Origin of the sequence: Marinobacter shengliensis (assembly GCF_030297115.1) — a bacterium.
In the GTDB taxonomy this organism is placed as follows: domain Bacteria; phylum Pseudomonadota; class Gammaproteobacteria; order Pseudomonadales; family Oleiphilaceae; genus Marinobacter; species Marinobacter shengliensis.
This window is the reverse complement of record NZ_AP028062.1, coordinates 2,011,845-2,473,217: the sequence shown is the minus strand read 5'-3', so window position 1 is coordinate 2,473,217 and position 461,373 is coordinate 2,011,845. Positions and strand designations below refer to the sequence as shown.

General features: G+C 56.5%; 402 protein-coding genes, 8 tRNA genes, 2 other RNA genes and 2 pseudogenes (2 of these 414 running past the window's edge). 214 read left to right on the top strand and 200 right to left on the bottom strand.

Annotation, left to right across the window (positions count from 1 at the left end):
• Both QUE75_RS11340 and QUE75_RS11335 read right to left on the bottom strand, forming a co-directional pair.
• Window positions 1-544 carry the 5' portion of an ABC transporter permease gene (locus tag QUE75_RS11340; protein WP_072677142.1) on the bottom strand. 359 nt of this gene lie to the left of the window's left edge, so 544 of the gene's 903 nt are visible here — the first part of the coding sequence; its start codon is at window positions 542-544; its stop codon lies off the left edge, out of view.
• Between the two features lie 66 nt (window positions 545-610).
• Window positions 611-1,585 (bottom strand): ABC transporter substrate-binding protein, encoded by a 975-nt coding sequence (locus QUE75_RS11335; protein ID WP_106695906.1) that lies wholly within the window; start codon window positions 1,583-1,585, stop codon window positions 611-613.
• Window positions 1,586-1,837: 252 nt separating this feature from the next.
• Between QUE75_RS11335 and QUE75_RS11330 the strand changes: the two genes are divergently transcribed.
• On the top strand, window positions 1,838-3,505 hold the full coding sequence (locus QUE75_RS11330) for an AMP-binding protein (RefSeq protein WP_061332107.1): 1,668 nt from the start codon (window positions 1,838-1,840) through the stop codon (window positions 3,503-3,505).
• Window positions 3,506-3,592: 87 nt separating this feature from the next.
• Here QUE75_RS11330 and QUE75_RS11325 read toward each other — a convergent pair whose 3' ends face one another.
• Together QUE75_RS11325 and QUE75_RS11320 are read right to left on the bottom strand one after the other, a co-directional pair.
• A complete protein-coding gene (locus tag QUE75_RS11325; protein WP_061332109.1) occupies window positions 3,593-5,281 on the bottom strand; it encodes an ABC transporter permease in 1,689 nt (562 codons plus the stop codon).
• 167 nt (window positions 5,282-5,448) lie between these two features.
• Window positions 5,449-6,462, bottom strand: a complete 1,014-nt coding sequence (locus QUE75_RS11320) for a Fe(3+) ABC transporter substrate-binding protein (RefSeq protein WP_138437558.1) — start codon at window positions 6,460-6,462, stop codon at window positions 5,449-5,451.
• Window positions 6,463-6,642: 180 nt separating this feature from the next.
• Between QUE75_RS11320 and QUE75_RS11315 the strand changes: the two genes are divergently transcribed.
• The 3 genes from QUE75_RS11315 (at window position 6,643) to QUE75_RS11305 (ending at window position 9,076) form a co-directional block, all read left to right on the top strand.
• Window positions 6,643-6,921 carry a PilZ domain-containing protein gene (locus QUE75_RS11315; protein WP_058091120.1) on the top strand — a complete coding sequence of 93 codons (279 nt, stop codon included), beginning with the start codon at window positions 6,643-6,645 and terminating at the stop codon, window positions 6,919-6,921.
• Window positions 6,922-6,994: 73 nt separating this feature from the next.
• A complete protein-coding gene (locus QUE75_RS11310) occupies window positions 6,995-7,591 on the top strand; it encodes a hypothetical protein (protein WP_286250161.1) in 597 nt (198 codons plus the stop codon).
• Window positions 7,592-7,816: 225 nt separating this feature from the next.
• Complete coding sequence (locus QUE75_RS11305; protein WP_230714199.1) at window positions 7,817-9,076, top strand: HD-GYP domain-containing protein; 1,260 nt, start codon at window positions 7,817-7,819, stop codon at window positions 9,074-9,076.
• On the opposite strand, the gene QUE75_RS11300 is transcribed toward QUE75_RS11305, so the two are convergent.
• Window positions 9,066-10,184 (bottom strand): organic solvent ABC transporter permease, encoded by a 1,119-nt coding sequence (locus QUE75_RS11300; protein WP_286250158.1) that lies wholly within the window; start codon window positions 10,182-10,184, stop codon window positions 9,066-9,068. The genes QUE75_RS11305 and QUE75_RS11300 overlap by 11 nt on opposite strands.
• Window positions 10,185-10,438: 254 nt before the next feature.
• Between QUE75_RS11300 and QUE75_RS11295 the strand changes: the two genes are divergently transcribed.
• From QUE75_RS11295 to queF, 3 genes are read left to right on the top strand one after another with little or no spacing between them, the layout of a single operon-like run.
• The gene (locus tag QUE75_RS11295) at window positions 10,439-11,389 is read left to right on the top strand and encodes an ABC transporter ATP-binding protein (RefSeq protein WP_286250157.1); all 951 of its coding nucleotides are present in this window, start codon (window positions 10,439-10,441) and stop codon (window positions 11,387-11,389) included.
• Complete coding sequence (locus tag QUE75_RS11290) at window positions 11,386-12,159, top strand: ABC transporter permease (RefSeq protein ID WP_286250154.1); 774 nt, start codon at window positions 11,386-11,388, stop codon at window positions 12,157-12,159. Before QUE75_RS11295 ends, QUE75_RS11290 begins: the two co-directional genes overlap by 4 nt.
• A gap of 18 nt (window positions 12,160-12,177) precedes the next feature.
• Window positions 12,178-12,996, top strand: coding sequence for an NADPH-dependent 7-cyano-7-deazaguanine reductase QueF (gene queF, locus QUE75_RS11285; protein WP_061332125.1), 819 nt, complete (start codon window positions 12,178-12,180; stop codon window positions 12,994-12,996).
• Here the strand turns inward: queF and QUE75_RS11280 are convergent, their stop codons facing one another.
• Window positions 12,997-14,409 carry an adenylate/guanylate cyclase domain-containing protein gene (locus tag QUE75_RS11280; protein WP_286250151.1) on the bottom strand — a complete coding sequence of 471 codons (1,413 nt, stop codon included), beginning with the start codon at window positions 14,407-14,409 and terminating at the stop codon, window positions 12,997-12,999.
• Window positions 14,410-14,631: 222 nt separating this feature from the next.
• Between QUE75_RS11280 and QUE75_RS11275 the strand changes: the two genes are divergently transcribed.
• The 18 genes from QUE75_RS11275 to secF all read left to right on the top strand — a co-directional run bounded on the left by QUE75_RS11275 (window position 14,632) and on the right by secF (window position 32,494).
• Entirely contained in the window at window positions 14,632-15,207 is a 576-nt protein-coding gene (locus QUE75_RS11275; RefSeq protein WP_286250149.1) for a nitroreductase family protein, read from the top strand.
• A 234-nt stretch (window positions 15,208-15,441) separates the two neighbouring features.
• Window positions 15,442-15,840, top strand: coding sequence for a flagellar basal body rod protein FlgB (gene flgB, locus QUE75_RS11270; RefSeq protein ID WP_286250146.1), 399 nt, complete (start codon window positions 15,442-15,444; stop codon window positions 15,838-15,840).
• Between the two features lie 32 nt (window positions 15,841-15,872).
• On the top strand, window positions 15,873-16,325 hold the full coding sequence (gene flgC, locus QUE75_RS11265) for a flagellar basal body rod protein FlgC (RefSeq protein WP_286250144.1): 453 nt from the start codon (window positions 15,873-15,875) through the stop codon (window positions 16,323-16,325).
• Between the two features lie 17 nt (window positions 16,326-16,342).
• Window positions 16,343-17,020, top strand: a complete 678-nt coding sequence (locus QUE75_RS11260; RefSeq protein WP_058091109.1) for a flagellar hook assembly protein FlgD — start codon at window positions 16,343-16,345, stop codon at window positions 17,018-17,020.
• A gap of 28 nt (window positions 17,021-17,048) precedes the next feature.
• Window positions 17,049-18,950, top strand: coding sequence for a flagellar hook protein FlgE (locus QUE75_RS11255; RefSeq protein WP_286250142.1), 1,902 nt, complete (start codon window positions 17,049-17,051; stop codon window positions 18,948-18,950).
• A 73-nt stretch (window positions 18,951-19,023) separates the two neighbouring features.
• Window positions 19,024-19,776, top strand: coding sequence for a flagellar basal body rod protein FlgF (locus QUE75_RS11250; protein WP_058091107.1), 753 nt, complete (start codon window positions 19,024-19,026; stop codon window positions 19,774-19,776).
• A 78-nt stretch (window positions 19,777-19,854) separates the two neighbouring features.
• The gene (gene flgG, locus QUE75_RS11245) at window positions 19,855-20,643 is read left to right on the top strand and encodes a flagellar basal-body rod protein FlgG (protein WP_058091106.1); all 789 of its coding nucleotides are present in this window, start codon (window positions 19,855-19,857) and stop codon (window positions 20,641-20,643) included.
• Between the two features lie 3 nt (window positions 20,644-20,646).
• Entirely contained in the window at window positions 20,647-21,348 is a 702-nt protein-coding gene (gene flgH / locus QUE75_RS11240; RefSeq protein WP_061332135.1) for a flagellar basal body L-ring protein FlgH, read from the top strand.
• Window positions 21,345-22,439, top strand: a complete 1,095-nt coding sequence (locus tag QUE75_RS11235) for a flagellar basal body P-ring protein FlgI (RefSeq protein WP_106695899.1) — start codon at window positions 21,345-21,347, stop codon at window positions 22,437-22,439. The genes flgH and QUE75_RS11235 overlap by 4 nt, the downstream gene beginning before the upstream one ends.
• An 8-nt stretch (window positions 22,440-22,447) precedes the next feature.
• Window positions 22,448-23,443, top strand: coding sequence for a flagellar assembly peptidoglycan hydrolase FlgJ (gene flgJ, locus QUE75_RS11230; RefSeq protein WP_106695898.1), 996 nt, complete (start codon window positions 22,448-22,450; stop codon window positions 23,441-23,443).
• Between the two features lie 6 nt (window positions 23,444-23,449).
• Window positions 23,450-25,480, top strand: coding sequence for a flagellar hook-associated protein FlgK (gene flgK, locus QUE75_RS11225; RefSeq protein WP_061332141.1), 2,031 nt, complete (start codon window positions 23,450-23,452; stop codon window positions 25,478-25,480).
• A gap of 16 nt (window positions 25,481-25,496) precedes the next feature.
• Complete coding sequence (flgL, locus tag QUE75_RS11220; RefSeq protein ID WP_230714209.1) at window positions 25,497-26,744, top strand: flagellar hook-associated protein FlgL; 1,248 nt, start codon at window positions 25,497-25,499, stop codon at window positions 26,742-26,744.
• An 82-nt stretch (window positions 26,745-26,826) separates the two neighbouring features.
• Window positions 26,827-26,913, top strand: a tRNA-Leu gene (locus tag QUE75_RS11215).
• 40 nt (window positions 26,914-26,953) lie between these two features.
• Window positions 26,954-28,039, top strand: a complete 1,086-nt coding sequence (gene queA, locus QUE75_RS11210) for a tRNA preQ1(34) S-adenosylmethionine ribosyltransferase-isomerase QueA (RefSeq protein WP_286250132.1) — start codon at window positions 26,954-26,956, stop codon at window positions 28,037-28,039.
• Window positions 28,040-28,053: 14 nt separating this feature from the next.
• Entirely contained in the window at window positions 28,054-29,175 is a 1,122-nt protein-coding gene (gene tgt, locus QUE75_RS11205; RefSeq protein ID WP_286255670.1) for a tRNA guanosine(34) transglycosylase Tgt, read from the top strand.
• 42 nt (window positions 29,176-29,217) lie between these two features.
• On the top strand, window positions 29,218-29,580 hold the full coding sequence (gene yajC / locus QUE75_RS11200; protein ID WP_058091100.1) for a preprotein translocase subunit YajC: 363 nt from the start codon (window positions 29,218-29,220) through the stop codon (window positions 29,578-29,580).
• A gap of 93 nt (window positions 29,581-29,673) precedes the next feature.
• The gene (gene secD, locus QUE75_RS11195; protein WP_058091099.1) at window positions 29,674-31,548 is read left to right on the top strand and encodes a protein translocase subunit SecD; all 1,875 of its coding nucleotides are present in this window, start codon (window positions 29,674-29,676) and stop codon (window positions 31,546-31,548) included.
• Entirely contained in the window at window positions 31,541-32,494 is a 954-nt protein-coding gene (secF, locus tag QUE75_RS11190) for a protein translocase subunit SecF (RefSeq protein WP_058091098.1), read from the top strand. Before secD (QUE75_RS11195) ends, secF begins: the two co-directional genes overlap by 8 nt.
• Window positions 32,495-32,585: 91 nt before the next feature.
• Here secF and QUE75_RS11185 read toward each other — a convergent pair whose 3' ends face one another.
• Window positions 32,586-33,386: an inositol monophosphatase family protein gene (locus QUE75_RS11185; RefSeq protein WP_286250127.1), complete on the bottom strand. Its 801-nt coding sequence runs from the start codon at window positions 33,384-33,386 to the stop codon at window positions 32,586-32,588.
• A gap of 191 nt (window positions 33,387-33,577) precedes the next feature.
• On the opposite strand from QUE75_RS11185, the gene trmJ reads away from it, so the two are divergent.
• The 13 genes from trmJ to der all read left to right on the top strand — a co-directional run bounded on the left by trmJ (window position 33,578) and on the right by der (window position 46,261).
• On the top strand, window positions 33,578-34,438 hold the full coding sequence (trmJ, locus tag QUE75_RS11180) for a tRNA (cytosine(32)/uridine(32)-2'-O)-methyltransferase TrmJ (protein ID WP_286250125.1): 861 nt from the start codon (window positions 33,578-33,580) through the stop codon (window positions 34,436-34,438).
• Window positions 34,431-35,210, top strand: a complete 780-nt coding sequence (gene cysE / locus QUE75_RS11175; RefSeq protein ID WP_058091095.1) for a serine O-acetyltransferase — start codon at window positions 34,431-34,433, stop codon at window positions 35,208-35,210. The genes trmJ and cysE overlap by 8 nt, the downstream gene beginning before the upstream one ends.
• A 78-nt stretch (window positions 35,211-35,288) precedes the next feature.
• The gene (gene iscR / locus QUE75_RS11170) at window positions 35,289-35,786 is read left to right on the top strand and encodes a Fe-S cluster assembly transcriptional regulator IscR (protein WP_061332149.1); all 498 of its coding nucleotides are present in this window, start codon (window positions 35,289-35,291) and stop codon (window positions 35,784-35,786) included.
• A gap of 19 nt (window positions 35,787-35,805) precedes the next feature.
• Window positions 35,806-36,954 (top strand): IscS subfamily cysteine desulfurase, encoded by a 1,149-nt coding sequence (locus tag QUE75_RS11165; RefSeq protein ID WP_061332151.1) that lies wholly within the window; start codon window positions 35,806-35,808, stop codon window positions 36,952-36,954.
• 66 nt (window positions 36,955-37,020) lie between these two features.
• Window positions 37,021-37,449: a nucleoside-diphosphate kinase gene (gene ndk, locus QUE75_RS11160; protein ID WP_058091092.1), complete on the top strand. Its 429-nt coding sequence runs from the start codon at window positions 37,021-37,023 to the stop codon at window positions 37,447-37,449.
• Between the two features lie 62 nt (window positions 37,450-37,511).
• On the top strand, window positions 37,512-38,621 hold the full coding sequence (rlmN, locus tag QUE75_RS11155) for a 23S rRNA (adenine(2503)-C(2))-methyltransferase RlmN (protein ID WP_286250116.1): 1,110 nt from the start codon (window positions 37,512-37,514) through the stop codon (window positions 38,619-38,621).
• 72 nt (window positions 38,622-38,693) lie between these two features.
• Window positions 38,694-39,464, top strand: a complete 771-nt coding sequence (gene pilW, locus QUE75_RS11150; protein WP_286250113.1) for a type IV pilus biogenesis/stability protein PilW — start codon at window positions 38,694-38,696, stop codon at window positions 39,462-39,464.
• Complete coding sequence (locus QUE75_RS11145; protein ID WP_286250111.1) at window positions 39,454-40,437, top strand: RodZ domain-containing protein; 984 nt, start codon at window positions 39,454-39,456, stop codon at window positions 40,435-40,437. Before pilW ends, QUE75_RS11145 begins: the two co-directional genes overlap by 11 nt.
• A 33-nt stretch (window positions 40,438-40,470) precedes the next feature.
• On the top strand, window positions 40,471-41,589 hold the full coding sequence (gene ispG / locus QUE75_RS11140; protein WP_061332158.1) for a flavodoxin-dependent (E)-4-hydroxy-3-methylbut-2-enyl-diphosphate synthase: 1,119 nt from the start codon (window positions 40,471-40,473) through the stop codon (window positions 41,587-41,589).
• Window positions 41,590-41,660: 71 nt separating this feature from the next.
• Complete coding sequence (gene hisS, locus QUE75_RS11135) at window positions 41,661-42,914, top strand: histidine--tRNA ligase (RefSeq protein ID WP_396631656.1); 1,254 nt, start codon at window positions 41,661-41,663, stop codon at window positions 42,912-42,914.
• 42 nt (window positions 42,915-42,956) lie between these two features.
• On the top strand, window positions 42,957-43,613 hold the full coding sequence (locus QUE75_RS11130) for a YfgM family protein (protein WP_286250106.1): 657 nt from the start codon (window positions 42,957-42,959) through the stop codon (window positions 43,611-43,613).
• On the top strand, window positions 43,613-44,776 hold the full coding sequence (gene bamB / locus QUE75_RS11125) for an outer membrane protein assembly factor BamB (RefSeq protein WP_286250103.1): 1,164 nt from the start codon (window positions 43,613-43,615) through the stop codon (window positions 44,774-44,776). Before QUE75_RS11130 ends, bamB begins: the two co-directional genes overlap by 1 nt.
• 63 nt (window positions 44,777-44,839) lie before the next feature.
• On the top strand, window positions 44,840-46,261 hold the full coding sequence (gene der / locus QUE75_RS11120) for a ribosome biogenesis GTPase Der (RefSeq protein ID WP_286250101.1): 1,422 nt from the start codon (window positions 44,840-44,842) through the stop codon (window positions 46,259-46,261).
• A 36-nt stretch (window positions 46,262-46,297) separates the two neighbouring features.
• On the opposite strand, the gene pta is transcribed toward der, so the two are convergent.
• From pta to QUE75_RS11105, 3 genes are read right to left on the bottom strand one after another with little or no spacing between them, the layout of a single operon-like run.
• Window positions 46,298-48,451 (bottom strand): phosphate acetyltransferase, encoded by a 2,154-nt coding sequence (pta, locus tag QUE75_RS11115; RefSeq protein ID WP_286250098.1) that lies wholly within the window; start codon window positions 48,449-48,451, stop codon window positions 46,298-46,300.
• Window positions 48,452-48,478: 27 nt separating this feature from the next.
• Complete coding sequence (locus QUE75_RS11110; protein WP_106695885.1) at window positions 48,479-49,666, bottom strand: acetate/propionate family kinase; 1,188 nt, start codon at window positions 49,664-49,666, stop codon at window positions 48,479-48,481.
• 21 nt (window positions 49,667-49,687) lie between these two features.
• Entirely contained in the window at window positions 49,688-52,108 is a 2,421-nt protein-coding gene (locus QUE75_RS11105) for a bifunctional diguanylate cyclase/phosphodiesterase (protein WP_106696042.1), read from the bottom strand.
• Window positions 52,109-52,363: 255 nt separating this feature from the next.
• Here QUE75_RS11105 and ccoM point away from each other — a divergent pair, with 255 nt between their 5' ends.
• Window positions 52,364-52,513 carry a cytochrome c oxidase subunit CcoM gene (gene ccoM, locus QUE75_RS20605; protein WP_167392920.1) on the top strand — a complete coding sequence of 50 codons (150 nt, stop codon included), beginning with the start codon at window positions 52,364-52,366 and terminating at the stop codon, window positions 52,511-52,513.
• A 33-nt stretch (window positions 52,514-52,546) separates the two neighbouring features.
• On the opposite strand, the gene QUE75_RS11095 is transcribed toward ccoM, so the two are convergent.
• The 3 genes from QUE75_RS11095 to QUE75_RS11085 form a co-directional block, all read right to left on the bottom strand.
• Window positions 52,547-52,622: transfer RNA gene (locus QUE75_RS11095), tRNA-Glu, on the bottom strand.
• 85 nt (window positions 52,623-52,707) lie between these two features.
• Window positions 52,708-53,613, bottom strand: a complete 906-nt coding sequence (locus QUE75_RS11090; RefSeq protein ID WP_286250093.1) for a TIGR01777 family oxidoreductase — start codon at window positions 53,611-53,613, stop codon at window positions 52,708-52,710.
• 28 nt (window positions 53,614-53,641) lie between these two features.
• Window positions 53,642-54,019 (bottom strand): sirohydrochlorin chelatase, encoded by a 378-nt coding sequence (locus QUE75_RS11085; protein ID WP_286250091.1) that lies wholly within the window; start codon window positions 54,017-54,019, stop codon window positions 53,642-53,644.
• Between the two features lie 92 nt (window positions 54,020-54,111).
• Between QUE75_RS11085 and QUE75_RS11080 the strand changes: the two genes are divergently transcribed.
• The 5 genes from QUE75_RS11080 (at window position 54,112) to QUE75_RS11060 (ending at window position 58,436) form a co-directional block, all read left to right on the top strand.
• On the top strand, window positions 54,112-54,714 hold the full coding sequence (locus QUE75_RS11080; protein WP_061332167.1) for a DUF924 family protein: 603 nt from the start codon (window positions 54,112-54,114) through the stop codon (window positions 54,712-54,714).
• A 107-nt stretch (window positions 54,715-54,821) separates the two neighbouring features.
• A tRNA-Gly gene (locus QUE75_RS11075) sits at window positions 54,822-54,897 on the top strand.
• Window positions 54,898-55,030: 133 nt separating this feature from the next.
• Window positions 55,031-55,828: an MOSC domain-containing protein gene (locus QUE75_RS11070; RefSeq protein WP_138437530.1), complete on the top strand. Its 798-nt coding sequence runs from the start codon at window positions 55,031-55,033 to the stop codon at window positions 55,826-55,828.
• 5 nt (window positions 55,829-55,833) lie between these two features.
• On the top strand, window positions 55,834-57,771 hold the full coding sequence (locus QUE75_RS11065; RefSeq protein ID WP_286250087.1) for an ATP-binding cassette domain-containing protein: 1,938 nt from the start codon (window positions 55,834-55,836) through the stop codon (window positions 57,769-57,771).
• Window positions 57,768-58,436, top strand: coding sequence for a DUF6901 family protein (locus tag QUE75_RS11060; RefSeq protein WP_286250085.1), 669 nt, complete (start codon window positions 57,768-57,770; stop codon window positions 58,434-58,436). The genes QUE75_RS11065 and QUE75_RS11060 overlap by 4 nt, the downstream gene beginning before the upstream one ends.
• Window positions 58,437-58,482: 46 nt before the next feature.
• Here the strand turns inward: QUE75_RS11060 and QUE75_RS11055 are convergent, their stop codons facing one another.
• Together QUE75_RS11055 and QUE75_RS11050 are read right to left on the bottom strand one after the other, a co-directional pair.
• A complete protein-coding gene (locus QUE75_RS11055) occupies window positions 58,483-58,914 on the bottom strand; it encodes a universal stress protein (RefSeq protein WP_072677182.1) in 432 nt (143 codons plus the stop codon).
• A 130-nt stretch (window positions 58,915-59,044) separates the two neighbouring features.
• Window positions 59,045-59,863: a hypothetical protein gene (locus QUE75_RS11050; RefSeq protein ID WP_286250082.1), complete on the bottom strand. Its 819-nt coding sequence runs from the start codon at window positions 59,861-59,863 to the stop codon at window positions 59,045-59,047.
• 314 nt (window positions 59,864-60,177) lie between these two features.
• On the opposite strand from QUE75_RS11050, the gene fadB reads away from it, so the two are divergent.
• The 3 genes from fadB to topA all read left to right on the top strand — a co-directional run bounded on the left by fadB (window position 60,178) and on the right by topA (window position 66,437).
• On the top strand, window positions 60,178-62,325 hold the full coding sequence (gene fadB / locus QUE75_RS11045; protein WP_061332171.1) for a fatty acid oxidation complex subunit alpha FadB: 2,148 nt from the start codon (window positions 60,178-60,180) through the stop codon (window positions 62,323-62,325).
• 32 nt (window positions 62,326-62,357) lie between these two features.
• Window positions 62,358-63,533, top strand: coding sequence for an acetyl-CoA C-acyltransferase FadA (fadA, locus tag QUE75_RS11040; protein WP_106695880.1), 1,176 nt, complete (start codon window positions 62,358-62,360; stop codon window positions 63,531-63,533).
• A gap of 264 nt (window positions 63,534-63,797) precedes the next feature.
• Complete coding sequence (gene topA / locus QUE75_RS11035) at window positions 63,798-66,437, top strand: type I DNA topoisomerase (protein ID WP_286250077.1); 2,640 nt, start codon at window positions 63,798-63,800, stop codon at window positions 66,435-66,437.
• 36 nt (window positions 66,438-66,473) lie between these two features.
• Here the strand turns inward: topA and QUE75_RS11030 are convergent, their stop codons facing one another.
• Window positions 66,474-67,343 carry an NAD(P)-dependent oxidoreductase gene (locus QUE75_RS11030; protein WP_286250075.1) on the bottom strand — a complete coding sequence of 290 codons (870 nt, stop codon included), beginning with the start codon at window positions 67,341-67,343 and terminating at the stop codon, window positions 66,474-66,476.
• 105 nt (window positions 67,344-67,448) lie between these two features.
• Window positions 67,449-68,723, bottom strand: a complete 1,275-nt coding sequence (gltA, locus tag QUE75_RS11025; RefSeq protein ID WP_061332175.1) for a citrate synthase — start codon at window positions 68,721-68,723, stop codon at window positions 67,449-67,451.
• A gap of 477 nt (window positions 68,724-69,200) precedes the next feature.
• On the opposite strand from gltA, the gene sdhC reads away from it, so the two are divergent.
• The 13 genes from sdhC (at window position 69,201) to rluB (ending at window position 84,538) form a co-directional block, all read left to right on the top strand.
• On the top strand, window positions 69,201-69,575 hold the full coding sequence (gene sdhC, locus QUE75_RS11020; protein ID WP_058091197.1) for a succinate dehydrogenase, cytochrome b556 subunit: 375 nt from the start codon (window positions 69,201-69,203) through the stop codon (window positions 69,573-69,575).
• A complete protein-coding gene (gene sdhD / locus QUE75_RS11015) occupies window positions 69,569-69,913 on the top strand; it encodes a succinate dehydrogenase, hydrophobic membrane anchor protein (RefSeq protein ID WP_061332176.1) in 345 nt (114 codons plus the stop codon). The genes sdhC and sdhD overlap by 7 nt, the downstream gene beginning before the upstream one ends.
• A gap of 3 nt (window positions 69,914-69,916) precedes the next feature.
• Window positions 69,917-71,689 carry a succinate dehydrogenase flavoprotein subunit gene (gene sdhA / locus QUE75_RS11010; protein WP_058091184.1) on the top strand — a complete coding sequence of 591 codons (1,773 nt, stop codon included), beginning with the start codon at window positions 69,917-69,919 and terminating at the stop codon, window positions 71,687-71,689.
• 15 nt (window positions 71,690-71,704) lie between these two features.
• Window positions 71,705-72,409, top strand: coding sequence for a succinate dehydrogenase iron-sulfur subunit (locus QUE75_RS11005; protein ID WP_058091183.1), 705 nt, complete (start codon window positions 71,705-71,707; stop codon window positions 72,407-72,409).
• A gap of 317 nt (window positions 72,410-72,726) precedes the next feature.
• A complete protein-coding gene (locus tag QUE75_RS11000) occupies window positions 72,727-75,564 on the top strand; it encodes a 2-oxoglutarate dehydrogenase E1 component (RefSeq protein WP_061332177.1) in 2,838 nt (945 codons plus the stop codon).
• Window positions 75,565-75,589: 25 nt separating this feature from the next.
• Complete coding sequence (gene odhB, locus QUE75_RS10995) at window positions 75,590-76,807, top strand: 2-oxoglutarate dehydrogenase complex dihydrolipoyllysine-residue succinyltransferase (protein WP_072677188.1); 1,218 nt, start codon at window positions 75,590-75,592, stop codon at window positions 76,805-76,807.
• A 35-nt stretch (window positions 76,808-76,842) separates the two neighbouring features.
• A complete protein-coding gene (gene lpdA / locus QUE75_RS10990; protein ID WP_106695876.1) occupies window positions 76,843-78,285 on the top strand; it encodes a dihydrolipoyl dehydrogenase in 1,443 nt (480 codons plus the stop codon).
• A 195-nt stretch (window positions 78,286-78,480) separates the two neighbouring features.
• Window positions 78,481-79,647, top strand: a complete 1,167-nt coding sequence (gene sucC, locus QUE75_RS10985) for an ADP-forming succinate--CoA ligase subunit beta (protein ID WP_061332180.1) — start codon at window positions 78,481-78,483, stop codon at window positions 79,645-79,647.
• Entirely contained in the window at window positions 79,647-80,519 is an 873-nt protein-coding gene (gene sucD / locus QUE75_RS10980) for a succinate--CoA ligase subunit alpha (protein WP_011784666.1), read from the top strand. The genes sucC and sucD overlap by 1 nt, the downstream gene beginning before the upstream one ends.
• A gap of 234 nt (window positions 80,520-80,753) precedes the next feature.
• A complete protein-coding gene (locus QUE75_RS10975; RefSeq protein WP_061332181.1) occupies window positions 80,754-81,929 on the top strand; it encodes a tryptophan--tRNA ligase in 1,176 nt (391 codons plus the stop codon).
• Window positions 81,930-81,966: 37 nt separating this feature from the next.
• A complete protein-coding gene (locus tag QUE75_RS10970) occupies window positions 81,967-82,794 on the top strand; it encodes a segregation and condensation protein A (protein ID WP_286250062.1) in 828 nt (275 codons plus the stop codon).
• A gap of 14 nt (window positions 82,795-82,808) precedes the next feature.
• The gene (gene scpB / locus QUE75_RS10965; RefSeq protein ID WP_286250060.1) at window positions 82,809-83,477 is read left to right on the top strand and encodes an SMC-Scp complex subunit ScpB; all 669 of its coding nucleotides are present in this window, start codon (window positions 82,809-82,811) and stop codon (window positions 83,475-83,477) included.
• A 38-nt stretch (window positions 83,478-83,515) separates the two neighbouring features.
• On the top strand, window positions 83,516-84,538 hold the full coding sequence (rluB, locus tag QUE75_RS10960) for a 23S rRNA pseudouridine(2605) synthase RluB (protein WP_106695872.1): 1,023 nt from the start codon (window positions 83,516-83,518) through the stop codon (window positions 84,536-84,538).
• 16 nt (window positions 84,539-84,554) lie between these two features.
• Here the strand turns inward: rluB and QUE75_RS10955 are convergent, their stop codons facing one another.
• Entirely contained in the window at window positions 84,555-85,481 is a 927-nt protein-coding gene (locus tag QUE75_RS10955) for a GGDEF domain-containing protein (RefSeq protein ID WP_286250056.1), read from the bottom strand.
• Window positions 85,482-85,765: 284 nt separating this feature from the next.
• Between QUE75_RS10955 and QUE75_RS10950 the strand changes: the two genes are divergently transcribed.
• The 5 genes from QUE75_RS10950 (at window position 85,766) to QUE75_RS10930 (ending at window position 96,028) form a co-directional block, all read left to right on the top strand.
• A complete protein-coding gene (locus QUE75_RS10950; RefSeq protein ID WP_061332186.1) occupies window positions 85,766-86,446 on the top strand; it encodes a GntR family transcriptional regulator in 681 nt (226 codons plus the stop codon).
• A gap of 1 nt (window position 86,447) precedes the next feature.
• Window positions 86,448-89,939, top strand: coding sequence for a chromosome segregation protein SMC (smc, locus tag QUE75_RS10945; protein ID WP_286250051.1), 3,492 nt, complete (start codon window positions 86,448-86,450; stop codon window positions 89,937-89,939).
• 121 nt (window positions 89,940-90,060) lie between these two features.
• Window positions 90,061-91,128, top strand: coding sequence for a cell division protein ZipA (gene zipA / locus QUE75_RS10940; RefSeq protein WP_286250049.1), 1,068 nt, complete (start codon window positions 90,061-90,063; stop codon window positions 91,126-91,128).
• A 24-nt stretch (window positions 91,129-91,152) separates the two neighbouring features.
• Window positions 91,153-93,189 (top strand): NAD-dependent DNA ligase LigA, encoded by a 2,037-nt coding sequence (gene ligA, locus QUE75_RS10935; RefSeq protein WP_106695869.1) that lies wholly within the window; start codon window positions 91,153-91,155, stop codon window positions 93,187-93,189.
• A 151-nt stretch (window positions 93,190-93,340) separates the two neighbouring features.
• A complete protein-coding gene (locus QUE75_RS10930) occupies window positions 93,341-96,028 on the top strand; it encodes an alpha/beta hydrolase (protein ID WP_286250045.1) in 2,688 nt (895 codons plus the stop codon).
• 23 nt (window positions 96,029-96,051) lie between these two features.
• On the opposite strand, the gene QUE75_RS10925 is transcribed toward QUE75_RS10930, so the two are convergent.
• From QUE75_RS10925 to QUE75_RS10915, 3 genes are all read right to left on the bottom strand, one after another.
• Window positions 96,052-96,684: a CBS domain-containing protein gene (locus tag QUE75_RS10925; protein WP_106695867.1), complete on the bottom strand. Its 633-nt coding sequence runs from the start codon at window positions 96,682-96,684 to the stop codon at window positions 96,052-96,054.
• A gap of 114 nt (window positions 96,685-96,798) precedes the next feature.
• Window positions 96,799-98,670, bottom strand: a complete 1,872-nt coding sequence (mnmC, locus tag QUE75_RS10920; RefSeq protein ID WP_286250042.1) for a bifunctional tRNA (5-methylaminomethyl-2-thiouridine)(34)-methyltransferase MnmD/FAD-dependent 5-carboxymethylaminomethyl-2-thiouridine(34) oxidoreductase MnmC — start codon at window positions 98,668-98,670, stop codon at window positions 96,799-96,801.
• 5 nt (window positions 98,671-98,675) lie between these two features.
• Window positions 98,676-99,272 (bottom strand): peptidylprolyl isomerase, encoded by a 597-nt coding sequence (locus tag QUE75_RS10915; protein ID WP_106695865.1) that lies wholly within the window; start codon window positions 99,270-99,272, stop codon window positions 98,676-98,678.
• Window positions 99,273-99,474: 202 nt separating this feature from the next.
• Here QUE75_RS10915 and QUE75_RS10910 point away from each other — a divergent pair, with 202 nt between their 5' ends.
• Window positions 99,475-100,221, top strand: a complete 747-nt coding sequence (locus tag QUE75_RS10910; RefSeq protein WP_061332194.1) for a hypothetical protein — start codon at window positions 99,475-99,477, stop codon at window positions 100,219-100,221.
• Between the two features lie 71 nt (window positions 100,222-100,292).
• Here QUE75_RS10910 and QUE75_RS10905 read toward each other — a convergent pair whose 3' ends face one another.
• From QUE75_RS10905 to flgA, 3 genes are all read right to left on the bottom strand, one after another.
• Complete coding sequence (locus QUE75_RS10905; protein ID WP_061332195.1) at window positions 100,293-100,763, bottom strand: flagella synthesis protein FlgN; 471 nt, start codon at window positions 100,761-100,763, stop codon at window positions 100,293-100,295.
• A 7-nt stretch (window positions 100,764-100,770) separates the two neighbouring features.
• The gene (flgM, locus tag QUE75_RS10900) at window positions 100,771-101,097 is read right to left on the bottom strand and encodes a flagellar biosynthesis anti-sigma factor FlgM (protein WP_106695863.1); all 327 of its coding nucleotides are present in this window, start codon (window positions 101,095-101,097) and stop codon (window positions 100,771-100,773) included.
• Window positions 101,098-101,225: 128 nt separating this feature from the next.
• The gene (gene flgA, locus QUE75_RS10895; RefSeq protein ID WP_171040053.1) at window positions 101,226-101,927 is read right to left on the bottom strand and encodes a flagellar basal body P-ring formation chaperone FlgA; all 702 of its coding nucleotides are present in this window, start codon (window positions 101,925-101,927) and stop codon (window positions 101,226-101,228) included.
• A 192-nt stretch (window positions 101,928-102,119) separates the two neighbouring features.
• Between flgA and QUE75_RS10890 the strand changes: the two genes are divergently transcribed.
• From QUE75_RS10890 to QUE75_RS10870, 5 genes are all read left to right on the top strand, one after another.
• Complete coding sequence (locus QUE75_RS10890; protein ID WP_058091162.1) at window positions 102,120-103,049, top strand: chemotaxis protein CheV; 930 nt, start codon at window positions 102,120-102,122, stop codon at window positions 103,047-103,049.
• A 37-nt stretch (window positions 103,050-103,086) separates the two neighbouring features.
• A complete protein-coding gene (locus tag QUE75_RS10885; RefSeq protein WP_061332199.1) occupies window positions 103,087-103,914 on the top strand; it encodes a CheR family methyltransferase in 828 nt (275 codons plus the stop codon).
• Window positions 103,915-103,917: 3 nt separating this feature from the next.
• Window positions 103,918-105,099, top strand: coding sequence for an MFS transporter (locus tag QUE75_RS10880; RefSeq protein ID WP_106695860.1), 1,182 nt, complete (start codon window positions 103,918-103,920; stop codon window positions 105,097-105,099).
• Between the two features lie 9 nt (window positions 105,100-105,108).
• Entirely contained in the window at window positions 105,109-106,005 is an 897-nt protein-coding gene (locus tag QUE75_RS10875; RefSeq protein WP_152438259.1) for a LysR family transcriptional regulator, read from the top strand.
• 94 nt (window positions 106,006-106,099) lie between these two features.
• Complete coding sequence (locus QUE75_RS10870) at window positions 106,100-106,465, top strand: DUF7352 domain-containing protein (RefSeq protein WP_061332202.1); 366 nt, start codon at window positions 106,100-106,102, stop codon at window positions 106,463-106,465.
• 80 nt (window positions 106,466-106,545) lie between these two features.
• Here the strand turns inward: QUE75_RS10870 and QUE75_RS10865 are convergent, their stop codons facing one another.
• Entirely contained in the window at window positions 106,546-107,199 is a 654-nt protein-coding gene (locus tag QUE75_RS10865) for a cupin domain-containing protein (RefSeq protein WP_286250024.1), read from the bottom strand.
• Window positions 107,200-107,218: 19 nt separating this feature from the next.
• Window positions 107,219-107,749, bottom strand: coding sequence for an isochorismatase family protein (locus QUE75_RS10860; protein WP_286250022.1), 531 nt, complete (start codon window positions 107,747-107,749; stop codon window positions 107,219-107,221).
• Window positions 107,750-107,916: 167 nt separating this feature from the next.
• On the opposite strand from QUE75_RS10860, the gene QUE75_RS10855 reads away from it, so the two are divergent.
• The 4 genes from QUE75_RS10855 to QUE75_RS10840 all read left to right on the top strand — a co-directional run bounded on the left by QUE75_RS10855 (window position 107,917) and on the right by QUE75_RS10840 (window position 110,093).
• A tRNA-Ser gene (locus QUE75_RS10855) sits at window positions 107,917-108,007 on the top strand.
• Window positions 108,008-108,038: 31 nt separating this feature from the next.
• A non-coding RNA gene (locus QUE75_RS10850) (RtT sRNA) lies at window positions 108,039-108,179 on the top strand.
• A gap of 169 nt (window positions 108,180-108,348) precedes the next feature.
• Window positions 108,349-109,479: a porin gene (locus tag QUE75_RS10845; protein ID WP_286250020.1), complete on the top strand. Its 1,131-nt coding sequence runs from the start codon at window positions 108,349-108,351 to the stop codon at window positions 109,477-109,479.
• Window positions 109,480-109,688: 209 nt separating this feature from the next.
• Window positions 109,689-110,093 (top strand): DUF1330 domain-containing protein, encoded by a 405-nt coding sequence (locus QUE75_RS10840; protein WP_058091156.1) that lies wholly within the window; start codon window positions 109,689-109,691, stop codon window positions 110,091-110,093.
• Between the two features lie 41 nt (window positions 110,094-110,134).
• Here the strand turns inward: QUE75_RS10840 and QUE75_RS10835 are convergent, their stop codons facing one another.
• Together QUE75_RS10835 and QUE75_RS10830 are read right to left on the bottom strand one after the other, a co-directional pair.
• Window positions 110,135-110,470, bottom strand: coding sequence for a branched-chain amino acid transporter permease (locus QUE75_RS10835; protein ID WP_286250016.1), 336 nt, complete (start codon window positions 110,468-110,470; stop codon window positions 110,135-110,137).
• Window positions 110,463-111,167: an AzlC family ABC transporter permease gene (locus tag QUE75_RS10830; RefSeq protein ID WP_061332206.1), complete on the bottom strand. Its 705-nt coding sequence runs from the start codon at window positions 111,165-111,167 to the stop codon at window positions 110,463-110,465. The genes QUE75_RS10835 and QUE75_RS10830 overlap by 8 nt, the downstream gene beginning before the upstream one ends.
• A gap of 157 nt (window positions 111,168-111,324) precedes the next feature.
• Between QUE75_RS10830 and QUE75_RS10825 the strand changes: the two genes are divergently transcribed.
• The 5 genes from QUE75_RS10825 (at window position 111,325) to pgsA (ending at window position 116,451) form a co-directional block, all read left to right on the top strand.
• Window positions 111,325-112,944 carry a methyl-accepting chemotaxis protein gene (locus QUE75_RS10825; protein ID WP_230714244.1) on the top strand — a complete coding sequence of 540 codons (1,620 nt, stop codon included), beginning with the start codon at window positions 111,325-111,327 and terminating at the stop codon, window positions 112,942-112,944.
• 73 nt (window positions 112,945-113,017) lie between these two features.
• Window positions 113,018-113,278 carry a hypothetical protein gene (locus QUE75_RS10820; RefSeq protein WP_058091152.1) on the top strand — a complete coding sequence of 87 codons (261 nt, stop codon included), beginning with the start codon at window positions 113,018-113,020 and terminating at the stop codon, window positions 113,276-113,278.
• A 108-nt stretch (window positions 113,279-113,386) separates the two neighbouring features.
• The gene (gene uvrY, locus QUE75_RS10815; RefSeq protein WP_058091151.1) at window positions 113,387-114,046 is read left to right on the top strand and encodes a UvrY/SirA/GacA family response regulator transcription factor; all 660 of its coding nucleotides are present in this window, start codon (window positions 113,387-113,389) and stop codon (window positions 114,044-114,046) included.
• Window positions 114,030-115,889, top strand: a complete 1,860-nt coding sequence (uvrC, locus tag QUE75_RS10810) for an excinuclease ABC subunit UvrC (protein ID WP_138437503.1) — start codon at window positions 114,030-114,032, stop codon at window positions 115,887-115,889. Before uvrY ends, uvrC begins: the two co-directional genes overlap by 17 nt.
• Window positions 115,890-115,896: 7 nt before the next feature.
• Window positions 115,897-116,451: a CDP-diacylglycerol--glycerol-3-phosphate 3-phosphatidyltransferase gene (gene pgsA / locus QUE75_RS10805; protein ID WP_230714248.1), complete on the top strand. Its 555-nt coding sequence runs from the start codon at window positions 115,897-115,899 to the stop codon at window positions 116,449-116,451.
• Here the strand turns inward: pgsA and QUE75_RS10800 are convergent.
• The 4 genes from QUE75_RS10800 to QUE75_RS10785 are packed head-to-tail and all read right to left on the bottom strand — an operon-like array spanning window position 116,448 to window position 119,985.
• Complete coding sequence (locus tag QUE75_RS10800; RefSeq protein ID WP_286250001.1) at window positions 116,448-117,071, bottom strand: ABC-type transport auxiliary lipoprotein family protein; 624 nt, start codon at window positions 117,069-117,071, stop codon at window positions 116,448-116,450. The genes pgsA and QUE75_RS10800 overlap by 4 nt on opposite strands.
• Window positions 117,068-118,006 (bottom strand): MlaD family protein, encoded by a 939-nt coding sequence (locus QUE75_RS10795; RefSeq protein WP_286249999.1) that lies wholly within the window; start codon window positions 118,004-118,006, stop codon window positions 117,068-117,070. Before QUE75_RS10795 ends, QUE75_RS10800 begins: the two co-directional genes overlap by 4 nt.
• A complete protein-coding gene (locus tag QUE75_RS10790; protein WP_171040050.1) occupies window positions 118,006-118,821 on the bottom strand; it encodes an ABC transporter ATP-binding protein in 816 nt (271 codons plus the stop codon). The genes QUE75_RS10795 and QUE75_RS10790 overlap by 1 nt, the downstream gene beginning before the upstream one ends.
• Before the next feature lie 12 nt (window positions 118,822-118,833).
• The gene (locus tag QUE75_RS10785; RefSeq protein ID WP_396631655.1) at window positions 118,834-119,985 is read right to left on the bottom strand and encodes an MlaE family ABC transporter permease; all 1,152 of its coding nucleotides are present in this window, start codon (window positions 119,983-119,985) and stop codon (window positions 118,834-118,836) included.
• A 281-nt stretch (window positions 119,986-120,266) separates the two neighbouring features.
• Between QUE75_RS10785 and QUE75_RS10780 the strand changes: the two genes are divergently transcribed.
• Window positions 120,267-120,998, top strand: a complete 732-nt coding sequence (locus QUE75_RS10780; RefSeq protein WP_058091144.1) for a murein L,D-transpeptidase catalytic domain family protein — start codon at window positions 120,267-120,269, stop codon at window positions 120,996-120,998.
• A gap of 6 nt (window positions 120,999-121,004) precedes the next feature.
• On the opposite strand, the gene QUE75_RS10775 is transcribed toward QUE75_RS10780, so the two are convergent.
• A complete protein-coding gene (locus QUE75_RS10775) occupies window positions 121,005-121,709 on the bottom strand; it encodes an START domain-containing protein (protein WP_286249994.1) in 705 nt (234 codons plus the stop codon).
• Between the two features lie 240 nt (window positions 121,710-121,949).
• On the opposite strand from QUE75_RS10775, the gene QUE75_RS10770 reads away from it, so the two are divergent.
• Window positions 121,950-122,025 (top strand) — tRNA-Gly (locus tag QUE75_RS10770).
• 54 nt (window positions 122,026-122,079) lie between these two features.
• Window positions 122,080-122,153: transfer RNA gene (locus QUE75_RS10765), tRNA-Cys, on the top strand.
• Window positions 122,154-122,306: 153 nt separating this feature from the next.
• Here the strand turns inward: QUE75_RS10765 and QUE75_RS10760 are convergent.
• Complete coding sequence (locus QUE75_RS10760; RefSeq protein ID WP_286249992.1) at window positions 122,307-123,743, bottom strand: alkaline phosphatase PhoX; 1,437 nt, start codon at window positions 123,741-123,743, stop codon at window positions 122,307-122,309.
• Window positions 123,744-123,949: 206 nt separating this feature from the next.
• Between QUE75_RS10760 and QUE75_RS10755 the strand changes: the two genes are divergently transcribed.
• The gene (locus QUE75_RS10755) at window positions 123,950-125,878 is read left to right on the top strand and encodes an alpha/beta fold hydrolase (RefSeq protein ID WP_286249990.1); all 1,929 of its coding nucleotides are present in this window, start codon (window positions 123,950-123,952) and stop codon (window positions 125,876-125,878) included.
• 28 nt (window positions 125,879-125,906) lie between these two features.
• Here the strand turns inward: QUE75_RS10755 and QUE75_RS10750 are convergent, their stop codons facing one another.
• Window positions 125,907-127,271: an NAD(P)/FAD-dependent oxidoreductase gene (locus QUE75_RS10750; RefSeq protein ID WP_286249988.1), complete on the bottom strand. Its 1,365-nt coding sequence runs from the start codon at window positions 127,269-127,271 to the stop codon at window positions 125,907-125,909.
• A gap of 103 nt (window positions 127,272-127,374) precedes the next feature.
• On the opposite strand from QUE75_RS10750, the gene QUE75_RS10745 reads away from it, so the two are divergent.
• Window positions 127,375-128,175 carry an SDR family NAD(P)-dependent oxidoreductase gene (locus QUE75_RS10745; RefSeq protein WP_286249986.1) on the top strand — a complete coding sequence of 267 codons (801 nt, stop codon included), beginning with the start codon at window positions 127,375-127,377 and terminating at the stop codon, window positions 128,173-128,175.
• Window positions 128,176-128,194: 19 nt separating this feature from the next.
• Here the strand turns inward: QUE75_RS10745 and QUE75_RS10740 are convergent, their stop codons facing one another.
• Complete coding sequence (locus tag QUE75_RS10740) at window positions 128,195-129,949, bottom strand: putative bifunctional diguanylate cyclase/phosphodiesterase (RefSeq protein WP_286249984.1); 1,755 nt, start codon at window positions 129,947-129,949, stop codon at window positions 128,195-128,197.
• 312 nt (window positions 129,950-130,261) lie between these two features.
• A complete protein-coding gene (locus QUE75_RS10735) occupies window positions 130,262-130,468 on the bottom strand; it encodes a cold-shock protein (protein WP_058091071.1) in 207 nt (68 codons plus the stop codon).
• 445 nt (window positions 130,469-130,913) lie between these two features.
• Between QUE75_RS10735 and QUE75_RS10730 the strand changes: the two genes are divergently transcribed.
• Window positions 130,914-133,283, top strand: coding sequence for a sensor domain-containing phosphodiesterase (locus QUE75_RS10730; RefSeq protein WP_286249977.1), 2,370 nt, complete (start codon window positions 130,914-130,916; stop codon window positions 133,281-133,283).
• A gap of 23 nt (window positions 133,284-133,306) precedes the next feature.
• On the opposite strand, the gene QUE75_RS10725 is transcribed toward QUE75_RS10730, so the two are convergent.
• Together QUE75_RS10725 and QUE75_RS10720 are read right to left on the bottom strand one after the other, a co-directional pair.
• A complete protein-coding gene (locus QUE75_RS10725; RefSeq protein ID WP_286249975.1) occupies window positions 133,307-135,466 on the bottom strand; it encodes a sensor histidine kinase in 2,160 nt (719 codons plus the stop codon).
• 13 nt (window positions 135,467-135,479) lie between these two features.
• Window positions 135,480-136,124, bottom strand: coding sequence for a response regulator (locus QUE75_RS10720; RefSeq protein ID WP_286249973.1), 645 nt, complete (start codon window positions 136,122-136,124; stop codon window positions 135,480-135,482).
• Window positions 136,125-136,307: 183 nt separating this feature from the next.
• Between QUE75_RS10720 and QUE75_RS10715 the strand changes: the two genes are divergently transcribed.
• Together QUE75_RS10715 and QUE75_RS10710 are read left to right on the top strand one after the other, a co-directional pair.
• Window positions 136,308-138,170, top strand: a complete 1,863-nt coding sequence (locus QUE75_RS10715; RefSeq protein WP_286249971.1) for a hypothetical protein — start codon at window positions 136,308-136,310, stop codon at window positions 138,168-138,170.
• 105 nt (window positions 138,171-138,275) lie between these two features.
• Window positions 138,276-139,583, top strand: coding sequence for a hypothetical protein (locus QUE75_RS10710; protein ID WP_286249969.1), 1,308 nt, complete (start codon window positions 138,276-138,278; stop codon window positions 139,581-139,583).
• Window positions 139,584-139,651: 68 nt separating this feature from the next.
• Here the strand turns inward: QUE75_RS10710 and QUE75_RS10705 are convergent, their stop codons facing one another.
• On the bottom strand, window positions 139,652-141,589 hold the full coding sequence (locus QUE75_RS10705; RefSeq protein ID WP_286249968.1) for a hypothetical protein: 1,938 nt from the start codon (window positions 141,587-141,589) through the stop codon (window positions 139,652-139,654).
• A gap of 240 nt (window positions 141,590-141,829) precedes the next feature.
• On the opposite strand from QUE75_RS10705, the gene QUE75_RS10700 reads away from it, so the two are divergent.
• From QUE75_RS10700 to QUE75_RS10690, 3 genes are read left to right on the top strand one after another with little or no spacing between them, the layout of a single operon-like run.
• Window positions 141,830-142,975, top strand: a complete 1,146-nt coding sequence (locus QUE75_RS10700; RefSeq protein WP_286249966.1) for an efflux RND transporter periplasmic adaptor subunit — start codon at window positions 141,830-141,832, stop codon at window positions 142,973-142,975.
• The gene (locus tag QUE75_RS10695) at window positions 142,972-144,912 is read left to right on the top strand and encodes a MacB family efflux pump subunit (protein ID WP_286249964.1); all 1,941 of its coding nucleotides are present in this window, start codon (window positions 142,972-142,974) and stop codon (window positions 144,910-144,912) included. Before QUE75_RS10700 ends, QUE75_RS10695 begins: the two co-directional genes overlap by 4 nt.
• Window positions 144,913-144,916: 4 nt before the next feature.
• On the top strand, window positions 144,917-146,329 hold the full coding sequence (locus QUE75_RS10690) for an efflux transporter outer membrane subunit (RefSeq protein WP_286249963.1): 1,413 nt from the start codon (window positions 144,917-144,919) through the stop codon (window positions 146,327-146,329).
• Here the strand turns inward: QUE75_RS10690 and QUE75_RS10685 are convergent.
• The 7 genes from QUE75_RS10685 to QUE75_RS10655 form a co-directional block, all read right to left on the bottom strand.
• Window positions 146,307-147,101: an RES family NAD+ phosphorylase gene (locus tag QUE75_RS10685; RefSeq protein WP_286249961.1), complete on the bottom strand. Its 795-nt coding sequence runs from the start codon at window positions 147,099-147,101 to the stop codon at window positions 146,307-146,309. The genes QUE75_RS10690 and QUE75_RS10685 overlap by 23 nt on opposite strands.
• On the bottom strand, window positions 147,098-147,463 hold the full coding sequence (locus QUE75_RS10680) for an MbcA/ParS/Xre antitoxin family protein (RefSeq protein ID WP_061333408.1): 366 nt from the start codon (window positions 147,461-147,463) through the stop codon (window positions 147,098-147,100). The genes QUE75_RS10685 and QUE75_RS10680 overlap by 4 nt, the downstream gene beginning before the upstream one ends.
• 77 nt (window positions 147,464-147,540) lie before the next feature.
• Complete coding sequence (locus QUE75_RS10675) at window positions 147,541-149,100, bottom strand: FGGY-family carbohydrate kinase (RefSeq protein WP_286249958.1); 1,560 nt, start codon at window positions 149,098-149,100, stop codon at window positions 147,541-147,543.
• 5 nt (window positions 149,101-149,105) lie between these two features.
• Window positions 149,106-150,692 (bottom strand): glycerol-3-phosphate dehydrogenase/oxidase, encoded by a 1,587-nt coding sequence (locus QUE75_RS10670; protein ID WP_286249956.1) that lies wholly within the window; start codon window positions 150,690-150,692, stop codon window positions 149,106-149,108.
• Between the two features lie 7 nt (window positions 150,693-150,699).
• Window positions 150,700-152,304, bottom strand: a complete 1,605-nt coding sequence (locus QUE75_RS10665) for an FAD-binding oxidoreductase (RefSeq protein ID WP_286249954.1) — start codon at window positions 152,302-152,304, stop codon at window positions 150,700-150,702.
• 109 nt (window positions 152,305-152,413) lie between these two features.
• Window positions 152,414-153,073 carry a transglutaminase-like cysteine peptidase gene (locus tag QUE75_RS10660; protein WP_106695831.1) on the bottom strand — a complete coding sequence of 220 codons (660 nt, stop codon included), beginning with the start codon at window positions 153,071-153,073 and terminating at the stop codon, window positions 152,414-152,416.
• An 8-nt stretch (window positions 153,074-153,081) separates the two neighbouring features.
• Window positions 153,082-153,747, bottom strand: coding sequence for a type II secretion system protein N (locus QUE75_RS10655; protein ID WP_106695830.1), 666 nt, complete (start codon window positions 153,745-153,747; stop codon window positions 153,082-153,084).
• Between the two features lie 237 nt (window positions 153,748-153,984).
• Here QUE75_RS10655 and gspE point away from each other — a divergent pair, with 237 nt between their 5' ends.
• From gspE to gorA, 11 genes are read left to right on the top strand one after another with little or no spacing between them, the layout of a single operon-like run.
• On the top strand, window positions 153,985-155,475 hold the full coding sequence (gene gspE / locus QUE75_RS10650) for a type II secretion system ATPase GspE (protein WP_230714764.1): 1,491 nt from the start codon (window positions 153,985-153,987) through the stop codon (window positions 155,473-155,475).
• A gap of 3 nt (window positions 155,476-155,478) precedes the next feature.
• Window positions 155,479-156,693 (top strand): type II secretion system inner membrane protein GspF, encoded by a 1,215-nt coding sequence (gene gspF, locus QUE75_RS10645; RefSeq protein WP_058091060.1) that lies wholly within the window; start codon window positions 155,479-155,481, stop codon window positions 156,691-156,693.
• 54 nt (window positions 156,694-156,747) lie between these two features.
• Complete coding sequence (gspG, locus tag QUE75_RS10640; protein ID WP_286249947.1) at window positions 156,748-157,200, top strand: type II secretion system major pseudopilin GspG; 453 nt, start codon at window positions 156,748-156,750, stop codon at window positions 157,198-157,200.
• 6 nt (window positions 157,201-157,206) lie between these two features.
• Entirely contained in the window at window positions 157,207-157,737 is a 531-nt protein-coding gene (gene gspH / locus QUE75_RS10635) for a type II secretion system minor pseudopilin GspH (RefSeq protein WP_061333401.1), read from the top strand.
• A complete protein-coding gene (gene gspI, locus QUE75_RS10630; protein WP_061333400.1) occupies window positions 157,731-158,108 on the top strand; it encodes a type II secretion system minor pseudopilin GspI in 378 nt (125 codons plus the stop codon). Before gspH ends, gspI begins: the two co-directional genes overlap by 7 nt.
• A complete protein-coding gene (gene gspJ, locus QUE75_RS10625; protein WP_286249941.1) occupies window positions 158,108-158,869 on the top strand; it encodes a type II secretion system minor pseudopilin GspJ in 762 nt (253 codons plus the stop codon). Before gspI ends, gspJ begins: the two co-directional genes overlap by 1 nt.
• Window positions 158,866-159,876: a type II secretion system minor pseudopilin GspK gene (gene gspK, locus QUE75_RS10620; protein ID WP_286249940.1), complete on the top strand. Its 1,011-nt coding sequence runs from the start codon at window positions 158,866-158,868 to the stop codon at window positions 159,874-159,876. Before gspJ ends, gspK begins: the two co-directional genes overlap by 4 nt.
• Window positions 159,877-159,878: 2 nt before the next feature.
• Window positions 159,879-161,186 carry a type II secretion system protein GspL gene (gene gspL, locus QUE75_RS10615; RefSeq protein WP_286249938.1) on the top strand — a complete coding sequence of 436 codons (1,308 nt, stop codon included), beginning with the start codon at window positions 159,879-159,881 and terminating at the stop codon, window positions 161,184-161,186.
• A gap of 4 nt (window positions 161,187-161,190) precedes the next feature.
• The gene (gene gspM / locus QUE75_RS10610; RefSeq protein ID WP_058091055.1) at window positions 161,191-161,724 is read left to right on the top strand and encodes a type II secretion system protein GspM; all 534 of its coding nucleotides are present in this window, start codon (window positions 161,191-161,193) and stop codon (window positions 161,722-161,724) included.
• 48 nt (window positions 161,725-161,772) lie between these two features.
• Complete coding sequence (locus QUE75_RS10605; protein WP_286249934.1) at window positions 161,773-162,450, top strand: GNAT family N-acetyltransferase; 678 nt, start codon at window positions 161,773-161,775, stop codon at window positions 162,448-162,450.
• Between the two features lie 26 nt (window positions 162,451-162,476).
• Entirely contained in the window at window positions 162,477-163,838 is a 1,362-nt protein-coding gene (gene gorA, locus QUE75_RS10600; protein ID WP_286249931.1) for a glutathione-disulfide reductase, read from the top strand.
• Window positions 163,839-163,851: 13 nt separating this feature from the next.
• On the opposite strand, the gene QUE75_RS10595 is transcribed toward gorA, so the two are convergent.
• The 3 genes from QUE75_RS10595 to QUE75_RS10585 form a co-directional block, all read right to left on the bottom strand.
• Window positions 163,852-165,783 carry a HAMP domain-containing hybrid sensor histidine kinase/response regulator gene (locus QUE75_RS10595; protein ID WP_106695824.1) on the bottom strand — a complete coding sequence of 644 codons (1,932 nt, stop codon included), beginning with the start codon at window positions 165,781-165,783 and terminating at the stop codon, window positions 163,852-163,854.
• On the bottom strand, window positions 165,780-166,679 hold the full coding sequence (locus tag QUE75_RS10590) for an ABC transporter substrate-binding protein (protein WP_286249928.1): 900 nt from the start codon (window positions 166,677-166,679) through the stop codon (window positions 165,780-165,782). Before QUE75_RS10590 ends, QUE75_RS10595 begins: the two co-directional genes overlap by 4 nt.
• Window positions 166,680-166,810: 131 nt before the next feature.
• A complete protein-coding gene (locus QUE75_RS10585; RefSeq protein ID WP_286249926.1) occupies window positions 166,811-169,030 on the bottom strand; it encodes a TonB-dependent receptor plug domain-containing protein in 2,220 nt (739 codons plus the stop codon).
• A gap of 123 nt (window positions 169,031-169,153) precedes the next feature.
• Between QUE75_RS10585 and QUE75_RS10580 the strand changes: the two genes are divergently transcribed.
• A complete protein-coding gene (locus tag QUE75_RS10580; protein WP_286249924.1) occupies window positions 169,154-169,828 on the top strand; it encodes a J domain-containing protein in 675 nt (224 codons plus the stop codon).
• Here QUE75_RS10580 and QUE75_RS10575 read toward each other — a convergent pair.
• From QUE75_RS10575 to QUE75_RS10560, 4 genes are all read right to left on the bottom strand, one after another.
• A complete protein-coding gene (locus tag QUE75_RS10575) occupies window positions 169,805-170,803 on the bottom strand; it encodes a bile acid:sodium symporter family protein (RefSeq protein ID WP_286249922.1) in 999 nt (332 codons plus the stop codon). The genes QUE75_RS10580 and QUE75_RS10575 overlap by 24 nt on opposite strands.
• On the bottom strand, window positions 170,800-171,480 hold the full coding sequence (locus QUE75_RS10570) for a FadR/GntR family transcriptional regulator (RefSeq protein WP_286249920.1): 681 nt from the start codon (window positions 171,478-171,480) through the stop codon (window positions 170,800-170,802). Before QUE75_RS10570 ends, QUE75_RS10575 begins: the two co-directional genes overlap by 4 nt.
• A gap of 79 nt (window positions 171,481-171,559) precedes the next feature.
• Window positions 171,560-173,044: a flavin-containing monooxygenase gene (locus QUE75_RS10565; protein ID WP_286249918.1), complete on the bottom strand. Its 1,485-nt coding sequence runs from the start codon at window positions 173,042-173,044 to the stop codon at window positions 171,560-171,562.
• Between the two features lie 74 nt (window positions 173,045-173,118).
• Window positions 173,119-174,027: a LysR family transcriptional regulator gene (locus tag QUE75_RS10560; protein ID WP_286249916.1), complete on the bottom strand. Its 909-nt coding sequence runs from the start codon at window positions 174,025-174,027 to the stop codon at window positions 173,119-173,121.
• A gap of 116 nt (window positions 174,028-174,143) precedes the next feature.
• On the opposite strand from QUE75_RS10560, the gene QUE75_RS10555 reads away from it, so the two are divergent.
• The gene (locus tag QUE75_RS10555; protein WP_286249914.1) at window positions 174,144-175,754 is read left to right on the top strand and encodes an NADH-quinone oxidoreductase subunit L; all 1,611 of its coding nucleotides are present in this window, start codon (window positions 174,144-174,146) and stop codon (window positions 175,752-175,754) included.
• Complete coding sequence (locus QUE75_RS10550; protein ID WP_286249912.1) at window positions 175,751-178,144, top strand: YbcC family protein; 2,394 nt, start codon at window positions 175,751-175,753, stop codon at window positions 178,142-178,144. The genes QUE75_RS10555 and QUE75_RS10550 overlap by 4 nt, the downstream gene beginning before the upstream one ends.
• Before the next feature lie 3 nt (window positions 178,145-178,147).
• Here QUE75_RS10550 and QUE75_RS10545 read toward each other — a convergent pair whose 3' ends face one another.
• From QUE75_RS10545 to QUE75_RS10520, 6 genes are all read right to left on the bottom strand, one after another.
• Window positions 178,148-179,269, bottom strand: coding sequence for a sulfate/molybdate ABC transporter ATP-binding protein (locus QUE75_RS10545; RefSeq protein ID WP_138437464.1), 1,122 nt, complete (start codon window positions 179,267-179,269; stop codon window positions 178,148-178,150).
• Between the two features lies 1 nt (window position 179,270).
• Window positions 179,271-180,128 (bottom strand): sulfate ABC transporter permease subunit CysW, encoded by an 858-nt coding sequence (cysW, locus tag QUE75_RS10540; RefSeq protein WP_286249905.1) that lies wholly within the window; start codon window positions 180,126-180,128, stop codon window positions 179,271-179,273.
• The gene (gene cysT, locus QUE75_RS10535) at window positions 180,129-181,001 is read right to left on the bottom strand and encodes a sulfate/thiosulfate ABC transporter permease CysT (protein WP_286249903.1); all 873 of its coding nucleotides are present in this window, start codon (window positions 180,999-181,001) and stop codon (window positions 180,129-180,131) included.
• Window positions 181,002-181,010: 9 nt separating this feature from the next.
• Window positions 181,011-182,015, bottom strand: coding sequence for a thiosulfate ABC transporter substrate-binding protein CysP (gene cysP, locus QUE75_RS10530; RefSeq protein WP_061333385.1), 1,005 nt, complete (start codon window positions 182,013-182,015; stop codon window positions 181,011-181,013).
• Window positions 182,016-182,137: 122 nt separating this feature from the next.
• Window positions 182,138-183,106 carry a beta-ketoacyl-ACP synthase III gene (locus QUE75_RS10525; protein ID WP_286249902.1) on the bottom strand — a complete coding sequence of 323 codons (969 nt, stop codon included), beginning with the start codon at window positions 183,104-183,106 and terminating at the stop codon, window positions 182,138-182,140.
• Between the two features lie 131 nt (window positions 183,107-183,237).
• Window positions 183,238-184,293, bottom strand: coding sequence for an NAD(P)-dependent alcohol dehydrogenase (locus QUE75_RS10520; protein ID WP_286249900.1), 1,056 nt, complete (start codon window positions 184,291-184,293; stop codon window positions 183,238-183,240).
• Between the two features lie 177 nt (window positions 184,294-184,470).
• On the opposite strand from QUE75_RS10520, the gene QUE75_RS10515 reads away from it, so the two are divergent.
• Entirely contained in the window at window positions 184,471-185,172 is a 702-nt protein-coding gene (locus tag QUE75_RS10515) for a hypothetical protein (protein WP_286249898.1), read from the top strand.
• Here QUE75_RS10515 and QUE75_RS10510 read toward each other — a convergent pair.
• On the bottom strand, window positions 185,169-185,450 hold the full coding sequence (locus tag QUE75_RS10510; protein ID WP_061333413.1) for a YebG family protein: 282 nt from the start codon (window positions 185,448-185,450) through the stop codon (window positions 185,169-185,171). The genes QUE75_RS10515 and QUE75_RS10510 overlap by 4 nt on opposite strands.
• Before the next feature lie 155 nt (window positions 185,451-185,605).
• On the opposite strand from QUE75_RS10510, the gene QUE75_RS10505 reads away from it, so the two are divergent.
• Entirely contained in the window at window positions 185,606-187,069 is a 1,464-nt protein-coding gene (locus tag QUE75_RS10505) for a malate:quinone oxidoreductase (RefSeq protein ID WP_286249895.1), read from the top strand.
• Between the two features lie 82 nt (window positions 187,070-187,151).
• Complete coding sequence (locus QUE75_RS10500; RefSeq protein ID WP_286249893.1) at window positions 187,152-187,553, top strand: methyltransferase family protein; 402 nt, start codon at window positions 187,152-187,154, stop codon at window positions 187,551-187,553.
• 9 nt (window positions 187,554-187,562) lie between these two features.
• Here the strand turns inward: QUE75_RS10500 and QUE75_RS10495 are convergent, their stop codons facing one another.
• The 4 genes and pseudogenes from QUE75_RS10495 to QUE75_RS10480 all read right to left on the bottom strand — a co-directional run bounded on the left by QUE75_RS10495 (window position 187,563) and on the right by QUE75_RS10480 (window position 190,739).
• Complete coding sequence (locus QUE75_RS10495) at window positions 187,563-188,477, bottom strand: pirin family protein (protein ID WP_286249891.1); 915 nt, start codon at window positions 188,475-188,477, stop codon at window positions 187,563-187,565.
• 34 nt (window positions 188,478-188,511) lie between these two features.
• The gene (locus QUE75_RS10490) at window positions 188,512-189,084 is read right to left on the bottom strand and encodes an antibiotic biosynthesis monooxygenase (protein ID WP_286249889.1); all 573 of its coding nucleotides are present in this window, start codon (window positions 189,082-189,084) and stop codon (window positions 188,512-188,514) included.
• Window positions 189,085-189,174: 90 nt separating this feature from the next.
• The gene (gene ycaC / locus QUE75_RS10485; protein ID WP_286249887.1) at window positions 189,175-189,795 is read right to left on the bottom strand and encodes an isochorismate family cysteine hydrolase YcaC; all 621 of its coding nucleotides are present in this window, start codon (window positions 189,793-189,795) and stop codon (window positions 189,175-189,177) included.
• 71 nt (window positions 189,796-189,866) lie between these two features.
• Window positions 189,867-190,739: pseudogene (locus QUE75_RS10480) on the bottom strand (pirin family protein).
• 128 nt (window positions 190,740-190,867) lie between these two features.
• Between QUE75_RS10480 and QUE75_RS10475 the strand changes: the two are divergent.
• Window positions 190,868-191,788, top strand: a complete 921-nt coding sequence (locus QUE75_RS10475) for a LysR substrate-binding domain-containing protein (RefSeq protein WP_286249886.1) — start codon at window positions 190,868-190,870, stop codon at window positions 191,786-191,788.
• Between the two features lie 55 nt (window positions 191,789-191,843).
• On the opposite strand, the gene QUE75_RS10470 is transcribed toward QUE75_RS10475, so the two are convergent.
• Window positions 191,844-192,806: an AraC family transcriptional regulator gene (locus tag QUE75_RS10470; protein WP_286249884.1), complete on the bottom strand. Its 963-nt coding sequence runs from the start codon at window positions 192,804-192,806 to the stop codon at window positions 191,844-191,846.
• A 411-nt stretch (window positions 192,807-193,217) separates the two neighbouring features.
• Between QUE75_RS10470 and QUE75_RS10465 the strand changes: the two genes are divergently transcribed.
• From QUE75_RS10465 to QUE75_RS10455, 3 genes are read left to right on the top strand one after another with little or no spacing between them, the layout of a single operon-like run.
• Window positions 193,218-194,408: an efflux RND transporter periplasmic adaptor subunit gene (locus QUE75_RS10465; RefSeq protein WP_286249882.1), complete on the top strand. Its 1,191-nt coding sequence runs from the start codon at window positions 193,218-193,220 to the stop codon at window positions 194,406-194,408.
• The gene (locus tag QUE75_RS10460; RefSeq protein WP_286249881.1) at window positions 194,405-197,608 is read left to right on the top strand and encodes an efflux RND transporter permease subunit; all 3,204 of its coding nucleotides are present in this window, start codon (window positions 194,405-194,407) and stop codon (window positions 197,606-197,608) included. The genes QUE75_RS10465 and QUE75_RS10460 overlap by 4 nt, the downstream gene beginning before the upstream one ends.
• Window positions 197,601-198,995: an efflux transporter outer membrane subunit gene (locus QUE75_RS10455; protein WP_286249879.1), complete on the top strand. Its 1,395-nt coding sequence runs from the start codon at window positions 197,601-197,603 to the stop codon at window positions 198,993-198,995. The genes QUE75_RS10460 and QUE75_RS10455 overlap by 8 nt, the downstream gene beginning before the upstream one ends.
• A gap of 2 nt (window positions 198,996-198,997) precedes the next feature.
• Here QUE75_RS10455 and QUE75_RS10450 read toward each other — a convergent pair whose 3' ends face one another.
• Window positions 198,998-199,645, bottom strand: a complete 648-nt coding sequence (locus QUE75_RS10450) for a glutathione S-transferase family protein (RefSeq protein WP_286249877.1) — start codon at window positions 199,643-199,645, stop codon at window positions 198,998-199,000.
• A gap of 150 nt (window positions 199,646-199,795) precedes the next feature.
• On the opposite strand from QUE75_RS10450, the gene QUE75_RS10445 reads away from it, so the two are divergent.
• Window positions 199,796-200,503 (top strand): helix-turn-helix transcriptional regulator, encoded by a 708-nt coding sequence (locus QUE75_RS10445; RefSeq protein WP_286249876.1) that lies wholly within the window; start codon window positions 199,796-199,798, stop codon window positions 200,501-200,503.
• On the opposite strand, the gene pdxR is transcribed toward QUE75_RS10445, so the two are convergent.
• Complete coding sequence (gene pdxR / locus QUE75_RS10440) at window positions 200,500-201,927, bottom strand: MocR-like pyridoxine biosynthesis transcription factor PdxR (protein WP_286249874.1); 1,428 nt, start codon at window positions 201,925-201,927, stop codon at window positions 200,500-200,502. The two genes, QUE75_RS10445 and pdxR, sit on opposite strands and share 4 nt — an antisense overlap.
• Before the next feature lie 168 nt (window positions 201,928-202,095).
• Between pdxR and QUE75_RS10435 the strand changes: the two genes are divergently transcribed.
• Complete coding sequence (locus tag QUE75_RS10435) at window positions 202,096-202,629, top strand: pyridoxamine 5'-phosphate oxidase family protein (RefSeq protein ID WP_286249872.1); 534 nt, start codon at window positions 202,096-202,098, stop codon at window positions 202,627-202,629.
• Between the two features lie 8 nt (window positions 202,630-202,637).
• Here the strand turns inward: QUE75_RS10435 and QUE75_RS10430 are convergent, their stop codons facing one another.
• Entirely contained in the window at window positions 202,638-203,540 is a 903-nt protein-coding gene (locus QUE75_RS10430) for a LysR substrate-binding domain-containing protein (protein ID WP_286249870.1), read from the bottom strand.
• 450 nt (window positions 203,541-203,990) lie between these two features.
• Between QUE75_RS10430 and QUE75_RS10425 the strand changes: the two genes are divergently transcribed.
• The gene (locus tag QUE75_RS10425) at window positions 203,991-205,706 is read left to right on the top strand and encodes a protein adenylyltransferase SelO (protein ID WP_286249868.1); all 1,716 of its coding nucleotides are present in this window, start codon (window positions 203,991-203,993) and stop codon (window positions 205,704-205,706) included.
• On the opposite strand, the gene QUE75_RS10420 is transcribed toward QUE75_RS10425, so the two are convergent.
• Window positions 205,701-206,600, bottom strand: coding sequence for a LysR family transcriptional regulator (locus QUE75_RS10420; RefSeq protein ID WP_061333376.1), 900 nt, complete (start codon window positions 206,598-206,600; stop codon window positions 205,701-205,703). The genes QUE75_RS10425 and QUE75_RS10420 overlap by 6 nt on opposite strands.
• A gap of 89 nt (window positions 206,601-206,689) precedes the next feature.
• On the opposite strand from QUE75_RS10420, the gene QUE75_RS10415 reads away from it, so the two are divergent.
• Both QUE75_RS10415 and QUE75_RS10410 read left to right on the top strand, forming a co-directional pair.
• Window positions 206,690-207,439, top strand: coding sequence for an NAD(P)H-dependent oxidoreductase (locus tag QUE75_RS10415; protein WP_286249863.1), 750 nt, complete (start codon window positions 206,690-206,692; stop codon window positions 207,437-207,439).
• A 105-nt stretch (window positions 207,440-207,544) separates the two neighbouring features.
• Window positions 207,545-207,838, top strand: a complete 294-nt coding sequence (locus QUE75_RS10410) for a CPBP family glutamic-type intramembrane protease (RefSeq protein ID WP_286249862.1) — start codon at window positions 207,545-207,547, stop codon at window positions 207,836-207,838.
• A gap of 93 nt (window positions 207,839-207,931) precedes the next feature.
• Here the strand turns inward: QUE75_RS10410 and QUE75_RS10405 are convergent, their stop codons facing one another.
• Entirely contained in the window at window positions 207,932-208,867 is a 936-nt protein-coding gene (locus QUE75_RS10405; protein WP_286249860.1) for a LysR family transcriptional regulator, read from the bottom strand.
• Window positions 208,868-208,991: 124 nt separating this feature from the next.
• Between QUE75_RS10405 and QUE75_RS10400 the strand changes: the two genes are divergently transcribed.
• The gene (locus tag QUE75_RS10400; RefSeq protein ID WP_286249858.1) at window positions 208,992-209,399 is read left to right on the top strand and encodes a RidA family protein; all 408 of its coding nucleotides are present in this window, start codon (window positions 208,992-208,994) and stop codon (window positions 209,397-209,399) included.
• A 78-nt stretch (window positions 209,400-209,477) separates the two neighbouring features.
• Here the strand turns inward: QUE75_RS10400 and QUE75_RS10395 are convergent, their stop codons facing one another.
• Window positions 209,478-210,200, bottom strand: coding sequence for an SDR family oxidoreductase (locus QUE75_RS10395; RefSeq protein ID WP_286249856.1), 723 nt, complete (start codon window positions 210,198-210,200; stop codon window positions 209,478-209,480).
• Window positions 210,201-210,436: 236 nt separating this feature from the next.
• Here QUE75_RS10395 and QUE75_RS10390 point away from each other — a divergent pair, with 236 nt between their 5' ends.
• On the top strand, window positions 210,437-211,381 hold the full coding sequence (locus tag QUE75_RS10390) for an AraC family transcriptional regulator (RefSeq protein WP_286249854.1): 945 nt from the start codon (window positions 210,437-210,439) through the stop codon (window positions 211,379-211,381).
• A 110-nt stretch (window positions 211,382-211,491) separates the two neighbouring features.
• Window positions 211,492-211,740, top strand: a complete 249-nt coding sequence (locus QUE75_RS10385) for a YdcH family protein (RefSeq protein WP_286249852.1) — start codon at window positions 211,492-211,494, stop codon at window positions 211,738-211,740.
• A 71-nt stretch (window positions 211,741-211,811) separates the two neighbouring features.
• Here QUE75_RS10385 and QUE75_RS10380 read toward each other — a convergent pair whose 3' ends face one another.
• Both QUE75_RS10380 and QUE75_RS10375 read right to left on the bottom strand, forming a co-directional pair.
• Window positions 211,812-213,866, bottom strand: coding sequence for a 2Fe-2S iron-sulfur cluster-binding protein (locus QUE75_RS10380; RefSeq protein ID WP_286249850.1), 2,055 nt, complete (start codon window positions 213,864-213,866; stop codon window positions 211,812-211,814).
• Window positions 213,841-214,488, bottom strand: a complete 648-nt coding sequence (locus QUE75_RS10375) for a glutathione S-transferase family protein (protein WP_286249848.1) — start codon at window positions 214,486-214,488, stop codon at window positions 213,841-213,843. Before QUE75_RS10375 ends, QUE75_RS10380 begins: the two co-directional genes overlap by 26 nt.
• 123 nt (window positions 214,489-214,611) lie before the next feature.
• Here QUE75_RS10375 and QUE75_RS10370 point away from each other — a divergent pair, with 123 nt between their 5' ends.
• Window positions 214,612-215,550 (top strand): LysR family transcriptional regulator, encoded by a 939-nt coding sequence (locus tag QUE75_RS10370; RefSeq protein ID WP_318036573.1) that lies wholly within the window; start codon window positions 214,612-214,614, stop codon window positions 215,548-215,550.
• 1 nt (window position 215,551) lies between these two features.
• Here the strand turns inward: QUE75_RS10370 and QUE75_RS10365 are convergent, their stop codons facing one another.
• Window positions 215,552-216,511 carry an AraC family transcriptional regulator gene (locus QUE75_RS10365; RefSeq protein ID WP_286249846.1) on the bottom strand — a complete coding sequence of 320 codons (960 nt, stop codon included), beginning with the start codon at window positions 216,509-216,511 and terminating at the stop codon, window positions 215,552-215,554.
• Window positions 216,512-217,189: 678 nt separating this feature from the next.
• Between QUE75_RS10365 and QUE75_RS10360 the strand changes: the two genes are divergently transcribed.
• The 5 genes from QUE75_RS10360 (at window position 217,190) to QUE75_RS10340 (ending at window position 221,207) form a co-directional block, all read left to right on the top strand.
• A complete protein-coding gene (locus QUE75_RS10360) occupies window positions 217,190-217,810 on the top strand; it encodes a glutathione S-transferase family protein (protein ID WP_041654905.1) in 621 nt (206 codons plus the stop codon).
• 63 nt (window positions 217,811-217,873) lie between these two features.
• Window positions 217,874-218,542: a cupin domain-containing protein gene (locus QUE75_RS10355; protein ID WP_008170339.1), complete on the top strand. Its 669-nt coding sequence runs from the start codon at window positions 217,874-217,876 to the stop codon at window positions 218,540-218,542.
• Window positions 218,543-218,585: 43 nt separating this feature from the next.
• Window positions 218,586-219,152 (top strand): TetR/AcrR family transcriptional regulator, encoded by a 567-nt coding sequence (locus tag QUE75_RS10350; protein ID WP_008170337.1) that lies wholly within the window; start codon window positions 218,586-218,588, stop codon window positions 219,150-219,152.
• A 78-nt stretch (window positions 219,153-219,230) separates the two neighbouring features.
• Window positions 219,231-220,037: a dienelactone hydrolase family protein gene (locus QUE75_RS10345; RefSeq protein ID WP_008170335.1), complete on the top strand. Its 807-nt coding sequence runs from the start codon at window positions 219,231-219,233 to the stop codon at window positions 220,035-220,037.
• 84 nt (window positions 220,038-220,121) lie between these two features.
• A complete protein-coding gene (locus QUE75_RS10340; RefSeq protein WP_058091238.1) occupies window positions 220,122-221,207 on the top strand; it encodes an aldo/keto reductase in 1,086 nt (361 codons plus the stop codon).
• Window positions 221,208-221,488: 281 nt separating this feature from the next.
• On the opposite strand, the gene QUE75_RS10335 is transcribed toward QUE75_RS10340, so the two are convergent.
• The 5 genes from QUE75_RS10335 to QUE75_RS10315 are packed head-to-tail and all read right to left on the bottom strand — an operon-like array spanning window position 221,489 to window position 227,479.
• Window positions 221,489-224,527 carry an efflux RND transporter permease subunit gene (locus QUE75_RS10335; RefSeq protein WP_058091239.1) on the bottom strand — a complete coding sequence of 1,013 codons (3,039 nt, stop codon included), beginning with the start codon at window positions 224,525-224,527 and terminating at the stop codon, window positions 221,489-221,491.
• On the bottom strand, window positions 224,524-225,567 hold the full coding sequence (locus QUE75_RS10330; protein WP_227510245.1) for an efflux RND transporter periplasmic adaptor subunit: 1,044 nt from the start codon (window positions 225,565-225,567) through the stop codon (window positions 224,524-224,526). The genes QUE75_RS10335 and QUE75_RS10330 overlap by 4 nt, the downstream gene beginning before the upstream one ends.
• 46 nt (window positions 225,568-225,613) lie before the next feature.
• Window positions 225,614-226,516: an alpha/beta fold hydrolase gene (locus QUE75_RS10325; protein ID WP_014422286.1), complete on the bottom strand. Its 903-nt coding sequence runs from the start codon at window positions 226,514-226,516 to the stop codon at window positions 225,614-225,616.
• Window positions 226,506-226,997, bottom strand: coding sequence for a PaaI family thioesterase (locus QUE75_RS10320; RefSeq protein ID WP_014422287.1), 492 nt, complete (start codon window positions 226,995-226,997; stop codon window positions 226,506-226,508). Before QUE75_RS10320 ends, QUE75_RS10325 begins: the two co-directional genes overlap by 11 nt.
• Complete coding sequence (locus tag QUE75_RS10315) at window positions 226,994-227,479, bottom strand: PaaI family thioesterase (RefSeq protein WP_014422288.1); 486 nt, start codon at window positions 227,477-227,479, stop codon at window positions 226,994-226,996. Before QUE75_RS10315 ends, QUE75_RS10320 begins: the two co-directional genes overlap by 4 nt.
• Window positions 227,480-227,737: 258 nt before the next feature.
• Here QUE75_RS10315 and QUE75_RS10310 point away from each other — a divergent pair, with 258 nt between their 5' ends.
• A complete protein-coding gene (locus QUE75_RS10310; RefSeq protein WP_014422289.1) occupies window positions 227,738-228,352 on the top strand; it encodes a TetR/AcrR family transcriptional regulator in 615 nt (204 codons plus the stop codon).
• Window positions 228,353-228,397: 45 nt separating this feature from the next.
• On the opposite strand, the gene QUE75_RS10305 is transcribed toward QUE75_RS10310, so the two are convergent.
• Window positions 228,398-229,465, bottom strand: coding sequence for an AraC family transcriptional regulator (locus QUE75_RS10305; RefSeq protein WP_014422290.1), 1,068 nt, complete (start codon window positions 229,463-229,465; stop codon window positions 228,398-228,400).
• A gap of 129 nt (window positions 229,466-229,594) precedes the next feature.
• On the opposite strand from QUE75_RS10305, the gene QUE75_RS10300 reads away from it, so the two are divergent.
• The 5 genes from QUE75_RS10300 (at window position 229,595) to QUE75_RS10280 (ending at window position 235,648) form a co-directional block, all read left to right on the top strand.
• A complete protein-coding gene (locus QUE75_RS10300; protein WP_008170311.1) occupies window positions 229,595-229,915 on the top strand; it encodes a 2Fe-2S iron-sulfur cluster-binding protein in 321 nt (106 codons plus the stop codon).
• A gap of 14 nt (window positions 229,916-229,929) precedes the next feature.
• On the top strand, window positions 229,930-231,342 hold the full coding sequence (locus QUE75_RS10295) for a cytochrome P450 (protein WP_041654913.1): 1,413 nt from the start codon (window positions 229,930-229,932) through the stop codon (window positions 231,340-231,342).
• Between the two features lie 17 nt (window positions 231,343-231,359).
• Entirely contained in the window at window positions 231,360-232,997 is a 1,638-nt protein-coding gene (locus QUE75_RS10290) for a GMC family oxidoreductase (protein ID WP_225316732.1), read from the top strand.
• An 88-nt stretch (window positions 232,998-233,085) separates the two neighbouring features.
• The gene (locus QUE75_RS10285; protein WP_041654915.1) at window positions 233,086-234,336 is read left to right on the top strand and encodes an NAD(P)/FAD-dependent oxidoreductase; all 1,251 of its coding nucleotides are present in this window, start codon (window positions 233,086-233,088) and stop codon (window positions 234,334-234,336) included.
• 286 nt (window positions 234,337-234,622) lie between these two features.
• Window positions 234,623-235,648, top strand: coding sequence for an IS110 family RNA-guided transposase (locus tag QUE75_RS10280; RefSeq protein ID WP_008170306.1), 1,026 nt, complete (start codon window positions 234,623-234,625; stop codon window positions 235,646-235,648).
• 898 nt (window positions 235,649-236,546) lie between these two features.
• On the opposite strand, the gene QUE75_RS10275 is transcribed toward QUE75_RS10280, so the two are convergent.
• The 6 genes from QUE75_RS10275 to QUE75_RS10245 form a co-directional block, all read right to left on the bottom strand.
• Entirely contained in the window at window positions 236,547-237,218 is a 672-nt protein-coding gene (locus QUE75_RS10275) for an OmpW/AlkL family protein (protein WP_008170303.1), read from the bottom strand.
• 84 nt (window positions 237,219-237,302) lie between these two features.
• Window positions 237,303-238,988, bottom strand: coding sequence for a long-chain fatty acid--CoA ligase (locus QUE75_RS10270; protein WP_236040830.1), 1,686 nt, complete (start codon window positions 238,986-238,988; stop codon window positions 237,303-237,305).
• 37 nt (window positions 238,989-239,025) lie between these two features.
• Entirely contained in the window at window positions 239,026-240,624 is a 1,599-nt protein-coding gene (locus QUE75_RS10265; protein ID WP_058091244.1) for a GMC family oxidoreductase, read from the bottom strand.
• A gap of 27 nt (window positions 240,625-240,651) precedes the next feature.
• Window positions 240,652-242,106 carry an aldehyde dehydrogenase family protein gene (locus QUE75_RS10260; RefSeq protein ID WP_058091245.1) on the bottom strand — a complete coding sequence of 485 codons (1,455 nt, stop codon included), beginning with the start codon at window positions 242,104-242,106 and terminating at the stop codon, window positions 240,652-240,654.
• A 51-nt stretch (window positions 242,107-242,157) separates the two neighbouring features.
• Entirely contained in the window at window positions 242,158-242,676 is a 519-nt protein-coding gene (locus tag QUE75_RS20600) for a rubredoxin (protein WP_011783984.1), read from the bottom strand.
• Between the two features lie 137 nt (window positions 242,677-242,813).
• Window positions 242,814-244,037 carry an alkane 1-monooxygenase gene (locus QUE75_RS10245; protein ID WP_197463861.1) on the bottom strand — a complete coding sequence of 408 codons (1,224 nt, stop codon included), beginning with the start codon at window positions 244,035-244,037 and terminating at the stop codon, window positions 242,814-242,816.
• Window positions 244,038-244,259: 222 nt separating this feature from the next.
• On the opposite strand from QUE75_RS10245, the gene QUE75_RS10240 reads away from it, so the two are divergent.
• From QUE75_RS10240 to QUE75_RS10230, 3 genes are all read left to right on the top strand, one after another.
• Window positions 244,260-246,878 (top strand): helix-turn-helix transcriptional regulator, encoded by a 2,619-nt coding sequence (locus tag QUE75_RS10240; RefSeq protein ID WP_058091247.1) that lies wholly within the window; start codon window positions 244,260-244,262, stop codon window positions 246,876-246,878.
• A 32-nt stretch (window positions 246,879-246,910) separates the two neighbouring features.
• Entirely contained in the window at window positions 246,911-248,071 is a 1,161-nt protein-coding gene (locus QUE75_RS10235) for an NAD(P)/FAD-dependent oxidoreductase (RefSeq protein ID WP_041654924.1), read from the top strand.
• Window positions 248,072-248,204: 133 nt separating this feature from the next.
• Complete coding sequence (locus tag QUE75_RS10230; protein ID WP_081496573.1) at window positions 248,205-248,471, top strand: EAL domain-containing protein; 267 nt, start codon at window positions 248,205-248,207, stop codon at window positions 248,469-248,471.
• Between the two features lie 168 nt (window positions 248,472-248,639).
• Here the strand turns inward: QUE75_RS10230 and secD (QUE75_RS10225) are convergent, their stop codons facing one another.
• The 3 genes and pseudogenes from secD (QUE75_RS10225) to QUE75_RS10215 form a co-directional block, all read right to left on the bottom strand.
• Entirely contained in the window at window positions 248,640-251,162 is a 2,523-nt protein-coding gene (gene secD / locus QUE75_RS10225) for a protein translocase subunit SecD (protein ID WP_058091248.1), read from the bottom strand.
• Between the two features lie 604 nt (window positions 251,163-251,766).
• Window positions 251,767-251,931 (bottom strand): annotated as a pseudogene (locus QUE75_RS10220) (transposase domain-containing protein); the annotation flags it as partial.
• 333 nt (window positions 251,932-252,264) lie between these two features.
• Window positions 252,265-253,197 (bottom strand): calcium/sodium antiporter, encoded by a 933-nt coding sequence (locus QUE75_RS10215; protein ID WP_197463860.1) that lies wholly within the window; start codon window positions 253,195-253,197, stop codon window positions 252,265-252,267.
• Window positions 253,198-254,299: 1,102 nt separating this feature from the next.
• Here QUE75_RS10215 and QUE75_RS10210 point away from each other — a divergent pair.
• On the top strand, window positions 254,300-254,527 hold the full coding sequence (locus QUE75_RS10210) for a hypothetical protein (RefSeq protein WP_286249774.1): 228 nt from the start codon (window positions 254,300-254,302) through the stop codon (window positions 254,525-254,527).
• Window positions 254,528-254,800: 273 nt separating this feature from the next.
• On the opposite strand, the gene QUE75_RS10205 is transcribed toward QUE75_RS10210, so the two are convergent.
• The 4 genes from QUE75_RS10205 to QUE75_RS10190 form a co-directional block, all read right to left on the bottom strand.
• Window positions 254,801-255,847 (bottom strand): nucleotidyl transferase AbiEii/AbiGii toxin family protein, encoded by a 1,047-nt coding sequence (locus QUE75_RS10205; protein ID WP_286249772.1) that lies wholly within the window; start codon window positions 255,845-255,847, stop codon window positions 254,801-254,803.
• Between the two features lie 4 nt (window positions 255,848-255,851).
• Entirely contained in the window at window positions 255,852-256,469 is a 618-nt protein-coding gene (locus QUE75_RS10200) for a DUF6088 family protein (protein ID WP_273203386.1), read from the bottom strand.
• 391 nt (window positions 256,470-256,860) lie between these two features.
• On the bottom strand, window positions 256,861-257,685 hold the full coding sequence (locus QUE75_RS10195; RefSeq protein WP_286249764.1) for a MipA/OmpV family protein: 825 nt from the start codon (window positions 257,683-257,685) through the stop codon (window positions 256,861-256,863).
• 152 nt (window positions 257,686-257,837) lie between these two features.
• A complete protein-coding gene (locus tag QUE75_RS10190; protein ID WP_286249762.1) occupies window positions 257,838-258,377 on the bottom strand; it encodes a porin family protein in 540 nt (179 codons plus the stop codon).
• 260 nt (window positions 258,378-258,637) lie between these two features.
• Between QUE75_RS10190 and QUE75_RS10185 the strand changes: the two genes are divergently transcribed.
• Window positions 258,638-260,056, top strand: coding sequence for a TrkH family potassium uptake protein (locus tag QUE75_RS10185; RefSeq protein WP_286249761.1), 1,419 nt, complete (start codon window positions 258,638-258,640; stop codon window positions 260,054-260,056).
• A 6-nt stretch (window positions 260,057-260,062) separates the two neighbouring features.
• On the opposite strand, the gene glgP (QUE75_RS10180) is transcribed toward QUE75_RS10185, so the two are convergent.
• The 6 genes from glgP (QUE75_RS10180) to glgC form a co-directional block, all read right to left on the bottom strand.
• Complete coding sequence (gene glgP, locus QUE75_RS10180) at window positions 260,063-262,567, bottom strand: alpha-glucan family phosphorylase (protein ID WP_286249759.1); 2,505 nt, start codon at window positions 262,565-262,567, stop codon at window positions 260,063-260,065.
• A 15-nt stretch (window positions 262,568-262,582) separates the two neighbouring features.
• Window positions 262,583-263,353 carry an SDR family NAD(P)-dependent oxidoreductase gene (locus QUE75_RS10175; protein ID WP_061332925.1) on the bottom strand — a complete coding sequence of 257 codons (771 nt, stop codon included), beginning with the start codon at window positions 263,351-263,353 and terminating at the stop codon, window positions 262,583-262,585.
• Window positions 263,354-263,402: 49 nt separating this feature from the next.
• On the bottom strand, window positions 263,403-263,744 hold the full coding sequence (locus QUE75_RS10170; protein WP_286249756.1) for a PilZ domain-containing protein: 342 nt from the start codon (window positions 263,742-263,744) through the stop codon (window positions 263,403-263,405).
• Window positions 263,745-263,866: 122 nt separating this feature from the next.
• On the bottom strand, window positions 263,867-265,342 hold the full coding sequence (malQ, locus tag QUE75_RS10165; protein WP_286249754.1) for a 4-alpha-glucanotransferase: 1,476 nt from the start codon (window positions 265,340-265,342) through the stop codon (window positions 263,867-263,869).
• Window positions 265,339-267,066: a glycoside hydrolase family 57 protein gene (locus QUE75_RS10160; protein ID WP_286249752.1), complete on the bottom strand. Its 1,728-nt coding sequence runs from the start codon at window positions 267,064-267,066 to the stop codon at window positions 265,339-265,341. The genes malQ and QUE75_RS10160 overlap by 4 nt, the downstream gene beginning before the upstream one ends.
• Window positions 267,056-268,321 (bottom strand): glucose-1-phosphate adenylyltransferase, encoded by a 1,266-nt coding sequence (gene glgC / locus QUE75_RS10155; RefSeq protein ID WP_286249750.1) that lies wholly within the window; start codon window positions 268,319-268,321, stop codon window positions 267,056-267,058. Before glgC ends, QUE75_RS10160 begins: the two co-directional genes overlap by 11 nt.
• A gap of 205 nt (window positions 268,322-268,526) precedes the next feature.
• Here glgC and glgB point away from each other — a divergent pair, with 205 nt between their 5' ends.
• Genes glgB through glgP (QUE75_RS10140) form a run of 3 tightly spaced genes read left to right on the top strand, consistent with a single transcriptional unit; the run spans window position 268,527 to window position 274,465 of the window.
• A complete protein-coding gene (gene glgB / locus QUE75_RS10150) occupies window positions 268,527-270,416 on the top strand; it encodes a 1,4-alpha-glucan branching protein GlgB (RefSeq protein ID WP_286249748.1) in 1,890 nt (629 codons plus the stop codon).
• Window positions 270,413-271,879 (top strand): glycogen synthase GlgA, encoded by a 1,467-nt coding sequence (gene glgA, locus QUE75_RS10145; protein WP_286249746.1) that lies wholly within the window; start codon window positions 270,413-270,415, stop codon window positions 271,877-271,879. Before glgB ends, glgA begins: the two co-directional genes overlap by 4 nt.
• Window positions 271,880-271,912: 33 nt before the next feature.
• The gene (gene glgP / locus QUE75_RS10140; protein ID WP_286249744.1) at window positions 271,913-274,465 is read left to right on the top strand and encodes an alpha-glucan family phosphorylase; all 2,553 of its coding nucleotides are present in this window, start codon (window positions 271,913-271,915) and stop codon (window positions 274,463-274,465) included.
• A gap of 1 nt (window position 274,466) precedes the next feature.
• On the opposite strand, the gene QUE75_RS10135 is transcribed toward glgP (QUE75_RS10140), so the two are convergent.
• Window positions 274,467-275,672, bottom strand: coding sequence for a 1-acyl-sn-glycerol-3-phosphate acyltransferase (locus tag QUE75_RS10135; protein ID WP_286249742.1), 1,206 nt, complete (start codon window positions 275,670-275,672; stop codon window positions 274,467-274,469).
• A 170-nt stretch (window positions 275,673-275,842) separates the two neighbouring features.
• Between QUE75_RS10135 and recQ the strand changes: the two genes are divergently transcribed.
• Window positions 275,843-277,714 carry a DNA helicase RecQ gene (gene recQ, locus QUE75_RS10130; RefSeq protein ID WP_286249740.1) on the top strand — a complete coding sequence of 624 codons (1,872 nt, stop codon included), beginning with the start codon at window positions 275,843-275,845 and terminating at the stop codon, window positions 277,712-277,714.
• On the opposite strand, the gene QUE75_RS10125 is transcribed toward recQ, so the two are convergent.
• Window positions 277,705-278,259: a PaaI family thioesterase gene (locus tag QUE75_RS10125; RefSeq protein WP_061332915.1), complete on the bottom strand. Its 555-nt coding sequence runs from the start codon at window positions 278,257-278,259 to the stop codon at window positions 277,705-277,707. The genes recQ and QUE75_RS10125 overlap by 10 nt on opposite strands.
• Window positions 278,260-278,489: 230 nt before the next feature.
• Here QUE75_RS10125 and QUE75_RS10120 point away from each other — a divergent pair, with 230 nt between their 5' ends.
• On the top strand, window positions 278,490-279,341 hold the full coding sequence (locus tag QUE75_RS10120; RefSeq protein ID WP_286249738.1) for a type 2 periplasmic-binding domain-containing protein: 852 nt from the start codon (window positions 278,490-278,492) through the stop codon (window positions 279,339-279,341).
• Between the two features lie 38 nt (window positions 279,342-279,379).
• Here QUE75_RS10120 and QUE75_RS10115 read toward each other — a convergent pair whose 3' ends face one another.
• On the bottom strand, window positions 279,380-281,206 hold the full coding sequence (locus QUE75_RS10115) for a methyl-accepting chemotaxis protein (RefSeq protein WP_286249736.1): 1,827 nt from the start codon (window positions 281,204-281,206) through the stop codon (window positions 279,380-279,382).
• A gap of 221 nt (window positions 281,207-281,427) precedes the next feature.
• On the opposite strand from QUE75_RS10115, the gene QUE75_RS10110 reads away from it, so the two are divergent.
• The 4 genes from QUE75_RS10110 (at window position 281,428) to selD (ending at window position 286,492) form a co-directional block, all read left to right on the top strand.
• Window positions 281,428-282,948 (top strand): bifunctional GNAT family N-acetyltransferase/carbon-nitrogen hydrolase family protein, encoded by a 1,521-nt coding sequence (locus QUE75_RS10110; protein ID WP_061332912.1) that lies wholly within the window; start codon window positions 281,428-281,430, stop codon window positions 282,946-282,948.
• 159 nt (window positions 282,949-283,107) lie between these two features.
• On the top strand, window positions 283,108-283,506 hold the full coding sequence (locus QUE75_RS10105) for a hypothetical protein (RefSeq protein ID WP_061332911.1): 399 nt from the start codon (window positions 283,108-283,110) through the stop codon (window positions 283,504-283,506).
• Window positions 283,507-283,550: 44 nt separating this feature from the next.
• Complete coding sequence (locus tag QUE75_RS10100) at window positions 283,551-284,216, top strand: helix-hairpin-helix domain-containing protein (protein WP_061332910.1); 666 nt, start codon at window positions 283,551-283,553, stop codon at window positions 284,214-284,216.
• Complete coding sequence (selD, locus tag QUE75_RS10095; protein WP_286249733.1) at window positions 284,216-286,492, top strand: selenide, water dikinase SelD; 2,277 nt, start codon at window positions 284,216-284,218, stop codon at window positions 286,490-286,492. Before QUE75_RS10100 ends, selD begins: the two co-directional genes overlap by 1 nt.
• Here selD and senB read toward each other — a convergent pair.
• On the bottom strand, window positions 286,476-287,456 hold the full coding sequence (gene senB / locus QUE75_RS10090) for a selenoneine biosynthesis selenosugar synthase SenB (RefSeq protein WP_286249730.1): 981 nt from the start codon (window positions 287,454-287,456) through the stop codon (window positions 286,476-286,478). The two genes, selD and senB, sit on opposite strands and share 17 nt — an antisense overlap.
• A gap of 155 nt (window positions 287,457-287,611) precedes the next feature.
• Here senB and QUE75_RS10085 point away from each other — a divergent pair, with 155 nt between their 5' ends.
• The 4 genes from QUE75_RS10085 (at window position 287,612) to QUE75_RS10070 (ending at window position 291,366) form a co-directional block, all read left to right on the top strand.
• The gene (locus tag QUE75_RS10085) at window positions 287,612-288,481 is read left to right on the top strand and encodes a putative selenate ABC transporter substrate-binding protein (protein WP_106695758.1); all 870 of its coding nucleotides are present in this window, start codon (window positions 287,612-287,614) and stop codon (window positions 288,479-288,481) included.
• Entirely contained in the window at window positions 288,481-289,131 is a 651-nt protein-coding gene (locus tag QUE75_RS10080) for an ATP-binding cassette domain-containing protein (protein ID WP_061332906.1), read from the top strand. Before QUE75_RS10085 ends, QUE75_RS10080 begins: the two co-directional genes overlap by 1 nt.
• Window positions 289,132-289,150: 19 nt before the next feature.
• The gene (locus QUE75_RS10075) at window positions 289,151-290,617 is read left to right on the top strand and encodes a PhnE/PtxC family ABC transporter permease (protein WP_138436199.1); all 1,467 of its coding nucleotides are present in this window, start codon (window positions 289,151-289,153) and stop codon (window positions 290,615-290,617) included.
• Between the two features lie 215 nt (window positions 290,618-290,832).
• A complete protein-coding gene (locus QUE75_RS10070) occupies window positions 290,833-291,366 on the top strand; it encodes a hypothetical protein (RefSeq protein WP_286249725.1) in 534 nt (177 codons plus the stop codon).
• On the opposite strand, the gene QUE75_RS10065 is transcribed toward QUE75_RS10070, so the two are convergent.
• Both QUE75_RS10065 and QUE75_RS10060 read right to left on the bottom strand, forming a co-directional pair.
• Complete coding sequence (locus tag QUE75_RS10065) at window positions 291,359-291,655, bottom strand: hypothetical protein (RefSeq protein WP_286249724.1); 297 nt, start codon at window positions 291,653-291,655, stop codon at window positions 291,359-291,361. The two genes, QUE75_RS10070 and QUE75_RS10065, sit on opposite strands and share 8 nt — an antisense overlap.
• Before the next feature lie 40 nt (window positions 291,656-291,695).
• Window positions 291,696-292,130: a hypothetical protein gene (locus QUE75_RS10060; protein WP_244178315.1), complete on the bottom strand. Its 435-nt coding sequence runs from the start codon at window positions 292,128-292,130 to the stop codon at window positions 291,696-291,698.
• A gap of 148 nt (window positions 292,131-292,278) precedes the next feature.
• Between QUE75_RS10060 and QUE75_RS10055 the strand changes: the two genes are divergently transcribed.
• The 3 genes from QUE75_RS10055 to QUE75_RS10045 are packed head-to-tail and all read left to right on the top strand — an operon-like array spanning window position 292,279 to window position 294,476.
• Window positions 292,279-293,199, top strand: a complete 921-nt coding sequence (locus tag QUE75_RS10055; RefSeq protein ID WP_061332901.1) for an ABC transporter ATP-binding protein — start codon at window positions 292,279-292,281, stop codon at window positions 293,197-293,199.
• Between the two features lie 24 nt (window positions 293,200-293,223).
• Window positions 293,224-293,985, top strand: coding sequence for an ABC transporter permease (locus tag QUE75_RS10050; RefSeq protein WP_058089804.1), 762 nt, complete (start codon window positions 293,224-293,226; stop codon window positions 293,983-293,985).
• Window positions 293,982-294,476, top strand: coding sequence for a DUF192 domain-containing protein (locus QUE75_RS10045; protein ID WP_286249715.1), 495 nt, complete (start codon window positions 293,982-293,984; stop codon window positions 294,474-294,476). The genes QUE75_RS10050 and QUE75_RS10045 overlap by 4 nt, the downstream gene beginning before the upstream one ends.
• An 11-nt stretch (window positions 294,477-294,487) precedes the next feature.
• Here QUE75_RS10045 and QUE75_RS10040 read toward each other — a convergent pair whose 3' ends face one another.
• Complete coding sequence (locus QUE75_RS10040; RefSeq protein ID WP_286249713.1) at window positions 294,488-295,279, bottom strand: enoyl-CoA hydratase; 792 nt, start codon at window positions 295,277-295,279, stop codon at window positions 294,488-294,490.
• Window positions 295,280-295,416: 137 nt separating this feature from the next.
• Here QUE75_RS10040 and QUE75_RS10035 point away from each other — a divergent pair, with 137 nt between their 5' ends.
• Window positions 295,417-295,617, top strand: a complete 201-nt coding sequence (locus QUE75_RS10035) for a hypothetical protein (protein WP_072677310.1) — start codon at window positions 295,417-295,419, stop codon at window positions 295,615-295,617.
• A 240-nt stretch (window positions 295,618-295,857) separates the two neighbouring features.
• Complete coding sequence (locus QUE75_RS10030) at window positions 295,858-296,586, top strand: THxN family PEP-CTERM protein (protein WP_138436194.1); 729 nt, start codon at window positions 295,858-295,860, stop codon at window positions 296,584-296,586.
• An 88-nt stretch (window positions 296,587-296,674) separates the two neighbouring features.
• Here QUE75_RS10030 and QUE75_RS10025 read toward each other — a convergent pair.
• Together QUE75_RS10025 and QUE75_RS10020 are read right to left on the bottom strand one after the other, a co-directional pair.
• Window positions 296,675-296,761: transfer RNA gene (locus QUE75_RS10025), tRNA-Leu, on the bottom strand.
• 107 nt (window positions 296,762-296,868) lie between these two features.
• Window positions 296,869-297,492 carry a class I SAM-dependent methyltransferase gene (locus tag QUE75_RS10020; RefSeq protein WP_286249704.1) on the bottom strand — a complete coding sequence of 208 codons (624 nt, stop codon included), beginning with the start codon at window positions 297,490-297,492 and terminating at the stop codon, window positions 296,869-296,871.
• A 184-nt stretch (window positions 297,493-297,676) separates the two neighbouring features.
• Here QUE75_RS10020 and QUE75_RS10015 point away from each other — a divergent pair, with 184 nt between their 5' ends.
• The 4 genes from QUE75_RS10015 to cydC are packed head-to-tail and all read left to right on the top strand — an operon-like array spanning window position 297,677 to window position 303,418.
• Window positions 297,677-299,119: a cytochrome ubiquinol oxidase subunit I gene (locus QUE75_RS10015; RefSeq protein WP_286249702.1), complete on the top strand. Its 1,443-nt coding sequence runs from the start codon at window positions 297,677-297,679 to the stop codon at window positions 299,117-299,119.
• Between the two features lie 2 nt (window positions 299,120-299,121).
• Window positions 299,122-300,123, top strand: a complete 1,002-nt coding sequence (gene cydB, locus QUE75_RS10010; protein WP_286249701.1) for a cytochrome d ubiquinol oxidase subunit II — start codon at window positions 299,122-299,124, stop codon at window positions 300,121-300,123.
• On the top strand, window positions 300,124-301,797 hold the full coding sequence (gene cydD / locus QUE75_RS10005) for a thiol reductant ABC exporter subunit CydD (RefSeq protein WP_286249699.1): 1,674 nt from the start codon (window positions 300,124-300,126) through the stop codon (window positions 301,795-301,797). It begins immediately after the preceding gene.
• Entirely contained in the window at window positions 301,772-303,418 is a 1,647-nt protein-coding gene (gene cydC / locus QUE75_RS10000; protein WP_286249696.1) for a thiol reductant ABC exporter subunit CydC, read from the top strand. The genes cydD and cydC overlap by 26 nt, the downstream gene beginning before the upstream one ends.
• Before the next feature lie 3 nt (window positions 303,419-303,421).
• On the opposite strand, the gene QUE75_RS09995 is transcribed toward cydC, so the two are convergent.
• Together QUE75_RS09995 and QUE75_RS09990 are read right to left on the bottom strand one after the other, a co-directional pair.
• A complete protein-coding gene (locus QUE75_RS09995; RefSeq protein WP_286249694.1) occupies window positions 303,422-304,663 on the bottom strand; it encodes a saccharopine dehydrogenase family protein in 1,242 nt (413 codons plus the stop codon).
• A 43-nt stretch (window positions 304,664-304,706) separates the two neighbouring features.
• Window positions 304,707-305,120 carry a hypothetical protein gene (locus QUE75_RS09990; RefSeq protein WP_061332890.1) on the bottom strand — a complete coding sequence of 138 codons (414 nt, stop codon included), beginning with the start codon at window positions 305,118-305,120 and terminating at the stop codon, window positions 304,707-304,709.
• A gap of 158 nt (window positions 305,121-305,278) precedes the next feature.
• Here QUE75_RS09990 and QUE75_RS09985 point away from each other — a divergent pair, with 158 nt between their 5' ends.
• Both QUE75_RS09985 and QUE75_RS09980 read left to right on the top strand, forming a co-directional pair.
• A complete protein-coding gene (locus QUE75_RS09985) occupies window positions 305,279-305,608 on the top strand; it encodes a hypothetical protein (RefSeq protein ID WP_058089793.1) in 330 nt (109 codons plus the stop codon).
• 11 nt (window positions 305,609-305,619) lie between these two features.
• Window positions 305,620-306,075 (top strand): hypothetical protein, encoded by a 456-nt coding sequence (locus QUE75_RS09980; RefSeq protein ID WP_106695744.1) that lies wholly within the window; start codon window positions 305,620-305,622, stop codon window positions 306,073-306,075.
• Window positions 306,076-306,105: 30 nt separating this feature from the next.
• On the opposite strand, the gene QUE75_RS09975 is transcribed toward QUE75_RS09980, so the two are convergent.
• Together QUE75_RS09975 and QUE75_RS09970 are read right to left on the bottom strand one after the other, a co-directional pair.
• Window positions 306,106-307,047 (bottom strand): electron transfer flavoprotein subunit alpha/FixB family protein, encoded by a 942-nt coding sequence (locus QUE75_RS09975; protein WP_061332888.1) that lies wholly within the window; start codon window positions 307,045-307,047, stop codon window positions 306,106-306,108.
• Window positions 307,048-307,797, bottom strand: a complete 750-nt coding sequence (locus tag QUE75_RS09970) for an electron transfer flavoprotein subunit beta/FixA family protein (protein WP_061332887.1) — start codon at window positions 307,795-307,797, stop codon at window positions 307,048-307,050.
• A gap of 427 nt (window positions 307,798-308,224) precedes the next feature.
• Between QUE75_RS09970 and QUE75_RS09965 the strand changes: the two genes are divergently transcribed.
• Window positions 308,225-309,877, top strand: a complete 1,653-nt coding sequence (locus QUE75_RS09965) for an electron transfer flavoprotein-ubiquinone oxidoreductase (RefSeq protein ID WP_286249686.1) — start codon at window positions 308,225-308,227, stop codon at window positions 309,875-309,877.
• A 117-nt stretch (window positions 309,878-309,994) separates the two neighbouring features.
• On the opposite strand, the gene QUE75_RS09960 is transcribed toward QUE75_RS09965, so the two are convergent.
• The 7 genes from QUE75_RS09960 to QUE75_RS09930 all read right to left on the bottom strand — a co-directional run bounded on the left by QUE75_RS09960 (window position 309,995) and on the right by QUE75_RS09930 (window position 315,486).
• A complete protein-coding gene (locus QUE75_RS09960; protein ID WP_058089788.1) occupies window positions 309,995-310,456 on the bottom strand; it encodes an FKBP-type peptidyl-prolyl cis-trans isomerase in 462 nt (153 codons plus the stop codon).
• 201 nt (window positions 310,457-310,657) lie between these two features.
• Complete coding sequence (locus QUE75_RS09955) at window positions 310,658-311,224, bottom strand: DUF1285 domain-containing protein (protein WP_286249679.1); 567 nt, start codon at window positions 311,222-311,224, stop codon at window positions 310,658-310,660.
• A gap of 17 nt (window positions 311,225-311,241) precedes the next feature.
• Entirely contained in the window at window positions 311,242-312,138 is an 897-nt protein-coding gene (locus tag QUE75_RS09950; protein ID WP_286249677.1) for a radical SAM protein, read from the bottom strand.
• Window positions 312,139-312,180: 42 nt separating this feature from the next.
• On the bottom strand, window positions 312,181-312,630 hold the full coding sequence (gene sixA, locus QUE75_RS09945; protein ID WP_106695740.1) for a phosphohistidine phosphatase SixA: 450 nt from the start codon (window positions 312,628-312,630) through the stop codon (window positions 312,181-312,183).
• A 26-nt stretch (window positions 312,631-312,656) separates the two neighbouring features.
• Window positions 312,657-313,718, bottom strand: a complete 1,062-nt coding sequence (locus QUE75_RS09940) for an NAD(P)H-dependent glycerol-3-phosphate dehydrogenase (RefSeq protein WP_106695739.1) — start codon at window positions 313,716-313,718, stop codon at window positions 312,657-312,659.
• Window positions 313,719-313,772: 54 nt separating this feature from the next.
• Window positions 313,773-314,264: an STAS domain-containing protein gene (locus QUE75_RS09935; RefSeq protein WP_058089783.1), complete on the bottom strand. Its 492-nt coding sequence runs from the start codon at window positions 314,262-314,264 to the stop codon at window positions 313,773-313,775.
• 13 nt (window positions 314,265-314,277) lie between these two features.
• The gene (locus QUE75_RS09930; protein ID WP_286249666.1) at window positions 314,278-315,486 is read right to left on the bottom strand and encodes a PP2C family protein-serine/threonine phosphatase; all 1,209 of its coding nucleotides are present in this window, start codon (window positions 315,484-315,486) and stop codon (window positions 314,278-314,280) included.
• Window positions 315,487-315,600: 114 nt separating this feature from the next.
• Here QUE75_RS09930 and QUE75_RS09925 point away from each other — a divergent pair, with 114 nt between their 5' ends.
• Complete coding sequence (locus QUE75_RS09925) at window positions 315,601-317,085, top strand: HD domain-containing protein (RefSeq protein WP_286249664.1); 1,485 nt, start codon at window positions 315,601-315,603, stop codon at window positions 317,083-317,085.
• A gap of 9 nt (window positions 317,086-317,094) precedes the next feature.
• Here the strand turns inward: QUE75_RS09925 and QUE75_RS09920 are convergent, their stop codons facing one another.
• Window positions 317,095-318,105, bottom strand: coding sequence for an NAD(P)/FAD-dependent oxidoreductase (locus QUE75_RS09920; protein ID WP_286249663.1), 1,011 nt, complete (start codon window positions 318,103-318,105; stop codon window positions 317,095-317,097).
• An 8-nt stretch (window positions 318,106-318,113) separates the two neighbouring features.
• On the opposite strand from QUE75_RS09920, the gene QUE75_RS09915 reads away from it, so the two are divergent.
• The 10 genes from QUE75_RS09915 (at window position 318,114) to QUE75_RS09870 (ending at window position 326,558) form a co-directional block, all read left to right on the top strand.
• The gene (locus QUE75_RS09915) at window positions 318,114-319,070 is read left to right on the top strand and encodes an acyl-CoA desaturase (protein WP_061332879.1); all 957 of its coding nucleotides are present in this window, start codon (window positions 318,114-318,116) and stop codon (window positions 319,068-319,070) included.
• Window positions 319,067-319,534: a nuclear transport factor 2 family protein gene (locus QUE75_RS09910; RefSeq protein ID WP_106695737.1), complete on the top strand. Its 468-nt coding sequence runs from the start codon at window positions 319,067-319,069 to the stop codon at window positions 319,532-319,534. The genes QUE75_RS09915 and QUE75_RS09910 overlap by 4 nt, the downstream gene beginning before the upstream one ends.
• Window positions 319,531-320,313, top strand: a complete 783-nt coding sequence (locus QUE75_RS09905; RefSeq protein ID WP_106695736.1) for an SDR family NAD(P)-dependent oxidoreductase — start codon at window positions 319,531-319,533, stop codon at window positions 320,311-320,313. Before QUE75_RS09910 ends, QUE75_RS09905 begins: the two co-directional genes overlap by 4 nt.
• Before the next feature lie 26 nt (window positions 320,314-320,339).
• Entirely contained in the window at window positions 320,340-321,605 is a 1,266-nt protein-coding gene (locus QUE75_RS09900; RefSeq protein WP_286255545.1) for an NAD(P)/FAD-dependent oxidoreductase, read from the top strand.
• A gap of 2 nt (window positions 321,606-321,607) precedes the next feature.
• A complete protein-coding gene (locus tag QUE75_RS09895; protein ID WP_286255543.1) occupies window positions 321,608-322,507 on the top strand; it encodes a DUF1365 domain-containing protein in 900 nt (299 codons plus the stop codon).
• Entirely contained in the window at window positions 322,495-323,763 is a 1,269-nt protein-coding gene (locus QUE75_RS09890; RefSeq protein ID WP_286255541.1) for an SAM-dependent methyltransferase, read from the top strand. The genes QUE75_RS09895 and QUE75_RS09890 overlap by 13 nt, the downstream gene beginning before the upstream one ends.
• Entirely contained in the window at window positions 323,760-324,284 is a 525-nt protein-coding gene (locus tag QUE75_RS09885) for a DUF2878 domain-containing protein (RefSeq protein WP_286255540.1), read from the top strand. Before QUE75_RS09890 ends, QUE75_RS09885 begins: the two co-directional genes overlap by 4 nt.
• Complete coding sequence (locus tag QUE75_RS09880; RefSeq protein ID WP_286255538.1) at window positions 324,281-325,018, top strand: hypothetical protein; 738 nt, start codon at window positions 324,281-324,283, stop codon at window positions 325,016-325,018. The genes QUE75_RS09885 and QUE75_RS09880 overlap by 4 nt, the downstream gene beginning before the upstream one ends.
• Before the next feature lie 79 nt (window positions 325,019-325,097).
• The gene (xthA, locus tag QUE75_RS09875) at window positions 325,098-325,910 is read left to right on the top strand and encodes an exodeoxyribonuclease III (RefSeq protein WP_286255536.1); all 813 of its coding nucleotides are present in this window, start codon (window positions 325,098-325,100) and stop codon (window positions 325,908-325,910) included.
• A gap of 18 nt (window positions 325,911-325,928) precedes the next feature.
• Complete coding sequence (locus QUE75_RS09870; protein WP_061332869.1) at window positions 325,929-326,558, top strand: TetR/AcrR family transcriptional regulator; 630 nt, start codon at window positions 325,929-325,931, stop codon at window positions 326,556-326,558.
• Window positions 326,559-326,561: 3 nt separating this feature from the next.
• Here QUE75_RS09870 and QUE75_RS09865 read toward each other — a convergent pair whose 3' ends face one another.
• The gene (locus QUE75_RS09865) at window positions 326,562-326,981 is read right to left on the bottom strand and encodes a phasin family protein (protein ID WP_286255531.1); all 420 of its coding nucleotides are present in this window, start codon (window positions 326,979-326,981) and stop codon (window positions 326,562-326,564) included.
• Between the two features lie 352 nt (window positions 326,982-327,333).
• Between QUE75_RS09865 and QUE75_RS09860 the strand changes: the two genes are divergently transcribed.
• From QUE75_RS09860 to QUE75_RS09830, 7 genes are all read left to right on the top strand, one after another.
• Window positions 327,334-327,771: a YeeE/YedE family protein gene (locus QUE75_RS09860; protein WP_286255530.1), complete on the top strand. Its 438-nt coding sequence runs from the start codon at window positions 327,334-327,336 to the stop codon at window positions 327,769-327,771.
• A gap of 4 nt (window positions 327,772-327,775) precedes the next feature.
• Complete coding sequence (locus QUE75_RS09855; RefSeq protein ID WP_286255529.1) at window positions 327,776-328,213, top strand: YeeE/YedE family protein; 438 nt, start codon at window positions 327,776-327,778, stop codon at window positions 328,211-328,213.
• 90 nt (window positions 328,214-328,303) lie between these two features.
• Complete coding sequence (locus QUE75_RS09850; RefSeq protein WP_286255527.1) at window positions 328,304-328,732, top strand: TIGR01244 family sulfur transferase; 429 nt, start codon at window positions 328,304-328,306, stop codon at window positions 328,730-328,732.
• Window positions 328,733-328,755: 23 nt separating this feature from the next.
• The gene (hemH, locus tag QUE75_RS09845) at window positions 328,756-329,868 is read left to right on the top strand and encodes a ferrochelatase (RefSeq protein WP_286255524.1); all 1,113 of its coding nucleotides are present in this window, start codon (window positions 328,756-328,758) and stop codon (window positions 329,866-329,868) included.
• A 15-nt stretch (window positions 329,869-329,883) separates the two neighbouring features.
• Window positions 329,884-330,624, top strand: coding sequence for a 5-oxoprolinase subunit PxpA (locus tag QUE75_RS09840; RefSeq protein ID WP_286255522.1), 741 nt, complete (start codon window positions 329,884-329,886; stop codon window positions 330,622-330,624).
• Window positions 330,621-331,304, top strand: a complete 684-nt coding sequence (pxpB, locus tag QUE75_RS09835; protein ID WP_286255520.1) for a 5-oxoprolinase subunit PxpB — start codon at window positions 330,621-330,623, stop codon at window positions 331,302-331,304. The genes QUE75_RS09840 and pxpB overlap by 4 nt, the downstream gene beginning before the upstream one ends.
• Complete coding sequence (locus tag QUE75_RS09830; RefSeq protein WP_286255517.1) at window positions 331,301-332,254, top strand: 5-oxoprolinase subunit C family protein; 954 nt, start codon at window positions 331,301-331,303, stop codon at window positions 332,252-332,254. The genes pxpB and QUE75_RS09830 overlap by 4 nt, the downstream gene beginning before the upstream one ends.
• Window positions 332,255-332,578: 324 nt before the next feature.
• Here QUE75_RS09830 and QUE75_RS09825 read toward each other — a convergent pair.
• Window positions 332,579-332,669 (bottom strand) — tRNA-Ser (locus QUE75_RS09825).
• 259 nt (window positions 332,670-332,928) lie between these two features.
• Here QUE75_RS09825 and QUE75_RS09820 point away from each other — a divergent pair.
• The 5 genes from QUE75_RS09820 to QUE75_RS09800 all read left to right on the top strand — a co-directional run bounded on the left by QUE75_RS09820 (window position 332,929) and on the right by QUE75_RS09800 (window position 335,120).
• Window positions 332,929-333,630: a Bax inhibitor-1/YccA family protein gene (locus QUE75_RS09820; protein WP_058089752.1), complete on the top strand. Its 702-nt coding sequence runs from the start codon at window positions 332,929-332,931 to the stop codon at window positions 333,628-333,630.
• Between the two features lie 101 nt (window positions 333,631-333,731).
• Window positions 333,732-334,142: a sulfurtransferase complex subunit TusD gene (gene tusD, locus QUE75_RS09815; protein WP_286255510.1), complete on the top strand. Its 411-nt coding sequence runs from the start codon at window positions 333,732-333,734 to the stop codon at window positions 334,140-334,142.
• A gap of 1 nt (window position 334,143) precedes the next feature.
• Window positions 334,144-334,494 (top strand): DsrE family protein, encoded by a 351-nt coding sequence (locus QUE75_RS09810; RefSeq protein ID WP_061332847.1) that lies wholly within the window; start codon window positions 334,144-334,146, stop codon window positions 334,492-334,494.
• Window positions 334,495-334,504: 10 nt separating this feature from the next.
• Entirely contained in the window at window positions 334,505-334,795 is a 291-nt protein-coding gene (gene tusB, locus QUE75_RS09805; RefSeq protein WP_286255505.1) for a sulfurtransferase complex subunit TusB, read from the top strand.
• A 4-nt stretch (window positions 334,796-334,799) separates the two neighbouring features.
• The gene (locus QUE75_RS09800; protein WP_061332843.1) at window positions 334,800-335,120 is read left to right on the top strand and encodes a TusE/DsrC/DsvC family sulfur relay protein; all 321 of its coding nucleotides are present in this window, start codon (window positions 334,800-334,802) and stop codon (window positions 335,118-335,120) included.
• Here QUE75_RS09800 and QUE75_RS09795 read toward each other — a convergent pair whose 3' ends face one another.
• The 3 genes from QUE75_RS09795 to nfuA form a co-directional block, all read right to left on the bottom strand.
• Window positions 335,121-335,489 carry a hypothetical protein gene (locus tag QUE75_RS09795; protein WP_286255502.1) on the bottom strand — a complete coding sequence of 123 codons (369 nt, stop codon included), beginning with the start codon at window positions 335,487-335,489 and terminating at the stop codon, window positions 335,121-335,123.
• 15 nt (window positions 335,490-335,504) lie between these two features.
• Window positions 335,505-336,641 carry a DUF445 family protein gene (locus QUE75_RS09790; RefSeq protein WP_286255500.1) on the bottom strand — a complete coding sequence of 379 codons (1,137 nt, stop codon included), beginning with the start codon at window positions 336,639-336,641 and terminating at the stop codon, window positions 335,505-335,507.
• A gap of 285 nt (window positions 336,642-336,926) precedes the next feature.
• Window positions 336,927-337,514, bottom strand: coding sequence for a Fe-S biogenesis protein NfuA (gene nfuA / locus QUE75_RS09785; RefSeq protein ID WP_058089746.1), 588 nt, complete (start codon window positions 337,512-337,514; stop codon window positions 336,927-336,929).
• Between the two features lie 241 nt (window positions 337,515-337,755).
• On the opposite strand from nfuA, the gene metH reads away from it, so the two are divergent.
• From metH to QUE75_RS09765, 4 genes are all read left to right on the top strand, one after another.
• Window positions 337,756-341,454 (top strand): methionine synthase, encoded by a 3,699-nt coding sequence (gene metH / locus QUE75_RS09780; protein WP_286255497.1) that lies wholly within the window; start codon window positions 337,756-337,758, stop codon window positions 341,452-341,454.
• A gap of 14 nt (window positions 341,455-341,468) precedes the next feature.
• Window positions 341,469-341,708, top strand: coding sequence for a DUF2970 domain-containing protein (locus QUE75_RS09775; RefSeq protein ID WP_082780601.1), 240 nt, complete (start codon window positions 341,469-341,471; stop codon window positions 341,706-341,708).
• A gap of 367 nt (window positions 341,709-342,075) precedes the next feature.
• Window positions 342,076-343,728, top strand: coding sequence for a nitrite/sulfite reductase (locus QUE75_RS09770; protein WP_138435562.1), 1,653 nt, complete (start codon window positions 342,076-342,078; stop codon window positions 343,726-343,728).
• Window positions 343,721-344,227 carry a DUF934 domain-containing protein gene (locus QUE75_RS09765; RefSeq protein ID WP_061332835.1) on the top strand — a complete coding sequence of 169 codons (507 nt, stop codon included), beginning with the start codon at window positions 343,721-343,723 and terminating at the stop codon, window positions 344,225-344,227. The genes QUE75_RS09770 and QUE75_RS09765 overlap by 8 nt, the downstream gene beginning before the upstream one ends.
• Before the next feature lie 50 nt (window positions 344,228-344,277).
• On the opposite strand, the gene sohB is transcribed toward QUE75_RS09765, so the two are convergent.
• Window positions 344,278-345,339, bottom strand: a complete 1,062-nt coding sequence (sohB, locus tag QUE75_RS09760; protein ID WP_106695716.1) for a protease SohB — start codon at window positions 345,337-345,339, stop codon at window positions 344,278-344,280.
• A gap of 229 nt (window positions 345,340-345,568) precedes the next feature.
• Here sohB and QUE75_RS09755 point away from each other — a divergent pair, with 229 nt between their 5' ends.
• Window positions 345,569-345,883, top strand: coding sequence for an SCP2 sterol-binding domain-containing protein (locus QUE75_RS09755; RefSeq protein WP_061332831.1), 315 nt, complete (start codon window positions 345,569-345,571; stop codon window positions 345,881-345,883).
• Between the two features lie 79 nt (window positions 345,884-345,962).
• On the opposite strand, the gene QUE75_RS09750 is transcribed toward QUE75_RS09755, so the two are convergent.
• From QUE75_RS09750 to QUE75_RS09735, 4 genes are all read right to left on the bottom strand, one after another.
• Window positions 345,963-347,669 carry a hypothetical protein gene (locus tag QUE75_RS09750; RefSeq protein WP_061332828.1) on the bottom strand — a complete coding sequence of 569 codons (1,707 nt, stop codon included), beginning with the start codon at window positions 347,667-347,669 and terminating at the stop codon, window positions 345,963-345,965.
• Window positions 347,670-347,878: 209 nt separating this feature from the next.
• The gene (dnaQ, locus tag QUE75_RS09745) at window positions 347,879-348,589 is read right to left on the bottom strand and encodes a DNA polymerase III subunit epsilon (protein ID WP_106695714.1); all 711 of its coding nucleotides are present in this window, start codon (window positions 348,587-348,589) and stop codon (window positions 347,879-347,881) included.
• Window positions 348,590-348,635: 46 nt separating this feature from the next.
• Window positions 348,636-349,079: a ribonuclease HI gene (gene rnhA, locus QUE75_RS09740; RefSeq protein ID WP_061332824.1), complete on the bottom strand. Its 444-nt coding sequence runs from the start codon at window positions 349,077-349,079 to the stop codon at window positions 348,636-348,638.
• A gap of 16 nt (window positions 349,080-349,095) precedes the next feature.
• Window positions 349,096-349,899, bottom strand: a complete 804-nt coding sequence (locus QUE75_RS09735; protein ID WP_061332822.1) for a class I SAM-dependent methyltransferase — start codon at window positions 349,897-349,899, stop codon at window positions 349,096-349,098.
• 112 nt (window positions 349,900-350,011) lie between these two features.
• Between QUE75_RS09735 and gloB the strand changes: the two genes are divergently transcribed.
• The 7 genes from gloB (at window position 350,012) to QUE75_RS09700 (ending at window position 359,174) form a co-directional block, all read left to right on the top strand.
• Window positions 350,012-350,806: a hydroxyacylglutathione hydrolase gene (gene gloB / locus QUE75_RS09730; protein ID WP_286255489.1), complete on the top strand. Its 795-nt coding sequence runs from the start codon at window positions 350,012-350,014 to the stop codon at window positions 350,804-350,806.
• Between the two features lie 163 nt (window positions 350,807-350,969).
• Entirely contained in the window at window positions 350,970-352,715 is a 1,746-nt protein-coding gene (locus QUE75_RS09725) for a LysM peptidoglycan-binding domain-containing protein (protein ID WP_106695712.1), read from the top strand.
• Window positions 352,716-352,727: 12 nt separating this feature from the next.
• Complete coding sequence (locus QUE75_RS09720) at window positions 352,728-354,563, top strand: extracellular solute-binding protein (protein ID WP_286255485.1); 1,836 nt, start codon at window positions 352,728-352,730, stop codon at window positions 354,561-354,563.
• Between the two features lie 46 nt (window positions 354,564-354,609).
• Complete coding sequence (locus QUE75_RS09715) at window positions 354,610-355,695, top strand: microcin C ABC transporter permease YejB (RefSeq protein WP_138435570.1); 1,086 nt, start codon at window positions 354,610-354,612, stop codon at window positions 355,693-355,695.
• A gap of 2 nt (window positions 355,696-355,697) precedes the next feature.
• Entirely contained in the window at window positions 355,698-356,720 is a 1,023-nt protein-coding gene (locus tag QUE75_RS09710) for an ABC transporter permease (protein ID WP_058089731.1), read from the top strand.
• A 1-nt stretch (window position 356,721) separates the two neighbouring features.
• Complete coding sequence (locus tag QUE75_RS09705; RefSeq protein ID WP_286255480.1) at window positions 356,722-358,320, top strand: ABC transporter ATP-binding protein; 1,599 nt, start codon at window positions 356,722-356,724, stop codon at window positions 358,318-358,320.
• Window positions 358,321-358,388: 68 nt separating this feature from the next.
• A complete protein-coding gene (locus QUE75_RS09700; RefSeq protein WP_061331157.1) occupies window positions 358,389-359,174 on the top strand; it encodes an enoyl-ACP reductase FabI in 786 nt (261 codons plus the stop codon).
• Window positions 359,175-359,226: 52 nt separating this feature from the next.
• Here the strand turns inward: QUE75_RS09700 and QUE75_RS09695 are convergent, their stop codons facing one another.
• On the bottom strand, window positions 359,227-359,631 hold the full coding sequence (locus QUE75_RS09695) for a PilZ domain-containing protein (protein WP_061331156.1): 405 nt from the start codon (window positions 359,629-359,631) through the stop codon (window positions 359,227-359,229).
• A 9-nt stretch (window positions 359,632-359,640) separates the two neighbouring features.
• Window positions 359,641-361,377, bottom strand: a complete 1,737-nt coding sequence (locus QUE75_RS09690; RefSeq protein WP_286255478.1) for a DUF1631 family protein — start codon at window positions 361,375-361,377, stop codon at window positions 359,641-359,643.
• A gap of 267 nt (window positions 361,378-361,644) precedes the next feature.
• Here QUE75_RS09690 and QUE75_RS09685 point away from each other — a divergent pair, with 267 nt between their 5' ends.
• The gene (locus QUE75_RS09685; RefSeq protein ID WP_138435573.1) at window positions 361,645-362,718 is read left to right on the top strand and encodes a 3-deoxy-7-phosphoheptulonate synthase; all 1,074 of its coding nucleotides are present in this window, start codon (window positions 361,645-361,647) and stop codon (window positions 362,716-362,718) included.
• 84 nt (window positions 362,719-362,802) lie between these two features.
• Here the strand turns inward: QUE75_RS09685 and cobA are convergent, their stop codons facing one another.
• The 20 genes from cobA to leuC all read right to left on the bottom strand — a co-directional run bounded on the left by cobA (window position 362,803) and on the right by leuC (window position 387,619).
• Window positions 362,803-363,654, bottom strand: a complete 852-nt coding sequence (gene cobA / locus QUE75_RS09680; protein ID WP_286255475.1) for a uroporphyrinogen-III C-methyltransferase — start codon at window positions 363,652-363,654, stop codon at window positions 362,803-362,805.
• The gene (gene serS / locus QUE75_RS09675; RefSeq protein WP_286255473.1) at window positions 363,651-364,925 is read right to left on the bottom strand and encodes a serine--tRNA ligase; all 1,275 of its coding nucleotides are present in this window, start codon (window positions 364,923-364,925) and stop codon (window positions 363,651-363,653) included. The genes cobA and serS overlap by 4 nt, the downstream gene beginning before the upstream one ends.
• A 120-nt stretch (window positions 364,926-365,045) precedes the next feature.
• Window positions 365,046-366,380 (bottom strand): replication-associated recombination protein A, encoded by a 1,335-nt coding sequence (locus QUE75_RS09670; RefSeq protein WP_286255471.1) that lies wholly within the window; start codon window positions 366,378-366,380, stop codon window positions 365,046-365,048.
• On the bottom strand, window positions 366,380-366,994 hold the full coding sequence (gene lolA, locus QUE75_RS09665) for an outer membrane lipoprotein chaperone LolA (RefSeq protein ID WP_286255657.1): 615 nt from the start codon (window positions 366,992-366,994) through the stop codon (window positions 366,380-366,382). The genes QUE75_RS09670 and lolA overlap by 1 nt, the downstream gene beginning before the upstream one ends.
• Before the next feature lie 52 nt (window positions 366,995-367,046).
• Entirely contained in the window at window positions 367,047-369,632 is a 2,586-nt protein-coding gene (locus QUE75_RS09660; RefSeq protein ID WP_286255469.1) for a DNA translocase FtsK, read from the bottom strand.
• Between the two features lie 23 nt (window positions 369,633-369,655).
• Window positions 369,656-370,879 (bottom strand): O-succinylhomoserine sulfhydrylase, encoded by a 1,224-nt coding sequence (locus tag QUE75_RS09655; protein WP_286255466.1) that lies wholly within the window; start codon window positions 370,877-370,879, stop codon window positions 369,656-369,658.
• 29 nt (window positions 370,880-370,908) lie between these two features.
• Window positions 370,909-372,432, bottom strand: a complete 1,524-nt coding sequence (gene purF / locus QUE75_RS09650) for an amidophosphoribosyltransferase (RefSeq protein WP_061331147.1) — start codon at window positions 372,430-372,432, stop codon at window positions 370,909-370,911.
• A gap of 34 nt (window positions 372,433-372,466) precedes the next feature.
• The gene (locus QUE75_RS09645; protein ID WP_286255463.1) at window positions 372,467-373,036 is read right to left on the bottom strand and encodes a CvpA family protein; all 570 of its coding nucleotides are present in this window, start codon (window positions 373,034-373,036) and stop codon (window positions 372,467-372,469) included.
• 92 nt (window positions 373,037-373,128) lie between these two features.
• Window positions 373,129-373,809: an SPOR domain-containing protein gene (locus QUE75_RS09640; protein ID WP_286255460.1), complete on the bottom strand. Its 681-nt coding sequence runs from the start codon at window positions 373,807-373,809 to the stop codon at window positions 373,129-373,131.
• Window positions 373,810-373,901: 92 nt separating this feature from the next.
• Complete coding sequence (gene folC, locus QUE75_RS09635) at window positions 373,902-375,200, bottom strand: bifunctional tetrahydrofolate synthase/dihydrofolate synthase (protein WP_286255458.1); 1,299 nt, start codon at window positions 375,198-375,200, stop codon at window positions 373,902-373,904.
• A complete protein-coding gene (gene accD, locus QUE75_RS09630) occupies window positions 375,187-376,110 on the bottom strand; it encodes an acetyl-CoA carboxylase, carboxyltransferase subunit beta (RefSeq protein ID WP_286255455.1) in 924 nt (307 codons plus the stop codon). The genes folC and accD overlap by 14 nt, the downstream gene beginning before the upstream one ends.
• 38 nt (window positions 376,111-376,148) lie before the next feature.
• The gene (trpA, locus tag QUE75_RS09625) at window positions 376,149-376,961 is read right to left on the bottom strand and encodes a tryptophan synthase subunit alpha (protein WP_072677375.1); all 813 of its coding nucleotides are present in this window, start codon (window positions 376,959-376,961) and stop codon (window positions 376,149-376,151) included.
• 17 nt (window positions 376,962-376,978) lie between these two features.
• Window positions 376,979-378,187: a tryptophan synthase subunit beta gene (gene trpB, locus QUE75_RS09620; RefSeq protein ID WP_197463805.1), complete on the bottom strand. Its 1,209-nt coding sequence runs from the start codon at window positions 378,185-378,187 to the stop codon at window positions 376,979-376,981.
• Window positions 378,180-378,809 (bottom strand): phosphoribosylanthranilate isomerase, encoded by a 630-nt coding sequence (locus tag QUE75_RS09615; protein ID WP_286255453.1) that lies wholly within the window; start codon window positions 378,807-378,809, stop codon window positions 378,180-378,182. The genes trpB and QUE75_RS09615 overlap by 8 nt, the downstream gene beginning before the upstream one ends.
• The gene (gene truA, locus QUE75_RS09610; RefSeq protein WP_286255451.1) at window positions 378,806-379,714 is read right to left on the bottom strand and encodes a tRNA pseudouridine(38-40) synthase TruA; all 909 of its coding nucleotides are present in this window, start codon (window positions 379,712-379,714) and stop codon (window positions 378,806-378,808) included. Before truA ends, QUE75_RS09615 begins: the two co-directional genes overlap by 4 nt.
• 88 nt (window positions 379,715-379,802) lie before the next feature.
• Window positions 379,803-382,889 (bottom strand): FimV/HubP family polar landmark protein, encoded by a 3,087-nt coding sequence (locus tag QUE75_RS09605; RefSeq protein WP_286255449.1) that lies wholly within the window; start codon window positions 382,887-382,889, stop codon window positions 379,803-379,805.
• A 313-nt stretch (window positions 382,890-383,202) separates the two neighbouring features.
• A complete protein-coding gene (gene asd, locus QUE75_RS09600; RefSeq protein ID WP_286255447.1) occupies window positions 383,203-384,318 on the bottom strand; it encodes an aspartate-semialdehyde dehydrogenase in 1,116 nt (371 codons plus the stop codon).
• A 126-nt stretch (window positions 384,319-384,444) separates the two neighbouring features.
• Window positions 384,445-385,518 carry a 3-isopropylmalate dehydrogenase gene (gene leuB / locus QUE75_RS09595; RefSeq protein ID WP_072677381.1) on the bottom strand — a complete coding sequence of 358 codons (1,074 nt, stop codon included), beginning with the start codon at window positions 385,516-385,518 and terminating at the stop codon, window positions 384,445-384,447.
• A gap of 17 nt (window positions 385,519-385,535) precedes the next feature.
• On the bottom strand, window positions 385,536-386,183 hold the full coding sequence (leuD, locus tag QUE75_RS09590; protein WP_286255445.1) for a 3-isopropylmalate dehydratase small subunit: 648 nt from the start codon (window positions 386,181-386,183) through the stop codon (window positions 385,536-385,538).
• A gap of 17 nt (window positions 386,184-386,200) precedes the next feature.
• Window positions 386,201-387,619, bottom strand: coding sequence for a 3-isopropylmalate dehydratase large subunit (gene leuC / locus QUE75_RS09585; protein WP_061331137.1), 1,419 nt, complete (start codon window positions 387,617-387,619; stop codon window positions 386,201-386,203).
• Window positions 387,620-388,091: 472 nt separating this feature from the next.
• Here leuC and QUE75_RS09580 point away from each other — a divergent pair, with 472 nt between their 5' ends.
• Window positions 388,092-388,967: a LysR family transcriptional regulator gene (locus QUE75_RS09580; RefSeq protein ID WP_286255442.1), complete on the top strand. Its 876-nt coding sequence runs from the start codon at window positions 388,092-388,094 to the stop codon at window positions 388,965-388,967.
• Here QUE75_RS09580 and QUE75_RS09575 read toward each other — a convergent pair whose 3' ends face one another.
• The 10 genes from QUE75_RS09575 to QUE75_RS09530 all read right to left on the bottom strand — a co-directional run bounded on the left by QUE75_RS09575 (window position 388,968) and on the right by QUE75_RS09530 (window position 399,926).
• Window positions 388,968-390,068 (bottom strand): MFS transporter, encoded by a 1,101-nt coding sequence (locus QUE75_RS09575; RefSeq protein ID WP_286255439.1) that lies wholly within the window; start codon window positions 390,066-390,068, stop codon window positions 388,968-388,970.
• A gap of 75 nt (window positions 390,069-390,143) precedes the next feature.
• Window positions 390,144-391,238: a chorismate synthase gene (aroC, locus tag QUE75_RS09570; protein WP_106695687.1), complete on the bottom strand. Its 1,095-nt coding sequence runs from the start codon at window positions 391,236-391,238 to the stop codon at window positions 390,144-390,146.
• Window positions 391,239-391,274: 36 nt separating this feature from the next.
• Window positions 391,275-392,180 (bottom strand): 50S ribosomal protein L3 N(5)-glutamine methyltransferase, encoded by a 906-nt coding sequence (prmB, locus tag QUE75_RS09565; protein ID WP_138435593.1) that lies wholly within the window; start codon window positions 392,178-392,180, stop codon window positions 391,275-391,277.
• A 78-nt stretch (window positions 392,181-392,258) separates the two neighbouring features.
• On the bottom strand, window positions 392,259-393,485 hold the full coding sequence (locus QUE75_RS09560; RefSeq protein ID WP_138435594.1) for a patatin-like phospholipase family protein: 1,227 nt from the start codon (window positions 393,483-393,485) through the stop codon (window positions 392,259-392,261).
• Between the two features lie 4 nt (window positions 393,486-393,489).
• Window positions 393,490-394,401, bottom strand: coding sequence for a DUF4892 domain-containing protein (locus tag QUE75_RS09555; protein ID WP_228263762.1), 912 nt, complete (start codon window positions 394,399-394,401; stop codon window positions 393,490-393,492).
• Window positions 394,394-395,314, bottom strand: coding sequence for an alpha/beta fold hydrolase (locus QUE75_RS09550; protein WP_138435595.1), 921 nt, complete (start codon window positions 395,312-395,314; stop codon window positions 394,394-394,396). Before QUE75_RS09550 ends, QUE75_RS09555 begins: the two co-directional genes overlap by 8 nt.
• A 12-nt stretch (window positions 395,315-395,326) precedes the next feature.
• Window positions 395,327-395,677 carry a PilZ domain-containing protein gene (locus QUE75_RS09545; RefSeq protein WP_058089697.1) on the bottom strand — a complete coding sequence of 117 codons (351 nt, stop codon included), beginning with the start codon at window positions 395,675-395,677 and terminating at the stop codon, window positions 395,327-395,329.
• A 106-nt stretch (window positions 395,678-395,783) separates the two neighbouring features.
• Window positions 395,784-396,815, bottom strand: coding sequence for a DNA polymerase III subunit delta' (gene holB / locus QUE75_RS09540; RefSeq protein WP_286255432.1), 1,032 nt, complete (start codon window positions 396,813-396,815; stop codon window positions 395,784-395,786).
• Window positions 396,808-398,898 carry a transglutaminase TgpA family protein gene (locus tag QUE75_RS09535; protein ID WP_138436262.1) on the bottom strand — a complete coding sequence of 697 codons (2,091 nt, stop codon included), beginning with the start codon at window positions 398,896-398,898 and terminating at the stop codon, window positions 396,808-396,810. Before QUE75_RS09535 ends, holB begins: the two co-directional genes overlap by 8 nt.
• On the bottom strand, window positions 398,895-399,926 hold the full coding sequence (locus QUE75_RS09530; protein ID WP_286255430.1) for a DUF58 domain-containing protein: 1,032 nt from the start codon (window positions 399,924-399,926) through the stop codon (window positions 398,895-398,897). The genes QUE75_RS09535 and QUE75_RS09530 overlap by 4 nt, the downstream gene beginning before the upstream one ends.
• Window positions 399,927-400,157: 231 nt before the next feature.
• Here QUE75_RS09530 and QUE75_RS09525 point away from each other — a divergent pair, with 231 nt between their 5' ends.
• Window positions 400,158-400,772, top strand: coding sequence for a hypothetical protein (locus QUE75_RS09525; RefSeq protein ID WP_286255427.1), 615 nt, complete (start codon window positions 400,158-400,160; stop codon window positions 400,770-400,772).
• A 137-nt stretch (window positions 400,773-400,909) separates the two neighbouring features.
• Here the strand turns inward: QUE75_RS09525 and QUE75_RS09520 are convergent, their stop codons facing one another.
• On the bottom strand, window positions 400,910-401,704 hold the full coding sequence (locus QUE75_RS09520; protein ID WP_286255425.1) for a DUF6160 family protein: 795 nt from the start codon (window positions 401,702-401,704) through the stop codon (window positions 400,910-400,912).
• A 170-nt stretch (window positions 401,705-401,874) separates the two neighbouring features.
• Window positions 401,875-402,453 (bottom strand): hypothetical protein, encoded by a 579-nt coding sequence (locus QUE75_RS09515; RefSeq protein WP_286255423.1) that lies wholly within the window; start codon window positions 402,451-402,453, stop codon window positions 401,875-401,877.
• 173 nt (window positions 402,454-402,626) lie between these two features.
• Between QUE75_RS09515 and pabB the strand changes: the two genes are divergently transcribed.
• Window positions 402,627-403,988 carry an aminodeoxychorismate synthase component I gene (gene pabB / locus QUE75_RS09510; protein WP_286255422.1) on the top strand — a complete coding sequence of 454 codons (1,362 nt, stop codon included), beginning with the start codon at window positions 402,627-402,629 and terminating at the stop codon, window positions 403,986-403,988.
• Between the two features lie 46 nt (window positions 403,989-404,034).
• On the opposite strand, the gene thrH is transcribed toward pabB, so the two are convergent.
• Entirely contained in the window at window positions 404,035-404,649 is a 615-nt protein-coding gene (gene thrH, locus QUE75_RS09505) for a bifunctional phosphoserine phosphatase/homoserine phosphotransferase ThrH (protein WP_138436266.1), read from the bottom strand.
• 245 nt (window positions 404,650-404,894) lie between these two features.
• On the opposite strand from thrH, the gene QUE75_RS09500 reads away from it, so the two are divergent.
• Window positions 404,895-405,620 carry a phosphoadenylyl-sulfate reductase gene (locus QUE75_RS09500; RefSeq protein WP_286255419.1) on the top strand — a complete coding sequence of 242 codons (726 nt, stop codon included), beginning with the start codon at window positions 404,895-404,897 and terminating at the stop codon, window positions 405,618-405,620.
• Window positions 405,621-405,690: 70 nt separating this feature from the next.
• Here QUE75_RS09500 and cysB read toward each other — a convergent pair whose 3' ends face one another.
• On the bottom strand, window positions 405,691-406,668 hold the full coding sequence (gene cysB / locus QUE75_RS09495; protein WP_058089688.1) for an HTH-type transcriptional regulator CysB: 978 nt from the start codon (window positions 406,666-406,668) through the stop codon (window positions 405,691-405,693).
• A 214-nt stretch (window positions 406,669-406,882) separates the two neighbouring features.
• On the opposite strand from cysB, the gene QUE75_RS09490 reads away from it, so the two are divergent.
• Entirely contained in the window at window positions 406,883-409,606 is a 2,724-nt protein-coding gene (locus tag QUE75_RS09490; RefSeq protein ID WP_230713943.1) for a LuxR C-terminal-related transcriptional regulator, read from the top strand.
• A gap of 246 nt (window positions 409,607-409,852) precedes the next feature.
• Here QUE75_RS09490 and dinG read toward each other — a convergent pair whose 3' ends face one another.
• The 5 genes from dinG to QUE75_RS09465 are packed head-to-tail and all read right to left on the bottom strand — an operon-like array spanning window position 409,853 to window position 416,744.
• Window positions 409,853-412,033, bottom strand: a complete 2,181-nt coding sequence (gene dinG / locus QUE75_RS09485) for an ATP-dependent DNA helicase DinG (protein ID WP_286255414.1) — start codon at window positions 412,031-412,033, stop codon at window positions 409,853-409,855.
• Complete coding sequence (locus QUE75_RS09480; protein WP_286255412.1) at window positions 412,033-412,746, bottom strand: general secretion pathway protein GspB; 714 nt, start codon at window positions 412,744-412,746, stop codon at window positions 412,033-412,035. The genes dinG and QUE75_RS09480 overlap by 1 nt, the downstream gene beginning before the upstream one ends.
• Before the next feature lie 3 nt (window positions 412,747-412,749).
• Window positions 412,750-414,447: an ExeA family protein gene (locus tag QUE75_RS09475; protein WP_286255410.1), complete on the bottom strand. Its 1,698-nt coding sequence runs from the start codon at window positions 414,445-414,447 to the stop codon at window positions 412,750-412,752.
• Window positions 414,448-414,459: 12 nt separating this feature from the next.
• Window positions 414,460-415,947 carry a DUF3336 domain-containing protein gene (locus QUE75_RS09470; RefSeq protein WP_286255408.1) on the bottom strand — a complete coding sequence of 496 codons (1,488 nt, stop codon included), beginning with the start codon at window positions 415,945-415,947 and terminating at the stop codon, window positions 414,460-414,462.
• Window positions 415,948-415,970: 23 nt separating this feature from the next.
• The gene (locus QUE75_RS09465) at window positions 415,971-416,744 is read right to left on the bottom strand and encodes an MlaA family lipoprotein (protein WP_286255406.1); all 774 of its coding nucleotides are present in this window, start codon (window positions 416,742-416,744) and stop codon (window positions 415,971-415,973) included.
• 89 nt (window positions 416,745-416,833) lie between these two features.
• On the opposite strand from QUE75_RS09465, the gene QUE75_RS09460 reads away from it, so the two are divergent.
• On the top strand, window positions 416,834-417,241 hold the full coding sequence (locus QUE75_RS09460; RefSeq protein WP_061331114.1) for an acyl-CoA thioesterase: 408 nt from the start codon (window positions 416,834-416,836) through the stop codon (window positions 417,239-417,241).
• Between the two features lie 6 nt (window positions 417,242-417,247).
• Here the strand turns inward: QUE75_RS09460 and QUE75_RS09455 are convergent, their stop codons facing one another.
• The 3 genes from QUE75_RS09455 to QUE75_RS09445 form a co-directional block, all read right to left on the bottom strand.
• Complete coding sequence (locus QUE75_RS09455; protein ID WP_061331113.1) at window positions 417,248-418,369, bottom strand: beta-ketoacyl-ACP synthase III; 1,122 nt, start codon at window positions 418,367-418,369, stop codon at window positions 417,248-417,250.
• Window positions 418,370-418,518: 149 nt separating this feature from the next.
• Window positions 418,519-422,379, bottom strand: coding sequence for an ATP-dependent RNA helicase HrpA (gene hrpA, locus QUE75_RS09450; protein WP_396631710.1), 3,861 nt, complete (start codon window positions 422,377-422,379; stop codon window positions 418,519-418,521).
• A gap of 218 nt (window positions 422,380-422,597) precedes the next feature.
• Window positions 422,598-424,274, bottom strand: a complete 1,677-nt coding sequence (locus QUE75_RS09445) for a long-chain fatty acid--CoA ligase (protein WP_286255401.1) — start codon at window positions 424,272-424,274, stop codon at window positions 422,598-422,600.
• 234 nt (window positions 424,275-424,508) lie between these two features.
• On the opposite strand from QUE75_RS09445, the gene QUE75_RS09440 reads away from it, so the two are divergent.
• Complete coding sequence (locus tag QUE75_RS09440; protein WP_106695668.1) at window positions 424,509-424,994, top strand: MaoC/PaaZ C-terminal domain-containing protein; 486 nt, start codon at window positions 424,509-424,511, stop codon at window positions 424,992-424,994.
• A 12-nt stretch (window positions 424,995-425,006) separates the two neighbouring features.
• Here QUE75_RS09440 and QUE75_RS09435 read toward each other — a convergent pair whose 3' ends face one another.
• From QUE75_RS09435 to QUE75_RS09325, 23 genes are all read right to left on the bottom strand, one after another.
• Window positions 425,007-425,945 (bottom strand): AgmX/PglI C-terminal domain-containing protein, encoded by a 939-nt coding sequence (locus QUE75_RS09435; protein WP_286255398.1) that lies wholly within the window; start codon window positions 425,943-425,945, stop codon window positions 425,007-425,009.
• Window positions 425,938-426,426 (bottom strand): ExbD/TolR family protein, encoded by a 489-nt coding sequence (locus QUE75_RS09430; RefSeq protein WP_138436275.1) that lies wholly within the window; start codon window positions 426,424-426,426, stop codon window positions 425,938-425,940. Before QUE75_RS09430 ends, QUE75_RS09435 begins: the two co-directional genes overlap by 8 nt.
• Window positions 426,423-426,953, bottom strand: a complete 531-nt coding sequence (locus QUE75_RS09425; protein ID WP_061331108.1) for an ExbD/TolR family protein — start codon at window positions 426,951-426,953, stop codon at window positions 426,423-426,425. The genes QUE75_RS09430 and QUE75_RS09425 overlap by 4 nt, the downstream gene beginning before the upstream one ends.
• Before the next feature lie 42 nt (window positions 426,954-426,995).
• A complete protein-coding gene (locus tag QUE75_RS09420; RefSeq protein ID WP_286255392.1) occupies window positions 426,996-427,643 on the bottom strand; it encodes a MotA/TolQ/ExbB proton channel family protein in 648 nt (215 codons plus the stop codon).
• Window positions 427,644-427,668: 25 nt separating this feature from the next.
• Window positions 427,669-428,004: a hypothetical protein gene (locus tag QUE75_RS09415; RefSeq protein ID WP_138436276.1), complete on the bottom strand. Its 336-nt coding sequence runs from the start codon at window positions 428,002-428,004 to the stop codon at window positions 427,669-427,671.
• Window positions 428,001-428,492 carry a tetratricopeptide repeat protein gene (locus QUE75_RS09410; RefSeq protein WP_286255388.1) on the bottom strand — a complete coding sequence of 164 codons (492 nt, stop codon included), beginning with the start codon at window positions 428,490-428,492 and terminating at the stop codon, window positions 428,001-428,003. The genes QUE75_RS09415 and QUE75_RS09410 overlap by 4 nt, the downstream gene beginning before the upstream one ends.
• Window positions 428,485-431,271 (bottom strand): outer membrane protein assembly factor BamD, encoded by a 2,787-nt coding sequence (bamD, locus tag QUE75_RS09405; RefSeq protein WP_286255387.1) that lies wholly within the window; start codon window positions 431,269-431,271, stop codon window positions 428,485-428,487. Before bamD ends, QUE75_RS09410 begins: the two co-directional genes overlap by 8 nt.
• Complete coding sequence (locus QUE75_RS09400) at window positions 431,268-432,911, bottom strand: tetratricopeptide repeat protein (RefSeq protein WP_286255386.1); 1,644 nt, start codon at window positions 432,909-432,911, stop codon at window positions 431,268-431,270. The genes bamD and QUE75_RS09400 overlap by 4 nt, the downstream gene beginning before the upstream one ends.
• Before the next feature lie 6 nt (window positions 432,912-432,917).
• The gene (locus tag QUE75_RS09395) at window positions 432,918-433,397 is read right to left on the bottom strand and encodes an AraC family transcriptional regulator (protein WP_106695660.1); all 480 of its coding nucleotides are present in this window, start codon (window positions 433,395-433,397) and stop codon (window positions 432,918-432,920) included.
• A gap of 436 nt (window positions 433,398-433,833) precedes the next feature.
• On the bottom strand, window positions 433,834-435,012 hold the full coding sequence (locus tag QUE75_RS09390; protein WP_061331102.1) for a vWA domain-containing protein: 1,179 nt from the start codon (window positions 435,010-435,012) through the stop codon (window positions 433,834-433,836).
• Window positions 435,013-435,034: 22 nt separating this feature from the next.
• Window positions 435,035-435,877 carry an AAA family ATPase gene (locus QUE75_RS09385; protein ID WP_286255383.1) on the bottom strand — a complete coding sequence of 281 codons (843 nt, stop codon included), beginning with the start codon at window positions 435,875-435,877 and terminating at the stop codon, window positions 435,035-435,037.
• Window positions 435,878-435,895: 18 nt separating this feature from the next.
• Window positions 435,896-437,935, bottom strand: coding sequence for a VWA domain-containing protein (locus QUE75_RS09380; protein WP_286255381.1), 2,040 nt, complete (start codon window positions 437,933-437,935; stop codon window positions 435,896-435,898).
• Window positions 437,936-437,975: 40 nt separating this feature from the next.
• Entirely contained in the window at window positions 437,976-438,320 is a 345-nt protein-coding gene (locus QUE75_RS09375; RefSeq protein WP_061331099.1) for a hypothetical protein, read from the bottom strand.
• A complete protein-coding gene (locus tag QUE75_RS09370) occupies window positions 438,320-438,766 on the bottom strand; it encodes a YcgN family cysteine cluster protein (protein WP_286255379.1) in 447 nt (148 codons plus the stop codon). Before QUE75_RS09370 ends, QUE75_RS09375 begins: the two co-directional genes overlap by 1 nt.
• Entirely contained in the window at window positions 438,763-439,056 is a 294-nt protein-coding gene (locus QUE75_RS09365) for a YcgL domain-containing protein (RefSeq protein WP_061331097.1), read from the bottom strand. Before QUE75_RS09365 ends, QUE75_RS09370 begins: the two co-directional genes overlap by 4 nt.
• A complete protein-coding gene (locus QUE75_RS09360) occupies window positions 439,053-440,204 on the bottom strand; it encodes a ribonuclease D (RefSeq protein ID WP_286255376.1) in 1,152 nt (383 codons plus the stop codon). Before QUE75_RS09360 ends, QUE75_RS09365 begins: the two co-directional genes overlap by 4 nt.
• Before the next feature lie 16 nt (window positions 440,205-440,220).
• Window positions 440,221-440,823 carry a recombination mediator RecR gene (gene recR, locus QUE75_RS09355; RefSeq protein ID WP_138436283.1) on the bottom strand — a complete coding sequence of 201 codons (603 nt, stop codon included), beginning with the start codon at window positions 440,821-440,823 and terminating at the stop codon, window positions 440,221-440,223.
• 38 nt (window positions 440,824-440,861) lie between these two features.
• Window positions 440,862-441,185: a YbaB/EbfC family nucleoid-associated protein gene (locus QUE75_RS09350; RefSeq protein WP_011785097.1), complete on the bottom strand. Its 324-nt coding sequence runs from the start codon at window positions 441,183-441,185 to the stop codon at window positions 440,862-440,864.
• A gap of 4 nt (window positions 441,186-441,189) precedes the next feature.
• Entirely contained in the window at window positions 441,190-443,046 is a 1,857-nt protein-coding gene (gene dnaX, locus QUE75_RS09345) for a DNA polymerase III subunit gamma/tau (RefSeq protein ID WP_286255371.1), read from the bottom strand.
• Between the two features lie 72 nt (window positions 443,047-443,118).
• Window positions 443,119-444,150 carry a lipase secretion chaperone gene (locus tag QUE75_RS09340; RefSeq protein WP_286255368.1) on the bottom strand — a complete coding sequence of 344 codons (1,032 nt, stop codon included), beginning with the start codon at window positions 444,148-444,150 and terminating at the stop codon, window positions 443,119-443,121.
• Between the two features lie 45 nt (window positions 444,151-444,195).
• Window positions 444,196-445,125 (bottom strand): esterase/lipase family protein, encoded by a 930-nt coding sequence (locus QUE75_RS09335; protein WP_138436286.1) that lies wholly within the window; start codon window positions 445,123-445,125, stop codon window positions 444,196-444,198.
• Between the two features lie 199 nt (window positions 445,126-445,324).
• Window positions 445,325-445,421: signal recognition particle sRNA small type (gene ffs, locus QUE75_RS09330), an RNA gene on the bottom strand.
• 81 nt (window positions 445,422-445,502) lie between these two features.
• Window positions 445,503-446,264 carry a 2OG-Fe(II) oxygenase gene (locus tag QUE75_RS09325; protein ID WP_286255365.1) on the bottom strand — a complete coding sequence of 254 codons (762 nt, stop codon included), beginning with the start codon at window positions 446,262-446,264 and terminating at the stop codon, window positions 445,503-445,505.
• Window positions 446,265-446,387: 123 nt separating this feature from the next.
• Here QUE75_RS09325 and QUE75_RS09320 point away from each other — a divergent pair, with 123 nt between their 5' ends.
• From QUE75_RS09320 to QUE75_RS09280, 9 genes are all read left to right on the top strand, one after another.
• The gene (locus QUE75_RS09320) at window positions 446,388-447,308 is read left to right on the top strand and encodes a D-hexose-6-phosphate mutarotase (RefSeq protein WP_286255363.1); all 921 of its coding nucleotides are present in this window, start codon (window positions 446,388-446,390) and stop codon (window positions 447,306-447,308) included.
• A gap of 39 nt (window positions 447,309-447,347) precedes the next feature.
• Entirely contained in the window at window positions 447,348-448,163 is an 816-nt protein-coding gene (locus QUE75_RS09315; protein ID WP_286255361.1) for a lysophospholipid acyltransferase family protein, read from the top strand.
• Complete coding sequence (locus QUE75_RS09310) at window positions 448,163-449,110, top strand: SDR family oxidoreductase (protein ID WP_152438047.1); 948 nt, start codon at window positions 448,163-448,165, stop codon at window positions 449,108-449,110. The genes QUE75_RS09315 and QUE75_RS09310 overlap by 1 nt, the downstream gene beginning before the upstream one ends.
• A 98-nt stretch (window positions 449,111-449,208) precedes the next feature.
• Entirely contained in the window at window positions 449,209-451,344 is a 2,136-nt protein-coding gene (prsK, locus tag QUE75_RS09305; protein WP_286255359.1) for an XrtA/PEP-CTERM system histidine kinase PrsK, read from the top strand.
• Between the two features lie 183 nt (window positions 451,345-451,527).
• Window positions 451,528-452,850 (top strand): PEP-CTERM-box response regulator transcription factor, encoded by a 1,323-nt coding sequence (prsR, locus tag QUE75_RS09300; protein ID WP_286255654.1) that lies wholly within the window; start codon window positions 451,528-451,530, stop codon window positions 452,848-452,850.
• A gap of 51 nt (window positions 452,851-452,901) precedes the next feature.
• Window positions 452,902-455,598: a tetratricopeptide repeat protein gene (locus QUE75_RS09295; RefSeq protein WP_286255357.1), complete on the top strand. Its 2,697-nt coding sequence runs from the start codon at window positions 452,902-452,904 to the stop codon at window positions 455,596-455,598.
• Between the two features lie 120 nt (window positions 455,599-455,718).
• Window positions 455,719-457,683, top strand: a complete 1,965-nt coding sequence (locus QUE75_RS09290) for a PA14 domain-containing protein (RefSeq protein ID WP_286255355.1) — start codon at window positions 455,719-455,721, stop codon at window positions 457,681-457,683.
• A 145-nt stretch (window positions 457,684-457,828) separates the two neighbouring features.
• Window positions 457,829-458,506, top strand: coding sequence for a PEP-CTERM sorting domain-containing protein (locus QUE75_RS09285; RefSeq protein ID WP_286255354.1), 678 nt, complete (start codon window positions 457,829-457,831; stop codon window positions 458,504-458,506).
• 67 nt (window positions 458,507-458,573) lie between these two features.
• Window positions 458,574-459,659 carry a glycosyltransferase gene (locus QUE75_RS09280; protein WP_286255352.1) on the top strand — a complete coding sequence of 362 codons (1,086 nt, stop codon included), beginning with the start codon at window positions 458,574-458,576 and terminating at the stop codon, window positions 459,657-459,659.
• Here the strand turns inward: QUE75_RS09280 and QUE75_RS09275 are convergent.
• On the bottom strand, window positions 459,592-461,142 hold the full coding sequence (locus QUE75_RS09275; protein ID WP_286255350.1) for an exosortase/archaeosortase family protein: 1,551 nt from the start codon (window positions 461,140-461,142) through the stop codon (window positions 459,592-459,594). The two genes, QUE75_RS09280 and QUE75_RS09275, sit on opposite strands and share 68 nt — an antisense overlap.
• A gap of 12 nt (window positions 461,143-461,154) precedes the next feature.
• Window positions 461,155-461,373 carry the 3' portion of a GNAT family N-acetyltransferase gene (locus QUE75_RS09270; protein WP_286255349.1) on the bottom strand. Its footprint extends 804 nt past the window's final position, so 219 of the gene's 1,023 nt are visible here — the last part of the coding sequence; the start codon falls outside the window, past its right edge; the stop codon is at window positions 461,155-461,157.

Sequence of the window (461,373 nt, the reverse complement as noted above, 5' to 3'; positions counted from 1 at the left end):
TGCCGCCCGTGGCGATGCCCTGAGCCCGCGCCATGCGGGCGTTGGAGCCGGTGGCTCGCATGGCCAGGCCGGTTTCCGATTTCATGAAGCGCCACAGCAGCACCAGAGAGACCGCCACGACGATCAGGAACAGAATCACCGGTACCTGATGGAATTCCAGGCCCAGGGAATACCAGGGCGTCAGCACCGTTTCTTCTGATAGCAATGCGATATTCGGCCGGCCCATGATGCGCAGGTTCACAGAGTACAGCGCGATCATGGTCAGAATGGAGGCCAACAGGTTCAGGATGTTGAGTTTGACGTTCAGGATGGCTGTTACAGCACCTGCCGCCATGCCTGCCAGCGCGGCAAAGCCGGTGGCAACCCACGGGTTCCAGCCTTCCAGGATCAGAACGGCGGCTACGGCGGCACCCAGGGGGAAGCTGCCGTCCACTGTCAGGTCGGGGAAGTCGAGAACACGGAAAGAGAGGTAAATACCAAAGGCAACCAGGCCGTAGATCAGGCCGGTTTCAAGAGCACCGTAGAATGCGATTTCACTGAGCATGGGTAGTTAATCACCGTGAAAGAAAACGGGCGGGCCCTTTTGGGGTCCGCCCGTGTTGGTCAGGCGTTACTTGTCGCTTTTGACGACTTCTTTTGCGTCCTGGATGAGGTCTTCGGACAGGGTAATACCCATGCGCTCACCGGCGGCCGGGTTTACGTAAAGGTCCAGCTCTTCCATGGTTTCAACGGGCATGTCGGCGGTGCCGGCACCTTCCAGTATGCGCACAACCATGGCGCCGGTCTGGCGGCCGTGGTTGTAGTAGTTGAACCCAAGAGCGGCAACAGCACCACGCTCAACAGTGGCGGTGTCTGCCGCGAATACCGGGATCTTGGATCGTTCGCCAACGGAAATCACCGCCTCGGCGGCACTGATCACGGTGTTGTCGGTGGTCAGGTAGATGGCATCTACCTTGCCAACCAGTGACCGGGCCGCACCCAGTACTTCAGAGGTCTTGGTGGCAGCACCTTTAACCAGCTGCATGTCGCGGGCCGCCAGGCGCTCGTCGAGCAGATCGATCAGGGCGGCGGCATTCGCTTCACCGGGGTTGTAAACGGTGCCGATGCGCTTGGCATCCGGCATGATGCGCTGCAGCATGTCCAAATGCTTCTCAATAGGCAGCATGTCGCTTACGCCAGTGATATTGGCGCCCGGAGCCTCAAGGCTCTGGACCAGTTTGGCCGCTACCGGGTCTGTCACTGCGGAGAACACAACCGGAATGTTGCGGGCTGCGGCTGCTACTGTCTGGGCAGACGGGGTAGCGATGGCAACAATCACGTCCGGGCTTTCACCCACGAACTTGCGGGCAATCTGTGAAGCAATCGCTGAGTTGCCCTGGGCGCTTTCGTGCATCAGGCGTAGGTTTTCACCCACGCGGTAGCCGCGTTCGGCCAGTTCATCTTTGATGCCTTCATGAGCGGCATCCAGTGCCGGGTGCTCAACAATCTGCGTGATGGCAACTACACGGGTTTCTTCAGCCTGAACCAGGCTTGCTGCTGCCAGCAGCGAAGCGCCGATCAGGGTGCGCAAGGTCTTCTTGGCCATATGCCCATCTCCGAGTCAGTGACTGATGTCCCCGTTTGCCGGGGCGGAAAAATGAAAGTGCGCAAGTTTACCACAGGGATATAGGTTTCGGGGTAGGGATGGGCGATACTTTATCAGTTGCTATTGCGCATTTGTCTGAAATGCAGATATTTTGGTTTGGTCACGTTTTGACGTGCAGGGGTGTGTTGAAATAGGCTACGAAAGTCTAATAATACAATACCCCCCAACTATAAAGACAAACTAGGAAGGTCCATGGACACAACAAACAAACTTCCCCTCGATATGCTGTACCACTGGGAAGCCACGAAAGCTGATTCCCCTTACATGACTCAGCCGATTGGCAACGGCAAGGTGGTTGAATACACCTGGGGCCGGGCAATTGATGAAGCCCGCAGGATGGCGTCTTACCTGAAGTCCCTTAACCTGCCGGAAAAGAGCCGTATTGGTCTTATTTCGAAGAACTGCGCGCAATGGATCATGACCGACTGGGCGATCTGGTTGGCTGGCCATATTTCCGTACCCCTGTACCCGACCCTGAATGCGGATACCGTCAACTACATCCTGAACCACGCCGAATGCGAGGTTCTGTTTGTGGGCAAGCTGGACGACTGGGACAGCATGAAGCCGGGCGTTCCGGATTCCGTGCGTTGCATTTCCTACCCCCTGAGCCCGCCCAACGATTTCGAGACCTGGGACGACATCGTGGCCAAGTACCCGCCGCTGGAAGGTCAGGTGCACCGTGAGCCGGAAGAGCTGGCAACCATTGTGTACACCTCTGGCAGTACTGGTCGGCCCAAGGGTGTAATGCTCAGCTTCGAAAACATGGCGTTTGCCGCTGCTGGTGGCATTGAGACTCTGGGTGTGGGCCCCGAAGAGCGCATGCTGTCTTATCTGCCGCTGGCCCACGTGTTCGAACGTACCTTTGTAGAGTTGGGCTCTCTGTATGCCGGCTTCCATCTGTACTTTGCTGAGTCCCTGGATACCTTTGTCCAGGATCTGCAGCGGGCGCAGCCCACGCTGTTCCTGTCTGTGCCTCGCCTGTGGGTGAAGTTCCAGCACGGCGTGTTGCAGAAGGTGCCCAAGCAGAAGCTCGAGCGGTTGCTGAAGATTCCGCTGGTCAACAAGCTGATCAAGAAGAAAGTCCTCAAAGGCCTTGGCCTGGACAAGGTCAAGCTGGCTGGCTCCGGCTCCGCGCCGCTGTCCAACGATGTGCTGGACTGGTACCGCAACCTGGGCCTGGAGCTGCTGGAAGGCTACGGCATGTCTGAGAACTTTGCCTATTCGCACATGAACAAGCCGGGCCGTACCCGTACCGGTTACGTGGGCGAGGCGCTGCCGGGTGTTGAGGTGAAAATCAGCGAGCAGGGCGAAGTGTTGGTGAAGAGCCCGGCCACCATGATGGGTTACTACAAGGACGAAGAGAAAACCAAGGAAACCTTTACCGAGGATGGCTTCCTGAAGACCGGCGACAAGGGCGAGATCGATGAGATGGGCCGCCTGAAGCTGACGGGCCGCATCAAGGAGATCTTCAAGACCAGCAAGGGCAAGTACATTGCCCCTGCGCCGATTGAGAATCGTCTGATGTCCCATGACGCCATTGAAATGGTGTGTGTGTCTGGTGCCAACCAGACCCAGCCCCATGCCCTGGTGCTGCTGGGTGAGGAGATTCGCCCGAAGATGGCCGATGAAAGCTTCCGCAAGGAAATTGAAGAGAGCTTCACTCAGCTGATCAAAGACGTGAACAAAACCGTTGATCCCCACGAGCAACTGGCGTTCATTACTGTGGTCAGCGATGAGTGGTCCATCGAGAACAGCTTCCTGACCCCGACGCTGAAGCTCAAGCGTAACGTGGTTGAAGACGCCTACCAGGAGAAAGTGGATAGCTGGTACGCGAAGAAGCAGCCGGTCATCTGGCAGTAATCGCAGTAGGCACAACGCAGAAAACAGAAAGGCCCGGCAATTTGCCGGGCCTTTCTGTTTATGGGCCAGGTTCTGAGTCAGCCGAAATCAGGTCATGGTCCTGGAATTGGAGATGGACCGGCTCATCAGAATGATCGGAATGATGCCCGCCAGCACGATGATCAGGGAGGGCAGTGCACTGTGGTACAGCTGCTCATCGGAAGCAAACTGGTACACGTAGGTGGCCAGGGTTTCGTAGTTGAATGGACGCAGTATCAGGGTGGCGGGCAGTTCCTTCATGCAGTCTACAAACACCACCAGGGCCGCTGTCACCAAGGTGCCCCTGAGCATGGGCAGATGCACCTTCACCAGGGTTTTACCGGGTGTGTGACCCAGCGAGCGCGAGGCCATGTCCATGCTGGGTGTGATTTTTTGCAGGGCGCTTTCCACACTGCCAGCGGAAACCGCCAAAAAGCGAACCGTGTAGGCAAACACCAGGGCAAACGCAGTGCCGCTCAGCAGCAGGCCGGTGCTGAAGCCAAAGTAATCCCGCATCAGGCCATCGAACCAGTTGTCGAAACCGGCCAAAGGAATAATGACCCCAACCGCAAGCACCGCGCCGGGCATGGCGTAACCCAGGCTGGAAAGGCGCATCAGCACCTGCATGCCCCGGGTATTGTGCAGCCGGCGGCTGTAGGCGAGGGTAACACCAATCAGCAGGGTGGTCAGCGCTGCGGTACCAGACAGGAACAGGCTGTTAAAGGTGTTGCGAATGAAGTTCGGGTTCCAGCTTTCATCAAAGTATTCCCAGGCGTAGTAGCCAAGGGTGGCGCCCGGAATAATGAACCCGAATACCAGTGGGACGGCGCATACGGCCAGGCAAATCATCTGCCGCGGAAAAGACATGGTAAAGCGGTGGATGGGGTCGCGGTTATCGCGGGCGGCAAATTGTTGCTGGCGCCGGCGAGAGTAGCGTTCCAGTGTCACCAGGATCACCACGAACATAAGCATGGTGGTGGCGATCTGGGCCGCTCCGCCCAGGTTGCCCAGATTCATCCAGGTATCGAACAGGCCCAGGGTGAGGGTTTGTACGGCAAAGAAGTCGACGGTGCCGAAGTCGTTCAGGGTTTCCATCAGTACCAGTGACAAGCCTACCGCGATGGCGGGCCGGGCGATGGGCAATACTACCCGGAAAAACGTACTGATCGCGGAATGGCCAAGGCTGCGGCTGACCGCAAACAGCGACGGCGATTGCTCCATGAAGGCAGCGCGGCCCAATAGGTAAACGTAAGGGTACAGCACCAGGCCGATCATCAGGACCGCCCCTTCCAGGCTGCGAATTTCCGGGAACCAGTAGTCTGCGGCGCTTTGCCAGCCAAACCATTCCCGTAGGGCTTTCTGGACCGGCCCAGCGTAGTCGAGCAGGCTGGTATAAACGTAGGCAATCACGTAGGCCGGCACCGCAAAGGGCAGCAGCAGGGCCCACTCGAAGAATTTTCGCCCCGGGAACTCGCACATGGTGACCGCCCAGGCGGTGGAAAGCCCGATGATCAATGTGAGAATGCCCACGCCAATCATCAGTTTGATGGTGGTTGTGAGGTAGCGGGGCAGGGTGGTTTCCATCAGGTGTGGCCAGATGTTCTCATCAGGGAACAAGGCCAGGTAAAGCACAGAGAAGACCGGTAAAGCGACAATGGCCGTGGTGATCAGGGCACTGATCATCCATCGTTTCGAGGTGCGTTTGGCCAGAAGTGGTTGCGAAAGCCCCGGATTGGCACTGGAAACGACCTCGGTCATGCTTGTCCCGTTATGGAAGTGGTGATGAGAAGAATTGCGATTTTAGATACTGAGGGGGCTCACTGCAATGACGGGGGTCATTTCTGTCTCTGAAACAGACACTAAAAAGGGTACCAACGTGCTGTTGGTACCCTTTCTGATAGGCGCCTGATGTCGGCGCCAATTGGTTAGCCGTCGTAGTCGACGCGATCAATCAGGCGAACGGCTGCGTTGCGGTTGTTGGCGATTTCCTGCAACGACAGGGTGTCCGGGTTCATTTCGCCCCACTCAGCAACCATGCCGGTTGGCTTGACTTCCGGGTTTGCCGGGTACTCAGAGTTGGCCTCGGCGTAGATGCGCTGTGCGCTCGGTGAGGACAGGAACTCGATCAGCTTGATGGCGTTGTCCTTGTTGGGCGCGCTCTGAGTCAGAGAAATACCACTGATGTTCACGTGAGTGCCACGATCGTTAGCGTTCGGGAACACCAGGTTGACCTGCTCGGCGGTCGGGCGCTGGTTTTCGTCCATCAGCATGTTGCCGTAGTAATAGCTGTTACCCAGGGCAAGGTCGCACACGCCTTCGGCAATAGCTCTGATCTGGTCACGATCACCGCCCTGGGGCTTGCGTGCCAGGTTGTCTTTAACGCCCTGGAGCCACTCCTGAGCCTTTTCTTCGCCATGATGGGCGATCATGGAAGACACCAGCGCTACGTTGTACGGGTGCTTGCCGCTACGGGTGCAGATACGACCTTTCCATTTTGCATCGGTCAGGTCTTCGTAGGTGCTGATCTCGCCTTCTTCAACCCGGTCTTTGGAGGTGAAGATCAGGCGGCCACGGGTGGTCAGGGCAAACCACTTGCCGTCCGGGTGACGCAGGTTTTCCGGAATGTTCTTGTTAACGGTGTCGCTGTCTACTTCCGCGACCAGGTTTTTTTCAACCAGCTCGTTGATGCGGGAGATATCGACCGTCATAACCACGTCGGCCGGGCTGTTACGGCCTTCACGTTCCAGACGTTCTGCCAGACCCTGCTTGGCGAAGACAACGTTGGTCTTGATGCCGGTTTCATCGGTAAAGGCATTCAACAGCGGCTCCAGCAGATAAGCCTGGCGGTAGGAATAGATGTTTACTTCGCCATCGGCGGTGGCAGCCATCGGTGTGGCGGTCAGGGCGATGGCAACAGCGGCTGCTAGTTTCATTCGCATAGTGTTTTCCTTCCTTTTGTCTGGCTCACCTGATAGATAAACTCACAGGCAGTTAAAAACGACAACTATTCTCATTGCTATCACGGTTTGAGTCAATAACGCCGGAGGGATATTTGTGTAAAAATGGTGTTATGCTTGATAACACTATAAAAAACAGGCCAAAAGCAGGGTTCCCGGGGTATGGTAGACAACGATCGCAGAGTGCACAGCCGCACCGCTTTGAGTGCGAAAGTTAAGGTGGTACACGAACAGTTTGGTGAATTCGTGTTTTCAACCCGGGATATCTCGGACGGAGGCGTATTCATCGTACTCAACGACGAGCCTTTTGCGCCGCAGTTAGGCGACAAGGTAACCGTGCAGGTGCAGGGTTTGCCGGTGCCGGCACCTACACTCGATATGGTGGTGGTGCGGCAGACCAACGACGGTTTTGGCCTGCAGTTTGACCAGAATGATGAATAGTCCGTGGAATGTCCCCGCCCAATCCCGATAATGGAAGCCTTCGAGTCTGAGTTTTGAAAGGACGGCTTTACTGATGACTTTCGCTTTTTCAGGGCGTTCCGGGTTGGTGGCGGTGTTGTGTTCATTGCTTGTGTTGAACGGCTGCGCCAGTTACTACACACACTATGCGATGTTCCCGGCCGAGACCTCCGCAGGCGAAACCCGCCAGGTGAGGGTGTCCTGGCAAAGTGCCGAATACCCCGGCTGGTGGCTGGCCAGCAACAAGGCGACGCCTATCCGGCTGGAAACCCAGTGCAGCGAAAGGGCGTGGCGTATCACTGACCAGAACCACAGTGACAGCGGCGCCTGTGGCGAGGGTATCAGGGCCTGTGGTGAGCCTGGGAAAGACCGAATCGCAGCCACTGGCCAGCCGGCTACGGGCAAGGATGTGTGTGTAGCGGTTGAGCAGGGAGCGACCCTGCAGGGTGTCGCCGATATAGGGTCGAGTTTCGGCCTGCTGGTGAGCTGCCGGCCGGAATCTGTAGTGGTTAAGCGGGGTGATGACGAGGTAAACATGGATTATCTGCGTCCGTCGCCGGTTGCTTATACCGTTCACGCCAGAAAAGTTCCCAGGGGCACGCTCAGCGCCCGCCTGCCATCGTTCAACGAAAGTGAGTGCAAAGAAGACTGACGAGTGTGGCATTCAGCCTGTGATGCCGTTCACGATGCTACATTTCGTTGCGGTTTGATAACTTGCGTTACTCCTTGTTTCCTTTCTGTGGTGTTTGGATACCAAACTGTAATGGTGTCTTTTAACCAGAGTGGCAAACTGGTTGATATCCAATAATCCAGTTTTCTGAGGTGTGCGGTGGGAGTCCAGCAGAAGAAAATCGCGGTTCATGATCTGGAGGTCGGCATGTTCGTGTCTGACCTGGATCGGCCGTGGCATCAGACCCCGTTCCCCATTCAGGGCTTCTATATCCGCTCCCAGAACGACATTCGGGCGCTGGTTTCCCACTGCAAGTGGGTGATGGTCGATGTGGCTGAGAGCCGGGATTCTGCCGCCCTGAGTAAAGAGACCGGAAAATCCTTCCGTAAGGCGTCCACCAGCCGTACCAACGGCCGGGAGGAGCTGCAACTGGCTCCGTTGAGTATTCGTGAGCCAGTCATCTACCAGACCGCCACCACGCTCAAGAGAGAAGTAAAGGCTTCCCGCCGTTTGCTGGCGGATGCCGAGAAAGCGCTTAAGGAGACATTCGCGACAGCCCAATCTGGCCAGATGCCGGATCTTCGGCCGGCTGCCGAGGTCGCCCGTAAAATGGTGGCAAGTGTTGCCCGCCAGCCGGATGCGCTGTTGTGGCTGAGCCGCACCCGACAGTATGACGATTACATCTATCGCCATGCGATCAATACCGCCGTTTGGGCGTTGGTCTGTGGTCGTCAGCTTGGTCTGAATGAGGGCCTGCTGAACCATCTTGGCACCGGTTGTTTGCTGTCTCAGGTGGGCAAGACCGAGCTGCCGAAAGACCTGCTGATGCGCGAGCATCAACTCGGGCCGGAAGAATACGCGGAGTATCGTAGCTACGTTACCCGGGGCGTGAAACTGCTTGAACACGCCGGCTTGTCACGTGCGGTGATGAGTGTGGTGCAGGGGCATCGGGAACGTCACAACGGTTCCGGTTTCCCGCAGGGGATCCGTGGCGACCGTATTCCGCTGCTGGCCAAGGTGGCTGGCATCGCTGAGTTTTTTGAATCGATGACGGCACCCCGTGATGATCAGCAGCCCTTGACCCCCGCTAAAGCGGTTTCCCTGCTGTACGACATGCGCAATATCGAATTCCAGGAGGACCTGGTTGAGGCCTTTATTCAGGCCATTGGTATCTACCCGACCGGTTCACTGGTGGAGCTGTCCGACGGCCAGCGGGGTGTTGTGGTTTCCCACTCGCCAGAGCGTCGTCTATGGCCCCGGGTGATGGTGATGCAAGGCCCGGATTGCCAGCCCCTGAAAACCGCCAGGATTATTGATCTGGCGAAATTCAACCAATCCCGTCCGGCCTCTGAAGCGGTGACTGTAAGGGACTGCCTGCCCCACGGAACAGAGGGATTGGACCCAGCCCTTTACGATGTTACCGGTGGCGAATTCCGGTGGTCGCTGAACAGTCTGATCAATCGATAACAACCCGCAATTGTTTGCGTACCCAGCGGTAGGTGTTGCCTGGTCTGAAGTTGATCAGCAGCTCCGATTCTCCGCCACTGGGCCCGGCCACAAAGTAGTCTACGTCTGCGTCTTGCCAGCTCCAGGAGTGGACAACGACATCCTGCTCCCGTTTGCTGATTGCCTCCAACTGAGCTAGTTCTGGCTCCCCACCGATCTTGCGGATTGCAACCGTCTTGATTTCGGTGTCGCTGGCGGCATGGTTGGCTTTATGGTCTGCCAGGTAATAGCGGCGCCCGATTTCCCGGGTGATGGCATTCAGCTCCCGGCGTAGATAGGTTCTGGCCCGTTCGTTGTCTGCATCTTCCAGGGTCCGTACGGCCTGGAGAATCCGGTTACGCAGGTTTTCCAGGTCTTCCCGATAGTCGGTATCTGGATCAATGTCGTCGTCGTTTTCCGGCCGTGGCGGTGCGTTGTTGATGTCGTCGTCTGTGGGTGGGGCGGAGCAAAGCTCGTCGTCCTCCGGGTAGAAGCAGATCTGCGCCAGTAGTTGATTGGCGGGTGAGTCTTCTGCGGTGAACTCCGCCTGGTTGACGTTAAAATTCAGGGCGTTGGGCAGGTCCGGGTTGTCCAGGGCGGCGTTTAACTGGTCGACGACTCTTGTGCGTATATCAATGCCTGAGCCTTCAGGTACATTCTCTGTCCAGTTCAGGGCCATCAGAAACCGCGTCATGTTCAGCAGGGTGATGTTGTTGAGCTGCTGTTGTTCGCTGATGGTGTGATCCCGAAGTTCCTCGTCATTCACGCCGGGGGTGTTGAGGGCGTCCCGGGTCTCTGGCAGAAATTCGAGAAAGGTTACGTATTCCCGTGCCGGAACGTCAGAGACAATGGGCAGATTGCCAACATTGAACGACAGGGTTTCGCCGGGATAGTAGCGGAAACGGCCCTGATCGTCCGTTGTACCGGCCTGGCTGGCGGTTTGGTAAACGAGACCACTAACCCCCAGGAAGTGCACACGCCCGGTACTGGTGTCGTCTGAGCCGGAACTGCCACCGCTGTCCAGGCAACCTGCCAGAACAAATGCAGCGGAAAAAGGTAAGAGCAGGCGGGTGAGGTGAACGAATCTCATAGTGTGTCGTACAATCCCTTCGCGTTGGCCTGGCGCATCCGGTGCCGGGTGTCAGGCTTTTTGTAAGTTGTTGTAACAGCATTATAGGGAGGGCGGCAGAGGTATATCGGGAAACCTGTCGCAGTTTCTGCGTTTGCCGGTGGTCTGCCTGGTTGTGCTCACCCCCCTTGATTTTCGTCAGATCGCCACAATCACCTAGCTCTCTACCTATTTGCCGGTTTCGGCACACGTTCCTCTCAGATAACGGTTTGGTTATGACCTACGCATTGGAAATTGAAGGGCTGGTCAAAAGCTACAGCAGTGGCTTTCAGGCGCTTAAGGGGATTGATCTTCGGGTACAGGAAGGCGATTTTTTCGCACTTCTGGGCCCGAATGGTGCTGGAAAATCCACCACCCTGGGCATTGTGTCTTCGTTGGTGAACAAATCCGGTGGGCGGGTGAAGGTGTTCGGCCATGACATCGATACCGAACTGTCCGCCGCGAAGCTGAACCTTGGAGTGGTGCCACAGGAGTTCAATTTCAACCAGTTTGAAAAGGTCTTCGACATAGTCACCACCCAGGCCGGTTACTACGGCATTCCACTCAAGCAGGCCAGGATCTCGGCGGAGAAGTACCTCCGGAAACTGGGCTTGTGGGACAAGCGCGACACCCCGTCGCGGATGCTGTCTGGCGGTATGAAGCGGCGGCTGATGATTGCCCGTGCGCTGGTGCATGAACCACGCCTGCTGATTCTCGATGAGCCCACCGCCGGCGTTGATATCGAACTGCGCCGTTCTATGTGGCAGTTCCTGGAAGAAATGAACCGCCAGGGCACCACGATCATTCTGACCACTCATTATCTTGAAGAAGCCGAGGCGCTTTGCCGCAATATTGCGATCATTGACCACGGGGAGATTATCCGGCACACCAGCAAGCGCGAGCTGCTTAAACAGCTGAGTGTGGAAACATTCGTGCTGGATCTCGAGCAGCCCGTTGATGCCGCCCCGGAGCTCGAAGGCTTTCATTGCGAACTCAACGACGACGGGGCACTGGAGGCCGAGGTGGCCAAAGGGCAGGGCCTGAACGCCCTCTTTGTTGAGCTGGAAAAGCAGGGCATCAAGGCAATCAGCATGCGCACCAAAGCCAACCGGCTGGAAGAGCTGTTCGTGCGCATGGTGGAAGATAACGCCCGTGAGACCAACCGGCAGGCGGAGGTGACGGCGTGACCTTGCATGCTTTGTGGACCGCATTCTGTACCATTGTACTTCGAGAGATTCGCCGGTTTACCCGGATATGGCCCCAGACTCTGTTGCCGCCTGCGGTCACCATGACGCTGTATTTTATTATCTTCGGCAACCTGATCGGCTCGCGCATTGGTGAAATGGGTGGGTTTGACTATATGCAGTTCATTGTGCCGGGGCTGATCATGATGGCGGTGATCACCAACTCCTACGCCAACGTGGTGTCATCGTTTTTTTCCATGAAGTTTCAGCGCAGCATTGAGGAGCTTCTGGTGTCGCCGGTTCCCAACTGGACTATCCTGGCCGGTTACGTGGCGGGCGGTATGGCCCGGGGGCTGAGTATTGGCCTGGTGGTTACCTTGCTGTCTCTTGTCTTCACCCGGTTATCGATTCACAGCCTGCCCATGGTGGTGGTGACGGTATTCCTGACATCGGCGTTGTTTTCCCTGGGTGGCTTTATCAATGCCATGCTGGCAACCAAGTTTGATGATATTTCCATTGTGCCCACGTTTGTGCTGACACCACTGACATACCTTGGTGGGGTGTTCTACAGCATCGATATGTTGCCGGGGTTCTGGCAGGGCGTGTCGATGGCCAACCCTATACTCTATATGGTGAATGGTTTCCGCTTCGGCATACTGGGTGTTTCAGACGTTAATCCGTTTGTCTCCCTTGGTATGATTCTGGTTTTCATTGTCCTTTTGGCGACCATTGCACTGCGTATGCTTGCCCGGGGCAAGGGTATCCGCCACTGACAGGTTTCAGGAAAAACTATGGCTTTGCACAATGCGCCGCTGGGTAAGTCCAGCGACTATCCGGATCAGTACGATCCGTCCCTGTTGTTCCCGGTTGCCCGTGAGGAAAACCGCCGCCGTATCGGGCTGGAGGATGGCCGCTGGCCATGGTTTGGTGAGGACCTCTGGCAGGCGTGGGAGATATCCTGGTTGCGCCCGGGCGGCGTGCCAGCGGTTGCCTGGGGGGAGATCCGTTTTCCGGCGGCGTCGCCGTCGATTATCGAAAGCAAATCCCTGAAGCTCTACCTGAATTCCCTGAACCAGGCGGTGTTCTCATCGGCGGATCAGGTTGCCGAGACCATTACCGCAGACCTGTCCAGTGCCTGTGGTGCCGCCGTGACTGTGCGGCTGTTCAGTGTCGACGAATCCGCGCCTGCGGAAGGTCGGCCGCAGGGCTATGAGCTGATTGATGACGAGCCGGTAGACGATGTGGTTTACGAATACTCTGCAGATTCACTCAGCGCTGGCGAGGAAGTGGTCAGCGAACAGCTGTGTTCCCACCTGCTGAAAAGCAATTGCCCGGTCACTGGTCAGCCTGACTGGGCCAGCGTGTTCGTTCGTTATACCGGCCCGAAGATAGACCGTGCGGGTTTGCTGCGTTACGTGGTCAGTTTCCGCCAGAAGCAGGATTTCCATGAGCACTGTGTGGAAACCGTGTTTACGGATTTGATGGCCCGGTGCCAGCCAACGGAATTGATGGTTTGTGCCCGGTACACGCGGCGTGGAGGGCTGGATATCAACCCGTGGCGCAGTACCCGTGCAGAGGGTGATGCCGGACCGAGGTTGGTCCGGCAGTAGTTAGTCGGCGTCGTCTTCCAGGGCGGCGAGTACGTCTCTGCGTTCCCTTTCGGTGATCTTGTCGGAGTCCAGGTACATGGCAAAGCCGCTGTGTTCATGCTCGAGGAAGCTACGGTTCGGGCCCATATCCCGGCGGAAGTCCACCACTTCGTAAATGGGCACCGGCTTGCCGAAGCCCTTCACGGTGATCTCGCCTTTGTCCCGGCACATGATGCGATCTTTGATCAGAGAGAAGGTCTCGTAGGACACCAGAATCTCGCCAGGTTCTGCGAGGCTTTCCAGCCGGCTGGCCAGGTTCACCTCCTTGCCGATAATGGTGTAGTCCATCCGGTTTTCGGCGCCGAAGTTGCCCACCGTGGTGTATCCGGTGCTGATACCCATACGGATCTCAAGCGGGGTTTTGATACCCTGGCTTCGCCATTTCTGGCGCATGATCTTCATATGCTTGCGCATATCGATAGCCATCGACACACAGGCGAAAGCATCTTCTCGCTGGCCGCGGCTGGTCGGGTCGCCAAAGAAGATCATGATGGAATCGCCAACGAATTTATCGATGGTGCCGCCGTATCGGAGAGCGACTTCTGACATTTCATTGAAGTAGTGATTGAGCAGTTCGGTCAGGGCTTCGGGTTCCATTTCTTCAGACAGTTCGGTGAAGCCCTTGATGTCGGAGAAGAACACGGCCAGTTTTTTGCGCTGGGTTTCCAGGCGAACGTCACGCTCGCCGGTAAAAATGGATTGCCAGACCTGCGGGGACAGGTATTTGGATAGCTTGTGGGAGAGTGCGATGGACTGTTCGCGCTGGTTCTGGATCTGGGTTTTTGCCAGCAGTAGCGTGCGGGCCTGCTGGTGGGAGTAGTAGGCGGTTACGCAGATATAGACGCCGGTAGAGGCCAGGGCCAGGATGCTGGTCAGCAGTGGCGATTGCAGGCTGTCGGCAACGCCAAAGGTAGCTGCAGACGCCGCAAGTGAGGCGAGCATGAGTACGGTGCCGAACAGCCACTGGCGGATACCGCCCACAATCAGGCAACTGAACATCAGCATTAACAATATGGACACCGAGGGAATGGCAATCAGGCCGATAAGTCCGATGAAGGTGCCACCAATAACGCAGTCGAGAAACAGCATCTTCTGCCGGATTCGTGGTGAGCGGCGAAGAAACGTACGCCTGGTCAGCAAATGGGCGATGTGCGGCCAGGTAAGTGCGCCGGCCACAAACCACAGCAACCATTGCTGAAACACGCCCTGGAGGATTCCGGCGACAATAATCGCGGCCGTTGCGGTGTAGGCGATGATTCGGCCGTTATAATCCGGCATGGGCGGAATGGCCACGGTGTGGTCGTGGATGTCCGCGGAAGCGAGTTTACCCGCGCTGCTGGCGACATTGCGCAAATCGGCCTGTGCGCTCATCATGTCAGAACCGAGTCTTCCCGGTGGCAGGAATACAGGGCCCTGCAGTTGCGAAAAGCTTGTTGGTCACTCATTGTATGCCGCCGAACACGTTATCGTTGTTGGTGGTTATTTTTCTATGTGTAGTTACTACTAAAGGTTAACAGTATTACGTATAACCCACAATTCGCTGAGGCATCTTTGCCCTTAGGGCAACAGATACAGCCATCTTGACTGTGAGCCAGTATGACGTCTGTAACCCGATTTTTACTCAAAAGAGCATCCGAACCCCGATTAGAAGACCCGGCACCGCCGCGGAGTATAGTTGATGTGGCCCTTCAGTGTGCCGCCAGGGCACCGGACCATGCCTTACTGAGGCCATGGCGCTATCTTGTGGTGGAAGGGGATGCCCGGCAGGCCCTGGGAGACCTGTTCGCCAAGGCATGTCCTGATAGCGCCAGTGAGCAGGAAATCGAGAAAGCCCGGCGGGCGCCGCTGCGGGCACCGATGGTGATCGTAGGAATCGCAACGCCCAAATCCCACCCGAAAGTGCCGGAGGTCGAACAGCTTATGTCTGCCGCATCGGGCATGAGCTTTCTCGGCCTTGCCCTGCAGGATGCTGGTTTTGGCGTGATGTGGCGCACCGGGGGTGTGGCCTACCATCCCGATGTGCTTGAAGGTTTGGGTTTAGAGCCCGGGGAAACGGTCGTCGGCTTCCTGTATGCCGGTACGGTGTCGGTTGAGAAACCTTCAGTGCCACGCCCGGCTACCGGGGATTTTGTAAAGGTCTGGCGTGGGCCCGGGCGCCAGGAAAGTTGGTGAGCTTCCCGCTGATGTTTTGATAGCGGCAATCCGTTTAACCGCCAAGGGAAATGGTTTGCCGCCTTTGCTCTGAACCCTTCTCCGTTGCCGCTCAAAATCTGATCGCATCCCTCTAGAAGCCCTGGCGCCCAAGCACTCTTGAAAACTGGCACCACCTTTGCTTTGACTCTTCCAGAACGCAAATCCGGCAAGCCGCCGTTCAAGCGGTGCCGGTGCAGAATTCCGGAGGCAGTCATGGCAATTACATTTGATAAGGCATTGGGTATTCACGAGCACGCACTTCAGGCCCGGGTGCAGCGTGCGGAAGTACTCGCCAACAACCTGGCCAATGCCGATACCCCGGGCTACAAGGCACGGGATATCGATTTCAGGGCGATGATGCAGAAAGCCCAGGAGTCGGTCAGTGGTCTGCAAATGGCGACCACTCACCATGGCCACATGGACACCTCCAGCCCCGGCAGTGACGGCGAGTTGCTTTACCGCAATCCGCACCAGCCGTCTGTCGATGGTAATACCGTGGATGCCCAGGAAGAGCAGAGCCGCTTCATGCGCAATGCCATGGACTACCAGGCCAGCTTCCAGTTTCTGAGCAGCAAGTTTTCCGGATTGACCAAAGCCCTGAAGGGTGAGTAAGCCGCAGTCATTTACGATTTGAGGAGATTGCCATGTCACTGGGCAACATTTTTGACATCGCCGGTTCCGGCATGACCGCACAATCCCTGCGGCTGAATACCACGGCTTCCAACATTGCGAACGCCGAGACTGCCAGTTCCAGCACCGAGAATGCCTACAGGGCACGCAAACCAGTCTTCGCCGCTATTCAGCAGGCCATGCTGAACCCGGATCAAAAGCAGGGCTTCGGCACCAGCCTGGACGACGGCCCCGGTGCCGGTGTACGGGTTGAGGGAATCCTGGAGAGCGATGCAGAGTTGCAGATGCGCTACGAGCCCAACCATCCCGCTGCCAATGAAGACGGTTACGTGTTCTACCCGAATGTGAATGTGGTTGAGGAAATGGCAGACATGATGTCTTCCTCCCGCAGCTTCCAGATGAATGTGGACGTCATGAACACTGCCAAGTCCATGATGCAACGAATCCTGACGCTGGGTCAGCAGTAAATAGTGAGGAGTGAGTCATGAGTGCAGTGAATTCCGCATCGGCCTCAGACGTACTGAGCCAGTATCAGATCAAGCAGGACGACAAAGCCCGTGGCGGCAGCGAACTTGGCAAAGATGCTTTCATGGAGCTGATGCTTGCCCAGTTGAAGAACCAGAACCCGCTTGACCCTCAGGACAACGGTGATTTCATCGCTCAGCTGGCGCAGTTCAGCTCTCTGGAAGAAATGCAGAACCTGTCGAGTACCGTTGAGGATGTGGCCGGACAGTTCCGTTCCAGCCAGGCGCTGCAGGCGTCTGCAATGGTTGGCAAGACCGTTCTTGCTCCTTCCAATGTGGGAATTTTGGGTAATGATGGCGAGATTACCGGAACCATCGAAGTGCCAGCATCTACCGGTGGGCTGCGCTTGTCGGTAATGAACCAGAGTGGTGAGCTGGTTCGCCAGATTGATATGGGCAGTAGCCAGGCCGGTGTGGTGTCGTTCCGTTGGGATGGCGAGGACGGCAACGGCAATCCTTTGCCGCCTGGACCGTACCAGATTGTCGCGCAGGGCTCTTATCCGTCCGGTCCTGAACAGCTCGGCACCATGGTTAGCGCCAATGTGGACAGTGTGTCCCTGGGTAAGGGCGGTTCCATTACCCTCAATCTTGCCGGTATGGGTTCCATTGCCCTGTCCGACGTCAAACAAATTAACTGATCCGGTGTCAGACCAGGAGGTATAAGTCATGGCATTTAACACAGGTTTGAGCGGCCTTCGGGCAGCTTCGGTCGATCTGGATGTCACCGGCAACAACATTGCCAACGCCAGCACGGTGGGCTTCAAAGGCAGCAAGGTACAGTTCGGTGATTTGTACGCCAGCGGCTTTCTGAGTGGCGGCACTAACCCGATCGGTGATGGTGTGCGCGTTCAGGACGTCAAGCAGTCCTTTGGCCAGGGCAACATCAGCTTTACCGATAATGGCCTGGACATGGCCATCAGTGGTGATGGTTTCTTTATCCTGAATAACAATGGCGAGATTCGCTACTCTCGGGCTGGCCAGTTTGGAATCGATAAAGACGGTTTTGTGACCAATAACCAGAACATGCGGGTTCAGGGTTTTACTGCAGATAACGACGGCAACCTGTCCGGTATTCGGGGTGATCTGCAGATTGAAACGGATAACCTGGCGCCACGCCGTACCACCAATTTGCGATCCGATCTGAACCTGGACTCCCGGCAATCTGTGCTGGAAAGCCGGGTGGTGGACTTCCAAACGGTTTCCATGGGTGATCTGACCGTAGACGATGTGTTCCGTATCGCCTATTCAGATGGCACCAATTCGCCCGACATCACCATCTCTGCCGGTTCCACCGCGAGAGACGCTGCGGGCATCATCAATCAGCAGCGCGGGTTGTCGGCCTCTGCCACCACGGCGGTCACCCTTGGTCAGGAATTCTCGATTACTGATCTGGAAGATGCATTAGCGGCCGGCGATACTGAATTCCGGATAGAGCTGGATGGCCAGAATGTGCCTATCTCACTCAGCGGAGTCAGTTCATTGCAGGGGCTGGTAGACGCCATCAACGCCTCTAGCGCCACAAGCCTGTCTGCCTCCCTGGTTGATGGTGGAAGCGATATCCGGATTATTGATAACCGTGGTTCTAATGTGGGTATCAGTTTCGCCAGCACCGATGCCGGGGTAAACCAGGCGCTTGAGGTATTCCAGGGCGATGTGAATATTCAGTCTGATCGCACGGTTCAGGATATTCTTCCGGCTGGCGCGAGCAGCGAGATTGCCGATGCCTTCGCCGGTGGCGACCTGCGGATTACCAATTCCTTCAATCCCCTGGATCAGAGAACCTACAACCACGCCACCTCAACCACCATCTTTGACAGCCTGGGTAATTCCCACGAATTGACCCAGTTCTTCGTCAAGAATCCTTCGCCTGGTAACGGCGTGGGTGTCAGTGAGTGGTCGGTTTATTTGCAGATTGATGGTGAGCTGGTGGCCGGTACAGACACCTCTCCGTACACGGCACGCTTCAACGAAGATGGCACGTTGCAGTCTATCAACGGTGATCCGAACGGCGAGATTGTGGTTACCGACTGGATTCCGAAAGACCCGAACGGTGAACCGAATGGCGCAGATGGCCCACCACTGCCGGGTGAAGAGGTTGTTACACCGATTCCCGAGCCGCCTACAACCTCAGCCTTCGTGGTGGACCTTGGGAATACCACCCAGTACGGCGCCAATTTCGGTGTCAACGACCAGCGCCAGAACGGCTACAGCACCGGCCGTTTGTCTGGCCTGGACGTGTCTGACCAGGGTGTGATCTTTGCCCGATATACCAACGGGCAATCCAAATCATTGGGGCAGGTGGCGTTGGCATCGTTCAACAACACCAATGGGCTGTCACCGGTGGGTGAGACCACCTGGGTGGAAACCTTTGAGTCTGGCCAGCCGATTATCGGCGCACCGGATACCGGTACCCTGGGTTCCATTAAGGCAAGCTCGGTGGAAGAGTCCAATGTGGACCTCTCCGCAGAGCTGGTGAATCTGATCATTGCCCAGCGCAATTACCAGGCTAACGCCAAGACCATTGAAACCTCCGATGCGGTCACCCAGACCATCATCAACCTCCGGTAACGCCCTCCCATAAACATGGCATGACTCCTGCAGGATGACTGGAAACAGTCAAAATTCCGGCAGGAGTTTGCCCATGGACAAAGCCCTTTATATTGGAATGTCTGGCGCCAAGCAGAACATGCTGGCCCAGCGTGCCCATGCCAATAACCTGGCAAACGTGAACACCACCGGTTTCAAAAAGGATTTTGCCCAGGCCCGCAGTATGCCTGTCTTTGGTGAACACCACCCCACCCGCGCCTACGCCATGACCGAGCGCCCCGGCACCGATCTCTCTGCCGGCGCCCTGATGGACACCGGTCGCAAGCTGGACGTTGCCGTAGAGGGCGATGGCTGGCTGGCAGTGCAGAACGATCTGGGTGAAGAGGTGTTTACCCGCAGCGGCAGCCTCCAGGTGGATGTAAACGGCCTGGTTCGCCTCGCCAGCGGTGAGCTGGTGCTGGGCAATGGTGGCCCCGTGGCCCTGCCGCCCTTTGACAACCTGCAGGTGGGGGCAGATGGCACCATCTCTATTGTGCCCGTGGGTGGCCCGCCGGATCAGCTGGTTGAAGTGGACCGCCTGAAACTGGTGAACCCGCCCGGCAATGCCCTCGAGAAGGGGCTGGATGGATTCATCCGCCGTAAGCCGGACCAGGCCCTCGATGGCCCGGAGCCGCCGGATGCCGCTATGCGCGTCGCCACTGGTTTTCTGGAAAGTTCGAACGTTAATGCTGTGGAAGAAATGATTGCCAACCTGCAGTTATCCCGTCAGTACGAGATGCAGGTGAAGGTCATGTCGACTGCTAACGAGAATTCCGAGGCTGCGGCACGACTGTTGCAGAACCTTTGATAACACTGAGATCAGATCATCCACTGGCCACAAGCGGCAAAGAATCGCCGCTGCAGCCGGCGGGTAAGGAGTAGAGCAATGCATCCAGCACTTTGGGTCAGCAAAACCGGGTTGAGCGCACAGGACACCAACATGTCCACCATCTCAAACAACCTGGCAAACGTGAACACCACGGGCTTCAAGCGTGACCGGGCGGTATTCCAGGATCTCCTGTACCAGATCAACCGGCAGCCGGGCGGTCTGAGCACTGAGAACACCGAGCTTCCGTCTGGCCTGCAACTGGGTACCGGGGTGAGGGTGGTTGGCACTGCCAAGCAGTTCAGCCAGGGCAACCTGCAGATTACCGATCAGCCGCTGGACCTGGCCGTGAATGGCCGTGGCTTCTTCCAGATTGAGCTGCCGGATGGCCAGATTGCCTATACCCGGGATGGTCAGTTCCAGTTGAATGCCGACGGTGATGTGGTAACGCCGGATGGCTACCCGCTGGAACCCAACATCAACGTGCCGGAAGACGCGACCAACATCACGATTGGTAAGGATGGCACCGTCACTGTGGTGACCGATGACCAGGCTGCGCCAATCAACCTTGGCCAGATCACCCTGGTGGACTTCATCAACCCTCAGGGCTTGCAGGCCATCGGCAACAACCTGTTCAAGGAAACCAACGCCAGTGGCGATCCGGCAGAGGGTGAGCCTGGCCTGGCCGGTCTGGGAAATATCGAGCAGGGCACCATTGAGTCATCCAACGTCGAAGTGGTGGAAGAACTGGTCAATATGATCACCACCCAACGGGCCTATGAGATGAACTCCAAGGTGGTCTCGACCACCGATCAGATGCTCCAGTTCATTACCAATAACATCGGGTAAGTTATGAACATCATTCATCACACCTTCAAGAAAGAACGGTTCGCCACCCTGGCACTGGTGGGTGTGCTGATTGTTCTGCAGGGCTGCACCGCCATGAGTCGCCCACGGGCACTGCCAGACGACCCGGCATACGCACCGGTGCGCGCCCAGGCCATGATGCAGCGTGACCCGGACTCCGGCGCCATTTTCCAGCCGGCCCGTAACTACAACCTGTACGGCGATACCAAGGCCCTGAACATCGGTGATGTGTTGACTGTGACCCTGCAGGAATCAACCCGTGCCAGCAAGAGCGCCGAAACCAGTATCACCAAAGACCAGGAGCTGAACATTCCGGAGCCGAGCATCTTTGGTAAGGCCAACATTGGCCTGAATGCCAGGGCGAACTTTGAGCGGGACTTCAACGGTTCTGCAGAGGCGGACCAGAGCAACAGCCTGGCCGGCAGCATCACCGTCACCGTCACGGAAGTTCTGCCCAACGGTGTCCTGCGCGTTCGTGGTGAAAAGTGGCTGTCGCTGACCAACGGCGACGAGTACATACGCCTGACCGGTATGGTGCGGCCGCAGGATATCAAGCCGGATAATACCGTGGCCTCCAACCGGGTAGCGGATGCCCGCTTTGCCTATGGCGGCACCGGTGATTTCGACCAGGCTAACCAGATGGGCTGGCTGGCGCGGTTCTTCAACAGTGAGTGGTGGCCGCTATGATGCGCAGAATGATTGCCGTGTTCGCGTTGCTGGCAGTGTGTGCCTCGCCGGTGATGGCTGACCGCCTGAAGGATCTGGCCAAGGTAAAAGGTGTTCGTAACAACCAGCTGATCGGTTACGGCCTGGTGGTGGGCCTGGACGGTACCGGCGATAAAGCGCCGTTCACCAACCAGACCTTCCGCAACATGATGAATCAGTTCGGCATCACGCTGCCGGATGGCGTTAACCCGAACCTGCAAAATGTCGCCGCGGTCACCGTGAGTGCCACACTGCCTCCATTCGCCAAGTCCGGCCAGGAGCTGGATATTACGGTATCTTCCATTGGTAACGCAGACAGCCTGCGGGGCGGCACACTTCTGATGACACCGCTCAAAGGCGCTGACGGCCAAGTCTATGCCATGGCCCAGGGCAGTCTTGTGGTAGGCGGTTTCGGCGCCCAGGGGCAGGACGGTTCCCGGATTACCGTGAACGTGCCCAGTGTAGGCCGGATTCCCAACGGTGCCACCATCGAGCGGGAAGTCGAGTCTCCGTTTACCCGGGGTGACACCATCACCTTCAACCTGATGCGGGCCGACTTCACCACCGCTCGGCGGGTAGTGGAAGCCATTAACGATACGCTGGGGCCGGATATGGCCTATGCCCACGATGCGACAGCCATTTCCGTGCGGGCTCCCCGCGACCCATCCCAGCGGGTCAGCTTCCTGTCGATTCTTGAGAACATCGAAGTGGAGCCGGCTGAAGAAGCCGCCAGGGTGGTGATCAACAGCCGAACCGGCACCATAGTGGTTGGCCAGAACGTTCGGGTCAGCCCGGCGGCGGTCACCCACGGCAACCTGACGGTGACCATTCAGGAAAACCCGGAGGTGGTGCAGCCCAATCCGTTTGCCCAGGGTGACACTGCGTTGCAGCAAAACACCCAGATAGCAGTGACTGAAGACCCGGCGAGAATGTTCCAGTTTGGCCCGGCGACCACCCTTAACGAGATCGTTCAGGCCGTTAACCAGGTGGGAGCAGCACCCGGGGATGTCATGGCGGTGCTTGAAGCTCTGAAAACGGCCGGCGCTCTGCGTGCCGAGCTGATCGTGATCTAGGTGTAGCCATGCAGGACTATCGCGTAAAACAGGCCGAGATCTATACCGACTTCAGTGGGCTGAATGCCCTGAAGGCCCAGGCGAGATCGGATAAACAGGCAGCCCTTGAGCAGGTGGCGCGCCAGTTTGAAAGTCTGTTTCTGGCGGAGATGCTGAAATCCATGCGTAAGGCCGGGGAGGCCTTTGCCGAGGGTAATTACCTCAACAGCAACGAGTCAGAGTTCTACCGGGACATGTTCGACAGCCAGGTCAGTTTGAGCATGTCTGGCGGCAGTGGAACAGGTCTTGCGGAGGCGCTGGTCAGGCAGCTGAGCCGCGATGTACCCGGCATGGCCAGTAATGGCGAGCGGCTGGCGGGGCACAAGGCCACCCTGGCGGACTATGACCGCAGTGTGCCGGCGATATCCCGCAACTTGCCGGAGCAGCTGAAGGCCATCGATGAAATGACTCAGGCGGCCGAACAGAAGCAGCCAGAGCAAACCGCGACGGCGGCAGAGTTACCATTGACCTTTGAATCACCGGAGCACTTCGTGGCCGAGTTGATGCCATTTGCCGAGCGCATCGGTAAAGAAAGCGGCATCGACCCCAGGTTGATGGTGGCCCAGGCGGCACTCGAAACCGGCTGGGGGCGCCACATGATCAAAGGGGATGGCGACCAGCCCAGTTTCAACCTGTTCGGTATCAAGGCCGATACCCGCTGGGGTGGTGACGCCGTGACCATTACCACCACCGAGTTTCGTGGGGGAGTACCCATGAAGGAGCGCGCCGATTTCCGGGCCTACCCGGATTACGAGGCGAGCTTCAGGGATTACGTGGATTTCCTTAACAGCAACCCCCGGTACCGGGATGTGCTGTCGTCAGCCGATCAGCCTGAAGTCTTTGCAGACAAACTTCAGGAAGCCGGCTATGCAACTGATCCGGAGTATGGTTCCAAGATTCGCCGGATTATGAACAGGGATTCTCTGATGACGCTGTCCATGAACAGCGACGTGCCGAGGGAGTAAAGCATCATGGCAGGGTTGATCGGAATCGGTTTGACCGGGGTGCTCAGTCATCAGACAGCGCTGAACACCACCGCCAATAACATCACCAATGCAAACACTCCGGGTTACAGCCGGCAGGAAGTGCAATTCGATACCCAGGAAGGGCGGCGTACGGGTGCCGGTACCATTGGCAGCGGGGTGTCCATTTCAAACATTCGCCGGCTGGCGGATGAGTACCTGACCCAGCAGTTGCGGGAAGACAGCACGCTGTTCGGGGAGCAGAACGCCCTGAACGCTGAGCTGACCCGGCTGGATAACCTGCTGGGGGGCGAAAGCACAGGGTTGAACAACGCCCTGAACAATTTCTTCGCGGCCCTGCAGAATGCAGCGGAAGACCCGGCTTCACTGCCTCAACGCCAGCTGGTGCTTAGTGAGGCCCAGCAGGTGGTGAATCGCTTCCAGGCGCTCAACCAGGAATTTATCCAGCAACGGGAATCGGTTAAAACCCAGATGCAGCAGGGCGTGAAAGACGCCAATTCCCTGCTCAAGAGCATCGCCGATCTGAACCTGGCTATTTCTGAGTCTCCGGGCCTGGCCCAGGGCAAGATGCCCCTGGAGCTGATGGACAAGCGGGATCAGAAGCTCAAGGAGTTGTCGGAACTGGTGGGCATTCGGGTTACCCAGACAGAGGGTAGCCAGGTGAATGTGTCACTGGCTAATGGCTTGTCGCTGGTAACCGGCGCCAATGCCTCCGAGTTTGCCACCCGGACCAGTGCAGAAGACCCCACCCGCCTGGAGTTCACCCTGACCACCAGTGGCCGCACCCTGCAGGTGGATGAGCAGATCAATGGCGGCAAACTCGGCGGCCTGCGCCGGTTTGACCAGGAGGCCCTGAAACCCGCGTTTGATGAGTTGGGGCGGTTGGCCGTTGCGATTTCAGCGTCCATCAACCATCAGCATGAAATCGGGATGGATCTTGAGGGTGATCTGGGCGGTAACTTCTTTACGGATGTTAACGACATCGGGCTTCAGCGCAGTAGAGTTGTGCCCAACGCTAACAATGCAGATCCCAAAAATGGCCAGCTGGCGGTTGAGATTACCGATAGCAGCCTTTTACCAGCGGGCACCTGGACATTGCAGTTCAGTGGCGACGGCCGCAACTTCGAGCTGATCGATTCCGCCACTGGCAAAACCGTCAACCAGGGCCGACTGCCAGACCCGGTACAGTCCGAGATTTCCATGCCCGGTTTTAATATCCGGGTGGAAGGCGGGCAGTTCAATGCGGGCGACAAGTACCTGATCCAGCCGAGTCGAAATGCCGCTGAGAATATTAAGCTGAACGTTCTGCGGGAAGAAGATCTGGCGTTCGCCAGCCCGATCCGGGCTAGCGCGGATGACGCCAACCTCGGGACAGCCAAGATCAATCAGGGCAACATGCTGAACGTTCGCAACCCGAACACCAATGCCCTGTTGCCGGGGTTTGAAACCCGGGGCGAGCTGGCGAACGGGCCATTGGAGATACGATTCAGCAATGATGGCACCGACGTTACCTACACCATATTTGATGGTAATGGTGACCCGTTGAATCCTGCGAACCTGGCCTATGATCCGCAGCGGATCAACACCATTTTCAGTAACGATCCGACCGCCGGCGACCTCTATCAGGGCTACCAGTTCGAAATGACCGGCGAGCCGGCCGACGGTGATGTGTTCACCATTGGCTATAATAGCAATGGCATCTCCGACAACCGAAATGCTGAGCTGCTGGCTGCCTTGGGTACCGCCAATACGTTGAACGGTGGCCGGCAAAGCTTCACCGAGGGCTATGCGGGCCTGGTCGAGGATATCGGCGTCAAAACACGCCAGAGCCAGCTTGATAAAGAGGCTGGCAAAACGTTACTGGAGCAATCCAATAACCAACGTGAATCGATCTCCGGCGTGAACCTGGATGAGGAAGCCGGCAAGCTGATTCAGTATCAGGCGGCCTATAACGCGTCGGCACAGGTTATGTCTGTAGCGCAGGATCTGTTCAACACCTTGTTGCAGAGCTTCCGGTAAGGCGAGGTAAACGAAAATGATCCGGATTTCATCTCAGCAGATTTTCTCTGGCGGCATCAGCCGGATGCAGGACGTGAACAGCAACCTGGTGAAAACCCAGGAGCAGATTTCCACTGGCAAAAAGGTCAACCGGCCCTCCGATGATCCAGTGGCTGCGGCGCGCATTCTGAAGCTCAATCAGGAGGTCAAGCGCATTGAGACCTACGAGCGCAACGCCAACCTCGCCGACAACCGCATCAAGCAGGAGGAGAGCACCCTGTCCAGCGCGGTGGATATCATCCAGCGGGTGCGGGAACTGACCGTTCAGGCGGGTAGCGGCTCGTTATCTGCCAACGATCGCCAATCCATTTCAGCAGAGCTGAAAGAGCGGCTGGGCCAGCTGGCGAACATTGCCAACACCCGGGATGCCTCCGGTGAATACATTTTCAGCGGCTTTCAGGGCAGTACCCCTGCATTCGCCAAGGACGACTTTGGCGCCTGGAAATATCAGGGTGATGAGGGCCAGCGGGTACTCGAAATAGATGACGGCGTGACAGTTCCGATCAGCGACCATGGCAAGGGTATTTTTGTGAACGTGCCAGCGGCGGTTTCTGTTACTGGTTCGGATGACGGCACGGGCACCGGTGTTGCTGCCCAGGGTTATGTGTCCGGGTTGGAGCTGATTGCACCGAAAGACCTGAAAGACGCGTTCAGCCCGGCGGTTCCCGATGACCTGACGGTGAGGGTGATTGATGTTGGTGGCGGCAATCTGAATATCGAAGTGGAGGATCCGCGTACAGGCACGATTTTGACGACACAACCCTCGCCGGCGGTGCCTGGTGAGGAGTTTGTGGTCGCTGGTCTGCGTATGACCGTTAACGATGCCGCCGATGGTGACGAATTTACACTGGGTATCAGCGACAAGCAGTCCATCTTCGGCACCATCGAGAAACTGATCGCTGGTCTGGACAGCATCGACAAGGCGACACCAAAATCCAGCGCCGAGTACGATGCGCTCATTGCGGAATCGTTGACTAACCTGGACAACGGCCAGGAGTCCATCATTCTCAAGCAAACTGAACTGGGTGGCCGGTTGAATGCCATCGAATCCACTTCGTCATTTCTGGAGGATTCGGGGCTGTACACCAAGGAAATACGTTCACAGTTGCAAGACGTGGATTATGCCGAGGCCATCAGTAACCTGAGCTTCCAGAGCTTTGTGTTACAGGCCGCCCAGCAGTCGTTTGCGCAGATCTCCAGGCTCTCTTTGTTTGATCGTCTGTAATTGGCTGAGGCGGTAGGAGATTTTTACTCCCCGCCCGGTTGCTTTCAGATTCAGGCTCAGTATAATCCTCCCACTCTCCGATGGCGGCGTGGTGAAATTGGTAGACACGACGGATTCAAAATCCGTTGGGGTAAAACCCGTGGCGGTTCGAGTCCGCCCGCCGCTACCACTTATTGGCCGCAACCTGCGGCATCGTGAATAGCCGGCCCATGAACGTCTCCGATTTTCATTTTGACCTGCCGGACGAGCTCATCGCCCGTTACCCGCTCAAGCAACGCAGTGCGTCCCGACTGCTGGCACTTGAAGGCCATACCGGCCAGACCCAACACCTGAACTTCACCGATCTCCCCGGCCTGTTGCAGCCTGGCGATCTTCTGGTATTCAACAACACCCGTGTTATTCCGGCCCGCTTGTTTGGCCAGAAGGAATCCGGTGGCCGTGTTGAAATTCTGGTGGAGCGCCTGTTGGGTGAGTTTGAATTGCTGGCCCACGCCCGTGCCTCAAAGGCTGTTAAAGAAGGCCAGAAGGTCCTCCTGGAAGATGGCACTGCTCTGCGCATGGTGGGCCGGGAAGACGCACTTTTCCGATTTGTATACGAGGGCCTTGAGCCGGTCCTTGATGTGCTGGAACGTATCGGGCACATGCCGTTGCCGCCGTACATGGAGCGGGATGATGACCAGTCTGACCGGGAGCGATATCAAACCGTCTATGCCAAAGAAGCAGGCGCTGTGGCGGCGCCAACGGCAGGGCTGCATTTCGACGACGAGATACTTGAGGTCCTCAAGAGCAACGGCATTGAGTTTGCGTATGTAACCCTTCATGTAGGTGCGGGAACCTTCCAGCCGGTGCGGGTCGACAAAATTGAAGACCACCTGATGCACAGCGAAGTGGCCCATGTGCCCCAGGAAACCGTGGATGCAGTTGAGCGCACCCGGGCCCGGGGTGGCCGGGTGGTTGCGGTTGGAACCACTTCCGTACGTTCGCTCGAATCCGCCAGTCGGGCAGGGCAGCTGAATACGTTCCGGGGGGAAACCGATATCTTTATCTACCCGGGCTATCGTTTCCAGACCGTTGACGCCATGATCACCAATTTCCATCTGCCGGAGTCCACACTGATCATGCTGGTCAGTGCCTTTGCCGGCTACCGTAATATCATGTCTGCCTATCAGGAAGCCGTTGAACAGCGGTACCGTTTTTTCAGTTACGGTGACGCCATGTTCCTGACCGCCCAGGAGCCAAGCCGGGGCATGCTGGCCGGGGCAAACCAGACCGAATCCCGTGGAGAATCCTTGTGAGCAATTCCTGTTTTATGTCGTTCGAGAAGCTGGGCGAAGACGGCAGGGCCCGCCGGGGCCGGCTGACCTTCCCCCGTGGAACGGTTGAAACGCCTGCGTTTATGCCGGTCGGTACTTACGGCACGGTTAAAGGGATGTTGCCAAGAGATATCGAGGCAATCGGCGCGGAAATTATCCTGGGCAACACCTTCCACTTGATGCTGCGCCCGGGCACGGAAGTGGTCAAGGCCCACGGCGACTTGCACGATTTCACCCAGTGGCAGGGGCCAATACTGACCGATTCCGGCGGCTTTCAGGTGTTCAGCCTGGGCGAGATGCGCAAGATTACCGAGCAGGGCGTGACCTTCCGCTCCCCAGTAGACGGCTCAAAGGTGGAGTTGTCGCCGGAAATTGCCATTCAGGTGCAACGTGACCTCGGTTCCGACATTGTCATGATATTTGATGAATGCACGCCGTATCCTGCTACCGAGAAACAGGCAAAAGAATCCATGGAGCTGTCCCTTCGTTGGGCGGAACGCAGCAAAAAGGCCCATGAGGGCAATCCGGCGGCGTTGTTTGGCATTGTCCAGGGTGGCATGTACGAGCCCTTGCGGGACCGATCCCTGCAGGGGCTGACCGATATCGGGTTTGATGGCTACGCCATTGGCGGTCTGTCGGTGGGCGAGCCGAAAGAAGACATGATTCGCATTCTGGACCATTTGCCTTCGAAAATGCCGGAAGACAAACCTCGTTACCTGATGGGGGTTGGACGTCCGGAAGACATTGTTGAGGCAGTTCGCCGGGGGGTAGACATGTTTGACTGTGTTATGCCCACCCGTAACGCCCGGAATGGCTACCTGTTCACCTCGACCGGCATCGTCAAGATTCGTAATGCGAAGAATCGTCACGATACCGGCCCGTTGGATGAACGTTGTGACTGTTATACCTGTCAGCATTTCTCAAAGAGCTATCTGCATCATCTGGATAAGTGTGGTGAAATGCTGGGCGCGCAGCTCAATACCATCCACAATCTGCGCTTCTATCAGAACCTGATGAGTGGATTGCGTGGGGCCATTGAAGCAGGTACATTGTCCGACTTTATAAGCGAATTCTATGCCTTACGTGGCGAATCTGTGCCGCCGCTGGGTGAATCCTGAGCAATTTTTACCTCAATATCAGTCAATAAACGGAGAACCTGAATGAAATCAATCAAACTGCTCATCGTTGGTCTGCTGTCTCTGATGCCTGCACTTGCCATGGCGCAGGATGCCGGTGCCCAGGGTATGAGCGTGATGGGTCAGATCATCTTCTTCGCCGGCTTTATCCTGATCTTCTACTTCCTGATCTGGCGCCCGCAGTCCAAGCGTGCCAAGGAGCATAAAGCGCTGATGTCCGGCCTGAACAAGGGCGACGAAGTGGTGACTTCCGGTGGCGTTGCCGGCCGCATCACCAAGGTGTCTGACGACTTCATCGTGCTGGAAGTGTCTGATAACGTCGAGATCAAGATTCAGAAAGTGGCGGTGGCCGCGGCGCTGCCCAAGGGCACACTGAAAGATATCTGAGCCAGTTGTGCGCAGGGCGGCCTATGGTCGCCCGTTTTGTGTTGACTTGCTGAAACACCAAGGCCGGCGCCATAGCTGGCTCGAAGGATTCTCATGCTGAACAAGTATCCTCTCTGGAAGAACCTGATCATAGTGTTCGCACTGGTCATCGGGTTCATTTACGCGTTACCGAATTTCTTTCCCGATGATTTCGCCATACAGGTTACCGGCGCCCGGGGCAGCACCGAGGTAGACCAGCGTGTGCTGGACCGTGCCCTCGGCGCCCTTGAAAGCCGCGGGATCGAAGTCAAGGAAAGTTCTCTTGAAGACCGCAATGCCCTGATTCGCCTGAACAGTTCCGACGCGCAGTTGCGGGCTCGCCCGGCAGTGCAGGCCGCCCTTGGTAACGATTACCTGGTGGCTCTGAACATGGCTCCCTCAACTCCTGGTTGGCTGCGTAGCCTCGGTGCAGGCCCGATGAAGCTCGGCCTTGACCTGCGAGGTGGTGTTCACTTCCTGCTGGAAGTAGACATGGACACGGCGGTCAGCCAGCGTCTGGAGGCGTTTTCCGGGCAGATCAAAAGAGAACTTCGGGATGAGCGTATTCGCTATCGGGGTGGAGATGTTGAAGGCAACCGGGAGATTGTTCTTAGCTTCCGGGATTCTGAGTCTCGCAGTGCAGCCTTTGATCTGATTCGTCGGCAGTACAATGAGTTTCTGCTCAATGAAAGCACCCGGGAAGGCGAATTCCTGTTGGCACTGACCCTCTCTGAAGCTGAAGTGAGGAATATCCAGGAATATGCCCTGGAACAGAACCTGACCACCATCCGTAATCGTGTCAACGAACTCGGCGTGGCGGAGCCTCTGGTTCAGCGCCAGGGCGCAGATCGTATTATCGTTGAGCTGCCAGGTGTGCAGGATACCGCCCAGGCCAAGCGGGTTCTCGGCGCAACAGCCAATCTGGAATTCCGGATGGAAGCCCGCCAGGATACCCCGGGAGCAGAAACCGAGCAGTTCGGTTTCCGTGACAACCCCCAGCGAACAGCTCGCCTCGAGCGGGACGTGATTGCCACCGGTAATAATGTGGCTAATGCCCAGCAGGCCTTCGATGAGAATGGTCAGCCGCAGGTTAACATCACCATGGATTCGGTTGGCGGCGACCTGATGAACCGCGCTACCCGCAATAATGTGGGGCGCCGCATGGCGGTGCTGTTTATCGAGTTCCGCACCGAGACTGAAGCGCAGGAAGTAGACGGTGAGATTCGGGAAGTCGAAAAGCGGATTGTGGAAAAGGGGCTGATCAGCCTGGCAACCGTACAGTCAGCGCTGGGTAGCAGTTTCCGCATTACTGGTCTGGATTCGATACCGGAAGCTGCAGAGCTGGCGCTCCTGTTGCGGGCAGGTGCACTGGCGGCACCCATGTACTTTGTTCAGGAGCGGACCATTGGGCCAAGCCTCGGGCAGAAGAACATCGACGCTGGTGTAACCTCTGTTGCCTTTGGTTTTGCCTTGGTGCTCATTTATATGTTGGTGTTCTATCGTGGCTTCGGGGTAGTGGCGAATGTCACGCTGACCCTGAACCTGATGTTGCTGCTGGCGTGTATGTCCATTCTGTCTGCGACGCTTACCTTGCCAGGTATTGCCGGTATCGTTCTGACAGTGGGTATGGCGGTTGACGCCAACGTTCTAATCTTTGAGCGAATAAAGGAAGAGCTGAAATCCGGGGCGCCCCCTCAAAGTGCGATTAACGCGGGGTATGGTCGAGCCTTTGTGTCTATCTTTGATGCCAACATAACCACTCTGTTGGTCGCTGTGATCCTGTTTGCCATGGGTTCCGGCCCGGTCAAAGGGTTCGCGGTAACACTGAGCATCGGCATCCTGACCTCGATGTTCTGTGCCCTGGTGGTCAGTCGCGCCATTGTGAACGTTGTCTACGGCGGCCGCAGGGTCGAGAAATTGTCGATCGGGGGGAAGCTGGCTAATGGCTGATACACAGAAACAACCATTTGATTTCATGGGGTTGCGGAAGATTGCTTCCGTACTTTCGATCACACTGGTGGTGATTTCCCTGGCTTTGTTGGGTGTTCGCGGCCTGAACTTTGGCATGGACTTCACCGGCGGTACCTCAGTAGAGCTGGAGTACGCCGAGGCGCCGAGCCTTGACGCTATCCGGGACCAACTGGCAGAAGCGGGCTATGAGCAGTTCGTCGTTCAGAACTTCGGCGCGGATACCACCATCCTGATCCGCATGGCGGAAGCTGAGAACGATCAGTTAGCCCGTGAGGTGGCTGGCATGCTGGCTGCCTCCGGCGCCGAGCTCGAGTTGGTGGGGTCCGAGTTCGTCGGTTCTCAGGTTGGCGATGAGCTCAAAGAAGACAGTGGTCTCGGGCTGTTGATTGCCTTGGCGGTGGTGCTGATCTACGTGGGCATGCGCTTCCAGTTCAAGTTCGGTATCGCGTCTGTGATACCGCTGGCTCACGACGTCATTATTGTGCTGGGCGTGTTTGCGCTGTTCCAGTGGACGTTTGACCTGACCGTGCTGGCAGCGTTGCTGGCGGTAATCGGTTACTCGCTGAACGATACCATCGTTGTGGCGGACCGTATCCGGGAGAACTTCCGGAAAATGCGGGTAGGCGAGCCCTGGGATATCATCAACGAGTCCATTCACCAGACCATCACCCGTACCATCAATACTTCTGGTACAACCTTGGTGGTGTTGCTGGCGTTGTATTTCTTCGGTGGTGAGGCCATCAACAACTTCGCCCTTGCGCTCATTATTGGCGTGGTTGTGGGTACCTACTCCTCCATCTATGTCTCTGCCAATATGCTGATGGTGATGGGTGTTACCCGCGAAGACCTGATGGTACCGGCGAAGGAAGGCACCGGTGAAGAAGCCGAAGAAGAGCAGCCGCCCGAGTGGCTTAACCGGATGTGATCCGGTGGGGAGGCCCGGGCCTCCCGCTTTCCGAGGCATGAAAAAACCGCCAGTCCCGTGAGGGAGTGGCGGTTTTTTTGTACCGGGAAGTCTACCTGGGCAGACGGCCGCGGAACGGGTGCAATACCTTGAGCACTTCGCGGAACAGCTTTGGATTGGCCACAACCAGCTGTTTGGCATTGCCAGCAGACGGGTTGCCGGAGAAATCGCCAGTCAGTGCGCCGGATTCCATGGCCAGGGTGACACCCAGGTCCAGGTCTGAGGCTTCCGGCCGGAAGATTACAGCGGCGTCCAGAAGGCCTGCAGAAACGCGGGCAATATCCAGAACAACGCAGCCGGAGGTGCGGAACATGGCGCTCTCACGCGCCAGCACTGCGGCCATTTCGCCCCAGATCATCGGGTCGTCGCCTTTGCGAGCCTGATCCAGCAGGTTGGTGGCAAATGCCGCCTTGCCGGGTAATTTGATTTCAGACGTGCGCACACGGCGGCTGTTGAGGGCTGCCCCATGGCCGCGGCTGGCAGAATATTCTTCACCTGTGATCGGATTGACCAGCAACAGGTTTTCTGTCCGGTCGTTCTTTTTCTGGCTCAGTGCCAGGGCAAATTCCGGAATACCACGAATGAAGTTTTCGCGGCCAAGCACGGGGAAGATGTGCCAGCTGCGCTCGCTGCCAGCGGCGTCGGCCTCGCCCATCGGTGCGATGGTGTGATCCCGATATGCCTTTTCCAGTTGCTCGGTGAAGTTGTCATAAATGGATTTCTCAACCCGTTCGAGCTGGCGGTAGCGCTCGGCCTCGTCCTTGCCGTTGGGTTCCTGTCGCTCGAAATGTGCTTTCAGGTAATCTGATCCCTGGCGGGCAACGCGCAGGGCCATTTTAATTGCTGGTTGCATCTGAGTGTTCATTATCCGGGTGTGTGAAGGCCCGGTATGATAGCAAAAACAACCCGCGCTTGTACGTTTTTTGGCTCAGCAAATGCACGGATACCATGGGTTTCGGCAACTCCGGAGAGCAGGGCGGCCCGGGTTTCTGCTATCATTCCCTTCCAATATTTAACGTCTGTTAATTCATAGGCCCGAAAACCATGCACAAGCCCGCATTGCCACAGGAAGGTTCTGACACGTTCAATGATCAGGTCAGGATCGTCCTGGTTGAAACTTCGCATTCCGGCAATATTGGTGCGGTCGCAAGGGCGATGAAAAACATGGGGCTGGGCAACTTATGGCTGGTTAACCCGGCTTCGTTCCCGGATGAGGCCTCTTACGCGCGTTCTGCCGGTGCCTCAGATGTTCTGGACAGGGCCCAGGTGGTTGCCACGCTTGACGACGCGCTGGCGGATTGTGTTCTGGTGATGGGTACCAGTGCCCGCGGCCGGAAGGTGCCCTGGCCGGTGATTGCTCCGCCCCAGGCGGCAGCGACGGCGGGCGAATATAGCCGGCAGGGTCGGGTTGCGCTGGTGTTCGGGCGTGAAAACCACGGTTTGTCCAATGATGAGCTTCAGCGTTGCCACTACCACATTCATATTCCGTCGAATCCGGACTACAGTTCATTGAATCTGGCCATGGCGGTGCAGGTGGTTTGCTACGAATTGCGCATGCATTACCTGCGCAGCCTTGAAGAAGGTGAGGCGAGTCCCAATCTTGAGGCCATGGTTGGACCGGGCGACCATGGCTGGGATGTGCCGCCGGCAGAAGTGCAGGAGGTGGAAGGCTTCTTCGGGCATCTGGAACAGGTGTTGGTGGATGTGGATTTCCATCGTCGTAACAACCCCAGGCAGCTGATGACCCGCCTGCGACGCCTGTTTCAGCGTGCACGTCTTGACCAGATGGAAATCAATATCCTTAGGGGCATTCTGACATCCGTACAAAAGGCTGCCGGAACCCTGCCGGGGAGCGACAAGCAGAAAAATACTGCGGATGAGGGGCAGGAAAAAGGCCATGTTTGAGCGTTTAAGGGAAGATGTCAAAAGCGTATTTCACCGGGATCCGGCGGCGCGGAACACCTTCGAGGTGCTTACCAATTATCCGGGCCTCCATGCATTGCTGTTTCACAGGTTTTCCCATTGGCTCTGGAATCTTGGGCTGAAGTGGCTGGCACGGACCATCTCCACGTTGGCGCGCTGGTTCACCGGCATTGAGATTCATCCGGGTGCGACCATCGGTCGCCGGTTTTTTATCGACCACGGCATGGGCGTGGTGATCGGGGAAACCACGGTTATCGGCGATGACGTCACCCTCTATCAGGGCGTTACCCTGGGCGGAACCAGCTGGAACAAAGGCAAACGCCACCCAACCATCGGTGATGGCGTGGTTGTCGGTGCAGGCGCAAAGATTCTTGGGCCGTTCGAAGTGGGCCCTGGTGCGAAGATTGGTTCCAATTCCGTGGTGACCAAGGCCGTCCCCGCCGGCGCTACAGTGGTGGGTATTCCGGGCCGGGTGATTGTGAAGCGCCACTCCGACGATGACGTGCGGCGCAAGGAGATGGAAGAGCGCATGGGCTTTGACGCCTATGGTGTGACGGAAGAGATGCCAGACCCGGTTGCCCGGGCCATGCGTTCGCTCCTCGACCACATGCATGCGGTGGATGATCGAATTGAAACCATGTGCAAAGCACTCCGTAAGGTGAACAGTGAATATCAGAACGGAGAGCTGCCGCCGTTGCATGAAGAAGACTTTGACTGTGTGCGCGACGAGGCGGACAACGAGGGCAGGGGTTGAATACTTGACTGTTTTGGTGGGTCAATTCATACTCAGCCCTGCGAATCGAGATTCAATCCCATCACTGGGGCTGAGAATATGAAGCTGACCACCAAAGGCCGCTACGCTGTGACGGCGATGCTTGATCTGGCTCTGCACGGAAGCCAGGGGCCGGTAAGTCTTGCGGATATTTCAGCCCGGCAAGAAATTTCCCTCTCTTATCTGGAACAGTTGTTCTCGCGTTTGCGTCGCCAGCATTTGGTGGTGAGTGTGCGTGGTCCGGGCGGTGGCTACCGCCTGAGTCGGCCTGCCGACGACGTGTTTGTTGCTGAAGTGGTGGATGCGGTCAGTGAATCGCTCGACACCACCCGTTGCGGCAACAAGGGCGATTGCCAGAATGGCGAGAAGTGTCTTACCCACCATTTATGGTCTGATTTGAGTGATCAGATCCACCAGTTCCTGAGTGAAATCAGTCTGGGGGATTTGATGCGGAAGCGCGAGATCCGTCAGGTGGCGGATCGCCAGAACCGGAAGCACTCGGATGATGACTCTGACGCGATTAATACCCAACGCCTGACCGACCAGGCCACTGCCTGATAAACAGCATCCTGTGATTATGAAAAAGCCCGTATACCTGGACTACGCGGCCACGACGCCCGTTGATCCGTCTGTTGCCTCAGACATGATGAACTACCTGACCCTTGACGGAGTGTTTGGTAATCCTGCTTCTCGTTCCCATGGATACGGGTGGCAAGCGGAAGCGGCCGTTGAAAACGCTCGACGCCAGGTCGCTGACCTGATTCACGCCGACCCAAGGGAGATTGTCTGGACCTCCGGCGCTACCGAGTCCGACAACCTGGCCATCAAGGGTGCGGTTGCCGGCCACGAATCGCCTCACATTGTAACCTCGGTGATCGAGCACAAGGCGGTTGTGGATACCTGCAAATGGCTCGAGCAAAACGGTGTTGACGTTACCTGGCTGCACCCCGAGTCTGACGGCCGGATTGACCCCCAGGCGGTGGTAGCCGCCCTGCGTGATAACACCGTGCTGGTCAGCCTGATGATGGTGAATAATGAGCTGGGGTGTGTGACCGATATTGCCGCCATCGGCGAGCAGCTTCGCCAGCGAGGCATCCTGCTGCATGTTGATGCCGCTCAGGCTGCGGGTAAAATCCCGGTGGTGGTGGGCGAGCTGAACGTTGATCTTCTGTCTTTGTCAGCGCACAAGGTCTATGGCCCGAAGGGCGTGGGAGCGCTTTATGTGCGCCGTTCTCCCGATGTGCGTATTCAGGCCCAGATGCATGGCGGTGGCCATGAGCGGGGGATGCGTTCTGGTACCCTGCCAACCCATCAGATTGTTGGCATGGGGCGGGCGTTTGAGCTGGCCGGCGCGGGGCTTGATGATGAACTGTCCCGGCTTGAATCGCTGCGCGAACGATTTCTCACAGGGCTGGAAGGGCTCGAAGGGGTGCACTTTAACGGCAGTCGGGAACATCGGGTGCCTGGCATTGTCAATCTGTCATTCGAGGGTGTGGAGGCTGAGTCTTTAATGCTCGGGCTGCGAAATCTCGCGGTATCGTCCGGTTCCGCCTGCGCCTCAGCGACAGTAGAGCCCTCGTTTGTGTTGCGGGGCATAGGTTTGAGCGATGAGTTGGCGCACCGTGCCCTTCGGTTTTCGTTTGGCCGGTTCAGCACCGAGCAGGAAATGGATTTTGCCTGTTCGCAAATTATTGATGTTGTTACCCGACTTCGTGCCGTGCGGTAGGCAGTTGCACCCGGACTGCGTATAATCGCACCTCTGAATTTTCATGAACCTGACTGGAGAAATACCATGGCAAACGAGCGCACGCTCTCTATTATCAAGCCCGACGCGGTCGCCAAGAACGTTATCGGCGAAATTTACAGCCGTTTCGAGAAAGCTGACCTGAAAATCGTCGCTGCCAAGATGATGCACCTGACCCAGGAGCAGGCAGAAGGTTTCTACGCCGAGCACAAAGAGCGCCCGTTCTTCAACGATCTGGTTGCTTTCATGACGTCTGGCCCGGTGGTTGTGCAGGTGCTGGAAGGCGAAGGCGCCATCCTCAAGAACCGCGATCTGATGGGTGCTACCAACCCGAAAGAAGCGGCGGCCGGCACTATCCGTGCCGACTTTGCATCATCCATTGATGCCAATGCCGTTCACGGTTCAGACTCAGCAGCTTCCGCTGAGCGTGAAGTGGCGTATTTTTTCAATGACAACGAGATCTGCCCGCGCGGTTGATGTTGTTGGTTCAGGGGTGGTGAAAACCACCCCTGAATTGGTTATCTGATCGAGGTTATTGCATGACTGGCACTGCCGAAAAAATCAATCTCCTGGGGATGCCCAAAGCCAAGCTTGAGGCGTTCTTTGAGACCCTGGGCGAAAAGCGCTTCCGGGCGCAGCAGGTGCTGCAGTGGATCCATCAGCGAGGCGTTGATGACTTCGATCAAATGACCAATATGAGCCGCGCACTGCGTGAACGGCTCAAGGAAATCGCCGAAGTTCGTGGTCCGGAGGTGGTCTACGACGAAACCTCCAAAGATGGCACCCGAAAGTGGGTGATGCGCATGGATAACGGCAACAGTGTTGAAACCGTACTGATTCCGGATGGCGAGAGGGGCACCCTGTGCGTATCTTCGCAGATTGGCTGCAGCCTTGACTGCACGTTCTGTTCCACCGGCAAGCGTGGCTTTAACCGTAACCTGACTGCTGCTGAGATTATTGGTCAGGTCTGGGTTGCCCGAAGAGCCTTCATGCCCTTTGATCCCACCGACCGCCCGATCACCAACGTGGTGATGATGGGCATGGGTGAGCCACTGCTCAACTTTGACAATGTCGTCGATGCCATGAACCTGATGATGGAAGATCTGGCCTATGGAATCTCCAAACGGCGGGTGACCCTGAGCACGTCTGGCGTGGTGCCTGCCCTGGACCGGTTGGGTGAGGTTACCGATGTTTCACTGGCCATCTCGCTCCACGCACCCAATGATGAGCTGCGCAACACGCTGGTTCCATTGAATAAAAAGTATCCCATAGCGGAACTTTTGGCGGCGACACGGCGGTATCTGGCTCGGTTGCCGGATAAACGTAAGGCCACCATTGAATATACGGTTATTGAAGGCGTTAATGATAAACCGGAACATGCGCGGGAGCTGGTGGCCCTGTTGAAAGGCCTGCCTTGCAAGATTAACCTGATCCCGTTCAACCCGTTCCCGGAAAGCGATTTCAAACGGCCCAGCATGAACGCAACGCGGCGATTCCAGACGGTACTCAACGAGGGCGGATACGTAACCACCATTCGTACCACCCGTGGTGATGACATAGACGCTGCCTGTGGGCAATTGGTCGGGCGGGTGGAGGACCGAACTCGCAGGAGCCAGAGATACATTGCAGTACAGCAGGTAAATCCCTGATTTAACAACGCGGAAGCGACTAAGGTAAGGTGTTTCGTGAAAGGAAAAGCACAATGCTCGCATCTGTTTACAATGGCTGTTCTATTGTTCGGTCTTGTTCTCTCCGGTTGTGTGACCACAACCGACAGTCGCTTTTCCCGGGAAGCGGACCGCGACAAAGCGGTCAGTAACTACGTACAGCTGGCCACGGCCTATATCGGTCAGGGCAATCTTGATCGTGCTCGCCACCACCTTGAACGTGCCCTGGAACTCTCTCCGAATAGTTCTGAAGCCCTTGCTGCCATGGGGTTGGTCTATAACGCTGAGGGCGAGCCGGAACTGGCCGAGCGTAACTTCAAACGTGCCATCAGTCAGGATTCCAGTTACTCCCGGGCGCGGGTTTACTACGGTGCTTTCCTGTACAGTAACGGACGGTTTTCGGAAGCTCGGGATCAGTTCAGTGTTGCTTCACGCGACACCGGTTATCGGGAACGCGGAGCGGTATTCTATAATTTGGGCATGACCGAGGAGCGGCTTGGCAACCTGGACGCCGCTGAGGGAGCCTATCGTCGAGCCGTGGAGTTGACCCGTGGTGAAGCAAGAACCTTGCTTTCCCTGTCCAGGGTGTTGGTTGAGAAAGGAGATTTTACCGAGGCCTCGCGTTATTACAGCCGTCTCCAAACCATGATTCAGCGCAATACCCGCTTGTCACACTCGGCTGAGAGCCTGTATACGGGTATTCGGATAGCGCGGCATTTTAATGATCGTGATCAGGAAGTGAGCCTGGCGATGTTGCTCCGAAATGATTACTCAGATTCTCTGGAATACCAACAATACAGGGTGTTGATTGCCAATGACCGGTGACGTGGAGCCAGATCAGGTGACGGCGGAGCCTGTCGGGGAGCTGCTTCGGCAAGGGCGTGAGCGTCTCGGATTGAGCGTCTCAGCCATTGCTGATGAACAGCATCTCCGGCCGTCTGTGATTCAGGCTATAGAAAACGGCGATTACAGCAAAATAGACAGTGAGCTTTTCCTAAAAGGGTATGTGCGTGCCTATGCCCGCCAGGTGGGGCTGGACGCAGACGCGGTTATTGCCGACCTGAATCGGGAGCTGGAGCCGGCTCGCCAGCAAAGGGAACAGGAACACCAGGCAAGCCCCCTGGTTTCCATTGAACGCAAGAAACGCCGCAAGCGTCAGGTTGCAAAAGTGCTCTTGGCGCTGTTGGTTGTCGCGTTGGTGGCCTACCTGATCGCAGGATATCTTGCGGAGCAGGGAGAGGACGGCGAGCCAGCTCCAGAGGCGGAAACCCCGGCCGAGACAGTGACGCCGGAACAGGGCCCGGCGGCCGATGGTCAGGACGTGCAGCCGGTGACCGAGCCGAATGACGAGTTCGGCGCTGCGGAACAGCCGTTACCTGAAGAAGGCTCGACGGTTCTGGAAAGTGAACGTGTACCCCCGGCAGAGCCGCTGGAGCCTGAACCCATCGGTGCGGAGCTGGATGAGCTTCCGGCTGATCGGGTGCCCGCTGTCACCCAGTCGACAGAGCCTGCCTTGCAGGAAGAGCAGCTGCTTGCTCCCGCGGCGACAACCGAGGCCCGGCTGCAGATTGCCTTTTCAGGAGATTGCTGGGTACAGGTGACAGACGCCGGCGGTAGCCGGTTGGTCAGCGGCTTGCGACGTAGCGGAGAGCAACTGGATGTGACCGGAGATGCACCGTTGACTGTGGTTATTGGTGCTGTGAGCGCCGTTGAGTCCATTCGATTCCAGGGTGAAGCCCTGAATATTGGTGATTTTCGCGTAGTGAACAACCGGTCGGAGTTCACGCTCGAACTTTGATCCGAACGCCCGAATAACTGTTGGTTCCAGCAAATGAAACACGAATCCCCGATCAAAAGACGTAAATCCCGCCAGATCATGGTGGGCAATGTGCCGGTTGGCGGCGATGCACCGATTGCGGTTCAGAGCATGACCAACACAAACACCTGTGATGTAGAGGCGACCGTTGGCCAGATTGCAGCGTTGCAGGAGGCCGGCGCCGATATCGTCCGTGTTTCAGTACCCTCCATGGAGGCCGCTGAAGCGTTCGGACAGATTCGCAAGCGCGTATCTCTGCCGCTCGTTGCCGATATTCACTTCGATTACAAAATTGCCCTGCGAGTGGCCGAGCTTGGTGTTGACTGTTTGCGCATCAACCCCGGTAACATTGGTCGGGACGATCGCGTCAACGCCGTCATCAGCGCGGCTCGGGACGGCAATATCCCGATCCGTATTGGCGTGAATGCCGGGTCTCTTGAAAAGAGCCTCCAGCGTAAATACGGTGAGCCTACCGCAGAGGCCCTGGTAGAGTCTGCCATGCGGCACATCGATATTCTGGATAAACACGATTTCCAGGATTTCAAAGTTAGCCTGAAGGCGTCAGAGGTATTTATGACCGTTGATGCCTACCGGAAGATTGCCTCCCAGATTGTACAGCCTTTGCACCTGGGTATTACCGAGGCCGGTGGCTTTCGTTCGGGCACAGTGAAATCCTCTATCGGCCTTGGCATGTTGCTGATGGACGGTATTGGCGACACCATTCGGGTATCACTGGCCGCAGACCCCGTGCAGGAAATCAAGGTTGGCTTCGATATTCTCAAGAGCCTGCGTTTGCGCAGCCGTGGTATCAACTTCATCGCTTGCCCCAGCTGTTCCAGGCAGAACTTTGATGTGATCCAGACCATGAATGATCTGGAGGCTCGCCTGGAAGACGTCAATACCTCCCTGGACGTTGCCATTATTGGCTGCATAGTGAACGGTCCCGGAGAAGCCAAGGTGGCGGACCTCGGGTTGACGGGCGGTACGCCGAAAAACCTTCTGTATCTGGACGGAAAGCCAAATCAGAAGTTGGACAATGCGACGTTGACGGACGACCTGGAGCGAATCATCCGGGAAAAAGTTGCAGAGCGGCAGCAGCAGGAAGAATCCGTGATTGCCCGGTCTGCGGACTGAGCCGTCCAATTCGACATCATTCATTAAAGTATCAGGGTTTTAACTTGGCTAAGATTCAGGCAATCCGCGGAATGAACGATATTCTGCCGGAGCAGACCCCCGTCTGGCAGTATGTAGAGTCAACGGTACGTCAGGTACTTGGGCAATACGGATACCAGGAAATCCGCATGCCGGTGGTTGAACAGACCGAACTGTTCAAGCGCTCAATTGGTGAAGTCACTGACATTGTCGAAAAAGAAATGTACACCTTTGACGACAGGAATGGCGACAGCCTGACCCTTCGCCCGGAAGGCACAGCCGGTTGCGTCAGGGCAGCCGAAGAGCATGGCCTGCTGTTCAACCAGACCCGCCGGCTTTGGTATACCGGCCCGATGTTCCGCCACGAACGCCCCCAGAAAGGCCGCTACCGCCAGTTCCACCAGATTGGCGTGGAGTGTTTTGGCATGGATGGTCCGGATATAGACGCCGAGTTGCTGATACTCACGGCGCGGCTGTGGCAGGTCCTTGGTCTTGCCGGGCATACGCGCCTTGAGATTAACTCCATTGGCACCAGTGAAGCCCGGAAAGTCTACCGCCAGGCTCTGGTTGATTATCTGGACCAGTACCGGGATCAGCTGGATGACGACAGTAAGCGCCGGTTGACCACGAATCCGTTACGGATTCTGGACAGCAAGGATGCCGGAACCCGGAAAATCCTGGAAGGGGCGCCAAGCCTGGACGATTACCTGGATGACGAATCCCGGGCCCACTTTGAGCAATTGAAGGGGCTGTTGGACGCCGCCGGCGTGAAATACAGCGTAAACCCGGCCCTCGTTCGGGGTCTGGATTATTATGGCAAAACCGTTTTCGAGTGGATTACCGACAGTCTCGGTGCACAAGGCACCGTGTGTGCTGGTGGCCGTTACGATGGCCTGGTAGAGCAGTTGGGTGGCAAACCAACCAAGGCGGTGGGCTTTGCTATGGGGCTGGAGCGACTGATCCTGTTGCTCGAAACCCTGGAATTGGTGCCTGATTACGTTAACAACCATGCCGACGTATACGTAACCGCCATGGGCGACAAGGTTATCGCCCCGGCGATGGCGATTGCGGAAGAACTTCGCAGCGCGTTACCCGGTCGTGTGGTTGTCACTCACTGTGGCGGTGGCAGCTTCAAGAGCCAGATGAAGAAGGCGGACCGCAGCGGCGCCCGCTACGCGGTCATCCTGGGCGAGAATGAGCTGGCCAGTGGCAATGTTGGCCTGAAGCCCTTGCGCGACGATGAGCCGCAGCAGGACATTGCCCGCAGTGAACTGGCCCAGGCGCTCGCCAACCGGCTTGCACAATGATTTTCACAAGAACAGCAACATTATTGATGAACAGGAGTTTACATGGCTGAGTTGCGCACCGAAGAGGAACAGATCCAGGCGATCAAGGACTGGTGGAAGAAGAACGGCAGTTCTCTGCTGATTGGTATCGGTGCTGCGCTGGCCATCGTATTCGGCTGGCAGGCCTTGCAGAACCACCAGGCTCAGCAGCGTGCGGAAGCGGCTAACCAGTTTGCTACTCTGCTCAATGCCTTTGCCGACGAATCCGACGAGAATGCCAGCGAAACCGTCGCATTTGTTGCCGAGTCCCTTCGCAACGACTATGGCAAGAGCGCCTACGCCATCTATGGCAACCTGGTACTGGCTCGCCAACAGATGATGGTGGACGGTAACGCTGAGGCCGCCATTGACTCATTGAACTGGGCCCTGGACAAGGCAGCGGATTACCCAGCCCTGAGTCTGGTTGTGCGTAACCGACTGGCCCGGGCACAGTTTGCTGCCGAGCGGTACGATGACGCCCTGGCAACCCTGGACGGTGCGGCCAATGCCGACGCCTTTGCTGGCGTGTTCTCAGAATTGCGTGGGGACATCCTGCTCGCACAAGGTGACACCGACGGCGCCCGTGATGCCTACATCACGGCACGGGAGCAAAACCAACAGGGCCGCAGCGGTATTCTGGAACTTAAGCTCTCTGACCTTGGTGTCGGGGAGGGGGCCTGATGCGGGTAACTCGCAACAGGTTCGTTCGTTTTTCTCTGGCATCCTTGGTGGTGCTGCTCGTGGGCTGCAGCACCAAGGATACCTTTGAACAGCCGGTGCCGGTTCCTGAAATTGATGCCAGTGTTGAGTTCAAGCGTATCTGGACCATGTCAGTCGGTAAGGGGCATGATGACCAGTTTTTGCACCTGGCACCGTTGTACGCCGGCGACGTGATCTATGCAGCCTCTGCCGATGGCCTGCTGGTGGCGGTGGAGCCCGGGAATGGCAAGGCGCTCTGGCAGCGGCGGTCGAAAGACCGGATATTTGCCGGCTTCGGTGGCGACGGTAACCAGTTGTATTACATCACCCGCGATGCCGAACTGGTTGCCTTGTCACGGGAAACCAGCGATGAGTTATGGCGGGCCTCATTACCGACCGAAGGTCTTGCTGCGCCCCAGTCCAATGGCTCTCTGGTGGTTGCGCAAACCACCGATGGCCGCGTTATCGGTTTCGATGCTGCTAATGGCGAACGCCTCTGGCAATACGACGGCCAGGTACCGGTGCTGTCCATGCGAACGGCGGCGGCTCCTTTGGTGGGCGGCGACATTGTGATTGCTTCTTTCGCCAACGGCCGTGTTATAGCGCTCACCGCGGATGCTGGCCAGCCGGTTTGGCAGTACGAGGTCGGGCAACCACAGGGCCGTACAGAACTGGAGCGGCTGGTGGATATCGGTGGCCAGCCGTTGGTCCTGGAATCGGCCATTATGGTGGCCGGGTACCAGGGCAAACTGGCGCTGGTTGATATTCGCTCCGGGCAGGAAATCTGGAGCCGCCGTGCTTCAAGTTTCTACTCGCCAAGTATCGGTGGTGGCAGCATCTTCCTGGCGGCGGCGAACGGCGACATTATTGCCTATCGGGGCAGCGACCGCCGTGAACTCTGGGTTCAGGACCGGTTGTCCTGGCGCCAGGTCACCCGGCCGGTGGCCAGTGGTGACTACGTGGTCACCGGGGATTACGAGGGCTACCTGCACGCACTGTCCCGGGAGGATGGCGCCTTGCAGGGCCAGCTGAAGTTCGACAGTGACGGTATCCGCGTACCGGTTCAGGTGATTGAAGATGGTAACCTGCTGGTTTACGGCAACGGTGGGCGAATGGCGGTCTATAGCCTGAAACCAAAAAAGTAACACCGTTCACATGATCAGCCCGGCATGAGCCGGGCTTTTGACCTTTTTATATAGCAGAACATTATGACCCCAGTTATTGCCCTGGTAGGACGCCCGAACGTGGGTAAGTCCACTCTTTTCAATCAGATGACCCGTTCCCGCGACGCGCTGGTGGCGGATTTTCCGGGTTTGACCCGTGACCGGAAATACGGAGAGGGTCAGTACGAGAGGCAGAAGTTCATTGTCATCGACACCGGTGGTTTGACCGGTGACGAGGTGGGGCTGGACGCAGAGATGGCCCGGCAGTCCATGCAGGCCGTTGAGGAAGCCGATATCGTCCTGTTTCTGGTCGACGGCAGGGCAGGGCTGACAGCCGGTGATGAGATGATTGCAGATCACCTGCGCCGTTCCGGCAAGCAGGCGCATCTGGTGGTGAACAAGACCGATGGCCAGGACCCGGATGTTGCCTCCGCCGATTTTTACTCCCTGGGTTTTGAGTCCACCTTCCCGATTGCGGCTGCCCATAACCGGGGTATCCGCTCGCTACTGGAAGTTCTGCTGCCTGATCCGGTGGACGTTGAAGAGCAGGACCGGGCTGATCGGTACCCGGGTATTCGAATCGGAGTGGTCGGTCGCCCGAACGTAGGCAAATCGACTCTGGTCAACCGGATGCTGGGTGAGGAACGAGTCGTTGTCTACGATATGCCCGGCACCACACGGGACAGCGTGTATATCCCCTACGAGCGGCACGGCCACCAGTACACGCTCATTGATACCGCAGGTGTGCGGCGCCGGAAGAACGTGAAAGAAGTGGTGGAGAAGTTCTCTATCATCAAAACCCTTCAGGCCATAGACGACGCCCATGTGGTTATTCTGGTGATTGATGCCCGGGAAGGGCTCGTTGACCAGGATATGCACCTGATCGGCTTTGTTCTGGATGCGGGCCGCTCCCTGGTGATTGCCATTAACAAATGGGATGGCATGGATCCGGAAGACCGCGAAAAAGTGAAAGAGCAGGTGGGGCGCCGCCTGGACTTCCTGGACTACGCCGACAAGTATTATATCTCGGCTTTGCACGGTACCGGTGTTGGCACCATGTACGAGTCTGTGCAGGCCTGTTATGAGTCCGCAATGGCCAAATGGCCAACCAATCGCTTGACCGCCATCCTGCAGGATGCCGTGGCCCAGCATCAGCCCCCCATGGTTCATGGTCGTCGTATCAAGCTGCGCTATGCCCACCAGGGTGGTTCTAACCCGCCGGTGGTGGTGGTGCATGGCAATCAGGTGGATTCGTTGCCCGGTGCTTATAAACGGTACCTGGAAAATACCTTCCGCAAGGTGCTGAAGGTGGTGGGCTCGCCCATCCGGTTTGAGTTCCGGTCTGGTGAAAACCCCTTCGCCACCAAGGTGGACCGCCTGACGCCGCGCCAGAAAGTGAAGAAAGACAACGATATCAAGAAGGGGCGCCGTGTGCGCAAAACCCGACAGAAGAGCGTCAAGCGCTGATCTGCCGGGCCGCGCCCATTCTGTAACGGGTTGGCGTTACGCCAACCCGGCACTCTCTACCTGGCGGGCCTGAACCGCCGTCAGGGCAATTGTGAAAACAATATCCTCCACCAGCGCCCCACGCGACAGATCGTTTACGGGTTTTCTCAGGCCTTGCAACATCGGGCCAACACTGACCACATTGGCACTTCTCTGAACCGCCTTGTAGGTGGTATTGCCGGTGTTGAGATCCGGGAACACAAATACCGTTGCCTTGCCGGCCACCTTGCTGTCGGGTGCCTTGGCCTTGCCGACACTTTCGATGGCTGCGGCGTCGTACTGCAGTGGGCCGTCTATCAACAGATCAGGGCGGCGTTCCCTGGCAATGCGAGTGGCTTCCCTGACTTTATCCACATCTGCGCCGGTGCCGGATTCCCCGGTGCTGTAGCTGATCATGGCAACCACGGGCTCGATGCCGAAGGCTTCGGCGGACTGGGCGCTCTGGATGGCAATATCTGCCAATTCCTCAGCGTTCGGGTCCGGGTTGATGGCGCAGTCACCGTAAACCAGGACCTGTTGGGGTAGGAGCATGAAGAATACCGATGAAACCACTTTGGCGTGATCGTGGGTTTTGATCAGCTGCAGAGCCGGTCGAACGGTATTGGCGGTGGTGTGAATGGCCCCTGACACCAGACCGTCGGCTTCATCCATGGCAACCATCATGGTGCCCAGTACCACGTTGTCCTCGAGCATGGCTTCCGCCATGTCTTCAGTTAGCCCTTTGTGTTTTCGCAGTTCCACCATGGGCGCGATATAGCGATTACGGACTGACTGGGGGTCAAGTATCTCAAGGTCTTCGGGCAGTTCAACGCCCTGGGAGCTGGCAACCGATTGTATTTCTCGTGGATCACCGATCAGAACACAGCGGGCAAGTTTACGCTGGTGGCAAATGATGGCGGCCTGAACGGTTCTGGGTTCCGCACCTTCAGGCAGCACGATGCGTTTGTTGGCGGCCCGGGAGCGCTCAGACAACTGATATCGAAAAGCCGGAGGCGACAGGCGCCCCTGGCGCTGCACCTTCAGGTGTTCCTGCAACCAGTCGGTATCGATTCGTGTTGCGACAGACTCCATGGCCTGTTCAATCCGGTCGGGGTCATCGATGGGAATGGTGGCCGACAGGTTGGCAAGCATGTGGGCGGTTTCATAGGTATTGGTTGAAGAACTGAGCACCGGCAGCCCTGTTTCGAGTGCCCTGCGACACAGGTCAATTACCCTGTCATCGGGCATCAGGCCACCGGTGAGCATCAATCCGGCGAGCGGCACACCGTTGAGTGCTGCGACGGCTGTGGTCACGATGATGTCTTCCCGGTCGCCGGGGGTGACCAGCAAGGTGCCTGGCTTGAGGATGTCGGTCATGTTCCGGATGGTACGGGCGCACACAGAAACGCGCTGTACCCGCCGGGAGTGCATCTGGCCGCCATGGAGCACCGGTACCGCGAGCTCGCGGGCCACGTCGGAAACACGGGGTGCCAGCAAGTGCGGTTGCCAGGGGATTTCACCCAACAGGCGAAAGCGCCCGGTGTTGAATACCGAACAGGCGGTCTGATAATCGATGTCCTGATGCTGGTGATCGGGGTGCTGGTCCAGGGCAATGCCAGTTTTTTCCGGGGCACCAACCTTGTTCAGGATAACGCCGATCACGTCAGGGTCCGACGGGGCGGTAAAAATCCGGGCGGAGAAATCCAGTTCGTCGTCCAGTTCGGAAGCCGTGCAGGTTCTCGGGGTGCTGACGAGGATAACTTCGGAATTCAGGTTTCGAGCCACTTCCACATTCAGCCGGGCAATGTAGGCCTCGCTTCGGTCTGGCACTAGTCCCTCGATAATGACAACATCGAAGTCTTTGGCGACCTTCTGGTACTCCCCGACAATGGTTTCCAGCAGCAAGTCTGCCTTGCCGTGGTTCAGTAACTGTTGGGCTTGCTTGAGGGGCAGAGGGTCGGGTGTCTGCACGTGACTGCGGGAGCGGACGAACTCTACCGAGGAGTCCTTGCCTTCGTTGTGCCGGGCCTCACCGTGATGCACCGATTGACTGAAAGGCTTGTAAAAACCGACGCTTACTCCTTCCCGTTCCAGGGCCCTCAGCAGGCCCAGGCATACGGAAGTGAGGCCCGAATCAAGGGAAGTCGGGGCAATAAACAGACTCTTAGCCATAATGGTTCCTGGTTACGTCCTTGAATGTCAGTTTAGGTTAGCGAGCCGGCTGGCTTCTCTGGCAATCACCAGTTCCTCGTTGGTTGGGATGACCAGTACCGGAAAACGGGAGTCCGCATCACCAATATGGCCTTCACTGTACTGGCCGTGATGGTTGTTCAGGTCCGGATCGAGAGCAATGCCCAGTAATTTCAGGTGTTCGATCGTCTGGGCTCTGACTCTCGCACTGTTCTCTCCAATGCCACCGGTGAACACCAGGGCATCCAGATGGCTCAGGGACACCATCATGGCCCCGAAGTACTTCGCCAGGCGGAAGCAGAATACATCGATGGCCAGTTGTGAAGGTTCGTGGCCATGGTCAGCCAGCTCGCACAGCGAGCGCATATCATTGGTCTGTCCAGACAGCCCGAGTAATCCACTGTCCTGGTTCAAAACCCTATGGGCTTCACTGGCACTGATACCGCGCCCGGCCAGGTAGTCAAACAGCCCCGGGTCGACGTCGCCACTTCGGGTGCCCATCACCAGCCCCTCCAGTGGTGTCAGCCCCATGCTGGTATCTTTGCTGATGCCGTTATCGATGGCAGTAATGCTGCAGCCGTTGCCAAGATGCGCTGAAATGATGGACGTCGTCGCCGGTGTCTTACCCAGGCGGCGCGATGCCTCATGGGCCATAAATTGATGGCTGGTGCCGTGAAACCCATAGCGCCGGATACCCCATTCCCGGTAATAGTGTTCAGGCAGGGCATACAGGAAGGCCCGCTTTGGCAGGCTCTGATGGAAAGCGGTGTCGAAAACCGCCACTTGCGGTACATCCGGAAACAGGCGCTGCATGGCGTTGATGCCGATCAGGTTGACCGGATTGTGAAGTGGCGCCAGTGAGGCACAATCCTCAATGGCCGTTATGGTCTTTTTGTCGATCAGTGCTGCTTCCCGAAAGGCCTCGCCACCATGAACCACCCGATGACCGATGGAGGCAGGCTCTCGGCTCATCAGGTTGCGATCGTAGAAAGCGTTCACCAGGGCCTGCAGGGCGTGGTCGTGGGAAGCGTTTGCGGGTAAGGCCACCGGTACGCTATCGCCGGAAATCTTTGCGATCGAGTCGGGGTTGTTCAGCCGTTCAGCCAGTGCAGAGGTTTGTTTCTCGTGGTTGCTGTCGAACAGCGCGAGTTTGATAGAGGAACTGCCGCAGTTCACGACAAGTATTGTTTCGTCCATGCTTGGTGCCGTTTTGATGATTCAGAGATTGGCCCGATGATTGGTTTCCAGCCAGTGGATGAAATCCTGCTCGGGCATCGGGCGACTGTAGAAGTAGCCTTGGGAATAGTCGCAGTTTTCATTCTTGAGGAAGTGGGTTTGCCCCTCTTCTTCGACGCCCTCGGCGATGACTTTCAGTCCTAGACTGTGGGCCATGTTGATGATAGCGCGCACGAGTGAGGCGTCTCCACTTTCGTTCAACACATCCTGAATAAACGACTTGTCGATCTTGAGTGTGTCGAACGGGTACGACTTCAGATAGCTGAGGGCCGAATAGCCGGTTCCGAAGTCGTCAACTGACAGCCGGATGCCGGTCCTGTCCAGTTGCCGAAGGATGTCGGCGGTTTCAATGGTGTTATCAAGAATGAGTCTTTCGGTAATCTCCAGCTCAAGGCATTCCGGTGGCAGCCCGCTGGCGTTGAGGGAGCGCATGACTGCATCGGTAAAGCCGGGGTCCCGGAACTGACGGGGCGACACATTGACAGCAATCGAAAGGGATTCGAGGCCGGTCATGGCTCGCCAGGCGACAGCGGCTTTGCAGGCCTCCTCGATAACCCATTCACCGATCGGGATGATCAGGCCGGTTTCTTCAGCCAGCGGAATGAAGCGGTCGGGCATGACCATGCCCATGGCCGGATTGTTCCAGCGCAGCAGCGCCTCGGCGCCGATCAATGAGCCGGAAGCGGTGTCCACTATCGGCTGGTAATACAGCTCGAATTCTCCCAGCTCCAGCGCCTTGCGCATGTGCGACTCCATCTGAAGCCGCTCATGGGACACTTCGGTCATTTCCGGCGTGAACTGGGCGTAGGAGCTCTTTCCTTTATGCTTGGCTTGATACATGGCGGCATCTGCATGCTGGAGCAATGTGCCACTGTTATCGGAATCGGTAGGGAAGATGGCGATCCCGATACTGGTTGTCACAAAGACTTCCTGGCCATTGAGCATAAACGCGGGGGCAAAGGTTTTCAGAATCCTCTCCGCGACCTGGCATGAGGCCTCAGTTCCCGTGAGGCCCGGCAGAATAACCAGAAACTCATCCCCACCCAGGCGGGCAACGGTACTGGTGCCCCTGAGGCAGCTGGAGATACGACGGGCGGCCTCCACCAGCAGGGTATCGCCGGCATCGTGGCCCAGGGTGTCGTTTATGTGTTTGAAATTGTCGAGGTCCAGGAACATGACCCCCACCTGGGAATTGTCTCGGCGGGCCTGGGCCAGTGCCAGCTTAAGGCGATCCAGGGCCAACATCCGGTTTGGTAGGCCGGTCAGTATGTCGTAATTGGCCTGGCGCAACAGTTGCTGTTCATAGCGCTTACGGATGCTGATGTCTTCACCGAGGATGAGGTAGCCGGTGGTGTCACCGTTATTATCGCGGATAGGGGTGACCACCAGCTGCTCCCAGTAGCGCTCACCATTGCGCCGGACGCTGTTGACTTCGCCTTGCCAAACACCAACCCGTTGTACCTGCAGCCGGATGGACTGCCAAAGATGGCGGGCGTCCTGAATGTCCATACTGTTTTCGATCAGGTGCGACGGATGTTTGCCAATGATGTCGTCTATAGTATGGCCGGTAAGTTGACTGAACTTTCGGTTGGCGTACTCGATTCGCCATTGCCGATCACAGATCAGAACCGAAGAGGGGCTTTGATCAATGGCCTTGGAAAACTTCAGAATGTCGGCTGCGTCTCGCTCGCGCCGGGCGACATCCTCATTCAGCCTTTCCCGCATCTGATTGATGGCGTCCGTCACCATGCCCAGTTCGTCCTTGCCATTGGCTGTACTGTCAGGACGGTCCAGCACCAGGGGCCTGGACAGGTTTTTCAGGGATAGATCCTTGGTGTAGTCGGCCATAGCGGTGAGGTGGCGGGTCACAAGGTGCTGGAATATCCACAGGATAAGCACGGAAACAAAAAAGACGATCAGGAACTGTGTGGCCAGAATTACACCGACTTTTCGCTGGAGTTCGCCATACACCCGTTCCAGGTTGGCGGTAATCTCAAGTTCCCCAAGCAGGAATTCATTTCCATCGCGCTGAATGAGTTCGAAACGATGGACAAGGGTATCGGCCTGCCTGGGAATTTCTCCCATGACGAGTTCGGAGTCAGGCTCGATTCGAAGCCGAAGGTGGGTAATATCCGGCAGGCTCAGGATGCCTTCCATCTGGGTTTGCAGCAATTTCTGATCGAGGGCCCAGAGGCTCCGGGCCAGGCTTGAGGCGTAGCCGGATTCAATCACTTCCATCCGTTCTTCGATCAGCGACAGGTCTTTACGGTAATCAGAATAGATCTGCACGCCCGCCGCCAGAAGCGTGAAGGCAGTACTGAACAATAGGATCCATGCCAGGAGCCTGAAAGAAAGCGGAGAGGCTGTGCGAATACGCCTCAATCGGGGCATGAATTCTGGCATGTTGTGAACTTCGCTATCACATTGGATATCAGGCATAAGATGCGCAGAGTAGGTGCTTATCCTGTTATCGACTATAGCAGTAGTTTATGTCGAATGCGCTGCAAATACAGGAAATAACGGAATAATTCGGGCGGTGTTTCGCAGTTTGTGAAATGAAAGAGGTGATAGTTGCCTTTGACACAGATCAATACGGGGTTGGTCGCCCGGGCGTAACCTGAGCTTAATCAAGTTTCAGATAGAGCAGGAGTTAACGCTATGTATATGGATGCAGTGGTTATCGCGGGTATTGCAACCGTGTTGCTGATGGTTGGCTTTTTTGTGGGGGTTGGGATTTTCGTAGTGAAAGACCAGAAAGCCCATGGAGGAAAAGGTCACAAAGGACACCATCGAGGGCAGGGTGGCTAACCGGCAAGAAATCGCCTAACCGATTGAAAAAATTGGCGTCCCCTAGGGGGTTCGAACCCCTGTTGCCGCCGTGAAAGGGCGGAGTCCTAGGCCACTAGACGAAGGGGACGCAACGTTTTCAACAACTTGCCTCGTCGAGGTGGCGCGTATATTAAGTAAGGCCCTTTGCCCTGTCAACGGTTTTTTTGAAAAAATCACCCCGCCACGCTGTCCGCCAATGCTGGTTCCAATTCGGCGTATTTGAACCGGAAGCCCTCATGCTGCAGTTTCGCCGGAACTGCTTTCTGCCCGGTGAGTAACAGCCCTGCCATCTCACCCAGTGCCAGTTTGAGCACCGGCGCGGGGGCCGGGAATACCGTGGGCCGATGAACAACCTTGCCAAGGGTTTTGGTGAACTCCCGGTTAGTGGCCGGATTGGGGCTTACCATGTTGTAGGCTCCCTTCGCGTGGGGGTTCTCAAGCATCCAGATAAGCCCTGAAACCACATCATCCCTGTGCACCCAGGGCATGTACTGTTGCCCGTTGCCGAGGCGACCGCCAAGGCCGAGCCGGAAAGGCAGGATCATTCTCTGCAGGAAGCCGCCACCTCTGCCAGTCACAATGCCGGTGCGACACAGGCAAACCCTGGTGCCCAGTTCTTCCATAGATAGTGCTGCCTGTTCCCAGTCACGGCACAATTCATGGGTGAACTCCGGATGTGGGTGGGTCTCCTCTGTTACCAGATGATTCCCCTGATTTCCGTAGTAGCCCACAGCAGAACCAGATACCAAAACTTCAGGCGGGCTTTGCCAGCTTCTGCATACATCAACCAAAGTCCGGGTTAGGCCAATACGACTGTCCCGCAGAGCCTGTTTTCGGGACGCCGTCCAACGCTTGTCGGCGATCCCTTCGCCGGCCAGATTGATGACGGCATGGTACCCTTGATGCCCTTCAAGAAGCTTCAGGTCTGATGTCGCTTCTACCCGACCACACAGTGCCCGAACCGTATCTGCCGGTTGTCGACTGAGAACGGTCAGCCCGTACCCTTTGTTGATCAACTCGCGGCAAAGTATGGTGCCGATAAAACCGGTACCACCGGTAATCAGGATTTTTTTCTCCATGGTGATCTCCTCCTGTCGGCTGATGGTTTCAGGAACCGCTATTCTCCAGCTCCTGGAGCACAACATCCCGGATGGCATTGCCCAGCTGAGGGTTCTGGCCGATGGGCGGCGCCAGTTTGATCTGGACACCATGCTGGCTTTCCAGGTCTGCGATCATTGCCGGTACATCTTTGCGCAGGTGCCGGCCTGCTGCCAGGAACAGGGGAACCACGGTAAAGTGCTCGGTACCATCGGCTTTGCCCTGGCTCACGATGGTTTCCAGCGAGGGTTCGGCCAGCTCCATATAGGCGATGGCGGCGTTCTCAACCGACTTGAGTGTTGGTGCTGCCAGTTGTTCAAAGGTTTCACACCAGCGTTGGTCACTGCTGCCGTGGGCCAGCAGAATGATTCGGTGAGGCTGGGTCATGGTTGCTCCTGGGTGGTCAAATGGAATGCTTCGGTCGTAATCAAATAAGATCCTGTACACCCGCTGATTTAAATGTAACAGGGAGTCGGTAAATGTTCGATTGGAAAGAGCTTCTGGATTTCTGGTTTGGAAAATTGGATGAGCATGGGCTGCCGGACGCCGATCACCGAAACCGTTGGTTTCGGTCCGATCGGAAGTTTGACCAGGAAATTCGAAGGCGCTTTCTTTCGCTGGTGCTGTTCGCCTCTGAGCAGGGTTTGGAGCATTGGCGAAATGAAGCGGGAGGCGCATTGGCTGAAATACTGCTGCTCGATCAGTTTACCCGTAACATCTTCCGTGGCGGTGCCCTGGCGTTCGAAAGTGATCGGCTGGCCCGCAATTTGAGCAGGCAGGCAATGGATAGGGGGCAGGATCTTGAGTTGCCGCTCATTCAACGGGCGTTTCTTTATATGCCCATGCAGCATTCCGAGCTCAAGAAGGACCAGGATTTGTCAGTGGCATGTTATGAGCAGTTGGTTGCCAGTGCCGACGGCTTACTCGCCGAATTTTTGGGTAGCTTCCTGCAGTCGGCCGTAGATCACCGGGATATCGTGCTGCAATTCGGCCGCTTCCCCCATCGAAACAAGGCGCTGGGGCGAACATCCACGGAGGCAGAGCAGGCCTATCTGGCGGGCGGTCGCCGATTTGGTCAGTAAAACGGAGCGGTTGAGGGTAATCACAAATTTTTAACAAAAATTGTTGACGGCCGAACGCTGATCAGTAGAATACGCAGCCGTTGAGAGGCAACGCCCTCTGACAGCAAGCGGGAATAGCTCAGTTGGTAGAGCACAACCTTGCCAAGGTTGGGGTCGCGAGTTCGAATCTCGTTTCCCGCTCCAGATTCAGGAAAAACCCGGCCCACAAGGCCGGGTTTTTTGTTTCCTGTTCCGCATTTCTCCCCCATGGACAAGGTTTCGTCGGTTATACTCGCTCACTTCCATCCCAAACCTGTTACTTGCAAGGGTGGTCATCATGCGCGTTCAATCCCTCTTTATATACCCGGTCAAGTCCCTGGCTGGCATCGAAGTGTCGTCATTCGAACTGGATGAATTCGGACCCGCCGGGGACCGGCGTTGGATGCTGGTGGGCGATCAGGGGCAGTTTATAACCCAGCGACAGCTACCTTTGTTGGCAAACGTTTCGACCCATATAGGGCCTCAGGGTGTTGAGATCGGTGTTCCGGGGCAGGGGGACTTTGTCCTGAGGCCCGGCAATGGCAGGATGGCGGTCAAGGTCTGGCGCGATACCGTGGACGCCTTGACCGGCCCTGAGCCGGCCGATGCGGCGATCAGTCGTTACCTTGGCCAGTCCCTTCGTTTTGTGTACATGCCCGATGAGAGTTTTCGTCGTGTAGACCCGTTGCGGGTGCCGGAAAATCGCCGGGTTGGATTTGCCGATGGGTTCCCCTTGCTGATAACCAATCAGGCTTCCCTCGACGAGCTCAATAGCCGGCTGGCCAATGCCGTGGATATGCGCCGTTTCCGGCCGAACGTTGTCATTTCAGGGGCTGAGGCCTGGTCTGAAGATGGCTGGCAAAGTATTACCGTCGGTGAAACCCGGTTTGCGGTCGCAAAACCCTGTTCCCGGTGCGTCATGACCACGGTGGACCCGGATACTGGCCTGAAAGATCCGGGTACCGAGCCCCTCAGAACGCTCTCCCGTTATCGCAAAACCGGGGATGGTGTGATTTTCGGCCAGAACGTCGTTCACCAGGGTGGCGGGCGCCTTTCGGTCGGCGATGCCGTAGACATTTCCCAACAGGAGTCTTGATCAAGGTGCCTTTGTTAACACTGGAAAAAATATCCCTGGCCTTCGGCATGCATCCATTGCTGGATGAGGCAACCCTGATGATTGATCCCGGGGAGCGAGTGTGCCTTCTCGGGCGTAACGGCGAGGGCAAGTCAACGCTACTGAAAATCGTCAGTGGTGACGTCACTCCGGATGCGGGTGTTGTCCGGCTTGAGGAGGGCTCGGTGCTTGCGGTATTGCCTCAGAGCCTGCCGGCAGACGATGCTCGGACGGCTTACGATGTTGTGGCCTCGGCGTTTCCGGAAACCGGCGAACTCTTGGCGGAGTTTCATCGGCTCTCCCAAAGTGCTGACGAGGCCTCCATGGACAGTTTGATGAAGGTCCAGGAGCGCCTGGAGTCATTGGATGGCTGGCGCCTTGATCAAAAGGTGAACACCATTCTGGGGCAATATGGCATAGACCCGGACCGCCGCCTCAACACCCTCTCAGGTGGGTGGCAACGCCGGGTTTTGCTGGCAAAGGCATTGGTGGCAGAGCCGGATATCCTGTTGCTGGACGAGCCAACAAACCACCTAGATGTGCCCGCTATTGCCTGGCTGGAGGAGGCCTTGACCCAGTTTCGTGGGGCGATGCTGTTTGTCAGCCATGATCGGGCGTTTATACGGCGCATGGCCACGCGGGTGGTCGAACTTGACCGTGGTCAGCTGATCAGTTTCGCTGCCAGTTATGACCGGTATCTCGAGCTGAAGGAGAAGGCGCTGGAAGATGAAGAGCGCCAGAACGCATTGTTCGATAAGCGCCTGAAACAGGAAGAGGCCTGGATTCGCCAGGGTATCAAGGCCCGCCGCACCAGGAACATGGGCCGTGTGAGGGCTTTGAAGGCCATGCGCGAGGAGCATCGACAGCGTAGGGTGCGAGGAGGCACGGCAAACTTCTCAGTGGAAGAGGCGGCGAAATCCGGCAAGCTGGTGGCAGAGTCACGACAAGCTGGCTTCTCATACCCGGGCGGTCACCAGGTTGTGCGTGATATGGACCTGACGGTGATCCGGGGCGACAAGATTGGTCTGGTGGGAGAGAATGGTACCGGTAAAACCACCCTGGTCAGGTTGCTGCTGGGTGAGCTTGAGCCTACTGAGGGTAGTATCCGCTTGGGGACCAACCTGCAGGTGGCGTACTTTGATCAGCTCCGGGGCGAGCTGGACCTTTCCCGTAACGCCCTTGATAACCTGGCTGAAGGTCGCGAATTCATTGATATCAACGGCCAGAGCAAGCATGTTCTGGGCTATCTCCAAGAATTCCTGTTTACGCCTGAGCGTGCCCGTTCTCCGGTCCGGGTGTTCTCCGGTGGCGAGCGAGCGCGCTTGTTGCTGGCCAAGCTTTTCAGTAAGCCGGCCAATATACTGGTGTTGGATGAACCTACCAATGACCTGGATGTCGAAACCCTTGAATTGCTGGAAGAGCAATTAGGGAACTTTAACGGCACAGTCATCGTCATTAGTCACGATCGGGAATTTCTCGATAACGTGGTGACGGATACCATCTTTCTGGATGGCTCCGGTTCGGTACGGGAGTACGTTGGAGGGTACACAGACTGGCGTCGACAGGGCGGCAGGTTTCCTTCGGAGACCTCCGGAAGTCGCCTCGACAAGCAGGACAAGCGTGATAAATCCGACAGTTCGGACAAAAACACGCAGCCGGTGTCAGAGACTGTGTCGCAGTCGGCAAAACCGAAGGCCGCAAAGCTGAGTTACAAGCTTAAACTGGAACTGGAACAGTTGCCGGGCAAGATTGAGGCACTGGAGCGTGAGGTGGCAGAACTTCAGGAATCCATTTCTGCCCCGGACTTTTATTCAGGCCCACCGGACGAAGTCTCAGCCACTCTTGAAAAGTTGTTGGAAACGGAAACCCGACTGGAGTCGGTCATCGAGCGGTGGATGGAGCTGGAAGAACAGGCGAGTCAATGAATATCAATTATAATTTTAAATTTCATGATGGACGAAACATCGAATTCAAGGTTACCGGTGAGCCGGCGGTGCCACCGGTCTCGGGATTCCCTTCCTGGGTCAGGCTTGAGCACTGCAAGTGCTCAAATTGCCCCCTGAAAGCGGGGGAGGAGGAATACTGCCCGGCGGCGGTTGAAATCCTGCCGGTGGTTGAGGCGTTTCAGGCCGAAGATGCCTACCAGAAAGTAAACGTGGAGGTTACCGACGAACGGCGCACGTACGCCAAACAGACAACCCTTGAGGAAGCGCTGCGTTCGTTACTTGGGCTGAAGATGGCGACCAGTGGCTGCCCGGTGCTGTCAGAACTCAAACCGATGGCGCTGCATCATCTGCCATTCGCCAACAGCGACGAATTCGTTATGCGGAGCGTCGGTTACTATCTGCTGCAGCAATTGTTTGCCCAGCGGAACCAGGAGCAGGCTGATTGGGAGCTAAAAGGGCTGGTAGAGAGGAATCAGAGGCTTCAATTGGTCAATCAGGCGCTTTGGCAACGGATTCATGCGGTGTGCAAAGGCGACAGTAACCTCAAGGCATTGCTGAATTTCTTCTCCATGGCATCGAGTGTCAGCGTGTCACTGGAGAGTCAACTCAGAAAACTGCAGGCGAGAATGAAAGGGGAGGCGTAAGCCTCCCTTTTTCATGGTGCCTCAATCGGCGTTTGGGCGGGGTGGCTTAGTGAATCCGGATGGCCAGAACATCGCACTGGGTGCCGTGCAGTACGCCGTTGGCAGTTGAGCCCAGGAGCAACTGAAACCCCTTGCGGCCATGGCTGCCAACGATCACCAAATCAACGCCCTGATCCTTTACCAGACGATGGATTTCGGATTCGGGACGGCCAACCGTGACGATCTGGTGACTTTTCGGTACGCCGTATTGGTCACCGTACTTCGCCAGCTGCTCGCGGGCGGCTTTGTCCAACTGGTCCTGAAGTTCGGTGAGGTCCATCGGGATATCACCACCGTAAGCGTAACCCACCGGCTCAACAACATGGACGAGAAAAAGCTCGGCACCATAGGCGTCGCAGATCGCTTTTGCTTTGTTCAGAACCTGCGGGGCTTCTTCTGTCAGGTCAATGGCAACCAGCATCTTGTTGTAGGTCGACATTCAGTCACTCCTTTGCGAATTGGGGTAATAGTCAGTATCAACAGTTTATACGAGAAAGTGTAGCGGGATTCTGACGGGCATCAACAGGAAGGGAAACTTCGGGCGGATCGTTAATCCGCCCGAAGACACATCAGGCGTTACTTTCGAGGATTTCGATGGTGGTGGTCAGGCTGCGAATGATCCCTTTGGAATAGCGGTCAATGACGAAGCTGACGTTGTTTTCGTTGTAGTTGATGTAGGAGCTGCGGATGAACTGCCATTTGGAGCTGACATCATCAATGGCGGCCTTGAGCTCAGCACTGGCGGAGCCGGATTGTACCCGGGCCAGCAAGCTGTCAAACATCAGAGCCTGCTGGTCCAGCGACGCTTCGTCCGATGCGCCCTGGAACGTCTGGGCCACGGACGAGTGGGTGCGCGCGGAGTACCTTGCCATCATTTGTGCCATCACCACGGCTGCGGAGCGAGCAGACTCAATACGCGCGTCAGCCTGGGTGCCGCTGTTCTCCTGGGCAACACCGTAAAGCTCGGTAGCGCGCTCGTTCATGCTTGACGCCTTGTTAGCGAGATCGGCCATCAAACGGAGGTCAGGGTAGCCGCGATCCCGGACTTCGTTGATGTTTCCGCGCATGAGATCCTTGAACTGATCGAAATCCTGATTGAGTCCTTCTACTTGTTGTGGCGACAGAACGCCACTGGTGCTGGCGATCAGGGCGTTCATCGCATTATTGGAGGCATTGATACTGCCCACGATACGATTGAGGGCTTCCGTGTCGCCGTTGGCGCTGAATGCGTAGAACGAGTCCAGGGCCAGATAATTGTTGATGCGGAAATCGTGCAGATCTGACAGGAAGTCTGCGCCGGTGTCCTGTGCCTGGGCGCCAAACGCGGTCAGGGATAGTAGTAGCAGTGCGGCAAGCAGTGACTGAATGCGCAGGCGAGCGTCTTTCATCGGATGAGTCTCCGTAATACTGTTTTATTATTGTGGACTAAAGTCGCATCTCGAAGTTAAAGTAACTCTGCCGGCTAATCAAGTAGTTTCCGGCTCTTACAGGCTGTACTCCCTTTTTTCTTCAGGTTTCATCAAGAAACAAATTGACAAACGCGTCTTTTTTTTTCATCGTGTGTCCTCACGATTCAAACGACTGTATGAATTTTTTGGATCGAATGATCGGGCAGTGACCGAAATCTCGCTGCACAGGCAGTCGGCTCGGCGTTTCGCCAACCGGTTGTCAGCAGTTCCAAACACAGACTGGAGATCAGTTGATGATTTACGAAGGTAAAGCCATCACGGTTAAAGAGATCGAAGGCGGGATCGCTCAGTTGGACTTTGACTTGCAGGGCGAGTCAGTTAACAAGTTCAACCGTCTCACCATCGAAGAGCTGGGCGCCGCAGCTGAAGCACTCAAATCCCAGAAGAACCTCAAGGGCCTGGTAGTCACCAGCTCCAAGGACAGCTTTATTGTCGGTGCGGATATCACCGAGTTCACCGAGCTGTTTGCAGGTTCCGAGGAAGACCTCGTTGCTAACAACCTGAAGGCGAACGAAGTTTTCAACGCCATCGAAGATCTGCCGTTCCCGACGGTTACCGCTATCAACGGTATCGCTCTGGGCGGTGGTTTTGAGATGTGTCTGGCCACCGACTACCGTGTTATGGCTCCCAAGGCCAAGGTTGGTCTGCCGGAAGTGAAGCTGGGTATCTTCCCGGGCTTTGGCGGTACTGTACGTCTGTCCCGTCTGGTGGGTGTGGACAACGCCGTTGAGTGGATTGCCGGTGGTACTGAAAACCGTGCCGATGCCGCACTGAAGGTTGGTGCTGTTGATGCCGTGGTTGAAGCCGACAAGCTGGTAGCCGCTGCCGTTGCCATTATCAACCAGTGCAACGAAGGCAAGCTGGATAACCTGGCCCGTCGTGAAGAGAAGAAAGGCAAGATCAAGCTGAACGCCATGGAAAGCATGATGGCGTTCGAGATTTCCAAGGCGTTCGTGGCCGGCAAGGCTGGCAAGAACTACCCGGCGCCGGTGGAAGCCATCAAGACCATGCAGAAGCATGCCGGCATGACTCGTGACAAGGCGATCGAAGTGGAAGCCAAAGGCTTCGCCAAGATGGCCAAGACCAACGTTGCCGCGTGTCTGGTTGGTCTGTTCCTGAACGACCAGGCCCTGAAGAAGAAAGCCAGCGCCTGGGAAAAAGAAGCTTCCGACGTGAAACTGGCTGCGGTATTGGGCGCTGGTATCATGGGTGGCGGTGTAGCGTTCCAGTCTGCACTGAAAGGCACCCCGATTGTCATGAAGGACATCAATCAGGACGGCATCAAGCTGGGCCTGAATGAAGCCAAGAAGCTGCTGTCCAAGCGTGTTGCCAAGGGCAAGATGGACGCCGGCCAGATGGGCGACGTTCTGAACAACATCACGCCGACCCTGAACTACGGTGATTTCAAGAGCGTAGATCTGGTTGTTGAAGCGGTTGTTGAGAACCCGAAGGTTAAAGATGCGGTTCTGCGTGAAACTGAAGACGCGGTTCGCGAGGACACCATCCTGACGTCCAACACCTCTACCATCTCCATCAACCTTCTGGCCAAGAACCTGAAGCGTCCGGAGAACTTCTGTGGCATGCACTTCTTCAACCCGGTGCACATGATGCCGCTGGTTGAGGTTATCCGTGGCGAGAAGACCAGTGACCGCGCCATCGCGACCACTGTTGCTTACGCCAAGGCCATGGGCAAGACCCCGATCGTGGTCAACGATTGCCCGGGCTTCCTGGTTAACCGTGTTCTGTTCCCGTATTTCGGTGGATTTGCCGCGCTGCTGCGTGACGGTGCTGATTTCCAGAAGATCGACAAGGTGATGGAAAAGTTCGGCTGGCCCATGGGCCCGGCTTACTTGCTCGACGTTGTAGGTATGGACACTGCCAAGCACGCCAACGAGGTGATGGCAGAGGGCTTCCCGGATCGCATGAAGGCCGACTTCAAGTCTGGCATTGACGTGATGTTCGAGAACAACCGTTACGGTCAGAAGAACGACAAGGGCTTCTACAAGTACGAAGAAGACAAGAAGGGCAAGCCGAAGAAAGTTGTCGACGAAGAAACCTACAAGCTTATCGAGCCTGTGGTTAACGGCAGCAAGGACTTCGACGAAGAAGAAATCATCGCCCGCATGATGATTCCTCTGTGCCTGGAAACCGTTCGCTGCCTGGAAGACAACATTGTTGAAGACCCGGCCGATGCAGACATGGGCCTGATCTACGGTATCGGTTTCCCTCCGTTCCGTGGTGGTGCTCTGCGCTACATCGACGACATGGGCGTCGACAAGTTCGTCGAACTGGCAGACAAGTACGCAGATCTTGGCCCGCTGTACGCGCCGACCGAGAAGCTGCGTGAAATGGCCAAGACCGGCAAGAAGTTCTTTGGCTAACCCTAACGAGATTTCCGAACGGAGAAAGATCTATGAGCCTTAATCCGAGAGACGTTGTCGTCGTCGATTGCGTGCGGACTCCGATGGGTCGTGCCAAAAACGGCTGTTTCCGCAACGTTCGCGCCGAGACTCTGTCCGCTGCGCTGATTGAAGCACTGTTTGAGCGCAACCCGAAGCTCGACCCGAAAGAAGTAGAAGATGTGATCTGGGGCTGTGTAAACCAGACCAAGGAACAGGGCTTTAACGTGGCACGGCAGATTTCGTTGCTGACTCGTATCCCTCACGAGTCCGCTGCCCAGACCGTTAACCGTCTGTGTGGTTCCGCCATGAGCGCCATCCACACAGCTGCCCAGGCTATCCAGACTGGCAACGGTGATGTGTTCATGGTGGGTGGTGTCGAGCACATGGGCCACGTACCCATGACCGCTGGCTTTGACCACAACCCGGCTGCGTCCAAGTACACTGCCAAGGCCTCCAACATGATGGGCCTGACTGCAGAAATGCTGGCGAAAATGCACGGCATTACCCGTGAGCAGCAGGATGAGTTCGGTGCCCGTTCCCATCGCCTGGCTCACGAAGCTACCGTTGAGGGCCGCTTCAAGAACGAAATCGTTCCGGTTGAAGGTCATGACGAAAATGGCTTTGTGAAGCTGATCGAAGAAGACGAGACCATTCGTCCGGAAACCACGGCTGAGTCCCTCGGCCAGCTGCGTCCGGCGTTTGATCCGAAGAACGGCACGGTCACTGCCGGTACTTCCTCCCAGCTGACCGACGGTGCCGCTGCGATGGTGCTGATGTCAGCCGAGCGGGCCGAAGCTCTGGGCCTGAAGCCGATCGCCAAGATTCGCAGCATGGCAGTTGCCGGCTGTGATCCCGCGATCATGGGCTACGGTCCGGTTCCGGCTACCAAGAAGGCGCTGAAGCGTGCAGGCCTGAAAGTCGAAGACATCGACTTCTGGGAACTGAACGAAGCCTTCGCTGGCCAATCCCTGCCGGTTCTGAAAGATCTGAAACTGCTGGGCGTCATGGAAGAGAAGGTCAACCTGAACGGCGGCGCGATTGCCCTGGGCCATCCGCTGGGCTGCTCTGGTGCCCGTATCTCCACCACACTGCTGAATGTTATGCAGGCCAAAGGCGGTAAGCTTGGTGTTTCCACCATGTGTATCGGTCTTGGTCAGGGCATTGCCACTGTGTGGGAGCGCCTCTGATCGGTTGATCCGAATCAGTAACGCTCATCAGGAGGCCCGGCTTTTGCCGGGCCTTCCTGTTTCAGGGCCTGGTGTCTGCTGCTGATATTTGAAAAAAAGGCTGACTGAAATCAAAGAATGGGTTGTCTTGCAATTGTTGACCCTGTAAAACAGTGAGCCTATACACAATGGCAGCTCTGTGTTTTCCAGTTGCCTGATTTTTATGCGAGTTTGCGGTTTGTTCAGCTATTAACCGAATTATCGCCAAGGATACAGATCTCCGATATGGGTAAAAGTCTCGTTATTGTCGAGTCACCAGCGAAAGCGAAGACCATCAACAAGTACCTGGGCTCGGATTTTATCGTTAAGTCCAGTGTTGGCCACATTCGTGACCTGCCTGTCAGTGGTAGTGGCAGCCAGTCAGACCCGAAAGAACGGGCAAAGCAGGCCGCCGCCACCCGCAAGATGAGCCCGGAAGAAAAAGCCGAGCACAAGAAGCGTAAGTCACGGGAGCAGCTGGTTGCCCGCATGGGCGTAAACCCTGATGACGACTGGAGCGCCCGCTACGAGATACTGCCCGGCAAGGAAAAAGTTGTCAGCGAGCTCAAGCGATTGGCCAAATCCGCCGACCACATCTACCTCGCAACGGATTTGGATAGAGAAGGGGAGGCCATTGCCTGGCACCTTCAGGAGACCATTGGTGGCGAACCGGAAAAGTATCGCCGGGTGGTGTTCAATGAAATTACCAAGCGAGCCATTCAGGAAGCGTTCAAAGACCCTGGAAACCTCGATAACAACCGTGTAAATGCCCAGCAGGCGCGCCGGTTTCTGGATCGTGTCGTGGGTTATATGGTGTCTCCGCTGTTGTGGGCAAAGATTGCCCGGGGTCTGTCTGCCGGCCGGGTGCAGTCTGTTGCCGTTCGGTTGATTGTTGAGCGGGAGCGGGAAATCCGGAAATTCGTACCGGAAGAGTTCTGGCAGCTGCATGCGGATCTGACCGCAGATGGTTCCGCAGACCCAGTGCGGTTCGAGGTTACGCGTTACAATGACAAACCCTATCGCCCGGTAAACGAGGCTCAGAGCAAAGAGCACGTCGATCGCCTGAAATCCGGCGGCTTCAGGGTTTCAAAGCGGGAAGACAAGCCGACACGCTCACGCCCGTCGGCGCCGTTTATTACATCCACGCTCCAGCAGGCGGCGAGCAATCGCATGGGCTTCAGTGTCAAGAAAACCATGATGCTGGCCCAGCGCCTTTATGAAGCCGGTTTTATCACCTATATGCGTACTGACTCCACCAACCTGAGTCAGGATGCGGTAACGGGCTGCCGTGAATTTATCCAGAAGCAGTTCGGAGATCGCTATTTGCCGGACAGCCCCCGTTTGTATGGCAGCAAGGAAGGCGCTCAGGAGGCCCACGAAGCGATTCGTCCTACTGACGTATCCCGCAGGCCTACGGATATAAGCGGCCTGGAAAAAGACGCTGAGAAGCTTTATGACCTGATCTGGCGTCAGTTTATTGCTTGCCAGATGGCGGATGCCGAGTTCCTGAGTACGTCCATTGTGGTCGCCAATGGCGATTATGAGCTCCGAACCCGTGGTCGTATCGTCAAGTTTGACGGCTTCCTGAAAGCTGCGCCCCAGTCTGCCAAGAAAGATGAAGATGTGGCTCTGCCCGATATTAAGGTGGACCAGTCGCTGGATCTGAAAAAGCTGGACCCAACCCAGCACTTCACCAAGCCCTCACCAAGGTATACCGAAGCCAGCCTGGTTAAAGAGCTGGAGAAGCAGGGTATTGGCCGGCCTTCCACCTATGCTTCGATCATCTCTACCATCCAGGACCGTGGCTACGTTCGGCTTCAGAATCGCCGTTTCTATGCCGAGAAAATGGGTGAAATTGTTACCGAACGGCTGGCAGAGTCCTTCCCGAACCTGATGGATTACGATTTTACGGCTCGTCTTGAAGGTGAGCTGGACGAAATCGCAGAGGGTGATGTTCAGTGGAAGAAAGTGCTGAACGATTTCTACGCCAAGTTCCGCAATCAGCTCGAAAGCGCTGAGAAGTCTGATGGCGGCATGCGTGCCAACACCCCGACAGAGACAGACATATCCTGCCCGAGCTGCGGCCGTAATATGCAGATTCGCGTGGCCAGCACCGGTGTGTTCCTTGGCTGTTCCGGTTACTCATTGCCGCCCAAGGAGCGTTGCAAGACGACCATCAATCTGGTCTCTGGCGACGAAGTGGTCAGTGCTGATGAGGATGTGGAAGGCGAGGGCGAAACCCGCTTGCTGCGCAAGAAGCGCCGGTGCCCGAAGTGTGGTACTGCCATGGACAGCTACCTGATTGATGAGAAACGCAAGCTGCACGTTTGCGGTAATAATCCGGATTGTTCTGGCTATGAAGTCGAAGAGGGCAGTTTCCGCATCAAGGGTTATGACGGGCTGACACTCGAGTGCGATAAGTGTGGCTCGGAAATGCAGCTGAAAACCGGTCGATTTGGCAAGTATTTCGGTTGCACCAATACCGAGTGCAAGAACACTCGCAAATTACTCAAGAACGGCGAGCCGGCCCCGCCCAAAATGGACCCGGTACCCATGCCGGAGCTTCAGTGCCAGAAAGTGGATGACACTTATGTGCTCCGTGATGGTGCTTCCGGCCTGTTCCTGGCTGCCAGCAAGTTCCCGAAAAACCGGGAAACCCGCCCACCGCTGGTGATGGAAATCAAGCCACACCGGAAGGAAATCGATCCGAAATACGATTACCTGATGGACGCCCCGGAGAAGGATCCCGAGGGTAACCCGACGGTGATCCGTTATAGCCGGAAGTCCAAAGAGCAGTACGTGATGTCGGAACAGGATGGCAAAGCCACCGGTTGGTCCGCCTGGTACGAAAACGGCCGCTGGGTGCCCAGGGACAAGAAGAAGTGATTTTTTGCCACGGACGTGTGTGTCCGTGGCAAATCATTATTTCTTACGAAGCCTCTGAATCAGCGAAGACGTATCCCAGCGGTTTCCGCCCATCTCCTGCACATCTCCGTAGAACTGGTCCACCAGCGCCGTTACCGGCAGTCTGGAGCCGTTTTTGCGGGCTTCTTCCAGGCAGATAGCCAGGTCCTTTCGCATCCAGTCCACCGCAAAACCGTGCTCAAATTCGCCGTCAATCATGGTGCCGGAGCGGTTTTCCATCTGCCATGACTGCGCGGCCCCCTTGGAAATCACGTCAACCACTTTGCGTACATCGAGCTCTGCCTGTTCGGCAAAGTGCAGGGCTTCTGACAGGCCCTGAACCAGACCGGCAATGGCAATTTGATTGACCATCTTCGTTTTCTGGCCGCTACCCACCGGGCCCATCAGGTTGAGTGCCCGGGCATAGCATTGGAGTATCGGTTGAACCTTCCGGAAATCTTCATCATTTCCGCCGCACATAATGGTTAAAAGCCCGTTTTCAGCCCCTTGCTGGCCGCCGGATACCGGGGCATCAATGAAACCCTGACCCTTGGCCTGCGCGGCTTCAGCCAATGTCTCGGCAATGCCGGCAGAGGCCGTAGTGTGGTCTACCAGAATAGCGGTGCTCGGCGAATTGCTGATGATCCCCTCAGGGGCCGTGTAGACCTCTTCAAGGTCTTTGTCGGCGCCAACGCAGGTCAGTACCACATCGGCATTGTAGACCGCTTCTGCAATACTGTTGCAGGCTTTTCCTGGGTACTGTTTCGCCCATTGCTGAGCCTTTGCGCCACTGCGGTTCCATACGGATACGTCTTGGCCGGCTCGGGCCAGGTGACCGGCCATCGGATAGCCCATTACGCCAAGCCCGATAAAAGCGATGGTTGCCATGGTCTGCTCCTTGTCATCGTTGGATTGGGAGAGTTTTGTATTGCCATGATACGAAAAAAGCCGCTGGGTCAGCGGCTTTTTTCATTTCCGGGCAATCCGAACGGATTACTTCTTCGGATAGTCGCGCTTTGGCGAGCCGGTATACAGCTGGCGCGGGCGGCCGATGCGGTAGTTGCCGCTGACCATCTCGTTCCAGTGGGAGAACCAGCCAATGGTGCGGGACATTGCGAAGATAACGGTAAACATGGACGTTGGAATACCGATGGCCTTCAGGATGATGCCGGAGTAGAAGTCGACGTTCGGGTAAAGCTGGCGCTTTACGAAGTACTCGTCTTCCAGGGCGATCTTTTCCAGGCGCTGGGCGATCTTCAGCAGTGGGTCGTTCTCCAGGCCCAGTTCGCTCAGCACTTCGTGAGCGGTTTGTGCCATAACCTTGGCGCGTGGGTCGAAGTTCTTGTACACCCGGTGGCCAAAGCCCATCAGGCGGAAAGGATCATCTTTATCCTTGGCCTTGGCGATGAACGTCTCAATGTTGGACTCGTCACCGATTTCAGCCAGCATGTCCAGAACCGCCTCGTTTGCGCCACCGTGTGCGGGCCCCCAGAGTGCTGCGATACCGGAAGCGATACAGGCATAGGGGTTAGCACCGGTAGAGCCGGCCAGGCGGACGGTGGAGGTAGAGGCATTCTGCTCGTGATCGGCGTGCAGAATGAAGATCTTGTCCATGGCGTTGGCAAGAACCGGGTTCGGCTTGTACTCTTCACACGGTGTGCCAAACATCATGTGCAGGAAATTTTCAGCGTAAGAGAGATCGTTACGCGGATACATGAATGGTTGGCCAACGGAATACTTGTAGCACCAGGCCGCGATGGTTGGCATCTTGGCAATCAGGCGATGAGCTGTTACTTCACGCTGTTTGGGGTCGGTTACGTCCATCTGGTCGTGGTAGAACGCAGACAGGGCGCCAACAACGCCACACATGATAGCCATCGGATGCGCGTCACGGCGGAAGCCGTTGAAGAAGTTGCGCATCTGGTCGTGCAGCATGGTGTGGTTTTTGATGGTGTCGTGGAAGCGCTTGTTTTCGTCTTCGCTGGGCAGCTCGCCGTTCAGGAGCAGGTAGCACACTTCAAGGAAGTCAGATTGCTCGGCCAGCTGGTCAATCGGGTAACCGCGGTGCAGCAATACACCTTTGGCGCCATCAATGTAGGTGATGGCGGATTCGCAGGCTGCAGTGGATACAAAACCCGGATCGTAGGTAAAAACGCCTTCCTGGACTAGGCCGCGTACGTCGATAACGTCAGGGCCGACGGTGCCGGAATAAACCGGTAGCTCAATGGACTTATCTCCCACCGAGAGCGTGGCTTTCCTGTCGGTCATGGTGCTCTCCTGTTTGATTAGCTGTAACAGCTTTTCTGCATATGTAGATGCGCCAGAAAGCGCGTATTATCGCAAAACTGGCGGCAAAATATAGGGCGTCAGCCTTTTTTGTCAATGCACAAGTCTCGAAAAGCGGCAATTTAAATTTCCCGTGTAAATGAGGGATATCCGGAATAACGGTGCCAAACGGGTGAAATTGAATTTGTCAATAATGCTTATAGAGGGTGTGGGGCGCCTGTGGCCAAGGCTTTGGGCGTTGTTGCAAGTTTGTAATTACCGGGGTGTCTCCTTATAATCCGTAGCCCGGAATCGGGGATGAACCTCAATGTACGCTTCAGCATAGCAAGCTACCGGGTTACCATCCGCCCTCCTGAACCAATCGGTTATCGGTCTCGTATCGATCCTCCGATCCCAACATACCAACCATCCGCAGCCGGTTTTCGGCCCTGCGGAACCAAGAGAGAGTGTGAGAGCGCTGTGAATAGCAAACGACCAGTAAATCTCGATCTCGGCAAGTTCCATTTCCCGCTGCCTGCCATCACGTCGATCCTGCATCGCATCAGCGGCATCATCATTTTCGTTGGTGTTGCCTTCCTGTTGTACGGCCTGGATCTCTCCCTGTCCGGAGAAGATGGTTTCGCCCGGGTGAGCGAACTGCTGGACAGCTTCCTGGCGAAGCTGATTATCTGGGGCATCCTGTCTGCTCTGTTGTACCACCTGGTTGCGGGCATTAAACACCTGCTGATGGATATGGGTATTGCAGAAGAGCTTGAGAGCGGTCGCCTCGCCGCGAAGATCACTGTTGTGGTTTCCATTGTTCTCATCATTCTGGCAGGAGTCTGGGTATGGTAAGCAGCGTAACTAACCTCGGCCGCAGTGGCGTTTTTGATTGGCTGATCCAGCGTGTCACTGCCTACGTACTGGCTATTTACACAGTGTTTCTTCTGGGCTTCATGGTGATGACAGACATCAACTATGAAACTTGGAGCGCGCTGTTCGACCAGACCTGGTTCCGTATTTTTACCCTGTTGGCACTGCTTTCCCTGGGTGCCCATGCATGGGTTGGTCTCTGGACTGTGACGACTGATTATCTCAAATCCATGGCGCCCCGTTTTCTTGTGCAGGCGCTATGCGGTCTGACCATGTTTGTGTACCTGATCTGGGGCATTCAGATTCTTTGGGGGCTTTAATCGATGGCTAACATCAAGACCATGTCTTACGACGCGATTGTTATCGGTGGCGGCGGTGCCGGTATGCGAGCCGCCCTGCAGTTGACCGAGACCGGCGTCAAAACTGCATGTATTACGAAAGTATTCCCGACTCGCTCGCACACTGTATCCGCCCAGGGTGGGATTACCTGTGCGATCGCAAGTGCCGATCCCAACGATGACTGGCGCTGGCACATGTACGATACCGTCAAGGGTTCCGACTATATCGGTGACCAGGACGCCATCGAATACATGTGTTCTGTGGGCCCCCAGGCAGTATTCGAGCTGGAGCACATGGGTCTTCCGTTCTCCCGTACCGAGCAGGGCCGTATCTACCAGCGTCCGTTCGGTGGACAGTCCAAGGGTCCGGATAACCCCACCCAGGCCGCTCGTACCTGTGCTGCTGCGGACCGTACCGGTCACGCCTTGCTGCACACTCTTTATCAGGCCAACCTGAAGGGCGGTACCACCTTCCTTAATGAGTGGTATGCGGTTGATCTGGTCAAGAACAGCAAGGATGAAGTGGTTGGTGTCGTAGCCATCGAGATCGAAACCGGTGAAGTGGCGTACATCAAATCCAAGGCTACTGTCCTTGCTACTGGCGGTGCTGGTCGCATTTATGCCTCCACCACCAATGCGATGATCAATACCGGTGACGGCATTGGCATGGCGCTGCGAGCCGGCTTCCCGGTGCAGGATATGGAAATGTGGCAGTTCCACCCAACCGGTATCCACGGCGCTGGCACGCTGGTTACTGAAGGTTGTCGGGGTGAGGGCGGTTACCTGATCAACTCCGAGGGTGAGCGCTTCATGGAGCGTTATGCTCCGAACGCCAAAGACCTTGCTGGCCGCGATGTGGTTGCACGTTCCATGGTTCTGGAAATTCTGGAAGGCCGTGGTTGTGGACCCGAGAAGGATCACGTATTGCTGAAGCTGGATCACCTGGGCGAAGAAACCCTGAACCTGCGCCTGCCGGGCATTTGCGAACTGTCCCGTACCTTTGCGCACGTTGATCCGGTGAAAGAGCCGATCCCGGTCGTTCCGACCTGTCACTACATGATGGGTGGTGTTCCCACCAACGTGGGTGGTCAGGCACTGACTCAAGACGAAAACGGCAACGATAAACCGATTCCCGGCCTGTTTGCCTGCGGTGAGGCGGCTTGTGTATCGGTACACGGCGCCAACCGTCTGGGTGGTAATTCTCTGCTGGATCTGGTGGTCTTCGGTCGTGCGGCTGGCCTGCACATTGAAGAGCAGCTGCGCGGCGGTTTCGAGGTTGATGGTGCCAGCGAAGAAGACATCAAACGCGCCATGGCCCGTCTGGAGCGTCTGGATAGTGCTTCTGAAGGCGAAGATGTGGCTAAGGTCCGTAAGGATCTGCAGAACTGCATGCAGCTCTACTTCGGCGTGTTCCGCGATGGCGACAGCATGGAGAAGGGTATCAAGCTGTTGGAAGAAATCGGCGAGCGTGTACGCAAAACCAAGTTGGCCGATACCAGCAAGGCATTCAACACCGCGCGTATTGAAGCGCTCGAGCTGGATAACCTGTACGAAGTTGCATACGCCACCGCCAAGTCTGCGATCGAGCGTAAGGAAAGTCGCGGTGCCCACGCCCGTAACGACTTCACTGAGCGTGACGACGAGAACTGGCTCAAGCACTCCATGTACTTCCCGCTGGACAAGCGTGTTGGCAAGCGTGACGTGAACTTTGCACCGAAAACGGTTCCGACTTTCCAGCCGAAAGTCCGGACCTACTAAGGGGGTATCCTGAAAATGTTGGTAAGCCTGTATCGCTACAATCCGGAAACCGATAATGCCCCTTACATGCAGGATGTAGAGGTTGAGATTCCGGAAGGTAAAGACCTGATGGTCCTTGATGTTCTGAACCTGGTGAAGGAGAGGGATCCTTCCATGAGCTATCGCCGTTCCTGTCGGGAAGGTGTCTGTGGCTCTGATGGTATGAACATGAATGGCAAGAACGGCCTGGCTTGTATCACTCCGGTGTCGGATGTGGTCAAGAATAACAAGCTGGTTCTGCGCCCGCTGCCTGGTTTGCCGGTGATCCGGGACCTGGTGGTCGACATGAGCCTGTTCTACAAGCAATATGAAAAGGTGATGCCGTACCTGGTGAATGACACCCCGGCACCCGCCATTGAACGCCTGCAGTCTCCGGAAGATCGTGAGAAGCTGGACGGCCTGTACGAGTGTATTCTCTGTGCCTGCTGTTCCACGTCCTGCCCATCGTTCTGGTGGAATCCGGACAAGTTCATCGGCCCGGCTGGCCTGCTGCAGGCCTACCGCTTCCTCGCGGATAGTCGTGATACCGCACAGGCGGAGCGCCTGGCCAATCTGGATGACCCGTTCAGCGTCTTCCGCTGTCGGGGTATCATGAACTGTGTCAGTGTTTGTCCGAAAGGCCTGAACCCCACGAAGGCAATTGGCCACATTCGGAACCTGTTGCTGCAGCGCGCTACCTGAGCGCAAATTCTGTAGCACCAGCTATACTGGTGTTTCGGCACCAGTTTAGTACCCCGAAGGCCTCGCATTACGCGGGGCCTTCAACCAAAGGCTTATAGTCAAAGGTCTTAATGGAGTGCAAACTTAGGCCCGCTGCTTCGGTTGACTTATCCAGGATGCCGGGCAGCGTTGCCGAGTATAAAAAATCACTGGGGACGGAAAACATCCTTGCTGGGTGTGGTGGCCAAAGTCATGCCGTAATAACCCGTATTGACTGTGAATTACCCCTGGCCGACCATACCGGCTCCCCCGCACCAGCCCAAGGTGAGCTATTCAAAATGCACGAAAGCATCATGGAGCAGTTATGGCAGACTTCCCACCTGCAAGGTGGCAATCTGGCCTATGTTGAACAGCTTTTTGAAACCTACCTGACAGACCCCAACGCCGTTCCTGAAGAGTGGCGAAGCTACTTCGACAAGCTTCCCAGTGTTGATGGCTATCATGGCCGCGACATTGTCCACTCAACCATCCGCGAACAGTTTGAGCATATCTCCCGCAATCAGCGTTTCCTGGCCAGCAGTGGCGTACCCGCCAGTGCCACCTCAGATGCCGATAAAAAGCAGATTCGTGTTCTTCAGCTGATCAATGCGTTCCGTTTCCGCGGACACCAGGAATCCAAGCTTGACCCTCTGGGTGTCTGGCAGCGTGAGTCTGTTGAAGATCTCGAGCCGTCTTTCCACGAGTTGGGCGAGTCGGATCTTGATCTGGAATTCCAGACCGGTTCACTGAACTTCGGTTCCGAAACGATGAAGCTCGGCGACATCGTGCAGGGCCTGCGCCAGACGTATTGCGAGAGCATCGGTGCTGAGTACATGCACGTGGTAGATACTCGCATCAAGCGTTGGTTTCAGCAGCGTATGGAGCCGGTGCGCTCGCGCCCTGAGTACGAAGCTCAGACCCGCAAGCATATCCTGGAGCGTCTGACAGCTGCCGAGGGCCTGGAAAAGTACCTTGGCTCCCGCTATCCGGGCGTAAAACGCTTTGGTCTGGAAGGTGGCGAAAGCCTGATTCCATGCCTGGATGAACTGATCCAGCGTGCAGGCTCATACGGCGCCAAGGAAATTGTTCTGGGGATGGCCCATCGTGGCCGCCTCAACGTGCTGGTTAATACTCTCGGCAAAAACCCGAAAGAACTGTTTGATGAATTTGAGGGCAAGAAGCTCGCGGATTCAGGCTCCGGTGACGTGAAATATCACCAGGGTTTCTCTTCCAACGTGATGACACCCGGTGGCGAAGTGCATCTGGCCATGGCGTTTAACCCGTCGCACCTGGAAATTGTATCTCCGGTAGTGGTGGGCTCTGTACGCGCCCGTCAGGATCGCCGTGGCGATACCGACGGCAGCAAGGTTGTGCCGATCGTCATGCACGGTGACGCAGCGTTTGCGGGTCAGGGTGTTGTGATGGAAACCTTCCAGATGTCCCAGACCCGGGGCTTCGGTGTGGGTGGTACCATTCACATCGTGATCAACAACCAGGTGGGTTTTACCACCAGCCGGCAGGAAGATGCGCGCTCGACTGAATACTGCACAGACGTCGCCAAAATGGTTCAGGCGCCGATTCTGCACGTAAACGCAGACGATCCTGAAGCGGTGATGTTTGTTACCCAGATGGCCATGGATTACCGCAACGAATTCAAGCGGGATGTGGTTATTGATCTGGTGTGCTACCGCCGCCGCGGTCACAACGAAGCCGATGAGCCGGCTGCTACCCAGCCGCTCATGTATGAAAAGATCCGTAAGCTCAAGACCACCCGCAATCTGTACGCAGACCATCTGGTTGAAGCTGGCGTGATTACTGAAGAAGAAGCCAAGCAGATGGAGACCGACTACCGCGATGCGCTCGATAAGGGCGATCACGTGGTCAAATCGCTGGTGAAAGAGCCCAACAAAGAACTGTACGTGGATTGGGCTCCGTACCTTGGTCATGAGTGGACCGCCAAGTGCAAGACCAGTGTGGCTCTGAAGACCATCCAGAAACTGGGCAAGAAGATTACCGAGGTGCCTGAAGGCTTCAGCATTCAGCGTCAGGTTTCCAAGATCGTCAATGACCGCGAGAAGATGACGGCCGGCGCACTCTCACTGAATTGGGGCTACGGTGAGATGATGGCTTATGCCACCTTGCTGAATGAAGGTCACCCGATCCGCCTGACCGGTCAGGACGTGGGGCGGGGCACTTTCTCCCACCGTCACGCTGTTCTGCATAACCAGAAAGACGGGTCTACCCATATTTCCCTGCAGAACCTGAAAGACGAACAGCCCAAGTTCGATATCTATGACTCGCTGCTTTCCGAAGAAGCGGTTATGGCATTCGAATATGGCTATTCCACTACCACGCCGGACGCACTGATTGTCTGGGAAGCCCAGTTCGGTGATTTTGCCAACGGCGCCCAGGTGGTCATTGATCAGTTCCTGACCAGTGGGGAGCACAAGTGGGGCCGTTTGTGTGGTCTGACGCTGCTGCTGCCCCATGGTTATGAAGGCCAGGGACCGGAGCACAGTTCGGCGCGTCTGGAGCGCTTCCTGCAGCTGTGTGCGGAGCACAACATCCAGGTGTGCGTGCCCACTACGCCATCCCAGGTATTCCACATGCTTCGTCGGCAGGTCAAGCGCCCGCTGCGTAAGCCGCTTGTGGCTATCACCCCCAAGAGCCTGTTGCGTCATAAAGAAGCCATTTCCGGCCTCGATGATCTGACCTCCGGTACCTTCCAGACCGTTCTGCCCGAGAAAGAGCCTTCTGATCCCAAGAAGGTGTCCCGACTGATTATGTGCAGCGGCAAGGTCTATTATGACCTTCTGGAGAAGAAAAAGGCGGATGAGCGAGACGACGTCGCCATTGTCCGGATTGAGCAGCTGTACCCGTTCCCCGGTGATGATCTGGACGAGCTCCTGGCCCAGTATCCCAAGCTCAAGCATGTGGTGTGGTGTCAGGAAGAGCCGATGAACCAGGGTGCCTGGTACTGCAGTCAGCATCATATGCGTAACGCGCTGCAGCGCCTGAACCCCAAGTTATACCTTCAGTATGCCGGTCGTGAGGCTTCTGCTGCTCCTGCCTGTGGACACATGTCTGTTCACATCGAAGAGCAAAAGAAACTGGTTAACGACGCGTTTGAAATCTGACGAGCTACCGAACTAAGGATCCGTAATGTCAACAGAGATTAAAGCCCCCGTTTTCCCTGAGTCGGTCGCCGAAGGCACCGTCGCGACCTGGCACAAGCAGCCCGGTGAGGCATGCTCCCGTGACGAGCTGATTGTCGATATCGAGACCGACAAGGTTGTGCTCGAAGTGGTTGCGCCTGCTGATGGTGTGATCGAAGAAATTCTCAAGGGCGAAGGCGACACCTGCGAAAGCGGTGAGGTGATCGGCAAATTCAAGGAAGGCGCTGCGGGTGAATCCAAGCCGGCAGAGAGCAAGCCTGAAGCCAAGGCTGAGGCGCCGAAAGAAGAAGCCCCGGCTGCAACTTCCGGCGACGCCATCCTGAGCCCGGCTGCCCGTAAGCTGGCCGAAGAAAATAACGTTGACCCGGCCTCCGTCAAGGGCACTGGCAAAGACGGCCGTGTGACGAAAGAAGACGTGCAGAACTTTGTGGACAGCAGCAAGTCCTCCGGTGGTGCCGCTGCCAAGCCGGCAGCCATGCCTGAGGTAAATGTTGCCCAGGGTGAGCGCCCGGAGAAGCGTGTTCCGATGACTCGCCTGCGCGCCAGTATTGCCAAGCGTCTGGTGGATGCCCAGCAGACAGCGGCCATGCTGACCACGTTCAACGAAGTGAACATGGCGCCCATCATGGAGCTGCGTAAGCAGTACCAGGACAGCTTTGTGAAGCGCCACGGCATCAAGCTGGGCTTCATGTCGTTCTTCACCAAGGCGGCCACCGAAGCCCTCAAACGCTTCCCGGCGGTCAATGCCTCGATCGACGGCAATGACATGGTGTACCACGGTTATCAGGATATCGGTGTTGCCGTATCCACGGATCGTGGTCTGGTGGTTCCGGTACTTCGCGATTCCGACGCCATGGGCCTGGCTGATATCGAGAAGAAGATTGTCGAGTACGGTACCAAGGCGAAGGAAGGCAAGCTGGCCATCGAAGACATGACTGGCGGCACCTTCACCATCACCAACGGCGGTATCTTCGGTTCACTGATCTCCACGCCGATCCTGAACCCGCCGCAGACCGCTATTCTGGGCATGCACAAGATCCAGGAGCGCCCGATGGCGGTGAACGGCAAGGTTGAGATCCTGCCGATGATGTACCTGGCGCTGTCATACGATCACCGTATGATCGACGGTAAGGAAGCGGTGCAGTTCCTGGTTGCGATCAAGGAAATGCTGGAAGACCCGGCCCGTATCCTGCTGGACGTGTAAGCTGACACTCAACGAATTCGATAACAGGAAAGATTATGTCCGATAAGTTCGATGTTATTGTCATTGGTGCCGGCCCCGGCGGTTACGTTGCAGCTATCAAGGCGGCCCAGCTTGGCCTGAAAACGGCTTGTGTGGAGTCCTGGACAAGCAAAGACGGTAAAAGCCAGGTTCTGGGCGGCACCTGCCTGAACGTGGGCTGTATTCCGTCCAAAGCACTGCTTGAGGTGACTCACAAATTTGAGGAAGCCAGCCACGATTATGAGTCCATGGGTATCATGACCAAGGGTGTTGATATCGATGTGGCGAAGATGATGGAACGCAAGTCCGGCATCGTGCAGCAGCTGACTGGCGGTATTGCCGGCCTGTTCAAGGCTAATGGTGTGACCTCCATTCACGGTCACGGCAAGCTTCTGGCTGGTCGTAAGGTGGAAGTTACCGATAAAGACGGCAAGACCAAGACCTACGAAGCCGACAACGTCATTCTGGCGACGGGTTCGAAGCCGATCGAGATTCCGCCTGCACCGTTTGATGGCGAGTATATCGTCGATTCCGAGGGCGCGCTGGAGTTCACCGAAGTACCCAAGCGCCTTGGCGTTATTGGTGCCGGTGTGATTGGTCTTGAGCTTGGCAGCGTTTGGGCCCGCCTGGGTTCAGAGGTGACTGTCCTTGAAGCTCAGGACAGCTTCCTCCCGGCGGTGGACCAGCAGGTCGCCAAGGATGCGCTCAAGCAGTTCAAGAAGCAGGGGCTTAACATCATCACCGGTGCCCGCATGACCGGTGCTGAGGTCAAGCGCAAGCTGGTGAACGTCAGCTACGAAGATTCCAAAGGCAAGCAGGAAGCGAAGTTCGACAAGCTGATCGTGGCCGTTGGCCGTCGCCCGTACACCGACGGCGCCCTGGCCGAGGATTCCGGCGTGACCATGGACGAGCGCGGCTTCATTTTTGTGGACGACAACTGCAAAACCGAAGCGCCGGGTGTCTGGGCGGTAGGTGACATCGTTCGTGGTCCGATGCTGGCACACAAAGCGTCTGAAGAGGGCGTGATGGTTGCCGAACGCATTGCCGGTCATAAGCCGCAGGTCAACTACGATTGCATCCCTAACGTGATCTACACCTTCCCGGAAGTGGCTTGGGTCGGCAAGACCGAAGAGCAACTGAAGGCCGAAGGTGAAGAATACAACGTAGGCAGCTTCCCGTTTGCCGCCAACGGCCGAGCCATGGCGGCGAATGCGGCCGCCGGTATGGTCAAGATTATCGCAGACGCGAAGACGGATCGTATCCTGGGCTTTCACGTTGTTGGTCCTCAGGCGTCTGAAATCGTTGCCCAGGGCGTCATTGCCATGGAATTCGGTTCCAGTGCAGAAGATCTGGCCCTGACCTGCTTTGCGCATCCGACTCTGTCAGAGTCAGTGCACGAGGCGGCCCTGGCTGTTGCTGGCGGTGCGATTCACGTCGCCAACCGTCGCAAGAAGAAGTAACGCAACACCGGAATCGGGGCGCCAATGTCGGCGCCCCGCTGCCATCATAAAGGCAGCTTTCTGTGTGCGTAACCGGCGGGTTCAGGCGATCCCTTGCCCGCCAGAACGAATTCGCGATTGGTATGCCAAGGGCGGTGTGCCAGCGGGTTCATTTCCGTACGTGGTTATCCTCCATCAATAGACGGGACATTAACTATGAATTTGCATGAATATCAGGGCAAGCAGCTTTTCGCTGAGTATGGCCTGCCAGTATCTCAGGGCATTGCCTGCGATACGCCTCAAGAAGCTGTCGACGCTGCCACTGAAATCGGCGGTGACGCATGGGTTGTCAAGGCTCAGGTTCACGCCGGTGGCCGCGGTAAGGCCGGCGGTGTAAAGCTGGTCAAGAACAAGGAAGACATCCGTGAGTTTGCCCAGAAGTGGTTGGGCCAGAACCTGGTAACCTACCAGACTGACGAGAATGGCCAGCCGGTAAGCAAGATTCTGGTTGAATCCCTGACTGACATCGATCAGGAACTGTATCTGGGTGCGGTCGTTGACCGTGGCACCCGCCGTATCGTTTTCATGGCCTCCACCGAGGGTGGCGTTGAAATCGAGAAGGTTGCTGAAGAGACTCCCGAGAAGATCCTGAAAGCCGAAATCGATCCTCTGGTAGGCGCTCAGCCGTACCAGGGTCGGGAGCTGGCTTTCAAACTGGGTCTTGAAGGCAAGCAGATTGGTCAGTTCACCAAGATCTTCCTGGGCCTCGCCAAGCTGTTTGAAGAGCGCGATCTGGCACTGGTAGAGATCAACCCGCTGGTGATCACACCGGCCGGCGACCTGCACTGTCTGGACGCCAAGATCGGCATCGACGGCAACGCGCTTTACCGTCAGAAGAAAATCCACGAAATGCGTGATCCCTCCCAGGAAGACGCTCGCGAGGCGGAAGCGGCCAAGTGGGAACTGAACTACGTAGCGCTGGAAGGCAACATTGGTTGTATGGTTAACGGTGCGGGCCTGGCCATGGGCACCATGGACATCATCAAGCTGTCCGGCGGCCAGCCCGCTAACTTCCTGGACGTGGGCGGCGGCGCTACCAAAGAGCGCGTTTCCGAAGCGTTCAAGATCATCCTGTCTGACGACGCTGTGCAGGCCGTTCTGGTCAACATCTTCGGCGGCATCGTGCGTTGCGACATGATTGCTGAAGGCATCATCGGTGCGGTCAAGGAAGTGGGCGTGAAAGTGCCGGTTGTGGTTCGTCTCGAAGGCAACAATGCCGAACTGGGCACCAAGGTGCTCAAGGACAGCGGCCTGAACATTATCGCCGCTACCAGTCTGGCGGACGCCGCAGAGCAAGTCGTTAAAGCCGCAGGGGGTAAATAATGAGCATCCTGATCAACAAAGACACCAAGGTTATCTGCCAGGGCTTTACCGGCGCACAGGGTACCTTCCACTCTGAGCAGGCCATTGCCTACGGCACCAAGATGGTCGGTGGTGTCAGCCCCGGTAAGGGCGGCACTGAGCATCTGGGCTTGCCGGTGTTCAACACTGTACGTGAAGCGGTAGAGAAGACCGGTGCAGAAGCGACCGTCATCTATGTTCCGGCTCCGTTCTGTAAAGACGCTATCATCGAAGCGGCCGATGCCGGCATTCAGCTGATCGTTTGTATCACTGAAGGTATCCCGACCATCGACATGCTCTACGCCAAAGAATACGTTGACCGTAAAGGCGTTCGCATGATCGGACCGAACTGCCCGGGTGTGATCACTCCGGACGAGTGCAAGATCGGCATTATGCCTGGCCATATCCACAAGAAGGGTAAGGTTGGTATCGTATCCCGTTCCGGCACCCTGACCTACGAAGCGGTCAAGCAGACCACTGACTTCGGCTACGGTCAGTCCACCTGTATCGGTATTGGTGGTGACCCGATTCCTGGCTCCAACTTCATCGACATTCTGAAGCTGCTGCAGGAAGATCCGGAAACCGAAGCCATCGTGATGATCGGCGAAATCGGCGGTACCGCTGAGGAAGAAGCGGCTGCGTTCATCAAAGAGAACGTCACCAAGCCTGTGGTTTCCTACATCGCCGGTGTCACTGCACCTCCTGGCAAGCGTATGGGCCATGCTGGCGCCATCATTTCTGGTGGTAAGGGTACCGCAGACGAGAAGTTTGCCGCCCTGGAAGATGCCGGCGTTAAAACCGTGCGCAGCCTGGCCGAAATCGGCAAGGCCCTGAAGGAAGTGACTGGCTGGTAAGCCCGCCATAACCTTCACCAAAACCCCCGGGTTCGCGAGAATTCCGGGGGTTTTGCGTTATGGCGCCGGTGTTTTATATCGCTTTGCTTAACGCAGCGAGGTGTAAAGACTATAATGCCCGGTCAGCCTGATTTCCTGAGCCACCTCCGGTGGTGAAACCAGGCGCCTAATAAACAGAAATAAGGAGTTCGTGCTTTGAGTTCTGTAGATTCCCAGCAAAGGGTTTTGTCCGGTATGCGACCGACCGGCAAGCTTCACCTCGGCCACTATCACGGTGTGCTGAAAAACTGGGTGAAACTCCAGCACGAGTATGAGTGCTTCTTCTTCGTGGCAGACTGGCATGCCCTGACCACGCAATACGATGACACCTCCGGCATTCAGCAAAGCGTATGGGACATGGTTATCGACTGGTTGGCCGCGGGTGTTAACCCCGGCTCCTCAACCATGTTTATCCAGTCTCAGGTGCCGGAGCATGCAGAACTGCACCTGTTGCTCTCGATGATTACGCCGCTGGGCTGGCTGGAGCGCATTCCCACCTACAAGGATCAGCAGGAAAAGCTGCGGGAGAAAGACCTGGCAACTTACGGTTTCCTGGGTTATCCGCTGCTTCAGACCGCGGATATCCTGATGTACCGGGCCGGCAAGGTGCCGGTGGGTGCCGATCAGGTGTCCCATGTGGAAATTACCCGGGAGATCGCTCGCCGCTTCAATCACATCTATGGCCGCGAGCCCGGTTTTGAGGAGCAGGCCGAGGCGGCCATCGTCAAAATGGGTAAGAAAAACGCCAAACTCTACCGCAACCTGAAGAAACGCTATCAGGAAGAGGGCAACATGGAGGCCCTGGAAACCGCACGGGCACTGTTGAAAGAGCAGCAGAACATTTCCCTGGGTGACCGGGAGCGGTTGTACGGCTATATCGAAGGCGGCGGCAAGGTAATCCTGCCAGAGCCCCAGCCGTTGTTGACGCCGGAATCGAAAATGCCGGGCCTGGATGGACAGAAGATGTCCAAATCCTACAACAACTACATCGGCCTGCGGGAAGAGCCAGACAGCGTTTCCCAGAAAATCCGCACCATGCAGACAGACCCGCAGCGGGTGCGCCGGACCGACCCGGGTGACCCGGAGAAATGTCCGGTCTGGAGTATGCACAAAGTGTATTCAGATGCCGAGACCTGCGAATGGGTGCAACAAGGCTGTCGCAGCGCTGGCATTGGTTGCCTGGATTGCAAAAAGCCGTTGATCGATGCGGTGATTGAAGAGCAGCGGCCGCTTCACGAGCGGGCCCGGGATTATGAGAAAAACCCGGATGTGGTTCGGTCCATTCTGGAAGAAGGCCGCGAACACGCGCGGGATGCGGCTCGCGATACCCTGGAAGAAGTACGCACTGCAATGGGCCTCAGCTACCGCTGAGTTTACCCTGTCGCCAATGCCAACGGCTGGAGAGGCCATGACCGACGAGACTGACGAGTTGACACACGCCCCGGCTGAGGCCGGCGCGCAGGTGCCTCTGGCTCTGGTTTCCGGCAAGCCGTTGGTGGATATCCCCAAGGATCTCTACATTCCTCCCGATGCCCTGGCGGTGTTTCTGGAGGCTTTTGAGGGTCCCCTTGATTTGCTGTTGTATCTGATACGCCGGCAAAACATGAACATCCTTGATATTGACGTGAGTGAAATTACCCGCCAGTACATGGACTACATCGGCGCAGTTGAAGCCATGCGCTTTGAACTGGCGGCCGAATACCTTGTGATGGCGGCCACGCTGGCAGAGATAAAATCCCGAATGCTGCTGCCCCGCCATGAAACAGACGATGACGAGGAGCTGGACCCCAGGGCGGAGCTGATTCGCCGGTTGCAGCAGTACGAGCGGTTCAAGAAGGCTGCCGAAGATATCGATGAAATGCCGCGTATGGAGCGTGACATTTTTGCAGCGTCAGCCGCTTTGCCGAAGCTGCCTTCGTCTCAGCCCCACCCGGAAGTGGATATGCGGGAGCTTTTGTTGGCTTTGCATGGCGTTCTGAAACGGGCAGATCTATTCACCAGTCACCATGTTGAGAAAGAGCGGCTGTCGACCCGCGAGCGAATGTCTCACATTCTCTCGGTGCTCCAGGGCGACCGGTTTGTCACGTTTGAAAGCCTGTTTACCCTTGAGGAAGGGCGGCTGGGTGTGGTGGTGACGTTCCTCGCAACGCTTGAACTGGTGAAAGAGCAGCTGATTGAAATTGTACAGGCAGAGGTGCTGGGCCCGATTCACGTGCGTGCCCGGGCTGCCAGCTAGGTGAAGGCCAGATTATGAACGAAGACCATCTTGCGCGTGTTCAGGCGATTGCCGAAGCAGCCCTGCTGGCGGCTGGAAAGCCCTTGTCGCTGGAACAGCTCAGAGAATTGTTTGTGGAAGATGAGCGGCCATCCCGCCAGGTGATGGAGCACGTGCTGGTGCAGCTGGACAAAGCTTGCGAGGGACGAGGCTTTGAGCTGAAAAAGGTGGCCAGCGGTTATCGACTGCAGGTGAGGGAAGAGCTGGCACCCTGGGTTGGTCGCTTGTTCGAGGAAAAACCCCAACGGTATTCCCGGGCACTGCTCGAAACCCTGGCCCTGATTGCCTATCGGCAGCCAATCACCCGGGGTGAAATTGAAGATATTCGCGGTGTTACGGTAAGCAGCAATATCATTCGTACCCTGCTTGAGCGAGAGTGGGTAAGGGTTGTTGGCCATCGTGACGTGCCGGGTCGCCCTGCAATGTACGCCACCACCCGACAGTTTCTGGATTATTTTAACCTGACAGGGCTGGATGAGCTGCCACCGCTGTCTGAGGTTCGTGATCTCGAGGAAATTGGCCGGGAGATCGAACGAAACATACAGGGGGAGATTCAGTTTGAATCATCCCAAAATGACAGCAGTGACGATCCCGGACAACCCGGAGACAACCAGGCTGCTGAATCGGAACAGACACTTCACTGATGTCAAAAGACATCGGTTAATCGGTAAGGACGTATTACATGGCGGCATCTAGCCCCGGAAAACAAGGCCCTGGAAAACCAGGTTCCAGAACCCGAGCATCTCAGGGCGATAAGGCTCTGACGGCGGGCCCTGAACGCATTCAGAAACTGCTCGCAAGAGCGGGTGTTGGGTCTCGCCGGGAGATTGAAGGGTGGATGGAATCCGGGCGGTTACAGGTTAACGGCCAGCCGGCGGAGCCAGGCCAGAAAGCCACTACGGACGACCGTTTTGAGCTGGATGGAAAGCAGCTGGATGTGTCAGCCGCCGCCCAGGTGGTTCGCAGGGTGCTGATCTACAACAAGCCCGAGGGCGAAGTCACCACCCGGAAAGATCCGGAAGGCAGGCCAACGGTATTTGACCGCTTGCCACGCCTGAAAGACCAGCGCTGGATCGCCATCGGGCGGCTGGATATCAATACCACCGGGCTGGTGTTGTTCACAACCGACGGTGAGCTTGCCAACCGGTTGATGCACCCGTCGAGCCAGATTGACCGGGAATATGCCGTGCGGGTATTTGGTGAGGTAGACGACGCCATGCAGCAGCGTTTGCTGGAAGGTGTGTTACTGGATGATGGCATGGCCAAGTTCTCCGACCTGGCTCCCGCTGGCGGCAGCGGCATCAACCAGTGGTTCCACGTGACCCTGATGGAAGGACGGAACCGGGAAGTCAGGCGCCTGTGGGAGTCCCAGGGGGTTAGGGTCAGCAGGCTTAAGCGGGTGCGCTATGGGCCAATTTTCTTGCCAAGCCGTCTTACCCTGGGCAAATGGGAAGAGCTGGATCAGAAAGGTGTGGATGCCCTGAGCAAGGCCGTCGGGCTGTCTGCGGTGGATATTCCGCAAAAGACCCCCGGTGAGCAGGCGGCTCACGATCGCAGGCGACGAAAAAGTCCCGGAAAGTCTCTGCAGCGTGCCCGCAAGGGAACCTGGCAGGTCAGCGACTCTGCGCCCGCCAAGCCAAAGCGCGATGACCGCAAAGCAAGGTCAGGCGCAAAGAAGCCGGCTCGTAACAATCGGGGCGAATAAGCCCCCCAACTGTCGCTCAGGAAATACTGGCGAAAACGCGGGTGCAGTTGCGGCCCTGTGCTTTCGCCCGATATAACGCTTCGTCTGCCCGGGCCAGCCACTGCTCCGGCGCCTCGTCTGCAAGGTGGGTTGCCACACCGCAGCTGCCGGTAACCGTCAGTGGCGTCTCACCACCATCCACCCGAATACTTTCGATCGCCAGGCGAATGCGCTCGGCAACTTCCCGTGCTTCCTGCTCACTGGTGTGAGGCAGTAATACGGCAAATTCTTCCCCGCCAAATCGATACACGGTGTCTGAATTTCGAATGGCTTGTTCCAGCTTCTCTGCGGTTCTGGTCAGGATATGATCCCCAACCAAGTGCCCGTGGTTGTCATTGATCAGTTTGAAGTGATCCAGGTCGCACAGGATGAGGCTCCAGGGCGCGCCATGCCGGTCGGCCAGAGCGCTTGCCCGCAGCAGAGCTTCGTCAAGGGCACGTTTGTTACCAATGCCGGTCAGGGCGTCGGTCAACGCGGCTTGCTCAATGGCGATGTACTGGCAGGCGTTGCGCAGTGGGCAGATGGCTGCCGAGAGCATCATCTCCAGGCCAGTAAGTTCTTCGTCTGTAAACTTTTGCCGGCGCTGAAACGCGAGCGTGCCATAGTAACTTCCTTCCAGCGTGAGGCGGTATTCGCAGCGATGGGGCCCGCCCATACCGGTTGAGAACACAAAATCCTGCCGGGCAATCCGATGCCGGTAATTGAGGGCATCAAACGGGATGGTTTGTGCAATCTCGTCTGCGATGATACCGAGTTGGGTTTCCAGTGACAGGGTGGTAGACAGCCGTTTGGCGAGCTTGGCAAGAACATCAGGGGACTGGTTCCAGTCATGAAACGACTGCTTCAGGGCGGCCAGCCTGGCCGGCTGCGTCTTTGACGGCTGAATCGAAGTCAGGTTTTTCACAATGGCTCGCTCTGCTTCTGGAAACGGGTGTAGTTACAGTCTCATCAGCATGAACTGTGCCATTGAAAATAAAGGTATTATAAACAATGGAATATGATGCTTTCTTTATTTTATTTTGAGGTTTTGACAGGGTGATTGTCCGAAAGCGCCATTTTTCCGGCAGGGCATTGCCGCTGGTGCAAAACCTGCAATCAAAATGTCAGACAAGGGGTGGGGCTGGCCGGAGGCTGTGATAAACTTCTGCGCTTGACCATGTCCTGTCATAACAAGAGAGCATCAGGTTTATGAGATTTCAGGCACCGGAGAGCCTTTCAGAGCAAATCGCGCAGCATATCGGCCAACGGATCATCATTCGTGATCTCAAGCCGGGGGAGCGGATTCAAGAGCTGAAAGTGGCCGGTGAGCTGAACGTCAGCCGTGGCTCGGTGCGCGAAGCGTTGCTCATTCTTGAGCGTCGGCACCTGGTGGAAATCTTTCCACGCCGGGGGGCGGTGGTGTCTGACCTGACCCCGGGTTCGGTCAACGCCCTGTACGATATCTACATCGATCTGCTATGCATGCTCGGGCGAAAAGTACTGGAGCGGTGGTCCGGTTCCGAGCTTGGTGGCGTGATGAGCCAGGTCAAGGAGCTTCAGGCGGTCATTGATGCACTCAATTCCAATGCCACTGATGCGGCGGAACAGGTCATAGACGCCGGCTTCGGCGTCATGCGTTACGCCTACCGATTGGTCGAAAACCCGTTTCTTGAAGAAACCCTTGAGAATTTCCGGCCCGCCATCAGCCGCACCTATTACGTAGCCCTTGAGCATTTCAGAAGTGAGATCGCCGAAACCGGCACTTTCTTCCGTCATCTGGCAGATGCGGCGGTTAAGGGCGATTCAGCTCTCCTGGAGCGGGTTATCCAGGATTTCGGCGAACACCAGAGAGCACAGGTTTTGAGCATTCTCACGGAGGAGAACGCCTGATATGAGGCTCAAGTCCATCAAGCTGGCTGGCTTCAAGTCGTTTGTTGATCCCACTACGGTGCCATTCCCGTCCAACATGACGGCGGTGGTGGGGCCAAACGGTTGTGGCAAGTCCAACATCATTGACGCCGTGCGCTGGGTGATGGGTGAAAGCTCCGCCAAGTATCTGCGCGGCGAGTCCATGACGGACGTCATCTTTAACGGCTCAAGTGCCCGTAAGCCTGTCGGCCAGGCGTCTATCGAACTGGTGTTCGATAACGGTGATGGCACCGCGCCTGGTGAATTCGTCAAGTTCAACGAAATTTCGGTCAAGCGCCGTGTGTCCCGTGAGGGGCAATCGGAATACTTCCTGAATGGCGCCAAATGTCGCCGCCGGGACATCACCGATCTGTTCCTGGGCACCGGCCTTGGCCCTCGTAGCTACGCAATCATCGAGCAGGGCATGATTTCCCGGTTGATTGAGGCGAAGCCTGAAGAGCTGCGCGTATACATCGAGGAAGCCGCGGGAATCTCCAAATACAAGGAACGAAGGCGCGAGACCGAGAACCGGATCAAGCGCACCCAGGAGAACCTGGAACGGCTTACCGACCTCCGCGAGGAGCTAGGGCGCCAGTTGCAGCATCTGGAGCGGCAGGCGGCCGCGGCCGAGAAGTATAAGGCCTACAAGCAGGAAGAACGGCAGAAAAAGGCCGAGCTTACGGTGCTGCGCTGGCAGGCGCTGGATAATGACTTACAGTCCTGGCGTGGAAAGATTCGGGATACCGAGCTCGAGCTGGAAAAACTGCTGACCGAACGGGTTAATCTCGAAACCTCCCTGGAATCGCTTCGGGAAGACCACCACGAACGCACCGAACTTTTCAATCGGGCCCAGGCACGCTACTACGAAGCCGGCGCCGATATTGCCCGGATCGAACAAAGCCTGGAGCACCAGAGGGAGCGTAGCCGCCAGACCGCCGCAGAGCTGGATCAGGCCATGGCTAACCAGCGTGAGCTCGGGCGCGAGCTTGAGCAGGATGAAGAAAAGCTGGCAGGTATTCAGCAAGAGCTCGATATGATTGAGCCGGAGCAGGAAGATCTGGCTATGCGTTCTGAAGAGTCTGGAGAAAAACTCCAGCTGGCCGAAGATGCCATGAGTGACTGGCAACACCGATGGGAGGAGTTCAGTACCCGGTCATCCGACGCCAGGCGCCAGGCAGAGCTCGCCCAGTCTCGAATCCGTTCTCTGGAAGACGCTATCGCCCAGCTGCACAATCGTCATGGCAAATTAACGGACGAACAGGCGTTGCTGGACGAACAGCTGGACCGGGCAGAGCTCGACGAACTGCTCGAACAGCAGGAAACCGTTCAGTTACAGCGTGAAGAGGCAGCGGAGCGCATCCAGGCGCTGCAGGATGACGTTTACCAGAGCCGGCAGAAGCTGCGTGAAGCAGAGCAGGCGGTTGCCGAACGGCGGCAACAGGTGCAGAGCCTGAAAGCCGCCCTGGATTCCCAGGCGGCCTTGCTCGATGAGCAGATGGGCGGTCATGACGATAGCCTGCAGGGCTGGTTGCGGGATAACGGTTTGTCGGATGCGCCCAGGGTCGCCGCCGCATTGCGTATTGAAGATGGCTGGGAATTTGCGGTAGAGCAGGTGATTGGCCGGTTCAGCCAGGGGCTTGCATTGCCGGGCTTTGACCACCTTGTTGACGCCCTGGACAGCGCGCCAAAAGGCCTTGCGCTGGTGTCTTCGGGTACTGAACCAAGGCCTGCTGGAGGGTTGGCGGCGAAGGTGGATGGCGTGGGTGCCATCAGTCATCTGCTTGCCGGTATTGATACAGCAGACTCCACCAGTGACGCACTGGCGCGCCGGTCCCAACTTTCCGCCGGTGACAGCTTGATTACCCCTGAAGGCGTCTGGGTTGCTCGCGATTGGGTCTTGATGCCCGACTCCGAAGCCGGGCAAATCGGTGTCATTGAGCGCCAGAAGAAAGTGAGCGAGCTTGAGGCACGTCTGCAAGAGGCGGAAGAGCTGCTTGAGCAGGCGGTCGAGGCACTGGAGTTGCTCCAGGAACAGGGCGAGCGTGCTGAGTCGGCCAGGGAAGAAGCCCAGGCCCGTTTGAGTGACGCTGAGCGGGAACTCGGTGCGTTGTCCTCAAAAGTTAGTGGTCTGAAAGCCCGGGCTGAACAGATTGATGCCCGCCTTGGCCGTATCCGGGATGATATAGAAGATGTGGCCGGAAACCTGGAACAGCAGAAGGAAGATCTCGAATCCGCGAGGGAAGAATGGAACCTGGCGCTGGCTTCCACCGAGGACAGTGACGAAGAGAAAGAACGGCTGCTGGAGCAGCGTGATACCTTGCGGGAGAATCTCGACAGGCTCCGCCAGGAAGCCCGCCACGACCGGGACCATGCCCACCAGTTGCAGTTGCAACTGCAGTCATTGCAAAGCCAGCGCGATGGTTTGAAGCAGACCATCGAACGCATGCAAATGCAGAAAGAACGGCTGGAAGAGCGTCTTGATATGCTCCGGGAAAGCCGAGAGAGCGCTGAAGAGCCACTGGAAGACCTGCAACTTCAACTCGAGGGGCTTTTGGAGCGCCGGTTGGCGGAGGAGGAGAAGCTTTCGGCCGCCAGGGACGCCCTGGAAGACATTGACCGCGAGGTACGGGAGCGGGAGCAGGGCAGAAGCCGCACTGAGCATGTGGTGGGTGAGGTACGTGCGCGGCTCGAAAAGCTCAATTTGGAATCCCAGGCGCTCGAAATCCGGTCTGGTAACCACATCGAGCAGCTCAAGGAGCTGGATGTAAAGCTCCAGGAAGTGCTGGGCCAGTTGCCGGAAGATGCCGATGAGAAAATCTGGGCCGAAGAACTGGAGAAGATTGGTAACCGTATCCAGCGGTTGGGGGCTATTAATCTGGCAGCCATCGAGGAATATCAGGTACAGAGTGAGCGAAAGACCTACCTGGATGAGCAGCACAACGACCTGATGGAAGCCCTGGAAACCCTGGATACCGCCATTCGCAAAATAGACCGGGAAACCCGCCAGCGCTTCAAGGAAACCTTCGATCAGGTTAACGGTGGCCTGCAGGCGTTGTTCCCGAAGGTGTTTGGTGGCGGCAATGCCTATCTGGAGCTGACCGGCGAAGACCTTCTGGAGACCGGCGTGGCGATCATGGCGCGGCCACCGGGCAAGAAGAACAGTACCATCCACCTGCTGTCCGGTGGCGAGAAAGCCTTGACTGCGATTGCCCTGGTATTCTCTATCTTCCAGCTCAATCCGGCGCCTTTCTGTATGCTGGATGAGGTAGATGCCCCGCTGGACGATGCCAACGTTGGCCGTTACGCCAATATGGTGAAAGAGATGTCCAAACAGGTACAGTTCATCTACATTACCCACAACAAGATCGCCATGGAAATGGCGGACCAGTTGATGGGCGTCACCATGCACGAACCGGGTTGCTCCCGGCTGGTTTCGGTGGATGTCGACGAGGCGGCAGCCTTGGCGGAGGCCTGAGGGTTGGCGAAAAAGGCGTCAACCATGACAATAACGCCATCTCGGCCCGGAGTGCGTTGTATTCATTACGGGCTTTTCTTAGAGTAGCAACGTTCCGAACTGCAAACAGGACAGCAGCACTATGTCACTTAGGGAATGGTTAATTGCCATAGGTACCCTGGTTATTCTTGGAATCGTCATTGATGGTGTTCGGCGGATGCGCCGGGCCCGTAAGGAATCCATGGCGATTTCCTCCGGAATGGGCGCGGATGATCTGAAGGATTCCCCGCTCGATGATGATTACAATCCAGAACTTCCCAATGGTGGAGCCCGAACCGTATCCAGGGGAACCCTCGAAGAGCGGGGCTACCTCAAGCGAGACACGTCAGAGGATTTCGGCAGTTCGGACGATGGCGACGTTATGCTGGAATCGGGGTGGGGCGCGACCGACGACAACATCGACGATGGTGTCCTGGGTGAGCCAAGAGTCGTGAATAGCCGTTCCGAGCGTTCAGTAGAACCACCGGCGGGTGAGGCTGAGGAGGTCTACGACGACGAAGTCTCCGCCCGGCCGGTATCAGAGCCCGAACTGCCGCCAGAACCGGAGCCGGCACCGGAGTCAGCACCAGAACCAGAACCGAAATCTCGTCCCGCAGCAAAAACCCGAGCGAAAGAACCTCCTGTGTTGACCACAGAGGTTGAGGAGGATACCGCTCGCCGGGAAGCGGCACCGGGCCCACGCAAGAACCAGCCGTTGGCGGGAGCCAATCGCCCGGAAGCCAGGGAAGTGCTGGTGATTAACGTATTGGCGCGTAACGGTGAGGAGTTCCAGGGAACGATACTGAAAAAGCTGTTTGAGGCCTGCGGTCTTGAACATGGCGACATGGACATCTACCACCGGCATGAAGGTGCTGACACCACCACGCCAGTGCAGTTCAGCGTTGCCAACGCGGTGGAGCCGGGAACCTTCCGGCCCCAGGATATGCCAACGTTGAACACTCCCGGAATCAGTTTCTTCATGAGCCTGCCCGGGCCATCCAATGCCATGCAGGCCTTCGAATTCATGCTCGAAACCGCTCAGTGCGTTGTGCGCAATATGGGCGGTGAACTGAAAGACGAGCGCCGCAGCGTAATGACTCCGCAGACGATTGAGCACTGCCGGCAGCGCATCCGTGAATTCGAACGTAAACAGCGTTCCCATCGGGTATAACACTTAATCAGGACATTCGATCCGATGAGCCAGGTTTCTGCCGATATCCAGCAGCGCGTGGAACAGTTGCGCGCTGCCCTGGACGATCACAATTACTACTATTACGTTCTGGATGACCCCAGGATACCCGATGCTGAATACGATCGGCTGTTCCGTGAACTCCAGACACTGGAAGCGGACTACCCGGAACTTGCCACAGATAACTCGCCTACCCGGCGGGTCGGCAGTGCCGCGGAAACCAGCTTTGAAGAAATCACCCATCGATTGCCCATGCTGTCATTGGACAATGCGTTCAGTGACGACGAGCTCCGTGATTTCGACCGCCGAGTGCGTGATCGCCTGGCAACCGAGGATCCGGTGGAATATGTCTGTGAGCCCAAGCTGGATGGCCTTGCGGTCAGCCTGCACTATGAGCAGGGTGTATTAACTCGGGCCGCCACCCGAGGCGACGGTTATACCGGTGAGGATATCACGGCCAATATACGCACCATTCCGTCAGTCCCCTTGACCTTGCGGGGCGACGACTATCCGGATCTGGTGGAAGTTCGGGGTGAAGTCTATATGCCCAAGGCGGGGTTTGAGCAACTGAACCGGCGCCTCGCTGAGCAAGGCGAAAAGCCCTTTGTAAACCCCAGAAATGCCGCTGCCGGTAGCCTGCGCCAGAAGAAATCAACAGTCACCGCCAAGCGCCCCCTGGAGCTGTGCGCCTACAGCATGGCGGTCACCGACGAAAGCCTGCTGCCTGAAACCCACTGGGAAAGCTTGCAGCGGGTTCGGGGCTGGGGGTTTCGTATTAACCCGGAAATGCGCAAAGCCAAGGGGGTTGAAGCGTGCCTCGAGGCGTACCAGGAGCTGATGGCCAAGCGCGACACGCTGCCATACGAAATAGACGGTATCGTGTTCAAGGTGAATCGCCTGGATTTGCAGCAGCAGCTGGGCTTTGTGTCCAGGGCGCCCCGGTGGGCCATTGCCCACAAATTCCCCGCCCAGGAAGAACTGACCGTTATTGAAGATGTGGAGTTCCAGGTGGGCAGGACCGGGGCTGTCACGCCTGTTGCCCGGCTCAAACCGGTGTTTGTGGGTGGCGTGACCGTTTCCAACGCAACACTCCACAACATGGACGAGATTCGCCGGCTGGATGTGCACATCGGTGATACGGTGTTCATACGCCGCGCTGGAGATGTCATTCCGCAAGTGGTGAAGGTGGTTCCGGAGAAACGCCCGAAGGGCGCAGCGGAAGTGGTCCTGCCGAGCCAATGCCCGGTCTGTGACTCGGACATCGTCCAGATAGAAGGGGAGGCGGTCGCCCGTTGTTCCGGGGGGCTGTACTGCCCCGCCCAGCGCAAGGAAGCCATTCGCCATTACGCCTCCCGCAAGGCCATGGATATCGAAGGTCTGGGCGACCGGCTGATTGAAGTGCTGGTGGATGAAGGCATGGTGAACACCGTCGCGGACCTGTACCGACTAACCAAATTCCAGTTATCCAGCCTTGACCGTATGGGGGATAAATCAGCAGGCAACCTTGTGGCGGCCATTGACCGGGCCCGTAAGCCGGTGCTGTGGCGGTTCCTCTACGCCCTGGGTATTCGTGAGGTGGGTGAGGCGACCGCGAAGTCCCTGGCATCGCATTTCGGTACCCTTGAGGCAATTTCAGCCGCCGATGACGAGGCGCTGCAGGCGGTACCGGACGTTGGTCCCATCGTGGCCGGCCATATTCGCAGTTTCTTCGACCAGCCCCACAACCAGGAAACCCTGCAGGCTTTGAAAGACACCGGGGTAAGCTGGCAGGAAGAACAGGTTGTCCCTGCCGAGGCCAAACCCCTGGCCGGCGAAACCTGGGTGCTGACCGGCACCCTGTCACAGATGACCCGGGACCAGGCGAAGGAAAAACTGGAGAAGCTGGGAGCCAAGGTCGCGGGCAGCGTTTCGAAGAAAACCGCCTGCGTGGTGGCGGGTGAGGCTGCTGGCTCCAAGCTGACCAAGGCAGAACAGCTGGGAGTGCCTGTCCTGGATGAAGAGGGGCTTCTCGCCCTCTTAGAGGAGCATGGCGTAGCAGGCTGATGCGGGCCCGGCCGGTGAATCTGAGAACTCGCGCAGATCCGGCAGGGCGCAAATTGGCTAACATGGCGTTGATCTGTAACGGTGTGTAAACCGGGAGCGTTATGCCCCGCTGGCACCGCCATAACAACAACGTCATGAAACGGATTTTTGCATGCGCGCCGATCTGCTCCCCCGCACCTCCTCCTCTGGCCGTCTTCTTGGCCTGGCCCTGATCGCACTGATGTCTGCCGGCTGTAAAACCGAAAAAGACCCCGACCAGCCCACGCTGCTTGGCGCGCCGCCGACCACGGCCTACCTGGTGGTTGAGTATTACTACAACTGGGGAGCCTATGGCGGCGAGAGCATTCTGGATTACTCGCTGACGAACGCCCCCTCCTGGCTCGCGCTGGAAGACACCAGCAATAAAGCCCGCCAGGGCATCATCATGCGCGGCGTTCCTGGACTGTCCGGGGGCGCGAGAGGTGAGGCGGACCTGGGCAGAAACGACAACATCGACATTGTCACCACCGATGGCCGCATGGCCGGGTTCCAGCCTTTTGATATTGAAGTCAAACGGAATGCAGTGACGCTGGAGGCGCCGTCGTTCACCGAGGGCGAGAGCCCGGACATTCCTGACAGCTCCCGAACCCGTTGTGAACTGCCTGCACTGGATGTGGTCGGCGAGCATGGCTATGAGATTGACCTGTACAACGAGGATGGCTCGTTTAAGGAGTCCAAGGCAGTTACTTCGCCAACCAATCGCGTGTTTGCAAAGGTTCTTTTGGACCAACCCTCCGTGACAAGGGTTTCCATCGCGTTCGAGCTGCGCTCGGAATTCGATGAGAATAAGTGTGACGACGAGGAAAGCCCACCGCACCAGCGGTGCGAATACAGCAGTGACAACCTCGGCCGTGCCATTATCGGTAACGACATTGTCGCGCAGGGCAGCAACACCGCGTTCCCGGTGGATGAACAGGGCGAGGAGCTGACCTACATCGAGTACTACGAGAACGACGCTGGCATCAAGGATCGGGGGCTGATTACCCTCGAGCCAGGTATCACCGAGTGCTACATTCCATTGGAAGTCATTGACGACACCATCCCCGAACCTTCCGAACTGGCGCAGCTTCATTTAACAGAAGTGCGCACGGGCATTGCCTCCCTGGGCGCATCGGACACCGGTGTGCGAACCAACCTGACCATTCGTGACAATGAACCGACGGTTGCCATCGAAACCCTGAAGGGCGGCCCGCGAGATACGTTGAACACCGGTACAACCGGGCAATATCGGGCCACGCTGTCCGGTGATAGGGAGGACGTCATCAAAGTCCGTTTGACGCACGCCCAAGGCTCCACGGCACGGCTGGGAACCGAGTTTGTCATTGAGCAGGAAGGCGTGGAGAACGATACCTTAAGCTTTCCCGTTGGCCAGAATGAATTGCTTTTCGAGGTCCGTGCCAGTGAGAGCTATTCAACGCCGGAGGACCTGCACGACCGATTTGCGAACCTGGCGGTAGACAGCCGGTTCCAGGCGGGCCGGGAAGGTTTTGCCAGAGGTGCCAGCGATAACCTGTTGAGGCTCAGCTTCAATCGTCTGAAAGAGTCTATTGTCTGGAATGACGGATTTGTTGCGACGGACTTTACCGTTGGTCATGGCGGTCGCTACTTTGTCGCCGGGAGCAACAACGGCCAGGTTCAGGTGCGCATTCATGATCAGACTGGCGCCCTGCTGGGCGACCCCGTAGTTGTTGCCGATCTCGCAGATGCCTCAGCCCGCCCCGATGTGTTCGTGGATGTGGCGGAGCGGCGGGTCACCGAAGACACGGTCCGGGTCACCCGATATGAAATGGCCGTGGCATTCACTACTGACGAGCCGGTTGGCTCAGGCGATGCCGGGGCCGGAGATAATGTGATTGTAGGCGTTTATCGACTAAGTGAAGGAGAGTATCAGCTGCGTTGGGATGACCTGTTCCGGATGGGCACCTCCGGGCATGACCGTGTTCGATGGATAGGGCTCAACCCTGGCAGTGGCTATGTTGCGATCGCGGGTGAAACCGACGGCGTATGGGGTGGAGAGTCGTCGGCCGGCGGTATCGACGCCTTCCTGACCCGAATCGATACCATACCCGATGGCGATGCACTGGTGCCAACGATCGCCTGGACGCGCCAGGTGGGTTCTGAGGGTGATGACCATGTGGTGGGCGGCAGTGTGGCCGCTCTCAGCCCCCTGCTGTTTGGTTTTGCGCCATCATCGATCGACGGCACGGCGGTTACCGGCCCCTTTTTCTTCGGTGGCAGCGCCTCGGGGACAGTGTCGGTTTACCAGGTTGGAGAAGAATCCGCCGAGGTTCTGCGGCATGGGTTTTATGGCGATGGTAGCGCGTGGCTGATTGGTGACGGCCCCTTTGAGTATCGAGTGGAAGTTAACGAAGATGACGCTGACGAACTTATTCGCACACGTGTGAACAGCCGGGCCGGGTTTGCTCTCGGTTACAGTACCTCGGGTGCCATAGGCAGTGCATTGTCGGCCAATGATCAGAATGACACTGCCATTGTAGAGCTGAGCCAGGGCCTGCTGTTTAACGGCGATATGGTCATTGCCGGTTCCACCGATGGGGTCTTCGCTGAAGGCGCTGGAAATCCCTCCACCCGCCATGCAATCCTGGCAAGGCTGAATCGTGGTGATGACGAAGCGGCTTATCGGAGCTGGCGCATTCAGCCTGATGTTGAGGGGTTGAATGTGTTAAGGCTGAAAAACTATCGGGATGATGAAATTACTGCGTTGGTAGACCTGGGTGGTGAGCTGGCAATTAGACTGTTTGGCCCGGAGGGCGATGCACTGACCTCCGAGAACCCTTAATGGCTTTAAAGGGGGGCGAGGCCTTAGACGGTCCCCTCCTGCCGGCTGGCGCTGGCATACAGCTTCAGGTAGTCGGTACTGGTCACAATGCCTGATGGCTGGCCTTTTGCGTCAACGATCAGTGCCGCGTTCAATTGGTGTGCAAGCATAAGCCGTGCGAGTTGATGTGCGTCGGTTTCCGGAGAGGCGGTCAGGAAAGCTGGCAGTTCAACCTGAGACAGGCTCTGATTTACGGCTTGTGACGGGTTTTCGTGGAGCCAGGCGAGTAGCCAGCGCAGGTCAATCAGGCCTGCAACGTTGTGGTCGGCCAGGATGACCAGATGGTGCACATTGTTGTCTTCCATGCTGGACATGGCCTCACCCATGGAAGCCGTAGCGGGTACAGAGTACAGCGCCGGTGAGCAAATGGCGGAAACAGGCAGGTACACACGCTCCTCGCGCCGTTCTCCGGCGGCTGCGGCGCCATACTCCTGGAGTGCACGGTGGCGGCCGCTGTTAGCGGCCTGCTGAAACTCCGCGTCGGTTGCCTCGCTGTGGCCCGGTGAAATCGCGCCGGATTCCGTCAGCTCGGTGACGTCGCCAACGCGACGGCTTCGCAAGGCTTCCGGCAATCGGGTGCCGATTGGTCGCCCCGGCTCACTTACGTGAATAGACATTCCACTAACTCTCCCATGTGACTGCTGCAACATCCCAATGCAGAGCAGCTCCTCTAATGGTAACGGCTGAATGTCACAAAACTGTAGGCCGGCTTCATTACGCCTGGGTAAGTGTCAGGTTCGGTATAGCCGCCCCGTTTCCAGTCGCTTTGAGAGCGGCGCAGGCAAGCAGTGGGGCTGGCCGCTGATAACATCTGCCAGATATTCTGCCAGCAAGGGTGCCCAGACCAACCCTTTGCTGCCCAGGCCGGTCAGCAGATACAGGTCGTTAAGGTGGTTCCCTTCGGTGTCCCGCATGTGGCCGGCCACAGGCTGGTAATCGTGCGTGGTACAGCGAAAGGCCACTCGCCCTTGCAGCTGATCGGGATCTGGCACCGATTCTTTGGTTACAGACGGCAGAATCCGTTTTAGCTCGTCAAGGTTTTCCTGGTGGCCTGCGGGGGTTGGGTAGGGGGTCTCGTCCTTAAGGTCAAATGTCGCCCCGGTGACTGCACTGCCGCCTTGAACAGGGTTGAGATACTTTGTCCCGCAGATCACCGTTTGGGGTAGGTTGAAGTCTGCCTCCGGTAGTTCAGTAACCTGACCGCGGATCGCTTTCAAACGGAGCTGCCCGGCTACGGGCACCAAGGCGGGGCTTTCGTGGCCTCCGGCAATGATCACCGCGTCTGCGCGGCAGTCTTCGCCAGAGTGATTGCGGATACACCATTGATTGTTACATGGCAGAAGGTTGACGACCTGGTAACTGAATCGTGTTTCGATCAGCGGGTGCTCAGCCAGCTGCTGACAGGCCTTTGCAGGCTCAAGCCAGCCAGAACCGGGAAACCAGAGACCGCCAGTATCGACGGGAATCCCTGCCAGTTCGCTCGCCCTGATTGCATCCACGGGTTCCAGCAGATTATCCGGGTATTCATTGCGCTCGCAGAACCGCCGTTGGCGGTCAGCTTCCTGATCATCGGTCGCCAATTGCAGCAGCCCCGTTGGGTGCCAGAAGCGGTTTTGCCAGGGCCGATAGAAACGTTGGCTGAAACTGAGGGCAGTTGCGGCAAGCTCAGTCTGTGCGTTGTACTCCACACCAAGTTTTACATAGAGCGCGCCCTGGGGATTGCCAGATGCCGCAGAACCGGCGTGGGGCGCCTTGTCCAGCAGCAGCACCTGAACACCCCGTTCCGCCAGATTGCGGGCGAGCAGGGTGCCGGCAATTCCTGCACCGATAACGGCAACCGTGCCAGTTCTCGCCTCTTGATTAGTGGTATTCCCTGGTGCGTATATACCTGCAAGCATTTCCCGCTTGCGGCCAAAGCCGGGGACTTTTGCGATCTCGAAGCCGGCCTCTGCAAGGCTGCGCCGCACACGGCCAACGGCGGTAAACGTGGCCAGGGTCGTTCCGGGCTTGCTGTGGCTGGTGATCAGACCAATGGCATCGTCCAGCCACATGTCCGGGTTTAACGACGGGGCGAAGCCGTCAAGGAACCAGGCATCGGCGAAAAAAGTGAGATCCTTCCAGGCATCCAGGACATCGCCAAAATACAGGGTCAGCCGAACCCGACCTCCGGCCAGCACCAGCCGGTGAGTGCCCTTGATCAGTGGAGGGTAATGTTCGATAAGCTCCGTTGCCAGGGGGCTTAGCTCGGGCCAGTACGACAGCGCCTTTTCGAGGTCTTGACGGCGCAGGGGAAATCGTTCTACCGACACAAAGTGCAGTATGGCGTTGTCATCGGCCGGGCGCTGCTTTAACCATTCCGCCCAGGCGGCGAGAAAATTCAGGCCCGTGCCAAAACCGGTTTCAGCGATCACAAAGTGGCCGGTGTCTGGCACCTGCTGGAACCGCTCCGGCAACTGGTTATGCCCGATAAAAACATACCGGGTTTCTGCCAGGCCGTTGTCCCTGCTGAAATATACGTCTCCAAACCGGGTGGATTCGGGTACGCCGTCGCGCCAGATAAGATCTGCCGGCTCCATGGCCGGTGGCAGGCAGGGGGAGTGCATAGGGCTCAGTCTTCAATATTAACCAGAGTCACTTTCTCGATCACGACGGCCTGAACCGGAACATCCGCCATGCCCTGGCGATGTCCGGTTTGTACGCCGGCAATCTTGTCGATCACGCCCATGCCCTCGGTGACTTTGCCAAAGACCGCGTAGCCCGCACCCCGCACACCAGCATTCAGGAAATCGTTTTTGGCGACGTTAACAAAGAACTGAGAGGTTGCTGAGTTTGGGGAGCTGGTTCGGGCCATGGCCACGGTGCCCCGAAGATTAGGCAGGGTTGCTGAGGCTTCGTTAACGATGGGGTTTTTGGTCTGTTTGCGGGCCATGGTTTCGGTTAATCCGCCGCCCTGAATCATAAAGCCGGGAATCACCCGGTGAAAGATCGTACCGTCGTAGAATCCGTCTTCGACATAGGAGAGGAAATTCTCCACGGTTTTGGGGGCTACGTCAGGGCGCAACTCAAGCTCAAAGGCCCCTTCAGAGGTAACAAAGCGAACCTTCGGCAGTTCTTCGGCCTGAATAGGAGTGGCCAGCATCAGGGCAGCGATGGCGGCAAACAGGACGGACATCACAGTTAATACGGGTTTTACGGTATTTGTCATTTCAGAGGCTCTCACAGTTTCAGTTGTTATCAGGAATCCTGAGACAATCCGGATAGAACAAAATTAGCGAAGATCTTAACAGATCCTTACCTGAATAAGTGCAAATCAGCACAGCGTAGGCCAGGGGATTGGGCTACGCTTTAATCATTATCAATACCGGGCCTGGTTGTACGGTGATCACTCTGAATGCGGGAGGAGCCTAGTGAGAATCCGTAAGGGGTTTGAAGAAAAGTCCCGGCTTGGCCGGTTGTTGATCAATCGTGGCTATTTGTCGGAAGGTCAGCTGGACGAGGCGTTGTTGTTGCAGCGGGAAACCGGGCAGCGCCTGGGCGAAGTGTTGATCGCCGCTGGCTGGGTGACTGACAAGGAACTGCATCGCGTTCTCAAACACCAGGCCCGTTATCGTAATGCGGCAGCGCTGGTTACCATGGTGACGTTGCCGTTTCAGCCGTTGGTGTCGCTGGCGGCCGGCAATACCAGCGCGGCATCCATGCCTGCGCAGGCCGGTCAGTTATATGAAAAGGGGGGCTTTGCGCCTCTGTCTGACAGCGATATGGCCGGCGTAACGGCTCAAAGCAGTGTGGGTTTGCTGGAGCGTATTGAAACGGTTGCCGCAATGCCGGGAAATGCTGGCGGCGCGGTTGATGACCCGGAACTCGCCGGACTCGATTCAGTAGAGGGAATCAAGCTGGCCGCCAACATTTTTGTGCCAGTGCTCAGTTTCCTCGATTCCGACCTGACCATCTCTGGTGTTCACTACAGGGAGGGTGAGCCCCGCTATTCCATTCGAGAGGATGGCGCCTTGAGGCTGGCGTTTCCCGAACGGATTGAGGAGATCCGGATGGACAATATCCGCGTGAGTGGCAATCAGAGTCCATCCATGGGGAACGTCAGCATTCACAACATACGGTTTCATCCGGATTCCCAGATGACGATCTACACCCGTTAATGAACGGGTAAGGTGAATCTAACGAAAAACGCCCGGATAGCTCATCCGGGCGTTTTTGTTTGCCGGGTCGGTCAGGCGCTGGCCAGAATGTTGCCGCTGGATACACTGGTTTGTTCGCCCTTGGCGCCATAAAGCTTCTGTTGGGCAGAGGCGCCACGGAAGATGTCCGTGAGCCTCGTCAGGCGTTTTTGAAGGTGTCCGACAACACGACCGTTGTTCTGGTTCAGTTCCTGGCAGGCACGAAGGCGCCCATCGGCGGTTTTCCAGAGTTGGTAAAGGTCTTCCATACCACCGGCACGGATAAACCTCGAGGGCTCGCCGGCATCCGGTCGGTACCCCATGTTCACCAGCAGGCGGATCTTTTGTTTCGCACGCTCACGGATATCCGTCAGGATGTTGTTTTTCTGAGTGGTGATTTCCTGGAGCGGAGCGATGTCGGAGGACGCCAGGAGTTGTTTTTCCTGGTTGAGAAGATCCGCCAGGGTTTCAAGCTGGCGGATGTCTTCTGAGAGAAGGGTCTTCAATTCAATGATTGCAGCCATGTTTTACTCACCCGAAAATGCTTTTATCCATCTCAAGCATTTTCTGGGCCAGTTTCTCTGCATCAATTTTGTAGGTGCCATCTTCCAGTGCTGCGCGAATCTGCGCAATGCGGTCGTCGTCCATTTCCGGGTAATCGCCCAGTTTCTGTTCCAGCTGCTTCAGGTTTTTGGCCTGATTGCTGAGACTGACGTTGTCGCCGCGGGCAGCCGTGCTTTGAGCCTTTGCCTGCTCTCCAGCCGTGGAGGGCGTACTCTGGCTGCCTGTTGCTTTGTCGGCCGTGGTTCTGGTGGTGTTGACCTGGCCGGGGCCAATTCCATTTAAGTCAACTGACATAAGGATACCTGCTTGCCTGTGGCCACCTTCAGAGGCGGCGGAATCGAGTTTATATCTGCTTAACGGCAGCGTTTAGCCGACCTTTAGAAAAAAACGGAAAAAATTTGCCGCTGGGCACGGATTTTCCGTTACATGGCAATTTCCACCCGGCCAGGAGCCGTGACCGTTGCCCGAACCGTGCGTGCTGATTGCAGATTCTCAACCATCACTTGCTCGCCGACACTGGCACTGGCCAGCGCCTTGCCTCGGGAACTGACCGAGAACACCGCGGATTTGGCGGTGATGATAACATGATCGCCCCGCTCAACGGCATTGGGAGCTTCGAGCAGATCTGGCGTCAGCACCGACCCTGCATTAACTGGTCGCCTCACCAGCATGCCGGATACCTGTTCAATATCTGTGAGAATGCCCCGGCGGCTGGCGTTGATCTGCACCTGTTTTTCCTGCAAAAGTTCACCGCTGATGCGCTCACCGCGGGCCAGAGGCCGAGCCGCCACAAGGGCAGGGCCGTGTACTTCGACACTGGCTGTGACGAACATCCGCCATGGCCGCTCCCCGGCACAGGACACCATCACCGATGGCGATGTGGTCCTTAGGGGATCGTTGGTAAACGCGGTTTCGAGTGCCTGTTCGCAAGCAGCTAGGCTAAGCCGGCTGTCGATGCTGCCGACGGTGAAGTTCACCTCGTACTGTTGCTGGCGCTGCTCGTCGGCCCAGGTTTCGATAAATTGACCGGCGGCATCGCGTATCTCGCTTGCAGTGGTGGCCGCAGCCGCGGCGTTCAGGCCCAGGGTCGATAGGCAAAAGGTCGCTAAAAAGATGGTTCGCATCTGCACTGCTTTGTCCTATGCTGTCAGTTAGGCATATTTACGCGAGTTCCGTTAAGGAAAATGGCGCTGGGGCCGTTAACCCTGATTGGACACCCGGCGTCAATGTTTTGGTCCGGGTTCGCGTAAGCAAGTTGTTTAATAATAACTGAGCAAATTCTGTGCCGATCGTTGGCATGCCGGGAGTAGAAAGTTATGGCAGGGGTGTTGGACAGCGTTAACCAGCGTACGCAGTTGGTTGGTCAGAACCGGCTTGAGCTGTTGTTGTTCCGTTTGCGGGGGCGGCAGCTATACGGGATCAACGTTTTTAAGGTGAAGGAGGTCCTTCAATGCCCGAAATTGTCATCGATTCCTAACAGCCGCCAGGTGGTTCGGGGCGTGTCCCATATCCGTGGCGAGACCATCCCCATCATCGACCTGAGCATGGCCATTGGCATGGCAGGCATTCCACAGGAAGAGCTGGCAACAAGCTTTGTCATCATTACCGAGTACAACCGTAAAACTCAGGGCTTTCTGGTGACTGGTGTCGACCGGATCATGAATATGAACTGGGAAGATATCCTCCCGCCACCCAAGGGGGCTGGCAAGGATGTGTACTTGACGGCGGTCACCAAAATTGATGACAAACTTGTAGAAATCATAGATGTAGAAAAGATTCTTGCAGAAGTTTCTCCGCTCAGGGAAGATGTCACCGAAGAGCTGAAAACTCGCAGCGCCGAGCGTGTGCCCGGGCATTTGCCGGTACTGGTTGTTGATGATTCGTCTGTGGCGAGGCGCCAGATCGAGCGCTGCCTGACCGCGATCGGAATGGAAGTGGTCACCAAGAATGACGGTAAACAGGCGTTGAACTACCTCAAGGAGATTACGGGGGATGGTTCCACTGCCCGAGACCACTTATCGTTGATCATTTCCGATGTGGAAATGCCGGAGATGGACGGTTACACCCTCGTTACCAGAATCAAAGAGAATCCGGCGCTCAGCGGCATGTATGTGATGCTCCATACATCCCTGAGTGGCGTCTTTAACCGGGCGATGGTTCAGAAGGTCGGTGCCGATGATTTTATGGCGAAATTCAGCCCGGATGAGCTTGCCGAGCGCGTGATGGAAATTATTGACCAGAATTGATGCCTCGGCTCATGGACTTACCCACGATAGAGATCCAATGAAAGCGGAAATTACGCCTCAGGAATACGAAGCCTTCAAGACATTCCTGCAGGACGCTTGTGGCATTCTGTTGGGTGACAACAAGCAGTACCTGGTGAAGAGCCGTCTACGCAGGATTCTTGAGGAGAACAACCTGAATTCACTGGGTGAGCTTCTCGATCGCTTGAAGCGGGTGGGGCGCAGCGGCCTGCGTGAGCTGGTTATCGATGCCATGACCACCAACGAGACCCTCTGGTTTCGGGACAACCACCCATTCCGTATTCTTCAGGACAAGCTGTTGCCGGAGTTCGCCGAGCGCAATTCGCTCCAACCGCTTCGTGTCTGGTCTGCCGCCTGCTCAACCGGGCAGGAGCCCTACTCGGTAGGCATGGTGGTGGACGAATTCCGGCGCATTCGCCCCGGCAAGCTGCGTGACGTAAAGATCACCGCGACCGATATTTCCAAAAGCGTGCTGGAAGTGGCCCGGCGGGGTGAATATGAGATGATTGCGATAGGTCGCGGGCTTTCCCCGGAGCGGCAGAAGCAGTTTTTTACGCCATCACCTAACGGCGGGTGGCAGATCAAACCGCAGATCAAGGCCATGGTGGAGTTCAAAGAACTCAACTTGCTTGAGCGGTATATGCTCGGCAAATTCGATATCATCATGTGCCGGAACGTGCTGATCTATTTTTCCGCAGACCTCAAAAAGGACATTCTTACCCGCATGCACGGGGCGCTGAATCCGGGTGGCTACCTGATTCTGGGCGCCTCTGAATCCCTGAACGGCCTGCCTGATCTGTACGAAATGGTTCAATGCCATCCCGGCATTATCTACAGGAAGAAATAATCCATGCCGTTGAATGTCTGGGTGCTGGTGGCGGCCCAGGCGCTGGCCATGTGCACCGCGCCTTTTATCGTATTTATTGGCTCTATTCAGGGACGACTGCTGGCGCCTGCGCCAGAGTTGGCAACCTTGCCGGTCGGGCTGGTGGTGGTCGGCACGGTTCTGGCCATAAAGCCGGCGACATGGTTGATGGAGCGGATAGGGCGCAAACAGGTGATGCTTTTCGGCGCACTTGCAGGCATTCTCGCAGGTTTGCTGGGTGCGTACGCTTCCTGGCAATCGCACTTTACCCTGATGTGCCTTGCTGCCGTTCTGGGCGGTTCGGGCCTGGCCGTGGTGCACCAGTATCGCTTTGCGGCGATGGAGTCGGTAGCGCCGGACATGGCCGGCTCGGCAGCTGCAAGAGTGCTGCTGGGAGGCCTGGTTGCGGCCTGGTTGGGGCCTGAAGTAGCTAGCCTGGGCAGTGGGAAATCTGAATCCTTCCCGTTCCTTTACAGTTGGGTCGGGTTGGCCGTTGTTCAGGCCCTGGCGTTTATCATTCTTGCGTTCGGGTATCGCGCCAAGGCAGAGCGGGTCCCGGAAACCGTGGTTGGCGGGGGTCGCCCGCTCAGGGAGATACTGGCAAATCCGCTGGTGTGGACGGCTATCAGCGGCGCCGCCATCGGCTATGCGGTGATGAGCTTTATCATGACTGCAACCCCCTTGAGCATGACCGAAATGGCCGGTCATGATCTGGATGATGCCAAGCGGGTTATTCAGTTACACATTATGGCCATGTATCTTCCGTCTCTTATTTCTGGTTGGCTGACCCGTGTTGTCGGCATCCCCTTGATGATGGCGGCGGGATTATTGGCCTACCTGGCGTGCATTCTGCTGGCGGCCAGCGGTATCAGCTTTCATCATTATTTGTGGGCGTTACTGCTGCTGGGCGTGGGTTGGAATTTCCTGTTCGTTGGCGGGACAACCCTGTTGCCCCAGGGTTACCAGCAGTCTGAGCGTTTCCGTGTGCAGGGCCTGAATGACATGATGGTGTTCACGGCTCAGGCGACAGCGGCCTTGAGTGCTGGCGCTGTACTGGCTTCGGTTGGCTGGGCAAGCCTGCTACTGGTGGCGGTACCATTATTGGTGCTGCACAGTGTGTTGATGTCGGTTTGGTTGCTGCGGTCACGAAGAGCCACCACAAACTAGGTTTACGCCATGGATCAGCTCAATCTCAGGCACCTCTATTATTTCTGGGTCATCAGCCGTGAGGGCTCGATTGCCAAAGCCAGCGAGCTGCTCGATCTTGCGCCGCAAACCCTGAGTGGCCAGCTTGCCACGTTCGAGGAATCAGTCGGAGGGCAGTTGTTCAGCCGGGAAAGGCGGCGTCTGGTCCTGACTGAACTGGGGCAATTGGTTCAGTCCTACGCCAACGACATTTTTGCACTGACTGGGGAGCTGTCTGAAACCTTGCGTCTGGCCCCCGCTGATCGCCCTCTGAGATTAGCGGCCGGCGTTTCGGCGTCAATTCATAAGCTGATTGCTTTTCAGTTGTTGCAGCCGGCTCTGAAGCTGAACAGGCGAGTCAACCTGGATTGCCGGACAGGTCGCGCGGAAGATTTGCTGCTCAGTCTCAAACGCAAAGAACTCGACGTCGTGCTGACAGACCGTATGCCTCAGACCGAAGCGGTCACAGATCGCTTCGCGGTTCATCCCCTGACATCCTCTACCATCAGTTTGTTTGCCGCCCCGGAGATGGCTGGGCGGCTTCGGGACGACTTTCCGGCCTCTCTCAATCATCAGCCCTTGCTGGCCAACGCCACGGATGCGCCGTATTTTCAGAAGTTGATGAACTGGCTGACCATCAGCAATGTCAGGATGGACCTGGTGGCCAGGGTAGACGACAGCGCGTTAATCAAGGTGTTCGGACGGGAAGGGTTGGGCGTATTTGCGGCGCCAACGGCGATAAAGGAGGAAGTGTGCCGCCAATATCAGGTGGAGGAGATTGCTCCTGTCAAAGCGGTAACCGATCAACTCTACGCCATCACCCGAAGCCGGAAGGTTGCCCATGAAGGTGTGCGGGCAATCTGTAGCGGCTTTGATTTACCTCGATAATATCGATGATTCTTGCTCAATAAATCTTATTTTCTCGAAGTCTTCGGCGGCGCATGATTGAACTGTGTCTGGCAACCTCTGAAGGAGTATCGCCATGAAAACCATTCACAAGTTCCGTCTTGAGCCTGGAAAAGAGCCGACCACGTTGACCCTGCGCGAGGGATGCAAAGTGGTTCGGTGCGAGTATCTGGTCGCCCAGAAGGCTGTTTTTCTCTGGGTGCAGCAACCTCTGAGTGTTACGGTCCCGATGGTGGAGCGGCAGTTCAGGGTTGCTATGTCCGGCGAGCCGGTGCCAGATGCCTATGAGTACCTGGATACCGCCCTCGATCCCTTCGGACCAGAGGCCTACCATGTATTCGAAGTGCCGGCTGGTGAAGGGATGGCTATTGGTAATGGCCACGAACGATTCGGCAGTGATGAGTTTGGCCAACCCGGTTGGCGCACCAATCTCGCCTCTTAGCCAGGTGGTGTTTGATGATGTTGTTGTAGTCGGGATAGTGCTCTATTTCGGCCCCTCTCGAGGGGCCGCTTTTGGTTAAATCAATCTAAGGGGAGGTGACCGGTCTTCACCCAGATGACCGTTTCCTGGTCAACAAACGGGTGATGCTGGCTCAGGTGTGGGCTACGTAACCAGGTTCCCTCGGGATAACGGCCATGCTCATCGCAGAACTCTCCGCTAAGTACAAAGATTTCCTCGCCACCAAAATGCCGATGGGGTTGAAATACTTCATTGGCTGGCCATTTAACCAGTGCCACATGCTCATGCTCGAACTCATGCAGCGGCATTACCTGAAGTCCGCCAATGCCAGGCAACCATTCTGCGGTGTTGGTATCGACACGAACCGTGGCCGTATCCCGTTGATCAAACTGGTGTAGCTTCACCAATAACGTACAGCCTTGTTTACTGAAGGGTGCATGCCCGCTACCAGGCGGATTACGCAAGTAAGTGCCTGCCGGGTAGTGGCCGGTTTCGTCAGAGAATACACCATCCAAAACCAGTATCTCTTCGCCCAGCGGGTGTTCATGACGGGCAAAGGCCGAGCCCGGAAGATAACGAACCACGCTGGTGGCGTGTCCCCGTTCGGCTTCCGCCCGGGCCAGGGGTTTACGTTCAACCCCGGCGGCGGGGCTGGCAACCCAGGGTTGCTCGGCGGTACGAATCACCACCCGTTGGGCGAAATCCATATTCAGCATGAACACCTCATTGTTTCGGTTATTTGATCAGCGCCTGAATATCCCGGAAACGGGGGTGCTTGCAATGTACCATCCACTCGAAGGTCACCATCTCGGTGGTGACAATCCGGGCGCCACTCTGGTGCAGGCGGTCAAGTGCGACATCCCGGTCGAAGTCGTTACGGGAGCCGGTGGCATCCGCTACCACCCATACTTTATAGCCGGCATCCAGCAAACTCAGCGCCGTTTGCAGCATACATACGTGGGTTTCACAGCCGCCGATGACAATTTGCTGGCGCCCCTCCGGTAGCTGATCAATCAAACCGTCCGGGCAGGCATCAAAGTGATGTTTGCCCACCGTGACGTCACACAGTTCCCGCACCGACTCAACATTCGGCCCCAACTTCTCGGGTAGCTGCTCCGTGCCCACCACCGGTACCTCCAGCAGACCTGCAATGGTGGCCAGCAAGGTACAACGATCAGCCACTTCAGCGCCCTGGCTTATGGCGGGCATCAGGCGTTCCTGAACATCAACAAGTAGCAACGTGGATTGTTCTGCCTTCATCAGCATGATTTTTCACTCCGGGTTAAAGGATCTGGCTACAAGAATGAGCAATTATCCCTGATCAAACAAATTTTTCAGGAATCTCGCTGGAGACAGTTGCCAAACGCCCCCAAAACCATTAAAGTTTGCGCCCTCAAATGAGCGACGACATCGCTGATTTGAAACAGTTTATTGGAGAGGTGGCCGAGTGGCTGAAGGCGCACGCCTGGAAAGTGTGTATACGTTAATAGCGTATCGAGGGTTCGAATCCCTCCCTCTCCGCCAATATGAAACCCCAGCAGGAATGCTGGGGTTTTTTATTGGCTGTGAGGGCGGGTGAGAATCCTCGCGGGTTCGACCGTAGGCTGCGCAGCAGCCGTAGGAACGTCGGAGCATAGCGACGACGACCCCGAAGGGGAGAGGCCCGAAGGGCCGAATAATCCCTCCCTCTCCGCCAATATGAAACCCCAGCAGGAATGCTGGGGTTTTTTGTTTCTATATCCCCCCCTCATCGGCTTCCCCGAGTCTCCTTAAACTGACCTCCGTCAAACCACTTTTTGTCTCTATCACTTATCCTGCTCTGTTAAACTCTATGGCATAACGTTATTCCAAAACGGAGATAAGAGATGAAGAAAGCCAAACTTGCGATCTGTGTTGCCCTGGCAGGCATGGCGTCTGCCCCCGCATTTGCCCAAAAGGTCGAGATGCCTGACCTGGACGTGCGTGTGTATGGCTTTATCAACATGGCCATCATGCATTCCGACACCGGCAATGGTTCCGAGCAGTACATCGTGGACAACGATTATGCTTCCAGCCGTGTGGGCGGTGTGATCAGCACGGATCTCCCGGACACCGGCCTGAAGGTGGGCGCTCATCTGGAGTGGGAATACCAGCATAACCCGTCGAATCTGGTGACACCGGAAAACCGCTCCATCAAGGGCGACTTTGATGAGCGCATTATCAGCCTGTTCGTTGAGGGTGCATACGGAAAGTTGACCTTAGGGCAGGGGCCTGGTGCGGCTGATGGCGCGACCGAAGCCGACCTGTCTGGCACCAAGGTCGTCACGTTCCCGGATCTCGCATTGGTAGGCGGCGCCCTGCCGTTTGTGGAGAAGAGTGGCGGCGCTAGCCCGACGGTTTTTCAGTCTATTCGAAGTCAGGATTTCGAGTCCCGCTACGACCGTTTGCGTTATGACAGCCCGAAGTTTGGGCCTGTAAGCCTGGCTGTCAGCCAGGGCTATAAAGGCGAGCAGGACATCACGGAACTTGCCGCTTCCTATAACGAAAACATTGATGGCCTTGGCCGCTTGTCTGCCTCTGTTGGTTACTCCACCAAGGATGTAGGGGGCGCCGCAGGTGATCTGGAGACCATCGGAGGCTCGGTTTCCTGGTTGCACGATACCGGTATCAACCTGGGTGTGGTGTACTCGAACACCGAAAACGATGCAGGTCGTGACTCTGACTTCAGCATGTTAAAGGTTGGATACAAGACTGGAAAGCATGCCTTTACAGTGCATCGTGCCCAGGGCAAGGACTTTAATCCGGTTGTTGTAACGCCCGGAGCAAACGAAGGTGACCCTGAGGTTCGTACGACCATTGCGGGCTCCGATGTTGAGGTCTTCGGCGTCGCTTACGTCTATCAGCCCATCAAGCGTCTCGAGATCTACGCCGTCTATAACAATTTCGCACTGGATGCAGATGCCGGTGACTACGATGATGTACGTGTTGCGATGGTTGGTAGCCGTTTTCACTTCTGACGTTAAAGCGCTGCTTGGGGTTTAGTTCCATTCGGCTCGCAGCGATCCTGGGCTGAACCCCTGATTTGCGATTGCCTTGCCAACTTTACGGGGTGATCTTGCATAAGTCGGTCGTAGTCAGCTGGTGCATATTCCCGAAAATTGGTTTACTGTTGGTTACACAGGTTTGATATACAGTAACGTTTAAGCATTCATGAACAGGGACAAACATGGCGACCATCAATCCATCTCAGGAAGAGCTCCGCAAAGTTTTGCAGGAAACCCCCAAAGATCAGCCCGTTGTGATGCTGAATCTTTTACGGTTTCGCGACCGGGCTGCTTACCAGGATGACGCTCACGATTGTTCAGGCCGTGATGCCTACAAGCGATATATGGAAGAAGCTGCGGAATGTGTTCGCACCGTTGGTGCTGAAGTGATCTGGTCGGGCCGCTCTGTAGGTTCGCTGATTGCTCCGCCCGATGAGTCCTGGGATCAGGTCTTGCTGGTGCGCTACCCGTCGATCAATGCCTTTCTGGCCATGATTGAGAGCCCGGAATATAAAGGTGTGGTCAAGCACCGCACGGCGGCGCTGGAAGATTCCAGGCTGGTTGCCAATGTTGAAGGTACGCCCTGATCTGGTATCCCGTCTGGTTAAGGAACTAGCCAGACGGGACACTACGTAAGCCAGCCTGCTTGCTGAATGGTCATGTATGCGGCAGTACCCGCGGCTATGGAGAGAAGCGCGTTACGCCGCCACAAGTGAATGATGACCACCAGCAACCCTGGAACTAAGGCGTCCAACCCTGGCGCGCTGGCGCCCCAGTTTGCCGACCTCTGAAGAAAAATCACCGCAAGCAATGCCATGACAGCTGCCGGTAGAAAGCGGCCGATATGCTTTATCAGGGGGTGCTCGGTGTGGCGCTCGAAAAACAGGAACGGCACCACACGGGTTGCAAAGGTTGCACCGGCAGACACCGCAATGAAGGCCGCCAGATAATACTGCTCAGCCATGGCTTACCTCACCGCCGTTTGTGCGCTTGTGTAGCTTCCAGTAGTGGAGCAGCAGGGTGGTTGTGACCAGGGTAATCGCTGCAATCAACTGATGGGCTGGCGGTACCAGCAACATGGCCAGGCCCGCCGCCAGTGCGCCCGCCCAGAGCGGAAAAGTGTTGCCCAAGGCCTTGTATTGCTCAATGGTCAGAACGATGAACAGCGCTACCAGTGCAAACTCAATACCGGTGCTGTCGAAAGCGACCAGCTCACCAAGCAGGGCACCAATGGCGCAGCCCGTTATCCAGTAAAGCTGGTTGAACAGCGTAATTCTGAAATCAATAGCTTGCTCGTGTTGGCGATCAGGTGTCCTCGGCCTGCTGGTAAGCAGCGAGTAGGTTTCATCGGTGAGACCGAATATCAGATAGCCCTTGCGCCAACCGGCACCGCGGAACTGCCCCAAAAGAGAAAGCCCATAAAACAGGTGCCTGGCGTTAAGCACGAACATGGCCACAGCCACTTCCAGCAGTCCGGCACTTGCGGCCAGCAGGCTAACAGCGAGTATCTGGCCAGACCCTGCATAAATAACCAGACCCATCAGGGGCGCAACCCACCAGGCATAGTCCAGCTGCGTGGCGAACAGCACGCCGAAGGCCATGCCCAATGGCAGATAACCAAACAGGATCGGCAGTGTCAGTCGGAAGGCGTTCTGGTTCATTAGCATCCAAACGTTATGAAAGCGGCGATGATAGTGAATTGAAACAGGGTTTTGAAGTGCGCAAAAAGGCGCAATCAAGTATTTGACGCGAAATCCGAAATAAAAGTGTCATAAAACAGGCATACCCTCCACGGGTACCTTCCCGTCTGGAGTTGTCATGCTGTCCACCGTTCGAGCCCGCATCCTTTTCTTTGCTGTCCTTTCTCTTATTGCCGTCACAGGCCTGGCGGTTCTTTCCTGGATGATTATTCTCAAGGCCGAGGATGCCTCCGAGAATCTCATGCGCAACAATCTTCAGGACACCTGGGTGCTGATGGATCTTGAGCAGGATCATCGCCGGCTTCAGGACCTGGCTTTCAAGATAAAGGCGCAGTTACTGTTATGGGATGAGATCGAGACGGAGTTTGACTATCTGGACACCGCTTTGCGTGGCCATTGGAAGCGCGTGCAAGGGGCTGAGCGTTTGCGCAACTGGGCTGTCGATCATCAAGGCGAGTTTGATCGGGTGTTGGCTCTGATGGGCGACATGGACAAGGGTATTGAAGAGAAAAGTTACTACCGGGTAGGCCAGGTGGTCGATTTTCAGCTGTTTCCTGCGCTGGAGCCAATGCTGGAGGCCATAAACCAGCAACAGGCTGCCAGTCGGGACGATGTGGCAGCTGGCGCGGACGATTTGCTGGCGTTCCTCTCGGGGCAGAGAGTTGTTCTTCTTGGGGGCTCCCTGGCGTTCCTTGTGGTGGTCGTGGCCATGACCCTGTGGCTCAGACATTCGGTCATTTTGCGGCTGCAATACATGGAGCGGGAATTGATGGCAATGGAGGCCGAGTCTGACTTGTCACGAACGCCGGAGGTGGGCGGCCGCGACGAAGTGGCGGGCGTTGCCGGTGCGCTGGAAAGCCTCGTGCGACGATTTGAGGGTTTCATTGGCGATATCCGTCGTGCAGCGGCCGGCCTGGATGAGCGTTCTGCGGCGCTTGATGAGGGGGCTGAAGCCTTGCAGCGTGCCTCAGAGGAAACGGGACAACAAATCAGTGATGTCAGTGCGTCGATGACTTCAATTGCTGATCAGGCATCGCAGATTGAGCAAGCCACAGAGCTGTCGGCAGTCACTGTCCGGCAGGCCGTGGTTGCCAATGTGGAAGTGCAGGGCGGTTTGCGGAACAGCGAGCAGGCGGCAGAGCATACGGTTGAGGTGATAGCGCGGGTTTCCGAGTCCATTCACGCCCTCAATGACTCGACGGGCAAGATCGAACAGGTAATCGGTGTGATTGCCGATATTGCGGAACAAACCAATTTGCTGGCGCTGAACGCCGCCATAGAAGCTGCCCGGGCCGGTGAGCATGGTCGGGGATTTGCAGTGGTGGCAGACGAGGTGCGCACACTGTCCCGAAGGACGGCGGAGTCCACCAGCAACATCCGCCAGTGGGTGCAGGACCTTGTAACAGGCGTTGGTAGTGTCGATGGGCTTCTGGCGGAAATGCGAGAAGCGGGGGAGTTGAACCAGAGCAACCTCTTGGCGCTTAAAACTCACCTGGAGCGACTGAAAAACCAGTTCGATGAGCTGGAGCAGCACAGCGATCATATCCGCAGTTCCATTGGCCTTCAGCACGAGGAAATCGGCAGGGTAGGCCGCCGGGCTGTCTCATTGTCTGCCAGCGCTGACACCCTGACGGAGAACGTGGACAATGCGCGTCGGGTGAGTGAGTCGCTCAGGCAGGAGTCTGTATCTATGCGGCAGCTGGCCTCCGGCTTTCGAACCCGGTATGCGGATCAATAGCATGTGTCTCCAACAACGGGGGTTCTGATCGTCGCCATAAAACCGTAACATACAGCGACTGATTGGAGGTTTTATGAGTGACGAAGCAGCGCAGCAGCCGGAAGCGGACCCCCGGGAAGAGAAATTTGTGGTGGACGCCGGGTTGCTGACCGAAGACCAGCTGCAAGGGCTGGCTGAGGAGTACTGCACGCGTTACCACGGGTTGAACGACACCGAGAATCCACTGGCAGAGCGGGAGCGGGTGCTGTCTGCCGTGCGCCGGGGCGATCTGGTGGTCTGGTTTGATCCGGTCGAGAACACGGCTGGCCTTGGCAGCCCTTCCGCCGAAGTCTGAAAGCTTTTATTGGTTTGTCTGCAGGCTTTTGCCTGCGGTGCCTACCCGTAGGCTTTTCTAAACGTTACAATCAGTCTGTTTTTTTCATACCTGATGGCGAGGTGACATTTGATCAGGGTACTGGTTGTTGATGATCACGAGCTGGTGCGCTCCGGTATAACCCGCATGTTGGCTGACAATCCCGATATTGAAGCGATTGGCCAGGCCTCATCCGGTGAGGATGCGATTGAGTTTGTGCGCAAGGACCGCCCGGATATTGTCCTGATGGACATTCGGATGCCTGGCATTGGTGGCCTCGAAGCAACCCGGCGAATATTGCGTATTGATGATTCCATTCGGGTGATTGTTGTAACGGCCTGTGCCGACGACCCATACCCCGCCCGTGTCATGCAGAGTGGTGCCACCGCTTATATCACCAAGGGTGCTGATATTCAGGAGATGGTGCGAGCTATTCGCAAGGCCCACTCCGGCCAGCGGTACATCAGCCCGGAGATCGCCCAGAAAATGGCACTCAAAACGCTGGGTGGTGACCGTGAGGAAGACGGGGAGCTGTCCCGGTTCGAGCGGTTGTCTGAGCGGGAGATGCAGATCGCCATGATGGTGGTGGATTGCCAGAAAGTGCAGGACATTTCCGACAAGCTCTGCCTGAGCCCGAAAACCGTCAACAGTTACCGCTATCGTATTTTCGAGAAGCTCGAGATCTCCAGCGATGTCGAGTTGGCACTGATGGCGGTACGGCTTGGATTGCTGGATGCCGACAAGGTCTGAACCCGAAGATACCGTCGGGATGTTTGACAGCAAAGACTTCCTGAAGCAACTGACCGAGCGCCCCGGCGTTTATCGTATGTACGATGACACCGGCGGCGTGCTCTACGTGGGCAAAGCCCGCAACCTCAAGAAACGCGTCAGCAGTTATTTCCGCAAAACCGGCCTGGCCCCGAAAACCGAGGCCCTGGTGGGCAAGATTGCCTCCATCGAAGTCACTATTACCGGCAGCGAAACCGAAGCACTGTTGCTTGAACAAAACCTGATCAAATCCCTGAGGCCGCCCTACAACATCCTGCTTCGGGATGATAAGTCCTACCCCTATATCTATCTGTCGTCCCACAGTGACTACCCGTCGCTGACGTTCCGGCGGGGGCGTACCAAGAAGGGTGGTGGCACCTGGTTTGGCCCGTTCCCTAGCTCTGGGGCGGTCAAGGAAAGTCTTAATGTTCTACAGAAGGTTTTTCGTATAAGATCCTGTAGTGAAAGCTATTTCAGGAACAGGAATCGTCCCTGCCTGCAATACCAGATCAACCGCTGTACCGCACCTTGCGTGGAGTACATCAGCCCCGAGGACTACCAGCAGGATATTCGCCACGCCACCATGTTTCTGGAGGGTAAGAACCCGGCCATCATCCATGACCTGATGAATGCCATGGAAGCGGCATCGAAGAACCTGGAATTCGAGAAAGCTGCCGCTTACCGGGATCAGATCAACCATCTGCGCCATGTACAGGAGCAGCAGTCGGTCGACGGTGAGGGTGGTGATGCCGATGTTATTGCGATTGCCCAGGATGCCGGTGTGGTGTGTGTGGTGGTGATCATCGTGCGCGGTGGCCGGGTTCTGGGTACCAAGGACTATTTTCCCCGCTTTTCACTGGAGCAGTCCGAAGGTGAGTTGCTGGCGGCGTTTCTGGGCCAATACTATTTTGGCGGCGATACCCGCCGGGAGATTCCAAGAGATATTCTGGTGCCCGTGGCGGTTGAAGGTGAGGCGCTGCTGGCGGAAGCCCTGAGTGAGGCCGCCAATCGGGAAACCCGTATCCGTGGCAATGTACGTGGTGAGCGCCGCCGCTGGCTGGAACTGGCCATGACGAATGCCCGCCAGACTCTGCTGACCCACCTGGCCAGCAAAGAAACCGTGTACCGGCGATTGCTCGCCCTGAGGGACCTGCTGGAACTGGCAGAGACCCCGGCGCGAATGGAGTGTTTCGATGTCAGCCACAGCCACGGGGAAAATACCGTCGCATCTTGTGTGGTTTTCGACGAGAATGGGCCGCTGAAGAGCGATTACCGGCTATACAACATTGAAGGCGTGACCGCTGGCGACGACTATGCCGCAATGCGGCAGGTACTGACACGCCGGTATCGCCGGCTGGTTAGCGGCGAGGGCAAACGCCCGAGCCTGGTGTTTATCGACGGTGGTAAAGGGCAGTTGAACATTGCCCGGGAAGTGTTTGAAGAACTTGGGATCTCTGACATTCCGCTGATTGGCGTCGCCAAAGGTGTGACCCGCCGGGCGGGAATGGAGCAACTGATTGATGCCATGACCGGCGATGTTTTCCGGGTGCCCGCGGACTCGCCGGCGTTGCACCTGATTCAGCATATTCGTGATGAATCCCACCGTTTTGCCATTACCGGACATCGCGCTCGCCGGGACAAAAAACGCCGGCAATCCACCCTTGAGGGTATCGAAGGGGTTGGGCCCAAGCGCCGCAGGGAACTTATACGTTACTTTGGCGGCATACAGGAAATTCGCAAAGCCAGTGTGGATGAAATGACCAAAGTGCAAGGCATCAGCAAATCACTGGCTGAATCCATTTACGCGGCATTGCATGATGAATAGGAAGTCCATGAATTTACCCAACGTACTGACCATGTCCCGGATCGTGATGATTCCGGTGTTTGTGGTTGTTTTCTATCTGCCCATGCAATGGAGCTACATGGCCAGTGCCGTTATCTTCGCGCTGGCGGGAATCACCGACTGGTTGGATGGTTACCTGGCCCGAAAGCTTGACCAGAGCACGCCATTTGGCGCGTTTCTGGACCCGGTAGCAGACAAACTGATGGTGGCGGTGGCATTGGCGGTATTGATTGAAGAACATGCTGCGGTGCTGATGACCATTCCCGCTACCATTATTATCGGGCGGGAGATTGTTATCTCAGCGTTGCGGGAATGGATGGCGGAAATGGGTAGCCGGGCCAGTGTCGCGGTTTCTTATATCGGCAAGATTAAAACCACCGCCCAAATGGTCGCCATTGTTGGCCTGCTGGCGTTTCCGCCGGGGCAGTTGCTGGCGTATGTTTCGATCGGGCTGTTGTATCTGGCGGCGGTTCTGACGCTCTGGTCAATGGTGCTGTACCTGCAGGCGGCCTGGCCCGACCTGTTCCCGGATAACGATAACTAGTGTTGTCTGGCTTCGGCCAGACAGGCATAAGCCCAACGATTCGTGGCTTCGGCCAACGCTCGGGAACTCTCGCTGAAAGCCTCCATCAAGGCATCCACTGAGGCGCTCTCGGCGCGCTGCTCCACCCGTTGGCTTTTGCTGCATAGGCTGCGCCGGGTGCGATTGCCCATGACTTCTGTGTGTAACTCCACCACGACCGTAATACCCTCGCTGTGCCTGTTCTCGGCATGAAAGGCCGATAGTTCGGAAATCAGGGTATGGCTGGCAAACGCCGGGCTGGTGTCAGTGACCACATTGTCAAACCCGCCGTTGTATCGAAAACTCTGCACCAGATAGTCTCTGACCACCACCGGAATGCTGTCACGCCAGCGAACCGCCGGTAACGCCTGAAACTCATAAAGCGAAGGTTTAAGTAAGACCCTTGCGCTGTCCAGCGGGTCTGAAGCCAGTGGGGTATCAATTCTTAGTGAAACCGGCCGGGGGGCTTCCTGCATGGGCTCTGAGGCGTAAGGGGCGAGATCCAGAGCCCGTGGTGGTTCTGGTGTTGGGAACACGGTGCAGGCAGTCGTTAGCGTGGCTGCGGAGATATAAACCGCCAGCCGGCGGAGGCCGATTGTCATTGCTCAAATTCCTGGAGGTTGGGGCCGCCACGAAGGGTGCCTATTGGGTCTGCGTCGAGTCTGCGGGTAAAGGAATTCAGGTTGCGAAGAGTGTTGCGCATTTCGCGGAGTACCGGTGTTATGTCACCCAGGCCTTGAATCCCTGCATCCAACACCTGTTCATTGTCTTCGGTCAGTCGGTCCAACCGGCTCAGGGTAGGCTGCAAGGTAGACAGGGCCAGGGTCATGGATTCCAGCACCGGCGCGATTTCCTGCTCCAGGGTTTGGCGCGCCCGGTCCGATGTATCAGAAACCTTGATCGCGGCTTCCTCGGCGCGGATGGCGGCCGTGTCGAACTGAGCCATCAGGGCAAGCAACTCTTCCCGATTGGCGAGTAATGATTCCGTTGCAAGGCGTGTGTTGTCCAGAATGGCCGATACATTCTCCAGATTCTCCGACGCGAGCAAGCGGTTCATGCTGGTTAACAGTTGTTCTGCACTGGAGATCATGGCCTCGCCGTTGTTCAGCAGGTTGGAAAACGCCGATGGCTGTGCGTTGATGAGCGGTGGGTTGTCACGGTTACCCTGAAGTACCGGGCTGTCGGTTGTACCGCCGGTGAACTGGACACTCATGCTGCCGGTAATATTGGCAAGAACCAGCTCCGCCCGGGTGTTCTCCCGTACCGGGATGTCGCGATCCACACGCACCAGCACCCGAACATGGGCGGGATTGTCTGGTGCCAGGGACAGCTCGAGAACATCGCCAACCGGAACGCCGCTGTATAACACCGGATTGCCTTTAGACAGCCCGCCCACCGGGTGATCAAAGCCTATCTGGTAGTAAGCCCACTCGCGGTCTGCAGTCGATTTGCCCAGCCATAGTGCAAACAGAAGGGCAGCTGTTACTGCAGCCAGCGTGAACAGTCCGATAATAACGTGATGGGCCTTTGGCTCCATTAAACGGGCTCCTGTCTGGTCAGCCGGTTATGTGCATCAATCGCGGCCCGCCCCCTGGGGCCATGAAAGTATTCCTGTATCCATTCGTCGTCGGTCTTGGCGACGTTTTCAAGTGTGTCTGCCACCAGCACTTTTTTACGGGACAATACGGCTACCCGGTCACAGGTTGTGTACAGCGTATCCAGATCGTGGGTAACAAGAAATACTGTCAGCCCAAGGGCGTTCCTCAGGGTCACGATCAGTTCGTCGAACGCTGCCGCGCCGATCGGGTCCAGCCCCGCTGTGGGTTCGTCCAGAAACAGCACCTCCGGGTCCAGCGCCAGGGCGCGGGCCAGAGCGGCTCGTTTCACCATACCACCGGAAAGCTCGGCCGGGTATTTCAGGGCGGCATCTGCTGGCAGCCCGGTCAGGGCCAGCTTCATCCGGGCAAGCTCCTCGGCTTCCATGCGGGTAAGGCCCGCGTGCTCGACCAGTGGCAGCGAAACGTTCTGCACCAGATTCAGCGAGGTAAACAGAGCGCCTCCCTGGAAAAGCACGCCGAACCGCTGCTCATACAGAGACCGCTCTGTGCCAGAAAGTTCTGTGAGATCGACATCAAAAAGCTGAATGTGGCCGTCTGAAGGTGTGTTGAGGCCCACGATGCTGCGCAGCAAAACCGATTTGCCCGTGCCGGAACCGCCGACAACCCCAAGGATCTCCCCGGGAAAGAGGTCCAGCTCCAGGTCCTCATGGACCACGTGATCACCGAAACGGTTACACAGCCCCCGCACCTGGATCACCGGTGTTGAAGGGCTGTGGCCTTTCTGTGGTTTCATCTCCGGCATGACTTACCAGCCCATTTCCATGAAAAACAACGCCGCTATGGAGTCCAGCAGGATCACCATAAAGATCGACTGAACAACGCTGGAGGTGGTGTGTTCGCCCACCGACTGGGCACTGCCCGCCACCTTGAAGCCTTCGAGACAACCAATAACTGCAATCAGGAAGGCAAATACAGGGGCCTTTCCAATACCTACCAGAAAGTGCTTCAGGGCAATATCCCGCTCCACGATGGCTATAAACTGACTTGGTGGAATATCCAGCACCAGTGCGCAGACGGCGGCACCGCCCACCATTCCGGAGATCATGCCAATGAAGGTGAGCACTGGCAGGCTGACCATCATGGCCAGAACTCGCGGGACTACAAGCAGTTCCACCGGATTCAAACCCAGGGTACGAATGGCGTCGAGCTCTTCATTGACCTTCATCGCGCCGATGTGAGCGGTGAACGAGCTGGCGGTGCGCCCGGCGAGCAAAATGGCTGCCAGCAGAACGCCAAACTCCCGCAGGAACGAAAAAGCCACAAGATTCACGGTGTAAATCGTTGCGCCAAAATCTTCCAGCACTGTAGCTCCCAGAAAGGCGACAACGGCGCCCACCAGAAAGGTCAGCAGTGCAACAATGGGCAGTGCATTCAGCCCGGTGTCATGCACTGCAGCCACAAACGGCGTGATGCGCCACCGCTTTGGCCGGGGCAGGATATAAAACAGGGTGGCGAGGGTTTGCCCGATAAAGCCTGCAAGCATCCAGAGCAGGCGGGCAATGGCGGTCACTTTCTCTCCGACGTCGGCCAGAAAATCCAGCAGAGCGTTTTTCCGGGCGGGCTGCCAGGGTGCGCCTGCCATCGCCTCGGCAACGGTGATCAGAAGTTCCCGCTGTTCATCTGGCAGGTTGGCATTCTGCAGAAACCTCAGTGCCTGTTCCGGGCCTGTTAATCGGGCGATAAGCGCCGCCCCTGCCGTATCTACCCGGCTTAGCTCGTCGAACTGAATGTTGTTGATCGTGGCACCGCTGGCCTGAACCTCGGTTACCCGCCGGTTGAGTGCTGAATAATGGGAGAGGGTCCAACTGCCGGATAGAGTCAGGGTGTCACCGTTGCAGTCAAGGTTACCGGGGGTGTCGCGGTGTGCTGTCGTTGAATAGCCGGAATCAGTCGCCACAGGTGCCGTTAATCCTTGTCCGGTATGCAGAAAAGATAGTCTCAAGCTTAAAGATTCCGGAACGGGTCTGCCAGTATCTTTGGTTTTCCGTAACCTTGCCGGTGATCGGACCGGTCACGTTTCGGTCTTGTTATGCGGCGGGAAGGGAGGATCAAGCGTCCACGATTTGTATGAGAACGGTTAAAAATTGTACGGAATGAACGGCGTCTCAAAATTCTCTGTTAGAATAAGGCATCTTTTCAAGCAGGTAGCTTATCTTCCTGAATCCTGAGGTAACGTGCATGCCCAAGCATCACAATCGACGCGTTTTTTCATTGTTTTCCGGCCTGGCGGTTTCTTTAGCCATTTCCATACCGGCCCAGGCCCAGTCATTGGATGACCAGTTGCTTGCCCGTCTCGCCAGTGTTGCACCCAAGCTGAACCCGGAAGTGCTTGAGGCAGCCTTCAAAGCCACACACTGCGCCATCGCCAACGGCGTTGCCATGCCAGAACGGCTTGCAGTGATTGATTTCTCACTGCATTCGAGCCAGGAACGGATGTGGATTTTTGATCTGGAGCAGGGCGATTTACTGCTTCGGGACCTGGTTGCTCACGGTAGAAACTCAGGCAACGAAGAGGCAACCGCCTTCTCGAACATTGAGGGCAGTTATCAGTCTAGCATCGGGTTGTTCAAGGCCAGTGAATCCTATCGTGGTATGCACGGATACTCCTTGCGACTGGACGGCCTGGAGCCAGGCATTAACGATCTCGCAAGGCAGCGGGCCATCGTGATTCATGGTGCAGACTATGTAAACAGCAACTGGGTGGATCAATACGGGCGCATCGGCCGCAGTCATGGCTGCCCGGCGGTAGACCAGAAAGTGGTGCAAACCGTGGTGGACAACCTCAAAGGTGGCCAGTTGGTCTTCAAATACTACCCGGACCAGAACTGGCTGCAGACCTCCAGCTTCCTTAACTGCGACAGTGCTACCCAGGTGGCAGGCAATCGCGCGGCCCGTGGTGGCAATAGCTGAGGTAGCTCAGGAATCGCCGGTCGGGAAGCGCAGGTTGTGCTTCTCGACCAATTCTTTCGGCGGCGCGCTCGTTGAATAGTCACGATAGGCTGATGTTTCCATCATCCGTTTTAACCCTTCCAGTGTTCGAATTGGTGCATCGGTAGCCACAATATTGGCCACCCAGGCGGGCACCAGACCTCCCGGATCCATATGGGTGGTGAATGTTACCCGTATCCAGCCATCCTCAAGCGGTTCTACCAAAAAGCTGTTATCCAGCATGGGGATGCGCACGTAACCGGATTGCTGCGGGGCATCATCCGGGCGGCCCGTGGATTGCACCGTGACAGCGCCACCCGGTTCGTCCTGAAGGAATACGGACTTCATCACCACATCCCGGTCTGAGGCTGGCCAAACGCCATCAAATTTCATCCACAGTAGCCGCTCACCGTCATCTGTAACGTGGTAGTTGGCTTCCTGGCAGTTGTAGATCCACTGTTGGCACAGGGAGATGTCATCAATCACCGATAGCGCAGCCACCATAGAGTGCTGGATTTCAACCACACCGCGGAATTGTTTGATTGGTGTATCCGAAACGGTCCTGACATAGGTGTTGATGTCAGACCGTTCCTTGCCTTGCTGCTTGGGCGTCCATCCTTCGCCAGATGCGTGGCTGGCCACCATGGTTGACAGGGTAAAGAGGGTAGCGATGACGGTTGCGGGAACGCGCATGGTATTGGTCTGCCTGATAATGTGATTGGGTGTCATGGATTCTGAAAGATGTGGGGGCGATAAACCATTGCGCAGATAACGGTTCTGATGGGTTGGCCGGAAATGACAAAAAGCGGTGGTGTTGGCTAAAGTTTGTTCACAATTGCCGTAAAAACAAAAACTTGAAAAAAAGGTGTTGACGCCCCCGGCGGAATCCGTAGAATACGCAGCCGTTGACGAGGCAAAGCCTCTAGACGAAGAGCGGGAATAGCTCAGTTGGTAGAGCACAACCTTGCCAAGGTTGGGGTCGCGAGTTCGAATCTCGTTTCCCGCTCCAATTTCCAAGTCTCTCACGCCTCCTGAGAGCATAAGCCAGAATCTAGGCTTACCCGGCGCGGTGGCAGAGTGGTTATGCAGCGGACTGCAACTCCGTGTACGCCGGTTCGATTCCGACCCGCGCCTCCATTTTATTTTTACCTCACTAACCCACAGCAGCCTTTCCAGAGACTGTTGGCCTTTCGATCTCGTCCCCAAAAAGCAATGCGCAGAATCAGGGCGTGTGAGATTTACCCGCACACCCCGGGAATTGCCTGTGGCGATTATCTGGCTGCCTAGAAATCAACCAGCTCGAAAACGTTCTGGTATTGTCAGCTCATAAGTGATGCCTAGCCCTGGAATCCCGGGACCTGCGGCATTCCCTCTTTGAGAACTGAAATAGAGGAACCGGCCATTACCGGTAAACGCCGGGCCAGTCAGTTCACTGCCGCCACCGGGTATCTGCAACAGGATTTTTGACGGACCATTGGGGTTCATTACCATCAGTCGCATAGCGTCGCCGTCTTCGGCGACAATGACATCACCCATGGGTGATATGGTGATGTTATCAACATCATCGAATGGGGTGTTGGGGGCGATCAGTTGTTCGTTGTCGAATACAACCTCTATCAAGTCGTTGTCGATGTCCAGGGCGTACACTCGGTTGTCACCTTTGCAGGCAAAATAGACCACCGCACGTAGCGGGTTGTTCGCGCCGCTCACCAGCGGTCGCTGGCCTTCCGGCAGTTCCTGAAGCCAGATCCCTTCACCGCCTTTGAAAACAGTGCCTGGGGCCCCGGCGCCAGTAGCAATCTCGATTTCCGAACGGACCTGGCTCTGAGGTCGGTCCGGGGACTGAACGGGTACCCAGCGAACCCGCCTCACCGTTCGGGCTTCGGCCAGGTCTTGTTGATATGCGCCGGCTTCGAAGCCCTCAATTTCCAGGACCTCCAGGATTCCGTTATCCATATCCAGCCCCGGCTTTCCATTGATGGATGCGGCCATACCGCCGGACCTGAACCGGTACAACCGGCCGCTTCCCGAGTCTTCTGTAAGGTAGAGTGTTTTCGTTGTGAGATCGACTGCAACCGCTTCGTGGTTAAAAATGCCCAGCGCCGGGAGTTCTCTTGCGGTATCCGGTGTGCCCAAAGGATCGCATTCGTAAACCCTGCCGTCGGGAACTTCTTCACAAGATAGCCAGGTTTGCCAGGGCGTGGGGCCACCAGCACAGTTTTGGCGGGTGTTTCGAAGGATGGGGTAGCTGTCTGTGATCTCGCCATCACGATTGAATCTCAGTACGCCGACGCCGCCCGCCGGAGTGATTTCGCTGTTGCTGACGTAAATCCATCCTCCGTCATCAAGATCAAATACCGCGCCGCCATCCGGAAAGATGTGCCATGGGTAATTGATCAGCCCCAGTGAAGGCAGAGGGATTGCCGTGGAGCTTGTAAGCCCGGAGACGGCAACTCGACGGATCTCAAACTCTGGGGGAATCAGAATGCCGTCAACCCCACTGTTTTCGAGAGGGCCAATGCTCATGAGAGGCCCGGGAGAAAGCGGAAGTTCCATGGCCAGGATGTCCGCGGGTGTGTCGCCCAGGTCGGGTACCGGGTTTAGATTCGGTGCAGGCGGATTGTTAAGTGGGTTGCCACCGCCGGATCCTCCCACACAAGCGCTCACTGCCACGGTTGAGCCACCCACCAGCAGTATCTGCAGAAACCGTCGTCTCTGATAATTCATGTGAATTCCTTTCATATCGTATAACCATAATTAAACCGACTAACAGGCAGCCTAATACTCCTTTGTGGCAATTTCGTTACGATGGTGTGACGACGGAAAGCATCGATGAATCAGTTGAACTTTTGTTGGAATGCATCGCATAATACAATTCATGCCGATCTCAAAGGGTTAGGGATGGCATTCTAATAACAAGAGAGGAATTCCTGATGCGCCACTACATCCGTTGCACTAATAGCCTGCGCTTTGCTTGCGCAGCTGCCATGACGGTGAGTCTTTCAGGCTGCCTTGATAGCGGCTCCAGCGATGCACAACAGCCTGCTTCCAATCCACAGGTAACGGAAAGGCCGGCAAACAACGGTTGTGAAAATGCCGCCCAGGCGTGTGATGTTCCCGCGATTGTGCCAATTTCGTGTTCTGCAAACACACCCACCCAAGGTGGCCGCAGCTATCCGGTTGCCATTACGTCGAGCTCCGGAGAAACCATTTCCTTTCAGGTGCTGGAGCCCATCGGAGGCATTGACTGTCGGCAGGGGCATCCTCTGGTCTTGCATGGCCATGGTTTTGGCGGATCACGCTCCACCTCCGGTTTCGACAACTACCGGGAGTCGGGCTTTGTCGTGATATCCATTGATCAGCGTGGCTTTGGCGAGAGTACGGGTACCGTGAGAGTTATGGACCCGGAGTTCGAAGGCCGCGATCTGATTCAGATACTGGATTGGGCAGAGGATAACCTCGAGTACCTTCAGTATCGGCGCGAGCCGTCCTTGCCACCGGAGCTGAACCCGAATCCGGTAGTCGGCGCTATAGGTGGCAGTTACGGTGGTGGATTTCAGTTATTGCTGCACGGGCAAGACCCGAAGCAGCGACTGGACGCGCTGGTTCCCGATATCACCTGGTATGACCTGCGGTCGAGCCTCAACCCCGGGAACGTGATCAAGACCGGCTGGGATCTGGTGCTTGTAGCTGGCGGTGAAGCCGGATCAACCGGTAACGGAAACGGCGGGCTGGACCCGATTATCCGTGAAATTCTCGCGCAGGGGCTCCTCTTGAACCGTTTTCCCGAATCCGGGTTGGATTTCTTCTTCTACCATAGCCCCGCTTATCGCTGTACCGGTGAACCACTGTCGGTACCCGAATCTCCGGATTTGTTGAGTTTTCAGATTGCTCCGCCAGCCTATGACGTGCCGCCAACTCCGTTCCGGCCCGTTAATGTTTTGCTTACTCAGGGGATGAAAGACACGCTGTTCAATTTCAACGAAGCCTGGCGAAATTTCGATTGTCTGCGTGCCCGGGGAGGCGATGTCAGATTGCTCACACACCAGACCGGTCATATTCTCCCCGTTGAAGCGCCAGACGAGCTGCAGCCGGCTGAGTACGTTGATCCAACCGCAAGCTTATTGGAGATCCCGGGGTTTCAGTCTGCCGGCGGGGCTTTTGCCTGCGGCGATGTCTCCATATCGGATGCCACTCTAAATTGGCTCCAGCACCATCTACAGGGCAAGCCGCTGGCGGACTATTTTGACGGGACTGATCAGAACGTCTGCCTTTCTCTGGAAGATGGGGCTGCAGTTCAGGTGCCGGTCGATTCCTTCCCGGCACCTGGCGCACCGGGCACGTTACTAAGCGGTGATGCCGTAGTGGAGCGCATGGTGAGTGCCGACATGCCTGTTCCGAACGGCGCCACCGCGGCGGCGACGCCGACCTTGCCACCTGAGGCTTTGTTGCTGGGCAAAGCCGGCGCCGATGGTGTAACAATCGGAGGTATTCCCACAGCTCTTGTAACTGTGTCCGATATACTCGGTCGAACAGAATGCGCGGCTGGCCTTAGTCAGTATGAGCCGGGCTGCGACGCGATTCTGTTTGTCGGGTTAGGTAAACGCAGTGAGGGCAGCAGCCGGTGGCAGCTGATCGATGATCAGATCCAACCGGTCAGGGGCCTGAAAAAGGCAGAGGTTGTTGAACTGGTCGGAGTCGCAGAAGCGCTGAACCCGGGCGACGAGCTGGCACTGTTGGTCTACGGATTCCACCCTCAATACCCGCTGAGTGGGTCGAGAGACCTGCTATTGCAGGCCGTTAACTTTGAGGCGACCGTTCAGGTACCCGTACTGCAAGGAACACTTGTCAACGAGGGGTAAGGGCTGGCGCCGGTGGGAGTGGGGGGGCTTACCATAGCTTCCGCTCCCACCAATAATCCTCGGCTTTCAGCGCCCCCTTTACCGCCGCTACACCCAGTTGCTTGAATGGCTGCACAGGCCAGCGCACTGGTGTTCGATTTACAAACCATGCCTCGGTACGCTTGCTTTCCAGGCCGAGGGCCAGCTCAGCCAGGGTTTTCCCGCTGTATTGCGTCAGGGATACACCATGGCCAGTGCATCCGCACAGGTACAGCGTGCGATCATCTTTGTAGAATCCAAGGTTGGGAACCATGTCGAGTGTGACCGACACCGGGCCACCCCACTGATAATCGATGTCAATCTCCGCCAGTGGCGGGAACAGGGTTTTCAGGTGTTTTTCCAGTGTCCGCCATGTTGGTTTGTGGTGGTCGAGGCTCATGTTCTGGCCTGCGGTGGTCACCACGTTGGCGCCGCCAAAGGTAATGCGCCCGTCTGCCGTTGGCCTCAGGTAGTGAACCAGGTGCCGGTTGGTCTCTATACCGTAGCGTCCGGCCCAGCCGATGGCTTGCCACTGCTCTGGAGTGAGGGGCTGGGTGACGATCTGATGTGTCCAGATGGGGGTCTGATTACGACGAAACGCTCCCATCTCCGGCAGTAGATGGCTGTATGCGTTGGTAGCCAGTACCACCTTGCTGGCGCTAACGGTGCCGCCGGACGTCTGCACGCTAACCCCGCCCTGGGGATAGGTGATGGCCTGGCATTGGGTGTTTTCATAGATATGGACGCCCAGCTTCTTGCAAATGGATTTCCAGTGCCGAACATGCTTCGCCGGGTTCAGGATGCCGCATCGTTGCTCAAACAGGCCGGCTTTAGCCAGCGGGCTGTGAAGCCGTTGCGAGAGCTGGTCTTCGCCCCACCAATCAAAGGAGCTTGAGAACCCCAGTTCATGGTACAGATCCTGCTGTTTTTGCAGGCGTTCACGATGTTTGTTGGTCAGTGCAATCCGTAGAAAGCCATTGTGTTCGTAATCACTGTCGAAGTCGTATCGGGTAACACAATCACGCACGTAGTCGACGGCATCTTCCATGTAGTGGTGGGCGGCCCGGGCCTTTTCCCTGCCGTGAAGCAGGCAGGTGATCTCGGGCTCAAAGCCGAACAGGGTCATTGAAAACCCGCCGTTGCGCCCTGAGGCCCCAAAACCAACGGCACTGCCTTCCAGAACGGTAACTTCGACTGATGGGTCCAGTTCCTTCAGGTGCGCTGCACAGGACAAGCCGGTGAATCCACCGCCAATAATCACAATATCGGCCCGGTGGTCTTCAATTAGCGGCAGGTTAGGTGAGTAGGGGCCAAATTGATTAAGCCAAAACGATCGGGTCTCTGGTGAGCCAAGTTTGCTGTAGTCTATGCCCATGGCGTTTATCACGTTGTTATACTTGAAGCCTTTCGGCGCGGCAGTGCGCCAACGTGTATCAAGGTGGCGTTATAAAAACAAGACAAGAAACCGGGGTGTATTCATGAGTGTGAGCGGCAAGACCATTGTTCTGACGGGCTCGTCCAGCGGTATTGGTGAACAGGCAGCCTATCAATTGGCCCGAAAAGGGGCGCGTCTTTGCCTTGTGGCTCGTCGGGAGGATGAATTGAAAAGAGTGCAGCAGGCTATTATCGCCGAGGGCGGCAAAGCCTGGGTCTACCCGGCGGACTTGACGGATGAAGCCGGCTTGCAGTCGGTTGCAGACCGGATACTGGCCGAGCACGATAGGGTAGATGTGTTGGTCAATAATGCCGCCCGTTCCATTCGCCGCCCCATCTCTCAGGCTCTGGACCGGCTGCACGATTACCAGCGCACCATGAATATCAACTACGTTGCTGCGGTCGGCTTAACGCTGAAGCTGCTTCCAAGGATGTTGGCCCAGGGCCGGGGGCAGGTGGTGAACATCTCCACGTTGTCCTCCCAAGTTCCGATTCCCTTGTTCTCCGCTTACCTGGCCAGCAAGACTGCGTTGGAGTCTTTCTCACGCTCTTTGTTGGCGGAAATGGGTGATCAGGGGATAGACGTTACCGTGGTGTACTACCCGATGGTGCGCACGCCCATGTCGTCGCAAACCAGCATTTACAAGCACATGCCGATGATGACTCCGGATAAGGCCGCGGGGTGGATCGTCAAAGCGGTGGATGAAGGGCCAGCCAGGGTTGGTAGCCTGATGGGGACTGCCGGCAGCATTGCGCTTGCAGCGTTACCTGGTCCGGTTACACGTTACACCCAGCCGTTGTTCAGGCTGATGGATAAAAAGCTTGGGGAGAAGATTCGCCCATAACGGTTACTGAAGGGCCGTTTTAGTGCCCCATACTCACCAGGTACGCTGCCATTGAGTCGGCCGGCATGGGCCTGGCATAAAGATATCCCTGAGCCAGATCACAGCTCAGGGTCTTGACGAGATTGTCTTGTTCACTGGTTTCCACGCCTTCCACGACTACGCTCAAGCCGAGACTGTGCCCAACGGTGATGATGGCTTGCATGATCGCCATATCACTGCTGTTTTCCATGGCATGGTGTAGAAAGCTCCGATCAATCTTCAGGCTGCAAACGGGCAGTTTACGCAAATAGAGCAACGACGAATAACCAGTGCCGAAATCGTCAATGGAAATGTGCACCCCGGCGTTTTTCAGTCTTTCCAGTTGACCAATCTGTACTTCATCACCTTCGATCACTTCGTTTTCCGTTAGCTCTACGCCTAACTGGGAAGGACGCAGATCATGATGGTACAACTTCTGCAGGATATCGCTGGCCAAATGTTGATTTGTCAGTTGTTTGCCCGACAAATTGATGTCAATTCGCAGGTCTCCAAGCGCCGTGTCCTTCCAGGCCGTAAGCTGTTTGCAGGCTGCATCAATAACCCAGTCTCCAATGCGGTTAATCAGTCCTGATTTTTCTGCCACCGGTATAAAGATATCTGGGGGTACCGGCCGTGAGTTTTCATCAAAGCATCGCAGCAGGGCCTCACATGACCGCATGCGCCCGTTTTTCAGATCAATTTGGGGCTGGAAATACAGTTGCAGGGAGCCAGCAACGAGAGCGTTACGGAGGAGTGCCGTTGTTTTTTGATAACGAAGCAGGCGATCATTGATGTCGGAGGTGTAAAAACAGATGCTGTTTTTGCCGCTTTCCTTTGCCTGATACATCGCGGCATCGGCGTTTCCCATCAATTCTGGGACCGTCGTGCCATCATTGGGGTAAAGACTGACGCCGAAACTCGCGGTGACTTGATAACAAGCGCCATTCAGAATGAAGCCACGCTCGAGCATACTGCTCAAGCGGCGAAATACTTCATGAATGCTTTCGGGACCGTCAAAATCGAACATCAAGAGTACGAACTCATCGCCACCGAAGCGACTAAGCTGGTCGCAGCAACGAATTTCCCCTTTTAGGCCATTCGCAACAGCGAGCAGCAGCTCGTCTCCATAGTGATGCCCCAAGGTGTCATTGATCAGTTTGAAATTGTCTAGGTCAATAAACACGACGGCGATCTCGCCGCTTTGGCGCCGTTCTGCCTCCATCAGGCGAGCCGACAGTTCAACTTCCATCATCCGTCTGTTGGGCAGTTGAGTAAGGTCGTCAAAATTAGCCATCCACTGGAGTTTGTCGTTGGCTTTCTTCTGTTCCTGCAAGCTGACATCGATGCAAAACATTTCGCAGTCGCCAGTGTCCTGTTTGATCATGACGTGACTGGAGTAAACCGGCACGAGGTGTCCATCCTTGTGCTTTAACTCAATCTCTTCTGGTGGAATGCTGATGTTGCTCTCCAGCCAATTCTGGTGGGCGTCTATTACGCCCTCGCGCAAATGGTCCGGAATGATCAGATCTTCCAGCAGCTGGCCCTCGGCTTCCTCCCGGGTATAGCCGTAGAGGTGTCGGCTGGCATCGTTCCAATAGATTACCCGGCGTTTCCTGTCATAGCCTTGAACTGCGACCATTGGGAGGCTTTCGATCAGCTCATAGAAATCTTGCTCGCTCTGCTTAGTGGAAGCCCGCAAACGCCCATTGTCGTCAGCGGATGAACGGTGTCCTTTCGGTCCATTACGAGCCGACATTCTATGCCTCCCATATGCGCGTCCGCAGAAATCAAAAATACCCGCTATATCTTTCAGCTGCTTAGGGCAGTATAGGTGCTATGTTTCGGATCGCCCAATGCTTGTACGGGGCACGTGGCAGAGTTGATCGACGGAGGGAGAGAGATTTCTTCGAACCGCGAGAAGCCTAGCGGTAAAGCCAGACCATGGGGGAATGCTACAGGTGATGATCGGGGAGGGAGGATGTTGTTTGCGGTGTTGCAAACTTTTCACGCCTAAAATAAAAAAAAAGGCAGCCGAAGCTGCCTTTTCTATCGTATCAGGGCCGTAAAATTACAGACCTACTACGTTATCCGCCTGAGGACCTTTCTGGCCCTGAGAAACGGTAAATTCAACCTGCTGGCCTTCTGCCAGAGTTTTGAAGCCGCCGCCCTGAATGGAGCTGTAGTGAACGAAAACGTCCGGGCCGCCTTCACGAGTGATAAAGCCAAAACCTTTTGATTCGTTGAAAAACTTAACAGTACCGGTAACAGTAGACATAGTTATAAATCCTGAATTCAATCATTTTAATTGCCGCCAGGCATCATTGTGAGGCTTGGTCAGCGGAGTGCGGGAAACAAAAAACTGGCGTGATCAAAAACAGGACGAAAGCTACTTGTTACAACTTACAACAGAGATGCGTCTTATTGATGAGTGCTGTGCTAAATCTTTCCAACGAGAGTCACTGTACTCCTGCCCGGTCCGAATAGAAAGCTATTTCTTATAGGCATTTACCCAAGGGCGGCAAATTGTCCTGTTGAAACGGTCCTCCATGGCGCGTCAAGCTGCAATGCCCGGTTACTAAAATCAATAACTCTCGCGGCAGCCTTGATCTACACTTCTTGTTGTAAGGGCAGTGGATAGAAGGATTGGTCGAAGGCCCTTCTAACAACTCAAATGCCGAAAAGGCTTGGTCTCTTGTTTCCTTACGCGGAGCGAAACCTGTATGCCCCTGGACCCTATGGAGAAAAGGCGCCTCACTGCGCTTGAGAAGTTAGGGATTCTGGATACGCCACCAGAGGAGCGGTTTGACAGGCTGGTTCGAATCGCCCGCCAGTTTTATGGAGTCAAAACGGCCTTGTTCACCGTTCTGGATGATAAGCGCCAGTGGTTTAAATCCAAGGACGGCATTGATGCTCGTGAAACACCGCGCTCGGTGGCATTCTGCGATCACGCTATCCGCCAGGACAAAGCGTTTATTGTTGAAGATGCCACCCAGGACCCCCGCTTCAAATCGAATCCACTGGTCACCGGTGATCCACACATCCGTTTTTACGCTGGCATTCCTGTCCGGGAGCCCAGTGGTTTCAAGCTTGGTTCGTTGTGCATTATTGATGACAAGCCCCGTCAGATTCAGGAAGTGGACCTGGATGTACTTCGTACTTTGGCGAGTCTCATCGAAGACGAGCTGGAATGTGCCTATCTCACTGGAGGAGACGCGGGTGACGTCGCGGTGTCGCATCTCAGCCGGGCCATCCAGCGGGCCCAGAATGTCTTTCTGACCAATGACAACGAGCGGGCGGCATTCGAGTTGATGCTGGCCGATTTGCTGGCCCTTACGGGTAGCCAGTTCGGATTTATTGGTGAGGTGTTGTATCACAACGATGGCACGCCGTACCTCAAGGTAGGCGCCATCACCAACATCGCCTGGAGCCCTGAAACCCAGGCCCTGTTCCAGCAGGTAGAACGCAGGGGAATGCTCTTTGAGAGGCTGGATAACCTCCTGGGGGCAGGGTTGGTATCCGGCGCTGTGGTGCTTACCAACAACTATGCAAACGATGTGCGCCGCGGTGGCTTGCCACCTGGCCATCCTCCGATCTCCAGTTATATCGGGTTGCCGGTATACAGTGGCGGGAATCTGATCGGATTGGTTGGCCTGGCCAACCGGGTGGGCGGCTATAAAGAAAGCCTTGCCGACGACCTTGCTCCGCTGCTGCAGACCGTTGGCACCCTGATTGAACGGAAGCGTCTTTACCAGGAAAAACGTGAGCATCAACTCAGCCTGGAACAGGCCGCTAATTTTGATGCCCTGACCGGGCTGCCCAACCGGCGACGGTTAACGGAATTGTTTGAACAGGAGCTGTTTGAAGCCAAGCAGCGCAACGGCACCGTGGCGGTTTGTTTTATTGACCTCGATGGTTTCAAGGAGATCAATGATGAGCATGGACACTCCGTTGGTGATGCAGTTCTCAGGTCGATCGCGGAGCGGCTGAAGAATACCGTGCGGGGCCACGATGTGATCGCCCGCCTTGGCGGTGATGAATTTGTGGCGATACTTCGGGATGTAGACGATGAGCGTGTGTATTCCCGCATTCTGGAAGCCATCCGCCAGCCCATCAGTTACCGGCACTTTGTTTTACACCTGTCTGGCAGCATGGGCGTGACAGTGTATCCGGATGACGACGCAGATACCGATTTACTGCTTCGCCACGCGGACCAGGCGATGTATGCAGCCAAGGAATCCGGCAAGAACGCCTATAAAATCTTTGACCTGCAGTCCCATTTTACCCGGAAAGAGCGAGTAAGGGTTCTGGAGCAGATTGGCCAGGCCATCAGTCGTGACGAATTGGAGCTGTATTACCAGCCCAAGATTGATTATAAGCGCCAGACCATCGAAGGCTTTGAGGCGCTCATTCGCTGGAATCATCCCGACGATGGCTTGCTGGGCCCGGGGCACTTTCTGGAACATCTTGAATACACCGAATACGCTCGCACCGTTGGCAACCTGGTGATCAACGAAGCCATCGACAAACTGTTGCTGCTCAATAGTCAGGGTTTGGTCTATTCCCTGAGCGTGAATCTCAGCCCATCCCACTTTCTGGGCAAAACCTTCCCGGCAGATCTGGCCCAGGCAGTGGAGCGTTTGCCCCGCGGGCTCCGCCACCGGCTGATTCTGGAGCTGCTTGAAACCACCGCCATGGATGATGCCAGCCTGGTAATTGACACGCTTCGGCGGTGTCGGGACTTGGGGGTGGAGGTGTCGCTGGACGATTTTGGTACCGGCTATTCCTCTCTGGACTACTTCCGTAAGCTTCCTGCCCACGAGATCAAGATTGATCGTTCTTTTGTCAATGACATGCTGGACGATCCGGAGAGTGAAATGGTGGTCACCGCAATACTGGGCCTGGCCCGCAGCTTTGGTCGTCGGGTGGTGGCTGAGGGCATTGAAAATGCTGAGACTCACGCTCGTCTGATTGAACTTGGGTGCGATCTTGGGCAGGGATTCTATTACTCAAAACCGATGTGCTTAAGTGACGCGGTGGAATGGGGCAGGGCATTTGACTGGAAGAAACACTGCGGTGTCCCCATCAAATAACCGGAAGGTGGCGCCGGTAAGAATCAGTCCGAATGAATCGGTAAGACGGCGACAACTTTCGCTTCGGGGCCATCAATGGCGAATGTTAACTGCCCCCCTAGTTCAGAAGCCCTCACATGCATGTTGTTAAGCCCCCGGCCGCGGAGTAGTTTTTGATTCGGATCCAGCCCCTTTGCACCATCATTAGTGACTTTCAAGGTGATGGTCTCCTGGTCCGAACTAAAATCGACTCGCATGATCTTGCTATCAGCATGCTCCAATGCGTTGTTGACGGCCTCGGAAAGAATATGATTTATATTGATCGCTTGGCGCATGGTGATCTCCAGCGAGTCGTCTTCCAGAGACTGCTGCCAGAGCAATCTCACGTCGGTACCCTCAAGCTTTTCCTCCACTTCTGCTTTCATGTCCTCCAGCACCATCCTGAGATCTTGAAGTGGGTTGCCATCCAGCACCCGCATGCTTTCCCGAAGTCCTTTGAGGGCTTTTCTTGCGGGGCTTTCAAGGTCTTCTGAGGGGGCCCTGCGGAGAACCGTCATCAAGTGGCCACCAACGTCGTCATGAAGATCCCGCACTATACGCTCCCGTTCTCTTTGAACGGCAGCCATCTCTGCTTCATGAACCGTAAGAATTCGTTTTGCGATCGTTAGTAGACTCTCGAGATGCTTTCTATCCCTGACCGAGAAGAGCCTCCTGCCTTTATTTGGAAATGTCAGGCGTACCGTGCCATCGGTACAGAGCAGCGGGACCAGAACCGCGGAGCCGTTGTTGAGGAGTTCAACAGAATCGGACGGGTGGTTACTGATGAAAATATTGGCAGGCTGATAAGCCTCTTCCAACAGACGTATCCAGAACGGGTCGGTATGCTGTGCAGGCATGGCCTGGGCAATACGCTCGATTTGATCTGCCAGTCGAAACTCGCTATCCGGGGATGCAGGTTGCAATTTTCGCCACACCAATTGCCGTAGGGGAAAATAAATCCAACCCACAGCAATCAACGCGATTCCCAGCGCAATCGTTGGCTGCATTTTCAGCAGTGTAACGAGCGCAAGATCAAAAATGACCACCGATAACCCGCCAAGGAACCATGCCCAAACCTCAAGCCACCAGCGCTCCACGTCGAACAATCGATAGCGCACTATCCCGAAAGCAAAACCGATGTAAAGCAAGCTGGCAGTGCCTACCATCGCGATCTGCGGGAAAACGGCACGCTCCATCAGCGCGAGGGGTATAAAGTACATGGCGAGGCCGAGGCCCATGATGATGAAAATAGATAACAGAATCCACTTCAGTGCTGCCCTGTCCAGTGGGTGTTGGGCAGATATGCGCCACTGGTAGCTGGCAACCACCACTCCGGCCAGGTACAGCGCAAAGACAGGAACGTAAAATGTGTGCAGGGGCCATTCAATCCACTGATAGGTCTCATTGGCGTGGTAAAAAAACAATGCCGGAAGTATGTAAAGGGCTGGTGATATCCGCGTAATTCTCCTGGGGTAATAGGCCATAAGAGCCAGCAGACTGAACAGCATGATGTACAGCCCTAACTGGTTTGCCCTGGAATACGCAAAGAAAATATCTTGGGGAAGCGCAAGCTCTCTGGCTTTGTAAATACTATTGAAAAAGGTGGCCATGAAGAACCCGGCGCCGGAGGCAAACAACAGCCTTGCGGCTGCTTCTCTGGGCCTGATAACCCAGACCACCAGGCCTATATTCCAGGCGATCAGCCCGAACAGGTTGAAAAGCCAGAACTCATAGCTAAGGGTGGCCATCGGGCGTTTGGGTAAAACCCGCACTAACGCCGTGTTGCCCTCTCCAGTGGTGATAAGCACCTCCGGTAGTTCCAGAAGGGCTGCGATGCGGTCTTCCCGAACAAGTAGTGCGTTATGGCCGGCAAACGTCGGGTAACTTGGGGGCTCAACCCGCAGCATAAAACCTGAAAGGTCAACGGTTTTGTCAGCGTAAGGGGCGCTGATTGATTGCAGGTGATCGCCCTCGCGTAGAATATTTGTGATGTCCGGGTTGTGTATACGCTCTATGACAGGGAGCTGATGGTGCTCATCGTATGCCAACTCCAGGCCTAGCCAAGGCGTTCGAGTGGCCATGTGCACCGCAATTATCAGCAACACAAAAGACACCAGCATGCCGGCGAGCATCAAAGGGATTGGGGCCAGATTACGTGTCATCATAAACAGAATTGGATTAACCGTTTCGGCCAGGTATCAGGCCCATTCTCACCGCTTCGAGAGTTGCTTCAGCCCGCCCGGAAACATTCAGCTTGCGGTAAATGGACTTGATGTGGCTTGCGGCTGTGTTTACCGAGACGCTCAGAAGCTCTGCTATATCGCCCCTGCCATAGCCTTTGGCGAGTAGAAAAAGGACCTCTTTTTCCCTTTCCGATAATGTTGCAGTCGCTTCAGTGGCCACTGGCTGCTGAAATTGGCGGAGAATTCTGCGGGCAATGGCCGGTGACAGTGGCGGAGAGCCATAAACGAGGCCGGTGAGGCTGTCGATAATCGCCTTGCGCGGTTGATCTTTTAGCAGATATCCGCTGGCACCAGCCCGAAGCGCATCGAACAGATGTTTGTCGTCATCGAAGATGGTGGCGACCACAAGATAGGTTTCGGGAGAGTGTTCTTTCAAGTAGACCAACAGGTCTTTGCCATTGCCGTCAGGCAAGCTCAAATCGATGATGGCGAGATTGGCGGTGTTATTGGACAGCCAGTCGTAAGCCTGCTCCAGGGTCCCGACACCATGGACCAAAGAGTCCGGAAAGGTCTCCATAACAATTCCGATAAGCCAGTCCCTGGTCTCGTAGTGGTCTTCAATGACCAGTATGTTCTGCATTAATCCATGCCTTTGTTGGTCTATCTAGTTAATCGGCAGAAGCAGACATCCGAAGATCTAAATGTAGCAGTAACCAACCAAGATACCCAGTTTGAAAGGGCCGGGTTAGTCCGTTTGCGTGATACCTGTGCCGTTCAACCTCTAATAAGGTGGTCGCTTGAGAAACCAAGGAGGTTGTAGGTTATGAAGGATTCGATCAGTAATAACACGGGTATTTACGGCATAAAGGCATTGGTGGTTGCATGCTCGGCCGCGCTTCTGGCGGGTTGCGGCGGTGGTGGGTCGGGTGGCGGCACACCGGGTGATGGCAGTGATGGTGGCTCTAACGGTGGTGGCACTGGCCCGGGTGATGTGAGCAGTGCGGTGCCGTCAGATGTCGATGGGCTAGCGCGCCTCGGCAACAACTATGGGCTGCTTTACACCCAGGTTCTGGCCGGCACCGACATGGCGGGTTTGTTTATGGTCAGTCCAGAAGCGCCGCAGGCGCCTGAGTTGGTTGATGGCGAGATTGGGCAGGCGTTCTTTCCGGGTTCGATACTGGGTATGCCAACACCGGCCACCATCGGTGCAGGCAATTACGATTCAATCTTCCTCACCTTCCACGAGGGCATTCTCGATCCAGCCGGCAGACTGGCCATGATGTCGCCTGCTGAAGTGTTCTATGGTAATGGCTCCATCACACCTGCAGACGGCATTGGCTACCGTCGCGTGTCAATTGATGAAACCGGCCAGGCACCAACGCCAGTGCAGGTCACCGATTCGGAGTCCTCCAATCCGATTCTGAGCCGGCGAATCCTGAACGACCTGACCAACGCACTGGACAGCTATCTGTTGTCTCAGTTTGGGAGTAACTGGCAACAGCTCCAGTTATCCGATGATGAAAATACCGGCGTGAAGACGCTTGCCGCTGGCCTTTTCCCATTCTCGACAGTGAGCGACTTTGCCGCAATGAGTGGTTTGGGGTACCTGGCTCTGGATGAGTCTGATGGCTCCATGAAATTTGTGGATGCCGACACTCTGGAGGCCCGCTCAGGTTCCATTCAAGACAACACAGGCAACTCCGTCACGAGTCTCGATGTCGCCACCGACCTTGGGCTCAGAACTGCGGATGGCGGCATCTATCTGGCCGCGTCGACCGATGATGTCGCGACGAGTAATCAGGCCGGTGTATGGCTTTACGAATACGATGCGACTGGCCCCGGTACGGTAACACCGGTTCTGTCTGGCTCCGGCGAGCAGTTGCAGGTCGAAAGAGGGCTGCTCCCACCAAATCCAGCGGTTGTGCCAACCGATGCCCACAGCACGGTTCTGGATGGCGCCCCTGTCTTCCTGCGAGCCGTGTCCAGCGGCGATGACGGGGCAGTGGAAGTGGTTCGGCTCGATGGCAGTGAATGGCAGGTGGTGGCAACACTTGAAGGCTCCGGTTTTCTCGGGCTTGAGAATGCCTTTCTGCTGTCCGCAGGTAATCGTTTAGTGGTAGAACACGAAGGCGATGTCATCAGCATGCGTGCAGACGGCTCAGACCGTCGAACCCTGGATACCGCCACCGATATTGGTGGTCAATCCATTGAAACGCCCATACTGGCCGCCAGTGAGCAATGGGTTTTCTACAACCGGACGCAGGGCATCGGCGGCACCGAATCACTCGCAGTGGCCTTGAATGTGGTTACTGACGAGCGGATAGACATTCCTGACTGGGCCTGGGTGGGCGCCTCGGGCGAGGGCGGCGTGGCACCTAATGCACGTTTGGCGATGCAGGGCATCACGGACGTGTTCATGATTGGCCCCAACGCAGAGCTTGCTGCGGTGGGCGCGGATGATCCGGCCGCTGGCAAAGTGAACTTCGGCCCACTGCCAGGCAGCGCCACAGAGGTCCGCTTCTTCGGTATTGCCCCCGGCCCCTCGCGCCTTGCCCAAACGGTGGCCAGCGGTGAACCGGATAGCTATTCCGTTATCTACCTGGACGTCACCGATGCCGAATCCATGCAAACCGTGACTGCTCAGCCAAGCGATAACGCTGCCCAGCGCCCGTTGGACAGGTTCTGAAGCTCGCCACAAGGGCCCGGCCGCAGTGCCGGGCTCTTATGGATACTAACCATTCTATTCATCTCGATTCTTTAAGCCCCGGTGTTGTACCAAGGAGCGCTCACTATGCTTAGTCATGTTTCAAAAACTCTTATCTTAACTGTGCCGTTGGCGGCAATGCTGACCGCTTGCGGTGGATCGTCCGGTGGCAGCAACGCCAACGGAACAAATCAGCAGAACGGAGAGGGGGATACCCCGCCAGTTACGCCTCAAATGGTGCAACTCTTCATCGGTGATGACTGCCCGTTTGAAAACGCCAGAATCCTCATCAATAACAGTAATGGCGAGCTGGTCGGGGAGGCCCAAAGTGATGCTGAGGGCTTTTTTGATGTGAATGAGGTTCCGGAGACTGGGTCGTTCGGACTGGTCTATGCTGACATGGACGAGGACAGTTCCTATGATGGCGCCTGGGCTACACACATTGACCGCTCATTGATTATGGGTAATTCATCGGTCCATGTTATGGATAGATGGGGGGTGTGCGAGACCGGCCCTGTCGAGCCGGCGGAGACCTTTACCGTCACGATTGATAACTTCGATGACTTTAGACTGGTTAGCTACCGGAGTGAGGGGCTCGCTCGGGCCGTGAGTGGTCAAGAAGTGGAGTTGGAGGTTAATACTGGAACTGTTTTGTTTTTAGCCTCAAACCGTCCGGAAGATCAGTTGCCGGTTCGGTCGGCGGACACCGAGTACTATACCGTGATCGAAACCAGTGAGTATGCAAGCGGTGATACATTAACGGTTAGCCTGAACAGGTCGACGAGGGAGTTGGGTGTTTATACCGCACCAGGAAGTAATACAGACGTAGATGGGTTCTATTGGATCTCCGAAAGTGGTAGCCGTATCGAACTTTTCAGCGTTCTTGATCTTTCTCGGCCCGTGATGGTGGTTGATGAGCCAGGGCGCTTTGTTGCAAGAGGACTCCTGGACGATGGCCCTGATTCAGGAGCTAGGGGCAACGACTTTGTTGTTGTAAACTCCGAGGCTGAAACGGGCGAATTTCTCACCTTCGCCGATCAAAGAGACAAACTTCAGAATACCCTTTTCACTGATGGGCGGTTCTTTTTTGAGTACTATGGAGAAGCTGCTGGATACACCATCGGAACGGTCTTAGCTCCACAGTTGCGACGTTTTTATATTGCCGATAAAGGTGCCAGCCCGTTGAAAATGCCAGAGCTGACCAATGATCTGGTAATTGCAGGCGGTGCGGTTGAGGGGGCCAATTTGTTCATTGATACCCTGGACCCCCGGAAATACTCGATCGGCAGTTTTGTCGAACTACGAGTTGATGGGGAACCAGCCACCGACATGGTTGGCCGCCCGACCCGAACGCTTGAAGACAGTCATGTGAACTTTAATCAGAGTGGTTTGTAGGCTGATCAAAATTTGTGTTAGACGTTAAGAAAACGCCCCAGTTTCCTGAAAACCTGGGGCGTTTTTGTTCAGGGCGTTTCGTTAATGGTCAGTTCGTAGTTGAACCGGGCATAGGAATTGAAATTATTCACTGAAGTCGTCCTTGGGTTCAGGTTTTCTACCCATACTCGATATGGCGTTCCGGCTTTTAACTCGTAGCTCCTCAACAGTTGACCGGGGCTTTGCTCCTCTTCCACGAAGGTAATACCAAGGAAATTCGACCCGATCCTTTCTTCTACGTGAATCGTCATGCTCCCGGAGCCGGTGCTGCGATAATCGAGGGCGAAATCGTAGGTTGCGGGGGCATCGTTATAGTGATTAAGGAAATAATAAGAGCGGCTTGAAGAGGGAGCAGCACTCGTCCCGGAAGTGTGTTGATAGGCACCGACCACCCCGGTTTGCACCGAATCGGGTGTTAAGTAATAGAGACCCCTACTCAGCGGGTTTTCGCTGCCAATGGCCACTTTCCTGAAGTTGAAGTCCACTTCTGTCGCAGCGCACTCTTCACGATTGAAATTAGCCACAATGCGATGGATTTGTGGTGTCAGTCTGCGGGTACCGACTAACCGCTGGCCAACGGTGCCATTGAAGCTTTGTGACATCAGGTTGAAAGTTCCATCTTCTCCCAGATAGGTGGTCCAGGACACATCACAAGTATTGTCCAGACTCAACTCCACCGCCCACATGCCAGCCTGGCGGGGGTGGAAGAATATTTCTTTCTGATGGGTGCCACTTCCTCCCGGTATATCCGCAGAGAAGGTATCTCTGCCTTCGCCCAGGCAAACTGTCGGGCGGGTTCGGAAGGCTTTGGCGGCAGCGCAGCCACTCAGGCTTTGGCCCAGAAGAAGGTACTCTCTTTGTGCCTCCTGACTTGGAAGTTGGGCCCCCATGCGGTTGAATGCGCGGTCGGAATAGAAATCAGCTCGGTTGCTCAGATCGCTTATAAGTTGAGCGAGTTCATCGTTTTCCGATTCCAACCGGTTCTGGGCATAGCTTTCTGCGATCAATGCGTGATCGTCCAGGTAGCGCGAAATCCAGGAGGAAATGGCCAGAAGTTTGGCAGAGTCATCTAGCCTCGGCTCCGAATCGTCGGCTGATAACTGAAAGCTGATGGTCTCGGGTGGGTGATTCAACGCCAGGTCCGCTTCAAGCTCAGTCCTTGCGGTTGACAGAGCATCTTCCAGTGACCCGGCATGACTGTTGACGAGCAACCACTTCACTCTTTCAGCGACCCAGTGAGTGAAAACCTGAATATTATGACCGCTGTTAGTCTCGCTGGTGTCGAATATAGCGCTCAGGGAGACGGGCGTGCCCTCGGTGTCTCCGCCCGTGTTATAGAGATCCAGAAAATCTCCGGTGACCTCAGCCTCTACCCACCGTGGGGTTACATCAGGCATATCGAACGAACCTTGATCCCCGACCGTTGTAGTCGCTACCGGATCACTGCCCACTCTTTGCCCTGTCGCGCCGTCCAGTTCATAAAACTGGATTCTGGTTCCGGTTGTGAACGGACCCAAACCGGCATAGGGTCCTGGAGATTCAGGTTCCACGGTGCCATCGTCGGCGGCGATTTTGATTTGTTTAACTGATGACAGTAGGGCTTGACCTTCAGGTAATTGGGCTTGAAGCCGAAGCCAATATTCAGAGCCTGGTGTCATATCCTGAACGGTAAACGGTGCGCTGATATCCATGAAGTATCTACCACCTTCATAGGATGTGCAGTTCTCCACGCCTGAATCGATCGGTTCCTTGGCAACACAGAGATTGAACCTAGTGTCACTGAAATCACCGTCGTTCCAGTCCGTTCTCGTTTCTGTGCCGGTAGCTTCTGCTGAAAAAGTCAGATCAGGCGTTTGACCACCGTTTTGAGGGGGCTGAACTGGGATTGTCGGCGAGTCTGAACTGCCACCACAACCGGAGAGCAGCAACCCACTCAACGCGGTTGCCTGCAAAGCGGAGTACTTCATAGTTTTCTATCCTCTGGGTACGATCCATGAACGGCAAAACCTCGAACTCCTGTTTCTTCCAGAATTTCCGCGGTTTCCTGCTTTCTCGCCCAGACTATAGAACTCGGCAGCATTCCCCCATCACGCAAACGGGCTAACCCCGGGAGTGTAAAGGTTGAGCAAAACCCTGAAACGTCGCTTTTTTTTCGCTGGTCGCTTCTCTATTGTTGCGATGTTGATGACTCCGAGGGGAATTTATAGATGGCATTTGGCCACAACCGACGTACAGTGAAATGGTTTGTTGCCTTGGCGTTGCTTGCAGGTCTTTCTGCGGTCGGTTGGTGGTTTGCCAACCAGAAAAATGGCCAGGGGCAATCCATCAACACCATCGAAGTCACCCGCGGCGACATCCAGCAGCTGGTCAGCGCTACCGGCGTGCTGGAGCCCAGCAACTACGTGGACGTTGGTGCCCAGGTATCAGGCCAGCTCGAAACCATCCATGTAAGGGTTGGGCAAACGGTTTCCCAGGGTGACTTGCTGGCGGAGATTGATCCGACCGTATACGTAGCCAAGGTCGACGCCACCCGGGCCCAGCTCAAGAATCAACGGGCGCAACTGGATGACCGAAAGGCCCAGTTGCGGCTGGCGGAAATCCAGTTCCAGCGCCAGACCAACCTGTTCCAAGAAGAAGCTACTACGCGGGAATCGCTGCAGACTGCCGAGGCGTCACTGGCATCCGCCAAAGCGCAACTGGCGATGCTGGAAGCCCAGATCGAACAAACCTCATCCACCTTGCGCGCGGAAGAAGCCAACCTCGGGTATGCACGAATCTATGCACCCATGGAGGGCACTGTCGTGTCCATTGAAGCCCGCCAGGGCCAGACCCTGAATGCAACCCAGCAAGCCCCGGTTCTGATGCGTATTGCTGATCTGGCCACCATGCGGGTGCGGGCACAGGTATCGGAAGCTGATGTGGGCAAACTCGAGCCTGGGATGCGCGTTTACTTCACCACGCTGGGTGATGCGGAACGGAAGGTGTACGGCGAGTTGCTGTACATAGAGCCGACACCGGAAGTGACCAACAATGTTGTATTGTACAACGCCCTGTTCGATGCCAATAACGATGACGGCAAACTGCTACCGAACATGACGGCCCAGGTGTTCTTTATTCAGAGCGAAGCCCTGGATGTGCTGCGGGTGCCAGTGTCCTCGGTTCAACGGGGCCGGGTGCAGGTGCTGACCCAGGCAGGCCAGGTTGAATGGCGGGACATTGTGGCCGGCGTCAGTAACCGGGTACATACGGAAGTGGTCTCCGGCGTAAAGGAAGGCGAAAAGGTCGTGCTGGTTTCCCGGGATCCGCGCTCTGGTTCCAGTAACACCAACAACTTCCGGGGTATGCTGCGATGACCGCAAGCCGGCCTCTGATCGAGTTGCGGGGTATTACCCGGTCCTTTGGTGAAGGGGAGTTGGCCGTACCGGTACTCAAGGGCATTGACCTGAAAATTTATCCGGGTGAGTTCGTTGCCATTATGGGCCCCTCCGGGTCCGGTAAATCCACCTTGATGAATATCCTCGGTTGCCTGGACCAGCCAACCTCAGGGGAATACTGCTATGACGGCAGTGACGTTTCCGCGCTCAGTCGGGATGACCTGGCGTTATTGCGCCGGGAGGCTTTCGGCTTTGTCTTCCAGAGCTACAACCTGCTGCCGGGGATGACCGCTCGGGAGAATGTTGAGATTCCGGCCATCTATGCAGGCAGGGCGCCTGTCCAGCGCCGGGAGCGGGCGGAGAAGCTGTTAACCGAACTGGGGCTGGGAGAGCGGCTTACCCATCGCCCCGGCCAGTTGTCTGGTGGTCAGCAGCAGCGCGTCTCAATTGCCCGGGCATTAATGAATGGCGGCCAGGTGATCTTCGCCGATGAGCCTACCGGCGCCCTTGATAGCAAAAGCAGCAAAGAGGTTATCCGGCTGCTGACTGAGCTGTCTGGCAAGGGGCATACCGTTATTCTGATCACCCATGATCAGGATGTGGCCGATGTTGCCCGCCGGCAAATTCATATCGCCGATGGCGAAGTGGTTCGAGATACCGGCCACGATGACAGCGCTACAGATTCATCATCGGCAATAGAGGCCAGTCGCCATGGCGTCGTGCTGAGTGACTGGCAGGAGGCCCTGAAAAGTGCTGTGCGTTCGTTGCGCAGCAATCTGTTCAGAACCGCACTGACGTTGCTGGGCATCGTGATTGGCGTGGCGTCTGTGATTACCATGCTGGCTATCGGGGAGGGGGCCAGGAAAGACGTGGTTGATCGAATCAGTACCATGGGCAGTGACTTGTTGCTGATTCGCCCCGGCGGCCCGGATCAGCGAGGAGGCCGCTGGTCGGTGACCACGTTAACTCCCGAAGATTATCGCGCAATCAATGAAGTAGAAGGGGTTCTTGCAGCGATACCTGAACTCACCGGTTCGCAAACGCTTCGGTACTTTAACCTTGACCACCGTGCAGAAATTAACGCCACCTCATACCAGTTTCCGGTGGCCAGGCAGTGGCCGGTGATTGAAGGCACCTTCTATTCGGAACAGGATGAGCTCAACTATGCGGCAGTAGCCGTGTTGGGCAAAACGACGGCCGACACACTGTTCCCCGGCGAAAGCCCGCTCGGCAAACATCTGATGGTGAACAATGTGCTGTTCCAGGTAATTGGCGTGATGGGGGAGAAGGGCGCATCGCCCATGGGCCAGGATCAGGATGATGTTGTGTTAGTACCTTACACAACGGGTAGTTTGCGTATTTTTGGCCAAACCCACCTGCGCAATATCACCGTGGCGGTGGCTGATCTGGACCGGATGAGCGAAATAGAGGCGATTATTCACGAAACTCTGCTGGCCAGGCATGGTGGCATTGAGGATTTCACCATCCGCAATATGGCGTCGCTGATCGACACCATCTCTGAAACCCAGAATACCCTGACCTGGCTGCTTGGCTCCATTGCGGCCATTTCGCTGCTGGTCGGCGGCATCGGTGTAATGAACATCATGCTGGTGAGCGTGACCGAACGCACGCGGGAAATCGGCATTCGCATGGCCACCGGAGCGCGGGCCTGGAACATTCTGCAACAGTTTCTTACCGAGGCCTGGCTGGTCTCGGCCATTGGTGGGCTGATCGGTGTCGCGCTGGGCATCACCGCCACCCAATTGATCGGCTCGTTTGGCACGCCGGTCCACATGACCGTGTTGCCGATGGTGTTAGCGTTCTCCTGTGCCTTTGCCACCGGGCTGATCTTCGGTTTTCTGCCAGCCCGCAAAGCCGCTCACCTGGACCCGGTCCATGCCCTGGCGTCGGAATAAGACTATGACTATGACCGCTCGAATATTGGTTTTACTGCCGGCTCTCCTGGTTGGCGGGTGCGCCACGTTCACGCCGGAGCCGGTGCCTTTGCCAGTTACTCCACCGGAGCAATGGTCCGCTCAAATCGATGAGGGGCAGGACATCGATGCCAGCTGGTGGCGGGCTTTCAATGATGACAATTTGAACCGGCTGATTGACAAGGCCCTGGCGGCCAACCCCGACTTGGCGGCCACTGCCCAGTCCGTCATTCAGGCCGATTTGCAGCTGCAGTCCGCCGGTGCTGGCCTCTTGCCCTCGGTGGGGGCAACGGCCAGTACCGGGCGGCAGGCTTCCCGGGCCTCCGGTGGTGATACCAACAGCGGGGGTTCAACCAGTGCCGGCTTATCCGTGGACTATGAGCTGGATCTTTGGGGGCGGTTGTCTGCCGTCGAAGGCGCAGCTCTGGCATCTTTCCAGGCCACCCGGTTTGACTACGACGCAGCTCGTATCACCCTGATTGCATCGGTCGCCAGCACCTGGTTTGAATGGCTGGAGTTACAGCAGAGGGTAGAGGTGGCACGGAATAACCTGGCGATTGGCGAGCGTACTCTGGCATTGGTGGAGGCCCGCTTCCGCAATGGTGCTGCCAGTCGGGCTGAGCTGGCGCGCCAGCAAACTTCGGTATTGAGCCTGCGTAACGCGGTGCCGCCACTGGAATACCAGGCCCGGCAACGGCTGGTAGCATTACGGGTGCTGACTGGAGAATTACCGTTTGAGGGCGACAAGCCAGATGCCGATATCTCAGAGGTAAGCATACCGGTGATCAGTCCCCTGGCGCCGGCCAGTCTGGTCACACGTCGACCCGACCTGGCCGCCCAGGAGGCAAGATTGGTGGCTGCCAGCGCCGATATTGAACAGGCCAGGGCAGCCCTGTTGCCGTCGGTTTCCCTGAGTGCAGCGGTTCGGTTATCCACCGACAGTTTTCTCAGCCTTGCTGATCCGACTCGAAGCGTGAGTGGTCTGTTGGGTTTGAGTCAGTCGTTGTTTGATGGCGGCCAGAGGCGAAACGCCCTGGCGATTTCGGAATCCCGGCGGGTGGCCCTGCTCGAAGGCTATCGGGGCAGTCTGTTGACGGCATTCCAGGAAGTGGGCGATGCCCTTGACCGGGATTCTCTGTTTGAGCTTCAGGAGCAGCGCCTGCAAGAGATCCTGGCACGTGCTGAAGAAACACTCAGGCTGACGGAAGTCCGTTATCGGGAGGGCGCAGATGACCTGCTGACCCTGCTGGAGAGCCAGCGCAATGTGTTCGACGCTCGCCAGCAACTCAGCCAGATGCGCCTGAACCGACTGATTGCCGCCGTCGACCTCTACAAAGCTTTGGGCGGAGGTTGGCAGCGCGATGACGGGGTGGTGGCTACAGGGCCGGTTGAGGAATAACACCCTCTACCAGAAAGGCTTCCCGGCCAAAGTTGTGAACCTGCTTACGGCCATCAGCCAGCGTCAGACTCATGGATACTTGCTGGTCTGAGGTGGCGACGATGAGTTTGTGGTACGACTTCGGCGCCGTGTCCCGGAGTGCCCGGGGGCTGAACAGCGCCACGTTGAGTCCGTCCATTCCGTGCTCAGGTTGCCAGGGTAGCTGGTACAAGCCGGCCTGAAGAGCCCGGGCAGAGAGAAACTGAAACGCTTCCGCGCCGCATTGGCGCAGGTCGCTACCCAGCGCCTGGGATTCCCGGTAGCTGACCGGGTCGGTCAGGGTTTCTTGAAGGTCCTGCCACTCAGGGGACTGAAGCCGCACTCCGTGGCTTGAACGAAAACGGGCGGTGAAAACCGTGTGCAGCGTGGTCAGCGGCCGTTTGAAGGGTTTTGACACGTGGCTGGTGAACACAAACCGATAGAATGCGGTCTCTGCCAGGGCTGTCGGAATGCTCATGGCGCCGTAGAAAAGGCTGGGTTCGAAGCTACGGCCGAACCGAGAGCCGTATTTGAGTGGCGGGTATCGAAAGGGCGTCGCAAGCAGGTAGTGCAGTTTACTGGCCCGCTCGGGGATCGTCGGTTTGCTGGTATCCAGCAGTTGCTCCAGGCGCGCCTGTTCCTGCATGTTGTCAACGATTCGGGTGGTGGCGATGTCTTCCTGACTCTCAACCACCCGAAAGACCTGCCCCTGTAGGTTCGTCAGGGTGTTTTTAATACGCTCCTTGTAGTTCAAATCCTTCCCCGCATGGCATCCAGATAATGAATCACCCGGACCAGCCCTTCCGTTGACTGAATCATATCCCTGGGGGTGTCCTGAAAGTAATTATTTGGCGTATTGAGCCAGTGGGCCATGGCCTGGTTGTCGCCACCGGTCAGGGCGTAAACGCTCCGATACAGGCGAACGAACAGCAGCGCCAGTTCTCCCGCCTTGCTGTCTGGATCGATGCCATCGCGGGTCAAACCGCTGCGATTGCGGCCAACAATGGCGGCGGCTTCGGCCTGGGAAATACCAAACGCCTTGGCGGAGTTCAGCAAGGCCTTGGCCAGCAGGGCTTTGTCGCTGGTTTGGGGGGCCAGGGTAGCCGGCTCGTTCATGGCTAGGGCTCCTTTGTGCATTTTTCACCATTATATACCTAAATGGCGAAAATGCATCATTCTGTGCTCGTCAATCATTACTTGGGGTAGCCGGTGATACTCCTGATTTTCCGATACAACGGTTGTAACCTTGGGTACATGTCCAGATACACCTCGGAATAGAGGCGCTGGTAGAGTTCAGTCGCTTGCTCAGACGGGGTGAATACCTCGCCGACACGAGTCATTTCCCCCACTGCGGTGTCAAAATCCGGGTGCAGCCCCAATCCCACGGCGGCGTCTATCGCCGCGCCCAGGCCGGAGGTTTCATAGGTGTGCGGTCGCTCGGCAGGCAGTCCGAAAATATCGGCGGTCAACTGCATGGCAGCATCGCTTTGTGAACCGCCACCGGCCACCCTGAGCCGGCGAATTTTCTGACCGCTGCGTTTCTCGATCCGCTCCTTGCCTTCGCGGAGTGCGTAGGCAAGGCCTTCCAGAATGGCGCGATACAGGTGTGCCCGAGTATGGACGTCGCCGAACCCGATGATCGAACCCTTGGCTTCGGGGCCTGGCTGGCGCACACCCGGGCTCCAGTAGGGTTGCAGCATCAGGCCCATGGAGCCAGGCGGTACCGAATTGACCAGTTCATCGAACAGGACCTCCGGTTCGATCCCCTTTTGTTCGGCCAGCTTTTGCTCCCGCAAACCAAACTCTTTCTTGAACCAGCTGACCATCCAGAAGCCCCGGTAAATCATCACTTCCGTTGAGTAGTGACCGGGCAGGGCGGACGGATAAGGTGGCATGAACCGGGTGGGCTCAACGTACCGATGATTAGTGGTATTGATCGTCGCGGTGGTCCCGTAGCTCATGCAGCCGATGTCCGGGCTGGGCCCGCCGGAGCCGAGTATTTCGCAGGCCTTGTCTGACGCCGCCGCAATAACTGGCAGGCCCGCTGGCAGGCCCAGGTGGTGGGCGGCGTCGGGAAGCAGTTGGCCGATGGTTTCACCGGGACGTACCAGGTCTGGCAGCATGTCACGGGTGATGGGCATGGCCTGCCATTTGAAATCCCGGTTACCGGCCCACTGCTGTTTTTTGTAGTCAAAAGGCAGGTAGCCCACCTGGCTGCCGGTGGAGTCTTTGTACTCGCCAGTCAGGCGGTAATTCAGGTAGCCGGATAGCAACAAAAACTTGTGGGTTTGTGCCCAGAGTTCCGGTTGGTTCTGGGCAATCCAGTTGGCCTGGGTTTTCTCCCGGAACCGCTCAATGGTGTCTTCCAGTCTCGCCAGTTTGAACAACAGTCCCCAGGGGCCCTTTAACGGGCCGTCCACCCGGGCATGGCGTTGGTCCAGCCAGATAATGGCCGGGCGCAACGGTTGCCCGTGTTTGTCCAGGTTGATTACCGTGCCCCTCTGGGTCGTCACGGTTACGCCGGCGACCTGGTCCGGTGTCGCATCGGTACTTTGCCAGAGCGCCTGGCAGGCCAACCCGAGATTGCGCCAGAAGTAGTCAGGATGCTGCTCGGCCCAGCCCGGGTGTTCTGAGAAGTAGGGTTCGATTTCCTGCTTGCCCTTGCCGTGCAAATTGCCCTGTTGGTCAAACAGCAGCGCCCGGACGCTCTGAGTGCCATTGTCGATCGCCAGAATCAGCGGTGTGTTGGCCATACTGTTTACCTGCCCTCAGATGGCAGGGCATAAGCCTGCTGATACAGCGACAGATAGCGCTCCACTTCCCGTTGCCAGTGGTCGTTAGTCCAACCCAACCGGCGTTGGCATCGTTCCTGGATGTCTGGCAGCAGGGCTCTGGCGCCGGCGGGGAAGACAAGCCCCAGGCGGGTTCGGCGAAGTAAAAGGTCATCCAGGTGGTGTACCTGCTCAGATTGGCAGGCCCACTCCAGTTCAGCCCAGAGCACGTTGGAATCGGCGATTTCAGTGAAATCCGCATCGCGACACAGTTCGCCCAGGGCCGGTCCGTAGTAGCCCTTGAGACGGTGCCAGGTCAGGTGGCGAACCTGAGTGGGTCGCGGAAGGTCGGCCGGTGGAGTGAACACTGGCTGGTCATCGGCCCGGAGCCTGTGGCTGCCATCCGGCCCGAGCGCGGCTTCCAGAGCCTCCCGGGCAATCTGTCGGAAGGTCGTGAGTTTGCCACCGGCGACGCTGATCAGGCCCTTGTCCCGGCGCAGGGCGTGCTCACGGTTCTCACGGGAGGGGGCCTTGCCCTGACCATCCGTCACCACGGGCCGGACACCAGCCCAGGTGGAGATCACATCCTGGGCGGTCAGGCTGGCGCCGGGGAAAAGGTGTTCAGCCACCTTCAACAGGTAGCGAACCTCCTGTTCGTTAATAACCGGCTCCTGGTCCAGGCTTCCCGGATGGTCCAGGTCGGTGGTGCCCAGTACCGTTGTGCCGGCCCACGGAAAGGCAAATACCGGGCGTTTGTCCTCCGGATGGAACAAAGACACAGCGCAGGTTACCGGTAGCCGTTGCCAGGGCACGACAAGGTGGCTGCCCTTGAGCGGGCGAATACTCAGCGGTTGTTCTGAAGGGCCCTGCTGTTGCAGTTTGTCTGCCCAGGCACCGGTGGCATTGATAACCGTGTTGGCTGATACGGAAATGCCAGCTTGCAGTGGCTCCCCCTCCGGAACCAGAACAACCCCATTAACCCTGCCGGCCTCATTCCGGGTGATCCGGTTGGCGGATACATAGTTGAGGCAGAGGGCGCCGTCCTGGCTCGCCTCGGCGATCAGCCTTTGCACCAGTCGGGCGTCGTCGGTGAGGGCGTCGGTAAACAGGCTGGCACCCAGAAGCCCGGCCTGGCTCAGACCGGGCGCCCATTGCTGGCTTTGTGAGGCGGTCAGGCGTTGCCGGCTGCGCACACCGGCAAGCCGGTCGTATACCGATAACAAAGCCTGGAACAGTCGGGGGCCGGGGAACTGGCCCCGGTAATGGGGCATGACAAACCGGAGTGGGTCAACCAGCCCCGGGGCCTCCTCCATCATGCGCTGGCGCTCCCTGACGGCATCGCGGGCCAGGCCAATATGGCCACTGCCCAGGTAGCGTAATCCACCATGAACCATCTTTGACGATCGGCTGGATGTGCCCCAGGCAAAATCTTTCTGTTCCACCAGAAGGGTTCTCAGGCCGCTCCCGGCTGCTTCTCTGGCAGCACCTGCGCCGGTGATGCCGCCACCGACAATCACCACATCGAATCGGGCATCACCGCTTTTCAGTTCTGCGAGAATCTGCTGTCGTGTCATACCGACCTCAGTCCAGAAGGGTTTTGGGATTGAGGCGGGCGTCTGGGTCAAAGCTATCGGTCAGCGCACGGATGGCGCGCATGCCCAGTTCACCTTTTTCCACCGGCAGGAAGGGGGCATGGTCCTTGCCAACCCCGTGCTGGTGGCTGATGGTTCCCCGGTTGCGGACGATCAGTTCCGAGGTGGTGTTTTTCAGGTGCTGCCATCGGGCAACGGTTTCCGGATAGGTGTCGGCTACGCGGAACACATAGGTTGTGTAGATGGAACAACCCTGTCCGTAAAAATGGGACAGGTGGGTGAACACGTGGGTTCTTTCTCCGTCCCTACTGAGACCCTCCCGCAGGTTGCTCTCAATGCGATTGAGCAGGTTATCGACGTTATCCCAGTCTGTCGCCGTTTCCAGGGTGTCTACCGCATAGCCCATCTGCCAGAGCGCCTCCCGGAAGTAGGGCATGGTGAAGCGCTTTTCAGCCCACTTCGCGCCAAGCTTGGTGCCTGTATAAACACCACCATGGGCACTGCACACTTTCCTGGTTTGAGCCAGGGTAGAACGACATTGGGCTTTGCTGCCGGTAATGCCGAAGGTCATCATGCACTTACCTTCCCGTACCCCACGGAACGACAGGAATTTCTCAAGCATGCCGATGAGTTGCGGGTGGCCGGCCAAAGCGAGTTGGGTTTCGGTTTCTATGGCGTTACTTAACCGCAACATGGACAGGGGAATCCGGTTCTGAACCAGTTTTCGGCAAGCCGTTTTTGCCTGTTCCCAGCCTGGGAAGAACACCACATAGAAGGCTTCCTGGTCCGCCAGGTGGCTGACACGGGCTTTAACTTCAGTGATCAGCCCCAGCCGACCTTCGGAGCCCAGAATCATCTCCCGGATATCCGGCCCCGCACTGGAAGCAGGCAGGGTGGGCAGGTCCAGCGTGCCCTGGAGGGTTTCGATTCGGCCTCCGGCAAACAACTGCTCGATTCGGCCGTAGCGAAGGGACTGTTGTCCGCTGGAGCGGGAGGCCACCCAGCCGCCAATGGTGGAGAGCTCGAAGGACTGGGGAAAGTGGCCCAGGGTATAGCCGTGAGCACGTAACTGCGCCTCGACCAGGGGGCCCGGCGTGCCGGCGCCAAACGTGGCCAGCTGACTTTCCCGGTCCAGGTCCAGAAGGCGGTTCATTTTGGCCAGGCTGACGGTCAGAACCGGTTTGCCCTGGTCGATGGGGTTGATGTGCCCCGCCACGCTGGTGCCGCCACCGTAGGGAATCAGATGCAGGTCGTGGTCGTTGGCGTAGCGCAGCAAGGCCCGAACATCCGAATTGGAGTCTGGAAATGCAACCCCGTCGGGAAAGGTCCCGATCTCACCACTGCGAAGGGCGAGCCAGTCCACCAGGCTTTGGCCCCGGGCGTGGCGCACTCGTACCTCTGCGCTGGTATCGATCAAATCATCAACCTTGGCGTCGGCAGGCAGGCGTGTGGCCGGTACCTTCAGGCAGACCTTCTCCAGGGTGGCATCCTGTAACGGATTGGCAGAACCAACTCGCTGTTCAAGAAATGCCTGGCCCTGCGCAGGCAGCTCCAGGTTGAACTGATCATCACCCCATCCATTCCAGCGTCGCATCGACCACAACTCCCGATTTCATGAAAAGTGTCGGCATTCTATAGCGTTGGCGCCAAAACCCAGTGGCAGAGTGCGACATTGGCTTTGTCATTTGGCGCCAGGTGCAACATCAATGTCGCAGAGACTCGGTCAACCGTCTGTTCAGGTCCTGCCAGTGCTCAAGCCTCTGAGCATCGCCAATCCTCGACCGCTCCCCGGTGGAACGGTTGAGCCAGAGGCCTTCACCGTTAAAGCTATAAACGGGTTCTAGATCAGTTCTTTGAGAGGCAGGTTTAATGTCGTTTATCAGGTTGTCGAGGATCAACGGATCGGCGTCCGGGGTCTTGTACCAGGCCAGAACCATGTGGGCCTGGTTCAGCTCCAGGGCTTTGACATAGACAATACGCAGCTCTTCGTCGGGAACGCCCATGGCTCTGAGTGTCAGGTACTTGGCAATGGAGAAGTCTTCGCAATCTCCACCATTTGTGGTCAGCAATTCTACGGGCGTGGCCCAGTAGTCTTCTTCACCCCAATGCTGGATGTCACTGACGAAAGGGATCCGATTGAAGAACGAATTGACCAGGCGAAGCTGTCGGTCGATCGGGGCATTACGGGCCAATTGATGCAGCCGCTGCCAGTCTTGCAGCCTTTGATGGGCTTCCTGGCCGAATTCACTCAGCACGTAGGTCATCAGCCGGTCACTGAGTTCAATGGCGCCCGCCAGGGAAAAAGCAAATACCAGGGGGATGAGGATGGAATGGCGACGTGCAGACCAGGTTGCCGTTGCCATATCAGGCCTCAATTACTGTTCTGTAGCCGTTGGCGTAACTGCTCCAGTCGCTGTCTGATCTCCTCTCTGCGTTGTTGTTCGCCCGCTGGCGTGGCCGTGCCGCTGGATGATGCACGTTGTGCAGGCTGCGGTGTTTGCCGTTGCTGTATCTCCTGGTCGAGTGCTTCTGCATTGCTGCTGGCCAGAGAAACGCCTGAGCGATCATCAAGCTCCGGAAAATAGAGGTTTTCGAGTTTGCCGGCGCGCTCGATAATGACCCGGTTAGGGAACACGGTGCGTAGCTTGGCGTTGCCGGGAAGCTCGTTGCCCACCAGGTAAGCTTCGGTCTTGCCCTTGTCATCTTCAATCAGCGCGCTGCCCGGGAACTCGCCGTCAGCAGCCAACACACCGCGCAGCGAAAGCCTGAGGTTGGTTTCTGGCAGATTTTCGGTATCCACCTCCACAGCGCCACCGGTGTCCGTCGCTGCACCGAACAGGGTCAGGTTTGCCAGCTGTACCTCTGGCACGTTCTGTCTTGTTGTGTCCGTTCCATTGCCTGCTACCTGCACCTGGGGCAGGGTACGCTGCGACTCGTTTTGCCAGAACTGGTATGCCTGCCAAGTGGTCAGCCCTAGCATGGCCACAACCGCAGTCACCGCAAGTAACAATGGTATCCTTTGATCAAGAGCGAGCATCGGGTTTCCTGAATGAATGATCGTAGGCGTAAAAAGCTCACAGGTTATCAGACTGAAATGAATTAGTGGCAGTATAGTGTATAGAGTTGTTCAGTGGTTCCCATTCCTGTGGTAGCCTTTTTTAGTGCCTTTGTATGGCTAAAGAATTAAAGGATTTTTCCGGCGCCGGAAAGTCCCAGAAGAATAATGAATGATCTGACGGAAACAACGAGGAAGACCTTGACCACCGAAACTGAAATGCAGCCGCAGGATGCGCCGCTGGGCCGTCTTCCGTTCACCTTTGCCAAGCGCAACGGTGTCATTCTTACCCGCAATGAAGACGGTGAAGCGATTATCCTGGTGCGACCGGGTGCGTCCCACTCTGCACTTGCTGAAGCAAACCGGATCAGTGGTGGTCGGGCCCGCTTTACCACAATTGAAGCAAACCGTTTTGACCAGGCCCTGAACGCTGCTTATCAGAATGATTCAGCCGAAGCCATGCAGATGGTGGAGGGTATTGGCGATGACATGGACCTGGCGTCGCTGGCGGATTCTGTGCCGGAGACCGAAGATCTTCTGGAGCAGGAAGACGACGCCCCGATCATTCGCCTGATCAATGCCATTCTTACCGAGGCAGTGAAAACCAACGCTTCGGACGTTCATATCGAAACCTATGAAAAACACCTGGTGGTGCGCTTCCGGGTGGATGGCGTGCTACGTGAGGTGGTTCAGCCCAAAAGGGCCCTGGCGCCTTTGCTGGTTTCCCGCATCAAGGTCATGGCAAAACTGGATATCGCTGAAAAGCGGGTGCCCCAGGATGGCCGTATTGCGCTCCGGGTTGCTGGCCGGGAAGTGGATATCCGGGTGTCCACCATGCCGTCGTCCAGTGGTGAGCGGGTTGTGCTGCGCTTGCTGGATAAACAGGCGGGTACCATTCGGCTGGAATCCCTGGGCATGGCGGGAAATGACCTTAAGATTTTGCGCAAACTCATCTACCGGCCTTATGGTATTTTGCTGGTAACCGGCCCGACCGGTTCCGGTAAGTCGACCACCCTGTACGCGTCATTGCAGGAGATCAACGATCGCAGCCGCAATATTCTGACCGTCGAAGACCCCATCGAATACAACCTGCCCGGTATCGGCCAGACCCAGGTCAACACCAAGGTGGATATGACCTTCGCCCGGGGGCTTCGGGCTATCCTGCGCCAGGACCCGGATGTGGTCATGATTGGTGAGATCCGGGATCTGGAAACGGCGGAGATTGCCGTTCAGGCCAGTTTGACCGGTCACCTTGTGCTCTCAACCCTGCATACCAATACTGCGGTGGGTGCCATTACCCGCTTGATGGATATGGGCATTGAGCCCTTCCTGATCTCCTCAAGCCTGGTGGGTATTGTTGCCCAGCGTCTGGTACGGGTGTTGTGTACCCATTGTCGCGAACCCTACACGCCGACTGAAGAACATTGCGAATTCCTGCAGCAGGACCCGGCTAATCCGCCCACCATCTATCGGGCTAAGGGCTGTGAACACTGTAACCAGCTGGGATACCGTGGGCGTATTGGTATCTATGAGGTGGTGGAAATTACCGAAGAAATCAGCACCCTGATTCACAAACGGGCAGGGGAGATGGACCTGGAGAAAGCCGCTCGCCTTCGTAGCCCGAGCATTCATGCGGACGGGGTCAAAAAGATCCTGGAAGGCACGACCACCGTGGAAGAAGTTCTGCGCGTTACCCACCGGAGCCAGTAATCCATGCCAGCCTACGTTTACAAAGCGCTGGACCAACGGGGAAAGCAAAAGCAGGGTGTACTGGAGGCAGACGCTGCTCGTGCCGTGCGCCAGCAGTTGCGGGAGAGAGGGTTAACCCCGCTGACCGTTGAACCGGCCGTTGACAAACAACAGGCCCGAACCAACCCGTTCAGTAATCGAGGTTCCCTGAGTGCCGCGGACCTTGCCCTGGTAACCCGCCAACTGGCCACCCTGATTCAGTCAGGCATCCCCATCGAACAGGCACTCAGCGCAGCCGCCCAGCAATCCACCAAGCCCCGCATCCGTAGCATGTTAATTGCGATTCGGGCCAAAGTGATGGAAGGCTACACGCTGGCGGACAGTTTTGGTGAGTTTCCAAGAGCATTTCCCCGGCTTTATCGATCCACCGTCGCTGCCGGTGAACACGCCGGCCACCTGGACCTGGTACTGAACCGGCTGGCGGACTACACCGAAAACCGCCAGGAAGCCCGGCAGAAAATCCAGCTGGCCGCGATCTACCCGATCATTCTCAGTGTGGTTGCTATCGCCATCGTGGTCTTCCTGCTGACCTACGTGGTGCCGGATATCATCGAGGTGTTTGTCCGGCAAGGACAGGACTTGCCCGGGCTGACCATGGCCATGTTATCGGTGTCGGAATTTCTCGGCACTTATGGTGTCTATCTCTTTATCCTGTTGATGTTGGCACTGGTTGGTTTTCGGGTTGCCCTGAACAAACCCGGGTTCCGGATGAAATTCCACAAACAGTTGTTACATCTTCCGTTGTTCTCGGGCATGGTTCGGGGTGTGAATACCGCCCGCTATGCAAGCACCCTGAGCATCCTGACCACCAGTGGTGTGCCGCTGGTGGAGGCCATGAAAATCGCCGGTGAGGTACTGTCAAACGACTACCTGCGTAAAGAGCTGAAAGATGCAGCACGTAAAGTCAGTGAGGGCGGTTCGTTGCATCGGTCGCTGGATCAGACTGGCTACTTTCCGCCAATGATGTTGCACATGATTGCCAGTGGCGAGGCCAGTGGTGAGCTGGACGGCATGTTGGAGCGCACTGCCCGGATGCAGGAAAACACCTTGCAGTCGAAGATTGCAGCCATTGTCGGCCTGTTTGAGCCGTTGATGCTGCTGGTGATGGGTGTTGTGGTGCTGATCATCGTACTGGCGATCATGCTGCCCATTTTGAACATGAGCAATCTGGTGGGCTAACGCCTGCCATGAAAACGGATTAACCTAAGACCCAGGTCAATGATGAGTGGAACAATGAGTATGAAACAGAACCCGAACCCGTCCCGTAGCAAAGGCTTCACGCTGATTGAAATCATGGTGGTGATGGTCATTCTTGGCTTGTTGGTAGCGATTGTGGCACCCAACATCATGGGCCGTAGCGACCAGGCGAAGGTGACGGTAGCCGAAACCCAGCTCAGCAATATCGCTAACGCCCTGGACCTCTATCGCCTGGATAACAGCCATTACCCGTCTACCCAGCAAGGTCTGGAAGCGTTGGTGCGCCGGCCCAGCGGATCACCGGAACCCCGTAACTGGAACGCAGACGGCTACCTGAAAAGCGTCCCGGAAGATCCCTGGGGTAACGAGTATCAGTACGTGAGCCCCGGAACGGAGGGGCCCTACGATCTTTACTCCTTCGGCTCTGACGGTCAGGAAGGTGGTGAAGGCGATGCTGCCGATATCAGCGTCTGGAAAACCGGGAACTGATCGATTGTGAAACGCAGGGCGAACCAAATCGGTTTTACGCTGATTGAAATTCTGGTTGTCCTGATTATTGTCGGGCTTCTGGCCGCGTTGGCGGTGTTCAACATGGCCGGAAGTTCCCAGAAGCGTGAGTTGGAGAATACCGTTCAGGATCTGTTCCTGCTGATGCAAACCGCATCGGAACAGGCAATCCTGAACAATCTGGAGCTTGGGCTGTTAATCGAGGACGACAACTATCGATTCGTGTCGTATCAGGATGATACCGGTGAATGGAAGATGTCCGGGGAGCGGCTGTTCCGTGCCAGGCCCTTGCCTGAATGGCTAACCCTCACTGATTACATTGAAAACGACGCGCCCCGCCTGACCTCGGCAGAAGATCGTCTGCGCCCGGACGTGGTGTTTTTCTCCAGTGGCGAAACCACACCCTTTATTCTTGAGTTCACCATCGGCAGCAACACCGACGACATGCACGTGATCGAGTCCGACGGTGTATCCCCGCTCCAGTGGCGCAAACCGGGCAGTGAGGATGAGGCATGGTAAACCGCGCCGGAGGTTTCACTCTGCTTGAAGTGCTGATTGCCTTGCTGGTGTTCGGTTTGATAGCCACTGCAGCGGCGGAGGTAGGCAGTCAATACATTTCAAGCTACGAACGGGTTCGCGATAAAACCCTGGCCGGCTGGGTGGCAGATAACCGGATCAACGAACTCCGTTTGCAAGAGGCGTTGCCGGGCATTTCCGAAAACTCCGATGATCGGGATTTCGGCCAGTACCGGTGGCGGGTCACCACGGTTGTTCAAGGTACCGCCGAGCCGAGCATGCGCCGGGTGGAAGTAACCGTTGCCCGCTACACTGACAGTGGGGGCGATCCGGTTCCTGTGCACACCCTGTCAGCATTTCTTGGGGAGAAGTGATGCGCTCCCGTTCAGGCTATTCAGGTCTTCATACCAGTTCCGGTTTTACCCTGATGGAAGTGTTGATTGCGGTGACCATCACCGCTGTTATCGGTCTCGGAGTCTGGCAGGTGATCAATGGCGTGGTGACTGCGCGGGACCGGGTGAACGACGTGTCTGGTGAGTTCGAAAACCTCCAGAAAACCATGTTATTGCTGGAGCGGGACCTGAACCAATTGGTTAACCGGCCGATTCGGGACGTCTACGGCGACTTCCGGCCTGCAATCAGCAGTCGTGAGGACGCCTTTGAACTGGTATTAACCCGCCAGGGCTGGCGAAACCCCCTCGGCCTGAGGCGTAGTGGGCTGCAACGGGTTGCCTGGGAATACACCGGGACCGAGCTCCGGCGCCGCTATTGGCCGACGGTTGACCAGGGACAGGAAGACAATAGCCAGGATCTGCTGTTACTGGACAACGTGGTGTCTCTTGAAATTCGCTTTCTGAACAGTCAACTGAACTGGCAGGATGACTGGCCGTCAGATCAGGACCTCGCCAGCCTGTCTCCCGGTGCCAGGCCGGTGCTGCCCATGCCGAGGGGCATTGAAATTACTCTGGAGCATGAACTGTTCGGAGAACTGGTCAGAACCTTTGCCCTGGCTGACTTTGACCTTGCCCAGGCACAGGCCGTGGTTAACCAGCAGCAGGAGGCAACTGGCAACTCGGATACCGATGAAGAAGAATCTCAGGAAGTTCAGGATACCCAGCAAGGGGCCGGCACATGAAGCGGCAACCTGTCAGGAGTAAGCCGTCCGGACAGCAGGGCGTAGCGCTGATCATGGTGCTGCTGGCCATGGCGCTGGTGGTGATGCTGGCCACAGGCATGAGCAGGCAACAAAGTGTTCAGGTGTTCAAGGCCGGGCATTACCTGGCGCAGCAGCAGGGGCACAGCATTGCACTGGGCGCCGAAGAGTTCGCCCGCCGGATTCTGGTACGCGATTTTGAGCAGGACCGGGAGGACGGCGTGATGGTGGACAGCCCCGATGAATTCTGGGCTCAATATACTGCCATCCTGCCACTGGACGACAACGGTGTGGCGGAGGTTCAGATAGATGACCTGGCAGGGCGCATCAATCTCAATGATCTGGTTACCCCAAACGGCCAGGTAGACCCTTTGACCCGCGACAGACTGGTGCGGCTGTTCCGGGCTCTCGGCATTACCGCTGTGTCAGTCGACGCACTGATTGACTGGATTGATGCAGATGACCAGACGATCAGTGCCTATGGCGCCGAAGATGGCCAGTACCTGATAGCGGAGCCGGCGTATCGGGCGGCCAATCAGCCGTTTGTGTCAATCACCGAATTACGCCTGATCGATGGGATGACTGAGGAGATCTATGTGGCGCTCAGGCCCCATGTCAGTACACTGCCGGTCAGTGGTATCGGGATCAACGTGAATACCGCCACTGGCGCGGTGTTGATGTCGTTGCACGATGACATGACGGAAGCTCAGGCAGAGTCAGTTCTGGCCAAGAGAGAAGAAGAGCGGTTTGAGAATTTGCAGGATTTCCTCGCCTTGCCAGAGTTTTCCGGTATGGGCCTGAAAACCACCGGGCTGACCTTGCAAACCCGTTTTTTTGAAGTTGTTTCACGGATTACCTACGATAATCGTGTCGTTAATATGGTCAGCACGGTATTCAGGAGTCCGGAGGGTGAAGTCCGGACGGTGCACAGGGATTCCGGGCAAAAGAATCGCATCACCAAAGAGCCATATACATTCTCAGAAGGATAGCCATGTCTTACCGCCTTTTTGTTCGGCCGGTCCCGCCCTTCGCAGACCTGGACCAGAACCCGGAATCACAGCTGTTCAGCTGGCTGTTACAGGATGCCAGTGGCGATACCCAGGCCAGTGGTGCGGCAGATACCCGGGATGCGATTGAGCAGACCCTCGGCCAGAATGCATTGGAAAAAGTGCTGCTGATCGGCCTTATTCCGGGTGACGAAGCCCTGTTTTGCCTGGCTGATATTCCGGCCAAGCAAAGCCGGTTCGTACACCAGGCGCTGCCATACGCGGTGGAAGAACAGATTGCCCAGGACATCGAGAGCGTTCACCTGGCGCTTGGCCGTCATACTTCGGATGGATACCATGTCGCGGCAATAGATCAATCCCAAATGGGGCAGTGGTTAGAGCTGTTTACAGGTTGGGAGCATGTGCGCCTGGATGCCATTTACCCGGATGCCTCCCTGTTGCCGACAACTGATAACGGCTGGACCGCCTGCCTCGACGGCGAGTGGGCCATGTTGGTAAGTCATAGAGGTGAGTGGCTGCGACTGCAGACCGCCAATCTAGGCATGCTGGGTGTTACCCTGGCGGCGCCAGCCACTGAAGAAGTGGTCGCGGAGATACCGGTCACTGTTTATGGAACCGAGCCCGAGCTGGAACTCTGGCAGCCGGCATTGTTGGAACTGAGCGGTGCCGATGGCCGGGTACATCTGGCGCAGAAGCCTCTGGAATTTACGGCGCTGGAGCTGCTGGCGTGGTCCCACCATCATCATATGTGTCACCCGGTCAATCTATGCCAGGGCGCCTTCTCCGTTAAAACGAACGGCAGCAGCCCGTTGAAGCCCTGGAAGCCACTGATTGCGGTTGCGTCCGTCTGGTTTGTGATTCAGCTGGGGCTTGAGATTGGTATGGGTGTGTATCACAACCAGGAGGCCGAGGAGCTGCAAAGCCAGGCCATGGCCATCTACCGTGACGCCTTTCCCGCTGACCGCCGTACCCACGCGCGCAATGTGCGCCGGGTGATTGAGGGCCAGTTGAGGGTGGCCGGCGCTGGCCGGGAAGAAGTGGATTTCATCACCCTGATGAAATACACCGGAGATCAGTACAGCCGGGTTGCGAATGCTCAGGCGGTTACCTTTAATTCCATCAACTACAGCCGGAACCGGGGAGAGCTAGTGGTAGACGTCCGGGCCGACAGTTATGAACGGATGAGTAATCTGAGAAACGGCCTGGCCAATCAGGGATTGCGTGCGCAGATTGGGTCTGTGGTTAATGAAAGCTCCGGCTCCCGTGGCCGGTTGACGGTTTCGGGAGGCTAACGCCATGTGGGCACGAATTAAAGACCAGCCGGCGGTCGGTAAGCTTATCGCGAGATACGATCAACTGCCGGTGCGGGACAGGCAGGCGCTGGTGATGCTGGGCATTGCTTTGCTGTTGGCCATTCTCTATTTTGGCATCTGGCGGCCTGTGGCTGATTTCAGCAACCAGGCGGAAGCCAGTCGTGAAAATGCCGAGCAACTTCTGGCCTGGATGCAGGCAAACCAGGCAACCATTCGTCGCCTTGGTGGCGCAGGTTCCGGTTCATCGGCGGGGGCCGGCGTTGAAAAGCCCGAGGACGGCCGGGCTCTGATGGCCCTGGTTACCCGCTCCGCAGGTGAAGCGGGGCTTTCGCTGCAGCGATTTGAGCCAAGCGGCGAGTCTGCCATCCGGGTCTGGCTTGAAGCCGCACCGTTCGCAGAGGTAGCGGCCTGGCTGGAACAGCTTGACGCCCGGCATGGAGTGATCGTAGATCAGGCTGCCATGGACAGGGGAAATGAGCCGGGGCGGGTATCCGTGCGGCTGACACTGACGATCTGAAAGGGGCATGCCCCAAGCTGACCGGTCATTCCGGAGGAGCGCGAGTAAATGCGTGATAAGCAGGAAAACAATAATAATTCTGATGCTGTCGTGGTTCGTCTTAATGAGACTGCCCGCAACGAGGCCCAGTCGATTCTTTGCCATGCGTACCGGGAAGATCCAACGTTCCAATACCTGTTTGATCATCGCCGGGCCGGTTATGACCAGCGGGTAAGAGCCACGGTGAGAGAGCTGATTGACCTGTACCTTGAGCTCAATCAGGATGCCGTTGGTGTGATGAAAGGGGATACCCTGATTGCCGTGGCCTTCATCGGCGACCCGGAACTCCGGATGAACCTCGCCGAGCAGCTTAGCTGGCGAATTCGCATGGTGCTGACGGCGGGGTTTGCCTCTACTCGCCGATACCTGGATTACCATCAGAAAATCCGCGACCTGTTGCCGCACCCGCAGGCTCATCAGTTGCCTTTGATGGGGGTCAACCCAAAATACCAGAATCAGGGGTATGGTCGGGTTTTGCTCAAAGCGGTCGAGAAGCTTTGTGAGGAAAATCCCCGGGGCAAGGGGCTGGTACTGGATACCGGTAACAGCCGATATCTGCCGTTTTACGAATCCGAGGGCTTCCGCAGCCTGGGTAAGATACGCCTGGGTGATTTTGAAGATCATGTCCTGTTCCGGGAAATTGGATCTGAAGCTAGTGACGCCCGGAACGAGGCAACGCCGCATTAACACAGTATTTGTCATCAGGAGTGAATGTGTCAGACAGCCATGACTTTGATTTGATCGTAATTGGTGCCGGTTCCGGTGGGGTCCGCCTGGCTAGAATGTCGGCACAGCGGGGCGCGAAGGTTGCCGTGGTTGAGTCCCGCTACCTTGGGGGTACCTGTGTTAACGTTGGCTGTGTTCCGAAAAAACTGTTTGTGTACGGCGCCCATGTTCATGACGAACTGGAAGATGCCGCAGGCTATGGCTGGCGAGTTCCGCTGGATCAGGTCAGCTTCGACTGGCCCACACTGGTGGCAAACAAAAACGCTGAGATTGAGCGCCTGAATGGCATCTATGGCCGCCTGCTCGAGAATGCCGGAGTTGAGATCATCAATGGCACGGCAACCATCAGTGATGCCAATACCGTCACGGTAGGCGAACGGAGCTATCGTGCAAAACACATCACAGTCGCGACTGGAAGCTGGCCGGTAGTGCCGGATGTTCCCGGTAAAGACTGCATCCTTACCTCCAACGAAATGTTCTACCTTCCGCAATTACCCCGTCATGCCGTGGTTTGGGGTGGTGGTTATATTGCGGTGGAGTTCGCCGGTATACTGGCCGGGCTAGGGGTGGAAACCACCCTGTTGTACAGGGGGGATCTGTTCCTGCGGGGCTTTGATAACGATGTGCGCCGGTTCACCGAGCAGGAAATGCGGAAAAAGGGCGTCGACTTGCGTTTCAACGCAACCATCGAATCCATTGAGACCCAGGGCGCCCACTATCAGGTTATGTTGTCTGATGGAGAACGCCTTGAAACGGGCCTTGTGATGGCGGCAACGGGCCGGAGAGCCCTGGTTGATGGTCTGGGGCTGACAGAACTGGGTATTGAACTCAACGCTTCGGGTCACATCGTTGTGGATGACCATTTCCAGACATCCGTACCATCAATCACAGCGCTTGGCGATGTCATAGGCACACCGCAGCTCACTCCAGTGGCACTGGCCCAGGCCATGGTGCTGTCTCGTCGGCTGTTTGGTGACGGTCAGGGCGATATGGATTACAGTGCTATTCCGACCGCTGTATTCTGCCAGCCGAATATCGGTACCGTTGGTCTGGCTGAGGAAGAGGCCAGGGAAGCCGGGTACAGGCTGCGCATTTACCGTTCAGAGTTCCGACCGATGAAATACACATTGAGCGGACGGGACGAGAGATGCCTGATGAAACTGGTGGTGGACGATGAGACCGACAAGGTGCTCGGCGCTCATATGGTGGGGCCAGACGCCGGCGAGATCATTCAGGGGCTGGCCGTTGCTATCAAGGCCGGTGCCACCAAGGCGCAGTTTGACTCAACCATGGGTATTCACCCGACCTCAGCGGAAGAATTTGTCACCATGCGTGAACCGGTAGCGTAGGCTCGCCGGTTCTTTACAATCGAATCCAGCGGCTTAGTACTTCCCTGAGCGTCTCGCGGCGTACCGGCTTGGGTATGTAATCATTCATGCCGCTGGCCCGGCAGCTGGCCTCGGTTTCTGTTGAGACATCAGCCGTCAGGGCGATGATCGGCGTACCGCATTGGCCGTTCCCCTGTTCCCATTCGCGAATCATTCGGGTTGCCTGGTAGCCGTCCATCACCGGCATCTGGCAATCCATCAGGATGACATCGTAGCCTTCGTGTTTGTTTTTTACCTTGTCGACCGCTTCCTGGCCGTTATTCGCGGTATCGGTTTCAAAACCGAGCTTGTTTAGCAGCGTGGTGGAGACCTTCTGGTTCACCTCATTGTCCTCGACCACCAGGGCCCAGGATTTTTTTCCCAACTGCTCCCTCGGGATATCCGTGAACTCCGGTTGAACCGTGGCCGGGGCATCCGCCAGCTCAAATGGCAGCTCAAAACGGAACGAGGAGCCCTCTCCGAAATCTGATTCCACCTGAATATGGCCACCCATCAGTTCCACCAACCGCTGAACCAGAGAGAGCCCCAGTCCGGCGCCGTCATGGGCACGGGTGTTACCGGAGTCAACTTGCTCGAATGTGTGGAAAATATTGTGGAGGCGGTCACTGGGAATACCCGCTCCGGAATCACTGACTGAACAGCCGAAAAGCACGCAGCCGCTCTCAAGCGATAACCAACTTGCGCGAACACTGACAAACCCGTTCGCGGTATATTTAATCGAATTATCCAGCAGCCCTGCCAGAATCTGTCGGACTCGAGGTGCGTCGCCAACCACCACCGGTTTGTCTGGCCAGTCTCCCAGAAAATTGATATCCAGTGCCAGGCCTTGCTGCTCTGCTGCATGGCGATAGGAAGCCGCACAGTTGGCCAGAATGGACCTTAGATCAAACTCCTGGTGTTCCAGTTCCAGAGTGCCGCTGTCCATGCGGGCATAATCGAGAATATCGGAAATGACGGTAAGCAGGTCCTCTGTCGCCTGCCGGGCAGTGCCCAGGTAATCCCGCTGTCGCTTGGTTAACGGTTCCTCCTGGATTAACTCAACCATTCCCAGTACCCCATTGAGCGGGGTTCTGAGCTCGTGGCTCATGGTTGCAAGGAATTCAGATTTGGCATGGCTTGCCAGTTCGGCCTTTTCCCGGGCCTCTTCCGACACCGCGAGGGTCTGGTCGCGAGTGGTTCTGAGCTTCTCCAGATGGTCCGCCAGCTCGTTCAGTTGTTTCTGTATGGCGACAATCTCTTTGGAGTTTCCCTTGGTGGTCACGGGCTGGGAGTCATAGTCGCCGGTAATCAGTTGATCAACCCGGCTTGCCACCTTGCGAATGGGCTGCAGGATATTATTGAGGAAATGGTTAACCAGAACGATGGTGAACAGCAGCATGGCGACACCAACTGCGATAGAAGACCACAGAATACTCTGCTGACGATCGGCCAGCACGCGCGGTTCGACGCCCACTTCAACTGCACCAACCCGCAACGAACCAGAACTGAACCCATAGCCGGGGTTGAACCAGCCAGTGCCTGCTCCAAGGTCCAGGGGTTCCTGAAGGATTTCCGCAGAATAAATATCGAAGTTATGGTGTCGCTGTGACGAGCTGTCAAGACTATTGCTGACAAAGCCGAGTTCTTTTCCGACCACATCGGTTACGCGTATCCACTCGGCTTTGCTTCGCCGTAGTGACTGATTCAGTGTCTGCTCCAGGGCTGCAATATTGCCGGAAACCACAGCGTACTCGAGTGCCGGGGCCAGGCTGTCCGCCAGCATCTGGCTGCTTTCAGCCAGGTCGGTACGCGCGTCCTCCAGCCGAGCCGAGGTAAAAAATGCCATTAACGCAACAAACATGACAACGGCTGGCAAGGCCCCAAGCAACAGAAGTTTTCTGGACAGGGATGCATTCTGCCTGTTCATTCCAAATCCTCCTGGCTGGATAGCATCAGGTCGTCCAGATACTGCGATATCCATTCACGGCTCGGGAGCGGGATGTTGAGTGATCGGGCCACTTGCTCGTTGAGCTCAACACGAAACTCGTTCGGATACGCGGGTTCAGGAAGAATCCCGGTTTCAAAGTATGCCTGGAGCAATTCGCCAGCCTTGGCAGCCATCGCAGGAAATGGGGCATAGCCGGAGGCCAGTACGCCCGCCTTGACATAAGCCTGGCTGGGACCAATGACAATCCGGTTTCGCCGATAGGCTGTCAGCAGGATGTGCTTGATATTTCTGGGGTTGTAGATGGCGTCGTCAGAGCCCGCCAACAGGAAGTCGCCATAGTTCAGGGCCCGGATCAGCGTCGGGATCAGTTGATCGTCGCTGTCCGTAACAAACACCCGGGCTTGGAGATTGTACTCCGCAAGCTGATCAATCAGGTCTTCATAGATTTCCACAGAATCGGTGGATGCCAGCAAGGCTATGCGCTTGGATTGGGGCAGAATTGCCTTGCCAGTGAGGGCCTGCCGCAATAACGGAACGTCATAGAAGACAGCAGACACCTGTCCCGGAGTGCGGTTAACGTACCCTTGGATAAACTTGCGCTCTACCAGCAACGCCAGTATCGGTGTGTTCCTGTTGATCTGACGAATACGGGTAAATGCGGCTGGGCCAATGGTGATGACGGGGCTGCCTGATGTACGAGGGCTTTGATCATCATGGATGAACACCAGTTCTGCCGTATCTCCGATCTGTTCACGTAGTAGGCGGGTAACATGTTGGTCCAAAGATGTGTTGCCTGAGCCTGCAATGTAGATAGTCGGCAGTGTTGGCTCACCGTTCTGACCGGAGACAAAAGGGGACCATGGAAGCAGAAGCATCAGCGCCACCACCATCGCGGCTCGGCTGATCCCTTGCAGGACTCGTGGCAGTTTAGTGTCAGAAAATCTGGATGAGATCATACCGTCCCGATTGGTGTGCTATCCCGTTAGTCAATCCTTTCAGCATAGTGTCAGAACCGGACTCCTGCCTCCACAAAGAACTGGTTGTGGTCTTCGATGTTGTTATCGGAGCTCAGTTCTGCTTCCCGGTTCAGATAGTGTTGCATGGTAAAGGCCACTTCAGCGGTATACCGCGGCTGATAGAAGCGCTTGGCAACTCTCGCATCAATGCGCTCGAATTGACTACGCCCAAATTCGTCTGCCCAGTAGAAGGCGGATGAGGCCTTGAGCCCCCACGGCAGGTCCTGAATCAGTGCCAGGCTGCCGGAATGTCGCACAGAAAGCCGGGTCAGCAGACTGACCGCCTGGTCCTGTTTTCTGGTATCAAGGTCACCGTCCTGGTTGATGATTGGCTGACCGGTGTACCAGGTATCCTGATCCAGGTAGCCGTAGCTGGCACGAAAGGATGTGCCAGGGTATTCAATCATCGCTTCCACTTCAAAACCTTGCTGATCCACGGCAACGTTGTTGTCGATGCTCCAGTCCTTGAGCTGAATAACACCGCTGATCATGTCCCGCATTTCATCCTTGAAGCCCCGCACTTCCAGAGACAGCATAGCCCGCTCTAGCGGGAACTGGCCGAAGTAGCTGACTTCCCGGGAAATGATTCGTTCTTCCCTCAGGTCTTTGCCGAGCGTAAGCCACCCCAGGTCTTCGTATGCATCCGCGGTTGTTACCCTGCGGCCCTCAAGATCGGAATAAATCGCAGGGCGGACATTGCGGAGGGTGTAGCCCCAGTCCGGATTCTGCTCGAAACCATCCGGGGTTCTGACCGCCTGGGAATAGACAAAGCGGAGGGCGTGCCGGCTATTGAGCGTGAAATTCGCAGCCAACCGGGGCGAGAAGTAGTGATCGTCTGTTGTGCTTGTGCGCTCCCAGTTACCGCCTGCGTTAAGTGTCAGCCAGTTTATCGGCGTATATTCCACGTTGCCGAAGAAGCGGGACTGGTAATTGTTACCCCGGCCGTTGAAATAGGTTTCAGAGCGGAAGGTATCTTTCCGGAATCCCGCGCCAGAGACGATTCTCAGGTCGTCGCTGAGCAGAATGGTATCCTGAAACTCCAGTTCCAGGCGGGTATCCTCTGAATCCGCGTCTACCTGGGCAATGGCGGGTGCGCCACCTCCGTCCACAAAACAGAGCCGTTCTCGACTGCCATCCGGGAAATAGGTGTACTGATACAGCGGTGTGTTGTCTCTGAGGCACTGAACGGTACTATCCGGGAAACCAACAACGTACTGTTGGCGTCGGTCAAAGTTCTGGACACTGGCCATTACGTGGAAAAAATGGCGCTCGGAAGCAATAACGTTCAGTTTGGATTGCAGGTAGTAGTCCCGCACATCAATATCCGGATTCTCGAACGGGTTCAGCTCGCCGCTTTTGTCCTTGTCCTGGTAATTCATGCCATCCACAACGCCGCCCCGCAGCTCAACATCCGTGCGGTCGTTGATCTTGACGCGGGAATCATAGGTAAAGGAGTTGATGTCGTGGCCATCATGGAATGGAAAGCGTTCGCCGCCGTCTACCTGGTAGTCGAAGCCATCAAACTTGCGCTTTTCATAGGTTAATCGCCAATCCAGATCCGGATCGGCATTACCCACTGAACCAAAAGTACGTAGGTGCCCCCGAGAGCCCCGAACCACCCGTGCTTCCACTCCGGCGGTATCGGCCGGGTCCCGGGTGATGATGTTGATGGTGCCCAGGAAGGCATTGATACCATAGGCGGCTGAGTTGGGCCCCCGAGCGACTTCAATGCGTTCAATCATGTCCAGTGGTACTGGCATGGTTTCCCAATCCATATCGGAAAGGGTGGCCTTGTGGGCAGTACGACCATCTACCAGCACCTGCATTCGGCGTTGTTCATAATGCACGGTGCCATGGTAAGTGGTAACCGGTTGGTGGCTACCAACGAAATTGACCACCATGCCCGGAACCAGGCGGAACACCTCGTACAGGTTCTGGATGCCAAGGTCCCGAATCATATCACCGGTGATCACCGTGGTGCTTCCGGGAACCCGGGTTTTGGGCTGGCGCAGCCGGGTGGTGGTCAGCACCTCCGGAATGTCATCGCCGAAAGCCACCAAGCCATTGCTGAACGCCGGAAAACCGGTATCCGCGCCGGCATTGCCGGTCGAGAGGGCTAAAATGGCTGAGGCAAGCAGGGAATGGCCGAAGGTTCTGCGCATGCGGAGTCGGTTAGCGCGATTTTCTGACAGGTAATTCGTAATGCGCATGGGTGTCGTTCTATAATTTGCCGAGCGGACTGATTTATTGTGATTCTCCCTGAATCCTAGGGGAGAACGATTGATTTGTCTCTATAAAGATTACAGATTTTACAGATCCGGAGTGACTGTTTTATGAATTGCTGGGACATCCTTGGCATTGAGCCAACCGGAGATCACGAACGCATTCGGCAGGCTTATGAGCGCCAGATGAAATTTGCCTCGGACAACGAGGCCCGGGCGCTGGAGCAGGCGTTCAGGGAGGCAACCGGTGGCATGCCGGCGGCCAGCGTCGCCGCCCGACCTGAGCCAGTCGCCCGAGAAGTCCGTCGAGAGCAGACTGAGGAATCCGGGGTTGAGAGCAACGCAGAGCGAGCGCTGGACGCCCACGAAGCCCAGGTTGTCCGCGAAGTGGTGATTCAGATTAAAGCCCTGATGAACGACAACCAACGCCAGCAGGATGCTGGTATCTGGAAGGCCATCTTGTGCGAACCGCCTGCAGATCAGTTACCGCTGCGCAGGGAAATCGCCAAAAGCCTTGAGCCCCAGATCCGCCCGATGGCAGAGAACGGCAGTTTTCCCCGCCCGGTGGCGCAGTTTCTGGGCGACTGGTTTGACTGGTTCAGCGTGCGGGAAGCAAGCCATGAGCCAGACCCACGAAATTACCCGGATGAAGAGGTGTCCAGGGAACAGGCCAGTGCCGATCAGGCAGATCAGCCACCGCAGATGGTGAATTTCTGGCCTGCCGTTATTGGGTGGATCGTCGGTCTGGTTATCCTGGCAACCCTATTCGGAGGCATGGGCGGCTGACGCCCGATCGATTTTCGCTCGATACTTCTGGGCCAGGATGGCCCCGACGATGACCTGAATCTGGTTGTAGCACATGATCGGCAACACAATCATGCCGAAGCCCGGATGGCCAGAGAACAGCACTTTGGCCATTGGCAAACCGGATGCCAGGCTTTTCTTCGAACCGCAGAACACCACCGCGGCTTCGTCTTCAAGGCTGAAGCCGAGCTTTCTGACCATCATCATCGCCACCAGCATGAACAAGCCAAGCAGACCAAAGCATAGCAGGATCGTCAGTACCACGGCCTGAAGTGGAAGGTTCTGCCAAAGCCCACTCACTACCGAGTGTGAGAATGCCGAATAAACGATAATCCAGATGACACACTGGTCGTATCGGGCCATCAATGATTCATTGCGTGAAAGAAAACCACCCAGCATTGGCCTGAAGGCATGCCCCACAGCAAAGGGCAGCAACAGTTGCAGAACGATGTCTTTCAACGCCTCAGCCACGGCAAACTCCCCGGTTCCGGAAGTAGAAACCAGCAAAAGCAGCAAGAACGGAGTGAGCATCATTCCAAACACATTAGACGCCGCAGCGCTGCATATGGCGGCAGGCACATTGCCTCTGGCCATGGCGGTGTAGGCAATGGACGACGACACCGCTGACGGAAGTACACCCAGATAGAGAAATCCGAGCCCCAGATCCCTCGGCATCCATTCCGGCACAAGGTTGCTGAGACCATTAATGGGCAATACTGCCAGGGGAAAGAACACGAAGGTCAGGGCGGTAATCAGGATGTGCAGGCGCCAATGGGTGGCGCCGTCGATAATCTGTTGCCGGGATAAGGCTGCACCATGGAAAAAGAATAGCAGGGCTACGGCAATGGTACCGGTGGTGGCAAGCAGGTCCGCGGCCGGCCCGGTAACCGGCAGGAACGACGCCAGGACGATGGCACCGAGCAATAGAAGGGTGAACGTATCGAGACGAAATTTCATGGCTGATTCTGCCGGTTAATCACGTCAAGACTGGGGGAGAGCAGGGCGCGCGAAAGCATTTCTGCCTTGGCTGGATCCTTTCGGCGGATGGCGGCCAGCAGAAGTTCGTGGTCTTCCTGGCTGGGTTCTGGCAGATCGTCATCGCGCTCCGTACGTTCGATTGTCTGGCTGACGGCGTGCGAAAAATAATCATAGAGCTCGATCAAAGCTGAGTTGTGGGAAGCGCGCACCAGGGCATGGTGGAACCATTCATCATGGTGGATTCGATCGGTGAGGTTGTCGCCAGCTCGTGCCCGTGCATCCAGCGCGTCGCTCATCGCTTTCAGGTCGCTGTCGGTGCGCCGAGTGGCCGCCAGCCTCGCGGCCTCCGTTTCCAGCATCAGCCGCACCTCGAGTTGTTCCGCCAATTGGCTGAGGGCAATACGCCGCAGCGTTTCTCCAGCGTCGCGATTGGCACGTACGTAGGTACCATCGCCCTGGCGGGTTTCCAGCATGCCCACATGTACGAGCACCCGAACGGCTTCACGGATGGTGTTGCGGCTGATCCCCAGAGCCTCAGACAGCTCGGCTTCAACCGGAAGCCGGCTTCCGACAGGCCACTGGCCGCTTTCGATGGCTTCCCTAAGGCTTTCGATGGCTGTCTCCACCAGGGAGCCTTTTTTGATTGGCTTTAACATTTCCGATCACCCAGACAAATGATGAACCAATCATCCTATGTTTAACGTTGAACTGCAACCGATTGGTTACAGCAGAGGACTAACGGCCTGCTTCAGGCTCCAGAAACTGATAATCAGCGGTGTCTGCAGCGCGGGTAGAGAAGCGATAGCTGAACGTGAACCCGGGCCAGTTGATGGTGTTACGGCCATGTTCATCCAGATACCAGGAGGTACATCCGGAATCCCAGACGCTGTTCTCAAGGCTGTGCTGGACCACCTGGCAATAGCGGGATTGCCGATCTTCCCGCACTTCCATGGCAGCCCCGGGGTATCTGGCCAGGGAATCAAGTGAGCTGATGACATAGCGGAACTGGGATTCCAGCATAAACAGAATCGAATTGTGGGCCAGATTGGTGTTGGGCCCATACAGCATGAACAGATTCGGAAAGCCATTCACGGTAATGCCTTTGAACGCTTTGCTGCCGTCTGCCCAGGCGTCGTTCAGGGCAACACCCTGACGACCAGTGATCTTGATGGGTGACAAAAACTCCGTCGCCTTGAAGCCGGTTCCGAAAATAATGGCGTCGACGGGGCGGTGTTCTCCAGTGGAGGTTACAACGCCGGTTTCATCGATCTCAGAAATTCCCTCAGTGATCAGATTCAGGTGCGGCTGGTTAATGGCCGGGTACCAGTCGTTGGAGATCAGAATCCGTTTACAGCCGATACGATAGTCCGGAATGATGTGCTTCAGTTTGTGGGGGTCGGTCACCCATGTCTGTGCTTCCTTCCTGGCCTGTCGGGCAAAGATATCCAGTAGCCGGTTGAACCGGGTAAAGGCAAGCCCGCGTGACTCGTTCTTCCAGTAGATCATGGCCCGGTAGAGCCTGTCCCAGGCCGGCAGTTTCCGGAACAGTGATTGCTCAAGCGCGGTAAATGGGCGGTCGGCTTTCGGCAATACCCAGGCAGCGGAGCGTTGATACAGGTCCAGCGCTGCAACTTTTGGCGTAATTTCTGGAACAAACTGGATGGCGCTGGCGCCGGTGCCGATCACCGCAACCCGCTTGCCGGTCACATCATAATCGTGGTTCCAGCGCGCAGAATGGAAGCAGGTGCCCTTAAAACGGTCAATGCCGGGAATGGCGGGTATGGCAGGTCGGTTCAACTGCCCGGTGGCCGTGATCAGCACATCAGCGCGATATTCATGGCCCGATTCTGTACCCACTACCCACTCATTCGACTGGCTGTCAAAGCTGGCCGTGGCGACGGCACGGTCGAACTCGATATGGCGCGCCAGGTCGTACTTCTTAACACAATGCTCCATGTACCCGAGTATTTCGGCCTGGAGGCCAAACTTCCGGCTCCAGTCGTGTTTAGGCTCAAAGGAGTAGGAGTAAAGGTGCGATTGCACGTCGCAGGCCGCGCCGGGGTAGGTGTTGTCTCGCCAGGTTCCGCCAACGGCGCCTTCTTTTTCCAGCAATGTGATTTGCCCATAGCCGGCTTTTTTTAGCTGAATGGCCATGCCGAGCCCGCCAAATCCGGTGCCGATTATGATGACAGAAGGTTTTTGAGGGGCGCGCGATGTCATGGCTACTTCCTGATCTTGTTGTATTTTTACTCCCTATGACTATAACGGCCCCGGCGCCGCATCAAAAGACCAGTTCAACCAGAATCATTGTCCGGAAAGGTCAATAGTCGTTCCGGAGGTTGAGCCATTAACTCCTGCAGGGCCGGAGACTCAAATTGCCGGCGAATACGAATGGCATAGAATTCTTCGAACACGCCCGGCAATGCACCGTAATCCCTGAGTTCGCCTTTGCGCAATTCGTCACGCACAACCACCGGGGGCAGAATGGCGAAATGCCCGCTGTCACGAGTTAGCAGGCGCATCATCGCCATGTCGTCCACCTCAGCCAGAATAATCGGGTGAATCTGGTGGTACTCACACAGCTGGTCAAAAGCCTGCCGGATATTGCTGTCCTGGCCCGGCACGATCAGTGGTTGGCAACGCAGCATGTCAGGAAAGCCGACCCGGGATTCGGCGGCCGCCGGCCCGATAATGCTGACAGGTTGCCTTGCAATACGCCGTGATAGCCAAGGGGTTTCGTCGTCACCGTGAACGGGTTGATTGGACAGAATAAGATCCAAACGGTGGGCCGATAGTCTTCGTAGCAGATCTTCCAGGCTTCCGCTCTGGAGCTTGAGGCCCAGATCCTGGCGGCCGAGCAGTGGCCGAAGGAAGCCTTCCTGGAAGTTCCTTGACAGAGTCGCTACCGCGCCAACCTTGAGCACCTCCCGATTGGTCTGGCGCCCGGTTCGGAAAAGGGCTTCCAGCTCCGCGCCCTGGCGAAAAATATCTTCCGCATAGGTGAAGGCCACGCGGCCGGCTTCGGATAGTTTTAGCCGTCGCCCCTCCCGGATGAACAGTTCATGGCCAAGACTGTCCTCGAGTTTCCGGATCTGACCGGACAGCGCAGACTGGGAGATATGCAACGCATCCGCTGCGCGGGTCAGATGGCCTGTGCTGGCTACTTTCCAGAAATAATATAAATGATGATAGTTCAGGCGCATGGATATTCCCCGGATTTGCCTTTGTTCTCTTTTGGTGAACAATTTAATCGTTATAAACCATTTTATCTATGAATTCATAGTCGGCAAAGTAGCTCTGTTCGCAAAAGGAGTTCGTTATGCCGACAATCACCAGCGTATTTTCCACCTCCGCCCTGGCTACCTGGCTGGCCTTGCCGATCCTGCTCCTGGCGCTGGCCGGCTTCGCCAACTGGACTCGATCAAAAACCAAGATTGACCATTGCTGGCGCCTGGCGGAGTTTTTGCTGCAAACGCTGATTGTGGTCACCGGTGTGGTGGGCTTTCTTTTGTTGCTGAAGTCGGCCGGGCTGGATACGCGGTTGCCGGAACTGGGGGCACCGCTCGGGCTGTATCCCGATGGCCTGTCGGTATGGATGGCGCTGATGGTCAGTTTTGTCTCCTGGGTGATTCTGCGATACTCCCGGGATTATCTGCGTGGCGATGCCGCCTTCCCGGTGTTCTTGCCCTGGTTCCTCACCACAGTGGCCAGTGTGCTGGTGTTGGTATTCACCAATCATCTGCTGGTTCTGGCATTCGCCTGGATTGGTGTCAGCCTGGCCTTGCACCAGTTGCTGACGCTCTACCCGGAACGGTCGGAAGCCCGGTTGGCCGCTGCACAGAAGTTCATTACCAGTCGCCTGGGTGATCTGGCGATTATTGGTGCTGTGGTGTTTATCTGGCGCCACTACGGCAGTTTTCATATCCCCGAAATCTACGCATTGGCCAGGGAAATTGGTGGGTCGTCCCCCGAGCTGACGACCGCGTCCGTACTGCTTGCCGTTGCCGCGGTGCTCAAATGCGCACAGATTCCATTTCACGGGTGGCTGATCCGGGTGATGGAAGCGCCTACGCCGGTATCGGCACTGCTTCATGCTGGAGTAATCAACCTCGGCGGGTTCCTCTGGCTGCGGTTATTCCCTGTGTTTGAGGGGTTTACAGCGGGTCACCTCCTGTTGCTTGTCGCTGGCGGCGTGACCGCCATCGTGGCCGTGTTTGCCATGATGACTCAGAGCTCGGTAAAACACGCGCTGGTCTGGTCCACCAACGCACAGATGGGTTTTATGCTCTTTGAGATTGCGCTGGGCGCCTACACCCTGGCATTACTGCATTTGCTTGCCCACTCACTGTACAAAGCGCACTCATTGCTGGCGTCTGGCCGGACGGTAAAGGCCACGGCGGTCTACTTCTCCGGTCGACCGGGGGCATCGCAGCTGGTGCTTGCCGGCGTGGCATCAGGTTTGGCGGCAGCCACGCTGTGGATGCTTCCCGAGCTTGTGGAGGGCAAAGCGATACTGGCGGCGTTACTGGTGCTGGCAGTTGCCGCATCGGTTCTCGGAGTTCCGTCGGGTAGCACGGCCCGAGCCCGGATATTGGTTGTCGCCATGGCGATCAGTCTGGTACCGCTATATGGTCTTCTCCACCTGGTACTGGGGCCTGCGGTTACGGGCGCAGATACTTTTATGCTCTGGCCGGCGGCCAATGTGGTGGCCTGGGTAATGCTGGGTCTTCTGGCGGGGATGTCATTACTCGTGCTTTTTCGGCCGGATTGGGCCTGGTTGCAGCGGTTGAACCTGCCGCTCAGCCAGGGCCTGTATCTTGATCAACCGTTCGAACGGGTTACCCGACGGTGGGCCAGGCAATGGCTCCAGGGGGGCACGGAAAAGACGAAAAAAGCCCGTTACGTTCTGTCTTCAGGAGAACCATCATGAGTGCCACTTTACGCGTGCCGGATGTTGGTCAGAACCAGGCTGTTGATCAGGTCGCTATGGCCTGTGAGCGGATTGCCCCTAGCTGGCCTCTGGATCGGTGGATAGCGGTGAATCCCTGGTGGGGCCACAGGCATCAAGGTATCGAGGAAGCCGCCATCGAACTGGTTTCCCGCAGGGGGCAGGGCATGTTGATGGCGCCGGAATTCTATCTGGAGGCCTGGCACGGCGGCCGTATCCGTGAGAGCGACCTGATAGCTGCAGCCGAGGCGCAGAGGGTAGACAGGCCGACGCAATTATTGCTTGAGCAGTTGTCCCGGGTACGGCCACGTGATGTGAAACCGGGGTTGGCGCTGTCACACATTCAGCCATCGAGTGACGGTGATGCGCTATCACAGACTACGCAGTTTCTCGGGCTGCTCTGTGGTCGGTATTTTGATCATCGGCAGGGACAATGGCTGACGAACACCAAGGGTACCGACCTGTATCGCTACTGGTTATCCATGGCCGGTCCCCGGGGCCTGGTTTCAAAAGCGCTGGCGGCACAACTTCCGGATGATTGGCAGAGTGCTGCAGATTTTCTTGCTCAAGCTTTGCCTTATACCCCAGATCAGTTAACGGCGGCGGTACATGCATTGTTGCTGCATTTGCCGGGCTGGGCGTCATGGTGCCGCGGTGAAGATTGGCGGGCGTCCCTTGACGGCCAGCCATCCCACCTCTGCCACCAGTTAGCGACGGTGTTACTGGCTTGCGAATGGATGATTGCGTCTGCGCTACCGGCCGATGAGCGGGCTAAATGGCAACAAGCGGTCTCTGGTGGGCAACTGGCGAGACACGCTCACGGTGATGATGCACTGATGTGGGTTTGGCATCGCGCCTATGAAATGGCATGGCAGCGCCAGTTCAGGGACTGCTTGCGGCGCCCGGCGGAACAACCCGAAGAATTGGCAAGCAGAATCCCTGAAGTCCAGGCGGCGTTCTGCATTGATGTCCGCTCAGAGGTGCTGAGACGGCACCTGGAAAGCGCTTCGGCAAAGATAGACACCCTTGGTGTTGCCGGGTTCTTTGGGATGCCCGTGATGCATCAAAAACTTGGCCCGTCAGACGATGAAGCCCGGTTGCCGGGTTTGCTGGCACCGGCTTTTCGTTATGTTGATACCCTTGGCAGTCTTTCGTCAGACCTGGAGCACAACAGGCGGCTGGATGGACGGGAACAGGTACGGGAAACGGTTCGACATGCGAAATACGGTAGCCTTTCAACCTTTACGTTGGTGGAAACCACCGGACTGGCATGGGCGTGGAAGCTGATTCGGGATGGCTTGCACAAGAACCGAAAAACCAGGGAGACGGCGCCGGAAGGCCGCCTGTTCCACCGCTATGGCGGAGATCCCTTATCGGATCCAGAGCGGGTTAACCTTGCTGAGGGGCTGCTGAGATCCATGTCGTTGACCGGCAATTTTGCACCATTGCTGGTGCTGGTCGGCCATGGCGCTCACACCGATAACAATCCGAACCAGGCTGGACTTGCCTGCGGAGCCTGCGGCGGTAAAAACGGCGACGTTAATGCCAGCATTGCCGCACAGTTGCTTAACGACCGCAGTGTGCGCGCCGGGCTGGCGGAGCGCGGGATTGTCTTGCCGGAAAGCACCCTGGTTGTGGCTGCGGAGCACTGCACAGTGACGGACCAGGTACGCCTGCTGGGGGAAACGGCCATACCCGCCAGCCATCAACGGATTGCCAGTGAACTATTGCAGTGCTTTGAAAGCGCTTCGGCGGCCACACGCCGTGAGCGGGCAGGAAGGCTTAGCTTGAATGGTCATTCCGATGAGGACCTCCTGAAAGAACTCAACAAGCGTACCCAAAACTGGGCGGAGGTCAGGCCTGAATGGGGGCTGGCGAACAATGCCGCCATGATTATTGCGCCCCGGCACCGCAGCCGTTCAATCAATCTTGCCGGCCGGTGTTTCCTTCACGAATACAGACCAGAACTGGACGACACAGGTTCGGTGTTGTTTGCGCTGATGTCGGCCCCGATGGTGGTGGCAAACTGGATCAACCTGCAGTATTTCGGATCGGTTACCCAGCCATCGCTCTATGGCGCGGGCAACAAACTGCTGCATTCGGTTGTGGGAGGCAACATTGGGGTTGTCGAGGGCAACGGCACCGATCTTCGCATCGGATTACCCTGGCAATCCGTTCACGATGGTGAACGTTTGCGCCACGAACCCATGCGGTTGACCGTGGTGATCGACGCGCCAGCAGAGCGAATTGAGCAAGTACTGCAGGCTCAGGACGACGTCAGAGCCTTGGTTGAAAACCGGTGGCTCTGGCTATGGCGGATGGATGACAGCGGCCTGCAGCAGTATTCCGAAGGCCGCTGGGTGGCGGCCTGAGGATTACATATTACTGGCGTTAGCCGCTGTGGTATAAGCCCAGTCGACGGATCGTGGCTGGGCATTATCGGCGACGAACAGGTGGCCGATGTCTGGTACCGCGTACCACAGTTCACCCCGGCTTGGGTTGTGGCGGGCGAATTCGTTGTGGCTCATGCCAACTTCCCAGATCTCGTCACTGTTCCAGCCCACCGGCACGAGCTCTATCCGCACTTCTGAGCCGATCAGACTGATGGCTTCGATACGCAGCGGTAAACGGGCGTGAATCGCTGGCGCCCGGGCAAGGTGGACCTCATGGGGGCGCAAGTACAGCTGGGCTTCCTGGTCAGACTTCTGCCCAGGCAGAGACACCCAGGCATCCCCCTGAACCAGCTTATGATGTTTCACGACGCCGGAGATCACATTGACATGGCCCAGGAAGTCGAACACAAACCGGCTTTCGGGCCGTGCATACAGATCGGTAGGTTCGTTGACCTGTTCCACCTGTCCCTGGCTCATAACCACCACCTGATCGGACAGCTCCAGGGCTTCCTCCTGGTCATGGGTGACAAAGATGCTGGTGAAATGAAACTCGTCATGCAGCGCCCGTAACCAGCGACGCAGGTCTTTGCGCACTTTCGCATCCAGGGCGCCAAAGGGCTCGTCCAGCAGCAGTATACGGGGCTGAGTTGCCAGGGCCCTGGCCAGGGCCACCCGTTGCTTCTGGCCACCGGACAATTGCGCCGGATATCGGTCAGCCAGTTGCGGTAACTGGATCATCTCCAGCAGTTTGGCCACCCGCTGGCGTATCTCGGATTTTGTCGGCCGCTGTTTGCGGGGCAGGGACTCCAGGCCGAATGCAATATTCTCTGCCACGGTAAGATGACGGAACAGGGCGTAGTGCTGAAACACGAAGCCAATATTACGATCCCGAACGTGCAGGTTGCTGACGTCATCGCCGCCAAACAGGATTCGGCCAGAGTCCGAAGATTCAAGCCCGGCGATAATCCGCAGCAGCGTGGTTTTGCCCGAGCCGGACGGCCCCAGAAGCGCGGTCAGTTTACCTTCAGGAATCTCCAGCGAAACGTCTTTCAGCGCCTGGAAACGGCCGAAGGTTTTGGAAATCTGGTCGATAGTGATGCTCATATCAGACACCTCCTTTCTCGGGCGTCAGGATCGTTGGGCGGGATTGGCGCCACTCTACAAAGGCTTTAACGACTAACGTCAGGATGGCAATGGTTGCCAGCAGGGCGGCACTGGCGAAGGCGCCTACCACGTTATAATCTTGATAAAGCAGTTCAACATGAAGCGGTAAGGTATTGGTTTCACCGCGAATATTGCCTGAAACAACAGACACGGCACCGAATTCACCCACGACGCGGGCATTGGTCAGTACTACGCCGTAGATCAGCGCCCACTTGATGTTAGGCAGGGTAATCTTCCGGAAAATACGCCAGCCAGAAGCGCCCAGAACCACGCCGGCTTCTTCTTCCTCACTGCCTTGCTGTTGCATCAGCGGGATGAGCTCGCGGGCAACGAACGGGCAGGTGACAAATACGGTGACCATGACAATGCCCGGCCAGGCAAACATCAACTGGACATCGTGGGTGGCCAGCCAGCCGCCGAGCCAACCGTTCCGGCCGTAAAGCAACAGATACAGCAAGCCGGCGATTACCGGTGAAACGGCAAAGGGAATATCGATCAGGGTCACCAGCAGTTTCCGGCCTGGAAACCGGAACCTGGTAACGGCCCAGGCGAGGGCAGTACCGAAGATGAGATTGAGTGGCACCGTCAGTGCTGCAACCAGCAGGGTCAGGCCGATGGCGTGCAGGGTGAACTGGTCCAGCACGTTACCGGTAAAGGTGCTCCAGCCGGCACTCAGGGCCTGGAAGAAAATGACCACCACCGGAATCACCAGTAGAACAAGCGACACCAGAACCGCAGTACCAATGAGCAGGCGGCGCACCCAGGGTTGATCGCCGACGCGATGATGTTCAGCTGCCATCTATCGGCCCTCCAGGCGGCGCAGGTATCGGCCCTGCCAGAGGTTGATGGCAAATAGCAGTACCAGTGAAGCCAACAGAACAACCGAGGCAATGGCACTGGCCGCAGCATAGTCGTACTCCTGCAACCGGATAAATACCATCAGGCTGGTGACTTCGCTGACGTAGGGGGTATTGCCGGCAATGAATATGATGGCGCCAAATTCACCCAGGCTGCGGGTGAAGGAAAGCGCAATGCCGGTGACCAGCGCAGGCCACAACGACGGAAAGATGACCTTGCGGAACACCCGGCCATCGGAGGCCCCAAGGCTGACCGCGGCTTCCTCGTCCGCCGGTGACAATTCCTCGAGTACCGGCTGCACAGTGCGCACCACAAAGGGAATGCTGGTGAACGCCATGGCAACAACGATACCCAACGGGGTGAACGCCACTTCAATGCCCAGTTTGGCCAGCCATTGGCCGTACCAGCCGTTTTGGGCAAACAGGGTAGCCAGGGTGATGCCGGCAACCGCGGTAGGCAGCGCAAACGGCAGGTCGACAAAGGCATCCAGTATGCGCTTGCCCGGGAAGTCATAACGCACCAGAACCCAAGCCAATAACAAGCCAAAGACACCGTTAAACAGCGATGCGGCCAGAGCCGTCCATAACGTCACCTTGTAGGATTCAACCACCCGGGGATCGGTGATGGTGAACCAGAACTGATCCCAGGTCATGCCGGATGTTTCCACCACCAGGCCAGATAACGGGAGCAATAAAACCAGGCTGACGAAAAACAGCGAAATGCCGAGGCTCAAACCGAACCCCGGCAATACCCGTTTGCTACGACCTGAAAAGCGCCACGCTGGGGCGGCGCTCACTTGAGCGGGAGCAGACATCTCAGCCTCTTACCGACGCCGTTGTAACTGGTCGAGTTTGCCACCGCTGCTGAAATGCTTGCTCATGGCGTTTTCCCAGCCGCCAGCAATCTCATCGATGGATTTCAACTTCAGCTCACGGAAACGGTCTGCGTTTTCCTCGATAACCTTTTGGTTATGGACCCGGTAGTTGAACCCGGCCAGCAAGCGCTGGGAATCTTCAGAATACAGATGGCTCAGGTACTCTTTTGCCAGTTCTTCAGTCCCGTTCTGGCGGGTGTAATCATCAATCCAGGTCACAGGAAACTCGGCAAGGAAACTGACCTTGGGGGTGACTACTTCATATTCGCCGTTCTCGAAACGATCGGCGATGTTCAGGACCTCGGATTCAAAGGTCAGCAGCACATCGCCAATGCCGCGTTCAACAAAGGTGGTGGTGGCGCCACGGCCGCCGCTGTCGAAGACTCTAACCTGGCCAAGCATACTGGCCATGAACTGGTCGATTTTTGCCTCATCGTCACCATAGGCATCCTGGGCATAACCAAGAGCAGCCAGATAGGTATAACGACCATTACCGGATGTTTTCGGATTAGGCATGACCAGGGCAACATCTTCGCGAACCAGGTCATCCCAGTTCTGGATATTCTTCGGGTTGTCCTTGCGCACCAGGAACGCCATGGTGGAGTAGTAGGGGGAGCTGTTGTTTGGCAAACGCTCTGCCCAGTTTTCCGGGATCAGTTGACCGCGTTCGTGCAGGATGTCGATATCGGTAACCTGGTTAAAGGTGGCTACGTCTGCCTTGAGGCCCTGAATGATGGCTTGCGCCTGGCGGGAGGAGCCAGCGTGGGACTGACGAATGTTGACCGTTTCACCGGTTTTTTCCTGCCAGTGTTTCTGGAACTCCACGTTGTAGGCCGCGAACAGTTCCCGGGCGATATCGTAGGAGGTGTTGAGAAGCTCTCTGTCAGCGGCCAGTGCAGGCTGGGCGGAAAGCAGGGCGGCGCCCAGTGCAAATCCTTTAAGCAGTTGTTTCATCAGACGCTCCTCAGAACCGGAAATAGTGAATCTGAGAAGCAATCTAACAAAGTTTTTTAAGAACCAAAAATACTAAAAGAAAATAATAATAGCGCTTTCGGGAATGAGGGCGCCGTCCCTGATCAGTATTTCAGCAATGCGGAGCCCCAGGTGAACCCTCCGCCGAAGGCCTCCAGCAGAACGGTTTCACCCCGTTTGATGCGTCCATCCCGAACGGCCTCATCCAGCGCCAGAGGAATGGACGCTGCGGAGGTGTTGCCATGACGATTAACGGTCACCACAACCTGGTCCATGGACATATCCAGTTTTCGGGCCGTGGCGGCAATGATACGCAGGTTTGCCTGATGTGGTACCAGCCAGTCGATGTCGGATTTTTGCATCTGGTTGGCCTGCAGGGTTTCATCCACAATCTGCCCAAGGGTGTTTACGGCAACCTTGAACACCTCGTTGCCTTTCATTTCTACAAACGCATTGCCTGCCTTTATGGCATCGAAGTGATTAGATACGCCGCAAGGAACGTGTAGCAGATCCTCGTAGCGGCCATCGGCGTGGAGGTGAGTGGACAAAATTCCGGTTTCTTCGTTGGCCTCAAGAATTACTGCACCGGCACCATCACCGAACAGGATGCAGGTTCCCCGGTCTTCCCAATTGATGATTCTGGAGAACACCTCAGCGCCGATGACCAGTGCCTTCTTACTGGTGCCGGTTTTTATGAACTTCTCAGCGGTTGCCAGGGCATAGATAAAGCCGCTGCATACCGCCTGGATATCAAAGGCCGGGCAACCCTGAATACCAAGCCTGGCCTGGAGAATACAGGCACAGCTCGGAAAAACCTTATCCGGGGTGGTGGTAGCAAAAACAATAAGGTCAATATCCGTTACCTCAATGCCGGCGGCTTCGATGGCCCGCAGTGCGGCTTGCTCTGCCAGATCCACAGTGGACTGGCCGGGCAGGGCTATGTGACGTTGTTCAATGCCGGTGCGCTCGCGAATCCATTGGTCAGAGGTGTCCACCTTCTGCTCCAGGTCGCGATTGGTAACGATGTTGTCCGGCAGGTAGGAGCCGGTTCCGGCAATGCGTGCAAAAGTCATGCGCTGTGTCCAGGGTCGATTACGATAACAATAGACCCATGCTAACCCTTTGCAACCGGAATGGTTATTAGCGGATTGTCAAAGACCACCCGGGCGACACAATGCCAACCCGGGGTGTTAATGGGTGGTAATCAGCCTTGCTTGAGCGTGTCCATATCGATCACGAAGCGGTACTTCACGTCGCTCTTTTTCAGTCGCTCGTAGGCGTCATTGATGTTGCGGATGTCCAGCATTTCAACGTCACAGGTAATGTTGTGTTCCGCACAGAAATCCAGCATTTCCTGGGTTTCCGGCATACCGCCGATCAGCGAACCGGCAACCACCCGCCGCTTGGTTACCAACAGTCCCGCCTGGAGTGCGGGCTCCACAGGCGTCAGCAGCCCTACCAGAATATGAGTGCCATCGTATTTCAGGCACTTCAGGTAAGGGTTGAGATCGTGGGCCACGGGAATGGTGTCGAGCAGGAAGTCGAAGGAATCCGCAGCGGCCTTCATCTGCGCCTTGTCTGTGGAAATGATGACGTGATCAGCACCCTGCTTCTTCGCCTCCGCCACTTTGTTTTCTGAACGGGTGAAGATGGTGACTTCCGCCCCCATGGCCTTGGCCAGCTTCACACCCATGTGGCCCAGGCCTCCCATACCAAGAACGCCCACTTTGTGGCCCTTGCCGACTTTGAAGTGCTTAAGCGGGGAGTAAGTGGTGATACCGGCACACAGGAGCGGTGCAGCGCTGGCGGGGTCCAGGTTTTCCGGCACGCGTACCACGAAACGATCGCTTACCACGATTTTCTCGGAGTAACCGCCATGGGTGACGGTGCCATCGTGGCGATCCAGGCTGCCGTACGTCATGGTGGAGCCTTCAATACAGTATTGCTCCAGCCCCGAATCGCAGGCAGAACACGTGCGGCAGCTATCAACCATGCAGCCTACGCCCACCAGGTCACCGGGCTGGTAGCGGGTAACATCCTGGCCTACGGCAGTGACACGGCCAATGATTTCGTGGCCAGGAACAACGGGATACTGGGATCCGCCCCAGTCGTTCTCGACGGTATGCAGGTCACTGTGGCAAACGCCGCAGTAATCAATTTCAATGGCGACATCGTCTGGTCTCAGCGCGCGCCGGTCAAAGGAGTAGGGCGCCATGCCGGAAGTAGGGCTTGTGGCAGCGTATGCGCGGGTGTTGGCCATTAGAGACTCCTTGCTGAATGGTATTCCGTGGTACGGAAGTTGTTACGTTAACATCGATTTTCAGACCAGTGTACGAACAAAAACCTTGAGAGAAATACGGTTTTCCCACCCGGCTCACATTTCCGAGGTGGCTGAACCTTTAACTTACACGATTTACTTTATGGTGAGAGGGGCTTCATGTCAGTGCGGTTACAGGGTGCCAGTCAGTCGATCATTGTTATGGGCGTTGTCGCTCTCTGGCTTCTCTCGTTAACACCCGCTCATGGCATGACATCGGCACAACAGGACCGCGTTCATCAGCTGGAAGCCGGGTTCCGTGACGCCGCCCAGCACGACAAGGTATGGACCAACACCTGGGCTGGCATTTACGGCGGCGCAGCCGTGGCTTATGGCGTGGTTTCCCGAAATGCATCAGATGCGGATGACCGGTTTGATGCCCGGGTGTCTGCCGTCAAATCGGTATTGGCGCTGGGCAATCTCTACCTGAACCCCCAACCCCATCGCCCTGCGTTAAAAAAGTATAGAGCGGCTGCGGCGTCAGCCTCCGATGACGCCGAGCACTTGAAACTGGCAGAAGCGCTGAGGGAAGAGCTGGCCCGACAGGAGCGTAGCCGGCAAGGTCTGGATGCCAGAATGCTGCCGCTTGCGGTGAATCTGGCAGCAGGTCTAACCATTGGCGTGATTGATGACCGCCCGGAAGACGGTGCCATTAACTTTGCCGTGGGTATGTTGGTCAACGAGGTTGCTATACGCACCCAGCCTGACTCCATGGCGGGGTACGGCAAACCAGTGACAGTAAACATTGGTACGCAGCCGTTGGAAGTCGCCTACCAGTGGATTGTCACACCGGCCAGTGTTGGCCTGGGCCTTCGTTTCTAGTCAGCCGGAGTCTCGGCTTCAGCCAGGATCTCCGGCTTCTTCAGTGCTTTCTGGAACAGGTCCTTGTTCTCAGCAATCAGCAGGGCGCATTGCTCCGCCAGTTGCTCAGGCATGTCAGGGATCTTCTTCTCAAACCAGAGCTGGATGTTCTCCGAGAGCTCCAGCATTTTATCGCGGGCATCAGCTTCGGCTTTGGAAGTGAAAAGCATCGAGTCGGGATTCTTGAGTGCCATTTCGAGTCCGTCGCGGTCTGAGTAGAACAAAGATTGAACAGCCATTAAGAAGATTCCTCGCTGTTTATGGATAACTGTATAAATATACAGGTCCATAGTAGCCTATTCTGATGTCGTTATCGAGCCTTCTGGAATTATGTTAGGTTCTGCGGAAGATATTTCAGTTAAAGACACTCAAACGGACACTGGCGGCTATCTCTATGAAAGTAACCATCATCGGCGCAGGCATTATGGGAACGACGTTTGCCATCCTGGCAAAGGAACTGGCCCCGGAGTTGGACGTAACCATTCTGGAACGCCTGGAGAGCGCCGGCGAGGGCAACTCGTGGGTGTTCAATAATGCGGGTACCGGCCATGAAGCCAACTGTGAGTTGAACTACACGCCCGTAGATGAGGAGGTAATTTCAGTTGAGAAAGCTCTGAAGATACATGCGCAATTCAATGTCGCCAAACAGTTCTGGGCTTATCTCGTCGAAAAAGGGGCCATCAAGGATCCAGCCAGTTTCATCAATCAGACCAAACATTGCACGATCGTGGACGAAGCGGCGATTGAAGAGTTAAAGCTGCGCTTCGAGCAGATGTCTGCCCATCACTTTTTTGAGGCAATGCGGTTCTCCGAAGATTTTGATGAAATTAAGGACTGGATTCCTTACACCATGGATGGTCGCCCAAGGCACCAGAAAATGGCTGCAACCGTCATTGAAACCGGCACGGACGTAAACTTTGGAGCATTGACCCAACACATGGCTAACTATGCGGCAAACCAGTTGGGCGTCAAAATCGAGTACGGAGTACATGTAAAGAGGGTACACCGTAGTCCTGCAGGTAGCTGGCTAGTGGAAACCCTAACCCACGGCAAGCCTGATCAGCACCGAACAGATGTGCTGTTTGTCGGTGCTGGCGGCGGTGCGTTCCCGATACTAAAAAAGAGCCACTTGCCTTTTGCGCGCCGGTTTACCGGCTTTCCTGTTGGCGGACGCTTCCTGCAGGCCAAGATCAGCCCAGAACAGGCAGATAGATACCGGGCGAAGACCTATGGTAAGGCCGAGGTTGGTGCGCCACCCATGTCTGTTCCGCATCTGGATTTACGGGTCGATAATGGCCAACACTACCTTCTGTTTGGCCCATTCGCATCCTTTAAGCCCGTGCTGGAAAAAGGCAGAGGCTTTATCGATTATCTTCGATCCATGCGAATTCACGATATTCCGGGACTTTTGAACGTAGCTCTCGAGCATTTCCCTTTGGTCAAGTATCTGGTGTCTGAGACCTTCAAGGGAGAGAAAAGCATGCTAAGTGCGTTGGACAAATTCGCGCCCGGCCTGAGCGAAAAATTTGACTGGAAGCCTGTTGAGGCAGGGCAGCGGGTTCAGATCATCAAGGATGGCGATTTGCAGATGGGGACGGAAATTATCGTGTCTTCCGACAAAACCTACGGCACCATTTTAGGGGCATCCCCCGGTGCTTCGGTGTCACCGGAAGTGATGCTTCGGGCGGTTGAACAGCTCTTGCCAGCGATAGTCTCCAGGGAAGATACCCTCGCCAAGCTCAAAGAAATGTTCCCCGAAGATAATCTCGAGACGTTGATCAACAATGCGGAACGGTATCGGGAAGTACGGGATGCTGCCAATAAATCACTCGGCATCACATCAAAACTGTCCGGTTAAATAAAGGGGAAGGGAACGACAAGTGATAACGCTTGAGCTCAAAGTTCCACCGGTTATCCTGACGGTTCTCTTCGGAGCCGCTATGTGGGCAGTTTCCAGGGTGCTGCCTTCCGGGTACTTCGCTTTTCCGGGGAGGCTCTTTCTTTGTGCGATTGTGTTGATGACCGGGGTAGCCCTCGCGTTACTGGGCGTTCTGGCTTTCAGGCGCGCAGGCACGACGGTGGACCCGCGCACACCTGATCAGGCGAACAGCCTGGTGGTCAAGGGTGTGTATCGCCACACCAGAAACCCCATGTACGTGGGATTTCTGGCGATTCTGGCAGCCTGGGGATTATATCTCGGCAGTGTATTCGCAGCATTGCTGCTTCCACTGTACGTGCTTTATATGAACCGCTTTCAGATCAAGCCCGAGGAGCGGCATATGCGGGCACTCTTCGGAGAGCAGTACCACCAGTATTCGGCGGAAGTTCGACGCTGGTTGTAACAGGTTTACCTAGCCCGGAAGAGGGATATACTCATCCTCATCGCCAGGAACGGAGGGAAATCGGCTGTTTTCCCAATCCCGTTTAGCCTCTTCAATTCTCTCCTTACGACTGGAAACGAAGTTCCACTCGATAAACCGTTTACCAAGGGGCTCGCCACCAATCACTGCGAGCCGCGTTTCTTCCAAGGCTTCAACGGTGACGCCTTGCTGCTCTGACAGAACAGCCATGGAGAACTCGGGAATCTCTGTTCCGCCTGCCAGGAGCCGACCCTTGGCCACATAGAGACCTCGTTCCTGGGCGTCCGGCAAGGTAAGCTTTTGGCCAGGCTTCAGCCAGGCCTCTATATAAAGGGTGTCGGCAAACACCTTCACCGGTGAGGTTTCACCATAGGCGGTCCCCATCATCACGCGAACTGGCACATCACCGACCGACATGGAGGGCACGGTGCTCTCCGGGTAGTGGTAAAAGGCGGGATCTGTTTCTTCTTCCGCCTCAGGCAACGCCAGCCACAGCTGCAAGCCATGGAGTGTGTGATCAGTTGCGGTAATCTCCGGGCGTTCCCGTTCCGAATGCACAATACCATGCCCGGCCACCATCAGATTGATATCGCCCGGGCGGATGGGTTGCAGGCTCCCGAGGGAATCGCGATGCAGTATTTCGCCTTCAAACAGGTAAGTGACCGTAGCGATACCAATATGCGGGTGAGGGCGCACATTGATGCCGTCGCCGGCAGGAAAGTGCGCAGGGCCCATGTGATCAAAGAAAATCCAGGGCCCGATCATCTTTTGCCCCACCACCGGAAGAACCCGCCGGACTGAAAAGCCGCCGAGGTCTCGTTCACGAGGCTGCAGGAGTTGAACCAGAGCGCCGCATTCTTTGGTGATTGGGCAGTCGAATTCGGTTTGTGGTGAGAGATTGCTCATAATCGGCTCCAGTTTATAAATGTATTGTGAGTGATTAGCGGAACAACCAGCCCGCCACCAGGCGAACCAGCCTTGGCATAATCAGATAAACAACGAGGCCAACAATGGTGGCGGCTACAATACCATGTCGTACGCCCCAGACCCCCAGAACCGGTATTAAATCAAATACTGGTCTATAAACGGCGGGAACAACCATGGTTAGTGGCCAGATCACGGCCGTGGTCAGTGCCCACTGTTTCCAGCGCGTAGGCTGTGGAGCAGTGGATGCTGGTGGCGTAAACCAGAAATCGATACCCGTCTTGATCTCAACCTGCTCCTGAGATTCGAGCGCCGTACGTATCTCACTGATCAATTCCTTCCGAATATCAGAATCTAACCACGCTTCAGCTTCGGCCCGGCCAGAAAATCGTACAGAAATTTCAAAAGTGTGTTGCCCGGTAGGCGGGCGAACGATATGCACGCCTTGATGACCGGGAAACTCGGCTGCCGCATTGATGATCTGTCTTAGCCAGGTTTCATAACGGTCTCTCTGGTCGGCCTTAACAGAGTGCCGAATGTAAATCGTTCTCCCGCTACTATAGTGCACGTTGGGTGTGGCGTCAGACATGGGAGTACCCCGCAGCGTGATTCAGTGAGTTGGCGGTATCACGTTGGCCAACCAAAACCCACGATCCCTGTGGGTTGTAATTTCAGGCGATTACCCCTGCTGGGCGCCGTAGCTTTGCATAAGGTTGGCGTAATGGGGCAGGTGCTTGGCCAGGATGCCGCCAAAACCTTCGATGTCGTTGCGCCAGTCACGGTGCAGTTCGCCGCCAACGCTGAACCAGTTCATCAGTTGTGCGCCGGCCTGTTCCATTCGGCTCCATGAGGCATCGCGGGTGGTCTGGTTAAAAGTGCCGGAGGCGTCGGTTACCACAAACACTTCGTAGCCTTCTTCCAGGGCTGAGAGTGTGGGGAAGGCAACACACACATCGGTCACCACGCCGGCAATCAACAGCTGTTTCTTACCGGTGGCTTTTACCGCCTTCACGAAGTCCTCATTATCCCAGGCGTTGATCTGACCGGGCCGCGCAAAATACGGCGCATCCGGGAACATTTCCTTCAATTCCGGCACCAGCGGGCCATTCGGTCCATTTTCGAAACTGGTGGTCAGGATGGTCGGGATATCAAAGAACTTGGCAATGTCTGCCAGCGCCAGCACATTGTTCTTGAAGTCGTCTGGCGAGAAATCCCGAACCAGAGACAACAGTCCGGACTGGTGGTCTACCATGAGCAGAGCAACATCGTCCTTGTTCAAACGATTGTATTTAAAAGACATGTTCGTTCTCCTTTTCGTTTTTTATCAATAACCGGCGACATTTGCCGGGGCACAGCCAATGAGCCAATTGGCTACTGGCGGTTCAGGTTGCCGAACACTCCATTCTGAAAGTCTAGAATGGCTTGTCGGATTTGCTCGTCGTTGTTCATAACAAATGGACCGTGGCCTACAACCGGTTCGTCTAAGGGCGTGCCGCTGAGAAGGAGCAACCGTGAGCAGTTGTTGGTTACCAGTTGAATCTCGTTCCCCCGGCGGGCGAAGCTCGCCAGTTCCGCTTCTCGCATGACATCGGTGCCGTTTACCATCACCGTACCGCTCAGAACCACCAGCAGGGTGGTGTCACCCTCCGGCACGGGTAAAGACAACTCGCTGCCGGGCTCCAGATCCATATCCCAGACATTGATGGGCGAAAAGGTGTGTGCCGGCCCTAGGTGGCCCTGAAAATCGCCAGCGATAACCCGCAAATGACCATTGACGTTGTCTAGGGATACCCGGGGGATATCCTTGTTCAACAGCGTCTGGTAGGCCGCAGGCGTTTCTTTATGCCCGGCTGGCAGGTTTACCCAGAGCTGAACCATTTCCAGGGTGCCGCCGTTCTCGGAGAAGGCGGGAGAATGAAACTCCTAATGCACAATGCCTGAACCGGCCGTCATCCACTGCACGTCACCCTCACCAATCAGGCCGCCGCTGCCAGTAGAATCGCGATGCTCAAGCTCGCCCTGATAGACCAGCGTGACCGTCTCAAAACCCTTGTGAGGGTGCTGACCCACGCCACGGCGATTATCTGAGGGTGAGAAATCTGCAGGGCCTGCATAATCAAGTAGCAGGAAAGGGCTGATGTTGCTTGCGCCCTGGCGGTCATAGGAGAAAAGGGAGCGGACAGGAAATCCGTTACCGACCCAATGGCCTCGAGGTGCCGTGTAGGTAGAAAGGATTGATTTCAGCATGATGCCCCCCTTTGGGAAGTAATGTTCGCCTGCAGTGCCAATAAGGCCAGCATAGGCTCGGACGGTTGGCGTGAGTAGATGGCAAAATCTATACTCACCGTTCCAATTTCAGGACGATGGCCGATATGCAGGATCTCAACGACCTCTTTTATTTCGTCAAGGTGGTGGACCACGGTGGCTTTGCGCCGGCGGGAAGGGCGCTTGGCGTGCCCAAATCCAAACTGAGCCGTCGTATCGCGATGCTGGAAGACCGCCTGGACACTCGGTTGATCAATCGCTCTACACGACGCTTTACCATCACAGAGCTGGGGCAGGAGTATTACCGTCACTGTGTGGCCATGTTGGTGGAGGCTGAGGCGGCTCAGGAGGTGATAGATCGATCACGGGCGGAGCCCAGGGGGGTAATCCGGATGAGCTGCCCGCCAGGCTTGATCTATTTTCATGTTGGCCAGCTGTTAGTGCGCTTTATGGCCAAATACCCGGAGGTGAAAGTCGAGATTGACGCCACCAGCCGCCGGGTGGATGTCCTGAAAGAGGGGTTGGACCTGGCGCTACGGGTCCGATTTCCACCGTTGGAAGACAGCGGGCTTACCATGAAGGTGCTGTCAAAAAGCCCGCAATGTTTGATGGCATCCAAGGACTTCTTCAACCATTACACCAAACCTGAGAATCCGGATGAGCTGGCAAATCTGCCGAGCCTGGATTTTGAACAATCCGACGGCAAACACATCTGGTGCCTGGATGGACCGGGTGGCGCCACGGCGCAGGTGCGGCATTCGCCCAGGCTTGTCACTGACGATGTGTTTACACTCAGACAGGCGGCCCTGGGGGGCTTGGGAGTAGTGCGTATGCCGTTGATTGTAGGTGGTCGGGACCTGGTTGAGGGACGATTGATCAATGTGCTACCGGGTTGGCAGCCAAGGGGTGGAATACTTCATGCGGTATTTCCGTCCCGCAGGGGATTGTTGCCTGCGGTCAGGGCACTGTTGGACTTCCTCGGAGATTCAATGGATGAGGTGGATTTTCCACTGATGGAGCAATCGTGAGCAAAGTTCGGCAACATGCCGATGGATGAATGGCTAGCCATCAGTCTTGTATCGATCAGAAAACAGGGTCGGGTATTTCCCACTCTCCACGAAGTAATGTGACGTCGGCTTTGGGTGGTGCTCCAAACATGCGGCTGTATTCGCGGCTAAAGTGGGATGGACTCTCGTAACCCACTCTGTAGCTGGCAGTAGCGGCCTCCAGGCCTTCTGTTAGCATTAGCCTTCGGGCTTCGTGCAGGCGCAGTTTTTTCTGGAACTGCAGCGGTGACATCCGCGTCACTTGCTTGAAGCTGTGATACAGGGTGGATTCGCTCATGTTGGCAGCTTCCGCCAGCTCACTGATGCGCAAAGGTTCTGCATAATGATCCTTCAGCGCCGAGATAACGGTTGAAATCCGATGGGCGTGTGTGTCGGAGGCCGCAAATCTTCGCATCCTGGACCCCATTTCACCAACCAGCACCCGGTAGATGATCTCCCTGCGAGCCAATGGCGCCAGGATGGGAATGTCCTCCGGATAGTCCAAGAGGCGAAGTAGCCGGTAAAGCCCTCCCTGCAACTCTTCGCCCATAGAGGATACACAGAGACCACACTGTATTTCCGGGCAGGACTCGCCTGGCTGCAAGGGAGGGGCTTTTTCACCCATTTCCAGAACCAGCTCGGCAACCTCCTGAGGGTCTACCTTAAGCTTTGCTGCCAGATAAGGGCGCTCATCCGAGGCCTCAATGATACGCCCCAGCACTGGAAGATGGACCGAACTGGCCAGATAGGACAACGGTTCATAAGTGATTTGGCGATCACCTAACTGGATGCTCTTGGTGCCCTGAATCACAAAACAGAGTGACGGTTCGTAAACACTGGAACCGCAGCTGGATGGCTCGTTACAGCGAATCAGTTCCAGCCCATCAATGGCAGTTCCCTGAATGCCCTGATGTGTCGTCCATTGACTGGCGACCCGGGCAAGCTGTTGTTGCAAGCTGACTGAGAGATTGCCAGCAATCTCCGGAATGATGGCCGTCATCGGTGTCCTCCCTTTCGGGGCAGTATAATTCTTCATACCCTGAAATGTACGAAGGCTCACCTGATTTTGCAGAATCAGGCAATGACGCCGCAGAAATTGACAACCCCTATTATCAGAGTGCAGGCCGCCTGACAGAATCAGGCAAGCTTCCCGCAGTAACCCGCTACCGTTTTTAACCAGTCTCTCTTTATCGTAAATGGCCTGTTGGGGAAAGCACCACCGAAGTTCATAGGCCAGCACTATTTCATGCATAGCCAACACCTGGATTTGCTCTATTGACCTCAAGTTAACTTGAGGAATTAGGCTGCGTGTCGAATCCGTTTTCCCTCAACCGACTAAACAAGCAATCCAACCGACTGCTTGGCAACCAGGACAGCCCAAAAGGTAGTCCAGATACTGGAGCGAGAAACCATGGAAAGTCTGATTTCAGGAAAAGCGAGTAGTTTCACCAAAACCGTTGGTGTGGTCGCGGCACTGGCGGTGCTATTGAGTGGTTGTAAGGCTCAAAGCGATGAGGCGATGACCATGCCACCTCCACCCGAGGTGGATGTTGCGGAAGTTCTGGTGGAGCCGGTCACCCTCTGGGAATCCTTTACCGGTCGAATAGCCTCACCGGAAACCGTGGAAATGCGACCAAGGGTCAGTGGCTATATCCATCAGGTTGCTTTTGAAGAAGGTGAACCGGTGAGCGCGGGTGACCTTCTCTTTCAGATTGACCCGCGTCCATATCAGGCACGCAAACAGGCTGCGCTTGCCGAGCTGGCTCTCGCCAACAGCCAGTTGACCTTGGCCACCGGCGAAGCTGATCGGGCCAGGAAACTCATGGACGGACGTGCCATCTCCAGGGAAGAGTACGACCAACGCCATGCGGCCTTAATGAGTGCCCGTGCCGGGGTGCAGGCCGCCGAGGCTGCGCTGGAGAGCGCCGAGCTTGATTTGAAATACACACAGGTGACGGCGCCAATCAACGGCCGCGCCGGGCGGGCGGTGGTAACCCAGGGAAACCTTGCAAATGCTGACCAAACCCTGCTTACGACGGTTGTATCCGTTGACCCTGTACACGTCTACTTCGAGGTAAATGAGAAATCCGCTATACGGAGCCAGACACTGTTCGCCGAGGATTCGTTTCGGGGTGTGCGTGTCTCGCTGGGAGATGGAAGCGATCGCGAGTACATGGGCAGGCTGGACTTCGTCGACAACCAACTTAACCCCGGAACCGGCACCTTGCAGTATCGTGCGGTGTTGGAAAATCCGGACGGTGACATCAGACCTGGCCAGTTTGCCCATGTGGAAATGCCCGTGGCCGAACTTAACCATGCCCTGCTGATCAGCCGTAAAGCGGTGATGGCCGATCAAGACCGACGATTCGTTTACGTGGTGGATCAGCACAACCGGGTTGTGCCCCGACACGTCAAAACCGGGCGGCAAATAGAAGATCTTCTGGTGATTAACGAAGGTCTTGAGAGTGGCGAGCGGGTCATTGTCAACGGCGTGCAGAAGGTGTTCGGCGCCGGCATGGAGGTCAAGCCACAGCTCGTTGCCATGAGGGCGCCGGCCCGGAATGCAGGGGCGGTTGCTATAGCGCAGGAGTTGTCCCGATGAACGTGTCCCGATTCTTTGTAGATCGACCGATATTCGCAGCCGTCCTATCGATCATCATATTTGCCATCGGCCTGATCTCGATTCCCAATTTGCCGATTAGTGAGTATCCGGAAGTTGTGCCGCCTTCCGTTGTGGTACGTACGGTCTATCCGGGCGCCAATCCCAAGGAAATCGCCGAAACTGTCGCTACACCCCTGGAAGAGGCGATCAGCGGTGTGGAAGACATGATGTATTACAAATCGGTTGCCGGATCGGATGGTGTCCTGCAGATGACCGTGACTTTCCGACCAGGGACCAACGCGGAAGATGCAACCGTTCGAGTGCAAAACCGGGTGAGCCAGGCGCTTGCCCGGTTACCGGAGGAGGTTCGCCGCCAGGGAGTAACTACCCAGAAACAGTCTCCAACCTTTCTGATGGTGGTTCACCTCACATCGCCCGATGGCACCTATGACACGCTCTATTTGCGCAACTATGCGCGCCTGCACGTTCGCGACCGCCTGGCACGGATCCAGGGAGTGGGAGACGCCCAGATATTCGGAGGAGGCGACTATGCCATGCGTGCATGGCTTGACCCTGAAAGGATTGCCGCCCGTGGGTTGACGGCAAGCGACGTGATCAATGCCATGCGTGAACAGAACGTTCAAGTGTCCGCAGGCCAGATAGGCGCCGAGCCCGCCCCGGAGAGTGATTTCCTCACATTGATCAATGCGAAGGGCCGTCTGGAAACGGTGGAAGATTTTGGCGACATCGTTCTTAAACGCGGCGCGAACGGCGAGATTCTTCAGTTGAAGGATGTGGCCCGACTGGAGATGGGCGCCAACAATTACACCCTCCGCTCCAAGCTGGACGGAAAGGATGCCGTGGCCATCGGCATCTTTCAGGCCCCGGAGGCAAACGCGCTGAACATCCGTGACGAGGTAATCGAGACCATGGATGAACTGGCCGATCGATTCCCGGCCGGTGTGGAGTACGAGGCGGTTTATGACACAACCATATTTGTCAGCGATTCAATCAAGTCTGTCGTAGCAACACTCCTGGAGGCGGTGTTACTGGTGGTGTTGGTGGTCACCCTGTTTCTGCAGACATGGCGCGCTTCCATCATCCCATTGCTGGCAGTGCCCGTTTCGGTGATCGGGACCTTCGGAGCTCTCTACCTCCTGGGCTACTCCATCAATACGCTGACTCTTTTCGGGTTGGTGCTGGCCATCGGCATTGTGGTAGACGACGCCATCGTCGTCGTGGAAAACGTCGAGCGAAACATCGAGGAAGGTCTGAGCTCCATGGCGGCGGCTCATCAGGCCATGAAAGAGGTATCCGGACCTATTATTGCCATTGGTTTGGTGCTGTGCGCGGTGTTTGTTCCCATGGCGTTCCTGTCTGGCGTGACGGGGCAGTTTTACCGTCAGTTCGCGGTGACCATCGCCATATCGACCGTGATCTCAACGGTCAACTCGCTGACACTGTCTCCGGCGTTGGCAGCCATGCTGCTTAAACCCCATGACGCGCCCAAGGACAGGCTACAGCGGATCATCGACTTGCTTTTCGGTTGGTTGTTCCGGCCTTTTAACCGATTCTTCAACTCCAGTGCCATGAAATACGAAGCGGGAGTGGCACGGTCACTGCGCCGGCGTGGCATGGTGTTTGTGGTGTATGCGGTTTTGCTGACTGGCACCGGGCTGATGTTCAAGGCGGTACCTCCGGGCTTTATACCGGTTCAGGACAAGCTGTACCTGATGGCCGGCGTGAAACTGCCGGAAGGCGCATCACTTGAACGCACCGACCAACTTCTGCAGCAGGTGGTGGATATCGCCATGGACACGGATGGCGTAGCCAACGCCGTGGCCTTTCCGGGCCTGAATGCGCTTCAGTTCACCAATACCTCGAATACCGGTGTGGTGTTCTTTCCCTTGAAACCGTTTGACGAACGCAGCCTTAGCGCGGGGGAGATCAATGCTCAGATCAACCAGAAAATCGGTGAGCTCAAGGAAGGACTGGCTTTCTCCTTCATGCCACCGCCAATTCTAGGGTTGGGCAATGGTTCGGGTTACCAGCTGTTCCTGGAAGACAGGGGTAACCAGGGCTATGGGGCCCTGCAGAATGCGGTGAACCAGTTCCAGGGCGCAATCAGCCAGACACCGGGTATGGGGTATCCCATCACGAGTTATCAGGCAAACGTGCCCCAGTTGGATGTGGAAGTGGACCGAATCAAGGCCAAAGCCCAGGGAGTGCCGCTGACCGAGCTTTTCCATACCTTGCAGACGTATCTTGGTTCCACCTATGTGAACGACTTCAACCGATTTGGCCGCACCTGGCAGGTCATTGCCCAGGCAGAGACCCAGCACCGTGACAGCGTAGAGGACATCGCCCGCCTGCGTACCCGCAACGAACAGGGTGAGATGGTGCCCATCGGGTCAATGGTGAACATACGGCAAAGCTTCGGCCCGGACCCGGTTTTGCGTTACAACGGTTACCCTGCGGCAGATATTGCCGGCGAAGCAGACCCCCGGATACTGTCTTCTGCCCAGGCCATGGAAACCTTGACGATACTCGCGGAACAAGTGCTGCCGGCCGGTATGGATTTCGAATGGACTGACCTGAGCTACCAACAGGCTACCCAAAGTAATGCTGCGTTGGTGGTGTTCCCGCTCGCGATCCTGCTGGTGTTTCTGGTTTTGGCTGCCCTGTACGAAAGCTGGACATTGCCTTTGGCGGTTATCCTCATCGTGCCCATGTGCATGCTTTCGGCGATGATCGGGGTCTGGTTCGGTGGCGGCGACAATAACATCTTCGTCCAGGTAGGGCTGGTTGTACTGATAGGTCTCGCCTGCAAGAACGCCATCCTGATTGTTGAGTTCGCCCGGGAGCTCGAGCTGCAGGGCAGGGGGATTGTGGAAGCGGCGCTTGAGGCATGCCGGCTGAGGCTTCGGCCCATCATCATGACCTCGATTACCTTCACCGCCGCCGTGGTCCCCCTCGTATTGGCCACCGGCGCCGGCGCAGAGGTTCGCCAGGCACTGGGCACCGCCGTGTTCGCCGGCATGATCGGGGTCACGCTGTTTGGCCTGTTTCTGACACCGGTGTTCTATGTGGCATTACGCAAGCTGTCTGGAGGTCAACGTCTGCACAGCAACCATACGTCCACACTCGAATGTGAAGAGGGGCCTGAAAACGATGCTCTCCCGGGAGGTAGCCATGCATAACCTGATCACAATGTCCGTGGTGTTACTGCTTCTGACTGGTTGCGCCGTCGGCCCTGACTACCGTGCGCCGTCCAGCCCAGAGCCAGAGGGCTTCTCCGAGGGCCGTAAGATGATAGCCCGAGATGCCGGGCAGCAGCTTTTCTGGCAGGGATTTCGGGATCCAATGCTGGATGATTTGATTGATCAGGCCCTGACAGCGAACCACACCCTTGAAGGCGCCATAGCAAAATACGAGCGCTCGGCGGCGCTGCTTTACGGCGCGCAGAGGGATCAATGGCCTAGCATAACGGCCAGCGCCATGGCAGCTGAGCAGCACTTGGCGGATATCGAACGGTCACCTCCCGGAACAGGCCCTGACCGGGTGCAACGTTATCAGGCGGGTATTGCCGCCAGTTGGGAGCTGGACATGTTTGGTCGCCTGAGGCGTGCCAGTGAGGCTCAAAGGGCAGAACTCGAAGCAACTGGTGCGGATCTTGTCACCATACAGGTAGCACTGGTGGGCCAGTTAGCCAGCAACTACTTTGAGCTACGAGGGCTGCAACAGCAGTATCAGGTAGCACTGCAGAGTGTCGCGCTGCGGCAGCAATCCCTGGACATAGTGGAAGCTCAGGTTCAGGCAGGCCGGAGCACAGAGTTTGATGAGGTACGTGCCCGCGCCCAACTGGAACGTAACCGCGCTGAACTATCGACCCTCCAAGCGAACATGCGCGCAGCCATGCATCGTATTGCAATCCTTGTTGGGCAGCCGCCGACGGCTCTGGTGGATACCCTGACTGCGGTCGGTGCGTTACCGGACACCCTGCCAGTTATTCCCGTCGACAGCCCTGGTGAGGTATTGCGTCGGCGCCCGGACGTTGCTGCTGCAGAGCGCCGGCTGGCGGCGGCTACCGCTCGCATTGGCGTTGCTACTGCGGACCTGTATCCCCGGTTCACATTGAGTGGGTTCCTCGGGACTTTGGCTTCAGACACCAGCGACCTGTTCGCCAGCTCAGCTGAAAGTCGCAGCGTGGCCCTCGGCATAGACTGGACCTTCCTGGACCACGGGAAGGTTAGGGCCCGTATTGAGGCTGCCGGAGCAGAGAGCCGTGCGGCGTTGGCAAGCTACCAGCAAACTGTGCTCGAAGCGTTGGAAGAAACCGAGACGCGGTTGGTTCGGTACAGGCGGGCCCAGGAAAGGGAAGAGCGGCTGGCCCTGGCCGTGACCAATGCGGAGAAAGCAGTTGAATTGGCAAGGGCGCGTTACGAACAGGGGTTTGTGGGCTATTTCGAGGTGTTGGCCGCGGAGCAGGAGTTTACCGAAGTCCGGGATGAGGCTGTGCGTAGCCGCACAGCCGTGGTTCTCACCATGGTTGATGTATACCGATCAATGGCGGGCCAACCCGGTTAAACTCATTGTGTGACAGGTAAACGGCCCTCGCTCATATGCTCTGCCAGCGCATCGTCCAGTTCATTGGCACGTTGGGCGGCGGGCCTGTTTTCCGTGCGTTTGATGTAGTCCTGAAATACCTCATTCTGCGGAATATTTTTCTGCATCGTTTCCCACCACAGGTAACTGCTGACCAGCACATCCGCCGCGGTGAAGTGATCGCCGCAGATATAAGGGCTTTGGCCGAGTACTTTTTCCAGGGTATTGACACTGTCCTCCACGCGGCCAAAGCCGACAGCCTGCACGTTGCTGCTATCGATTTTCCAGCCGTAGGCCAGCGCACTGGTGGCCATTTCAAAGGGCCCTGCCATAAAGAAAAGCCAGCGGTAGTAGGGGCCGCGTTCCATCGAGTGCGGCGGTGGCGCCAGATTTTTCTCGGGGAACTGGTCCGCCAGGTAGGCGCAGATGGCCGCTACTTCGGTAACGACGGTGTTGCCGTGCTTGATTGCAGGCACCTTACCCATGGGGTTGATGGCCAGGTACTCCGGGGTTTTCATCTCCGGGCCGAACTGCATGGTCTCTACCGTATAGGGAACGCCAATTTCTTCCAGCATCCAGCGAACTACCCGGCCACGGGACATAGGGTGGGTGTAAAAGGTAAGCTCTGACATGTTTGATCTCCTTCTCAAGCCAGTATTTCAGTGATGTGAGTTACTGCAGGGCCAGATTAATTTGTATGTAGGCGAGAAACTGTCCTAAATAAACCTGACAATGCATCTTTAATGCAAACACCGGAAAATGCTGCCAGCAGGAGGGCGACTATGTCTGGTCCCACAACCCGGGTGCTTACTGTGCTGGAATTATTGCAGGCACACGGCCAGATTGGCGGTGCCGAACTGGCCGAGCGGCTTGGCGTGGACCGGCGGACAATCCGGCGCTACATCACGGTATTGGAGGAGCTTGGGATCCCGATAATGACGGAGCAGGGGCGCTATGGCGGTTACCGACTGGTGGCCGGCTTCAAGCTGCCACCCATGATGTTTACCGAAGAGGAAACCCTGGCGGTGTCGCTGGGGCTGCTGGCCGCCCGCCAGCTTGGCCTTACGGATGCTGCACCCGCCATTGCCAGTGTCCAGGCGAAACTGGAACGGGTAATGCCCGCAAACCTGAAAAAACGCGTACGCGGCGTCAGTGATACCACCCGCGTGATCCTGCCAAGAGGCGAACCCAGCCTGGACGACCGTGCCCTTCAAACGTTAACGATTGCAGCGGAAGCTATGCGCAGGGTCGGATTAACCTATCACTCCGAGGACCATGGCGGGATAAATCGAAGCGTTGATCCCTACGGCCTGGTGTTCCGTCAGGGGCGTTGGTACGTCACCGGGTTCTGCCACCTCAGGCAGGCCATGCGTTCGTTCCGACTGGACCGCATCAGCGATGTGCAATTACTGGATACCACCTTCCAGCGGCCACCGGATTTCGATGCTGCAGATTTCCTGACTGAGAGTTTGCGGTCCTGGGCCGGCTAGAAATTCACCAATCCCGCTCTTAACGCAACCACACACTCTTCAATCTGGCGCTCATTGGCGCTGGCAAAACCCATCACCAGACCACTCCGGGGTTGTTGTCCGATGAAGTGGGCGCTCAGCGGCGTACTGCCAAAACCCCGGGTTTTCAGCCACTGGCTGACGGACACATCGTCAAAATCTCCCTCCACCACCAGGTGCATGCCGGCACTTTCCGCCACAGGCTGCAGCAGGCCTCCCAGCTCTTCCGTTAATCGCTTCTGGAAAAGCTGCCATTTGTCCCGGTAAAGCTGGCGCATGCGGCGCAGGTGTCGCGTGAACTGGCCGCTTTCGATGAATTCGGCGATGGTGGCCTGAGTCATCAAAGGAGATTCCCCGCCATTAATCTGTTTTGCCCAGAGCAAGGGTTCGACAACGGACTCTGGCACCACCAGGTAGCCCACCCGTAGGGAGGGCATCAGCGTTTTGCTAAAGCTACCCACATAGAGCACCGGGGCGTTGTCGAACATCCCCTGAATGGCGGCAAAGGGTTTGTTGTAAAAGTGGAACTCGCTGTCGTAGTCGTCTTCGATAATCCAGCAGTTATTTTGCTGCGCCCACCGTACAAGCGCTATGCGCTGGGACAGGTCGAGGATGCCACCCATCGGATACTGATGAGTTGGGGTACAAAAGAAAAGTTTCGCAGGACCCAGGTCAGAGAGTGCGTTTACATCCAGAACCTGGTTCCTCAAAGGGACCGGAACCAAGGGATTGTTGCGACGACTCAGTGCGTTACGGGCGCCCCTGTATCCAGGGTTCTCGCACAAGACACGATCGCCAGGTTGCAGAAACACATCGGCGATGAGGGACAGCGCTTGCTGGGCACCATTGGTAATGATTATCTGATGTTCTTCGCAGCGAACGCCCCGAGAGGCCCGTAAGTAGCTGGCGATGGCACTCCGAAGTGGCTGATATCCCTGAATGGTGTCATAACCTCTCAGGGCACGACGGCTCTCCTGATGATGGAGAATCCGGTTCCACGCTCGAATGGGGAAGGCATCCAGATCAGGTAGCCCCGGCTGAAACGGCAGGCTTGCGTCGTCCACTGCTTTGAGCCTGTTGCGAGGAACAGCGGGCAATGGGGGAAGGGAAGTAGCATTTTTTATTGGCTGTTGCAGCCCTGGTCCAGCCGGTTTTACCGCGGCCTTGATGTCTTCATGTACAAAGATACCCCTGCCAGCAGAGCTTGTAAGGAATCCCTCAGCCTTGAGCTGATCATACACGGCGTTCACGGTGTTCCGGCTAATCCCAAGATCCAGAGCCATCTGTCGGCTAGAAGGGAGACGGCTCCCAGCTGGAAATCGCTGCTTCAGGATGCGCTCGGATAGTTGCTGGTAAAGCTGCTTTTGGAGCGGTGCCTCACTGGTCAGGCGAATATCATCGATCATACCAACTGGTCCTAACAAAAATCATAATCTGGCTCTTCTTATGGTATCAGAAGTGGCTTTCAATAGCGGGGTACTTTTGGACGCACAGCCCTTCAGGAGCAGACGATGACGGCAACAAACGAACCGACGATAAACTCATCCCCACTAACGTGCTGCCCTCGCAGCCAGGTGAAGCGCGCACCTAAGCGGGCAAGCTATGACCGCGCTCCGGCCTATGCGCTGATTGATCGCCTGAAAACGGCCCACGTGGCGTTTGTGGAGCAAGGTGAACCACGCATTGTGCCACTAACGGTTTGGCGGATGGATGATAACCTCTACCTGCACACGCTGAACGGAGGGCGTTTGTCAAAACGCCTGAATGCAGGGGACCTCTTATGCATATCATTTGCGGTGACAAATGAATGGGTGATGACCAAGTCCGCCTTCCATCATAGTGCGAACTACGAATCGCTGGTATTGTTCGGGAAGGCTTCACCGGTGACGGAAGACGCCGAGTTTGATGCCGCGTTTCGGGCAGTCATCAACCAGATTGAGCCAGGGCGATGGGAACAGGTTCGCGCGCCCAACCGAAAAGAGCGTAAGGCGACTGCGCTATACCGGATACCCATTGAGGAAGGCTCATTCAAGAGCCGGACCGGTGGCCCGAATGACGACCCGGAGGATTTGGCTTTGCCTGTTTGGCATGGAGTGATCCCCGCATAAACAAAGGATCAGCTAACGGAACGTTTTACATCCTTAAAAGCATTTTTAATGTGCGCTGTTAGAGCATCTGTTTCTGGATTAAAAACGTTGCGGACCAGTGAGATCTGATAGTCAGTCAATTCTGGCAGTCCCTCCCTTTCCATCTTTTTGAGTGGTGGTCTGACAAGACTCACTGGAAAAGGCGTGACTGCCAGATCTGCGAGCATTGCGGCTTCCTGAGCTGCAGAGTTTTCACAAGTGTAGGCAATTCGGTAGGGTATTCCGGCGTTGTCCAAAGCAGAAAGGGCGACTCGCCGCCATACGCATCCCTGGTTTGCTATAGCCAGCGGTATAGGCGATCTCTCGATGGCAATACCTCCTTCTCGCCCCGCCCAAATCAGAGGTTCTGTATGGACAACTTCGCCCCGCATTTCCTGACCTTCGTTACCGATGATGACAAGGGCCATATCAAGAGTCCCGGCGTCGAGCCGGTCAAGGATTTCACGACTGGATGTAATCGTTACATCAACCTCAACCGAAGGAAAAGATCGCGCAAAATGAGCCAGAACCCAGGGCAGTAACCTGGTGCCGATATCGTCCGTTGTTCCAAAACAGATTCTGCCGGTAATAGATGGGGCAAGAAACTGTTGAACCGCTTCCTCATTGAGTTTGAGTAACCGACGGCTGTAGCCCAGAAGGGTTTCGCCTTCCGCAGTAAGGCGCACGTGCCTCGGCTCCCGGTGAAACACCGTCTTCCCGATCATTTCTTCCAGACGCTTAATTTGCTGACTGAGTGCCGCCGGGGTTCGGTGAACTTGTGTTGCCGCGTGGGTAAAACTGCCGCACTCGGCGATAGTGACGAAGGTTTTTAAAACATCGGTGTCCAGAAGGGGGAGACTGGACGGTTCCATGTCTGGGCTTATGTTGTTCATCGCAACTCAACGTTAAGAAAATCTTAATTGCCATGTTATGTTTTCTAGTTTTATTTATCAATTCGAATCCATCACTCTTAACGGGCATCTTTAGAGGAGTGATACCATGAAAAAAACGAATAAATTCTGTGGCCCATTTGTTGAACCCGATAGCCCCAGGTTTCCACCCAAGCTGGATCTTTATATGCCGGCTACACCGCCCCTCGGAATTTTGGCGCACATGGAATTCTGGGCTCACATACTCTTGCGCCGATACCATTTCAAGAAGCTATTTCGGCCCGTGCTACAACAAAAAGATGAGCCTCTGGAAGGCATTGGTTATTCCAGGCAGGAAATTACCTGGGCGATGCAGTTACCATTAAACGTAGACGCGCTCAAAGCTCTTGAGGCTTGTCGGAGAGAGAGAAATCGGTCTCTTCACCATACGAAAACCACGCATGAGGAATTCCTATGCCAAAGCGAACAACCAGCCACACAGCCCCGTTGATCACGAACCTCAACGATCTCGCAGCACTGGCAGACTATTCGCTCATGGACACCCTCAACTGCGACCCTGAGGGAAAAGCAAACGGCGCCGACTATGCACCACGACAGGTGTACTCGGGCCATTATGTTCCCGTCAGTCCCACGCCCATCGAAAGACCTGAATACGTGGCCCACAGCAAAAGTCTGTTTCGCGAACTGGGCATCGCCGACACTCTGGCGCAGTCAGAAGACTTTGTGCGTATGTTTTCCGGCGACTTAACGCAGGTTCCGGAGCCGATGCGTAACGTCGGTTGGGCGTGTGGCTACGCACTGTCTATCTACGGCACCGAGTTCTACCAGCAATGCCCGTTCCAGACCGGCAACGGTTACGGCGACGGACGCGCCATTTCCGTGCTTGAGGGCGTCATCAACGGCCAGCGCTGGGAAATGCAGCTCAAAGGGGGAGGGCGCACACCCTACTGCCGTGGCGCAGACGGCCGGGCCGTACTTCGCTCCAGTGTTCGTGAGTTCCTGGCTCAGGAACACATGCACGCGCTGGGCGTTCCCACGTCACGGTCTTTGAGTCTGTACGTGTCCAAAACCGAGAAAGTTCGGCGCCCTTGGTATTCAGAGGGCTCGGGCTCGATTGACCCGGATGTGCTGGTATCTGAGCCCGTAGCCATCTCCACCCGCGTTGCACCGTCGTTTATCCGGGTAGGGCAACTCGAACTCTTCGGGCGCCGAGCCCGTAAGAACGAACACCCTAAGGCCATGGAAGAACTCGAAAAGATCGTCTTGCACCTGATCGATCGTGAGTACGATGGCCTTATCGACCAGACATTACCCACCGCCGAAAAGGTCGTGTTGCTTGCCCGTGAGTTCCGCAGCCGCCTGACGTCGCTGGTGGCGAACTGGATTCGCGTTGGCTACTGCCAGGGCAACTTCAACAGCGACAACTGTGCAGCCGGCGGATTCACCCTCGACTATGGTCCGTTCGGATTCATCGATCTATTCAACCCGCAATACCAGCCTTGGACCGGCGGCGGGCAGCACTTCTCGTTCCTCAACCAACCAGCGGCGGCAGAACGCAATTTTCATTCGTTCTGTACCGCGTTGCGGCCGTTGTTAGAGGCACATCCGGATGGTTTGCGGCAACTGGAGGACCTCGAAGGCGGTTTTCCCCAGGTGATGCAAGCGCAAATGGAAAAGATGTGGGCCGCCAAACTTGGGCTAGAGGCTTTCGACGAAGACCTGTTCCGGGAGCTGGCAACCCTGATGGTGCACACGCCCGTCGATTACACGGTGTTCTTCAGGGAGCTGTCTTCAGTGCCTGACGATATCGAGCCACTTAAGAAAAGCTTCTACAGGAACCTGACCGATGCTGCGGACCCTGAGGGGCTCGAACAGCGCTGGTCAGCGTGGCTCGCAAACTGGAGATCGCTCACTGGGTCTGTTGACCGTGAGGTGCTTTCCCGCCGGATGAAACTCGTCAACCCGAAGTACAGTTTGCGGGAGTGGTTCGTTGTGCCTTCCTATCAGCAAGCGGCAGAAGGAAATTACGAGTTGCTGCGAGAACTGCAGGGCATTATGACCCAGCCATATGCCGAGCAATCGAACGATGTGGAGAGCAAATACTACCGGCTGAAGCCGCTTGAACTTTTCAGGGTTGGTGGTACGTCACACTACAGTTGTTCGTCATGACCGAGAGTGCTCTTCAAGCCGCTGTCGAATGTACTCGCCAATCTCTTGTGTGAACACTCTTATCCGGTTAGTGCGCCTCAAATCGGAATGGGTAAGTAACCAAAGCGGTACTGAGAGCTCCGGTATCGGATCTGTTAATCGACGTAGCCTGGGGTCTGCTTCTCCCAGGTAGCAGGGCAGCACGGCCAGGCACGGTCCATGATGCAATGCCGTTTGCATGCCCAGCATGGAGTCAACGCGGTAATGACACCGTTGGTCCAGCTCATGCTGCGTCATCCAGGCCTCCAGAGTGCTGTCGCCCATATGAGCGTCCGGGCCAATCCATTGGTGTTCCGTTAATGAGTTCAGCGGAATGGGCGTGTCGTGCCAGTACTGTTTCTGGCCATAGATCGCCTGCCGAATAGAACCAACCCTCCGCCCAACAAGCGTCTCAGGTGGGTTCCGGGTAGGGCGAATGGCAATATCCGCTTCCCGTTTACTCAGGCTGTGAACCTGATTCGAAACCACAACCTCTAATTCAATTTCAGGGTAGTTAACACGAAAGTCAGCCAGTGCCGGTGCCAGCAAGCCAGTATATAGGGTATCAGTGGTGGTTAGCCGAACACTGCCCGAAAGCTTTAGATCCTGCCCGGCGAGTCTGCGTTCTGCGCCAAGAATATCGGCTTCTACCCGCCTTGCAACCGCAGCGAGGTCTTCTCCCGCAGAATTCGGTGTATAGCCAGTGCGTGATCGCTCAAACAATGCCACGCCAAGTCGTTTTTCCATGTCAGTAAGGCGCCTAAACACCGTGGCATGGCTGATACCCAGTCTTCGACCAGCGCCCGAGAGGCTGCCAGTGTCGGCAATGGCCCATACCATCTGAAGATCGTCCCAGCGGATAGACTGTTCATTCATGCAAATACAGTTCTCGCATTTAGATAATTCATGTGTGTGTGCGAACAGCATAGACTAACTCGAAATACCTTCAACTGGAGAAACGGGTTATGAATGTATTGGTGGTACTGGCTCATCCGGAGCGAGCATCGTTCAATGGCGGCCTTGCCGATATTGCAGAGAAATGCCTTCAGAATGAGGGGCATTCCGTGGACATAGACGATCTATACGGGGAAGAATTTGATCCGGTTGAACGTGCCGATCACTATCCCGATAGGTTAGATCCTGATTACTTTGGGCCCTTGAATGAACAACGAGCTCACTATGAAGGGAAACGGTTACCTTCTGAAGTTCAGCGGGAGATCACTCGGCTCGAATGGGCGGACCTGGTGATATTTCAATTTCCTTTGTGGTGGCACGCCCAACCGGCGATCTTGAAGGGTTGGTTCGACCGGGTTTTGGTCTATGGGGGGCTGTATTCCGGCAGCCGGCGATACAACAGAGGCCATTTCAAGGGCAAGAAGGCGATTTGTTCTGTTACAACCGGTTCTCCGGAAAAGGCATTTATGCCCTTTGGTCGGGCCGGGAATATGGTGGAATGGCTGTGGCCCATTCATTCGTCGCTCTATTACGTGGGATTTGATGTGCTGGCACCCCAGGTAAGCTATGGAATTCAAGGCGGTGGTATTCGGTATCAGGATGAAAGCACATTCAGAAACCAGCTGGAGCAGAAAAAACGCGCCTGGGCGGAACGGCTACCTCTGCTTTCTCGCGAGCCCTCGATTCCGTTTACTGGCTGGGATGATTGGGATGAGGCAGGAGTGCTCAAACAAAGCCATGTGATGCGCTGGAGGCTCTGACCGGCAAATACTGAATTCGTCGGCCGGGACAGGGTCACGCGGGAGTGCGCCTCTGGTATTCTGCCACCCAATTAGATTGAGGAAGTGCTCATCCGGTGGGGGCTGATGACAACCCTTGTGTGGCTAGCTTGGCGCGTTCTTCAACGAGGAAAAGGGGCTCCATCCAGCACCGTGGTTTGGCTCGGTATTGGGATAAGCGCATTGCTGTTCGGAGTATCCCACGTTCCTTCCGTTGTTGCCGCTGTGGGTAGCGTTCCCCTGACAATCGTCGCGTACATCACCCTCGGAAATGCCCTTTTCGGGCTGCTTGCCGGCATTCTCTTCTGGCGTTATGGGTTGGAGGCTGCCATTACGGCACATGTGATTGCGCACGTTATCGCATACGCCATTCATGGCTGAAGGTCACTGCAAGGAGGCTGTTGGTGGCTACTGTCATACTGAAAAGTGCTGGCGCTCAGAAGTGAAGAGAGAATTTAATCAGAGATGTTTGGGTCAACTTCCTTGACGGTGCTTAATCAGACCATCAATAAATAAACGTATCTTTTGCGCCAGGTGATTACGACTCACATAGACCACCTGTATGGGCAGCCTTTTTCCGCCGTAATTCGGCAAAAGTTTGATTAAACGCCCAGACTCAATATCATCGTTGACCAGAAACGAAGGAAGATACGCTACTCCCATGCCTTGAAGCGCACTCTCTCGAATGGCCTCTCCGCTATCGAAACGCAATTTTCGACCTCCATCGATAGAAGCCTCTGATCCGGAGGAGGTGACCAGATTCCAACCTGTGGAATGAACGCCCAGCCCGTAAACGAGCCTCTGGTGATTAGTCAGATCCGACGGCTCTGCCGGCTCCCCAAAACGTTTCACGTATGATGGCGACGCATATAAGTAAGGGCGTGCGTATTCAACGGTACGTGCAATCAGTTGGGAGTTTGTTGGGATGTCTCCAATGCGGATGCTCAAGTCAAACCCTTCCTCCACTAGATCGACGATTCTGTCGGTGAGGTTAACCTCAACTTCGAGTTCAGGCCACGTGTCAAGAAAGCTCTTGAGAAAAGGCAGAACCACTATCCGGCCGTATGCCTCGGTAACTGATATACGCAGGGTGCCTGTAGGCTGAGGCAGGTCCTGACGAATGTCGGCTTCAGCTTCCTCCAGGTCCTGTAAAATCTGAACGCACCGTTGATAAAAGCGCTCACCATCCACTGTCAGCGAGACCGTTCTTGTGGTTCTGTGTAGCAGGCGGGTGCCAAGATGACCCTCAAGCCTCGACATGGCTTTGCCCGCCGCGGAGCGTGTCAAACCCAGAGCTTTCCCCCCTGAAACAAAACTCCCTGTCTCGACGATTGCGACGAAAATCCGAAGTGTGCCCAAGTCAAGGGATGAGCGAGGACTACTGGATGTAGAGATTGACAGGCGTCTCATTGGCGAATCCGCTTCTACAAAGTTGTCTGTACATTGTCAGATGACGAACAGGATTACTCAAGTAAGCCGTGGAGTGGTAGCAAGAGATTCGGAAAATTATTTTTTTGAAAAACGAGGAAAGATCATGTCAGATGCAATCGTTCGCCTTAATCCCCCAACATTGCCAAATGCAGGAGAGATGGGCTACTCCCAAATCTCCATAGTAGAGCCCGGCCGCATGGCTTTCGTCTCCGGTCAAGTCGCTTGGCAACCTGATGGCGAGCCTGTTCCAGATGATCTCGCGGAACAAATGAAATTAGTATCGAAAAATGCGCGGTCAGCCTTGGATGCCGTGCATGCCAAACCCGAGCATGTGGTAATGGCCCGAATCTATGTCACTGATCTTACGAGTGAAAGGTTAGAGAAGCTTATGCCTGCATTTCTAGAAACATTTGATGGCGCACAGCCGTGTGTGACGGGTATTGGAGTTCAGGCCCTGGCAGCGCCCGAGCTTCAAGTTGAAATGGAATTGATCGTGCGAATCCCCGATTAGAATAAAGGCGCACAGAACCACCCTCCGTAGGATTCTGTGCCCAACAAACACCACTAATTACTCAGCATCAATTGAGCGTCATGCCGGACTCGCGGTCGGTCGAACAACAATATCGCTGGTATCCACATCGTCAGGCTGGTCGATAACATGGGCGATGGCCTTTGCTATGGCGTCGGGCTTAAGAGCGATTTCGCGGAAACTCCTCATCGCTTCGGCAGTGCCGGCATCAGTAATGGTATCGGCCAGTTCCGATTCGACTACGCCAGGGTAGACACAGGTAACACGGAGGTTGTTGTGTTCCTGGCGCAGGCCGTCAGAAATCGCCCTCACCGCATACTTGGTCGCGCAATAAACGGCGGCGGTTGGAACAACGTAAAGCCCTCCTATCGAGGAGATGTTGATAACCTGACCGCTGCGCTGAGCCTGCATGGTAGGTAGTACTGCTGCGATCCCGTGAAGCACGCCGCGGATGTTGACGTCGATCATGCGGTCCCATTCATCAACCTTGAGCGCTGCCAACGGCGAGAGCGGCATGACACCGGCATTGTTGATGATAACGTCGATACGACCATAAAGCGCCAGCGCTGCATCGGCGAAGGATTTGACGTCTTCGGCTTGGGTAACATCCAGAGCACGATACTCCACGCTGCCGCCCTCAGAGCGTAAATCATGGGCCAACGCCGCGAGCCGCTCAGTGCGGCGAGCGCCAATAACCAGCCGATGACCCTGTTTTGACAGAAGTCTTGCTGTGGCCTCGCCAATACCGCTGCTGGCACCAGTTAGAAGAATAACTTTGCTCATAAAAGAATCTCCCTATGGGTGTTTTGGAGCGCGCTTGGCTCAAGGACCGGCAAACAATCAGTGAGGTTTACCAAGGGCGCGTATTAAAATCTTAGGGAGAGGGCGGAGATATCGATATTCACGATTCTCCCAAATGATTGCCTGATTCTATTGATGGGATTGTTTGTTGCCGGGATTTGATGAAGGATCGTTGCCTATACCTTTGCCAATTCGGCAGGAAGAGGGAGACTCTCAATATGCTGGGACAAACGGGTTCGGCTGCGCAAGAACGGATGGTCGAATCGCTATATTCACTGGCACCTGGCGAGGGTTACACCCAGTCATTGCTGGAGGGCGTGCGCTTCATGCGATCAAACCGTCCACTGAGGCTGACTCCAGTCCTCTACGAACCAAGCATCGTCATCGTATGCCAAGGTCGTAAAAAAGGGTACCTGGGCAGCGACGTCTACGTTTACGACGCAATGCATTACCTCGTGCTTTCCGTGCCACTGCCCTTTATCTCAGAGACGGAAGCCAGTGCTGATGACCCTCTATTAGCGGTTTCGATTCGACTCAACATGGCGACGGTGGCAGAACTGGTCACCATGGTGGGGCACGGGGAGACCCGTTCCAACGACTCGCCGCAGTGTATGTTCTCAACACCTCTTAAAATGACTATGGCGAACGCAACTTTACGGCTGCTTGAGGCGCTTCGCTCTCCCGAGGAGGCACAGGTCCTGGCGCCCAGCATCGTGCGGGAGATCTGCTACAGGGTTTTGGTTGATGAACAGGGTGGGGCAGTACGAACGGCCCTGGCCCAACAAGGCCAGTTTGGCAGAATCGCCAAGGCGCTAAACCGTATTCACGACGATTTCGCAGAGCCTCTGGAGGTTGGTCGGCTGGCAAACGAAGTCGGTATGAGCACATCAGTATTTCACGTGCACTTCAAGGCGGTGACGCAAACCAGTCCTCTGCAGTACATCAAGTCCACCCGGTTGCACCATGCTCGCATGATGATGATACGGGATGGCTTGCCTGCAGCGGCCGCCGCTATGCGGGTGGGCTACGAAAGCCCTTCGCAGTTCAGCCGCGAGTTCAAACGCTTCTTTGGGCGTCCACCTGGTGAGGAGGTGCGTGAGATGAAGGCCTTGTTAACGCTGCTTCCGCCAGAACGGATCGAAGCCCTGGCAGTGCCGCATTGAGAGGAACTCACTCAGCGCGTGTCGCCAATGGTGAATTACCATCAATGAGTGTTCTCTGAATCAAGTACTACACTCTTCTCTACAGTCCCACCAATAAGGAGTCAGGACCGATGGGCATTTCGAACCATGAGCTTCACCATGAATTTCCTCAACACAGTTACCTCATAGACCGGCTATCCGAACAAGACGCCCATTTCAAACAGCAACTCAAAGAGTATGCCAAGCTGGATAAGGAAATTTATGCGCTGGAACGGCGAGATGTTCCGGTATCGGACGAAAGTTTTACCCGAATGAAATCAGAGCGCGCCCATCTCAAGGACCAGCTTTACAACGCCTTACTGAAAGCAGCCGACGATTGACCGTCTGGTATTCCAGTTCTCCGGTCATCGCCGACCTTGAGGGCACCCCCGATAGGTTCGCGAAAAGGGTGTCAAATATCGATTTGCACCTCCTCACCCATTGGCACTGCGCAGCAGGTCAATACTTCGCCTTTGCCTGGCGTTATTACCGGGCGTCGCTGATAGTGCACGGCGCCAGAGACCAGTCGGGTGGCGCAAGCACCACATTTGCCCGAGCGGCAGTTGTAGTTCGGTTTCAGGCCCGCGGCTTCGGCAGTTTCCAGGAGTGTACCACTTTGATGGGTCCATTCAGCTTGGACGCCTGAGCGGGCAAACCTGATATTTGCGCGCTCAGGAAGTACCACAGTCGGGGTTATCTCCTCGGATTCACCGAGGTCTCCAGCACCGAAAAATTCATAATGGATATGCGAGCGGTCTACCCCGATTTCACGCAATCCTGAATAAAGCGATCGCATGAATATTTCGGGGCCGCACAAGTAGAACTGGAAACCGCCAAACGGCAGAAGTTTAGCAAGAACGTTCATGCTGAGCCGTTCTTCCGTATCATGGGTATCGCCCAGCTTGTCACCTTTCAGTGGGGCACTGTAGGCAATAAACAGATGGAGCCAGTCATATTGCCTGGCCAAAGCAACCAGTTCCTCCGTGAAAGCCTGAGTAGCGCTGTTCTGAGTGGCATGGATGAAGTACACCTCGCGTTGGGGCGCACCGCCCTGAACCGCGGCCACCTGTGCATCCAGCATGGCGATCATGGGCGTTATGCCGACGCCACCGGACAGCATGACGATCGGCTGAGTACCGTCGTCCAGAACGAAATCGCCCAATGGTGAGCCGACCTCGATGATATCGCCATTGTCGAGTTCATCGTGCAGAATTCGGGACGCTAGGCCTCGTGGTTCGCGCTTGATCGAGAGGCGATAATCTTGCCCATTTGGCCCTTGCGAAATTGTGTAACTTCGCAGAATTGCATCGTCGCCTTTGCGGATCCGTATTGGCAGGAACTGCCCCGCCACATGCGGCTCAATCGGGCCACCGTCAGCGGGCTTCAGGTAGAAAGACGTGATGTTGTCGCTTTCCTTCCGCTTAGCGGCAATCTCAAAGCGCCGATAACCATCGGTTTTGAGGGCAGCGAGGCGGGCGTCAGTCCAGGTTCCAGTGCTATCCAGCCCGGGCCAAGGCTCCGGGGCTGACGCAATAACCGGTAAAGCTGCAGTGGCGTGCCAGATCTCGTCCGGCACGACGTCGACGATACGCTCGGCGCCTTGGAAAGACGCAACGCGGGCTGAATCCCAGTCGATGGCAGCGCGGCCGGTCAGTAATACCGCGCAACCTGTTTCGAAATCGGGAATAAACAGACTGACCCGACCATCGCTTTCAATATTGCCCAATGTGTTGAAAAAGCGATTGCCGGAAAAATCCGGAAAGGAGAGGGTGCCGTCATCGTTGACACCGAGAAACCCGGGCCGGCCTCCACGGTGCGATGCATCGACCCCCGCACTTCCACCAACAAGCGAACCAGCCGCTCGGGAAGCAATGAAAAAAGTGTCGGACGCCTCAATAATTCGGCGAACCTCCGGATCACGCAGGTTGGCCTGCCGGCGACTCGTGCGCTTGGGGTCGTCCGGAGCTGCGCTCAGAGCGCGGGTTTGAATATATTGCGGGCAGTTCCCAAAACTTTGGTCCACCTGAATGGCCATGATGCCACCGGATGTATCTTGTACTCGACCATTCATCCGGTTGCGGCGCCGGTTGGTCAGATCGATCCCGACGATACCCACGCTGGCGCCGGTCGACCGCTCCAGTTCAAGTTCATTGGCAAGAACCGGTGTTCCCCTTAACTCCAGCCTGTCCGGAGCAGGGGAGACCACAAACCCCGGCGCTCCGAAAGCAGGAACGCACCAGGGCCGGCCAGTGCGGTCAAGCAACGCCAGAAACAGCATGGGCAGGTTTTCAAAGAAATCCCTGTGTTGTTGCGGCATTTCAGTGCGAACGAAGCTTTCTGTTTGCTTCAACCATGTATCTGGAATGTCAGCACGGGCCTGCACAGCACTTTCCCCTATATGGAAAACATCAGGGACCTTCTTCATTGGATCATCCTCTTGGTCAGACGCCTTCAGGTAGCGGAGCACGGGCCATGCCTACAAAGCGCTCCTGGCTCTCGATTCGTTTCAGCCAGGCCCGGATAGATGGGTAACCTTCAAGGCTCACACCCCCTTCCGGCGCATGAGCGATGTAGCTATAGCCCGCCACATCGGCAATCGTGATCGCTGACCCCGCGAGGAAATCTCGAACCTTCAGCGTTTGCTCCATCACCGCAAACAACCGATGAGCTGCAGCCTTGGCATGCTCGTGATCCAATGGCGCATTGAACACCGTGACCAGCCGCGCTGCACAAGGCCCGTGGGCAATCTCGCCGGCGGCAACCGACAGCCAGCGCTGGACTTCTGCAGCGGCTTCCGGGGTATCCGGCAGCCAGCGGTAGCCCGTGGGGTAGGATTTCATCAGGTAGATCAGGATCGCGTTGGAATCACAGAGGGTGACGCCATTGTCGTCGATGGCAGGGACCTGGCCGAAAGGACTCATCGCTAAAAACGACGGCGCCTTATGCGCACCATTTGCCATATCAAGATCAATCGCCTGGTAGGGAAGATCGAGCAGAGCCATCATGAGTTCAACGCGATGACAGTGACCGGATTTCGGGTGTCGATAGAGCTTTATGGGAGCAGCGTGGGTTGGGAAGTTCGCATTCATAGTCAGATTCCTTCGGATGAGACATAGGCCGTTTCTGGCGGCATGGCATTTGTTGCTCATCAAGGGTAAGGTTTTCCATAAACATGCAGTAGACGGTAATTTTGGAACCTTGATTTCCATTCAATGGAAGGCTTAAGAGAAACCCACAGAGAGGCACGATGCGCTATGCCTGACCGACTGAAAACGATGGCTATGCTTGTGAAAGTGGTTGATAAGGGCAGCATTTCATCGGGCGCAAAGGCGTTGGGAATGCCCGTTGCTACCGTGAGTCGACGGATATCTGAGCTGGAAGCCGACCTGAAGGCCGAGTTGGTGTTGCGCTCTCCCCGCGGATTGACGTTGACGGATACCGGGGTTGCCTACGTGGCCGCATGCCGCAGGATTCTTGACGACGTCGCTGAGATTGAGCGGGGGGCCTCAGGCGAATTTTCAGCACCCAGGGGAACATTGACCCTAACGGCACCGATTGTCTTCGGGCGCATGCATGTGCTACCGGTGGTCACTGAGTTTCTGAAGTGCTATCCGGACATCAACGTTCGGCTGCAGCTCATCGACCGGCCAGTCAGCCTCAGCGAGGAACACATCGACATGGCCGTTCGAATTGGTCCACTGCCAGACAGCGGCCTGATTGCGCGTAAGGTAGGGGAGGTGCGTCGTATCGTTTGTGCAAGCCGGTTTTACCTGGAGACCCACGGTGAACCCAAAGCGCCAAACGACCTTGAGACGGCTTCCTGCATCGTCTTCGACCAGTTTCTAGCGGATCAGGCCTGGAGTTTCGAAACGGACGGAAAGACCCTCCGGATTCCCGTTAACGCACGTCTTCATGTGAATACGGCCGAAGCCGCCCTTGACGCCGCAGAGGCGGGCCTTGGCATCACTCGGGTGCTGTCTTATCAAGCGGCACCCGGGATAAAAGCCGGGCGCTTGGAAGCGATCTTGCAGCGCTGGGAACCGGCGCCTCTGCCTGTTCAGTTTGTCTATGAGCAGCGGGCTTTAATTCCGCAGAAACTGCGGGCGTTTATTGATTTTGCGGCGCCGCGTATCGCAAAAAGGATTGCGTAGGTTAAGCAGAGTCCGCGGTTTCTCTCGCCCCTTGTAGCAGTGCAACATCGGTTTTTGGCGGTGCGCCAAACAAACGGCTGTACTCCCGGCTGAAGTGAGATGGACTCTCATAGCCCACGCGATAACTGGCAGTTGCCGCCTCCAGTCCTTCCATCAGCATGAGCCTGCGCGCCTCATGCAGGCGCAGCTTTTTCTGGAACTGCAGTGGCGACATTCGCGTAACCTGCTTGAAATTGTGGTACAGCGTTGATTCGCTCATGTTGGCCGATTCCGCTAACTGGCCGACTCGAAGGGGCTCAGCGTAATGGTCCTTCAGTGTCGAAATCACCTTGGAGATCCGGTTTGCCTGGGTGTCTGCGGCCGCAAATTTTCGCATTCTTGACCCTCTTTCACCCATCAACGCCCGATAAATGATTTCTCGACGGATCAGGGGCGCAAGCACGGGAATATCACTGGGCGAATCCAATAGTTGCAGAAGCCGGTAGAGCGCGTTCTGCATAGGCCCATCCATCATCGTGACACAGAGTCCGCACAAGGTATCCGTGCAAAGCTCGTCGGGGTCTGGCGCGGGCGCTTTGTCGCCGAGCTCCATCACCAGTTCCGCGACGTCATGACGATCAACCTTGAGCCTGACCGACAGATAGGGATGGTCGATCGAAGCTGTCTCGATGCTTCCCGACACCGGCAAAGGAACCGACGTGACCAGGTAGGAAAGGGGCCGATAGGTGATTTGCCGATCACCAAGTTCGATGGTCTTGGTGCCCTGAATAAGGAAACACAGTGACGGCTCATAAACGCTCGGGCCGGTATTGGAAGGTTGGTCGCACCGAATTAAATCTAAGCCTTCAATGGCGGACCCCTGCACGCCCTGCAGGGGTGTCCACCGGCCGGCAGTGCTAGCCAGCTGTTGCTGGAGACTGGCTGTAGGGTCTGCGGAAATCTCTGGAATTTTGGCGGTCATCGATGCTTCTCCCTTTGTCTGGCAGTATATTCTTTGCGCAGCAGATTCGTAGGGGCGTTTTTGCCTTTTCTGTAGAATCAGGCAATGACGGCGTAGAAATCGACAACTCGCATAGTTCAGTCGAAGGTGACTTGGCAGAAACAGGCACGTTTCCTCAGCAACCGGATACCGTCTGCAATACCAGGCTCGCTATCTTAGCCAGAGACATTTGGACGAACACACAAAGCACTAAACTTGCGCCAAGTTTTTCAATGACTTACTCTCGAAAATCCATACACATTGCTAAACCGGCTTAGAGCGAATTGGAGAATAGGGCACTCATCCGGGTTTCCACACGAAGTGCTAAATTCGGCGTTCGCTGGAATGGTATGTAAGATTGGAGGCAACCAACAAGCCTTGGCAGTAGGGGGCGTAATTAAACATAAGCGAACATTCACGGCTGCTCTTTCGCACACGCTTCTTTCAACAAAAACACTTCGATATTTATCAAATCGTCTAACTGAGAAGCTGGCTTTTTGGTTTGGCTATGTACTGCAAGAAGGCCCGGGCTGTTCTTGGCGTTTGGAATGTCTTGTCAACAGCGCAAAGAAAAGCAGAACAATCAAATTGCCTCTTGCACATCTACCTACTAATAGGTAGATTAATTGGCGCATGTTTAATGACCAACAGAGGCAATCAATGAAAATCTACGATATCGAAGGCTTCCCGAACCCGCTCCGCGTTCGCATCGCTCTGGCAGAAAAAGGCGCAACAAACCAGGTGGAATTCGTCCCGGTCGATGTCATGGGCGGCGAGCACCGTTCCGAGGCGTTCAAGACGAAAAACCCGGATGCCACCGTGCCCATGCTGGAACTTGACGACGGCACCTGCATCGCCCAGTGCAATGCCATCACCGAATATATCGACGGCGTCTTTGATGGTCCGTCCCTTATGGGTACAACCCCAGCGGAGCGTGCCCGTATCGCAATGATGAATCTGCGGGCAGAAAACGGTCTGATGAACGCCGTGGGTGCCTATTTCCACCACGCGACCCCGGGGCTTGGTCCGGATCTGGAAACCTGGCAATGCGCTGAGTGGGGTAATAAACAGAAAGAAATTGCCAGCGCAACCATGGCCTACCTTGACAGCGTTCTGGCGGACAACGAGTTTCTCGCAGGCGACAGCTTCTCGGTCGCAGACATCACCGCCTTTGCCGGCCTGGGGTTTGCGGATTTCGCGAAGGTTGACATTCCCGAGTCTCTGACCAATCTCCAGGCCTGGCGCGCAAAAGTCGCAGCCCGTCCTTCAATTGCCGGGTAATCCGAAACCTTCGGATTTAATGCAAGCGCTGAAAACATGAAGGGCACAAAAGGGAGGAATATCATGGAGATTAATGCAGATTTCTCCAAACCGGTGGTTATGCATTCCGACCAGATTGAATGGCAGCCCTCGCCCATGAAAGGGGTGGAGCGGCGCATGCTGGACCGGATCGGGGACGAAGTTGCCCGCGCCACGACCATCGTGCGTTATGCGCCGGGCAGTCATTTCTCGGCGCATACCCATACCGGTGGAGAAGAATTCATCGTACTCGATGGCGTGTTCCAGGACGAGCACGGTGACTTCCCTGCTGGCACCTACGTGCGCAACCCCCCAACCACGTCACATATTCCGGGCTCTGAAACGGGCTGTACGATATTTGTGAAACTGTGGCAGTTCGACCTGGCCGACCGCACCCAGTTCAGCAAGAATATGGAGGCCGAGCTGGGCGCCCCAGTGGGCGGCGTTGCCACCGCAAAGCTGCATGAGGACGATCGTGAGATCGTGACCTACAGCCAGCTCGATGCGGGGGCGACACTGACCTCTGAGGCGCCCGGCGGAATCGAACTGCTGGTGGTCGAAGGTTCGGCTATCAGGGATGGCGAGGTGCTGGCCAGGCATGACTGGCTGCGCCTCCCTGAAGGACACAGGTTGTCCGTGACGGCCGGGGACGACGGCGCCAAGATCTGGATGAAAACGGGGCACCTGCGATTTGCCGGGGCACCGAGGGTATAAGCCCGGCAATAGCGGGATTGAAAAGGCAGACAGGTGAACAACCATGAACCGTGATACCAGAACAGCCCTGATGGATCTTGCCGAGCACACCGTCCGGTCACGGGGCTTTGACGGGTTCAGCTACGCGGATCTGGCCGAGGCCATCGGCATTCGAAAGGCCTCGATCCATTATCATTTCCCCACCAAGGCGAAGCTCTCCGAAGCCTTGATCGAGCGCTATCAGACCAGTCTGCAGCAGGGTCTGACCGAGATAGACGCAGCCCATGCCAGCGCTGGCGCGCGCCTCAAGGCACTCATTGCCCTGTACCGCGGGGCGTTGCATGATGGCCAGACCGTGTGTCTGTGCGTTGCCTTTTCGACCTGCCGCGAAAGCCTGTCCGACACCGTTATTGCCAGAGTCGGCGCCGTTCGCGCAATGGTTCTGCAGTGGATTACGGCAACGTTTGAACTGGGACAAAGGGATGGATCCGTCTCGGCCATCCTGGGTCCCGCCGATGAAGCGCAGGCGACCCTGGCGATGCTGGAAGGGGCCCACCTTGCCGCGCGCACCGAAGAAGACCTCGCCGTGTTTGATGCCGCAACGCGACTGCTGCGCGCCCGCTGCCAGTAACGACGGGACAGGAATCGCGCTTTGATGTACAGAATCGCTACGCAAATTGACTCATAACGAGCGAAAAGGAGCAAACAGATGATGAGCACCCTGAAAACAGCACTGGCAGCAGCCACGCTGTCACTCACTGTTGCAAGTACGCAGGTACTGGCAGAAACGCAAACCAGAACCATCGAGTATCAAGTCGGCGACGAGACCTTCACCGGCTACATGGCCTGGGATGATGAATTCGGGCAAAAGCGTCCGGGGGTTCTGGTGGTCCATGAATGGTGGGGGCACAATGAATTTGCCCGGAATCAGGCAGAACGACTTGCCTCGGCCGGCTATACGGCGTTTGCGCTGGATATGTATGGCTCTGGCAAACAAGCCGACCATCCCGATACCGCCCAGAAGTTCATGCAGGAAGCCACTCGGGACATGAGTCAGGTCAAGGCGCGCTTCATGAAGGCGATGGACATCCTGAAGAACCACGAAAGTGTTGATGCGTCCCGAATTGCGGCACAGGGTTATTGTTTTGGCGGCGCCGTGGTTCTCAACATGGCGCGCATGGGCGTCGATCTGGACGGCGTTGTCAGCTTCCACGGCGCGCTCGGCAGCCCCCTCACGGCTGAACCCGAGTCCGTGAAAGCCAGGATCCAGGTGTACACCGGCGGTGCCGACAAGCTGGTCCCCTCGGATCAGGTCGCGGGCCTGGTCAAGGAGATGCAGGATGCCGAAGTCGACCTGACACTGGTGAGCTTTCCCGGAGTACTGCACTCATTCACCAACCCAGGCGCCGACAAGATCGCCGAGGAGTTCGGCATGCCGGTTGGTTATGATGAAGAGGCTGCCAGCCGTTCCTGGGATGGCACCATGCGTTTCTACAAGGCCATCTTCACCCAGTAACACAAGCGAGTGCAAACAAACCGAAACCGGCAGTATTTACAGTGAATTCTGGAACACCAACCGAAAAGCATGATGAGGTGCAACATGGCAACTGAGAGTTTACCACTGTTCGATGGAGACAATCGTCCAGGCTACAAGTCGCTGGGCAACTCGGGGCTGTTCGTATCCGAACTGTGCCTGGGCACCATGACCTTCGGCGGCGATGAGGACATCTGGGGCCTGATCGGCCAGTTGCAGCAGGAACAGGCCGACGAACTCGTGAAGATCGCCCTGGAGGCGGGGGTCAACTTTATCGATACCGCCAACATCTATGGTTTCGGCGCCAGTGAGCGCATCGTCGGCCAGTCCCTGAAGAATCTCGGCGTTCGCCGCGAAGATGTGGTGCTGGCGACCAAGGTGCTCGGCCCCATGGGCGCAAGCCCCAATGCCCGTGGTGCTTCCCGCGGCCATATAATGAGCGAATGCAAGGCGAGCCTGGCGCGCCTGCAAACGGATTATATTGACCTGTACCAGATCCACGGTTTTGACCCGGCCACGCCGATCGAGGAAACTCTGGAGGCACTGAACACCCTGGTGCAGCAAGGCCATGTGCGTTACGTGGGCCTGTCCAACTGGGCCGCCTGGCAAGTGATGAAAGCCATCGGCATCACCCGGGCCCGCAACCTGTGCCCGATCATATCCATGCAAGCCTACTACACCCTCGTAGGTCGCGATCTGGAGCGGGATATTATTCCGATGCTGAAATCTGAGAACGTTGGTCTGATGGTGTGGAGCCCACTGGCCGGGGGTTACCTGTCCGGTAAATACGAGGGGCCGGACGTTTCCGAAGAAAACCGGCGCGCCAAGTTTGACTTTCCACCCGTCAACCGCGAGCGGGGCAGCGAAGTCATCAAGGTTATGCGGGAGATTGCCGATGGCAAACAGATCGACGGCGAACCGGTCAATGTGGCACAGATTGCCCTGTCATGGCTGCTACACCAGAAGCCTGTGACCAGCATCATCGTTGGCGCCAAGCGGCCCGAGCAGCTCAGGGACAATATCCGCGCGGCCCAAATCCGCTTGTCCGACGATGAACTGATAGCCCTGGATGAAGTCAGCCGCCTGCCCGAGGAGTACCCGGGCTGGATGATGGCAATGATGGCCGGGTACCGAAACTCTACCGAGTCCTGATTCCAAAACCGACCCAACCCAACCCAACCTTCACATCGTGCTGCGCCCCGACGGCGCAGCCGCTATGCTGGAAAAACCGTTAATGCTGTCAAAACTTAGACGTCCGTGCCTACTGGCCACTTCGACGACTCTCCTGGCTGCTTCAACACCTGACTTTACCGGTTCTGGTGTTGGCGGCAAAACAGGTCGTGTCTAAGGGTTATTTCAGAACTCAATCACCTTCCTGGAAGACTTAAGTGAAATGTAATTGCTAACAAAATTGGCGCTCATTCAAACCTACCTCAATCTTCCATCTGTAAGCGAAACCAAAGAGCATAAAGCGCCGGCACAAACAATAGCGTGATCAGAGTGCCGACCGCCACGCCACCGATAAGGACATAAGCCAGCGGCCCCCAGAACAGGTCAAAGGTCAGAGGAACAAACGCCAGAACGGCCGCCAGGGCGGTGAGTACCACGGGTCGGGCACGCTGGACTGCCGCCTCGACAACGGCTTCCCGGGCAGCCATCCTTGCTTTGAAGTTGTCCTGCACCTGCTGCGTCAGAATCATGGTATTTCGCATCAGGATGCCGCCCAGGCCAATCAGCCCCAGCAGCGCGGTAAAGCCAAAGGGTTGATTAAACAGCAGCAAAGCCAGCACAGCCCCGATCAGACCCAGTGGCGCGGTGGCAAGAACAGTCAATGTGCCGATAAAGGAACGCATCTGAAGCATGATAAAGATCAGCATCAACGCCAACATCACCGGTTGTAATGTCTGGATTGAAGCATTGGCTTTGGCTGATTGTTCCACCGTACCGCCGATTTCAATACGGTAACCCTCCGGCAACTGTTCGCGCAGGCCCGTCATCGCACTCCATATCTCCTTGGTAACATCCGGTGGCTGGGCACCTTCTACATCGGCCTGAACGGCCAGGAAGGGGTCACGGTTGTAACGCTTTATGACGGGGTCCTCGTAACGAACCTGCCACTTGCCCAGTTGCTGTACGGAAAGTTTGCGGCCGTCGCGGGTTTTGATCTCAAGATCTTCCGGCATGATCACTTCGCCACGGGCATTACGCGCCACCAGTTGAACGCTCCTTATGCCCTGGCGCAGTTCGGTGACGGCCACTCCGCGGAGTTGGAACTGCAGTTGCCGGGCAACTTCCGCCGGGGTCAGGCCCATCCAACCCAGGTTTTCCGGGTCCATATCAAGATAGAGAGTGGGCACACGCTCATCCCATTCGAGATGCGGCATGACGATATTCGGATGCCCGGTCATGAGAGTGCGGATCTGGTGCGCGATCTCTCTGAGTTGATCGGATTCCGGACCCAGCACACGAAAACTGACCGGCCAGACCACCGGGGGACCGTACAGCAAACGCGTCACCCGCACTCGTGCCTCCGGAAATTCACCCGCCGCGATTCTGGTTTCCAGCGCCGAGATGATGCGATCGCGCCCTTCAACGTCCTGCCCAATGGCAATCAACTTGGCAAATGCCGGGTCCGGCTGCTCGGGGTTGGCCGATACGAAGAATCGGGGTGCACCGGCACCGATGTAAGCGGAAAGGCTTTTCACCTCCGGCATGTCCATCAGAATCGCTTCCAGGCGTCTGACACTTTGATCCGTGGTGGCAATAGCGCTCCCCTGCGGAGCGTAGACACTGATCAGAACTTCGGGGCGATCAGAACTGGGGAAAAATTGCTTCTGCACCTGGGTTGCCATCCCGAAAGCACTGATCGCCAGCAAACCCACTGTGATAAAAACGACGGTTTTCCGGTACTGTACACACGCTGTGATCACTCTACGCAACCGCTGATAAAACGCGCTTTGGTAGAGGTCCTGGCCCGTATGCCCGGTGTAATCGGGCAAGAGCTTGACGCCCAGATAAGGCGTAAAAGTTACCGCCACCACCCAGGAAATCAACAACGAAAAAGCGAGCACCCAGAAGATGTTGCCGGTGTATTCTCCCACTCCGGACTGGGCAAATCCGATGGGAACAAATCCGGCCACCGTCACCAGCGTTCCAAACAGCATGGGCGCGGCTGTTACGCTCCAGGCATGACTGGCTGCCCGTACCCGGTCCCAGCCGCTCTCCATCTTCACAATCATCATTTCAATGGCGATGATCGCATCGTCCACTAACAGACCCAGTGCGATAATCAACGCACCCAGGGTGATGCGGTCCAGGTTTATGCCCGCCATTTTCATCAACAAGAAAGTCAGGCCGAGGGTCACAGGAATCGCAATGCCCACCACCAAACCCGCGCGCAGACCGATCGCCAGTATGCTAACCCCCATCACCACGACCAACGCAACCAGAAACTTGACCTGAAAAAGATCAACCGCCTGAGTGATGGCTTCCGCCTGATCGGTCAGGGTCTGTATTGACATTCCCAGCGGCAGCCTGCCCTGTTCGGCACTGACAAACTCGCGCAGCCGCTCACCAAACTCCAGGCCATTTTCACCCGCGCGCATGACGACACCTAACAGGATCGCATCCTCACCGTTGGAGCGGACGATGTAGCTCAAAGGATCTTCATAACCTAAACGCACCTCGGCCAGATCAGACACGGTGATAAGCTGGTCTCCGATACGCAGAGGTACTGAGGTGAGGCGCTCAAGGTCAGACAGGTCGATGTTGCTGCGGACATAAACCCGCGGGCCGGCAAGATCAACAAAGCCAAGAGGCTGAAGACGGTTGTTGGCCTCTATCGCCTGCAACACCTCTTCTGCCGACAAACCGAGGTTGTTGAGCCGGTCCTGATCAAATTCGAGATACACCCGCTCAGGACGCTCCGCCAGGAGCTGTGCTTTTTGCAAGCCGGGCAGCCGTTGCAAGCGATCCCGTATCGATTCTGCCTCTCGGGTCAGTTCACGCATTGGCATCCCGGGTGCCGTCAGCGCCAGCAGGGAGAAATACACATCCGCGAAATCATCGTTGACGATGGGGCCGATCACACCCCGGGGCAGATTGGGCCTCTCATCGAGCATGCGTTTGCGGACTTGATAGAAGAGGTCCGGCACTTTTTCGCTGGGCGTAGAATCCTGGAATCGGATAACCATGGCGGCCTGCCCGGGCCGGATGGTTGTTTCAATGGTATCGGTATACGCCACCTCCTGAACTCGCTTTTCCAGACGATCCACGACCTGATTCTGCAGCACCTCAGGGGTTGCTCCTGGCCAGACGACAGAAACCACCATCGCCCGGACGGTGAACGCAGGGTCTTCCGCCCTACCAAGGGAGGAGAACGCGTAGAAACCGGCAACAACGGACAGCAAAAGAAAAAAGAGGGTGACCGAACGCTCGCGCACTGCCAGCGCGGAAAGATTCGGTAAGCTCATTGAGCCAGCTCCCGCACCGCCATGCCAGGCGTGAGCAGGTGTGTCCCCAACGCGACGATGGGCGTTCCCGCGTTGATATCGGCCTTGATCTGCGCATACTCTTCACCCAGATCGATCACCTCGACCGCAAGGGGCTTCACCGTGCCATCGGAGACCAACCAGACCTGCGGCGTTTGCCCTCTCTCATCGAGGGCACCCAGCGGTACGCGATGGCTGGGCGCGGTTTGCTTCTGTGCTAACTGGACACTCACCACCGAACCCAGGGTTAAAGATGAGGGGTAGGGCCCCTCCAGGCTGTATCGGGCACGCCAGCTCCGGCTTGCCGGGTCGGCAGCCCCGGCAATCTCTCTCAGGCTCACAGCAAGCTGTTCGCCATTGGGTAAAGGAACATAACCGCGCCTGGGCGGGCTACTGCCCTCTGGCAAAAAAACCTCGACTTCCAGCGATTGATCTTCGGCCAGAACGGCAAGGGTTTGACCGACACCCACAACCTGGCCGGGTTCAACGATGACCTCAGTGACCACGCCTGCATGGGCGGCTTTCAGTTCCGCATACCCCAGGGCATTCTGAGCCTGCTGATTGCGTGCAGAAGCCGTTTGCACCTGGCTGCGCGCCTCACGCTCTGCCAATTCAAGGCGTTGCAGGGTTTGTTCGCTGACAAACTGACGCCCCACAAGTTGCTGTTGGCGCTGGAGCTCATTGGTGGTAATTGCCAGGGCCGCTTCTGCACGCTTCAGATCCGCGGCGGCTCCCTCCGCCGTTGCTACAAGGTCTCGTGTATCGAGTTTGAACAGTAAGTCGCCTTTTTCCACGCGTTGACCGGCATCAATGTAACGATGTTGAATCCGACCGGCGATCTGAAAGGCCTGAGGAACTTCGTGGCGGCCTCGCAGGGTTCCTGAAAATCTGTGCGTTGTTGGGCCGGCGTCCTTTAGTTCAACTGTTTTTACCCAGGGGATAGGGGCGCGGGCCTCTGGGGGCGGTTCCGAAGACTGCTGACAACCAGACAGAATGAGCAGCGAGATAAACAGTGTCAGCATACAGCGCATGGCAGGTGTCCCGATTGGCAAAATCAAGGTGTGGGTATCAGTTCTCGCGGTGTCTGGACAAAGCAAGTTGCAGGATGGCATCGCGAACGGCTTCCTTCTGTTCCATGGGCAGAAAATGAGTCGTACCCTCAAGAACCCTCACGTCAGCCGAGGGCAACAAGGTCTGCAGACGTTTTTGCGCCGCCGGCGAGAAGGTTGACCCGCGTTCCGCCGCCAGCGCGATAACCGGGCACCGCAACTGACGAATACCGGGCCAGGGGTTGTGTTCGGTATGGGCAAAGGTGGTGCTCTCCCACTCCGGCGCACACGCCAGGCGAACTTGATCGTCCTGCGGCAGAAAAGCGTGTTGGATGTAGGCCTCCAGCCATGCATCGGGCCAGGTCTTGAAGCCACCGCGGCCCCGATAGTTGTCCAGCGCAGCAGCGTGCGAGTCGAATACCCGGCGCCGACGTGCGGCTCCGGCGGCCAGTGACAACCGATGTGACTGGCGTAGCAGCTTGGCCAGCCACAACTTCAGGCCCTGCCCCGGATCCATGATCACCGGTTCCGCCAGAATCAGGCCCAGCACTTTGTCTGGCCGTCGGGCAGCGGCCATGATGCTGGTGGTGGCACCGATAGAATGGCCGGCGAGCCAGACCGGCTCGTCCAGGCTACCCAGCAGAGCGGTCATGTCGCGATAGTAGGTTTCCCAGCCCCGGAATGTCGAAAAGTTCGCCGCACCGGCGCTGGCCCCGTGCCCCCGCATGTCCCAGGCCAGGACATTGACGTCCGTGGCAAGCCCATCAAGGAGGGGGCGGTACAGGCGGCCATGGAAACCCGTTGCATGCGCCCAGTGCACCGTGGGGCGCGCTTTGGATTGCGGCCAGCGCCACAGTGCGATCTCCGCGCCATCCGGCGCCTGGAATTGGTCGCGTTCAGGGTTGTTGTGCTTATTGTTCATGAAGATCTGCTTCTTTGGCCGCCACTGTCGGGAGCAACAACTGAACCTGACCGCTGGCGATCGGTTTGCGCTTATCGCCCTGCCAGCAGGTCACCCGGACCAGGCTGCTCCGCCTGCCTTGTCGAACAATTTCGGCGCTGGCGAACGTCGATCGGGCCTGCGCGGAACGGAGGTAGTTAATGTGGCTGTCGAGAATGCGTGGGCAACGTTTGTCGGTATCCTGGCTTTGCGCAGCGACCCGCGCGGTGAGTTCGATCAGGGCGCCAAGCACGCCGCCATGGAGGGCGGGTAGCATAAAGTTGCCAATGAGCGCTTCACGACACGGCATATGAACCACTAGACCTACATCGTCGCGTTGAACCTCAAGCCCAAGGTGCCGTGCGTAGGGAATGCGCTCCAGCAGAGCCTGCCAGTCGGAACATTCTTTCCCGCTTTCGGTAGGGCCTGAGATGGGTTGTGCCGAATCGCCAGTCGTGCTCATGCGCCCTCCTTTTTTCGTCCACCGGCCTGGAATCGCTGGCCCTGGGTGTTGCGCATGAAGGTGGCGTTTGCCGTCGCTAACAGTGCACTATCGCTCTCGCTGAGGATGTCGCAATGGATGAACGCGACCTCGTCCGTTAAATGACGACAGGTGGCCACCGCCAAGAGGGCACGGTCGCCGATGGCGGGCCGCAGATAATCCATGCGCAGATCCAGCGTGGCAATGGGCATCAACTCCAGGGCCCCCGCGAATACCGCCAAGCCTCCGGCGGAGTCGGCCAGCGAGTAGAGCACGCTGGTGCAGATTTCTTTTGTATCCTCTTCGGCGAACATCCACGGCTGTGGGGTCAGGCGCATGCAGACCTGGTTTCCGTTCACAGAGACAACCTGCATACCCAGATCCCTGCCGTGGGGAACCTGTTCGGTGAACTGCCACGCCGTCGTCACAGCGTCACTGTGCTGAGCTCTGTTCGACTCCGTCATCAGATCTGCCCACCCCGGTTTGCATTTCGCACAGGGGCGGAAGTGGCGGGAAACAGCTGATTGTCATATGTCATTGCCATGTCAGTTTCTTCCGAATAACATTGTTGCTGGATTTTGGTTGGTTAACCAACCAAAAGTCAAGAATCTGTTGAGGCAAATGGCACGCCACCCGTGCAATGGCGTACGATCAGTGTAACAAGTCAGGTGGTGGCCGCTCTGATGAATAACGAACTGGCTTGCTGAGGAGATACTTAAGCGATGGTTAACAGACAGATGGCTCCTCCAAGCAAACTGGGCGACCAGGGCGACGTTTTGTCTAACGCAGCCAGGCTTTTTCGTGAGAAAGGCTTTGAAAGGACGTCGCTCAAGGAGATTGCCGAGGCCTGCAATATGCTGCCCGGAAGTCTGTATTATCGTTACAACAGCAAGGAAGCGCTGCTTGTCGAGCTGATGCGCCGGGGGGTGGACCTGGTTACCGCAGAGGTCGAGTCGGCTTACGCCAGTTCGGATGACCCGGTTGAGCGTTTACGTCTTTGTATCAACGCGCATCTGCGAGCCCTGTTGGTCGATTCGGACGCGGTTTACGTGCTGCTGTTTGAATGGCGGGCGCTGGGCCCGGAGGCTCGCGAGGAAATCATCGAACTGCGTGACCAGTACGAGTCCCTGTGGGCCGGTATCCTCGAAACAATGATTGCGCAGGGCGTGGTCCGCAAGAATATTGATGGCCGCCTGCTTCGCCTGATCGGCCTTGGGGCGCTCAACTGGGTTGCAACCTGGTTCGACCCGAACGGGGCTCATTCACTCGACACCATTGGCGACTTGATCTGGCAGATCGCTATGGACGGTGTGATCAATAAAGGGGGGCAGGCATAGGTTCTGGCTTCACAAACGCAAGCAAGTAGCCTCTGTTTATGATCGCTAATCATGCGGATGCACGGTTTGTGATCTGACATTTTGCCTGAACTGCTCAGGCGACTGGTCAAACCAGCGCTTGAAGGCGCGTCTGAAATTGGCACTGTCGTGATAGTTCATCAACGCGGCAATGGCCTCGATTGACAGCTGGCTGTCACGCAAGTAGGTCGCTGTCTGCTGGGACAGAATCTCGTCGCGAACTTTCCGAAAACCGCTGCGTTCCTGTTTGAGTTTGCGTGCCAGGGTGCGTTTGCTCATGAACAACGAGGCTGCTGCTTCGTCTTCACTGAGCGTTCCGGGCGGTCGGGACAACATCATCATCTTCAGCTGGGTCTGATAGCTCGGTTTATCCGACTGAAGTTGCGCAAGCATCGATTCACACTGTTGCAAGGCCAGACGATAGTTTTCGTGATTGGCGGAGGCATTCGGTTCCTGACACAACGACATCGGCAACGTAAGTTTTAACTGGTCGCAATCAAAGCGAATCTGCCCGGGCAAAAAATCGGCATACATTGCCTGATACGGGGGTTCAGGATGAGCGAAGCATATTTCAGCCTCATGCAAAGGGCGACCAATTATAAACTCGCCAAATTCAAAAAGGGCCTTAACCATCGCATCCGACAGGCACCGCTGTATGTCATCGTCCAGCGACTCCTGGTAGTCCAGAATACATTCCAGGCGCTCGTTGACTTGCCGCAAATGCAGTTGGATGAAGCTCGCGCGCGTGGGCAGAAAAGTATGAATCGCTTGCAGCGCAGTGAGAAAGTCGGGGCTGCTGTAGGCCACGAATCCCATCGCACCATGGGTTGCCGGGGTCAGTCGCTTGCCTAGCCATAACCCTAATTCCGGCTGGCCGGACAAATCCAGTGCGTTGCGCAGAATCCGCACCTGCTGCGCTGCGGTAAGCAGGCTTTCCTCGCTCAGGAATTGCGTCACACCAAGCCCGGTGCCGAGCAGCAGACGTGGCAGTTGTTTGGCTGTTAAATCGAGCTCACGTGCAATGAGCCGTGAGTAATTCGATGGAATACCGGGACCGGATTTTTGCAAATCACCCGTCTTCTGCGTCGTCATCATCGATCTTCCCCGTCCTAAATGATCGTCATTTTGTCTTTAAATGACCTCAGCTTGTCAAGAAATGACCTGACAGGAGTGTCGTCAGACAGACAATATCTATTACTGAACACTACTGGCAGGAGAACAATAATGGGCAAGATTACTTTTATAGAACATGATCAAACTGAACATGTTGCTGAATTCAAAGCTGGTTCCTCGGTAATGCAAATCGCCGTTGACAATCTGATTCCCGGTATTGACGGGGATTGTGGGGGAGAGTGTGCCTGTGGTACCTGCCACGTGATCGTCTCGGACGATTGGTTCAGAAAGACAGGTACGCCTGGTGGTGAGGAAGAGCAAATGCTGTCAATGACCCCGGAGCGGGCAAGCACTTCGCGCCTGGGCTGCCAGGTGGTCATTACTGATGAAATGGACGGCATGACCGTGCATTTACCCGAGTTCCAGATGTGATCATAGGAGGACGCATGCCAACACTGTCCAAAACATTTGACGACATTCAGTCCCGAGTGATTAATGCTACCTCCAGGGTGGTGCCGATGCACAGGCAGATCCAGGGGCTGAAACTGTTAATGGGCGCCAAGAAGAAGGCCTTCGGCCCACGCCGGCCCGTGCCCGAATTTGTTGAATCAGCCATCCCGGACGTTAACACGCTGGCCCTTGAGGACATCGATGTCAGCAATCCGTTTTTATATCGGCAGGATCAGTGGCGCGCCTATTTCAAACGGTTGCGTGATGAGGCTCCGGTCCATTACCAGAAGAACAGCCCCTTCGGCCCCTTCTGGTCGGTGACTCGCTTTGAAGACATCATGTTCGTGGATAAGAGTCACGACCTGTTTTCCGCCGAGCCGCAAATCATTCTGGGTGACCCTCCAGAGGGGCTGTCGGTGGAAATGTTCATAGCCATGGATCCGCCAAAACACGATGTGCAGCGCAGCTCGGTTCAAGGCGTGGTGGCACCGAAGAACCTGAAGGAAATGGAGGAGCTGATCCGATCGCGTACCGGCGATGTGCTTGACAGCCTGCCTCTGGGCCAGCCCTTCAACTGGGTGCCCACTGTATCGAAGGAACTCACCGGTCGCATGCTCGCAACCCTTCTGGATTTTCCTTACGAGGAACGTCACAAGCTGGTTGAGTGGTCGGATCGGATGGCCGGGGCAGCATCGGCAACCGGCGGCGAGTATGCCGATGAAGAGATCATGTTTGACGACGCGGCTGACATGGCCTGGTCCTTCTCCAGGCTCTGGAGGGATAAGGAAGCGCGCCGCGCGGCGGGCGAAGAGCCCGGTTTCGATTTGATCAGCCTGCTACAGAGCAACGACGACACCAAAGATCTGATCAATCGCCCGATGGAGTTTATCGGCAATCTGACGCTGCTTATCGTTGGCGGCAATGATACCACTCGCAACTCAATGAGTGGTGGCCTGGTGGCCATGAACGAATTCCCAAAGGAGCTCGAAAAACTGAAGGCAAAACCGGAACTGATTCCGAACATGGTGTCGGAAATCATCCGCTGGCAAACGCCGCTGGCCTATATGCGCCGAGTCGCCAAGCAAGATGTTGAGCTGGGCGGCCAGACCATCAAAAAGGGCGATCGCGTTGTGATGTGGTACGCCTCGGGCAACCGTGACGAGCGCAAGTTCGAAGACCCCGATCACTTCATTATCGATCGCAAGGACGCACGAAACCATATGTCATTTGGCTACGGTGTTCACCGTTGCATGGGCAACCGCCTGGCCGAATTGCAACTGCGTATCCTATGGGAAGAGATTCTCAAACGCTTTGACAAGATCGAAGTCGTCGGCGAGCCGGAGCGCGTGCAGTCCAACTTCGTGCGGGGCTATTCGGAGCTGATGGTCCAGCTGACACCAAAAAGTTAATGAACAGGCTAACCAGGATGACGACCGAACAATTTGACTATGTCGTGGTTGGCGCGGGCTCGGCCGGATGTGCTGTCGCCAGCCGCCTGTCGGAGAGCGGTCGCCATTCTGTGCTGCTGCTTGAAGCCGGTCCGGAGAGCCGCCGCAACCCTTTCGTGAACATGCCGCTGGGTTTCCTGCAGCTAATGTTCAGCCGCCGCTACAACTGGCAGTTCAATACCGAACCGCAGCGTCACATGCACGACCGGGCGCTTTTTCAGCCGCGGGGCAAGATGCTTGGCGGTTCCAGCGGCATGAACGCGCAGGTCTATATTCGCGGGCATGCCCGGGACTACGACGAGTGGGCACGGCTGGGGTGCAAAGGGTGGTCATACGCCGAGGTGTTGCCCTACTTCCGCCGATCGGAACATTTCGAGCCCAAACTTACGCCGAATGAGGCAGAATTTCATGGTCAGGGTGGTCCGCTGAACGTTGCCGAGCGCCGCTATACCAATCCGCTGAGCACGGCGTTTGTCGAGGCGGCGACCCAGGCAAAGTACCGGCTCAATACAGATTTCAACGGCAGTGAGCAGGAGGGCGTGGGCTTCTACTACGCCTACCAGAAAGACGGCACACGCTGTAGCAACGCGCGGGCCTATCTCGAACCCGCCACGGCGCGTTCCAACCTGACGGTTTGCAGCGGCGCGTATGTCACCCGGGTGCTACTCGAAGACACCCGCGCCACCGGTGTCGAATACCGCGATACAAAGGGGCTGACGCAGGTTCGTGCCGGGCGCGAAGTTGTGCTCTGCGGCGGCGCGTTCAACTCGCCGCAACTGCTGATGCTGTCCGGGATCGGTCCGCGGGAGGAGCTGTCCCGGCATGGCATAGAACTGCGCCATGCGTTGGAGGGCGTCGGGCAGAATCTCCAGGATCATATCGACGTGTTCGTGCGCGTCAGCGCCCGCAGCCGCCAAAGCATCTCGATGCATCCGAGCTACTGGCTCAAGGGGCTGTGGGGCGCTTTGACGTATCTGAGCGGTCGGCGGGGCGTGCTGTCGAGCAACGGCGCCGAGGCCGGCGGGTTCATCCGCTCCCGGCCCGAGGAGCCGGTACCCGACCTGCAGCTGCACTTCGCGCCAATGCTGTACGACGATCACGGGCGAGACCTGAAGACCGCGATGAGCGGTTATGGCTACGCGGTGATGATCTACGGGCTTAGGCCGTCGTCGCGCGGGCGCGTCGGTCTGCACAGTGCCGACCCGTTTGCCGCGCCGCTGATCGACCCCAACTACATGGCCGAGTCCGCCGATGTCGAGCGACTGGTGCGCGGTGTCCACCTGGTGCGCAAGATCCTGGCGCAGGCGGCGTTTGCCCCGCACCACGAGGTTGAGGTCTTGCCCGGGCCGGCGCTGCAGAATGACGACGATCTCGCCGCATGGGTACGGCGCAGCGGTGAATCAGCGTACCACCCGGTTGGCACCTGCAAGATGGGTGTTGATCCGATGGCGGTGGTCGATCCGCGCCTGCGCGTGCATGGCCTGCAATGCCTGCGGGTGGTCGATGCCTCCATCATGCCGACGCTGGTCGGCGGAAACACCAATCAGCCGGCAACCATGATCGGCGAGAAAGGTGCCGCGATGATACTTGAGGATGCCGGGGAGATGGTCGGCTGAGCTCCGCGCGCGCGGGCGTCACAGGGCTCAGTTGGCATCTGGACTTCTGATCAATCTGATTCCAAAGAACAGTAGAAAGAGACAGGCTATGGCAAACCAACAGAAAGAGACGACAGTCATCGTTGGCGGCGGGCACGCAGCAGGTGCGCTCCTGACAACCTTGCTGCAAAAGAAATATCAACATGAGGTGGTCCTGGTGGGCGAAGAGCCACATCCACCCTATCAGCGGCCGCCCCTGTCCAAGAACTACCTGGCAGGCGAGGTGGATCAGGAGTCGCTGTACCTCAAGCCGCGCTCGGTGTACGAGAACGCCGGCCATCAGTTGCGGCTCGGTGTACGTGCCGAACAAATTGATCGGGACAACAAGACCATCAGTTTGTCGGACCAGAGCACATTGAAATACGATCGACTGGTCCTGGCCACGGGGTCACACGTTCGACGCCTGAACGCACCCGGGGCTGACTTGAAGGGCATTCATTACCTACATGACATAGCTGACTCGGATGCCCTGCGTGAACAACTGGTTCCGGGGAAACGCTTGGTCATCGTGGGTGGTGGTTACATTGGCCTTGAAGTGGCAGCCAGCGCTACCAAAAAAAGCGTTGATGTCACGGTACTGGAAGCGGCCGAGCGTCTTATGCAGCGTGTAACAGGCCCGGAAATGTCGGAGTTTTTTTACACCAAACACAGTAACGCTGGCGTGGATCTACGCCTGAACACGGCGGTAACCGGTTTCGAAGCTAGCGATCAGGGGCATGTGGCTGGCGTGACATTGGCGAGCGGCGGCACTGTACCGGCCGACATCGTGCTCGTTTCAGTGGGTGTTGTGCCGGAAACCGCGCTGGCTGAGGCCGCCGGCCTGCCCTGTGATGACGGCATTATTGTTGACGAGTTTACCCGCACAGAAGATCCAGCCATCCTGGCGATCGGCGACTGTACCCGCCACCGGAATCTTTTCTTCGAGAAGATGCAGCGCCTTGAATCTGTCGCCAACGCGGTTGATCAGGCCCGGACAGTGGCGGCAACCCTGATGGGCGAGAAGAAACCCTATAATAGCGCTCCATGGTTCTGGTCGAACCAGTATGACGTGCGTCTGCAGATGGTGGGGTTGTCGCAATATCATGATCAGCGTGTGCTGCGCGGAAGCCCGGAAGACAAGGGATTTGCGGTGTTCTATCTCCGCGATGGCTGTGTCATTGCTGTTGATGCGGTCAACCTGCCCATCGCTTTTATGGTCGGCAAGACCCTCGTTCAACAACGCAGGCAGGTCAATCCTGAAATGTTGAAGGATCCGGATATTGAACTGAAGTCCTTGGTGAGCGGTCAGTCCATAAATTGAAATTGACGACCGAGTAGAGCTGTGCCCTTAGTTTGCCCAAAATTGCGAAAGCAATGCACAACTCATACGGCCTATGGATATCATATCCTACGACCGACAGCTTTCAGTGAGCGCAAAGGATGCGTGAGCCACAACCGGCGGAATTTCCCGTAGCCAGACACATTACTGTTGCTCTGGTAAACCGAGAGCACCATAGCGAATGATATGGACTCCCCCTGCTCCCACGGCATCGATGTGCCACATTGAAGGTGTCTGACATCTTCAATCAAAAGCAGGAGGAGTCATCATGAATGTTACAACCATTGGCATCGATCTGGCGAAAACTGTGTTCAGTATTCATGGCACCGATCAACACGGCAAGGTCGTGGTTCGCAAACGACTGAACCGGCCCAAGCTGTTGCCTTATATCGCTCAGCTCCCACCCTGCCTGATTGGCATGGAAGCCTGCTCGGGTGCCCACCATTGGGCTCGGGAAATGACCAAACTCGGCCACGATGTCCGAATCATTGCACCCCGGTTTGTCGCGCCCTATCGCAAGAGCAGCAAGAACGACGACAACGATGCCGAGGCCATCTGTGAGGCAGTAGGTCGGCCGAATATGCGGTTTGTTCCAATCAAGACCGAAGACCAGCAAGCCGTACTGTGCCTGCATCGTATTCGCCGTGGACTGACCAAAGAACGCACCGCGCAGATCAATCAGATTCGTGGGCTGCTGGCCGAGTTCGGACTGATCATTCCCCAGGGCCGTTACGCCGCACGGCGCCGGGTTCCCGAAATCCTGGAGGATGCCGAAAACGACTTACCCATGCTCGCTCGCCGCTTAATCAACAACATCAACCAACGCATTCGACAGCTCGATGAAGAAATCCTGGCTTACGATCGGGAGGTCGAAGCGATGGCCCGGAGCGATGAGCAGGCCAAGCGCCTTATGGCCATACCGGGTATCGGACCACAGACCGCAACAGCCCTGCTGGCCAGTGCGCCTGACCCCAGACAGTTCAAAAGTGGGCGACACTTTGCCGCATGGTTGGGTCTGGTGCCCCGACAATACTCGACCGGTGGCAAGGTGCGACTTGGCCGAATCACCAAGCGCGGGGACAAATACCTGCGAACGCTGCTGATCCATGGCACCCGGGCAGTGATTGCAAAATTACCGGATAAGAATGATCGACTCAGTGACTGGGCCAAAGACCTGGTGGAACGACGTGGATACAAGCGGGCCGCCGTTGCGATGGCGGCCAAGAACGCCCGGATTATATGGGCACTACTCATGAATCAAACCGAGTTTAAGACACAGCCTGTGGAGGGCTAAAACCGAGCACCAACGACAGGCAGAACAAGCCTGCCAGAAGAGTCTTGCAACGGCAAGCGATGACGGAACGGTCAGACCGAGAGTGGGAGAACCTGTTTATTTCTGCGGCTCAGCGAAGCCGACTAACGAATAAGGTCCCCGCTCACACGCATCATCATCCTGGCCCGGGCAAAAACGCCCACAAAGAGGCCGAATGTAGAGCCGCAGTCTCAAACCGCTTCGGATTCAAATGGCGTTGCTTGACCGCAGGGGGAGTCCATGTAGGTGAAATAATTCTCTATATGTCCCACTAATAACCTCACCTTGCAATTACCGACGAAAATATGAACTTGATTTTACCCACAAAGAAAAAGCGAAGTCTCTATCGGCCATTATGGGTAGAGGTTCCGATCACTCAATCCTTCATAAGCAACATCGCCCATTCGGTGTCGACCTCTTGTTTTGGTTCATCTGAGCATATGCTTTTTCATGCGGATGGGTGGTGGCAGCCAAGACAGGGCTTTTCAGACTGCAAGCTTCAAGCGGTGTGTAAATCAAACACAGTAAGATTCCGGCTTATTGATGGTGGACATCAAGAACCGATAGTTACGAGCGGTATTAATGTTAAGACACTTGCTCGATTAAATGAAACTTGCGGGACTACTGAAAAGGTTTTCTATAGTAAGGACGTGCCGGTCCTGATGGCTATATACTACTCGACTAAACGATACGAGACCTTTAAATGATGCATAAGGCTGGGGCTATATACCTAAGGAAGATCTGAATAACCGCTGGTTTTTGCCCCTTTTCCGCAATCTTGGCGGAAAAGGGGCGCATTGGTCTTACGCTGCAGGTTTTTTATCAATCAGCAGGTTGCTGAAAGCGACCAGCAAATGCAGACGGTTGGTATACTTGGCATTTAAAAGCGATATGCAACACCGATGCTCACGATAGTGGGGTCCACTTCCACTTTTGCCTGAACAGGGGCCGGGCCCAGGTTACCGGTGATATCCGCCTCGAAGGGTGCATATCTAACGTCAAAATTTGCCGACCAGTTATTGTGTATCCTCCAGCGAAAACCAGCCTGAACCGCAGGGGCCCATGTATCTTCGACGTCGAAGTCGGTTAGTGCGCGATCCTTCTCATCTAAAAAGAGAATCCGTCCTACACCCGCTCCAAAGTACGGAGAGAAGTTGCTACCCGTCAAAACATGATACTGAAGCGAAAGAATTACCGGACCATAATCTGTTTGACCAAGAAAAAGACCGGAGAGAGACTCTTCGCCCTGGAGGTCCGCACTAGCGGGAATGCCGCCAAAAATGTTAAATGCCAGCTGATTACTCAGAAAATACGACACGTCGAATGATACGGTCGTATCGTTGTTAATAGACAGGTTGGAATTTGGAACGGGGGCACTCCCCGCAGAGGCTGATCGCAAATCTTCATCGGTTAGAACTCTAGTGGCATTCAGCCCAACCACCCAGTCGCCTCTACTGTAAACCGGCTCAGATTGAGCGTTGGCCAGGCTCGCAGCAAGTGAAAGTAAAAGGAACGCCACTAACGAGACTTTACTAATTATTTTAGGTTTCATTTTTTATTATCCTTTTTGGTATTAAAACAAATTGGCTTTAGGTAAAACTGCAATTTTTCGTAACACAAATGCCACTCATTGAAGCTAGCTTGCCGGTTTATTGACTAATACTTCCCCATACTCAGAACGCAGCTTGTTTTTTAATACTTTCCCAGTGGCATTGCGTGGCAATCCTTCCACAAAGATCGCGCGATCCGGGATCTGCCACTTGGCGACTTTCCCTTGATAATGAGCAAGAAGTTCCTCCTCAGTAATATTTGCGTCGGGTATTTTTACTGCCAACAGGATCGGTCGTTCGTCCCATTTATCATGGGAGGCCGCCACTACGGCAGCTTCATTGATGGCAGAATGGCCCATTGCGATTCCCTCCAATTCGACTGTAGATATCCATTCACCACCAGATTTAATAATATCTTTTGAGCGGTCACGTATTGTCATAAATCCATCATCATTGATCGAAGCAACATCACCTGTCTCGAACCAACCGTCTTCCTCAAGAGTCTGATTTGGTTCAACACCGAAGTAATCGGCTACCACCCAATGACCACGGATGCGGAGATTTCCCTGAGCAATGCCATCTTCGGGCAGTTGATGGCCGTCTTCACCCACAATTTTGAGCTGCACCCCGTAGGGAGGCCGTCCCTGGCTTTCACGGATTTTGTTTCTTCCTTCCTCCGAAAGAGTATTGTGTTTCGACAGCAGTGCATTGACGGTTCCGATCGGTGATGTTTCTGTCATTCCCCATGCATGGACAACTTCTACGCCATACTTACCACGAAACTCCGACATCATTGAGGGCGGACAAGCGCTACCCCCTATCACCGTCCGTTTAAGCGACTGTGCCGAGGAGCCAAGCTCGTCCAAAGCCGAGAGAAGTCCCTGCCAAATTGTAGGCACACCCAGCGCAATCGTTACGCTTTCTGAATCGATCAGCTTGACCAAACTTTGTCCATCCAGGCCAGGACCAGGCAACACCAGTTTGGCTCCAACCATCGCCGTAATGTAGGGTACCCCCCACGCATTTACGTGAAACATAGGAACAACCGGCATCACCACGTCCCGTGCCGATAAATTCAGTGCGTCGGGTTGAGCAGCTACCAGCGCGTGCAGAACGGTGGAGCGGTGTGAATAGAGCACCCCTTTGGGATTTCCAGTGGTGCCCGATGTATAGCAGAGGCTTGAAGCCTGGTTTTCGGCGATTTCAGGCCAATTCGCGTTAGGCGTTCCTCGCTGGAGAAACTCTTCATAAAACAACAATCCTGGAAATTGCGCTGCAATTTCTTCGTCCGGTTCGGACATCAATACAAATTTCTCAACCGTCTCCAGTCGGTCTCGGATATTTGAAACAATGGGAAGGAACGTTTTGTCAAAGAATATGACTTTGTCTTGAGCATTGTTGATAACGTAAACGAGTTGTTCTGGAAACAGTCGCGGGTTAATGGTGTGACACACCATCCCGCCACCAGAGATGCCAAGGTAACATTCCAGGTGCCCCACGTTATTCCAACAAATGGTCGCGCACCGATCCCCCTGGACATAGCCTGCCGTTCGAAGCGCTGACGCAAGTTGTCGCGACCGCTCCGAAACAGTTGCCCAGTCAGATCGACTGGGATTTCCATCCGTTCCTATCGACACAATCTCAGCGTCTCCATGGTAGCGAGCAGCATGGTCGATCAAGGAATTCACGGTGAGCTCCATGTTCATCATTTGGCCAAGCACGTTTATCTCCTGTCGTTTTTGTAGTTGGTTGACGCGAGTATCTGGCGTCATTAAGGTCCAATGTAGAAGGCATAATCCGGGTTTGAACCTAAACATTTCCCAAGAGGATGTCGGCTGCATTTTCGGCAATCATCATGGTGGGTGCGTTGGTGTTACCGGCAACCAAACTGGGCATTATCGAGGCATCGACAACTCTTAGCCCTTCAATCCCTCTGACTTTTAATTCCGGATCAACGACTGAATCCGGATCCGCGCCCATACGACAAGTGCCAACGGGGTGGTAAATAGTCTCTGCATTTTCCCGGATAAAGTCCGCAATCTGACCGTCCGAAGACACCGAGTTTCCGGGCTTAATTTCTCGTTTACTATGTAAAGCCATTGTTGGTGCCCCGAGTATCCGTCGTCCAAATTTAACGGCCGAGATCATTGTTTTGATGTCTTCGGGGTTACTGAGATAATTGGGTTGAATCAACGGGTCGGCCAATGGGTCAGGGCTTTTGAGACCTATAAAACCGCGGCTTCTGGGCATTAGATCGCAAATATGCAAGGTGTACCCATACCCGGCCATCACTTTTCGTCCATGATCCTTCAGGTAAGTTGGCAAAAAGTGGAATTGCACATTTGGCCGTTCGCACGAGCGCTCGGATTTAACAAAGCCTCCGGACTCGGCAACATTACTGGTAAGAAATCCACGTCGCGCAAAGATATATGAGAATAATGCGCTCACGCCCCGAAACAGGAAACTGGGAGCAACGCCAATGGGCAAACGTGAGTTCGCCGCGTGCATGATCGTAATATCCAAATGATCAACCAGATTCTGGCCGACCTCAGGGAGATGATGCACAAGGGGGATCCCGTGTTTTCCAAGCTCTTCGCTATCACCGATTCCCGAAAGCATAAGTAGTTGTGGTGAATTAACCGCACCACCAGACAATATGACTTCACCGCCGTTATTGAGTCTAAGCTGGCGATATTCGCCCCCCTGGTTCAGTGTCACGCCGACTGCCCGCTTACCGTCCATTACCACCCGGGTTACCCGCGCGTCCGTTAGCACATCAAGATTAGGCCGGTTCTCCGCGACACGCAGAAATGCCTGCGCTGAACTCCAACGGCGACCATTTTTTTGTGTCACCTGGTAGAGTCCCAATCCCTCTTGCGTCTCTCCATTAAAGTCCGTGTTTATCGGGAGCTCTACATGAGGTGCCGCTCGAACAAAATCTCGACTCAACGGATTGACTGATTTGAGTTCACTTACGGTGAGCTCACCGCCCTCCCCATGGTAAGAATCTGCGCCAAAACGTTTATTATCTTCCAGTCGACGAAACAATTTTAAAGCGCGATCCCATCCCCAGAGGTCTGTCCCGGCAACTTGACCCCAGTGGTCATAATCGGCTTTGTGACCTCTGATATAGACCATGGCGTTGATAGAAGAGGACCCGCCAAGTGTTTTCCCACGAGGCCAAAACAGGCGGCGCTCCTTTAGATGTTCTTGAGGTTCGGTTTCAAGAGCCCAATTCAGCTTTTTACTATTGGAAAGGAGTGCTATACCTATAGGCATATGTATGAGTGGATTTTTATCCTTTGGGCCCGCTTCTAGCAACGCTACTCGCTTTGAAGAGTCCGCCGTAAGCCGATTGGCCAATACACAGCCCGCCGATCCCGCACCGACAATAATGTAATCGTACATAATAACTCTCTTATTATTTGATTATGCTCAGCCCAGAATACGAACAGCAGCCTCTATAAGACGCCGGACCCAGGCTGTATAGGGTGGAAAAAGAAGATGCATAAGAGAATGTTTATCCTCCATCAACGCCTTTTCATGCGAAAAAGCGCGGAAACCGTATTCACCGTGTGCCGCCCCTATCCCGGAATTATTAACTCCACCAAACGGCAGACCCGGATGTAGAAAATGCACAACTGTAAGGTTGACTCCTACAGCGCCGGAGCTCGTTCGCTCGATAATATCCGTGGCAAAAGACTCGTTTTTGTCGAATATGTAAAGCGCAAGCGGTTTAGGGTTATCGTTGATTTTCTTGATAACCAGATCAATATCGTCGAATTCAATAACGGGTAAGATCGGGCCGAATAACTCCTCACGTGAAATATCCATGTCGCTGGATACATTTGAAATCAACGTCGGAGCAATAAAATTCTCTTCAGCATCTGTAACACCGCCCTCAAAGACTCTTGCACCTTTGTTTTTGGCATCATCTATCAGGTTTGAAACTCGCTGGAAATGACGTCGATTTACAATCCGGCAATAGTCGGCGGTCGATTTCTGGGCTTCTGGTGTTTTTCCATAGACTCGCCCAATTTCCGTTTTAAGTGCTTCATTGAATTGATCTGCGATATTAACGTGCACAAAAACATGATCTGGGGCGATACAGGTCTGTCCATTATTGGCAAACTTACCCCAGACAATGTTTCTTGCAGCCCTCTTTATGTTGGCATCTGGGCCAACAATGGTCGGGGACTTACCCCCCAATTCCAGCGTCACTGAGGAAAGGTTCGTGGCGGCAGCCTCCATGACCACCTTGCCTACCGCAGGACTGCCCGTGAAGAATATGTGGTCGAAGGGTAAGGCCAACAGTTTCTGCGCTACCGCGGCATCACCCTCAATCACGGAAACCAGATCGGGAGGGAAGGTTTCGGCGACAATGTTGGCAATCACCTTTGAGGTATGTGGTGTCATTTCCGAGGGTTTAATGATGGCTCCGTTCCCTGCAGCCAACGCTGAGACGAGAGGCCCGAGCGCAAGATTGAGCGGATAATTCCACGGTGCAATAATCAGGCACACTCCCTTTGGTTCTGGCCGAACATAAGATTTCGTGCCCAGAACACCAACGGATGCAGCCACTCGCTTCGGACGCATCCATTTACGCAAGTGTTTTTTAGTGTGTCGAATTTCCTGAAGCACCGGCAGGAGTTCAGTTAATTTGACTTCTGGAGCGGGTTTTCGAAAGTCCGCCGCGCAAGCCGCAATGATGTTTGATTCGTGGCGTTTAATTGAATCCCGCAGCTGGTCGAGCTGCGCTATTCGAGCCTCCAAGGTAAAGCTTCCGCGACGCGCAAGTTGTGCCCGCTGTAGGGCCGCGAACGTTGAATCAATCGTATCGCTGGTTGACACATTGGTCACCCCAACCTCCGCCAGACTAGCAATCTGCATTATAAAATCACCTCTTGCCGAACGAGACTGTTGTTATTTTCAATCGGATTACTAGTCTTCATAGAGGACATAGTCCTCTTTTGTGGCACCACAGTCCGGACAGCACCAATCGTCTGGAATATCTTCAAAACGAGTGCCGGCAGGGAAGCCTTCGGCTTCATCTCCGAGAGCTTCATCGTAGATATGGCCGCAAGTGATGCAGACCCACTTCCGATAGGTATCTTTTTGAGTCGAGTCTTTCGGCGATTTTGAAGAGTTAGGCTTGGGTTTCGCTTTGGGCTTTGTTTTATTTTTAGCTGAAGGAGTAGATGCGCCCGTTGCTTTCTGCGATGCTCCCTCGGTCTTAGCTTGGCTGGCAGGGCGGACCGCTGTATTGGTTGCGGACACCGAAAGTTCCGGGTTCGCTTCTTGAAGCGCAACGAAGTCAACCTTATCCCTGACGGCACAGTCTGGACAGGACCAGTCTTCAGGAATTTTTTCCCATGTCGTTCCTGCAGGAAAGCCTTCGTGCGGATCACCAACCACTTCGTCGTATACATAACCACAATCAGGGCATTGATATTTAGCCATCTAGAGCACCTTTCAAACGATATTATTGTCTTTGTTTTGGTAGCGCCCGACGCGCACCCTCTTTCAGGTGCACGTCAGAGGCTCTTTTTCTGCAACGTAAATAAAGTAAACGAGGTATATAAGTTCCGATTAGCCGATCATTTAGCCGCGGCGGTATCGACTGATTCAGAATCAGTCCCACCAAATTTACGCTCATAGAATTCACGCTTGCCGGGTTGAATCTGAATCTTATCGAGATCTCCTTTAGCCCAATCCAGCACCCGGTGGTCCATTATCGAACGAAACCATGAGGGAAACATTGCGGCCAGGAACATCCCGGGATATCCCGATGGTAAGGAAGGCAGGTCTTTGAAGTCGCGAAGCGATTGATAGGACCTTGTAGGATGGGCGTGATGGTCGGAATGTCGTTGCAAATGAAACAGAATCAGGTTCGACATAATATGGTTTGAGTTCCATGAGTGGTGCGGTTGTTGACGCTCATAACGTCCATCCGACATCTTCTCGCGCAGCAATCCGTAATGCTCAATGTAGTTGGCGCTGGTCAGCTGCCACCAGCCAAAGGCCATTTGAATGGGCAAAAAGATCAGCATTAACGGGCCAAAAAACGCCAGCAATCCCGCATAAAGCACAGCGGTCAAAATCATAGGCTGAAGAACTTCGTTCTCCAGGCTCCAGACACTTTTTCCACAACGACTGAGGCGCTGTTCCTCTAAATCCCATGCCCGCTTGAAAGCACCGGGAATTTCACGCAGTGAGAATGAGTAAATGGACTCACCCATGCGGGATGTCGCCGGGTCCATCGGCGTAGCCACATCACGGTGATGCCCCTTATTGTGCTCAATGAAGAAATGACCATATCCGACCACGGCGAGGACAAGCTTCGCCATCCAACGGTCAAACGTTTCTTTTTTATGGCCAAGTTCGTGGCCTGTGTTCAGAGCCAGGCCATTCACGATTCCCAGGGAAAGGGCCAATGCCAGAAACTCGAAAACACTCATTGGTTGCGTGGATACCCACCAGGCACTGACAATCAAGGCGGCATAGTGAATAGGAACCGTCAAGTAGGTCAGTACCCGATAGTAACGATCCTGTTCAAGCCGAGGCACAGCCGACTCAGGGGGGTTTGAAAAATCCTCTCCAAACATGGCATCAATCAAGGGAACTGCGCCATACCAAAGGATCAACACCAATCCGTACCAAATGCTCCATCCAGTCTGGGATACCAAATAAAGGCCAATAAGAGGCGTCGCTGGCCACAGCACAGAAAGGACCCACAGGTGGCGTTTTCTGTCCACATAACCTTCGGCATCAGGGTCTCTCTGAAGAGACTCTGTTGTTAAGACATTTTCTGACATTGACATTAGGATCACCTTATTGTTTTTCAGCTTGATCATTTTTCTACATTGTGCGAACACCGAGTCCCTCAGGTGAACGGACAAGTTGTAGGCATGAACAGGTTTGGCCAGAACCGGAGATCAAACAACTACTCTAAGGGGTAGTTTTCGCACTAGACATCTATCAATATGCTTTCACCCCATAGCGCCCTCGCGTTTCGGGGAGACGAAGCAGGAGATCGGATTGTCATGACCCGCCATAGCTTGGAAGACTGGTGTCGGAGGATGTCTGAAAGGATGTGGGCTCGTCAGTATTTCATTACTCAAGGGTGTTTAGACCGCTATTGCCTGAGGCCTTCTGCTACGCCTGAATCAAAGGTAGTTCTGTATCGGGCCCCGCCAGGCTATGGAAAATCTGTACAAGTGGCCTTGGCAGCAAACACTCGCGAACTGGAACGTGAGAGCGCCGTTTATATCAATACCCGGTCGTGCCCTGACTCATGTGACGTTAATGGCAGTTTGTTTGCAGCGTTAGTTTTATATCAACTCGAAGGAGTTGAATCCTGGCGCATGATAAAAAGTGACATCGACACCATCGAAGTTCTTCGAAACGCACTGTGTAATGCAAAAAAGACGATAAGAATTTGCCTTGATGGGGTTGGCGAGGCTAAACATACCGCGGATTTGATTGAGGATTTAATCTGTGAAACACCGAGCAATGTGAAATTTTTCATTGCACCGAGTCGCGTCGGGGCGTTGCCACGTTTGTCTATGATGGCGGGTGTTGTAACGTATGGTGCTGATGAACTTGTATTTACAGAAGAGGAGGTTAGTGAATTATCTGGTATGGGTGGCCCCGAAGCCAGCAACATCATAAAAGCGACCGGTGGATGGCCAGCACTTGTCAGGCTTATGTGCCGAACCCCAAACCCAAATCTCCCCGCAGCGACTTGGCCGGAAACTCGCTCGTATTTCAGGGACAACCTCTTAACTGCGTTACCCAATAGTACGAGGACCTTTCTTTGCAATGCAGCGATGCTCGAAGTAATCAGCGCTGAATGCTATGGCTATGTCTATAAGACAGAAGAGGCCGACCGGGAAATTACGTTTCTTAACGAACATTATGCTCTTTTAGCTCCCACCGGGACTTCTGCTGATCGTATGGATATGCACCCTGTGCTGCGAGAGTATTTGCGTAGTTTATTTAACACCACCCAACGAGAACGTCGCTCGTATGTACTGAAACGGGTCGCGTTCTGGCATTGGCGTAGGGGAGAGTACCTCCATTCAATCAATGCAGCTCTGGAAGCCAGTGACCATCGATGGGCTCGCGTCGTAAGTGACAGCATTATCCTGGACGTGGCACTCAGACAGGGTGAAATCGAAGTACTTCGCACCTGGTTTGGAAAAGTACCGGCTCGCACGATAAAAAAAATTGCCGCCTTGAGCATAGGTTACGCGTGGATTTTGTATTTCAGCCAACAAGCTCGTCAAGCAGACGAAATACTGGCTAGTTCGCTTCATCCGAGCTCCAGGGGGGCGAGCAATCTTGATGAGGAAGGATGGCGGGAATTGGTTAATGCGATAGGCAAAGCTACACAGGATGAATTACTGGAGAGTCAGGTTCTCTGTCAAAAATGGATAGACGCCTTTGGCGACCGTAACATGGTTGGCAAAGGCGCAGCACTTACTTGCCAGGCATTCATTGCCTCCAGTGGACGCCATTTTGAAGAGTTGGAGCGATTGTCCCATCGAGCGGCTGTGGCCATCCAGTCATCCAATCAACATTACGCTTTTATCTGGCTTAAAACTGCAGAAATTCAGGCTGAACTGTTCAAGGGTGACATCGCCCGAGCAATGAGTGTGTTGATCCAGGCGAATAAAACAGCAGAAAAGATTCAGGTGCCAAAAACTTTTTTAAATAAAATGTTTGGCACCCTTGAGTTACAAATCCTGCACGAACAGAACCATCACCTGGTTACCCAGGAATCTGCACAGGCTTCGTTCGATTTCGCTTTGAACTATGGCGTTACAGATATTCTGTGGGGGTGTACACAGGCCTACAGCCGTTTTCTGTACCACCAAGGGTTCCGAGATAGAGCCATGGCCTTGTTGGAACAATCCCGCTTAGCCTCCTGCGAGCGAGAGCTCTCTCGTCTAAATATCCTGACTAAAGTTCAGTTAGCTGAGTTTACTCTCCTGAACAACGAGGAATTGGGTCCACCCATACTCCCCGATGAATGTGAGCTGACGTTCCTGCCAAATCAAAACCAGGCCATTCAAGCACGTATGGCCCTGGTAACCTCAATGTATAGACTACGGCTTGGGAAACAGTTTGGTGTCGCCGAAAAATATGCCAAACAAGCACTACAAAGCGCCAGCGCAATTTCAGACGCTAGAACCAGGATCGCCGCCCACTATTGTCAGGCCCTGGCAGCGTTTGCCCTCGGCTCATCAAAATCGGCGAAGCGCATGATTCTTGATGCAAACCTACTTTCGGAACATTTGAACTGTCACTTCACACGGCTCTGGATCAAAGAAGCGCTACTTTCTCTTAGCCCCCTTGCTCAGGATCTTTTTAACGATCTGCCAGACGACTCTGAAGCTAAAGCTACGAAGGATCCCGATGTCAGAATAGAAGACTCCAGCGTGCCACCTGTGCCCGGCAATGCCCACTCAACTATCACGATAAAGCAGATTTCTCTGTTGAAATGCGTAAGCAACGGAATGACCAACAGAGAGATCGCTGAACGGCTTCTCGTGACGGAGGATACCGTCAAATGGCATATGAAGAAGATTTTCAGCGAACTTAAAGTAACCAACCGGGTTCAGGCAGTCACTGAAGCTCGACTGCGCGGACTTTTATAGTGCTACAAAAACAAAAGAGGAATCGAGCGAATATGCAAAAAATAGTTATCATTGGCGCTGGAATAGCCAGCCTGACCGCCGCAGAGGCTCTCCGCCAGAATGGATTCGACGGAACGATTACCATTTTGGGCGAGGAAAACACGCTGCCTTACCAGCGTCCCCCGTTGTCCAAAGCCTATTTGACCTCAGATGAGTTGCCCTCGCCAACTCCGATCCGTTCTCCTAATTTCTTTCGGGACAACAAAGTTGAATTTGAACAAGGCGGTAAAGTAATAGCGCTTGAACGATCGGCAAAGCAAGTAGTGATTCAAGGCGGCAGGAAAATTAAATACGACACGCTGATTTTGGCAACAGGAGCGAGGCCACGTCCTATTGATTTACCTGGTGAGAGCGCAAAAAATGTTTTCTATCTCAGGAATCTTGACCACTCCGCCGCATTACGTAATGCCCTGTTAGCCCCGGAATGCGAGAAGGTGGCCATTCTCGGCGCGGGTGTTATCGGGCTTGAAGTCGCCTCCGCTGCCAATCTACAGGGAAAACAAGTCTCTGTGTTTGAGGCCAACAGCCGAGCGATGTGTCGAGTAGCGTCACCATTAACAAGTAATTTTGTCAGAAACCGCATGGCCTCCGCCGGCGTAATGTTCTACTTCAATGCTAGCGTCAACCAGATTCTCACTGAGGGAGACCGAGTTTCCGGTATCCGTTTGTCCGACGGCACTACGAAACCCGCAGACGTCGTTGTTATCGGTATAGGAGCCATCCCCAATGCTGAACTTGCGCAAGACGCAAACCTGGATTGCGACGGTGGTATTATAGTAGACAGCGGCATGCGTAGCTCTGACCCTGACATATTTGCGATCGGAGATTGCGCTAAAGCCGTCAACGTTTCCACCAATACACCCATCCGAATAGAAACTATTCACAATGCCATGCTTCAAGCACAAATTGCGGCGGCTCATATTTGTGGTAAACCGTCTCCGCCTGCCTCTCCTCCTCGTTTTTGGTCAGATCTCAACGGCATGAAAGTCCAGTGTATTGGAATCGCCACTGGATACGACCGAATTCAGCGGCGTCCCACAGAGAGTGACAATGCCTGTGAATTCTGGCTCTTTTCCGGAGACCGGATGATCGCAGCTGAAACGGTCAATCTTCCCACCCGGCAAGCCAAGCTATCTAAAGCTCTCTCCGGGTAAGTGTAAGCGAGATGGGATGCAACTCATTCTCATCTCTGAGATTTCTATGTGTCGAGCCTCGTGACTGAGCATATCCAGCTGCAGGGGGATTCTGGCCCTCCCACAAGCTCTGCTGTAGAGCAGGAGATACAGAATCGCCCAGCCCAGCTGTGATGGCCACAGTGACCAGTCATTCACCCGGGGCTTACCTAACGACCAGGAAAGTGGAGCAATTGCCAAAGCGATTATTCAGATGGGACATAGCCTAGGACTCGATGTACTGGCCGAGGGAATTGAGACCAAAGAGCAAGAAAACCATCTCCGAATCCTTGGCTGTGATGCGGGACAAGGCTATCTATATGCTAAGCCGCTCTCAGTCAAAAGGTGCGAGGAGTACCTACAAGTTACTGACTGGGTTTAATTGGCCCGATGGTGGTCATCGAATCAATTTGGGATCACCGAACGCTTAGTGTGCGCCGGCGTTATCGCACCATCTGAACGTTCGCTTTGCGACCAGGGGCACCTAAACAATGGCGAACATTCATCATCCCCCTTTGTAAACGCGTCTGCCCTGGCATCAGTAACCTCCCTAGGGTATGAGTTCCAGTTCCTTGCGAATTTCCTCGGCAGTCGGCCGCAACTGAGCAAGCCCTTTCCTCGACCGTCGCTGCCCCAGATAATAAAGGATTGGCGACGCGATAAAGACCGAGGAGCTGGTGCCAATTACAATTCCGAACAGCATGGGCAAGGCAAAACTCGCAACGGCGGCTCCACCCGCAATGCCCATGGGTAGCAGCGCCAGAAAGGTCGTTACCGAGGTAAACACAGTGCGGGTAAGCGTCGATGAAATACTATCGTTCAGCAGTTCCAGCATGGGGCGGTCCGGCGTCTTGCGGATGTTTTCCCGGATGCGGTCAAACACTACCACCTTATCGTTGACCGAATATCCCATAAGCGCGAGCAGTGCCGCAACTGCCGTCAGGTTGAACTCCACGCCGGCGAGGGCGAAGAAACCGATGGTTTTGGTGAGATCCAGCGCAATGGTCAGTGTGGCGGCCCAGGCGAAATGGGACTCGAATCGGAACCATAGGTACGCCAACATACCAACACCGGCCAACAGAATAGCCAGAATGGTGGCATCACTAAAGCCACCGCTGACTTTAGGCCCTACCATATCCACTTTCGGGAATTCCGCCGTTGGCTCGACAGAGGTAACAGCGGTTTTGAGCAATGCCACTTGCTCCGCGGTCGCCCCCGGTACTCCTTGCTCTGCTGGCAGGCGAATAAGGAAGCGCCCATCCGCGCCTGCTTCCTGAATGGCGGCGTCCTCTAGGTCTTTCGCCTGAAGCGTGGTTCTCAACTTATCAACAGTGACTCCCTGGGCCTGTACCTCCACTACCGTACCGCCGGTAAAATCGACGCCGTATTTCAGTCCCGGCTGCACAAACAGAGCGATTGCCGCAATGGAGAACACCGCCGATACCATGAGACCGATCACGCGACCGCGCATGAAGTTCACGCCCCGCTCACTCAGGCGGTCAAGCAGGGCTATGCCAGAAATCACTAACGGTTCCCGTGCACGGCCCCGGATGCGCCACTCCATGATCAGGCGGGTGACCGCTATTGCCGTAAACAACGACGTTACCAGGCCTATGCCGATTGTGACGGCAAAGCCCCGGACCGGCCCGCTGCCAAACAGGAACAACAGGCTGACCGCGATCAGTGTCGTGAAGTTGGAATCCAGAATCGTTCTGTAGGCCTTGCCGAACCCCTCTCGGAGGGCCATCCAGGCAGGCTTGCCCTGGCGGGATTCTTCACGGATACGCTCGTTAATCAGAATATTGGCATCCACCGCCATGCCAATGGTGAGGATAATTCCAGCAATACCTGGCAGAGTCAGGGTAGCCCCCAGCAAGCTCAATATCCCGAACACCAGCCCAATATTCACCGTCAACCCGACACAGGCAATTAGTCCCCAACGTCCATAAAGCCCGATCATGAAGGCAATCACCATGGCTGCGCCCAGCAAACCGGTGGTCAGCCCCATGGCGATGGCGTCACTGCCCAAGTCAGGGCCCACGGTACGTTCCTCGACCACATACAGGGGCACGGGCAAGGCACCAGCTCGCAGTAGCAGAGCCAGGTTACTGGCTTCTGTTGTGGTAAATCCACCGCTGATCTCTCCACTAGCGCCAATGGCGCTGCGGATTACCGGCGCTGTAATCACTTCACCATCCAGTACAATGGCTAGGGGCCGGCCAATGTTGTTCCGGGTCATATCCCCAAACAGCCGGGCACCCTTGTCATCCAGTTTGAAATTGACCACCGGCTCGTTGGTATCCGGATTGAAAGCCATGCGTGCGTCACGGATGTGCTCGCCTGCTATGGCAACCCGTTCTTCCAGTTTGTAGTCTCTGTCTTCGTAGGCACCCGGCAGAATAATGGTTGCGATATCTTCCTCCGCCGTTGCCCGGGCTGCCCAGTGAAACGTCATTTTCGCGGTGGTACCGAGCAATTCACGAATCTCGCTCGGGTCGGCGACGCCCGGCATTTGTACCAGAATGCCGTCACTACCCTGGCGAGTGATGCTGGGCTCCACCAGTCCGGTTTCATCCAGTCGCCGTCTGACTACCTCCAGGCTTCGCTCCACCGCATCTCGGGAAATACCTGCACGCCAGGACTCGGTCAGCGTCAGCACCAGCCGTCCGCCGTTGATATCAACGTCGAACCGACGCGTGCCATCCGGAGTATCCGTTGCCAGTTTTCGAGCAAGGCTGGCTGCTTCAGACACCCGTTCGGGCTGGCGCACCGGTAGCTCGATGCCTCTATCAGTCATCTGGATGCGCCCGTATCGAATGTCCGCTTCACGCAGGGAGTTGGTCAACTCGCCGGCCATCGCTTCGTGCTCGCTGGCAAACAGTTCCTGGATATCCGCTTCCAGAAGCAGGTGTGAGCCACCTTGAAGGTCAAGCCCCAGGGAGACCGTATTCTGCTGGTACCAATCCGGGAGCTTCCCGGACATTGTAGGGGAAAGAAGGTTCGGCAACGCACTCAACAACCCGAGCACAATCACCAGGCCGTAAACGACGGCCCGTGTATGCAACGATTTCATGGGTAATCCTCGAAGAAAACTTCACTAACCGGTATGACTGCCCAGATGCACAGCCATGATAAAGCGGAGGACTACGCCAGAGGGGGTGCGCGAAGAAGCGGGATTAAAAAACGAGGAGATGCAGGGGGATGTCCCGCTCCTGCGGTGATGATGCAGTTACTGCGGCAAAGACCGACGCCTAGCACCATCGGACTGGCAGGCCACCAGTCGGAAAGGTCCGGATCACCACCCACTGCGGCATCGTTCTCAGAATTGCCACCTAGTACCCTGATGGACTCGTTATGACTCGCAACAACCAGATGATCCACGGTTCCGATAAAACCATGGTTGGCCTTAGTAGCTGAGGCTTGCTGGTGGGTAATTGAGGAGATAAAGACAAGCAGCAATGCCAGTAGTGAAAGCACTACAAGAGGCACTTGGAACCGTCCGCGAGGGAGAGGGTGATTGTCGTTGGTCATGCTGCTATCTCAAAATGTCGAATGAATCTTGAAACGCGGACTAACCGAAGTCAACGAGTTTATGTGGCCGGTTGAAGAAGTTGCCTGGCAGGGTTGGAGGATGGAGTAGCGTCAGCGTCAAGCCACCATACCTTGTCGGAAATAGTCGGCTTCCAGTTGTGGGGCAATAGCTCGACGATGGCAGTGTTCTTCTGCGTCGGCAGTCGAGTCAGCACACCCTTCAGGTAGGCATAGGGATCATGCCCGTTCAGCTTTGCTGGCTGGATCAGTGTCATAACAGCAGCAGCACGCTGACTACTAGAAAGAAAGCCAAAAAGTGAATCTGCTCCAATATGATTGAATGTCCGCTTTGCGACCGCCGGTCTTCTCTATCTCCTTAAATGTAGGCCGAGGGCTCGCACCTTTTAATAACTCAATATTCCCATTGCTCAGTCGGGGCCGACTTTCCCTTGCCGACGACCCGGTTAAAGTGGATTGAACGATTTTTCAGCAAGATCGTACTCTAAGAGGTAGATGGTCACCGGGGCTGGCTTATCCTGCTGTGGATAAAACTGATTTACACGCTCAGCTCCAATGAAAGTCCACCGTGACGCGATTCAACTTGTTTTAGGCATGCCGTCGATCCGTAGTCACCTGTTCGGCCATCAGTCGGGCCAGAGGAGAAAAAGATAACCGAAATACAGCGCCAGCAGCACAGCACCCTCTACCCGGTGCAGCATGCGCCCTGTATACAGAAGCGGGATCAGCAAAACCGTAAAGAGAATCATCACTCCGTAATCCAGAGTCGAAATCCCGGGTGCTTCTATAGGCGAAACAATCGACGCCACCCCCAGTATTCCAAGGACGTTGAATATATTGGAGCCAACGATATTGCCTATTGCGATGTCAGGCTGCTTTCGGAAAGCTGCAACCAGCGAGGTTGCCAATTCCGGCATGCTGGTCCCCGCCGCGACAATCGTCAGACCGATCACCGCTTCACTGATTCCGAAACTGACCGCCAATGCCACAGAATTCTCAACCAGTAGGCGGGAGCCAGCCACAAGAATCGCCAGCCCAACCAGGATCAGAGCAATATCGACACACCAATGACGTGATGTATTGACTGCCAGAATGTTTTCCTCATCCGCACTGGCGGGGGGAGGTTCTCTGCGGGCCAAAATGACGCTCATCCATGTGTAGGCGACAATTCCTGAAAACAGAAGCACGCCCTCAAGGCGGCTGAGAGTTTGGTTCAGTAGTAGCAAAACCAACAGGAGGGCGACTCCCAGGGCGACAGGAGCGTCTATCTTGATAACCTGGCGGTGAACCGGAATAGGGCACACCAATGCTGTTATTCCAAGAATCACAGCAATATTGAAAATATTTGAGCCCACCACATTGCCCACCGAGATATCTCCCTGGTTGGAAAGCGCAGCTTCCACGCTTACCACCAGTTCCGGTGAGCTGGTTCCAAATGCAACGATGGTCAAGCCCACCATCAGGCGATTGAGACCCGCCCGCAGTGCCAGTGATGAACTGCCCCTGACAAGGCCCTCTGCCCCAACGAAAAGGAGGACAAGTGCGAACGCGATATACACAAGGTTGGCTAGCAATTTGATCGACCACTTATATTACTGGGGGCTTAATCACGGCTCGTTCTGTGTCCAATCGTCGGTTACCTTACACAAAAGCTGTTGCCGTGTCTGTTCAGCCCGCTCGTATACCGGGCGCCGGAATAACGACGAAAACAGCACTGTAGTTGGCAACGGCAAAACTGATACTTTCAGGTTAGATCATGGGTTCTACCCCATTACTGCGGACATGCCAAAAAAGAGGCTGAATTTCTCCAAAGGTGAGTGCTGGTCTATCCGCCTGAATGTTCGCTTTGCGACCAAACCGAACTTCGCTCTTCAGTCACCAACGCATCCCAGATAGCCATGAAATCCACGTTTGGCGCGCCAGAGTCGCCATATGAGTCGATCTGGAGGGGCAGGGCGCAGCTAAACGGTTTCCGGCGCTATCCTCAAGATTCAAGACAAGTCAGCTGAAATTTTTAAACTGTGAGGTTCGCAATCCAGGGGGCATTCGGGGGAGTGAAAAGTAATAACGTCTGCACCTAAAAGGTTATTCGGTTGCAGGACTAACCAACGTATTTATACCCGGCATCCCGCAACGCTTCCTTCAGTGACTTCTCAGGAGGTTCTTCATAAGCAAGGTAATTTTCTACAGCCGTTCTCAGCGCAACGTCATTCATTGGAGTGATCGCGTTATTTGCCGGCCTTGGCCATGGATTCAATCCGCTGAACAAGTTGGTGGAAATCGAGAACACTAAAACTGATCCTTCGCCGCTGGTACGTGGATTGGGATCGCTTTAACGCATCGGCACCTTTGGTGTAAGCTGCAGACAGCTCCAGGATCTCTTTAAGTTTGAAAGATCGCTGCTCAGAACTTTCAGGGCCGAGCTCGGCGGCGTCCCTAGAAAGCATATCAAACTGCGCATAATGTATATTATGTTAAATGAAGTGCGGTGTTCATTCAGGGCGGCGGTTGTGGCAATCTCCTGATAACGGGCCGCCCGGGCGAACTGAACTGGAGGGGCTGAAGCGCAACTACACGAACATGGCAGCGCATCTGGAGCAGCTTGAACGGCACCAAGCAAATGACCCCGCTTACGAAGAGGCACTTCAGGAAAGTCGTGGGATGACGAACCAAATGAGAGTTACCGTCGAGCATGCCCGGGAAGCCCGCGACAAGAACCTCGTCTTGCAGGTATTCCCGTCGGGATTGCTCCATAACGTATCTCGCCCGGAAACCCTGGCAGACCGCTTTGCGGCTGCCCTGCCCGACTCGAATCAGTCTCAGGAGGAAAGCCATGGCGCTGTAATCGGAATAGCGTGGCATGAATGCTCCCATGCCGCCCCTGATTGATTAAATTCAGGCGAAACCGCCTACTGGACAACTAGGCTGACAGAGGGAGAGCTATTCAGATTGTACGTAACAAGATGTCCATGAGCGATGCGAGTAAGCTCTACTCGGCCAGCGAACAACTGATCACGATGAGAATAAACGTCACCGGCGCCCGCAAGCGGACGAGCCGCTTCAGAAGACCAAAATAAAAGGCAGCAAGACACTTCGTTTAAAAAGGCGATCTTACCAACCCAGAGGTGCCCGAATTCATCATACTACTGCAGTCAGCGTCCCCTAGGTCGATTTCGATTCGATATCTTCTCCCAGAGTCTTCGGCCCATTTATTTGATCGCTAATTTCCTTGAGCTTCTGCATCATGTCAGCAAATGACCATGGGAGATCACCGGGAAACATAACACCCATTTTCTCCCAATCCGCTTCCAGCGCTTCGGCGATCTCTCCTTCGGGTACAATCTTGATGGAGCCCGGCACCGCTTCATTCCATTTTGCCGCCGCTCGTTTGAAGTATTTCTGTTTGTGGTCCACGACCTTGGCTAGCAATTCCTGGTTATCAATGAAGCCGGGGTTTTGCTCGTGAATCGCGATAACGTCATAGATATGCCGCGACTGACGTTCACCCAGACCTGCCACTCCCCGGTGATTGATTTCATGAAGGGCGGTGAGTTTTTCAAAGAACGTGCGATCACATCCCAACACATCGACGATGCAACTGTCATCGTGCTGAACTCTCAGACCTTCCAGCACTATTGGAATTACCGTGTGGGTATCTGACGGCTCCAGCCCGGCTTTCCCACCACATTCAAGCAGCACCCTCGGCCTTATGTATCCGCCAACTGGCGCCTGGCAAAGCTGAGGGTAGAAAATCTCGATGTCCAGACCGTTCGGCGCCACTTTAACAGTGAACTCAGAGTGGATTTGCCTCAGTTCATCAACTAGGAAGGGAGCCAAAACGTTGGATACGGTATCGGCAGCGGCCGAATTCAGCTTCTCGACTCTCTTTTTTCGAGGAGTGTTCTTTTCCCCACCCTCAGGCTCGGGGTGCCCAAGGAATTTCATATCAAGCGAAAGGTCGATGTCTTCAGACATGCGATCGATGCAGTGAAAGACCTTGCTGAGCGTAGTACCACCTTTGAACATGAACGGGGTGGAACTCTTGCCGGTATGTTTTGGCTTAAGTTTCTCGAACAAAAGCTTCAAGACCAGGGTCACATAATAGTCTTTCTCCAATACATAGCTGGGCAATCCCGTTCTCGATGCACCCGCCGCGAACAGGTCCTTCTTCTCGGCCTCGGCCAGTGTAAACAGGTACGGTTTATCCATTGGCTTACTCCAGAATCGGTTGCGCCCACTTCAGCTTGCCCTCAAGCGCTGAGATCAGTTTTTTTTGACCCTTCTCTGACAGCGAGAGATAAACCTTCTTGAACACATTTCCCTCCCGCTCTGCATGCTCCTTGCCGGCATACTCAAGTGCTACCCACAAGCGTGCGGCCGTTTCCTTTTCATCCTTTGACAGTCCACTCAGATGTTTCACCGCGTGTTCAAAGGCCTGGCTGTATTTGAACTCTATCTGGGCCTTTCCCAGCTTGATCGGCTGGATACGTTTCGTCGAGATAAATACAGGCTTCATTGGCATTTGGGTCGATGCCCCGAATTCATTTAGGGCCTTGGCGCCTGAAGGCACGACAAAAGCTTTCCGTTCCTTTGCGAGAACAGAAACAATCTTCTCCGGAGTAGCAAAGGCAGGCCCGAATCGGGTCGGCTTGGGCCGTTGCCACAGGCCTCGTTCGAGGGGTGCAATAAGCTCCGCCTCCTTCAATTTCTTCAAGCTCTGAGAAATGAGGGGACCATGGCCTCCGAAGCGCTTCACTAGCTGCTTATGCGTAAAAACGCCCCCGTAAGGCTGTCTCTTTACATACTCCGCAATTTTTTCGCTAATGGTCATCAACTTAACTCTCTAAAAATACTCGAATAACGAGCCAAATCACTAAACAGATTGTATACCATGCTGAAGAATTTTTCACCAACCATCAGCGAGTGCAGAAAAGCTACGGATTTGAGGAACTACGAATGTTCGTTTCTTGTTTGAAAGCAGACAACAGCAAACAGCGCTCAGGCGGGCGAATAAGTTCATGAAAAGCACGAATTTCACGTTGTATGAAGTAACTTGCGTACCAGATAAAGGCGCCGACCGGGTAGGCCATTGTTTCAGCTGCATTTATTGGAGGCTGGCTTGTTCGATGAACAACAACACCGCGCATAAGTTAAATACAGTATGAACCCCCATCACGCTTTTATTGGAGACACACAATCGTTTACGCCTCCCTCAGCCAAAACTAGAAAACATAAATGAAACCAACACCAATCTCCGCCTCGTAATTGTTTCGAGTGATTGGGCTGTCTGAAACCTCACTCCCAAAAGCTTCGTAAAGCGCCTCACCGAAGATCTGCCAGTTCTTGTGCAAGTAATTACGGTAGCTAACATTGAACCCAGTTGATCTGTACCCGCTATCAACATCGGTTTCCGGAAGGCCTGAATCTATGGACTGTTGTGTGGTCACACCAAAGTCACGGTTGGCAAGCTTGCCATCGTGGAACGTAACCACCGCACCCACTTCCCAGCCAGTACCGTCGGGCTTGCAGGCCAGGCAGGTTCCTGCCCCGAAAATTCCCAGTGTACCGACCTCACCTGTTAATACCCGGCCATCCAGAAAGTAACGCCAGTCTTCCGTGAGCGCATGGCGCACTTCCAACAGCACTGTGACTCCGGAACGTGAATCGCCTAAACCGTCCAGTCTGCCATCGTCTGAGTCACTTTCTTCACGGCCTTCTTCGTAGCCGATGGATGATTGAAACAACCAGGTATCCTTAACCAGTGTTCGCCAGCCAATTGCCTCACCTGCCCAGAAAAACAGGTGATCGCCGGTCCGGTACTGAACACCACCCGCTGGGTCGACCTCAAATTCAAATTCGTCGGACCCCTCGTAGGCAGTCTCATACTCAACACCGAAACCAAGCCCAAACCCCCAACCATCGCCATTTGTAAAATCGTCAATGGAAGGAAGTGGAACGAGAGCGGTTCTCGACTCAGCCGCATTTACTGATCCAAAACAGGAAAGAGCGCCAACAAATGTGACGATTTGCAGGGGGGATTTATTCATCGTTTTCTCACCTATCAAGGAGATGGTGATATTACGACTTAAACATTATTCTGGATTACTGGTTTTGGTCCAATTTACCACTCTATCAAAGCCACGGCCCCCACCCGCGCTTTTAGCGCCAGCGGGGTCCGTTTCAGGTCTTTGTTCTGGAATCAGAAGTTCATCTGAACACCAAGACCAATGCCGTCGACCGTCAGGTCGCTGTCATCGTAGTAGCGCATGTACTCGAGGTTCCCCGACAGATTCGGGGCGAACTTGAAGTTAACGCCGGCGCCGTAGGAGAAGTCCGATTCATCGTCAGATGCAGGGCCAAACTCTGCCTCGATTCGAGTGAAACCAACAACTGCGTAAGGCGTTACCGGGCTCTGGTTCGCCATGTTAATGGTGGCATACCCGCCAAAGAAGTTATCAAGTTTAACCTTTTGGCCAAACACCCGATCATCATCCACACCGAAACCGGCGCGGGCTTCAATGCCCAGGAATTCGTTGGCCATCACACCAACTTTGCCGGACAGCGTTCCAACGTCAGCGCTTGAAACGCCGTCATAATCCAGATCCATAAACGTATAGTTCAACCCGGCATAAAGGCCACCCACACCGCTCTTATACATATCCTGTGCAGATGCCGTCCCAGCCAAAGCGATGCTTGCAGACGCAACCGATGCGAGTAACAGATTCTTTTTTACGTTCATAACCGGTTCTCCTTGTTCCTTATTGGGGAGCTGAGTAACGCTCCTTTTTTACAACTTGCACCACACAGACGATGTTTGCCATAGCCAGGTTCCGAATTTACGTTGCTTTTACAGGGATTTAATTTGGTGTTAATGGCCCGTGCGTCCGCCTGTTTCCTTGCGGAAGCCCGGTACCGCGGGTATCCTGACGCCGTCTCTTTGTCAGCTGGCGCGGGCGCACCTTGAGAAACCTTTACCCTGTCATATTTATTATCAGCGTCATGTTTATACTTCTTAGTGTTTTCATGACCTTACCGGTTGTACTTCTCGCTCTTGCGGGGGAAGACGTACCTAACGCGGTGGCCTTCGCCGAATCGGCCGGTATCGTATTTGCGCTTGGTGCTGTAGGTGTGTTGTCGATGTACCGGCAACCCAGGGATCTCAAGCCCCGCTACATGTTCGTTCTTACCGTTTCCAGCTGGTTTATCATCGCCCTGCTCTCCTCAATACCCTTCTATCTCAGTGATAACGGCATTTCCGCGGCAGATGCTTTTTTTGAGGGTACCTCCGGCATAACCACAACGGGTGCCACGGTGCTGAGTGGTCTTGATGATATGGATCGGGATCTGCTGCTGTGGCGGTCCATCCTGCAGTGGATCGGCGGCATCGGTATCATCGGTATGTTCGTTGCGGTGCTTCCGTTCCTGCGTGTTGGTGGTATGCGGCTGTTCGCAACAGAATCTTCAGAATGGACAGACAAAGCCTTGCCTCGAATGAAAACACTCAGTCGCGGCCTTCTGTTTGTTTACGTGATGTTTTCAGTGATAGCGGTGGTTACCTACTGGCTCTCAGGCATGAGCCTGTTCGATGCCTTTAACCACGGGCTGACCAGCATTTCCACCGGGGGGTTCTCCACCTCTGATCTGTCGATGGGCAAGTTCAGCGATCTTATCCTGATGGAAGCCACGTTGTTCATGATCATCGGCAGTTTGCCGTTTTTTCTGTTCGTGCGGGAATTGCACGGGCAGCACGGTGTTCTGTTTAAAGACCAACAGGTCCGACTGTTTCTGACCATCCTTTTCACGGTGCCGGCACTGCTGACACTGTACCGCTGGTGGGTTTCGCCGATTCCGTTTGATCCCATACACAATTACGTGGCGACGTTGTTCAACGTTACGTCTGTGGTGACCACTACCGGCTATGCCTCAGAAGACTACGCCGCCTGGGGGCCGCTGGCCTTTGTGGTGTTCTTCTTTCTGATGTTTGTAGGCGGCTGTTCCGGCTCAACCTCTGGCGGCATGAAAATTTTCCGTTTCCAACTGTCGTTGATCATTCTTCGGGAGCAGCTGATGCGGCTACTTCACCCGAGGGCGGTCTTTACCAGAAACTACAACGGGCGGGCGGTCAGCGACGAGATTATTTCATCGATGATTGCCTACACGTTCATCTTCCTGCTGTGCCTGCTGATTATCACGGTGCTGCTGGCGTCACTTCAGCTCGATTTCGTGACAGCTCTGTCTGGCGCCCTCACCTCTTTGACCAACGTTGGCCCGGGGCTGGGTGACATTATTGGTCCGTCGGGTAACTTCTCTCCCCTGCCAGATGCCGCCAAGTGGATTCTGTCGGTGGGTATGCTGATGGGCCGGCTGGAAATTCTCAGTGTGGTGATCGTGCTGTCACCAGGGTTCTGGCGCGGCTAACACCGATTAGCGATACCAGAGCACGTGCTGATCCTCTAACGGGATATGAAGCAGCGGGTGGTGTGGGCGAATCCTTGGGGTGTAATGATCCTCCGGTCGGTCTGGTACCGATACCGAAAACAGGTAGCTGTCTTCCGCACCGGGCAGGCTTCGTTCAAGCGTCATGGGCTGAACAATGCGCCCACCGTATTCCGAAGCTTCCGCCACCAGCTCGATCATCACCTGATCTGGGCTTAGTCCGTCGAGGTAAACATCCAGGGTGAACACCCGCGTGCAATCTTCCTGCTGGCTAGTGAGTCTTCCAAAGCGCAATCTTGGCCAATGCTGGGCAATTTGTTGCTGCCATTGGAGCAATTGTCTGGCGGTTTCGGGGTTCCTCTGGTTGCCCTTGGCGATCATCGGCAGGTAGAAGGCATCAACGTATTCCCGAACCATGCGATTGGCGGAATAGCTGGCCGTTAACTGGTCCATGCTTGCCCGCACTCGTTGTAACCATCTTGCCGGCAGGCCCTCGCTGTTGAGCTGGTAGAACTCGGGTATCACTTGCTCCTCCAGCAATGCGAAGAGCTCGTTTGCGTCGGCGTCATCGTGCTGGTCGGAATGGCTGAGTTCTTCAAAAGTGGCGCCAGGCCGAATGGCCCAGCCCACGTTCTCGTTCCAGGCTTCTGCCCACCAACCATCGTATTGGGAAAGATTCAGGCCACCATTTACCAGCACTTTCATGCCGCTGGTGCCACAAGCTTCCCACGGGTGCCTCGGGCAGTTGAGCCACACATCAACCCCCTGAATGAGCTGGTTGGCCACAGCAAGGTCATAGTCCTCAATGAACACTACCCGGCCCTCGGCCTCGGGGCGCCTGGAAAAATCCTTCCAGCGCTTGATCAACGCCTTGCCTGCGGCATCGTGGGGGTGAGCTTTACCCGCTAAGACGATCTGAAGTGGTCGGTCGCGACAGCATAGTAACGCCAGCAGCCTTTCCGGGTCTTTGAGCAGGAGATCCGGGCGTTTATAGCTGGTAAAACGTCGGGCAAACCCGAGCGTGAGGGTTTCCGGGTCTAACAACAATCCGCACGCGGCCTCGACACTGGAACCGACCTTGTGTTCGCAGTGTTGGCTTCGCAGGCGTTTGCGGAGATAGCTGATCAGCCGTTTGCGCTGGCTCCTGCGCATTTGCCATAGCTCGTCGTCAGTGATGGACTGCAGCGGGCAGGATTGGGTTAGCGGCCGGCGCCACCGCTCCTGGCCGCAAGCCCTGGTCCACAAAGCATCGGATTCCGGTGAGTCCCAGCTGGGAGTGTGCACGCCGTTGGTCACGAACTCGGCCGGGATGTCGTCAGCAGGCCAGCGCCCAAACCAGGGCTGGAAAATTGCCTGGGTAACCTTGCGGTGGATCTGGCTTACACCGTTAAAGCGGCCGCTCATCCCAAGCGCAACGCCGGCCATGTTCAGATCGCGGCTGCCACCGTTGGCGATTTCAATGAGGTTGTGCAAGCAGTTGTTGTTTTCGGAAAGCCAGGGTGAGAGGTAGAGTTCTGCCAATTCCGGCGCAAATCGATCAAAGCCGGCGGCCACCGAGGTATGGGTGGTAAACAAATTGGTGGCACGGGTTGCTAGTCGGGCCGTTGCGAAATCCGATTGATTGGCCTTCTGCCAGCAATGGGCCCGTTCGATCAGCGCCAGTGCACTGTGCCCCTCGTTGATATGGCATACGGCAGGCTTGCGCTGCAGCAGCTCCAGCAATCGCCAACCGCCAATACCCAGTACCATTTCCTGCTGAATGCGTTTTTCGGGGTCACCACTATAGAGTTCACTGGTGATGCCCCGGTCACCGGGTTCATTACGGGGGTCGTTTGCATCCAGCAGCAGTAATTCGCATCGGCCAACCTGGCCTTTCCAGGCCCTCAACCGAACATCCCGTCCCGGGAACGGAACCGTCACCCTTGCCCACTCTCCGCTTGGGTCTCTCACAGGTGCCACCGGCAGCATGGTTGGGTCGTTGTAGGGGTAAAACTCCAGTTGCTCGCCGTCCGCACTCAGGGCCTGGCGAAAATAACCCTGCTGGAACAGCAGGCCGACCGCCATCACCGGCACGCCGAGATCACTGGCGGCTTTGAGGTAATCGCCTGCCAATACGCCAAGGCCACCGCTGTACAACGGCAAAGACTCAGACACACCGTATTCCATACAGAACCAGGCAACGCCCTCACCAAGTTGGCCATCGCAGGTATCGGAATACCAGGTATCCGCCTCGTTCAATGCCTGGAGGTGACTGGTCTGGGCCTGGTATACGTTGAGAAATTCCGGGCTCTCGGCCAGCGCCAGCAGATGTTCAGAGGACACACTATTGAGTACCAGCCACGCGTTTTGTGTCGACTCCCAGACATCTTCATCCAGCAATCGCCATAGCTGATCACTGCCATGATGCCAGCTCCAGCGCAAATCCAGCGCCAGTGGCATAAGCCCCGACAGCTGAGCTGGCAGGGCCCGCATGGTGTAAGCGGCAAGTGTCATGGCCGTGGCTCGGTGTTAGTGCGCTGTATAGCCGCCGTCGATAACCAGTTCGCTGCCAGTGATAAACTTGGACTCATCAGACGCCAGGTAAACGATGCCCCAAGCAATGTCATCGGGCTCCCCCATGTGGCCCAACGGATGCAAAGCCGCAGTCGCCTTTCTGGCTTCTTCCGGGTCCATGCCAGTGGTTTTCAGGTGATTCTCAACCATGGGCGTCCAGATGAATCCCGGGTGAATCGAATTGGCGCGAATGCGGTCTGGTGCGTATATCATCGCGTCGGTCTTGGTCATCAATCTCACCGCGCCTTTCGACGCGTGGTAAGGCGGAACATCTGGAGCGCTTACCAGGCCGTAGATGGATGAAAGATTGATCAGGCTGCCGCTGCCCGCTTTTTTCATGTGCGGTATCGCGTGCTTCGTGCAGAAGAAAACACCTTTTACATTAACCGCCTGGACCCTGTCCCATTCCTCCTCCGTCAGTTCATGGGTCGGTTTGTTGGTGCCGGATATGCCGGCATTGTTAACCAATACGTCGAGCTTGCCGAATTTTTCCGCAACGCTATCGATAGCCTCTTTTACCTGGGCCTCGTCTGCCACATCACAATGCCAATAGGCCACTTTGTAACCCTTGGCGGCCAGTTCCGTGGCGAGCGCTTTACCGGCCTGGTCAAGAACATCCAGTATGCCAACCGCTGCGCCCTCTTCCACCATACGTTGAACGGCGGCCTTGCCTATTCCAACGGCTCCGCCAGTCACTGCTGCAACCTTGCCTGCCAATCGTGCCATGTTATCCATTCCTTCTTGCGGCTATTCTGTTGGTGCGGTCTGTGCCGCCCTAAACCCTGAATCCAGTGAGCAAAGATTGGCTTTGAAGCCACTGGACCAACTCTGCAATCACGTCCACCTCGTTATCCGTTCCATCAAACCCCAAACCAAGCCCGCTGGAAGAGCGGCGAATAACGTGCGCGTTCAGCACCCGGTGGCAATCCTGTCCCTGATCCGGAAGCTTGAAGGCCAGCTGAATGGGCTGGTTCAACCGGATGTCGGCGTAATCAGTCGCCACAAACAATCCTCGCCGGGAGGCGTCCTGGATTTGCCCGGTGGCTACGGGCATTCCCCGTTTGTACACCAGTATAGGTAATTCGCCCTCAATGCGCTGGCTAAGCCGATGCTCCATGATATCCCCCTGCATTTACTCAACGTAAAATACCCTTCGATAAACACACCCGCTCCTTGTATTTAAAACTGGTCAAGGTTTAACCATCTTGACGCTGGTCAATTAATAACCAATCGTCAGTTTTAACGTCCGTAGAGGTTGACCATAGACCGCAGGGAATCAGACCGCGCCAGTGATTGATAGTTCTCTGGCAACTGCCAGATCCAGTTATTGGAAGTTGTGCCAGGTGTGTTGAAGCGGGCACTGGAGTCCAGACCGAGAAGGTCCTGCATGGGAATCATCACAAGCCCCGAGACAGACCCCAGCGCCGCCTGGATAATCTGCCTTGGAATGCTGTCGTCAGTGAGCCGAAGGTACTGGTTTACGTGATCCCGGGTACGTTCATCCAGGCTCTGGTACCAGCCCAGGGTGGTGTCATTGTCGTGGGTACCGGTGTACACCAGGTCATGCTCTTTATGGTTATGAAGTAAGTGAGGGTTGGTTGCGCTGCCATCAAAACCAAACTGCATGACCGTCATGCCGGGCAAGTTAAACCGCTGCCGAAGTGCCTCGACATCGGCCCCGATGATGCCCAGATTCTCCGCAACCAGCGGCAGTTCCGGGAGTTGCTCAAAACACGCTGACAGGAAGGCATCGGCGGGGCCCGCCACCCAATGTCCGTTCACCGGGCGGGCATCTGCCGCAGGAATTTCCCAGAACGCCTGCAGGCCTCGAAAGTGATCAATCCTGAGCAGGTCGAACTTTTCCTGCTGGCTGGCCAGCCGATCTATCCACCATCGATAACCATCGGCGGCCATAGCTTGCCAGTCATAGAGTGGATTACCCCAGTGTTGACCATCAGGAGAAAAATAGTCCGGAGGCACGCCGGCGACGACCAGGGGCTGGCCCTGAGCATCCAGCTTGAACATGTCGGGGTGGGCCCAGACATCGGCGCTGTCGTGGGCAACAAAAATGGGGATATCCCCGAACATCAGCACGCCCCGCTCCCGGGCATATCGACGCATTGCCTGCCATTGCAGATGAAAAACAAACTGTTCGAAACAGACCTGTTCAATGGCGTTACGGTGCCGGGCTCGGAATGCTTCAAGAGCCAGTGGTTCCCTGCGCCGCAGAGGCATTGGCCATTCATACCAGGGAATGCCGCCATGGGCATCCCGGATGGCGATGAACAAGGCAAAGTCATCCAGCCACGCCTTGTGGTCGGACAGGAACTGTCGCCAGGTATCCTGGTTGGTGGTTACGGGTTGTTGGCCGGTGGTCGCTAAAAAACGCCCGGCTGCGATTTCAAGGGCGCGGCCTCTGGTCTCCCGCGCTAGCTCATCGGTACTGAGCAAGTCCAGATAAACAAGCTCCGACAGGTCAACAAACTCAGGGTTGCCGGCGTGGGCGGATAACGACTGATAAGGGGATAAATCGGAATGGGTAGGTCCTGTTGGCAGGGTTTGCCAAACCGTTATGCCTGCGTCTGCCAAATAGTCGACAAATCGCCGGGCCTGTTGCCCAAGCTTGCCGTCATTTCCTGGCAAGGCAGTTGGATGTAGCAACACACCTGCACGACGACGGGAAAATACCGGTGCGGGAGTCAGTGCTCCACTCATTCCAGCCCCCCGGCCTCATGCCCCGGGCGCATGGCCCCGCCCCGCGCAGGCTCTCCCCCACCCTGGCTGATGGGCTGGAACAGGCGGGCAGGCGCCGGGTAGCCAATGTTGTCGTAGAGGTTGGCCAAATGCCTGCGGTAAAGATGTTCGAAATCCCGAACCACCGGAGCCGGGTTGTAGTCACCAAACCACCAGAACCAATCCGACCCCTCACAAAGGCCGAGTTGGTAGCTGGCCTTTTCTTTCTGTTCGGCGGTCAGGCTGTCATTGTCCATAACACGGTCATAGTGTTGTTTGGCCTCGCAAAGTAGGTCCCACGCTCGGTTCTTGTCTGGGTCACCAATCCAGGTTGAGAAAGTGCCGTAAATCCAGCTTCCGGCCACAAGGTGCGGCAGTTTCACGGGATCGCACACCGGCTCGCTCAGCAGGTTCCGATAGGTAGTCAGCCGCAGGGTTTTATGGTTTTTCAGTACCCGATATAGCTCATCCAGAAAGTAGTAGCCGTTCTCCGGGTAGTACTCCCAGGCGTTCTCACCGTCGAGAATCACAGAAATAACCGGGCAATCCCCTGCCTTGCTATTGCTGGCAATATTCTCCATGTGATGGACCAGGTCGCCAACGGCATCTTCCGCGTGCCAATCCGCGTAATTGAAGCCAATCAGATCCGACAAACCGTCATCGCGGAAAAACACGGTTACCGGTTGTTCCCCGAACAGGAAAGGACGGTGAATAGGAGGCTCCTTTTTCAACGCCTCTTGTTCTTTCGCCAGGCGAAAGCTGTTATGACCAACGGAATCGCCGCTCGCGGTCCACTGAAAGCCGTGTTCACCAAGCAAAGCCAGGGTATCCTGGCTCAAGCCACCTTCAGACGCCCAACAGCCTGCGGCCTGCTCACCAAAAAATCGCTGAAATACCTGCTGCCCCATACGAATGTGCCAGTCTGCCCGGTCCTTGCCGCCGGGATAGGTCGAATGCTCGGGCATACGAATATCCGGCATGGCCTCCCTGGCGGAACCGAAATCCAGTAACAGCGGCACGATAGGGTGAGCCCAGGGGCTCATGGCTAACTCTGCCTGGCCAGTTTGCGAAAGGTGGCGGTACCTGGGTCCAAGCCCTGCCATCAGCTCTTCGATGACGTCTAATAACGCTCTCCGGTCTTCCATGGTGAACTGATGGCTCTTCTCCTGCAGGGTCTGGATCACCGGGTGAGTACGGCGCACGGTTTCTCCCATCCACCCCAGGTGGTACCAAACCAGCAGGTCCACCAGTAGTTGCGGTGAGATGTAACGCTGGATATCCGGGCGGGTGCGATAGAAGCGGGCCAGTTCCGACAGCCGTTTATAGGGCGCAAACCGCTTGATGATCCGGTTTTCGTTTGCTCTCAGGCATTTTTCCATCAGTTCCAGAAAACCAGGAGAGCCGGGCTCGGGCAAGGAGTCAGCCACCAGTGCTGCCAGCACCGGGTCGCTCACTGCCGTACCGCTGTGTCGCCAGCGCTCAATTTGAACCAGATAGTCTTCTATCTGTTCCAGCAGCACCGGAGCAAAATTCACCACGGCCTTGGCCTCTGGATGAGCCTCCAGGTGCGCTGCCATATCAACATAATCCTTGATGCAATGCAGATAGACCCAGGGGAACAGAAATTCGCCGGTGTGCTGGTCCTGATACACGGGCTGGTGCATATGCCAGCAAAGCACAACGGGTGTGCGATGGTCAGAGTCCATGGGGGTAATCCTGCCCGAGCATCTCGGGTGTGATCAGAACAACGCCTTTGGGCGAAACATGGAAACGGTTTTCGTCTGCTTTTTTGTCAAACCCAATGTGGGTGCCATCCGGGATTCTGCATCCTCGATCGATGACGGCTTTGCGAATGTGGCAATGGCGGCCGATATCTACATCCGGAAAAATGACAGCGTCCTCAACCGTGGTGAACGAATGCACACGCACCTGTGAAAACAGCAATGAGTGGCGAATTCGGGCCCCGGACACTATGCAGCCTCCGGCCACCATGGAATCAACGGCGGTTCCCCGGCGGTCCTCATCGTCAAATATGAACTTGGCCGGCGGTAGCTGCTCCTGATAGGTCCAGATCGGCCAGTGGGCATCGTACAGGTTGAGTTCGGGGCTCACGTCTATCAGCTCAAGGTTCGCTTGCCAGAGTGAATCGATAGTCCCTACGTCACGCCAATAGGCCGGCTTTTTATTGACAGGATCCCGGAACGGAAAGGCACACACATTAAGACGCCGTATGACCGACGGGATGATGTCTTTTCCGAAATCATGTGAAGAGTCGTTGTTAAGTTGATGATCTCGAAGCAATTCATCAAAAAGAATCCGGGTGCTAAATACGTAGATGCCCATGGACGCTAGGGCTTTATCGGGTTGTCCTGGCATGGCCTTCGGTACCGCAGGCTTTTCCTCAAACTCGGTAATCCGTAGTTCATCGTCCACCGACATCACACCGAAGGCGGTGGCGTCTTCAATCGGCACTTCAATACAGCCAACGGTAATGTCTGCCTCATTCTCCACATGAGCGGCCAGCATGGTGCCATAGTCCATTTTGTAAACATGGTCGCCGGCCAGGATCAGCACGTACTCTGGTTCATGGCTGCGAATAATGTCGAGATTCTGCAATACTGCATCCGCAGTGCCCTCATACCAGGAGGTTTCAATGCGCTGTTGGGCGGGAAGCAATTCCACAAACTCATCAAGCTCACCGCGCATGAAGCCCCAGCCCCGCTGTATATGGCGAATCAGGGAATGAGACTTGTACTGAGTAATCACTCCGACCTGGGCGATGCCGGAGTTGATGCAATTAGATAACGGGAAATCAATAATCCTGAACTTGCCGCCGAAGGGCACGGCGGGCTTGGCGCGCCACTTGGTGAGATCATGGAGTCGGGAACCGCGCCCCCCGGCAAGAACCAGAGCGAGAGTTTGCCGTGTAAGACGGCTGACGAAGCGCTTCGCAGTATGCATGACACCTTCCCTGAAAACCTTGATGGCCTTCCTTCCCTGTTTGAACAGATGAAGGGAGAGTCGACATCAATTTGACACTGATACTAATATTAGAACACTAGCAGAAGATTATGACGTAATATTGTCTTGGGTCATTTTTTGTACAGGCCCAACGGCGTTCAATAACGGTCATTGTCCTGCCATCCTGATCGGGAATCGAAGGTCTATGGAAAGCCCTGCCTTGAGCGAGTTCGATCTCCACCTGTTTGCCGAAGGTCGCCATTGGCACATTTACAATGTGCTGGGTGCCCACCCACTCACGGCCAGCGGGAAAGAAGGCGTGCGTTTTGCCGTCTGGGCACCCAACGCCCGCTCAGTCAGTGTGATTGGAGATTTCAACGGCTGGAATTCGGCCCAGCACGTGATGCGGGCGAACGAAAGCTCGGGGGTCTGGTCGCTGTTTATACCGGGTGTCCGGCCCGGGGCCATATACAAGTTTGCGATCAGCACGGCCCGTGGTGAGATCATCAAAACTGACCCTTATGGTCAGGCTTTTGAGCATCGGCCCTCCAATGCCGCCGTGGTCACCGAGCGAGGCCGATACCCCTGGGGCGATGGTGACTGGCTGGACAAACGAAGCCGTTTTGATTGGCAGCATCGCCCAATCTGTATCTACGAAGTACACCCCGGCTCCTGGCAACACCATGGCTCTGGCCGTTGGCTGACCTATCGCGAGCTGGCCGACCAGCTCGTCCCCTACGTTCTGGAAACCGGTTTCACCCATATCGAGCTGCTACCGATTACCGAGCACCCACTGGATGAGTCCTGGGGTTACCAGACCACAGGCTACTATGCGCCCACCAGCCGCTACGGGAGCCCGGATGATCTGCGTTACCTTATCGACCAATGTCATCAGAACAACATCGGGGTGATACTGGACTGGGTGCCGGGGCATTTTCCCGATGATGATTACGCCCTCGCCCGCTTCGATGGCACCGCACTTTACGAACATGAAGACCCACGCCGTGGTAGGCACCAGGATTGGGGTACCCTGATCTACAATTATGGCCGCCGTGAGGTCCGTAATTTCCTGATTGGGAGCGCGCTGTTCTGGCTCGACGCCTATCATCTGGATGGATTACGGGTGGATGCCGTGGCCTCCATGCTGTACCTGAACTATTCCCGCGACGAAGGTGAATGGCTGCCGAATGACTACGGTGGACATGAGAATCTTGAAGCCATCGAGTTCCTGAAAGACCTCAACCGGGTATGCCAGAGCCGCTTTCCGGGCATCCTGATGATGGCGGAAGAATCCACCTCCTGGCCCCGGGTAACCCGGCCGCCGGAAATTGGCGGGCTGGGTTTTAACCTGAAGTGGAACATGGGCTGGATGCACGACACCCTGCGTTACTTCCAGCAAGATCCGGTGTACCGACAGTATCACCATGAAAAACTCACGTTCGGCCTTCTTTATGCGTTCTCCGAGAACTTCCTGCTGCCGTTGTCCCATGATGAGGTGGTACACGGTAAGTCCAGCCTGATCCAGAAAATGCCGGGTGATGAATGGCAACAACGGGCCTCATTACGCCTTTTATTCAGTTACATGTACACCTATCCCGGCGCCAAGTTACTGTTTATGGGCGGTGAGTTTGGCCAGCGCCGTGAATGGAGCGAAAAGCGGGAGCTGGACTGGAACCTGCTTGAACACGACGCGCATCGGGGCATACAAACGCTGGTCAGGGATCTCAACGGTTTGTATCGCCGGGAGCCCGCCCTCCACGGCCGGAACTTCACCGGTGCGGGGTTTGAGTGGATTGATTGCCACGACTCGCCGCAATCGGTGATCAGTTATGTGCGCAAAGGTGGGCAGCAGCAGGAAGTTCTTGTTGTTATCGTCAACTTTACGCCCATCCCGCGCCAACATTATCGAATCGGGGTGCCCAGTGGCGGGGCCTGGCAGGAAATCTTCAATTCCGACTCCACTTATTATGGCGGCAGCAACCTGGGCAACCCTCTCCCATTAATCGCCGATGACCAGCCTTGGATGGCAAGGCCATGCTCTCTGGAGGTAACTCTGCCTCCCCTGGCGCTGATCATTCTGAGGGCAGCACCATGACCCGCATCCTGTTTGCCACAAGCGAGGTCTACCCGCTGGTGAAAACCGGAGGCCTGGCGGATGTTTCCGCAAGTCTGCCCGAGGCCTTGTGCAAGCTTGGTTATGATTGCCAGATACTGTTACCCGGTTATCCCGCTGCCCTGGAAGCGGCCCGAGGGGCAGGTTCGCGCCGCAAAACCCGTTTCCGTTATGGCCAGTATGACGTTGCCCTGTGGCAGACACGTTTACCCGGAACGGCCGTCAGTCTCTGGCTGGTGGACTGCCCGGCGCTGTTTGATCGCCCCGGCGACAGCCCCTACCAGAACGATGATGGTGAAGACTGGTGGGATAATGCTCACCGTTTTCATCTTTTTGGCCGAATCGGTGCCATGATGGCACTGGGGCAGCTTGGGTTGTCCTGGCAACCCGACATTGTGCATTGCAACGATTGGCAGGCAGGGCTGATCCCGGTGTTCCTGGAGAACGCCCAACACCCACCCAAGAGCGTGTTTACCATTCATAACCTGGCTTATCAGGGGCTTTTCAGCCACGAAACCTTTCGGGCCCTGAGCCTGCCGGACTTTCTCTGGCGCATGGAGCTGCTTGAATTCCACGGCCAGCTGTCCTTTATCAAAGGCGGCCTGGTGTTCAGTGACGCCATCACCACGGTCAGCCCCGGCTACGCCGAGGAAATCCAGACACCTTGGTTTGGCTACGGACTGGATGGCCTGCTACGTCATCGTTCCCGCCACCTGCACGGCATTCTCAATGGCATTGACACCCGCGCCTGGGACCCGGAACAGGACCGATGGTTAGACTTCCATTACGGCCCCGGCCACCTGAAAAACAAGGAACAGTGCAAGGCGCGCTTGGCACAGGAGCTCAAGCTTGAGGCCAGTGGTGCTCCCCTGTTTGGCTTTGTGGGTCGCCTGGTGGAACAAAAAGGCCTTGACTGGCTATTGGCCGTCACGGTGCCCCTGCTGGAGCGCGGGTGCCAGTTTGCCATCCTGGGGTCGGGCCAAAGCCACTACCAGGTGCGGCTGCAGGAACTGGCACGGGCATGGCCCGGGCAGCTGTCATTGACCCTGGGCTACAACGAGGGCCTGGCGCACCGCATTACCGCCGGTGCAGACCTGTTTCTCATGCCATCGCGCTTCGAGCCCTGCGGGCTGAACCAGATGTATAGCCTTCGCTATGGCACCGTGCCGGTCGTCCACGGCGTGGGTGGCCTGAACGACACCGTATTCGACCCGTCAGAAGTCACTGCCGACCAAGCCAATGGTTTCGTGTTCCGGGAACCCACACCCGATGCGCTATTCCAGGCGGTCGAGCGTGCCCTGCAGACCCTTGGCACCCGGAAGACATGGCGGCGACTGCAGGAGAACGGAATGAGCGCAGATTATTCCTGGAAACAGCGCGCCAGGGATTACGCAACGCTTTATCAGAACCTGTTGACCGGCAATGGCCGGATACACGATGACTGAGACAGTGCCAGTGGCCGCAAGGAGGTCATGATCATGCACAAGGCAACGGAGTTCCGGCTGGAAGCCCGCCCCCATATTCCGGAGGCTATTGAAGGGCTTGAGGTTCTGGCTAACGATTTGTTCTATAGCTGGGATCATGGGGTACGAAGCCTCTTCGCCCGCATCGATCTTCGATTGTGGCAAAAGGTTGAGCACAACCCGAAACTGTTCCTGCGCCGCGTGTCCCAGACCCGGCTGAATGAGGCATCAGAAGATCGCGCCTTCATGGCGGAATACCGCCGGGTACTGTCCAGTTACGATGCCTACCTTGAATCCGAGCCCGGGGCCGGTGTTCTGGAGGCACTCGACCCAAAGACCAGCCTGGTGGCCTACTTCTGTGCAGAGTTTGGCTTCCATGAAAGCTTTCCCATCTATTCCGGCGGCCTTGGCATTCTGGCCGGCGATCACTGCAAGGCCGCCAGCGATCTGGGCCTGCCGTTCGTGGCCGTTGGGTTGCTGTATCAGCAGGGCTATTTCATCCAGACCATTGACGCCCTGGGTCAACAAATCGCGCGCTATCAGAGCCATTCCAGTGATGAATTGCCCATTACCCCGGTGGAACGAGACGGAAAACAGCTGACGGTGTCCGTGCCCTTCCCTGGCCGCGATGTCTACGCCAAAGTCTGGATGGCACGGGTCGGGCATATTCGCCTGTACCTGCTGGATTCCAACACGCCGGAAAACAACGCAGACGACCAGGCGCTGACGCTACAGCTTTACGGTGGCGACTTCAGCACACGCGTAAGTCAGGAGATGCTGCTCGGGATCGGTGGCGTGCGGGTGCTATCTGAACTCGGGATCAAGCCGACAACCTGGCACATCAACGAAGGCCACGCCGCGTTCCAGATTCTTGAACGGTGCCGCATGGCCATGGCGGAAGGTCTGCCATTCAGTGCGGCGTTGGAAGCCGTTGCAGGTTCAACCCTGTTCACCACCCACACACCCGTACCGGCTGGCCACGACATTTTCCCGCGGGATCTGGTCGCCCATCATCTTGGGGCCTATGTAGAGGATTCAGGGCTGGACTTTGCCGAAGTGTTTGCGCTGGGCTCAAAAAATGGCGACGACAGCTTCAACATGACCAGTCTGGGGTTGCGTGGCTCCCGCTTTCATAATGGCGTCAGCCGAATTCACGGTGGGGTGGCTTCGCACATGGAGGGAGATATCTGGCCCCAGGTGCCAGCCAGGGACAACCCGATCCAGTACATCACCAATGGCGTGCATGTACCAACATTCCTGGCACCGGAGTGGGCGAGTCTGTTCGACATGCACGCCCCAACCTGGAAGAGCGAATTGCTGAACCCGGACTTCTGGCACTTCATCGACAAGATTCCGGACTATCACTACTGGAGCGTTCACAAGGCGCTTAAACAACAGATGGCCGAATACACCGTGCGCCGGCTCAAGCGCCAGCACAAACGAAACGGCACCGGGCATTCGGTAACCGAGCGCATGGCCCGGCAGCTGGCCTCGCCTGAAAAAGACGCCCTGGTTATCGGCTTTGCCAGGCGCTTCGCCACCTACAAACGGGCCACCCTGATCTTCTCCGACCTGGCCAGGCTGGAACGACTGCTGACCAATCCAGATCACCCCGTGGTGCTGGTGTTCGCGGGCAAGGCCCATCCCCAGGACCAACCCGGCCAGCAACTGATCAAGGTCATCCATGGATTATCCATGCAGCCCTCCCTGATGGGCCACATCATCCTGCTCGAAAACTATGACCAAGCCATGGCCCGACGACTGCTCAGCGGCGTGGATGTCTGGTTGAACACGCCCGAGTACCCGAAAGAGGCCAGCGGTACGTCCGGAGAAAAAGCCGCGCTTAATGGTGCCCTCAACCTCAGTGTTCTGGACGGCTGGTGGGGAGAGGGTTATGACAAAACCAACGGCTGGGCGATTACCCCAAGGGATACCGGGCTGGACCCGGAGTTTCGCAATCGGGAAGAAGCCAGGGACCTGCTCGATCTGCTGGAACAGGACATCATCCCGCTCTACTACAACCGTGCGTCACAGGGCTACTCCAAGGGTTGGGTAACCCGCTCAAAAGCCTCTATGAAGACCATTACGCCAAGATTCAACGCCCAGCGCATGGTGATGGACTACGTTCGCAACTATTACCAGCCCGCCACAGCGCAAGGTAAACGCCTGACTGCCGATGGCTTTAACCTGGCCACCGAGCTGGCAGAGTGGAAGGCACGAGTCAGGGCCGCCTGGGATGGTGTGTCGATTCACGTTCGGGGTTGCGTGGACGACCAGTGTGCCTGGGATGAATCCGTGGAACTGAGCATTGGCGTTAGCCTGAATGGCCTGGCTCCCAGCGATGTTCGGGTTGAATGTCTGGTGACGCCGGAATGTGCGGGTACTCACGCAGAACCCGGGCCAGATCGGTTTTTTCTGGAACCGGATGGCGAAAAAGATGGACAGACCCTGTTCAAAACCCAGGTGCAACCGCCCTACCCTGGGCTGCAAACGCTCCGAGTGCGAATGTACCCATACCATGACGCACTCACCCATCCACTGGAGATGGGCGCCATGCTCTGGGCCTGACTTACTCAGCCGGCGACAGAACCGCCTCGCCGATGTTGTTTGCGGCGAGGGCGTTCACCACCGGGTTGGCGTACATGTCGAGCAGATACGGGCGAATGGCCGCATCGCAGGCCTCCAGCCGCCGCTCCATTTCTGCCTTGGCGGCTTCCAGGTCTGCCGGTGACCAGGTTTCCGCCGTCACAACACTCTCGCTCACACTGCCCGGTGTCTCGTGAGCTTCCGGGTGAACACCCCGCATCTGGTAAGCCACCAGGTTGGAGGCATGCAGGTGATAATTGGCATGCATTTCATGATCAATCCGCGACGCCAGGGCCTTCGGGTTATCTTCCGCATCGGCGATCGGCGCGCCGAAATGCACATGAACGTGCCCCTTGTATCCGGTCAGGCCTCTCATGATCTGATTTGTATCTTCGCCTTCTGCTTTCTGGTAATTGCCCGTTCTGGCCCTTACCTCCAGTTCCCGGGCTTTGTCCGCATCGCAGGGGTCGTATTCATAGGCGATGGAAACCGGCACGATGTGCAGCCGGTTCATGGCCTCGTCAAACTCCAGCCCGGATTTCTTTCGGCTCATGTAGAACATCTTGATGATGGCTGGGTCTGTCATATCAATGCCGTCTTTGGCGCGGCCTTCGCGCTGGGCAATCCAGATGCTGTGGTTGGTATCAATGCTGTGATTGATGAAGCCGGAGAGGGTCAGGTAGGCATCCCGCATTTCCCGGGGGCTGGTCATGTTACGGCGTACCACGAAACTCTTGTTCAGCCGCATCATCTCCGCGAATACCCGGTTTGCCAGCAGGTTGTCCCCAATGGCAATACGGGTGGTGTGAAAGCCGTTCTGGAACAGCAGATAGTTCACCACCATCGGGTCAAACACAATATCCCGATGGTTGGAGATAAACAGGTGCGCAGAGTTCTTGCTCAGATTTTCCAGGCCGCTGTGGGTCACCCTGGACGTGGTACTTTCAACCAGGTCGCCAACATAGCCGGACAAGCCGGCCTGCAAGTCATCCACCCGATGGTAGTGGCCGAAATTCCGAACCAGCCAGCGCTTCACAAACATTCTCAGCAGGGCCGGCGCCCACTTGGCCGCAACCGGTGATTTGAACCGGCCAACCATGTCCAGGAAATCCGGGTCGTTAACCAGGCGTTGAATCGCGGGGGTGGTTTCTTCATCCGAATAAGGTCGGATCGCGTCAAATTCCTGCATGCATGCCCTGTTGTTTTTCGAAATGGTTAATCACAGTCTCTGAAGGGGCGCTATTGTATCCTTTCTCTTGTCGCTTTGCCTCCATCCCAAAAGGTGTATTGACCACTCCAGCGGCAGTATCTGGTATCATTTCGCCCCGAACTTCACCCGCCCAAAGGCTGACAACCACCATGTATCCGGACCAGGACTTCGAGCAACTGACCCGCGAACCGCCTTCCTCCGCTAACCGCAGCCCGGAGCAGGTACTGCATGAGGTTTTTGGGTATGAGAGTTTCCGCCTGCTACAGGGAGAGATTGTTCAGGAAGTTGTAAATGGTGGCGATGCCCTGGTTCTGATGCCCACCGGCGGTGGTAAATCGCTCTGTTACCAGGTGCCCGCGCTGGTCCGCCCCGGCACGGCCATTGTTATTTCGCCCCTGATCGCGCTTATGCAGGATCAGGTGGCTGCGTTGCGGGAACTCGGTGTGAGAGCGGCATTCCTCAACTCCACCATGGATTATGAGCAGGCCCGTGCCACCGAATACGCCCTGATGACCGGCGAACTGGACTTGCTCTACTGCGCACCGGAACGGCTGATACAGCCACGTACCATAGAGTTACTTCATAACGCATCGTTGTCGCTATTTGCCATTGACGAAGCCCACTGTGTATCCCAGTGGGGCCATGACTTCCGCTCTGATTATCTCCAATTGAGCATGCTGGCCCAGGAATTCCCGGGTATACCGCGGATTGCCCTGACGGCAACGGCGGATGAACGAACCCGTAAAGAGATTGCCGAGCGCCTGTCCCTGACCAATGCCCGGCACTTTGTCAGCGGTTTTGATCGCCCAAATATTCAGTATCGTATCACTCCAAAAACAAATGCAAACAGGCAGTTGTTGGATTTTATTAAAGCAGAACATGAAGGTGATTGCGGGATTGTCTATTGCCTGTCCCGCAACAAAGTAGACGCCACCGCCAGGATGCTGGCGGACAAAGGCTACACCGCCCTGCCTTACCATGCGGGGCTGGATGCCACAGCCCGGGCCCGCCATCAGGAACGGTTCCTGCGCGAAGACGGCGTTATCATCGTGGCGACCATTGCGTTTGGTATGGGTATTGATAAACCAGACGTTCGGTTTGTCGCCCACCTGGATTTACCCAAAAGCCTCGAGGCCTATTACCAGGAAACCGGCCGGGCTGGCCGGGACGGCAAGCCGTCCACCGCCTGGATGGTTTACGGCCTGCAGGATGTCATTAAGTTGAGACAGATGCTTGAGGCATCGCAGGGCAACGACCAGTTTAAACGGGTAGAACGCCAGAAGCTCGATGCCATGCTTGGCCTCTGCGAAGTTACCCGCTGCCGCCGCCAGGTACTGTTGCGTTATTTTGGTGATGAACTGGAGCAGCCCTGTGGTAATTGCGATACCTGCCTCACACCCCCTGAGACCTGGGATGGCACGGTGGCCGTGCAAAAGGCGCTGTCCTGTGTGTATCGTACTGGGCAGCGCTTTGGCGTTAACTACCTGATTGACGTGCTGCGTGGCTCCGAGAACGAACGCATTCTTCAATCTGGACACCAGGCCATTTCCACCTATGGTATTGGTACCGAGTTATCCGCAAACGAGTGGAAATCGGTGTTCCGCCAGCTGGTTGCCAACGGCTACCTGCGGGCAGATCCGGAGGGCTATGGCGCCTTACAGCTCACGGAGCAGTGCCGCCCGCTGCTGAAGGGTGAACAGGCTATCGAGTTACGCAAAGACCCGGTGGCCAAAAAATCCTCGTCGTCCAGATCTGCTGGCAAACGCTCGGGCCCGGCAATAAGGGAGCAGATTACCGACCAGGCCGGCTGGGATGCGTTACGGGCGTGCCGGAAGGAACTGGCAGATAAACAGGGCGTGCCGCCTTACGTGATTTTCCACGACACCACCCTGTTCGATATGCTGGAACGCCGCCCGGAAACCCTGGAGCAACTGGCAGAGGTCAGCGGCGTAGGGGCCGCCAAGCTGGAGAAATATGGCGAGGTCTTCCTGCAAACCCTGCGGGAAATTGCTCAGTCCTGAGGCTTGAAACCCTTCTTGCGCACCCGGTAATGGGCAAGCGAGGTGGCCACGTGGTTGCCCTCTTTGTCTTTCAGCTTGCCTTCCAGGGTGAACTTCGCCCGGCCGGTGGCATCGGCGTCCGCCAGAATGGCGGCAACCGCTTCCGGCGCCAGTGAAAACTCGACCGTCACATCCGAATTGGCCGGCTGCAGGAACTCGAGGGTCATCTCCTTGAGGATCGGCGTATAGGCAGGCCCCAAGTCAAACAGTGACAGTACGCCACCGGGAATTTCCGCCACCAGGAAATAGGCACCGGCGTACAGGCTGCCAAAATGATTCTTGTTGCCCTTGAGCTTTATTTTCGCCCGAACATAACCGGGGCGCATCTCTTCGACACTGAAGCCGTTTCGCGGTGCAAAGGGAATGGCGAGTCCAATCAGGCGGTTAACAGTGGCATAGCTGCCGGTTTTCTTAAGCCATGCAACAGGCTGCAGAAGCGTGGCTTTCGGGTCGCTCGCGGTTACCCACTGGCCAGCGGTGCCGATAAGTGTATCAATGAGTGCCATATTCAGGGCTCCAGAGAATGGTTTTTCGGGATCATTACAGCCGAACGCGCGTGCTTCAAGAATCTTTTACAGTATTTTTGAAAGTTATCCGGTTTCAGTAACAGATTCTGTTCTACAGTTAGGGGGCGCGCCACTTAAGGAACAAGGCATTGGTTGCACGAAATCGTTTCATTCATCGTTATCTACCGGGGTTTCTTCTGGCCCTGTGTTTGTCCTTGCCCGCTCCAGCCATGTCAGTCGAACCGGATGACAAGCGCACCTTTATTCTTTGGTACCGGAATTACGATAACCCGGCCATCCGGTCACTTGTGGAACTGGCACTGGCCAAAACGTCGGAATACGGCGACTTCACGGTCCTGCGCAGTGAGGAACTGAGCCAGGGCCGGGTACTGCGAGAGTTGGCCAACAATAATAACCGGCTGGTGGATATTGCCAATGTTGCGACCACCGCTGAACGGGAGGAATTTCTCAATCCTATTCCTTTGCCGGTAGATGGCGGCTTGCTGGGCTTTCGGGTGTGCCTGGTGTTACCAAAGCACCTGCCCCAGTTCGAGGGCATCCAGAACATAGATGACCTGACTTCAAGAAAAATCCGGATTGGCCAGGGCTCTCACTGGCCAGACACGCCGATTCTCGAGGCCAACGGCTTGCAGGTGGTTACCCACACCCGCTATGAAATCCTGTTTGGCATGCTGCGCAATGAACGTTTTGAATGCTTTGCCCGTGGCGTTGGTGAAGTATTGTTTGACCTTGAACACAATCGGGCAGACGATCTGGTCATCGAACCCAACATTCTGTTCGCCTACCACATGCCATCCTATCTTTTTGTCGCTCCAAATGATCAGGAGGCCGCCCATCGGTTACAGCTGGGAATAGAACGCGCCATCAAAGATGGCAGTTTTGCAGTTTACCTGAAGCGATGGTTCGGTCGCGCAGTGACAGAGCTTGGGCTTGAGCAGCGCAAAGTGATAACCCTGGAGAACCCGTACCTCAGCGAGGAATCCATGTATGTGGGGCGGCACACTTTGGAAAACCTGCGTCGCCGGCTCGATTATCTGAGCCAGATTGCCTCACCTGATTGAAAGGTTATGACCCGCTGGCCGTCCATGGCCAGCCTCCGCTATACGCGGAAGCGGGTCACTTTTTCATTCAATGTTCTGCCAATGGTTTCAATGTGCCCGCTGTACACATCGTTTTCACTGGCGGCTTTGGCTGCTTCCTGGCCCTGGTCCGCAATCCGGGTGATGGAGGCATTCAGCTCTTCGGTAACCGAGGTTTGCTCCTCAGACGCTGTGGCAATCTGAGACGTCATCTGGCTGATGGCGGTGATGGCCTCGGCAATCCGGTTCAGGGATTCCATGGCGTCCTGGGCTTTTTCCATACTGACATTAGACACCGCCGTTGACGCCTTCATCACTTCCACCGCATCGCCGGCGCCTTTCTGCAGACGCTCGATCATGTTATTGATTTCCTCAGTGGAAGACTGGGTCCTCTGGGCCAGGTTGCGTACTTCGTCTGCCACCACCGCAAAGCCACGTCCTGCTTCCCCTGCCCTTGCGGCCTCGATTGCGGCGTTCAGTGCCAGCAGGTTGGTCTGTTCTGCTATGCCCTGAATAACCTCCAGCACCGTGGTGATGGACGACACATCCTTACCCAGAGTGTCGATGACTTCAGCAGCTGCATTAACCTCATTGGAAAGCTTTTGCACCGCATCCCTCGACGCAGTCACCGTCAGCAAGGACTCGCGACTCTCCTGATCGGCATTCTCAGCCGCTTCCGCTGTTTGCTGTGCGTTCTGGGCAATCTCCCCGGCAGCAGCAGACATTTCGTTGATGGCCGTAGCAATCATGTCAATCTCGCTCTGCTGGCTCTCAACGCTCGAACGGCTGGTACTGGAGGTGTTGCGCAAGGCGGTCACATTCTCATCCAGGTCATCACTACCCTCTTTGACTTCCCGGACAACCTGCTGAATGTTCTCCACAAATCGGTTAAAACTTTGCGCCAGTGCGCCAAACTCGTCCGAAGCGGAATCGTCCAGTCGGCGGGTAAGATCTGCATCACCCGAAGCAATACTGGACATCGCACTGTTCAGGCGGCGCACCGGCACCATCAGCAATCGTATTCCGAAATACAGCGCCACCAGGGCAACTATCAAACCCACAGCGGCAATGACAAGGCCGCCCACCCGGGCCTCAACAATCGGAGCGTTGATCAGGTCCTCGTTAACAAACGTCACCAGGTACCACTCCACAGCCCGGGCATCGGCTATCGGATGAAAACTGACACTCCAGCGGGCGCCGTCCATCTCAAATGTATGCTGGCTTCCATCAAGAGCTGGCCGCTGGCCGATAATGTCCGAAATGTTGTTTCCGACCACCTCTGAGTCCGGGTAGAAGAGCACAGTGCCTTTCTCGTTTACCAGTGCGGCGAACCCGGTATCGGCCAGGGTGATCGTCGACAACATTCGGTCAATCGTGCCAAGCCCGATATCCATGCCGGCTGCTCCTTTATATAAACCGGACTTGATCGGGGCCATGGCGGAGATAATGGTCGCGCCAGTGCTGGCATCCTGATAGGGCTCAGTGAATGATGAACGCCCTAACCGCTGGGCTCCCTGGAACCAGGGGCGGGTGCGGGGGTCGTAGTCAGGTGGCAGTGTCGCTTCCACCTCTGGGCTACGCATTAGCATCCGGCCGTCCTCGGTGCCGGCATAGACATCCATAATATTGCCGCCGCGCGTCATCGCTTCCATCAGGGTACGGGCCATATTGTCGGTGCGGATGCCCTCAAGGGCGTTGGCCGTCGCCTCAGCCATGTCCAGGCGAGTGTTGAGCCAATCGGAAATACTGGACGTACTCTGCTCTACCGCGTCGGCCATAAGCGCGTCAACATAACGATCCGTCGTTGATCTGAGCCTGATATCCGTTGCCACTGTCAACGCAGCCATCAGCATTATGATGAGAGCACCTACGGCAACGAGCAGTTTCTGAGAAAATGAGAATTGCAAGGGGAGTCCCTCCGATAAGACTGAGGTTGTTTCGATCAGCTTCTCATCAATTATAGATGTGAATTAATTGACTAACGGCAATTTGAGCGAAGTCTTTAGAACTCTTTGTTAGAATGGACTTACAGGCAACCAAGGCTGCCAAACCAAAGGAGATACACCAGATGGCCCATGAAGAGCTCCACCTGAATCTGCGAAACCTGACGCTTGAAGACTACAGCCAGCTCCAGGAGCTGATGGACGAGGTTTACGACGATATCGGTGGCGCATGGCCAAAGGAAACCATCAAGGCGTTGGTTGAGCAGTTCCCGGACGGTCAGATCTGTATTGAAGACAACGGGCACCTGGTAGCCGTTGCGTTGACCGTATGCGTTAAGTACGAGCGCTTCAGCAACCCCCACGCCTACGACGACCTGATCCTCCGTAACGAGAAAATCTGGCACAACGCCAATGGCGATTCGCTCTATGGCCTGGATGTATTTATTCATCCCGAGTACCGGGGCTACCGCCTGGGCCGGCGGCTCTATGAAGCCCGCAAGGAACTTTGCCGTTCCATGAACCTGCGGGCTATTCTCGCAGGCGGGCGTATCCCCAATTACTTCAAGTATTCCGAACAGTACACGCCGGAAGAGTACATCCATCGCGTCGACCGCAAAGAGATCTACGATCCGATTCTCACCTTCCAGCTGTCCAACGATTTTCAGGTAACCCGTTTGATGCACAAGTATCTTCCGGAAGATGAAAAGTCGCTGGGTTATGCCACCCTGCTGGAATGGCGGAACATCCTGTATACCCCGCCCTCCTCGGTGCTGAACGTAAAGAAAACTCAGGTTCGCCTGGGTGCCGTGCAATGGCAGATGCGGGAATTCACCTCAGTGGAGGAAGTGCTGAAGCAGGTTGAGTATTTCGTGGATGCGTTGTCTGATTACAAAAGTGACTTTGCCCTGTTCCCGGAATTCTTCAACGCACCCCTGATGGGCCTGACCGACCAGATGGACCAGACGCGTGCCATTCGTTTTCTTGCCGGATTTACCGAGCAGTTCCGCAATGAAATGTCGGAAATGGCGGTCAGTTACAACATCAACATTATCACCGGCTCCATGCCGCTGATCGAGAACGACCGGGTTTATAACGTGTCGTACCTGTGCCATCGGGATGGCCGCGTGGACGAGCAACGCAAGATCCACATCACGCCCCATGAACGCCGCGACTGGGTTATTGAAGGCGGCGACAAGTTCCAGGTATTCGATACAGATGCCGGCCGGGTTGCCATTATGATCTGTTACGACATCGAATTTCCGGAGCTCGGGCGCGTAGCTGCCAGCCAGGATGTGGACATCATCTGTGTACCCTTCTGGACCGACACCAAAAACGGCTACTTGCGGGTTCGCCATTGTGCCCAGGCCCGCGCCATCGAAAACGAGTGTTATGTGGTGATCACCGGCAGTGTCGGCAACCTGCCCAAGGTAGAGAACCTGGACGTCCAATACGCGCAATCCTCCGTATTCTCGCCGTCTGACTTCGCATTCCCGCACGATGCCGTGATGGCGGAGACCACCCCGAACACCGAAATGATCATGTTCTCGGATATGGACCTGGAGAAACTCAAATTGGTACGTAACGAAGGCTCAGTCACCAATCTGAAAGATCGCCGTGTTGATCTGTACGAATTGAAAACCAGATAAGGACCGCATCTGGCCCCCTTTGCGGGGGGCGGATGTTGAACTATTCCATGAAAGGGTTACGGTAGACAGCTGATGGCATTGCCAAAATTAAATAGCCCGTCTATTGTTTAATTTATGCTCAAATAATCTGGCTGATCTCAGAGGCAGAGAAAGCATTTCATGAACGAAGAACTACCGGATCTTGTTGCCCGTTTCCGCGTACGCCACGGCCTGTTTCGCAAAGAAACCGTGGAAGCTCGCCTTTATGAGCTAGACAGCTACGGCTGCGTGATGAAAACCGACAAGCTGTTCAAGCCCGGCGACACCATTACACTCGACCTCATTATGGATATGCCATTTGAAGAGATCCGCGCCGAGGGTGTTACCGGACTGGTTACCGAAAAGAGAAAGCACTGTAGCAACTTCTTCTACTCTATTGATTTTTTTCAACTTGAATCCGGAGATAACTCCCCTCTTTCGGACAAGCTACGCCGTATTCGTGAAGTGCTTCTGAAGAAGCAAAGCCTCAAATCCAGACGAAGCTCGAATACGACCAACGGAATGAGGCAATTGGCCTGATACACCGTTCCATCGTTCTATCCCCCTCTGTAAGGAGACGCCCTATGGCAAAGAAAGCCAAACCCAGTGTTGATAAGATTGTCAAAAAAGTGAACAAAGAGTTTGAGAAAACCACGGCTCAGATTGAAACACTCATCAATGATGCCCTGAAGCAGTTCGACCACCTGCAGCATCAGGTTCAGGATCCGGTTCGCAAACTGCTCAAGGAAATGGACGAGCTCCGTGAGCGTGAAGTGAAGCGCTTCAATGAAGAGTTCGAACGCCGGATGAACGAATTCCACGAACTGCAGAGCTCATTGCTGGACAAGCTGGGTATTGCAGCCAAGGAATCTGGCAAAGACGTCAAGAAAGCCGCAGACACCACCGCCAAGAAGGCTACGACTGCCGCTAAAAAGGCGACGAGTGCGAAGCCCGCGGCCAAGAAGCCTGCCGTTAAAAAACCGGCTGCCAGCAAGGCCAAGCCTGCCGCCGCCAAAAAGCCTGCAGCAAAGAAACCGGTAGCAGCCAAAACCGCCAAGCCGGCGGACAAGTCTGATCTGACCCGCATCAAGGGTATTGGCCCGGCAACGGCGAAGAAGATGAAAGATGCCGGCATTACATCCATCGACCAGATCGCCAACCCGAGCGATGCCGATAAACAGAAACTGGAAGCCTTCAAGAGCATCAAAGGGTTCAGTGAGCTGTCTGCAGAAGCCAAGAAAGTCATCTGATGCAAACACCCGATCAACCTGTATTACGGGACATTGTCCTGGTAGGTGGCGGGCACAGCCACGTCGGGGTCCTCAAGCGATTCGCCATGAATCCGGTCCCCGGCGTTCGGCTCACGCTCATATGCCGTGATACCCACACCCCCTATTCCGGCATGCTTCCCGGTTACGTGGCGGGGCATTACAGCTATGACGATGTGCATATTGATCTGAGCCGGCTGGCAGAGTATGCCGGTGCCCGGTTCTACCGTGCGGAAGTGTCTGGCATTGATCGTGCGGCAAAACGCGTCATCTGCAAAGGCCGCCCGAACGTTCCCTACGATATCCTGTCGATCAACATTGGTTCCTCTCCCCGGGTTGCTGAGGTCAGCGGTGCTGCGGAACATGCGGTACCGGTCAAGCCCATTACCGGGTTCAACAACCGATGGCTATCGCTGCTGTCACGCATCGAGAACCACGATGGCCCAATGACCATCGCCGTTGTGGGTGCCGGTGCCGGCGGGGTGGAACTCACCCTGGCCATGCAGTTCCGCTTGCGCAATGAACTTGCAAACCGGGGCAAAGACCCGGACCAACTGCACTTTCATCTGTTCGACGCCGCAAACGAGATTCTGCCCACCCATAATGCCAAGGTCCGTGCGGTGTTCCGGGACAAACTGGTTCGCCGGGGGGTAAAACTGCATCTGGGTGATGCTGTTTCCCGGGTAGACGCAGGGCTACTGGCCACCGAATCCGGCCAGACACTGCAAACCGACGAAGTGCTTTGGGTTACCCGTGCCGGCGGCCCGGCCTGGCTCGAATCCACCGGCCTGGAACTGGATGACGGCCTGTTTATCCGGGCTCGGGACACCCTGCAGACAGCGAATGACGCCCACATTTTTGTTGCCGGCGACATCGCCAACGTGGTGAACCACCCCCGTGAAAAAGCCGGGGTGTTTGCGGTGCGCCAGGGGCGGCCATTGGCGGATAACCTCAAACGCATGGCTCTGGGAAAACCACCCAGACCGTTCAATCCCCAGAAAACCTGGCTGGCGTTGATCAGCACCGGTGACCAGTTCGCCGTCGCCTCCAAAGGCAATTACGGGTTTTCGGGCGCCTGGGTTTGGCGCTGGAAAGACTGGATTGACCGTCGGTTCATGAAGAAATTCACTGACCTGCCGGCCATGGAAGACAGCGCAAGACTGCCAGACACCTCGGCCGCCCAGAATCCCGAAGAAGCCTCCCAGGCCATATCGGCCGTTGCCATGCGTTGCGGCGGTTGTGGCGCCAAGGTTGGCAGCACGGTACTGTCCAGGGCACTGGGTGAGCTGCGCCCGATTGAGCGCGACGACATTCTCATCGGCCTGCACGCACCGGATGATGCTGCAGTGTTGAAAGTGCCACCGGGTAAGGCGGTGGTCCATACCGTGGACTTTTTCCGGGCGTTCATTGATGACCCTTACATTTTCGGAAAGGTAGCCGCCAATCACAGCCTGGGTGATGTATTTGCCATGGGCGCAGAAGCCCAGAGCGCTACGGCGGTGGCGACTGTCCCGTACGGGATCGAATCAAAGGTGGAAGATACCGTGTTCCAGATGATGTCTGGCGCGGTGGAGGTGCTTAACGAGGCGGGTTGTGCACTGGTCGGCGGCCATACCGGCGAAGGCAAGGAGCTTGCGCTCGGGTTTGCGGTGAATGGCCTGATCGATCCGGACAAGGTCATGAGCAAGGGCGGCCTGAAGGCCGGTGATGTGCTTCTGCTGACCAAACCCATTGGTACTGGCACCCTGTTCGCCGCCCATGCCCGTTTGGCGGCCAAGGGGCGCTGGATTGATGCCGCGCTGGCCTCCATGGTCCAGTCCAATAAAGCTGCTGCTGAGTGCTTGCTGCGCCACGGGGCACGGGCCTGCACCGATGTCACCGGTTTTGGCCTGCTGGGGCACCTGGTGGAAATGACCAGGCCTTCCGGTGTCGATGCCGAGCTGGACCTGACCGCTATCCCCATTCTGCCTGGTGCGGAAGAAACCGTGGCAGCAGGGATTTTAAGCTCGCTGCAGCCGGCTAACGTAAGGCTGCGCCGGGGTATCCGGGACCAGGGAGACTGGGTTAACCACCCCCGCTATCCCCTGATCTTTGATCCGCAAACCGCTGGAGGACTTCTGGCCAGCGTGCCCGCAGCGGTGGCGGAAGCTTGTGTCAGGGAGCTCAAGGGCCTGGGCTATCCCCACACCGCGATTATCGGCCGGGTACTTGCCCAGGATGAAAACGGCCCGATAGAACCCATCACCCTGCGGGATTAACCGCAGCGAGCGCCAGCGCCACGGCCTGTTCCAGGCTCTGGCGTTCGCGCTCCGGAGTGAAGGTTTCTGCCAGCTCCTTAACGCAGTCAGTCAGTTGTGCCAGAAATTCCGGTTCGGTTTCGGCCTTGCGCATCAACCGGGCCAGGGCAGCCTCATCCTTGACAGGATAATACCCGGGGTAGTGCTCACCCAGCAGGCCACGGTTACCTGGAATATCCGAAGCCAGAATCGGCAACCCTGCCCTGCAGGCTTCAGACACCACGTTAGCGCCACCCTCCATCACAGAACTGATCACCATCAGGCTGCTCACGGCCATCAGATTTTCCAGCTGCGCTTTGTCCAGTTGCTCCAACCAGTGGAAACGGGGGTTATCCTTGCTTTCGCTCAATGCCCGTTCCCGCCACTCATCGTTGTGAGGCTTTCCGGCACAGGACACAATGATGGCCGACTCCTCCGGTAATAGCCGGCTGGCCCAAGCGGCACGCAGGGAATCCTTCTCATCCCTCAGGTGCCCGATCACGCAGATATTGAACTGACCTGGCTCTGGCCGGGATCCACCGCGAACCGCAGGCTTGGCTGCGGACTGCCGCAAGGTAAGCAGCTTGTGTCGGAAGGTTTCAGGAATGTCCTGGGCAACAAGATCATGCAGGCCAATCAATATCGATGCCGCTGCCATAGAGGCATGGGTTGGTTCCGGGTATTGGTACTGGTGATGATAGATGTCGGTGCCGGTCAGGGCGACGATCAGTGGCTTTTCAGGCCATTCGGTGTGGAACCGTTGGATCGCGTCGGCACTTCGCCAGGCATGAAGGGCTATCAGCAGGTCTGTTGGCTCTCCATCATAACCTGTAATCACCGTTACCTGATGGCCAGCCTGCTCCAGCAACTGCTGCCATCGCACGGCGGTTGCGCGGTTCCCCGCTTTTGAGTCCGGCCCCGCCGGGGTAAGAATGCTAATATTCATAGGCCTGCCAGGAAGATTTTGCACAATTCTGTCGCTCTGAATGCTCCAGGTAAAGAGTTCTACCGTATATCGGTTCAGACTTGACCGTAATCACGTTATCCTCTGCAGGTCGCAATCCACAGCAACATCATCACCCTCTTTTAGAAGGAAAGATTATGATCACCAAGCAAATACGGAAATGGCTTGTTTCCGGTTTCCTGATCCTGCTTGCCTCCAGCACTGTGTCTGCACAAACGTTTGTCTTTACCGCGATTCCCGATGAAGACGAAACCAAACTCGTAGAGCGCTTCCGCGGCATTGCAGATTACCTGTCGGAGCAACTTGAGGTAGATGTACGCTATATTCCGGTTAAGTCCTACGCCGCCGCCATTTCTGCATTCCGCAATAACCAGGTACAACTGGCCTGGTTTGGCGGGTTGTCGGGTGTTCAGGCCCGTGCATTGGTTCCCGGCTCAGAAGCACTCGCCCAAGGCGTTGAAGACCAGGCGTTTTACAACTACTTCATCGCCCACAAGAGCACCGGTCTTGAGCGCGGTGACGAATTGCCCGAGGGCGTTCGCGGCAAAACGTTCACGTTTGGCTCCAAGGGTTCGACTTCCGGCCGCCTGATTCCCGAGTACCACATCCGCCAGCGTTTCGGCGAAGCGCCGGAATCAGTGTTCAGCCGCGTCGGTTACAGCGGCAACCACACCCGAACATTGAGGTTGGTCGAGTCCGGCACCTATGAAGTCGGCGCACTCAACTACAAGGTTTGGGAAAAGGAACTGGAAGACGGCAATATCAATACAGACGACGTCCGGATTATCTGGAAGACCCCGGGCTTCCCCAACTACCAGTGGACCATCCGTGGCGACGTTGACGCCCGTTTCGGTGAAGGATTCACGGACAGGGTTCGCCAGGCCCTGCTTGATCTGGACGACCCCGCTCTGCTGGAGAGCTTCCCCCGTGAAGGCTTTATTCCCGCCTCCAACGATGATTATGAGCCCATTCGCAGCGTTGCCAAAGACATTGGAATCATCGATTGATGTCAGGCTTTTCATTTGATCAGCTAAAGGCAAGTTTTGGAGACAAGCGGGTGATAGGCCCGCTGTCTCTGAAGGTAAACGATGGTGAGCATGTGGCCCTGGTGGGCAAGAGCGGTGCCGGTAAGTCCACGCTGATCAAACTGCTGTATGAACGTTTGACCCGCGACGCCTCGCTGGTCCCCCAGGGGCTTGGGCTGGTCAACGCCCTACCGGTGTTTCACAACGTGTTTATGGGCCAGCTGGACCAACACCCGCTGTGGTACAACACCCTTACCCTGCTCCGGCCGTTCCGCAAGGACCGCGCCGTCATCAGCGACCTGCTGAATCAACTGGGCATTGCTGAAAAGCAATGGTCACCCACGGCCTCGCTGTCGGGTGGCCAGCGGCAGCGGGTTGCCATTGCCAGGGCCCTGTACAGGCATGCCCCGATATTGCTGGCCGACGAACCGATCTCTGCCCTGGACGGCCCTATGGCGCATCTGGTTATGAACGCGTTGACAGAGCGCTTCCATACCAGCGTGATTGCACTCCACGATGTGGATATGGCCCTTGCCTACTGTAACCGGATCGTGGGTATTCAGGATGGACAGGTGGCACTGGACCAACCGGCCAGCAAACTGAACGCGTCTGATATCATGACGCTTTACTGACAGGCAGCGCCGGCACCCCATGTTCTCTTACCCCACCGTTCGCGCCAGCTTTCTGTTTCTTGCCATTGCCGTGGCAGGCCTGCTGGTGGCCGACATTGCCATTACCACCGCCAACCCCTGGCGGGATCTGGGGCAATTCTTTCTGGGAGTGGTTACCCCCAATTTTTTCAGTACCGAAGGCCTGCTAACCGCTCTGCTGCGCACGGTTGCCTTTGGTTTTGTGGGCGTCACCCTTGGCAGTTTCTTCGGCTTCCTGCTGGCGCTTTTGTATCGTTTCATGCCGGTACGAATTTTCTGCGCGTTCATCCGCGCAATCCATGAACTGTTCTGGGCGCTGATCTTCCTTCAGTTCTTTGGTTTTCACCCGCTGACCGGTGTGTTGGCGATTGCCATCCCCTACGCCGGCATCTTTGCCAAGGTGTATTCAGAAATCCTGGATGAGTCTGACCCGGAACCGGCGCAACTTCTGCCTAAAGGCACCCACGCCATTGCCGCGTTCCTGTACGCCCGGATACCGGACTGCTGGGTTCAGCTGCGCACCTACACCGCCTACCGCCTTGAATGCGGTTTGCGGTCTTCCGCTATCCTCGGGTTTGTCGGGCTGCCTACTCTTGGCTTCTATCTGGAGACATCGTTCTCCCAGGGCATGTATTCCGATGCCGGGGCAATGCTTATTCTGTTCTACGTTCTGATCGCCACCATGCCGCTCTGGGTACGGCCCAAGGTACTGCCTGTCTACATCCTGGCTGCACCGTTCTTTCTGGGAGAGGGCTTTCCGATTGTCTGGGGTAACGTTGAGCGTTTCTTTACCGAAGACATCGTGCCGGCGCCGTTACGCAATGGTGAAGGCCTGGCGGCTTTCTCCAGCTGGCTTGGCGATGTGATGGTCAGCGAGGCCCTGCCTGGTATATGGAACACGGTAGTGCTCACCCAGATAGCGTTGGTGGCCACGGGGATATTGTCGCTACTGGCATTCCCGCTGATCTCGAAACACTTTGGCGGGCCAGTGCGCCGCACCTCCGGCCACGTGTTTCTGGTGATTGCCCGTTCCACCCCGGAATACATCCTGGCTTACATTCTGCTGCAGCTGTGGGGCCCATCCATGTTGCCGGCTGTGGTGGCCCTCGCGCTGCATAACGGCGGCATCATCGGGCACCTGATTGGCCGCCAGACCAATACCATCCACCTGCGCCCGGACGCCCCACAGGGTTTCGCCCGCTACAGCTGGGAACTGGTGCCCCGGGTTTATCGATCGTTCCTGGCGTTTCTGTTCTACCGGTGGGAAATCATCATGCGGGAAACCGCGATTCTGGGCATTCTGGGTATCTACACCCTGGGCTTCTATGTGGATTCCGCCATCCAGAACATTCAGTTTGACCGCGCCATGATCCTGATACTGATCACGGCCTTGCTGAACATTGGCGTCGATATCCTCGGCCGTTACATACGTCGCAAACTGGCACTGCAAACCATGCCCACCTGCTAAAGCGCTGGGATACCGTTCACAATTTCAGAGTTAGCCACCAGCTTTTGCCCGTTCTGCTGGCCAGTTGGCTCGCCATTCGGTTACACGCTGTTACAATTCGCAGCATCAGCAGTTAACCGAATGTTTGAAAGGCAGGCACACCCATGATGGTCAATGGACTGGTCGTTATAACCCAAGTTGGGCTCGTGATGTTGATGGCTTTGCTGGGATTGCGAATGTTTTCGCTCATTCGGCAGGAATCCCTGGTTCAGGGTGGCGTTATCGGAAATGGTGGCGGTATTGAGGGTGCACCGTTTACTCAATCGCCCGCCCCGGAACACCCTTCCCGGCCGAAGTCGGAATCCCCATCAGTTGAGTCTTCCGACAAAACGGAACTGTTTACCAAGTTGCATATCCTGGCCGCATTGCAGGAGCGTGACTGCCGGGTCAAAGGACTTGCGCTAACAGATGCTCCAGAGGTGGTGCGCGCCTACACGGCTGCCTGGCTGTACGGTGCCGCCTGCGCCCTTAGCCCACGAGCCAATCGCCATAACGACGCCCTGGCAGGGCTGGTTGCCAGAATCGTGCATCGGAAAACCGGGATCCGCCAGCCGGCGGCCATCCAGGCCATCGCCACCCTTACCTCGAGCAGCGAACTACTGGCCTGTTATCGTGCAGGGTTGGAAGGCGCGGAATTCTGGGCAGAGCATCAGTTCGTACCACCGGCATTCAGCCTCTATGAGGTGGTAACCGGCAACGCCTTTATTTGACCGTTGCCAATTCCCATTCAGTACCGAGGGTAACGACCTGCCGGCCGGCATCATCTTCTTCGGGAGTGCCGCTGACACTGGGCTTGGTGAAGGTGCCGTCGTCTGTGTAGGTCATCGACTGCACGTCTACTGAGCGCACAAGCCAGGTTTTACCGTTAGCGGTTACCCGGGCGCGATGAGACAGGCCAAAAACAAACCGGCAGTAGTCCAGTTTGAGCTGCAACAGGTCCTGCTCGGCTTTCGTAATCTTGCGCAACAGAACCTTCTGAACACTTTCCCCGTAATCCATCACTTTTCCCTGGAAACAACTGTAATTTTGCAGGATTTAACTATTTTTGCGCTTTGAACACCAGTGTCCAGGGCACATTTTCCAATCTTTCCTGACCATCCTGAAGATCGATTCGCCAGATCATATCGGCGCCGGTCGTGCAGAACGGTGCGGTAAACCTCGCCTGGTACTCGAGCGGAGCTTCCCGAACCAGCGGCACCGGATACTCCCCCATGTACATCGATTGGCCTTTAAGGACAGCCAGAAAACGGTCAGGCGCCTTCGGAACGGAAACCTGAAGAACGTATTCCATACCCTGGGCGCCCTCTTCTACCTCCTGCAACCTCACTCGCCATTCGCCATCCTGGGTGGTCCAGCTACAGGCACCTGCCAGAAGATCGCACTCGGGATGGTCAGCGGTATCACCCGTGGTATCGAGCAGGCGCGAACCAAACAGCGTAAGAACAATTGCTCCCACCACTAAACCTACGATCACGATGGCTCGTACCATTCTCCGCCCCCAGCTGTTCCAAAGTGGGCATTATGGGGATAAATCCCGACATAGCAAAGGTTTCTAAACTGCTGCCAGCATGAGAAAATGTCGGGCTTTCTGGTCTGAGTCACTCAAAAAACAGGACACGCCCGTGCAACCGGACATTTCCGTAAAGCACCTGAACAAGATCTACGGCGACGGTTTTCAAGCCCTGAAAGACGTCAATCTGGAAATCTACCCCGGTGAGATTTTTGCCTTGCTTGGCCCCAATGGTGCCGGCAAAACCACCCTGATCTCCATCATCTGCGGCATCGTCAATAAAGGCGATGGCGAAGTAAAAGCCGCCGGCCACGATATCGTGAAAGACTACCGCAAAGCCCGGGAGGCCATCGGCCTGGTTCCCCAGGAACTGAATACCGATTCCTTCGAGACGGTCTGGCATGCGGTGTCGTTCAGCCGTGGGCTGTTTGGCAAACCACCCAAGCCGGCCCACATCGAAAAGGTATTGAAAGACCTTTCACTCTGGGACAAACGCAACAACCGCATCATGTCTCTCTCCGGCGGCATGAAACGACGGGTGATGATTGCCAAGGCGCTGTCTCACGAGCCTCGTATTTTGTTCCTGGACGAGCCCACAGCCGGAGTGGATGTGGAACTGCGCCGTGACATGTGGGAAATGGTGCGCAAACTTCGTGAGACCGGCACCACCATCATTCTCACCACCCATTACATCGAAGAAGCCGAAGAAATGGCGGACCGCATCGGGGTGATACGCCAGGGTGAAATCATCCTGGTGGAAGACAAAGATCGCCTGATGTCCAAGCTCGGAAAGAAAGAGCTGCGCCTGCACCTCCAGAACAAGCTCGAAAAGATTCCCGGCGAGCTTACCCTGGAACCGGTGGAACTGTCAGACGACGGCTACCAGTTGATCTATACCTTCGACGCCCAGCAACAGCAGGCCGGCGTTGCCCGCCTGCTCCGTACCCTTGGGGATCTGGGTATTGAATACCGGGATCTGCAAACCCGGGAAAGCTCGCTGGAAGAAATATTTGTTGGCCTGGTGCACGAATAGCCGCCGGTACGAATGGAGAGCGTAATGAATCTGTACGGTGTAAAAGCAATCTACAAGTTCGAGATGGCGCGCATGAAACGCACCGTCATGCAGAGTGTGCTGTCGCCAGTGATCTCCACCTGCCTGTATTTTGTGGTGTTCGGCTCGGCCATAGGCTCTCGCATGGGCGAGATCGGCGGTATCGACTACGGCGCCTACATCATCCCCGGGCTGGTGATGCTGTCGCTGCTGATGCAAAGCATTTCAAACGCCTCCTTCGGTATCTACATGCCCAAGTTCTCCGGCACCATCTACGAGGTGCTGTCTGCGCCGGTCTCCTATTTCGAGATTGTGCTTGGCTACGTGGGCGCCGCCGCCACCAAGGCTGTCATCCTCGGCCTGATCATCCTGGCCACCGCCCGGCTGTTCGTGGATTACTCGGTTCTGCACCCATTCTGGATGCTCTCGTTCCTGGTACTGACGTCCATCACCTTCAGCCTGTTCGGTTTTATCATTGGCATCTGGGCAGACGGTTTTGAGAAGCTGCAGATTGTACCCATGATGATCGTCACGCCTCTGGTGTTCCTGGGTGGCACCTTCTACTCCATCGACATGCTGCCCGACATCTGGCAAACCATCAGCCTGTTCAACCCGGTGGTGTACCTGATCAGCGGTTTCCGTTGGGCCTTCTATGGCGTGGCGGATGTTCATGTGGCCATTAGCGTGGGTATGACCCTGGTCTTCCTGGCTTTGTGTATGGTCGCCGTGTGGTGGATCTTCAAAACCGGTTACAGGTTGCGTACATGAGGCCGTTCAGCGCTGCCGTTGTCGCCACGCTGATAACGGCGGGTTTTGCCCCGGCCGCACTGGCCGATACGCTGGAACCGCTGCCCACTGTGGAAGCCTGCTTTGCGACCACCGATCACAAGCATGCCGTAGTGCTTGAGGTGGCCAGTAAAAACAAGCAGCGGCAACGGGGATTGATGGAACGAACCACACTGGCAGAAGACGCCGGCATGCTGTTTACCTACCAGACCGAACGCTCACCCAATCACGGATTCTGGATGTACCAGACTCTGATCCCCCTGGACATCGCCTATCTGGATAAGCAAGGCGTTATCGTCAGTATCCATACAATGACTCCCTGCCCCTCATCCGAAGGCCGGAACTGCCCAACCTATCCCTCAGGGGAGCGGTTCTGGAACGCTGTGGAAATGAATGCGGGCTTCTTCGAGGCGCGGGGCATCACTGCGGGCGATCAGCTTGTATGGCCGGCAGAACAGGCCTGCCAGCCATAAAAACAACAGTCTTACTGGTGCTTCCAATTGGGGTCACGCTTCTCAAGAAAAGCCGAGATCCCCTCCTGAGCATCATCCGTGCAGGCATTAGCCGCCATCACCTTTGCGGTGTATTCGTAGGCGTCTGATAACGGCATTTCCAGCTGGCGATAGAACGCCGCCTTGCCGATTTTCAGGGTATGCCCGGACTTGCTGGCAATCGTTGCCGCCATTCGATACACCGTCTCATCCAGAACGTCTGCCGCGACCACCCGGTTAACCAACCCTATGGACTCCGCCCTGGGCGCATCAATCAGTTCCCCGGTCAGCAGCATTTCCATGGCGTGCTTGCGGGAGACATTTCGAGACAACGCCACCATTGGCGTGGAACAGAATAAGCCAATATTCACGCCAGGGGTGGCAAACCGGGCCCCCTGCTCCGCCACGGCCAGGTCACAGCTGGCAACCAGCTGGCAACCAGCCGCCGTGGCTACCCCCGCCACCCTGGCGATCACTGGCTGCGGCAGGTTTACGATCTGCTGCATTACCTTGCTACATTGCTGAAACAGTGCCAGCTGGAATTCATGGCTGTCGAACTGCGAACGCATCTCCCGCAGATCATGCCCCGCGCAGAATACGTGCCCCTCGGCAGCCAGCACCACCACACGGGTTTCGGAATCCTGTTCTATGGCTGTAAAAACATCTGACAATGCCTCCAGCATGGCCATCGACAGACTGTTTCGCCGCTCCGGATGACTCAGCGTTACGGTGGTGATGCCATTCTCCGTGCGCTGTCGCACCAGATTACCGGTTGCTTGTGTCATAGCCTGCTCCTCCCTCAAAACACGTCCGGGCAGTATCACCAAACCCTGCGCCTCTGTCGAACCGACCTTTGGACAATGGTTGTAATTAGCACCAGAGCCCTCAGGGTAATAGGAGGCGAATGCAAACAGGAGAATCTATGTCTCGCAATGTACTGATCAAAATAGCACTTCTGGTCCTGATCCTGGGTGGCGCCCTCATGGTATTGATAAAAGATGACCCCAGGGTGCCCACTGGCGATATCAATCAGATACGCCCGGTAATGCCAGTCCAGGAGTCGCAGTACGAGGAACCGGTGCCAGAGGCGCAAGGGGAGCAAGATCAGGAACAGAATCAATAACCCCTAACGATGACTTCCCGCCGGCCGGCTGGTTGCCTTTGGTTCCACCAAGGGTGTGTCCAGATTATTTACATGGACACCCCGGCTCCCACGTTATCAGTGGCATCACTTCCTCTTAGCTTTTGTTAATTTGAGCAATTTCACCTTCAGGCACTCCAATTGCTGATGTATCCGTGTATGCCTCGGAAGCGCTATTCCGATCGCGACACAACAACGACATGCTCACAGGGAGTGCCTCTCATGATTAAACAACTACTGGTTGCCGGCGCAACCGCAGCAATGTTGTCCGTAGGAACAGCGAGCGCTGCCGTTATTAACCTGACCAGCGTTACCGGATTGTGGACTGCAACCACGCCGGTCTTTCCGGATGTAACTGGTCAGAACACCAACGAAATTCGTTGGGGAAATCCTGCGACCTCCAGCGGGCAGAGTGGCTACCGTTTCGACAGCGCCGCTACTCCAGCGTTGGTGAACGAAAACGTTGCCTTTAACCTGGGCACCTTCACTCACTTCAACTATCCGATCTATGAACCCTCATTGACGTTCGCGCAGTTAACAGTGCAATCAACACTGGAAATTGATGGCGTCGAAGAAACGGTTATGTCGGTCTTCGAGTTCCAGCACTGGGAAACCCCTAACGCAGACAACCCATGCGCAAATGGTGGTGCGAATAACACCGGCATTAACAGCAATGGCTGTGCTGACAGAGTGACCTTTTCCCTGAACGTAGGGGCCTCAGACAGCTTCCTGATCGGCGGCGTAAACTACTTCGTTGACATCGCCGGCTTCTTTTACGACGGTGGGCTGGCTGATGAATTCTGGACCAAGGAAAACAAATCCAATACCGCCATGTTGAAAGGCTTGATCACCTCTCGTCCGGTATCGGTACCAGAGCCTTCTACCCTGGCCCTGCTTGGCCTGGGCCTGCTGGGACTGGGCGTTCGCCGCAAGATGCGCCAAGCTGCCTGATTTCAGAGCACAGTGACGCAGTGAAAGCCGCTTCTTGACTCAAGGGGCGGTTTTTTTATGTCCGGATTTACGCAAAGGGAAATAATAGTGGTGCCCGGAGCCGGAATCGAACCGGCACGGCCTTGCGGCCGAGAGATTTTAAGTCTCTTGTGTCTACCAATTTCACCATCCGGGCATCGGAGGGGAGATTCTTGAAGGGCGGAATTGTATAAGGCCCGATGGCGTAACGCAATTCCGTTCCACTCCCGCAGCCCTCATCGCTCACTTTCCCGCCAACTTGAATCAAACCGGCTTGGTGGCGCGCCCTTTGTAGATAAAACCGGCTATTTTCGGCGCGTTTGGCATGTACAGGTTTTCCAGTTCCTGGATTTCAAAGCCGGCCTGGCGAATCAGGTCTGCAATCTGGCGGTTGAGGTGGCAGCCACCGGCGAACATTTTCCAGCCCGGCGTGATGCGATGTTGCCATTTTCGGGTGGTGTCGTGGGGTGCCTCGCCGTGTTCCAGAAACAGCAGGTCGCCGCCGGGCTTGAGTACTCGCTTCATCTGTAGCAACGCCGCGTGCCAGTCCGGGATGGTGCAGAGCGTGAAGGTCAGCAAAACCGTATCCACGGAGTTGTCGTCCAGCGGTATCTTCTCTCCGGGCAGGTCAAGCCACTCCACGGCAATCGGTGAGCGGTTCAGGTTTGGTAGAGCCTTGCGCCTCATGCCTTCTGAGGGCTCCAGGCCATAGACCATTTCAACCTGATTCTGGTCATAAAACTCCAGATTGATGCCAGAGCCCATGCCAACTTCCAGCACTCGGCCCCTGGCCCTGGGCACCACCTGGCTGCGCAGCTTCATGACCTGGCCCATTGAACAGGCTTTGTCTATGATATGCGGGAGAATTCTATCCTCGTAAAAGCTCATCAGGCTCACCATAATTGTTATTGATCAAGGGGTGCGACAAACTGCCCTATCCCATTCTGCTATGATTCTTGTAGCATCGTAATGAACTGCCGGTAATAACAACATAACAAAATCAACTAAGGCAGCGGCTGAACGGGTTCGCTGGCCCGTTTGTTATGATTATGCTTGAGTTACCGGAGGTACTATGGAACTCGACCCGCTCATCCTATCGCGAATCCAGTTCGCGTTTGTCGTGTCATTTCACGCCATTTTCCCGGTGTTTACCATCGGGCTTGCTTCCTATATCGCCGTTCTTGAAGGCCTGGGCTTCAAAACGCGCAACCCGGTCTGGATCAAACTGTCGACGTTCTGGACCAAGGTATTCGCGGTTGTGTTCGGTATGGGGGTGGTGTCCGGTATCGTAATGTCGTTCCAGTTCGGTACTAACTGGAGCAACTTCTCTCAAGCGTCGGCCAACTTCCTTGGCCCGATTCTGAGCTATGAGGTGATCACGGCGTTTTTCCTGGAAGCTGCGTTCCTGGGTGTGTTGCTGTTCGGGCGGGATAAAGTACCCCCGGGTGTTCACCTGTTCGCTGCGATCATGGTGGCCACCGGTACCTTTATTTCATCGTTCTGGATTCTGGCAGCTAACAGCTGGATGCAAACCCCGGCCGGTGTGGAGCTGCGGGATGGCATCTTTTATGTGGTCTCCTGGAGCGAGGCCATCTTCAACCCGTCGTTTTACTACCGGTTCATGCACATGGCCCTGGCCTCATTCCTCACTGGCGGCTTTGTGGTAGCGGGCGTGAGCGCCTGGTATATCCTGCGCGGGCGCGAGGTCGAAGCCAACCGCAAGGCCTTGTCCATGTGCCTCTGGCTGCTGCTGTTCATTGCACCGGCGCAATTGGTTGTAGGCGATTTCCACGGCCTGAACACATTGGAGCATCAGCCCGTGAAGGTGGCCGCGATGGAAGGCAACTGGGAAACCTCGCGTAACGTGCCGCTGTTGCTGTTCGCTATTCCGGACCAGGCAAACCAGACCAACCACTTCGAGATCGGCATTCCGAGCCTGGCCAGCCTGATCCTTACCCACGAATGGGACGGAGAGGTGCCGGGGCTGAACGAAGTGGCTGTGGAAGAGCAGCCGCCAGTAGCCATTGTGTTCTGGTCGTTCCGGGTTATGGTTGGCCTTGGCATGCTGATGATTGTATTTGCCGTTGCCGGCCTGTTCCTGCGGGCGAAGGGCCGCTATTACCAGTCTCGCTGGTTCCTCCAGGGATTGCGGTTCATGAGCATTACGCCGTTCTTTGCGGTACTGGCAGGCTGGTTCGTTACTGAGGTGGGTCGCGCGCCTTGGCTGGTCTACGGCATGATGACTCACGCAGAGTCTGTCACACCCTCGCTGACCGGAGCCATGGCTCTGTTCACCCTGATTGGCTATATCGTGGTCTACTCTCTGGTGTTCTCAGCCGGCGTGTACTACCTGATGAGGGTTCTTTTCGTAGGCCTGGAAGACAAACACGACGAGGATGAGCACGAGGCCGAGCGCCCTGCCCGACCACTGTCGGCCACCCATGTTCCGTTCGAAATTGAATCTGGCAGGGGTGATGTCAGTCACGCCAAACCCGCTAACGAGGGAGGTCACTGACTATGGAACTGTTTGATCTGGCCCTCATCTGGGCATTTATTATCGGCTTTGGCGTGATCATGTATGTGTTGATGGACGGTTTCGATCTGGGCGTGGGCATCCTGTTCCCCTTTGCCCCGTCAGAGACTGATCGCGACACCATGATGAATACCGTGGCTCCGGTATGGGATGGCAACGAAACCTGGCTGGTGCTTGGTGGCGCCGGCCTGCTGGCTGCCTTCCCCATGGTCTACTCAATCATTCTTCCCGCGCTGTATATCGGGGTGTTCCTGTTGCTGGCCGGGTTGATTTTCCGGGGTGTGGCCTTCGAGTTCCGCTTCAAGGCCCGTACCTCCCGATATCTCTGGAACTGGTCGTTTGCCGGTGGTTCTACCATTGCCGCATTCGCGCAGGGTGCTGTTGTTGGCGCCTACATTCAGGGCTTCAACACCGTGGATGGCGTGTATGTGGGTGGCGCGCTGGATTGGTTGACACCGTTTACGGTGCTGACAGGCCTGGGCATGCTGGCTGGCTACTCACTGCTCGGCTCTACCTGGCTGATTATGAAAACCGAAGGCCGGTTGCAGGAATGGGCATACCGCATCACCACGCCGCTGTTGATCGCTGTGCTGGTGATCTTCGCCATCATCAGCGTATGGACCCCGTTCGTGGATGACATGGTCCGTGAGCGCTGGTTTGATCACATCACAGTCATCTGGGTTCTGCCGGCATTGACTCTGCTGTGTGCGTTCCAGATCTGGCGCTCGGTTCGCAATCGCTTCGAGGGCATGCCCTTTGTGGCGACCATGGGACTGTTCATCACCACTTACCTGGGCCTGATTGTCAGCCGCTGGCCCTATGTGGTTCCCCCGGAGTACACCCTGTGGGATGCCGCCTCTGCCTATGAATCGCAGCTGTTCCTGCTGCTGGGGCTGCTCTTCGTTATCCCCATCGTGCTGGCTTACACCGCCTGGACCTACTGGGTGTTCCGCGGCAAAGTCCGTGCAGGTGAGGGGTACCACTGAGTGGCGGAACCGGCCCAGGCTGAGATTCGCCAATGGCTTGCCGGGCTCGCCCGGAAAAACCAGCGGTGGATTCGCGCCACGGTCGTGGCCGGGGCGCTGGTCGGGCTGGCAACCATCGTTCAGATGGCTCTGCTGGCCTGGCTGGTGCATCAAATCGTCATTGAGGGCCAGACTGCGTCTACCCTCACACCCTGGTTCGTGGCCCTGGTGGCTGCGCTGCTGGTTCGCACGCTGGGCCAGGGTTTCCAGACACAGTTTGCCGCGCGCTGCAGCGAACAGGTGCGGCGCGATGCCCGACGACAGATTCACCGCCACTGGCGGGATGCTGGCCCGGTAGCGCTCGCCGACAGCTCCGCCGGCACCCTGGCCCGGGAATGGCTGGACCATGTGGAAGCATTACATGGTTACTTCGCCCGCTTCCTGCCGCAAATGTCGTTGTCGGTGATTGTGCCATTGGCCATTCTAGTTCTGGTGTTCTGGCTGGACTGGCTGGCGGGCATTTTTCTCCTGCTTTCCGCGCCGCTGATCCCGATCTTCATGGCGCTGGTGGGAATGGGTGCCGAGAAGGTCAACCAGCAGCATTTCGAGACCATCAGTCGATTATCTGGCCAGTTTCTGGACAAGGTCCGCGGCCTCACAACCCTGCAATTGTTTCGTCAGACGGAGGATGCTTCCCGCACCCTGCATCGGCGGTCTGACCAATACCGTAAGATCACCATGAAAACCCTCAAGGTGGCCTTTCTGTCTTCCGCTGTACTGGAGTTTTTTGCCTCCGTCGCCATCGCAGTGATCGCCATCTACATTGGTTTTGGATTGCTGGGCTACATCACTTATGGGCCCAGCGCGGACCTCACACTCTTCTCCGGTTTGTTGATTCTGTTGCTGGCGCCGGAGTTCTTCCAGCCGCTGCGAACGCTGTCGCAACACTACCACGACCGGGCCGCCGCTCTTGGCGCCGGCGCTGAAATCCTTGCTCGACTGGCAACCCCCGTTGGCGGGGAGCCTGCATCCGATACGCCCGCATCGTTGCCGGATCATGGTCTTAGCCTGGACAACGTCACCCTCAGCTACCAGGGCGGCAAGCCGGTATTCGCCAACCTTGAACTGACCATTGAACGCGGAAAAGCGGTTGCGCTGACCGGGGCCTCCGGAGGTGGCAAATCCTCTTTGTTGCACTTGATGGCAGGGTTTATCCAGCCGGATAGCGGTTCCATCAGCGTGTTCGGCCAGCCACCCGGCCAGTGCCCGTTTGGCTGGCTTGGCCAGCGCGGGTTCTGGATACAGGGCTCCTGGGCAGACAACCTCCGCCTGACCAGTCCGGAGGCATCCGACATTGCCATTGAGAACGCGCTGCGCCTGGTGGGCCTGGGCAGTGTGCTTGAAAGCCGGGACCAGGGTATTCACAGTTTGATCGGGGAAGATGGCCAGGGGTTGTCCGGCGGGCAGGCTCGCAGGCTGAGCCTGGCACGTATTTTCCTGGCGGATTATGACCTGATCCTGCTGGATGAACCCACCGCCGGGCTGGACGCGACCAGCGAGATTCTGGTTCTGGAAGCGCTTCACAAACTGGCGGAAGCGGGCAAGACGCTGGTTTTCTCAACGCATCACCAAGCCCTGCTGGCCCTCGCGGACCAGGTGCTGATTGTCAATGACGGCGAGGTTCGCCATGCATGAGCTCAAGCCCTGGCTGGACCTGATTCTTCAGCGGCGCGGCCGCCTGGTGGTTGGTGCCCTGTTGTTGCTGGCTACCCTGCTCTCCGGTATCGGGTTATTGGCCTTGTCGGGCTGGTTCCTGACCGAGACCGCACTGGTGGGCCTGCTGCTGGCCGCTGGCACACAAGCCTACATCAACCTGTACGTTCCGGGCGGCGGCATCCGTTTTTTCGCGGTGTCCCGCACGGTCTCCCGCTATCTTGAGCGGGTGTACAACCACAACACGGTACTGCAGTTGCTAACCGATATTCGTGTTGCCCTGTTTAACCGAATGGCCGAAGCCGGACACCGTGACCGGGGCCAGAAATCTGGCGCCCAATGTCTATCCAGGCTTACCGCAGACGTGGATGCTCTGGATACCCTGTACCTTCGGGTGATCGCGCCCACGGCCCTGGCCGGGGTCGTCAGCGTGTTGCTGGTGCTCTCAGCATGGCTGCTGTTCTCGGGCTCATTGGCGCTGATACTGCTAATACTGTTGGCGGTGGCTATCTTGCTTTCGAGTTGGCGAGTGTTCGCCGGTACACAACACTTATCGGGCCAGCTAAGTGACCAGCAGGAGAAACTCCGTGGCGATGTTATTGAGCACCTGGAAGGATTTGCCGAACTCACTGCAGCCGGGCGCACGGGCAAACACTCCGGCCGGTTGATGAGGCAAGCGCTGTCGATGTCCAGAACCCAGGCGCGGGTGGATAGCCGTGCCGGATGGCATCAGGCAGCCACGCAGTTAATCGTGAATCTGGCGGTTGTGGTGACACTGTGGGTTGGTATTACCCTGTTTAACCAGGGATCGGTAACCGGCCCCGTGCTGGTTCTGCTGCCCATCGCCCTGATGGGACTGCTGGAAGTCTATGCCATGCTGCCCGATGCCTTTGCCAAACTCGGCGCCACCCTGTCTGCAGCCCGGCGCCTGAACCAGGAGGTGCAGCCCGCTCCGGGAACCGATTATTCTTCAGCGTTTGACAGGCAGCCGGCAGAAGCCACCGCCAATGCACTGGAAGCACGGGATCTCTCGGTTGGCCACCCAGGGCTGCCACCGGTTCTGACCCATTTCAGCCTCAAGGTTGGCCCAAGAGAACGACTCGGCATTGTTGGCGCCTCCGGCTCCGGTAAATCTACACTGGCGGATACCTTCGCCGGCGTGATTCCGCCCCGGCAAGGGAAGCTCGCCTCCCTGCCCTGCGCCTATCTCACACAAGCGACGGTGGTGTTCGAAGACACGGTTAAAGCCAATCTGTTATTGGGCAACCCCAATGCTACCGATGGGGATCTATGGCGTATTCTGGAACTGGTAGAGCTGGCAGACAGGTTTGCCCGTGAAGCCGAAGGTTTATCCACCTGGCTGGGGAGTGCCGGTAACCGGCTGTCTGGTGGTGAGGCAAGGCGTCTGGTGCTGGCGAGGGTGTTGCTGAGCACGGCACCCCTGGTGATTCTGGATGAACCTTTTACTGGAGTGGATACAGACACCAGGGGGCGGATAGCGCCCCAGATCAATCGATGGCTGGAAGATCGAGCGGTTATCTGCCTGGGGCATGGACCGGAGGCGCTATTGCCCTCCTCCGGCCATACCCTGCATCTGAATTGACCCTCAGCGGGTTTCTAACACGTCGAAAGTCAGGCCAGCTTTGCTGGTCAGGCGCTCCAGCAGTTTGCCATCCAGCATGGAAGCCGGCGTCCAGAAACCGCCCTGGTCATCGTCTGACAAATCAAACGCCAGGCACAGGCCTGCCTCGCCCAGCATTTTGGCCGTGGAACCGTAACCCGGATCCCGATCGCCGGTGACTTTGGTGATGATGGTCTTGCCGTCTGTGGTACGCCCCACAAAACGCAGGTCATAGAAGCCGTTTTCCTGGTCTTCCGGGCTTGGGCCCTCACCGGGCTTGGGCACCAACTTCTCAACCACCCAACGGGTTGGCTTGATGGCGGAAGCGGTAAAGAAAGCGCCAAGTGCGGCGGTGATGCCGTAAGCGGTCAGGCGGCCTTTGGCGCCCTTTCCGGTCATCATCGCTTCGTCGTAGGTGAACTCCTGACCGTAACGGGCCTTCTGAAGCGCGTTTGAACGGTGCACCACGCGGGTGTTGATGGCACCCATCACGAACGGCGCCAGCCACACGTCAAAGTCTTTGTCGTACTCTGCGGTTTTCAGGCTGGGCTGACGCACCTTCGAACGGTGGCCCTCCGGGCAGATCGAGAAGGGATTGGCCAGCTCCTTGCGCAGTTTCGGATCGGCGCCAGCTTCTTTGGCCACGTTAATCATGGATGCCACGGTGCCACCGGACAAGCCGCCCTTGGCGACCTTCACCCGCATGCGCACATCCTGGCAGGTTTTGCCGAAGGCTTTCTCAGCCTGCTGCTGCAGGAACCAGACGCCCATATCAGACGGGATTGAGTCGAAACCGCAGCAATGGACAATGCGAGCACCGGTTTTCCTGGCCGGGGCTTCATAGCCCTCGACCATCCGGCGAATCCACTGCACCTCACCGGTCAGGTCGCAATAATCGGTGCCAGTGTCCACGCAGGCCTTGACCAGCGGTTCACCATACAATGCGTATGGGCCAACGGTGGAGATCACCACGCGGGTCTGTCGGCACATGCCCGCCAGTGCGGCATCGTCGGCCGCGTCTGCCACCAGAACCGGCAAGTCCGCAGCCTGAGCACCCAGTTCGGCTTTGAGGGTATTCAGCTTGCCCTCTGAACGGCCAGCGATCGCCCACTTCACCTTGCCGGCCGCGCCATAGTTCTCTACCAGGTATCGGGTCAGAATCTGGCCCACAAAGCTGGTGGCACCAAATACCACCAGATCATAGTCTGCCTGCTTGGAATTCGTCATTACATGTCCTTTTTGGTTTGCGTGTACGAATATCTCTGATCGGTCAGGGTTGGCGAGACGCTTTTGCTGCCATCAGCACCATAAATACGGCCACTCCCAGCCCCCAGAAGCCGTTAAGAATGAGACCACCTACCCAAGTCTGAGCTGATACTGCCAAACCCTTCATCGGAAAGACAACCAGCATCGCTACGGCGGTTGGGCCGACGGCACCCAGTATCACATGGCCAAGCCAGTACAACGCTCCTTTCAGGCGGCCGGCGATGGCCCATATCGCGACACCCCATAACCCGCCGAAAAATGCCAGAGAGATCACCGATGGTACCCCCAATGGCGGCACGGGAGTAAGGTTAAATGGCGCTGCGGGTACGGCACCTGCCAGGTAAAACACGGCAAATAGCCCCTGATGGAAAATCAGTGTTGCGAGAAAGCCCGCAACAAACGCCTTTATCCAGACCATATTGGATTCCTTTCGAGTTTCATTGAATTGATGGTAACAGGTTTAAAACCGGCACGACTTTCCCGGATACACCATGACAGGCGTCCGGCCGGCCAATCGTTTGTCATACAGCTTGTTGCACACTGTGGCGCATAATGACACAAGTGTGGAGGCATCCCTTGATCATCTTTCTGACCATCACAAGCCTGATATTGCTGGCCATCAGCGGTTTACTGCTTTGGCAACTGCTTGAACAGCGCAAAATGATCAACAACATGCTCGAAAACGAGGATATCAGTGATATCCATCGCGAACCGGAACTGGTGCTTACGTTGCGGGTGCTGGATCCGATTGCCCTGGCAAAGCGCGAATCCCGAACCGGCCGGGCGCTGGCAGACAAACTGCCGGTTATGACCCGGAAAATGGTCTATCAGGAAGTCATGAAAGAACTGGAAAGCGAACTGTTTGAGCGGGATATCGACGTCGAAATGCACATTGAGTATCGCTGAGGAGCACGGCTATGGTCTCTCAGGTTCTGGTCATCATTTGCCTCGCCGGCACTGCAACGCTTCTTTTTTCGGGGTTCCGTCTGTCGAACCAAACCCGAAAACGGTTACTGATTATCAATGCCCATCGAATTGCGGCCCGTAGCGCCATCCAGAAGAGCAGGATGGACCTGGCGGAAGTGCGCAACCGGGCCCGACTTCTCGAAGATACCGTCTCAGGCGGCGCTTCTGCGGTTGAGAAGGTGCATAAGGCGATAGCCAACACCACCTTCGGTCTGATCGACATGTTCTCCAAGGATGAGGAGTTCAAAGACAGCACCCGTAAGGCCCGGCAAACTCATCACCAGAAAAGTGAGCAGGTTTATCAGGCGGTGAGAACCACCAATCGTGCCCTGCACATCCTGGCAGACACGCTGATTATCAGCAAAGCGGAAAAACGCATTGCTTCAAAACCAAAAAAGGCGCCCTGAGGCGCCTTTTTTGATCGAACTAACAGAAAGTTACAGGACTTTCTTCAGCTCTTCTTCCAACTGCGGTACGGCTTCAAACAGATCCGCAACCAGGCCGTAATCAGCAACCTGGAAGATCGGTGCTTCTTCATCCTTGTTGATCGCAACGATCACCTTGGAATCAGACATACCGGCCAGGTGCTGGATGGCACCGGAGATGCCGACCGCGATGTACAGCTGCGGCGCAACGATCTTGCCGGTCTGGCCAACCTGCATGTCATTAGGTACGAAACCTGCGTCAACCGCGGCGCGGGATGCACCAACGGCAGCGCCCATCAGGTCAGCAACCTGCTCCAGCATCTTGAAGTTGTCGCCGTTCTGCATGCCGCGGCCACCGGAGATAACGATACCGGCAGAAGCCAGATCCGGACGATCAGACTGGGCTTTCTCTTCACCAACGAAGGAAGACAGGCCGGCGTCTTTTACAACGTCCAGCTGCTCAACGGAAGCGGAACCACCTTCGGCAGCTACCGGGTCGAAACCGGTCGGGCGTACCGTGATAACCTTGATGGCGTCGCTCGCCTTAACAGTGGCGATAGCGTTACCCGCGTAGATCGGACGAACAAACGTGTCCTCAGATTCAACGCGCACGATGTCAGACACCTGGGCAACGTCCAGCAGCGCTGCAACGCGCGGCATGAAGTCTTTACCGGTAGTACCGGCAGCCGCCAGGATGTGGCTGTAGCCTTTACCTACTTCAGCAACCAGCTCGCCCAGGTTTTCGGCCAGGAAATGACCGTAGGCAGCATTGTCGGCAACCAGTACCTTGTTCACGCCTTCTGCCTTGGCAGCGGCTTCAGCGACGGCGCCTACGTTCTCACCGGCAACCAGCACGTCGATGTCACCACCGATGGCCTTGGCAGCCGCTACAACATTCAGGGTAGCCTGCTTGAGGCTGCTGTTGTCGTGTTCAGCAATTACCAGGATGCTCATTTAGATCACCTTCGCTTCGTTCTTCAGTTTGTCCACCAGCTCAGCTACGTCAGCCACCTTGATACCAGCCTGGCGTGCAGCCGGGGCTTCGACCTTCAGGGTGGACAGGCGCGGGGCGATTTCAACACCCAGATCGGCGGGGCTCACGGCGTCCAGCGGCTTCTTCTTGGCCTTCATGATGTTCGGCAGAGAAGCGTAACGCGGCTCGTTCAGGCGCAGGTCAGTGGTAACAACCGCAGGCAGGTTCAGAGCAACAGTCATCAGACCGCCGTCTACTTCACGGGTTACGTTAACCTTTTCACCATCAACAACCACTTCGGAAGCGAAAGTGCCCTGGCCCATGCCAGTCAGAGCAGCCAGCATCTGGCCAGTCTGGTTGTTGTCGGAATCGATAGACTGTTTGCCAAGAATAACCAGCTTCGGCTCTTCTTTCTCAACGACAGCCTTCAGCAGCTTGGCCGCTTCGAGGGACTGAACTTCTTCGTCAGTCTCGATGTGGATACCACGGTCAGCACCCAGAGCCAGAGCAGTACGAATTTGCTCCTGAGCAGCTTTCGGTCCAATGGATACAACAACGATTTCACTGGCAACACCCTTCTCTTTCAGACGAACCGCTTCTTCAACAGCGATTTCGCAGAACGGGTTCATTGCCATCTTGACGTTGGCGAGGTCAACACCGGTGTTGTCCGGCTTGACGCGCACCTTCACGTTGTAGTCGATAACTCGTTTTACAGCGACCAGAACCTTCATAGATTCCTCGTTCTTCTACGATGGGTTTAATGACTCGCAATCCTTAACGGGGAGCCTGCTGGATAGTGCGCAGTAATACTGCAGGCTACTGTCTACAGGGTCAATAGCCCCATTCGACGCATCAGGACTGCCTTCACAGCCAATAGACCGGGTTGACCCGGCCTGGCAATGAGACGATACTAAAAATCGACTCAAAACACACGACATTTCGGTGTATACGTACAATGCCAAAGGTAAACGCAAATTTCAAACAAACGTTTGTTTGATTCCTGAAATGCGTTATCCTTTCGGGACAAAGGGCCCGTGTTTAGGGCTCGGGGCTGTCGTCTATAGGCATTTTTACCGGTATGATGTCGCCCCTGAATGAATTGAGTTAGGCCTGCGGGCAAACAACACCCACTAAAAAAAGCTGTTTGAGGAGACCAACGTGGAACGCGAATCGATGGAATTTGATGTTCTGATCGTCGGCGGCGGCCCTGCTGGCCTGTCTGCAGCCTGCCGCGTGATGCAACTGGCGCAGGAAGCTGGCGAAGAACTGACTGTTTGTGTGGTTGAGAAAGGTTCCGAAATCGGCGCGCACATCCTCGCCGGTACGGTATTTGAGCCCACAGCCCTGAACGAACTGTTTCCGGACTGGAAAGAAAAAGGCGCGCCGCTGAACACGCCGGTTACCCGGGATGACATTTTCCTGCTCAAGAACCAGGAAAAAGCCACCACGATTCCTAACGCCTTTGTGCCCAAGAACATGCACAACCACGGCAACTACATCATCAGCCTTGGTAACCTGTGCCGTTGGCTGGCTGAACAGGCTGAACAGCTGGGCGTAGAGGTTTACCCGGGGTTTGCCGCCTCTGAGACCATTATTGAAGATGGCCAGGTTAAAGGCATCATCACCGGCGACATGGGCGTGGCCCGTGACGGTTCCGAGAAAGACGGCTACATGCCGGGCATGGAACTGCGCGCCAAGTACACCCTGTTTACCGAAGGCTGTCGTGGTCACCTGGGCAAGCGCCTGATCAACGATTTCAAGCTGGACGAAGGCAAAGATCCACAGCACTACGGTATCGGTATCAAGGAGTTGTGGGACATTGACCCGGCCAAACACGAGCCCGGCCTGGTGGTTCATACCACTGGCTGGCCGCTGAACGAGTCCGGCTCCACCGGTGGGTCCTTCCTGTATCACCTGGAAAACGGCCAGGTTTATGTCGGCCTGATCACCGATCTGTCTTACAGCAACCCGCATCTGAGCCCGTTCGAGGAATTCCAGCGCCTCAAGCACCATCCGGAAATCAAGAAGTATCTGGAAGGCGGCAAGCGCGTTGCCTACGGCGCCCGCGCCATTTCCAAGGGTGGCTACAACGCCCTGCCGAAGATGAGCTTCCCCGGTGGTCTGTTGCTGGGTTGTGACGCCGGCACCCTGAACAGCTCCAAGATCAAAGGCTCCCATACCGCCATGAAGTCTGGCCTGCTGGGCGCAGAAGCCGTGTTTGAGGCCCTGAAGGAAGGTAAGGCTGGCGAAGAGATCACCAGCTTCCAGAAGCGCTTTGAAGACAGCTGGCTGTACAAAGAACTTTACGCCGAGCGCAACTTTGGCCCGGCCATGCACAAGTTCGGCAACATCGTAGGCGGCGCCATTGCCTTCTTTGAGCAGAACATTCTGCGTGGTAGTCTGCCGATCACCTTCCGCGATACCACTCCGGACTACGCCACCCTGAAGCCGGCATCTGAGTGCAAGAAGATCAGCTATCCGAAGCCGGATAACAAATTGACCTTCGATCGCCTGTCCTCGGTGTTCATTTCCAACACCAACCATGAGGAAGACCAGCCGGTTCACCTGAAACTGACTGATCCGGACATTCCGCTGAAGGAAAATCTGCCCAAGTACGACGAGCCAGCACAGCGTTACTGCCCGGCCGGCGTATACGAAGTGGTCGAGAAAGACGACGGCAGTGGCAAGAAGTTCCAGATCAACGCCCAGAACTGTGTTCACTGCAAGACCTGTGACATCAAGGATCCTGCCCAGAACATTACCTGGGTAACGCCGGAAGGCGGCGGTGGCCCGAACTATCCGAATATGTAATCGGGTGCACTAGCCAGAAAAGCTGGAGCTCGTCTCCGGCTTTTTTGTGTCCGCGCCAAAACTCCAAAAAAAACGGCTCCCGCAGGAGCCGTTCTTTGATCAACCTTTCGGAAGAGATCAGTGCACGTGGCCGTGCTCCTGCTCTTCGTCAGTTGCTTCGCGAGCTTCTACCACTTCTACGTCGAAGTGCAGAGTCTGGCCCGCCAGCGGGTGGTTGGCATCAATAGTGACGGTTTCGTCGCTGACTTCCACAACACGAACGATCTGGGGACCGCCCGGAGTCTGAGCCTGGAACTGCATGCCCGGCTCGATGGTGTCTACGCCTTCAAAGGCAGAGCGCGGAACCGGCTGAATCAGCTCTTCGTTGACTTCGCCATAGCCTTCGGCGGGAGCAACGGATACTTTCACCTGATCGCCTGCGTTCTTTTCGTTCAGCGCACTTTCCAGTCCACCGATAATGTTTTGTGCACCTTCCAGGTAAGACAGCGGCTCACGGCCTTCTACACGGGAGGAATCGAGTTGCTCTCCCTGGTCGTTAGTGAGCGTGTAATGGATGGTGACAACACGAGGTTGGGCCATGTGATCTCCTTGCGTGTCGCAATGACTGTGTATTTAGATTGTAGGCAATCGAAAGTGTTCGTGAACAGCCATACTGCACAGAGGGACTAACGACCACCGGGCCTCGTTAGAGAGCCAGGCTCGGTAACAAGTATGAAAACACAGTTTAACAAGTGACAGACTGCGTTTTCTACCCTATTTATAGAGGCGAACTTCCGCTTTTCAACCGCCCTGCCCGATTTTCCAGAATTTTCCGTGACTAAGCACGCCATACTGGGTTTCCCCATTTTCGTGCTGCTCTTCCACCAGATCAGCCAGCTCGTAGAATGCCGCCGTCACCAATCGGGCCTCAATACCGTGGCGGACGTAAACCACTGGGCGCGGCTCGTCGCTGTTCGGGTACTGGCTCACCGCCAGGGGATGCTCTGGCCCTATTTCAAGAATTTCACCCACGTTGGTGGTTAGTGAAAGCACTTGCCCGGCGCCCTCTCCTTTGCGCTCCAGGGAGTGTGCCAACAAGGGGGTGTCTTCCACCTGGATGCGCCATTTCTCAACAGGTGTGACCAGGTAATGGTGCCCGTCGTCTTCCCGGCGCAAAATGGTTGAGAACAGTTTAACCGTGGCTTCCCGCGCGATTGGCGCTCCCTGGTAAAGCCACTGGCCGTCGCGGGTGATCACCAGGTCCATGTCGCCGGACAACTCCGGATGCCACTGGTGCAATGGCGGAAGGCCCTTTGCGCTACTATGTTGCTGTACCGATCGTTCGATATCATCAGGCTTCATGTTCATTGGCGGAAACTCCCAGGTTACAGGCCGCGCATCCATTCGGCACGCAGCGGCGCCGCGCCGGGGTCACGAATAGCAAGGTCAACCTCGCCGAGAAGTCGCTGCTTATCGCGCCCAAGGGTGCCCTTGAGGACCAGGTAATTGGATGCGTGATCACTACGGAATATGGTGCTGTCCAGTTCCAGGTGCTCGAGAAACACCCGAATCTCTTCGAACAGACCCTGCTGACTCAGGGGAACGAAGTCGTCGCCGAAACCGGCGCGAAAGCGCTCCTCACCCTGGGGAAAGCTCACCACCAGCGTGGACAGGTAATCGGGCTGAGTCTCGTTGCACAGAGTGGCCGTGTTAATGGCATGCTGCCGGGAGAGCACCTCGCCCCCCAGACCGTTGAGCACCATCACAGAGCTGGTCAGCCCCGCCTGCTTTATCTTCTCCAGAGCCGACCGGGTAGACTCCCAGGTTTCGCCCTTGTTGATTCGGCGAAGCACTTCGTCATCACCCGATTCCATACCGACGTACAAAATGCCCAAACCGGCTTCCCGCAACTCGACAAGTTCTTCCACGGATTTCTTGGCCAGGTTGCGGGGCAAACAGTAACTCGACACCCTCCGCAGACCTGGGAAAGCCTGCTTCAGGTCTGCCAGAATTTCCAGTAAGCGTCGGGTTGGCAGAACCATGGCGTCGCCGTCCGCGAGAAACACCCTTGGTACGGATTCGAAGGCCTCAGCGGCCCGGGCAATATCACGGCGGATATCGTCGGGTTTGCGCGCCCGGAACTTTTTCTGGGGTTGGGTGTACATTTCACAGAAGGTGCACTGGTTCCAGGAGCACCCGTTGGTTACCGGCAGTATCAGCGATTTGGCTTCACTCGGTGGCCGGAACACCGGCTCAACGTATTCAATCGGAAAGCTGTGCATGGCGTCTCAGCAACAATTCAGGGAAGTTGGATATGGGTAAGATCAGGGCAAAAACTGGGCTTTCAAGTCTGCGCAGCCGGGTCCCACCACTGGCATGTCGAGCAACACCGCCTGCGCAGTCATGAACGGTATGCCTTTGCGGTGGCCATCCACCAACAGGGTGGACAGACAGCCAACGAACGGCATGTGAGACACCAGCATCAGCGGCGAGGCCTTGTTCTCCAGCAGCAGATCGAGGCACTTTCCGGGGTCGTCATCCGGGGTGATGACCGGGCATTCTTCAACCGGGCAATTGAGCACTTCAGACACGATCGCCGCGGTCTGGCGGGCGCGCGTATACGGACTGGCCCAGATTCGCTCCGGCCGCCAGGGAGACTTGGCAATCTGCGCAGCCACAGAGGCGACTCCGGCTCGGCCGGCTTCCGTCAGCTCCCGTTCCTGGTCCAGGGTGTGCCAGCCGGCCTCACCATGGCGCATGATGATCAGATGCAAGGTAATCCTCCCTGCCCGGCGCGGGCTTACTGACTGATGGTACGGGGCAGAATAAACTCAACGTCGGAATTCTGGACAGCCATCATCAGGCTGTTGATGACCGCGTTGATGGAGGCGCCTTCGTACAGGATTTCATAAAGCCCCCTCACCAGAGGCATATAAATGCCAATGGCCTCTGATTTCTCCCGGACCAGCTTCAGGGTATAGATACCCTCGGCTACCTGCCCCAGCTCCTGTGCAGCTTCGTCAAGCTTCTTGCCTTTACCGACCGCATAACCCACCCGGAAGTTCCGGCTTTTGTTGGAGGTACAAGTGGCAATGAGATCACCAACGCCAGCCAATCCCATGAAGGTCATCGGGTTGGCGCCCAGGCTGACCGCAAAACGGCTCATTTCAGCCAGGCCACGGGTAATCAGCATCGCCTTTGCGTTCTCGCCCATTTCCAGGGCGTTGGCCAGTCCGGCTACGATCGCGTAAATATTTTTCAGTGCTCCGGCCAGCTCCACCCCGTACACATCGACGTTGGCGTAAACCCGGAAGTACTCGCAACCAAGCAGCTCCTGAATGGCCCGGCGCACATCCGGATCTTTGGCGGCAATCACGGTGGCCGTCAGCTCCCGGTTAACAATCTCGCCTGCCAGGTTGGGGCCACTGAGCACGCCGGTGCGGCAACGGGGAATTTCTTCCTGAAGGATCTCGCTCATCAGCTTGAAGCCGTGTTCTTCGATGCCCTTGGTCAGGCTGACAACAATCTGGCCGTCCCGGAATACCTGGCTGTTTTCCCGGATAACGGCACGAAATGCCTTGGACGGAATGGCAACCAGCACCACCTCCGCTTTGCGAACGGCATCTGCGAGATCAGTCGTGGGCTGGATATCGCCCTCCAGGGTGATACCTGGCATATAGCGTTTATTAATACGGTTCTGACGAATATCTTCGGCCTGCTCTTCATCACGCATCCAGAAGTGGACGGTGTGGCCATTCTCGCCAAGTACCTTGGCCATGGCAGTGCCGAAACTGCCGCCACCCAGAACGGCGACGTCACGAGGGCCCGCTCCAGCGGTGCGGTAGGTTGCGTTTTCAGACATATCTGTTCCGTTTTGTTGCTTCGGGGGCACCGCAGGGAACGCGTAACCGAACGTTCAGCCCGGTTCTTCGCACTCCAGTGCGCGCACCAGGTTCTTGAATTCTTCCCTGTTTTTGCTGTTCATACCCATCAACACTTTGTGGGCGTCGAGCACTTTATCTCTGACCTGCTGTTCACTGGCCTTCAGTACGGGGATTTCTTCGAGCTCTTCAATTCTGGAGGCAGGCTCCCGGACAATGATGAAAATCTTGTCGAAGCCCATAGAGGCGATAATGCGGGTAATGTCGGGGTTGGTAGAGATCAGAGTTGGCAGGAATTGACTTTGTTTTTGCGCCGCCAGGGCTATCTTGGCCAGCAGGCCCAGGGTAGTGCTGTCGATGATTTCCGTTTCCGTGAGATCGACCACAACCGTTTTGAACTGGGGATCACGGGTGATGGACTCAACCAGATTGTCCAGCGTCGAACACAGGTTCAGCCGGATTTCCCCAATAAACTTCAGGACGTAGATTCCCTGCTTCTCAGCTTGCAGGATTTTATAACCAGCCATTTTCACACTGCCACTAAGTCGACGACGTGTTGTCTGAACCATCTATGGTATCAGTTACCGATACTATCGCGATATCATCCGGCAGCTCCGAGATCTTACCAAGCCCCAGAGCGTCGCTCAGCGATGTGATAGTGTGACTACCTCCTGATACGAGTTCAAGTAGTGTCTTCTCCTTTTCATCCAGGGATTTGGCAGGAATCACTTCCAGAATCCCGTCTGAAAACAGCAACAGCCGGAACGGCTTGTCCAGCTTGACCTCGTAAACCTCCCACTCTGGTGCCTCAAACAACCCTACCGGGAGCCCACTGCCTTCCAGAAAACGGGTTTCGCCGCCCTCGAACGACAAAATCGGCATCGGGAAGTGTGCACCAACCGCATAACTTAATGTACGGGTGGAAATCGAGATAATGCCAACAAATACGGTTACGTGCTTACCGAGACCAGTATCCAGAAGCTCCGAATTGATCCGTTCCAGAAACCGTTCCGGGTACAGGATATCGTCGCTGGATTGGCGGCGCATATTGCGCTGCAGGCGATTGGTCAGGTTCTTGAGCAGCACCGTGACAAACGCCGAGCTGGCGCCATGCCCCGATACATCGGCAATATAGACCAGCACTTTGTCTTCGGTGATGCGGAAGTAGTCCAGGAAATCGCCGCTCAGGTAGAGCGAAGGCTTGATCAGGTGGTCCACCTGTAAACCGGACAGCCGCAGCTCGTGGTCCGGTAACATTTTGAGCTGGACCTTGCGCCCGGCGTTCTGGTCAGCCCTCAATTCCGCGATACCGGTGCGCAGTTCGCGGTTGGCTTCTTCAAGCTCCTGCCGGTACAACTGGTTCAGGCGATTCACCCTTACCCGGTCAAACAGTTTGCCGATAACGTCGTCCAGGGCGCCCTTGTCGTCGTTACAGGGTTTAAGAACAACATCCGCTGCACCTGCTCTGAGGGCCTGGACAATCTCCGCACTGGACTCACTGCAGGTACAGGCAACGATAGGCGTAAAGCTGTCGGCTTCATCCAGTCGCTTTGACAGCTCTCGGATGGCCTCGGGGGGCAAATCTGCAAAGATGACATCGGGAATGTTATCTTCGAAAAGGCTTCGGGCGGCGCTGACATCGGGAAATCCAGTCACGTAGAAGCCTCTCGCTTCAAGGTAGCGGGACAAATCCGATCTAGCCTGTTCGTTGGCGTCAATAATCAGAATGCGCTCGGTGCGCGAGGTCATGTTGATGGCCTTAAACTACCAGCGATAAAAGAGAAATTGGCTTCATTACGCCTATTCTGGCATGCCCCTGTGATATAACAAGGGCCGTGTCATTAAATTGGGAGATTTGTAACCATGCGACGTGCCGTCAACGACCTGCTCGGAGCCTACGACAAGCTCATCATGGACCCCGTGCACGGCGGCATTCCCTTGTATCGGCATGAAATCCAGGTGATTGACCATCCCCTGTTCCAGCGTCTGAGAAACATCTGCCAGAACGACATCCTGAGCCTGGTGTTCCCCGGCGCGACCCACTCCCGGTTCCTGCACAGCATTGGCGTAATGCATGTGGGCACCCGCATGTTTCGTTCAATGATCGACGCCTACCTTCGGGAAAGGCAACTCAGCGAACGCACAGATCTGAGCCTGAGCCAGCTGGACGCCATCGATTACCTGGCCAAAACCATTCGCCTTGGTTGCCTGCTGCACGACAGCGGCCACTCCAGCTTTTCGCACCAGTTCACCCAGGCCCGCCGCATCCGGGAACTCATGTCGCGCCCCCAGCGTTTCCGGGACCTCTGGCGCGGGGTCGACTTCACCCGTTATCACCCGGAGGAGCCAGGAGAACTGGAACATGAACATTATTCCGTCCGGGTTGCCCATGACGTGCTTTCATCGGTAGATCTGGAGAACGCTGGGCTGAATGCCGTTGATGTGATTGGCATCATGGAGACCACCGACGTAACCCCAAGCGACACCTTCTGCCGCCACGCCCGCACCTTCTGGGCATTCATTGCCGGCGAAGATGCGGTCGCCGGCACCATCGGTGACCAGGACGTGCCGGCCCTGGTCATGGGGTTGCTGTCGTCCATCGTGTCCGGTGAGATCGACGCTGACCGGGCAGATTACATGCTGAGGGATGGTTTCCACAGTTCCGTTACCATCGGCGGGTTCAACCTCGACCACCTTCTAAGCAACCTGAGGTTTGGCTGGGATGTGTCCGAACCCTGGATGGGCCTGGCGATTACCCAGAAAGGCCTGGGTGCCCTGGAAGATTTCGTTTACAGCCGGTATCAGATGTACCGGAAAGTCTACGCCCACAAAACAGCCCTGGGTTTCGACTGGCTGCTGCGGGAAGCCATCAACGAAGTACTGGAAGACGCGGAAAGCTCCGACTGGATCGACACCTGCCTGAGCGATATGAGGTACTTTGCCGAGCTGACCGATAACTTCTTCTGGGAAGCTTTCCGGAAAGTGGCCCGCAAGCATCCGAAAAGTTATTCATTCTGCATAGTAAACCGGGTGAAGCTGCACCACCTGGATACCCGGGAAAATCTCGACAAACAGCAGATTGCCGACCACAGCCACTGGCTGGCTGGCGAATTGGCCATGGACCCGGGCAACGTGGTGACCTGCTCCATGCGCGCCCGTTTCTCGAATATCCAGGACAACTTCAACGGCATAAAGGTATTGGTGAAGAATCCGATCTCCCGGGAGCGCTCATTGCGCAAGATTACCGAGGTCAGCGCGTTTTTCTCGAAGTTTGGTGACGGCACCATCACCCATTTCTACAGCCGGCCGGAAGTCACCAGGATGGCGCCTCCCGACCTGCTTGAATAGACTGGTGCGCTACTGAATCGCGGCAACCAAGCGGGTGGCGCTTTCCCACGCGCCTTCCACCCGGCCGCCAGCCAGCCAGTCGCCCGCCAGCCCAACCCCATTCTCGGCATCGTACCGATAACCGGGCTGACTACTCCAGGCCGACCGGGCATAAAGCCAGCGGTGGGCCACCGTCTCATCGGGCCGGGCATCGGCACCGGTTAACGCCGCGAATTCGCCCACCAAAGCGTTGCTGACATAGCCCGGTTCTGCATCCACATGGGCCTTGGTCCACTCCGGGGTGGCATGCAGCACCCACCATTGGCCGGAATCATCCCGGCCCGGCTTGGAGGAGTTGTTAGCAACCCAGTAGAGCACCTGAGAGTGCGGGCGCATGGCGTCTGCGTCCACCTCCGGTGGCTCCGAATAGTGAGCCGCGACTGCCCAACACGGGAGAATCTGATCAACCGGCTTTTCCAGCTCTTCCGCCAGCCCGTCAAGCTGGCTCGCCCGTAACAGTTCCTGGGCCTGGGCCGGGGGCGCGGTGATGATCACCTGGTCGAAAACACCGTGGTTCAGTCCTTCTGTACACACCAGTTGCCACTGGTTACCGGAACGCTCCAACCGTTCAATTCTCACCTGGGCAGTGACATCAACGTGAGCAGACAATGCGCGGGTGATGGCGGTCATTCTCGGTACGCCAACATAACGCTTCTCTTCCGGAAACGGCTGCCAGTTCAGGGTGTCGTCCTGAAAACGAAATCTGGCCGGCCATTCGAGGAACGCATCGCTTCCCGCCCAGCGCTGCAAGAACGAAAGAAACTCACGGTTGCGGGCGGTAAAATATTGAGCACCAACATCGGCAGAGCCACTACCCACTCTCTTGGAGGCCATACGACCACCGGGCCCGCGACTTTTCTCAAACACCGTGACACTATGGCCCAGTTGGCCAAGTAAAATTGCAGCCGTGAGGCCTGCCAGACCTGAACCGATAACCGCTACGCTGCGTATTGATGTGGTGTCTGATGTCACTTTAAGCATGGTTGTATATGGCCCGATTGAATTACTGGTTAACAAACATTCTGAGATGGTTCGATTCCGAAGCCGGTTCAGATCACCTGGACTCCAGTTCCAGATCCTTTAACTGGGTGAGAGTGCTGCCTTTTATCGCATTGCATCTTGCTTGCCTACTCGCATTTTTCACTGGTGTCAGCACGTTTGCCGTCGTGTTCGCCGCAGCCTTTTTCATCATCCGGATGTTTGCCATCACTGGCTTCTATCATCGTTACTTTTCCCACAAGACATTCAAGACCAGTCGCGCCGCCCAGTTCGTGTTCGCCGTACTGGGTGCCAGTTCGGCCCAGCGGGGCCCATTGTGGTGGGCCGCTCACCACCGCCATCATCACCAACACTCTGATAATGCGGAAGACCTGCATTCCCCCCACCACGGCGGGTTCTGGTGGTCTCACGCTGGCTGGTTTACCTGTGATGCCGGTTTCAGCATGGATGAACGCCGGGTACGAGACTGGTTGAAATTTCCGGAACTCAAGTTTATCAACCGTTTCGATTCATTGATCCCGGTGGCGGCAGCCGTGCTGATCTACCTCCTCGGTGAAGCCCTGGCGGTTTGGGCACCGGGGCTGGGCACCAATGGTTTGCAACTGCTGGTTTGGGGATTTTTCATCTCAACGGTGTGCTTGTTCCACGCGACGGTATCCATCAACTCCTTGTCGCACGTGTGGGGAAAACGCCGGTTCGAAACCGACGACGACAGCCGAAACAATTTCTGGCTCGCGCTCATTACGCTGGGCGAAGGATGGCACAACAATCATCACCGGTGGCCACAATCCGTGCGCCAGGGGTTCCGGTGGTATGAAATAGATATTACCTGGTACGGGCTCTGGGCGTTGTCCAAGCTCGGGATAGTGTGGGATTTGAATCCAATACCGGCACACATCCAGAAAGAAACCCGTGAATTGGACGAACAGAGGAGGAAGCGCAAATGACGACTGCTTCTGCCATCGAGGTCGGCTCACCGAACCCCGCCCTGCCAGCTGTGCTCGACCAGTTCTGCGCCTTGTTCAATCAGCTGGATAAGGGCAATCTGCACAAACTGCAGCAGGTTTATGGTGAAGACATCGAGTTTCAGGATCCATTTGGAACGGTGAACGGCCTGGATGAACTGACGAATTACTTTGCCGACGCCTACGGCAACGTTATCCGCTGCCAGTTCCGCTTCAACAGCCCAGTGATCCAGGACTCCTGGTGCACGATTCCCTGGGTAATGGAGTTGCAGCACAAACGCATCAAAGGGGGAAAAACCGTAGAGGTTGAGGGTATCAGCCACCTCCGGATTCTGGACGGTCGGGTACGGTACCACCGGGATTACTTCGATGCCGGCCAGTTACTCTATGAAAATCTTCCGGTAGTGGGCGGCGTGATCCGCTGGGTCAAGGAGCAGGCAGGATGAGCAGACGCCTGGAAACCGCCAGCAACATCTGGCTGACCGGCGCATCGTCCGGTATTGGCGAGGCACTGGCAAAACAACTTGCCACCCACGGGCACAGGCTGATTGTCACCGGGCGCCGGAAGGAGGCACTGGATGCCCTGGTGAATCAGCATCCCGAACAGATGCTGGCAGCCCCCGCCGACACCACCAGTAAGAGTGATCTTGAGGCTTTAAAGGATTCTCTGGGCCACTTTGGTGATCTGGATATGGCGATACTCAATGCCGGTACCTGCGAATACCTGGAAATCGCCGAGTACGACAGCCGCGTTATTGAAGCCAACATGATAACCAATGTGGTTGGCACCGCCCGCAGCCTGGATATCGTGCTCCCAGCGCTCAGGGCCACACGGGCCAAAGGTAAACCGGCAACACTGGTGATCGTCAGCTCGTCGGCCTGGTGGTTTCCCTTTGGCCGGGCAGAGGGTTACGGCGCTTCAAAGGCTGCCCTGACCTACTTTGCTCACGCGCTGCGTGCCGACTTGGCGGCGGAAGGCATCGACGTGGTGGTGGTCTCACCGGGCTTTGTAAAAACACCTCTGACGGACCGTAACGACTTCCCCATGCCCTTCATCATCAGCTCGGAAGATGCAGCCCACCGCATCGTTAAAGGGCTTGAAAAGGGTAAAACGGAAATCGCCTTTCCCCGGCGTTTTACCTGGCTGCTCAAAGCGCTGGGCGCCTTGCCTCAAGGCCTTGTGGATCGCATGGCCGCATCCATGGCCCGTAACAACCACTCTTGAACACTTTGGCAACAGGAAAAGATTGCATGAACCCGAATCGTCAGCGTATTGCTGTGATTGGTGCCGGTGTATCCGGCTTAACGGCGGCCTGGCTGCTCAGCGAACAACACGACGTTCAACTGTTCGAGGCTGGCGATTATGCGGGCGGCCACACCAACACCGAGCAAGTTGAGGCTGGCGGGCGCGTTTGGCCGGTGAACACCGGTTTTATCGTGTTCAATGACTGGACCTACCCGAATTTTATCAAACTGATGGACCGCCTGGACGTAAAGTCGGAAGTCAGTAACATGAGTTTCAGCGTGGACTGCCATGTGTCTGGCCTGCAGTACAACGGGACCAGCCTCAATACGCTGTTTGCACAGCGCAAGAACCTTCTTAACCTGAACTTTCTGAAGATGATCCGGGAAATCCTCCGGTTCAACAAGGAAACTCGCGCCGATCTCGCTGCCGGCCAGATTCCAGAAGGTGAAACCCTGGGCGAATACCTGAACCGCAACCGCTACAGCCGTTATTTCCGTAACAACTACATCGTTCCGATGGGTGCTGCTATCTGGTCTGCCCCGGAAATCGTATTGGAGCAGTTCCCGATCCGGTTTTTCCTGCAGTTTTTTAACAATCACGGCATGCTTTCGGTGGACGACCGCCCAACCTGGCGGGTGATTTCCGGTGGTTCCGCCACCTACGTGGACAAGATGATGGCGCGGCTGGGCGACCGCACTCACCTGAACAGTCCGGTAACGGCGATTACTCGGGACGAAGAAGGCGTCACCATTGTCGTGAACGGCCAACAGCACCGGTTCGATCAGGTTGTGCTGGCCTGCCATAGCAACCAGGCGCTGGCGATGCTGAATGATCCGACCGATCAGGAACGGGACATCCTTGGTGCCATCGGCTACCAGAAGAATGATGTAGTGTTGCACACCGATGCCAGCGTTTTGCCATCCACCCGGCTGGCCTGGGCAGCCTGGAACTACATGATTCCCGAACACAGCACCCAGCCGGTGTCGGTGACCTACAACATGAATACCTTGCAGAACTTCGATGATGCGCCTGAAACCTTCTGCGTTACGCTCAACCGCAGCCATGACATCGACCCCGCCAAGGTCATCAAGCGATTTGAATACGACCATCCGGTGTTTACCCTCGAAGCCGTGGCCGCCCAGGAGCGCTATGACGAGATCGGCAACCGTAACCGGACCCACTACTGTGGCGCCTACTGGTTCAACGGCTTCCATGAAGACGGTGTACGCAGCGCATTGCGCGTTACCCGCGCGTTCAGGGTGGAGCTCTGATCATGGCCAGCCAGTGGCTAGAAGGCACTATAAGACATCGGCGTAAGATTCCGGTTTTGCACGAGTTTAAGTACAAGATCGGTATGCTGGCGTTAGACCTGGATGACTGGGAGACCATCACCTCTTCGAGCCCGTTCTTTTCCCTGGAACGGTTTAACTGGATGTCTCTGTACCGGCGGGATTACCTGAACCCGGAAGTGCCCAGTCTGCGCCAGGCAGTGTTCAACCAGGTGAAAAGCGCCACTGGCTGGGCACCGGACGGCCCAATAGAGCTGATCACTCATCCGCGCTACCTGGGATACGTCTTCAATCCAGTCAGCTTTTATCTTTGCTACAACCACGGCGAAAGCCCTCAAAACGGCGACGTTCCCCGAGTGATTCTGGCGCAGATTACCAACACACCCTGGAAGCAACGCCATGTTTACTGCCTTGAGTGCCATCAGCCCGGATCTACCCTGACCGGGGCGTGGCATACCGAACGCTTTGCCTTCAGCAAGCGCTTTCACGTGTCCCCGTTCAACGGCATGGATCAGCAGTACCAGTGGCTGTTCAGTTTCAAAGGCCCCGAGCTACGTATTCACATGAACGTGCAACAGGGACAGGAAAAACATTTTGATGCCACCCTGGTAGTCCAACGCAGCCCGTTTGAACGTAAAACACTGCACAGAAGCCTGAGGCGTTTTCCCCTGGAAACCCTCAAAGGCACGGCCGGCATTTACTGGAATGCCCTGAAGCTGAAGCTCAAGGGCGCGCCTTTCTACACCCACCCGGACAAGCTGGACAAAACGGACAGCCAATATCGAAAGGGCGTGGAAGATAAAGGCGCGGAGATCACTTTAACACCGGCACCCAGGCACTCAGATTCAGATATAGCGGGAAGGGTAAGCTCATGGAGAACCTGAACACATCCGTAGACAGCCAGCGCACCAGCCAAACGCCGCTGGTAAGCCGGATTGCAAAACAGCTTGTCTGCCAGCAGCTGTCACAACTGGCCCACGGCAAACTGGTGGTCAAGGAATACGGTGCTGAGGATCTCGTCTACGGTGACGGGGACCCGCAGTATCCGGCAGCGGAACTGGTCATCCATGATCACACCACCTGGCGTGATCTGGTGACTGGTGGCAGCGTTGGGGCCGCCGAGTCCTTCGTTGCAGGGGACTGGAGCTCTCCGGACCTGACCGCCCTCCTGCGTTTTTTCAGCCGAAACCTGGACACCATGAATGCCTTTGAAGACAAGTTCAGCTGGGTAAGCAAGCCGACCCTGAAAGCGCTGCATTGGCTGAACCGCAACACCCCTGCCGGTTCGCGCAAGAACATCAGTGCCCACTACGATCTGGGTAACGATTTGTTCCAGCTCTTTCTTGACCCAACCATGATGTATTCATCGGCCATTTACCCGAGCGCGGACTCAACACTCGAAGAAGCCGCGGTCTACAAGCTGGATACCATCTGCAAGAAGCTGGACCTGCAGCCAGAGGACCGTGTGATCGAAATAGGCACCGGCTGGGGCGGGTTTGCCATTCACGCCGCCAAGCATTATGGCTGCCACGTAACCACTACCACCATCTCCCGGGAGCAGCTTGAGCTGGCCAAAGAGCGGGTGAAAGCCGAAGGCCTGGAAGACCGTATCACCCTGCTGTTTGATGACTACCGTGACCTGACCGGGCAATTCGACAAGCTGGTGTCGATCGAAATGATTGAGGCCGTTGGACCGCAGTTCCTGGACAGCTACCTGGCCCAGATCAGCACGTTGCTCAAGCCGGACGGCCTTGCCCTGGTGCAGGCTATTAATATGCCGGAGCAGCGTTACGACCGGGCCCTGAAGAACGTCGACTTCATTCAACGGTACATTTTCCCGGGCAGCTTCATACCCTCATTCGGAGCCATTATCACGTCCATGCGCCGCGGATCCAACCTGGTGCTGACCCACTCCGAAGACTTCGGCTTCCATTACGCCCGCACCCTGCGCGAATGGTGTGACCGGTTCATGGCAAACCGGAACACCCTGCTTGAACGTGGCTACGACGAGGCCTTCCAGCGTCTATGGCACTTCTACTTTGCCTACTGTGAGGCGGGCTTCAGCGAACGGGCCATTGGCGTGGCCCACCTGGTGCTGGCCAAGCCCGCCAACAAACGCGCCAACATACTCAGTTTATGATCGCCTCAGACACCGCCCGTAATATCCTGAACTTCGTCCTGTTCCAGACAGGCTGGCTGGTGTGCGTTCTGTTTCCCGGCCTGGCTGCCGCCGGGCTGGTGTTGATATTTCTGGCCATCCACTTTGCGTTGGTGAGCCAGAAGCGCTTTACCGAGCTCCAGTTCATCGGCTTCGGGGTGGTGCTTGGCAGCCTGATGGATACACTCTGGTTCCGAACCGGTGTACTTGGCATCAATGGTTCCGATGAAGTGTTGGTTGCGCCCCCCTGGCTGGTCGCTATCTGGGCCATATTCATGACCACCCTGTGCCACTCACTGGGCTGGATAGCGCAACGCAGATGGCTACCTTATGTGTTTGCGCCGATCGGAGGGCCGTTCGCCTATTGGTCCGCCAGCAAACTGGGTATCGTCACCCTGCCCGACCTCACGATCTCTCTGGCCGCCATGGCCGTGGGGTGGTTCCTGTTATTCCCGTTGCTGCTTTTCGTTCGGAAGACCCTGTACTCGGAGTTGCAGCCATGATTCGTTCAGCCATTACCTTCAGCGCCCTGACCATTCTGGCACTGCCCGTAAACGCCAACCAGTTCGTGTTCACCGGCACAGCCAAGAGTAACGGTGGCACGTTGCTTTACCAGGAAGTCCATCGGGTTGAGGGCCATTGTGCGGAAGGCATCTTCGAACCCCAAACTCACTCAGTGAACTACCGAAAGGAACCTGGCGAGGACCCCTTCGCAACCAAACAGATGAACTATGAAGACTCCTCGCTCCGCCCGAGCGTGGATTTTCAGCAACCGGACTTCAACGAGAGCCTGAAAATCACCTACCCGGAGGCGAACCGCCTGGAAATTGAATGGCAGACTCCCGCCGGCGACGTTGAGAGGTACGAGGTAGATTTTGATAATCGGTTAGTGGTGGATGCCGGTTTTGATCATCTGGTCCGCGCCAACTGGGGCCAGGTTAACCGGGGAGAGTCGGTGGAGTTTCGCTTCCTGGGCCCGACACGGGGCGAGCATTATGGGTTTGTACTGGAACCCACCCGCAATAACCAATTGAACTCCGATGTTGTCCTTCGTATTCGCCCCACCAGCCTGGTTCTCCGGTTTCTGGTTGACCCTATCGTGCTGGGGTACAACAAAGAGGGCGCACTGACCGAGTACCTGGGCCTTACCAACATCCGTGAAAACGCAGATGCCAATTTCACCGCGCACATCCGCTACGAGGTGGAACAATACCCGGATTGTGAACTGACGCCCTGAACCCGGCCCGGCCGCCAAACAGATAACCGGCCACGGTGTGGTAAACTCTCGGGCAAAACGTACCGGAGACTCCACCCCCATGATGTTTGTGTCGTTTAACGTCAACAGTATCCGCACCCGTCTGCACCAGCTTGAAGCTGTGATCGAGCAACTGAACCCGGATATCATCGGGCTTCAGGAAACCAAGGTCACTGACCAGGAATTCCCGGTAGATGACATCCGCAAACTCGGCTACCACGTGCACTTTCACGGCCAGAAAACCCATTATGGCGTCGCCCTGCTCTCCCGGGCCGAGCCCGAGTCGGTCCAGAAGGGATACAGCACCGATGACGACGATGCCCAGCGCCGTCTTATAACCGGTCGCTTTACCGTGAACGGAGAGCCGCTGACCGTGATCAACGGCTACTTCCCCCAGGGTGAGAGCCGGGATCATCCGGTGAAATTTCCCGCAAAACAGAAGTTTTACCGGGATCTGATGGCCTACCTGGACGACTTGAAAAGCCAACCTGGCCATGTGGTTGTCATGGGCGACATGAACATCTCGCCCACAGACAAAGACATCGGCATTGGCGCGGATAACGCCAAGCGCTGGCTGCGCACCGGGAAATGCAGTTTTCTGCCAGAGGAACGGGAATGGCTTGCCCAGGTTGAAAGCCGGGGCTATACCGACGTCTTCCGCCACCTGCACCCGGACGAAGCCAATACCTTCAGCTGGTTTGACTACCGTAGCAAAGGCTTTGAACGGGACCCTAAACGGGGCCTGCGAATTGACCTGATAATGGCCAGCGACAGCCTGCTGCCCAAAGCCACAGAGGCCGGCGTATCCTATGATATCCGAGGTATGGAACGGCCATCAGACCACTGCCCGGTATGGGCGCGGTTTGACCTCTGAGGAATCGATTCAGCGATTATGAAAAAAATCAAAACCAGGGACAGGATTCTCGGCACCAGCCTGGCGCTGTTCAACAGCCTGGGCGAGCCGAATGTCACCACCCTGCTGATCTCCGATGAGCTGGACATCAGCCCGGGCAACCTCTATTACCACTTCAAAAGTAAAAGCGACATTGTCGACGAGCTGTTCCAGAGCTTTGAAGCGGAAATGGTGGACTTACTCGCGGTGCCGGACGACGCCGATATTTCACTGGACCAGTTCAGTTTTTTCCTGCATTTGCTGTTTGAGGCTGTCGCCCGATATCGTTTTCTGTATCAGGATCTGGTGAACGTGCTGTCTCGCTACAGCCAGCTGCAAGTGCGGTTTAAACGGATTCTGGCGAAGAAAAAAAATGCGTTTCGGGTTTTGTGTGAGAGCTTTCAAAGCCAAGGGGTCATGACCATCAGTGAAGACGAGCTGCTCTCGCTGTGCGAACAGCTCACCCTGACGGCCTGCTATTGGAGCAGCTTTGACACGCTGTCCCATCTGGATGACCGGGAATCGGTAGATCCGGGCAAGGGAGTGTATCAAATGCTGCACCTGATCCTTCCGTACCTGGCGGAACAGGAGCAACAGGAGATTCAGCTGACCAGCCGCAGCTACCTTTGAGGGTTATTCTTCTTCATCCGAGGCTGGTGAATCACCCCGCAATCTGGCCAATTCGCTTTCCAGCACTTCAATCCTGCGCTCCATCGCTTCAATTTCCTCGCGCCGGTGAATACCAAGGCGACGCAAAGCACCGGATACGCGCTGGTCGAACATGTGCTCAAGCTTGTCCCAGGTTCCGGTCGCCTTTTCCTTAACCTCACCAACGCGACCCTCTACGGTCTTGATCTGCTTTTCCACCACGCCCCGGGTCCTGGTTTCCAGTTGCTCACCCTCCTGCACCAGGCGCTCAAAAAACTTACCCGCGTCTTCCTCGGCCTTGGTGTATGCACCCAGACCCGCAAGCCAGATCTGGCGGGCGGAATCCTTGATTTTGTCCGCCAGCTGCGGATCATTTTCCGGGTTTTTATCGTCGTGGTCTGACATGAATACCTCTTGGCAACAAAGCGGGAACGGTCTGGCCCCATTGTATTACAGCCAAACGGGGATTTCAGTGGTCATACACACCTCCCTGAAACCCGCATAACGAAGGGGCGCAGTATAAACACCCAAGGCATATGAAAAAATGTTTTCAAACGAAAGCCGCTCTCACTTGAACTGCTCACATTATGGTCAATACTTCCCGTTACCGGCATCCCAGTTGATGTCGGTTTGTCTGGAAGTCTTTCATGGATACTACTCGCACGCCTCTGCCCGGCATTCCTTGCCGGGCTTTTTTTTTGGTATTATCGCCCATACTTATAAGCTTATTCCTCATAGCGAAACCTGGAGCACGTAAATGATTGAGATTGCCTGGAGCCAGTTTACCCCTGGCACTGCACTAACTGGCGGTATTCTGATTGGGCTGGCCGCCGCCAGCTTCCTGCTTCTGAACGGCCGCATTGCCGGCATCAGCGGCATACTCGGCGGTTTGCTTACCCCCATCAGAAGCGACATTCTGTGGCGAATTGCCTTTCTTGCCGGGCTGATTGGGGCACCAGCGATTTGGACACTGGCAGGCCAGTTACCACCTATCGAAATCAACGCCGGTTACCCTGCCCTGATTGTCGCCGGCCTGCTGGTGGGCATTGGAACACGCTATGGGTCCGGCTGCACCAGCGGTCATGGGGTTTGCGGTTTGTCCCGGCTGTCTGTTCGTTCCCTGGTGGCCACCCTCAGCTTTATGGGTATGGGGTTCGTGACCGTTTATGTTATCCGTCACCTGATTGGAGCCTGAAGCCGTGAAATATCATATTGCTTCCCTGTTTGCCGGCCTGATTTTTGGCCTTGGTTTGATTGTTTCCGGTATGGCCAACCCGGAAAAAGTCCTCGGATTTCTGGATATCGCCGGTGCCTGGGACCCCTCCCTGGCCTTTGTTATGGGCGGTGCGGTTATTGTTGGGCTGGTAGCCTTCACCATCGCCCGCAGACGCACATTGTCATTCCTGGGCTTCAACATAAAGCTCCCCACCAACACCCAGATCGATAAACGGCTGATCGTCGGTAGTATGATGTTTGGGGTCGGCTGGGGTATTGCGGGATTCTGCCCGGGGCCGGCTTTGGTTGCCTTTGGTGCGGGCGAAATCAAAGCTGTGGTCTTTGTTGCATCGATGGTCACAGGTATGATTCTGTTTGAAATTGCTGAGCGTATACGGGCATCATCTGGTCATAATGCCTAACCCCTGAGCAACACGACCCGATCACAGCATTGTGCCGGGCCCCAAGGGGCCCGTCTTTAAATCCCCGGCCATCAACCATTGGAGCCCTAAGTGGATATCAGAAAGATTGATGAAACCCTATCGGTAGCCCCCCAGATTTCGGTTCAGGATGTTGCCGAAATTGCCCGGCTCGGCTTCCGGACCCTGGTTGCAAATCGCCCGGACCGTGAAGAGCCTGGCCAACCCGCCATGGCGGACATAGAAGCGGCAGCGCGGGAACATGGCCTGGAGTGGGTATTCCTCCCGGTGGAGTCTGGCAATATCACCGACCAGGACGTTGACCAGTTTGCGCCGATGATCCGGAATGCCGATAAACCCGTACTGGCCTTCTGTCGGTCTGGAACCCGCTGTACCGTGCTGTGGGCCCTGAGCGCCGCACGGGAAACCCAGCCGGAGGAGATTCTGTCCAAAGCTCAGCGCGCGGGATATGACATCACGGGCCTTATACCGCGATTGGCACAGCAGGCTGGCAAGCATTAACCCACCACCATCGGATAGCATCAATGCCATATAAAGGGACGGATCAGTTCAGCCATAACGAGCCCGAACGCCTGGGGGTACTTGTGACCAACCTTGGCACACCAGACGCCCCCACCACACCAGCACTGAGAAAGTATCTTGCCGAGTTCCTGTGGGACCCAAGGGTGGTGGAAGTACCACGCCCCATCTGGTGGTTGATCCTCCATGGCATCATCCTGAGAATCCGGCCAAGAAAAAGCGCCCAGGCCTATGCCAGTGTCTGGCAACCGGAGGGCTCTCCCCTGCTGATACACACCGCCAAACAGGCGGAAGGCATTCGGGAAGCGCTGAAGAAAAAGTATGGCAGCAACGTGGTGGTGGGTTTTGCCATGCGCTACGGCAACCCGTCAATTTCCCGGGTATTGGAAGACATGCAGCAACAAGGTGTTCGCAAGCTGCTTGTCCTGCCGCTGTACCCCCAGTATTCGGCATCCACCACTGCGTCTACCTTTGATGCCATCTCCGCCGACTTTACCCGCCGCCGCTGGCTGCCGGATTTCCGGTTTGTGTCTCACTATCACGACTACCCGCCCTACATTGAGGCCATGGCACGCCATATTGAGGCGCACTGGGCCAATCATGGCCGGCACGAAAAACTCATCCTGTCGTACCATGGCGTCCCCCTGAAATACCTGCTCAAGGGCGATCCTTATCACTGTGAATGCCATAAAACCTCACGCTTGCTGGCCGAACGGCTTGGCCTTGGCCAGGACGACTACCTGACGACCTTCCAATCGCGCTTTGGGCGGGAAGAATGGCTGCAACCCTACACCGACGAAACCCTTAAATCCCTACCGGAAAAAGGTGTAAAATCTGTAGATGTCTTCTGCCCGGGGTTCTCTTCGGACTGCCTCGAAACCATCGAGGAAATCAACGAAGAAAACCGGGAATACTTCATGGAGTCCGGGGGTGAAGCCTTTGGCTACATCCCTTGCCTGAACGCCACACCCGGCCATATCGACGCATTGGTGCAACTGGTGGAAGACAACCTGAAAGGGTGGGCCGTGCCTGACAACAGCCCGGACAATCTGGCTGCCAGGCAGAAATGCGCAGAAGCCAGGAAACAGGCGACGTTTCCCGGCCGGACGGATATCTGAGACGACCGGTACGCTATGAAACTGAATTGCGATCTCGGCGAGAGTTACGGCGCCTGGCAGATGGGCCATGACGATCTGGTCATGCCCCTGATCGACATGGCTAATGTGGCCTGCGGGTTCCACGCCGCAGATCCCATGGTCATCCGCAACACGCTGGCGCTGGCATCGCGTTACCACGTGGAGATTGGCGCTCACCCTTCGTACCACGACCTCAGCGGATTTGGCCGGCGGTCTATCCACCACACCCCGGAAGAAATCGAAGCCCTTCTGCTTTATCAGTTGGGCGCCCTGGAGGGCATGTGTCGTAAAGAAGGTTTAAGCCTGAGTTACGTGAAGCCCCACGGCGCCTTGAACAACGACATGATGCGGGACCCAACCCTGTTGCACGCGGTCATGGTTGCCACCCGAACCTTCCGGCAGGATCTGCCCCTGATGATTCCGGTCACCCGGAAATACCGGGAGCATCAGCAAATGGCCGCCGATGTCGGCGTTCCCCTGCTGCTGGAAGCCTTTGCCGACCGAGCCTACGACGACGAAGGCCAACTGGTGTCCAGACGCCAGGCTGGGGCGGTGCACGAAGACCCTGAAATCATTGTGCGCCAGGCCCGGTACTTTGCCGAAAAAGGTGGCGTATTCAGTGCCACCGGTAACTGGCTTGAACTTCCTGCAGACAGCCTGTGCGTTCATGGCGACAACGAAGCCGCGCTTGAGGCGATCAAGGCCATCCGCAAGGCTCTTGGCAAACCCGGGCAATGATTGAAGCGGTTTCGGAAGATACCATCCTGATTACCCTGGCCGAGGCCATCGACGAGAGCCTGCCTGCCCGCATCGCCGGACTTGCCGACAACATTCGCAGTGCCGGTTCCCCCTGGTTAGTCGATATAGTTCCCTCATATACAACGCTGATGGTGGTCTACGATCCATTGAAGATCGACTTTCGGCAGGCTGTGTCTGAGCTGAGGCCACTGGTTACCCTCGAAAACACCTGTAAGCGCGCGCCGGATGAGAAGGGCCGACTGGTTGAGCTGCCGGTTTACTACAGCACCGAGACCGGGCCTGACCTGCAATGGCTGGCCTCAGAGTGCGGCCTGGAGTGCGAGGACATCATCCGCAAACACAGCGCCGTTGAGTACCGGGTCCATGCCCTTGGGTTTGCTCCCGGATTTGCCTTTATGGGGCAAGTGGACCCCACCATCGCCGCGCCCCGAAAGACCAGCCCCCGCAAACGGGTGCCCGCTGGCAGTGTTGGCATAGCCAACCGGCAGACCGCGGTCTACCCGCAGGCATCCCCTGGCGGCTGGCAATTGATTGGCCGGTGCCCGACACCCTTGTTCGACCAAACCAGCCTGTCACTGCTCAGGGTCGGCGACCGGGTGAGATTCAAAGCCATAAGCCGGGAGGCGTTTCTGGCCACGGGCGGGGAGCTGACCCCATGAGTTTTCTGGAAGTCGTCCGCCCCGGCGTACAAAGCACCATTCAAGACAGCGGTCGTCGGGGTTATCGCCACCATGGGCTGGCCGCAGGCGGCGCGCTGGACCTGATCAGCTATACCTGGGCCAACAAGCTGCTGGACAACCCTCGCAATGCGGCCTGTCTGGAGATTGTGCTGGGTGGATTTCGTGCCATTGCCCATGGTGCGCTTCAGGTAGCCCTCACCGGCGCCAGAACACGCGTAACGGTGAACAGGCAAACGGTTGATTTGTGGCAAACCCTGAACCTCAACGATGGTGACGAACTAACGATTGACCACTCAACGCACCATCGGCTTGTCTACCTGGCCGTGGTGGGTGGGTTGGATGCGCCGGAACAATTCGGGAGCCATTCGGTGGTTGTTCGGGAAAAGCTCGAGGGCCAGGGCCCGGTGCAGGCGGGAGACCGATTGATGCCGTTGCAGCCAAAGCGCCAAGTGCCAGAGCGGAAAGTACCAGATCACCAGCGTCCCGACCTTGATGCAGAAACGGTTATCCGGCTGATTCCGGGCTATCAATACCCTCAGTTTCAGCGAGCGGATATCATCAGGCTAACAACCAGCCGCTATACGGTTGGCGACCAATCCGACCGCATGGGCTTTCGACTCCAGGGAACGCCCCTGAGCTCCCCGCCCCCCGGAATTATTTCCGAAGGCATCGCCCTTGGAGCCGTCCAGATTCCCGGTGATGGTCAACCTATCGTCTTGCTGAACGATTGCCAGACCATTGGTGGCTACCCGAAGCCCGGCGTCGTTCCCGCCGTGGATTGCGGCCTTCTGGCCCAACAACTGCCTGGTGCCAGCGTCCGGTTTGAATTGTGTGACCTGGCTACTGTGCAGAATCAGCGGCGCCTGTTTGAGCTCCATTACCAGCACACTCGCTGGTGTCAGACCGGCCAGGAACTTGAGTGGCTCTGATACCACCGGCATGGTCCAGGTCGGGAACAGCCTGGCAAAAGGTGCACTCCTCGGTATCCACTGCAGCACCGCCGGTTTCCACGTAACGCACCCGATGGCTAGGGCTCCCACGATTGGCAGAGACGGCATAGCGCCGGTTCTTTCGATCCTGCTCGGTTTCCGGAATCTGGCTCTGATCCTGATCCATTAAAGCACCTGCTCACAACGGGCATTCGATTTCACACCAGTGTACTGGATTCGCAAAGAAGTTTAATACGCAGGAAGTTACGTAGTCTGTCGAAGGTATCGATTGGGGAGTATAGAGACCGGTGTCAGGAAGAAAAATGGCGGTGGGCCAGGGATTCGAACCCCGGGACGGCTATTAACCGTCGGCGGTTTTCAAGACCGCTGCATTCAGCCACTCTGCCAGCCCACCGTCTTACCGAAAAAACGCCAGAAGGCGTATTTCCGTTGCTGCCATTGCGACAGCGGGTGGAATGATACCGGATTTGCCATTACTGTCAACGCCTTGAAGAAAAAACGTTGGAAATTCCACTGGTTCTGGTCACGGTGCGAGCAAGATTACACCAGTTTAATGGAATCCATTGGGGCATTTTCTGTCGTAAATGATTGAAAGTTGCGGATTCGACATTATCATGGGACTCAGTATCCAGTTGCAATAAACGGAGATGACAATGGAAGACAGACGTTTCGGCGTTCAGAACAACCAGGCTGCCTACCCGCAGTCCGGTCAAGCCACCGGCGTAACAGCGGGCATTGATGAAGATGCGCTGAAGGTACTGCGCAACACCTACATGCTGCTTGGCATGACCCTGGCCTTCTCGGCCCTGACTGCGTTCCTGAACATGAACGGCACGCACCCGGGCTTCCTGATCACCATCGTTGGCTATATTGGCCTGCTGTTCGCGACCTATAAGCTCAAGAACAGCCCCTGGGGCATCGTAACCACCTTCGCCCTGACCGGCTTCATGGGGTACACCCTGGGCCCGATCATCGGCGCGTTCGTTGCCGCGGGTGCCTCTCAGATTGTCGCCCAGGCACTGACCCTGACAGCCGTAGCCTTTGTTGGTCTGTCAGCCACCGCGCTGATCACCAAGAAAGACTTCAGCTTTATGTCCAGCTTCCTGACGGCCGGTGCGTTCGTGCTAATCGGTGCCATGCTGCTGGCCTTCTTCATGCAGAGCTCTGCCCTGCACCTGGCGGTATCCGCTGGCTTCACCATTTTCGCCTCCATCATGATCCTGTTTGAAACCAGCCGGATCATCAAAGGCGGCGAGCGTAACTACGTGATCGCAACCGTTGGCCTGTACGTGGCCATCTACAACCTGTTTGTCAGCCTGCTGCACCTGCTGGCGGCATTCAGCGGCGACGATTGATTCGCCAGAGCAACGCGTTGAACAGGAACCCCGGCCTTTGCCGGGGTTCTTGCTTTCGGTAAACTGAAATCCGATCCATTCCTGACCGGCAACCTATCGTTATGTCTCCTCGCCTTTCTTACACCCTGGTCATTACCGGCGCTCCCTGGTCCAGCCAGGCACCACAAACAGCACTGGCATTCGCACAGGAGCTGATTGCAGCCGGCCACCACATCGACCGAGTGTTTCTTTATGGCGAGGGCGTACACCTAGCTTCAGCCCTGAGTACGCCCCCCTCCGATGAACCCGACTGGCCAGGCCAGTGGGCAGATTTCCTTGCTGACAACCAGACGCCTGGGGTCGCCTGCATTGCCTCGGCCTTGCGCCGGGGAATCGTCGACCAGGGCGAACAGGCGAGGTATGAACTCAGCGCCAACAACCTTCGCCAGCCATACCAGATAGCGGGCTTGGGCGAATGGGTGGAAGGCAACCTGAAGTCTGACCGTGTGATCTACTTTCATGGGAGCCACTAAGATGACCACCTTGATTGTGATTGATCAGGCTCCGTATGGCTCCTGGTCCGGTCGCGAAGCGCTGGATATGGTGTTTTCCCTGGCAGCCTTCGATCAACCAGCGGCATTGCTCTTTATCGGCGCTGGTGTTAACTGGCTGCGCAAATCCCAGGATGCCGGAGGCATCGGCCAGAAAACGGTTGAAAAGAACCTTGCTGCGGCACCGGTGTTCGGAGTCGAACAGATTCTCGCGGAACAATCCGCCTGCGAGCGTTTTCGGCTTGGTGAGGAAGACAGGCTGAATGGCGTGGAACTGATTCCATCGGTCAGAGACGCCCTTGATCGCTTTGAACGCATCGTTTTTGCAGGCTAAGGATGACGGAATGACACAGGAACAAACGATTCAGGCGACACTTCATATCCTGAACAAATCACCCAGTCACCCAAGGTTCGCAACCTGTCTGGCAGCCGTTCACGAAGGAGACACGCTGGCACTGGCGGAAAATGCGGTACTGGCGGTAACAGACAGCACCACTAGCCTGCCCCGAAACTGTGTTGCCCTTGGCGCAGACCTTGAGGCCAGAGGCCTGGCAGGCAACCCCAATGTACAAATCATCAGCTATGGCGATCTGGTGCGCCTGACTGCCGAACATTCACGCACCGTGAGCTGGTAATACAATGACGACTTTGCCGTTACGCAACAACGAGGGTTTTCTGGAAGACGCTGGCAGCTGGACCCCTGAGGTAGCACAGGAGATTGCCGCCGAGGACAGCATACAGCTAAATGAAAATCACTGGGAGATCATAGATTTCCTGAGGGAATTCTATAAACAACATGAAATGTCTCCGCCGTCAAACCGGTTATTTGTGAAGGCAGTGAAAGAAGCGTTCGGGGACGACAAGGGCAACAGTATCTACCTGATGCAGTTGTTCCCAGGCACACCCGCCAAAACCGCCTGCCGGATTGCCGGGCTACCCAGGCCAACCAACTGCCTTTGATCAGCGATCGCCCTGCCCTGGTGGCCGGCTACCACTGCTGGATTGGGATTTCTGCATTTCGGCAGTCGAGCCCAGAAAGCTGCTGAGCCCGTTCTCGAACAGATTGGAGCCAAACTTCAGGAATTGCTTGGTCGACTCCTTGGTCGCGCCTTCCCATGCATTTTGCGGGAGCTGCCGGACGGCATCGGCGACGCCTTTGTTGACACCCTTGGCCACCTTGGGCTCGATCTGGTCAGCGGCTTCCACCAACTCCTGCAGGCGTTCAGCCAGCCAGGGCCGAACTACGAAGTACCAGAACGCAAACAGAACAGCCGCCACCGTACCTGCGGTCAACAGCACCTGAACAATCATCAAAACCCACACAGACATTACCCGTCTCCCTTGTTAGCCACCCAGTGGCGGCATCGGCAGCTGGTTCATCGCGATAAACTGAATCAGGCCGGCCACTGCGCCGAACAAGCCCCCAACAAACATCAGCTGGAGCTCTTCTTCTCTGAACGCCGGCCGCAATATGTCCTGGAACTCCTCCGGACGGAGCGATTTCATCTGGCCCGCCAGCACACCGGCCACAATGGGTGCCCGCTCTTTGTTAAAAGCGGGATCGTTGAACACATCCCGGGTGGCGATCACCGCCTTCTGGTTCATCACTCGCTTGAGATCAATGTAGCCGGTCATACCGACCGTCACCTGCGCCGCCAGCTTCATAACCATGGAGTTATCGAGCATTGGGCGCAGATGCTTCTGGATGATAGCTCGGGTTCTTGCTCCGTGCTGGCCATTGATCATGGCGTCCGCCACCTTCTCAACGGTGATCAGTTCCTCGGCCACCAGACGTGCCCAGGTATCACTGATCTGCTCCTGACGGCGCAGAAACAACCCCTGAATCCGCCAAAACAGAACCCGGCGAGGGCGAAGCGGTGCAAAAATCAGATTAATGGCGATCCAGTTGGTGATAAAGCCAATGGCAAAACCACCGACCGGCAGCAGCCATGGCTCCGGATAGGCCAGCCACAGCGGCGCCAGGATGGCACCCAGCAAACCGCCAATGATGGCACCACGGTTGATGACCGATTGCAATTCAACGGAACCGGCTTCCCGGAAAATGCGATTCATCAGGTCAGGATGATTCTGCAATTCGCGGCTGAGCAGTGCTTTCAGATCCACCAGCTCATTCAGGTCGTCACCGAAATCCTCAACCAGCTCTTCAATCCTGTCCGGCAGCTGCTGCCTGGCCCATTGGTAGATCCTGGCGCGAACAAACAGCGGCAGGTTATCCCACAACACCGGCTGCACTTCGTACATGACTTCGTCGATGTATTCATCCATCCGTGGTGAAACCTGTGCCACCACCTGTTGAACAATGCGCTGGGGCTCCAGCTTTTGATAGACGGTATTCAGATCACCAAACTGCTGCAGCGTCCGGTCGATACAGATGTGCGCCATCTTCTCGGCTTTACGGGGGATAACACCCTGCCAACCAATAACGCCAATGCCGATGAAACGCACCGGGTGAAATGACATCTGTATCGCAAGCCAGTTCGTAAACCAGCCGACGACAGCAGCCATCACAGGTACGGATAAGAGAGCAAGGTCGAGCAAGTGTTACCCCGGTTTCAAGTCTGGCGGCAATGGCGCCGCTGATATCACTGTTTTTTATGGCACGGTACAGCAACCGTGCACGGTTCTGTTAATCAACAGGATAATGGAGTATTGCAGATATCAGGACATTGGCCGTGTAGCCACGAAAGACAGGCATCTGCGGCAGCCGCCGCGGTGAACGACGGCCTGGCAGAGGTAATGCAGAAATTACTGATAGTAGGCGTTTTCAGTGTTCGAGTGGTCGGTCACATCACGAACCGCAGTGATCTCCGGAACCCGCTCCTTGAGGGTTTTCTCAACACCTTGCTTGAGGGTCAGGCTGACGGCGGAACAGCCCTGGCAACCGCCACCGAAACGCAGCACTGCCACCGACTCCTCAACGATCTCGACCAGCGATACATCACCGCCGTGGGCCGCCAGATTGGGGTTGATCTCAGACGCCAGCACGTAGTTCACCCGCTCAGGAAGGGGGGCGTCATCAGACACCTGGGGCACTTTGGCGTTCGGCGCCTTGATGGTCAACTGGCCGCCCATCTGGTCTTTGGAGTAGTCCACGTAGGCATCTTCCAGAAACGGTACCGAGTTATGGTCCAGGAACAGGGTGAATTTCTGCAGATCAACCTGCTCGTCTGTAGGGACGACTTCGTTTGGCGGGCAATAGGCCAGACAGGTCTCGGCATTGCGGGTACCCGGCTGGGTGACGAAAATACGAACGCCCATGCCCTCGACATCCTGCTTTTCAATCAGTTGCGCAAGATAATCCCTTGCGGAATCAGTGACAGTTACCAAAGCCATGCTTCCTACCTGTTTTCAAATGTAGTCTCTATTTTAGGAGAGTTCGCAGGAACTTAAAAGACCAAGTAAAATAGTCGGGCTTTAACAGGATAATGAATTGCACGTATAACCTCCCGCCAGTAACTTTGTGGTCAGTGCTTGATAATGATCATCTGCATTAAGACGTATACGTACAATTTTGCTATGATCCCGCGCCGTCCGAACAAACACGACGTTATTAATGACCCCGGAAGAATTCCCTATGACCGATCGTACTACCCGCCTGGAACAGCTTCATAAGGCCCTCAAGGAACGCATCATCATCCTCGATGGTGGCATGGGCACCATGATCCAGAACCAGAAGCTGGACGAAGCCGCATTCCGGGGCGACCGATTCAAGGATTTCGACCGGGACGTTCAGGGCAACAACGATCTCCTCAACCTGACCCAGCCGGCCCTGCTCCGCAATATCCACGCAGACTACCTGGATGCCGGCGCAGACATCATCGAAACCAACACTTTCAATTCCACCCGCCTTTCCCAGGCGGACTACGGCATGGAAGATCTGGCCCGTGAATTGAACGTGGAAGCGGCCAGGATCGCTCGGGAAATCGCTGATGAGTTCACCGCCCGCAATCCGGACAAACCACGGTTTGTTGCCGGCGCCGTGGGCCCTACATCGCGCACCGCCTCCATCTCACCAGACGTCAATAACCCGGGTTACCGGAATGTGGATTTCCAGACCCTGGTGGATAATTACTATGAAGCGGTCTCCGGGCTGGTGGAAGGCGGCTCCGATCTGATCCTGATTGAAACCATTTTCGACACCCTGAACGCCAAGGCCGCCATTTACGCGACCCAGCAGTTCTTTGAGGACAACGGTTTTGAACTGCCGATCATGATCTCCGGCACCATTACCGACGCGTCCGGTCGAACACTGTCGGGCCAGACCACCGAGGCCTTCTACAACTCCATCGCCCATGCGAAACCCATCTCAGTGGGTCTTAACTGCGCCCTGGGTGCGGACGCGTTGCGCCCTTATGTGGAAGAGCTGGCCAACAAGGCAGAAACCTATGTGTCAGCCCACCCCAACGCCGGGCTGCCCAACGAATTTGGCGAATACGACCAGACCCCCGAAGAAATGGCCGATATCATTGAGGGCTTCGCCAAGGACGGGTTCCTGAACATCATCGGGGGTTGTTGCGGTTCACGCCCGGATCACATTGAAGCCGTTGCCAAGGCGGTGTCCAAGTATCCGCCCCGGAAGATTCCCGATCGCCCCAAGGCACTGCGCCTGTCAGGCCTCGAACCCTTTACCGGTGACGAAAACACGCTGTTCATTAACGTGGGCGAACGCACCAATGTGACCGGCTCCAAGCGATTTTTGAGACTGATCAAGGAAGAACAGTACGAGGAAGCGCTGAGCGTGGCCCGGGACCAGGTGGAAAACGGCGCCCAGATCATCGATATCAACATGGACGAGGGCATGCTGGATTCAAGGGAGGTTATGGAGACCTTCCTGAAACTGGTGGCATCCGAACCTGACATTTCCCGCGTGCCGATCATGATCGATTCTTCCAAGTGGGAAGTGATCGAGGCCGGTCTTCGATGCATTCAGGGCAAGGCGGTGGTGAACTCCATCAGCCTCAAGGAAGGCGAGGAAGAGTTCATCAAGCGGGCAAAAGACTGCATGCGCTACGGTGCGGCCGTTGTCGTCATGGCCTTTGACGAAGACGGCCAGGCCGACACCTTCGAGCGTAAAACCGAGATCTGCAAACGCTCTTACGACGTGCTGACCAGTATCGGCTTTAACCCGGCCGACATTATTTTTGATCCGAACATCTTCGCCATCGCCACCGGCATCGAAGAGCACAACAACTATGCGGTGGACTTCATCAATGCCACCCGCTGGATCAGGGAAAACCTGCCCCACGCGTCCATCTCCGGTGGCGTGAGTAACGTCTCGTTTTCTTTCCGCGGTAACGATGCGGTGCGCGAGGCCATTCACTCCGTTTTCCTGTATCACGCGGTCAAGGCCGGCATGAACATGGGCATAGTGAACCCGGGCCAGTTGGTGATCTATGACGAGATCGAGCCAGACCTGAAAGAATTGGTGGAAGACGTCGTCCTGAACCGCCGCGATGACTCAACAGATCGCTTGCTTGAGGCGGCCGAAAAGTTCAAAGGCAAAGGCGGCCAGACCAAAGAAGAAGACCTTGCCTGGCGTGAATGGCCCGTCGAGAAGCGTCTTGAGCATGCCCTGGTGAAAGGCATTACCAGTTACATTATTGACGACACAGAAGCCTGCCGGCAGAACGCCAGCCACCCCATCGAAGTGATCGAAGGCCCGCTGATGGCGGGTATGAATGTGGTCGGCGACCTGTTCGGTGATGGAAAGATGTTCCTGCCCCAGGTGGTCAAGAGCGCCCGGGTAATGAAGCAGGCCGTCGCCCACTTGATCCCGTTCATCGAGGCTGAGAAAACAGAAGACCAGCAGGCCAAGGGCAAGATTCTGATGGCCACCGTGAAGGGCGACGTACACGACATTGGCAAGAACATCGTGGGCGTGGTCCTGCAGTGCAATAACTACGAAGTCATCGACCTAGGCGTGATGGTGCCCTGCGAGAAGATTCTGGACGTTGCGAAAAAAGAGAATGTCGACATTATTGGTCTGAGCGGCCTGATCACACCCTCGCTGGATGAAATGGTCCATGTTGCCCGGGAAATGCAGAGGCTGGATTTCAATATCCCGCTGATGATTGGCGGTGCCACCACCTCCAAAGCCCACACTGCGGTGAAGATCGAGCCCCAGTACAAGAACGACATTGCCCTGTACGTATCCGATGCGTCCCGGTGCGTAAACGTGGCCTCTCAGCTTCTGAGCAAGACCGCAAAGCCCACGCTCGTGGAAGCCGCCCGTACCGAGTACGACGAGATCCGTGAGCGCCGCAAGAACCGTGGCGACCGTACAAAGCTGGTGTCAATGTCAGAAGCACGGGCACGGGCACCGGAACTCGATTTCGAGACTTACCAGCCACCGAAACCGGCCTTCACCGGGGTGCGGGCGTTCAACGATTACGACCTGAACGAACTGGTGGACTACATCGATTGGACGCCGTTTTTCATTTCCTGGGACATTGCCGGCAAATACCCGGCAATCTTCGACGATCCGAAGCGGGGCGAAGCTGCACGCACCCTGTTCGACGACGCCCAGAAACTGCTCAAGAAGATGATCGAAGATAAACGCATCACCGCCAGAGGCGTGATTGGCTTCTGGCCGGCCAACCGTCGCGGAGACGACATTGTCGTTTACACAGACGAGTCCCGCACCGAGGAGCTGACCACCCTGCACCACCTTCGCCAGCAAGACGAAAAAGCGCCCGGCAAACCCATGATGGCCCTGTCTGATTTTGTGGCCCCTGAAGACTCCAACGTGGGTGACTATGTCGGCGGCTTTGCCGTAACCACCGGTATTGGGGTGGACGAACTGACCAAAGAGTTCAAGGATGCCCACGACGATTACAGCGCCATTATGGTCCAGGCTCTGGCAGACCGGCTTGCAGAAGCCTTTGCCGAGCGTATGCACGAACGGGTTCGCAAAGAATTCTGGGGCTATGCAACCGATGAACAGCTGGCCAACGATGACCTGATCAAGGAACGGTACCAGGGCATCCGCCCGGCCCCCGGCTATCCTGCCTGCCCTGACCATACAGAGAAAGCCACCCTGTTCAAACTGCTGGATGCAACAGCCAACACCAGCCTCCAGCTGACCGAACACTTTGCCATGTACCCAACGGCAGCGGTCTCTGGCTGGTACTTTGCCCACCCGGAATCCAAATACTTTGCCGTCGGCAAAATTGGCGTGGACCAGGTTGAAGACTATGCTGAACGAAAAGGGCTGTCCAAAGCAGAAGCTGAGCGCTGGCTGATGCCCAGCCTGGCCTACGATCCGGCCGAATAAATCAGGGTGACTCAATGAACGATATGGCTGACAACAACAATAATAGCAGCAAGAAAAAGCCCGGTTCGCCGGGCGTTCTGAAAATCATGCAAAGTATCCTCGCCGGCGCTTTGGGGGTGCAGTCTGAAAAGCGCCGACAAGAGGATTTTGCCAGCCACAGCCCGGTGCCCTACATCATTGCCGGGCTGCTGTTTGGCGCTGCGTTTGTGGGCGGGCTGATACTGGTGGTAAAGGTGGTGCTGGCAGGCCAGTAGCGCTACTGGCCGGCAACCCACACTACCGCAAAGGCAACAGCCAGCAACACCAGTAACACTGCTGCAACGGCATCGGCCTGGCTATCTGAATCCGCTGTCTTTTTCATAGCTTACTCCTCGGTTATCCAGTCTTGTTGTTGTTGTTTCAGTACCCGGCTTTTATTAAAGCAGGAAATTGATATTCGTCCAGTCCTGCCCGCCGCTGCTGATTTTCCTGCTTATCACCTGAATCGATAATGATATTTTGAAATAATCATTTTAAGAATAAAAACCCAGTGATATCCTCCGCTTCAGGAATAAGGCCCAATGTCATTTTGGCGCCATTCAACAACCGCATTTCAGAAGTTACCAGGCAGGACGTTACCCTATGTACGTTTATGATGAGCACGACCGGCAAATTGCCGCGGAACGTGTCGCACAGTTTCGGGACCAAACCGAGCGGGCCCTGGCGGGCGAGCTGGCGGAAGAAGAGTTTCTTCCACTTCGTCTGCAGAACGGTCTCTACGTTCAGCGTCTTGCACCCATGCTGCGTATCTGTGTGCCCTATGGCATGCTCCGTTCAGACCAGATCCGCCGCCTGGCCCGCATCACCCGTGATTACGACAAGGGTTATGCGCATTTTACAACCCGTACCAACATCCAGCTGAACTGGCCAAACCTGGAAGACGTTCCGGATATCCTGGCCGAACTGGCCGAAGTGGAAATGCATGCCAACCAGACCAGCGGTAACTGCATCCGTAACACCACCACAGACCAGTTCTCCGGTGTTCAGGCCGATGAAATCGCCGACCCTCGCCCTTACTGCGAGATTATCCGGCAGTGGTCGACCTTCCACCCGGAATTCGCTTTCCTTCCTCGCAAATTCAAGGTGGCGGTTAATGCCTCCGAAAAGACGGACCGGGCGGCCATTCAGGTACACGATATCGGCCTGCAACTGGTCCGGAATGATCAGGGTGAGCTGGGCTTCCGCGTACACGTAGGTGGCGGCCTGGGCCGCACGCCCATGGTGGGGCCAGTCATTCGGGAATTCCTGCCGGAACTCGACCTTCTGACTTACCTGGAGGCGGTCCTGCGGGTCTATAACCGTTACGGCCGGCGCGACAACAAGTTCAAGGCACGCATCAAGATTCTGGTGAAGGCACTGACCCCGGAAGGTTTCGCCGAGAAAGTCGAAGCTGAATGGGCACACATCAAAGACTCCCCGACTCGGCTGACCCCGGAAGCGATCCGCAAATTCCAGGGCTATTTCACCGAGCCTGACTACGAGACACTGGAGAACGCCACTGCCCTGCTGAGTGAGCAACGATTTGAGAACCGCGAATTCGACAAGTGGCTGACTCACAACGTCAGCGAGCACAAGAAGCCCGGCTATGCCAGTGTCACCCTGACCCTGAAAAAAACCGGGACCCCGCCGGGTGACGTGACCGATTATCAGCTTGAGCAGATTGCCGACCTGGCGGACCAGTTCAGCTTTGGTGAGGCCCGCGCGACACACGAGCAGAATGTGGTTCTGGCCGATGTTCGCCAGGACCAGCTGTTCGAGCTCTGGCAGCGCCTCGTTCCCTTGGGCTTTGCCACTGCCAACCTGAACACCCTGACCGACGTCATCTGCTGCCCGGGCGGCGATTTCTGCGCCCTGGCCAACGCCAAATCGATTCCCGTTGCTGAGGCTATCCAGCGTCGCTTTGATGATCTGGATTACCTGTACGACCTCGGCCCCATCGACCTCAACATCTCCGGCTGCATGAATGCCTGTGGCCACCACCACGTTGGTAACATTGGCGTGCTGGGCGTTGACAAGAAAGGCGAAGAGTTCTACCAGATCAGTCTCGGTGGCGACTCCCATCATGACGCCGCCATTGGCAAGATTCTGGGGCCCTCGTTTGCAAGGGACCAGATGCCCGAAGTGATTGCCAAGATCATTGATGTATATGTCGACAAACGGAGCGAGGAAGAAACCTTCCTGGATACCTATCGCCGTGTTGGTATTGAACCATTCAAGGAGCGGGTCTATGCCTGATGTAATCGCTGCTGACGGCAGCATCCGTAACGACAGCTGGGTGGTCGTAGAGCGCCCTGCCGAGGGTGAATCCCTCAATGTAGCCGCAGGCCAACCTGCGCTGATTCCCGCGGATCTGTGGCTTGCAGGCTACGAGCACTACGTAGGCCGGGATGATATCGGAGTCTGGTTCGACAGCCATGACGAGCCCGAAATGCTTGGGGAAAAGGTTAAGGAATTACCGTTGATTGCGGTGAACTTTCCACGCTTTGTGGATGGCCGGGGTTACAGTATCGCCCGCCTGCTGCGGGAAAGGTTTGGCTACCAGGGAGAGCTGAGAGCTATCGGAGATGTACTGCTGGACCAGTTGCAGTTCATGAAACGGTGCGGCTTCGATTCCTACGTGCTGCGGGCCGACAAGGACATCAGCAAGGCAGCTCGCTGCCTGAACTTCTTCAGCCAGGCCTACCAGGCCGCCACCGATACCGACCAGCCCCTGTTCCGTCGCAGGGCTTCCTGAGCGATCACGGGTGGGCGCAGAGCGTTAAACTCTCTGCGCCCGACCCTGACTTACTGAATTTTCTGATTACGGAAAGCACTGAGCACCCGCCAAACGGTATGCTCAAGCGCCGCACTGGTGGCCAGGCCAAGCCGTTCCGGCAGGGTTCTCTTACGCTGGAATGACACCGAGACCACCTCACCCCGATCGCAGGCCTCTATCAGGTATTCGTCCGACGTCTTGATATCGTCAATGAGCTTGACCTCAAGGGCACGCTTGCCAAACCAGATGTCGCCATTGGCCACCGCCTGGATATCCAGCGCAGGGCGCCGCTCGCTGACGTATTCCTTGAACAGGCCGTGGGTATCTTCAAGGTCCGCGAGAAATTTCTGCCGGCCCTTTTCGGTGTTCTCTCCAAACACGGTCAGTGTGCGCTTGTGCTCACCGGCGGTCAGCACTTCAAAATCCACATCGTTCTTCTGCAGGAAACGATGGAAGTTCGGCAGCTGGGCAACCACACCAATCGAACCCAGAACTGCAAAGGGCGACGCAATGATCTTGTCGGCAACGCAAGCCATCATGTAACCACCGCTGGCCGCCACCTTGTCTACGCAGGCCGTCAGGGGAACCCCTTTACTGCGAATCCGGTCAAGCTGTGCGGCTGCCAGACCATAGGCGTGCACGAGGCCGCCACCGCTTTCCAGGCGAACCACCACCTCGTCTGTCTCCGGGTTGGCGACACTGAGCACCGCAGAGACCGACCGCCTGAGCGTGTCGGTATCGCTGGCTTTGATGTCGCCATCGAAGTCGATGACATAGATGCGTGGTTTGGAGGCCTTTTCTTCCTCAGCGGTTTTATCCTGTTTGGCCGATTTTTTCTCGGCTTTCTCTTCTTTTTTCTTTTGTTTCTGCCAGGCCTTGTGTTCGGCGTCTGACATCAACCGGGACTGGATGGATTCTTTCAGTTTCCGGTACTGGTCGTTCAGTTTGCGAATTTTGAGCTCGCCCTCTCCTTCATGATCACTCCGGTCCCGCTGGGTGGCGGAGAAAATCACCGAGGCCAGAATGATGGCGGCCACCACGAAGGTCACCACTTTAGCGAGGAAAAGTCCGTATTCGGTCAGAAATTCCAAAATGCAGTCTCCAGACGTCGTTGCAAAGCCATGAGTGTACCCCCTCACAGGGGGCGTGATAAGTCCAAAAGAAAATTAAAACAAGCGTTCGATCAAGCTTGACACAACCGTGTTCTAACCATAAAGTCGGATGGCGAGGTCGGCGCTACCCGGGCTATCAAACAGGCTTCTGAGGCCAGGGATTCCAAGCCGTCACCATGACAAGACAACCACTCAAAAGGGTAAAACAATGTCTGTAGCTCAGGTATTTGAAAAACTCGAACAGAATTTCAACGCAGACGCGGCACAAGGCCTGGATCTGGTGTTCCAGTTCGACATCGAAGATGACAAAACCTACCACCTGGTGATCAACGACGGCACTTGCAAGCTGCACGAAGGCGCGAACGACGATCCTTCCGTTACCCTGATCATGAACTCCGACACCCTGCAGGGTATCGTTTCCGGCGAAACCGACGGCATGCAGGCATTCATGGCTGGTCAGCTGCGCGCCGAAGGCGACATGATGCTGGCAACCAAGCTGGGTGAACTGTTCAAGATGGGCTAAGCCCCGCTTAACAGGCCATAAAAAAACCTGCGCAAGTCGCAGGTTTTTTTTGGTCGCTTCAACGACACCGAAGCCGTTATTACAGCCCGACGTCGCCCAACGACGATTCCGCCAGTTTCAGCAGGTCGCTGTTGCTCTCTTCGCGGCGGCCAATGCTTTCAATGTAGTACTCCAGCGACGTAAGCGCGTCCGCCAGCGCTTCAAGCACCTGAGGTGCCGGCGCTTCCCTCGCATCCAGTAGCTGCTCCTGAATGGATGCCGCTACCCGCGCAATGACACTGGCAGCCTGGGGGTCGTTCACCATCTGCAAACCACCCCAGATACTGCGCAGGGTGCCCGGCAGGTTGGCCAGGTGCAACTTGTCGTAGTCGGATTCGATAAACGCGGTAATAGCACGCTTGGCCAGGGTCAGGGCGCTACGCGCCTCGTCTGCAACCACCCAGATGGCTTCCTGCAGGTAGACGGACTCGTCCCGCTTGCGTTCACTGCCTGCCAACGCATCGGTCTCCGAGGTAATACCTCGAATGACGATCTGCATGACGGCATCCTCCACCCCCAGCACCGAATCGGCCAGGCGATAGAGTTCGTCCTCTGCCGGCAGGCGCTTCTCCTCCTCCCACTGACGGAGTTTCGTCGCTTCCTCACGGGCAATACCGGCCAGGCGATTGAGATCGAGCATCACCAGGGTGTTCGCCAGGCGCTCGAGGGCGTCAGCGATGGACGCCAGCTCGGCCAGGTCTGGCTCAATACCCCGTTCGATGATGTCCAGCTTATCCTTCAGCTGATTGAGCTCTTCCTGCAGCGCTTCCGACAAGGATTTCAGTACATCCGAACCCGGGCCGTAAAGCCGGCGCGAGTGGGCTTCAAGGATAGCATCGGGAAACTCAGAGGGCGCCAGCCGGTATGCGGAAAGAACGCTCGCCACCTCGGGATTAGCGGACCCGCTGCGGTACAAAAGGTAGACAAGGTCTTTGATGACCGAGTCAGGGGCATCTTTGGTGGTGGCCACTTTGCCAACGTACACCACTTCGCGGGCATACTTCTCTATTCGCATAAGCAGACGTTTGCGGGCTTTATTGAAGCCCATGGCCCGGTCCAGCATGGTGTCTGCAACCACAGACAGCAAGCACCACATCTGGCCCATTGGCGCGCCCTGGCAAAGTCTGGCAAAGCCACGGGAAGCTCTGGCCACCAGCTTTTTGCTGACCACCTCATTACGCTCACGAAGAATGCCAAGGAGAGCGACCTGGAGGGTCAGGCGCATACGCCTGGCGAGAATTTCGTATTCGGCATCGCCGCCTTCAAGCGGCTGAAGCGAGAGCCCGGAGCAGAAATCCGGACGCTCTTTCACATCCACATCAAAGAAACAGGATTCGGGATAGGGTTTCTCGCGCCGCGCCTCGCGCAGATCATTGATCACCGGCAGCAGCAATTCCGGATGGTCTTCCCGTTGCTGGTGGTAATATTCAACGTAGCGACGCAAGATAAACAGGGCGCTGTTGAGGGTCGTCAGCAGAATGTTCTTGTCGTCATTGGCGCCAACGGGCACGTCGTTGGCCAGGTTTACTGCCTCCTGACACAGCAGGGTTCCACCACGCAATTCCACCAGAATGAAGATGCCCCGCAACTGATTGAGATAATCAACACAGTTCTGCAGGTCTTCCCCACTCTCACGATTTTCCTGAAAGCGCTCAAGGCTGGATTCTGCCTGTTTGATGGTCTGTTCGATTTCGCTTTTGACCAAATCAAACGACTGCGATTTCGTCGCCAGAGACGATTGAACCATAAACGCTTCCTGTTACTTTGCGGAGACTACCGCATCCTGTTCGTGAACTAATGCCGGGGACATGGGGCCGGCGTTTGTTATGGGCCATGCACCCTGCCGGCCAACATTCAGCTCGCAGAAAACTGGCGAACTTATCATTACTTATAACATAAAACTCAAGTACCTCAAGAAAGGCGGAATGTAACAAATGGTACACCCTGACGTGGTTCTCATTCCGATTGCTGTAATTTGCTCCAGACGGTGTGGCCGGCCTGCTTCTCCATCATCGCCAGAAATTCTTCATGGGCCGAGGCCTCGGCGTCATCAGCACGGATCACAGCCAAAGCCGGTCGGTTGCCAGTCAGGCGGCGGATGCCACCGGCAGTTCCATCATCGCCAGCCCCGGCATCCAGGGATAACGCTGTTTGCCCGCCGGTCATCAACAAATAAACGTCAGCCAGAATCTCCGCATCCAGCAACGCGCCGTGCAGTTCCCGGTTACTGTTATCTACTCCGTAGCGTTTGCACAGGGCATCCAGGTTGTTCTTCTGACCCGGATGCTTGGCCCGGGCGATGGCCAGCGAGTCGACGATGCCGCAGTGGTCAGCGGTTTTCCGGACCGGCTTGAGGCGCGCGAACTCGGCGTCCATGAAGCCGACGTCAAAAGCCGCGTTATGTATAACCAGCTCCGCACCCTTGATAAACTCGAAAAATTCGTCGGCAATTTCGGCGAACCTGGGTTTGTCGGTCAGAAACTCATTGGTGATGCCGTGAACGGTGATAGCTTCGGCCTCAACCTCCCGTTCTGGATTGATGTAGACGTGGTAATTACGGCCCGTCAGCTCACGTTCAATGACTTCAACGCAGCCAATCTCGATAATGCGGTGGCCGTCGTTCGGGTCGATACCCGTGGTTTCGGTATCCAGTACGATCTGTCTCATGTCTCTGTGCTCTCTGTTTCCGTCGTCGCCCACGCCACAGGCCGCGTCAGGCGCTGGTCAGTTCGTCAACGCCACGGTTGGCCAGTTCATCCGCAAGCTCGTTGTCGGGGTTACCGGAATGGCCCTTGACCCAGTGCCAGTTCACCTTATGTCGTGCCGTTTCGGTGTCCAACTCTTGCCATAAGTCGGCGTTCTTGACTGGCTTCTTCGCCGAATTCTTCCAGCCGTTTCGCTTCCAGCCCGCCATCCATTCCGTGATGCCCTTGCGGACATACTGGGAGTCTGTATACAGCTCAACCTCACATGCACGGTTCAGGGCCCTCAAACCGCGAATAGCGGCCATAAGCTCCATACGGTTGTTCGTGGTCTGGCGCTCACCACCATGCAGGGTCTTGCAGGCATCTCCGTATCGCAAAACCACACCCCACCCACCGGGACCAGGATTGCCTTTACAGGCACCATCGGTGTACATCACCACCTTGCCAGCCATTTACTCTCCCAATTATTCATTGATTCTCTGTCGCGCCAGCGCTCTGGCTTGAACACCCCCGCGAGGCACCCACCGTGCCGGGCATCGAGATCACTTTGCTCTTGCGCCAGGGCGCCCGCCTGCGGATGGGGGCGTACACACGCTTGCGGGCAAGGATACAGTAATACGCGCCGACCGGCAGGAAATGACCGTTCTCATTCAGGGTACGGTGATTCCTGGTGGTGTAGCCTTCCTTTCTCTGAACCGGCAGGGTGCAAAAATGGGTGCAGGAAGTCTCAAGCTCAAAGCCGAGCAGCTGGAGCCAATCCTCCATCCGTGAACGCATCAGGAAGCGCCCTCCCCAGGGCCCTTGATGATGTCTTGAAAGCAGACGCCTGACACCCCAAAGGCTCAGTGGATTGAATCCAATCAGCGCAATACGCCCCTCGCCCCTCAACACCCGGGCCGATTCCCGTAATACCTCGTGGGGATCCGGGGAGAAATCCGCTGTGTGGTGCAGTATCACCAGATCCATGGAGTCCCCTGGAAACGGCAGTTCGTCAGCATCACACACTGCTACACCATCCGGCATCTGCGGGTGCCAGCCAGGCGTGGTGATGATTTTCTGGACGAAATCGGCGCCGCTGGCAAGCGGCAGCCTGTGGCTTAGCCCCACCTGCAGTTGCCGGGCCCCGGCCAGGCCTTCGAATGCATGATCAAGTACCCGGCGCTGGCTGGCCAGCAACGATCTGCCAAGCGGAGTCTGGAACCAGCGCTCGAAACTCTCATGCCTTTGTGAGTAGTCCACCGCCCCTGAGGCGCCCAATCTGAATCTCTGCATTAACCGGATTCCCCTGCACCGCCTTTTGTTCCCGGCTCACGAACGACCCTTGGGATAGAAACGGCGTTGGACTATCATAACAGCCACATCCAAAGAGCACATGGGGTCATGCATGTTCGATATCCAGGCCATTCCTGCGTTTTCCGACAACTATATCTGGTGCCTCTGCGACCGGTCATCCGGCAAAGCGCTGGTGGTAGACCCTGGGCAGGCCCAGCCAGTGGAAGACTACCTGGAAAGTCAGCAGCTGGTTCTGGATACCATACTGGTCACCCACCACCACCCCGACCACACCGGCGGCATCGCCAGCCTGGCAAAGACCTTTCCGGATGTTCGCATAACGGGCCCGGAGGATTCCCCCTTCAAGGGCACCACCAACCCGATCCATCCCGGTGACGAAGTGGTCTGGCAAGGCCTGACCTTCGAGGTCATGGCGGTACCGGGCCACACTCTCGACCATGTTGCCTACTACTCGGAAACTGAGATTAATGATCGCCCTGTGCTGTTCTGCGGCGACACGCTCTTCGTTTGCGGCTGCGGGAGGCTGTTCGAGGGCAAACCCGAGCAGATGCGACAGTCTCTCGAGTCGTTGCGCGCCCTGCCCGATCAGACCGGGGTTTACTGTGCACACGAATACACCCTGGCCAATCTCAGGTTTGCCCGCAGCTGGTTGCCAGACGACAAAGCCCTCGAGCAGTTTGAGCAGGACTGTCAGGCCAGGAGGAACCGTGGTGAGCCGACCGTACCCTCCAGTATTGGCGCAGAAAAAAACCTGAACCCGTTTATGCGCTGGGACCAGCCGGAAGTGATCGAAAGTGCCCGGCAATATGCTGCAAGGCAGGGTTTGCCATGCGATTCAGCGGATGCGGTGTTCGCGGCCATTCGACACGGCAAGGACCATTTCTGAGCTGTTAATGGTTGAGTTCTTAACATTTCTTCTCACAGCCGTAACATCAGCCGTATTGACCCCCGGAAAAGGGCTCCCATAGAATCCAAGCCTGTTTGTTACCGTAACTCATTAATGTGCCGGGTTTCTGTCCATACCCGGCCAATACCCGGAAGCTGTGTTTATGTCGGTGAAACGATTGTCTTATGTGCTGATTGCCAGCACCCTCCTCTCAGGTTGCAGCACCAGTCAGGTTCTTGAAAACTGGCACACACCGTCAGCCTGGTTTGGCGAAGACAACAACACCGCAGACAGCAACAACCCCCTGGATTCTGACGAAGTCGTTGTTGCGCAGGGCGACGAGGGCCTTAAGAAATCGGTTGCGTCCGGAAACGGTGATCAGGCCAGCGACGCACCGCTGGACGACGCCATCGCCCCCGAACTGCGCAAGCAAGCCAGGGAAGCGCGGGAGAAACTGGATAACCCCCGTAGCAGCCAGGACGTTGCCACTTCGGAATCCGATTTATGGGACCGGCTTCGGGCCGGATTCCAGATGGACCACTCCGTTGACAACGCCCGGGTTCAGGCACAGCTGGACTGGTATGCCCGCCACCCCCGCTACATTGACCGGGTTGTTGAACGTGGCTCCCGATACCTCTACCACATCCTGGAAGAAACCGAAAAACGTGGTCTACCCAACGAACTCGCACTGCTGCCCATTGTTGAAAGTGCCTTTGACCCCTTCGCCTATTCACACGGGCGGGCTGCGGGTTTGTGGCAGTTCATCCCGTCGACCGGCAAGTATTTCGGGTTGACTCAAAGCTGGTGGCACGATGACCGCCGGGATGTCATTGCGGCAACCGATGCAGCCCTTACGTACCTTGACCGCCTGGCCAACCGCTTTGATGGCGACTACACCCTGGCCCTGGCTGCCTACAACGCGGGTGGCGGCACAGTATCCAGCTCCATTCGCCGTAACCGCAACGCCGGTAAGTCCACAGACTACTGGTCGCTGAGCCTACCCACCGAGACCCGGCACTACGTACCCAAGCTGATTGCGCTGGCCAAGATCTTTGACGACCCAGAAGCCTATGGCATCGAGTTGCCTGCCCTTAAGAACGAACCGTTTTTCGAGGTGGTTGATACTGGCTCGCAACTGGATATCGCTCAGGCCGCAGAACTTGCTGGCGTCGAAATCAATGAAATCTATTTGCTCAACCCCTCCTATAACCGCTGGGCCACCAATCCGGATGGCCCTCACCGGCTGCTGGTTCCGGTCGAGAAAGCCGAGGGCTTCCGTACAGCGCTTGCCGATTTCCCGACCGAGCAGCGGGTGTCCTGGCAGAATTACCGGGTGCAGAAAGGCGATAGCCTGAACACCATCGCCCGAAAGTTTTCGACAACACCTTCCGTCATCCAGCAGGTTAACAAGCTGAACAGCGATCTCATCCGCATCGGCCAGCAGCTGCTGATTCCCTCGGCCACCAAGGGTTCGGAGACCTATGCGCTGAGCCAGAGCCAGCGCCTGCAACGCACCCAGGAGCGGCAACGGGATGGCAACAAGGTTAACTACACGGTCCGCCGTGGCGATACCTTCTGGGACATTGCCCGGGAACACCGGGTTTCGGTACGGGAAGTGGCGGCCTGGAACGGTATGGCGCCGGGCGACCCACTGATCCCGGGCAAACAACTGGTGATCTGGTCTAAAACCGCACAACCCACCAAGAATGTTGCCAGTAGCCAGCGGGACAGCGCCATGGTTCGCAAGGTGGGATATCGTGTGCGCCAGGGTGACTCGCTGTCTGCCATTGCAAGCCGCTTCTCGGTGAATGTGCGGGATATCGCATCATGGAACGATCTTAATACCAACCGTTATCTGCAACCCGGCCAAAGTCTGGTACTCTACGTGGACATAAGAAACAGCCCATAACGTGCGAGAACCATGACAAAAACACGGAAAGCACCTCACCTGACCCTGTCTGGACTGATCACATCCCTGGCCTTGATGGCCACTCCGCTTTTTTCCGCTGCTGACGATCACCATGAAAACGGGCCAGCGCCCGTTCATGGGATCGCCATGCATGGTGAGTTGAAATACCCGGAAGGCTTCAGCCACTTCGATTACGTCAACCCCGAGGCGCCCAAAGGCGGCTCCCTGAAGCTGTCCGTGGTATCCAACGGGTTCGATAGCTTCAACCCGTTTGTGATTCGCGGCGTGGCGGCCGCCGGCGTCAGCACCTACGTCTACGACACCCTGATGGAATCGTCCTCGGACGAGCCGTTCTCCGAGTATGGCTTAATTGCCGAGAGCGTGGAGTTTCCCGAGGACCGCCGATATGTGATCTTTAATTTGCGGGAAGAGGCCAAATTTCAGGACGGCACCCCGATCACCGCCAAAGACGTCGAGTTCTCGCACCGTATCCTGACCACTGAAGGGCACCCCTTCTACCGCAACTACTACGCGGATGTGCGCAAGGTCACGATCGAGAACAGTCATCGTATCCGATTCGATTTCGGCGAAACCGATAACCGTGAGCTGCCTCTGATCCTGGGGCAAATGCCTATTCTCCCGGCCCATTACTGGGAAGAGCGGGAGTTTGGTCGAAACGGTCTGGACGTTCCAGTGGGCAGTGGGCCCTACCGCATTGGTTCGTTCGATGCTGGGCGCTCTGTTACCTATGAGTTGGTTGAAGACTACTGGGCAAAAGACCTGCCTGTACGTGTAGGACGTTTCAATTTCCAGCGCATCCAGTACGAATACTACAACGATGACACGGTAGCGCTGGAAGCCTTCAAAGCAGGCAACTTCGACTTCCGCCAGGAAACCTCCGCAAAGAACTGGGCAACCGCCTACACCGGCCGGCGTTTCGAAGATGGCCGAATCGTTCGCGAGGCCATCCCTCATCAACGCCCAAGCGGTATGCAGGGTTTTGTCTTCAACACCCGAAAGCCGGTATTCCGTGACCCGAAGGTCCGCCAGGCCCTGGCTTACGGCTTTGACTTCCAGTGGGCTAACCGTAACCTGTTCTTTGACCAGTACACCCGGACCAACAGCTATTTTGAAAACAGTGAACTGGCCTCATCCGGCCTACCTGAAGGCCCTGAACTGGACATCCTGGAACGCTTCCGGGATCAGCTGAACCCGGAGGTCTTTACCCGCGAGTACACCCCACCGGACACCAGCGACAGCCGGTCCATGCGAGACAATCTGCGGGCGGCCATGGAACTGCTGAACGAGGCCGGCTACAGCATCCGTGGCGGCAAAATGGTGCATGAGGAAACCGGCAAGCAACTGAGCTTTGAAGTGCTGCTGTTCCAGAAGAGTTTTGAGCGGGTGGTGCTGCCCTTTACCCGCAACCTGGAACGCCTGGGCATAGACGTCACCGTGCGCCTTGTTGACAGCAACCAATACATTCAACGGGTGCGCAGCTTTGACTTCGACATGATCACCCAGGTGCTGCCGCAATCAGACTCCCCGGGTAACGAGCAACGGGAATACTGGCACTCCAGTACCGCAGAGGTATCCGGCTCCCGGAATTTCATGGGCGTTAATGATCCCGTGGTAGACCAACTGGTCGACATGGTCATCCAGGCGCCGGACCGGGAACAGCTGGTGCACCGTGTTCGAGCGCTCGACCGGGTGCTTCTGCACAGCCACTATGTAATTCCGCACTGGCACCTGACCAAAGACCGGGTAGCCTACTGGAACCATTTACAGCGACCTGAGGTCACACCGAAAAATGGTATCGACCTGAACAACTGGTGGATCAACCGCTGATCCGCCGACTGTCACCAACGCTGTAACGAAAGGATTCCTCCCCTAAATGGGCATCTACATTCTCCGGCGGCTAGCACTGATCATCCCCACGCTGGTGGGGATTATGCTACTCAATTTCATCATTGTTCAGGCTGCACCGGGCGGCCCGGTTGACCAGCTTATTGCCCAGATGGAAGGCCACGGCAGCAGTGCCCTGGCACGGGCGGGCGGTGGAGATACCGGTGGTGAAGTCGTCACCAGCTCCGGCGACAGCCGGGGTTCCCGAGGCCTGCCACCGGAATTGCTGAAAGAAATCGAGGTGATGTACGGTTTCGACAAACCCGCCCATGAACGCTTCCTGAAGATGCTCAAGGATTACGCCACGTTCAATTTCGGCGAATCCTTTTTCCGGGACCGTACCGTCGTTGAGCTGATCATCGACAAGATGCCGGTTTCCATTTCCCTGGGGCTCTGGTCCACCCTGATCATTTACCTGATTTCCATCCCCCTGGGCATTCGCAAAGCCGTGTCTGACGGCTCCCGATTCGATGTCTGGACAAGCTCTGCCATCGTGGTTGGCTATGCCATTCCCGGCTTCCTGTTTGCTATTCTGTTGATCGTGTTGTTTGCCGGCGGCAGCTATTTCGACTGGTTCCCCCTCCGGGGCCTCACCTCGCCGAATTTCGATGAGCTCAACTGGTACCAGAAGATCGCTGATTACTTCTGGCACCTTGCCTTGCCGGTGACCGCCAATGTGATTGGCGGCTTTGCCACCCTCACCCTGCTGACCAAGAACTCATTCCTGGATGAGATCGGCAAACAATACGTGGTGACGGCCCGGGCCAAGGGTCTGGAAGAAAAACAAGTGCTGTATGGCCATGTGTTCCGCAACGCCATGCTGATTGTGATCGCCAGCATGCCGGGTGTTCTGGTGTCCCTGTTCTTTACCGGGTCCTTGCTGATTGAAGTGATTTTCTCCCTGGACGGCCTTGGCCTGCTCGGCTTTGAGGCGGCCCTGAACCGGGATTACCCGGTGATTTTCGGCACTCTCTACATCTTCACCCTGATGGGTTTGATTCTGAAACTGATCAGCGACATCACCTATGTGCTGGTAGACCCGCGCATCGATTTTGAAAGCCGGGAGGGCGCATAACCATGCCCCGACTGACGCCCATCCAACAGCGCCGGCTGCGGAATTTCAGGAATAATCGCCGTGGTTTCTGGTCACTGTGGCTTTTCCTGGCCCTGTTCGGTCTTTCCCTGGTGGCAGAGCTAATCGCCAACGACAAGCCACTGGTGGTCTCCTATCAGGGCGATGTCTATTTCCCGGTAGTCCAGATGGTGCCCGAGGAAACCTTTGGCGGCTTTCTGCCCACAGAAACCGACTACCGGGATCGCTTCATCCGGGACGAAATAGAGGCCAACGGCTGGATCCTCTGGCCGCCGATCAAATTCAGCTACAACACCATCAACTATGAACTGAGCGTACCCTCGCCCGCACCACCCAGCGCCGAACACTGGCTGGGTACAGACGACCAGGGCCGGGACGTGGCTGCCCGGGTCATCTACGGCTTCCGGATTTCCGTGGTTTTTGGTCTGACCTTGACCATCGCCAGCTGCATTGTCGGCGTGATCGTCGGTGCCATTCAGGGCTTTTACGGCGGCAAGGTGGACCTGTTCGGCCAGCGCTTTATTGAGATCTGGTCCGGCCTGCCAATGCTGTACTTGCTGATTATCCTCTCCGCCATTGTCCAGCCCAACTTCTGGTGGTTGCTGGGCATTATGTTGCTGTTCAGCTGGATGGGGCTGGTGGATGTGGTTCGTGCCGAATTCCTGCGGGCGAGAAACTTCGAATACGTAAAAGCGGCCCGGGCGCTCGGGTTGGGTAACCGGCATATTATGTTCCGGCACATTCTGCCGAACGCCATGGTGGCCACCCTCACCTTTCTGCCGTTTATCCTGACTGGCGCGATTACCGGGCTTACCTCGCTGGATTTCCTGGGCTTTGGCCTGCCGTCCGGTTCACCGTCCCTGGGGGAGCTGATCGCCCAGGGTAAGGCCAACCTCCATGCCCCCTGGCTGGGCATTTCTGCCTTTGTGTCCCTGTCGGTGATGCTGACGCTGCTGGTATTTGTAGGCGAAGCAGTGCGCGATGCCTTTGACCCGAGAAAGAACTGATATGAGCGACCTCCTGACCATCTCGGATCTGTCCATCCACTTTGATAACGGCCCGTTGGTCGTAGACAGCCTGTCGCTGCGGGTTGGTCTCGGCGAAACCCTGGCGCTGGTGGGCGAAAGCGGCTCTGGCAAATCGGTGTCGGCCCTGTCTGTTCTCAGGTTACTGGATGCCCGGCACGCCCGTTATCCTTCTGGCAAGATTCTGTATCGTGGCGAAGACTTGCTGGGCGCAAACGATAGCAGGTTGAGGCAAATCCGCGGCCGGGAGATCAGCATGATCTTCCAGGAGCCCATGACCTCGCTCAACCCCTTACACACGGTTGAAAAGCAGATCACCGAAACTCTGGAGCTACACAAGGGCATGCGTGGCCCCCAGGCCCGAAAGCGTTGTATTGAACTGCTCGACCTGGTGGGCATTCCCGAGCCAGAGCGGCGCCTGAACAGCTACCCACACCAGCTGTCCGGTGGCCAGAAACAGAGGATCATGATCGCCATGGCCCTGGCCAACGAACCGGATCTGCTAATCGCCGACGAACCCACCACGGCGCTGGATGTGACTGTACAGAAACAAGTGCTGGAGTTGCTGGAATCGCTAAAACAGAAGCTCGGTATGGCCATCCTGATGATCACCCACGACCTGAGCATTGTGCGCCGCTATGCGGATAGAGTGGTGGTTATGGAACGGGGCAAATGCGTCGAGGAAGCCGCCACCGAGCAACTGTTCGCCGCCCCCGCGCACCCCTATACCCGGAAGCTCATTGATGCGGAACCACCAGAAAACCCCCTGCCGCCGACTTATGGTGGTAAAACGCTGATGGAAGTCACGGGACTGAATGTTCGGTTCCCCATTCGCAAGAACCTGCTGGGCAGGGTCAAGGAGAGTTTCCACGCGGTTCAGAACGTGAGTTTTGCCCTGCAACCAGGCGAGACACTGGGCATTGTCGGTGAAAGCGGCAGCGGCAAAACCACCATCGGACATGCGCTACTGAAGTTAACCGCCAGCACCGGGAGTATCCGGTTGGCGGGCACCGAGCTTGGGCCACTGTCCCAAAAGCAGTTCCGGCCCTGGCGCAAGCGGGTACAGATTGTCTTCCAGGACCCTTTCGGTAGTCTGAGCCCCCGGATGTCGGTGGCTGAAATTGTCCGTGAAGGGCTAGAGATACACGACACCAACGATGCCGAGCAACACGACGCCAGAGTGATTCAGGCACTGAAGGATGTGGGGCTGGACCCAGACGCCAGGCACCGTTACCCCCACGAATTTTCCGGCGGGCAGCGACAACGCATTGCCATTGCCCGGGCACTGGTGTTGCAGCCGGAACTGATCATTCTCGATGAGCCTACCTCCGCCCTGGACCGGACCGTCCAGAAGCAAGTGATTGAGCTTTTACGGGAAATTCAGGCCAGATATAAGCTAAGCTACATCTTTATCAGTCATGATCTGGCTGTCGTTCGGGCACTCAGCCACAAATTGCTGGTGCTGAAGAACGGCCAGATAGTGGAGTACGGGGCCGCAGAGGCTATTTTCCGGGCACCGAAACAGGACTACACCCGGGAACTGCTGACCGCGGCTTTCTTTTATCAGCCTACGACCAATTGACCGTTACGCCCGCCGACGCATGTCGGGGATAATGCGCTGAAACCAAGGAACACAGGGAGCAGATACCCATGGGAATCCTCAGTGGCAAGAAAGCACTGATTGTTGGTGTAGCCAGCAAACATTCCATCGCCTACGGCATCGCCGAGGCATTCGCCCGTGAAGGCGCTGAACTGGCCTTCACTTACCAGAACGAAAAGCTTCAGTCCCGGGTTGAGAAATTCGCGGATCAGTGGGGCAGTCAGCTGACGTTCCCCTGCGATGTGGCCAGTGACGAGCAGATTGACGCTGTGTTCACCGAGCTCAACAAACACTGGGATAACATCGACATCATTATTCACGCTGTTGGTTACGCGCCAGCGCATGAACTCGACGGTAACTATGTGGATGTGACCACCCGTGACGGTTTCCGTATCGCCCACGACATCAGCTCCTACAGCTTTGTCGCACTGGCCAAGGGCGCTCGCAAGATGATGCATGAGGGCAGCAGCCTGCTGACCTTGAGCTATCTCGGTGCGGAAAGGGTTCTGCAGAACTACAACGTCATGGGGCTTGCCAAGGCCTCACTGGAAGCCAACGTGCGCTACATGGCCGCCAGCCTTGGCCGGGAAGGTATTCGGGTAAACGGTATTTCCGCAGGCCCGATCAAGACTCTGGCTGCTTCCGGCATCAAGAGTTTCCGCCGAATGCTGGCCGAGAACGCCAAGCAGGCTCCCCTGCGCCGCAACGTCACCACTGAAGAAGTCGGTAACGCCGCAGCGTTCATGTCGTCCGATCTTGCCTCTGGTATTACTGGTGAGATTCTCTACGTGGATGGCGGCTTTAACATCACCGGGATGAGCGAACTGGAATCCTGATTGTCATCCTGTGAAGTCATCAAATAAGCCGGCTCCATGCCGGCTTATTTGTTCAACTCTCAGCAAGGGCTGTGGCAACCGCATCCATCCATTCCAGATAATCCGTCTCATCCGATTCCAGAATCTGGACACCCATCAGGTATTCCTGGCCCGTTTCACGGCACCACACAACCTCCACCATTAACCGAAACCGCTGCGTTTTGTGCCCAAGACTGATCTCCGCCATCAGCAACGAGTTAAGCACCAACGGCTCCGACGAGACAAGGCTCAGGCCCCTCGCCGAAATATCGCGAATTTGGCATTCAAGAGGAACGGCATCCTGTACCTCAACATCCGGTTCAGGTGACTCAAGCCACAGCCATGCCCGAGCCCTGGCGGTTAAACGATATTCCTCGCGATTGTCCTGCCCACCGGGTAACCCCTGGGAGCTTCCGAACTCGTAGTTATCATCAACCATAAGCCATCCTCAGTTACGGCCAACACGGATCCGGCCAACAACCCGGCTCAGGGTGTCGTCGAACTCTGCTGCACTCCCCAATATCCGGATGCGGCCTGATACAACCCCGGATACCAGCTCATCGTGTAGAAACTCACGGCGATTAAGCCCCAGACGGTCCACGAACACGAACTTCCGGGATGCAGAAATCTTGACCGCCAGTTTCAGCCTGGTCGGTTCCTCATCATCCTTCTGGGCGGCCAGTACAATCCAGCCTCCCAAACCAATACTATCCACCTGTTTGGCCGCCGCCAGCTCACGTTCTTTCTGGAGACGTTCGTGCTCCGCTTTCTCATCTTCCTGGCGCTGCCGTTCCACTTCGGCCCTCTGTTGCTCCAGGGCTGCCTGTTTTGCCTCTTCTTCGGCCTTTCTTGCGCGCTCGGCGGCTTCCTTCTCCTTTCGCAGTGCCTCTGCCCGAGCCCTCGCTTCCCGAGCCGCCTCTTCACGTTGTTTCTGCTGTTTCTCGCACACCTTGAACAACAGATTCACGGTTTCCGAGAGCACCTCACCAAACGGTGTCGGAGCCGGTAAGGGCCGCAGGGTGTCGGCTTCAAGATCTGCCAGGAACAGCGCCCAGTCCTGCAGGCCGAGCTTGACGCCGGCGCCGTTGGTCCAGAGCACTTCCCCACTATCTTCGAGCAGCGCGAACAAATAACGCCTTTGCTCAGCGGCGCCCTCACCTTCGACAAACCAGCGGCCGATAAAGCCCTCGGCCTGTTGCGGGTCTACCGAAGCCAGCGATAGCCAACGGCTGTCCCAGGTCAGACTGGTGCCGCTACCCAGGGCAGGCTTGAGCTCCGGCACCTCGCCGCGGATACGCGCTACGATAACCGTCTGAATATCCGCCAAAGCGTTCTCCGGTAACCCCTGGCCGAGTGCCCGGGTCCACACATCCTGTATCCGGTCTCCTATCTGCTCGCCTACATGGTAAAGCCGGTTCCGGTCTCTGTCCGACAGTGCAGGATCACCAAGCCATACCAACCACTCGAGCAGTTTGTTGGCGTGTCGATACAGCTCACTGTCTGTGCCCTCGGACCAGACGCTCTGTTTGAGAACCTTGTACCAGTCTTCGATGATGAATCGACTGATGACCACCGGTAACTCACGCCCTGTCAGTGCCCTGCCGATCAGCGCGCGGGAAACCTGGTCGGCAAGACGCTGCCGCGAAGCACCACGCTCGGTCTCAAGAAGACGTTCACGCAACCGGCTGACCTGGTGCTCACCTTTCTCCCGGTCATCAAGCCATTGTTTACAATAGCTCTCCACCAGCTCGGGCTGGCCACTTTCAAAGCTGCCGGACACCGCGATAACCAGGCTGTCCAATTGGTCCAGCAACACCCTGGATGATCGCCCCCCGGTATCACTCCACCCCCGCCACTCCTGCAGGTTGTCCAACCAGTCAAGAACAACGTCGCTGAACACATTGGTTCCGCGGGTATCGAGCTGCCACGCCAGCCAGAACCGTAATCTGGCAATACGACTGACCAGGGCACGATGCAAACCACTGGTTTTCAGGAACACGTCCATTATCCGGTCAGACAGATAGGCTGCATTGACCTGGCGCACGGTCCATTCGATCTGCACCGACCGCAGAACGTCCGTTACCCGCTCGTCCCGTTGTTCGGTCCAACAGGAAAACAACAGCGGGCGCCAATCGGCATTGGACTCAGGTGACGATTTTCCGGCCGGATAGGGTAAATCCGGCACCCGGATACCCGAAAGAACCTGCGTAATCCTCTCTGAAACCACCTTTCGGGGGGAAGAGTCTGCTTGTGGTTTCCTGGCTGGCGGCGACATCCGTTACCTGTTGACTGGAAGCGTTGAAAAGGGTCTTCAAATAACGCAGTATAACCAACTCGCCGGGGTTTACAGCAACTGCAGACCGGCACCATTCGCGTTAATTATTAAACACCGGGCCCATAATGACAGCGTTACCCGGTGATGTAACGATCTGATTCGGGGAAGCACAACAAGATGTCGGGCAAGAAACTGGAAAACCTGAACGTGGCCAGCCAGGAACCACTGATCACTCCTGAAGCGCTGAAGAACGAAATGCCGCTGTCAGATGAAGCTGCCGAAACCGTAGCCTCTGGCCGCCAGGCCATTTACGACATCATGGATGGCAAAGACCACCGCCTGTTTATCGTGGTTGGCCCCTGCTCTATCCACGATGTGGAGGCAGCCCGCGATTACGCTGCCCGGCTGAAAAAACTCGCCGACGAAGTCAGCGATACCCTGCTGCTGGTGATGCGGGTATATTTCGAGAAACCGCGCACCACCGTTGGCTGGAAAGGCCTGATCAACGACCCACACCTGAACGATACCTTCGATATTGAACAGGGCCTGCACATTGGCCGTCGCTTGCTGCTGGATATCAACGAGATGGGCCTGCCAACCGCCACCGAGGCCCTTGACCCGATCTCCCCCCAGTACCTGCAAGACACCATTGCCTGGTCCGCCATTGGCGCCCGCACCACCGAGTCTCAAACCCACCGGGAAATGAGCAGCGGCCTGTCCATGGCCATTGGCTTCAAGAATGGCACTGATGGCAGCCTGGACGTAGCCGTTAACGCCATGAAATCGGTTTCTCACCCCCACAGCTTCCTGGGCATCGACCAGCAAGGCAAGGTGGCCATCATCCGCACCAAGGGCAACAACTATGGCCACGTGGTGTTGCGCGGTGGCGGTGGCAAACCGAACTATGATTCCGTGAGTGTTGCACTGTGCGAGCAGGCACTGGACAAAGCCAATCTGCGCAAGTCGATCATGGTGGATTGCAGCCACGCCAATTCCAGCAAAGATCCGGCCATTCAGCCTCTGGTCATGCAGGATGTGACCCATCAGATCCTGGAGGGCAACCAGTCTATCCAGAGCCTGATGGTGGAAAGCCACATCAACTGGGGTAACCAGTCCATCCCGGAAAACCTGGCAGACCTGAAATACGGCGTGTCGGTAACCGATGCCTGTATTGACTGGGAAACCACCGAGAAAGCCATTCGGGATATGCGCGAAAAGCTCAAAGACGTGCTGCCCAAGCGTAACACCTGAGCGTGCTGACAGGGTTCACGGGGTAGCCGATCAGCTTCGGCGCCCCGTGAGACCGATACGCGGGCCCGCCCTGCTTCTCCACCCTCAGGCGCTCTCTACAGCTCCCCGCCAGTCCAGGCGACTTCTGAGCCCGACCACGTGACCGATAATCACCAGAGTGGGCGCCTGAACACCACTGTTCTCCACTTTGCCAACAATATCACTGAGCGTGCCCACCACCACTTTCTGGTCGGCGGTTGTGCCCTTGGACACCAGCGCCACCGGCATGTCTGGTGTCATGCCATGACCAATCAATTGCCGGCAGATAATCGGCAAACCGACCAACCCCATGTAGAACACCAGTGTCTGATTATTCTGCACAAAGTCTGACCAGGGCAAATCGCAGGTATCGTTTTTCAAATGCCCGGTAATAAAGCGCACCGACTGGGCGTGGTCCCGGTGAGTCAGCGGAATGCCCGCATAGGCCGCACAGCCGGACGCTGCGGTTATGCCGGGAACCACCTGAAAGCGAACACCGGCAGCTGCCAGCGTTTCAATCTCTTCGCCGCCGCGGCCGAAGATGAACGGGTCACCACCCTTGAGGCGCACCACTTTGTGGCCCTCCCGGGCCAGCTCCACCAAGCGCTGGTTGATCTGATCCTGCGGCAACGTGTGATTTGAGCGCTGCTTGCCGACATGAACCATCTCAACGTTTTCGGGGATCAGGGAAAGTATTTCCGGGGAAACCAGCCGATCGTAGAGAATAACATCGGCGGACTGGATCAGGCGCCAGGCCTTGAGGGTCAGAAGTTCAGGATCACCCGGGCCGGCGCCCACCAGGGCGACCTCGCCCGCAGAATTATTCGGGTTTTCGGTTACCGGGTTGGGCCTGTACCGAACTGGTGCAGGCCCTGCCTTGACGCCCCTTCCTGGTGCATCCGTGAATGGTTCGCTCATTGGATCCGATCAATGCCTTTCATATAGGATATGAGAACGTCCGGAACCAGAATACTGCCGTCCTCCTGCTGGTAGTTCTCCATCACCGCGATCATCGCACGGCCAACGGCCAGACCCGATCCGTTCAGAGTATGAACAGGCTCGGGCTTTCCGGTTTCCGGGTTGCGCCAACGTGCTTGCATACGCCGTGCCTGAAAATCACGGGTGTTGGAGCAGGATGAAATTTCCCGGTATTTACCCTGCCCGGGCAGCCACACTTCCAGATCGTAGGTCTTCGCTGCGGAGAAGCCCATGTCGCCGCCACACAGGGTAACCACCCGATACGGCAGTTCCAGCAACTGCAGCACCTTCTCGGCATGGCCAGTGAGCTGCTCAAGCGCCTCGGTGGAGTCCTCGGGGCGCACAACATGCACCAGTTCAACCTTGTCGAACTGATGCTGCCGGATCATGCCACGCACATCCCGGCCGTAGGAACCCGCTTCGCTGCGGAAACAGGGGGTATGGCAAACCATCCGCAGCGGCATTTCACTGGCCTCCAGAATACTGTCGGCCACCAGGTTGGTCGCCGGTACTTCGGCCGTCGGGATCAGGTACAGCGGGTTGTCACCGGCGGTACGGAACAGATCCTCTTCAAACTTGGGTAGCTGGCCGGTACCGAACAGCGCGTTGGCATTGACCAGGTACGGCACATAGGCTTCGGTATAGCCATGCTCTTCTGTGTGCAGGTCGAGCATGAACTGAGCCAGTGCCCGATGCAGCTTCGCCAGTTGGCCGCGCATGACGGCAAAGCGGGAATGCGCCAGTTGGGTGGCCTTCTCGAAGTCCAGACCCTTGAGCTGCTCGCCCAGGGCAACGTGGTCTCTGGGTTCGAAATCAAAGTTACGCGGCGTGCCCCATACACGGGTCTCTACGTTGTCGTCTTCGTTAGCGCCCGGTGGAACGTCTTCATCCGGCAGATTGGGAATGCCGGCAAAAAACGCGTTCAGGGATTCCTGTACTGAGCGCAACTCCTCCTCAGCTTCGGCCTTCTGCTGCTTGAGATTGTCCACCTCTTCCAGCAGCGGTTTGATGTCTTCACCCGCCGCTTTGGCCTTACCAATGGATTTCGACCGTTTGTTCTGCTCGCTCTGCAGCGTTTCCGCACGAACCTGAATGGCTCGACGGCGTTCCTCAAGGCGTTCGAAGGTGGCAACGTCAAACTCGAAGTTTTTGATAGCCAGCCGACGGGCAATTTCTTCAGTCTGTGAACGGACACGTTTCGGATCGAGCATGATCTTCCTGAATTTTCCGGTTAACGAATAGTATGGATATCACGGCATTATACCTGCCGTGGTTCTGCTGACCACCATCCCCGGGCCGAGGGCCAGGTAATTTGCGGCATGAGGGTCAGATCAATAACGCTTTTTGCCGCTTCGGGCATCGAGATCATCCAGGCGCTGGCGCTTGTCAGCCAGTTTGATCTCCAGTCCACGCATGACCGGCTGATAGTAACGGCGCTGGTGAATCGCTTCAGGCAGGTAAGACTCTCCGGCAGCGTAAGCGTCCGGTTCGTCATGGGCGTAGCGGTATTCATCACCGTGGCCCAGGCTTTTCATCAGCTTGGTAGGAGCATTACGCAAGTGCACCGGCACTTCGTAATCAGGATCCTTTCGGATGTCCGCCATGCACTCGTTGAACGCCTTGTACACGGCATTACTCTTTGGTGCCAGCGCCAGGTAGGTGACGGCCTGGGCCAGCGCCAGCTCCCCTTCCGGCGACCCCAACCGCTCCTGGGCATCCCAGGCCTGCATGGTAATTTGCAGGGCACGGGGGTCTGCGTTACCGATGTCTTCGCTGGCGATCCGCACCAGGCGCCGCGCCACATACAGGGGGTCACAGCCACCGTCCAGCATACGGCAAAGCCAGTACAGGGAACCATCGGGGCTGGAGCCCCGTACGGATTTATGCAACGCGGAGATCTGGTCATAGAACACATCGCCGCCTTTGTCGAAACGGCGCAGACTGGTTTGCAGTACCTGTTCCAGTGTCTGGGCGGTGATGGCGTTCTGCCCGCTGTCGTCCGGCTCGGCCAGGTCAGCGGCCACCTCCAGAATGTTCAGAGCACGCCGGGCATCGCCTCCAGAGGCTTCGGCCATGTTATCCAGCACCCCGGCTGGCACCTGAAGGGTACCGCCGAAACCCGCTGGCGAAACCAATGCTCTATTCAGGAGCTCAAGGATGTCCGGCTTGTCCAGATTTTTGAGCACATACACGCGGGTCCGCGACAGGAGCGCGCTGTTCAGTTCGAAAGAGGGGTTTTCCGTGGTGGCACCCACAAAAATGAAGGTGCCATCTTCAATATGTGGGAGAAATGCATCCTGCTGGCTTTTGTTGAACCGGTGCACCTCGTCAACAAACAGCAGCGTGTCCCTGCCCTGGGACTGCTTGCGGCTGCGGGCCCGCTCGACCACATCCCGGATATCCTTGACGCCGCTGAGCACGGCAGAGAGCGTTTCATAGGACAAGTCACCCACGTTGGCCAACAGCCGGGCAAAGGTGGTTTTGCCCACTCCGGGTGGCCCCCAGAGAATCATCGAATGCAGTTGGCCCTGCTCTACGGCGCGCCTGAGCGATTTTCCGGGGCCGACCAGATGAGCCTGGCCAACGTATTCGTCCAGGTTGGCCGGCCGCATTCTGGCCGCAAGGGGCTGGAATCCGGCCTCGGGCTCAAACAGGTTGTCCTGCATCAGGCACCGTCCCGAATAATATCCACCTCCTCGGGGTATTCCAGGCGGAAGGCACTGTTGTCCAGTTCCTGATTCAGGGTTATCCGGTCAAAGCTGAGAATACTCAGTTGAGACAGCGAATCTTCCATTCTCATTTCCTGAAGTTCACCGTTGTAGAAGCTCAAACGCAAGGATGTAAACAGGGAATCGGCGCCCCTGGGAACCAGTGTGAACTCGCGGGTATTGTCACCCATCCGGCGCTCACTCACATCGTAGGTTTCCTCAAGATTATCCACTTCGCCACTCAAAAGCAGCGCCGGTGTTGTCTGCACCCGGTCATCGAGGGTGTGAATAGTGACCTGTTCCAGATCCGGGTCGTAAACCTCCACCGTGTCGCCGTCACTGACAATAAACTGGGACAAAGGCGCACCGGCCTCCCAGTAGAACAGTCCCGGGCGCTTGGCCTTCAGGGAGCCGCGGGTTTCCTGAACCCGGTTGCCATTTTCATTGACCACAATCTGGATGAAATCGGCCTGGTAGGTTTGGTAACTGCGCAACATGGAAGCCAGCTCTTCAGCGGCATCGCGAGAGCTGTTGCCCTGTTCCGCAGAGGCCGTGGCCACGACGGCCATCATGCACAGCGCCGCTATCGTCGTGTAGACAGATCTGATCATAAGTATGCTGCTCCTAGTCTCTTGGGGGCGGCGGCGCCAGAACTTCCCTGGCACCATTATGACCCGCCGGACTGACCACTCCCGAGGCTTCCATGGCGTCCACCAGGTTCGCGGCACGGTTGTAGCCGATCTTGAATTTACGTTGTACGGAGGAGATCGACACCCGTCGGTTCTCGGTCACAAAAGCGACCGCTTCGTCGAACAGAGCGTCTCCTTCGTCACCACCGCCTGCACCGCCTTCGCTGAGGGTTGGCACGCCCGGCAGGTGCTCACCTTCGGCGCCGTTAAGCACATCATCCACGTATTCCGGTTCACCCCGGGCTTTCCAGGCGCTGACCACCCGGTGTACTTCGTCATCGTCAACGAAGGCTCCGTGTACCCGAACCGGCAGGCCAGAACCCGGCGGCAGGTATAGCATATCGCCGTGGCCCAGCAGCTGTTCGGCGCCGCCCTGATCAAGCACGGTACGGGAGTCGATCTTGGACGACACCTGGAACGACATCCGGGTCGGGATATTGGCCTTGATCAGGCCTGTGATCACATCCACGGATGGCCGCTGGGTAGCAAGAATCAGATGGATACCGGCGGCACGGGCCTTCTGGGCAATGCGGGCGATCAGCTCTTCCACCTTTTTGCCGACAATCATCATCATGTCAGCAAATTCGTCGATTACGACAACGATGAACGGCAGGGTTTCCAGTTCCGGCCGCTCCTGTTCGTCGTTGGCCAGGTATTCATCCGGTTTCCAGAGAGGATCCAGTAACGGCTCGCCCTCGGCGCGGGCGTCTTTCACCTTCTTGTTGTAACCGGCGATGTTGCGCACGCCCAGGCTGGCCATCAAACGGTAGCGCCGCTCCATCTCCGCCACACACCAGCGCAGTGCATTGGCGGCTTCTTTCATGTCCGTCACAACCGGTGCCAGCAGGTGCGGGATGCCATCGTAGATGCTCAGTTCCAGCATCTTCGGGTCCACCATGATAAAGCGCACTTCATCGGGGCTGGCCTTGAGCAGCATGCTCAGCAGCATGGCGTTGACCCCGACCGATTTACCCGAACCCGTAGTACCGGCCACCAGCAGGTGCGGCATCTTGGCCAGGTTGGCCACCATCGGATTACCACCAATATCATTACCCAGCGCCAGGGTCAGCGGCGATGACGACTCGGTAAATACCCGGGCCCCAAGCACTTCACTCAGACGAACGATTTCCCGCTCCTCATTGGGAATCTCGATGCCCACCACGGACTTTCCGGGTATGACTTCCACCACCCGCACACTCAACACCGCCAATGAACGGGCCAGATCCTTGGCCAGGTTGGAAATCTTGCTGACTTTCACCCCGGCGGCGGGCTTGATCTCGAATCGGGTGATAACCGGGCCAGGATTGACCTCGACCACCTCAACCGTGACACCGAAATCCGCCAGTTTCTCTTCGAGCAGGCGCGACATGTGCTCCAGGGACTCTTCCGAGTAGCCCTTTTCTTTGTGTTCCTCTGGCGGGTCCAGCAAGGAAATCGGCGGAATCAGGCTCTCAATGTCTTCCAGCAAAGAGCCCTGCTTCCTGTTGGCTTTCTTGTCGGCGGGCCCCTGATCATCCCTCTTGAACGGGGCAATTTTCAGTGCCCGGTTCGCGGGCTTGGGCTGCTGGGGCGCGGCCGCCTTGCGAGGCGTTTCATCCCGATCCCCTGAGCTGAAACTTTCCAGTCTTGCGGGTTCTGGTTCAATTTCAGGAAGCCCGTCAATAGCCGGTTCCTTGCGAGCTTTGCTTCTGTCCTTTGGGGGTCCATTATCGGCCGTTTTCGCTTTACGGCGGAAAAAACGACGCCACCAGGCATCTTTCTGACGTGGTTTTTCTGTTACGGGATCGGTTCTTGCCACCCGATCTTTGACGACCGGAGGCTCTGGATCAGGGCGAGCACTGGCTGGCGCACCGGGGTTTTTCGCTTTGCGCTCGCTACTTTTAAACAGCGACTGAAGCCAGCGCCCGGTTTTCAGAGTGAATCCACCAACATGGTCCATCAAGCGGAACCAGGACAGGCCGACGGTCACGGTCAGGGCGAACAGGAAGATCGCGATCAGCAACAGCGTGGTGGCCGGCAGATTGAAGAAGCGCACCATAGCTTCTGAAACCGCCGTGCCCAGTACACCGCCGGAGGAGGCACCAAGGCCAAATACCGAATAAAGGGAAAGCAGGCTAGTGGCCGACAACAAAATCAGCAGAAACCCGCCAAAGCGAACCATGAACAGTGGCCAATGGAGGTCGAGTGACTCGTGCCTGCGACGGATCAGCATGACGGCATAACCGGCAATCATCACCGGGAAAAGCCAGGAAACCTGCCCGAAGAAGTCTACCAGCAGGCTTGCGAGCCAGGCGCCGGAGCGCCCGGCGGCGTTATCCACGCGGGTATCGTGGCCGATACTCGCCCACCCGGGGTCAGACGCACTGAAGGTAAACAGCGCCATCGCCAGATAGATGCACAGCACAATCATGCCGATAACCGCACCCTCTCTGGCCCCTTGGGCCATCAGGCGGCGAAAGCGCTGTTGTTTTTCTGTCAGTTCCGTCGATGCTGTTTGTTTCGCTTTAGCGGATTCCGCCATGAATGCTCAAACCGTCAGTGAGTTTAGTCTTTCAGCGCCTGAAAACCCCGTGTCAGATCGGTTTTCAGGTCATCAATGGCTTCAATGCCAACAGACAACCGGATCAGATTCTCGGTGATGCCCGCCTTGTCTTTATCCTCGGGAGATAACCGGCCATGGGTTGTCGTCGCCGGGTGGGTGATGGTGGTTTTCACATCACCCAGATTCGCTGTGATTGAAATCATTCGGGTGGCATCAATAAAGCGCCAGGCTTCTTCTCTGCCCCCTTTAACCAGAAACGACACAATTCCGCCAAACCCGTCCTGTTGCTTTTTCGCCAGCTGATGCTGGGGATGGCTTTCAAGACCAGCGTAGAACACCTTTTCCACGCTCGGCTGGCTTTCCAGCCAATTCGCCAACTCTAACGCATTGTTGCAGTGGGCTCGCATACGGATCGGTAAGGTTTCCAGCCCTTTCTGGAACACCCAGGCATTGAACGGGCTCATGGTGGGCCCGGCAGATCGCAGGAACCCGTAGATCTCATCCAGATACCTGGCAGGCCCCACCACTACCCCGCCAACACAACGGCCCTGGCCATCCAGATACTTTGTGGCTGAATGAATCACCAGATCCGCACCTTGCTCAAGGGGTCGCTGCAATACCGGCGTACAGAAACAGTTATCCACCACAAACAGGGCATCGTTGGCCCTCGCCAACGCAGACAACGCGTCCATATCAGCGATTTCACAAAGCGGGTTGGATGGCGTTTCAATAAACAGCATCCGGGTTTCTGGCCGGACTGCTGCCTCCCAGCCGTCTGCATCGGTCAGGCTAAGGAACGTGGTTTCAACCCCGAAACGCGCCATATACTTCTGGAACAAGACGTTGGTGGTACCAAACACGCCACGGGAACAGATAACGTGATCTCCGGACTGCAGCAACGCCATACAGGTACTCAGGATGGCCGCCATGCCCGAGGCAGTGGCAACGGCCTTTTCTCCACCTTCCATGGCAGCGATGCGGGCCTCAAAACCCTGGACCGTGGGATTGGTAAAACGGGAATAGATGTTACCGGGCTCCTCACCACCAAAACGGGCTGCAGCCTGGGCGGCACTGCCATAGACGAAACTGGAGGTCGGAAAGATGGCGTCGCTGTGCTCCAACTGACCGGTGCGGACCTGCCCTGCCCTCACGGCCAGGGTATCCACTGACATACCGTCCAGATCCGATTCAGGAATCCAGAGATGTTCTTCACGGCCGACTGTCATAGTGTTCTCCTGGCACGGGCGTTAGGGGTTCAGTCTTCGTCATTATGGAGGTCGATAATGGCATTATCACCGTCGATGATCTGCCCACCGGGACGCTTCTCGTCTTTACGCAGGTCTTCGAGCCGGCGCAGGTAGGCTTCGTCCACGTCACCGGTTACGTAATCACCGGTAAACACCGAGCACTCCCAACCATCGATATCGTCGTTGACATCGTTGACACAAGTAATCAGGTCTTCCAGGTCCTGATATACCAGCCAGTCAGCACCAATCTGCTCCCGAACCTCCTCCACCGAACGGTCGTGGGCAATCAGCTCACTGGCCGAGGGCATATCAATGCCGTACACGTTGGGATAACGCACAGGCGGCGCTGCCGAGGCGAAGTAGACGTTCCGGGCACCGGCGTCCCGGGCCATCTGAACGATTTCCTTACAGGTGGTTCCCCGGACGATGGAATCATCCACCAGCATGACGTTCTTGCCGCGGAACTCCAGGTCTATGGGATTAAGCTTCTGGCGCACCGACTTTTTCCGCATTTTCTGGCCGGGCATGATAAACGTCCGCCCGATATAGCGGTTCTTGATAAAGCCTTCGCGGTATTTGACGCCCAACTGATAGGCCATCTGCATGGCCGAAGTCCGGCTGGTGTCCGGAATCGGGATCACCACATCAATGTCATGGTCCGGCCGCTCCCTGAGCACCTTGTCTGCCAGGGTTTCGCCCATGCGCAGTCGTGCCTTGTAAACCGACACGCGGTCCATGATGGAGTCAGGGCGCGCAAAATAGACGTGCTCGAAGATGCATGGATACAGCTTCGGGGATTCCGCACATTGCTCGGTGTAGAGGGTACCATCGGTTTCGATATAAACCGCTTCACCCGGTGCAATATCCCGAACGATCTCGAAACCGGCGGCGTTCAGAGCCACGCTCTCCGAGGCGATCATGTATTCTTTCTGGCCGTCTTCGCTTTCCCGCACACCGTAACAGGCCGGGCGAATGCCATTGGGGTCCCGGAAACCGACAATGCCGTAGCCGGTAATCATCGCGATAACGGCATAGGCACCCCGGCATCGCTTGTGCACGGCGCGGACGGCGGAAAAAATCTCATCTTTGGTCGGGTTCAGTTTCCCAAGCTTCTGCAGCTCATGGGCAAATACGTTGAGCAACACTTCGGAATCGGAATTGGTGTTGATGTGGCGCAGATCGGTGCGGAACAAATCGCTGCTCAGGTCATCGGCATTGGTCAGGTTGCCGTTGTGCGCCAGAGTAATGCCGTAGGGGCTGTTCACGTAAAACGGCTGGGCCTCGGCAGAGCTTGAACTGCCAGCGGTGGGGTAACGGACGTGACCGATCCCCACATTGCCTACCAGCCTGCGCATATGCCGGGTATGGAATACATCCCGGACGAGGCCATTGTCCTTGCGCAGAAAAAACCGGTTATCCTGAAAAGTCACAATACCCGCCGCATCCTGGCCACGGTGCTGAAGAACAGTCAGTGCATCGTAAAGAAGCTGGTTGACGTTTGAAGTACTGACAATACCGACAATGCCGCACATGGCTGGGGAACTCTCCGAGTGTTAAATCTGAATGTTAACGGGATGCAGGCGTGGGTTCCACGCCTTCCTGCTCTGTTGAGGATTCGGTGCTGTACCCGGCCCCTGCTTCGGGGCCCAGGAACCGGGCAAATTCATCACCCAGGGTTCGACGGGACCAGTCTTCGACCACCGCCAGACGGTCGATCATCACGGACGTTCTCCACCAGGTATCTTCGGCAAGCGGTGTGTAGCGGGTAAACGCGATACCAACAATCACTACCACCACACCCCGTAGCAACCCGAACCCCATGCCGAGAACGCGGTCGGTGGCTGACAATCCGGTCACCCGCACCAGATGACCAATCATATTATTGATAATAGCGCCCACAATCAGGGTGCCGAAAAACAGAATCGCAAAGGCCGCAATCAGACGCACCAGTGGTGTTTCCACGGTGGATTCAAGCAATGACTGCATCTGAGGATGGAACGTGCGGGCAATGATGAATGCCCCAACCCAGGTCACCAGCGACAGGGCTTCGCGAACAAAGCCCCGCTTCAGACTGATAAGCGTGGAAACAGCAATCAGAGCAATGATGACCCAGTCAATCCAGATCAGCGCGTCCATGAAAAACCCGATGGAGAAAAGGAAGCGCGAATTCTAACAGGAAACCGGGCGCCACCAAACCGCCTGAGGCTCATAAATTGCAAGTCACCGGATCACTTTCCGCCGGAGGTAACCAGGCTGTTAAGTGAGAAGGCATCATCCAGGGCTTTCTTGGCGGCTTCGGCCTCGGACTTGTTGACAAATGGCCCGCTGAACACCCGGGTCAACGTGGTGTCGCCGCGCTCCACTTGCTGTAGGTGGGCGCCGTACCCCATGTCGCGAACATTGTCGCGCAGTCGGCGGGCATTATCGGCATTACCAAAGCTGCCCAGCTGGACAACCCAGGCACCGTCAAGTGACCGCGTGAACTCAGCGGATTCATCGGCCGAGCTGGTAGAAGTTGCCGGCTCTGAGGGTTGCGAAACCTGTGGCTGAGGCTCTGAGCTGGCGGCATTGCTATCCGTCGTGCGGGTAACCGGCTCTGCTACCTGGGGCGCGGGCTCGCGTGCGCTGGATGATTCTGACGCGGACTCCTCAACACCTTCAATCAGTCGATAACCGGGAGCCGATTCCGTAGCGGGAGTGTCCTGAGGCGCGGAATTCATGCCGTAGTCGCTGCCGCCAAGGGCCGGCTCCGGGGGAACGTCCACTTCAGGGAACGGCGGCTCCTCGGGGATGGTGACAGGCCGGGACTGGCGCTCGGAATGGGGCTCGTCAAATATCATCGGCACAAAAATCACAGCCAGGGAGACCAGAACCAGTGCACCAATGATTCTTTGTTTCAATCCGTTCACGAGAAAGGGCTCCCTTAACCTAACAGTTTGATACTGATACTAACCGCCGAGTGCCGTTAACACAAAGCTCCGGCGCCTGCCATGGACAAAGTTTAAGAGACTTCGCCGACAAGTCGGGCCCGGGCCTCAGCAACGGTGTAGAACGAACCGAATACCACGATGGTGTCTTTCTCGCCGGCCTCTGCCAATGCCGAAGACATGGCATCACCCACAGACTCTGACGCCGTGCAACCCGTAATCCCGCAAGCCCGCGCCCGCTCCACCAGAGCCTGCACCTCCAGCCCGCGCGGCACATCAAGACCGGCGAACCACCAGCGCCCAACAACTGGCGCCATGGCCCGCATTACCCCCTCCACGTCTTTATCCGCCAGAGCCGCATAAACACCGAACACCTTGCCCTGCCCTGACCGCTGCAACTCAAGCCGCTGGGCCAACCAGCGTGCGGCATGGGGATTGTGACCAACATCCACGATCACATCCGGCTTTGTTCTCAACCGCTCAAAACGTCCCGGCACCGTTACAGACTTGGCTGTATCTGCTAACAGGCTGACAGTCATGGTTGGCGCCAGCACCCGGGCCAACACCACTGCTGCGGCAACACTTTCGACAGGTAACGGGCCGGCCGGCAGGGTTATACTGAGCCCCTCGATCGTCAGCTCAACGGAATCGCCAACCAGCCTGAGCTGGTAATCACGCCCGGTCACCTGAAGATTGACCTTCTGCGCGGCGGCCTGCTGAAGCACAGAGGCGGGAGGCTCCGGATCTGCACAAACCGCAGTAATCCCGGGCCGCAGAATACCGGCCTTCTCGAAGCCGATCACTTCCCGGTTATCGCCCAGAAATCCAATATGGTCGATATCAATCGAGGTGATCACCGCGAAGTCGGCATCCAGCACATTAACGGCATCCAGGCGTCCACCCAGGCCGACCTCCAGAATCCAGTCTTCAACACCCGCGTCGGCGAGTGCCACGAAGGCTGCCAGGGTTCCGAACTCAAAGTAGGTCAGGGAAACCTTACCCCGTGCCGCCTCCACTTGTTCGAACGCGGATATCAACGCTGCATCGCTGATATCCTGACCGTTAATCCGTACTCGCTCGTTATAACGCTGAAGATGGGGAGAGGTATAAGCTCCGGTGGTTCGCCCGGCTGCCCGCAAAAGCGACTCGAGGGCCGCCACGGTCGTGCCTTTGCCGTTGGTGCCCGCTACAGTGATGATTCGCGCTGCTGGCTTTCGTGGAAACAGGCGGCGCAAAACCACCAGAACCCGATCCAGGCCAAGGTCAATTTCGGTGGGATGAATGGCTTCCAGATACTGAAGCCACTTTTCAACAGACGCACCGGCCCCGGGAGGGACCGGTACGGGCCTTGCATCAGTGCTAGGAGGGTTCATCTGTGTCGGGTTTTTCCGTGATCTCAAACTCGATGGGAGCTTCTGTGCCGGGCTTTTCCTGGCCGGTGAACTTGGCAAGAACGTGGGCTACCCGCTCGCGCATCTGGTGCCGGTGCAGAATCATATCGATAGCACCGTGTTCCAGCAGGAATTCACTGCGCTGGAAACCTTCCGGCAGTTTCTCACGGACGGTCTGCTCAATCACCCGGGGGCCAGCAAAACCGATCAGCGCATAAGGCTCGGCTATATTGAGATCGCCCAGCATCGCGAGGCTGGCAGACACTCCGCCGAACACCGGATCAGTCATGATCGAAATGTAGGGAATGCCTTCCTGCTTGAGCTTCTCCAGCACTGCAGCGGTCTTTGCCATCTGCATCAACGACAGAATGGCCTCCTGCATACGGGCGCCACCGCTGGCAGAAAAGCAGACCAGGGGAATACGGTGCTCAAGGGAAACATTGGCCGCCTGTACGAACTTCTCACCAACCACCTGGCCCATGGAACCGCCCAGGAAGTTGAACTCGAAAGCACAAGCCACCAAGGGAACGCCCATCGTTGAACCCTTCATAGCGACCAGGGCGTCTTTTTCGCCGGTTGCTTTCTGGGCTGCTGAAAGCCGGTCCTTGTAGCGCTTGCTGTCCTTGAACTTGAGCCGATCCGAAGGCTCCAGTTCTGCGGCTATTTCTTCGCGGCCGTCCTTGTCGAGGAAGATGTCCAGCCGGCGCCGGGCAGAGACACGCAGGTGGTGGTTACACTTCGGGCAGACGTCCAGGTTTTTCTCGAGTTCAGGCTTGTATAAAAACGCCCCGCACTTGGGGCACTTCTTCCACAGCCCTTCCGGCACCCCGGTACGTTGCCGCGATTCCGAGCGAATCTTGCTCGGCATGATCTTATCCAGCCAGTTACTCATGCTTTCATCCTGTCCTTTGATGCCTGGAAGCCGGCCCCTCAGGATGCCAGACTATCCAGGGCTTCACGCATCGGGTGCAACAGATCAGTCAGCGCCTTGGCCAGGGCTTCGGGATCTGTCTGGTGTCGGGCTATTGTATCGACCAGCACGCTTCCGACAATTACACCATCGGATACTTTGCCAACGGCAGCCGCTGTCTCCGCATCCCGAATTCCGAATCCGACACCGACCGGCAGCGCCGTCAGTTCGTGCACATGGGCCACTTTTTTCGCCACTTCATCAACATTGATGGTTGCCGACCCAGTCACGCCCTTGATTGAAACATAGTACACATAACCGGAGGAGTGTTCGCTGATTGCCTTGATGCGCTCATCCGTGGTGGTGGGCGCCAGCAGGAAGATTGGGTCCATGTTACGGGCAGAAAACAATGGAGCTACGTCTTCGGCCTCTTCCGGCGGCAGGTCAACGGTGAGGATACCGTCTACACCGGCATCGGCCGCAGCATCCGCAAACGCCTCGTAACCCATGGCTTCCATCGGGTTCAGGTACCCCATCAGTACCACCGGTGTGGTGGTGTTGGTCTTCCGGAATTCCTTGACCATTCCGATGACCTGGCGCAGGGACGTGCCGTGCACCAGGGCTCGCTCACAGGCAAGCTGGATAACAGGCCCGTCCGCCATGGGATCGGAGAACGGCACGCCCAACTCAATGATGTCCGAGCCAGCATCCACCAGGGTGTGCATCAGGCTGACCGTCTGCCCCGGCTCTGGGTCACCGGCGGTGATATAAGGGATCAGCGCCTTACGACCCTGCTCTTTCAATGATTTCAGTACGCCTTCAATTCGGCTCATGCCTGCTCCTGATACCTTCAGATCTCAATGCCATCCAACTGGGCAATGGTGTGAATATCCTTGTCGCCACGGCCGGAGACATTGATCACGATCATCTTGTCCTTGTCCATGGTTGCTGCCAGCTTAAGCGCGTAGGCAACCGCATGGGCGGTTTCCAGCGCCGGCATAATACCTTCAACACGGGTCAGCTTGCGGAAACCATCCAGCGCTTCGTCATCGGTGACCGAGACATAATTGGCGCGACCGATGTCTTTCAACCAGGAGTGCTCTGGGCCTACTCCCGGATAATCCAGGCCAGCGCTGACCGAATGGGTTGCTGCGATCTGGCCGTTTTCGTCTTCCATCAGGTAAGTACGGTTACCGTGAAGAACCCCCGGGCGCCCGGCACACAAAGGTGCGGCATGCTGACCGGTTTCGATACCCAGGCCGCCTGCTTCAACACCATAAAGCTCAACGTTTTCATCAGACAGGAACGGATAGAACATGCCGATAGCATTAGAGCCGCCACCAACACAGGCTACCAGCGCATCCGGCAGTTTACCCGCCTGCTCAAGGGCCTGGCGACGGGTTTCCCGACCAATCACCGACTGGAAATCGCGAACCAGCAGTGGATAAGGATGCGGGCCGGCCACGGTACCGATGATATAGAAGGTTTCATCAACATTGGCCACCCAGTCACGCATGGCGTCGTTCATGGCATCTTTCAGGGTTTTGGTGCCGCTCTGGACCGCATGCACGGTGGCCCCGAGGAGCTTCATCCGGTAGACGTTGAGGGACTGGCGTTTGACGTCTTCCGCCCCCATGAACACATGGCACTCAAGCCCAAGCCGCGCACAGACCGTTGCGGTTGCCACACCATGCTGTCCGGCCCCGGTTTCAGCAATAATTCGTTTCTTGCCCAGGAAACTCGCCAGAAGCGCCTGGCCAATGGTGTTGTTCACCTTATGAGCACCGGTATGGTTGAGGTCTTCACGCTTCAGCCAGATCTGGGCACCACCGGTTTCCCTGGTCAGTCGCTCGGCAAAATACAATGGACTGGGACGCCCCACATAGTCCGCCAGGTCTTTATCGAAAGTGGCCTGGAATTCGGCATCATCTTTCAGCCGGAGATACTCTTTCTCCAGCGTCATCAACGAGTCCATCAGGGTTTCAGAAACAAACCGGCCACCGAAGGCACCGAAGTGACCTTTCGCATCCGGAAGCGCCTTCAACATCTCTTCAGTCAGTTTTACAGACACGGTGAACCTCTTTCATAAAATCGGATAGTTTGGTGGCGTCTTTCTTGCCCTTACTCTGCTCCACCCCTCCGCTTACGTCGACAGCCCAGGGCCTGACTTCTTCAATGGCGCGGGCTACGTTAGCAGAAGACAACCCACCGGCCAATATCAGGGGTAACGGCCGGTGTTCAGGAATCAATGCCCAGTTGAAGGACTGCCCAGTTCCCCCATAGCGATTCGGATCCCAGGCATCAACCAGAAGGCCGGAGGCCTTGCGATAGTCATCAAAGGCCTTCTCTATCTGACCCTCTTCGCGAACCCTGACCGCTTTAATCCAGCGGCGTCCGAAGCTGTCACAGAAGTCCGGGGATTCATCGCCGTGGAACTGCAACAGATCCAGCGGAACCTGATCCAGCACACTCTCGACAAACCGGACATCCGGATTCACAAACAAACCGGTCAGCGTGACGAAGGCAGGTATTCGATCCGCCAGCGCCCTGGCATGCTCAACCGTGACCGAGCGTGGGCTCGGCTCATAGAACACCAGACCGATCGCATCTGCGCCGCACCTTACCGCGACGTCAATATCTTCGGGCCGGGTCAAGCCGCAAACTTTTACACGGGTGGTCATGTTTCTGACACCGGTTGTTTGGGGTGAATATGCGTTGGCTCAATAGGACCGTTCTCACCGTCAGTGAACCAGGGACTTACGAAACCGGGGCCGCACAGAGCCCGCGGTATTCCGTACTGATCCGGGTAGCCAACATCCACAAGATAGAGTCCGTCCGGTGGTGCGGTCACACCCGCCAACTTGCGATCTTTGCTGGCCAACACCTCACCAATCCATGGTTCAGGCTGCTTGCCCGCCCCTACGGCCATCAAGGCGCCGGCAATGTTGCGCACCATATGGTGTAGAAAAGCGTTGGCCTGAACATCTATTACGACATAGTCGCCCTTTCGGGTTACCGAAATCCGCTCCAGATAACGAACCGGCGTTCTGGACTGACAACCGGCTGCCCGGAACGAACTGAAGTCGTGTTCACCGACAAGCACCTGAGCCGCCCTGTGCATACTGGCAACGTCAAGCGGCCGAAAGGTCCAGCTCACCTGCCCCCGCTGAATCCCGGGCCTGACAGGACGATTCAGAATAACATACCGGTAGCGACGATAAACCGCCGAGAAACGTGCATGAAAATCTGCCACCCCGTTACCCGCCCAGTGCACGGAAATATCATCCGGCAAGGCGGTATTCATGCCCATGACCCAGGAGCGGAGATTCCTCACCGAGGGAGTATCAAAATGGGCCACCTGAAAGCTCGCATGAACGCGGGCATCCGTACGCCCCGCGCACACCAGGTCAACCGGGTGATCAGCAACCCTGGACACGGCCCTGGCCAGCACGCTCTCCACTGACCGGACACCACTTTTCTGGAGTTGCCAGCCATGAAACCCGCGACCGTCGTATTCAAACGCAATGGCTACCCGACCGTTACCGATCGCATTATCTGTGGTCAAAGGCTGAGAATTGAGAAACAAGGATTGGTCCGTCGAAAAGGGTTCACTGAAAAACAAAGCGCCGGCCTTATGGCCGGCGCTGTTGCCGATATAACGAGATTATAACGGATCAGGAAAGATTTTTAAGGAGCTCCTGAGCTTCCGCCTTCTGCTCGTCGTTTCCTTCCAGAGCAACCTCTTCAAGGATATCACGGGCTCCGTCGCTGTCCCCCATCTCGATGTAGGCCCGGGCCAGATCGAGTTTGGTGGCTGCTTCGTCAGTCCCGGCAAGGAAATCGAAATCATCGTCCTCGCCCAATGACTCCTCATCGATATCAAGCGCGGAACTTTGCTCCGGCTTTCCGTCCAGCGATTCGGACGCCAGCGGAACCAGATCGTCATCCATGGCATCAGCCTCCTGCTCAGTAGCCCCGGGCTCACCCTCCTGAGCCTGTTCACTTGGCGGCTCTGAGTCAGCCGGTTCTTCGCTGCTGAAGGCGTCTTCCAGACCAAGCTCTTCATCCAGGGATGCGGCTTCCTGTTCCGGACCTGCGGGCTGCTCATCAGACTCAGAGAACTCTTCCATCAGGGCGAGATCTTCGTCAGACACGTCAAGCTCCAAGTCGTCCAGCGTAGACTCGTCCAGGTCTAACCCTTCCGGCTCGCCTTCTTCCTCAGCAACCTTGTCCAGCTCGGCGTCAAGCTCGTCCAGGAAGGACTCATCCAGGGCATCCACGTCGCCCGACAATTCATCCTCATCGGCTTCCGCACCGCCAACCTGTTCTGCTTTATCAGACTCATCTTCCAGTCCGAAATCCAGGGACTCCTCTTCCGCTGCCTCAACCGCCGGCTCTTCGGTGGCTTCGTCTTCAAGCGCAGACTCGAAATCGAAACTCAGATCCTCTTCTTCGGCTTTGGCCTCGCCCGAGTCTTCAAGATCCATTTCCAGAGAAGAGAAATCCTGCTCTTCTGAAATGTCGACGGCGGATTCATCTTCTTCAGATGCCTCAAGGCCGGAAAGGTCGTATTCAATCAGATCGTCGGGAGAATCAGTCTCCTTCTCAACGTCTGATTCCAGTTCTCCGAACTCGTTCTCCTGTTCAGGCTCGGGACGGGCCTCAAACTCGTCTGCTTTCAAGTCATCGGACAGTTGCCACTCATCATCAGACGGTAATTCGTCTTCCTGATCTGTCTCGGACGCCTGACCAGACTCCCCCTCTGTCGCCACCGAAGTGCTGAAGGAATCAGACCGCAGCTGGGACTCAAGGTCGTCGATGCTTGGCATAGACTCAGCTTCTTCAAGGCGCTCGCGGAGAACCGTTGCCTGCTCAATAGCAGCTTCGTCTTCCAGGGCCTCAATTTCACCGTACTGTTTCTCGAACGAATCACGATCCTGACTGTCCGCGTATACCCCAAGCAGCTTCAACCGGAGATCAGTGCGGCTCGGCTCCCGGGAAATGGCGGTTTCAAGTACCTGTGCTGCCTGATCATGACGACCATAGGCAATGTAGGTGTCGGCTTCGGCCAGGGCATCAGCGCCTTCTTGCTGATCGCCAGCTTCGTCTTCCAGGCTCAGATCAAACGAATCGCTTTCGCTACCGTCCTCGCTGTTGAGTTGATCGTAGAATGCCTTTTCACGATTGGCGTTCCGGCGTGCAACCAGCAGAAGCAACAGCAAGAGCAGAACCAGGCCACCGCCAAGGGCAATCTGGTACATCGGATTGTTCGAAATGGCGTCAATCACATTACCGGGGAAACCCTTCTCCGCGGCGGGAGGGGCAACAGGCGCTGGCTGGCGAGGCTGTTCGCGGGGCTGCTCCGCTGCCGGAGCGGCGGCCACGTCTGTCTCATCCGCTTCCTGCTCTGCCGCTTCATCGACGGGTTGCGCGGATTCGGTAGTCGCGACTTCCTCACCGGCGCCATCAACGCCACTGTCGTCTGTCAGCTCATCCATTGCGGCCTGCTCGCCACCCTCAGCTGCGGGCATCTCTTCGAGCGCTTCCGAATCGTCCTCGGCGACCTCGTCAGCGCCGTCAACTGCCGCCAGTTCTTCGGCCTCGTCGTCCGGGAGCTGATCTGCCGCTGCTGCCTCTTCAGCCGTCATACCCTGCAAATCTGCAAGTTGGCTGTTCTTGAGCTCCAACAGACGCTGCAGGGTGGACACCTGATCCTGAAGATCCGCCAGGCGGCTGTTCAATTCTTCGTTTTCGCGACGCGTGGCTTCCAGTTCTTCCATTGCTACCGCTGAGCCTACGTCGCTGCCGCCCGGCAAATCGCCGTCACCGCCAGCAGAGCCACCCTCGGTAACATCGCGAGATTCACCATCGGCTACCAGCAGGCGCAATTCGTCACCGGCTGCACCCGCTTGGGTAGGCGCTGGAGCGGATTCTGCCTCAGCAGTACGAGTGGCATCGACGGTACGGGACTGGAACGCCTCGTTTTGCTGTGCAACAACGCGGTTGGCTTCTGCCTGGCTCCGGCTGCGGATCTGTTCCATAGTCGGAACTCGCAGGACTTCACCACGCTTCAACCGATTGATGTTGCCGCCCATAAAGGCATTGGGGTTCTGATCCTGAAGGGCCAGCATAACCTGCTGCATGGACACAGAGCTGTCCGGGCGGACACGCTGGGCGATGGTCCAGAGTGTGTCTGATGGACCGGTCGGGCCGAACGTGTCAGCCTGATAACCCCGGGCAAGTGAACTCTCGGCCTGGGCCTGGCGACGCACAGACTCCTGGCTACGGGGCGCTGCCTGCCTTGGACTTGCTGGCGCTGGCGAAGGCGCACTCACCTGCTCCTGAACACCGGAATCTTCGGCATACACTGGTGGATCTACCAGCACCGAATATTCCCGCATCAGTCGGCCATTAGGCCAGGTCAGCTCCAACAGAAAATTCAGGTAAGGTTCCCGGAGCGGCTCCCGGGAAGAGACGTTAACAACGAGACTGCCGTCAGAAGCGGTAACCACCTCAAACCTCAGCCTGCTCAGAAACTGGTGGCGATCAATGCCAATCCGCTGATAAGCGGCTTCCGGTGCAACATTTACAAATACATCACCGGGATCCACCCCACGACTTTCACGGAGTGATATTTCCGCATCCAGGGGCTCATTCAGCCAGGACTGCAGTTCAATTTCCCCCAGCCCCAACGCCTGAGCGACACCGGAACCGAGCCCTCCCGCCAGCGCCATGGCAACCGCAAGCTTGCGTACCTTCATGCTTTTTCCTTTCCAGTCTCCGTTATTCTTTACTGCTGTATCTCAACAGAATCGGACGAGGTTGGATGACTTCCGTCTTTTTAGTTCTCGTTGTTATATCGCAATTATACCGTTCAGTTTGGCAAGTATTGTTGATAAAGCCTCTTTTATCAATCAATCAGCCGCAATCCTTGCACCGTTTTTTTACCAATCGGGCGGAACTCCTTAACAGCCCTGAAAATAACAGGGGCGGACGCTGAAATCAGCCTCCGCCCCACTCCGGCATACGAAAAACCGGACACAGTTGGCATTAATTACCACTGTGTAACACTATTTAACGTTCCTGCAGAATCCGCAACATGCGGCGCAGAGGCTCAGCGGCCCCCCACAGCAACTGGTCACCCACGGTAAACGCAGAAATGTATTCCGGCCCCATGGACAACTTGCGAATCCGCCCAATGGGGATACTCAGGGTGCCGGTCACTTTCGCCGGTGTGAGTTCCTGCATGGTGGCATCACGATCATTCGGGATGACTTTCACCCAGTCGTTGGCCTTGGCAAGGATACCCTCGATTTCCGAAACCGACAGGTCTTTCTTGAGCTTGATCGTCAACGCCTGGCTGTGAGAGCGCATGGCGCCAATACGAACACAGATGCCGTCGATAGGAATCGGATTGTCGCTGCGGCCAAGAATCTTGTTGGTCTCAACGCCCGCCTTCCACTCTTCCTTGCTCATGCCGTTATCGAGCTGCTTGTCGATAAACGGAATCAGGCTGCCCGCCAGGGGCACACCGAAGTGCTCGGTGGGAAAATCACCGGAACGCATGGTGTCAGTCACCTTGCGGTCGATTTCCAGGATGGCGGAGGAAGGATCGGCCAGCTCAGACTTGACGCTCTCATTCAACGCGCCCATCTGGCTCAGCAGTTCCCGCATGTTCTGGGCACCGGAACCGGAAGCCGCCTGATAGGTCATCGGAGAGACCCACTCAATCAAATCCTGCTCCAGCAGACCACCCAGGGCCAGCATCATCAGGCTCACGGTGCAGTTACCGCCAATGTAATCTTTTACGCCCTTATCCAGGGCGGCATCGATTACGTTGCGGTTGACCGGGTCCAGCACGATGACGGAGTGATCCACCATCCGCAGGGACGATGCCGCGTCAATCCAGTAGCCGTTCCAACCTGCATCGCGCAGCTTCTGGTAAACCGCTGAGGTGTAATCACCGCCCTGACAGGTCAGGATAACGTCCATGCCTTTCAGGATGTCGATATCAAAGGCATCCTGGAGTGGCGGAACGCCTTCTTTGCCTACGTCCGGGGCCGGCTTGCCCGCCTGGGAAGTGGTAAAAAACACCGGATCGATGTCGGCAAAATCGTTTTCTTCACGCATGCGCTGCATGAGGACTGAGCCCACCATGCCACGCCAACCTACAAGTCCAACTCGCTTCATGTGCGACCTTTGAACCTCACATTATGCCCGCCCGCTACCGTTATCGCTGGCAGGGACAGGATGGATGATCCCGCAGTGGCAGCATCGCGCCACTGTCGGGTCTCGGTTTAGCGAATCAGGGCTGACTCAAAGCGCATTGAGAACAGCTTCACCCATTTCCCGGGTTGAAACCTTCTTACCACCGTCTGACATGATGTCTGCGGTGCGCAGCCCCTGATCCAGTACCTTGCTGACCGCCGCTTCAATCGCTTCTGCGGCTTTTTCCTCATTCAGGCTATAACGCAGCATCATGGCTGCACTAATGATGGTGGCCAACGGGTTGGCAATGCCCTGCCCGGCAATATCCGGAGCCGAACCGTGGCAAGGCTCGTACATGCCCTGCTTTTCAGAGTTCAGCGACGCCGACGGCAACATGCCGATGGAGCCGGTGAGCATAGCCGCTTCGTCAGAAAGAATATCACCAAACATGTTACCAGTCACAATCACATCGAATTGTTTGGGTGCGCGCACCAGCTGCATGGCGGCGTTATCCACGTACATGTGGGACAACTCGACATCCGGGTATTCCCGCTTCAGATCTTCCATGACTTCGCGCCACAGCACGGTTACTTCCAGTACGTTGGCCTTGTCTACTGAGCACAGCTTCTTGCCACGCTGTTGGGCTGCCTCAAAGGCGACGCGGCCGATGCGGCGAATCTCGGACTCAGTGTATTGATAGGTGTTGTAGCCCTGGCGTTCACCATTCTCCAGCTCGCGTACACCGCGGGGCTGTCCAAAATAGATACCGCCGGTCAGCTCGCGCACGATCAGGATATCCAGGCCAGAAACCACTTCCGGCTTCAGGGAAGAAGCGGAGGCCAATTGCGGGTACAGGATGGCAGGGCGCAGGTTGGCGAACAGCTGAAGGTTGGACCGCAAACCCAGCAAGCCCTTCTCCGGGCGCTTGGCCATCGGCAGGCTATCCCACTGAGGACCGCCGACGGCACCCAGCAGAATGGCGTCGGCATTGCGCGCCTTCTCCAGGGTTTCGTCCGGCAGCGGTGAGTCCGTGGCATCGATCGCCGCACCACCTACCAGAGCCTTGTCGAAGGTCAGGCCAAGATTGAACTGATCATTGACCTTGTTCAGAACCTTTTCCGCTTCAGCAACAATTTCCGGACCAATGCCGTCACCCGGCAGAAGCAACACATTACGGGACATATCAAAATCCTTGTTTATCAGTTTCCAGCGTTAAACAACCAGGGGGCAGTCTGGCGGCGAGCATCTTCGTAGGCGCGAATGGCATCGGCATCTTCAAGGGTCACACCGATATCATCAAGGCCGTTAAGCAGGCAGTGACGGCGGAAATTGTCGACCTCAAAGCCGTACGACTCACCGGACGGAGTGGTCACTGTCTGAGCTTCCAGGTCCACCGTTAACTCATAACCGTCATTAGCCTCTGTTTCACGGAACAACTTATCAACAATTTCTTCATCAAGAACAATGGGTAACAAGCCGTTCTTAAAGCAGTTATTATAGAAAATATCAGCAAAGCTCGGGGCAATAATCACCCGAAAACCAAAGTCATCCAACGCCCAGGGCGCGTGCTCACGGCTGGAGCCACACCCAAAGTTCCGGCGGGCCAGCAGCACACTGGCGTTCTTGTAGCGGTCCTGGTTGAGCACAAATTCCGGGTTCAGCGGGCGGCCAGAGCAATCCTGGTCCGGCTTTCCTTCGTCCAGGTAACGCAGCTCATCAAACAGGTTCGGGCCAAAGCCCGTGCGCTTGATCGACTTCAAAAACTGCTTGGGAATGATCATGTCCGTATCCACATTGGAACGGTCCATGGGGGCAACAATACCCTGGTGTTGCGTAAATGCGCGCATGGTCTCTCTCCTGTGGATCAGTTCAACAACTCACGAACATCAACAAAATGGCCAGACACGGCTGCCGCCGCCGCCATCGCCGGGCTCACCAGGTGGGTACGCCCACCAAAGCCCTGACGGCCCTCGAAGTTCCGATTGGACGTGGACGCACAATGCTCGCCCTGCCCCAGCTTGTCGGCGTTCATGGCCAGACACATGGAACAACCGGGATCACGCCATTCCAGGCCCGCCTCGATGAAGATCTTGTCCAGACCTTCCTGTTCTGCCTGGGCTTTCACCAGACCAGAACCCGGCACAACCATCGCCTGTTTCAGGCTGGCGGCCACCTTGCGGCCTTTCACCACGGCCGCAGCTTCGCGTAAGTCTTCAATGCGGCTGTTGGTGCAGGAACCGATAAACACCCGGTCCAGCTGGATGTCGGTAATCTTCTGGTTCGGCTGCAGCCCCATGTATTTAAGCGCGCGAACAATGCCTTCACGCTTGATCGGGTCTTCTTCCTTCGCCGGGTCCGGCACATTGCCATCAACACCGGTCACCATCTCCGGAGACGTACCCCAGCTTACTTGCGGCTTGATGGCGGCACCGTCCAGCTCAACCACCTTGTCGAATACCGCATCGTCATCGCTGTGCAAGGTGCGCCAGTACTCAACCGCCTTGTCCCACGTTTCGCCTTTTGGCGAGAACGGACGGCCTTTCACGTAGTCAATGGTGATGTCGTCCACCGCCACCATGCCCACGCGGGCACCGCCTTCGATGGCCATGTTGCAGATGGTCATCCGGCCTTCCATGCTCAGGCCACGAATCGCCTCACCACCGAACTCGATGGCGTAACCGGTACCGCCAGCGGTGCCGATCTTGCCGATGATGGCCAGAACCACATCCTTACCGGTCACACCCGCGCCAAGCTTGCCGTTCACCTTCACCAGCATGTTCTTCATTTTCTTCTGAACCAGGCACTGGGTCGCCAACACGTGCTCAACTTCGGACGTACCGATACCATGAGCCAGGCAACCAAAGGCGCCGTGGGTAGAGGTGTGGGAGTCACCACAGACAATGCTCATACCCGGCAAGGTTGCCCCCTGCTCCGGCCCGATCACGTGCACAATGCCCTGGCGCTGGTCTTTGATCTTGAATTCCAGAATCCCGAACTCGTCGCAGTTCTTGTCCAGAGTCTCCACCTGGGTGCGGGAAACGGGGTCAACGATGCCGTCGATGCCTTTGTCACGATCGGTAGTCGGCACGTTATGATCCGGCGTGGCAATGTTGGCATCAATCCGCCAGGGCTTGCGATTGGCCAGGCGCAGACCTTCAAACGCCTGCGGCGACGTCACTTCGTGCAGCAACTGCCGGTCGATGTAGATCAACGCGGAGCCATCGTCCCGCTGTTTGACCAAATGGTCGTCCCACAACTTGTCGTATAAAGTCTTGCCCGCCATGGTTGCTCTCTCACTCTCTGGGGGTTTCTGTTTATGCTCTCAGTTCGCCTATCTTACTCTTTCGCCCCGAATAACCTCAATTCATGTTTTTCATTCTTTGCATTCCTTTAGGTTATGGGCTTAATATTCCGGTTGTTTAGTGCAAGACGCAACTGGGTAGGTCAGGCTTTTCAAAACACGCCTACAAGCACGTCCATGTGGGCTCGTTTCGGGCCGTCCATGGCCCTCAACGGTTTTGAAAAGCCTGACCTACCCAGTCGCGCCCAATAAATTTTCCGTGGATTCTGTGTAAATCGCACCCTGACGGCATGCTCAACGGTTAACGGAGCAGCTTCACTGAGCCCCTCCCAAAAATCTCGTAGGCCATGGATGGCCGGAGCGAAGCGCACATGGATGTGCTCGTAGCGTTTTTTGGGAGGGGCTCAGTGAAGCTGCTCCCAACTCCAAACAAAGCGGCAAGAGAAGAACCAAAATGGACGCAAACGCCTTAAAAGCCTTCCTGACCATAGTCGACCAGGGCTCCTTCTCAGAAGCCGCCGAAACGCTGCACCTGACACAACCGGCGATCAGCAAACGCCTCGCCGCCCTCGAAACCCAGCTTGGCACCAAACTCATCGACCGAAGCAACCGGGAAATCCGCGTCACCGAAGCCGGCGCCAGACTACTGCCCCACGCACGCAAGATCCTCGACGAAATACACAACGCCCGCCTCGCCCTCAGCCCAAACGCCGACACCATCGAAGGCGAGCTCCAGCTCATTGCCAGCCACCACATCGGCCTGCACCACCTGCCAAACTGGTTAAGGCGCTACCGCCGCGAATACCCACAAGTAACGCTGGACCTTCAGTTCATGGAATCCGACGCCGCCTACCACCAGATGAACAAGCGTAACGCCGAGATCGCGTTCGTCACCCTCAGCGACAGCATGAACCCGGAATTCCGCATTCTGGTGCAATGGCCAGATCCGATGGCCTTTGTCATTGGCGCGGAGCATCCGCTGGCACAACTGAAACACCCACGGCTGGCAGACCTTGCCCAACACCCGGCCCTGCTGCCGGACACCAGTACTGCGACCTACCGGGTGGTCAGCCGATTGTTTCTGGAAGCGAACCAGCCACTGAAACCCTTGATGCCCACAAACTACCTGGAAACCATCAAAATGATGACCAGTGTCGGCCTGGGCTGGAGTGTGCTGCCGGTGAGCATGCTGGACAACAGTCTTCGGGTACTTGACGTTGGACACCCGGTTTCCCGGGTACTTGGCGCGGTGGCCCTGAGTGGCCGGCAATTGAGCAACGGTGCCCGGGCACTGCTTGAGATTGTCGAGGCTGAAGAGATCGGCTGCTAATCAATGACCAGAGTGGTCGTCCGGCACGGGCATTGGCTGTAAACCGCGCCAGGTCACGACAATGGCGATGGCCATGGCGAACGCACCGCCCCAGAATGCCGCGGAGGTACTGATTCCTTCCACCAGGAAACCGGACATCCAGGCGCCGAGGGCACCGCCGGCACCAAAGGTCAGGCCGCTGTACAAGGCCTGCCCCTGGCCATGGTGGTGCTTGCCAAAGAACCCCTGAATGTACTGCACAGAAATCGCATGCAACGCACCGTAGGACGCCGCGTGAAGCAGCTGGGCGAAAATGAGTATGGGCACGACCATGGTCAGTTCGGCAATGAGTATCCAGCGAATCATGGTCAGGAACAGAGCCCCGATGACAATCTGGCGCACACTGAACCGATGCGACAACCGGTGCATCACCAGAAACAGTCCTATTTCCGCCAGCACACCCAGTGACCAGAGCAAGCCAATCGACAGCTTGCCGTATCCATGTTGTTCCAGATGAATACTGAAGAAGGTGTAGTAGGCACCGTGAGATACCTGCAGCAGGAAGTTCATCAGGAAGAAAGCAATAACAGCCGGATGGGTGACGATGGCTTTCAGGCTGCCTTTCGGAGCCGGCGGTTTACGTTCGCCCCGCTCCGCAGGCACCAGAAACGCCGATACCGCGATGCCTGCAAAGACGGGCAACAGCAGCCAGGGCAGATAACTGACCGGAACCCACTCCAGAATGGCTCCCACGACAGCCACGGCACCGATAAAACCCACCGAGCCCCAGAGCCGAACCTTGCCGTACTTGTCTTTCCTCGTGCCAAGTGCCCGCAGGGTAATCACTTCGTAAAGTGGCAAGATCGCGTTCCAGAAGAAGGTAAAAGCCAGCATCACCAGAAGCAGGCCATAGAACCCGGGTTCCATGAACACACCGGCAAAGAACAGCGACCCGGTAATGGCGCCAAACCGGACCAATCGCACCCGCTGGCCGGAACGATCCCCTAGCCAGCCCCAGACGCTTGGCGCGACAATCTTGGTGAGCTGAATGGTCGCCATCAGAGTGGCGATTTGCAGATAGGAAAAGCCCTGGCCCTCCAGGTAGAGGGACCAATAAGGCAAAAGCCCTCCAAGGAGGGCGAAGAACCAGAAGTAGAGGTTAGACAGCCGCCAGTAGATGGTGACGCCTCCGTTTGATCAAAGCTGACCGATGACGGGTGTGCTCACTTCCACATCGCCATTCTGCCCCCGGTGGCGCAGGTAATGGTCCATCAACACGATGGCCATCATGGCCTCGGCGATAGGCGTGGCGCGAATGCCCACACAGGGATCGTGGCGACCGGTAGTAATCACCTCAACCGGATTACCATGCACATCAATACTCCGGCCCGGCAAACGCAGACTGGATGTGGGCTTTAACGCAATGCTGGCAACAATCGGCTGGCCGGAGGAAATCCCGCCGAGCACGCCGCCAGCGTGATTGGACAAAAACCCTTCCGGCGTCATTTCATCCCGGTGTTCAGTGCCTTTCTGATCAATGCAGCCAAACCCGGCGCCGATTTCCACTCCCTTTACCGCGTTGATGCTCATCAGTGCGTGGGCCAAGTCTGCGTCCAACCGATCAAAAATCGGCTCACCCAGTCCCGGCGGCACACCATCAGCGACGACGTTAATGCGGGCACCGATGGAATCCCCTTCTTTGCGCAGGGCATCCATATAGGCTTCCATTTCTGGCACCTTGTCGGCGTCCGGACAGAAGAAGGGGTTCTGGTGCACCTGATCCCAATCGTGCTTTTCCGCCTTGATCGGCCCAAGCTGAGACAGGTAGCCACGAATGCGAATGCCCAGACGCTGCTCAAGAAACTTTCGGGCGACCGCGCCGGCGGCAACACGCATGGCCGTTTCGCGGGCCGATGACCGGCCACCACCCCGATAATCCCGTACACCATACTTATGCGTGTAGGTGTAGTCGGCGTGCGCCGGACGAAACTGTTCGGAAATCTTGGAGTAATCCTTGGAGCGCTGGTCGGTGTTCTCGATGATCAGGCCAATCGGCGTCCCGGTGGTTTTACCCTCGAACACACCAGAGAGAATGCGCACTTCATCCGCCTCACGCCGCTGCGTGGTGTGGCGGGAAGTCCCAGGCTTGCGGCGGTCCAGATCCTTCTGCATATCGGCTTCTGATAGTTCAAGGCCCGGAGGGCAGCCATCGATAATGCACCCCAGAGCAGCCCCATGGCTCTCACCGAATGTGGTTACGGTGAACAGTTTACCAAATGTATTTCCCGACATAATTCAGCACTTTATAAAGGTTTTATAAAATATTTTTTAACTGTTTCTGACCTGCCATTCGCGCAGGTCAGCAGCCGTTACCAGAAACACGCCATCGCCGCCGCTATCAAATTCCAGCCAGGTAAGCGGCAGGTCCGGATAGGCATCATCCATGGCACCCCAGGAGTTGCCCACTTCCACGATTAACAAACCGTTCTCGGTAAGGTGCTCCGCAGCCCCGGCAATAATACGATGAGCGATATCAAGGCCATCTTTACCCGCGGCCAGACCCAACTCCGGTTCGTGACGGTACTCTTCAGGCATGTCTGCCATGTCTTCAGCATCCACGTAGGGCGGATTACTGAGGATCACGTCGTAACGGCCTTCGATGTTCTCAAACACGTCCGAACGGATGGTCTGAACCCGACCTTCCAGGCCATGCAACTCGATATTTGAGTCCGCCACTTCGAGGGCGGCCTCGGAAATATCAGACAGATCAACCTCGGCTTCATCAAAGACGGTGGCCGCGCCGATACCGATACAACCGCTGCCCGTGCACAAATCCAGTATCCGTTGAACGGGCTGGCTCCCCAACCAGGGCTGAAGGCCATTCTCCAGCAGCTCGCCAATCGGCGACCGGGGAACCAGCACCCGCTCATCAATGTTGAACGGCATACCCATAAACCAGCCTTCGCCCAGAAGGTAGGCGATTGGTACGCGCTCATTAATGCGGCGCTCAATGCGCTCAACAATCAGTTCGCGCTCTGTGCGCACCAGGCGCGCATCCAGGAACACATTGTTGTTTTCCAATGGCAGGTGGACACTGCGTAAAACCAGCTGCACGGCTTCATCCCACACGTTGTCGGTACCATGCCCGAAATACAACGGCGATGCCGCAAACCGTGACGCGGCGTAGCGCAGAAAGTCCCGGATGGTGTGTAGATCGTCAACTGGACTGGTCACAAAAACGTCTTCCTGGTCAGGCTAATGTAGCGCGGCATTATACGCCTATTAAGCACAGGCCTGCAGCCCACACACAGATTAAAGGGCCAACGGGCCGGAACTGCTACGGCTTTGCTCAAACCGGTCCAGTGCGGCAGCCATACGCTCCCGGCCCAACTGAATCAGCTCCGGGGCCTTGTGATAATCGTAACTTCGGCTGGCATTCTTGGGGATATTAACCAGGAGATCAGGCGGATACCCGGCAATCTTGTATTGAACCAGAGCACTCTGCATGGTTTCGATGGTCAGGTTCATCACATCAAATTTACCAATGCCCAGCTTGTCCCAGTCAATGGTCTCGTGGTCGTCCCGTTTCTGGTGATGAGCGGCCTTCTCGGGCTCCTCATGCCGGGCTTTCAAATCCTTCTCTTTATGCTTTTTCGCCATCTCCCGGGTGATTTTTTCTTCGGGAGATTCCCCGGTATCGAGTTTCCTGGAAGTCAGGGATTTAATGGCATCCCAGTCAAACCACCGGGAGGCTTTATCCCGGATGGCGTCGACCCATTCATCCATATCGCTGCCGGAGTCTTCATCGGCAAATGCCGCATCGGGAATTCGCCTTGGCTGTTCATCCTCGCCACTCAGGTTGACGGCCATGATCAAATCGGCGTGGGCAGAGATCGTCGGGATAATCGGCAGGGGATTCAGCAATGCACCGTCTACCAGCACCCTGCCATCCAGCACCAGAGGCGTCACAACACTCGGGATGGCAATGGATGCCCGGATGGCGCGATCCAGCGGCCCTTCCTGAAACCAGATTTCCTTGTGGGCAAGGAGATCGGTGGCAACCGCAGTAAACGCAATGGGCAAGTCTTCGATCCGGGTATCGCCCAGAATGTCACGGACCACCGAGAAGACCTTCTCTCCCCGAATAGCGCCGACCGAGGTGAAGGTAACGTCAAGCAGTTTAAGGACATCGAACTGGCCCAGCCCGGTCACCCAGTCCTTGTATTCCTTCATCTTGCCAGCCGCGTACATACCGCCGATCAGGGCGCCCATGGAACAGCCCGAGATCGCGATAATGTTGTAACCCCGCTCCTGCAGTACCTCAATGGCGCCAATATGGGCGTAACCCCGGGCACCGCCACTACCGAGGGTCAAGGCGACCGTTTTGCCGTTTCCGGTTTGCGAGGGCTTGCGTGCAGTATTGGCCGGAGCTTCGGCCGGCGATACGTCAGAACTTGCCAATACTTTGTTGACGCCATCCTCTGCAGGCACTTGCTCACTGCCGACCTGTTGGTTGTCTGGCTTGTTGTCCCCGGACATTCCCTTACCTCTTGATTACCAGGATTTCGATGCGGTCACCCGTGCGGTTAGGGTCCGCTACCTGAACCCCCGGCCCGATAGCCAGGGTGCGGACCTGCTCCCGGGAAACTCCGGATTTCGCCAGCACGTCGGCCAGGGCGCCCGCAGCCCTTTCCGCCCTTGCGATCGAATCATTCAGGGTTTCATCATTTTCCAGCGAAGAAAACGCGGCAAGCACCACCTCGGCGCCCTCCTCTGCCGCCCACTCTCCCAGCCGGCGGCGATCCGTAGTCGACAGGTCAAACCGATGGGTAACACCGCCCTGCCAGGGCACAATAATGGGGCCCAGCAGTCGTGCAGCAGACGCCTGAAAGCCGGGAATGTCCGCCCCGGCTGCTACCTGGAGGTGTTCAACCCACACATATTCACGCTGATTGCCACGGGTAACGGTGTACACCAGGGTCAACCATCGGTTGCCATCAACATCTGCCACGGCACCGACGAAGTAGTCCTGGTCCTGATCCCGGCCGAGGAGTCTGGGTTGCTCAAAAATCTGGTTTGCCCAGACGTTGCTTCGGCCGCAGGCCACTCCGGAACATTCAAAAAGGATCTGGCCGCCTCGCGCCTGAAGCTCTCGCCGGTAGTGTTCCTGTGCGGCCCTACGGCTAGCATCCCGGTTGATTTCGAATAACTGACCCTTGCCGTTCACCGGCAGCCTGGCCATGACATCCGAGCGGATCTCTCCGCGTATTTCGCGAACCGGGCTCATAAGCACGAGGTGTCCGGACGACCGAATGTCCAGCGCCGACTGAAGGCTCGACTGGGCGAACTTATCCAATGGCTCGCCAAGCTCCGATGCTGACGCCACTGAACCGCAAGCCAGCAAAGCAGCCGCCAACAGGCTCCGGAGTTTCATTACAACAGCACGATTATTCATTGAATAGAAACCTTTTTATAGCATGTGCAACCGGCTTGGTGTCACCATCCAGGTGACAATGGTGCCCCCCGGGAACGTCCACTGTCGTCAGATCGGGTATCAGCTCTGCACGTTTGTCCAATCCGCCACGGCTGGCCAACAACCCTTCAGACGCTCTTACGAACAGGGTTGGCGTCCGGATGGCGGCCAGTGAGGCATGAACCTGCTCTTCGGTCATCATTAAAGGCGTGGGGTGTCTTAGCCGTGCATCAGTGCGCCAGACAAAGCCATCTCCTTCAGCCCGCATGTTTCTGGGCACCAGCAATGCTGCGGCCTCCGCGCTCAACGGGCTGAGCCCGCCCTCACGGATCCTCGCCGCCGTCGCCACATCGGGATAGACCGCCGGAGGTGCCGATCCGTTCCGTTTTTTCTGCAAAGCCCGGCGCAACTGGGGGATGGTTTCCTTGGCGGGGCGGCTCAGGGCACCCAGGCTGTCAATCATCACCAGCCGCCTCACCCTCTCAGGGAAAGCTGCCGCATACAGGGCACAAACGATACCACCCAGCGAATGGCCCACCAGATCAAGGGGGAAGCGTTCGCTTTCCGGAAAATGATGGTCAATCAATTCACTGAGGTCTGCCACATAGTCCATCAGCCAGTAACCATAGCCCGGTGGTCGATGCCCCGAATGGCCATGACCGGCCATGTCGATTGCGTGAACACTGGCATCGGTGGCCAGCGCTGGTGCCAACCGGGCGAATGTCATGGCGTTATCAAGCCAGCCGTGCACCATAAGTATGGGGGAGCGAACTTCGTGCGAGGGGTCAGTATGCCAGGTCAGGCCGGCAAGGGTCAGGTTATCGAGCGGCCAGTGTGCCTCCCGGCAGCCGGCCGGAATGTCGTGCCCACTGCCGGGTAACACAGTGTCAGTCATGCAAGGCGAGTCCTACATGGTGTGCGTTGGGCGATCAGAGCTCAGCGAGCCTGCCAGGTAAGACTCGATCTTGGTCCTTGCGGATTCATCGTCACCGTTAAACTGGACGCCGATACCTGCCGCACGGTTACCTTGCGCTCCTTTAGGGGTAATCCACACCACTTTACCCGCCACGGGTATCTTTTCCGGCTCGTCCATCAGGTTGAGCAGCAAAAACACCTCGTCTCCGAGCTGATATTGCTTCTGGGTAGGAATGAATAGACCACCTTGCCGAATGTAGGGCATATAGGCGGCGTACAGAACCGCTTTGTCCTTGATGGTCAGGGTGAGAATGCCGCTGCGTGCGCCAAATCCTGGGCCCATATCACATACCTTTTACGCTGGAAGTTCTTGTGTCGTTAAACATTGCCACAATGCTTCAGGAATTTCCTGACATTTCACAATCATAGCAGCTGAAATTGAAGAAAGCTCAGCTTGCTTTCCGCTTCCTTGGCATCAGTTCCCGCCAGGCAATCAGAAGCTGGCTGGCCTCCAGTTCCGGGCTGGCATTGTATACCGCGGCACTGCGACTTTCCCTAACCAGGTCCAGGAGCTGATGAGCCCGCCACGGCGGATTGTTGTTTGCCAGATAACCAAGCATGTCCGCCGCTTCCGGGTCAGATACTGCGCCCCCCACACTGGCCCGCGCCAGATCCGCGGCCCAGCTTTCAAATAACCAGAGCGAATCGTCAAGGCCAAGGGCCTTGAAGGATTTAGCCGCCTCGCCAACCGGAATTTGCCCTTTCATAAACTGCCGGAATGCTTCAAAGGCCTTGTCCCGAAGGGGCAGAAAATCTCCCAGGGCATAGTCCAGCGCCAACCGTGGTGCATTGCCCGCCAGCATCAGGCTTTTGGCCAAGGTCTCCGCACCCGGCCGGCCTGCTTCGTCCAGCTCAGCCACGCGGGCAGCCAGCCATTGCCCACCCTGCTCTGCTGTCGGCAAGGGTATGGTCAGCGCCTGACAACGGGAGCGAATGGTCGGCAGGACCGGCCGGCCGCTCTCCTGCAACAGCAGCAAAGTCACATCCGGCAACGGCTCCTCCAGGGTTTTCAGCAGCGCATTGGCGGCATTGATGTTTAATTGATCTGCCCGGTCAACAATCGCGACCTTGTGGTGGCCAACCTGGGGCGAAGCAACGGCAAACGTAGAGAGCGCCCGGATCTGGTCAACTTTCACCATGCGCGACTTTTCCGGCGCATAAACCCGCAAATCCGGATGACTGCCTGCAGCCATCAGCTCACACTGCTTGCAATGGCCACACGCCACCGCCGCGCCGGATTCTGACTTGGCCGGTGCTTCACACAACAGCAATCCGGCCACCGCCTGGGCCCAGGCGCGCTTTCCTACGCCACGCTCACCCACTACCAGCAATGCGTGGGGCAAGCGGTCCTGTGCCAGTCGGCTTTGCACTGCCGACCAGGCGCGGGCCAGCCAGGGCATTTCCTGTGCGATGTCAGTCATGTTTCGGCATCCGGGATCCGGTTTCCTGATTGCGTTTGAGTTGACGCTTCATGGTTTTCAGCAGCCGCCTCAGCCGCCGTGTATCGTCATCAGCCTGACGGGTTGAGGCAGAGCTATAGTAATGGCTGTTCACTGTCCGGGCAAAGATCCGGGCAGACTCCGCCACCGATGGCCGGGCCTCGGCCATGCGTTCCGCCAGCACAACCGGGGTTTCGCCACTGCGCACAGGTACACCGGCCTGTTCACACAGCCGGTGCCATGATCCGACGACGCGCCTGAAGCCATCCTGACGTGCTCCCCGGGTCATTGAAAGCGCCGACACCAACCCGGCCACAAGAAGGGCAAAGCCAACCAGCCCGGCGGTAATGTAGCCAAGCTCCTTCATGCCAATGCCGCCTGGCAGCCGGGACATCAGGTTCATCTGGCTCTGGCCCTGATAGCCCACCACCCAACGCTGCCAGTGGTAGTTTATTCGGTCGAGCTGCAGTGACGCCCACTGCAAAACCGCCAGATCGCCATAACGCTGGGGAGAGGTCAGGTTGTTCTCCAGGAAGGAACCCTCTTCGGCCATCGCCTCCCGCAATCCGAACTCAATACGATCAGGAGCAATCGCAGCGGTGGGATCAACCCGAACCCAGCCCCGGCCTTCCAGCCATACCTCAACCCAGGCATGGGCATCGTACTGGCGCACAATGAGGTAATCGCCCCCGGCGCCGGCATCTCCGCCCTGGTAACCCACCACCACACGGGATGGAATTCCAGCAGCCCGGAATACAAAGGTGGCAGCGCCCGCGTAATGGGCACAGAACCCGCGCTGCGCCTCAAACAACAGGGTATCCACACCATCGTTGGGCATCGCCGGTGGCCGCAGTGTGTAATAGTATTCCTCGTTACGGAACCGCTGCATAAGCTCGTTAACCACCTGGGCCGGGGAATACTGGCCCGCCAGCTCACTGGCCAATGCCCGCGCCCGCGGGTTTCCTTCGCCAGGCAATTGCAGGTAGCGCTGACGCGCTGCTTGGGTGAGCTCACTACCCGGCCGGGTTTGCCCGGGGGCAATCGCCAATCGGTAACGAACCGGGCTGTCTGCGGGACGACGGAAACGGAACAGATCCTCCCCTGCGTCAAACACGTTGTCCGAGACCGCAATCGAATTTTCCAGGGAGAAGGCCCATCGTTGGTCCGTGGGCTCCATCAGCACATCGTACTGATTGTTCGCCAATGCCCCCACGCCGCCATCCACCGCGACCCTGCCAGGGCGCTGAAAAGGCTCCCGGTCGCGCTGCCGCCATGTCTCGCCGTCAAGGTAATCGAGAATCAGCCCTCGCCAATAACGATCCCGATACTCGGGAATCGAACCACCAAAACTCACGCGGAACGCCCGCTCACTGCTCTGGGCCAGATTGGAGATATCGCCGGGGCGCATGGTATCGGAGATACCGCTGCGAGCCTCGCCGGAAACCAGTGGGACACTCCATAGCGGCGCCATACGCGGAAAGAACACAAATAACAGGACAACTACCGGCAGGGTTTTCACCATCAACAGGCCCAGCCGCTTCCAACCGGCCTTCAATGACCCCGGAAGATCCGGCGCGTTAAGAACCTGCAGACCCACCAGCAGGCAGGCAATGGCTGCAAACGTCAGCAGGGCCCACAGGATGTCCTGTTGGAACAGGAAGTTTACAGCCGCCAGATACACCAGAATAAAAAACAGTACATAGAAGTCTCGGGCGGAGCGGGTTTCCAGCCATTTGAGCCCAACCGCCAACACGAAGAACGACGCAGCAGTATCGACGGTAAAGCGGCCATGAACAGTCCCTACGTAGACTCCGATCAACACCAGCATAATGCCCGTCCGCAACCAGCGCCCCGGCAATCGCACCCGACCACTCTGGGCCAGCCAGCGCCAACCTGCCAGCACCACGCAGGCGGCAATCAGCCACCAGGGTAACCGGTTCCACTGTGGCAACAGTAACAGTGCAAAACTGCCAATCAGCCAGAGAAGCGCTGTGCCAGGAATGGCATCTATCGGTACTTCGGAACGACGGTTTCTACCAAGGAGCACATCGACCAGGCGGCTCATATACTGCCTCCCGCCGTAGCCCCGTCCACGGCTTTACGGGTACCAAACGGTAATGCATCCTGCTCTCTCGGCGGCTTTTCGCCCCAGACCGCCAGCGCCCGTAGGCACCGGTCTGCATGGATTGGGCCGGTGTCGGGTTCGATGACCTCCCCCGGCAGGTTCAAACCAAACTTCGCGCCTTTCTGTAGCCGGTCGACCACCAACCAGGCCAGATAGCTGAGCCTGAGTTCAGTATCCGCGCCCGGGAAAGCGTTGAAATCCAGCCAGTGGGGGCTTCCTTGCTCCCCTTCCCAATCGGCAACCACCATCTGCCCGGAGCGGGCAAACCGTTTCCACATGACCCTCTGGCTAAGATCCCCTTCACGCCAGGGCCGAAGGTCGGCATTATCCTGACCGGCCACAGGCGCGGAAGAGCGGGCCTCACTGCCGTCATCCACTTGGCTGATTACCTCCGGCGCAACCAGTGGCCTGGGATAGGCTATGCCGGCCGAACTCGGGCGTAACCAGGACCAGGCCTTGAGCAACCCGAATGGGAAACGGGTTTCAATCCGAACCTTGTCTGGCCGAAGGTAACCACGATGGGCTGAGGGAATGGGCAAAATGACGTCCAAGGCTTGGCCAGCCGGCACATGGACACCTTCCAGCTTTGAATCCACAACCGACAGTGCAATGGCAAGCCCGCTATCCTTGCCAGCGGTAATCCGAAATCGAAACGGTATATCATCCCCGGCCTCGCCCTCGCCGGGCTGAACAAGGGCGAGCGTCAGCCCCGAGAGATTGCGATGGGTCTGATGCATGGCACCGACGAACAGGGCCCCGAGAATGAAGGTCAGCAGGTAAATAAGGCTGTTCTGGTAATTGATGCCGGTGATCAGCATGATCAGAAGCAGAACACCAAAAACCACCCCAGCACCGGTTGGCAGGATGAAGATGTTTTTCTGGCTGAATGTCTGGCTGTCTCCGCGGGGAACCCTGCGGTTAATCCAGTGCTGCCATCGTTGCCGGAGTTTTCTCGTTATCATGCCCATCAGGCCGCATTCTTCCTCAAAAGTTCACCCGTTACCGGCATGCATCAAACCACATTACCCGGCCGCCCATAAAGCTTTACTGCCCAACTGCGGATTCTGATCACAGACCAGGCACTTTCCGGTTGAAAAACTGTCTGACAAACCGAATACTCCGATAAGGAAGCGTATTGACTGAATAGAGTAGTCTCAGCCGCGCCCCTCAACTGATCCGGTAACGCAAGAGGCTATGCCATGACACGCCCAACACTGCTTGCAACGGCCATCACCGTCACTCTCTCCTCTCCGGCCATGGCCGGCGTTCAGACGATGACATCGGATGAGATGGTGGAAACCTATGTTCAGGATTCCGCGGTCATAGTTGTGCCAAGAGACCAGCAAAGAAACGAAGCGGATCGCCAGCGAATTATCAGGGCGCTGACCATCTCGCCCGGCGAGCCGGTTCTGAGTGAAGCCGAAGAGGAAGCCTACCGCGAAGCGCTTCAGCGCTATATGGAAGATGGCAAGTCCGACGCTTTGAGCAGCGCCGAAGAAGAGTTCCTGCGCAGGGCCCTTCTGCTACCCACTGAGGAGCTGGCCCGGGCCCAACCCCCGGCCAATTTTGCCGAGACGATTCCACAGCTGATTTTCGGTCAGCAGCCACAAATACCGGACGAACCTTTTACCCAGACGTTTCTTAACGACCAACTGGGAATTGGTTTTGACGGCCAGAACCTGAACTTCAGTATTGGTAATCCGCCGGGCATTGATCGTATTGATATTCCCCACGGCATCAATGAGGGGCCAATCCAACTGACCCCAAGACCCGGTGGCGGCTTCGACCTGTCCATTCAGGTGCCCGACCGCTGATTCAGAGCCCGCATCTTTAAAAATAAAACGGCGACCTGCTTCGGGTCGCCGTTTTATTTAGGCCAGATTTTTTCTAACCAACTAAAAACGCCCCGCAATGCGGGGCGCTCATCACCTACTCAGGTGTTCAGGTCAGATTAGTGACCGTAAACAGCCAGACGAGTGTCGGAGATGGTCAGGTTATCCATGGCGATGGAACCGATGGAAGTACCACCGATTTCGATTGCGCCAATGGACATATCCATGGTGATGTCGTTGATGTCGATACGCAGAACGTCGGTTGCGGTAGAAGCACCGAAGCCGTCGCCTTTGTAAACATCTACGTTAGCCACTGCAAACATGCCGGCAGCGCCAGTGTCACCTTCAAAGAACTGACCGCCCATGATGGCCATATCGCGGATACCAATGCCCAGGAATTCAACATCGAAGTCCATCTGCATAACGTTGAAAGCAACGTCCAGGTTCAGGGTGTCGGTAGCGGTATCAACGCGGATATCCAGAGCACCCAACATACCCCAACCGCTCAGGTTAGATACCAGAGTGGTGCTCTCGCTGCCGTCAGCAGCAACCAGTTCCATGGAGCTGGCAGTCATACCCCAGTCGATCGGCTGACCAGAGAGTGAACCAACGTGGATTACAGCGTCACCGTCAGCTTCTACGTCGATGTCGATGTACAGGTCGTCCAACAGGTCGGTGCCCGGACCACCAGCAACACCAGAACCACCCAGAACGATATCGTTCACGGTGAAGCTACCTTCATCCGTGTACACGAACTGACCGATGCTGACTTTGGTTTCCAGTTCGATGGTCACACCAGCCTGGCCAGTAACGTTACCCATTGCGGTATCGTCAAGCGCTTTCAGGTCAGCGTGAGCAGCGAACGGCATAGCGGCAACGGCAGTTGCCAGAGCAATTTTCTTCAGGCCTTTCATTATTATCTCCTTGTGAAACTCATTTTATTCTTGTGTGAGTTTTTTAAGTGAAGTCCTTTACTCCACGGGTCCATTTAAGATTGTTTTACAGTCCTAGTCCGTGACTCCATTCACACTCTTTTACGTTACAATTACATTTGGAAACAAGTATCGATGAGTTCGCATTTTGCTCAGGACTGCCCACCTTTGCTTTGGTAGAACCACTCGAACGGTTTCTCCTGGGAAACTGGCTCAGCCCAGGAAATCGCACCATTCCGGATTTCGTAACCAATCACTTTATTGGAAGACACCCCAAGCCGATGTTCATGCTCAATCACAAGTGCCTGGGTATCGCTGTGCTCGTTAACCCGGCCCGTGTAGAGAATGGCTGCCGCACTGATATGGCCCCGCTGGGCAATGGATTTGATTGCTGCTCGATACATCTTTATTCGAGCAGAAGCCGGGATACCCTCCGCCTGACCATCAATATTGATCCTTTTGACGGTTTCACCGTCCTTCATCAGCATCCAGGCGGCGGGCATGTTCGGAGTTTCGTCGAGAATAGTGGATTGATATTCCTCGGTGGCAACCTCAGACAGCCGGACCAACTGTTGCTGAGCACTTACAAGAACCACACCCAACTCATCCTCCGAAATTTTTCCATCAGACAAGGGACCGTCTTGTGGCAAACCCTCCGCCAACGAGTGCGTCGCACCCAGGGCAAACAGACTGAACGTGGCGGCAAGTGCGTGTTTTCTGAAGCGAGACATAGGACAACTTCCGTTCTTGTTTTATGGATTTTCAGTTCATTGGCGTCAAAACCCGGTAAAATACGCCCCGGGCTGATCGGCTCCGTATAACCATTAGATCAGCGCCTGTCCTGATCGGACAACGGCCGTTTTGTGCATCGTGTATCATTCTTCCAATTTTTAACGGAGGTATCTTGGCCTTTCCTCTCTGCCAGCCTGTTACCCGGCAACAATACAACCGACTGTGCGCCCACGCCTCACAGCAACCGGACTTTATTTTTCTCGGCAGCCAGGCACCTTCGGGGGGCCGTGGTGAAGCCAGGGGTTTCAGCTGTCTTGCCGTGGAGAAGGCCGTCATCGATAGCACGCCGAATAGACGAATCCACACGCCCACCCTTGCCGGTGAGCTGGAGGCGCTGGCAGATACCTACCGCCAGCCCGGGATCACCGATGCCGAGGTGCCCTGCCCTCTCGCAGGCGGCTGGGTTGGCTGCATTGCCTACGAGTTCGGCTATGCCAGAGAACCAAGGCTGAACAGGCTGGCCGGGAACCTCAGCTACCCGCTGTTTTTCGCCGGGCTTTACCTGTGGATGGCCAGTGAGGACCTGGAAAGCGGCGCATGCTATCTGTGGGTCCACCCACAACTGCCCGCCTCCACGGAAAAAAAGCTGGTCGATTGGCTTGACCACCCTGTTAACGATGATCATGAGCCCTGGTTGATAACCAACCATTTCAACCCAACACAAACACCCGACAATTTTCGGCAAAGGGTCAATCAGGTAAGGCATTACATTCAGTCAGGTGACTGCTACCAGGCCAATCTGTCCCAATCGTTTGAGGGGCACTACCAGGGCAGCCCCTGGGCCGCCTTCAGCGCGCTCAGCGATGCCAACCCGACGCCTTATGCAGCTTTTCTCCGCTTTCGGGGTAACGCGGTAGTCTCAGTATCACCGGAACGATTCCTGGCCATTCGCGAAGGTGTGATTGAAACCAGCCCCATCAAGGGCACTCGTGCCCGGGGTCAGAACCCTGAACAGGATGAAGCTTTGGCGCAGGAGCTACTGGCCTCGGAGAAAGACCGGGCCGAGAACCTGATGATCGTGGATTTGCTTCGTAACGACCTCAGCGTCCATGCCCTGCCCGGCTCAGTCAGTGTGGATGAGTTATTTGCCCTTGAGTCTTACCGCAATGTGCATCATCTGGTTAGCCACATTCGAGCCAAATTGAAACCTGACATCAGCCCGTTACAGGCGTTATTTGATGCGTTCCCCGGTGGCTCCATTACCGGCGCCCCGAAAATCCGCGCCATGGAAATCATTGCCGAACTGGAGCCCCACTGGCGGGGTCCCTACTGTGGCTCGGTGTTCTATTACGGTCTTGATGGCAATCTGGACAGCAGTATTGCGATTCGCACCCTGCTGTGCGAGCCGGACGGGACAGTCAGTTGCTGGGGAGGGGGTGGCATCGTGGCCGACTCAGAGCCAGAGGCTGAATACCAGGAAACCCTGGCAAAAGTGCAGCCGCTGATGCGGTTTCTGGAGCAGCTGAAACTCTGACCTGCGCTACCAGGCTTGCGGCGGCGCAAGTCAGAGCCCCAAAGGATCAGGCCGGGTGAACAGCGCTGGCCTTCAGGAATTCCTGCCGCAGATCATCGAAATTGTGCACTGCAGGGAACTGCGGGAACTCGTCAATAACGTTCTGCGGTGCATGGAACAGAATACCGGCTTCTGCCTGACCCAGCATGGTAGTGTCATTGTAGGAATCACCGGCAGCAATCACCCGGTAATTCAACAACTGGAAAGCGCGAACTGACTGGCGCTTGGGATCGCGCTGGCGCAGCAGATAGTTGGTGATCTGACCATTCTCTGCCACTTCGAGCTTGTGGCACAGCAGTGCCGGATAACCCAGCTTTTTCATCAGTGGCATGGCGAATTCATAGAAGGTATCCGACAGGATCACCACCTGGAAGCGCTCACGCAGCCAGTCCAGGAATTCACGGGCGCCAGGCAGTGGGTCCAGAGTGCTGATCACTTCCTGAATCTCCGGCAGACCATAGCCATGCTCGTCCAGGATGCGCAGGCGCTGCTTCATCAGCACATCGTAATCAGGAATATCCCGAGTGGTTGCCTTGAGCTCCTCAATGCCGGTTTTTTCTGCAAATGCGATCCAGATTTCCGGGATCAGTACGCCCTCAAGGTCAAGACATGCGAGTTCCACAACGGTCTCCTGAAAAAGTCATAATTGGCCGGGCCAACAAGGCCCGGGTTGTCTGGGGCGTATGATATGAAAATCCTGGCCGGAATGCATCGTGAATCCCATGGATCACCTTATCAGCGAGGCATAAAGATATAGATGCTCATTCCTTCAAGCTATGAGGCATTTGGTGGTAGCCTTTATTTCAGGTTAGATCACGCCTTTATTCACTCCGTTGATCGCACAGTGGAAAAGCCCCCTGGAGCAACATGACTGATATTGAAAATCTCCGCGCTGAACTCGACGGCCAAAGCCCCCGGGCTATCCTCAAGGCGGCGCTGGCACGCTATGACAACATCGCCATTTCATTCAGCGGCGCCGAAGATGTAGTGCTGATCGAAATGGCCCACAAGTTAACCGACAACCTGCAAGTGTTTACCCTGGACACAGGCCGGCTGCACCCGGAAACCTACGAGTTCATCGAGCGCGTGCGAAAGCATTACGGAATCGAGATTGAAGTGCTGTTCCCGGATGCCGGTGAAGTTCAGGACATGGTGAACCGCAAAGGATTATTCAGCTTCTACGAAGATGGCCATTCCGAATGTTGCGGCATTCGCAAGGTCAACCCTCTGCGCAAGAAACTGGCAACCGTTGATGCCTGGATTACCGGGCAACGCAGGGATCAGAGCCCCGGTACCCGCAACGACGTACCGGTAGTTCAGGTTGATTCAGCTTTCTCCAGCGACAACAAGACTCTGGTGAAATTCAACCCGCTCGCGAACTGGAGCTCGAAAGAGGTCTGGGATTACATCCGGATGTCTGAGTCTCCCTACAACACACTGCACGAAAAAGGCTTCGTCAGCATCGGCTGCCAGCCCTGCACCAGGCCGGTGCTGCCGGGCCAGCACGAGCGGGAAGGCCGCTGGTGGTGGGAAGAGGCCACCCATAAGGAATGTGGCTTGCATGCGGGCAACCTGATCGGCAAATCAGGCTAAACCCATTTTGCACCTGTAAAAAAAGCCCGCACGTCATCACTGACGGCGGGCTTTTCTGTTATTCAGAACTTCAATAAACCGGCAGTTCAATATCCTTGAACAATTCCTGGATTTCTGTGCGACTGCCCTGATGCGCAACCACGTTATCGATCATGTCCTTGGTCAGGTGCGGCGCAAACCTGTGCATGAAATCGTACATGTAACCACGCAGGAAAGTCCCTTTCCGGAACCCGATGCGGGTGACGGAAGGCCGGAACAATTTGCTGGCATCCAGCGATACCAGATCGGTATCCACTTTTGGATCAAACGCCATGCTGGCAATAATCCCCACCCCAAGGCCCAATCTTACGTAGGTTTTGATCACGTCGGCGTCCGCAGCGGTAAACACCACTTTTGGTGTCAGGCCACGGGACTGGAAGGCCTCATCCAGCTTCGACCGGCCGGTAAAACCAAACACGTAGGTCACCAGGGAATACTCCGCCAGCTCTTCCAGGGTCAGCTCCTGCCCTTTTGCCAATGGATGATCCTTGGGCACGATTACGCAGCGGTTCCATTTGTAACAAGGCATCATAATCAGATCATTGAACAGATCCATGCCCTCAGTGGCGATGGCAAAATCCACGGCGCCATTGGCCGCCATCTCGGAAATCTGCATCGGCGTGCCTTGATGCATATGCAGCGACACGTCCGGATATTCTTCAATGAAACCACTGATCACCGGTGGCAAGGCGTAACGGGCCTGGGTGTGGGTGGTGGCAATACTCAGGTCACCCTTGCGCTGATTACTGAACTCCTGGGCAATCTTTTTGATGCCCTCCACCCGGCGCAGTATTTCACCGGCCTCCCGGATGATAATCTCGCCACCGGGGGTGATGCGAGTCAGGTGCTTACCACTGCGGGCAAACACCTCCAGGCCCAACTCATCTTCCAGTAACCGAATCTGCTTCGAGATACCCGGCTGGGAAGTGAAAAGGCTCTGGGCGGTGGCGGAGACATTCAGATCGTGGTGCGCCACTTCCCAGATATAACGCAGCTGCTGTAATTTCATTGAGTCTGTCGCTCCCTGGATGAGTCTTTTACCCGATAATACGCATAAGAATTTATTTTTTCATTCTTTTTGGATATACAATTTAATCTGTATTCAGTGTAGACCAATTACCGGGATTCGCTGCCCCACCAACGCTTTGCGTCACCGCAGCACTTGACTTGTGTGCGACAAAGCACACAATCCGGTTACTACCATGCCCTGACCCCGGGAAACCATGCTACTGACCACCAAATTTCTCAGGCCAACACCCGACTCCAGAGCTGTGCGCAGGCACCGGCTGGACGCTCTGTTGGAACCGGAGCAAGGTAAAAGGCTGAACCTGATCGTGGCGCCGGCCGGCTTTGGCAAGACCACCCTGGCCAGCCAGTGGTGCGCCCGCAACAGTACCAGCACCGCCTGGCTGTCACTGGATGAGCATGACGACCAGCCGGGGCAGTTCTGGCAGTATGTGATTGGCGCGTTCAAGCATGCCGGTCTCATGGGGCTTGAAGACTGCGAGAAGCAGATATCCCGGCAGCAGGGTGACGACCTGACCGCCGCCATTACCGGGCTGGTCAATGCCCTGGCCGAAGACCGCAATCCCTGGCATCTGGTTCTCGACGATTACCATGTGATCAGTAACGACGGCATCCACCGTCAATTGGCCTGGTGTATGGACTACCTTCCCCCGGGCATCCTGGTAACCATTGCCTCCCGCACTGAACCCCCACTGCCATTGGCACGGTGGCGGGTCAGGCGCCAGGTTCAGGATATTCATCCGGGACTGATGGCGTTTTCGGAAGACGAATGCAGAGCCTTCTTCCAGGACACCATGGCGATGAACCTGTCTGAACAGGAGATCCGCACCATTTGCCGGCGTACTGAGGGCTGGGTTGCCGCCATGCAGCTCTCCGCACTGGCAGGTAAGACCGAAGCCCTGGAGTCCGGCCACTCTGGCCATGAGCGTATCGGCACACCAGATGGTGCGCTGATCAGTGATTATGTTCTGACCGAAGTTCTGCACCAACTCCCGGACGAACTCACCGGATTCCTGCTGGACACCGCTTACTGCCCTCGTCTGTCCAGCTCACTGTGCAATGCCGTTCGCCAGCGGGATGACAGCCAGGACATCCTCACTCGCCTGCTTTCCCTGAACCTGTTCCTGATTCCCCTCGACAAACACAACCAGTGGTTCCGCTACCATGACCTGTTCCGGGAAGCTCTGCTCCAACGGATAGAATCCATTGATCCGCAACGGGCGGCGGTGCTCCAGTCCCGCACCATTGACTGGTTGCTCAGCCACGGACAGGTACAGGAAGGCATCGCCCAGATCGTCAGCCAGAACGACACCGACCGCCTGGCTCGGGTGCTTGCCGAGCATGGTAACAACCTGATTCACGGTGGCTACCACCTGCCGGTACTGGCCTGGCTGGACACGATACCGGCAAGGCAACTGGCTGAAAGCCCGCAACTGCAGATGCTCAGAATCTGGGGGTTGTTCTTTGCCAACCGCGTTGAGGGCCTGGCGCCCCTGCTGACTGAAGTCGAAGATCTGCTCGACCGGCGGGTAGCCGATTCCCATCCTGATGCCGAGGGCGCGCTGGCTATCCACAGTGAAATATCCCTGGTACGTTCTTACCTGGCCCGAAGCAGGAATGACGAAAAGAATGCGTCAGACCTCACCCGTCAGGTACTCAAGGACATCGATCAGATCCAGATACCGTTGAAATCCGTCACCTATTACGGCCTCGGCCTCGACTACTTTGGCAAGGGTGAACTCAACGATGCCGAGGAAGCCCTGGAATCAGCCGTTCACTATGGACAGATAGAGCGCAAGGCCAGCACCGCGCTGTCCTCTGGCGGCCTGTTGGCGTGGATTCAGTACAACCGTGGTGACACCGAGCTGGCCCTGAAAACCACCACCCGCGTACGCAACTGGGTGGATGAGCATTTCGCAGACCCAAGCCAGCCACGGCTTATTTCCTGCTGGCAGAACAGTGCGTTGACCGAAATCTACCGTGAACGCAATGAGCCGGAGTTGGCCGCCAGTTACCTGTCTCCGCTGCTCGAGCATGTGGAGAAAGGTACGGAGCCCGGACAGCATGTGGTCATCCAGTACGTACGCGGCCACCTTGCGTTCAGCCAAGGCCAACTCGAAGAAGCCATTGAACTGCTGGACGATGCCGTCGCCGTTGGCAGCAAGCGCCGCGACCACATCCTGTTTGAGCCACCTGCCGCTTCAGCCCTTCTGGCCCGTTGTTACCTTGCGCTGGGCCTCGCTGATAAAGCCATGACCACCCTGAAGGCGGCCCTGGAAACACCAGCCACCAACCCCCTGAACCGGGAACAGAACCAGATCGCGCTGGCCCGGGTGCAGGTAGCCCTCAACGATTACCAGAAAGCGCAGGAAACCCTGTCGGCACTGGTTCCGGTGGCGGAACGCAACGCCCATAACCGGCATCTGGTGGAGATCCTGTTGGTGTATGCCGATGCCCTTGCGCAGGAAGATCGCGATGAGGAAGCCGCCGTCATGCTGGAGCGGGCGCTGGATCGAGCCGAAAACGCCGGTTTTTTGAAGCTGTTTGCGGAAGAAAGCCCCAGTCTTCGGGCCATGCTGCTGGACTGCCCCCGACTACGAACGCCCGGGCGCTGGAACCGTGAACTGCTGACCATGCTGAAAGACCAGCTATCCGGAAACGCCGACATTGCCCTATCCAAGCCCCAATCGGACCAGCCCTCTGAAACAACTGACGGGCTGGCCGAACCCCTGAGCCAGAGAGAACAGGAAGTACTGCTCCTGATTAATCAGGGGCTGGCCAACAAGGACATCGCCACAAGGATGGCGGTGGCGCCCGCCACCGTCAAAGCCCATATCCGGAACCTGTACGGCAAACTCGGCGTTAGCCGGCGCACCGAAGCCCTGGCCCGGGCACGGGAACTGAAAGTGCTTCAGGACTAAAAGTGTGACCACCTTCACACTTTTTCAGAATTAAGCCTCGTCACTACGCCCTTTGGACGATCCGTTTACGCCCCGTTAAGCCCTATTATTCAACCATGGTGAGGTTAACGCCTTACCGAGAATTCTGAACTTCAGGCCTTCAGACTTCTTGTTCCGCGTTGTTTCGACGCCCGGGTTCGTTTGAACCCCTTTCGATAAGAGCCATCCCCTCTCGGGCTGGCTCTTTTTTTATGGGCAGTATCCGGACTAATGCTCGATGATTCGGCGGAACGGTGGCAGTGCGTCCAGCAGCAACTGTCCGTATCGGCGTGCCACTATACGCCGGTCCAGAATGGTTACCCTCCCGGTATCCTGCTCGGTGCGCAACAGCCGCCCCACCGCCTGAACCAGCTTGACGGAGGCATCCGGCACGGTGATTTCCATAAACGGGTTGCCACCGCGCTGGGTTACCCACTCCGCCAGACTCGCCTCGATCGGGTCATCCGGCACAGAGAACGGCAGGCGGGTGATCACCACGTGGTGCAGATACTTTCCAGGCAGATCGATTCCCTCAGCAAAGCTGGCCACTCCGAACAGCACACTGGGTCGCCCTTCATCAACACGACTGCAGTGCGTCCGTAACACCTCGTTCTTGGCCATGTCATCCTGGGTGAGAATCAACTCGGGATAGTCCGGCGCCAAGGCATCCCTCACCTGCTGCATTTGCCGGCGGGATGTAAACAGAACCAGGGTGGCCTTCTCACCGGCCCAGAGATCTGGTAGCCGCTTGATCAGCGCCTCGGCAAAGCCATCATCGGTTGGCATGGCAGCCATAGCCGGCACTTCCACCGTGGCCATCTCGCCATAACGGAAGGAACTGGGCACCACCAGATAACGGCTGGCCTCTGGCAATCCCGCCCGGGAACGCAAACGGTCGAAACGGCCCAGGGCCGTCAGTGTGGCACTGGTCAGAACGGCGCCATAGACCCGCGACCACAGCCGGGAATACAACAGGTTGTCCGCCAGCACCGGTGAGCTGAACAGGGTAATATCTTCCACGTGGTCCCAACGTTGGCGCACGGCCCAGCGGGCAGGCGGCGGCCCTTTACGAACGACCGGTGCAGCTTCTGCCGACTCATCGTTCTGTGGAATGACCGGCCCGGATTCACACCAGGCCGCCCACAGGCGCAGCTGCTCCTCAGCCCGGCTATGGAAGGCGCCAATCACCGGATACCAGGAATCGGCGGTGTCCCGGTCCAGCTCCGGGTCTTTTCGCTCATCGAAGGCACTTTGCAGTTCATCCACCAGGGTACCCAGGTGCCGAACCAGTCCGGCGGTGACAATCCGGGTCTCCGCAGCCAACTCTGCAACCGCCTCCGGCAGTTCGCCATCCGGGTAACGCCACTGGGCGCTGCGCCGTTCGTCATTAAATTCCCAGCCGGTGTTCTGTTCAATCTCTTCGTAAACCCTGCCAAGGGCAATATCCAGATCACGGCCAGAAGTGCTGATTTTCTCAACCGCCTTGGCCGCCTGGGAGCCGCCAGGTAACCAGGGCTGCATCTTCACCAGGCCCTGGGATAACTGTTTCAGCCATTGCCGTGTGGAGTTCAACGGCACCGACGCGGCAAAATGGTTCAGCGCTTTGTCCGGCAGGTGATGCGCCTCGTCAAAGATGAACAGCGCGTTCTCCGGCTCCGGCAAAATGGCACCGCCGCCGAGGGCAAGATCGGCCAGCACCAGGTCGTGGTTGGCCACCACCACATCGGCGTCATCCAGGTCTTTGCGAGCGTCGAAAAACGCGCAACTGTCGAAGTAGGCGCAATGGCGGTTGGTGCACTGGCGGTGGTCGGTGGTTACCTGGCGCCAGATGTCATCGGGAATTTGCTCTGGCCAGTGGTCCCGGTCGCCATCCCATTCGCGTGAACCGTAGGTGGCGAGCATCTTCTCAAAGGTGATTCGGCTGGCTGCCTCGTCATCCATAGGCTGATCAAGAAGGAACAGGGGCATGGTGTCGCTGTCACCATGGCCCTCGTCGTGTAACCGGGATTCCAGCCGAGACATGCACAGATAACGGCCCCGCCCCTTGGCAAGGGTCCAGCTGAAATCCAGTTTGCTGTGTTTGCGAAGATCGGGAAGGTCCTTCAGAACAATCTGATCCTGCAGCGCCACGGTTGCCGTGGAGATCACCAGCGTTTTACCCAAGGCCTTGGCTACGGGTATTGCTGAGATCAGGTACGCCAGGGTTTTGCCGGTACCGGTGCCGGCTTCCACCACACAGGCTGCCGGTGGCGAGGTACGCTGGCCATCGTTGTCGGTGATTTCACCCATATAGCGGGCAATCTCCGCGATCATCAGCCGTTGGCCGTAACGGGCGCGAACGTCCTTACCGGCCAACACATCACGATAAGCCTGCTGAATCTGTTGTTTGACGTCGTCAGTCAGCGCCATTATCGCGGGCTCACCCAGTCTCGTACCGTGCCCACCCGGAAACGTTGGCCAGATTTGCTGAGAATCACGCCATCCTCGGTGATACGCTCAACCACCAGGCTGGCAAAGGTGTCGCCAGGGCGAAGATACTGGTTGTTGATCATTACCCGGCTGGCCATGGGGTCGGATGAATAGATATGGCTATTGAAGGTCAAATCAGGAACGCTCTTTTGAAACGACAGCGGTAGTTCTACCAGGTGCGGCACTCTGCCCTGAGAGTCTGCCGGCGTCAACACCCTTTCCCGAACAGACTGGTCCGGAACAATCACCAGGGGAGCTTCATTGCCGGATTCAGCCAGGGGCTCGTCTGCCACGTCAAATGCTGCAACCACTTCCTGGCTTGGCTCAGACTGTGGCGTAGCCTCAACCGGCACTGGCTCCCGGCCCGGTTGCCCCTGTGCGGACACCAAGACATCCGGATCGCCAACCAATGGCGCATGTCGGGCCGCGGTTGGCGCGTCGTCAACCGGGCGCGGATCTGACGACTGCGCTGGCCAGAACAGGTAAGCCATCACAGCAGCATTGAGCAACAGCGCCAGAACCACCCAGACAACGGGTGATAACGGCTTCTTTTTGGGCCGATAGACCATTTGTACCTGCTGCCCCAGGTCTGGTGCCTTGCCCTGTCGCCGCTCGGCTTCGGATTTTCTCAACGCATCAAGAATATATGACATAGCCTACCCGCTATTGCCCACACGGGCCGCTACCAGCCGGGGTACATTCGTGCCCAGGTCATTATTGATCTGGATAATGGTCATCGGCCCGGCAATCCCATCCACCGTCAGTCCTTTGACCTCCTGATACCAGCGCACCTGTTCTTCGGTGGTCAGCCGCTTTACCCGGGCGCTCTCTGCCTGGTTCGGCGATATCCGATCTGCCAGCTCCATCATCCGTGCGCCCATCCATAGCTGTGCCCCGGAAGTTCCGGCAAAAAAACCATCACCCGACATATATTCGGGCATTCGCCACAGCACCCGGAAATCACCGTACCAATACTGCTCTAACTGGCGAAACGGAATCTCCCGGGTTTCACCCGTCAACTCGATACTGGCAGTATCACCCTCCAGAGATCGCAGCACCACATAGCCGGTGTCGCCTCGATCATTGCGAAGGTGCAGAATCGCCGGGCGATCCAGAAACTCCAGGCTTCGTCGGCTGCCTTGCCGTTCCAGGCAGCCAAGGCGGACGCTCCGGGCGTAATCGCAGGCAACCGGAAACTGCCGGGCGTCATACTCTTCGCCCCAAACGCCGAACAGCTGGCCAAATGCCTCGGTCAGCGCTTGGGTGTGGCGTTCAAACTCAAAGGAGGTTACACCGGGTTCCGCTGGCTCCGGAAGCGTATTCGGCTCAGCGGTGTCGAATTCGGGCTCAGCCACCACCGGCTCACCAACACGCTCGATGACGCCAGAGATGGCAGGCGCATCGAGGTCGTCAGCGAGGGTCTGCTCGGTTACCGGCAGCTGGAACAACCAGATGGTGCCGATGATCGCCACCAGAATCGACGCCGATAACAACAACAGATGACCCGCGCGGGAAACCTCCCTGCCAGCCGCGGAGGTCTTCAGACGGCTATTACCGTGCACTTCCCGGGCAGCCTGTCGAATGTGGTCGGCCGTGATCTGGTGTTCGCCTTCAGCGTAGGCCCCCAGCAGCGCTCGATCACTGATCAGGTTGATCAGGCGGGGAATTCCCAGGCTCTGGCGATAGAGTTTCCGGACGGCGGCCGGGCTGAAGATATCCCCGCGCAGCCCGGCGACACTCAAACGGTAGCGAAGGTAAGCCGGCAGATCTGCCTGCTCAATGGCATCCAGATGATACCGGGCGGTCACACGCTGGTTGAGCTGGCGTAATTCGGGCAGTGCCAGCATCTCCTGTAACTCAGGCTGACCCAACAGCACAATCTGAAGCAGCTTTTTCTCGGCAGTTTCCAGGTTGGTGAGCAGGCGCAATTGTTCCAGCACATCGGCGGACAGGTTCTGGGCTTCGTCAATGATCAGAACTTTATGACGGCCCGCAGCGTGAGCCTTGAGCAAGTCCTGATTGATGCCATCCACCAGTTGCTTGATGGTGGCTTCCGGCGCATGGTCGATTTCCAGCTCGTCACAGATCGAAGACAACAGTTCCCGGGCAGACAGCCGCGGATTGAGAATCAGCGCAATGTCGACATGCTCGGGAGCATTCTCGATAAAGCAGCGGCATACGGTGGTTTTGCCGGTTCCCACCTCACCGGTAATGACAATAAACCCGCCCTGCCCCTTCACGCCGTACATGAGGTGCGCCAGGGCTTCCTTGTGGCGATCACTCAGGTACAGGTAGCGAGGGTCCGGTGCGATTGAAAACGGAGGTTCCCTAAAGCCGAAAAAATCGTAGTACATGGTTCCTCAGGATCAGGGTTTAGCCTTGTCGGCTCCGCTGACCAGTCGTAATTCAGCGGCCTTTCGGTTCTGTTGTTTCAGGCGACGAACGCACCGTTCAAGCGTTTTTGAAATACGGGCGTGGGAGCGAATCATCGAAATTTTCGGCCAGGTTGCGCGCTCACCGGCCAGAATCATCTCACGGACATACTCCGGGCTGGGATTCGACAGCATACGACGGAAGTCCCGGAATGCATAGGTGGGCGCAATGGTCACATCACCGGAGTAACGCTGGGCCATGATGGTGTACATCTGACCGGCCATCTGCCGCATCAGTTCCGGGCGTACCCTTTTTCTCAGATAATCGAACACACCCTGGCCGTGGAACTGGATCTCGGACTTCACCAGATGCATCGGCAGGCTTCCCAGGGACAGCTTTTCGTCCCGGCTCTGCTGGCTGAGGAACGGCACAACATGGGGATTGGTCTGACTGACAATGGTGAAGTTCACATCGTACAGATGGACCAATCGCTCAATCGGAAGGTCACTGACTACCGAGCCATCCACAAACTTCAACCGGGGCATGTACGGCAGCGAATTACCGTAAAGGTCTTTCTTCATCAGAGTAACGGGAGGGAAAATGCCTGGCACCGCGGCACTGGCAAGAGCCGCACTCCACACCTGGATATAAGGCGAGGTGTAACCGCACATCAACCGGGCTTTCTGGTGAGTCTGTACCGGCGACACACTGATATTGATGCTACGCCCGGTGCGCTGATAGGCCTCCTCAAAGGTGTAGTCGCCGATGTTCGCCCGCAGGCAGCTTTTCAGGGTTTCCTGATCCATCAGGCCATCACCCCGCATGGCGCTCATGATCCCCCGCCACTTCCAGGCGTTGAGGTTGTGGTTCTCGGGCACCAGCATCTCGGGGATTTCCGCGTCAGTATGCACGCCGAGGATACCGGCAATGATGGCACCAATACTGGAACCCGCAATAACCTGCGGTAGCAGGCCCTTTTCCCAGAGCGCCTTGATTACCCCGAAATGGAACATGCCCAGACTGGCGCCGCCGCTGAGCAGCAGCGTTGGCCGGCCATAACTGGTCAGGGTGTCTCTGAAAAACTGGAGTTTGTCATAAACGGGAAAACCCGGCACCGGGTGATCACAGAGATAGTCCAGGGCCTCGCACACCTGGGTGATGTATTCCTCGATCAGGTGCTTGGTACCAACCCGGGAACGGGTGTAAAGCGCGGGATTGCCCATGTTGCCAAGATCATGGTGGAGGCCTTCCCGGAGCGCTCGCTTCAAACGCTCGAAGTCGTTCTGCTGACGATACTGCTTGATGTTACTGAGCCGGTCATAGATCAGCTCATAGTGATAAAGGTCAGACGCAAAGTCCTCCTTCCACTCCGCATTGCCTTCCAGAAAATCCAGTTCCAGCGCGGCAGCCTTCCACTGTTCATAATTGGGAGCTTCCGCCAACAACTTGCGGAATCGGGCTATCCTGGGGTCCTTGATCACCTGCGGCCTCCCGGCGTGAACGCTCAGAAATCGTCGAGCATGAAGTCGTCATCATCTGCGAAGGGGTCTTGCGTGATCTTACCATCGTTAATCAGAAATTCACGACGCTGCAGGAAAGCATTACGCACAAACGTGTACCGGTCACCAGAAATAAAGCTTTCTGCCGGGATCAGGTCGGCCCGCTTATCAACCAGCTGCAGTGCCCGCAGGTAATACCACTCGGGACTGCTGACCTCATCCCAGGCGGATGGCAACAGGAACCCGTCAGTTGCCATGCCGGTAAAATAGCGTGGGGTCGCCGGGCCGAGAAGCGGCATCACCAGGTATGGGCCAGAACCGACGCCCCAATATCCCAGGGTTTGACCAAAATCTTCCGGGCGCTCGGGCAAGTCGAAAGCGGTGGCCACATCAAATATACCCCCCAGGCCGAACACCGTGTTGTAGGTAAAACGCCCGGCGGCCACCACCGCAGACTCCCCTTTCAGCTGCAGCAGGCTGTTGCTGAAATTGCGGATTTCGGTGAGATTATTGAAAAAATTGGTAATACCCCGGTCAACAATCGTGGGCGTGACGGTGCGGTAGGCCTGGGCGACGGGGCGGAGAAACCATCGATCAATGGCGTCGTTGAACGAAAACACCTTCCGGTTCCAGCTTTCGTAAGGATCATCGGTATTGACCGGGGTTGAACCCTCGGGAACCGGCTCCTGCATGTTCTGGGCGTGTAACTGGCCACCTGAAAACGTCAGCAGTATCAGAGCGGCCAGCGTGGTCAGGCGCCGGGATAAAAGGTTTCTCATTTTGCTCTCTTGGGTTGTTTAACCTGTTTCAGTTCGTCGACAATACCGGCGCTCGATTATTATTATGAAAGTCATCCGGAGGAAATCAGATGTCAGTACCGGGAAATCCCGTCAGTTCCCTGACCATGTCGCTGCGATGGGGCGATATGGATGCATACGGCCACGCCAATAACACGGTTTACTTCCGCTTCTTTGAAGAAGCACGGATTGTCTGGCTGTCGTCACTGGAACTGGGTGGCGCGGAAGAGCCAACCGGACCGGTCATTATAAAGACCAGTGCCACATTTCTGAAGGAATTGACTCACCCCGCCAACGTCGTGGTTGAAACATACGCGGACAAAGCGGGAAATACCAGTCTGGATACCTACCACCTGCTGAAAGATTCAGATACAGGGGTGGTTTACGCGGAAGGCTACGCCAAGATTGTCTGGATGGATCGGGCTTCCCGAAAGTCCACCCCCCTGCCAGACACCCTGAGGGCCCTGGCAGCGAGGTAACAGGCCTCACCGGTGGCGAACAACCACGCTACCGATGGAATAGCCGGCGCCAAACGAGCAGATCACGCCCAGGTCGCCGGTTTTCAGGTCATCCTTGTGTTTATGGAAGGCAATGATCGAACCAGCCGAACTGGTGTTGGCGTATTCGTCCAGAATCACCGGCGCTTCCTCGACCGTTGCATCCCGGCCGAGAACCTTTCTGGCAATCAGTTGGTTCATGTTCAGGTTGGCCTGGTGCAGCCACATGCGTTTGAGGTCTTCAGGCGTCAGCTGCAGGGATGCCAGATGGCCCTGAATGGTGTCTGCCACCAGCGGTGACACCTCTTTGAACACTTTGCGACCCTGCTGGATGAATAGCTTGTCCGGCTTGCCAATACCCGATTCGTCTGCCCGGTTCAGGAAGCCAAAGTTGTTCCGGATATTGTTGGAAAACTGAGTCTTCAGGCGGGTGCCGAGAATTTCAAAACCCTGGCCTGCCTGGGTGTCCTCTTCCCTTTCCACCAGAATCGCCGTGCAGGCATCGCCGAATATGAAGTGGCTGTCCCGGTCCCGGAAATTCAGATGCCCGGAGCAGATTTCCGGACTGACCACCAGAACCCCTCTGGCGCTACCGTTTTCCACCGCGTTCACCGCGGCCTGGATTCCAAAGGTGGCGGAGCTGCAGGCCACATTCATGTCATAAGCAAAACCGTCGATGCCCATGGCTTGCTGGACTTCAATGGAAATGGCCGGATAGGCGCGCTGCAGGTTGGAACAGGCAACAATCACCGCATCCACATCTGCCGGGGTTTTGCCCGCCTGCTCCAGTGCTTCCTTACAGGCCACAATGGCCATCTCGCACTGGACTGACGGTTCGTCGTTATCCCGGTCCGGAATATTCGGTGTCATGCGCTTCGGGTCCAGGATACCTTCACGGTCAATCACATGACGGCGCTTGATACCCGATGCCTTTTCAATAAAGGCAGATGACGAAGGTTGCAGAGCCGTCAGTTCACCGCGGGCTATCTCTTCCGCATGTTCATCGTTATACAGCTCTACGTATTGATTGAAGGCTTCAACCAGTTGATCGTTTTCAATAATGGCGGGTGGCGTATACAGGCCGGTTCCGCTGATGACGGCTTTAATCACAATAACCCCACGTCATGGTTGTAATAAGACACTATGCTGTCAGAAATACTAACACACACGGCCGGAATTGCCCGCCTGACCAAAGTCCAGTAGCACCAGAACAGTGCAGCCCTCCCTCACACTGGCCCGAGAAGCACCCTGTTCAGGCCCTACACCCGTGTGTTCTGCCACTGTTTATCGAGTCGCTTGGCCGATACGGTCATCGCCGTGCCCAGTTGTTGGGCAAAGAATGAGATCCGATATTCTTCCAGCATCCAGCGGTACAGCTCCAGTTCAGGGTCCCGCACACCTTGGCGTTTCTGCTGTTCCAGCTTGGTGGCGTAGCGGGCCCATAGTGGCTCAATGGTGTGCAGGAATTCGCGCTCGCGGCCCATCTCCCTGGGCATTTTTTCCAGGCGAATCAAGGCAGCCTCGAAATACACCCCGAAGCGTTCCAGCCACTGGGATGGCGTGGCCACCAGGAAGCCCGGATAGACCAGGTGCTGAAGCTGGAATTTCAGATCTGCCATGCTCTGCGCCAGCGCCAGGTTAATTTTGCCCTTGAGCTGTTTGGCCACTTTCTGGTAACCGGCCATAGCCTGGTAAAGGCGTTCGTCGGCCTGCTCTAACGCCGGAATAAAATCCCCGCGGTGGGCATCGAACACTCGGATAAAGCTTTCTTCGTCTCTGGGCAGGGTTCCGGGCAGGAAGTGTTGCATCACCGCAGACAACAACAGATCGTCCAGCAGCACCTTCGCCTGTCCTACCGGGGCAAACATCAGCGCGGACTGTTTGAACCGGGGCAGCTTGCGCTCAAGGTCCGCGAGGGTGTTGCCAAACCGGTTGATGATCAGCCGGGCAATACCCCGGCGCATGGTGTCCTCAGCGGTTAACCGGTCCAGGCAGCGAATGGACCGTACTTGCTTGCCCAGGTCCTCAAGGGCGGGATAGACGGTTACCTGCATACCGCCTTTTTCGGTCTGCACCACCTCGGGCATATTGCCGAACTGCCAGTCACTGAATTCTTTCGGTGCTCTCGAACGATCATCGTCGCTGGTAACCGAGGCCAGCGCCGCTTCCGCCCGACCCTCCAGCTTGGCCTGCAAATCGTCGGTATCCCGGCTCTCTGCCACCACTTTGCCTTTGTCTCCGGTTACCCGAAGGTTCATCCGCAGGTGCCGGGGCAATTCGTCCTCCGGCCAGGCTTCCGGATCAATCTGCACACCGGTCATCCGGCGCAGTTGATCCCCCAGTTTCAGGGCAAGGGGCTCGTTGCCAGGCTGAATGTTGGCGAGGGCGGCATCGACGAAATCCGGAACCGGCACAAAGTTACGGCGCAGGGATTTGGGCAACCCTTTCACCAGGGCGATGCATTTTTCTCGCAACAGCCCCGGCACCAGCCATTCCAGCCGGCGTGACGGAATCTGCTTGAGCGCCATCAACGGCACCTGCAGGGTTACCCCGTCCCGCTCGCTGGTGGGCTCGAATTCGTAACTGAGCGGGTACTTAACGCCTTCCCACTCCAGATAATCCGGATATTGCTCCGCTGCGCCTTGGTCCAGCGGGCGCTGCAAGACATCGGCCTCGGTCAGCTCCAGTTTGCGAAGTTCGTCGGCAGACAGGCCTTTCCACCAGCTTTCAAAGTGGCGACCGCTAACAATGTCTTTCGGCAGCCTCTGGTCGTAGAAGGCCACCAACACCTCGTCATCCACCAACAAGTCACGACGGCGGGTTTTCTTCTCCAGGTTCTCGACGGTATCGAGCATCTCCCGATTGCGGGCAATAAACGGAGCTTTTGAGTGGTAATCCCCCTCCACCAAGGCGCGCCGGATGAACAGATTCCGGCATTCTTCCGGGTCTACCTTGGCGTAGGGAATGCGCCGCTTGGCGACAATATCCAGTCCATACAGAGTCACCTTCTCGTAACCCATCACCTGGGCTCGTTTCTGCTCCCAGTGGGGTTCGAAAAAGTGGTGCTTTACGACATGGCCTGCAAGGGGCTCAACCCATTCCGGCTGGATAGCAGCAACCATGCGGGCGAATACCTTGCTGGTTTCCACAATTTCCGCCGCCACAATCCACTTGGGCCCGGACTTGGCCACCTTTGAACCGGGGAAAATCATCACTTTCCGATTTCGAGTGGCCAGGTATTCCCGCTTCTCTACCTTGACCGCAACGTGGCCCAGCAAACCAGCAAGAATCGCCTTGTGCATGGACTCATAGCTTGCCGGCTGCTTGTTCAGTGCCAGTTTCTGCTCCCGACAGATCAACGTCAGTTGCCGGTGAATATCCCGCCACTCGCGCATTCGCATCCAGCTCAGGAAGGTTTTCTGGCACAGTCTCTTTAGCTGGTTCTGGGATTGCTCCTGGCGCTGTTCCTCAAACCAGTTCCAGATATTCAACAAGGTGGCAAAGTCCGATTCCTTGTCGTTGAACGGTGCGTGAGCCTGGTCGGCTGCCTGCTGTTTGTCCTGGGGCCGCTCTCGCGGGTCCTGGACGCTGAGGCCGGCAATCACAATCAGCACTTCGCTCAGGCTGCCCTGCTCAGCGGCCGTCACCAGCATCCGTGCCAGGCGCGGGTCCAGTGGCAGGCGTGCCATGGTCCGGCCGAGACGGCTCACTCGGCGTTTATCGTCAACAGCGCTCAGCTCTTCCAGCAGCTTGTAGCCATCGTTCACCTGGCGGCGATCCGGCGCTTCCAGGAAGGGGAAATTCTGGATATCGCCCAGGCCCGAGGTGGCCATTTGCAGGATGACCGAGGCCAGATTGGTTCTCAGGATTTCCGGGTCGGTATACTCGGGCCGGTTAAGAAAATCGGCTTCATCATAAAGCCGAAAACAAATACCCGGCGCCACCCGCCCGCAACGCCCCGCCCGCTGGTTGGCGCTGGCCTGGGAGATCGGCTCGATCGGCAACCGCTGAATCTTGGAGCGAACGCTGTAACGGCTGATACGGGCAACCCCGGTATCGATCACATAACGAATGCCGGGTACCGTCAGCGAGGTTTCCGCCACGTTGGTGGACAACACAAGCCGCCGGCCTTTGTGAGCCTGGAAAACGCGGTTTTGCTCCTGGTTACTGAGCCGGGAATATAACGGCAATACTTCGGTGTGTCGCAGCTCCGCATGCCGCAGCACTTTACTGAGCGCCCGTATTTCCCGCTCACCCGGCAGGAACACCAGCACATCTCCTGGGGGCTGCTTCTCCTTGCGTTCGTGCTGTTCGATCTCCTCAATGGCTGACAGTACGCCGTCGGTCCAGCCCTGGTCACGGTCGTCTTCATCGCCGGTCAGGGGCCGATAGCGGACGTCCACCGGAAACGTTCGACCGCTGACCTCAATAACCGGTGCTTTATCGAAGAACTCGCTGAAGCGATCAACCTCAATGGTGGCAGAGGTAATGATGACTTTCAGATCCGGCCGTTTCGGTAACAGTTGCTTGAGGTACCCGAGCAGGAAATCGATATTCAGGCTTCGTTCATGGGCCTCATCGATAATCAGCGTGTCATAACGATCCAGAAAGCGGTCGTGCTGGATCTCCGCCAGCAGGATGCCATCGGTCATGACCTTGACCCGGGACGCCTCCGAGGTGTTGTCGGTAAAGCGCACCTGGTAACCGATCTGCTGGCCAACCTGTTCACCAATCTCCTCGGCGATACGGGCGGCGACACTGCGCGCGGCAATCCGGCGCGGTTGAGTGTGGCCAATCAGCCCACGAACGCCACGGCCATGGTTCAGGCAGATTTTTGGAATCTGGGTGGTTTTACCGGAGCCGGTTTCGCCAGCGATGATCACCACCTGATGATGACGGATGGCCTCGCTGATGTCGTCCACCCGATCACTGACCGGTAGTCCCGGCGGAAAACTCGCTGGGCGGTGCAGCGCCTGACGCTGGCGCACCTTCTCAAGCCCCTGTTCCAACCAGTTCGCCATCTGTTCCAGGTCTTTCTGGCCCGGCTTGCCCTTGGTTCGGCCCACTCTGCGGATAATGCGCGCCGCTTCCTGCTGGTTACAGACATCCAGCTGGCTCATAAAGGCCTTCACTGCCGCCTGAGGATCAGCAGCCGTGGGTTGGGCGTTATCGGGCGTTGTTTTGTCAGTCATTGAACGGCAACAGACTCATGGATTGATGGATGCATCACAAGGCGCCACAGTCTAGCGGGAAATCCAAACGGTAGAAACACAAAGACCCTGCCTGAGCAGGGTCTTTGTGGGAAGCAGTTCAACCTAAGGGTTGCACCATGCGCCGTTTACTTGGCGTTGGCTTCATCCCGCAGTTCACGGCGCAGAATCTTGCCCACGTTACTCTTGGGCAGCTCGTCCCGGAACTCAAAGTGCTTGGGCACTTTGTAGGCGGTCAGGCGCTCGCGGCAGAACTCTTTGAGTTCGTTTGCGGTGACACCGTCTTTCGTGGGCACCACGTAGACCTTGACGGCCTCGCCACTCTTGGCGTCCGGGATACCTACAGCGGCGCACTCAACCACCTTCGGATGGCTGGTTACCACGTCTTCAATCTCGTTCGGGAACACGTTGAAGCCAGAGACAATGATCATGTCTTTCTTGCGATCAACAATGCGGATGTAGCCATCTTCCTGGATCAGTGCCACGTCACCGGTTTTCAGGAAGCCATCGTCAGTGAAGGACTTCTGGGTGTCTTCCGGGCGCTGCCAGTAACCACGCATCACCTGCGGGCCTTTCACACACAGTTCCCCGGGCTCACCGATGGGCGTTTCGTTGCCGTCGTCGTCGATGGTTTTAACCACGGTGGACGGGATCGGCAGGCCGATGGTGCCGATCTGGATAGCGCTGCGGGGGTTGAAGGTAACCACCGGAGAGGTTTCAGTCATGCCGTAACCTTCACTGATTTCACAACCGGTCACCCGTTCCCACATTTTTGCGGTATCGCTGGTCAGCGCCATACCACCAGAAGCCGTCAGCTTCAGGCCGGAGAAATCCAGATCCTGGAAGTCCTCGTTGTTACATAGGGCCACGAACAGGGTGTTCAGGCCAATGAAAGCAGAGAACTTCTGCTTCTGCATTTCCTTCACGAAGCCCGGAATATCGCGCGGGTTCGGGATCAGAACGTTGTGGGCGCCGGCTTCCAGCATGATGCCGCAGTTCAGGGTAAACGAGTAGATGTGGTACAGCGGCAGCGGTGCAATCACCACTTCCTTGCCCTCTTCTACCTGGTCTTCCATCATCGGGCGCACCTGGGTCAGGTTGGCCACCAGATTAGCGTGGGTCAGCATCGCGCCCTTGGCGACACCCGTAGTGCCACCGGTGTACTGCAGTACAGCCAGGTCGTCCAGATTGATGTCAACCGGAGTGAACTTCTCACGGGCACCGGCACTGAGCACCGCCGGCAGTTTGCGGGCAGTCGGCAGGTTGTAAGACGGAACCATCTTCTTGACGTGCTTCACCACAGCGTTCATCAGGGTACGCTTGATGGGTGAATGCATATCGGCAATTTCAGTCACGATCACGTGCTCAATGCCGGTATGGGGCAGCACTTTTTCCGCGTTGTCTGCCATGTTGGCCAGCACCACCAGCGCCTTGGCACCGGAATCGTTGAACTGGTGTTCCATTTCACGGGTGGTGTACAGCGGGTTGGTGTTAACCACGATCAGGCCAGCACGCATGGCACCGAAGACAATCACCGGGTACTGGGTAATGTTGGGCATTTGCACCGCAATGCGATCACCCGGTTTGAGATCGGTTTTGTTCTGCAGCCAGGCCGCAAAATTACGGCTCTGAGTATCAAGATCCCGGTATGTCAGGGTGACGCCAACCGCAGTGAACGCAGGCTTGTCTGCAAACTTCTTAACAGCCTGTTCAAATACATCCACCATGTTTTTGTATTTCTTGAGATCTACCTCACGGGGAATGCCGGCGGGGCACTTGTCTTGATAGAACTGCTCAAAATCCATCACCATCTCCTGTCTGATTGGCGCTATTGGGGAGCCACCGGATGGGTTCAGAAGCTCCCTGATTGTAATGTTTTGCCAAGGCCGAACTGGTCAAAAAATCAACCCGACAAAAGTCTCAGCCTTAAAAAGTCGGGAGAGAATAGCAGTTTTGTTAACGATGAGGTAGTTTTCGAAGCGTTAAACGGTACAACTGTATACCCCTTTCAAACACTTCTTCCGTCACCGGAGTCTGTGATGAGCGACACCCTGGATACCCTTGAAAATATTACCTATGACGAATTGAACGAGGGCGACTCTGCCACCTTCACCCGGACACTGACCGAAGATGAGCTGGTATTGTTTGCAGCGGTGTCGGGGGATGTGAACCCGGTACACCTGGACTCCGAGTTTGCCGCGGAGTCCATGTTCAAAGAGCGCATTGCCCATGGAATGTGGAGTGGCTCTCTGATTTCTGCCGCACTGGCCACGGTCATGCCCGGCCCCGGCACCATTTACCTTGAGCAGAGCCTGGCCTTCAAGCGCCCGGTCAAACTGGACGACACCCTGACCGTCACCCTCACCGTACTGCGCAAAGAACCGAAGAATCGCGTGGTACTCCAGTGCGATGTGCGCAATCAGAATGACAGCCAAGTGGTTACCGGCGAGGCGAAAGTCATCGCCCCCACCGAGAAAATCTCACTGCAAAAGCCACGCCTGCCGAAAATTACTATCGAAAGCTGAGGTCGGGCCCTGTCAGCCCGGGAGGAAATCGATCGGGAATCGAACCTTCCGGGTTTCGACATTGTCTGCGCCAAAATTGAACATCTGTACCCGCATGGCAATGCGTTGCTCCAGGGCCGGGTTGCCCAGCTCTGAGCTGACCACCTGGCATGCGGACACCGAGCCGTCCGGCTCTATCACCAGCTCCAGGGTGACTTTGCCTTCCAGCGTCGGGTCCTGTCGCAGTTCCCGCTGGTACAGGCCGTAGAGCACACTTTTCTGGGTATCAAACACCTGCCGGATATTGCTCATGGCCCGCTCACCTACCGAGGGCCTGGCCGGGGTTGCCGGGGCAACCGCCACTTCCCGGGGCGCAGAAACAGTTTGCATGCTCTGCTCTGCCAGCGCCACTTCCCGGGCCGGCCCCTCACGGCTCTGGACGCCGCCACTGCCGGCTAACACCCTGGAGCGGTCGCCTTCCGGTTGCTGCACCTCTGCCTGTGCATCACCAATATTGGCGGTTCGATTCTCGGGCCGGGCTGAGGGCTCTGGCGCCTTCAGTGCCGCAAGCCGGTCTTTCATGGCAAACAAACCAGAACGTGCGGCATTTTCCCTCGCCTGTTCAGTGGTCTGCTCTTGGGGTGCCGAGACCCTGGGTTCCGGACGGGGTTCCGGGTCGGCCACGACCGGTTCAGCTTCCGCCCGCTCGGGTTCAGGCTCCGGCGAGGGCTCTGGCTCTGGCACTTCAACTACAGCGGGTTTTGGCGCCTCCACCAACTGCGCCAGCCGCGGCGGAATGCGCTCTGCTTCCGACCGTTCCCGTTCGGGCACCTGCAGGTTTGGAATGATGAGCGCCGGCACCAGAAACAACGCAAGCATGACTGCGAGTATCACACCGAAACGCGCGCTCTCCCATCCATCTCTGCTCCAGGGAAGGCGGGAAATTTGTGTGCCTGGCTTGCGTTCAGCCATTGCGCACCTCCCCCTCTACCGCCAGCCGGACCTGCCGGAAATCCTCGTCCACGCAGGTTTGCATGATCTTGCGCAGTAACCGGTAGTCCGTCTCTTTCCCCGCCATGATGGTGACTTCCAGTCCCTGATCTGGCACTTCCGCCCATCGGCCCCGTCGATACGCCAACTCCTCAGACAGGCCAGCAATGTGAGTGTCCGAGGCCTCAATGCCGTCCAGCCTCGCCACTTCCCGGCCCTGAACCAGAATGGATCGGCCACTGACCTGCACGGTCAGGTTCTCCACGGCTTCTTTCTCCGCCGTCGAGGTGGGCAAAGGCACGTCTGCTGTATTCTGCATTACCTTCACATCGGAGGAATTCACCATCAGAAAGAACACGAGAATGGTGAAGATATCCATCAGCGACACCAGGTTCAGGCCACCGGCCTTATGCATCCTGCCGTAATGGCGTTGGCGCAGACGGGCGCGACGCGATGCCTTCATACGCCACCCCCGTCTGCTGCTGACGCACTCTGCGCAAGGGTACGATCTTCGCCTGCATCCATCAGGGACACATCCGGGAACAACTCAGCCTCCACCACGCTGGCGGCAACCACTGCCGGGTAAGAGCGGACTGTGTCCATAACGGTTACCAGTGTCTGATAATCCACATCCGGGCCTACTTCCAGGGTTACGTCGGTCTTTTCGGGCATACGGGCTTTGATCTGCTGAAGAAGGGCGCTGAGCCCCTGGTAGTCCTGGCCGCCATCCTTGACCGGAAGCACTTCAATCAGCCCGCGCTCACTGTCGGCCACTTCCAGGCCACCGGGAATAACAGTGACCACCAGCCGGAAATTTTCAGAGGCTGGCGCCTGCCCGGCTTCCATCCCCGGAAAATTCAGCTCTATCATGCGGATCTGCGTGAATACCATGCCCAGCAACAACACCGGTACCAGCACAATCATCAGGTTCAGAAACGCGGTAATGTCCAGATCCGCCTGAGCCGTCAGCCTGCGATGTCTGCGTCTCATATCGCCATACTCCTGTTTACACTGGCTGAAACACGAAGTGCATCAGGCGGCTACCCTGCCGGCGTCGGGATCTGACACCATATTCAACAGCTTGACCCCGGCCATCTCGAAACTGTCCACGATTTCATTGGTTCGGGTTTGCAGCAAGGCGTGGAACAACAGCAAGGGAATGGCGGATATCAGGCCAAAGGCGGTGGTGTTCATGGCTACCGAGATGCTTTCCGACAACAAGGTGGCCTTCTGGGCAGGATCGGCTGCGGCAACGGCGGTGAACGCCGCGATCAGGCCAATGATGGTACCAAGCAGGCCCAAAAGAGTGGCCACATTGGCCAGGGTTGCCAGGTACTGAGTGCGCTTTTCCAGGCGCGGCAGTACTTCCATCAAACCTTCTTCCATGGCGTATTCGATATCTTCACGGCGGCTGTTATTCAACAACCGGGAAATACCCGCCCCGAGCACCGAGGCAATGGCACTGTCGGAACTGGTTGCCGCCTTCATGGCGCGCTGGTAGTCCCGTTTTTGCAGGGCGGGCAGAATACCGCGCTCTAACGCCAAACGATTTCGCCGCCGCACCGACCCCAGATACAGAAACCGTTCAAGCGTGATCGCCAGCCCCAGCGCCAACACAATGGCAATGGGGTACATGAATGGACCGCCGTCCTGAAAAAATCGAATGATGGTATCGAGCATGCCTTTGTCTCCGTTTACTGCAGGGTCACGGTTGGCCCGGACCAGCCGCATTCACGGCTGGCTCCAGGACCAATGGGTTCAGGGATTCCCGGAACTGGCGATGATTCTCCAGTACCTGGGGGGAAAGGGGTTGGTTAAGCTCCGGCGCCTGGCTATTGAGTTCTGCCCTGGGCCGTCTGGGCAACGTCGGGTTCTGCCAGGGCAGGATGTAAAGTACCCTGGGGTCATCGTCCCCCACGCTTGCAGACAAACCGCTCACGGTCAGGGCGGAATGCTCCCGGTCTTCGGCCGTGGCCACCTGGAACAAACCACTGGCCAGCACAACCAGGCAGAGGCGAAGAAGATTCCGGCCGATGCTCATTGCAGCCTCCGCTCAAGGTCGGCAATCCAGCCGGCGACCAGCTTGTCTTCCTCGCCGGTCAACGCCCGGTATCGCTGGTAATGGACCAGTGCCTTATCAAGATCCAGCAGATAAAGCTCACTGATCACCGCCAGGTTGTAATGCAGTTGGGCAACCTCCGGAGCCGCCTCCACGCCCTGTTCCAGCAGGTTGGCCGCGTCCCGGAAACGGTTTTGCTGTTTCAGCAAAAGCGCCAGGTTATTGACCGTTGTCGCGTCGCTGGGGTCCAGGGCCACCGAGGTCTGCCAGGCCTTGATGGCCCCGGGGATGTCGCCGTTCTCATGGGCGTTCACGCCCTTTATGGCCCATTCTCCCGCCTGTTCCGGTGAATGCACGGGCTGTACCGCGGCCCGCTCGGGGGCTTTGCCGGGGCCAGTAGCGCAAGCGGTCAAACCCGCCAGCACCGAGATGATCAGGGCACGTTTCGCGTAGTGAAAGCCTCTATGCACCTTCGTTCTCCTCCATGTTCCAGCTCATCCAGCGAAGTTCACGGTCGTAACGCCCCGGGTGCATCACGGCCAGCGCCTCCAGGCTCTGACCAATCCATTCATCGAAACCCTGGCTGGCAATGCGCCCGTGATTCCTGGAATGCAATTCCATTGCCCGCTCTTCCATCGGCCAGGCTTCTTCTTCCAGAAGCATCTGGTATTGCATGGCTTCCAGCTCATTGAGTTCTGCCGGTACCTCAGAAGCCATTAAATCTGCCGCCAGGGTGCGATAGAGCTCGGCCCTTCGATATAGCACCTCTGATGCCACAGTTTCTCCGGCAAAGGATTCCGCTTCGAGGAAATAGGCCTGGGCCTGCTCCATTGCCTTTTGCTTGCGTTCAAGTGCCCGCTCCAAGGGGTGTTCAAGGCGGATGGCAGCAAATTCCTGCGCCACCGAAGCGCCCAGGGCCAGGGCCGCCTTGCCGGCCCACAGCAGGGTTTCTTCTGAGTGCCACTGGCTCGCCGCCTCACGGGTGACCAGCGCTTTTTGCTGGCGCGCGGCATCAACACCGGATTCAATCAACCTCTGGCGCATGGTTTGCTGCTGCACATGGTCAGCCGCCGTATCCGGATCCGGAGCAACCGCCAGCCAATCCACATACAGGGCATTGCGCTCGGGCAACTCGCCGGCCTGGTGATAGAGCGCCGCAGCGCGTAGCTTCAACGGCCAGGGATCTTGCGCACGTTCAGAGGCAACCATCAGTTCACCGGCTGCTTTCAGAGGTTGGCGGGATTCGTGGTAGGCGTAGACCAGCTTTTCACTGACCTCTTCCGTGAGCTCATGGGCCGGGTAGTCGAGCCGGAAACGGTTCAGCTCGTTAATGGCCGTTTGCCATTCAGAAGCCTTGAGCAATGCATTACTGGCATCAAAGCGCGCCCGGATGGCAATCTCGGTATTGGGCACAACGGAATTCACACGCTGGAAATGGGCGACTGCCACGGCAGTGTCGCCACTGGCTGCCGCCCTCTCACCTTGCCGGTAGATGGCCGTCGCCAGCTGCTCACGAATCTGTTCCGGTTCGTCCGGAGTTGTGGCCAGATCAGGCGCCTTGTCCACCAGCAACAGCGCCTGTCGCCAGGCCCTCTCTTCCAGCCCGAACTCCCCGGTTCTCTGGCGTACCCGGGCGGTCACCAGCCAGGTGGCATAACGTTCTTCGGTCTTTGCCGATTCAAGAACCAGCGTCGATCGGGCATACGCCAATGCCTCATCGTAGGCACCAACCTCGTACCAGCGGTTTGCCAGGTCAGCCCTCAAACCTGAAAGCCTGGTGTCCTGCGTGAAGGTTTTGCCGAATTGTTGCTCCTCACTGGATAACTCCGCCAAGACGCCTCTGGCTGCCCCGGCAGCGCTCTCCTCGAGGGTCGATCTCAACACCTTGATAGCAGCCCAACCCGCCTCGGCCGCATCGGGGTACTGCTGCTGGCCGGCGCCGTAGGCGGCGCTGCGATAGTTCTCCAGAGCCTTGTCGCGGTTGCCGGCCTGTAACCGGGCATCGCCGGCCAGGTGCAACAGTTTGCCGGTGTCGCCGGAGTGGCCTGCAAGTACTTCATAGTAGCCAGCCGCAAGGGTCCAATCCTGTGCGGCATAATGGTAATCCCCCAGGTAGCGTGCATAGTCCCGCCAAAGAGCCTGCTGTTGGCCCTTCAACTCTTGAAACTTTGGCTGTGATTGGTATCGGGCCACATAGTCTGCCCTCGCTTCTCGAGCCTTACTGGTGTCGCCCGCCATCCGCCAGTAATCCACACTCTGAGCCAGGAAATCCGGGGCGGCTGAATGCTCGGGGTAGTTCCCGGCAAACGCCTGGTTGATGCCAACGGCCAGATCAAAACGCCCTTCAAGGGCGTGCAAATCTGCCAGCCGATCGTAAAGGAGGTGCGGCCAGGCCACTGGCTCACGGTTGCCAAGCCACGCGGCCAATGTCTCAGAATTGTTAGACCGGGCGGCCATCAAAGCCAGCACCCGAAAACTGTCTTCAATCATGTCCAGACCAGTCTGCGGCGGGTCAAGCAACGTGGCTTCGCTGGGCAGGTGTTGATCCAGCAATGCCATAAACGTCTCCGCCGACCGGTTCCAGGCCGCGGGCCCCTGCTTGAACTGGCTCCAACCCAGCATGTAACGGGCTTTCATGGCCAGGTCCTGGTGACCGTCACCTTCAATCAACTGCCGATAACCGGTCTCCGCTTTCTGGTACTCGCCGGCGTTATAGGCAGCTTCGGCAATCCGGAATCGGGCTTCCGGCACCAGAGATGAGCGAGGGTACAGGCCCACCAGCTGTTTGAGTCGTTGGATGGACTCTTCATGTTGTCCAGTCAGTGCATGGGCTTTGGCCATCTGATAGAGCAACTCGTCGAGTTTGCCGGAGAAGGATCCACGGGCCAGGATGCTCTCATAGCTGGCCAGAGCCTCTTCATAGACCGCCGACTGCTGCTCATCCGAGAAGCCAATATCCTGGCCGGAACGGTCGCGGATGTTATTGAGGCGATTCAGCGCATCAATACGGACTTCAGGTTCGTCGGACTTCTCGAACAGGTTTTGATAGCGACGAGCCACCTCTTTCGGCGAGATTGCAGGCAGGGGGCGGCTCTCAAACTTGAGAAACACCGGGCGCATATCGCCCAGTGTTTCGCCATCCCTGCCGAGCTCCACACGGAAAGATTCCTGGGCCGCTACACTCCCCCCCGGAACTGCAGATATCAGGATTACAGCGAGCGACAACCGACGCATAAAGTGACGATTCATCGGGCAGCCTCCCCGATGTTTTCCAGCGCAAGATACTCGTAGAGGTGCGCAATCTGTTGTTCGGTTTTATCCAGGGAGTGGGCCATACGCTGCTGTTCAGCAGCAACCAGGGCCAGCGCCTTTTCATCAAGGTATTCAGCAGCCCGGGCGCGGGCTTTGCTCACTCGGGTCTGCAGGCTGGATATCTCGTCCCGCAATTGCCGGGCCTCGGCAAGGTTGTCCCGCAACTGCTCTTGCCTGCCGGCTTCACGACGGGGCAAGGACGACAGACGCTGCCCACCAGACTGAAGCAAACGCTGCAGCTGCCGGAGCCGGGCGATGTGATCTGCACTCAATGGGCGATCCGTAAGCTGTTCAAGTTGCCGGGTTAACGTGTCTTGCTGCTCCTGCAACGCGGCCCGTTGGCCGCCCCCACCACCATGATGGTTGTTTTCCAGGGCGCCGATAAATACGTCGAGATCATGCTTGCTGCTCTCCAGCGAGAACGCCAGATCATCAAGCCGGGCTACCCGGCCAACCGCCGCCTGCCCCTCGGCGCTCTCAAGGAAGCGAAGGAGGTAAGCCAGCCGGGGCTGGGTCAACGTTCGGCTGTCGGCAAGGAACCATTGGGTATCAGCGCCCCGTGCGTCTGCCACCAGAGCCTTGTAGGCACCTTCAGCACGGATTCGCTCTGCGAGCTTACCGAGCGTTACCCGCTCCCCTTCGTAAGCTGCGTTGGCAGCAAGCCAGGCTTCACCGGCCTGCCCCGGATAACCCGCCAGATCGTATCCACGGCCCATTCCGATCCAGGCATCGGCCACCCCGGGAAACGCCAGCGGGAATTTCTTGGCACGGTGCCAGCTCTGCATCGCCGCCCGGTGATTGCCCTTTTCGGACAAGGCAAAACCATGCAGGTACAAGGCCTGGGGGGTGTAATAGCTCTCCAGAGAGACTTTCTCAAGGAAGTCAGTGGCCTTGTCGTAATCCTGGTTGCGCACAGACAAATAGCCTGCCCGGAGATAAAGCTGATCGCGCAGATCCGCGCTACGGGCACTATCGGGGTCTTTCGCGGCCATGGCCATGGCAACCCTCAAAGACACCAGGGCCCTTGATGGATCAAGGTCATCCCGGGCAAAATCGCCCGCCAGGTTCATATAGCCCACTGCGGCCCAGTAACCGTCGTCCATGCTGGCAAGGTATTGGCCGGCACGATCCGCTTTTCCCTGGTGCCGCTGTGTTTCCGCAAGGTTCAGCAGTGCTCTTTGTCGAACCTCGCCAAATCCGGTTCGGACGACCTCCTGATACCACCGGTCAGCTTCGACCTGATTCCCTCCTGCCTCTGCCAGTCGGGCAAGCTCCAGAGCGGCTTCGGCGCGATGAACGTTGCTGTTGAACACACGCTCCAGCAACCGTTTCGCCTCGCTAATCCGGCCACTGGCCAGCAACACTCGCGCGCTCAGGTAGTCGGCGGAATCGCCTTTGACTTGGCCAGCCAGAGGAATAGCCCGTGCGACATTACCGGTATCCAGCGCAAACCGGGTAACACCAGTGGCCAGCTCTGTCGGCACAGACTCGGATGCGCCTGCCTGAGGCACCGCCAGGGTACAAAACACCAGCAAAGCCCGGGCAGCGCAATGAACGGTGCGAACAGGTCCCGTCATGATCGGCTACTTCCATTCCTGGAACGTGACTTCCGGCTCGTAGTCCGGAGCCCGGGCATCAAGATTCATCTGCAGCCGCAAAGTACCGGGGCGTTTATCAAACCGGTGAACCACCTCACGGCGGACAAAGCGCTTATTGGCAGCCCGGGCGTTGATCACCGTCTTCAGCTGGTGGTTGCCGTCAGCCATATTGCCAACGAATAGCTGCTGCACCCCACCCTGCTCCAACGACGTTCGTTCCGTGGCGCTGTATAGATGGGACGCTACGGGCTGATCGTTGATAAAGAGTTCAACAGAATCAAGATTGAGTGCCTGCCGGTTTCCCAGGGTCAGGAACACCGAGACTCGGGTATCCACCGGGTGCAGCAAGCGTTGCTCAAGGGCATGCACCGATGCCGAATGACGGGTAACGTCCGCCGTCAGGCGGTTGATTTCATCGTCCAGCGATGAAGCTGAAACAGAGCCGAATGCCAGTACGGCAATCATTCCGGATATCCAAAGCCCCTTGGTCCCTGGGACAATCCGGCAGTGTTGTGATTTTTGTTTGCCGAACATAATTTTCCTGCCGTGCGATCTCGGGCCCCGGCACAACCGGGCACCGTTACAATTCGAAATAAAGAGTAACACCCGCTAACAACCAAGAACGGTATCCAATTCACCAAATGAAACTTTCACCGGCAGTGGCGTAATAATAAGTGTCGAGTTATTTGACAGAACAAAAGGCGGGAGCGGGAAAGACCGGTCGACATGACCGAGCAAAAAAAGTAACTAATTGATAATTATAAACTAATTTCGGGTGGCCCAAGGCTTGCTACGGGGAAATCGGCGGGAGCGCCTTCTGGCAACCCCCGCTTGAATATGCCGAGCTTTGCCGATGCCCTCAACCGCATCGGCTTTTTTTATCCGCCCACCTCGATCCGAACTACTTGCTCAGGTGTTTCATGGCGGATTCAAGCCCCTCAATGGTCAGAGGGTACATATGATTATTGACCAATTGTTTGGTTATGCCCAGCGAACCACCGCTACCCCAGTAACTTTCCGGTAGCGGGTTCAGCCAAACCACCTTGCGGAAATGCTCCGACACCCGCTGGAACCAGGTAGCGCCAGCTTCTTCGTTCCAGTGCTCAATGGATCCACCCGGATGCGTTATCTCATAAGGTGCCATGGTGGCGTCCCCAACAAAAATAACCTTATAGTCCGGAGTGTACTTGTGCAGGATGTCCCAGGTGCTCAGGGTCTCATTCATGCGGCGAATATTGTTCTTCCACACACTCTCATAGATAAAATTGTGGAAATAGAAATACTCCATGTGCTTGAACTCGAGCCTGGCGGCGGAGAACAGCTCTTCACATACTTTGACGTGCGGGTCCATGGAGCCGCCGACGTCGAAGAAGATCAGAACCTTCACCGCGTTGTGCCGCTCTGGCACCATTTTCAGATCCAGGTAGCCGGCGTTGCGGGCGGTGGAACGGATGGTGTCGTCCATATCCAGTTGATCTGCCGCACCCTGTCGAGCGAATTTACGCAACCGACGCAGCGCCACCTTTATATTCCGTAGCCCCAGGGTGATGCTGTCGTCCAGATCACGGTATTCCCGTTTCTCCCAGACCTTGACGGCCCGGCCATGGCGACCGTTCTTCTGGCCAATGCGGAAGCCCTCAGGATTGTAGCCATTGGCGCCAAAGGGTGAAGTTCCGCCGGTACCGATCCATTTATTGCCACCGGCGTGGCGCTCGTTCTGCTCTTCCATGCGCTTCTTGAAAGTTTCAATCAACTCTTCAAGGCCGCCCAGAGACTCAATCTTGGCTTTTTCTTCTTCGGTGAGGTGCTTCTCGAACTCGGCCCTTAGCCAGTCATCGGGAATCAGGGCTTCGAGCAGATCATCAAGGTTCTCGATGCCTTCAAAATACGCCTTGAAGGCCCGGTCAAACTTGTCGAAGTGCCTTTCGTCTTTCACCAGGCACACCCGTGCCAGGTAATAGAACTCCTCCATGTCTGCGAACGCCAGACGCTGCTGGATAGCTTCCAGCAGGTCAAGGAACTCTCGCAGACTGGCCGGAACCTTGGCCCGGCGCACTTCGAGGAAAAAATCGATCAACATAAAGCGAAACTCTTGCCAGAGATCAGTTGCGGCGACGTGCCATAAACGCCAGCTTCTGCAGCAGGTGCACGTCCTGCTCGTTCTTCACCAGGGCACCATACAGAGGCGGCAGCGCAGAGCTGCTGTCTTTCTCCTGCAGCGCCTTGGCAGACAGCTCATCGGCCATCAGCAGTTTCAGCCAGTCAATCAGCTCGGAGGTGGACGGCTTTTTCTTCAGACCAGGCACCTTGCGGACATCAAAGAACACCTCCAGGGCATCGCGCACAACCTGTTGCTGGAGGCCCGGGAAGTGCACATCCACAATGTCTTTCATGGTGTCGTGGTCCGGGAAGCTGATGTAATGGAAGAAGCAGCGGCGCAGGAAGGCATCCGGCAGTTCTTTCTCGTTGTTACTGGTGATGACCACAATGGGGCGCTTCTTCGCTTTCACGAACTCCTGGGTTTCGTATACGAAGAACTCCATGCGGTCGAGTTCCAGCAGCAGGTCGTTCGGGAATTCAATATCGGCCTTGTCGATTTCATCGATCAGCAGCACCACCTGCTCATCGGCCTCGAAGGCTTCCCAGAGCTTACCCTTGATGATGTAGTTGCGGATGTCCTTGACCTTTTCATCGCCCAGTTGGGAATCGCGAAGGCGGGATACCGCATCATACTCGTACAGTCCCTGTTGGGCCTTGGTGGTGGATTTGATGTGCCAGGGAATCAGACGTATACCCAGGGCGGCAGCCATTTCTTCCGCCAGCAGGGTTTTTCCGGTGCCGGGCTCGCCTTTGATCAGCAACGGGCGCTGGAGCGCGATTGCTGCGTTTACAGCCATCTGCAGGTCATCGGTGGCTACGTATTTATCGGTACCGGTAAACTTCATGTGTCTGTTTCCTGTTGGTTACTTTTTCTGATCTTCGTCGTCTTTTTCGGTGTCGTCGGCCTCGGACTTGTCCGTGGCCTCGTCATCCGCTTCTGATTCGTCCAGGTCTGGCAGATCATCGAACTCAGATAAGTCAAAGTCTTCAAGACCAAACTCATCATCATCGTCTTCCTCTGGCTCTAGCTCTGGCTCTGGCTCTGGCTCTGGCTCTGGCTCTGGCTCTGGCTCTGGATCAGTCTCGGCCAAAGTCTCATCGTCTTCCGGCTCTTCGTTAACCGCATCATCGGCAACGGGAATCTGGTCATCTTCCGTTTCCGGAACCTCATCGCGTTCAAGCGATTCGGTCATGTCCGGGATATCCTCGGGCTCCGGCGTTTCATCCGGTTCGCTGTCTGACACAGCTGCTGCCACCACAGGGATCTCCGGCTCCTCCTCCGGCAGATCCTCCAGGGTCTCTCTCTCCGCTGCGGCGGCCTGCTCAGCCTCGGCAATGGACTTTTTCTGGCGCCAGGCGAAAAGCCCCAGCCCGATAATGACCACCAGTAAGGCTGCACCCGCTCCAAATGCCCAGACCGGTATTCCCCACAAAGTGCCTTTTTCCGGTACGTGAACCGGTTCCGGTTGTGGCTCCGAGGGAGCTTCTGCTTGTTCAGGCTCAGGCTCAGGCATTGGTTCGGGGTCTGCGACAGGCGCCGGCACCTCGACCGGTTCTGGCTCAGCCCGCGCCTCGGGCTCAACCCGTTCACTGAGGTCGGGTACCAGGGGCTCAGACACCACGGCCAGCTCAGGTTCCTCACCCGGCAATGTAAAAGCGGTCATTGCACTGAATTTCCGGGAGAATGTACCGCCGTCTGCCACCACATCAATCTGATACCGCCCGGGAGCAGGCAGCCGCGTCACGGTATCCCGATACACGCCATCTTCCGGAGGCTGGTCGCCAGACAGCACCTTGGTGCCCCGCCGGCCATCATTGGCGGTGATCGACAGGCTTACCTGCATCACACCCAGAAAATCCCGATTCCTGATCTTCTCGGATTCCTCGAAAAACACGACCTCCAGATTGAACGGCGTTTCTTCCGAGAATTCTGATGGCACCTCACTCACGGCCATGCGCAAGTCACTGACAACGGTCACCCGGCTACCTTGGCCGAGGTCTCCAACAATACGCCATCGCCCGGCGGCCGGTTCAGTTACGGTAATCAGGTCGTAACCCGGCTCCACGGCCCACCGCACGTTGTCTGGCAGATTATTGGCCGTGAACGGCTCGCCATCCGGCTCAGAGAGGGCCAGGCTTCGTGCTTCGGCGTCAGAGCCGCCCGTGAAGATCAAAGCGGTAAATTCCCGGACGCCAGCATCCACCGCAAAGCCATCGCCCTCAATGGGAATCTGTTCTTGCGGTACGGCCGTGTTCAGGGCATCCGCAAACGCCAGGTTGAGCGCTTCAGCGGTTTTGGCCAGTTGAAAGCTGCCGCCGGTTTCCCGGGCCAGGCGCTGCAGAAAGGTGATGTCTGCCAACTCCGACAGGCCGACAGTATGGATAGTGGCGCCTTTGGCTTTCAGGGAAGGCAGCAGGGTTTCAAGGATACGCCGCTCCTCTTCACGGCTGGCAGCCTCTCCGCCCGGAATATCAACCTTGCCGTCACTCAGAAGAATCAGGTGGGTGTTTTCCAGTGTTCCGCCAGACAACCAGTCGTCGCTGGCCTTTTCCATAGCCAGCCCGAGATTGGTATAGAGGGCCACGGAATTGATCTGCTCGGAACGCTCTATCACCCTGTTACGCCAGGCGTCATCAACAGTGGCGTGGGGTACCAGCATGTTGACATATTGGCCAAAGGTCCAGACACCGGCTTCGGCACCCGCTGGCAGCATCCGAGCCAACAAGCGTACCGCCGGCCGGCGAAGGTTCTCCGGGTCGGTTTCCTTCATAGAGCCGGAGATATCAACAATGATGCGCACGTCGGCCTGCTCGGGTAATGTCAGACCTGAATCCTGGGCACTGGAATGCGCTGGCACAAAACTGGCCAACACCAGCATGAGGATTACCTGAACTCGCTTCATAGCTACCCTTACCTGTCTGATATTTCGCACGTTCTTGGAGTTATTTGCGCACCAGCCGATACCGGACAAGATCCAGAATCCAGACCAACAACATCACCAGAGCGGCAATGCTGAAATTCAGCAGTGCCCTGCCCGCCGCGTCGGCGTCTCCCAGAATAAGTTCGTAACCGGCGAACAACCAGGCGGGAATCCACCAGCCTGCAAGCTCTGCGGACTCTACGGGCGTCAGAAATAAAACAACCAGGGCCGACAGCAGCAACGTCCGCACACCATAGAATGGCAGTATCCGAAACAGCGCTTTCATCATGTAGAACAACACAACGAAAGCGACTGCGTAGGCCGCCCAGAAAATTCCGTAAGCTAGTGAAGCATCAGTATCGATCATTACAGAACCCAGTGAATAATGTGGTCTTCCCAATCCTCTTCCGGCACGCCGTCCTGAGAGACGACTTTGCCTTTTACCGAAACCCCGGCGCGATGCACGGATTCAGGATCACCGGATCGCAAGGGGTGCCAGTCCGCAAGGGGCCGGCCTTCCGCCAACGTTCGGTAAGCACAGGTGTACGGTAACCAGTGGTAGTCTGATACCGTTTCCGGTGTCAGAACCGTACAACCCGGAACTTTCTTCAGCCGGTCAGAATACACGGTACAACGGCAGGTTTGCGTATCCATGTAACCGCAGACCAGGTCGGTGTGGTACACCTCGCCGGTGTCTTCGTCTTCAAGCTTCTGCAGGCAACAAAGCCCGCAGCCATCACACAGAGATTCCCACTCTGACCGGGTCATTTCGTTCAGGTGCTTACGCTGCCAGAAGGGAATCTCTGCAATCATTGTCCACGCTGCTCGATTTTTCGCCGAAAATCAACAATATAAGTTTCCTGCTCTTCCGGCATCTGCAGAAAGAAATCCTTCTCGGCCAACGCCTCCAGCACTTCTTTACCGGTGGTCCTGGCGAGCTTTTTGTCTGGGCTCAACAGCAGATCCATGGCGTGAACCGGCTGCCCGAAGATCGAACGCAAAGCCTCCGGGAGATCATCCCAAACCTGGCCACGGCGAACATAGATGTAGGTATCGCTTTTTTTACTGCTGCGAAACACCGATACAAATTCACGGTCTTTCATTGTACGAGAAGCTCCTCAATTTCCGGGACAACCGGCGCCAGTATATCCCTGCGCCAGCCTTCAAAAAACGGATTACCTGCCATGGTGCCCTCTTCAATAACGCCTTCAAGGCGTTTTCTTGGCGCCAGCAATTCAATTGGTATATCAGTATCTTCTGCCACTTTTCTGAAGCAACGCTTAACCTTTTTGAACAGCGCTTGCTGATCTCGGGTCAGCGGCCTGGGTATGGGCTTCAGATCAGTGTGGTCAGCTTCTCTGGCACCCCGAACCAATTCCAGCAGGTGTTCACCATAACGCTTTACAATGCCGCCCGGAACGCCCTGGACATCATTGAGGGCTCTGAGCGAGCCAGGGCAGCGCTCGGCAATGGCTATCAGCAAGCCATCATTCAACACTCGGTTTCGGGGGCGATCCAACCGCCGGCACTCCTGTTCCCGCCACACCACCAAGGCCTGCAGAACCGCCTGCTGTTCCCGATTCAGTGTCCAGCCACCACGAAGTTTCAGGTAGTGTTGCCCGGCGTCCTCCAGGCTGGCCGCTTCATCCGCAAAGCGCTGTGACTCGTCGGCCATAGCCTGTTCCAGCCCGCGCTCGCGCAAGCCGTGGCAGACCCACTCATACACCGGTTGCAAAAAACGGATATCATCCAGGGCATAGCGCTCCTGTTCCGGGCTCAATGGCCTGGCCACCCAGTCGGACCGGGTAACGGATTTATCCAGGGTTTCGCCGAACAGGGTTTCCACCAGGCGGGCATAACCCACGGAAAACCCGGCACCGGCCAGTGCCGCGCCAATCTGGAGGTCCAACACACCTTTAGGCATCACATCCAGCCAATGCCGGAACAGCTCAAGATCTTCGCTCATGGCGTATAACAGCTTTGGTCGCTGGCTATCCGCCAACATCTCCCGAAACCGTTCGGAGGCCTCGGCTACGTCCGGATCAATCAGCCAGAACTCACCGCCGCCACCCAGCTGCACCAGACCGGGAATGGGATAGAAGGTAGAGACTCGCTCAAATTCTGTGTCCAGCACCACCGGTACCCCGGGCTCGAGGGCGTCCAGCCAGTTGTCCAGGGTATCTGGCTCGCGAATCCAGCGAACAGTGTCAGGGGCCGGGGGAATGGTAACGGCCGGTGCGGAAAGAGTCATGGAGGAACCTGAGACGTTATTCAGACAGGGGCTTTCGGCCCCGGAATGCATGGGTAAGTGTGAAGCCGTCTACATAGCCCAGCTCGCCACCCACCGGAATGCCATGGGCCAGACGGGTGATCAGGATATTCTGGCCATCCAGGCGGTCAGCGATGTAGTGGGCAGTTGCCTCGCCTTCGACGGTGGGATTGGTCGCCAGGATCAGTTCAGTCACACCCTCTTCGCGTACCCGCTGTAGCAACCGTTCAATACCAATTTCTTCCGGGCCTACGCCATCAATCGGCGACAAATGCCCCATCAGCACGAAATAACCACCCCGATAATCCCCGGCCTGTTCGATGGCGAGCAGATCGGAAGGGCTTTCCACAACGCACAGGGTGCCGGTGCGTCTTTCCGGCTTCTCGCATATGTTGCAGATTTCGGTGTCAGAAAAGTTCTGACAGCTGTCGCATCGACGCACGCCATCCATCGCCTGGCTCAGGGCACTGGCCAGCCGGGTGCCACCAGAGCGGCCCCGCTCCAGCAGATGAAATGCCATGCGCTGTGCTGTTTTCTGACCAACTCCGGGCAAGCACCGGAGAGATTCAACCAATTCATCAACCAGGGGGCTGAATGCCATGAACGCTCCTCAAAGACTATGGCGGGCCGGGGCCAGGTTCAGAACGGCATCTTGAATCCGGGGGGCATACCCATTCCGGACATCATGCCAGACATCTTGTCTTTCTGATTTGCCTCAACACGGCGAACAGCATCGTTAACGGCCGCTGCCAACAGATCTTCAAGGATCTCTTTGTCTTCAGACAGCAGCGACGGATCAATGTCTACCTTGCGAACGTCGTGGCGACCGTTCATGGTCACTTTGACCAGGCCGGCGCCGGACTCGCCTGTGACTTCCGCCTTGGCAATCTCCTCCTGGGCCTTCTGCATCTGCTCCTGCATCTGCTGCGCCTTTTTCATCAGGTCGCCCATGTTATTCATCATCTGTTCATCTCCTGCCTGTCTCGATGGGGCGGATGCTTTCTTCAACCACGCGCCCTTCAAATCGTTCAACAATACTTTTTACCACCGGGTCCTGACGGATCGCTTGCTCTGCCGCTTTCTGCCTGGCTGCCCGTTGCCGTTCTTCCCAGGCGGCCGGGGTGTGAAGCCCTGGCTCACCCTGCTCTATTCTCAGTGAAGTGGCATCACCGAAGCGAGATCTCAAGGCCGCCAGGATTTTTTCTTCATGGCGAGCATTCAGCAGCCGGGCGTGGCCTTCATCAAGCGTTAACACCACGGTTTGACCGTCCATCGCCATGGCACTGTAGCTGGCGAGGTTACCGGGCATGCCAGTAATCTCCAACTGGCGAAAATCCCGTTCCCACACAAATCCGTCCGCGGTTACCGGCTCCTGATTTTCGACAACAGGCTCAACATACGGTTCCACCGGACCTTGCGGTTGGCCTTCTTCAAGAACCGGACTTTTCGCGGGCTCTGGTGCCATCTCGCTGGCAAACGCCTCGGGTTCTTCACGCTCCAGGCTCAAGGCCGGGTCGCCGGGCTCTGGATCCCAGGGGGGCGATTCCATCAGGGGTGGCGCAGGCTCTGGTTCTGGCTGTGGTTGCGGCACTGGCTCAGGGTTCTGCTCGGGCGCCTGCGTTTGTTCAGCGTCGGGCTCGGGCTTAGAGCTCTGAACCGCCGCAGGGTCAGGTTCCGGTTCGGCGCGCGCCTGACCCTCATTGCCACCAGAGGCAATGCTTGGCGGCTCACGGCGATCAGCCCCCGGCCGGAAAGCCAGCATCCGGAGCAGGGTCATTTCAAATCCCATACGGGCATCCGGCGTGACCGCCAGATCTTTCCGACCCATCAACGCCGCCTGATAGAACAGCTGGGCGTCTTCCGCGCTCAACTGCTTTGCCAGTGACTGAACCTGAGCGGCATCGCCCAGGGCATTGTCGGCACTGCCCGGTACTACCTGTTCCATGGTGACCCGGTGAAAAAGTGATAGCAGATCCGCCAGAATGACCGCGTAATCCGGCGCAAAATCTGAAATGCGGCTGATCTCCGCCAGCAGACCGGGGCCATCCCGCTCGACCAGCGTTGTAACGATGCGTTCAATGTCACGCTGGTCAATGGTGCCCAGCATATTGCTGACATCACTGGCAGCCAGATTCTGGTTGCCGAAGGCGATCGCCTGGTCAGTCAGACTCAGGGCATCACGCATGCTGCCGTCCGCCGCCCGGGCAAGCAGCCAGAGCGCAGGCTCCTCAAAGGGAATCTGCTCTTCGGTCAGTACGTGCTTGAGGTGGCCTACGATGTGCTCCGGTGTCATCCGCTTCAGGTTGAACTGCAAACAACGGGATAGCACCGTCACCGGCAGTTTCTGGGGATCGGTCGTAGCCAGAAGGAATTTCACGTGCTCGGGCGGCTCTTCCAGGGTCTTCAGGAAGGCGTTGAAGGACTGGTTGGTGAGCATGTGTACCTCATCGATGAGGTACACCTTGTAGCGGCCGCGACTGGGGGCGTACTGAACGTTGTCTGTCAGTTCACGCATGTCGTCAACACCGGTGCGGGAGGCCGCATCGATCTCGATCAGGTCAACAAACCGCCCTTCCAGGATTTCCTGACAACTACCACACTTGCCACACGGATTGGCGGTGATGCCTGTTTCGCAGTTAAGGCAACGGGCCAGCAATCGCCCGATGGTGGTTTTACCCACGCCCCGGGTGCCGGTAAACAGGTAGGCGTGATGCAGCCTCTGGTGCTCAAGCGCATGCACCAATGCCTGTAGCACATGCTCCTGGCCCACCATGTCCTCAAAGGTGCGGGGGCGCCATTTTCGGGCTAAAACCTGATAGCTCATGATCCTTCAACTGCTGCTATAAACCGGCGCTAACAATAGCATGTAGCCGGGGCCAGAAGAAGGATGATCTGTTCACGCATCGTCATCCCCGGCCCGGTCAAGGGCACTGATTCGCCTACGCTCATGTTCCGCTTCAAACATCCGGACCCGCAGCGCCTCAACCTCTGCCTGCTGGTCTTCGGCGGTCAGCCCACCGGCCTGGTCGATCAGCGCCTTCTGGCGCCGATACTCAGCCACCCGGCTTTGCCACTGGGCCCGCTGTTCGTCCAATTGGCTCAGCCTTTGCGTCGCTTCCGGGCCGTAGGCTTCCAGCCGCACCGCGCGCACTTCCTCTTCTGAGGCGCCCTGCTCTCGCATTTCGCTGACCCTCAGGCTGGTGGACACCACCGCTTCTGAGCGGCGGCGAGTTTGAACCGAAAACTCCGGCAACAGCTGATCAACCTGCGCCAATGCCTGGTCACGCTCGTGGCCGCTCAGGCTTTCATCCGCCAGAATACGCTGCCGGTCAAGCATCAATCTGAGGCGTGCTTCCTCTGCTCCAAAGAATCCTTCAGCTACATCCGGGCCCAAATGCTTCCGTCGCAGGTCCTGCAGTTCGTCCAGAACCGCCTGCAAATCCTCCACGTTGCCACTACGCCTCACGGCCAGTGCTTCCGAAGCACCCCGGTAGGCAAGGTAATTATCCAGAATCTCGAGCACTTCCAGCTGCACCGGGGCCGATATGCCGCGCCGGCGCATCTCTGCCGCCAGCCTCTGCCTCAGTGCTTCGCCGTGGACCTGGTCACCGGTTAGACCAATGTAGAAATCCAGAAAACGCCGCAATGACGGATCCAGCACCAGGTTTCCGTTCATATCCACCCGAACACTGCCATCAACCTCGATGTCGGATATCCTCTCATCACGGGGTAACGGCGGCACGCTATCTCCAGCGGAGGAACTTCCAGCTACTTCTTCAGGCAGTGCAACGGAACGCCCTGCAGTCTGCTGGCCAACGTTCTCGATGCTCGCACCCGGCAAGCCCTGCCCACCATCAGCAAACAGCCAAAAACCGGCCACAACGGCGAGCAAAGCCCCGAGTGCGAAAATCCCAACTCTGTGTACCACGGTCTCGCTCCAGGGCGGGCCCGGAGGCCCGCCAACAGGTTGGAATTAAAGTCCCAGATTTTTCAGCCGGTTCGCCTGCTGGCGATACAGCTGCACCGGGCTTGCCACGAAGGGGCCTACCAGACCAAAAATCTGGTTCACCTCATCCAGGTGGTTGTGCCGATAATCCACACCCAGCACCTTACCCAGCTTCATGCTGCAGGCGGGCACCAGGCCGTCGTGGGGCTCATTGAAAAGCGGGCTCATGGTCGCCAGCAAGAGATCGCTGGGGTCGAGCAGATTGGTCACTACCCTGTTGCCACCCCAGGAGTAATACCGCACCCCATTGGCCACTTCAGCGCCATCATCACCGCAGTAACTGGACGGCATACCTGCGGGAAACTGGGCATTGAATGCCAGGGAGCCTTCGGTGCTGAGCGAATGGATGGCTGCACTGGTATCCTGCGGCAAACCGCCTCCGCCAGACAGAGTATCAATCAACCCGAAGAACCAGTTTCCGAGTCCATCCAGATCTACGCCACTGGCAGCATCGGCCACCGGTGTACCCCAGTTAACACCACCAACACTGGCCACGGACGCCACCAGGTCAGGCCGCACCCCAGCCACGTAGCGCACCGTGGGCCCACCATGACTGTGACCAATAAGGTGAACTTTCTCAGCGCCGGATACCGCCAGGTATTCTTCGATCTGGGCAAGGAGTTGCTCGCCACGAACTTCCGTGGAATTGGCAGCAGACACCTGGGGCACAAAGACTTCCGCACCGCCTTCAGCCAGGGCATCGGGAATTCCGTTGTGGTACTCCACAAAGCCCAGCAGTTTGTTGAAACCAGAAAGCCCGTGCACCAGCACGATTGGGTATCTGGTTTCGGTGTAGGTATCCTTTTTACTGAACCACCATGCGGAGGCTGGCTGGGCTGTCAATGCAGCCGCCAGCACGCCCGCTGTTACGAGCGATGTTGTTTTGGCACTTTTCATAGCTTTCCCTTTTTGTCTTTGTTTTGGTCGGGCAACAGCAAAATACCGCTTGGGTAGCATGCCAAAAACACAATAGACAGGGAGAAGTGCCAACCGGGCCACAAGGTAACTCAGCGTGAACCAGCTCACAGAACCAAAGAGGAAAAACCGACAATTGCGACAGGGAGCGAGAAAACAAGGAGGGAAAATCTGGGGGTGACCCCATCAGCAATCCCCCGGCACACACATCCACCGCTTCGGCTGCTCCCTTCCGGGCCTGACCGGGTTCACGGTTTCATGTTGCGGGGGCACCAATGGGGCCACCATAACGGCGTTCCGGGACTTTTACCCCGAAAGCGGCGCGCATATTATCAGAAGGGTATAAGGACTACAACGGCCTAAAGCGGCAAGGGCACTTCATCCTGCCGAAACCAGCAGGCAATGCTATAACGGGTTCGCCTTGCCGGCAGCACCTCATGGGGCACTTCCTCGCTCAGGAAGAGCGCGGCACGGCCAGCTTCCGGGCACACAAGGCCAATCGCCCTATCCTCTTCCTGTGGGCTGAACACCTGCAATTCGCCGCCGTCTTCCAGGCCCCAGTCGTCATTCAGGTAAAGCACCAGGCTGATCATCCGGGACGCCCGCCCGCGAAAGCTGTCGAGGTGGCACTTGTAAAAGTCGCCGGCCTGATAAGTCGCATAATGCGCTTCATAGCGCTTCAGCCCGAGAAACAGCCTTTTATTGAGGCCAGCCATCAACTGGTCCAGAAACCTGAAAAGACTTGCCTGCGGTTCGGTAAACCCTTCCAGCCAGGCAATACTGTCTCGCCGAACGCTGCGATCCTTCACCAGATCCGCTCCACGCCCGATACCAGCCCGGCTCATCGCTTCGGTGCGTTCGAGAATCTTCACCTCCTTGAGCAGGGCCGGCACCAAGCCCTCCGGCAGGCGATCAGCAAGATCCAGCTCCAGCCAGGCGTGCTCGCTCAAGCCATCCGCTAACTGATCCAGCCACCGTGCGTCAACGCGATCAACATCGTGCGCGCCCGCAGTACCCGCCAGCGAGCCCTCGCCCACTACCTGGTCGAAATGTCCCTGGCCATGTTCGAGCCGAGGCTCCGGCAGTGGAACAATAACCGCGCTCTGGCTATCAGAATCCATCAATACACCCCCTGAATTTTAGGCTATTGTATGATCAAACTCGCCGGCGCGGCGGATTTAATTTACTCTCTTGGTAAGCAGATACCCATAAGGAAGTCATCGCAAAGGAAGTCGTCGCACGCCATGTCTGAAAGCAGTAACAAACCACCGGTCTCGGTTACACCGGGGCAATGGTCGTTCACCCGCTGGCAAACCATCGGCCAGCTTGAGGCCCTGGAGGTGCATCATCCTCTGTTTCAGGCCACTATTTTTCTTCAAGGCGCACACCTGACTCACTTTTCTCCGCGGGACCAGAACAATTGGCTTTGGCTGAGTGAGCTGGCCAAATTCCAACCGGGCCGGGCAATCCGGGGTGGCATTCCAATTTGCTGGCCCTGGTTTGGCGACCCGGCCAAAAACCCGCCGGAAATCCGCAAGCGGGTTCATGAACCGACTGCACACGGTTTCGCCCGTACAGCCCTTTGGCGCCTGGAGGATGTACGCGAGAGTGCCCATGAAGTGGAAATCAGCCTGTCGCTGAATGCCAACGAGGATTTCGCCGAGCAATGGGATGGTCACGCACTGGTGCTGGCCACGTTCAGTTTCTCGGTCAGGGGGTGCCAGGTTGCGCTGACCACCACCAACCTCTCACGCCAGCCAATGGCGTTCAGCCAGGCCCTGCACACCTATTTGCCAACCGCTGACATCAGCCGCACCCGTGTGCTTGGCCTTGGCAACAGTCAGTACATAGACACTCTGAAAGACTGGGAGTATTGCACTCAGGAAGGCCCGGTCTATTTCGAGGGTGAGACCGACAGAATCTATGAATCCGGCGAGCCTCTTACAGTGGTGACACCACTTGGCAAACGCAAGCTGACCTCGGTGGGCAGTGACTCGACCGTGGTGTGGAATCCCGGACCGGACAAATCTGCCCGGCTTTCGGACTTCCCCGGCAATGGCTGGCAAAAAATGCTGTGTGTCGAAACAGCCAATGCCGCTGGCGATTATCGGGTGTTGAATGAGGGCCAGAGCCACACTCTGGGCGTACTGATCGGCCGCATCTAACGGCGCCGCAAATCCAAATCCACCAGACAGGGAGCAGGCATGGGCCTGGCATCGTTTCTCAAATCCAGGCTGGTACCAGCCGAACTGGACCAGCAGATAGAGCGAATCCGCAAGCCAATCGGCTCCCTCGGCTACGACCCCTGGGGTTATAACAACGAGGCCATCAAGTACGGCTTCTCCCTTACCCGGCAGATCTACGAGAAGTACTTCCGTGTTCAGGCTTCTGGCGTTGACAATGTGCCCGCCGAAGGCCCGGTTCTAATCATTGCCAACCATTCCGGCCAGCTCCCCCTGGATGGCCTCCTCATCGGCTACGCCCTGGCATCACGAAAAGAAAATCCCCGCATTCCCCGGGCCATGATCGAACGGTTCTTTCCCACCGTGCCCTGGCTAGGCAACCTGCTCAACGAGATGGGCGCCGTTCTTGGGGACCCGGTCAATTGCGCCAAGATGCTGGAAAACAATGAAGCGGTGATCGTCTTCCCCGAAGGGGTTCGCGGCTCCGGCAAACTGTACCGGGATCGTTACCAGCTCAAACGCTTCGGTAACGGCTTCATGCATTTGGCGATGAAATACAACGCGACCATTGTTCCGGTAGGTGTGGTGGGTTGCGAGGAAACCATCCCTGCCATTGCCAATATAAAGCCACTGGCCAACGCACTGGGCGTGCCTTACGTTCCGGTGGCACTGCCCGTGATTCTTCCGGCCAAGGTACACCTGAACTTCGGCCCACCCATGCATTTCGACAACACCGAAATACCGGAAGAACAGGTGACCGAGCGGGTGGAAGCCGTCAAGACTGAAATCAGCCGATTGATCGACAAAGGGCTCAGTGAAAGGAAAAGGCTGTTCTGATGACCACCAAACGCAGACCCCACATCCTCGTGACTGGCGCCGCCGGCGCCCTGGCGCAACAAGTCATCAGCCGCCTCAAGGAAACCTGCGACCTGGTCGCCGTGGATTTCCGTGAGCAGGTGTACCTTGGAGACGACATCCCCAGCTATTGCATCGACTTCAACAAGCGGGTTTTCGAGGATCTGTTCAGGCGATATCAGTTTGACGGCGTGATCCACCTGGGCCGGATACTGTCCAGCCAGCTCACCCGCATGCGCCGCTATAACGCCAACGTGCTGGGCACCCAGAAGCTGCTGGATCTTTCCCAGAAGTACGGTATTCGCCGAGTGATTGTTCTCTCCACCTATCACGTATACGGCGCCGTGGCCTACAACCCGGCCCTGATTGATGAATCCGCCCCCCTCAAAAGCGCGGGCCTGAGCGCGGATCTTGTGGATTCAGTGGAACTGGAGAACCTGGCCAACATTTACCTCTGGCGCTATCCGGAGCTGAACATCACTATTCTTCGGCCATGCAACATCGTGGGCCCCGGTGTGCGAAATTCCATGAGTTCGCTGCTGGGCAGCTCCCGGGCTCCGGTGCTGGCCGGCTTCTCGCCGATGATGCAATTCATCCACATAGACGACATGGCAGATGCCATCGTACTGGCCTGGAACAAACCCGTAAAAGGCGTGTTCAACGTCGCCCCCCAGGATTGGGTAGCCTATCAACAGGCCCTGAAACTCTGCGGATGCCAGCGCATTCCACTGCCATCCATTCCACCAGTCGTTCCCAAGGCGATTTCAAGAATTCTCAACCTCAGGAGCTTCCCGACTTACCTGATGGCGTTCTTCAAGTATCCAGTGGTGATTGATGGCCGAGCCTTTGCCCGGGAATTCGGGTTTACCCCCAAGCGTCAGTTGAAGGATATTTTCCGCTACTATCGGGACAACAAACGGCCAGTGTGAACCAGGCCGGGAAAACGCCGATACCCATAGACGGAACCGGGAATTCAGAGCTACCCTGTACAGAATAAGTACAGAACCCAGGTTCAAGGAAAGACCGAATGCTCAGGGACATCAGCGTGATCAGCTACGGTGCGGCGGCAGCCTTGTTCGCGGTGCTGTCTGTGTTGATCGCTACACGTTATCTGCGAAGGGATCTTGATCGCGCCCTCTTTCTTGCGGCGTTGGTCACCACCTTGTGGGCAAGCACCCTGGTCTCCCAGAGCCTTTGGGGGCACCCCGGCTTTTTCGTTCGTTACCTGCTTGAATTGCTCAGAGATACGGCCTGGATCCTGCTTCTGTTCGCCATGCTGCGGGATGCTTTTCGCCAGGGCAAGCTCGCCAGCCAGCTCAAAAAAGTGCTTGGCGCCTCCCTCTTCATACTGATCGCAACCCTGCTGACCCTGGGCAGCCTTGAATTTATCCTTGGCGTCGCCCTGCTGGATGGAAAAACCAAAGTCATCGGGCAAATCGCCCTGGCCCTGCTCGGGCTGTCACTGGTGGAACAGATCTGGCGCAACGCCCCGGGCTTTGGCCGGTCCTCCATGAAATACCTCTGCATTGGTGTTGCCACCATCTTCACCTTTGACTTCTTCATGTACGCCGATGCCCTGCTGTTCGGCAAAGTCGCCGATTCGTTCTGGAATGCCAGGGGCTTCGTCAACGCTGCGTTAATGCCGCTGTTTGCCGTCAACATTATCAATACCCGCAAACAACCGGTGGATTTCCAGCTTTCTCGCTCAGCGGTATTCCACGTGGGCACCTTCCTGTTCGCCGGCGGATACCTGTTATTCCTTGCTGTTGGGGGCTACTACGTTCGTGCCCTGGGGGGAGCATGGGGTGAGGCCATGCAGGTGCTGTTCATCAGCGTTTCCCTGGCGTTTCTGGTCACCCTGTTATTGTCGAGGCGAATCCGGGCCAAGCTGATGGTGTTCATCAGCCAGAATTTTTTCGACTACAAGTACGATTACCGGAACGAATGGCTGAGAATGACCCGTGAACTGGCCGATTTGAGCAATGATCCTCCCCTGCCCGAGCGCGTGATCCGAATTCTCGCTGGCCTGGTGGAGAGCAACGCTGGCGCCATCTGGCTTCGCAGCGACCAGGGCGACTACCTGCTGAATGCGAGCGTGAACCTCGCCACACCCAAATACACCATTATCGATAGTGATTCGGAACTGGTCCGTTTTTTCACGGATCGGGAATGGATTATTGATCTGAACGAATACCGGTCCGACCCGATACGCTACAACCTGCTCGAGATTCCTGACCCCATCACCAACACCCCAGACGCCTGGCTGATTATTCCCCTGTACCTTGGCAACGAGCTTTACGGCGTTGCCATGGTGGGGCGCCCCTATTCGAAGGTTGAGTTGAACTGGGAAAACTTCGACCTGATCAAAGTGGTAGCCCGACAGACCTGTAACCTGCTCGCCCAGATGGATGCCCAGAACCGCCTCTCGCGGGCCATGCAGTTCGAGGCCGTGAGCAAAGCCTCGGCTTTCATGGTGCACGACCTGAAAACCCTGATTGCGCAGCTGTCGCTGCTGGTCAAAAACGCCCCCAAGCATCGGGACAACCCAGCGTTTATCGACGACATGATCGCCACCACAGACCACGCCGTACGCAAAATGGCCAACCTCGTGGACCACATTCGCAAGCCTTCCAGCCCGGCGGAGGAAAACCGAAGCCCGATAAACCTGACCGAACTGGTCCAGGAGCTGATCGCCCATCACAGCCATCGGGCTCCTGCACCTTCCCTGCAGGGCAGCCCAGACAACATCTTTGTGTCTGCGGATAAAGAACAGCTGCGGAGCGTGCTCGGCCACCTGTTACAGAATGCCCAGGATGCAACCCCGGCAGACGGCGACATATCCATCAACCTTAAAACCGCCAAAGGCAATGTTGTGATCTTCATTCAGGACACCGGCACCGGCATGACCGACGACTTCATCCGCAGCCAGCTGTTCAAGCCGTTCGAGAGCACCAAGGGCCTTACCGGCATGGGAATTGGCGCCTACCAGGCCCGAGAATACATTCAGGAATTAGGCGGCAATATTGATGTCACCAGTGAGCCGGGCGTTGGGTCTTGCTTCTCTGTCAGGATTCCTCTGCTCACGTCTGAAGCCGAAATACGGGCTGCGGGCTCGAGTGCGCCAATTCAGGAAACCGTACAACCACAGAAAACCGTCAACTAATCGTCACCCGAAGGTATTTTTCCGAATCAGCATTGCAAAGTGTCAATGTTCAGTTAAGAATCATAACCATGGAAATGCCGGTTCAGCCAATGGTGGCAGCCGTGCAGTACACAGACCAAAGGATTGAGTGTTGTTGTGAAGCAGCTACTGATTGTAGAAGACGACCCCGGCCTGCAGAGCCAGATGCGCTGGTGTTTCAGCGACGACATTGACGTATCTGTTGCCTCAGATCGTGAGGCCGCGCTCACGGCCCTCCGGCGCCTTGAACCCCAAGTGGTCACCCTGGACCTTGGCCTGCCACCGGACCCAGGCGGAGCCTCCGAAGGCTTTGCCCTGCTGGAAGACATTTTACGCCTGGCACCCATGACCAAAGTGATTGTGGTGACCGGCCGGGAAGACAAAGAAAACGCGGTCAAAGCCATTGGCATGGGCGCGTCTGATTTCTACCAGAAGCCGCTGGACGCCGACATCCTTACCTTCGTGGTCAACCGCGCGTTCCGACTCGCAGAGCTCGAGAAAGAGAACCGTGAACTGGCCGGCCAGGGCAACGGCACCAGTATCAAAGGGATTGTTGCCGCCAGCCCTGAAATGCTCGCTATCTGCCGTACGGTTGAGAAAGTCGCCCCTGCAGACGTTACTACCCTGATTACCGGAGAAACCGGCACTGGCAAGGAACTGCTGGCCAGGGCACTGCACGATCTCAGCCACCGGGCTGACAAACCTTTCGCCGCCATCAACTGCGCCGCCATCCCGGAGAACCTTCTGGAAAGTGAGCTTTTCGGCTTTGAAAAGGGCTCGTTTACCGGAGCGACGCAATCGAAGAAAGGCAAGATTGAAAGTGCCAACGGAGGAACCCTGTTCCTCGATGAGATTGGTGACATGCCCATGGCCCTGCAAGCAAAACTGTTGCGGTTCCTGCAGGAACGGGTGATAGACCGAGTGGGTTCGGTCAAACCCATACCGGTAGACGTCCGGGTGGTCTGTGCAACCCACAGGCACGTTCAGGACCTGATTAGCCAGGGTGAGTTCCGGGAAGACCTTTACTACCGGATCAGTGAAATCACCCTGGATGTGCCAGCCCTGCGGGAACGTGAAGGCGATGCTCTGGTAATAGCCCAGTCGCTGCTGAAAACCCTGGGCAAGCAGCTCGACCGCCCCAACCTGTGTTTCTCCGAAGACGCCGTACAGGCCATTAGCGCCTATGGCTGGCCAGGGAACGTTCGGGAAATGATCAACAAAGTGAAACGGGCCATCATTATGGCTGACGGCAAACGGATTACCGCAGAAGATCTGGTACTTCCTGTCGATAACTGCGAAGCGGACTACCAGCTCAACCTCCGCCAGGTTCGTGAAGCGGCGGAGCGTAAAGCCATCATGCAGGCGCTGACCACAGCGAACTTTAATATGGCGCAGGCGTCGAGACTGCTGGGCGTTACCCGCCCAACGCTCTATAACCTCACAGACAAATACCGGATTGAGACCTCCACCGCGCCAAGCGGTGTGTGACCAACCCCAACGGATTCAGAACAAGACCCCGCGAAAAGGAAGGAACAGGGCATGAAAATCAGTAACGTTGTAAGAGTGTCGCTGCTTTCAGCTGCTATCGCGTTGAGCCTGACTGGCTGCAACAGCGAGCCGGACATGTCACAGGATGACATCCAATACATCAGCCACCTTGACCAGGCGCGGTTCTTCCAACGCCAGGGGGAGTTAAGAGCGAGCACTATTGAGGCTCGCAGCGCCATCCAGATGCAACCTGAGCGCGTTGATCCCTACTTCGTCATCATCAACAACCTGCTGACCGCAGGAGATGCCGTTAACGCCGAGCGCCAGCTTGACCAGTTCCTGGAGAACCGGTCCGAAGACGCTCTTACCCAATCCCAGATGAACCAGGCCGCGTTAATCCGCGCGGAATCCAGGATATTGCAGGGAAAAACCGAAGAGGCTGTCCAGGCGCTGGATCAGGTCGCCTCACCCTCTCGGGACCAGGAACTCAAGGCGGATAACCTGAGGGGCCAGGCCTGGTTATCGGCCGGCGATTTTGATCGGGCCGAGGCAGCCTATAACGATGCCCTTCAACGCAACGATCAAAACGTCACCGCCGCCGTCGGGTTATCCAGAATCGCCGCCGCCCGGGGCGACATTGCCAAAGCCCGCGAACTGCTCAGCCAGGCAGAAACCATTGATTCTGACCATGAAGACATCTGGCTACGGAAAGCACAGCTCGCCCACTCACAGGAACAATGGGCCGAGGCAGAGCAAAACTATATCCGCGCACTGGAAACTATTGGCCAGTACGACGTGATGACTTACCGAAAGTACCAGACCATCTCAGCTCTGGTAACGGTTCTTCGCCAGCAAGGCAAGTCGGCAGAAGCCTTTGTTTATGAGGAAATCCTTGCCAAGTCCGGGCCCGGAACCATCAAGAGTAACCTTGAGGCTGCAGCCGCCGCCTATAACGATGGAGATCTCGATACCGCTGCTCGCTTTTTACAGGAAGTGCTGAACCAGGCGCCCGGGCACCAGCAAAGTGCCCTGATGCTGGGCGTTATCCGATTCCGCCAGGGCCGTACTGAAGAAGCTGCCAGCCTGCTGGAACCCCTTGCAGAGATGAACGATACCGACGGTGTTCGCAAGCTTCTGGCCGCAACCAGAATCTCCATGCGAGACCCCCAGGGCGCCAAAACGCTGCTTGACGACCTCAAGGATCGCGACAGCGACCCGCAGACTCTGGCCCTGGTTGGCATCGCTTCTCTCGCCAGCGGTGACGACCAGAGTGGCCGCCAGCTCATCAACAGGGCCCTCGAACTGCAACCGGATAACCACAATCTTCGGCTGCGCTACGCCACCTACCTTGCCCAGCGCGAGGACTACGAGGCCGCCATCCGCCAGGCGCGCCAGATTCCAGCAGAGGCTCCTGAATCGACCCAGGCCACGATACTAGTGAGCCAGGCGCAGATGGCCTCGGGCAACCCCGACGCCGCACATAAGGCCTTGGACGACCTGCTACGCAAAGAGCCGGCCAACGTGGCCGCTTTGATTGCAAAAGGCAACCTGGCCGGCAATACCGGGAACATGGACAACGCCCGGAAGTTCTTCGAGCAGGCACACAAAGCGGCACCCGACAACCCGACGCCTCTGGTAGGGCTCGGTAATCTGGCCCGGTTGCGCGAGGACAATGAAACCGCTCGAAAACTCTATACTCAAGCGGTAAGGCTGGCACCAGACAACCGCGGAGCGCTGCAAGCAATTGCCAACCTCCTGCCCAGAGACGACCTAACCGCATTGATGCGAAGCATACGCGAGGATAATCCGGAAGCCGCAGGGCCACGTCTGATTCTTCTTGAGACAGCGCTTATCGAGAACAACACCTCTGAAGCCGACGAGCTTACCGCCCAACTGATGGAGCGGCAGCAAGCGGATGTGCCTCCGCCCACCGAACCACTGGTCGCCACCGTTTATGAAGGTATCGCGACGCAAATGGTACAGCGCGGACAAACCGAACGGGCACTGCAGATTCTCAATCGGGGCCGCACCCTGTTTCCGGAAAATGAAGACATGGCCCTGAAAGTGGCCTCTATCGAATTCCGTAATGGCAATACCGCTGCCGCCAGGGACGCCCTGAGGGACGCAAAACAACACAACCCCGAATCCCCAGGCCCGTATCAGCTGGAAGCCAGCTATTACGAGAGCCAGGGAGAACACCAACAAGCCGCCGAGCTCTATCAGCTCGCACTCACCAAACGAAACACCCCAGAGCTGCAAGTTGCCCGAGCCAGAGCACTCAGTAATGCCGGCCAACCCACCGCGGCCCTGGAGTTTCTTGAACAGGCCATGGAGCAGTTCCCGAACAACACCAGAATCATGCTCAGCCTGGCCATGGCACATCAGCAGACTGGCCAACAAGACAAAGCCAAGGCGAGTTACGAACAGCTGGTATCACTCAGCCCGACCAATGCAGTAGCCCTTAACAACCTGGCATGGTTGTATTACGAAGCGGGTGATAATCGGGCCTTGGACACCGCCAGGAAAGCCTACGAATTGGTCCCCGACAGCGCAGCGGTGGTGGATACCTATGGCTGGATACTGTTTGAATCCGGTGAGCACCAACAAAGCCTTGTCGTACTTGAGAAAGCGCACGAGCTGGACCCAGGCTCCCGCGAAATTGCCATGCATCTGGTGGAGGCCTACAGGGCAGTCGGCAGGGATGACGACGCCAGGCGGATTCTGACCGAGCTGGATAACGAAGCCTGACAGAGGTTAACGCTATAAGCGCGGTAGGCAGATAGCGAAACGTTCCTAAGACTCGGTGGCAGCCCTAACGCACTGCAACAATACTTTACACAATGTATCGTTGCGCAAGGAAGGTGAGTTATGGCTGCCAAGAAGATTCTCGGCCTCGGCGTGGTGGTGGTTTTTCTCGGTGGTTGCCAGAGTTGGCAGTACCGGGACATTGAAAAGTTACCACCCACTGCTGCCATTCCCGAAGTCAGCGAACCGGGAAAAGTCGACGTCTGGTACTTTGATGGCATATCCGGCAACAACGTTCAAAGCCTGATAGACGCCGAGAAATTCCCGGACTCACCTGACGAAATTACAGAACTCAACCAGTTAAGGCGCGCAGCCAACCGGGCCAACAATTACGGCACCTTGATTCGTGGCTATTTAGAACCTCCCGCAACGGGTGAATACACCTTCTACATTGCAGGTGACGACGAAACTCAACTCTGGCTCTCCCCTTCACAGTCTCCGGAAGATATCGTTCGAATCGCCTCAACCATGGCGACCCCGCTCGATAATTTCACCCGCTACAGCTCGCAAACCTCAGGCATTCATTACCTTGAAGCCGGACAAAAATACTATTTCGAGCTGAGGCACAAAGAAGGCGGCTGGGATGACCACTTTACCGTGGCCTGGTCCGGACCCGGGCTGAATCAACAGGTGATCGATGGCCCTTTCCTGCACAGTTTTGCGCAGACAACCCCGGGCACCCAACCGGAACTGACCACCGAAGAAGCCTATGAACTCGGCTACCGTATCGGATTTTTCGATGGTGAAAAGGGCTTGTCGTATAACGCCCAATATCCACCGCTGGATGAAGATGGTGATGGCCTCTACGACAACTGGGAAATCTATTACGGCCTGGACCCGACAGACCCAACGGATGCGATGTCAGACACCGACGGAGACCTGCTTACAGCACTGGATGAATTCTGGGCGCGCACAGACCCCAACCTTGCAGATACCGACGGTGATGGTATCCCCGATGGTTACGAATACGCTTATGGCCTTGATCCCACAGACCCAACCGATGCCTCGCGAGACCTGGATGGAGACGGATACTCTGTACTCGAGGAATACCTTGCGGGCACAAACCCACTGGATCCTGAGGATTTCCCTGCGCCTGAAGCAACCTACCAGCCAGGATACGTTGGCCAGTATTTCACAGGCGTAAACTTTGACAGCTTTGTTTACACTCAGCGAGACACCGCCATTAATTTCAATTGGGGAAGTGGCAGTCCGTCTGCCAATATGCCCAATAATAATTTCAGTATTCGGTGGCAGGGCTGGTTTACTCCGCCGCACGCGGAAGGCACGCGCGAATACACGTTTGCCACAAGAACAGATGATGGTGTTCGCCTGTTCCTTGATGGCAATCTGGTTATCAATCAGTGGAAAAACCAATCCGCCACCACCTTTACCAGTACAGCCAGCCTTCCGGCCGAGATACCCGTAGCGGTTACTATGGAATATTTCGAATCAGGATGGGACGCCTCTGCGAGCCTGGTGATATCCGATACAGCCACCGGGCAAAGTCTTAACCCGGAAAACGTGGTGCAAACCCTATCTCTTGATAGCCCGACCAGCGACAGTTCACTCAACGACGGCATAGACGACCTGTACAAGCTCCGATACGGTTTACCGCTGCTGCAACCTGTCGCCGATCAAGTCTTTAATGACAGCGGTATTACCGTGTTGCAGGCTTACCAGTCAGGACTTCACCCGTACACACTTGAGACCGTATCTGAACCGGATGCGCCGGTAACCAGCGAACCATCGGACAATGGCGCCAGCGCGGGCAGCGTCACACTTTCCTGGACCCCGCCCCTTACACGCGTAGACGGCAGCAGTATCTCACTCAGCGAAATCTCCGGGTATTTGATCAACTACGGCCAAGCGCCAACAAACATGCCCCAGATCCTGGAGGTTCCAGCGGGCACAACTGAAGCAAGGATAGAAGGGCTCTCCTCGGGAGATTGGTACTTCACTATAAGGGTGATTGACACCAACGGTCTGAGTAGCGAACCGTCAGATCCAGTTCAGTACAGTGTGCAGTAAAAGAGAGATCGTCGAATTAATTTACATCGCCCAGACTAAAGAAAGAATTAATGCCTTAAAATCAATGAGTTGAAATCTGGCACGCTATCTGCTTTGGTTAAAGGGTGTTGTAAAAATTCGACCACTCACTGGAGGAGTGACTCAAATGAACAAACTTACACAAGGCATCGCACTGGCAGCCGTAGTTGGTTTTTCCGGTTTCGCACAGGCAGCCTACATTGACGCCGTTGCCAACGGAAATGCCCCCGGCGCAGCCGCCGAGCAAACCGTACCCGGCGATAACGATTACGCAACCCGCGTTGCCGGCACCTGGACTGCTGACGCCCCGCTATACAGCGTTGGTGACTCAGTGCTGTTCGGGCACAACCTGACCTCAACCTCAGCAGATCCATTCAAGCTGACCTTTACCTATCTGGGTAAAGAAGCTTCCGATAACAACAAGTTTTACTGGGGCGACACGCTGGTATTTGATACCAACAGCACACCAGATGACACTTTCAGCACCGTATTCTACGGCGGCCTGGGAGCCCTTCTGGACTTCAAATTCACTATTCAGACTGGCATGGATATTGTGAACGACGCCAACAATGGTGGCCAGTTCAGAACCGCCAGCCCGAGTTCCAGCACCAACTTCAACCTGTTCTTTGTTGAAGAGGATTACTTCATCATCAGCCTGGACGATGGCTACGCTGGCGATGATAACCATGACGACATGGTTATTGCCGTTCGTGCATCCAAAGTCCCTGAGCCTGGCACCCTGGCTCTGTTGGGCCTCGGCCTGGCCGGTATCGCAGTGCGTATGAAGGGCCGTAAAAAAGCCTGACATGCAACTCTGTGCTACGCTTTAAAGCCCTGCCTTTGCAGGGCTTTTCTCTTTCTGGTGGTGACCCATGGACATCCTCATCGTATACGCTAGCAGTGGACGCGGGTTAGCAAAGGATGCTGACATTCTCCAGTCGGCGATAACATCCATGGGCCATGATTGTCAGGTAGAACATTTGCCACCAACACCGGAATGGCAAAGTCGGCTATCCCACTACCGGTATCGACTGCTAAGCCGATATCTGCCAAGTAGTGTCGGCAATCTTTACTACACCACTCGCGCAGCCATCGCGAGAACACCGCCACGTCAGGCCAGAGCGGATCTGGTCATCCACCTGGAAAACATCAGGCTATCTTATCTCAACCGCGGCAAATCCCACTGGTTGATACCCAATCAGGAATGGTTTATTGAGTCACGCCTGCCTTATCTTCGGTTTATCGACCGTATTCAATGCAAAACCAAGCACGCTGTTGGCATCTTCTCCCAGTTCCATTCGAAATCAACCTATCTTGGTTTTACCGGAGCCGCGAAGTCAAACGCGCCGGACCCCGCAGAAAAGGACCTAAACCTGGCAATACACATTGCTGGAAACAGCCAGTTCAGAGGAACAGGCGTGGTTCTGGACTGTTGGTTACAACACCCGGAGTGGCCGAGAATAATGGTGGTGAGCCAACACCTTAATCCCGCCGACTACTCTTGCTCAAATATCGAGATCGCGAGCAATCTAACGGATCAGGAAATTGAAGCACTATGGCAAAAGGCAAGCTTCGCCATCTTACCCTCTGAGGTCGAAGGTTACGGGCAGGTGTTGGCTGAAGCGCTGGCAAACGGATGCGTAACGGTCACTACGGATGCCCCACCGATGAATGAACTGGTTGAAGAGTGTCGCGGCTATCTTGCAGAGCCAGAGGAAAACCAGCCTTTCCGGCTGGGCACCCGGTTCAAGGTTTCAAAACGCAGCCTGGAGAAGGTCATAGACAAGGCGCTCAGCGAATCGCCAGAGCACCTGGATCGCATAGCCCACAATGCCACCCAGTGGTATGCTTTGAATCACCAAGCGTTCCTGAGCCGTCTCACGAAGGCCGTCAACGAACTGGCCGAACAACCTCAAGATCAATCCGGGCGAGCGCCTCAGGGAAAGCCCGTTCGATAAAACCCGTCAATGCCTCTTCAGCATTGCAGTTCTCACAACTAATCGCAGTAATCAGCAGACTGGCATCATCACGGTGGTTGAAAAAACCTGACACCTGCGCCAGCTTGGCCCGCCACTGATCAGTTTCCCACTGGCCCTGTACGAGGTAGGTGTAGCCCAGATGTATCCTCTGGCCTGTCATGCGGTTGCGTAAGGTAATACCCTGCACCGGCAGGTTCTGAGAGTTTGGAACATTAAAAAAGTGCTCGGGCGTCCAAACCTCCCGATCATACAAGCGATTACTGTACTGGATCAGCTCTGCTCTGTGCCGCTGGAATTCATAGGTGAAGACCCCAAAATAATACGTCACTTCAGCACCCTGCCCTGCCCGGACCTCTTCCCGGTCGAACAGTGTTTGAACATACACACGGTCCGGGTTGCGTATCTGAGGTCTCCAGCCCGCCAGTTGCGCCCCGAATACGGGCCCATAATGTTCACTCAGGTCCAGGGCCAACGCCGCCGGTTGAGAACTGACGGCCGACGTCCGCTCTGGCAGCGCAATCCAGGTGGAAAGCCCTGCAATCATGATGACCACAACCGCAATGGCCGGATTTCCGCTAGGATACATGCTTTCCGGCTCTCTAGCCTTTTGTTGCGCAATCGCCAAATCGTCTTTGATTTCGAGACGTCGTGCTATGAAGTAGAGCGGCACCAGGGTACCGGCAAACACCCACCAACCGAAGTTGTCGTGATCATCGATCAGGCTGGACTGCATGTTCGTCTCATAACCCAGATAGATAATAACGAATACGCGAATCCAATTCGCAACCAGCGCAAACGCGACCCCGAGGCAGAACAAGGTGACGCGCGACCTCAGGCGGGAAAGATACATCTCTCCGTAAATCAGTACGAGCGCCTGCCCAACCAGCAGATAACGCAGGCCGGAACACCCATGCGCGACCTCAAAGGTGCCTACGCCAATCAGGTAAACAAAGACCCCTTCAACCTCAAACTCAATGCTCGCAAAACCAAGAAGGAACTGATTAACAGCGACCGTGATTAACTGGAGCGTCCAGGAAAGGAAGTCCCAGACCGGAACGGTCAGGAACAGGAGCCCAAGGGGCACCAGAAACCACCGTACCTGGCGCCACCCCATCAATACCGCGAAGGCGCTGAGTAACATGGGCACCATAACCAGTTGCTGTAACGCCTGAAGGCGAATCAATCCACCCAGCCAGTACACCACAAAGCACGCCGTGAGCGGCACCAGCCAAAAAGGATAAAAGCCGGCTTTAACCGGATGGATCACTGCTGCCCGGGCAACCAGAAACAACGAAACCGAGGCCAACAAAAATCCGTGAGAGTAGGACTCATCCAGTTTAAGCCAGCGCGACACAATCCCTTCAATCGTCGGGAAGGTAACCAGAACAATAAGGCAGAAGGTCGCCAGAAAGGGCCAGAGTTGCCTGACTACCTGCGGACTCGGAATCCATTCCCTGCTCATCACTACACCTGCCTAAAGACGAAAAAATCGATTGACGGAAGACACAAGTTGTTGGGGCAAACAGGCCCGGGCACCATACGCCAGTTTTAACACCGGGGAACGAACATACTCCACTGTGGTAAAAACCACCTGCTCGCCCTGAAAACGGCTTTTGTAAAACGTATTCTTGCCAGAACCGGCAAGTAAATCGTATCCAATCACGGTGTCATCATTGAATGCAGCTTCGATGGC

Excerpts from the sequence above, each read along its gene's own strand:
- QUE75_RS11335 (WP_106695906.1), bottom strand. The coding sequence starts at position 1,585 with ATGGCCAAGAAGACCTTGCGCACCCTGATCGGCGCTTCGCTGCTGGCA.
- QUE75_RS11330 (WP_061332107.1), top strand. The coding sequence starts at position 1,838 with ATGGACACAACAAACAAACTTCCCCTCGATATGCTGTACCACTGGGAA.
- QUE75_RS11325 (WP_061332109.1), bottom strand. The coding sequence starts at position 5,281 with ATGACCGAGGTCGTTTCCAGTGCCAATCCGGGGCTTTCGCAACCACTT.
- QUE75_RS11320 (WP_138437558.1), bottom strand. The coding sequence starts at position 6,462 with ATGCGAATGAAACTAGCAGCCGCTGTTGCCATCGCCCTGACCGCCACA.
- QUE75_RS11315 (WP_058091120.1), top strand. The coding sequence starts at position 6,643 with ATGGTAGACAACGATCGCAGAGTGCACAGCCGCACCGCTTTGAGTGCG.
- QUE75_RS11310 (WP_286250161.1), top strand. The coding sequence starts at position 6,995 with ATGACTTTCGCTTTTTCAGGGCGTTCCGGGTTGGTGGCGGTGTTGTGT.
- QUE75_RS11305 (WP_230714199.1), top strand. The coding sequence starts at position 7,817 with ATGTTCGTGTCTGACCTGGATCGGCCGTGGCATCAGACCCCGTTCCCC.
- QUE75_RS11300 (WP_286250158.1), bottom strand. The coding sequence starts at position 10,184 with ATGAGATTCGTTCACCTCACCCGCCTGCTCTTACCTTTTTCCGCTGCA.
- QUE75_RS11295 (WP_286250157.1), top strand. The coding sequence starts at position 10,439 with ATGACCTACGCATTGGAAATTGAAGGGCTGGTCAAAAGCTACAGCAGT.
- queF (WP_061332125.1), top strand. The coding sequence starts at position 12,178 with ATGGCTTTGCACAATGCGCCGCTGGGTAAGTCCAGCGACTATCCGGAT.
- QUE75_RS11280 (WP_286250151.1), bottom strand. The coding sequence starts at position 14,409 with ATGATGAGCGCACAGGCCGATTTGCGCAATGTCGCCAGCAGCGCGGGT.
- QUE75_RS11275 (WP_286250149.1), top strand. The coding sequence starts at position 14,632 with ATGACGTCTGTAACCCGATTTTTACTCAAAAGAGCATCCGAACCCCGA.
- flgB (WP_286250146.1), top strand. The coding sequence starts at position 15,442 with ATGGCAATTACATTTGATAAGGCATTGGGTATTCACGAGCACGCACTT.
- flgC (WP_286250144.1), top strand. The coding sequence starts at position 15,873 with ATGTCACTGGGCAACATTTTTGACATCGCCGGTTCCGGCATGACCGCA.
- QUE75_RS11260 (WP_058091109.1), top strand. The coding sequence starts at position 16,343 with ATGAGTGCAGTGAATTCCGCATCGGCCTCAGACGTACTGAGCCAGTAT.
- QUE75_RS11255 (WP_286250142.1), top strand. The coding sequence starts at position 17,049 with ATGGCATTTAACACAGGTTTGAGCGGCCTTCGGGCAGCTTCGGTCGAT.
- QUE75_RS11250 (WP_058091107.1), top strand. The coding sequence starts at position 19,024 with ATGGACAAAGCCCTTTATATTGGAATGTCTGGCGCCAAGCAGAACATG.
- flgG (WP_058091106.1), top strand. The coding sequence starts at position 19,855 with ATGCATCCAGCACTTTGGGTCAGCAAAACCGGGTTGAGCGCACAGGAC.
- flgH (WP_061332135.1), top strand. The coding sequence starts at position 20,647 with ATGAACATCATTCATCACACCTTCAAGAAAGAACGGTTCGCCACCCTG.
- QUE75_RS11235 (WP_106695899.1), top strand. The coding sequence starts at position 21,345 with ATGATGCGCAGAATGATTGCCGTGTTCGCGTTGCTGGCAGTGTGTGCC.
- flgJ (WP_106695898.1), top strand. The coding sequence starts at position 22,448 with ATGCAGGACTATCGCGTAAAACAGGCCGAGATCTATACCGACTTCAGT.
- flgK (WP_061332141.1), top strand. The coding sequence starts at position 23,450 with ATGGCAGGGTTGATCGGAATCGGTTTGACCGGGGTGCTCAGTCATCAG.
- flgL (WP_230714209.1), top strand. The coding sequence starts at position 25,497 with ATGATCCGGATTTCATCTCAGCAGATTTTCTCTGGCGGCATCAGCCGG.
- queA (WP_286250132.1), top strand. The coding sequence starts at position 26,954 with ATGAACGTCTCCGATTTTCATTTTGACCTGCCGGACGAGCTCATCGCC.
- tgt (WP_286255670.1), top strand. The coding sequence starts at position 28,054 with ATGTCGTTCGAGAAGCTGGGCGAAGACGGCAGGGCCCGCCGGGGCCGG.
- yajC (WP_058091100.1), top strand. The coding sequence starts at position 29,218 with ATGAAATCAATCAAACTGCTCATCGTTGGTCTGCTGTCTCTGATGCCT.
- secD (WP_058091099.1), top strand. The coding sequence starts at position 29,674 with ATGCTGAACAAGTATCCTCTCTGGAAGAACCTGATCATAGTGTTCGCA.
- secF (WP_058091098.1), top strand. The coding sequence starts at position 31,541 with ATGGCTGATACACAGAAACAACCATTTGATTTCATGGGGTTGCGGAAG.
- QUE75_RS11185 (WP_286250127.1), bottom strand. The coding sequence starts at position 33,386 with ATGCAACCAGCAATTAAAATGGCCCTGCGCGTTGCCCGCCAGGGATCA.
- trmJ (WP_286250125.1), top strand. The coding sequence starts at position 33,578 with ATGCACAAGCCCGCATTGCCACAGGAAGGTTCTGACACGTTCAATGAT.
- cysE (WP_058091095.1), top strand. The coding sequence starts at position 34,431 with ATGTTTGAGCGTTTAAGGGAAGATGTCAAAAGCGTATTTCACCGGGAT.
- iscR (WP_061332149.1), top strand. The coding sequence starts at position 35,289 with ATGAAGCTGACCACCAAAGGCCGCTACGCTGTGACGGCGATGCTTGAT.
- QUE75_RS11165 (WP_061332151.1), top strand. The coding sequence starts at position 35,806 with ATGAAAAAGCCCGTATACCTGGACTACGCGGCCACGACGCCCGTTGAT.
- ndk (WP_058091092.1), top strand. The coding sequence starts at position 37,021 with ATGGCAAACGAGCGCACGCTCTCTATTATCAAGCCCGACGCGGTCGCC.
- rlmN (WP_286250116.1), top strand. The coding sequence starts at position 37,512 with ATGACTGGCACTGCCGAAAAAATCAATCTCCTGGGGATGCCCAAAGCC.
- pilW (WP_286250113.1), top strand. The coding sequence starts at position 38,694 with ATGGCTGTTCTATTGTTCGGTCTTGTTCTCTCCGGTTGTGTGACCACA.
- QUE75_RS11145 (WP_286250111.1), top strand. The coding sequence starts at position 39,454 with ATGACCGGTGACGTGGAGCCAGATCAGGTGACGGCGGAGCCTGTCGGG.
- ispG (WP_061332158.1), top strand. The coding sequence starts at position 40,471 with ATGAAACACGAATCCCCGATCAAAAGACGTAAATCCCGCCAGATCATG.
- hisS (WP_396631656.1), top strand. The coding sequence starts at position 41,661 with ATGAACGATATTCTGCCGGAGCAGACCCCCGTCTGGCAGTATGTAGAG.
- QUE75_RS11130 (WP_286250106.1), top strand. The coding sequence starts at position 42,957 with ATGGCTGAGTTGCGCACCGAAGAGGAACAGATCCAGGCGATCAAGGAC.
- bamB (WP_286250103.1), top strand. The coding sequence starts at position 43,613 with ATGCGGGTAACTCGCAACAGGTTCGTTCGTTTTTCTCTGGCATCCTTG.
- der (WP_286250101.1), top strand. The coding sequence starts at position 44,840 with ATGACCCCAGTTATTGCCCTGGTAGGACGCCCGAACGTGGGTAAGTCC.
- pta (WP_286250098.1), bottom strand. The coding sequence starts at position 48,451 with ATGGCTAAGAGTCTGTTTATTGCCCCGACTTCCCTTGATTCGGGCCTC.
- QUE75_RS11110 (WP_106695885.1), bottom strand. The coding sequence starts at position 49,666 with ATGGACGAAACAATACTTGTCGTGAACTGCGGCAGTTCCTCTATCAAA.
- QUE75_RS11105 (WP_106696042.1), bottom strand. The coding sequence starts at position 52,108 with ATGCCAGAATTCATGCCCCGATTGAGGCGTATTCGCACAGCCTCTCCG.
- ccoM (WP_167392920.1), top strand. The coding sequence starts at position 52,364 with ATGTATATGGATGCAGTGGTTATCGCGGGTATTGCAACCGTGTTGCTG.
- QUE75_RS11090 (WP_286250093.1), bottom strand. The coding sequence starts at position 53,613 with ATGGAGAAAAAAATCCTGATTACCGGTGGTACCGGTTTTATCGGCACC.
- QUE75_RS11085 (WP_286250091.1), bottom strand. The coding sequence starts at position 54,019 with ATGACCCAGCCTCACCGAATCATTCTGCTGGCCCACGGCAGCAGTGAC.
- QUE75_RS11080 (WP_061332167.1), top strand. The coding sequence starts at position 54,112 with ATGTTCGATTGGAAAGAGCTTCTGGATTTCTGGTTTGGAAAATTGGAT.
- QUE75_RS11070 (WP_138437530.1), top strand. The coding sequence starts at position 55,031 with ATGCGCGTTCAATCCCTCTTTATATACCCGGTCAAGTCCCTGGCTGGC.
- QUE75_RS11060 (WP_286250085.1), top strand. The coding sequence starts at position 57,768 with ATGAATATCAATTATAATTTTAAATTTCATGATGGACGAAACATCGAA.
- QUE75_RS11055 (WP_072677182.1), bottom strand. The coding sequence starts at position 58,914 with ATGTCGACCTACAACAAGATGCTGGTTGCCATTGACCTGACAGAAGAA.
- QUE75_RS11050 (WP_286250082.1), bottom strand. The coding sequence starts at position 59,863 with ATGAAAGACGCTCGCCTGCGCATTCAGTCACTGCTTGCCGCACTGCTA.
- fadB (WP_061332171.1), top strand. The coding sequence starts at position 60,178 with ATGATTTACGAAGGTAAAGCCATCACGGTTAAAGAGATCGAAGGCGGG.
- fadA (WP_106695880.1), top strand. The coding sequence starts at position 62,358 with ATGAGCCTTAATCCGAGAGACGTTGTCGTCGTCGATTGCGTGCGGACT.
- topA (WP_286250077.1), top strand. The coding sequence starts at position 63,798 with ATGGGTAAAAGTCTCGTTATTGTCGAGTCACCAGCGAAAGCGAAGACC.
- QUE75_RS11030 (WP_286250075.1), bottom strand. The coding sequence starts at position 67,343 with ATGGCAACCATCGCTTTTATCGGGCTTGGCGTAATGGGCTATCCGATG.
- gltA (WP_061332175.1), bottom strand. The coding sequence starts at position 68,723 with ATGACCGACAGGAAAGCCACGCTCTCGGTGGGAGATAAGTCCATTGAG.
- sdhD (WP_061332176.1), top strand. The coding sequence starts at position 69,569 with ATGGTAAGCAGCGTAACTAACCTCGGCCGCAGTGGCGTTTTTGATTGG.
- sdhA (WP_058091184.1), top strand. The coding sequence starts at position 69,917 with ATGGCTAACATCAAGACCATGTCTTACGACGCGATTGTTATCGGTGGC.
- QUE75_RS11005 (WP_058091183.1), top strand. The coding sequence starts at position 71,705 with ATGTTGGTAAGCCTGTATCGCTACAATCCGGAAACCGATAATGCCCCT.
- QUE75_RS11000 (WP_061332177.1), top strand. The coding sequence starts at position 72,727 with ATGCACGAAAGCATCATGGAGCAGTTATGGCAGACTTCCCACCTGCAA.
- odhB (WP_072677188.1), top strand. The coding sequence starts at position 75,590 with ATGTCAACAGAGATTAAAGCCCCCGTTTTCCCTGAGTCGGTCGCCGAA.
- lpdA (WP_106695876.1), top strand. The coding sequence starts at position 76,843 with ATGTCCGATAAGTTCGATGTTATTGTCATTGGTGCCGGCCCCGGCGGT.
- sucC (WP_061332180.1), top strand. The coding sequence starts at position 78,481 with ATGAATTTGCATGAATATCAGGGCAAGCAGCTTTTCGCTGAGTATGGC.
- sucD (WP_011784666.1), top strand. The coding sequence starts at position 79,647 with ATGAGCATCCTGATCAACAAAGACACCAAGGTTATCTGCCAGGGCTTT.
- QUE75_RS10975 (WP_061332181.1), top strand. The coding sequence starts at position 80,754 with ATGCGACCGACCGGCAAGCTTCACCTCGGCCACTATCACGGTGTGCTG.
- QUE75_RS10970 (WP_286250062.1), top strand. The coding sequence starts at position 81,967 with ATGACCGACGAGACTGACGAGTTGACACACGCCCCGGCTGAGGCCGGC.
- scpB (WP_286250060.1), top strand. The coding sequence starts at position 82,809 with ATGAACGAAGACCATCTTGCGCGTGTTCAGGCGATTGCCGAAGCAGCC.
- rluB (WP_106695872.1), top strand. The coding sequence starts at position 83,516 with ATGGCGGCATCTAGCCCCGGAAAACAAGGCCCTGGAAAACCAGGTTCC.
- QUE75_RS10950 (WP_061332186.1), top strand. The coding sequence starts at position 85,766 with ATGAGATTTCAGGCACCGGAGAGCCTTTCAGAGCAAATCGCGCAGCAT.
- smc (WP_286250051.1), top strand. The coding sequence starts at position 86,448 with ATGAGGCTCAAGTCCATCAAGCTGGCTGGCTTCAAGTCGTTTGTTGAT.
- zipA (WP_286250049.1), top strand. The coding sequence starts at position 90,061 with ATGTCACTTAGGGAATGGTTAATTGCCATAGGTACCCTGGTTATTCTT.
- ligA (WP_106695869.1), top strand. The coding sequence starts at position 91,153 with ATGAGCCAGGTTTCTGCCGATATCCAGCAGCGCGTGGAACAGTTGCGC.
- QUE75_RS10930 (WP_286250045.1), top strand. The coding sequence starts at position 93,341 with ATGCGCGCCGATCTGCTCCCCCGCACCTCCTCCTCTGGCCGTCTTCTT.
- QUE75_RS10925 (WP_106695867.1), bottom strand. The coding sequence starts at position 96,684 with ATGTCTATTCACGTAAGTGAGCCGGGGCGACCAATCGGCACCCGATTG.
- mnmC (WP_286250042.1), bottom strand. The coding sequence starts at position 98,670 with ATGCACTCCCCCTGCCTGCCACCGGCCATGGAGCCGGCAGATCTTATC.
- QUE75_RS10915 (WP_106695865.1), bottom strand. The coding sequence starts at position 99,272 with ATGACAAATACCGTAAAACCCGTATTAACTGTGATGTCCGTCCTGTTT.
- QUE75_RS10905 (WP_061332195.1), bottom strand. The coding sequence starts at position 100,763 with ATGGCTGCAATCATTGAATTGAAGACCCTTCTCTCAGAAGACATCCGC.
- flgM (WP_106695863.1), bottom strand. The coding sequence starts at position 101,097 with ATGTCAGTTGACTTAAATGGAATTGGCCCCGGCCAGGTCAACACCACC.
- flgA (WP_171040053.1), bottom strand. The coding sequence starts at position 101,927 with ATGCGAACCATCTTTTTAGCGACCTTTTGCCTATCGACCCTGGGCCTG.
- QUE75_RS10890 (WP_058091162.1), top strand. The coding sequence starts at position 102,120 with ATGGCAGGGGTGTTGGACAGCGTTAACCAGCGTACGCAGTTGGTTGGT.
- QUE75_RS10885 (WP_061332199.1), top strand. The coding sequence starts at position 103,087 with ATGAAAGCGGAAATTACGCCTCAGGAATACGAAGCCTTCAAGACATTC.
- QUE75_RS10880 (WP_106695860.1), top strand. The coding sequence starts at position 103,918 with ATGCCGTTGAATGTCTGGGTGCTGGTGGCGGCCCAGGCGCTGGCCATG.
- QUE75_RS10875 (WP_152438259.1), top strand. The coding sequence starts at position 105,109 with ATGGATCAGCTCAATCTCAGGCACCTCTATTATTTCTGGGTCATCAGC.
- QUE75_RS10870 (WP_061332202.1), top strand. The coding sequence starts at position 106,100 with ATGAAAACCATTCACAAGTTCCGTCTTGAGCCTGGAAAAGAGCCGACC.
- QUE75_RS10865 (WP_286250024.1), bottom strand. The coding sequence starts at position 107,199 with ATGCTGAATATGGATTTCGCCCAACGGGTGGTGATTCGTACCGCCGAG.
- QUE75_RS10860 (WP_286250022.1), bottom strand. The coding sequence starts at position 107,749 with ATGCTGATGAAGGCAGAACAATCCACGTTGCTACTTGTTGATGTTCAG.
- QUE75_RS10845 (WP_286250020.1), top strand. The coding sequence starts at position 108,349 with ATGAAGAAAGCCAAACTTGCGATCTGTGTTGCCCTGGCAGGCATGGCG.
- QUE75_RS10840 (WP_058091156.1), top strand. The coding sequence starts at position 109,689 with ATGGCGACCATCAATCCATCTCAGGAAGAGCTCCGCAAAGTTTTGCAG.
- QUE75_RS10835 (WP_286250016.1), bottom strand. The coding sequence starts at position 110,470 with ATGGCTGAGCAGTATTATCTGGCGGCCTTCATTGCGGTGTCTGCCGGT.
- QUE75_RS10830 (WP_061332206.1), bottom strand. The coding sequence starts at position 111,167 with ATGAACCAGAACGCCTTCCGACTGACACTGCCGATCCTGTTTGGTTAT.
- QUE75_RS10825 (WP_230714244.1), top strand. The coding sequence starts at position 111,325 with ATGCTGTCCACCGTTCGAGCCCGCATCCTTTTCTTTGCTGTCCTTTCT.
- QUE75_RS10820 (WP_058091152.1), top strand. The coding sequence starts at position 113,018 with ATGAGTGACGAAGCAGCGCAGCAGCCGGAAGCGGACCCCCGGGAAGAG.
- uvrC (WP_138437503.1), top strand. The coding sequence starts at position 114,030 with ATGCCGACAAGGTCTGAACCCGAAGATACCGTCGGGATGTTTGACAGC.
- pgsA (WP_230714248.1), top strand. The coding sequence starts at position 115,897 with ATGAATTTACCCAACGTACTGACCATGTCCCGGATCGTGATGATTCCG.
- QUE75_RS10800 (WP_286250001.1), bottom strand. The coding sequence starts at position 117,071 with ATGACAATCGGCCTCCGCCGGCTGGCGGTTTATATCTCCGCAGCCACG.
- QUE75_RS10795 (WP_286249999.1), bottom strand. The coding sequence starts at position 118,006 with ATGGAGCCAAAGGCCCATCACGTTATTATCGGACTGTTCACGCTGGCT.
- QUE75_RS10790 (WP_171040050.1), bottom strand. The coding sequence starts at position 118,821 with ATGAAACCACAGAAAGGCCACAGCCCTTCAACACCGGTGATCCAGGTG.
- QUE75_RS10780 (WP_058091144.1), top strand. The coding sequence starts at position 120,267 with ATGCCCAAGCATCACAATCGACGCGTTTTTTCATTGTTTTCCGGCCTG.
- QUE75_RS10775 (WP_286249994.1), bottom strand. The coding sequence starts at position 121,709 with ATGCGCGTTCCCGCAACCGTCATCGCTACCCTCTTTACCCTGTCAACC.
- QUE75_RS10760 (WP_286249992.1), bottom strand. The coding sequence starts at position 123,743 with ATGAATTATCAGAGACGACGGTTTCTGCAGATACTGCTGGTGGGTGGC.
- QUE75_RS10755 (WP_286249990.1), top strand. The coding sequence starts at position 123,950 with ATGCGCCACTACATCCGTTGCACTAATAGCCTGCGCTTTGCTTGCGCA.
- QUE75_RS10750 (WP_286249988.1), bottom strand. The coding sequence starts at position 127,271 with ATGGGCATAGACTACAGCAAACTTGGCTCACCAGAGACCCGATCGTTT.
- QUE75_RS10745 (WP_286249986.1), top strand. The coding sequence starts at position 127,375 with ATGAGTGTGAGCGGCAAGACCATTGTTCTGACGGGCTCGTCCAGCGGT.
- QUE75_RS10740 (WP_286249984.1), bottom strand. The coding sequence starts at position 129,949 with ATGTCGGCTCGTAATGGACCGAAAGGACACCGTTCATCCGCTGACGAC.
- QUE75_RS10735 (WP_058091071.1), bottom strand. The coding sequence starts at position 130,468 with ATGTCTACTGTTACCGGTACTGTTAAGTTTTTCAACGAATCAAAAGGT.
- QUE75_RS10730 (WP_286249977.1), top strand. The coding sequence starts at position 130,914 with ATGCCCCTGGACCCTATGGAGAAAAGGCGCCTCACTGCGCTTGAGAAG.
- QUE75_RS10725 (WP_286249975.1), bottom strand. The coding sequence starts at position 135,466 with ATGATGACACGTAATCTGGCCCCAATCCCTTTGATGCTCGCCGGCATG.
- QUE75_RS10720 (WP_286249973.1), bottom strand. The coding sequence starts at position 136,124 with ATGCAGAACATACTGGTCATTGAAGACCACTACGAGACCAGGGACTGG.
- QUE75_RS10715 (WP_286249971.1), top strand. The coding sequence starts at position 136,308 with ATGAAGGATTCGATCAGTAATAACACGGGTATTTACGGCATAAAGGCA.
- QUE75_RS10710 (WP_286249969.1), top strand. The coding sequence starts at position 138,276 with ATGCTTAGTCATGTTTCAAAAACTCTTATCTTAACTGTGCCGTTGGCG.
- QUE75_RS10705 (WP_286249968.1), bottom strand. The coding sequence starts at position 141,589 with ATGAAGTACTCCGCTTTGCAGGCAACCGCGTTGAGTGGGTTGCTGCTC.
- QUE75_RS10700 (WP_286249966.1), top strand. The coding sequence starts at position 141,830 with ATGGCATTTGGCCACAACCGACGTACAGTGAAATGGTTTGTTGCCTTG.
- QUE75_RS10695 (WP_286249964.1), top strand. The coding sequence starts at position 142,972 with ATGACCGCAAGCCGGCCTCTGATCGAGTTGCGGGGTATTACCCGGTCC.
- QUE75_RS10690 (WP_286249963.1), top strand. The coding sequence starts at position 144,917 with ATGACTATGACCGCTCGAATATTGGTTTTACTGCCGGCTCTCCTGGTT.
- QUE75_RS10680 (WP_061333408.1), bottom strand. The coding sequence starts at position 147,463 with ATGAACGAGCCGGCTACCCTGGCCCCCCAAACCAGCGACAAAGCCCTG.
- QUE75_RS10675 (WP_286249958.1), bottom strand. The coding sequence starts at position 149,100 with ATGGCCAACACACCGCTGATTCTGGCGATCGACAATGGCACTCAGAGC.
- QUE75_RS10670 (WP_286249956.1), bottom strand. The coding sequence starts at position 150,692 with ATGACACGACAGCAGATTCTCGCAGAACTGAAAAGCGGTGATGCCCGA.
- QUE75_RS10665 (WP_286249954.1), bottom strand. The coding sequence starts at position 152,304 with ATGCGACGCTGGAATGGATGGGGTGATGATCAGTTCAACCTGGAGCTG.
- QUE75_RS10660 (WP_106695831.1), bottom strand. The coding sequence starts at position 153,073 with ATGGCAACGGCAACCTGGTCTGCACGTCGCCATTCCATCCTCATCCCC.
- QUE75_RS10655 (WP_106695830.1), bottom strand. The coding sequence starts at position 153,747 with ATGCTCGCTCTTGATCAAAGGATACCATTGTTACTTGCGGTGACTGCG.
- gspE (WP_230714764.1), top strand. The coding sequence starts at position 153,985 with ATGCAGCCGCAGGATGCGCCGCTGGGCCGTCTTCCGTTCACCTTTGCC.
- gspF (WP_058091060.1), top strand. The coding sequence starts at position 155,479 with ATGCCAGCCTACGTTTACAAAGCGCTGGACCAACGGGGAAAGCAAAAG.
- gspG (WP_286249947.1), top strand. The coding sequence starts at position 156,748 with ATGAGTATGAAACAGAACCCGAACCCGTCCCGTAGCAAAGGCTTCACG.
- gspI (WP_061333400.1), top strand. The coding sequence starts at position 157,731 with ATGGTAAACCGCGCCGGAGGTTTCACTCTGCTTGAAGTGCTGATTGCC.
- gspJ (WP_286249941.1), top strand. The coding sequence starts at position 158,108 with ATGCGCTCCCGTTCAGGCTATTCAGGTCTTCATACCAGTTCCGGTTTT.
- gspK (WP_286249940.1), top strand. The coding sequence starts at position 158,866 with ATGAAGCGGCAACCTGTCAGGAGTAAGCCGTCCGGACAGCAGGGCGTA.
- gspL (WP_286249938.1), top strand. The coding sequence starts at position 159,879 with ATGTCTTACCGCCTTTTTGTTCGGCCGGTCCCGCCCTTCGCAGACCTG.
- gspM (WP_058091055.1), top strand. The coding sequence starts at position 161,191 with ATGTGGGCACGAATTAAAGACCAGCCGGCGGTCGGTAAGCTTATCGCG.
- QUE75_RS10605 (WP_286249934.1), top strand. The coding sequence starts at position 161,773 with ATGCGTGATAAGCAGGAAAACAATAATAATTCTGATGCTGTCGTGGTT.
- QUE75_RS10595 (WP_106695824.1), bottom strand. The coding sequence starts at position 165,783 with ATGAACAGGCAGAATGCATCCCTGTCCAGAAAACTTCTGTTGCTTGGG.
- QUE75_RS10590 (WP_286249928.1), bottom strand. The coding sequence starts at position 166,679 with ATGCTTCTGCTTCCATGGTCCCCTTTTGTCTCCGGTCAGAACGGTGAG.
- QUE75_RS10585 (WP_286249926.1), bottom strand. The coding sequence starts at position 169,030 with ATGCGCATTACGAATTACCTGTCAGAAAATCGCGCTAACCGACTCCGC.
- QUE75_RS10580 (WP_286249924.1), top strand. The coding sequence starts at position 169,154 with ATGAATTGCTGGGACATCCTTGGCATTGAGCCAACCGGAGATCACGAA.
- QUE75_RS10575 (WP_286249922.1), bottom strand. The coding sequence starts at position 170,803 with ATGAAATTTCGTCTCGATACGTTCACCCTTCTATTGCTCGGTGCCATC.
- QUE75_RS10570 (WP_286249920.1), bottom strand. The coding sequence starts at position 171,480 with ATGTTAAAGCCAATCAAAAAAGGCTCCCTGGTGGAGACAGCCATCGAA.
- QUE75_RS10565 (WP_286249918.1), bottom strand. The coding sequence starts at position 173,044 with ATGACATCGCGCGCCCCTCAAAAACCTTCTGTCATCATAATCGGCACC.
- QUE75_RS10560 (WP_286249916.1), bottom strand. The coding sequence starts at position 174,027 with ATGCGCCTGAACTATCATCATTTATATTATTTCTGGAAAGTAGCCAGC.
- QUE75_RS10555 (WP_286249914.1), top strand. The coding sequence starts at position 174,144 with ATGCCGACAATCACCAGCGTATTTTCCACCTCCGCCCTGGCTACCTGG.
- QUE75_RS10550 (WP_286249912.1), top strand. The coding sequence starts at position 175,751 with ATGAGTGCCACTTTACGCGTGCCGGATGTTGGTCAGAACCAGGCTGTT.
- QUE75_RS10545 (WP_138437464.1), bottom strand. The coding sequence starts at position 179,269 with ATGAGCATCACTATCGACCAGATTTCCAAAACCTTCGGCCGTTTCCAG.
- cysW (WP_286249905.1), bottom strand. The coding sequence starts at position 180,128 with ATGGCAGCTGAACATCATCGCGTCGGCGATCAACCCTGGGTGCGCCGC.
- cysT (WP_286249903.1), bottom strand. The coding sequence starts at position 181,001 with ATGTCTGCTCCCGCTCAAGTGAGCGCCGCCCCAGCGTGGCGCTTTTCA.
- cysP (WP_061333385.1), bottom strand. The coding sequence starts at position 182,015 with ATGAAACAACTGCTTAAAGGATTTGCACTGGGCGCCGCCCTGCTTTCC.
- QUE75_RS10525 (WP_286249902.1), bottom strand. The coding sequence starts at position 183,106 with ATGACTTTTGCACGCATTGCCGGAACCGGCTCCTACCTGCCGGACAAC.
- QUE75_RS10520 (WP_286249900.1), bottom strand. The coding sequence starts at position 184,293 with ATGGCCAACACCCGCGCATACGCTGCCACAAGCCCTACTTCCGGCATG.
- QUE75_RS10515 (WP_286249898.1), top strand. The coding sequence starts at position 184,471 with ATGTCAGTGCGGTTACAGGGTGCCAGTCAGTCGATCATTGTTATGGGC.
- QUE75_RS10510 (WP_061333413.1), bottom strand. The coding sequence starts at position 185,450 with ATGGCTGTTCAATCTTTGTTCTACTCAGACCGCGACGGACTCGAAATG.
- QUE75_RS10505 (WP_286249895.1), top strand. The coding sequence starts at position 185,606 with ATGAAAGTAACCATCATCGGCGCAGGCATTATGGGAACGACGTTTGCC.
- QUE75_RS10500 (WP_286249893.1), top strand. The coding sequence starts at position 187,152 with ATGTGGGCAGTTTCCAGGGTGCTGCCTTCCGGGTACTTCGCTTTTCCG.
- QUE75_RS10495 (WP_286249891.1), bottom strand. The coding sequence starts at position 188,477 with ATGAGCAATCTCTCACCACAAACCGAATTCGACTGCCCAATCACCAAA.
- QUE75_RS10490 (WP_286249889.1), bottom strand. The coding sequence starts at position 189,084 with ATGTCTGACGCCACACCCAACGTGCACTATAGTAGCGGGAGAACGATT.
- ycaC (WP_286249887.1), bottom strand. The coding sequence starts at position 189,795 with ATGTCTTTTAAATACAATCGTTTGAACAAGGACGATGTTGCTCTGCTC.
- QUE75_RS10475 (WP_286249886.1), top strand. The coding sequence starts at position 190,868 with ATGCAGGATCTCAACGACCTCTTTTATTTCGTCAAGGTGGTGGACCAC.
- QUE75_RS10470 (WP_286249884.1), bottom strand. The coding sequence starts at position 192,806 with ATGACGGCCATCATTCCGGAGATTGCTGGCAATCTCTCAGTCAGCTTG.
- QUE75_RS10465 (WP_286249882.1), top strand. The coding sequence starts at position 193,218 with ATGGAAAGTCTGATTTCAGGAAAAGCGAGTAGTTTCACCAAAACCGTT.
- QUE75_RS10460 (WP_286249881.1), top strand. The coding sequence starts at position 194,405 with ATGAACGTGTCCCGATTCTTTGTAGATCGACCGATATTCGCAGCCGTC.
- QUE75_RS10455 (WP_286249879.1), top strand. The coding sequence starts at position 197,601 with ATGCATAACCTGATCACAATGTCCGTGGTGTTACTGCTTCTGACTGGT.
- QUE75_RS10450 (WP_286249877.1), bottom strand. The coding sequence starts at position 199,645 with ATGTCAGAGCTTACCTTTTACACCCACCCTATGTCCCGTGGCCGGGTA.
- QUE75_RS10445 (WP_286249876.1), top strand. The coding sequence starts at position 199,796 with ATGTCTGGTCCCACAACCCGGGTGCTTACTGTGCTGGAATTATTGCAG.
- pdxR (WP_286249874.1), bottom strand. The coding sequence starts at position 201,927 with ATGATCGATGATATTCGCCTGACCAGTGAGGCACCGCTCCAAAAGCAG.
- QUE75_RS10430 (WP_286249870.1), bottom strand. The coding sequence starts at position 203,540 with ATGAACAACATAAGCCCAGACATGGAACCGTCCAGTCTCCCCCTTCTG.
- QUE75_RS10425 (WP_286249868.1), top strand. The coding sequence starts at position 203,991 with ATGCCAAAGCGAACAACCAGCCACACAGCCCCGTTGATCACGAACCTC.
- QUE75_RS10420 (WP_061333376.1), bottom strand. The coding sequence starts at position 206,600 with ATGAATGAACAGTCTATCCGCTGGGACGATCTTCAGATGGTATGGGCC.
- QUE75_RS10415 (WP_286249863.1), top strand. The coding sequence starts at position 206,690 with ATGAATGTATTGGTGGTACTGGCTCATCCGGAGCGAGCATCGTTCAAT.
- QUE75_RS10410 (WP_286249862.1), top strand. The coding sequence starts at position 207,545 with ATGACAACCCTTGTGTGGCTAGCTTGGCGCGTTCTTCAACGAGGAAAA.
- QUE75_RS10405 (WP_286249860.1), bottom strand. The coding sequence starts at position 208,867 with ATGAGACGCCTGTCAATCTCTACATCCAGTAGTCCTCGCTCATCCCTT.
- QUE75_RS10400 (WP_286249858.1), top strand. The coding sequence starts at position 208,992 with ATGTCAGATGCAATCGTTCGCCTTAATCCCCCAACATTGCCAAATGCA.
- QUE75_RS10395 (WP_286249856.1), bottom strand. The coding sequence starts at position 210,200 with ATGAGCAAAGTTATTCTTCTAACTGGTGCCAGCAGCGGTATTGGCGAG.
- QUE75_RS10390 (WP_286249854.1), top strand. The coding sequence starts at position 210,437 with ATGCTGGGACAAACGGGTTCGGCTGCGCAAGAACGGATGGTCGAATCG.
- QUE75_RS10385 (WP_286249852.1), top strand. The coding sequence starts at position 211,492 with ATGGGCATTTCGAACCATGAGCTTCACCATGAATTTCCTCAACACAGT.
- QUE75_RS10375 (WP_286249848.1), bottom strand. The coding sequence starts at position 214,488 with ATGAATGCGAACTTCCCAACCCACGCTGCTCCCATAAAGCTCTATCGA.
- QUE75_RS10370 (WP_318036573.1), top strand. The coding sequence starts at position 214,612 with ATGGAAGGCTTAAGAGAAACCCACAGAGAGGCACGATGCGCTATGCCT.
- QUE75_RS10365 (WP_286249846.1), bottom strand. The coding sequence starts at position 216,511 with ATGACCGCCAAAATTCCAGAGATTTCCGCAGACCCTACAGCCAGTCTC.
- QUE75_RS10360 (WP_041654905.1), top strand. The coding sequence starts at position 217,190 with ATGAAAATCTACGATATCGAAGGCTTCCCGAACCCGCTCCGCGTTCGC.
- QUE75_RS10355 (WP_008170339.1), top strand. The coding sequence starts at position 217,874 with ATGGAGATTAATGCAGATTTCTCCAAACCGGTGGTTATGCATTCCGAC.
- QUE75_RS10350 (WP_008170337.1), top strand. The coding sequence starts at position 218,586 with ATGAACCGTGATACCAGAACAGCCCTGATGGATCTTGCCGAGCACACC.
- QUE75_RS10345 (WP_008170335.1), top strand. The coding sequence starts at position 219,231 with ATGATGAGCACCCTGAAAACAGCACTGGCAGCAGCCACGCTGTCACTC.
- QUE75_RS10340 (WP_058091238.1), top strand. The coding sequence starts at position 220,122 with ATGGCAACTGAGAGTTTACCACTGTTCGATGGAGACAATCGTCCAGGC.
- QUE75_RS10335 (WP_058091239.1), bottom strand. The coding sequence starts at position 224,527 with ATGAGCTTACCGAATCTTTCCGCGCTGGCAGTGCGCGAGCGTTCGGTC.
- QUE75_RS10330 (WP_227510245.1), bottom strand. The coding sequence starts at position 225,567 with ATGCTGACACTGTTTATCTCGCTGCTCATTCTGTCTGGTTGTCAGCAG.
- QUE75_RS10325 (WP_014422286.1), bottom strand. The coding sequence starts at position 226,516 with ATGAACAATAAGCACAACAACCCTGAACGCGACCAATTCCAGGCGCCG.
- QUE75_RS10320 (WP_014422287.1), bottom strand. The coding sequence starts at position 226,997 with ATGAGCACGACTGGCGATTCGGCACAACCCATCTCAGGCCCTACCGAA.
- QUE75_RS10315 (WP_014422288.1), bottom strand. The coding sequence starts at position 227,479 with ATGACGGAGTCGAACAGAGCTCAGCACAGTGACGCTGTGACGACGGCG.
- QUE75_RS10310 (WP_014422289.1), top strand. The coding sequence starts at position 227,738 with ATGGTTAACAGACAGATGGCTCCTCCAAGCAAACTGGGCGACCAGGGC.
- QUE75_RS10305 (WP_014422290.1), bottom strand. The coding sequence starts at position 229,465 with ATGATGACGACGCAGAAGACGGGTGATTTGCAAAAATCCGGTCCCGGT.
- QUE75_RS10300 (WP_008170311.1), top strand. The coding sequence starts at position 229,595 with ATGGGCAAGATTACTTTTATAGAACATGATCAAACTGAACATGTTGCT.
- QUE75_RS10295 (WP_041654913.1), top strand. The coding sequence starts at position 229,930 with ATGCCAACACTGTCCAAAACATTTGACGACATTCAGTCCCGAGTGATT.
- QUE75_RS10290 (WP_225316732.1), top strand. The coding sequence starts at position 231,360 with ATGACGACCGAACAATTTGACTATGTCGTGGTTGGCGCGGGCTCGGCC.
- QUE75_RS10285 (WP_041654915.1), top strand. The coding sequence starts at position 233,086 with ATGGCAAACCAACAGAAAGAGACGACAGTCATCGTTGGCGGCGGGCAC.
- QUE75_RS10280 (WP_008170306.1), top strand. The coding sequence starts at position 234,623 with ATGAATGTTACAACCATTGGCATCGATCTGGCGAAAACTGTGTTCAGT.
- QUE75_RS10275 (WP_008170303.1), bottom strand. The coding sequence starts at position 237,218 with ATGAAACCTAAAATAATTAGTAAAGTCTCGTTAGTGGCGTTCCTTTTA.
- QUE75_RS10270 (WP_236040830.1), bottom strand. The coding sequence starts at position 238,988 with ATGACGCCAGATACTCGCGTCAACCAACTACAAAAACGACAGGAGATA.
- QUE75_RS10265 (WP_058091244.1), bottom strand. The coding sequence starts at position 240,624 with ATGTACGATTACATTATTGTCGGTGCGGGATCGGCGGGCTGTGTATTG.
- QUE75_RS10260 (WP_058091245.1), bottom strand. The coding sequence starts at position 242,106 with ATGCAGATTGCTAGTCTGGCGGAGGTTGGGGTGACCAATGTGTCAACC.
- QUE75_RS20600 (WP_011783984.1), bottom strand. The coding sequence starts at position 242,676 with ATGGCTAAATATCAATGCCCTGATTGTGGTTATGTATACGACGAAGTG.
- QUE75_RS10245 (WP_197463861.1), bottom strand. The coding sequence starts at position 244,037 with ATGTCAATGTCAGAAAATGTCTTAACAACAGAGTCTCTTCAGAGAGAC.
- QUE75_RS10240 (WP_058091247.1), top strand. The coding sequence starts at position 244,260 with ATGACCCGCCATAGCTTGGAAGACTGGTGTCGGAGGATGTCTGAAAGG.
- QUE75_RS10235 (WP_041654924.1), top strand. The coding sequence starts at position 246,911 with ATGCAAAAAATAGTTATCATTGGCGCTGGAATAGCCAGCCTGACCGCC.
- secD (WP_058091248.1), bottom strand. The coding sequence starts at position 251,162 with ATGAAATCGTTGCATACACGGGCCGTCGTTTACGGCCTGGTGATTGTG.
- QUE75_RS10210 (WP_286249774.1), top strand. The coding sequence starts at position 254,300 with ATGACGAACCAAATGAGAGTTACCGTCGAGCATGCCCGGGAAGCCCGC.
- QUE75_RS10205 (WP_286249772.1), bottom strand. The coding sequence starts at position 255,847 with ATGGATAAACCGTACCTGTTTACACTGGCCGAGGCCGAGAAGAAGGAC.
- QUE75_RS10200 (WP_273203386.1), bottom strand. The coding sequence starts at position 256,469 with ATGACCATTAGCGAAAAAATTGCGGAGTATGTAAAGAGACAGCCTTAC.
- QUE75_RS10195 (WP_286249764.1), bottom strand. The coding sequence starts at position 257,685 with ATGAATAAATCCCCCCTGCAAATCGTCACATTTGTTGGCGCTCTTTCC.
- QUE75_RS10190 (WP_286249762.1), bottom strand. The coding sequence starts at position 258,377 with ATGAACGTAAAAAAGAATCTGTTACTCGCATCGGTTGCGTCTGCAAGC.
- QUE75_RS10185 (WP_286249761.1), top strand. The coding sequence starts at position 258,638 with ATGTTTATACTTCTTAGTGTTTTCATGACCTTACCGGTTGTACTTCTC.
- glgP (WP_286249759.1), bottom strand. The coding sequence starts at position 262,567 with ATGACACTTGCCGCTTACACCATGCGGGCCCTGCCAGCTCAGCTGTCG.
- QUE75_RS10175 (WP_061332925.1), bottom strand. The coding sequence starts at position 263,353 with ATGGCACGATTGGCAGGCAAGGTTGCAGCAGTGACTGGCGGAGCCGTT.
- QUE75_RS10170 (WP_286249756.1), bottom strand. The coding sequence starts at position 263,744 with ATGGAGCATCGGCTTAGCCAGCGCATTGAGGGCGAATTACCTATACTG.
- malQ (WP_286249754.1), bottom strand. The coding sequence starts at position 265,342 with ATGAGTGGAGCACTGACTCCCGCACCGGTATTTTCCCGTCGTCGTGCA.
- QUE75_RS10160 (WP_286249752.1), bottom strand. The coding sequence starts at position 267,066 with ATGGACTCTGACCATCGCACACCCGTTGTGCTTTGCTGGCATATGCAC.
- glgC (WP_286249750.1), bottom strand. The coding sequence starts at position 268,321 with ATGCATACTGCGAAGCGCTTCGTCAGCCGTCTTACACGGCAAACTCTC.
- glgB (WP_286249748.1), top strand. The coding sequence starts at position 268,527 with ATGGAAAGCCCTGCCTTGAGCGAGTTCGATCTCCACCTGTTTGCCGAA.
- glgA (WP_286249746.1), top strand. The coding sequence starts at position 270,413 with ATGACCCGCATCCTGTTTGCCACAAGCGAGGTCTACCCGCTGGTGAAA.
- glgP (WP_286249744.1), top strand. The coding sequence starts at position 271,913 with ATGCACAAGGCAACGGAGTTCCGGCTGGAAGCCCGCCCCCATATTCCG.
- QUE75_RS10135 (WP_286249742.1), bottom strand. The coding sequence starts at position 275,672 with ATGCAGGAATTTGACGCGATCCGACCTTATTCGGATGAAGAAACCACC.
- recQ (WP_286249740.1), top strand. The coding sequence starts at position 275,843 with ATGTATCCGGACCAGGACTTCGAGCAACTGACCCGCGAACCGCCTTCC.
- QUE75_RS10125 (WP_061332915.1), bottom strand. The coding sequence starts at position 278,259 with ATGGCACTCATTGATACACTTATCGGCACCGCTGGCCAGTGGGTAACC.
- QUE75_RS10120 (WP_286249738.1), top strand. The coding sequence starts at position 278,490 with ATGTCAGTCGAACCGGATGACAAGCGCACCTTTATTCTTTGGTACCGG.
- QUE75_RS10115 (WP_286249736.1), bottom strand. The coding sequence starts at position 281,206 with ATGGCTGCGTTGACAGTGGCAACGGATATCAGGCTCAGATCAACGACG.
- QUE75_RS10110 (WP_061332912.1), top strand. The coding sequence starts at position 281,428 with ATGGCCCATGAAGAGCTCCACCTGAATCTGCGAAACCTGACGCTTGAA.
- QUE75_RS10105 (WP_061332911.1), top strand. The coding sequence starts at position 283,108 with ATGAACGAAGAACTACCGGATCTTGTTGCCCGTTTCCGCGTACGCCAC.
- QUE75_RS10100 (WP_061332910.1), top strand. The coding sequence starts at position 283,551 with ATGGCAAAGAAAGCCAAACCCAGTGTTGATAAGATTGTCAAAAAAGTG.
- selD (WP_286249733.1), top strand. The coding sequence starts at position 284,216 with ATGCAAACACCCGATCAACCTGTATTACGGGACATTGTCCTGGTAGGT.
- senB (WP_286249730.1), bottom strand. The coding sequence starts at position 287,456 with ATGAATATTAGCATTCTTACCCCGGCGGGGCCGGACTCAAAAGCGGGG.
- QUE75_RS10085 (WP_106695758.1), top strand. The coding sequence starts at position 287,612 with ATGATCACCAAGCAAATACGGAAATGGCTTGTTTCCGGTTTCCTGATC.
- QUE75_RS10080 (WP_061332906.1), top strand. The coding sequence starts at position 288,481 with ATGTCAGGCTTTTCATTTGATCAGCTAAAGGCAAGTTTTGGAGACAAG.
- QUE75_RS10075 (WP_138436199.1), top strand. The coding sequence starts at position 289,151 with ATGTTCTCTTACCCCACCGTTCGCGCCAGCTTTCTGTTTCTTGCCATT.
- QUE75_RS10070 (WP_286249725.1), top strand. The coding sequence starts at position 290,833 with ATGTTTTCGCTCATTCGGCAGGAATCCCTGGTTCAGGGTGGCGTTATC.
- QUE75_RS10065 (WP_286249724.1), bottom strand. The coding sequence starts at position 291,655 with ATGGATTACGGGGAAAGTGTTCAGAAGGTTCTGTTGCGCAAGATTACG.
- QUE75_RS10050 (WP_058089804.1), top strand. The coding sequence starts at position 293,224 with ATGAATCTGTACGGTGTAAAAGCAATCTACAAGTTCGAGATGGCGCGC.
- QUE75_RS10045 (WP_286249715.1), top strand. The coding sequence starts at position 293,982 with ATGAGGCCGTTCAGCGCTGCCGTTGTCGCCACGCTGATAACGGCGGGT.
- QUE75_RS10040 (WP_286249713.1), bottom strand. The coding sequence starts at position 295,279 with ATGACACAAGCAACCGGTAATCTGGTGCGACAGCGCACGGAGAATGGC.
- QUE75_RS10035 (WP_072677310.1), top strand. The coding sequence starts at position 295,417 with ATGTCTCGCAATGTACTGATCAAAATAGCACTTCTGGTCCTGATCCTG.
- QUE75_RS10030 (WP_138436194.1), top strand. The coding sequence starts at position 295,858 with ATGATTAAACAACTACTGGTTGCCGGCGCAACCGCAGCAATGTTGTCC.
- QUE75_RS10020 (WP_286249704.1), bottom strand. The coding sequence starts at position 297,492 with ATGAGCTTTTACGAGGATAGAATTCTCCCGCATATCATAGACAAAGCC.
- QUE75_RS10015 (WP_286249702.1), top strand. The coding sequence starts at position 297,677 with ATGGAACTCGACCCGCTCATCCTATCGCGAATCCAGTTCGCGTTTGTC.
- cydB (WP_286249701.1), top strand. The coding sequence starts at position 299,122 with ATGGAACTGTTTGATCTGGCCCTCATCTGGGCATTTATTATCGGCTTT.
- cydC (WP_286249696.1), top strand. The coding sequence starts at position 301,772 with ATGACGGCGAGGTTCGCCATGCATGAGCTCAAGCCCTGGCTGGACCTG.
- QUE75_RS09995 (WP_286249694.1), bottom strand. The coding sequence starts at position 304,663 with ATGACGAATTCCAAGCAGGCAGACTATGATCTGGTGGTATTTGGTGCC.
- QUE75_RS09990 (WP_061332890.1), bottom strand. The coding sequence starts at position 305,120 with ATGGTCTGGATAAAGGCGTTTGTTGCGGGCTTTCTCGCAACACTGATT.
- QUE75_RS09980 (WP_106695744.1), top strand. The coding sequence starts at position 305,620 with ATGGTCTCTCAGGTTCTGGTCATCATTTGCCTCGCCGGCACTGCAACG.
- QUE75_RS09975 (WP_061332888.1), bottom strand. The coding sequence starts at position 307,047 with ATGAGCATCCTGGTAATTGCTGAACACGACAACAGCAGCCTCAAGCAG.
- QUE75_RS09970 (WP_061332887.1), bottom strand. The coding sequence starts at position 307,797 with ATGAAGGTTCTGGTCGCTGTAAAACGAGTTATCGACTACAACGTGAAG.
- QUE75_RS09960 (WP_058089788.1), bottom strand. The coding sequence starts at position 310,456 with ATGGCCCAACCTCGTGTTGTCACCATCCATTACACGCTCACTAACGAC.
- QUE75_RS09955 (WP_286249679.1), bottom strand. The coding sequence starts at position 311,224 with ATGAACATGAAGCCTGATGATATCGAACGATCGGTACAGCAACATAGT.
- QUE75_RS09950 (WP_286249677.1), bottom strand. The coding sequence starts at position 312,138 with ATGCACAGCTTTCCGATTGAATACGTTGAGCCGGTGTTCCGGCCACCG.
- QUE75_RS09940 (WP_106695739.1), bottom strand. The coding sequence starts at position 313,718 with ATGTCTGAAAACGCAACCTACCGCACCGCTGGAGCGGGCCCTCGTGAC.
- QUE75_RS09935 (WP_058089783.1), bottom strand. The coding sequence starts at position 314,264 with ATGGCTGGTTATAAAATCCTGCAAGCTGAGAAGCAGGGAATCTACGTC.
- QUE75_RS09930 (WP_286249666.1), bottom strand. The coding sequence starts at position 315,486 with ATGACCTCGCGCACCGAGCGCATTCTGATTATTGACGCCAACGAACAG.
- QUE75_RS09925 (WP_286249664.1), top strand. The coding sequence starts at position 315,601 with ATGCGACGTGCCGTCAACGACCTGCTCGGAGCCTACGACAAGCTCATC.
- QUE75_RS09920 (WP_286249663.1), bottom strand. The coding sequence starts at position 318,105 with ATGCTTAAAGTGACATCAGACACCACATCAATACGCAGCGTAGCGGTT.
- QUE75_RS09915 (WP_061332879.1), top strand. The coding sequence starts at position 318,114 with ATGGCCCGATTGAATTACTGGTTAACAAACATTCTGAGATGGTTCGAT.
- QUE75_RS09910 (WP_106695737.1), top strand. The coding sequence starts at position 319,067 with ATGACGACTGCTTCTGCCATCGAGGTCGGCTCACCGAACCCCGCCCTG.
- QUE75_RS09905 (WP_106695736.1), top strand. The coding sequence starts at position 319,531 with ATGAGCAGACGCCTGGAAACCGCCAGCAACATCTGGCTGACCGGCGCA.
- QUE75_RS09900 (WP_286255545.1), top strand. The coding sequence starts at position 320,340 with ATGAACCCGAATCGTCAGCGTATTGCTGTGATTGGTGCCGGTGTATCC.
- QUE75_RS09895 (WP_286255543.1), top strand. The coding sequence starts at position 321,608 with ATGGCCAGCCAGTGGCTAGAAGGCACTATAAGACATCGGCGTAAGATT.
- QUE75_RS09890 (WP_286255541.1), top strand. The coding sequence starts at position 322,495 with ATGGAGAACCTGAACACATCCGTAGACAGCCAGCGCACCAGCCAAACG.
- QUE75_RS09885 (WP_286255540.1), top strand. The coding sequence starts at position 323,760 with ATGATCGCCTCAGACACCGCCCGTAATATCCTGAACTTCGTCCTGTTC.
- QUE75_RS09880 (WP_286255538.1), top strand. The coding sequence starts at position 324,281 with ATGATTCGTTCAGCCATTACCTTCAGCGCCCTGACCATTCTGGCACTG.
- xthA (WP_286255536.1), top strand. The coding sequence starts at position 325,098 with ATGATGTTTGTGTCGTTTAACGTCAACAGTATCCGCACCCGTCTGCAC.
- QUE75_RS09870 (WP_061332869.1), top strand. The coding sequence starts at position 325,929 with ATGAAAAAAATCAAAACCAGGGACAGGATTCTCGGCACCAGCCTGGCG.
- QUE75_RS09865 (WP_286255531.1), bottom strand. The coding sequence starts at position 326,981 with ATGTCAGACCACGACGATAAAAACCCGGAAAATGATCCGCAGCTGGCG.
- QUE75_RS09860 (WP_286255530.1), top strand. The coding sequence starts at position 327,334 with ATGATTGAGATTGCCTGGAGCCAGTTTACCCCTGGCACTGCACTAACT.
- hemH (WP_286255524.1), top strand. The coding sequence starts at position 328,756 with ATGCCATATAAAGGGACGGATCAGTTCAGCCATAACGAGCCCGAACGC.
- QUE75_RS09840 (WP_286255522.1), top strand. The coding sequence starts at position 329,884 with ATGAAACTGAATTGCGATCTCGGCGAGAGTTACGGCGCCTGGCAGATG.
- pxpB (WP_286255520.1), top strand. The coding sequence starts at position 330,621 with ATGATTGAAGCGGTTTCGGAAGATACCATCCTGATTACCCTGGCCGAG.
- QUE75_RS09830 (WP_286255517.1), top strand. The coding sequence starts at position 331,301 with ATGAGTTTTCTGGAAGTCGTCCGCCCCGGCGTACAAAGCACCATTCAA.
- QUE75_RS09820 (WP_058089752.1), top strand. The coding sequence starts at position 332,929 with ATGGAAGACAGACGTTTCGGCGTTCAGAACAACCAGGCTGCCTACCCG.
- tusD (WP_286255510.1), top strand. The coding sequence starts at position 333,732 with ATGTCTCCTCGCCTTTCTTACACCCTGGTCATTACCGGCGCTCCCTGG.
- QUE75_RS09810 (WP_061332847.1), top strand. The coding sequence starts at position 334,144 with ATGACCACCTTGATTGTGATTGATCAGGCTCCGTATGGCTCCTGGTCC.
- tusB (WP_286255505.1), top strand. The coding sequence starts at position 334,505 with ATGACACAGGAACAAACGATTCAGGCGACACTTCATATCCTGAACAAA.
- QUE75_RS09800 (WP_061332843.1), top strand. The coding sequence starts at position 334,800 with ATGACGACTTTGCCGTTACGCAACAACGAGGGTTTTCTGGAAGACGCT.
- QUE75_RS09795 (WP_286255502.1), bottom strand. The coding sequence starts at position 335,489 with ATGTCTGTGTGGGTTTTGATGATTGTTCAGGTGCTGTTGACCGCAGGT.
- QUE75_RS09790 (WP_286255500.1), bottom strand. The coding sequence starts at position 336,641 with ATGTCATTTCACCCGGTGCGTTTCATCGGCATTGGCGTTATTGGTTGG.
- nfuA (WP_058089746.1), bottom strand. The coding sequence starts at position 337,514 with ATGGCTTTGGTAACTGTCACTGATTCCGCAAGGGATTATCTTGCGCAA.
- metH (WP_286255497.1), top strand. The coding sequence starts at position 337,756 with ATGACCGATCGTACTACCCGCCTGGAACAGCTTCATAAGGCCCTCAAG.
- QUE75_RS09775 (WP_082780601.1), top strand. The coding sequence starts at position 341,469 with ATGAACGATATGGCTGACAACAACAATAATAGCAGCAAGAAAAAGCCC.
- QUE75_RS09770 (WP_138435562.1), top strand. The coding sequence starts at position 342,076 with ATGTACGTTTATGATGAGCACGACCGGCAAATTGCCGCGGAACGTGTC.
- QUE75_RS09765 (WP_061332835.1), top strand. The coding sequence starts at position 343,721 with ATGCCTGATGTAATCGCTGCTGACGGCAGCATCCGTAACGACAGCTGG.
- QUE75_RS09755 (WP_061332831.1), top strand. The coding sequence starts at position 345,569 with ATGTCTGTAGCTCAGGTATTTGAAAAACTCGAACAGAATTTCAACGCA.
- QUE75_RS09750 (WP_061332828.1), bottom strand. The coding sequence starts at position 347,669 with ATGGTTCAATCGTCTCTGGCGACGAAATCGCAGTCGTTTGATTTGGTC.
- dnaQ (WP_106695714.1), bottom strand. The coding sequence starts at position 348,589 with ATGAGACAGATCGTACTGGATACCGAAACCACGGGTATCGACCCGAAC.
- rnhA (WP_061332824.1), bottom strand. The coding sequence starts at position 349,079 with ATGGCTGGCAAGGTGGTGATGTACACCGATGGTGCCTGTAAAGGCAAT.
- QUE75_RS09735 (WP_061332822.1), bottom strand. The coding sequence starts at position 349,899 with ATGCAGAGATTCAGATTGGGCGCCTCAGGGGCGGTGGACTACTCACAA.
- gloB (WP_286255489.1), top strand. The coding sequence starts at position 350,012 with ATGTTCGATATCCAGGCCATTCCTGCGTTTTCCGACAACTATATCTGG.
- QUE75_RS09725 (WP_106695712.1), top strand. The coding sequence starts at position 350,970 with ATGTCGGTGAAACGATTGTCTTATGTGCTGATTGCCAGCACCCTCCTC.
- QUE75_RS09720 (WP_286255485.1), top strand. The coding sequence starts at position 352,728 with ATGACAAAAACACGGAAAGCACCTCACCTGACCCTGTCTGGACTGATC.
- QUE75_RS09715 (WP_138435570.1), top strand. The coding sequence starts at position 354,610 with ATGGGCATCTACATTCTCCGGCGGCTAGCACTGATCATCCCCACGCTG.
- QUE75_RS09710 (WP_058089731.1), top strand. The coding sequence starts at position 355,698 with ATGCCCCGACTGACGCCCATCCAACAGCGCCGGCTGCGGAATTTCAGG.
- QUE75_RS09705 (WP_286255480.1), top strand. The coding sequence starts at position 356,722 with ATGAGCGACCTCCTGACCATCTCGGATCTGTCCATCCACTTTGATAAC.
- QUE75_RS09700 (WP_061331157.1), top strand. The coding sequence starts at position 358,389 with ATGGGAATCCTCAGTGGCAAGAAAGCACTGATTGTTGGTGTAGCCAGC.
- QUE75_RS09695 (WP_061331156.1), bottom strand. The coding sequence starts at position 359,631 with ATGGTTGATGATAACTACGAGTTCGGAAGCTCCCAGGGGTTACCCGGT.
- QUE75_RS09685 (WP_138435573.1), top strand. The coding sequence starts at position 361,645 with ATGTCGGGCAAGAAACTGGAAAACCTGAACGTGGCCAGCCAGGAACCA.
- cobA (WP_286255475.1), bottom strand. The coding sequence starts at position 363,654 with ATGAGCGAACCATTCACGGATGCACCAGGAAGGGGCGTCAAGGCAGGG.
- serS (WP_286255473.1), bottom strand. The coding sequence starts at position 364,925 with ATGCTCGATCCGAAACGTGTCCGTTCACAGACTGAAGAAATTGCCCGT.
- QUE75_RS09670 (WP_286255471.1), bottom strand. The coding sequence starts at position 366,380 with ATGCAGGACAACCTGTTTGAGCCCGAGGCCGGATTCCAGCCCCTTGCG.
- lolA (WP_286255657.1), bottom strand. The coding sequence starts at position 366,994 with ATGATGGCCGTCGTGGCCACGGCCTCTGCGGAACAGGGCAACAGCTCT.
- QUE75_RS09660 (WP_286255469.1), bottom strand. The coding sequence starts at position 369,632 with ATGGCGGAATCCGCTAAAGCGAAACAAACAGCATCGACGGAACTGACA.
- QUE75_RS09655 (WP_286255466.1), bottom strand. The coding sequence starts at position 370,879 with ATGACAGTCGGCCGTGAAGAACATCTCTGGATTCCTGAATCGGATCTG.
- purF (WP_061331147.1), bottom strand. The coding sequence starts at position 372,432 with ATGTGCGGCATTGTCGGTATTGTCAGTACTTCAAACGTCAACCAGCTT.
- QUE75_RS09645 (WP_286255463.1), bottom strand. The coding sequence starts at position 373,036 with ATGGACGCGCTGATCTGGATTGACTGGGTCATCATTGCTCTGATTGCT.
- folC (WP_286255458.1), bottom strand. The coding sequence starts at position 375,200 with ATGAACCCTCCTAGCACTGATGCAAGGCCCGTACCGGTCCCTCCCGGG.
- accD (WP_286255455.1), bottom strand. The coding sequence starts at position 376,110 with ATGAGTAACTGGCTGGATAAGATCATGCCGAGCAAGATTCGCTCGGAA.
- trpA (WP_072677375.1), bottom strand. The coding sequence starts at position 376,961 with ATGAGCCGAATTGAAGGCGTACTGAAATCATTGAAAGAGCAGGGTCGT.
- QUE75_RS09615 (WP_286255453.1), bottom strand. The coding sequence starts at position 378,809 with ATGACCACCCGTGTAAAAGTTTGCGGCTTGACCCGGCCCGAAGATATT.
- QUE75_RS09605 (WP_286255449.1), bottom strand. The coding sequence starts at position 382,889 with ATGAAGGTACGCAAGCTTGCGGTTGCCATGGCGCTGGCGGGAGGGCTC.
- asd (WP_286255447.1), bottom strand. The coding sequence starts at position 384,318 with ATGAAGCGAGTTGGACTTGTAGGTTGGCGTGGCATGGTGGGCTCAGTC.
- leuB (WP_072677381.1), bottom strand. The coding sequence starts at position 385,518 with ATGTCCCGTAATGTGTTGCTTCTGCCGGGTGACGGCATTGGTCCGGAA.
- leuD (WP_286255445.1), bottom strand. The coding sequence starts at position 386,183 with ATGCGCGCATTTACGCAACACCAGGGTATTGTTGCCCCCATGGACCGT.
- leuC (WP_061331137.1), bottom strand. The coding sequence starts at position 387,619 with ATGGCGGGCAAGACTTTATACGACAAGTTGTGGGACGACCATTTGGTC.
- QUE75_RS09580 (WP_286255442.1), top strand. The coding sequence starts at position 388,092 with ATGGACGCAAACGCCTTAAAAGCCTTCCTGACCATAGTCGACCAGGGC.
- aroC (WP_106695687.1), bottom strand. The coding sequence starts at position 391,238 with ATGTCGGGAAATACATTTGGTAAACTGTTCACCGTAACCACATTCGGT.
- QUE75_RS09560 (WP_138435594.1), bottom strand. The coding sequence starts at position 393,485 with ATGTCCGGGGACAACAAGCCAGACAACCAACAGGTCGGCAGTGAGCAA.
- QUE75_RS09555 (WP_228263762.1), bottom strand. The coding sequence starts at position 394,401 with ATGAATAATCGTGCTGTTGTAATGAAACTCCGGAGCCTGTTGGCGGCT.
- QUE75_RS09550 (WP_138435595.1), bottom strand. The coding sequence starts at position 395,314 with ATGACTGACACTGTGTTACCCGGCAGTGGGCACGACATTCCGGCCGGC.
- QUE75_RS09545 (WP_058089697.1), bottom strand. The coding sequence starts at position 395,677 with ATGGGCCCAGGATTTGGCGCACGCAGCGGCATTCTCACCCTGACCATC.
- holB (WP_286255432.1), bottom strand. The coding sequence starts at position 396,815 with ATGACTGACATCGCACAGGAAATGCCCTGGCTGGCCCGCGCCTGGTCG.
- QUE75_RS09535 (WP_138436262.1), bottom strand. The coding sequence starts at position 398,898 with ATGAGCCGCCTGGTCGATGTGCTCCTTGGTAGAAACCGTCGTTCCGAA.
- QUE75_RS09530 (WP_286255430.1), bottom strand. The coding sequence starts at position 399,926 with ATGGGCATGATAACGAGAAAACTCCGGCAACGATGGCAGCACTGGATT.
- QUE75_RS09525 (WP_286255427.1), top strand. The coding sequence starts at position 400,158 with ATGACACGCCCAACACTGCTTGCAACGGCCATCACCGTCACTCTCTCC.
- QUE75_RS09520 (WP_286255425.1), bottom strand. The coding sequence starts at position 401,704 with ATGAAAGGCCTGAAGAAAATTGCTCTGGCAACTGCCGTTGCCGCTATG.
- QUE75_RS09515 (WP_286255423.1), bottom strand. The coding sequence starts at position 402,453 with ATGTCTCGCTTCAGAAAACACGCACTTGCCGCCACGTTCAGTCTGTTT.
- QUE75_RS09500 (WP_286255419.1), top strand. The coding sequence starts at position 404,895 with ATGACTGATATTGAAAATCTCCGCGCTGAACTCGACGGCCAAAGCCCC.
- cysB (WP_058089688.1), bottom strand. The coding sequence starts at position 406,668 with ATGAAATTACAGCAGCTGCGTTATATCTGGGAAGTGGCGCACCACGAT.
- QUE75_RS09490 (WP_230713943.1), top strand. The coding sequence starts at position 406,883 with ATGCTACTGACCACCAAATTTCTCAGGCCAACACCCGACTCCAGAGCT.
- dinG (WP_286255414.1), bottom strand. The coding sequence starts at position 412,033 with ATGGCGCTGACTGACGACGTCAAACAACAGATTCAGCAGGCTTATCGT.
- QUE75_RS09480 (WP_286255412.1), bottom strand. The coding sequence starts at position 412,746 with ATGTCATATATTCTTGATGCGTTGAGAAAATCCGAAGCCGAGCGGCGA.
- QUE75_RS09475 (WP_286255410.1), bottom strand. The coding sequence starts at position 414,447 with ATGTACTACGATTTTTTCGGCTTTAGGGAACCTCCGTTTTCAATCGCA.
- QUE75_RS09465 (WP_286255406.1), bottom strand. The coding sequence starts at position 416,744 with ATGAGAAACCTTTTATCCCGGCGCCTGACCACGCTGGCCGCTCTGATA.
- QUE75_RS09460 (WP_061331114.1), top strand. The coding sequence starts at position 416,834 with ATGTCAGTACCGGGAAATCCCGTCAGTTCCCTGACCATGTCGCTGCGA.
- hrpA (WP_396631710.1), bottom strand. The coding sequence starts at position 422,379 with ATGAGCCAGCTGGATGTCTGTAACCAGCAGGAAGCGGCGCGCATTATC.
- QUE75_RS09445 (WP_286255401.1), bottom strand. The coding sequence starts at position 424,274 with ATGGATTTTGAGCAGTTCTATCAAGACAAGTGCCCCGCCGGCATTCCC.
- QUE75_RS09440 (WP_106695668.1), top strand. The coding sequence starts at position 424,509 with ATGAGCGACACCCTGGATACCCTTGAAAATATTACCTATGACGAATTG.
- QUE75_RS09435 (WP_286255398.1), bottom strand. The coding sequence starts at position 425,945 with ATGGCTGAACGCAAGCCAGGCACACAAATTTCCCGCCTTCCCTGGAGC.
- QUE75_RS09430 (WP_138436275.1), bottom strand. The coding sequence starts at position 426,426 with ATGAAGGCATCGCGTCGCGCCCGTCTGCGCCAACGCCATTACGGCAGG.
- QUE75_RS09425 (WP_061331108.1), bottom strand. The coding sequence starts at position 426,953 with ATGAGACGCAGACATCGCAGGCTGACGGCTCAGGCGGATCTGGACATT.
- QUE75_RS09420 (WP_286255392.1), bottom strand. The coding sequence starts at position 427,643 with ATGCTCGATACCATCATTCGATTTTTTCAGGACGGCGGTCCATTCATG.
- QUE75_RS09415 (WP_138436276.1), bottom strand. The coding sequence starts at position 428,004 with ATGAGCATCGGCCGGAATCTTCTTCGCCTCTGCCTGGTTGTGCTGGCC.
- bamD (WP_286255387.1), bottom strand. The coding sequence starts at position 431,271 with ATGAATCGTCACTTTATGCGTCGGTTGTCGCTCGCTGTAATCCTGATA.
- QUE75_RS09400 (WP_286255386.1), bottom strand. The coding sequence starts at position 432,911 with ATGACGGGACCTGTTCGCACCGTTCATTGCGCTGCCCGGGCTTTGCTG.
- QUE75_RS09395 (WP_106695660.1), bottom strand. The coding sequence starts at position 433,397 with ATGATTGCCGTACTGGCATTCGGCTCTGTTTCAGCTTCATCGCTGGAC.
- QUE75_RS09390 (WP_061331102.1), bottom strand. The coding sequence starts at position 435,012 with ATGTTGATCGATTTTTTCCTCGAAGTGCGCCGGGCCAAGGTTCCGGCC.
- QUE75_RS09385 (WP_286255383.1), bottom strand. The coding sequence starts at position 435,877 with ATGAAGTTTACCGGTACCGATAAATACGTAGCCACCGATGACCTGCAG.
- QUE75_RS09380 (WP_286255381.1), bottom strand. The coding sequence starts at position 437,935 with ATGAAGCGAGTTCAGGTAATCCTCATGCTGGTGTTGGCCAGTTTTGTG.
- QUE75_RS09375 (WP_061331099.1), bottom strand. The coding sequence starts at position 438,320 with ATGATCGATACTGATGCTTCACTAGCTTACGGAATTTTCTGGGCGGCC.
- QUE75_RS09370 (WP_286255379.1), bottom strand. The coding sequence starts at position 438,766 with ATGATTGCAGAGATTCCCTTCTGGCAGCGTAAGCACCTGAACGAAATG.
- QUE75_RS09365 (WP_061331097.1), bottom strand. The coding sequence starts at position 439,056 with ATGAAAGACCGTGAATTTGTATCGGTGTTTCGCAGCAGTAAAAAAAGC.
- QUE75_RS09360 (WP_286255376.1), bottom strand. The coding sequence starts at position 440,204 with ATGACTCTTTCCGCACCGGCCGTTACCATTCCCCCGGCCCCTGACACT.
- recR (WP_138436283.1), bottom strand. The coding sequence starts at position 440,823 with ATGGCATTCAGCCCCCTGGTTGATGAATTGGTTGAATCTCTCCGGTGC.
- QUE75_RS09350 (WP_011785097.1), bottom strand. The coding sequence starts at position 441,185 with ATGATGAATAACATGGGCGACCTGATGAAAAAGGCGCAGCAGATGCAG.
- dnaX (WP_286255371.1), bottom strand. The coding sequence starts at position 443,046 with ATGAGCTATCAGGTTTTAGCCCGAAAATGGCGCCCCCGCACCTTTGAG.
- QUE75_RS09335 (WP_138436286.1), bottom strand. The coding sequence starts at position 445,125 with ATGAAAAGTGCCAAAACAACATCGCTCGTAACAGCGGGCGTGCTGGCG.
- QUE75_RS09325 (WP_286255365.1), bottom strand. The coding sequence starts at position 446,264 with ATGGATTCTGATAGCCAGAGCGCGGTTATTGTTCCACTGCCGGAGCCT.
- QUE75_RS09320 (WP_286255363.1), top strand. The coding sequence starts at position 446,388 with ATGTCTGAAAGCAGTAACAAACCACCGGTCTCGGTTACACCGGGGCAA.
- QUE75_RS09315 (WP_286255361.1), top strand. The coding sequence starts at position 447,348 with ATGGGCCTGGCATCGTTTCTCAAATCCAGGCTGGTACCAGCCGAACTG.
- QUE75_RS09310 (WP_152438047.1), top strand. The coding sequence starts at position 448,163 with ATGACCACCAAACGCAGACCCCACATCCTCGTGACTGGCGCCGCCGGC.
- prsK (WP_286255359.1), top strand. The coding sequence starts at position 449,209 with ATGCTCAGGGACATCAGCGTGATCAGCTACGGTGCGGCGGCAGCCTTG.
- prsR (WP_286255654.1), top strand. The coding sequence starts at position 451,528 with ATGCGCTGGTGTTTCAGCGACGACATTGACGTATCTGTTGCCTCAGAT.
- QUE75_RS09295 (WP_286255357.1), top strand. The coding sequence starts at position 452,902 with ATGAAAATCAGTAACGTTGTAAGAGTGTCGCTGCTTTCAGCTGCTATC.
- QUE75_RS09290 (WP_286255355.1), top strand. The coding sequence starts at position 455,719 with ATGGCTGCCAAGAAGATTCTCGGCCTCGGCGTGGTGGTGGTTTTTCTC.
- QUE75_RS09285 (WP_286255354.1), top strand. The coding sequence starts at position 457,829 with ATGAACAAACTTACACAAGGCATCGCACTGGCAGCCGTAGTTGGTTTT.
- QUE75_RS09280 (WP_286255352.1), top strand. The coding sequence starts at position 458,574 with ATGGACATCCTCATCGTATACGCTAGCAGTGGACGCGGGTTAGCAAAG.
- QUE75_RS09275 (WP_286255350.1), bottom strand. The coding sequence starts at position 461,142 with ATGAGCAGGGAATGGATTCCGAGTCCGCAGGTAGTCAGGCAACTCTGG.